The organism is Methylomonas sp. 2F7 (assembly GCF_057126975.1).
The window spans coordinates 229,843-691,215 of record NZ_CP195203.1 but is presented as its reverse complement, the minus strand read 5'-3'; the positions used below and the strand labels follow the sequence as shown (position 1 = coordinate 691,215).

Annotated in this window: 431 protein-coding genes, 3 tRNA genes, 3 rRNA genes, 2 other RNA genes and 1 riboswitch (2 of these 440 cut by a window edge); of the genes, 187 read left to right on the top strand and 252 right to left on the bottom strand. The window is 52.9% G+C overall.

The window, feature by feature from the left end:
- On the top strand, window positions 1-759 hold the end of the coding sequence (glgX, locus tag ACR64Q_RS03305) for a glycogen debranching protein GlgX (RefSeq protein WP_313733575.1). 1,440 nt of this gene lie to the left of the window's left edge; 759 of the gene's 2,199 nt are visible here — the last part of the coding sequence; its start codon lies off the left edge, out of view; its stop codon occupies window positions 757-759.
- Window positions 760-975: 216 nt separating this feature from the next.
- Here the strand turns inward: glgX and ACR64Q_RS03300 are convergent, their stop codons facing one another.
- The 6 genes from ACR64Q_RS03300 to ACR64Q_RS03275 form a co-directional block, all read right to left on the bottom strand.
- Window positions 976-1,392 (bottom strand): type VI secretion system amidase immunity protein Tai4, encoded by a 417-nt coding sequence (locus tag ACR64Q_RS03300; protein WP_020483090.1) that lies wholly within the window; start codon window positions 1,390-1,392, stop codon window positions 976-978.
- Window positions 1,389-1,883: a type VI secretion system amidase effector protein Tae4 gene (locus ACR64Q_RS03295; protein ID WP_313733574.1), complete on the bottom strand. Its 495-nt coding sequence runs from the start codon at window positions 1,881-1,883 to the stop codon at window positions 1,389-1,391. The genes ACR64Q_RS03300 and ACR64Q_RS03295 overlap by 4 nt, the downstream gene beginning before the upstream one ends.
- A 72-nt stretch (window positions 1,884-1,955) precedes the next feature.
- On the bottom strand, window positions 1,956-2,318 hold the full coding sequence (locus tag ACR64Q_RS03290) for a hypothetical protein (protein ID WP_313733573.1): 363 nt from the start codon (window positions 2,316-2,318) through the stop codon (window positions 1,956-1,958).
- Window positions 2,319-2,537: 219 nt separating this feature from the next.
- Window positions 2,538-3,050 (bottom strand): hypothetical protein, encoded by a 513-nt coding sequence (locus ACR64Q_RS03285; protein ID WP_313733572.1) that lies wholly within the window; start codon window positions 3,048-3,050, stop codon window positions 2,538-2,540.
- Window positions 3,047-3,682: a hypothetical protein gene (locus ACR64Q_RS03280; protein WP_313733571.1), complete on the bottom strand. Its 636-nt coding sequence runs from the start codon at window positions 3,680-3,682 to the stop codon at window positions 3,047-3,049. The genes ACR64Q_RS03285 and ACR64Q_RS03280 overlap by 4 nt, the downstream gene beginning before the upstream one ends.
- Window positions 3,679-5,487, bottom strand: a complete 1,809-nt coding sequence (locus tag ACR64Q_RS03275) for a vWA domain-containing protein (protein WP_313733570.1) — start codon at window positions 5,485-5,487, stop codon at window positions 3,679-3,681. The genes ACR64Q_RS03280 and ACR64Q_RS03275 overlap by 4 nt, the downstream gene beginning before the upstream one ends.
- Window positions 5,488-5,623: 136 nt before the next feature.
- Here ACR64Q_RS03275 and ACR64Q_RS03270 point away from each other — a divergent pair, with 136 nt between their 5' ends.
- From ACR64Q_RS03270 to ACR64Q_RS03260, 3 genes are all read left to right on the top strand, one after another.
- Window positions 5,624-6,796: a phosphoglycerate kinase gene (locus ACR64Q_RS03270; protein WP_313733569.1), complete on the top strand. Its 1,173-nt coding sequence runs from the start codon at window positions 5,624-5,626 to the stop codon at window positions 6,794-6,796.
- 86 nt (window positions 6,797-6,882) lie between these two features.
- Window positions 6,883-7,647: a hypothetical protein gene (locus ACR64Q_RS03265; RefSeq protein WP_313733568.1), complete on the top strand. Its 765-nt coding sequence runs from the start codon at window positions 6,883-6,885 to the stop codon at window positions 7,645-7,647.
- A 201-nt stretch (window positions 7,648-7,848) separates the two neighbouring features.
- Window positions 7,849-8,376 (top strand): REP-associated tyrosine transposase, encoded by a 528-nt coding sequence (locus tag ACR64Q_RS03260; RefSeq protein ID WP_313733567.1) that lies wholly within the window; start codon window positions 7,849-7,851, stop codon window positions 8,374-8,376.
- A gap of 414 nt (window positions 8,377-8,790) precedes the next feature.
- On the opposite strand, the gene ACR64Q_RS03255 is transcribed toward ACR64Q_RS03260, so the two are convergent.
- Genes ACR64Q_RS03255 through ACR64Q_RS03240 form a run of 4 tightly spaced genes read right to left on the bottom strand, consistent with a single transcriptional unit; the run spans window position 8,791 to window position 15,227 of the window.
- A complete protein-coding gene (locus ACR64Q_RS03255; RefSeq protein ID WP_313733566.1) occupies window positions 8,791-11,901 on the bottom strand; it encodes an efflux RND transporter permease subunit in 3,111 nt (1,036 codons plus the stop codon).
- Window positions 11,898-13,010: an efflux RND transporter periplasmic adaptor subunit gene (locus tag ACR64Q_RS03250; protein WP_026603541.1), complete on the bottom strand. Its 1,113-nt coding sequence runs from the start codon at window positions 13,008-13,010 to the stop codon at window positions 11,898-11,900. The genes ACR64Q_RS03255 and ACR64Q_RS03250 overlap by 4 nt, the downstream gene beginning before the upstream one ends.
- A complete protein-coding gene (locus ACR64Q_RS03245; protein ID WP_313733565.1) occupies window positions 13,007-14,569 on the bottom strand; it encodes an efflux transporter outer membrane subunit in 1,563 nt (520 codons plus the stop codon). Before ACR64Q_RS03245 ends, ACR64Q_RS03250 begins: the two co-directional genes overlap by 4 nt.
- Window positions 14,559-15,227, bottom strand: coding sequence for a CerR family C-terminal domain-containing protein (locus ACR64Q_RS03240; RefSeq protein ID WP_313733564.1), 669 nt, complete (start codon window positions 15,225-15,227; stop codon window positions 14,559-14,561). The genes ACR64Q_RS03245 and ACR64Q_RS03240 overlap by 11 nt, the downstream gene beginning before the upstream one ends.
- 473 nt (window positions 15,228-15,700) lie before the next feature.
- Here ACR64Q_RS03240 and ACR64Q_RS03235 point away from each other — a divergent pair, with 473 nt between their 5' ends.
- From ACR64Q_RS03235 to ACR64Q_RS03205, 7 genes are all read left to right on the top strand, one after another.
- Window positions 15,701-15,856: a hypothetical protein gene (locus ACR64Q_RS03235; protein ID WP_155931149.1), complete on the top strand. Its 156-nt coding sequence runs from the start codon at window positions 15,701-15,703 to the stop codon at window positions 15,854-15,856.
- A gap of 198 nt (window positions 15,857-16,054) precedes the next feature.
- The gene (locus ACR64Q_RS03230; protein ID WP_026603537.1) at window positions 16,055-16,570 is read left to right on the top strand and encodes an RNA polymerase sigma factor; all 516 of its coding nucleotides are present in this window, start codon (window positions 16,055-16,057) and stop codon (window positions 16,568-16,570) included.
- A gap of 12 nt (window positions 16,571-16,582) precedes the next feature.
- Window positions 16,583-17,539, top strand: coding sequence for a FecR family protein (locus ACR64Q_RS03225; protein WP_313733563.1), 957 nt, complete (start codon window positions 16,583-16,585; stop codon window positions 17,537-17,539).
- Window positions 17,540-17,666: 127 nt separating this feature from the next.
- The gene (locus ACR64Q_RS03220) at window positions 17,667-20,012 is read left to right on the top strand and encodes a TonB-dependent receptor (protein WP_051427077.1); all 2,346 of its coding nucleotides are present in this window, start codon (window positions 17,667-17,669) and stop codon (window positions 20,010-20,012) included.
- A gap of 12 nt (window positions 20,013-20,024) precedes the next feature.
- Window positions 20,025-21,221 carry a PepSY-associated TM helix domain-containing protein gene (locus ACR64Q_RS03215; protein WP_026603534.1) on the top strand — a complete coding sequence of 399 codons (1,197 nt, stop codon included), beginning with the start codon at window positions 20,025-20,027 and terminating at the stop codon, window positions 21,219-21,221.
- Window positions 21,222-21,370: 149 nt separating this feature from the next.
- Window positions 21,371-22,273 carry a cation diffusion facilitator family transporter gene (locus ACR64Q_RS03210; protein ID WP_020483106.1) on the top strand — a complete coding sequence of 301 codons (903 nt, stop codon included), beginning with the start codon at window positions 21,371-21,373 and terminating at the stop codon, window positions 22,271-22,273.
- A 99-nt stretch (window positions 22,274-22,372) separates the two neighbouring features.
- Window positions 22,373-23,650 (top strand): D-alanyl-D-alanine carboxypeptidase family protein, encoded by a 1,278-nt coding sequence (locus ACR64Q_RS03205; protein WP_020483107.1) that lies wholly within the window; start codon window positions 22,373-22,375, stop codon window positions 23,648-23,650.
- An 8-nt stretch (window positions 23,651-23,658) separates the two neighbouring features.
- On the opposite strand, the gene ACR64Q_RS03200 is transcribed toward ACR64Q_RS03205, so the two are convergent.
- Complete coding sequence (locus ACR64Q_RS03200; protein WP_026603533.1) at window positions 23,659-23,865, bottom strand: SlyX family protein; 207 nt, start codon at window positions 23,863-23,865, stop codon at window positions 23,659-23,661.
- Between the two features lie 129 nt (window positions 23,866-23,994).
- On the opposite strand from ACR64Q_RS03200, the gene ACR64Q_RS03195 reads away from it, so the two are divergent.
- Genes ACR64Q_RS03195 through ACR64Q_RS03180 form a run of 4 tightly spaced genes read left to right on the top strand, consistent with a single transcriptional unit; the run spans window position 23,995 to window position 26,696 of the window.
- On the top strand, window positions 23,995-24,297 hold the full coding sequence (locus ACR64Q_RS03195) for a DUF6763 family protein (protein ID WP_020483109.1): 303 nt from the start codon (window positions 23,995-23,997) through the stop codon (window positions 24,295-24,297).
- A gap of 8 nt (window positions 24,298-24,305) precedes the next feature.
- Window positions 24,306-25,154 (top strand): ATPase, encoded by an 849-nt coding sequence (locus ACR64Q_RS03190; RefSeq protein ID WP_036276250.1) that lies wholly within the window; start codon window positions 24,306-24,308, stop codon window positions 25,152-25,154.
- Between the two features lie 13 nt (window positions 25,155-25,167).
- On the top strand, window positions 25,168-26,232 hold the full coding sequence (metA, locus tag ACR64Q_RS03185; RefSeq protein WP_026603531.1) for a homoserine O-succinyltransferase MetA: 1,065 nt from the start codon (window positions 25,168-25,170) through the stop codon (window positions 26,230-26,232).
- Window positions 26,232-26,696: a nucleoside deaminase gene (locus ACR64Q_RS03180; RefSeq protein ID WP_026603530.1), complete on the top strand. Its 465-nt coding sequence runs from the start codon at window positions 26,232-26,234 to the stop codon at window positions 26,694-26,696. Before metA ends, ACR64Q_RS03180 begins: the two co-directional genes overlap by 1 nt.
- Here the strand turns inward: ACR64Q_RS03180 and ACR64Q_RS03175 are convergent.
- The gene (locus ACR64Q_RS03175; protein ID WP_152428846.1) at window positions 26,690-27,136 is read right to left on the bottom strand and encodes a hypothetical protein; all 447 of its coding nucleotides are present in this window, start codon (window positions 27,134-27,136) and stop codon (window positions 26,690-26,692) included. The genes ACR64Q_RS03180 and ACR64Q_RS03175 overlap by 7 nt on opposite strands.
- Window positions 27,137-27,342: 206 nt before the next feature.
- Here ACR64Q_RS03175 and hslV point away from each other — a divergent pair, with 206 nt between their 5' ends.
- The 10 genes from hslV to ACR64Q_RS03125 all read left to right on the top strand — a co-directional run bounded on the left by hslV (window position 27,343) and on the right by ACR64Q_RS03125 (window position 37,290).
- Window positions 27,343-27,903, top strand: a complete 561-nt coding sequence (hslV, locus tag ACR64Q_RS03170; protein ID WP_020483114.1) for an ATP-dependent protease subunit HslV — start codon at window positions 27,343-27,345, stop codon at window positions 27,901-27,903.
- 4 nt (window positions 27,904-27,907) lie between these two features.
- Window positions 27,908-29,227: an ATP-dependent protease ATPase subunit HslU gene (gene hslU, locus ACR64Q_RS03165; RefSeq protein ID WP_313733561.1), complete on the top strand. Its 1,320-nt coding sequence runs from the start codon at window positions 27,908-27,910 to the stop codon at window positions 29,225-29,227.
- 2 nt (window positions 29,228-29,229) lie between these two features.
- A complete protein-coding gene (locus ACR64Q_RS03160; protein WP_313733560.1) occupies window positions 29,230-29,619 on the top strand; it encodes a gamma-butyrobetaine hydroxylase family protein in 390 nt (129 codons plus the stop codon).
- 8 nt (window positions 29,620-29,627) lie between these two features.
- A complete protein-coding gene (gene ubiE, locus ACR64Q_RS03155; protein WP_020483117.1) occupies window positions 29,628-30,377 on the top strand; it encodes a bifunctional demethylmenaquinone methyltransferase/2-methoxy-6-polyprenyl-1,4-benzoquinol methylase UbiE in 750 nt (249 codons plus the stop codon).
- A gap of 9 nt (window positions 30,378-30,386) precedes the next feature.
- Window positions 30,387-31,013, top strand: a complete 627-nt coding sequence (locus ACR64Q_RS03150; RefSeq protein WP_313733559.1) for a ubiquinone biosynthesis accessory factor UbiJ — start codon at window positions 30,387-30,389, stop codon at window positions 31,011-31,013.
- A gap of 13 nt (window positions 31,014-31,026) precedes the next feature.
- Window positions 31,027-32,595 carry a ubiquinone biosynthesis regulatory protein kinase UbiB gene (gene ubiB / locus ACR64Q_RS03145; RefSeq protein ID WP_313733558.1) on the top strand — a complete coding sequence of 523 codons (1,569 nt, stop codon included), beginning with the start codon at window positions 31,027-31,029 and terminating at the stop codon, window positions 32,593-32,595.
- Between the two features lie 164 nt (window positions 32,596-32,759).
- Complete coding sequence (locus ACR64Q_RS03140) at window positions 32,760-33,110, top strand: hypothetical protein (protein ID WP_313733557.1); 351 nt, start codon at window positions 32,760-32,762, stop codon at window positions 33,108-33,110.
- A gap of 92 nt (window positions 33,111-33,202) precedes the next feature.
- Entirely contained in the window at window positions 33,203-33,904 is a 702-nt protein-coding gene (locus ACR64Q_RS03135; protein ID WP_313733555.1) for a hypothetical protein, read from the top strand.
- Window positions 33,905-34,952: 1,048 nt separating this feature from the next.
- Window positions 34,953-36,470: an AAA family ATPase gene (locus tag ACR64Q_RS03130; protein WP_313733554.1), complete on the top strand. Its 1,518-nt coding sequence runs from the start codon at window positions 34,953-34,955 to the stop codon at window positions 36,468-36,470.
- Window positions 36,471-36,480: 10 nt separating this feature from the next.
- Window positions 36,481-37,290: a general secretion pathway protein GspB gene (locus ACR64Q_RS03125; protein ID WP_313733553.1), complete on the top strand. Its 810-nt coding sequence runs from the start codon at window positions 36,481-36,483 to the stop codon at window positions 37,288-37,290.
- Between the two features lie 62 nt (window positions 37,291-37,352).
- Here the strand turns inward: ACR64Q_RS03125 and ACR64Q_RS03120 are convergent, their stop codons facing one another.
- Both ACR64Q_RS03120 and ACR64Q_RS03115 read right to left on the bottom strand, forming a co-directional pair.
- Window positions 37,353-38,786, bottom strand: a complete 1,434-nt coding sequence (locus tag ACR64Q_RS03120) for a DcaP family trimeric outer membrane transporter (RefSeq protein ID WP_231499644.1) — start codon at window positions 38,784-38,786, stop codon at window positions 37,353-37,355.
- Between the two features lie 57 nt (window positions 38,787-38,843).
- Window positions 38,844-39,317 carry a cytochrome c gene (locus ACR64Q_RS03115; protein ID WP_026603521.1) on the bottom strand — a complete coding sequence of 158 codons (474 nt, stop codon included), beginning with the start codon at window positions 39,315-39,317 and terminating at the stop codon, window positions 38,844-38,846.
- A 174-nt stretch (window positions 39,318-39,491) separates the two neighbouring features.
- Between ACR64Q_RS03115 and glnE the strand changes: the two genes are divergently transcribed.
- The 3 genes from glnE to ACR64Q_RS03100 all read left to right on the top strand — a co-directional run bounded on the left by glnE (window position 39,492) and on the right by ACR64Q_RS03100 (window position 44,814).
- Window positions 39,492-42,365, top strand: a complete 2,874-nt coding sequence (gene glnE / locus ACR64Q_RS03110) for a bifunctional [glutamate--ammonia ligase]-adenylyl-L-tyrosine phosphorylase/[glutamate--ammonia-ligase] adenylyltransferase (RefSeq protein WP_036276241.1) — start codon at window positions 39,492-39,494, stop codon at window positions 42,363-42,365.
- Between the two features lie 65 nt (window positions 42,366-42,430).
- Complete coding sequence (locus ACR64Q_RS03105) at window positions 42,431-43,063, top strand: ribonuclease T2 family protein (protein ID WP_026603519.1); 633 nt, start codon at window positions 42,431-42,433, stop codon at window positions 43,061-43,063.
- A 101-nt stretch (window positions 43,064-43,164) separates the two neighbouring features.
- Window positions 43,165-44,814 carry a phospholipase D-like domain-containing protein gene (locus ACR64Q_RS03100; protein WP_026603518.1) on the top strand — a complete coding sequence of 550 codons (1,650 nt, stop codon included), beginning with the start codon at window positions 43,165-43,167 and terminating at the stop codon, window positions 44,812-44,814.
- A gap of 124 nt (window positions 44,815-44,938) precedes the next feature.
- Here the strand turns inward: ACR64Q_RS03100 and ACR64Q_RS03095 are convergent, their stop codons facing one another.
- Window positions 44,939-45,154, bottom strand: coding sequence for a hypothetical protein (locus ACR64Q_RS03095; protein ID WP_036276238.1), 216 nt, complete (start codon window positions 45,152-45,154; stop codon window positions 44,939-44,941).
- Between ACR64Q_RS03095 and ACR64Q_RS03090 the strand changes: the two genes are divergently transcribed.
- Genes ACR64Q_RS03090 through ACR64Q_RS03080 form a run of 3 tightly spaced genes read left to right on the top strand, consistent with a single transcriptional unit; the run spans window position 45,153 to window position 49,686 of the window.
- Window positions 45,153-46,361: an efflux RND transporter periplasmic adaptor subunit gene (locus ACR64Q_RS03090; protein WP_026603516.1), complete on the top strand. Its 1,209-nt coding sequence runs from the start codon at window positions 45,153-45,155 to the stop codon at window positions 46,359-46,361. The two genes, ACR64Q_RS03095 and ACR64Q_RS03090, sit on opposite strands and share 2 nt — an antisense overlap.
- Entirely contained in the window at window positions 46,358-48,295 is a 1,938-nt protein-coding gene (locus ACR64Q_RS03085) for a MacB family efflux pump subunit (RefSeq protein WP_313733552.1), read from the top strand. Before ACR64Q_RS03090 ends, ACR64Q_RS03085 begins: the two co-directional genes overlap by 4 nt.
- Window positions 48,296-48,297: 2 nt before the next feature.
- Window positions 48,298-49,686: an efflux transporter outer membrane subunit gene (locus tag ACR64Q_RS03080; protein WP_197026980.1), complete on the top strand. Its 1,389-nt coding sequence runs from the start codon at window positions 48,298-48,300 to the stop codon at window positions 49,684-49,686.
- A 77-nt stretch (window positions 49,687-49,763) separates the two neighbouring features.
- On the opposite strand, the gene ACR64Q_RS03075 is transcribed toward ACR64Q_RS03080, so the two are convergent.
- The 4 genes from ACR64Q_RS03075 to ACR64Q_RS03060 all read right to left on the bottom strand — a co-directional run bounded on the left by ACR64Q_RS03075 (window position 49,764) and on the right by ACR64Q_RS03060 (window position 52,930).
- A complete protein-coding gene (locus ACR64Q_RS03075; RefSeq protein WP_155931148.1) occupies window positions 49,764-50,576 on the bottom strand; it encodes a hypothetical protein in 813 nt (270 codons plus the stop codon).
- 247 nt (window positions 50,577-50,823) lie between these two features.
- Window positions 50,824-51,354 carry an REP-associated tyrosine transposase gene (locus ACR64Q_RS03070; protein WP_026603512.1) on the bottom strand — a complete coding sequence of 177 codons (531 nt, stop codon included), beginning with the start codon at window positions 51,352-51,354 and terminating at the stop codon, window positions 50,824-50,826.
- 97 nt (window positions 51,355-51,451) lie between these two features.
- On the bottom strand, window positions 51,452-51,997 hold the full coding sequence (locus tag ACR64Q_RS03065) for a uracil-DNA glycosylase family protein (RefSeq protein WP_036277908.1): 546 nt from the start codon (window positions 51,995-51,997) through the stop codon (window positions 51,452-51,454).
- Window positions 51,998-52,165: 168 nt separating this feature from the next.
- On the bottom strand, window positions 52,166-52,930 hold the full coding sequence (locus ACR64Q_RS03060) for an exodeoxyribonuclease III (protein ID WP_026603510.1): 765 nt from the start codon (window positions 52,928-52,930) through the stop codon (window positions 52,166-52,168).
- Window positions 52,931-53,002: 72 nt separating this feature from the next.
- On the opposite strand from ACR64Q_RS03060, the gene ACR64Q_RS03055 reads away from it, so the two are divergent.
- The gene (locus ACR64Q_RS03055; RefSeq protein ID WP_313733551.1) at window positions 53,003-54,406 is read left to right on the top strand and encodes an amino acid permease; all 1,404 of its coding nucleotides are present in this window, start codon (window positions 53,003-53,005) and stop codon (window positions 54,404-54,406) included.
- Window positions 54,407-54,574: 168 nt separating this feature from the next.
- On the opposite strand, the gene ACR64Q_RS03050 is transcribed toward ACR64Q_RS03055, so the two are convergent.
- Window positions 54,575-55,063 carry a TlpA family protein disulfide reductase gene (locus ACR64Q_RS03050; protein WP_020483141.1) on the bottom strand — a complete coding sequence of 163 codons (489 nt, stop codon included), beginning with the start codon at window positions 55,061-55,063 and terminating at the stop codon, window positions 54,575-54,577.
- A gap of 619 nt (window positions 55,064-55,682) precedes the next feature.
- Here ACR64Q_RS03050 and ACR64Q_RS03045 point away from each other — a divergent pair.
- The 4 genes from ACR64Q_RS03045 to ACR64Q_RS03030 all read left to right on the top strand — a co-directional run bounded on the left by ACR64Q_RS03045 (window position 55,683) and on the right by ACR64Q_RS03030 (window position 60,440).
- Window positions 55,683-58,217 carry a TonB-dependent receptor gene (locus ACR64Q_RS03045; RefSeq protein ID WP_231499643.1) on the top strand — a complete coding sequence of 845 codons (2,535 nt, stop codon included), beginning with the start codon at window positions 55,683-55,685 and terminating at the stop codon, window positions 58,215-58,217.
- 289 nt (window positions 58,218-58,506) lie between these two features.
- Window positions 58,507-59,730, top strand: coding sequence for an amidohydrolase family protein (locus tag ACR64Q_RS03040; RefSeq protein WP_313733550.1), 1,224 nt, complete (start codon window positions 58,507-58,509; stop codon window positions 59,728-59,730).
- Between the two features lie 67 nt (window positions 59,731-59,797).
- Window positions 59,798-60,034 (top strand): FitA-like ribbon-helix-helix domain-containing protein, encoded by a 237-nt coding sequence (locus ACR64Q_RS03035; RefSeq protein ID WP_026603505.1) that lies wholly within the window; start codon window positions 59,798-59,800, stop codon window positions 60,032-60,034.
- A 7-nt stretch (window positions 60,035-60,041) separates the two neighbouring features.
- On the top strand, window positions 60,042-60,440 hold the full coding sequence (locus ACR64Q_RS03030) for a type II toxin-antitoxin system VapC family toxin (protein WP_313733549.1): 399 nt from the start codon (window positions 60,042-60,044) through the stop codon (window positions 60,438-60,440).
- On the opposite strand, the gene ACR64Q_RS03025 is transcribed toward ACR64Q_RS03030, so the two are convergent.
- From ACR64Q_RS03025 to ACR64Q_RS03010, 4 genes are all read right to left on the bottom strand, one after another.
- Entirely contained in the window at window positions 60,437-61,300 is an 864-nt protein-coding gene (locus ACR64Q_RS03025; protein ID WP_231499642.1) for a class I SAM-dependent methyltransferase, read from the bottom strand. The genes ACR64Q_RS03030 and ACR64Q_RS03025 overlap by 4 nt on opposite strands.
- A gap of 163 nt (window positions 61,301-61,463) precedes the next feature.
- A complete protein-coding gene (gene ygiD, locus ACR64Q_RS03020) occupies window positions 61,464-62,252 on the bottom strand; it encodes a 4,5-DOPA-extradiol-dioxygenase (protein WP_026603502.1) in 789 nt (262 codons plus the stop codon).
- 34 nt (window positions 62,253-62,286) lie between these two features.
- Window positions 62,287-63,168 carry a pirin family protein gene (locus ACR64Q_RS03015; RefSeq protein ID WP_313733547.1) on the bottom strand — a complete coding sequence of 294 codons (882 nt, stop codon included), beginning with the start codon at window positions 63,166-63,168 and terminating at the stop codon, window positions 62,287-62,289.
- A gap of 28 nt (window positions 63,169-63,196) precedes the next feature.
- Window positions 63,197-63,796 carry an FMN-dependent NADH-azoreductase gene (locus tag ACR64Q_RS03010; protein WP_026603500.1) on the bottom strand — a complete coding sequence of 200 codons (600 nt, stop codon included), beginning with the start codon at window positions 63,794-63,796 and terminating at the stop codon, window positions 63,197-63,199.
- A gap of 102 nt (window positions 63,797-63,898) precedes the next feature.
- Between ACR64Q_RS03010 and ACR64Q_RS03005 the strand changes: the two genes are divergently transcribed.
- Together ACR64Q_RS03005 and ACR64Q_RS03000 are read left to right on the top strand one after the other, a co-directional pair.
- Window positions 63,899-64,798 carry a LysR family transcriptional regulator gene (locus ACR64Q_RS03005; RefSeq protein WP_026603499.1) on the top strand — a complete coding sequence of 300 codons (900 nt, stop codon included), beginning with the start codon at window positions 63,899-63,901 and terminating at the stop codon, window positions 64,796-64,798.
- Between the two features lie 143 nt (window positions 64,799-64,941).
- On the top strand, window positions 64,942-65,616 hold the full coding sequence (locus ACR64Q_RS03000; RefSeq protein ID WP_026603498.1) for a hypothetical protein: 675 nt from the start codon (window positions 64,942-64,944) through the stop codon (window positions 65,614-65,616).
- Window positions 65,617-65,708: 92 nt separating this feature from the next.
- Here the strand turns inward: ACR64Q_RS03000 and ACR64Q_RS02995 are convergent, their stop codons facing one another.
- The 3 genes from ACR64Q_RS02995 to ACR64Q_RS02985 all read right to left on the bottom strand — a co-directional run bounded on the left by ACR64Q_RS02995 (window position 65,709) and on the right by ACR64Q_RS02985 (window position 68,929).
- Window positions 65,709-67,301 carry a SulP family inorganic anion transporter gene (locus ACR64Q_RS02995; protein WP_020483152.1) on the bottom strand — a complete coding sequence of 531 codons (1,593 nt, stop codon included), beginning with the start codon at window positions 67,299-67,301 and terminating at the stop codon, window positions 65,709-65,711.
- A gap of 30 nt (window positions 67,302-67,331) precedes the next feature.
- Window positions 67,332-67,964: a carbonic anhydrase gene (locus ACR64Q_RS02990; RefSeq protein WP_313733546.1), complete on the bottom strand. Its 633-nt coding sequence runs from the start codon at window positions 67,962-67,964 to the stop codon at window positions 67,332-67,334.
- Between the two features lie 269 nt (window positions 67,965-68,233).
- Window positions 68,234-68,929 carry an SDR family oxidoreductase gene (locus ACR64Q_RS02985; RefSeq protein WP_313733545.1) on the bottom strand — a complete coding sequence of 232 codons (696 nt, stop codon included), beginning with the start codon at window positions 68,927-68,929 and terminating at the stop codon, window positions 68,234-68,236.
- 157 nt (window positions 68,930-69,086) lie between these two features.
- Here ACR64Q_RS02985 and ACR64Q_RS02980 point away from each other — a divergent pair, with 157 nt between their 5' ends.
- Entirely contained in the window at window positions 69,087-69,287 is a 201-nt protein-coding gene (locus ACR64Q_RS02980; protein WP_020483155.1) for a KTSC domain-containing protein, read from the top strand.
- 28 nt (window positions 69,288-69,315) lie between these two features.
- On the opposite strand, the gene ACR64Q_RS02975 is transcribed toward ACR64Q_RS02980, so the two are convergent.
- Together ACR64Q_RS02975 and ACR64Q_RS02970 are read right to left on the bottom strand one after the other, a co-directional pair.
- Window positions 69,316-70,200 carry a 3'(2'),5'-bisphosphate nucleotidase CysQ family protein gene (locus ACR64Q_RS02975; RefSeq protein ID WP_026603495.1) on the bottom strand — a complete coding sequence of 295 codons (885 nt, stop codon included), beginning with the start codon at window positions 70,198-70,200 and terminating at the stop codon, window positions 69,316-69,318.
- A 17-nt stretch (window positions 70,201-70,217) separates the two neighbouring features.
- The gene (locus ACR64Q_RS02970) at window positions 70,218-71,189 is read right to left on the bottom strand and encodes a phosphotransferase (protein ID WP_026603494.1); all 972 of its coding nucleotides are present in this window, start codon (window positions 71,187-71,189) and stop codon (window positions 70,218-70,220) included.
- 145 nt (window positions 71,190-71,334) lie between these two features.
- Between ACR64Q_RS02970 and ACR64Q_RS02965 the strand changes: the two genes are divergently transcribed.
- The 4 genes from ACR64Q_RS02965 to ACR64Q_RS02950 all read left to right on the top strand — a co-directional run bounded on the left by ACR64Q_RS02965 (window position 71,335) and on the right by ACR64Q_RS02950 (window position 74,882).
- Window positions 71,335-72,384, top strand: a complete 1,050-nt coding sequence (locus ACR64Q_RS02965; RefSeq protein WP_313733544.1) for a threonine aldolase family protein — start codon at window positions 71,335-71,337, stop codon at window positions 72,382-72,384.
- 79 nt (window positions 72,385-72,463) lie between these two features.
- On the top strand, window positions 72,464-74,335 hold the full coding sequence (locus tag ACR64Q_RS02960; RefSeq protein WP_313733543.1) for an intermembrane phospholipid transport protein YdbH family protein: 1,872 nt from the start codon (window positions 72,464-72,466) through the stop codon (window positions 74,333-74,335).
- On the top strand, window positions 74,332-74,529 hold the full coding sequence (locus ACR64Q_RS02955) for a YnbE family lipoprotein (protein WP_026603491.1): 198 nt from the start codon (window positions 74,332-74,334) through the stop codon (window positions 74,527-74,529). Before ACR64Q_RS02960 ends, ACR64Q_RS02955 begins: the two co-directional genes overlap by 4 nt.
- 8 nt (window positions 74,530-74,537) lie before the next feature.
- Window positions 74,538-74,882 carry a YdbL family probable chaperone protein gene (locus ACR64Q_RS02950; protein ID WP_313733542.1) on the top strand — a complete coding sequence of 115 codons (345 nt, stop codon included), beginning with the start codon at window positions 74,538-74,540 and terminating at the stop codon, window positions 74,880-74,882.
- 565 nt (window positions 74,883-75,447) lie between these two features.
- On the opposite strand, the gene ACR64Q_RS02945 is transcribed toward ACR64Q_RS02950, so the two are convergent.
- Both ACR64Q_RS02945 and hslO read right to left on the bottom strand, forming a co-directional pair.
- Complete coding sequence (locus ACR64Q_RS02945) at window positions 75,448-76,221, bottom strand: hypothetical protein (protein WP_026603489.1); 774 nt, start codon at window positions 76,219-76,221, stop codon at window positions 75,448-75,450.
- Window positions 76,222-76,228: 7 nt separating this feature from the next.
- Entirely contained in the window at window positions 76,229-77,110 is an 882-nt protein-coding gene (gene hslO, locus ACR64Q_RS02940) for an Hsp33 family molecular chaperone HslO (RefSeq protein WP_026603488.1), read from the bottom strand.
- A 75-nt stretch (window positions 77,111-77,185) separates the two neighbouring features.
- Here hslO and msrA point away from each other — a divergent pair, with 75 nt between their 5' ends.
- The 3 genes from msrA to ACR64Q_RS02925 all read left to right on the top strand — a co-directional run bounded on the left by msrA (window position 77,186) and on the right by ACR64Q_RS02925 (window position 80,879).
- Window positions 77,186-77,818, top strand: a complete 633-nt coding sequence (msrA, locus tag ACR64Q_RS02935; RefSeq protein WP_313733541.1) for a peptide-methionine (S)-S-oxide reductase MsrA — start codon at window positions 77,186-77,188, stop codon at window positions 77,816-77,818.
- A gap of 256 nt (window positions 77,819-78,074) precedes the next feature.
- Window positions 78,075-79,928 carry a methanol/ethanol family PQQ-dependent dehydrogenase gene (locus tag ACR64Q_RS02930; protein ID WP_313733540.1) on the top strand — a complete coding sequence of 618 codons (1,854 nt, stop codon included), beginning with the start codon at window positions 78,075-78,077 and terminating at the stop codon, window positions 79,926-79,928.
- Window positions 79,929-80,021: 93 nt separating this feature from the next.
- Window positions 80,022-80,879, top strand: a complete 858-nt coding sequence (locus tag ACR64Q_RS02925) for a quinoprotein dehydrogenase-associated putative ABC transporter substrate-binding protein (RefSeq protein ID WP_313733539.1) — start codon at window positions 80,022-80,024, stop codon at window positions 80,877-80,879.
- Between the two features lie 15 nt (window positions 80,880-80,894).
- Here the strand turns inward: ACR64Q_RS02925 and malQ are convergent, their stop codons facing one another.
- From malQ to glgC, 3 genes are read right to left on the bottom strand one after another with little or no spacing between them, the layout of a single operon-like run.
- Window positions 80,895-82,367: a 4-alpha-glucanotransferase gene (gene malQ, locus ACR64Q_RS02920; RefSeq protein WP_313733538.1), complete on the bottom strand. Its 1,473-nt coding sequence runs from the start codon at window positions 82,365-82,367 to the stop codon at window positions 80,895-80,897.
- Between the two features lie 18 nt (window positions 82,368-82,385).
- Window positions 82,386-84,077, bottom strand: a complete 1,692-nt coding sequence (locus ACR64Q_RS02915) for a glycoside hydrolase family 57 protein (protein ID WP_026603484.1) — start codon at window positions 84,075-84,077, stop codon at window positions 82,386-82,388.
- Window positions 84,067-85,347, bottom strand: a complete 1,281-nt coding sequence (gene glgC / locus ACR64Q_RS02910; RefSeq protein WP_026146964.1) for a glucose-1-phosphate adenylyltransferase — start codon at window positions 85,345-85,347, stop codon at window positions 84,067-84,069. The genes ACR64Q_RS02915 and glgC overlap by 11 nt, the downstream gene beginning before the upstream one ends.
- Before the next feature lie 215 nt (window positions 85,348-85,562).
- On the opposite strand from glgC, the gene glgB reads away from it, so the two are divergent.
- From glgB to ACR64Q_RS02885, 5 genes are all read left to right on the top strand, one after another.
- Window positions 85,563-87,743, top strand: coding sequence for a 1,4-alpha-glucan branching protein GlgB (gene glgB / locus ACR64Q_RS02905; protein WP_026603483.1), 2,181 nt, complete (start codon window positions 85,563-85,565; stop codon window positions 87,741-87,743).
- A gap of 10 nt (window positions 87,744-87,753) precedes the next feature.
- Window positions 87,754-89,187 (top strand): glycogen synthase GlgA, encoded by a 1,434-nt coding sequence (gene glgA, locus ACR64Q_RS02900; RefSeq protein WP_313733537.1) that lies wholly within the window; start codon window positions 87,754-87,756, stop codon window positions 89,185-89,187.
- Window positions 89,177-89,968 carry a type II and III secretion system protein gene (locus tag ACR64Q_RS02895; protein WP_313733536.1) on the top strand — a complete coding sequence of 264 codons (792 nt, stop codon included), beginning with the start codon at window positions 89,177-89,179 and terminating at the stop codon, window positions 89,966-89,968. The genes glgA and ACR64Q_RS02895 overlap by 11 nt, the downstream gene beginning before the upstream one ends.
- 160 nt (window positions 89,969-90,128) lie before the next feature.
- Window positions 90,129-91,175, top strand: coding sequence for an extracellular solute-binding protein (locus tag ACR64Q_RS02890; RefSeq protein ID WP_313733535.1), 1,047 nt, complete (start codon window positions 90,129-90,131; stop codon window positions 91,173-91,175).
- Window positions 91,176-94,931, top strand: a complete 3,756-nt coding sequence (locus tag ACR64Q_RS02885; RefSeq protein ID WP_313733534.1) for a bifunctional diguanylate cyclase/phosphodiesterase — start codon at window positions 91,176-91,178, stop codon at window positions 94,929-94,931.
- On the opposite strand, the gene ACR64Q_RS02880 is transcribed toward ACR64Q_RS02885, so the two are convergent.
- From ACR64Q_RS02880 to serA, 21 genes are all read right to left on the bottom strand, one after another.
- Entirely contained in the window at window positions 94,924-95,760 is an 837-nt protein-coding gene (locus tag ACR64Q_RS02880; RefSeq protein ID WP_020483175.1) for a CorC family transporter, read from the bottom strand. The two genes, ACR64Q_RS02885 and ACR64Q_RS02880, sit on opposite strands and share 8 nt — an antisense overlap.
- Complete coding sequence (gene ybeY, locus ACR64Q_RS02875) at window positions 95,760-96,221, bottom strand: rRNA maturation RNase YbeY (RefSeq protein ID WP_313733533.1); 462 nt, start codon at window positions 96,219-96,221, stop codon at window positions 95,760-95,762. The genes ACR64Q_RS02880 and ybeY overlap by 1 nt, the downstream gene beginning before the upstream one ends.
- A 3-nt stretch (window positions 96,222-96,224) precedes the next feature.
- Complete coding sequence (locus tag ACR64Q_RS02870) at window positions 96,225-97,214, bottom strand: PhoH family protein (RefSeq protein ID WP_026603477.1); 990 nt, start codon at window positions 97,212-97,214, stop codon at window positions 96,225-96,227.
- On the bottom strand, window positions 97,214-98,569 hold the full coding sequence (miaB, locus tag ACR64Q_RS02865) for a tRNA (N6-isopentenyl adenosine(37)-C2)-methylthiotransferase MiaB (protein WP_313733532.1): 1,356 nt from the start codon (window positions 98,567-98,569) through the stop codon (window positions 97,214-97,216). The genes ACR64Q_RS02870 and miaB overlap by 1 nt, the downstream gene beginning before the upstream one ends.
- A 105-nt stretch (window positions 98,570-98,674) precedes the next feature.
- A complete protein-coding gene (locus tag ACR64Q_RS02860) occupies window positions 98,675-99,403 on the bottom strand; it encodes an oxygen-binding di-iron domain-containing protein (RefSeq protein WP_026146965.1) in 729 nt (242 codons plus the stop codon).
- Window positions 99,404-99,444: 41 nt separating this feature from the next.
- Window positions 99,445-100,059, bottom strand: coding sequence for a hypothetical protein (locus ACR64Q_RS02855; RefSeq protein ID WP_026603475.1), 615 nt, complete (start codon window positions 100,057-100,059; stop codon window positions 99,445-99,447).
- 100 nt (window positions 100,060-100,159) lie between these two features.
- Window positions 100,160-100,852 (bottom strand): 7-cyano-7-deazaguanine synthase QueC, encoded by a 693-nt coding sequence (queC, locus tag ACR64Q_RS02850; protein ID WP_026603474.1) that lies wholly within the window; start codon window positions 100,850-100,852, stop codon window positions 100,160-100,162.
- A complete protein-coding gene (queE, locus tag ACR64Q_RS02845) occupies window positions 100,842-101,486 on the bottom strand; it encodes a 7-carboxy-7-deazaguanine synthase QueE (protein WP_026603473.1) in 645 nt (214 codons plus the stop codon). The genes queC and queE overlap by 11 nt, the downstream gene beginning before the upstream one ends.
- A 12-nt stretch (window positions 101,487-101,498) precedes the next feature.
- Window positions 101,499-102,359 (bottom strand): tol-pal system protein YbgF, encoded by an 861-nt coding sequence (ybgF, locus tag ACR64Q_RS02840; RefSeq protein ID WP_026603472.1) that lies wholly within the window; start codon window positions 102,357-102,359, stop codon window positions 101,499-101,501.
- Window positions 102,356-102,922 (bottom strand): peptidoglycan-associated lipoprotein Pal, encoded by a 567-nt coding sequence (gene pal / locus ACR64Q_RS02835; RefSeq protein WP_026603471.1) that lies wholly within the window; start codon window positions 102,920-102,922, stop codon window positions 102,356-102,358. Before pal ends, ybgF begins: the two co-directional genes overlap by 4 nt.
- A 65-nt stretch (window positions 102,923-102,987) precedes the next feature.
- Window positions 102,988-104,226, bottom strand: a complete 1,239-nt coding sequence (gene tolB / locus ACR64Q_RS02830) for a Tol-Pal system beta propeller repeat protein TolB (RefSeq protein WP_231499697.1) — start codon at window positions 104,224-104,226, stop codon at window positions 102,988-102,990.
- Window positions 104,227-104,292: 66 nt separating this feature from the next.
- The gene (tolA, locus tag ACR64Q_RS02825) at window positions 104,293-105,861 is read right to left on the bottom strand and encodes a cell envelope integrity protein TolA (RefSeq protein WP_313733531.1); all 1,569 of its coding nucleotides are present in this window, start codon (window positions 105,859-105,861) and stop codon (window positions 104,293-104,295) included.
- 8 nt (window positions 105,862-105,869) lie between these two features.
- Window positions 105,870-106,280 carry a protein TolR gene (gene tolR / locus ACR64Q_RS02820; protein WP_231499641.1) on the bottom strand — a complete coding sequence of 137 codons (411 nt, stop codon included), beginning with the start codon at window positions 106,278-106,280 and terminating at the stop codon, window positions 105,870-105,872.
- Between the two features lie 44 nt (window positions 106,281-106,324).
- Window positions 106,325-107,002 carry a protein TolQ gene (gene tolQ / locus ACR64Q_RS02815; RefSeq protein ID WP_020483188.1) on the bottom strand — a complete coding sequence of 226 codons (678 nt, stop codon included), beginning with the start codon at window positions 107,000-107,002 and terminating at the stop codon, window positions 106,325-106,327.
- Window positions 107,002-107,397 (bottom strand): tol-pal system-associated acyl-CoA thioesterase, encoded by a 396-nt coding sequence (gene ybgC / locus ACR64Q_RS02810; RefSeq protein WP_026603467.1) that lies wholly within the window; start codon window positions 107,395-107,397, stop codon window positions 107,002-107,004. Before ybgC ends, tolQ begins: the two co-directional genes overlap by 1 nt.
- Window positions 107,398-107,415: 18 nt before the next feature.
- Entirely contained in the window at window positions 107,416-108,450 is a 1,035-nt protein-coding gene (gene ruvB, locus ACR64Q_RS02805; protein ID WP_197027027.1) for a Holliday junction branch migration DNA helicase RuvB, read from the bottom strand.
- On the bottom strand, window positions 108,450-109,052 hold the full coding sequence (gene ruvA, locus ACR64Q_RS02800; protein ID WP_026603465.1) for a Holliday junction branch migration protein RuvA: 603 nt from the start codon (window positions 109,050-109,052) through the stop codon (window positions 108,450-108,452). The genes ruvB and ruvA overlap by 1 nt, the downstream gene beginning before the upstream one ends.
- Complete coding sequence (ruvC, locus tag ACR64Q_RS02795) at window positions 109,049-109,546, bottom strand: crossover junction endodeoxyribonuclease RuvC (RefSeq protein ID WP_026603464.1); 498 nt, start codon at window positions 109,544-109,546, stop codon at window positions 109,049-109,051. Before ruvC ends, ruvA begins: the two co-directional genes overlap by 4 nt.
- A 33-nt stretch (window positions 109,547-109,579) precedes the next feature.
- On the bottom strand, window positions 109,580-110,332 hold the full coding sequence (locus ACR64Q_RS02790; protein ID WP_026603463.1) for a YebC/PmpR family DNA-binding transcriptional regulator: 753 nt from the start codon (window positions 110,330-110,332) through the stop codon (window positions 109,580-109,582).
- A 68-nt stretch (window positions 110,333-110,400) separates the two neighbouring features.
- A complete protein-coding gene (locus ACR64Q_RS02785; RefSeq protein ID WP_026603462.1) occupies window positions 110,401-111,042 on the bottom strand; it encodes an HAD-IB family phosphatase in 642 nt (213 codons plus the stop codon).
- The gene (serA, locus tag ACR64Q_RS02780; RefSeq protein WP_036277893.1) at window positions 111,039-112,622 is read right to left on the bottom strand and encodes a phosphoglycerate dehydrogenase; all 1,584 of its coding nucleotides are present in this window, start codon (window positions 112,620-112,622) and stop codon (window positions 111,039-111,041) included. Before serA ends, ACR64Q_RS02785 begins: the two co-directional genes overlap by 4 nt.
- A gap of 95 nt (window positions 112,623-112,717) precedes the next feature.
- On the opposite strand from serA, the gene ACR64Q_RS02775 reads away from it, so the two are divergent.
- Window positions 112,718-113,194: a TlpA family protein disulfide reductase gene (locus ACR64Q_RS02775; protein ID WP_313733527.1), complete on the top strand. Its 477-nt coding sequence runs from the start codon at window positions 112,718-112,720 to the stop codon at window positions 113,192-113,194.
- A 163-nt stretch (window positions 113,195-113,357) separates the two neighbouring features.
- Here ACR64Q_RS02775 and rrf read toward each other — a convergent pair.
- From rrf to tyrS, 6 genes are all read right to left on the bottom strand, one after another.
- A 5S ribosomal RNA gene (gene rrf, locus ACR64Q_RS02770) occupies window positions 113,358-113,473 on the bottom strand.
- A 153-nt stretch (window positions 113,474-113,626) separates the two neighbouring features.
- Window positions 113,627-116,522 (bottom strand): 23S ribosomal RNA (locus ACR64Q_RS02765).
- A 322-nt stretch (window positions 116,523-116,844) separates the two neighbouring features.
- Window positions 116,845-116,920: transfer RNA gene (locus ACR64Q_RS02760), tRNA-Ala, on the bottom strand.
- Between the two features lie 118 nt (window positions 116,921-117,038).
- Window positions 117,039-117,115, bottom strand: a tRNA-Ile gene (locus ACR64Q_RS02755).
- 60 nt (window positions 117,116-117,175) lie between these two features.
- A 16S ribosomal RNA gene (locus tag ACR64Q_RS02750) occupies window positions 117,176-118,709 on the bottom strand.
- Together the 16S, 23S and 5S rRNA genes with 2 tRNA genes alongside form the textbook arrangement of a ribosomal RNA operon.
- 375 nt (window positions 118,710-119,084) lie before the next feature.
- Window positions 119,085-120,278: a tyrosine--tRNA ligase gene (gene tyrS / locus ACR64Q_RS02745; RefSeq protein WP_409521207.1), complete on the bottom strand. Its 1,194-nt coding sequence runs from the start codon at window positions 120,276-120,278 to the stop codon at window positions 119,085-119,087.
- Between the two features lie 147 nt (window positions 120,279-120,425).
- On the opposite strand from tyrS, the gene ACR64Q_RS02740 reads away from it, so the two are divergent.
- Together ACR64Q_RS02740 and ACR64Q_RS02735 are read left to right on the top strand one after the other, a co-directional pair.
- The gene (locus tag ACR64Q_RS02740; RefSeq protein ID WP_313733525.1) at window positions 120,426-121,718 is read left to right on the top strand and encodes a peptidoglycan DD-metalloendopeptidase family protein; all 1,293 of its coding nucleotides are present in this window, start codon (window positions 120,426-120,428) and stop codon (window positions 121,716-121,718) included.
- A 4-nt stretch (window positions 121,719-121,722) separates the two neighbouring features.
- Complete coding sequence (locus tag ACR64Q_RS02735; protein ID WP_313735063.1) at window positions 121,723-122,838, top strand: anhydro-N-acetylmuramic acid kinase; 1,116 nt, start codon at window positions 121,723-121,725, stop codon at window positions 122,836-122,838.
- On the opposite strand, the gene erpA is transcribed toward ACR64Q_RS02735, so the two are convergent.
- Complete coding sequence (gene erpA / locus ACR64Q_RS02730) at window positions 122,830-123,162, bottom strand: iron-sulfur cluster insertion protein ErpA (protein WP_020483200.1); 333 nt, start codon at window positions 123,160-123,162, stop codon at window positions 122,830-122,832. The two genes, ACR64Q_RS02735 and erpA, sit on opposite strands and share 9 nt — an antisense overlap.
- A 229-nt stretch (window positions 123,163-123,391) precedes the next feature.
- Here erpA and ACR64Q_RS02725 point away from each other — a divergent pair, with 229 nt between their 5' ends.
- The gene (locus tag ACR64Q_RS02725; protein ID WP_313733524.1) at window positions 123,392-123,877 is read left to right on the top strand and encodes a SixA phosphatase family protein; all 486 of its coding nucleotides are present in this window, start codon (window positions 123,392-123,394) and stop codon (window positions 123,875-123,877) included.
- Window positions 123,878-123,896: 19 nt separating this feature from the next.
- Here ACR64Q_RS02725 and ACR64Q_RS02720 read toward each other — a convergent pair whose 3' ends face one another.
- From ACR64Q_RS02720 to ACR64Q_RS02670, 11 genes are all read right to left on the bottom strand, one after another.
- Window positions 123,897-124,163, bottom strand: a complete 267-nt coding sequence (locus ACR64Q_RS02720; protein WP_313733523.1) for a hypothetical protein — start codon at window positions 124,161-124,163, stop codon at window positions 123,897-123,899.
- A gap of 27 nt (window positions 124,164-124,190) precedes the next feature.
- Window positions 124,191-125,330 (bottom strand): heme d1 biosynthesis radical SAM protein NirJ, encoded by a 1,140-nt coding sequence (gene nirJ, locus ACR64Q_RS02715; protein ID WP_313733522.1) that lies wholly within the window; start codon window positions 125,328-125,330, stop codon window positions 124,191-124,193.
- A gap of 3 nt (window positions 125,331-125,333) precedes the next feature.
- Window positions 125,334-125,813 (bottom strand): siroheme decarboxylase subunit beta, encoded by a 480-nt coding sequence (gene ahbB, locus ACR64Q_RS02710; protein WP_313733521.1) that lies wholly within the window; start codon window positions 125,811-125,813, stop codon window positions 125,334-125,336.
- A complete protein-coding gene (locus ACR64Q_RS02705; protein WP_313733520.1) occupies window positions 125,813-126,256 on the bottom strand; it encodes an Lrp/AsnC family transcriptional regulator in 444 nt (147 codons plus the stop codon). The genes ahbB (ACR64Q_RS02710) and ACR64Q_RS02705 overlap by 1 nt, the downstream gene beginning before the upstream one ends.
- 2 nt (window positions 126,257-126,258) lie before the next feature.
- Window positions 126,259-126,831 carry a siroheme decarboxylase subunit beta gene (gene ahbB, locus ACR64Q_RS02700; RefSeq protein ID WP_313733519.1) on the bottom strand — a complete coding sequence of 191 codons (573 nt, stop codon included), beginning with the start codon at window positions 126,829-126,831 and terminating at the stop codon, window positions 126,259-126,261.
- Window positions 126,824-127,279 carry an Lrp/AsnC family transcriptional regulator gene (locus tag ACR64Q_RS02695; RefSeq protein ID WP_313733518.1) on the bottom strand — a complete coding sequence of 152 codons (456 nt, stop codon included), beginning with the start codon at window positions 127,277-127,279 and terminating at the stop codon, window positions 126,824-126,826. Before ACR64Q_RS02695 ends, ahbB (ACR64Q_RS02700) begins: the two co-directional genes overlap by 8 nt.
- A 1-nt stretch (window position 127,280) precedes the next feature.
- The gene (locus ACR64Q_RS02690) at window positions 127,281-128,459 is read right to left on the bottom strand and encodes a cytochrome D1 domain-containing protein (protein WP_313733517.1); all 1,179 of its coding nucleotides are present in this window, start codon (window positions 128,457-128,459) and stop codon (window positions 127,281-127,283) included.
- Window positions 128,460-128,479: 20 nt separating this feature from the next.
- Complete coding sequence (locus tag ACR64Q_RS02685) at window positions 128,480-129,100, bottom strand: cold shock domain-containing protein (RefSeq protein ID WP_313733516.1); 621 nt, start codon at window positions 129,098-129,100, stop codon at window positions 128,480-128,482.
- Between the two features lie 11 nt (window positions 129,101-129,111).
- Window positions 129,112-129,324 (bottom strand): c-type cytochrome, encoded by a 213-nt coding sequence (locus tag ACR64Q_RS02680; protein ID WP_313733515.1) that lies wholly within the window; start codon window positions 129,322-129,324, stop codon window positions 129,112-129,114.
- A 93-nt stretch (window positions 129,325-129,417) separates the two neighbouring features.
- A complete protein-coding gene (locus ACR64Q_RS02675; RefSeq protein WP_313733514.1) occupies window positions 129,418-129,729 on the bottom strand; it encodes a c-type cytochrome in 312 nt (103 codons plus the stop codon).
- Window positions 129,726-131,306: a cytochrome D1 domain-containing protein gene (locus tag ACR64Q_RS02670; protein WP_313733513.1), complete on the bottom strand. Its 1,581-nt coding sequence runs from the start codon at window positions 131,304-131,306 to the stop codon at window positions 129,726-129,728. Before ACR64Q_RS02670 ends, ACR64Q_RS02675 begins: the two co-directional genes overlap by 4 nt.
- Before the next feature lie 214 nt (window positions 131,307-131,520).
- Here ACR64Q_RS02670 and ACR64Q_RS02665 point away from each other — a divergent pair, with 214 nt between their 5' ends.
- From ACR64Q_RS02665 to ACR64Q_RS02620, 10 genes are all read left to right on the top strand, one after another.
- Complete coding sequence (locus tag ACR64Q_RS02665; RefSeq protein WP_483823266.1) at window positions 131,521-132,084, top strand: MarR family winged helix-turn-helix transcriptional regulator; 564 nt, start codon at window positions 131,521-131,523, stop codon at window positions 132,082-132,084.
- 86 nt (window positions 132,085-132,170) lie between these two features.
- Window positions 132,171-133,151: a 4-hydroxythreonine-4-phosphate dehydrogenase PdxA gene (pdxA, locus tag ACR64Q_RS02660; protein WP_313733512.1), complete on the top strand. Its 981-nt coding sequence runs from the start codon at window positions 132,171-132,173 to the stop codon at window positions 133,149-133,151.
- Window positions 133,152-133,159: 8 nt separating this feature from the next.
- A complete protein-coding gene (rsmA, locus tag ACR64Q_RS02655) occupies window positions 133,160-133,951 on the top strand; it encodes a 16S rRNA (adenine(1518)-N(6)/adenine(1519)-N(6))-dimethyltransferase RsmA (protein ID WP_313733511.1) in 792 nt (263 codons plus the stop codon).
- A gap of 167 nt (window positions 133,952-134,118) precedes the next feature.
- Window positions 134,119-134,757 (top strand): adenylate kinase, encoded by a 639-nt coding sequence (gene adk / locus ACR64Q_RS02650; RefSeq protein WP_313733510.1) that lies wholly within the window; start codon window positions 134,119-134,121, stop codon window positions 134,755-134,757.
- A 33-nt stretch (window positions 134,758-134,790) separates the two neighbouring features.
- The gene (leuC, locus tag ACR64Q_RS02645) at window positions 134,791-136,203 is read left to right on the top strand and encodes a 3-isopropylmalate dehydratase large subunit (RefSeq protein ID WP_313733509.1); all 1,413 of its coding nucleotides are present in this window, start codon (window positions 134,791-134,793) and stop codon (window positions 136,201-136,203) included.
- Between the two features lie 2 nt (window positions 136,204-136,205).
- Window positions 136,206-136,844, top strand: a complete 639-nt coding sequence (gene leuD / locus ACR64Q_RS02640) for a 3-isopropylmalate dehydratase small subunit (RefSeq protein ID WP_313733508.1) — start codon at window positions 136,206-136,208, stop codon at window positions 136,842-136,844.
- Window positions 136,845-136,865: 21 nt separating this feature from the next.
- Window positions 136,866-137,945: a 3-isopropylmalate dehydrogenase gene (gene leuB / locus ACR64Q_RS02635; protein WP_313733507.1), complete on the top strand. Its 1,080-nt coding sequence runs from the start codon at window positions 136,866-136,868 to the stop codon at window positions 137,943-137,945.
- 5 nt (window positions 137,946-137,950) lie between these two features.
- On the top strand, window positions 137,951-138,973 hold the full coding sequence (locus ACR64Q_RS02630) for an aspartate-semialdehyde dehydrogenase (RefSeq protein ID WP_313733506.1): 1,023 nt from the start codon (window positions 137,951-137,953) through the stop codon (window positions 138,971-138,973).
- 69 nt (window positions 138,974-139,042) lie between these two features.
- Entirely contained in the window at window positions 139,043-142,039 is a 2,997-nt protein-coding gene (locus ACR64Q_RS02625) for a FimV/HubP family polar landmark protein (protein WP_313733505.1), read from the top strand.
- 316 nt (window positions 142,040-142,355) lie between these two features.
- On the top strand, window positions 142,356-143,858 hold the full coding sequence (locus ACR64Q_RS02620; RefSeq protein ID WP_313733504.1) for a B12-binding domain-containing radical SAM protein: 1,503 nt from the start codon (window positions 142,356-142,358) through the stop codon (window positions 143,856-143,858).
- Between the two features lie 36 nt (window positions 143,859-143,894).
- Here ACR64Q_RS02620 and ACR64Q_RS02615 read toward each other — a convergent pair whose 3' ends face one another.
- Both ACR64Q_RS02615 and ACR64Q_RS02610 read right to left on the bottom strand, forming a co-directional pair.
- Window positions 143,895-144,752 carry an SDR family oxidoreductase gene (locus ACR64Q_RS02615; RefSeq protein ID WP_313733503.1) on the bottom strand — a complete coding sequence of 286 codons (858 nt, stop codon included), beginning with the start codon at window positions 144,750-144,752 and terminating at the stop codon, window positions 143,895-143,897.
- 310 nt (window positions 144,753-145,062) lie between these two features.
- Complete coding sequence (locus ACR64Q_RS02610; RefSeq protein WP_020483224.1) at window positions 145,063-145,569, bottom strand: hypothetical protein; 507 nt, start codon at window positions 145,567-145,569, stop codon at window positions 145,063-145,065.
- A gap of 820 nt (window positions 145,570-146,389) precedes the next feature.
- On the opposite strand from ACR64Q_RS02610, the gene ACR64Q_RS02605 reads away from it, so the two are divergent.
- Complete coding sequence (locus ACR64Q_RS02605) at window positions 146,390-146,797, top strand: DUF5681 domain-containing protein (RefSeq protein WP_036276215.1); 408 nt, start codon at window positions 146,390-146,392, stop codon at window positions 146,795-146,797.
- The gene (locus ACR64Q_RS02600; protein WP_313733502.1) at window positions 146,794-147,279 is read left to right on the top strand and encodes a hypothetical protein; all 486 of its coding nucleotides are present in this window, start codon (window positions 146,794-146,796) and stop codon (window positions 147,277-147,279) included. Before ACR64Q_RS02605 ends, ACR64Q_RS02600 begins: the two co-directional genes overlap by 4 nt.
- 49 nt (window positions 147,280-147,328) lie before the next feature.
- Here the strand turns inward: ACR64Q_RS02600 and ACR64Q_RS02595 are convergent, their stop codons facing one another.
- Complete coding sequence (locus tag ACR64Q_RS02595; RefSeq protein WP_313733501.1) at window positions 147,329-147,799, bottom strand: SHOCT domain-containing protein; 471 nt, start codon at window positions 147,797-147,799, stop codon at window positions 147,329-147,331.
- A gap of 472 nt (window positions 147,800-148,271) precedes the next feature.
- On the opposite strand from ACR64Q_RS02595, the gene ACR64Q_RS02590 reads away from it, so the two are divergent.
- The 6 genes from ACR64Q_RS02590 (at window position 148,272) to ACR64Q_RS02565 (ending at window position 152,813) form a co-directional block, all read left to right on the top strand.
- The gene (locus ACR64Q_RS02590) at window positions 148,272-149,387 is read left to right on the top strand and encodes a tyrosine-type recombinase/integrase (RefSeq protein WP_313733500.1); all 1,116 of its coding nucleotides are present in this window, start codon (window positions 148,272-148,274) and stop codon (window positions 149,385-149,387) included.
- The gene (locus ACR64Q_RS02585; RefSeq protein WP_313733499.1) at window positions 149,387-150,352 is read left to right on the top strand and encodes a hypothetical protein; all 966 of its coding nucleotides are present in this window, start codon (window positions 149,387-149,389) and stop codon (window positions 150,350-150,352) included. Before ACR64Q_RS02590 ends, ACR64Q_RS02585 begins: the two co-directional genes overlap by 1 nt.
- Before the next feature lie 341 nt (window positions 150,353-150,693).
- Complete coding sequence (locus ACR64Q_RS02580; protein WP_313733498.1) at window positions 150,694-151,029, top strand: hypothetical protein; 336 nt, start codon at window positions 150,694-150,696, stop codon at window positions 151,027-151,029.
- Between the two features lie 149 nt (window positions 151,030-151,178).
- Entirely contained in the window at window positions 151,179-151,646 is a 468-nt protein-coding gene (locus ACR64Q_RS02575) for a hypothetical protein (protein ID WP_313733497.1), read from the top strand.
- A gap of 271 nt (window positions 151,647-151,917) precedes the next feature.
- Window positions 151,918-152,325: a DUF5681 domain-containing protein gene (locus tag ACR64Q_RS02570; RefSeq protein WP_313733496.1), complete on the top strand. Its 408-nt coding sequence runs from the start codon at window positions 151,918-151,920 to the stop codon at window positions 152,323-152,325.
- Window positions 152,322-152,813, top strand: a complete 492-nt coding sequence (locus ACR64Q_RS02565; protein ID WP_313733494.1) for a hypothetical protein — start codon at window positions 152,322-152,324, stop codon at window positions 152,811-152,813. Before ACR64Q_RS02570 ends, ACR64Q_RS02565 begins: the two co-directional genes overlap by 4 nt.
- Window positions 152,814-153,000: 187 nt before the next feature.
- Here ACR64Q_RS02565 and ACR64Q_RS02560 read toward each other — a convergent pair whose 3' ends face one another.
- The 6 genes from ACR64Q_RS02560 to flgA all read right to left on the bottom strand — a co-directional run bounded on the left by ACR64Q_RS02560 (window position 153,001) and on the right by flgA (window position 156,401).
- The gene (locus ACR64Q_RS02560; RefSeq protein ID WP_313733493.1) at window positions 153,001-153,756 is read right to left on the bottom strand and encodes an Lcl domain-containing protein; all 756 of its coding nucleotides are present in this window, start codon (window positions 153,754-153,756) and stop codon (window positions 153,001-153,003) included.
- 160 nt (window positions 153,757-153,916) lie between these two features.
- Window positions 153,917-153,993 (bottom strand) — tRNA-Arg (locus tag ACR64Q_RS02555).
- A gap of 31 nt (window positions 153,994-154,024) precedes the next feature.
- A complete protein-coding gene (locus tag ACR64Q_RS02550; RefSeq protein WP_313733492.1) occupies window positions 154,025-154,804 on the bottom strand; it encodes a flagellar brake protein in 780 nt (259 codons plus the stop codon).
- A 33-nt stretch (window positions 154,805-154,837) separates the two neighbouring features.
- Window positions 154,838-155,332, bottom strand: coding sequence for a flagella synthesis protein FlgN (locus tag ACR64Q_RS02545; protein WP_313733491.1), 495 nt, complete (start codon window positions 155,330-155,332; stop codon window positions 154,838-154,840).
- A gap of 4 nt (window positions 155,333-155,336) precedes the next feature.
- Complete coding sequence (gene flgM, locus ACR64Q_RS02540; RefSeq protein WP_026603427.1) at window positions 155,337-155,642, bottom strand: flagellar biosynthesis anti-sigma factor FlgM; 306 nt, start codon at window positions 155,640-155,642, stop codon at window positions 155,337-155,339.
- A gap of 69 nt (window positions 155,643-155,711) precedes the next feature.
- Window positions 155,712-156,401, bottom strand: a complete 690-nt coding sequence (gene flgA, locus ACR64Q_RS02535) for a flagellar basal body P-ring formation chaperone FlgA (RefSeq protein ID WP_313733490.1) — start codon at window positions 156,399-156,401, stop codon at window positions 155,712-155,714.
- A 117-nt stretch (window positions 156,402-156,518) separates the two neighbouring features.
- On the opposite strand from flgA, the gene ACR64Q_RS02530 reads away from it, so the two are divergent.
- The 14 genes from ACR64Q_RS02530 (at window position 156,519) to ACR64Q_RS02465 (ending at window position 168,966) form a co-directional block, all read left to right on the top strand.
- Entirely contained in the window at window positions 156,519-157,451 is a 933-nt protein-coding gene (locus ACR64Q_RS02530; RefSeq protein ID WP_020483236.1) for a chemotaxis protein CheV, read from the top strand.
- A 38-nt stretch (window positions 157,452-157,489) separates the two neighbouring features.
- On the top strand, window positions 157,490-158,356 hold the full coding sequence (locus ACR64Q_RS02525) for a CheR family methyltransferase (protein WP_026603425.1): 867 nt from the start codon (window positions 157,490-157,492) through the stop codon (window positions 158,354-158,356).
- 178 nt (window positions 158,357-158,534) lie between these two features.
- Entirely contained in the window at window positions 158,535-158,930 is a 396-nt protein-coding gene (gene flgB, locus ACR64Q_RS02520) for a flagellar basal body rod protein FlgB (RefSeq protein ID WP_026603424.1), read from the top strand.
- Window positions 158,931-158,932: 2 nt separating this feature from the next.
- Window positions 158,933-159,349 (top strand): flagellar basal body rod protein FlgC, encoded by a 417-nt coding sequence (gene flgC, locus ACR64Q_RS02515; RefSeq protein ID WP_026603423.1) that lies wholly within the window; start codon window positions 158,933-158,935, stop codon window positions 159,347-159,349.
- A 7-nt stretch (window positions 159,350-159,356) separates the two neighbouring features.
- Window positions 159,357-160,037 (top strand): flagellar hook assembly protein FlgD, encoded by a 681-nt coding sequence (locus ACR64Q_RS02510; protein ID WP_026603422.1) that lies wholly within the window; start codon window positions 159,357-159,359, stop codon window positions 160,035-160,037.
- A gap of 13 nt (window positions 160,038-160,050) precedes the next feature.
- Complete coding sequence (gene flgE / locus ACR64Q_RS02505) at window positions 160,051-161,382, top strand: flagellar hook protein FlgE (RefSeq protein ID WP_026603421.1); 1,332 nt, start codon at window positions 160,051-160,053, stop codon at window positions 161,380-161,382.
- A 16-nt stretch (window positions 161,383-161,398) separates the two neighbouring features.
- Window positions 161,399-162,142 carry a flagellar basal-body rod protein FlgF gene (gene flgF / locus ACR64Q_RS02500; RefSeq protein ID WP_026603420.1) on the top strand — a complete coding sequence of 248 codons (744 nt, stop codon included), beginning with the start codon at window positions 161,399-161,401 and terminating at the stop codon, window positions 162,140-162,142.
- A 51-nt stretch (window positions 162,143-162,193) separates the two neighbouring features.
- Window positions 162,194-162,982, top strand: coding sequence for a flagellar basal-body rod protein FlgG (flgG, locus tag ACR64Q_RS02495; protein WP_026603419.1), 789 nt, complete (start codon window positions 162,194-162,196; stop codon window positions 162,980-162,982).
- 15 nt (window positions 162,983-162,997) lie between these two features.
- A complete protein-coding gene (flgH, locus tag ACR64Q_RS02490; protein WP_313733489.1) occupies window positions 162,998-163,702 on the top strand; it encodes a flagellar basal body L-ring protein FlgH in 705 nt (234 codons plus the stop codon).
- A gap of 22 nt (window positions 163,703-163,724) precedes the next feature.
- On the top strand, window positions 163,725-164,813 hold the full coding sequence (locus ACR64Q_RS02485; RefSeq protein ID WP_313733488.1) for a flagellar basal body P-ring protein FlgI: 1,089 nt from the start codon (window positions 163,725-163,727) through the stop codon (window positions 164,811-164,813).
- 45 nt (window positions 164,814-164,858) lie between these two features.
- A complete protein-coding gene (gene flgJ, locus ACR64Q_RS02480) occupies window positions 164,859-165,905 on the top strand; it encodes a flagellar assembly peptidoglycan hydrolase FlgJ (protein WP_313733487.1) in 1,047 nt (348 codons plus the stop codon).
- A gap of 9 nt (window positions 165,906-165,914) precedes the next feature.
- Complete coding sequence (gene flgK / locus ACR64Q_RS02475) at window positions 165,915-167,582, top strand: flagellar hook-associated protein FlgK (RefSeq protein ID WP_313733486.1); 1,668 nt, start codon at window positions 165,915-165,917, stop codon at window positions 167,580-167,582.
- Between the two features lie 9 nt (window positions 167,583-167,591).
- A complete protein-coding gene (gene flgL / locus ACR64Q_RS02470) occupies window positions 167,592-168,500 on the top strand; it encodes a flagellar hook-associated protein FlgL (RefSeq protein WP_313733485.1) in 909 nt (302 codons plus the stop codon).
- Window positions 168,501-168,645: 145 nt separating this feature from the next.
- On the top strand, window positions 168,646-168,966 hold the full coding sequence (locus ACR64Q_RS02465) for a hypothetical protein (RefSeq protein WP_313733484.1): 321 nt from the start codon (window positions 168,646-168,648) through the stop codon (window positions 168,964-168,966).
- A 365-nt stretch (window positions 168,967-169,331) separates the two neighbouring features.
- Here the strand turns inward: ACR64Q_RS02465 and ACR64Q_RS02460 are convergent, their stop codons facing one another.
- From ACR64Q_RS02460 to ACR64Q_RS02325, 28 genes are all read right to left on the bottom strand, one after another.
- Window positions 169,332-170,327 carry an Lnb N-terminal periplasmic domain-containing protein gene (locus ACR64Q_RS02460; protein ID WP_313733483.1) on the bottom strand — a complete coding sequence of 332 codons (996 nt, stop codon included), beginning with the start codon at window positions 170,325-170,327 and terminating at the stop codon, window positions 169,332-169,334.
- A complete protein-coding gene (locus tag ACR64Q_RS02455; protein WP_313733482.1) occupies window positions 170,324-170,803 on the bottom strand; it encodes an META domain-containing protein in 480 nt (159 codons plus the stop codon). The genes ACR64Q_RS02460 and ACR64Q_RS02455 overlap by 4 nt, the downstream gene beginning before the upstream one ends.
- Window positions 170,804-170,911: 108 nt before the next feature.
- Window positions 170,912-171,841: a transporter gene (locus ACR64Q_RS02450; RefSeq protein WP_313733480.1), complete on the bottom strand. Its 930-nt coding sequence runs from the start codon at window positions 171,839-171,841 to the stop codon at window positions 170,912-170,914.
- A gap of 16 nt (window positions 171,842-171,857) precedes the next feature.
- Complete coding sequence (locus ACR64Q_RS02445) at window positions 171,858-172,718, bottom strand: hypothetical protein (RefSeq protein ID WP_313733479.1); 861 nt, start codon at window positions 172,716-172,718, stop codon at window positions 171,858-171,860.
- Window positions 172,718-173,572, bottom strand: a complete 855-nt coding sequence (locus ACR64Q_RS02440; protein WP_313733478.1) for a DUF2092 domain-containing protein — start codon at window positions 173,570-173,572, stop codon at window positions 172,718-172,720. Before ACR64Q_RS02440 ends, ACR64Q_RS02445 begins: the two co-directional genes overlap by 1 nt.
- A gap of 122 nt (window positions 173,573-173,694) precedes the next feature.
- Complete coding sequence (locus ACR64Q_RS02435) at window positions 173,695-176,127, bottom strand: mechanosensitive ion channel domain-containing protein (protein WP_313733477.1); 2,433 nt, start codon at window positions 176,125-176,127, stop codon at window positions 173,695-173,697.
- 25 nt (window positions 176,128-176,152) lie between these two features.
- Window positions 176,153-176,614, bottom strand: coding sequence for a glycine zipper family protein (locus ACR64Q_RS02430; RefSeq protein WP_313733476.1), 462 nt, complete (start codon window positions 176,612-176,614; stop codon window positions 176,153-176,155).
- Between the two features lie 159 nt (window positions 176,615-176,773).
- Window positions 176,774-177,475, bottom strand: coding sequence for a DUF3313 domain-containing protein (locus tag ACR64Q_RS02425; RefSeq protein ID WP_313733475.1), 702 nt, complete (start codon window positions 177,473-177,475; stop codon window positions 176,774-176,776).
- Window positions 177,476-177,505: 30 nt separating this feature from the next.
- Entirely contained in the window at window positions 177,506-178,111 is a 606-nt protein-coding gene (locus ACR64Q_RS02420) for a lipid-binding SYLF domain-containing protein (RefSeq protein ID WP_313733474.1), read from the bottom strand.
- Window positions 178,112-178,114: 3 nt separating this feature from the next.
- Window positions 178,115-180,400, bottom strand: a complete 2,286-nt coding sequence (locus tag ACR64Q_RS02415) for a tetratricopeptide repeat protein (protein WP_313733473.1) — start codon at window positions 180,398-180,400, stop codon at window positions 178,115-178,117.
- Complete coding sequence (locus ACR64Q_RS02410; RefSeq protein WP_026603402.1) at window positions 180,397-181,176, bottom strand: bestrophin-like domain; 780 nt, start codon at window positions 181,174-181,176, stop codon at window positions 180,397-180,399. Before ACR64Q_RS02410 ends, ACR64Q_RS02415 begins: the two co-directional genes overlap by 4 nt.
- A 43-nt stretch (window positions 181,177-181,219) precedes the next feature.
- Window positions 181,220-181,747, bottom strand: a complete 528-nt coding sequence (locus ACR64Q_RS02405) for a hypothetical protein (protein ID WP_313733472.1) — start codon at window positions 181,745-181,747, stop codon at window positions 181,220-181,222.
- 48 nt (window positions 181,748-181,795) lie between these two features.
- A complete protein-coding gene (locus ACR64Q_RS02400; RefSeq protein WP_313733471.1) occupies window positions 181,796-182,611 on the bottom strand; it encodes a hypothetical protein in 816 nt (271 codons plus the stop codon).
- A gap of 131 nt (window positions 182,612-182,742) precedes the next feature.
- On the bottom strand, window positions 182,743-184,188 hold the full coding sequence (locus ACR64Q_RS02395) for a carbohydrate porin (protein ID WP_313733470.1): 1,446 nt from the start codon (window positions 184,186-184,188) through the stop codon (window positions 182,743-182,745).
- A gap of 66 nt (window positions 184,189-184,254) precedes the next feature.
- Window positions 184,255-185,781: a DUF1254 domain-containing protein gene (locus tag ACR64Q_RS02390; protein ID WP_313733469.1), complete on the bottom strand. Its 1,527-nt coding sequence runs from the start codon at window positions 185,779-185,781 to the stop codon at window positions 184,255-184,257.
- 70 nt (window positions 185,782-185,851) lie between these two features.
- Complete coding sequence (locus ACR64Q_RS02385) at window positions 185,852-188,218, bottom strand: arylsulfatase (RefSeq protein ID WP_313733468.1); 2,367 nt, start codon at window positions 188,216-188,218, stop codon at window positions 185,852-185,854.
- Window positions 188,219-188,522: 304 nt separating this feature from the next.
- A complete protein-coding gene (locus ACR64Q_RS02380; protein WP_483823265.1) occupies window positions 188,523-189,065 on the bottom strand; it encodes a DUF4136 domain-containing protein in 543 nt (180 codons plus the stop codon).
- Between the two features lie 9 nt (window positions 189,066-189,074).
- Window positions 189,075-189,437: a SpoIIAA family protein gene (locus ACR64Q_RS02375; protein WP_313733466.1), complete on the bottom strand. Its 363-nt coding sequence runs from the start codon at window positions 189,435-189,437 to the stop codon at window positions 189,075-189,077.
- Between the two features lie 89 nt (window positions 189,438-189,526).
- Entirely contained in the window at window positions 189,527-191,461 is a 1,935-nt protein-coding gene (locus ACR64Q_RS02370) for an esterase/lipase family protein (RefSeq protein WP_313733465.1), read from the bottom strand.
- Window positions 191,462-191,635: 174 nt separating this feature from the next.
- Window positions 191,636-192,409: a DUF3313 family protein gene (locus ACR64Q_RS02365; RefSeq protein WP_313733464.1), complete on the bottom strand. Its 774-nt coding sequence runs from the start codon at window positions 192,407-192,409 to the stop codon at window positions 191,636-191,638.
- A gap of 82 nt (window positions 192,410-192,491) precedes the next feature.
- Entirely contained in the window at window positions 192,492-192,911 is a 420-nt protein-coding gene (locus tag ACR64Q_RS02360) for a hypothetical protein (RefSeq protein ID WP_313733463.1), read from the bottom strand.
- Between the two features lie 104 nt (window positions 192,912-193,015).
- A complete protein-coding gene (locus tag ACR64Q_RS02355; protein ID WP_313733462.1) occupies window positions 193,016-193,984 on the bottom strand; it encodes a DUF2950 domain-containing protein in 969 nt (322 codons plus the stop codon).
- 116 nt (window positions 193,985-194,100) lie between these two features.
- Window positions 194,101-195,798, bottom strand: a complete 1,698-nt coding sequence (locus ACR64Q_RS02350) for a DUF3300 domain-containing protein (protein ID WP_313733461.1) — start codon at window positions 195,796-195,798, stop codon at window positions 194,101-194,103.
- 204 nt (window positions 195,799-196,002) lie between these two features.
- The gene (locus tag ACR64Q_RS02345) at window positions 196,003-196,335 is read right to left on the bottom strand and encodes a putative quinol monooxygenase (protein ID WP_313733460.1); all 333 of its coding nucleotides are present in this window, start codon (window positions 196,333-196,335) and stop codon (window positions 196,003-196,005) included.
- A 157-nt stretch (window positions 196,336-196,492) separates the two neighbouring features.
- Window positions 196,493-198,469, bottom strand: a complete 1,977-nt coding sequence (locus ACR64Q_RS02340) for a sigma-54-dependent Fis family transcriptional regulator (protein ID WP_313733459.1) — start codon at window positions 198,467-198,469, stop codon at window positions 196,493-196,495.
- 206 nt (window positions 198,470-198,675) lie between these two features.
- A complete protein-coding gene (locus tag ACR64Q_RS02335; RefSeq protein ID WP_313733458.1) occupies window positions 198,676-199,866 on the bottom strand; it encodes a hypothetical protein in 1,191 nt (396 codons plus the stop codon).
- Window positions 199,867-199,902: 36 nt separating this feature from the next.
- Window positions 199,903-201,321, bottom strand: coding sequence for a DUF2252 domain-containing protein (locus ACR64Q_RS02330; RefSeq protein WP_313733457.1), 1,419 nt, complete (start codon window positions 201,319-201,321; stop codon window positions 199,903-199,905).
- Window positions 201,322-201,499: 178 nt separating this feature from the next.
- Window positions 201,500-202,804 carry an esterase/lipase family protein gene (locus ACR64Q_RS02325; protein ID WP_313733456.1) on the bottom strand — a complete coding sequence of 435 codons (1,305 nt, stop codon included), beginning with the start codon at window positions 202,802-202,804 and terminating at the stop codon, window positions 201,500-201,502.
- 748 nt (window positions 202,805-203,552) lie between these two features.
- On the opposite strand from ACR64Q_RS02325, the gene ACR64Q_RS02320 reads away from it, so the two are divergent.
- The 17 genes from ACR64Q_RS02320 to ACR64Q_RS02240 all read left to right on the top strand — a co-directional run bounded on the left by ACR64Q_RS02320 (window position 203,553) and on the right by ACR64Q_RS02240 (window position 221,308).
- On the top strand, window positions 203,553-203,870 hold the full coding sequence (locus ACR64Q_RS02320; protein ID WP_313733454.1) for a hypothetical protein: 318 nt from the start codon (window positions 203,553-203,555) through the stop codon (window positions 203,868-203,870).
- Window positions 203,871-203,999: 129 nt separating this feature from the next.
- Window positions 204,000-204,476: a NifB/NifX family molybdenum-iron cluster-binding protein gene (locus tag ACR64Q_RS02315; protein ID WP_313733453.1), complete on the top strand. Its 477-nt coding sequence runs from the start codon at window positions 204,000-204,002 to the stop codon at window positions 204,474-204,476.
- A 401-nt stretch (window positions 204,477-204,877) separates the two neighbouring features.
- Window positions 204,878-206,335 (top strand): sensor histidine kinase, encoded by a 1,458-nt coding sequence (locus ACR64Q_RS02310; protein ID WP_020483257.1) that lies wholly within the window; start codon window positions 204,878-204,880, stop codon window positions 206,333-206,335.
- A 5-nt stretch (window positions 206,336-206,340) separates the two neighbouring features.
- The gene (locus ACR64Q_RS02305; RefSeq protein ID WP_483823264.1) at window positions 206,341-206,916 is read left to right on the top strand and encodes a hypothetical protein; all 576 of its coding nucleotides are present in this window, start codon (window positions 206,341-206,343) and stop codon (window positions 206,914-206,916) included.
- A 5-nt stretch (window positions 206,917-206,921) separates the two neighbouring features.
- Window positions 206,922-208,508 (top strand): sensor histidine kinase, encoded by a 1,587-nt coding sequence (locus ACR64Q_RS02300; RefSeq protein ID WP_483823263.1) that lies wholly within the window; start codon window positions 206,922-206,924, stop codon window positions 208,506-208,508.
- 28 nt (window positions 208,509-208,536) lie between these two features.
- Entirely contained in the window at window positions 208,537-209,250 is a 714-nt protein-coding gene (locus ACR64Q_RS02295; protein WP_026603377.1) for a response regulator transcription factor, read from the top strand.
- Between the two features lie 123 nt (window positions 209,251-209,373).
- Window positions 209,374-210,066 (top strand): leucyl/phenylalanyl-tRNA--protein transferase, encoded by a 693-nt coding sequence (gene aat, locus ACR64Q_RS02290; RefSeq protein WP_313733450.1) that lies wholly within the window; start codon window positions 209,374-209,376, stop codon window positions 210,064-210,066.
- Entirely contained in the window at window positions 210,063-210,785 is a 723-nt protein-coding gene (locus ACR64Q_RS02285; RefSeq protein WP_313733449.1) for an arginyltransferase, read from the top strand. Before aat ends, ACR64Q_RS02285 begins: the two co-directional genes overlap by 4 nt.
- A gap of 3 nt (window positions 210,786-210,788) precedes the next feature.
- Complete coding sequence (efpL, locus tag ACR64Q_RS02280; RefSeq protein WP_020483263.1) at window positions 210,789-211,355, top strand: elongation factor P-like protein EfpL; 567 nt, start codon at window positions 210,789-210,791, stop codon at window positions 211,353-211,355.
- A 352-nt stretch (window positions 211,356-211,707) separates the two neighbouring features.
- Window positions 211,708-212,649 carry a chromate resistance protein ChrB domain-containing protein gene (locus ACR64Q_RS02275; protein ID WP_313733448.1) on the top strand — a complete coding sequence of 314 codons (942 nt, stop codon included), beginning with the start codon at window positions 211,708-211,710 and terminating at the stop codon, window positions 212,647-212,649.
- On the top strand, window positions 212,646-214,037 hold the full coding sequence (chrA, locus tag ACR64Q_RS02270) for a chromate efflux transporter (RefSeq protein ID WP_313733447.1): 1,392 nt from the start codon (window positions 212,646-212,648) through the stop codon (window positions 214,035-214,037). Before ACR64Q_RS02275 ends, chrA begins: the two co-directional genes overlap by 4 nt.
- Window positions 214,034-214,948 (top strand): DUF1259 domain-containing protein, encoded by a 915-nt coding sequence (locus tag ACR64Q_RS02265; protein ID WP_313733446.1) that lies wholly within the window; start codon window positions 214,034-214,036, stop codon window positions 214,946-214,948. The genes chrA and ACR64Q_RS02265 overlap by 4 nt, the downstream gene beginning before the upstream one ends.
- 60 nt (window positions 214,949-215,008) lie before the next feature.
- Complete coding sequence (locus ACR64Q_RS02260; RefSeq protein WP_313733445.1) at window positions 215,009-215,152, top strand: hypothetical protein; 144 nt, start codon at window positions 215,009-215,011, stop codon at window positions 215,150-215,152.
- Between the two features lie 399 nt (window positions 215,153-215,551).
- Window positions 215,552-217,522 (top strand): methyl-accepting chemotaxis protein, encoded by a 1,971-nt coding sequence (locus ACR64Q_RS02255; protein ID WP_313733444.1) that lies wholly within the window; start codon window positions 215,552-215,554, stop codon window positions 217,520-217,522.
- 269 nt (window positions 217,523-217,791) lie between these two features.
- On the top strand, window positions 217,792-218,517 hold the full coding sequence (locus ACR64Q_RS02250; protein ID WP_313733443.1) for an ABC transporter ATP-binding protein: 726 nt from the start codon (window positions 217,792-217,794) through the stop codon (window positions 218,515-218,517).
- A complete protein-coding gene (locus ACR64Q_RS02245; protein ID WP_313733442.1) occupies window positions 218,514-219,926 on the top strand; it encodes a DUF3526 domain-containing protein in 1,413 nt (470 codons plus the stop codon). Before ACR64Q_RS02250 ends, ACR64Q_RS02245 begins: the two co-directional genes overlap by 4 nt.
- Window positions 219,923-221,308: a DUF3526 domain-containing protein gene (locus ACR64Q_RS02240; RefSeq protein WP_313733441.1), complete on the top strand. Its 1,386-nt coding sequence runs from the start codon at window positions 219,923-219,925 to the stop codon at window positions 221,306-221,308. The genes ACR64Q_RS02245 and ACR64Q_RS02240 overlap by 4 nt, the downstream gene beginning before the upstream one ends.
- A gap of 62 nt (window positions 221,309-221,370) precedes the next feature.
- On the opposite strand, the gene ACR64Q_RS02235 is transcribed toward ACR64Q_RS02240, so the two are convergent.
- Entirely contained in the window at window positions 221,371-221,580 is a 210-nt protein-coding gene (locus tag ACR64Q_RS02235; protein WP_020483272.1) for a hypothetical protein, read from the bottom strand.
- 360 nt (window positions 221,581-221,940) lie between these two features.
- Here ACR64Q_RS02235 and ACR64Q_RS02230 point away from each other — a divergent pair, with 360 nt between their 5' ends.
- The 3 genes from ACR64Q_RS02230 to waaC are packed head-to-tail and all read left to right on the top strand — an operon-like array spanning window position 221,941 to window position 224,961.
- Window positions 221,941-222,867 (top strand): branched-chain amino acid transaminase, encoded by a 927-nt coding sequence (locus tag ACR64Q_RS02230; RefSeq protein WP_026603368.1) that lies wholly within the window; start codon window positions 221,941-221,943, stop codon window positions 222,865-222,867.
- A gap of 54 nt (window positions 222,868-222,921) precedes the next feature.
- A complete protein-coding gene (gene waaF, locus ACR64Q_RS02225) occupies window positions 222,922-223,947 on the top strand; it encodes a lipopolysaccharide heptosyltransferase II (protein WP_409521206.1) in 1,026 nt (341 codons plus the stop codon).
- A gap of 3 nt (window positions 223,948-223,950) precedes the next feature.
- Entirely contained in the window at window positions 223,951-224,961 is a 1,011-nt protein-coding gene (gene waaC / locus ACR64Q_RS02220; RefSeq protein ID WP_313733439.1) for a lipopolysaccharide heptosyltransferase I, read from the top strand.
- 12 nt (window positions 224,962-224,973) lie between these two features.
- Here the strand turns inward: waaC and ACR64Q_RS02215 are convergent, their stop codons facing one another.
- The gene (locus ACR64Q_RS02215) at window positions 224,974-225,492 is read right to left on the bottom strand and encodes a DUF3391 domain-containing protein (protein WP_026603365.1); all 519 of its coding nucleotides are present in this window, start codon (window positions 225,490-225,492) and stop codon (window positions 224,974-224,976) included.
- A 46-nt stretch (window positions 225,493-225,538) separates the two neighbouring features.
- Window positions 225,539-226,762, bottom strand: coding sequence for an HD-GYP domain-containing protein (locus ACR64Q_RS02210; RefSeq protein ID WP_313733438.1), 1,224 nt, complete (start codon window positions 226,760-226,762; stop codon window positions 225,539-225,541).
- A 640-nt stretch (window positions 226,763-227,402) separates the two neighbouring features.
- Here ACR64Q_RS02210 and ACR64Q_RS02205 point away from each other — a divergent pair.
- The 5 genes from ACR64Q_RS02205 to ACR64Q_RS02185 all read left to right on the top strand — a co-directional run bounded on the left by ACR64Q_RS02205 (window position 227,403) and on the right by ACR64Q_RS02185 (window position 236,732).
- Window positions 227,403-228,869, top strand: coding sequence for a hypothetical protein (locus ACR64Q_RS02205; RefSeq protein WP_313733437.1), 1,467 nt, complete (start codon window positions 227,403-227,405; stop codon window positions 228,867-228,869).
- Window positions 228,870-228,931: 62 nt separating this feature from the next.
- Window positions 228,932-229,207 carry a cupin domain-containing protein gene (locus ACR64Q_RS02200; RefSeq protein ID WP_020483279.1) on the top strand — a complete coding sequence of 92 codons (276 nt, stop codon included), beginning with the start codon at window positions 228,932-228,934 and terminating at the stop codon, window positions 229,205-229,207.
- A gap of 114 nt (window positions 229,208-229,321) precedes the next feature.
- A complete protein-coding gene (locus ACR64Q_RS02195; protein ID WP_409521152.1) occupies window positions 229,322-230,536 on the top strand; it encodes an MdtA/MuxA family multidrug efflux RND transporter periplasmic adaptor subunit in 1,215 nt (404 codons plus the stop codon).
- Window positions 230,537-230,538: 2 nt separating this feature from the next.
- Entirely contained in the window at window positions 230,539-233,661 is a 3,123-nt protein-coding gene (locus tag ACR64Q_RS02190; RefSeq protein WP_313733436.1) for an MdtB/MuxB family multidrug efflux RND transporter permease subunit, read from the top strand.
- Window positions 233,658-236,732 (top strand): multidrug efflux RND transporter permease subunit, encoded by a 3,075-nt coding sequence (locus tag ACR64Q_RS02185; RefSeq protein WP_313733434.1) that lies wholly within the window; start codon window positions 233,658-233,660, stop codon window positions 236,730-236,732. The genes ACR64Q_RS02190 and ACR64Q_RS02185 overlap by 4 nt, the downstream gene beginning before the upstream one ends.
- Here the strand turns inward: ACR64Q_RS02185 and ACR64Q_RS02180 are convergent.
- From ACR64Q_RS02180 to ACR64Q_RS02170, 3 genes are all read right to left on the bottom strand, one after another.
- The gene (locus ACR64Q_RS02180) at window positions 236,719-239,598 is read right to left on the bottom strand and encodes an EAL domain-containing protein (RefSeq protein WP_313733433.1); all 2,880 of its coding nucleotides are present in this window, start codon (window positions 239,596-239,598) and stop codon (window positions 236,719-236,721) included. The genes ACR64Q_RS02185 and ACR64Q_RS02180 overlap by 14 nt on opposite strands.
- A gap of 15 nt (window positions 239,599-239,613) precedes the next feature.
- Window positions 239,614-240,090, bottom strand: a complete 477-nt coding sequence (locus ACR64Q_RS02175) for a type IV pilin protein (RefSeq protein WP_313733432.1) — start codon at window positions 240,088-240,090, stop codon at window positions 239,614-239,616.
- A 152-nt stretch (window positions 240,091-240,242) separates the two neighbouring features.
- Complete coding sequence (locus tag ACR64Q_RS02170; protein WP_026603357.1) at window positions 240,243-241,568, bottom strand: cyclic di-GMP phosphodiesterase; 1,326 nt, start codon at window positions 241,566-241,568, stop codon at window positions 240,243-240,245.
- A 559-nt stretch (window positions 241,569-242,127) separates the two neighbouring features.
- Here ACR64Q_RS02170 and nifH point away from each other — a divergent pair.
- From nifH to ACR64Q_RS02125, 9 genes are all read left to right on the top strand, one after another.
- Window positions 242,128-243,012 carry a nitrogenase iron protein gene (nifH, locus tag ACR64Q_RS02165; RefSeq protein ID WP_026146987.1) on the top strand — a complete coding sequence of 295 codons (885 nt, stop codon included), beginning with the start codon at window positions 242,128-242,130 and terminating at the stop codon, window positions 243,010-243,012.
- A gap of 103 nt (window positions 243,013-243,115) precedes the next feature.
- Complete coding sequence (nifD, locus tag ACR64Q_RS02160; RefSeq protein WP_020483286.1) at window positions 243,116-244,597, top strand: nitrogenase molybdenum-iron protein alpha chain; 1,482 nt, start codon at window positions 243,116-243,118, stop codon at window positions 244,595-244,597.
- A 148-nt stretch (window positions 244,598-244,745) separates the two neighbouring features.
- Window positions 244,746-246,329: a nitrogenase molybdenum-iron protein subunit beta gene (nifK, locus tag ACR64Q_RS02155; protein WP_020483287.1), complete on the top strand. Its 1,584-nt coding sequence runs from the start codon at window positions 244,746-244,748 to the stop codon at window positions 246,327-246,329.
- Window positions 246,330-246,440: 111 nt separating this feature from the next.
- Window positions 246,441-246,662, top strand: a complete 222-nt coding sequence (gene nifT, locus ACR64Q_RS02150) for a putative nitrogen fixation protein NifT (protein WP_020483288.1) — start codon at window positions 246,441-246,443, stop codon at window positions 246,660-246,662.
- Between the two features lie 4 nt (window positions 246,663-246,666).
- A complete protein-coding gene (locus ACR64Q_RS02145) occupies window positions 246,667-246,867 on the top strand; it encodes a 4Fe-4S binding protein (protein WP_020483289.1) in 201 nt (66 codons plus the stop codon).
- Between the two features lie 4 nt (window positions 246,868-246,871).
- A complete protein-coding gene (gene nifX / locus ACR64Q_RS02140; protein ID WP_313733431.1) occupies window positions 246,872-247,564 on the top strand; it encodes a nitrogen fixation protein NifX in 693 nt (230 codons plus the stop codon).
- Between the two features lie 2 nt (window positions 247,565-247,566).
- Complete coding sequence (locus tag ACR64Q_RS02135; protein WP_026603355.1) at window positions 247,567-247,833, top strand: DUF6129 family protein; 267 nt, start codon at window positions 247,567-247,569, stop codon at window positions 247,831-247,833.
- Window positions 247,834-247,842: 9 nt separating this feature from the next.
- Entirely contained in the window at window positions 247,843-248,607 is a 765-nt protein-coding gene (locus tag ACR64Q_RS02130) for a 4Fe4S-binding leucine-rich repeat protein (protein ID WP_026603354.1), read from the top strand.
- Window positions 248,600-249,562 (top strand): hypothetical protein, encoded by a 963-nt coding sequence (locus ACR64Q_RS02125; protein WP_020483293.1) that lies wholly within the window; start codon window positions 248,600-248,602, stop codon window positions 249,560-249,562. The genes ACR64Q_RS02130 and ACR64Q_RS02125 overlap by 8 nt, the downstream gene beginning before the upstream one ends.
- A gap of 502 nt (window positions 249,563-250,064) precedes the next feature.
- Here the strand turns inward: ACR64Q_RS02125 and ACR64Q_RS02120 are convergent.
- The 7 genes from ACR64Q_RS02120 to ACR64Q_RS02090 all read right to left on the bottom strand — a co-directional run bounded on the left by ACR64Q_RS02120 (window position 250,065) and on the right by ACR64Q_RS02090 (window position 256,432).
- Complete coding sequence (locus tag ACR64Q_RS02120; RefSeq protein WP_313733430.1) at window positions 250,065-250,493, bottom strand: hypothetical protein; 429 nt, start codon at window positions 250,491-250,493, stop codon at window positions 250,065-250,067.
- Between the two features lie 539 nt (window positions 250,494-251,032).
- Window positions 251,033-252,562 (bottom strand): hypothetical protein, encoded by a 1,530-nt coding sequence (locus ACR64Q_RS02115; protein ID WP_313733429.1) that lies wholly within the window; start codon window positions 252,560-252,562, stop codon window positions 251,033-251,035.
- A gap of 166 nt (window positions 252,563-252,728) precedes the next feature.
- A complete protein-coding gene (locus ACR64Q_RS02110) occupies window positions 252,729-253,565 on the bottom strand; it encodes an HDOD domain-containing protein (RefSeq protein ID WP_313733428.1) in 837 nt (278 codons plus the stop codon).
- 16 nt (window positions 253,566-253,581) lie between these two features.
- Complete coding sequence (locus ACR64Q_RS02105; protein ID WP_313733427.1) at window positions 253,582-255,480, bottom strand: GspE/PulE family protein; 1,899 nt, start codon at window positions 255,478-255,480, stop codon at window positions 253,582-253,584.
- Between the two features lie 226 nt (window positions 255,481-255,706).
- A non-coding RNA gene (gene ssrS, locus ACR64Q_RS02100) (6S RNA) lies at window positions 255,707-255,886 on the bottom strand.
- A gap of 22 nt (window positions 255,887-255,908) precedes the next feature.
- A complete protein-coding gene (locus tag ACR64Q_RS02095) occupies window positions 255,909-256,208 on the bottom strand; it encodes a cell division protein ZapA (protein ID WP_020483300.1) in 300 nt (99 codons plus the stop codon).
- Complete coding sequence (locus ACR64Q_RS02090; protein ID WP_026146988.1) at window positions 256,205-256,432, bottom strand: TIGR02449 family protein; 228 nt, start codon at window positions 256,430-256,432, stop codon at window positions 256,205-256,207. Before ACR64Q_RS02090 ends, ACR64Q_RS02095 begins: the two co-directional genes overlap by 4 nt.
- Window positions 256,433-256,534: 102 nt before the next feature.
- On the opposite strand from ACR64Q_RS02090, the gene ACR64Q_RS02085 reads away from it, so the two are divergent.
- Genes ACR64Q_RS02085 through ubiH form a run of 3 tightly spaced genes read left to right on the top strand, consistent with a single transcriptional unit; the run spans window position 256,535 to window position 259,603 of the window.
- Window positions 256,535-257,062: a UPF0149 family protein gene (locus ACR64Q_RS02085; RefSeq protein WP_020483302.1), complete on the top strand. Its 528-nt coding sequence runs from the start codon at window positions 256,535-256,537 to the stop codon at window positions 257,060-257,062.
- A gap of 15 nt (window positions 257,063-257,077) precedes the next feature.
- Window positions 257,078-258,385 (top strand): Xaa-Pro aminopeptidase, encoded by a 1,308-nt coding sequence (gene pepP, locus ACR64Q_RS02080; RefSeq protein WP_313733426.1) that lies wholly within the window; start codon window positions 257,078-257,080, stop codon window positions 258,383-258,385.
- A 3-nt stretch (window positions 258,386-258,388) separates the two neighbouring features.
- Complete coding sequence (ubiH, locus tag ACR64Q_RS02075) at window positions 258,389-259,603, top strand: 2-octaprenyl-6-methoxyphenyl hydroxylase (protein ID WP_313733425.1); 1,215 nt, start codon at window positions 258,389-258,391, stop codon at window positions 259,601-259,603.
- A gap of 21 nt (window positions 259,604-259,624) precedes the next feature.
- Here the strand turns inward: ubiH and ACR64Q_RS02070 are convergent, their stop codons facing one another.
- The 9 genes from ACR64Q_RS02070 to ACR64Q_RS02030 all read right to left on the bottom strand — a co-directional run bounded on the left by ACR64Q_RS02070 (window position 259,625) and on the right by ACR64Q_RS02030 (window position 269,705).
- Window positions 259,625-259,831 (bottom strand): hypothetical protein, encoded by a 207-nt coding sequence (locus ACR64Q_RS02070; RefSeq protein ID WP_313733424.1) that lies wholly within the window; start codon window positions 259,829-259,831, stop codon window positions 259,625-259,627.
- A gap of 335 nt (window positions 259,832-260,166) precedes the next feature.
- The gene (locus ACR64Q_RS02065; protein ID WP_313733423.1) at window positions 260,167-260,676 is read right to left on the bottom strand and encodes a hypothetical protein; all 510 of its coding nucleotides are present in this window, start codon (window positions 260,674-260,676) and stop codon (window positions 260,167-260,169) included.
- 144 nt (window positions 260,677-260,820) lie between these two features.
- A complete protein-coding gene (locus ACR64Q_RS02060) occupies window positions 260,821-261,402 on the bottom strand; it encodes a cohesin domain-containing protein (protein ID WP_313733422.1) in 582 nt (193 codons plus the stop codon).
- Between the two features lie 117 nt (window positions 261,403-261,519).
- On the bottom strand, window positions 261,520-263,310 hold the full coding sequence (locus ACR64Q_RS02055; RefSeq protein ID WP_313733421.1) for a hypothetical protein: 1,791 nt from the start codon (window positions 263,308-263,310) through the stop codon (window positions 261,520-261,522).
- Window positions 263,310-264,170 carry a hypothetical protein gene (locus tag ACR64Q_RS02050; protein ID WP_313733420.1) on the bottom strand — a complete coding sequence of 287 codons (861 nt, stop codon included), beginning with the start codon at window positions 264,168-264,170 and terminating at the stop codon, window positions 263,310-263,312. Before ACR64Q_RS02050 ends, ACR64Q_RS02055 begins: the two co-directional genes overlap by 1 nt.
- 69 nt (window positions 264,171-264,239) lie before the next feature.
- The gene (locus tag ACR64Q_RS02045) at window positions 264,240-265,016 is read right to left on the bottom strand and encodes a hypothetical protein (protein ID WP_313733419.1); all 777 of its coding nucleotides are present in this window, start codon (window positions 265,014-265,016) and stop codon (window positions 264,240-264,242) included.
- Window positions 265,017-265,088: 72 nt separating this feature from the next.
- Window positions 265,089-265,167, bottom strand: a riboswitch (cyclic di-GMP riboswitch).
- A 78-nt stretch (window positions 265,168-265,245) separates the two neighbouring features.
- On the bottom strand, window positions 265,246-267,777 hold the full coding sequence (locus ACR64Q_RS02040; RefSeq protein WP_313733418.1) for a TonB-dependent siderophore receptor: 2,532 nt from the start codon (window positions 267,775-267,777) through the stop codon (window positions 265,246-265,248).
- Window positions 267,778-268,014: 237 nt separating this feature from the next.
- Window positions 268,015-269,040, bottom strand: a complete 1,026-nt coding sequence (locus ACR64Q_RS02035; protein ID WP_313733417.1) for a FecR family protein — start codon at window positions 269,038-269,040, stop codon at window positions 268,015-268,017.
- A gap of 146 nt (window positions 269,041-269,186) precedes the next feature.
- The gene (locus tag ACR64Q_RS02030) at window positions 269,187-269,705 is read right to left on the bottom strand and encodes a sigma-70 family RNA polymerase sigma factor (RefSeq protein ID WP_313733416.1); all 519 of its coding nucleotides are present in this window, start codon (window positions 269,703-269,705) and stop codon (window positions 269,187-269,189) included.
- A 334-nt stretch (window positions 269,706-270,039) separates the two neighbouring features.
- On the opposite strand from ACR64Q_RS02030, the gene ACR64Q_RS02025 reads away from it, so the two are divergent.
- The 4 genes from ACR64Q_RS02025 (at window position 270,040) to ACR64Q_RS02010 (ending at window position 275,194) form a co-directional block, all read left to right on the top strand.
- Window positions 270,040-271,740 carry a glycoside hydrolase family 17 protein gene (locus tag ACR64Q_RS02025; protein ID WP_313733414.1) on the top strand — a complete coding sequence of 567 codons (1,701 nt, stop codon included), beginning with the start codon at window positions 270,040-270,042 and terminating at the stop codon, window positions 271,738-271,740.
- Window positions 271,741-271,841: 101 nt separating this feature from the next.
- A complete protein-coding gene (locus ACR64Q_RS02020) occupies window positions 271,842-272,639 on the top strand; it encodes a transglutaminase domain-containing protein (RefSeq protein WP_020483318.1) in 798 nt (265 codons plus the stop codon).
- Window positions 272,640-272,725: 86 nt separating this feature from the next.
- The gene (locus ACR64Q_RS02015) at window positions 272,726-274,036 is read left to right on the top strand and encodes a hemolysin family protein (protein WP_026603335.1); all 1,311 of its coding nucleotides are present in this window, start codon (window positions 272,726-272,728) and stop codon (window positions 274,034-274,036) included.
- 228 nt (window positions 274,037-274,264) lie between these two features.
- Window positions 274,265-275,194 carry a 2OG-Fe(II) oxygenase gene (locus tag ACR64Q_RS02010; protein WP_313733413.1) on the top strand — a complete coding sequence of 310 codons (930 nt, stop codon included), beginning with the start codon at window positions 274,265-274,267 and terminating at the stop codon, window positions 275,192-275,194.
- Between the two features lie 230 nt (window positions 275,195-275,424).
- Here the strand turns inward: ACR64Q_RS02010 and ACR64Q_RS02005 are convergent, their stop codons facing one another.
- The 7 genes from ACR64Q_RS02005 to ACR64Q_RS01975 all read right to left on the bottom strand — a co-directional run bounded on the left by ACR64Q_RS02005 (window position 275,425) and on the right by ACR64Q_RS01975 (window position 283,701).
- Window positions 275,425-277,302, bottom strand: a complete 1,878-nt coding sequence (locus ACR64Q_RS02005; RefSeq protein ID WP_313733412.1) for a potassium transporter Kup — start codon at window positions 277,300-277,302, stop codon at window positions 275,425-275,427.
- Between the two features lie 226 nt (window positions 277,303-277,528).
- Window positions 277,529-278,176, bottom strand: a complete 648-nt coding sequence (locus ACR64Q_RS02000) for a MarC family protein (RefSeq protein ID WP_313733411.1) — start codon at window positions 278,174-278,176, stop codon at window positions 277,529-277,531.
- 7 nt (window positions 278,177-278,183) lie between these two features.
- Window positions 278,184-279,143: a 4-hydroxy-tetrahydrodipicolinate synthase gene (dapA, locus tag ACR64Q_RS01995; protein ID WP_313733410.1), complete on the bottom strand. Its 960-nt coding sequence runs from the start codon at window positions 279,141-279,143 to the stop codon at window positions 278,184-278,186.
- Between the two features lie 25 nt (window positions 279,144-279,168).
- Entirely contained in the window at window positions 279,169-279,867 is a 699-nt protein-coding gene (locus ACR64Q_RS01990) for a response regulator (protein WP_020483324.1), read from the bottom strand.
- A gap of 24 nt (window positions 279,868-279,891) precedes the next feature.
- Window positions 279,892-282,633 carry a DUF4118 domain-containing protein gene (locus tag ACR64Q_RS01985; protein WP_313733409.1) on the bottom strand — a complete coding sequence of 914 codons (2,742 nt, stop codon included), beginning with the start codon at window positions 282,631-282,633 and terminating at the stop codon, window positions 279,892-279,894.
- 120 nt (window positions 282,634-282,753) lie between these two features.
- Window positions 282,754-283,284, bottom strand: a complete 531-nt coding sequence (locus ACR64Q_RS01980; protein ID WP_313733408.1) for a potassium channel family protein — start codon at window positions 283,282-283,284, stop codon at window positions 282,754-282,756.
- 48 nt (window positions 283,285-283,332) lie between these two features.
- Window positions 283,333-283,701, bottom strand: coding sequence for a hypothetical protein (locus ACR64Q_RS01975; RefSeq protein ID WP_313733407.1), 369 nt, complete (start codon window positions 283,699-283,701; stop codon window positions 283,333-283,335).
- A 569-nt stretch (window positions 283,702-284,270) separates the two neighbouring features.
- Between ACR64Q_RS01975 and nhaD (ACR64Q_RS01970) the strand changes: the two genes are divergently transcribed.
- Genes nhaD (ACR64Q_RS01970) through ACR64Q_RS01955 form a run of 4 tightly spaced genes read left to right on the top strand, consistent with a single transcriptional unit; the run spans window position 284,271 to window position 289,073 of the window.
- Window positions 284,271-285,776: a sodium:proton antiporter NhaD gene (gene nhaD, locus ACR64Q_RS01970; protein ID WP_483823262.1), complete on the top strand. Its 1,506-nt coding sequence runs from the start codon at window positions 284,271-284,273 to the stop codon at window positions 285,774-285,776.
- A gap of 25 nt (window positions 285,777-285,801) precedes the next feature.
- Window positions 285,802-286,827 carry an FAD:protein FMN transferase gene (locus ACR64Q_RS01965; RefSeq protein ID WP_313733405.1) on the top strand — a complete coding sequence of 342 codons (1,026 nt, stop codon included), beginning with the start codon at window positions 285,802-285,804 and terminating at the stop codon, window positions 286,825-286,827.
- Entirely contained in the window at window positions 286,824-288,371 is a 1,548-nt protein-coding gene (locus tag ACR64Q_RS01960; RefSeq protein WP_313733404.1) for a DUF4118 domain-containing protein, read from the top strand. The genes ACR64Q_RS01965 and ACR64Q_RS01960 overlap by 4 nt, the downstream gene beginning before the upstream one ends.
- Window positions 288,372-289,073 (top strand): response regulator, encoded by a 702-nt coding sequence (locus ACR64Q_RS01955; protein WP_313733403.1) that lies wholly within the window; start codon window positions 288,372-288,374, stop codon window positions 289,071-289,073.
- A gap of 116 nt (window positions 289,074-289,189) precedes the next feature.
- On the opposite strand, the gene ACR64Q_RS01950 is transcribed toward ACR64Q_RS01955, so the two are convergent.
- The 18 genes from ACR64Q_RS01950 to nifV form a co-directional block, all read right to left on the bottom strand.
- Window positions 289,190-289,459 carry a hypothetical protein gene (locus ACR64Q_RS01950; RefSeq protein WP_313733402.1) on the bottom strand — a complete coding sequence of 90 codons (270 nt, stop codon included), beginning with the start codon at window positions 289,457-289,459 and terminating at the stop codon, window positions 289,190-289,192.
- Between the two features lie 209 nt (window positions 289,460-289,668).
- Window positions 289,669-290,247, bottom strand: coding sequence for a potassium-transporting ATPase subunit KdpC (gene kdpC, locus ACR64Q_RS01945; RefSeq protein ID WP_313733401.1), 579 nt, complete (start codon window positions 290,245-290,247; stop codon window positions 289,669-289,671).
- Window positions 290,248-290,256: 9 nt separating this feature from the next.
- Entirely contained in the window at window positions 290,257-292,356 is a 2,100-nt protein-coding gene (gene kdpB, locus ACR64Q_RS01940) for a potassium-transporting ATPase subunit KdpB (RefSeq protein ID WP_313733400.1), read from the bottom strand.
- 19 nt (window positions 292,357-292,375) lie between these two features.
- Window positions 292,376-294,184: a potassium-transporting ATPase subunit KdpA gene (gene kdpA, locus ACR64Q_RS01935; RefSeq protein ID WP_313733399.1), complete on the bottom strand. Its 1,809-nt coding sequence runs from the start codon at window positions 294,182-294,184 to the stop codon at window positions 292,376-292,378.
- Window positions 294,184-294,273, bottom strand: a complete 90-nt coding sequence (locus ACR64Q_RS01930; RefSeq protein ID WP_081607927.1) for a potassium-transporting ATPase subunit F — start codon at window positions 294,271-294,273, stop codon at window positions 294,184-294,186. The genes kdpA and ACR64Q_RS01930 overlap by 1 nt, the downstream gene beginning before the upstream one ends.
- Before the next feature lie 661 nt (window positions 294,274-294,934).
- Window positions 294,935-295,096, bottom strand: coding sequence for a hypothetical protein (locus ACR64Q_RS01925; protein WP_020483337.1), 162 nt, complete (start codon window positions 295,094-295,096; stop codon window positions 294,935-294,937).
- A 453-nt stretch (window positions 295,097-295,549) separates the two neighbouring features.
- Complete coding sequence (locus tag ACR64Q_RS01920) at window positions 295,550-295,990, bottom strand: SoxR reducing system RseC family protein (RefSeq protein ID WP_026603323.1); 441 nt, start codon at window positions 295,988-295,990, stop codon at window positions 295,550-295,552.
- A gap of 10 nt (window positions 295,991-296,000) precedes the next feature.
- On the bottom strand, window positions 296,001-296,531 hold the full coding sequence (locus tag ACR64Q_RS01915) for a flavodoxin (protein ID WP_020483339.1): 531 nt from the start codon (window positions 296,529-296,531) through the stop codon (window positions 296,001-296,003).
- A gap of 24 nt (window positions 296,532-296,555) precedes the next feature.
- Window positions 296,556-297,173 (bottom strand): Grx4 family monothiol glutaredoxin, encoded by a 618-nt coding sequence (grxD, locus tag ACR64Q_RS01910; RefSeq protein WP_026603322.1) that lies wholly within the window; start codon window positions 297,171-297,173, stop codon window positions 296,556-296,558.
- A gap of 74 nt (window positions 297,174-297,247) precedes the next feature.
- A complete protein-coding gene (gene clpX / locus ACR64Q_RS01905) occupies window positions 297,248-298,549 on the bottom strand; it encodes an ATP-dependent Clp protease ATP-binding subunit ClpX (RefSeq protein WP_020483341.1) in 1,302 nt (433 codons plus the stop codon).
- A 1-nt stretch (window position 298,550) separates the two neighbouring features.
- Window positions 298,551-299,405, bottom strand: coding sequence for a nitrogen fixation protein NifM (gene nifM, locus ACR64Q_RS01900; RefSeq protein ID WP_313733396.1), 855 nt, complete (start codon window positions 299,403-299,405; stop codon window positions 298,551-298,553).
- The gene (locus tag ACR64Q_RS01895; protein ID WP_020483343.1) at window positions 299,405-299,881 is read right to left on the bottom strand and encodes a nitrogen fixation protein NifZ; all 477 of its coding nucleotides are present in this window, start codon (window positions 299,879-299,881) and stop codon (window positions 299,405-299,407) included. The genes nifM and ACR64Q_RS01895 overlap by 1 nt, the downstream gene beginning before the upstream one ends.
- Window positions 299,878-300,192 (bottom strand): nitrogenase-stabilizing/protective protein NifW, encoded by a 315-nt coding sequence (nifW, locus tag ACR64Q_RS01890; protein WP_026146992.1) that lies wholly within the window; start codon window positions 300,190-300,192, stop codon window positions 299,878-299,880. The genes ACR64Q_RS01895 and nifW overlap by 4 nt, the downstream gene beginning before the upstream one ends.
- A 5-nt stretch (window positions 300,193-300,197) precedes the next feature.
- Window positions 300,198-300,320 (bottom strand): hypothetical protein, encoded by a 123-nt coding sequence (locus ACR64Q_RS01885; protein WP_256438917.1) that lies wholly within the window; start codon window positions 300,318-300,320, stop codon window positions 300,198-300,200.
- A 74-nt stretch (window positions 300,321-300,394) separates the two neighbouring features.
- Window positions 300,395-300,934 carry a hypothetical protein gene (locus tag ACR64Q_RS01880; RefSeq protein WP_313733395.1) on the bottom strand — a complete coding sequence of 180 codons (540 nt, stop codon included), beginning with the start codon at window positions 300,932-300,934 and terminating at the stop codon, window positions 300,395-300,397.
- Complete coding sequence (gene cysE / locus ACR64Q_RS01875; RefSeq protein WP_026603319.1) at window positions 300,934-301,707, bottom strand: serine O-acetyltransferase; 774 nt, start codon at window positions 301,705-301,707, stop codon at window positions 300,934-300,936. The genes ACR64Q_RS01880 and cysE overlap by 1 nt, the downstream gene beginning before the upstream one ends.
- Window positions 301,707-301,874 (bottom strand): hypothetical protein, encoded by a 168-nt coding sequence (locus ACR64Q_RS01870; RefSeq protein WP_192393148.1) that lies wholly within the window; start codon window positions 301,872-301,874, stop codon window positions 301,707-301,709. Before ACR64Q_RS01870 ends, cysE begins: the two co-directional genes overlap by 1 nt.
- An 11-nt stretch (window positions 301,875-301,885) precedes the next feature.
- Window positions 301,886-303,007 (bottom strand): homocitrate synthase, encoded by a 1,122-nt coding sequence (gene nifV / locus ACR64Q_RS01865; protein ID WP_313733394.1) that lies wholly within the window; start codon window positions 303,005-303,007, stop codon window positions 301,886-301,888.
- Between the two features lie 463 nt (window positions 303,008-303,470).
- Between nifV and ACR64Q_RS01860 the strand changes: the two genes are divergently transcribed.
- Window positions 303,471-304,448 carry an SGNH/GDSL hydrolase family protein gene (locus ACR64Q_RS01860; protein WP_313733393.1) on the top strand — a complete coding sequence of 326 codons (978 nt, stop codon included), beginning with the start codon at window positions 303,471-303,473 and terminating at the stop codon, window positions 304,446-304,448.
- A 122-nt stretch (window positions 304,449-304,570) separates the two neighbouring features.
- Here the strand turns inward: ACR64Q_RS01860 and ACR64Q_RS01855 are convergent, their stop codons facing one another.
- From ACR64Q_RS01855 to ACR64Q_RS01835, 5 genes are all read right to left on the bottom strand, one after another.
- The gene (locus tag ACR64Q_RS01855; protein ID WP_483823261.1) at window positions 304,571-304,846 is read right to left on the bottom strand and encodes a hypothetical protein; all 276 of its coding nucleotides are present in this window, start codon (window positions 304,844-304,846) and stop codon (window positions 304,571-304,573) included.
- Between the two features lie 106 nt (window positions 304,847-304,952).
- Window positions 304,953-305,213, bottom strand: a complete 261-nt coding sequence (locus ACR64Q_RS01850; RefSeq protein WP_026603315.1) for a hypothetical protein — start codon at window positions 305,211-305,213, stop codon at window positions 304,953-304,955.
- Window positions 305,214-305,347: 134 nt separating this feature from the next.
- A complete protein-coding gene (gene nifS / locus ACR64Q_RS01845; RefSeq protein WP_313733392.1) occupies window positions 305,348-306,562 on the bottom strand; it encodes a cysteine desulfurase NifS in 1,215 nt (404 codons plus the stop codon).
- On the bottom strand, window positions 306,555-307,466 hold the full coding sequence (nifU, locus tag ACR64Q_RS01840; RefSeq protein WP_313733391.1) for a Fe-S cluster assembly protein NifU: 912 nt from the start codon (window positions 307,464-307,466) through the stop codon (window positions 306,555-306,557). Before nifU ends, nifS begins: the two co-directional genes overlap by 8 nt.
- Before the next feature lie 18 nt (window positions 307,467-307,484).
- Complete coding sequence (locus ACR64Q_RS01835) at window positions 307,485-307,841, bottom strand: HesB/IscA family protein (RefSeq protein ID WP_313733390.1); 357 nt, start codon at window positions 307,839-307,841, stop codon at window positions 307,485-307,487.
- A gap of 196 nt (window positions 307,842-308,037) precedes the next feature.
- On the opposite strand from ACR64Q_RS01835, the gene ACR64Q_RS01830 reads away from it, so the two are divergent.
- The 3 genes from ACR64Q_RS01830 (at window position 308,038) to ACR64Q_RS01820 (ending at window position 310,685) form a co-directional block, all read left to right on the top strand.
- Entirely contained in the window at window positions 308,038-308,307 is a 270-nt protein-coding gene (locus tag ACR64Q_RS01830; RefSeq protein WP_313733389.1) for a nitrogen fixation protein NifZ, read from the top strand.
- Between the two features lie 264 nt (window positions 308,308-308,571).
- Entirely contained in the window at window positions 308,572-310,164 is a 1,593-nt protein-coding gene (locus ACR64Q_RS01825; protein ID WP_313733388.1) for a SagB/ThcOx family dehydrogenase, read from the top strand.
- 125 nt (window positions 310,165-310,289) lie between these two features.
- Window positions 310,290-310,685: a hypothetical protein gene (locus ACR64Q_RS01820; protein ID WP_020483361.1), complete on the top strand. Its 396-nt coding sequence runs from the start codon at window positions 310,290-310,292 to the stop codon at window positions 310,683-310,685.
- 19 nt (window positions 310,686-310,704) lie between these two features.
- On the opposite strand, the gene mnmE is transcribed toward ACR64Q_RS01820, so the two are convergent.
- Genes mnmE through rpmH form a run of 5 tightly spaced genes read right to left on the bottom strand, consistent with a single transcriptional unit; the run spans window position 310,705 to window position 314,469 of the window.
- Window positions 310,705-312,045, bottom strand: coding sequence for a tRNA uridine-5-carboxymethylaminomethyl(34) synthesis GTPase MnmE (gene mnmE, locus ACR64Q_RS01815; protein WP_026603311.1), 1,341 nt, complete (start codon window positions 312,043-312,045; stop codon window positions 310,705-310,707).
- A 5-nt stretch (window positions 312,046-312,050) separates the two neighbouring features.
- Window positions 312,051-313,757, bottom strand: a complete 1,707-nt coding sequence (gene yidC, locus ACR64Q_RS01810) for a membrane protein insertase YidC (protein WP_036276173.1) — start codon at window positions 313,755-313,757, stop codon at window positions 312,051-312,053.
- 2 nt (window positions 313,758-313,759) lie between these two features.
- Entirely contained in the window at window positions 313,760-313,984 is a 225-nt protein-coding gene (yidD, locus tag ACR64Q_RS01805) for a membrane protein insertion efficiency factor YidD (protein ID WP_081733834.1), read from the bottom strand.
- The gene (gene rnpA / locus ACR64Q_RS01800) at window positions 313,966-314,334 is read right to left on the bottom strand and encodes a ribonuclease P protein component (RefSeq protein WP_026603309.1); all 369 of its coding nucleotides are present in this window, start codon (window positions 314,332-314,334) and stop codon (window positions 313,966-313,968) included. The genes yidD and rnpA overlap by 19 nt, the downstream gene beginning before the upstream one ends.
- Window positions 314,335-314,469, bottom strand: a complete 135-nt coding sequence (rpmH, locus tag ACR64Q_RS01795; RefSeq protein ID WP_020483365.1) for a 50S ribosomal protein L34 — start codon at window positions 314,467-314,469, stop codon at window positions 314,335-314,337. It lies immediately after the preceding gene.
- Window positions 314,470-314,630: 161 nt separating this feature from the next.
- Here rpmH and ACR64Q_RS01790 point away from each other — a divergent pair, with 161 nt between their 5' ends.
- The 11 genes from ACR64Q_RS01790 (at window position 314,631) to ACR64Q_RS01740 (ending at window position 324,009) form a co-directional block, all read left to right on the top strand.
- A complete protein-coding gene (locus ACR64Q_RS01790) occupies window positions 314,631-315,023 on the top strand; it encodes a glycine zipper family protein (protein ID WP_020483366.1) in 393 nt (130 codons plus the stop codon).
- A 31-nt stretch (window positions 315,024-315,054) separates the two neighbouring features.
- The gene (locus tag ACR64Q_RS01785; RefSeq protein WP_020483367.1) at window positions 315,055-316,080 is read left to right on the top strand and encodes an inorganic phosphate transporter; all 1,026 of its coding nucleotides are present in this window, start codon (window positions 315,055-315,057) and stop codon (window positions 316,078-316,080) included.
- 14 nt (window positions 316,081-316,094) lie between these two features.
- Window positions 316,095-316,736, top strand: a complete 642-nt coding sequence (locus ACR64Q_RS01780; RefSeq protein ID WP_020483368.1) for a DUF47 domain-containing protein — start codon at window positions 316,095-316,097, stop codon at window positions 316,734-316,736.
- 174 nt (window positions 316,737-316,910) lie between these two features.
- The gene (locus ACR64Q_RS01775; RefSeq protein ID WP_409521151.1) at window positions 316,911-317,519 is read left to right on the top strand and encodes a glutathione S-transferase N-terminal domain-containing protein; all 609 of its coding nucleotides are present in this window, start codon (window positions 316,911-316,913) and stop codon (window positions 317,517-317,519) included.
- A complete protein-coding gene (locus ACR64Q_RS01770) occupies window positions 317,516-317,899 on the top strand; it encodes a ClpXP protease specificity-enhancing factor (RefSeq protein WP_026603306.1) in 384 nt (127 codons plus the stop codon). Before ACR64Q_RS01775 ends, ACR64Q_RS01770 begins: the two co-directional genes overlap by 4 nt.
- A 188-nt stretch (window positions 317,900-318,087) precedes the next feature.
- The gene (locus ACR64Q_RS01765; RefSeq protein WP_020483371.1) at window positions 318,088-318,465 is read left to right on the top strand and encodes a 4a-hydroxytetrahydrobiopterin dehydratase; all 378 of its coding nucleotides are present in this window, start codon (window positions 318,088-318,090) and stop codon (window positions 318,463-318,465) included.
- Window positions 318,466-318,475: 10 nt separating this feature from the next.
- Window positions 318,476-319,735: a formylmethanofuran dehydrogenase subunit B gene (locus ACR64Q_RS01760; RefSeq protein WP_313733387.1), complete on the top strand. Its 1,260-nt coding sequence runs from the start codon at window positions 318,476-318,478 to the stop codon at window positions 319,733-319,735.
- A gap of 10 nt (window positions 319,736-319,745) precedes the next feature.
- Window positions 319,746-321,410 carry a formylmethanofuran dehydrogenase subunit A gene (locus tag ACR64Q_RS01755; RefSeq protein ID WP_313733386.1) on the top strand — a complete coding sequence of 555 codons (1,665 nt, stop codon included), beginning with the start codon at window positions 319,746-319,748 and terminating at the stop codon, window positions 321,408-321,410.
- Window positions 321,407-322,303, top strand: coding sequence for a formylmethanofuran--tetrahydromethanopterin N-formyltransferase (fhcD, locus tag ACR64Q_RS01750; RefSeq protein ID WP_313733385.1), 897 nt, complete (start codon window positions 321,407-321,409; stop codon window positions 322,301-322,303). Before ACR64Q_RS01755 ends, fhcD begins: the two co-directional genes overlap by 4 nt.
- Window positions 322,300-323,112: a formylmethanofuran dehydrogenase subunit C gene (locus ACR64Q_RS01745; protein WP_313733384.1), complete on the top strand. Its 813-nt coding sequence runs from the start codon at window positions 322,300-322,302 to the stop codon at window positions 323,110-323,112. The genes fhcD and ACR64Q_RS01745 overlap by 4 nt, the downstream gene beginning before the upstream one ends.
- A gap of 45 nt (window positions 323,113-323,157) precedes the next feature.
- Window positions 323,158-324,009, top strand: a complete 852-nt coding sequence (locus tag ACR64Q_RS01740) for a radical SAM protein (RefSeq protein WP_313733383.1) — start codon at window positions 323,158-323,160, stop codon at window positions 324,007-324,009.
- Here ACR64Q_RS01740 and ACR64Q_RS01735 read toward each other — a convergent pair.
- From ACR64Q_RS01735 to ACR64Q_RS01725, 3 genes are all read right to left on the bottom strand, one after another.
- Window positions 324,006-324,260 carry a hypothetical protein gene (locus ACR64Q_RS01735; RefSeq protein ID WP_026603301.1) on the bottom strand — a complete coding sequence of 85 codons (255 nt, stop codon included), beginning with the start codon at window positions 324,258-324,260 and terminating at the stop codon, window positions 324,006-324,008. The two genes, ACR64Q_RS01740 and ACR64Q_RS01735, sit on opposite strands and share 4 nt — an antisense overlap.
- 112 nt (window positions 324,261-324,372) lie before the next feature.
- Window positions 324,373-325,296: a hypothetical protein gene (locus ACR64Q_RS01730; RefSeq protein ID WP_313733382.1), complete on the bottom strand. Its 924-nt coding sequence runs from the start codon at window positions 325,294-325,296 to the stop codon at window positions 324,373-324,375.
- Between the two features lie 136 nt (window positions 325,297-325,432).
- Window positions 325,433-325,636, bottom strand: coding sequence for a cold-shock protein (locus ACR64Q_RS01725; protein ID WP_020483379.1), 204 nt, complete (start codon window positions 325,634-325,636; stop codon window positions 325,433-325,435).
- A 292-nt stretch (window positions 325,637-325,928) separates the two neighbouring features.
- On the opposite strand from ACR64Q_RS01725, the gene clpB reads away from it, so the two are divergent.
- The gene (gene clpB, locus ACR64Q_RS01720; RefSeq protein ID WP_313733381.1) at window positions 325,929-328,502 is read left to right on the top strand and encodes an ATP-dependent chaperone ClpB; all 2,574 of its coding nucleotides are present in this window, start codon (window positions 325,929-325,931) and stop codon (window positions 328,500-328,502) included.
- 51 nt (window positions 328,503-328,553) lie between these two features.
- On the opposite strand, the gene ACR64Q_RS01715 is transcribed toward clpB, so the two are convergent.
- The 3 genes from ACR64Q_RS01715 to rpsT all read right to left on the bottom strand — a co-directional run bounded on the left by ACR64Q_RS01715 (window position 328,554) and on the right by rpsT (window position 330,511).
- Window positions 328,554-328,958 (bottom strand): ankyrin repeat domain-containing protein, encoded by a 405-nt coding sequence (locus tag ACR64Q_RS01715; protein ID WP_313733380.1) that lies wholly within the window; start codon window positions 328,956-328,958, stop codon window positions 328,554-328,556.
- Between the two features lie 51 nt (window positions 328,959-329,009).
- The gene (locus ACR64Q_RS01710) at window positions 329,010-330,026 is read right to left on the bottom strand and encodes a Gfo/Idh/MocA family protein (protein ID WP_313733379.1); all 1,017 of its coding nucleotides are present in this window, start codon (window positions 330,024-330,026) and stop codon (window positions 329,010-329,012) included.
- Window positions 330,027-330,247: 221 nt separating this feature from the next.
- On the bottom strand, window positions 330,248-330,511 hold the full coding sequence (gene rpsT, locus ACR64Q_RS01705; RefSeq protein WP_020483383.1) for a 30S ribosomal protein S20: 264 nt from the start codon (window positions 330,509-330,511) through the stop codon (window positions 330,248-330,250).
- Window positions 330,512-330,613: 102 nt separating this feature from the next.
- Between rpsT and murJ the strand changes: the two genes are divergently transcribed.
- From murJ to ACR64Q_RS01685, 4 genes are all read left to right on the top strand, one after another.
- A complete protein-coding gene (gene murJ, locus ACR64Q_RS01700; protein ID WP_026603296.1) occupies window positions 330,614-332,161 on the top strand; it encodes a murein biosynthesis integral membrane protein MurJ in 1,548 nt (515 codons plus the stop codon).
- 85 nt (window positions 332,162-332,246) lie between these two features.
- Window positions 332,247-333,074 carry a pyrroline-5-carboxylate reductase gene (gene proC, locus ACR64Q_RS01695; RefSeq protein WP_026603295.1) on the top strand — a complete coding sequence of 276 codons (828 nt, stop codon included), beginning with the start codon at window positions 332,247-332,249 and terminating at the stop codon, window positions 333,072-333,074.
- The gene (locus ACR64Q_RS01690) at window positions 333,074-333,649 is read left to right on the top strand and encodes a YggT family protein (RefSeq protein WP_026603294.1); all 576 of its coding nucleotides are present in this window, start codon (window positions 333,074-333,076) and stop codon (window positions 333,647-333,649) included. Before proC ends, ACR64Q_RS01690 begins: the two co-directional genes overlap by 1 nt.
- A 19-nt stretch (window positions 333,650-333,668) precedes the next feature.
- The gene (locus tag ACR64Q_RS01685; RefSeq protein WP_313733378.1) at window positions 333,669-334,673 is read left to right on the top strand and encodes a DUF4124 domain-containing protein; all 1,005 of its coding nucleotides are present in this window, start codon (window positions 333,669-333,671) and stop codon (window positions 334,671-334,673) included.
- Here the strand turns inward: ACR64Q_RS01685 and argB are convergent.
- From argB to coaBC, 4 genes are read right to left on the bottom strand one after another with little or no spacing between them, the layout of a single operon-like run.
- Complete coding sequence (gene argB, locus ACR64Q_RS01680; RefSeq protein ID WP_313733377.1) at window positions 334,656-335,549, bottom strand: acetylglutamate kinase; 894 nt, start codon at window positions 335,547-335,549, stop codon at window positions 334,656-334,658. The genes ACR64Q_RS01685 and argB overlap by 18 nt on opposite strands.
- 12 nt (window positions 335,550-335,561) lie before the next feature.
- Window positions 335,562-338,099: a phosphomannomutase/phosphoglucomutase gene (locus tag ACR64Q_RS01675; protein ID WP_313733376.1), complete on the bottom strand. Its 2,538-nt coding sequence runs from the start codon at window positions 338,097-338,099 to the stop codon at window positions 335,562-335,564.
- Window positions 338,100-338,114: 15 nt separating this feature from the next.
- Window positions 338,115-338,570, bottom strand: coding sequence for a dUTP diphosphatase (gene dut, locus ACR64Q_RS01670; RefSeq protein WP_026603290.1), 456 nt, complete (start codon window positions 338,568-338,570; stop codon window positions 338,115-338,117).
- On the bottom strand, window positions 338,542-339,753 hold the full coding sequence (gene coaBC, locus ACR64Q_RS01665; RefSeq protein WP_026603289.1) for a bifunctional phosphopantothenoylcysteine decarboxylase/phosphopantothenate--cysteine ligase CoaBC: 1,212 nt from the start codon (window positions 339,751-339,753) through the stop codon (window positions 338,542-338,544). Before coaBC ends, dut begins: the two co-directional genes overlap by 29 nt.
- Window positions 339,754-340,038: 285 nt before the next feature.
- On the opposite strand from coaBC, the gene ACR64Q_RS01660 reads away from it, so the two are divergent.
- From ACR64Q_RS01660 to ACR64Q_RS01650, 3 genes are all read left to right on the top strand, one after another.
- Window positions 340,039-340,926, top strand: a complete 888-nt coding sequence (locus ACR64Q_RS01660) for an NF038132 family protein (RefSeq protein WP_026603288.1) — start codon at window positions 340,039-340,041, stop codon at window positions 340,924-340,926.
- Between the two features lie 566 nt (window positions 340,927-341,492).
- Window positions 341,493-342,350, top strand: a complete 858-nt coding sequence (locus ACR64Q_RS01655; protein ID WP_026603287.1) for a transglycosylase SLT domain-containing protein — start codon at window positions 341,493-341,495, stop codon at window positions 342,348-342,350.
- A 345-nt stretch (window positions 342,351-342,695) separates the two neighbouring features.
- Window positions 342,696-343,463, top strand: a complete 768-nt coding sequence (locus ACR64Q_RS01650) for a GGDEF domain-containing protein (protein WP_026603286.1) — start codon at window positions 342,696-342,698, stop codon at window positions 343,461-343,463.
- A gap of 15 nt (window positions 343,464-343,478) precedes the next feature.
- Here the strand turns inward: ACR64Q_RS01650 and ppa are convergent, their stop codons facing one another.
- Window positions 343,479-344,024, bottom strand: a complete 546-nt coding sequence (gene ppa / locus ACR64Q_RS01645; RefSeq protein ID WP_026603285.1) for an inorganic diphosphatase — start codon at window positions 344,022-344,024, stop codon at window positions 343,479-343,481.
- Window positions 344,025-344,117: 93 nt separating this feature from the next.
- On the opposite strand from ppa, the gene ACR64Q_RS01640 reads away from it, so the two are divergent.
- Both ACR64Q_RS01640 and ACR64Q_RS01635 read left to right on the top strand, forming a co-directional pair.
- Window positions 344,118-344,912 (top strand): DUF2797 domain-containing protein, encoded by a 795-nt coding sequence (locus ACR64Q_RS01640; protein ID WP_051427071.1) that lies wholly within the window; start codon window positions 344,118-344,120, stop codon window positions 344,910-344,912.
- A gap of 155 nt (window positions 344,913-345,067) precedes the next feature.
- A complete protein-coding gene (locus ACR64Q_RS01635) occupies window positions 345,068-345,748 on the top strand; it encodes a hypothetical protein (protein WP_155931141.1) in 681 nt (226 codons plus the stop codon).
- 147 nt (window positions 345,749-345,895) lie between these two features.
- On the opposite strand, the gene alr is transcribed toward ACR64Q_RS01635, so the two are convergent.
- Both alr and dnaB read right to left on the bottom strand, forming a co-directional pair.
- A complete protein-coding gene (gene alr / locus ACR64Q_RS01630; protein ID WP_026603283.1) occupies window positions 345,896-347,008 on the bottom strand; it encodes an alanine racemase in 1,113 nt (370 codons plus the stop codon).
- The gene (gene dnaB, locus ACR64Q_RS01625) at window positions 347,005-348,399 is read right to left on the bottom strand and encodes a replicative DNA helicase (RefSeq protein WP_033159133.1); all 1,395 of its coding nucleotides are present in this window, start codon (window positions 348,397-348,399) and stop codon (window positions 347,005-347,007) included. The genes alr and dnaB overlap by 4 nt, the downstream gene beginning before the upstream one ends.
- Before the next feature lie 446 nt (window positions 348,400-348,845).
- Here dnaB and ACR64Q_RS01620 point away from each other — a divergent pair, with 446 nt between their 5' ends.
- Complete coding sequence (locus ACR64Q_RS01620; RefSeq protein ID WP_026603281.1) at window positions 348,846-349,526, top strand: VPLPA-CTERM sorting domain-containing protein; 681 nt, start codon at window positions 348,846-348,848, stop codon at window positions 349,524-349,526.
- A gap of 152 nt (window positions 349,527-349,678) precedes the next feature.
- Here the strand turns inward: ACR64Q_RS01620 and ACR64Q_RS01615 are convergent, their stop codons facing one another.
- Window positions 349,679-350,905 carry an HD-GYP domain-containing protein gene (locus ACR64Q_RS01615; RefSeq protein ID WP_026603280.1) on the bottom strand — a complete coding sequence of 409 codons (1,227 nt, stop codon included), beginning with the start codon at window positions 350,903-350,905 and terminating at the stop codon, window positions 349,679-349,681.
- Between the two features lie 352 nt (window positions 350,906-351,257).
- Between ACR64Q_RS01615 and ACR64Q_RS01610 the strand changes: the two genes are divergently transcribed.
- The 3 genes from ACR64Q_RS01610 (at window position 351,258) to ACR64Q_RS01600 (ending at window position 355,928) form a co-directional block, all read left to right on the top strand.
- The gene (locus ACR64Q_RS01610) at window positions 351,258-351,908 is read left to right on the top strand and encodes a PEP-CTERM sorting domain-containing protein (protein ID WP_081733833.1); all 651 of its coding nucleotides are present in this window, start codon (window positions 351,258-351,260) and stop codon (window positions 351,906-351,908) included.
- A 58-nt stretch (window positions 351,909-351,966) separates the two neighbouring features.
- On the top strand, window positions 351,967-352,641 hold the full coding sequence (locus ACR64Q_RS01605) for a hypothetical protein (protein WP_313733375.1): 675 nt from the start codon (window positions 351,967-351,969) through the stop codon (window positions 352,639-352,641).
- Window positions 352,642-352,829: 188 nt separating this feature from the next.
- A complete protein-coding gene (locus ACR64Q_RS01600) occupies window positions 352,830-355,928 on the top strand; it encodes an efflux RND transporter permease subunit (RefSeq protein WP_313733374.1) in 3,099 nt (1,032 codons plus the stop codon).
- Between the two features lie 52 nt (window positions 355,929-355,980).
- Here the strand turns inward: ACR64Q_RS01600 and hypF are convergent, their stop codons facing one another.
- The gene (gene hypF / locus ACR64Q_RS01595) at window positions 355,981-358,293 is read right to left on the bottom strand and encodes a carbamoyltransferase HypF (RefSeq protein ID WP_313733373.1); all 2,313 of its coding nucleotides are present in this window, start codon (window positions 358,291-358,293) and stop codon (window positions 355,981-355,983) included.
- Window positions 358,293-359,336 carry a hydrogenase expression/formation protein HypE gene (hypE, locus tag ACR64Q_RS01590; protein ID WP_313733372.1) on the bottom strand — a complete coding sequence of 348 codons (1,044 nt, stop codon included), beginning with the start codon at window positions 359,334-359,336 and terminating at the stop codon, window positions 358,293-358,295. The genes hypF and hypE overlap by 1 nt, the downstream gene beginning before the upstream one ends.
- A 236-nt stretch (window positions 359,337-359,572) precedes the next feature.
- Here hypE and ACR64Q_RS01585 point away from each other — a divergent pair, with 236 nt between their 5' ends.
- On the top strand, window positions 359,573-359,830 hold the full coding sequence (locus ACR64Q_RS01585; RefSeq protein WP_026603274.1) for a hypothetical protein: 258 nt from the start codon (window positions 359,573-359,575) through the stop codon (window positions 359,828-359,830).
- Window positions 359,831-359,903: 73 nt separating this feature from the next.
- Here the strand turns inward: ACR64Q_RS01585 and hypD are convergent, their stop codons facing one another.
- The 18 genes from hypD to ACR64Q_RS01495 all read right to left on the bottom strand — a co-directional run bounded on the left by hypD (window position 359,904) and on the right by ACR64Q_RS01495 (window position 372,812).
- On the bottom strand, window positions 359,904-361,013 hold the full coding sequence (gene hypD / locus ACR64Q_RS01580) for a hydrogenase formation protein HypD (RefSeq protein WP_313733371.1): 1,110 nt from the start codon (window positions 361,011-361,013) through the stop codon (window positions 359,904-359,906).
- Window positions 361,010-361,237 (bottom strand): HypC/HybG/HupF family hydrogenase formation chaperone, encoded by a 228-nt coding sequence (locus tag ACR64Q_RS01575; protein WP_313733370.1) that lies wholly within the window; start codon window positions 361,235-361,237, stop codon window positions 361,010-361,012. Before ACR64Q_RS01575 ends, hypD begins: the two co-directional genes overlap by 4 nt.
- A gap of 29 nt (window positions 361,238-361,266) precedes the next feature.
- Window positions 361,267-362,094 carry a hydrogenase nickel incorporation protein HypB gene (gene hypB / locus ACR64Q_RS01570; protein ID WP_313733369.1) on the bottom strand — a complete coding sequence of 276 codons (828 nt, stop codon included), beginning with the start codon at window positions 362,092-362,094 and terminating at the stop codon, window positions 361,267-361,269.
- A complete protein-coding gene (hypA, locus tag ACR64Q_RS01565; RefSeq protein WP_313733368.1) occupies window positions 362,094-362,435 on the bottom strand; it encodes a hydrogenase maturation nickel metallochaperone HypA in 342 nt (113 codons plus the stop codon). The genes hypB and hypA overlap by 1 nt, the downstream gene beginning before the upstream one ends.
- Before the next feature lie 19 nt (window positions 362,436-362,454).
- Window positions 362,455-363,612, bottom strand: a complete 1,158-nt coding sequence (locus ACR64Q_RS01560) for a Ni,Fe-hydrogenase I large subunit (protein ID WP_313733367.1) — start codon at window positions 363,610-363,612, stop codon at window positions 362,455-362,457.
- Window positions 363,613-364,074: a [NiFe]-hydrogenase assembly chaperone HybE gene (hybE, locus tag ACR64Q_RS01555; RefSeq protein ID WP_313733366.1), complete on the bottom strand. Its 462-nt coding sequence runs from the start codon at window positions 364,072-364,074 to the stop codon at window positions 363,613-363,615.
- A 2-nt stretch (window positions 364,075-364,076) separates the two neighbouring features.
- Window positions 364,077-364,298 carry a rubredoxin gene (locus ACR64Q_RS01550; protein ID WP_171697517.1) on the bottom strand — a complete coding sequence of 74 codons (222 nt, stop codon included), beginning with the start codon at window positions 364,296-364,298 and terminating at the stop codon, window positions 364,077-364,079.
- A complete protein-coding gene (locus ACR64Q_RS01545) occupies window positions 364,295-365,146 on the bottom strand; it encodes a hydrogenase expression/formation protein (RefSeq protein WP_313733365.1) in 852 nt (283 codons plus the stop codon). The genes ACR64Q_RS01550 and ACR64Q_RS01545 overlap by 4 nt, the downstream gene beginning before the upstream one ends.
- 399 nt (window positions 365,147-365,545) lie before the next feature.
- Window positions 365,546-366,334 (bottom strand): hypothetical protein, encoded by a 789-nt coding sequence (locus ACR64Q_RS01540; RefSeq protein ID WP_313733364.1) that lies wholly within the window; start codon window positions 366,332-366,334, stop codon window positions 365,546-365,548.
- A gap of 394 nt (window positions 366,335-366,728) precedes the next feature.
- Entirely contained in the window at window positions 366,729-367,046 is a 318-nt protein-coding gene (locus tag ACR64Q_RS01535; protein WP_026603263.1) for a CcdB family protein, read from the bottom strand.
- 1 nt (window position 367,047) lies between these two features.
- Entirely contained in the window at window positions 367,048-367,287 is a 240-nt protein-coding gene (locus ACR64Q_RS01530) for a type II toxin-antitoxin system CcdA family antitoxin (protein WP_026603262.1), read from the bottom strand.
- Window positions 367,288-367,513: 226 nt separating this feature from the next.
- Entirely contained in the window at window positions 367,514-367,936 is a 423-nt protein-coding gene (locus ACR64Q_RS01525) for a thioredoxin domain-containing protein (RefSeq protein WP_026603261.1), read from the bottom strand.
- Window positions 367,933-368,229: a HypC/HybG/HupF family hydrogenase formation chaperone gene (locus tag ACR64Q_RS01520; protein WP_026603260.1), complete on the bottom strand. Its 297-nt coding sequence runs from the start codon at window positions 368,227-368,229 to the stop codon at window positions 367,933-367,935. The genes ACR64Q_RS01525 and ACR64Q_RS01520 overlap by 4 nt, the downstream gene beginning before the upstream one ends.
- On the bottom strand, window positions 368,229-368,918 hold the full coding sequence (locus tag ACR64Q_RS01515) for a HyaD/HybD family hydrogenase maturation endopeptidase (RefSeq protein WP_313733363.1): 690 nt from the start codon (window positions 368,916-368,918) through the stop codon (window positions 368,229-368,231). Before ACR64Q_RS01515 ends, ACR64Q_RS01520 begins: the two co-directional genes overlap by 1 nt.
- Window positions 368,919-369,007: 89 nt before the next feature.
- Window positions 369,008-369,703: a Ni/Fe-hydrogenase, b-type cytochrome subunit gene (cybH, locus tag ACR64Q_RS01510; RefSeq protein WP_313733362.1), complete on the bottom strand. Its 696-nt coding sequence runs from the start codon at window positions 369,701-369,703 to the stop codon at window positions 369,008-369,010.
- Window positions 369,700-369,915: a hypothetical protein gene (locus ACR64Q_RS01505; RefSeq protein WP_313733361.1), complete on the bottom strand. Its 216-nt coding sequence runs from the start codon at window positions 369,913-369,915 to the stop codon at window positions 369,700-369,702. The genes cybH and ACR64Q_RS01505 overlap by 4 nt, the downstream gene beginning before the upstream one ends.
- Before the next feature lie 9 nt (window positions 369,916-369,924).
- Window positions 369,925-371,721, bottom strand: coding sequence for a nickel-dependent hydrogenase large subunit (locus tag ACR64Q_RS01500; protein ID WP_313733360.1), 1,797 nt, complete (start codon window positions 371,719-371,721; stop codon window positions 369,925-369,927).
- Window positions 371,721-372,812 carry a hydrogenase small subunit gene (locus ACR64Q_RS01495; RefSeq protein WP_026603255.1) on the bottom strand — a complete coding sequence of 364 codons (1,092 nt, stop codon included), beginning with the start codon at window positions 372,810-372,812 and terminating at the stop codon, window positions 371,721-371,723. Before ACR64Q_RS01495 ends, ACR64Q_RS01500 begins: the two co-directional genes overlap by 1 nt.
- A 531-nt stretch (window positions 372,813-373,343) precedes the next feature.
- Between ACR64Q_RS01495 and ACR64Q_RS01490 the strand changes: the two genes are divergently transcribed.
- A complete protein-coding gene (locus ACR64Q_RS01490; RefSeq protein ID WP_313733359.1) occupies window positions 373,344-373,793 on the top strand; it encodes a hypothetical protein in 450 nt (149 codons plus the stop codon).
- 115 nt (window positions 373,794-373,908) lie between these two features.
- On the opposite strand, the gene ACR64Q_RS01485 is transcribed toward ACR64Q_RS01490, so the two are convergent.
- From ACR64Q_RS01485 to gcvH, 9 genes are all read right to left on the bottom strand, one after another.
- Window positions 373,909-374,238, bottom strand: coding sequence for a hypothetical protein (locus ACR64Q_RS01485; RefSeq protein ID WP_020483434.1), 330 nt, complete (start codon window positions 374,236-374,238; stop codon window positions 373,909-373,911).
- 189 nt (window positions 374,239-374,427) lie between these two features.
- Window positions 374,428-374,943: a 3'-5' exonuclease family protein gene (locus tag ACR64Q_RS01480; RefSeq protein ID WP_020483436.1), complete on the bottom strand. Its 516-nt coding sequence runs from the start codon at window positions 374,941-374,943 to the stop codon at window positions 374,428-374,430.
- A 41-nt stretch (window positions 374,944-374,984) separates the two neighbouring features.
- Entirely contained in the window at window positions 374,985-375,617 is a 633-nt protein-coding gene (locus tag ACR64Q_RS01475; RefSeq protein WP_313733358.1) for a protein-methionine-sulfoxide reductase heme-binding subunit MsrQ, read from the bottom strand.
- Between the two features lie 2 nt (window positions 375,618-375,619).
- A complete protein-coding gene (msrP, locus tag ACR64Q_RS01470; RefSeq protein WP_313733357.1) occupies window positions 375,620-376,549 on the bottom strand; it encodes a protein-methionine-sulfoxide reductase catalytic subunit MsrP in 930 nt (309 codons plus the stop codon).
- Window positions 376,550-376,679: 130 nt separating this feature from the next.
- Window positions 376,680-377,159, bottom strand: a complete 480-nt coding sequence (locus ACR64Q_RS01465; protein ID WP_313733356.1) for a hypothetical protein — start codon at window positions 377,157-377,159, stop codon at window positions 376,680-376,682.
- A complete protein-coding gene (gene mazG / locus ACR64Q_RS01460; RefSeq protein WP_313733355.1) occupies window positions 377,152-377,967 on the bottom strand; it encodes a nucleoside triphosphate pyrophosphohydrolase in 816 nt (271 codons plus the stop codon). Before mazG ends, ACR64Q_RS01465 begins: the two co-directional genes overlap by 8 nt.
- A complete protein-coding gene (locus ACR64Q_RS01455; protein ID WP_020483441.1) occupies window positions 377,964-378,896 on the bottom strand; it encodes a carbohydrate kinase family protein in 933 nt (310 codons plus the stop codon). The genes mazG and ACR64Q_RS01455 overlap by 4 nt, the downstream gene beginning before the upstream one ends.
- Before the next feature lie 104 nt (window positions 378,897-379,000).
- Window positions 379,001-379,360: a diacylglycerol kinase gene (locus tag ACR64Q_RS01450; RefSeq protein ID WP_020483442.1), complete on the bottom strand. Its 360-nt coding sequence runs from the start codon at window positions 379,358-379,360 to the stop codon at window positions 379,001-379,003.
- Window positions 379,361-379,369: 9 nt separating this feature from the next.
- Complete coding sequence (gene gcvH / locus ACR64Q_RS01445) at window positions 379,370-379,753, bottom strand: glycine cleavage system protein GcvH (RefSeq protein WP_313733354.1); 384 nt, start codon at window positions 379,751-379,753, stop codon at window positions 379,370-379,372.
- A gap of 166 nt (window positions 379,754-379,919) precedes the next feature.
- Here gcvH and ACR64Q_RS01440 point away from each other — a divergent pair, with 166 nt between their 5' ends.
- The gene (locus tag ACR64Q_RS01440; protein WP_313733353.1) at window positions 379,920-380,948 is read left to right on the top strand and encodes an efflux RND transporter periplasmic adaptor subunit; all 1,029 of its coding nucleotides are present in this window, start codon (window positions 379,920-379,922) and stop codon (window positions 380,946-380,948) included.
- Window positions 380,949-380,955: 7 nt separating this feature from the next.
- Here ACR64Q_RS01440 and ACR64Q_RS01435 read toward each other — a convergent pair whose 3' ends face one another.
- Together ACR64Q_RS01435 and ACR64Q_RS01430 are read right to left on the bottom strand one after the other, a co-directional pair.
- Entirely contained in the window at window positions 380,956-381,996 is a 1,041-nt protein-coding gene (locus tag ACR64Q_RS01435) for an MJ1255/VC2487 family glycosyltransferase (protein WP_026603245.1), read from the bottom strand.
- Window positions 381,996-382,517, bottom strand: a complete 522-nt coding sequence (locus ACR64Q_RS01430) for a phosphatase PAP2 family protein (protein WP_020483446.1) — start codon at window positions 382,515-382,517, stop codon at window positions 381,996-381,998. The genes ACR64Q_RS01435 and ACR64Q_RS01430 overlap by 1 nt, the downstream gene beginning before the upstream one ends.
- Before the next feature lie 276 nt (window positions 382,518-382,793).
- On the opposite strand from ACR64Q_RS01430, the gene ACR64Q_RS01425 reads away from it, so the two are divergent.
- The 5 genes from ACR64Q_RS01425 to ACR64Q_RS01405 all read left to right on the top strand — a co-directional run bounded on the left by ACR64Q_RS01425 (window position 382,794) and on the right by ACR64Q_RS01405 (window position 391,316).
- Window positions 382,794-384,251: a TrkH family potassium uptake protein gene (locus ACR64Q_RS01425; protein ID WP_020483447.1), complete on the top strand. Its 1,458-nt coding sequence runs from the start codon at window positions 382,794-382,796 to the stop codon at window positions 384,249-384,251.
- Window positions 384,252-384,349: 98 nt separating this feature from the next.
- Window positions 384,350-385,279 carry a protein translocase subunit SecF gene (gene secF, locus ACR64Q_RS01420; RefSeq protein WP_313733352.1) on the top strand — a complete coding sequence of 310 codons (930 nt, stop codon included), beginning with the start codon at window positions 384,350-384,352 and terminating at the stop codon, window positions 385,277-385,279.
- A gap of 48 nt (window positions 385,280-385,327) precedes the next feature.
- Entirely contained in the window at window positions 385,328-388,978 is a 3,651-nt protein-coding gene (locus tag ACR64Q_RS01415; protein WP_313733351.1) for a pyridine nucleotide-disulfide oxidoreductase, read from the top strand.
- A gap of 384 nt (window positions 388,979-389,362) precedes the next feature.
- Complete coding sequence (nhaD, locus tag ACR64Q_RS01410; protein ID WP_409521205.1) at window positions 389,363-390,649, top strand: sodium:proton antiporter NhaD; 1,287 nt, start codon at window positions 389,363-389,365, stop codon at window positions 390,647-390,649.
- Window positions 390,650-391,106: 457 nt separating this feature from the next.
- Window positions 391,107-391,316: a cold-shock protein gene (locus ACR64Q_RS01405; RefSeq protein WP_020483452.1), complete on the top strand. Its 210-nt coding sequence runs from the start codon at window positions 391,107-391,109 to the stop codon at window positions 391,314-391,316.
- Window positions 391,317-391,354: 38 nt separating this feature from the next.
- On the opposite strand, the gene rimO is transcribed toward ACR64Q_RS01405, so the two are convergent.
- From rimO to ACR64Q_RS01385, 4 genes are read right to left on the bottom strand one after another with little or no spacing between them, the layout of a single operon-like run.
- The gene (gene rimO / locus ACR64Q_RS01400) at window positions 391,355-392,665 is read right to left on the bottom strand and encodes a 30S ribosomal protein S12 methylthiotransferase RimO (RefSeq protein WP_313733350.1); all 1,311 of its coding nucleotides are present in this window, start codon (window positions 392,663-392,665) and stop codon (window positions 391,355-391,357) included.
- Between the two features lie 21 nt (window positions 392,666-392,686).
- Entirely contained in the window at window positions 392,687-393,019 is a 333-nt protein-coding gene (locus tag ACR64Q_RS01395; RefSeq protein WP_313733349.1) for a TusE/DsrC/DsvC family sulfur relay protein, read from the bottom strand.
- On the bottom strand, window positions 393,010-393,303 hold the full coding sequence (locus tag ACR64Q_RS01390; protein ID WP_313733348.1) for a DsrH/TusB family sulfur relay protein: 294 nt from the start codon (window positions 393,301-393,303) through the stop codon (window positions 393,010-393,012). The genes ACR64Q_RS01395 and ACR64Q_RS01390 overlap by 10 nt, the downstream gene beginning before the upstream one ends.
- Complete coding sequence (locus tag ACR64Q_RS01385) at window positions 393,303-393,623, bottom strand: DMT family transporter (protein WP_020483456.1); 321 nt, start codon at window positions 393,621-393,623, stop codon at window positions 393,303-393,305. The genes ACR64Q_RS01390 and ACR64Q_RS01385 overlap by 1 nt, the downstream gene beginning before the upstream one ends.
- Before the next feature lie 79 nt (window positions 393,624-393,702).
- On the opposite strand from ACR64Q_RS01385, the gene ACR64Q_RS01380 reads away from it, so the two are divergent.
- Window positions 393,703-394,452 (top strand): flagellar brake protein, encoded by a 750-nt coding sequence (locus tag ACR64Q_RS01380; protein ID WP_020483457.1) that lies wholly within the window; start codon window positions 393,703-393,705, stop codon window positions 394,450-394,452.
- 146 nt (window positions 394,453-394,598) lie between these two features.
- Window positions 394,599-398,042 carry a transcription-repair coupling factor gene (gene mfd, locus ACR64Q_RS01375; RefSeq protein WP_313733347.1) on the top strand — a complete coding sequence of 1,148 codons (3,444 nt, stop codon included), beginning with the start codon at window positions 394,599-394,601 and terminating at the stop codon, window positions 398,040-398,042.
- A 275-nt stretch (window positions 398,043-398,317) separates the two neighbouring features.
- Here the strand turns inward: mfd and ACR64Q_RS01370 are convergent, their stop codons facing one another.
- From ACR64Q_RS01370 to ACR64Q_RS01360, 3 genes are all read right to left on the bottom strand, one after another.
- Window positions 398,318-398,851 (bottom strand): hypothetical protein, encoded by a 534-nt coding sequence (locus tag ACR64Q_RS01370; RefSeq protein ID WP_313733346.1) that lies wholly within the window; start codon window positions 398,849-398,851, stop codon window positions 398,318-398,320.
- 99 nt (window positions 398,852-398,950) lie between these two features.
- Window positions 398,951-399,907, bottom strand: coding sequence for a cupin domain-containing protein (locus ACR64Q_RS01365; protein ID WP_313733345.1), 957 nt, complete (start codon window positions 399,905-399,907; stop codon window positions 398,951-398,953).
- A 283-nt stretch (window positions 399,908-400,190) separates the two neighbouring features.
- Window positions 400,191-400,574, bottom strand: coding sequence for a hypothetical protein (locus ACR64Q_RS01360; protein ID WP_313733344.1), 384 nt, complete (start codon window positions 400,572-400,574; stop codon window positions 400,191-400,193).
- A 539-nt stretch (window positions 400,575-401,113) separates the two neighbouring features.
- Between ACR64Q_RS01360 and ACR64Q_RS01355 the strand changes: the two genes are divergently transcribed.
- The 4 genes from ACR64Q_RS01355 to ACR64Q_RS01340 all read left to right on the top strand — a co-directional run bounded on the left by ACR64Q_RS01355 (window position 401,114) and on the right by ACR64Q_RS01340 (window position 404,862).
- Window positions 401,114-401,692: a Uma2 family endonuclease gene (locus tag ACR64Q_RS01355; RefSeq protein ID WP_313733343.1), complete on the top strand. Its 579-nt coding sequence runs from the start codon at window positions 401,114-401,116 to the stop codon at window positions 401,690-401,692.
- Window positions 401,693-401,784: 92 nt separating this feature from the next.
- Entirely contained in the window at window positions 401,785-403,425 is a 1,641-nt protein-coding gene (gene gpmI, locus ACR64Q_RS01350; protein ID WP_313733342.1) for a 2,3-bisphosphoglycerate-independent phosphoglycerate mutase, read from the top strand.
- A 113-nt stretch (window positions 403,426-403,538) separates the two neighbouring features.
- Window positions 403,539-404,336 (top strand): cobalamin-binding protein, encoded by a 798-nt coding sequence (locus tag ACR64Q_RS01345; protein ID WP_313733341.1) that lies wholly within the window; start codon window positions 403,539-403,541, stop codon window positions 404,334-404,336.
- A 184-nt stretch (window positions 404,337-404,520) separates the two neighbouring features.
- Entirely contained in the window at window positions 404,521-404,862 is a 342-nt protein-coding gene (locus tag ACR64Q_RS01340) for a hypothetical protein (RefSeq protein ID WP_313733340.1), read from the top strand.
- A 138-nt stretch (window positions 404,863-405,000) separates the two neighbouring features.
- On the opposite strand, the gene ACR64Q_RS01335 is transcribed toward ACR64Q_RS01340, so the two are convergent.
- Entirely contained in the window at window positions 405,001-406,209 is a 1,209-nt protein-coding gene (locus ACR64Q_RS01335; RefSeq protein WP_313733339.1) for a cyclic di-GMP phosphodiesterase, read from the bottom strand.
- A gap of 304 nt (window positions 406,210-406,513) precedes the next feature.
- On the opposite strand from ACR64Q_RS01335, the gene ACR64Q_RS01330 reads away from it, so the two are divergent.
- Entirely contained in the window at window positions 406,514-406,921 is a 408-nt protein-coding gene (locus tag ACR64Q_RS01330; RefSeq protein ID WP_026603229.1) for a DUF805 domain-containing protein, read from the top strand.
- A 242-nt stretch (window positions 406,922-407,163) separates the two neighbouring features.
- Here ACR64Q_RS01330 and ACR64Q_RS01325 read toward each other — a convergent pair whose 3' ends face one another.
- Entirely contained in the window at window positions 407,164-407,433 is a 270-nt protein-coding gene (locus ACR64Q_RS01325; RefSeq protein WP_020483470.1) for a hypothetical protein, read from the bottom strand.
- Window positions 407,434-408,010: 577 nt separating this feature from the next.
- Between ACR64Q_RS01325 and ACR64Q_RS01320 the strand changes: the two genes are divergently transcribed.
- Window positions 408,011-408,793: a symmetrical bis(5'-nucleosyl)-tetraphosphatase gene (locus ACR64Q_RS01320; RefSeq protein WP_313733337.1), complete on the top strand. Its 783-nt coding sequence runs from the start codon at window positions 408,011-408,013 to the stop codon at window positions 408,791-408,793.
- 50 nt (window positions 408,794-408,843) lie between these two features.
- Here the strand turns inward: ACR64Q_RS01320 and ACR64Q_RS01315 are convergent, their stop codons facing one another.
- Window positions 408,844-409,569 (bottom strand): pentapeptide repeat-containing protein, encoded by a 726-nt coding sequence (locus ACR64Q_RS01315; RefSeq protein ID WP_313733336.1) that lies wholly within the window; start codon window positions 409,567-409,569, stop codon window positions 408,844-408,846.
- A gap of 193 nt (window positions 409,570-409,762) precedes the next feature.
- Between ACR64Q_RS01315 and ACR64Q_RS01310 the strand changes: the two genes are divergently transcribed.
- The gene (locus ACR64Q_RS01310) at window positions 409,763-410,032 is read left to right on the top strand and encodes a hypothetical protein (RefSeq protein ID WP_036276149.1); all 270 of its coding nucleotides are present in this window, start codon (window positions 409,763-409,765) and stop codon (window positions 410,030-410,032) included.
- Window positions 410,033-410,164: 132 nt separating this feature from the next.
- Window positions 410,165-412,195, top strand: coding sequence for a methyl-accepting chemotaxis protein (locus tag ACR64Q_RS01305; RefSeq protein ID WP_313733335.1), 2,031 nt, complete (start codon window positions 410,165-410,167; stop codon window positions 412,193-412,195).
- 52 nt (window positions 412,196-412,247) lie between these two features.
- On the opposite strand, the gene ACR64Q_RS01300 is transcribed toward ACR64Q_RS01305, so the two are convergent.
- The 4 genes from ACR64Q_RS01300 to orn all read right to left on the bottom strand — a co-directional run bounded on the left by ACR64Q_RS01300 (window position 412,248) and on the right by orn (window position 415,361).
- Window positions 412,248-412,637: a group I truncated hemoglobin gene (locus tag ACR64Q_RS01300; protein WP_026603224.1), complete on the bottom strand. Its 390-nt coding sequence runs from the start codon at window positions 412,635-412,637 to the stop codon at window positions 412,248-412,250.
- Window positions 412,638-412,794: 157 nt separating this feature from the next.
- Entirely contained in the window at window positions 412,795-414,066 is a 1,272-nt protein-coding gene (gene serS, locus ACR64Q_RS01295) for a serine--tRNA ligase (RefSeq protein WP_313733334.1), read from the bottom strand.
- Window positions 414,067-414,108: 42 nt separating this feature from the next.
- Complete coding sequence (crcB, locus tag ACR64Q_RS01290) at window positions 414,109-414,816, bottom strand: fluoride efflux transporter CrcB (RefSeq protein WP_026603222.1); 708 nt, start codon at window positions 414,814-414,816, stop codon at window positions 414,109-414,111.
- Window positions 414,816-415,361 carry an oligoribonuclease gene (gene orn / locus ACR64Q_RS01285; protein ID WP_036277782.1) on the bottom strand — a complete coding sequence of 182 codons (546 nt, stop codon included), beginning with the start codon at window positions 415,359-415,361 and terminating at the stop codon, window positions 414,816-414,818. The genes crcB and orn overlap by 1 nt, the downstream gene beginning before the upstream one ends.
- Before the next feature lie 89 nt (window positions 415,362-415,450).
- On the opposite strand from orn, the gene ACR64Q_RS01280 reads away from it, so the two are divergent.
- The 7 genes from ACR64Q_RS01280 (at window position 415,451) to ACR64Q_RS01250 (ending at window position 423,074) form a co-directional block, all read left to right on the top strand.
- Entirely contained in the window at window positions 415,451-416,701 is a 1,251-nt protein-coding gene (locus ACR64Q_RS01280; RefSeq protein ID WP_026603220.1) for a M48 family metallopeptidase, read from the top strand.
- Window positions 416,701-417,612, top strand: coding sequence for a ribosome small subunit-dependent GTPase A (rsgA, locus tag ACR64Q_RS01275; protein ID WP_026603219.1), 912 nt, complete (start codon window positions 416,701-416,703; stop codon window positions 417,610-417,612). The genes ACR64Q_RS01280 and rsgA overlap by 1 nt, the downstream gene beginning before the upstream one ends.
- A 122-nt stretch (window positions 417,613-417,734) precedes the next feature.
- The gene (locus ACR64Q_RS01270; protein ID WP_026603218.1) at window positions 417,735-419,762 is read left to right on the top strand and encodes a dehydrogenase E1 component subunit alpha/beta; all 2,028 of its coding nucleotides are present in this window, start codon (window positions 417,735-417,737) and stop codon (window positions 419,760-419,762) included.
- A gap of 9 nt (window positions 419,763-419,771) precedes the next feature.
- On the top strand, window positions 419,772-420,875 hold the full coding sequence (locus ACR64Q_RS01265) for a 2-oxo acid dehydrogenase subunit E2 (protein ID WP_313733333.1): 1,104 nt from the start codon (window positions 419,772-419,774) through the stop codon (window positions 420,873-420,875).
- Between the two features lie 31 nt (window positions 420,876-420,906).
- Window positions 420,907-421,173, top strand: coding sequence for an acyl carrier protein (locus ACR64Q_RS01260; RefSeq protein WP_026603216.1), 267 nt, complete (start codon window positions 420,907-420,909; stop codon window positions 421,171-421,173).
- A 54-nt stretch (window positions 421,174-421,227) separates the two neighbouring features.
- Complete coding sequence (locus tag ACR64Q_RS01255) at window positions 421,228-422,085, top strand: hypothetical protein (RefSeq protein WP_026603215.1); 858 nt, start codon at window positions 421,228-421,230, stop codon at window positions 422,083-422,085.
- Complete coding sequence (locus ACR64Q_RS01250; RefSeq protein ID WP_026603214.1) at window positions 422,082-423,074, top strand: polysaccharide deacetylase family protein; 993 nt, start codon at window positions 422,082-422,084, stop codon at window positions 423,072-423,074. The genes ACR64Q_RS01255 and ACR64Q_RS01250 overlap by 4 nt, the downstream gene beginning before the upstream one ends.
- Before the next feature lie 63 nt (window positions 423,075-423,137).
- On the opposite strand, the gene ACR64Q_RS01245 is transcribed toward ACR64Q_RS01250, so the two are convergent.
- The 8 genes from ACR64Q_RS01245 to rluC form a co-directional block, all read right to left on the bottom strand.
- Window positions 423,138-423,476: a histidine triad nucleotide-binding protein gene (locus tag ACR64Q_RS01245; protein ID WP_026603213.1), complete on the bottom strand. Its 339-nt coding sequence runs from the start codon at window positions 423,474-423,476 to the stop codon at window positions 423,138-423,140.
- An 8-nt stretch (window positions 423,477-423,484) separates the two neighbouring features.
- Window positions 423,485-424,081, bottom strand: a complete 597-nt coding sequence (gene recR, locus ACR64Q_RS01240; RefSeq protein WP_026603212.1) for a recombination mediator RecR — start codon at window positions 424,079-424,081, stop codon at window positions 423,485-423,487.
- Window positions 424,082-424,083: 2 nt separating this feature from the next.
- Window positions 424,084-424,407, bottom strand: a complete 324-nt coding sequence (locus ACR64Q_RS01235) for a YbaB/EbfC family nucleoid-associated protein (protein ID WP_026603211.1) — start codon at window positions 424,405-424,407, stop codon at window positions 424,084-424,086.
- A 17-nt stretch (window positions 424,408-424,424) separates the two neighbouring features.
- The gene (gene dnaX, locus ACR64Q_RS01230) at window positions 424,425-426,023 is read right to left on the bottom strand and encodes a DNA polymerase III subunit gamma/tau (protein ID WP_313733330.1); all 1,599 of its coding nucleotides are present in this window, start codon (window positions 426,021-426,023) and stop codon (window positions 424,425-424,427) included.
- Window positions 426,024-426,056: 33 nt separating this feature from the next.
- Window positions 426,057-426,153: signal recognition particle sRNA small type (ffs, locus tag ACR64Q_RS01225), an RNA gene on the bottom strand.
- A 115-nt stretch (window positions 426,154-426,268) separates the two neighbouring features.
- On the bottom strand, window positions 426,269-427,252 hold the full coding sequence (gene sppA / locus ACR64Q_RS01220; RefSeq protein ID WP_026603209.1) for a signal peptide peptidase SppA: 984 nt from the start codon (window positions 427,250-427,252) through the stop codon (window positions 426,269-426,271).
- 7 nt (window positions 427,253-427,259) lie between these two features.
- Entirely contained in the window at window positions 427,260-427,907 is a 648-nt protein-coding gene (locus ACR64Q_RS01215) for an HAD-IA family hydrolase (protein ID WP_313733329.1), read from the bottom strand.
- Window positions 427,891-428,850, bottom strand: coding sequence for a 23S rRNA pseudouridine(955/2504/2580) synthase RluC (gene rluC, locus ACR64Q_RS01210; protein WP_313733328.1), 960 nt, complete (start codon window positions 428,848-428,850; stop codon window positions 427,891-427,893). The genes ACR64Q_RS01215 and rluC overlap by 17 nt, the downstream gene beginning before the upstream one ends.
- 418 nt (window positions 428,851-429,268) lie before the next feature.
- Between rluC and ACR64Q_RS01205 the strand changes: the two genes are divergently transcribed.
- A complete protein-coding gene (locus tag ACR64Q_RS01205) occupies window positions 429,269-431,497 on the top strand; it encodes an Rne/Rng family ribonuclease (RefSeq protein ID WP_313733327.1) in 2,229 nt (742 codons plus the stop codon).
- A gap of 66 nt (window positions 431,498-431,563) precedes the next feature.
- Here the strand turns inward: ACR64Q_RS01205 and ACR64Q_RS01200 are convergent, their stop codons facing one another.
- The 18 genes from ACR64Q_RS01200 to ACR64Q_RS01115 all read right to left on the bottom strand — a co-directional run.
- On the bottom strand, window positions 431,564-432,448 hold the full coding sequence (locus ACR64Q_RS01200; RefSeq protein ID WP_313733326.1) for a carbon-nitrogen hydrolase: 885 nt from the start codon (window positions 432,446-432,448) through the stop codon (window positions 431,564-431,566).
- A 72-nt stretch (window positions 432,449-432,520) separates the two neighbouring features.
- Window positions 432,521-433,552 carry an agmatine deiminase family protein gene (locus tag ACR64Q_RS01195; protein ID WP_313733325.1) on the bottom strand — a complete coding sequence of 344 codons (1,032 nt, stop codon included), beginning with the start codon at window positions 433,550-433,552 and terminating at the stop codon, window positions 432,521-432,523.
- 1,523 nt (window positions 433,553-435,075) lie between these two features.
- Window positions 435,076-435,861, bottom strand: coding sequence for a hypothetical protein (locus tag ACR64Q_RS01190; RefSeq protein ID WP_313733324.1), 786 nt, complete (start codon window positions 435,859-435,861; stop codon window positions 435,076-435,078).
- A gap of 72 nt (window positions 435,862-435,933) precedes the next feature.
- Window positions 435,934-436,899: a tetratricopeptide repeat protein gene (locus tag ACR64Q_RS01185; RefSeq protein WP_313733323.1), complete on the bottom strand. Its 966-nt coding sequence runs from the start codon at window positions 436,897-436,899 to the stop codon at window positions 435,934-435,936.
- Window positions 436,899-440,717 carry an eCIS core domain-containing protein gene (locus ACR64Q_RS01180; RefSeq protein WP_313733322.1) on the bottom strand — a complete coding sequence of 1,273 codons (3,819 nt, stop codon included), beginning with the start codon at window positions 440,715-440,717 and terminating at the stop codon, window positions 436,899-436,901. The genes ACR64Q_RS01185 and ACR64Q_RS01180 overlap by 1 nt, the downstream gene beginning before the upstream one ends.
- A gap of 3 nt (window positions 440,718-440,720) precedes the next feature.
- Window positions 440,721-442,700, bottom strand: a complete 1,980-nt coding sequence (locus ACR64Q_RS01175; RefSeq protein WP_313733321.1) for an ATP-binding protein — start codon at window positions 442,698-442,700, stop codon at window positions 440,721-440,723.
- Entirely contained in the window at window positions 442,693-444,312 is a 1,620-nt protein-coding gene (locus ACR64Q_RS01170) for a hypothetical protein (RefSeq protein ID WP_313733320.1), read from the bottom strand. The genes ACR64Q_RS01175 and ACR64Q_RS01170 overlap by 8 nt, the downstream gene beginning before the upstream one ends.
- A 9-nt stretch (window positions 444,313-444,321) precedes the next feature.
- A complete protein-coding gene (locus ACR64Q_RS01165) occupies window positions 444,322-447,996 on the bottom strand; it encodes a hypothetical protein (protein ID WP_313733319.1) in 3,675 nt (1,224 codons plus the stop codon).
- A 470-nt stretch (window positions 447,997-448,466) separates the two neighbouring features.
- Window positions 448,467-450,158, bottom strand: a complete 1,692-nt coding sequence (locus ACR64Q_RS01160) for a hypothetical protein (protein WP_313733318.1) — start codon at window positions 450,156-450,158, stop codon at window positions 448,467-448,469.
- Window positions 450,159-450,171: 13 nt separating this feature from the next.
- Window positions 450,172-451,074 (bottom strand): hypothetical protein, encoded by a 903-nt coding sequence (locus tag ACR64Q_RS01155; protein ID WP_313733317.1) that lies wholly within the window; start codon window positions 451,072-451,074, stop codon window positions 450,172-450,174.
- 291 nt (window positions 451,075-451,365) lie between these two features.
- The gene (locus ACR64Q_RS01150) at window positions 451,366-453,792 is read right to left on the bottom strand and encodes a phage tail protein (RefSeq protein ID WP_313733316.1); all 2,427 of its coding nucleotides are present in this window, start codon (window positions 453,790-453,792) and stop codon (window positions 451,366-451,368) included.
- 9 nt (window positions 453,793-453,801) lie between these two features.
- Window positions 453,802-455,973, bottom strand: a complete 2,172-nt coding sequence (locus tag ACR64Q_RS01145) for a putative baseplate assembly protein (protein WP_313733315.1) — start codon at window positions 455,971-455,973, stop codon at window positions 453,802-453,804.
- 19 nt (window positions 455,974-455,992) lie between these two features.
- Window positions 455,993-456,388 (bottom strand): GPW/gp25 family protein, encoded by a 396-nt coding sequence (locus ACR64Q_RS01140; protein WP_026603190.1) that lies wholly within the window; start codon window positions 456,386-456,388, stop codon window positions 455,993-455,995.
- 2 nt (window positions 456,389-456,390) lie between these two features.
- A complete protein-coding gene (locus ACR64Q_RS01135; protein ID WP_313733314.1) occupies window positions 456,391-458,055 on the bottom strand; it encodes a hypothetical protein in 1,665 nt (554 codons plus the stop codon).
- A gap of 6 nt (window positions 458,056-458,061) precedes the next feature.
- The gene (locus ACR64Q_RS01130; protein ID WP_313733313.1) at window positions 458,062-458,703 is read right to left on the bottom strand and encodes a phage baseplate assembly protein V; all 642 of its coding nucleotides are present in this window, start codon (window positions 458,701-458,703) and stop codon (window positions 458,062-458,064) included.
- Window positions 458,700-459,746 carry a phage late control D family protein gene (locus ACR64Q_RS01125; RefSeq protein ID WP_313733312.1) on the bottom strand — a complete coding sequence of 349 codons (1,047 nt, stop codon included), beginning with the start codon at window positions 459,744-459,746 and terminating at the stop codon, window positions 458,700-458,702. Before ACR64Q_RS01125 ends, ACR64Q_RS01130 begins: the two co-directional genes overlap by 4 nt.
- Window positions 459,747-460,196: 450 nt before the next feature.
- Entirely contained in the window at window positions 460,197-460,364 is a 168-nt protein-coding gene (locus tag ACR64Q_RS01120; RefSeq protein WP_313733311.1) for a hypothetical protein, read from the bottom strand.
- Between the two features lie 13 nt (window positions 460,365-460,377).
- Window positions 460,378-461,373 carry the 3' portion of a CIS tube protein gene (locus tag ACR64Q_RS01115; protein WP_313733310.1) on the bottom strand. The gene runs 261 nt beyond the window's last position, so only the last 996 of its 1,257 coding nucleotides appear in the window; its start codon lies beyond the right edge, outside the window; its stop codon occupies window positions 460,378-460,380.

Genomic DNA, 461,373 nt, shown 5'->3' with positions numbered 1-461,373 from the left:
AATAATCTCAGCAGCAATTGCGGCGCGGAAGGCCCGACCCCCAACCCTGCCATCTGCAAACTGCGGCGGCAACAGGTGAAAAACGCCTTTGCGGTTTTGCTGCTTAGCCATGGCGTACCGATGTTGCTGGCTGGCGACGAATTTCTGCACACCCAGCAAGGCAATAACAACTGCTATTGTCAGGACAACGAATTAAGCTGGCTGAACTGGGATAAAGCCAAGGAGAATGCCGACGTGCTGCATTTTGTGCAGCAGATGATCCGCTTGCGCAAACGTCATCCAGCCTTGATGCGTCGAAATTTCCTCACCGGCCGAAAAATGGAAGGCAAAGATATGGCCGACATCAGCTGGCATGGCCTGGAAGTAGATCAACCGCCGCGTTGGGACGACCCGAACACGCGGATTCTAGCCTTTACGCTGGCGGCATTAGGCAAAGACGAAGCTGACCTGCACGCGATAATGAACATGTCCGATAGCAAACACAACATGCAGCTGCCGGAGGTTGAAGGCAAAAGCTGGTGTCTGGCTTTGGATACCGCACAAACATCGCCCAAAGATATTATCGAGCCTGCGGAACAAAAAGCGCTGAGCAAACCCTGGTATACCGTGGAGCCGCATTCGATTGTGGTGTTTGAAAACATCCAACAAGCCGGTATCGATGGTGGCGATAGCGTGGCGAAACGGTCCGCCAGTTTTTTCAGCAAATTGACCGGCATCAAGTTGCTCGACCAGCCGGCGACGGAAATACCGACAAGTTAATGAGACAGCCTGTTGTCAGGGAACGCTATCGCGTACCCTGACCTACCGGACTTATCGCGTTATCACTGGCATGGATGACCGGAACCCAATTTCGCAGGCGAGATTGTCGCGATAGCGGCATCGCCGCCCCATGAGCAAGAATTTTCGTGCCTGGGAAAATTTTGACTCCGAGTCTGCGGCCTGGATTGCCCATGAACACGCCAAAGCAGCGAATTACTAGCGCTTGGCCGGCTTGTCCCCTACCCAGTTAGGGTGTGGGACGTACTTATGAACCTGTGCATCAAGTTCTTGGCTGTGATACATGTCCAGGCACTTAAGCAGGTTGAATTTCGCCCCAGCGTAACCTTCCACCGGATTGCTGTAGTCTCGATGCAGATATTTCTCAACAAGTTGATCGATTGCCGGATTCCCTTTATCGTCGTTGTAATACGTCCATTCCAAAAACGCGCTCTTGGTAATGTCAGCATCCTCGCCTGCCGGCGAATCCTTGTAAGCGGTTGATAAGCAGGCGGCCAGCGCCCTGTCTTTATAATTTTCGGCGTTGCTACGTCGTGTGGCAGCGATGGAATCCGCGATAGCCGTCAGTGAATAGCAACATAGCCCCACGGCAACGAATGTGTGGATGGCTTTCATTTGAGCACCCAGAAATTTGCCTGGCTAGTGCGATATGTCACGCCTGGCTCGTTGAAATAGCAGTGGTCATAACAAGTCGTTCCGTCGAATAGCGTTGCATGACCGCTAGCATCACTCCAGCCATGAACTTCGAAGAGGACAATACCCTTTTTGCCTGACAGCGTACCACCGCCAGCGGGCGGATACGCAACGGCTTCTGGCGGCCCCCATTTGAGGTTCAGAAAGGAAATTACGTCTTTTACCCGGTAAAAATAGTTTCGATGGTCCCCACCTTTCTTGGTTTTCCCCGCTGTCGCCGGGATGATCACGCCGGATTGATTCAGGATATAACTCATGCGCACGGCACAAGTATTTACCCATGGGTTCTTTTTGTCCCGGATATGTGCGGCTACATCGCCTCCTATCACTTGGGCTACTTTCTCTCCGGAGTTGGTTGGGTCGTAAATTTTTTGCGATGCGGCCCATGCTGTTGCGAATGCTGGTTTAGCCAAAACTACGCTCCTAAGGTGGATTCAAATTAAACCAATTTTATGGCCCTGAACAACATATCAGAACTGCCTTATTTAACAGGCTTTACTATTCCTAACAAACAAGTAGATAAGGCCAACCGGTGCAATGAAAATTGCACACGCCCAGCAGATAAGCATCGTAAAAATTTTTACAAACAGCAACATCAAGGCGTTCACAAAGAATACGTTTTTGCCGATGATGAAATCGACCACACTTTCATAAACAAACCTTGAGTAGGGATATAAAACCGTATTGATGGCAAAAAATGCAATGGCCTCTGCCTTTAGTGCATTATGGGTTGGCGATTGGCTACTGGCATAGATAATGAGTGCTGGGAATATCAAACCAAATACAAATTGTCTGAAGTAGTATTGACGCGTTAAGCCTCCGAAGGTTTTCGCAATGACTGGATGCATTTATTTTTCCCAATTTTAAGATCTTATGGTGTGATTGTTGAGCAGTTGAATATCAACTATAACGCATTTTCTCAGTTGCTTAAATTTTTACTTAGCCTGCCGATGCATTCGATAAATTGAATCCATTACCTCAGCCTTCAGAATACACACCACGTTTCACACAACCATGAAAGCGCGAATGGGGGCCACTCGTCCCCCTGAGTCAGAATAGTTGTTGCCTCAATCGAACACGTCGCCCCAATCCGGTGGTGGCGGGGCCTCTTCGGCTGGGGTTGCGTCAGTGTCAGCCGGTTTTGACTGCTCCGAATCGGTGTCGGCAAATTGTGCTTCAGTCTCGGTAGCCGGCTCGTCGGCAACCGGTTTTTCACCCGCTTTGGGTAAGCCGTCCAGATAACTATCCAGCAAACTGCACAGATTTTCGTAAAATCCGCCCACCGTCTGCTGCTGCATTTGCTGTTCTATAAACCCATATAAAAACTGCTTTTCCGCCGCAATCAGATTTTCGCTGACGGCCTGCGCGGTTTGTTCGTCTAAGTGATGTTTACCGGTCAAGGCCAAGGCCAACCTGTCGCTGCGCCGTTCCTGCCGGTCCTTAATGTCTTCCAGCAATTCTTCGATGCCGGCCAGCCGCCGACGTTTATTCCGGCGATTAACGACCAGCACGGCGATCAGGCCGGCCAACAACAACAGCGACAATTCTCCTAAGCCGATAAGCAGCAGAGATTGATTCATTTGCCCAACTCCGTAATGCTCTCGCGCACACCACGTTCGGCATCATGGAAAATTTGCAGCATCTTTTTACTGCTGTTTTCCAACTCTAAGGCGGTCTGGTTGCCGCTAAACACACGGGTATATTCGGCAGACATTTCGTCGATGGTTTTCATCGCGTTATCCAGTTGCCGCACCAGTTGTTGGTTAATACGCTCCAAGCCTGCCAATTGATGCGCTTGCGGCGAATCCTGCACCGCAGCAACCGGCGCAGTCGCGCCCCGATTCGCCAGCAAATTCTGATAAGGCTCGGTTAGGCGGCCGATACGTTGCTCGATCTCACTCAACAACACCAACTCGCGTTTCAGAAATAAGCGAATCACCCCTTCAAACACAGCGCGTTCAGACGCGTTGACTTCTTGCAACAATGGCTCGATCTCCGCTGTAGCCAACCCGCAGTTTTCCTCCAGAAATTGCTCCAGCCAGCGATTTTTGACGATGGCCTGCTCTTCAAGCTCGGTAATGAAATGATCAATTTCGGCCATCTCCTTCCCTCGCCGGTTTCTCGAGATAAAAAACAGCACGATAACCAGCAGCGTCAAAAACCCCAACGCCTCCGCCGCTAATATCACTACCACGGAATCGAATGGATTCATGACAATCTCTCCAGTAACTGCTGATGTTTTTCTGCTTGGCTTTTTTTCAGGTAACGATAGGTAAAAAACCCACCAACACCCAGTATCAGATTGATGGTCAACAGGATGCCGCCAACCAATAACCAATTGGTTTCCGGGGCGTCCGGCGGCGGATGTTGCTCATGGTCAGTCTGCTCATGCTGCTCGGCATCGGTTTTCTGATCGGTTTTTTCATGATCGCCTGACTCGTGATGTGCATCAGTCTCTGCCGCCGGTGCGGCAACCTCGACTTTCTCGGCAGCAACGAACCAACTGTCATCGATAGTGAGCGGTTTGATCGCCGGCGTCAGCGGCTTGCCGGCATGATCTTTAGCCATCACGTTGAAATTGACATGCGTGGTGGTCTGCGGCGGCAAACCGGCCAAATCCAGCAACCAGACTCCATCTTTATTGGTCAGCGCTCGGGTTTCCGGCTCATGCCCTGCTTGGTTAATCACCGCATGGACCACAAAGCCGGCAGGATCGATCAACTTGGGATCCGGCAGCAGTTTCAAACTAACCTGACGCTGAGCAGCATCCACGTGCTTCTCCACGGCAATAGGCGTGGCAACTACGTCGATCTCGTGAATAATTTCGCGCTTGAAGGTCTTGCCGTCGGCGACGATTTTCAGCAGATGTTTACCCAAACTTAAATGTTCGACGTTATGCTGGTAAAAGCCGGGCTCCGTAGCCAAGGTATGCATTTTTGCGGGCGCTTGTTGATCTTGGATAATTTCCAGGGTCAACATGCCCAGAAAATCGGCACGGTCGATCAGCTTATTTTTATCGGTGAAGTGCGCTTTGATTGGCAAGGCTTCATTCTCGCCCAGAAAATTGGGAATTTCGCTAAGTTGCAGTTTCAGGTCGGTGACGATCATGACTTGGTTATCGGGATCGACTTCCGCCACCAAGCGCCATTCGCCGATCAAGGGTTGCTTGACGGTGATCAGGTCGTACGTCTGACTTTCCAGCCAGGACACATTGGCGACCATGCTTTGTTTACTGATGCTTTTACCGTCCGGCGCAACCAATTGCGTCGGCGCGGCATGCGGCTTTTTGAACACCAACACCGAAAACTCGTGGATGCCGCTATCGACCTTGAACTTATTGTCGGTCAGCGGCAAGGTTTCTTTCGGCGCGGCTTTTTGGGCCATTTTCAAAAATACCCGCTGCAATTGTTCGGCCGATTGCGCGGTTTCCGCCCAGCCGCCGGTCTCAAACGCCAGTTTTTCCAGCAGCTCTTTGTCGGCCTGCTCGGATAAGGCGATGGTTTGCACGTTGATATTTTGTTGCTGGAGTTTAGGGATCCACTCACTAAGAATTCGTTCGCGGGAATCCGCGCTTTGCATGATGTCCTTGGAAATATCCACAAAACCGTCGGTCAATAAAATCAGGTGTTTCTTGCCGCTACCGGTAAATCCTTGGCTGAGCACGGTCTGAATCGCATCTTCGATATGAGTGTACAAACCCCGAGAATGAATATTGGCCGTGGCTTTGCTGGCCTGCTGTTTCCAGGCAGAACTGACGGCATCGGTCGCGGACAACGGCGCGGTTTTTTCGGCGAACAGCCAGAACGAGGCCTTGGCACCGTCCGGCAGCAAATTGACCAACAACCGGCTGGCGTCTATGCGTAGATTTTCCGGATCGTTCTGTTTCATGCTGCCGGATACGTCTATCAACACCTGAATTTCGTCGGCGCCGGCAGCGGCAGGCGCGGGCTGGCAGTGCGCGGAATCGACACCTAATACCAACACGCAGAAAACCGAAAATACAATCGACTTGAACATAAGTCCGCCAACAAAAGTTTAGGCAATGGATAGCAAATATAGCCCAAGCATCTGACTGTTCTATTATTTTTTAAATCAGGCTGCGGCCGGCATTACACTTTATAATGTTTTCACTATTTCAACCAAAGGAGAACTTATGTCTATCAAACGAATGGTCGACCTGGATTTGGCCGGCAAGCGCGTATTAATCCGCCAAGATTTGAATGTGCCGGTTAAAGACGGCAAAGTCACCAGCGACTTGCGCATCCAAGCCAGCGTACCGACTGTGGAAGCCGCATTGGCCGGCGGCGCGGCAGTGATTTTGATGTCGCACTTGGGCCGCCCCACCGAAGGCGAATACGACGAAGCCTCCAGCTTGAAACCAGTCGCCGAGCGCTTTTCGCAATTGCTGGGTCAACCGGTGCGCTTGGTGAAAGACTGGCTGGACGGCGTGGAAGTAAAACGCGGCGAAGTGGTACTTTGCGAGAACGTGCGTTTTAACAAAGGCGAGAAGAAAAACAATGCCGAACTGGGCCAAAAAATGGCTGCGCTGTGCGACATTTTCGTGATGGACGCCTTTGGTACCGCGCACCGCGCCGAAGCCTCGACCCATGCCGTAGCCGAACACGCAGCCATCGCTTGCGCCGGCCCGCTGTTGGCTGCCGAGCTGGATGCATTGGGCAAAGCCCTGGAAACCCCTGCCCGCCCTTTGGTGGCTATCGTCGGCGGCTCCAAAGTGTCCACCAAATTGACCGTACTGGAATCACTGTCTTCCAAAGTCGATCAGTTGATCGTCGGCGGCGGCATTGCCAATACCTTTATCGCCGCAGCTGGTTACCCAGTCGGTAAATCCTTATATGAAGCGGATTTAATTCCGGAAGCCAAACGTCTGATCGCCTCCGCCAAGGAACGCGGCGCGGATATTCCGGTGCCGGTCGATGTGGTATGTGCGAAAGAGTTTTCCGAAAGCGCTGCGGCTACCGTGAAAAACGTCGCCGACGTGGAAGCTGACGACCTGATCCTGGACATTGGACCGGAAACCTCCAAGCAATACGCGGAAATCCTGAAAACCGCCGGCACTATCGTCTGGAACGGCCCGGTCGGCGTATTCGAAATCGACCAATTCGGCGAAGGCACCAAATCGCTATCAATGGCAATTGCCGAAAGCCCTGCCTTCTCGATCGCCGGCGGCGGCGACACATTGGCGGCGATAGACAAATACGGCATCGCCGATAAAGTGTCTTACACATCAACAGGTGGCGGCGCGTTCCTGGAGTTCCTGGAAGGCAAGGAATTGCCGGCGGTAGCTATTCTGCAAACTCGCGCTTAAGCACGGCGCTCTTGACGGGGCTAAGCGACCCAGTCAAATCTAGTAATTTATGAAATGGTGTACCAGTTGATCCGCATGGAGAATTGTTGATCGACTGGTTACGCCCCCTCAGCGACAACGGCCCTTTTATGTTCGGTTTCACCATGAATATCACGCTGCTACTGGCTCTGTCATTGTTGCCCAAACCTTTAGTTGCGAATTCCGAGAATCCTACCCTCCCAAAGACGGATATCGCCACACCTTCTTTAGGTGAAAATGATTCCTGCGTGTCAGGTCCCTTTGAGACAGATATCGAAAGACTGAAGAATGCAACCCCCTTGCAAGACATTACGATTGCTGAGCGGAAGGCTGCAAACCTTAGAATCCCAATTGAGATTGAAAAAATTCGTGAGGGTGGCTACTCGCTATTTGTTGGCAGTTATATCAACAATGGCCTCATAACGTGGTATGGGTTTGACGTAGAGCGTCGTCTCTTTATCGCTGTTCTTGGGCATATTGGACCGTTGCTAGATAAGGTGCCAAGCGAAGAAAAATTAAGTGACGCGCAATTGCTTCACTACACAGACGCCGCTGGATATCGTCGAAGTGAATTTGTAACTGTGTCGGATGCGACTCCAGAGCAAGTAAGAGAGTTTTCGTGCTTGGCTAACGAATTATCAGTGACTCACAGGGATCCACAACCTACGTTTCGTAGAATGACGGATACTCTAAAGAAGGAGTTCGTGCTTATCCATAATGGGAATCGGCTGCCTAGCGGTGGAGGCGATGCAAGGCGGAAATCTGAAGGCATGCTTGAAAAATTTGTGGCCAAGCCACTCCAAGAACCAATTATGCAAACATACCGAAAATGACGCGAAACCTCGCGTTGAATGGTTGCCTTTGGGCGCTTTCACCTCTCAGTAGCAAGTAGCCTCGATGAAATCGAGGTTTCGAAGACCAATCCCCTTCAATTGCCGAAGTGGGTTTGGTGGTCGGTAAGCCGATGTCCTCGATTCCGCTATCGCTGCATCGAGGCTACAATGGCCTGACTTCAATCGACGTAAGGAATGGCGATGGTGGCGTATCGGCGTAATTTCGTGGCGGGTGGCACCTACTTTTTTACGGTGACGTTGCGCGATCGCCGGGCGCGTTTTCTGGTCGAACATGTCGGCGATTTACGCCGAGCGTTTGCGCAAACCCGAGCCCGAAAACCCTTCGTGATTGAGGCTATGGTGGTATTGCCCGATCATTTGCATACCATCTGGCGTTTACCGGAACTCGATACCGATTATCCCGGCCGTTGGAAATCGATCAAATCACTGTTCACTCAGGCGCTGGACCGCCAGGGTATGGATGTCGGCAAACGGCATGACGGCAGTGCATCTATCTGGCAACGCCGTTATTGGGAACATACCATACGCGACGAACAGGATTGGTTGCATCACATTGATTACATCCACTTCAACCCGGTGAAGCATGGTTGGGCGCAACGCGTGCAAGATTGGCCGTTTTCATCGTTTCACCGTTATGTCCGTCGCGGTTGGTTGCCTTTGAACTGGGCTGGCGAGAATGTTGCGGATCGGAATTTCGGCGAACCGTAGCCTCGATGAAATCGAGGTTTCGAAGACCAACCCCTTTCAATTTCCGGTGTGGGCTTGATGATCGGTAGGCCGACACCCTCGATTCCGCTAACGCTAAATCGAGGCTACAATGGCCACACTTCAATCGAAAGGCCATAAGGTGCGCAGAATATAGGGTGCTGCCGGCAGGCGCACCGCTAGTGTTCGTTGCGCCTCGCATGGCTCGGCACAACCTATAGGCAGTCGCACATTTTTGGGATTACGGCTGGCGGCTGTATATTAATCAACTGACGTTCGTCAGAAAAACCATCCGTACACAAATGGCAGAACCTTACCGGACTGGATTTTTCTGATGGTGAAGTTTCGACTTCAATTTGATTGAAGCTAGAATTTAATCCCCTCTGTAGAGGATTAAATTCCATTAAACTCAGATTTTCATGAACTTTGGGAACGGACAGCGACTACCTTGGGCGAGGTATAGCGTTTCCAAAGTGCCGACCCCAGGTTTTTGAAATCGTCCAGATAGGTATAAGCCACCGGAATCACCAATAGGCTCAGCAAGGTGGACGTCACCAAGCCGCCGATGACCGCGACTGCCATTGGGCTGCGGAAGGATGAATCCGCGTTGCCCATGCCTATCGCAATCGGCAACATGCCGGCACCCATGGCGATAGTGGTCATTACGATAGGTCTAGCGCGCTTATGGCAGGCATCCAATAGCGCATCCATGCGGCTCATGCCATGCTCGCGGCGGGCGACGATAGCGTATTCGACCAGCAAGATGGAGTTTTTGGTGGCTATCCCCATCAGCATCACTAGACCAATCAATGACGGCATCGAAAAGGCCTTGCCGGTCAATAGCAAGGCCACGAAGCCGCCGCCGAAGGACAGCGGCAATGCTGCCAAAATGGTGATGGGCTGCAGGAAGTCTTTAAACAGCAAGACCAGTACGATAAAGATGCATAGAACACCGGTCAGCATGGCCAAGCCAAAACTGGTGAACAGCTCGCCCATCATTTCTGCATCGCCGATATTGATGCGTTTAACACCGGCCGGCAGGTTTTTGATGCTTTCAAGATTCTCAACAGCAGCAGCAACGTCGCCGAGCGGCTGGCCGGACAACTCGATTTCGAAGTTAACATTGCGCGAGCGGTCGTATCGATCAATCACCGCCGGTCCGCTGGACAGCTCCAGTTTAGCCACCTGGCCGACCATTACCGCGCCGATGCCCGGCTTGGCGGACGGCACAGCCAACCGTTCCAACACGCTCAAATCGTGCCGGCCCTCATCGGCCAATTTCACCACCATCGGCACTTGCCGTTGCGCCAGATTGAGCTTGGACAACGACCAGTCGTAATCTCCCAGGGTGGCGATACGCAGGGTTTCCGCCAGCGCAGTGGTAGTCACGCCCAGATCGGCGGCGCGGGCAAAGTCCGGTCGCACAGCTATTTCCGGCCGCACCAGCGCGGCACTGGAGGCGATACTGCCCAGGCCTGGAATGGTTCGCAGGTCGCGTTCCAGGCTGCGGGCGGCGGTACTCAAGGCTTGCGGATCGTCGCCACTCAACACCAGCACGTATTTCTCGCCGGAAGCGCCCAAACCCACTTTGGTACGTACGCCGGGCAGTTTTTGCAAAGCCTGGCGAATATTTTGTTCGATGACCTGTTTACGCACTGGTCTGTCTTGCCGGTTGGCCAAGGTAATCGTCAAGGTGGCTTTACGGACCTCGCCGCTGCCTTGGTTGCCGGCCATCGGGTCGCTACCTGCCGAGCCGCTGCCGATGGTGGTATAGATCGTTTTTACGTAGTCGATACCGGCGACCAATTGCCTGGCAGCTTCGGCGGAAGCGCGCGTTTGCGCCAAGCTGGAGCCGGGCGGCAATTCTACGAAGACCTGGGTCTGCGGGTTGTCGTCCGCTGGGATAAAGCCGGTGGGCAATAACGGAATCAAAAACAGCGAGCCGATAAAAAACGCCGCCGCGCCGCAAATTGTGGTCAGCCGATGATGCAAACACCAGCCCGCTAGCTTCATATAGGTGCGCATCAGTACACCTTCTTTTACCTCTGCGTGCTCTTTGTCTTTTAACATGTACGCCGCCATCATCGGCGTCAGCATCCGGGCGACAACTAACGAGGCTAAAATTGCCAGCGCCGCCGTCCACCCGAATTGCTTGAAAAACCGCCCGGCCACCCCGCTCATGAATGCGGTCGGCAGAAACACCGCCACCAGCGCGAAGGTAGTGGCAACTACGGCCAAGCCGATTTCGTCGGCGGCCTCCATGGCGGCTTGATACGGGGTTTTTCCCATCCGCAAATGACGAACAATGTTTTCCACTTCGACGATAGCATCGTCGACCAAAATGCCGATTACCAAAGATAAGGCTAACAAGGTGATCACATTTAGCGAAAAGCCCAAATAATCCATGCCCAAAAAGGCTGGAATCACCGACAGCGGCAAAGCCACCGCGGAAATAAAGGTGGCCCGCCAATCGCGCAAGAACAGCCAGACCACTAAAACCGCCAATAAGGCGCCTTCGTAAAGCATGGTCATGGAACCTTGGAATTCCTCTTCGACCGGCGTCACGAAATTAAACGCTTCGGTGAACTCGATATCCGGGTTGGCGACGCGCAACTCGTCTAGGGCTTTTTTCACGCCTGCGCCGACTTCCACTTCGCTGGCACCCCTGCTGCGGGTGACTTCAAAACCCACCACCGGTTTACCATTCAGCAGCGCCAGCGCGCGCGGTTCTGCTACCGAGTCGTCCACCTTGGCGACTTGATCGAGCCGAATATGGCGGCCGTCAGCCAATGAAAGCTGCAAGGGCCTTATTTCATCGACCGACGCCACGTTCGCCAAGGTGCGCACCGGTTGTTCGCCGCTACCCAAATCGATGCGACCGCCGGCGCTCTCGCGCTGGATTTGCCGCAATTGCCGGGAAATGTCTGCCGCAGTCGCCCCCAAGGCTTGCAGCTTGACCGGGTCCAAAGCAATCGTCACCTCCCGGCTGACACCGCCCACCCGGTTGACCGCACCGACGCCGCGTACCGCCAACAGGCGTTTGGCAACCGTGTCTTCGACAAACCAGGACAGCGCTTCTTCATCGCGCTGCGCGGAACTGACGGTTAAGGCCAAAATCGGCGAACCGGCCAAATCCAGCTTGGTGACAATCGGATCGCGCAGGTCGCCAGGCAAGTCGGCGCGGACTTTGGAAACGGCGGAACGCACATCGTCCAAGGCCTCCTGTACCGGCTTTTCCAGGCGAAATTCGGCGGTGATGGTGGCACTGCCATCCTGGACCTTGGAGGTGATATGTTTCAAACCCTGCAAGGTGGCGATGGCGTTTTCGATTTTCCGTGCCACCTCGGTTTCCAGTTGCGACGGCGAAGCGCCGGGCAGCGAGGTCGAGACCGTGATGGTAGGCAAATCCAGGTCGGGGAAGTTCTGGATTTTCATTGATTTAAAGCTGATCAAACCGGCAAAACTGAGCAGCACGAACAACATCATGGCCGGAATGGGGTTGCGGATACACCAGGCTGAAACGTTCATTGTGTTACCACCCGTACGCTGTCGCCGTCGGCCAAAAACGAGGCACCGCCGGCCACCAGCCGGTCTTCGGCGGCCACTCCGGATAAAATTTCCAGCTGGTCGCCGTTTCTGCGGCCCAGTTGCACTTTGACCTGCTTGACGCGGGCCCGGTCTTCGGTTTGTTCGGTCAGCAGAAACACATAGCTAAAGCCATCCCGCAGCGACAACGCATCTTGCGGCACGGTTAGAGCCGTGGAACTGCCCAAATCAAATTCACCACGGGCGAACATACCGGCACGTAAACCGCTTTGCGCAGCATGAGGTAAATCAACGTAAACCAAGCCATTGCGATTTTGCACATCAAGGGTTGGCGCCAGGAAACGTACACTTCCCTCTATGCTGCCGACATTCGGCACTTCCACCCTCACCCTGTTGCCCGGTTTCAGTTGCGTCATTTCCGCGGCGGTAAGCTCGCCGCGCCATTCCAGGCGGTTTTGCCGAATCAAGCGAAACAATTCCTGGCCTTTCGTGGCGACCGCGCCCAAGGTGGCGCTACGCGCGGAAATCACGCCGTCGTCGCTGGCCAATACCTTGGTATATTTCAGCCGTAGCAATTGCGCATCCAACTGCGCTTTGGCGGATTGCAGTTTGGCCTCCGCGGTTTTGGCGCCGGTCAGGTACTGGTCCACTTGTTGAGCGCTCAACGCCCCGGATACCGAGACCTTCCGTGCCCGCTCGGCGTTGAGTCGGGCTTCGGCCAGATTGGCTTCGGCTTCGGCCACTACGCCTCGGGCTTGCGCGACATCGGCCAATACGCTTTCGTCCGAAAAGGTTGCCAACACCTGGCCTTTTTTAACGGCTTCGCCGATTTGCACATTAATCGCACTCAGGCGCAGATCGCCGATTTCGGCGCCGATCACGGCTTCCTGCCAAGCCGCAATCGAACCGTTAGCCGTAAGACTGAGCGGAATATCACGCGTTTGCGGACGAATCGCCGAAACGCTGAGCGCCGGATTAGCCGCCGGTGCTTCGGCCGATGGCGCGGGCTGGCTGACGCGGCCGATAGCCACGCCAATACCGATTAATAGTAGTAAGGCGACGAATAGCGCGCCTATTTTTCCCTTGGTCATGATTTTCCTCCGCTGAGCGTGTCGAATTGATTCGGAAATAAATGCGTGTTGCCGATGGCTCTAAGTTTGGTTGGATCCGCTGCTGCCGTGTCCGGATTCGGCGAGTCGCCTCCGTCCGCCCAGCCGCCGCCGGCCGCGCGATAAAGCGCGATCCAGGCGCCGACCTGTTCCTGCTCCAGTTCTTCGAGCGCCAGTTCAGCGGCAAGCACGTTGCGGCGGGCCGTTTCCACGTCGAGCAAATTACCCAATCCGCTTTGGTAGAGCGTTTGCAGCGCCTGAAAGTTTGCCCGGTAGCCGTTGACCGCCTCGCGGCCTTGCGGCAAGCGTTGGCGGGTGCTATCCAAACGCACCAGGGCGTCTTCGACTTCCTTGACCGCCGTGCGCACTTTGGCGCGGAAGCGGCTTTCCGCCGCTTGGTATTGCACCCTGGCTACTTCCACATCGGCCGCGCGCTTACCGGCGTCGAACAGCGGCAAGCTCAGGGTCGGCCCTATCGCCCAAGTCTGCGCCAGCATCAGCGCCGCGCCGTTGATGTTTTGCAGCGTCGGGGTAATGTTGCCCGACAGGCTCAATTTCGGAAATTGTTTTGCCCGTTGCACACCGATAGTAGCGCTGGCCTCGGCGAGGTCGCGTTCGGCGGCGGCCACATCGGGCCGTTGTAATAACACCTTGGCCGGTAAGGAAGCGATTTCGAACGCCGGTGGAGTGGGCAATTTCGCCGCCTGATCGGCCGAGCCGTTCAGTAATGACCGCAAGTCGGCTTCCGCGAGGCCGGTCATCGCCGCCAGGCTTTTGATGGATCGTTCGCATTGAGCTTGTTGCTGTAGCAAGGTTCTGCTGCCTTCAGCGGCACTGGCGGTAGCCAAGGCCACGTCGCCCGGCGAGCGGAAGCCGCTCTGGCCGGCAACCGCCGCCACCCGCGCCGATTCAAGGCGCGAATCGCTGTCGGTACGCAATAGTTGCACTTGCGCTTCGCAATAACGATAAGCCAGGTAGGCATCGGCGACTTCTACCGCGACCGCGACCCTGGCATCGTGCCAGGAGGCGTTGCGTGATGCCAGTTGGCTCTGGGCCGCTTCCTGCTGCCGGGCCAAACCGCCGAACAGGTCTATTTCCCAACTGGATTGCAGTCCGGCCGAGAATTGGTTCCAGATGAACGGTGTGCCGCCAAACGAGGACGAGGAGCGTTTGGAGGCGAGCTCGGAGTCCAATTTAGGGAGTAAGGCGGCATCGGCGCCCACGAGATTGGCTCTAGCTTCTTCGATACGTGCTCTGGCATCGGCAACCGACGTGCTAACTTGCTCGGCGGCGCTCAACAGGCGAGTCAGGGCCGGGTCTTGAAAACGCTCCCACCAGCGCATCAGCTCGGCGGGATCGCCTTGATGAGCCTGTTGCCGATTGGCTGCATCCGCTTGCGGCACTTGCCAGCTTGCCGGTGCGGGCAGCGGTTCGGCTTGATAATCCGGGCCGACGGTAGTCAACAAACCGCCGGACCCGCAAGCCGAAAGCAGCAAGGGGATCAAACTCAAGCCAAGCGGCCGCGAGATATTATTGCTCATGATCGCCATCCCGAGCGCGGCGCGCAGCTTCGCTGTCTATCATGGCCAACGCATAGCCGGCCAGACGTTCGGCCAGCACGTCGATGTGTTGTGGGGAATTTAAAATTTGCGGAGAGATCATCGAGATGACGTCTTGCCCCACATAAAAATACACCGCCATGCCTATCATCGCGAAAGCCAGCCTATGCAAATCCTCGTCGACGCTGCTCAATCCCAAATGTTCCTTGAGCAGCGACACCAAGGCTTCATGCTGAGGTTTGATTTCCGCATCGATTTCCTGTTGCCAGGCGCCGGTCGGCTCTATCATCTCCCGGAAGTGCAGTTTCATCACGAGCCCAAGCTCCTCGCCTTTTTTCAACGGTTCGAGGAATTCGCCGAAAAATCGGGTCAACACTTCGGGTAACGGTAAGTCGGCGTAGGCGGCGACATCGGAGCCGCAAGGCGTGTCGCCCATCGGTTCGAAAAACGCGGCGCGATATAGACCGGCCTTGTCGCCGAAGTAATAGCGGATGGCCGAAATGTTTGCCCCCGCCGCGTCGCAAATTTCCCGCGTGGAAGCGGCCTTGTAACCTTTTTCGGCAAATAGCCGCAATGCCGCCATTACCAGCCGGCTGCGAGCGTCGTGAGTTTCTATTTCGGAGTTTTCGGTTGTGACCATGCTGCCTCGGCGAAAGTGTATGCTGAAAAATAAATCAATCGATTGATTTTAAATTTATCAATCAATCGATTGATTGTCAAACTAAAATATGACGCATACCTTGAGCTTGAATGCCGAGCGATATTATTCGGCTTTACTGGGCAAGATTTTGGAAATGGCTTGACTGAAGCACTGGCTGCCAATTTGAAGGCCGAGGAGTTAACCGACGCCCAAGACGAATACCTTATTGCTGAACGATGAGATGTCGGTAAGGCAATCGGGCCTGCCACCGACTTACCCATCTACTGAAACGACCGCCTACCGCACCATGCGATGGCTGGCTTCGCACGTCAAATAGATATTAAATTGTGATTGACCGCCCGGCCGCAGAGATACCCAAGGTTCTTAACGTAAAACTTGCAAAGCTGAAGACGTCAAACGGGCGGCTTATCCAGGCTTTGGACTCCTGAAAACGCCACGATGCCGATTTGGCGATGTTTGAAAACAAACCTGTCTGGGTTGGAAAAGCTGAAAGTATTCATGTCGATACTTCAGTAACGGCCATGGTATGTAGCATGACCGAGCATCTGGATATGCTCAAGGACAACTTTCCCTCGATTCCTGCCGAAAATAGCTTCCATTGCGGCTGATTTGAGCAGAAACACTAGGTCATATGCCGCACGAAACTGCGTTATATGACATAGTTTTAGATGTAATCCTTCCCCCTACGCCTCGCCATCAACAACCTTACAGCCAAGCATTACCTGGATTGGCCGGCTGCCTGCGTTTATTGGCACACAGCTTGCGGCAATTTCCGTCTTCCCTTCACAAAATCCGGAGCCTGTCGCTTGTCCGTCATCGCCATCCAGCACGATCAGATAGCCGAATTATTTCTGAATCATAAAGAAGCCATCGTCGATTTTTTGCTGCAAAAGGTAAAGTGCCCCGATGCCGCACAAGATCTGAGTCAGGAGACTTATTTACGTTTACTGGGCAAGGACAGTCTGGCGCACACCGACAATCTGCCCGGTTATCTGTTTCGTACCGCCGAACGACTGTCGATAGACTTTATTCGCCACCATCAGCTTAGCGGCGCAAAGACTCAAGGCTTAGACGACGAGCTGACTTGCCCGCTTATGCAACCCGAGGACTTTGCCATTCTTAGCCAGCAATGCGAGCGCCTGTTACTGGCTATCGCCAGCCTGCCACGGCAATGCCGACATATTTTACTGCTGCGCAAGATCGACGAATTAACTTATGCGCAAATCGCCGGACAACTGGGCATCTCCGAAAAGACCGTGCAACGCCAATTGGTCAAAGCCATGCTGCACTGCCATCAGATGTTCAACGACGTGCGTTACTAAACCGGCCAATCAATGAAGGCGCCTAACCTTTCGCAAGAACAACAGATTCTTAAACAAGCCGCGACATGGTTTGTGGAGTTGCAGTCCGAATACTGCAACGACAGGCGGCGGCAAGCATTCGCGCAATGGCTTCTGCAAAACCCCGCGCATCAGCAGGCTTACGATGACATAGCCAGCCTTTGGGGAAACCTGGATAAGCTAAAAACCCGCGAGGTAGCTGGTTTGAGTGCCGCACGCTCAGCGCGGCCCCGCATCTGGCGAAACGGCAAAATGTTAACCGGCAGCCTGCTGCTTGCGACGATATTGACCGGCGCATGGCTGGACTTCAAGGCCCCTAGCAGGGTTTACCAAACAGGCATTGGCGAACGGCAAACCTTGCAGCTGGCCGACGGTTCCCAACTGCAATTGAATACAGACACACAACTGCGTGTGCGACTGTCCTGGTGGCGCCGCGAGATCGAATTGCAGCAAGGCGAAGCCATGTTCAACGTCGCCCATCAGGCTTGGCGCCCTTTTAACGTACATACCGGCAATCTACAAATTAAAGACATCGGCACCGTGTTTAACGTGCGGCACGATGCTTTGGGCACCGCCGTATCGGTACTGGAAGGCGAAGTGGCCCTGTACGCCGGCCGCAGCTGGTTTGGCGAAAATTTACCGGCCGGCTTCAGCCGCAAGATAGACCCAAACGGCCACTGGCAAAAATCCGAAAAACCCAATCCCGAACAAGTGGCGGCATGGCTTAACGGCCAGCTGTTGTTCGACCATACCCCGCTGCCCGAAGTCGTCGCGGAATTGGAGCGTTATCACGCCGTGCGTTTTGCGTTTGCCGATCCTACTTTGGCCAAACAAACCCTGAGCGGCAGTTTCAATAGCGCCGATCTCAAGCCGTTTCTACAAGCCCTGGAAAAAATCCTGCCTATCCGCGTACAACGCCAAAAGCAAACCATCGTGCTTTACAGCCGCTAACAAGCAAGTGTGCGCTTTCGGGTTCAAAAAAATATTCCGCAAAAATGTCCAGTTTGACCAGTCTGCTTCGTTAATGGGGTATGGCGAATCAAAAAATATTGCCACCCACGACTAACAGGAGATGATCATGGATTGCAAACTTAACACCCCACCTGAGAAAAAACCGCGCCGACGGGCGCCGCTGCTGGCTTTGGCCCTAGCTGCTTCAATAGACGCAAGCGCGGCAGACAGCTCCGGCGCGAGCATAGACCTTCCCGCGCAGCCGCTGGCAGCTACGTTGGAGAACCTGGCAAAGTCCACCAATACCAAACTGATATACGCCGACTCAGTGGTGCAAGGCTTGCAAGCCCAGCCGCTGAAGGGCAATTACACTGTACAACAGGCCTTGGAAAAAGTGTTAAGTCAGAACGGCTTACAGTACGAGCAAGTGGGCGAAGGCGTAATTGCGGTTAAAAAAGTCCCAGCACCAAAAGCACAAGCCATCAAGGACGATTCGATTTTCGAGCTGGGTGCGGTCACCGTTAGTGATCAAGCAGAAAATGTAAAATTAACCAGCAAGGACATCGCCACTTCGGTGGACATCATGTACGCCGATAAGATCGCCGACCAAAACGTGTTGACGGCCTACGACTTATTCCACCGTATGCCCGGCGTCCAAGTTACTCAATTCGGCCAAGGCATTACGACCGGAAAAATGTCGTTTCGCGGCTTCAATGGCGAAGGCCGGGTTAACGCGGTCAAATTACTGATCGACGGCGTTCCCAGCAACACCAACAGTGGCGACACCTATTTCATCGACTCGCTGTTTCCGCTGGACATCGAGTCGATTGAAGTGGTGCGCGGTACCAACGACGCCCGCTACGGCCTGCACTCTTTTGCCGGTAACATCAGCATGAACACCACCGCTGGCGGCAACTACGCCAAGGGCCGGCTCAGTTACGGCAGTTTCAATACCCACGACATCCAGTCCGGGCTGGGTTACGAAAAAGACGGTCTCTCGCAAAACTATCAAATATCCTATCGTGCCAGCGACGGCTACCGCGACCACAGCGACACCGATAAAAACAGCTTTTCCGGCAAATGGTTTTACACCCCGGACGACCAAAAATACAAAATAGGTCTGATCGCCCGCTGGAGCGAAGCCGGCGCTCAAGAACCCGGCTATATGACTTACCAGGAACAGTTACTCAATCAAACCCAAACCTTCGCCCGAAATGCCACCGACGGCGGCAAACGTACGGTTGGTCAAGTCAGCACCCATTTGGATGTCAACCTCAGCAAAACCTTATTCTGGTCGTCCAAGGTTTACGGTAACTTATTCGACGACCAACGTTACGTGACCTATGGTCCAGGCGCGGCGCAGCAAGAACGCGACCGCGATGAAATCCAGTACGGCGCGATGACCTCGCTAACCTACCATCCGGTTGTCAGTTGGTTGGACGACTTTTCGCTGGAAACCGGTTTCGATTTCCAGCAGCAGGAGAACAAATACCTGCGTTATTTGACCGATAGCCGGGTTCGCCGTAGCAGCGGTTTGCGTAACGACGAGAAGTGGGATTTCTTGAACTACGGCGGCTACATTCAGGCCGTGATCAAACCCTTCAAATGGTTAAAGCTGACACCGGGCTACCGTGCCGATATCATCGACGGCAGCTTTTTCAACTACCGCCCCGGCACCACCTTCGGCTCTTCACCGTTGAACGATTACGGCACGATTTCGCAGCCGAAAATCGGCGCGGTGATTACGCCAATCGAAGGTTACAGCCTTTACGGTAACTGGGGCCGCACCTTCCAGGTCGGCCTGGGACAGGCAACCTTCATCGGCCGTAACCAAGCCAACATTGGCCCCTCGTTGAACGATGGCTGGGAAGTTGGGGTCAAGCTGAAACCGGTGGATTGGGCCGAGGGCCGGGTCGCCTATTGGGCACAAGACGCCAGCAACGAAATCAGCCGCAATTTGGCTAGCGTCGATTCGACGATGATCGGTGCCACCAAGCGCCAGGGCGTGGACATTGAAGTCAAGGTCTACCCCACCGACAAAGTCGGCGTTTGGGCGGCCTACTCTTTACAGGAAGCTAAAGTCACCAATCCGCCGGTGGTTTCGGCTGGCACTATGGAATACGTCGCCGGCAATCAGGTGGTCAATACCCCGAATTATTTGTTTTCGGCCGGTATCGACTACCAAATTTTGCCGCAATTGCGTTCTTCGCTGTGGACCAGCGGCCAAGGCGATTACTTTGTCGATCAAGCCAATCAACGCGGCCAATACGGGGAATACGCCCTACTTAACCTCGATTTGGGCTATCAGGTGACCAAGGAAGTGGAATTGCAATTTCAAGCCAAAAACCTGACCGATGCGCGCCGGGAATACGTTTGGTACGACGAAACTTTCGGCGCCACCGCCCAACCGTTCTTCTCGCCGGGCGACGGCATTGCCTTCTACGGCGCCGTCAACGTCAAGTTCGACTACTAAGCTCGCATCACCATGAAATTAACGGCCGGCAAAAAACAGGCTAGACGCCAGTTTTGGCTGGCCGTGCATTTGTATCTAGGCTTATCCTTGGGGCTGATCATCGCGCTGGTCGGTCTGACCGGCAGTCTATTGGTGTTTTATATCGATCTGGACGAGTGGCTGAATCCGCAATTGATCATTTCCGAACCCAGCCCCCAACGGCAAAGCTACGAAGATATTTTTCAAGCCTTGCGCCGGGCAGAACCTACCCGGCAACGCGGCTGGCGGCTGGAAATACCAGACGATCCGCAGCGGGCGATCACCGCCCGCTACTATAAGCCGCAAGAAACCGAGCATCACGGCTTTGCCCCGCTGATGTTGTCGGTCGATCCTTATACCGGCTCGGTACTCGCCAATCGCTTCTGGGGCGAATTTGCGATGACCTGGCTTTACGATCTGCATTACAAATTGTTGCTGGACGAAACCGGCAAGATATTGATGGCTATCGTGGGCGGCTTGTTGCTGATGTCCTTGGTCAGCGGCGTCTATCTGTGGTGGCCGCCGCTGCACAAATTAAAGAGCGCTTTGAGCCTAAAGCGACATGCCAGCCGCGAACGCTTAAATTACGATCTACATAAACTGGCGGGCGTCTACAGCTTAATCGTGATGCTGGTATTGGCGGTAACCGGGGTAGCTTTGGAGATTCCGCAATATGTCAATCCTATACTAGGTTATTTCTCGCCTTTGCAGGCATCGCCCGCGCCAAAATCGGCCATAACCCAAAACAACCCAGCCCGCATCAGCCTGGATCAAGCCGTCGCTGTCGGCCAAGCCCGCTTCCCGCAGGCGCGCCTGTGCTGGATAGAAACGCCGCACGACACCAACGGCAGCTATCGCATCAATCTGCGCCAAGCCGGCGAACCCAGTCTGCGCTTTCCCAAAACCAATGTCTGGGTGGATCAATATTCCGGCCAGGTGTTGGCCATCAGCAATCCGGATGAGCTTGGCGGCTCCGATACCGTCATTAACTGGCTGCATCCGCTGCATACCGGCGAAGCGTTTGGTTTGACCGGCCAATTGCTGGTGTTATTCTCCGGCCTCGTCTGCCCAATACTGTTTATCACCGGGCTGATACGCTGGCTGCAAAAACGTCGCGGTCGGCGTACGACCAAACGGCAGTCGCTCAGCGCAAAAAACCAGCCGCTATCGCCCCAAATGCTGAATCGATAACACCTTTGTGGTTTATGGCTGGTAACGGCTAAGTATTTGCGGCAAATTCGCTCGACTCATCTAAAATCTGCATAATTACTCGATCCGTTTCGGTGGCGTTTGCCGTAAATGGTCGCTACTCAATTCTTGATTTTAAAAGCACAACACTCATGTCTCACAGTAATTCGGCCTCAGCCATCATTTATGCGTTCGCCGCCAATCTGGGCATCGCCTTGACCAAAACCGGCGCGGCAGTCTGGACCGGCTCCGGCTCGCTGCTGGCGGAAGCCATTCATTCCTTTGCCGATTGCGGCAATCAGGTCTTGTTGTTTATTGGTATGAAACGCTCGGCGCGGGCAGCAACGCAGCACCATCCCATGGGCTTTGGCCGGGAAGCGTATATCTGGTCGATGATGGTAGCGATTACGCTATTCTCGGTGGGCGGATTATTCTCGATCCACGAGGGTTGGTTGCGTTATCACGAACCGCATACCGTGGAAAACGCCGGTATGGCTTTGGCGATATTGGCTATCGCCGTGGTTTTGGAAGGATTTTCGTTGCGCGCTGCCTTGGCAGCGATGGAAAACGAGCGTGGCGAACGGGGCATTTGGCAATGGTTTAAAGAAACTCAATCCAGCGAATTGATGGTGGTGATCGGCGAGGACTTGGCCGCGCTGCTTGGCTTGGTGATAGCCGCGGCGATGCTGGGTTTGACTATGCTTACCGGCAATTCAGCCTACGACGCGGTTGGCTCGATGTTGATCGGCGCATTGTTGGTGGTAGTGGCGGTGTTAATCGGCCGAGAAGTGCATTCTTTACTGCTCGGCGAAGCCGATGTCACGATTCGCGATGCAGTGCAAAGCTATCTGGAAAAACAAGGCTGTATCAACCGTGTGCTGAATATTTGGGCTGTTAGCCACGGCAGCCAAGTGATGCTGGCGATTAAAGCCGAATTGCTGGCGGATTTGAGCGTGGGGGAAGCTGTTGAATTAATTAACGGAATGGAAAAACAGATCAAAATCGACCATCCTCGCGTGAATTGGGTCTTTTTCGAAATCGATAATTCTGATTAAATAATACAGTCAAATGTTTAGGCCACATATCTGGAGCAAAGTAATAACTTGAGCACCCTACCGAAAACCCGTTTAGCGCTACTTTCTCTAGCTTGCCTAATGTTGCAGAGCGCTCCTGCGGCCGCCAGATACGCGGCAATCGTGATCGACGCCGACACTGGCCGCGTGGTCCACGAAACCGAATCCACCCAACGCTGGTATCCCGCGTCGTTGACCAAGGTCATGACCATCTATTTAACGCTTTCGGCATTAGAAAATGGCCGTCTGCGACTGACCGATACCGTGTTTGCGTCAAAACACGCCGCCTCGCAACCGCCTTCCAAACTGGGTTTGCGCACCGGCCAAAGTTTGACGGTAGAACAAGCCATCATGGCGGTCACCACTCGTTCCGCCAATGACGCAGCCGTAGTACTGGCGGAAAAGTTGGGCGGCACGGAAAGCAATTTTGCGACGATGATGACTCAACAAGCACGTACCCTGGGCATGTACAACAGCTCGTTCGAAAACGCCAGCGGCTTGCCAAACGACGGTCAAATCAGTAGCGCCCGTGACTTGGCCTTGTTGTCCGCCGCCTTGATTCGCGACTTCCCGCAACATTATCATTATTTTTCGGCGACGGAATTTAACTACAAAGGGCGGGTAATGCCCAATACCAACCGCATCCTGAAAAGCTATCCGGATGCCGACGGTCTGAAAACCGGTTTTACCTGCGGCTCCGGCTACAACCTGATCGCCTCGGCCAAACGCAACGGCCACCGCTTGATCGGCGTGTTATTAGGCGCGCACAGCAGCGGCGAACGCTTTGAACAAATGGGCAATCTGTTGGATATGGGCTTTGCCAATAGCGAAAAAGGCCTGTTCGGCGAACATATTTCGCAATTGAAGGATTACAGCGCCCTGCCGCCGCCGTTTCAGTTGTCGTCAAACCGTTGTGCCGGCAGTGCGGAACAAATGGGCGCCGACTCCGGCAGCAGCCGATATGAGCCGATTCGAATAAATGCGCCTTACAACAGCCGCCGCGAAAAACTCACGCAATTGGCGCAAGCCAAGCCGCAAAGCCACGGCAGCGTTTGGACGGTTAGCATGGGCAGTTATCCGAGAAAAATCGATGCCGATGTCAATCTACAGCGTGCGCGTAATGCTCTTGGTCCGTTAGCTAAATCCGGGCGGGCCGGCATCGTCAAAACCAAATCAAAAGGCAGCACTGCTTGGCGAGCCCAATGGACCGGCTTACAACAAGACGACAGTCAGGATTTTTGTCGGCGCTTGCGCGCCAAACGCATGGATTGCAGCGCCTCGCCACAACCCAGAACAAGTTTGGCGACAGCTTCCAACCCAACCAAGCAGCTACGCCGCGTCAGCCAGCGTAAGTCGTAATTTATACCTCAGTAATGGGGCGGACGCTCGTCGACCGCTCCGGCTTGGCGATCATCCAGCGCCAGGCTTTTGATCTTGTCGTGCAGCAATTTACAGGTTTCTTCCAGTTTGCCGATTTGCTTTTGCTGGTCTGCCACCACTTGGTTCAAGGCCTGAATCAAATCTTCCTGGTACGCTTGTTTGATCTCCAATTCGATGAATCTGTCTTCGCTCATGGCTCCCGCCGCTGACTGTGTAAATTTGCCATTCTAATCGAAAATCCCCACAGTTTTGCCCCATACACTCGCACAGCTTCTATAAACTCGCTATCATTGATAAGTCATCAACATAGCGAGGATGCAACTATGGCAACCATTACAGATCCGGTCATTGGCCGTTGGTATAAAGACCTGGAAAGTAATCTCACCTTCAAGGTCGTAGCGATTGAAGGTAACGACGAATCGGTGGAAGTGCAGTTCGCCAACGGCGACTTGGGCGAGTACGACAACGAATCCTGGTACGGTTCTACTATCGATTACATAGAAGACCCGGAAGATTGGAGCGCGCCCTTCGACGACCTGGAAGCCGACGATCTGGGCTACACAGACCCTGATCGCCACGCCCGCCCGGATGCGGAAGATTTGGACATTAGCGATTTGTTGGATTGAGATAATTTATGAGAATGACCCCGCAACAATTTCTGGACTGGGAATCCAAGAGTATCACCCTGCTGGCCATGTCCGGCGCCGGCAAGACCACCCTCTCGGCCAAGTTACCCAGGGATAAATGGTTTCATTACTCCGGCGATTACCGTATCGGCACCAAATACCTGGAAGAGCCGATTCTGGACAACATCAAGCAGCAAGCCATGGGTGTACCGTTTTTACGCGACTTGCTCAAATCCGATTCCATCTACATTTGCAGCAATATCACCGTGGAAAACCTGGCGCCGGTGTCCAGCTTTCTGGGCAAAATTGGCGATCCGGCCAAGGGCGGCTTGTCGCAAGCCGAATTCAAACGCCGCCAAGCGCTGCATCATCAAGCCGAAATCGCGGCAATGAACGACGTGCCGGACTTCATCCACAAAGCCGAAGACATCTACGGCTACAAGCATTTCATTAACGATGCCGGCGGTAGCGTTTGCGAACTGGATTGCCCGGAAGTCCTGGAAAACCTGGCCAAACACACTTTAATCGTCTACATCAAAATTCCACCGGCCTTGGAACAAACCATCATCGACCGCGCCAAACAAGACCCAAAACCCTTGTATTACCGGCCGGAATTCGTCGATGAAAAACTGACACAATTCATGGCTGAGCACGGTTACAGCTCTACAGACCAGATTCCTCCCGACGAATTCGTCAGCTGGGTGTTTCCGGAATTGTTCAAAGCCAGGGTACCGCGCTACGAAGCGATTGCCGCCCAGTACGGCTACACCATCAGCGCCGACGAAACCGCCAAAGTTACTAACGAAGACGACTTTATCCGTCTGATTGCCGAGGCGATCGCCCGGCAACAATCCTGAGACCGTTCTTGTAATGCCGCTAGTTGCCCATACCGCTTTACCCACTTTTCAGCGCCTGCACGAAGAAGGCGAAGAAATTCTCAGCCCGGACCGCGCCAGCCATCAATCGATCAGAGAATTGCATATCGGTTTGCTGAATATCATGCCGGACGCGGCCCTGGAAGCCACCGAGCGCCAATTTTTCCGCTTGGTCGGTGCCTGCAATCAAATCGCGCAGTTTCATGTGCATCCATTTACGATTGAGGGTCTGGAAAGAAGTCCGCAAGCCCAGGAACATATTCATAGGTTCTACGAATCCTTTGAGCAAATTAAACAGGATGGCCTGGATGCCTTGATTATCAGCGGCGCCAACGTCACCCACGATCATTTGCAAGATGAGGATTTTTGGCGGCCGTTAACCGAAGTGTTCGAATGGGCCACGCAAAACGTCACCTCGGTACTCTGCTCTTGCCTGGCCACCCATGCCTTCATTCAGCATTGTTACGGTGTGGAGCGCACCCGTCTGCCTGCCAAACGCTGGGGCGTTTTTTCGCACAAAGTGGTCGATAGACAGCATCCCCTGGTGGCGGAAATCAATACCCGCTTCGACGTGCCGCATTCGCGCTTCAACGAAGTATTTCAGCGCGACATGGAAAAACACGGACTGAAAGTCCTGGTGGCAAGCGAAACTGCCGGCGTGCATCTGGCCGTCAGTCCGGACGGCTTTCGCATCGTGTTCTTCCAGGGCCATCCGGAGTACGACGACATCAGCCTGCTTAAAGAATATAAGCGCGAAGTGCTCAGGTTTTATCATGGCGAGCGCGACGATTATCCGCCCTACCCCGAGCATTATTTCAATAGCGAAGTACAACAGTTACTAGCCGAGTACGCAGAACACGTGAAAGAGGCCAAGCTGGGCAATTGCCTACTGCAAGCGATGCCGGAAAATCAGATCATTGAACACTTGGACATCACTTGGCGGGATTCCGCTAAAGCCGTGTTCAATAACTGGCTGGGGAAGGTTTATCAGATAACCAACGAAGACCGCCGGCTACCGTTCATGGACGGCATCGATCCTGATAATCCCCTGGATTTGTAATGCATCAAGGCTTTCTGAACCAAGCTATCGCGTTGGCCTGCGACAACATCGAAAACGGCGGCGGGCCGTTCGGCGCGATTGTGGTCAAAGACGGCGAAATTATTGCCGCCAGCGGCAATCGAGTCACGCCGGATCTGGACCCGACCGCGCATGCCGAAATTGTGGCGATTCGGCTGGCTTGCCAGCAACTAGGCGATTTTCAATTAAACGATTGCACACTCTACACCAGCTGCGAGCCTTGCCCAATGTGCTTGGGCGCCATTTATTGGGCAAGACTGCAAGCCGTTTATTACGCTTGCGACCGTTTCGACGCCGCTAGAGCCGGATTCGACGACGGATTTATTTACACCGAAATCGACAAACCCGCCGCACAACGCCGGATCGCCATGCAACAGCTAGGGCTAGACGCCGCCAACCGCCCTTTCGAATTGTGGCGGATCAAAACAGATAAAATTCGCTACTGAGCGGCAGCGGGCTGCTCCGCCGGTTTAGCGGCTTCTTCGCCTTTGATTTTAAGTAACCAGCCATCCTGGCCCAGACAACCGCTTTCCAATTTACTTTCCGCTGATTTAGCGGTGATATGCACTCGGGCAAACCCCGGAGTCAATGGCGGCAATTTGGCAGACACAAAATAAAAGGTCTTTTTATCCACCACGTTGACTTTCATTTTTTCGCCACGCGCTTCGGCGGTCACAGTCAAAGGATCAGCGTTGTGGGAGACATGAAACGAGACATCTGAACCCGCATCGACCTCAGTTTTTTGCTCGGGCACAAAATCCCGGAATTTCGGCCTTTTACACTCTTTTAACCTTTCTTCTTCATCCGGCGACAAAGCCAGCGCCGCACTTGAAAACACCATAGCACTCAGTAAGCACGCACCTCTCCAGCGATTTGACAATTTCATGACTACCCTCTTGTTGTTATTGTAATGTTGGAAACGCCGGTCAATGCGGCGCCTCCTTAAAATACCAGCACTTTGAACTTTAATCAGTTTTCTTACTTTGTTCAATATTTGCGCCTTTTACCCACCATACTTGCGGTTTTAAACTTCTACCCCATCGCCGCCGAGAACATGTAAAATCGCCGCCTTTCCCTTTTTCATTCACAGACATGACGAATTTCAGAGGCACCACCATTCTTTCCGTCAGACGCGGCGACAAAGTCGTGATCGGCGGCGATGGCCAAGTCACCCTGGGTAACACCGTGATGAAGGGCAACGCCCGTAAAGTCAGACGCTTGTATCACGATAAAGTGATAGCCGGATTCGCCGGCGCCACCGCCGACGCCTTCACGCTGTTCGAACATTTCGAAGGCAAGCTGGAAAAACATCGCGGCAATCTGACCCGCGCCGCCGTGGAGATGGCCAAAGACTGGCGTACCGACCGGGCTCTGCGTAAATTGGAAGCACTGTTAATCATCGCCGACAGCAAAACCTCGCTGGTGATTTCCGGCACCGGCGATGTGATAGAACCTGAATACGATTTTATCGCTATCGGCTCCGGCGGTGCGTTTGCGCAAAGCGCCGCCCGCGCCTTACTGGAAAACACAGAACTGAGCGCGCGCGAGATCGTCGAAAAGTCCCTAGGAATTGCCGCCGATATTTGTATCTATACCAATCACAATCTGCGCATCGAAGAATTAGACGCCGAACCACAACCGGCACAAGAGTAAAACCATGAGTCAAATGACACCCAGAGAAATCGTCAGCGAACTGGACAAACACATCATCGGCCAAGCCGCCGCCAAACGTTCCGTCGCCATTGCCTTGCGTAACCGTTGGCGTCGCAGCCAGGTGGCCGCCGAACTGCGCGACGAAATCACCCCGAAAAATATACTGATGATAGGCCCAACCGGTGTCGGCAAAACCGAAATCGCCCGCCGCTTGGCCCGCTTGGCCAACGCACCGTTTATCAAAATCGAAGCCACCAAATTTACCGAAGTGGGTTATGTCGGCCGCGATGTGGAATCCATTATTCGCGATTTGATCGATAGCGCTGTGAAGACCACCCGCATCTCGGCGATGGAACGCGTGCAAAACCGCGCAGCCGATGCCGCTGAAGAGAAGGTTCTGGACATTCTATTGCCGCGCGCCGAAGGCGGCATGCTCTCGGAAACCGAGGAATCGACGCGGCAGAAAATGCGCAAAAAATTGCGGGAAGGCGACCTGGACGACAAGGAAATTCAAATCGACGTCGCCGCACCAGCAGTAGGTGTGGAAATCATGGCCCCGCCGGGCATGGAAGAAATGACCAGCCAGTTGCAAGGCATGTTTCAAAATCTGGGCAGCGGCCGCACTAAAACCCGCAAATTAAAAATCAAGGATGCCTTGAAACAGTTGCAGGAAGAAGAAGCCGGCAAACTGGTCAACGAAGAAGAAATTAAGCAGACCGCGCTGGAAGCCGTCGAACAACATGGCATCGTGTTTTTGGATGAGATCGACAAGATTTGCAAGCGCTCGGAAATGGGCGGTGGCGAAGTGTCGCGCGAAGGTGTGCAACGCGATTTATTGCCGCTGGTAGAAGGCAGCACCGTCACCACCAAGTACGGCATGATCAAGACCGACCATATTTTGTTTATCGCTTCCGGCGCCTTTCATTTGACCAAACCGTCCGATCTGATCCCGGAATTGCAAGGCCGCTTCCCGATTAGAGTGGAATTGAATGCCTTGAGCGCGGACGACTTCGTGCGCATTCTGACTGAACCTGACGCTTCACTGACCGAGCAATACCAAGCGCTGCTAAAAACCGAAGGCGTCGATGTGCAATTCAGTGCGGACGGTATCAAACGCATCGCCGAGTTGGGTTGGCAAGTCAACGAAAAAACCGAAAACATCGGCGCCCGCAGATTACACACCATTCTGGAAAAGCTGTTGGAGGATATTTCCTTCGACGCCCCGGACCTGGTCGAAAAATCCATCAATATTGACGCCGCTTACGTGGATGCGCATCTGATGGAACTGGCCGACGACGAAGACCTCAGCCGTTATATCTTGTAATTATGCGTGTAAAAATCACCCCCACTCATCGCTTCCCGACCGAAATCAAGTTGCACAAGGTTTCGGCGATCCTGGAAATTCATTTCGACGACGAAAGCATTTACGAACTGCCCAGCGAATATCTGCGGGTGTTTACTCAATCGGCGGAAGCGGTCGGCCACGGCCCCGGCCAGGAAACCCTGCAAATCGGCAAGCAAGACGTGACGATCACCGACATCCAGCCGGTGGGCAATTACGCGATCAAGCTGGTGTTCAGCGACGGTCACGACACCGGCATTTATAGCTGGGATTTGCTTTACAAACTGGGTTCGGATTTCCCGCTTTTGTGGTCGAATTATCTGGAAGAATTGAAAGCCGCCGGCCTCAGCCGCCGCTCGCCCCTAACCAATTAAAGAACATCATGACAAACGACAATACCACCCATTTTGGTTTCAAACAGGTTCCCAAACAGGAAAAAGTCGCCCTGGTGCGTGGCGTGTTCGACTCAGTTGCCAGCCAGTACGATGTCATGAACGACTTGATGTCCATGGGTATCCACCGCATCTGGAAACGAGTGGCCGTGCAATTGGCTAACGTTCGTGAAGGCGACAGCGTGCTGGATTTGGCCGGCGGTACCGGCGATTTGACCAAGCTGTATGAAAAACGCGTGGGCAAATCCGGCCAAGTCGTTTTGGCGGACATCAACGCGGCGATGCTGCGCACCGGCCGCGACCGACTGATCGACCATGGTTTGAGCGGCAATATCCGCTACGCCCAAGTCAATGCCGAATGCCTGCCGTTTGCCGACAACACCTTCGACTGCGTGACCATCGGCTTTGGTTTACGCAACGTCACCGATAAAGACGCCGCCTTGCGGTCCATGTACCGGGTATTGAAACCGGGCGGCCGCGTCATCGTGCTGGAGTTTTCGCATCCCATCGATCCGATTACCGAAAAAGTTTACGATTTTTACTCCTTCAATCTGCTGCCGAAAATCGGCGCGATTGTGGCCAAAGACGAAGACAGCTACCGCTATCTGGCCGAGTCGATCCGCATGCACCCGAAACAGGACGAACTGAAACAAATGATGGAGAATGCCGGCCTGGAACGTTGCGAATATTTCAACATGACTCAAGGCATTGTTGCCGTTCACCGCGGCTATAAGTTTTAAACAAGCACTATGCTCAAGCCGCTTTTTATTGCCACACTGGAAGGCGCGCTGAATGGCTATTTGGCGCTGGATGACAACTTGGAGCAATACCTGACGCCGATGGCCGGTAAAGTCATTGCTTTGCACATTTCTTCATTTGACAGCAATATCTATCTCTGCCCCACGATAAATAGCATCCAAGTACTCGAAAGCTATCCAGGAGCGGCAGATGCCACGCTGAGTGGCTCTCTGTCGGCACTGGGTTTGATGGGCTTAAGCGCCGCGCCCATGCGTTCCTTGTTTAAAGGCGAAGTGCGCATCGAAGGCGACACCCAGTTGGCGCGCCGTCTGCAACGGCTATTTGAAAAGTTGGACATCAATCTGGAAAGCAAAATCGCCCGCTATACCGGCGATGCCTTTGCCCAGCGCCTGACCAAACTGTTTCGCAGCAGCCGCGATTGGACACAACACAGCCTGACGACTTTCCGCTTAAACCTGGAAGAGTTTCTGCAAGAAGAAACCCGCGAATTACCCGCCAAATCAGAGGCCGAGTTAGTCTTTCGAGAAATCGACACTTGCCGCAGTGATTGCGACCGCCTCAGCGCCCGCCTCGACCGCCTGGAAGCCTTGACCCAACCAACATCTGCGCCTCAATAACAAGGACCTGCCCGTGATTCGCCCGAAAATTCTGATGCGCCTCATCCATATCAACTGGGTGATGATGTTCCATGGCTTGGATGAAATTGTTTTAAAAACCCATTTGTTTCGGCCTATCCGTTATATCGCGTTTTTGTCGCCAAATTATTGGACCAGCAAAGCCCGCGAACCGCGTGGCGCGCGTATTCGCAAAACCCTGGAAGACCTGGGACCGATCTACGTCAAATTCGGCCAAACCCTGTCGACCCGCAAGGACTTGCTACCTGAAGACATCGCGGAAGAACTGGTCAAACTGCAAGATAAAGTCCCGCCGTTTTCCGCCGAGACGGCTCGTAAAATCATCGAACAACAATTAGGGCAATCGATAGAAGAGGCTTTTGCGGAATTCGATCCGCAACCCTTGGCCTCGGCGTCGGTCGCGCAAGTGCATACCGCCACGCTGAACACTGGCGAGAAAGTCATCGTTAAAGTCTTACGGCCGGACATCGAAGACAAAATCCATTCCGATGTGGGCTTGCTTTACGAATTGGCACGCCTCGCAGAACGCTTTTGGAGTGATGCCCGCCGCCTTCGGGCGATGGAAATCGTCGCCGAGTTCGAAAAGACCATTCTCGACGAGTTGGACTTGGTGCGAGAAGCGTCCAACGCCAGCGCGATCCGCGCCAATTTCAAGAACTCCGAGATGCTCTATATTCCGGAGATCCACTGGCCGCTGACCCGCCGCAAAGTGCTGGTGATGGAACGCATCTACGGCGTGCCGGTCGGCGACATCGAAGCCTTGCGCAAAGGCAATGCCGACTTCAAAAAACTGGCCGAGCGCGGCGTGGAGATTTTCTTCACCCAGGTATTCCGCGACAATTTTTTCCATGCCGACATGCATCCGGGCAATATTTTCGTGCAATTGCCGGATAAATACCTGGCAGTGGATTTCGGCATCGTCGGCAGCCTGTCCAGCTCCGACCAGCGTTATCTGGCCGAAAACTTCCTGGCGTTTTTCAACCACGATTACCGCCGCGTGGCGCAAATGCACATCGAATCCGGCTGGGTGCCGGCTTCCACCCGCGTAGAAGAATTTGAAGCGGCAATTCGTAGCGTCTGCGAACCAATTTTCGAGAAGCCCTTAAAAGACATTTCGTTTGGCTTGCTGCTGCTCAGACTGTTCCAGACTGCCCGCCGCTTCGACATGGTCGTACAGCCGCAACTGGTGTTGTTGCAAAAAACTCTTTTGAACATCGAAGGTTTAGGCCGCCAGCTCTATCCTGATCTGGATTTATGGCAAACCGCCAAACCGTTCCTGGAAAACTGGTTCAAAGAGCGCGTCGGTCCGGCGAAAAAAATCAAAGAACTGTTCGCCAAATTCCCGGAAATCGGCGAACAAATTCCGGAAGTGCCCGGCCTGATATTCCAAGCCCTGCAAAGCGCCGCGCACATGGAGCAGCAGTTGCAGCAGCAGCAAAAAGATATGCTGGAGCTACGTAAGCAACTTAAACGTAACAACACCCGCACCTTGCGGGCTATTCTCAGCGCGGCGGTTTTGATTGCGGCGGCGATAGTGTTGCAGTCGCCATTTTTGCGGGGGTGAGTGGTTGATTTTCTTCGTAAGGTGAAATCCAATCGACACTTTACATGGCCTAGGGTGATAGACAGAAGGCAATACACCATATCGAACACAAACTTATCGGAGAAATGTATGATTTGGGGTAGATTTACAGTTAACCATCTAATTACTTGTTATGTGATCAACTAATGAAGCTCCTAGCGGAACTGTCTCGATTCATCCCATTCCTAGGCATTATTGCGCTAATAGCAGTCGGAATACATACTTCATTTGAATGTACTTCCCGAGATCCAGCTGGCTCTTCTGTAAAATGGATGGTTGTCTATGTATCGCCGCTGTTGCTTGTTGCGCTCGCAGTCGCTGTAGGAAAAATAAAATCAGCAGCCTTATTTTCCGCCTACTTTGCGATCACAGTAGGTGGCTATATTGAGCACCGCTATTATTTGCATCCCGGCATAATGCTCTTGGTAATTAGTCTTGTTGCATATTGGATAAGTGGATTTATAGCGCTATTTTCTTTCGATGAATCCAAGCCATGAAGTTTGCTACCTTAAGCGTTCCAAATAACACGGCGCTCAATGGGACGCTCCGCTTCGCTGCGCGCCCCTTAGCTCTGCGTTAGGCCTGACAAATGCAAAAACTCGATCCATCGCAACTCCTCGCGGAAATCGAAGACGCAATCCGCACCACTCCGGCCGACTACTCGAACTCAAACGCAATTCCTTGGCTTGGACGAGCAGCGTCACTGTTGAAGCGATGGGCACCAGGCCGCTCGATCATGATCAACTTACATGCCCGCGGGGCGCTCGGAGTCAGCGACATGCTCGCATCCAGCGACTTTTCTAGCCTGCTTATGTTGCTGCATGAGGCTCGTCACGACCTCCGTCTGAACGAGGTCGGCCCACTCTCAACCGCTATTGATCGTGGATCGGTGCTCGACTACTTTGAAGAAGTGCGCAGGCTGCTCGTCACGGCGAGAAGTGAGCTCTTCTTCGTCGATCCATACCTTGATGCGGAGTTCGTTTCGCGGTACCTACCCCAGGTGCCAACTGGTGTGACCGTCAGAATGCTCGGCAAGAAGGGCATGGCCGCGCTCGCGCCGGCTGTCGACCTAGCTGCACAGCAGTTCAGTCTAAAGATTGAAGTCAGATCCAGCTCAGCACTACACGACCGCTTCATCTTCCTCGACAATACTCGCGGTTTCAGTTCTGGCGCTTCATTCAAGGACGGTGCACGCTTGGCGCCGACCATCTTTACCGAGATAACAGATGCACTTCCAGCAGTACATGGAACTTATGAACAAATGTGGTCTGCCGCTACAGTTCATCGGTAGCCAACGCAGGACTGTAGGCCGCATTAGCGATAGTGTAATGCGCCGGATGAAAGCAGATGACGCAATGCCCGTTGGTTTTTATGCCCGGTTAATAAGCTTTCGTGTTTTGTGTCGCTAAAGCGACGACTGATTTTAATGTCGGGTCTCGGCCCGACAGCCGAGTAACTTTTCTTTGTTTGGCCAAAGAAAAGTCACCAAAAGAAAAGCCACCCGGATGCCGCTTATTCCCTGCGCGCCGAAGCTTTTGAACGGGGTTGCCGAAAGGGGCTTCCTGCCCCTTCGGCAACGCGCCGCATCCCTGCGGCGCCCCTAGCGGGCTGATCCGTTCAAAAGCTCCGGTGCTCGGCGCGGCATACGGGAAGAAGACCATCCCGATTTTCGGTGGCCCTCTGTAGGTCCGATTAGCGATAGCGTAATCGGACGCATGTTGGCAACGCCTCAATCAGTTAGGGCCTGTGCTACCTCGCAAAAGTCCAAACGATGTTTCGCATACCCCTCGTTCCTCCGAATACGCTTCGCTATTCGGAGCTACACAACTATTCCTCTAAATCCAAAAGAACCGTCAAAGCCCTGAGCTCGCGACGGGATTTCCCCGTATGCCGCGCCGAGCACCGGAGCTTTTGGTGGGAATAGCCCGAAGGGGTGCGGCAGGGATGCCGCACGTTGGCGAAGGGGCAGGAAGCCCCTTTAGCCAACCCCCACCAAAAGCTTCGGAGCGCAGGAAACAAGCGGCATCCGGGCGGCTTTTCTTTTGGTGACTTTTCTTTGGCCAAACAAAGAAAAGTTACTCGGCTGTCGGGCCGAGACCCGACATTAAAACCAACCGTTGCGTTAGCGACACCTATAAACCAAGCTTTACAAGTCATTCCCCCGATTACGCTGCACTAATCGGGGCCCTTGGAGTGGCACAGACTTTTAAGTGCAATTTCCCCCAGTTTGAATTAGCATCGTGCGACCATTTTCTTGAAGCGCCAGAACCTTGTATCAGCAATACTTCAATTTCAGCGAATTGCCTTTCTCAATCTCGCCTGACCCGCACTTCATGTTCATGAGCGAGCGGCATCAGGAAGGCTTGGCGCATTTGCTTTATGGCATTAATCAAGGGGGTGGGTTTGTCGCTTTGACTGGCGAGGTAGGCACTGGTAAGACCACGCTGTGTCACTGCCTGCTGCAGCAATTGCCGGACAACGTCGATATTGCCTTAATTTTGAATCCTAAATTAACGGTACAGGAATTACTGGCAACAATCTGCGACGAATTGGGCATTAACCATGCCGGTTTTGCGGCCAAACAGCTGATTGACGCCATCAATCAATACCTGCTGGCCGCTTATTCGCAAGGCAGGCGAACGGTTTTGTTGATCGACGAAGCGCAGAACCTTAGCTTGGACGTTTTGGAGCAAATTCGCTTACTGACCAATCTGGAAACCAGCAAAGCCAAGCTGTTACAGATCATTTTGGTCGGGCAGCCGGAACTGAATGCGCTGCTGCTTCGCCAAGACTTGCGCCAGCTCAATCAGCGCATCACCGCACGCTATCATTTGTTGCCGCTGTCGCTCGACGAGACACGGGCTTATATTCGCCACCGGTTGCGGGTCTGCAAGGGTAGTCATCGTCTATTCAACCCCGCGGCCATCCGCAAGATTTACCACTATTCGCAAGGCGTACCCCGCTTGATCAACATTCTCTGCGACCGGGCCTTGTTGGGCGCTTACGCCACCAACGCGCGGGAAATCAGCCCGGCGATCATTCGGCGGGCGGCGCAGGAAGTGCTGGGGTCGGTAAAAACAAAACGACGCTGGTATGGCGCAGCCGCAGCGATTTTGGCGTTCGGCGCCGCGGCGGGATTGCAATTTTGGCATCCGGCAATGCCCGTTATCGAACCGGCCAAACCGGTTGTTACCCAACAAGCCATGCTGCCGGCACCGCCGATCCCCGCCGCCAAGCCGGTCAGCTTTGCCGATCAGTTGGAGCATGCCGGCCTCAGCTTTTCCGAAGCATTGGCCGAGTCGCTGAAGACTTGGCATCTATCCTCCCCCCCTGGCCGCGCAGCGGATTGTGCGACGGTGGCGGCTCTGGGTTTGAGTTGCTTATTCGGCAAGGGCAACTGGCAAGAACTACTGAGCTTAAACCGGCCGGCGATTCTGGCTTTCTCCGACCCTACCGGCGCCAAACGCTATGTGTTATTGACAGGCATTGACCACGATTCGGCAATCGTCCGCTTAAAGGACACCGTCAACATCCCGCTGGCGGAGCTTTTGACCATCTGGGACGGCAATTATTTGCTACTGTGGCGGCTGCCGCACCCCGGGGTTACGGAAATCGCACCGCCGCAGCAGTCCGCAGCAGTACTCTGGCTGCGCGAACAGCTAGGTAAAATCAACGGCAAACCTGCCGGCGACATGGCCTCCCAAGTGTTCGATGAAACGCTAAAAGCCGAGTTGATTGCTTTCCAACACCGACAACATCTGACGCCCGACGGCATAGCCGGCGCCCGCACCCTGATACAGCTAGACAATCAAAGCGGAGCCTCTGCTTCGCCCCATTTGGCAATCACCACTCGCTAGGCTTGTTGATATGTCTTACATCTTGAATGCATTGCGCAAATCCGAACGAGAACGCCAAGCCATGCAGCCCGACACGGTGACCAGTCGCATCGCTATCGAGCAAACGCCGGAACGGCACAGCCTGACCAAAGTCATCGTTGCACTGGTCCTGTTGAATTTGGCAATTCTGACCTATTTTCTGGGTATCGCGCCCCAAAAACCCGAAGACAAAGCGCCGCCGGTCGCCAACATCGAAAAACCATCGCCGTTGCTGGCGAAAACAAATCCGCCGCTTCCAGCCGATAGCCTTCCGAAACCGGCTAGGATTTCTCCCGCCCCCAAAATTGAGCAAGCTCGGAACCCGACGCCGACCCCCGAGAAACTTGCAACTAACGCGAAACAACCGATCGAGCCGGCCGTGAGGGTTAAACCGACCATTGCGCCGCAGCAGTCGGTAAAGGCTCTCCCGACGGTCATCGCCCAACCAACGCCGACTAGCAAACCAATTACCGAGCCTGAACCGCTTTCAAGCATGGTTCCGCAATCACACCCGGCCCCCGGCGAAGCTGCGGTCAAAAAACCGGAACCAGTCCCAACTGCACGAGTGCAGAACGATTTGCCCACAATACAAGACTTGCCGCCGGAGCTGCGCCAATCGCTCCCCAGTCTGCCGATCAATGTATTTAGCTATTCGTCAACCCCTGCCGAGCGCTTCGTGATGATCGACATGGTCAAATACGTGCCAGGCCAGACCATCAAAAACCAGTTGGAACTGAAGGAAATCGTGGAGGACGGGATTATCGTCCGTTACGAGGGCCGAGTGTTCAAGATCAAACGTTAATAGCTGTAGGCGGAACACCTATCGGCTTCCGCCCAGCCCATTGGAATTTGTTGCAACCAAGCTCAAAAACTATACTTGGCTGAAAACTGCACCCGCTGTAATACACCGTCCCGACCATCGATCAACTCGCGCGTAGCGTAGGTGTATTCCACGCCCAGCATGGCCTGACTGACTGGGCTCCACAGCAGATTGGCATGCACGGACTGCACCTGCTGGGTCAACACCGTATTGGCATACGTCGGGTAATCCGCCTGCGCAAAGCCATAGGTCAGATTGGAGCGCCATTGCTTATCCCACCAATGTTGATAAGACAACATCCCACCATACGCTTCGACCAGCTCGATAGCGCCATGTTGATCGAGCGCCGCGTCGGCAAAGGTGTTATTGGTGGACACGTAGCGCGCGTCGCCTTTACCGTAATGCACCATAAAGCGCATATTATCCAAACCGAAGGTACTTATCCGTCCGGCCAAGTTAATGCCGCCGCCCCACTCGGCTTGCCTATAACCCGTCGTGCCGTTGGTGTAGCGGACCTGTCTGCCGACCGCCGCCAGGGACACGTTACCCCAATCCGGATTCAGATTGAGCCTTGCCATCAAATCCGGATAACGATCCGCATTAGGGGTGGTGTAATAACCCGCATCCAGATTGGGATTGGCGCTTTTGCTCAATGAGGTTTCCAGCGCACTATCCACCCACAAGCGGCTACGCGGAGCCTCCAGCGCCACTTGCCACTCCATCGGCGTATCCAGCCAATTAAACGGCTCGCTCCAGCGTACCAAAGACTGGCGCAGACTGCTGACCGCCCCAGCCGAACCGCCAACATCCAAGGTATCGGGTAAAGCCGACACGTTCAGATAGGTTGTCCAGGTCTGTCCCGCCAGAAAATGCCCAACAGAACCATAGGCATGCCGCAAGCGCGGCGTATACGTATAGGTGGCAGGATCGCCAAAGAAATCCAGTTCGACATAGGTATTGACATCCCCCCAAGTATTGGGCGTAAACGATTTAAACCATAAACGGCTCTCCTTGCTATGGAACGCAATTTGGCCGCGCTCGCCAGCGGCTCCGACTGGAATTTGCGCCATCGCCAACTGTTGGTCGCCTATTCGATCCCGGCCGGCACTGACACTGTTGAACAGCGTATCCATTTTTACAAAGCCGCCTAAGCCCACGGACGTATCAGTACCGGGAATCTTAAACGTGCCTTTGACATCGCCCACGGTCACGGCCGCCTTCTCTTTGGCTTTATCGCTGGCTGCTCCGGAGCCGGTAAACACCGGTGGCGCCGAGGCCTCCACAGCATGAGCCGTATTGCTGACCGATGCCTTGCCGGCGGCAACTTGCTCGGCGCGGACATGCTGTAACTCCTGCTCCAACTGCTCTATCCTCGAGTTGGAACGATCAACTTGGCTTTGTAACTGAGTCACTTGCTGGCTCAAGGCTTTCAGCAAAGTCTTGATGTCTTCGTCGGCGGCGTGCACAGGGCTAACCATCCAACAACACAACAGCATTGAAAATAGTTTAGGCAATAGCGGCGATTGGCTCATTTTCTAACCCCCAAGCTTTCTAAACAAAGCATGACAAGAGGTACAGGTGGTATTGATTTCATGCAGACTATCCGGAATGGCGTCTATATGATTTTGCTCGGCAAGCTGCTGCAATTGGCGCATCTCTTCCCTCAGCTTGCCGGCCAGGGCCAGAAACGTGGTCTGCTCGACCGCGTTTAACTGCAAACGGGGCAACTGAGCAATCATCGTCTCGACATTAGCCGCCAAATCCCGCGCTGCTTCGCCGATTTGCCGTGAATATTTACGGCGCTCCACGTCTAATTGCTGCTCGGTCATAAACCGCTCCTGCATCAGGCTGTCCATCCTGTCCATCAGTTCATGCAAGCGATTGTCCCGCACCGCATGTAAGGCCGGCTGGCCGGTTTGGCTACGTCCGCCCTCCAAATGCGCATACTGATTATTTTGGCTACAAGCGCTCAATATCGATACTAGTGCCGATAGATACAGGGTTTTCATGCGTTGCGCTCCGATTCGATCAATCTGAAATCTGAAAGATGCGGCTCACAGCCGCATCATGGCCTAGTTTAAGTTTACCCGAATCCTGTAGGGATATTTTTTCAGTCGCTATCTAGGGTAGCGTTCGCAGTTTAGGTATCATGCTGCTTCCGTTCTTCCGACAGGATACCGCCTATGTCACTTCTCGATTCTCTGTCCCAGCACACGGTAATGTTGCCGGATGAACTGCGGACCTTGGCCGCCGACTTTTGTTCTCAGCTCGACGAAAAACTGAGTCAGGAGCAACGCCAAATTTTCGACAACGAGGTATTTTCCGCCTCGGTGCTAAAAGTGTGTGTTTGCAGCCAATTTATCAGCGAAAACTGGCTGCGCAATCCCGATCTGATTCCGGACCTGGTGACATCCACCGATCTGTTCGCCCCTTTGCGCAGCGCCGATTATGCCGCCGCATTGCAACAGAGCGGCTACGCCGAAGGTGAACCCGCCTTGGCCAAGCAATTGCGCCTTTTCCGCCGCCGGGAGATGATCAGAATCGCTTGGCGCGATCTGGCCGGCTGGTCCGACCTGGACGAAACGCTGACCGATTTAACCGCCTTGGCAGAGGCCTGCATTCAAACCGCTCTGGATTTTTTATACCGCCAGGCTTGCGCGCGCTGGGGCACGCCGACGCTGGCCGACGGTACGCCGTTTAATATCGTGGTGCTGGGGATGGGCAAGCTCGGTGCCTGGGAACTGAATTACTCCTCCGACATCGACCTGATCTTTGCCTACGCCGAGGACGGCGTACTGACCGAGAAAAAAGAAATCAGCTACGGCGAGTTTTTTACCCGCATCTGCCGGTCGCTGGTCAAAATGCTGGACGAGATAACCGTGGACGGTTTTGTGTTCCGCACCGACGTGCGCTTGCGGCCCTTCGGCGATAGCGGCCCGTTAATCATGAATTTCGACGGCATGGAGCAATACTATCTGACCCAAGCCCGGGAATGGGAACGCTATGCGATGATCAAGGCCCGCCAAGTAGCCGGTGATTTCCATACCGGCAAGCAACTGGCGGCGCTGATTAAACCGTTTGTCTATCGCCGCTATCTGGATTACGGCGCGTTCGAGGAACTGCGCTCGTTAAAATTCCAGATTGCCCAGGAGCTGAAACGCCGTGACCGCGCCGACAATGTCAAACTCGGCCCCGGCGGCATCCGCGAAGTGGAATTCATCGGCCAGGCCTTTCAACTGATCCGCGGCGGCCAAGACGTCGCCTTGCAGCAACGTGAAATTCAGACCGTCCTCACCGTGTTGGAAGAACTGGGGTTGATGATTGTCGAGGATGTGGCGACCTTAAAGTTTGCCTACCGGTTTTTGCGGCGCGTGGAAAACCACATCCAGCAATACCAGGACAAACAAACTCACGACCTGCCGGCAAATCCGCTGGTGCAGCGGATTCTGTCGTATTCGCTGGACTTTGAGGATTGGGGCGCGTTCAAAGCCGAGCTGGATCAGGTGCGTGCATCGGTGCAGGACATCTTCGAGCAGGTGTTTTCGCTCAGCGAACAAGACAACAAACAGCAAAGTGCCCGCTTGATCTGGACCAGCCCCGCCGACAACGAATTGGCGCTGGAAGCCCTGGCCGACTACGGCTTTACCGATCCGCTCAGCATCCAAAAAGCCCTGGTCGATTTTAAAGAATCGCACGCGATTAAACGCATGACCAGCAAGGGTGCCGGGGTGTTGGACCGGCTGATGCCGCAACTGATAGAACAAGTAGCAAACAGCGAAAATAGCGATGCGACCTTGCTGCGCATTTTAGATTTATTCGAAGCCGTGGCCGGCCGCAACGTCTATCTGGCCTTACTCGCCGAAAACCCGGATGCGCTGAATCAATTAATCAACCTAGCGGCAGCCAGCCCGTGGATTTGCGAATATCTGTCGCTGTATCCGATTCTATTCGACGAATTGCTGGATACCCGTTCGCTCTACGACCCGCTACAAAAACAGGCCTTGCGCGAGGACTTGCAACGCGAACTCGCCCGCGTCGATACCCAGGACAGCGAACAACTGATGATTGCGCTACGCCAGTTCAAGCACTTGAACGTGTTGCGGGTGGCCGCCGCCGACATCATGGGCGTGATACCGGTGATGATCGTCAGCGACTATTTAACCTGGACCGCCGAAGCCATTCTGGAGCAGGTCTTGCAATGCGCCTGGCACATGCTGGTCAGCAAGCACGGTCACCCGCCCGGCACCGGCCCTAATCCGCAGAACTTTGCGATCATTGCCTTCGGTAAATTCGGCGGAATCGAGCTGGGCTACGGCTCCGATCTGGATTTGGTGTTTTTATACGCCTGCGCCGACGGCGATGCGCAAACCAACGGCGAAAAACCGATCAATTCCGGCCAGTTTTATTTACGCCTGGGCCAAAAAATCCGGCATATTCTGGATACCAAAATGCTGTCCGGCATCCTCTACGAAGCCGACTTGCGCTTGCGACCCAACGGCGATTCCGGTTTGCTGGTCACGCATATCGACCATTACGAAGCGTATTTAAAAAACGAGGCCTGGACCTGGGAGCACCAAGCCTTGGTGCGCGGCCGGTTCGTGGCCGGCGACGAAAACTTAAAGCACAGCTACGAAGCGATTCGCGGCCGGATTTTAGCCTTACCCAGAGACCGGGAAGAACTGAAAACCCAAGTGCGGGAGATGCGCGAAAAAATGCGCGACAATCTGGCACCAAAAGACCCGGCGGTATTCGATCTGAAACAAAGCCAGGGCGGCATCGCCGACATTGAGTTCATCGTCCAATTCGGCGTGCTAGCAGAAACCGCGCAGCAGCCGAGTCTGGCGACTTACACCGATAACGTCCGCCTGCTGGAAGGTTTGCAGCAGCACGGTTTTATCTCGCCAACCGATGCCGCGCTGTTAAAACGAGCCTATTGCGCCTATCGCGATTATGGCCATCACCAAGTGTTACAAGGCCTCAGCGCCACCGCGCACGGTGACGACTTTCACGAGTTACGCGCTGAAGTAGAACGGATTTGGCAACAGTTTATGCTCTGATGCTGACCGGATGAAAAAGTAGGGGCGGATTCATTCGCCCTACCCTCTAAAACCTGGAGCAATTTATGAAAACTTGGTTACTGCTGTGTTTGGCAGCATTCTCGACCGGCCTGTCCGCCAACGGCAAGCCCGGCAAGTTCGACGCTTATGTGCTGGCTTTATCGTGGTCGCCCACCTATTGCGAGGAACAACCCAAAGACCGCGAACAGTGCGGCAAGAAATTGGGTTTGGTGCTGCATGGCCTATGGCCGCAATACAACGTCGGCTATCCGAGCTTCTGCACCAAAGAAGCCTATGCACCTAGCCAGGCCCAAGCGTTTCCAGAGCTATATCCCTCCGAATTTCTATTCGAACACGAATGGGAAAAACACGGCACCTGCTCCGGATTGACCCAAACCGGCTATTTTCAATTATCGCAAGCGCTGAAGAGCAAGGTCGCCATCCCGCTTAACTATCAGCGGCCGCAAAAACCTTTCCGAACCACAGCGGAAGGGTTGAAAAGCGCCTTTGCCGAGGCCAACCCTTGGCTGAAAGAACAAGCCATCGTCCCGTTTTGCAGCGGCGGTGGACGGTTTTTCAAGGAAATGTTCGTGTGTCTGGATAAGAGCGGTGCGACAGCCAGTTGCGGTGCCGACGTGGTGAAAAGTGCGGCGAAATCTTGCGGGCAAAAGGATTTTTTGGTGCGGAATATTAAATAGCTGCGCTGGCGCTACCGCTATTTTTTAATGTTTGCCAGCCTCGCAACTGCAAGGTTAAAAGACGTAAACTTGCTATCCACTCTATCTAAACGGAGACGGCCATGCGTAGCAAAATCGAAATCAGCCCCAACGGCTTACAAGTTAGGGCAATCGCCGGCACTTACGTGGTGCTGTTGGCATTTACCTGCCCGAAAGCGTATTGCAGCGGTTTGCTCGGTTTCGGCATCCGCCGCAAGGATCATGAAAACGGCGAAGTGACTTGGCTGCGCGGTTTGAAGCGCTTCGACCTGCCCGGTGACGACGGTTACAGCGTCAGCAGCCGCGACCATCCGATCCAGAAATTTCATTGGGGTGACTACACCACCAAACCTGGCCGTACGTATACTTACACCATTCACGCCCTGACCGGAAAACCGGGCGCATTAAAAACTTTCGAGTCGGTGGCAGTGCAAGTGAGTTGCGAACACCCGGTCGCCGTCGGCAACCAGGGACATGCCGTGCATTTCAATCGCAGCGCCGCTGCCAGCCAGGCTTTTGCATCGAGGTTTCCACATTTGCCGACCGGCGAAATTGTCGATGAAAACGCCCGCCGTTGGTTATCGCGCGGCTTGGAGGAAGCCCTAATCGCCTATATCGACGCTGCCAAAGCCAAACAGGGCCTACATTTATTTTTGTACGAATTTGCCAAAGACGCGTTTTTCGAGGCTTTGAAACGCGCCAAGTTGCGCAAAGTCAGACTGGAGATTTTGTACGACGGATTGCTGGACGGCAAGGGTGAAGGCCCCTCGCTTGACGCGCTACCGCAGATCAAAAAATACGGCTTAAAAAGCGCCTGCAAAGCTCGCACCGGTGCCGGCTTGACTATCTCGCATAACAAATTCATGGTGCTCAGCAACGGCAAAGGCCAGCCGATTTCGGTGTGGACCGGCTCCACCAATTTCACCGATGGCGCAATCTACGGGCAATCCAACGTCGGCCACGTGATAAGCGACGCCACAGTCGCCAAACAATATTTCGCTTGGCACCAAGCCGTCTGGAAAAACCCCAGTTTGCCGGGAGCCGATTCGCGGAAACTGGTGATGAGCTTAACCCAACCGCCGGCAACGACCGAAGCGGGATCGCATTTGGTACTTAGCCCGCGCAAATCCACAGAAGCCATCAGCGAATGCGCGGAATGGGTAACGGCGAGCAAACGCCTGATCTGTTTTACCGCGCCGTTTGCGATGCACGACGAACTAGAAGCCGCCCTAGTCAAAGCACCTGCGCATGTATTGGGTTTGTTGAACACCCGCAGCGTGGTGGGCAAAGCCTTACACGACGCCCCCAACACCCAACTCGCGGCCAGCGCCGCCATTAACGAAAAATCCATCCTGGAAGTATGGCAAGGCCGATTGTTAGCTGAGTCCAAACATCATTCCGGCGTACACGTACATACCAAAATCCTGCTGGTAGACCCGCTCTCGGATAACCCATTGGTCGTCACCGGCTCAGCCAACTTCAGCACCAACTCCTGCCGTTACAACGATGAAAACCAGTTATTTATCGTCGGCGATACGGCGGTCGCCGATGTTTATCTGGGCGAATTCATGCGCATGTTCGATCATTACTATTTCCGCGACTATTCCGCCTGGGCCGCCAAGCAGAAAAAGCTCAATCCGCAGGCCGGCTTTCTGGACGGCACAGACCAATGGGCTTTACGCTTTTTCGAAGGCGGCGAACGGGAGGCTGCACGGTTGGCGTTTTTTGCTTGAAAAGTTCCTCTAAGGAGTAAAGGACTCTCCATCTCCCTCTGGGAGGAGGCCGGTATGATGCAATATATTTAGAGATCCCCCTAAATCTTGCCTATCAATCTACGTCTAGGTAGACAGGCGCTAATCAAACTTTACCAAGCTTTACCTTTCCTAGAGGTTTGCCGGCTTGCCAAGCAAAGTGGCAGATAATACACTGCAAGCTAGTTTCAAAAGCCGCTCGCCCGCCGATTTGCAACGGGTTGATGCAGCGCACTCCCCAGATACCGCTGTCGAAGCCATCGCCACTACTGCTGGTCGGGAAACGATCCGTCATCCTAAAGTAGCCACTAATAAGTAACATGCCTCAATCCACCGCTTCATCGTCAAACCGCCGGGGTCTGCGCTGGCTTGTCGTGTTTTTATTGGCCATAGCCGTTGCTGTTGGCAGCTGGTATCTTGCCAAGCAACCCAAAAATACCGACCAGGACCACGCCGAAACCGTAGAAGTGACGCTGGGCGATCTGGAAGAAAACGTCACCGCCCAAGGCAAACTCGAGCCTAAGGAATATGTTGATGTCGGCGCCCAGGTGACCGGTCTATTGCAGAAAATTTACGTCAAAATTGGTGACAACGTGCAGACCGGCCAATTGCTGGCGCAGATCGATCCGCGGATCTACGCCGCTCGCGTCGCCGCTGGCGAGGCCAACATCAAGAATTTGCAGGCCCAGTTGACTGGTCAACAAGCCCAAGTGGTGTTTGCTCAACAGCAATACGACCGCAACCGCGAGTTGCTGCAAAGCAAAGGTATCAGCGTCCAGGACTTTCAGAACAGCGAGTTCACTTTAAAAAACGCCAAAGCCACTGCCGAGTCGCTGCAAGCGCAGATCGAACAAGTGCAATCGACTTTAAACGGCGACAAGACCAACCTGGGATTTACCAAAATCTTTGCCTCGATGGACGGCACCATGGTTGATCAGAAAGCCCGCGAAGGCCAGACCTTAAACGCCAATCAAACCACCCCCACCATCCTGCAACTGGCCAAGCTGGATACGATGACGGTGCGCGCCCAGGTTGCGGAGGCCGACGTGATGCGCTTGCGTTCGGACATGCCGGTCTATTTCACCACGCTGGGCTCCGGCGAACGGCGCTGGCAAGGCACGGTGCGGCAAATATTACCGACACCGGAAGTGATCAATAACGTGGTGCTGTACAACGTACTGGTCGATGTCGATAACCGCGACCGGCAATTGATGACCGGCATGAGCACGCAGATGTTCTTTGTGTTGGGCAAGGCCGAACAAGTGCCGCTGCTGCCGGTCAATGCCCTCGGGCCGCGCCAGCGCAACCAGGATCAAGGCAACGGCCACGCTTACCAAGTGAAAGTGCTTACCGAGCAAGGCCCGCAAGACAAAATCGTGCAAATTGGCTTGAGAACCCGCCGCTTTGCGCAAGTGGTTGAAGGACTGGTGGTTGGCGACCGCGTGCAGATCGCCGCCGGCAAAGAGGATAAATCCAAAAGCCGCAAAAAAGACCAAGGTTATCCCGGCGCCGGAGTTCCGAGACTATGAGCGCCCTCCCCCTGCTGGAACTTAAACATATTCAACGTTTTTACCCCAACGGCGACAGCATTGTCCGCGCGTTGGATGATGTCTCGTTGACCATCTGGCCCGGCGAGTTTGTGGCCATCATCGGTCAGTCCGGCTCGGGCAAATCGACTCTAATGAACCTGATTGGCTGCCTGGATAAGGCCGACGTCGGCAGCTACCGGGTTTTGGATCAAGACGTTGCCGACTTAAACCCGGATCAACTGGCCGAGCTGCGCCGGGAAAGCTTCGGTTTTGTGTTCCAGCGTTACAATCTGTTGAATACTGCCAGCGCCGCCGAAAATATCGAAATTCCGGCTCTGTACGCCGGCCTGGGCAAAGCCGAGCGTCATCAACGCGCCTTGCAATTACTAGCCAAACTGGGCTTGGCCGACCGCAGCGAACATAAACCGATGCAGCTCTCCGGCGGCCAGCAACAACGGGTCGCCATCGCCCGCGCCTTAATGAACGATCCGCCGGTAATTCTGGCCGACGAACCCACGGGTGCGCTGGACAGCCAAAGCGGTACAGAAGTAATGGCCTTGTTAAAGGCTTTGCATGCGGAAGGCCGGACCATTTTACTGATCACCCACGACGACAAAGTCGCCGCGCACGCCCAGCGCATCGTGCATATCGCCGATGGCAAAATCGTCAGCGACGGTCCCGCCAACCGCAGCGGCCAGCGCCTCGCGCCGCCCGTGCATCGTGGCATCGGTGCCGCCGGCTTGCTGGCCGAATTGGGCGAAGCCGCCAAAACCGCCCTGCGCTCACTGCGCGCCAACCTATTCCGCACTGCGCTGACTTTGCTGGGCATCGTCATTGGCGTTGCCGCCGTGGTAACCATGCTGGCAGTCGGCCAAGGCAGTCAGGAAAAAGTGTTGGAGCAAATGCGGGCCATGGGTACCAACGTGTTATCCATCCGCCCCGGCATCCCCGGCTTTCGCGGCGGGGGCGATGTTGCCACGTTGATGCCGGCCGACGCCGACGCCATCGCCGAGCTGGACAATGTGCTGTGGGCCTCGCCGGAACGCAGCAGCCGTTTGACTGTGCGCTACGGCAATGTCGATTACGCCACCAGTGTGCAGGGCGTGGCCTCCAGCATGCCGCAGGTGCGCGACTGGCCCTTGGGTAGCGGCGACTTCTTTGACGAGCGCGACCAACGCCGCTACGCGCCGGTGATGGTGTTGGGTGAGACCGTGCGCAAATTGTTATTTGTAGACGGCGAAGATCCGCTGGGCCGCTACGTAATGATCGGCAACATCCCCTTCGAGGTAATCGGCGTAATGTCCAGCAAAGGTGCCGACGCGATGGGTACCGACCGCGACGATGCGGTGTTCATACCCATCAGCACCGGCTTGATCCGTCTGTTTGGCCAGAAATACCTGGGCGGCATTACTGTGTTGGTCAAGGATGTCTCCATAATCGACACCACCCAGCAAGCGATTAGCGACTTGCTGATTGCCCGCCATCAAACCGAAGATTTTCGGATTCGTAACATGGCCTCCATCATCGAATCGGCCACCGAAACCCAAAATACCTTCACCATGATGTTGGGTATCGTCGCGGCAATTTCCTTGCTGGTCGGCGGTATTGGCGTGATGAATATCATGCTGGTCAGCGTCACCGAACGCACCCGGGAAATTGGCATCCGCATCGCCACCGGCGCCCGCCGCCGCGACATTTTGCTGCAATTTAATACCGAAGCCGCTGTGGTGTGCACCCTGGGCGGCCTAATGGGTGTGCTGCTGGGCTTTGCGGCCGGGTATGTCCTGAAGTATTTTGAGATGGCGGTATTGTTTTCGCCGCTGCCGGCGATCCTGGCTTTTTCCTGCGCCTTCGGCACCGGCTTGCTGTTTGGTTATTTACCGGCGCGCAAAGCCGCCCATCTGGACCCGGTTGTGGCCTTGGCGGCGGAATGACGATGAAGCCTAGTTATCCAGTGTTATTAGCTGGCTTGCTGAGTGTCGCAACCGGCTGCAATTTACTGACCGAATACCAACGGCCAACGGTGGAAACCCCGGCGCAATGGCACGAACCCGCGCAAACCACCTCGGCAAGCGTCGATCCGCAATGGTGGCAAGCCTTTGCCAGCAACCAACTCAACCGCTTAATGCGCGAGGCTTTGGCCTATAACAACGATCTGGCTGCCGCTACGCAACGCGTCGCCCAAGCCCGCGCCCAAGCCAAAATCGCCGGCGCCGGGTTATGGCCGGCGGCTAGCTTGAGCGGCGATTTCCGCGACAATCGGAACACCAAAACCGACAGCCAACAAAGCAGCGGTCAAATCGACATTGCCTACGAAGTGGATTTATGGGGCGCCAACCGCGCCCGACGCGACGCCGGCACCGCGCTGATGCTCAGTCAAATCTTCGCCCGCGATGCTTTGAAATTGGTGGTGATGTCCGACGTCGGCCAGGCATATTTCAATCTGCTGGCAATCCAGGAACGTCGGCAAATCGCCAGCGATTTCCTGGACACCGTCAACGCGATTTTGACCATCATCGAAGCCCGGCAACGCGCCGGCGCGGCTTATGAACTGGAAGTGGCGCAACAGCGCACCGCGCAAGCCAACGCCCGCGCCAGCCTGGATTTATTGATGCAGCAGCAAACGCTGGCGGAAAACAGCCTGGCGATACTGCTCGGTCATCCGCCGCAAAATCTGGCCCTGGAACCCGCGCGTTTCGTGGACCTTGCCGTGCCCGACATTGCCGCCGAGCAACCGGCCACGCTACTGCAACGCCGGCCGGACATCGGTCAGGTGGAAATGCAATTGATCGCTGCCAACGCCGACATCGCCGTGGCGCGCGCCGCGTTTTACCCAAAATTGCAACTCAGCCTGGGCAGCGTGTTAGCCAACCCGCAACCGGCCGGCGTCGCCGCGACGCTGGCGGCCGGCCTGACCCAACCCCTGTTTCAAGGCGGGCGTTTGGAAGGTGCTTTGAGCAACGCGCTGGCCGCGAACGCGGAGTTGGTGGAAACCTATCGGAAAACCGTGCTGACGGCGTTCAAGGAAGTCGAAGACGCCGCAGCTATTTACAACAACTCCAGCCGTCGCCTCAGCGCCCTGGAAACCGCCGCCGCGCAAGCCCGGCTGGCTTACAACATCTCCCAGGAGCGCTACCGATTAGGTGCCATCGATTATCAAGCCTTGTTAAACACCCAGACCAGTTACCTCAGCACCGAAAACAGCCGGGTGCAGGCGAGACTGGATGTGTTGGTCGCCCAGGTGCAATTGTATAAAGCCTTGGGGGGTGGTTGGTCGTTGAGTGAGCAGAATACCGATTTGTCGGCTGTGGGGCCTGGGCCATGACTAAGGAATTGGCGCAATGTCCGTTGCTTATTGCGCCTTACGCCCTTGACTAAGTTACCAGAATTGAATTCGTATTTTTAGAAAGTCATAGAATAACCGATCAGTCTATTTCCAGAATCCATGACATGACCAAGAAAATTTGAAACACCATTTAGGTACCGCTGCATTTCGAAATCTAATTTTTTTAAATTTACACCTTTGTATGACTCAAAATACGAAAATCTTGCAAGCCTATTATCGACTATTTCACTATGTTTAATCGCGTTATTCAACGTCCGACATTCATTGGTATCAGCATAACCATCTAAGTCTTTAAATTTTATTCCTTTCAATTTGAACTTACGTTCAAAATCCTCCCATTTGAATATACTTAAATTATCCTCAATCGAAATTGTTGGGAAATAGTATTCGATACACGTTATAAAGTTAAACAGAAACTTTTCCAAGGCTGCGGACAGCCCAATTACGGTATATTGATCAACAAATCTTTTAATTCTAGTTATTTCTTGTTCACAAGCCAACAAAGAGTCTAGGGATCTTATATTCTGAACCTGAAACCATAACAAATCATCTTCATCAAGATTTGGTGGATACTCACCCCATTTTATTTTATGAATAGCCTCCTGCTCATCCAGTAGTACAGATCTACGATTTATATCTTTATAAATAATTTGATGAAACTGACAAAGGTCTTGCATATGCCAATATAGCTCACCTCCATATTTTGAGAGTGGTCCAATATCAATAGAAAAGGGTTCTGGCCCGCCATCCTCTCCAAGCGGGAACTGATTTATCCAACGAATTGGTTTGAATCTTAAATTGCTGTGAACCATTGAAAATCTCTTAATCAAAAATTTTTGAACATATGGGGCATAAGAAACTCTGGTCATGTTCAAACGCGATAATGTTCGCAAAACCCTGACGAAAATAACTCGATAAGGTGCGCTAAATCCTGGCGAAAATAGGATGCTGCCGTTGTGGGCACATCAATCACGACTGTTGCGCCTCGCATGGCTCGGCACAACCTATTTTGGACTGAGCACCTTTATTGTTTCGGGCATAATGACAAACAGGGCTTTCAATGCGATAGCCTGCGCCAAATAGGATGTGCCGACGCCAGGAGGCGCATCTGTCGAGTTACTCGATACCTTTAATGTCCGGCCTTTCATTCTTCCCCCAACTCTCTGCATACACTCCCTGTTTCACAAAACGGTGGAAACTTGAATATGGCCAATCGACTACGTTTTTCACATGGCCGTGTTTTACCGGATTCCAATGAATATAATCGACGTGGCGATTGTAATCTTCTTGGTCTTCAATTAGGTGCGCCCAAAATCGCCGCTGCCAAACACCACGCTCGCGGCGTTTTTGCCGACTTTTCGAAATTCGTTCTCCATGGTCAATTGACCTGGAAAACCGCCCTTTCAAGATATTCCATCTGACAGAGAAATCGCCGTCATCGGGTGGCAAGGTCCAAACACAATGCAAATGATCAGGCATGATAACGATGGCATCGATATGAAAAGGTTTGCGTTGCTTTACATACCGAAAGGCATTTCGCAATTCGTCAATCCTATCAATCAGCAGGTCATTGTTTTTCCGTTCGGCAAGATTGACGGTGAAAAACCACATGGCGTTGGGTATGTAAAATCGACGGTATTCGGTCATGGGGTCATGGTGACTCGATCGATGCGCCTCCTAACGTCGGCACATCCTATAGGGTGCCCCTTAAGAAGCAATAAACAAAACAAAACAACCCAGCCCATCAACCGCTCAACACCTGTCGCCAAGCGGCATGTTCCTGAATAGTGGCCAAAGCCGCTTCCAGCAAACTGGCGCCCGGCTGGGTACGATGCCAGGTGGAGGCGCCGGAGGGATGCGGCAGCGGGATGACGTCGGTGTCGTGGCCGTGAAAATTCAGGCGATGCAGGCCGCCGATGACGTCGCTGAGTTTGTCGACCGGCAACATTTGCTGTATTGCAAGCTTGCCGACCGGGATGATCAACTTAGGCTGTAACAGTGCTACCTCTGCTTGCAGCCAAGTTCCACATTGCTCGATTTCCTGCGGGTTGGGCACGCGGTCGCCGCCCTTGGGATTTTTGCCCGGAAAGCAGCGGCACACAGCCGCCATATACACCCGCTCCCGAAAACTGGCTTCGTCCAGCCCGATCTGGGCAAACCATTTGAACATCGTCTTGCCCGCCGTCCAGGCAAATGGCCTACCGAGTGCGCCTTCCTTGTCGCCGGGTGCCTGGCCAATCAGCAAAATCGGCGACAACACCGGTTTGCCGCTGACTACAGGGCGGATCATGGCCGGACATCGGGCGCAAGCCAGCAGGGCTTGACGGTGTTGTTGCAGCAAATGCTCTGGTTCGCTCATGATTGATGAAAATCAAAAAATTAAAAACATCCCTCACCCTAGCCCTCTCCTTTATGCCCTGCGGGTACGGAGGGAGAGGGGACTTTTAGATTTTCCGGTTCAAAGCGCCAGCTCGATACCGACCGGGCAATGATCGGAACCAGTCACTTCCGGAAGAATGAAGGCGTCCTTGATCTGGCTGGTCAAAGCCTCACTGGTTAAAACGTAATCGATCCGCCAACCGATGTTGTTGGCGCGAGCATTGGCGCGATAGCTCCACCAGCTGTAGGCCACGGTATCGGGGTGCAGATGGCGGAAACTGTCGATCAGCCCAGCTTCGACGAAGTTACTGAAGCCGTCGATCTCGACTTGGGTATAGCCGGCGGATTTGTTGTAATTGGCTTTGGGTCGAGCAATGTCGATGGCTTGGTGGGCGACGTTAAAATCGCCGCAAGCTATCAGCGGTTTTTGGCTTTGCAGCTTTTGCATGTAGGCCAAAAACTCTTTATCCCAGGTCTGCCGGTAATCCAGCCGCGCCAAGCCGTCGCCGGAATTGGGTACATAGACATTCAATAGATAAAACGTTTCGAATTCCGCGACGATTACCCGGCCTTCCTGGTCGTGTTCGGCAATGCCCATATCGTGCACCACTTGCAGCGGCGGTTGCCGGCTTAATATCGCCACACCGGAATAACCCTTGCGTTCCGCCGAGTTGGTGTACAGGTGATAGCCGTGTATATTTTCCAAAGCCTTGCTGACTTGCTCGTCTTGGGCTTTGGTTTCTTGCAACAACACGCAGTCGGCGTCGAGTTGGCTCAGCGTATCGGCAAAACCTTTATCTTGCACGGCGCGGATGCCGTTGACATTCCAGGAGATAATTTTCATGTGGGATTCCATTGGGATAGAGCGAATTAGCTCGGTATTTTACCGGCTTGCCAGCCGCAAAGGGGATAGATCGTGAACAATTGGCGCATGCGCAAAACCTGGTCGGCCGCTGACAGGGTGCCGGCCGAACACCGATTGCAGGCTAGTTTAAGCTGGCCGCACCTCATGGCGCTGGGCGTAGGGGCGGTTGTCGGCACCGGCATTTTAACTTTGATCGGCGTCGGTGCAGCGAAGGCAGGGCCGGCGGTGATCCTGGCGTTTGTGATTGCCGGGGCGATTTGCGCCTGTGCGGCCTTGGCTTATGCGGAAATGGCGACACTGATGCCGGCCGCCGGCGGAGCCTACACCTATGCCTATATTGTCATCGGCGAATGGGCGGCCTGGTTTGTGGGTTGGAGCCTGATTTTAGAATATTCGCTGGTGGTCAGCGCGGTAGCGGTCGGCTGGTCCGGTTACGCAGCACCGCTGCTGCAGGAAGGCTTGGGCGTGCCGATGCAGTGGATGCAAGGCCCGGAACTGGGTGGATTGATCAATCTGCCGGCGATTATTATCATCCTGGTCGTCACCACGCTACTGCTGGTCGGCACCAAAGAGAGCGCCAGCGTCAATGCCTTGTTGGTGGTGGTAAAGCTCACCGCTTTGCTGGTGTTTATTGCGGTGGTGCTGCCATTGTTGGACGTTACACATTTTCATCCCTTCATGCCGTTTGGCTTTGTTAAAACCCTGGGCGCTGATGGCGTGGAGCGCGGGGTAATGGCCTCGGCGGCCATCATCTTTTTTGCCTTCTACGGCTTCGATGCCATTGCCACTGCCGCAGAGGAAACTCGCAATCCTGATCGCGATTTGGCGCTAGGCATCGTCGGCTCTATGCTGATCTGCGTGCTGATTTATGTCGTCGTGGCGGTGGCGGCGCTGGGTGCTTTGGATTATCGGCGCTTCGCCGACAGCCCGGAGCCCTTAGCGCTGATCCTGCGCGAGTTGGACCGACCTAACGCGGCACGCTGGTTGGCGGCATCGGCGGTGATTGCTTTGCCGACCGTGGTGCTGGCGTTTTTCTACGGACAAAGCCGGATTTTCTTTGCGATGGCCCGCGACGGTTTGCTACCGCGCGCTCTGGCCAAGGTCTCGCGCCGCGGCATGCCGGTGCGCACCGTGTTATTTACCGCCGCCATCGTCAGCATTATCGCCGGTCTATTTCCCTTGGCCGAAATCGCCGCGCTGGCCAATGCCGGGACTTTGCTGGCGTTTATGACCGTGTCGCTGTGCATGCTGCTATTGCGGCGCAGGCAGCCGGGAATGGTTCGGAAATTTTCCGCGCCCATGGCCTGGGTCACCGGGCCGATTGCGATAATCGGCTGCCTGTATCTTTTTATCAGCCTGCCGAGTGCTACGCAGCTGTATTTTCTGATCTGGAATCTGCTGGGGATTGCGGTCTATTACTGGTATGGCTCGCGGCAAACCGCAAAGACGGGCTAATACCTGCCTTTGCTCTAGTTCAGTTATGGAGGGGACTTCTGAAAATTAAAAAACCTCCTTCTCCCTCCGGGAGAAGGTTGGGATGAGGGGAATAAAACCAATTATTTACATCCATCAGCCTAGCCCTCTCCCAGAGGGAGAGGGCTGTTTATAGTTTCCCCAGAGACATCACATCTTCAACTTACTGAATTGCGCTTCGAATTCTTCCAGCGACATCGCCCCGCTCTTACCCACACGCTGATGGCCAGCGTCGAAGAAATAAGTTCTGGGTAATTCGCCGTACCAGGCCGGGTCGATTTCGTAACGCAGCTTTTCCGGATTGTCCGAAGCAAACGCCCAGTTCTCCAGCCCGCCCAACTTGTGGCTATCAATAATCCGCTTAATCTCCGGCAAGGCTTCAGCATCGTCGGTGGCTAACATGACGATTTTTAAAGCCGGATGTTTCTCGTGCAGTTTACCTAGGATGTCCATGTCCTTTAGGCATGACGGACAATCCACCGACCAGATCGCCAGCATTAAAGGCTGATTGGGGCTTGCCGCCAAGATCTGTTGGTAACTGCCGGGGATGAAGGGTTTTATTTCGACCTGATCCGCCCAAACCGCGTTACTGCCAATTAGGTTTAAAGCTAGACCAACCAGAATGGTTCTTATGTTCATAGTATCCTTATTAAATAAGCTGCTATCGCAGGCCGATTGTAGACATCAAAATCAGCAAGCACCTTAACGCCAGTTAGGACGACATTCAAGCCTAAACGGAGGATGTGACGACAAAGTTGCTGTCGTCTAAATCCAATCCACGGAACATCGTTTTTTAACATAGTTTTATTTTTTTGTTTCTGCATGACTGACCCTTTATGACTAGGCACTTAATAATTTCACTACGCAAGCACCTCAATCTTTTATAAGCCGGTGTACGCATCAAATTGTTGAAAATATTGAACTATCCAGCATCTTTTAAAACTCTCGCTGGTTTAAAGGATATGGGTCCCAAGCATAGTGTCTTGGAATAACGAGGCGTATCACCCAAAAAAAACCAAAAAATCAGTCAAATAACACAGTTTATTAAAAATAAGCCGCAACTATTAATTATTTATCAATAAAATCAAAGCCATTTAATCTTGGCCCCAATCTTGCCGGAATTTCGGAATATCTTTTATCCGGAAAACCTGTTGGCTATCAGCATGATCAAGCTCTGAGAATCGCTAAAAGTGATTAGATCAGAAAGCTAAAAAACTTAGCAATAATCCAGAAATAATAATTACAACCGAGATTAAACGTGAAAAATCAATCCGAAACACTTGAGAAATCAGCACAACATAGATTGCCGATGCGTTCTTTACTGTCTACTGCTGTTCTGCTGGCCATTACCAGCAATTTAGCCATCGCTGAAACACAGAAGAAAAGTACTGGCGACGCGACGAAACATGCGGCAAAAAATGCAGAAGCTTCCAAGCCAACGGACCAGTCCATTGTTAGCGATAGCCAAACAGCATCAAAACTAGTGTCGTCGGAAACTCCTGCCGCGGGCAGTAACACCAAAGACGAGGTGATGGAAGAAATGGTTATCACCGGTGAAGTGGCGAAAGACTCGCATTTCACCTCGCCATCCACCCGCTTATCACGCGCCGAAATTGAACGGCAAAACGCCCAAACCACCGAGGAAGCCGTCAAGTACCAACCGAGCTTACAAATTCGTCAACGTTACATCGGCGACCCTAACGGCGTGTTGGGCATCCGTGGTGCCGATATGTTCTCTACGGCCAGAAACATGGTCTACGCCGACGGCTTGCCCCTGCACAATCAATTGCAAGCTTCTTTCAACGGGGCGCCGCGCTGGTCCATGGTGGGCCCAAACGAAATCGACGCGGTTGACGTGGTATACGGTCCTTTTTCCGCAGAATACAGCGGCAATTCCATCGGTGGCGTGGTAAATATCAAAACTCACATGCCGATGAAAGAAGAGTACTACGGAGAAACCAGCTACTTCGTGCAGCCTTGGGAGAACATTGGCGCCGATGGCGGCACCTTTGACGGCAATCGGCAATATTTCTCGTACGGCAACCGTCTGGATAAATGGTCGGCTCTGCTTTCCTATAATCGCTTGGAAGCGGAAAGCCAACCTATGAGTTACTTCATCGACAATACCGGTTTGCGTAATCCTACCGGTGTAACGACCGCAGTAAACGGCGCGGTACCGACACTGGACACCCGCGGCACGCCGAGTTATATCTACGGCGACACCGGCCCTGAATTGGTCAATACAGACCTGGTTAAGCTTAAAGTAGGCTACGACATCACCCCGGATTTGCAGGCGATATTTACCGGTGCATTCGAAGAACGTACCCGCAAATCAGAAAAACCGCGCAATTATTTGACCTCTGCAAACGGCAACGCCTACTACGGCGATAATACTACTGACAGCAACAACAGTACTCGTGATGCTGTATTCGCTGGCAGAGCGTTCAATGTTCAAAACAGCGGCTTTGGCCCTTCAGACGACGAAAGGCAAACCATGCAAATCGGTATGCAGCTTAAAGGGGCTATCACCGATACCTGGGACATCGACACCACGTTCAGTTATCTGGATGTCATAAAAGACGAACGCCGATCAGCGTTTTTCTCACCTGATGATCCCCGCAATCGAAACTCCGGCCAATTGCAGGTATTTGACGACTTCAATTGGAAGAACTACGACCTGAAACTAAGCACCCGGGAATTGTTCGGCTGGAAGCCATTAGAGTTCTTAGGTGGTTACCACTTCGATAACTACAACATGAATTTCAAGCAATTTGGTTATGACAGCTATTCGGCAAATCGAATTGGCGCTGAATCGTTAGATAGACGTAATCAAGGCGAAGTGACTACCAATGCGATGTTCGGTCAGTTCGCCTACCACTTTGCTCCCGACTGGGATTTGACCTTGGGCGCGCGTTACGAGTGGTGGTTGGCTTCCAGTGGTGTGGGTCGCGGCCGGGATTTGCCGGATCGCAGTGACGATGCAATTTCGCCGAAAGCATCTTTAGGCTTTGAACCAGCCAATTGGAAATTCCGCTACTCTTTCGGCCGTGCTTATCGTTTTCCGGTCATCGCGGAGATGTATCAAAACTCCGTGTCTCCAACAAGCGTAACGACCGCGAATGAAAACTTAAAAGCCGAGGACGGCTGGCATCACAACTTCATGATCGAATACGGATTGGACAACGGCTATGTGCGGGTCAATGTGTTCCGGGATGACATACGCAACACGATCCAGCAAGTCCGCCGCGCATCGGGCGTTTTTACAGAGAATGGGTTTCAAAACATTCCTGCTACCAGCACCACCGGCGTAGAATTGGTATACGACCAAGCTCGGGTGCTAGATTCTGACTTCGATTTGAATTTTAACGCCACGTGGATGAATGCCATCGTGGAAGATGGCGGGCCGGACCTCATCTTCACGGAAGCGAGTGGCTCACCCACCCGTTACAATCTGACCGGAAAAGAACGGATTCGACTACCCGAATGGCGCTTCAATGCCCTGGCTACTTATCACATCAGTGAGGCTTGGGACACATCAATGGCCGGCCGCTACACCAGCGACTCATACAACGATATCGACAACGGCGACCACGTTAACAACGTGTTCGGCTCTCAGGACGGCTTTTTCTTCCTGGACTTCAAAACCAGTTACCGCTTCAAATACGATTTGCTCGGTAAACCTGCGAAAAGTCGCATCTCATTCGGTATCAACAACCTGACGGACAAAACGGCTTATGTATTCCATCCTTATCCACAAAGAACGTTCTTTCTCGAGGGCGCAATAAGTTTCTAAGTTCTAAGAAATTTTTTGACCTAGCCCTTAAACATCGTCGCTCCCGCAAAGGCGGGAGTCCAGCGGCTATACTGGATTCCTTGAGCCGTCTAATGGCTCCCTCCTTCCCAGAAATGACGAATCCAAGAAATTTAAGAGCCGGGTTATTAATCGCCAAACCCGCGAGGCCATGGCGGTAGCACCAACCCACTCGAAATGCGCCCCAGCCTCTTTACAACCCATTTGATTTTTCGGATCCTATCCCCACAGCATCCGACCTAAAAAACACCCCATGCCATCAAACCATCGCATGCCCGCTAAAAGTTGCGCCCGCCGCCGTTTTCTAAAACTAGCGGCTGCCGGCTTGGCTTCCGCCAGCACACCGGCGTCTGCGCTATTTCGCTTAACCAACCAATGCCTCGATCCGACCGGGACGCCAGCATCAGCCCTGGAAACCGCCGCCTGGCAAGGTATTAATCCGGCAGACTGGTGGGATTGCCACACGCATATCGTCGGTTCCGGCGACAGCGGAAGCGGCATTACGCAAACGCCGGATATGCACGCGCCGCTAAAGCACCCGGTGCAAACCCTGCAACATTGGGCCTACGCCAACGCCGCCTGCATCCCCGACACCCACCAAGACGTCGCATTCGTCAAGCGTCTGCGCGCACTGATGGATACTACGCCCAAGGGCGCTAAGGCCATGCTGTATGCCTTCGACCGCGCTCACGGCGCCAGCGGCGACCCGGATCATGCCAATACCGCATTTTTTGTGCCCAATGAGTACGCCCAAAGTTTGGCGCAAGCCTATCCGGAGCGCTTCGAATGGGTGGCCAGCATCCATCCTTATCGCCAGGATTGCGTGACGGTATTGGAAAAAGCCGTGGCGAATGGCGCGCGTGCCGTCAAATGGCTGCCGCCGGCGATGGGCATAGACCCGGCTTCGCCGCAATGCGACCGGTTTTATAAAGCGGCTGCGCAATTAAACATCCCGATCATTACCCACGGCGGCGAAGAAAACGCGTTGCATGGTGCCGACCAACCTTTATTCGGCAATCCGCTACGTTTGCGGCGGGCTCTCGATGCTGGCGTCCGGGTTGTGATCGCCCATTGCGCGACGTTGGGCACGGATGTGGATGAAGACGGCCGGGAAGTCAGAAGCTTTGACTTGTTTGCCAAGCTGATGGCCGATAAACAGTGGCAAGATAGGCTATTTGGGGATATTTCCGCGATTACCTTGCGCAATCGTGACATGGAGGTCATTAAGACCTTGCTGACGGAAACGAGCTGGCATGGTCGATTGCTATATGGTTCAGACTACCCCCTGACCGGGATTTTGCCGTTGATTTCACCCGAAGCTTTTGCCAAAGCCGGCTTGCTGGCGGCAGACGCCATCGAACCGCTATTGGCCTTACAGGAATACCACCCCTTCCGCTTCGATTTTGTCTTGAAACGCAGTTTGGCCTGGCAAGGTAAGCGTTTTGCGGATGGCATCTTTGCGACTCGGCCGTTTTTTACGGGCCAACAACGTTAGAGTTAAAAAACTGCCGCTACGCCAAAGCGCGTGCTAGCATTGATAGCACCACCCCTTGGAGTTAGCTATGCCCAGCCTTGTTGTTAGAAATCTTGATGAAACGCTGGTTAAGGCTTTGAAAGCCAGAGCTGCCGCCCACCATCGTTCCACAGAAGCAGAACATCGCGCCATCCTGGCGGAGGTTTTGACCGGGCCGCAACGGAAATCTTTTACGGAAGCGCTAGCCGCCATGCCCAATGTCGGCTCGGATACTGACTTTCTGCGTGTTGATACCGAGAGCGATTTGGCTGATGTATTTGATTGACACGAATGTGATTAGCGAAATCCGCAAAGGCAGCAAGACAAATCCGGGCGTTAACCAGTTCTTTGCTGGCGTCGCCCAAAATGATCACAAGCTGTATATTTCTGTCGTCACCGTCGGTGAATTGCGGCGCGGCGTGGATCTGATTTATCACCGCGGCGATTTTAGCCAAGGCGAGTTACTCGAGAACTGGCTAAACCAGCTTATGAAGGAATATCGCCATCATGTCCTGCCTATCGACACCGAGATTGCGCTGGTTTGGGGGAAAATGCGCGTACCAAATCCTCAACACCCCTTGGATAAATTGATCGCTGCTACGGCGTTAATTTACGATCTTACCGTTGTCACCCGGCATGTTGGTGACTTTGCCGGCACAGGAATTCGGGTCCTCAATCAATTCACGGATTAAGCCGTCGCCCGCAGCAAATTGCCGTAAAACAAGGCTTTGCCGGTTTTGCTTTGCATCCAGAGCTGTTTTATTTCGATTTGGTTTTTAGCAAAGCATGGGGCGGCGTTGTTGGCCAAATCCGCCCATTCCACTTTCGGCGAGTAAGTATTCAGGATTAGAAACCCGCCGGGATTCATCAAGCGGCGCGCCGTTTCGATCAAATCGGCTAGCTGATTTTCCAGCTTCCATTTTTCGCCCTTGGCCCCCAAACCCCAGGCCGGCGGGTCCATGATGATGCCATCGTAATGGTTGCCGCGTTTCAATTCGCGCTTGGCAAATTTCAAGGCATCTTCCAACACCCATTTAATGTCGGTCAGCCCGCTACGCGCCATGTTGTCATTGGCCCAATCCAGCATTTGCTTGACCGAATCCACATGCACCACTTCCGCGCCTTTCGCTCTCGCCACCAGCGAGGCCGCACCGGTATAAGCAAACAGATTCAACATTTTTTGCCCTGGCTGCAAATGTTCAGCGATAAACTTCCAGTTAGCCTGCTGCTCCGGAAATAAGCCGACATGTTTAAATTTGGTGAGTTTCAAGCCAAACTGCAATTGCTCATAGGCAATTTGCCAGTGGTCCGGTGAATTCGGCTTCAGACTTTTCCAGCTACCTTGGGTGGATGATAGCTCTACAAACTCCCAATGCGCCCTGTCCTGCCATTCTAGCCATGACCAACCCGGCTTGGACTGCGCTTGAATCTCCGGACGGATGGTTATCACCTCGCCCCAGCGCTCCAGTTTTTTACCGTCACCGGCATCCAGTAACTCGTAATCGGGCCAGCTAACCGCGTATTCCCGATCTTCATTTCCAGAAATTGCCACGCTACTAGCGGGTTTGCTTGCAGATGATTGGCGGTGAAGTTGGTGCTTGGACATAGTGGTGGGCAGATGCAGAGGCTGGTTAAGCCGGCAATTTTATGCTCGAATGCGGCGGCACACCAACACTGACGGCGAACAGGCTAAGCAGAAACATCGTTTCGCCCGATTAACCTAATTGGACAGATAACATGGCTATGGCGCCCAGCGTAGTTTTGTCGGTTAAAAAACTCAGCTTATCGCCCTCGTCTTGCAAACCCAGGATATACAGCAAGGGCAGAAAATGCTCGTCGGTGGGAATAGCCAAAGCCGCATCTTTTAGCGCCTGGTAGTGAATTAAGGCCCGGTGATCGCCGGCGCGAATCAATTGTTTAACCCGTTCGGCAAACGTTACGGCCCAGTCATGGGCAGTATCCCGCCAAATCGCTGCCTGCAAGTTATGCACGATGTTGCCGCTGCCGACGATCAACACGCCTTCGTCCCTTAGCCAGCGTAACGCTTTGCCCAGTTGATAGTGTTCTTCCGGCGACTTATCGCTATCCAGACTGAGTTGTAAAACAGGAATGTCGGCATTCGGAAACATATGGCACAAAATCGACCAGCTGCCATGATCCAGACCCCACTCCTGATCCAGCTGAATAAATGGCATCTCGGCCTGAATCTTAGCCGCCAATGCGGGGCTGCCCGGCGCCGGATAGACAAAATCGAATAAGGCTTGCGGAAAGCCGTAAAAGTCGTGGATGGTCCTCGGTTGCGGCATCGCGGTAACCCAAGTGCCCTTGGTTTGCCAATGCGCGGAGACAGATAAAATGGCCTTGGGCCTGGGCAGGCTTTGTCCCAGCGCCGCCCAAGCTCGACTGAATTCGCTCTCTTCAATCGCATTCAACGGGCTGCCGTGACCGATGAATAAGGCCGGCATCCTTGGCAAGTTGCGGTTGTCAGGCTTGGCCGAATTCATCGTCTCTACTCCCATGAAAATCTTCTGTAAGCTACTAAGCGGCTGCGTTAAAGCGACCGGCCTGGTAATCGTCTATGGCTTGCTCAATCTGCTCGCGGGTATTCATCACAAACGGCCCGTGTTGCACGATAGGCTCGCGTAGCGGCGCGCCGGCCACCAATATCAAGCGGCTGTCTTGCTTGGCTTGCAAGATTACCCCATCTGCGGACGCATCGTTGTTCAGAACCGCCATGCGTTGCGCGGATACCGACCGCTCGGCCACAGCCGCTTCGCCGTGATATACATAGAAAAAAGCGTTATGGCCAACGGGCAGAGACTGGCTGAAACTAACGCCAGCCGGTACATGCACGTCCAGAAATAGCGGTTCGGTATCAGGCCGTTGAATTGCCCCCGCTGCGCCAAGGCTACTGCCGGCTATCACCCGCACCTTGACGCCGTCAGCCGTGACAAATTCCGGAATCTGCTCGCTTTGCACGTCTTTGTAACCCGCCGACTGCATCTTCTCGGCGGCAGGCAGATTGATCCACAACTGAAAGCCTTCCAGCAAGCCGTCTTTTTGCTCGGGCATTTCCGAATGGATAATCCCGCGCCCGGCGGTCATCCATTGAATGCCGCCGGTTTCCAACAAGCCTTGATGACCGGCATTGTCGCTATGCCGCATCCGCCCGGCAATCAAATAGGTCAAAGTCTCGAAACCCCGATGCGGATGGTTCGGAAAGCCGGCGATGTAATCGTTAGGTTTATCGCTGCCGAAGGCATCCAGCATCAAAAACGGATCGAGACGTTGCTGTAAAGCCTGACCCAACACCCTGGTCAATTTCACGCCGGCGCCGTCCGAAGTCGCGTGCCCGACCACGAGTTGTTCGATAGCGCGCGAATGTTGGACTACATCTGTTTTCACTGCTTCTGTGTTCATGACTAATCTCCCGAAATAAGCTTAACGATCAGGCTGCCAACACGGCGATCTGGGTAGCAGCGGTTTGCAGGGCCAATTGTTCGGCATCGCCGCCCATCGCCAAACCTTCCGCGTAAATAAAGGTGACATCGGTCATACCCAAAAATCCCAGGACGGTACGTAAATAAGCACTTTGGCTGTCGGTCTCGGTGCCGCTATGTTTGCCGCCGGCGGTTTGGATTACATAGACCTGTTTGTTTTTCAGCAAGCCTTCCACGCCGTTTTCGGTGTATTGAAACGTCACTCTGGCGCGGGCGATAGCGTCTATCCAGGCTTTCAATTGTGCCGGAATGCCGAAGTTATACATCGGCGCAGTCAACACCACGATGTCGGCTTGTTGAATTTCAGCAATTAAGGCGTCGTCCAGCGCTACCCGTTGTGCTTGCGCAGGGCTGCGTTGCTCGACGGGCGTACTCAATGCGATCAAAGCCGCTTCATCCAGCAACGGATGCGGGGTTTTCGCCAAGTCGCGCACGACCAATTGTGCAGCCGGCGCTTGCTGCCGTAAGCCGGCAACCAAGCTATCGGCCAAGCGGCTGGAATAGGCATTTTCGGCGCGGATGCTGGAGTTGATTTGTAGAATGTTCATTTAAGTCTCCCAAAGGTGTTGAAGTTGGGTTGACTATACGCCTGGATAATATTGGGCAGAAGACCGGAAAATGGATAACATTGTTCCACTGGAGGAACAATAATGCAGATAGAACCTAACGACCTGTGGCTATTCGCCAAAATTGCCGACGCCGGCAGTTTTTCTAAAGCCGGCGAATTGCTGGGTTTACCAAAATCAACCCTGTCGCGGCGCATCAGCAATCTGGAAAAACAGCTGGGCGAACGTCTGCTGCAACGCACCACCCGGCAACTGAATCTAACCGAATTTGGCTTGCGCTTGCTGCAACATGGCCGGCAAGTGGGCGAAGAAATCGAAGCGGCGATGGCCTTGGCGCAACACCGGCAAATCCAGCCCAGCGGTGTGCTGCGCATCTCGATGCCCAACGACTTTGCCAATCTATTCTTGGCGCCGCTGCTGGCCGAATTCAGCGATACTTACCCGGCGATTGCCTTGGAGATCGATTTATCCGCGCGGCGAGTGGATTTACTCAGCGAGAGTTTTGATTTGGCGATTCGGATGGGCGATCTGCCTGACGACGCCACCTTGACGGCCAAGCGCCTGAACCTGCAAACCTGGGGCTTGTATGCGTCACAAGCCTATTTGCATAAACGCGGCACACCTAAGCAACCTGAAGAATTATTAACACACGATGCCCTCAGCCTGCTGGCCGGTAATCGGGAAGCCCCGGTCTGGCAACTGAGTAAAGGCGACCAACAATGGCTGGGTATGCCGCCGGTACGCGTCAAAGCCAACTCGCCGGAATTATTGGTCAAACTGGCAATCCAGGATCAAGGCATCGTCGCCGCGCCGGACTCATACGCCAGCACTTACCTACCTAATCAAGAGTTAGTGCGCGTGCTGCCGGAATGGTGCTTGCCGCAAACCACGGCTTGGCTGGTGTTCCCCGGCCGACGTTTGATGCCGACCAAAACCCGGGCATTTATCGATTTTTTGGAAACGCATTTAAATGCCTTTGCATGACACGGTATCGGCAACTGGGTAAACGGCAAAGCCGCCTGGCAACATAGCTTATTTGTTTGACTGAAATTACCCGTGTCTATAGAATCCGCGTGGCCTAACGCATGGTTAGGAAGCCTGTCATTTCAACAATTCAAGGAAAATTCATGTTTAGATTTTTGGCTATTTCACGCGGCATCGCTCTGTTAGGCGGAATGATGGCGATTGGCTCCGCGCAGGCGACCGTGGTTGCTGGCTCGGACTTCATCAAGACCGCAACGACTCATTACGTTATTAACTCAGCGGAAAGCTTTGCTACCTACATCCCCTCTTTTATCGTAATCGGCGCAGACGGCTCAGAGCCAAGTGAGAACTTTGGACCGTTCAGCATAGCCGGATCATTTGACGTCGAACGCTATCAAAGTACGGCGAACCCTTCTGCAACGCCGGCAAGCGGTGGAATTGCCGACAAGCTATTGTTTACCAACGCCAACGTCACGCTGAACGGCGCAATCCATAGCTTCGATTTCCCAAGTTTCTTTAGTCTTATGACTAGCGGCACAGCCTTTCATTCGGAGTCGGCATCTTCCGGCTGTCCTGTGCCACTAGGCCTTATCGCGTCCTGTGTGACAATGCCCACCCCCAACCCATCGTCTTGGTACGGAACCCTGAGCGATGAATCCGTGAGCATGGACGGCTTCGCGGCAGTAGATAACATAAAAGCGGGTTACTCGTATCACATACAGGCTTCCGTGGTCCCGTTGCCGGGAGCCGTCTGGCTGTTTGCTTCAGCCCTAGGAATGGCCGGCATCACGCAAAGAAAACAGCGAGTCATTAAATAGTTCGCAAGGCATCGGATCTGCCTATGGCTTTGCATCTTGCTGGATTGATGCAAAGCCATGCGTTTGCCAAATCCTAACAGGCGTGTTTCCAGCTAATGTCCCGCCGCAGCCAAGCGGGGTATGAAGACGGCATCCTGCTCAAGCAATCGAGATTCCAGAGCAAAACCTTGTAACTCCACTTGGATATTCCGATCCGGTGCCGCTTGCAGGAAATCGCTTAGCGTTTCCAGAATGTCGTGATCGATAAACAAGGCTTTGCCACCATCAACGATCAATTCACTATCATCGGCGATACTGCCCAGATAATTACGAAGCAAGGCTTTATTTAAAAAAGACACGTCCTTGTGCAGCCTCAGCAAATAGTTGGGCCCATGCTGGGTTAAGGTGATAGCCGCATGGAAATTGGCCCGTAATACGAAAAAAATACCGCACACCATACCTATCGCGATACCTTCCAACAAGTCGGTAAATAAAATCGCGAACACGGTGATCGCAAACGGCACAAATTGATTCAGACCTTTTTGGTAAAACTCCACAAACATGGCCGGCTTCGCCAGCTTGTAACCGGTTTGCAGCAAAATCGCCGCCAGACAGGCTAATGGGATCATGTTCAGAAAATGCGCGAAAAACAATACGCTGATCAATAACAGCACCCCATGGAAAAAACTGGATACCCGGGTTTGACCGCCGGCATTGATGTTGGCCGAGCTGCGCACAATCACTGCCGTGATCGGCAAGCCGCCCATCAAACCACTGAGCAGGTTGCCCAGGCCCTGGGCTTTCAATTCGCGATTGGTCGGCGAAACGCGTTTATGCGGGTCGAGCTTGTCCACCGCTTCGACGCTTAGCAGGGTCTCCAGGCTGGCGATGATGGCCAGAGTCAGCGCGATGCTATAAATCTTGGGATTGCCGAGATAGCTGAAATCCGGCAAGCGCAACTGGTTAACAAAATTACCGGTGGAACCCAGTTCCGGCAAAGATACCAGATACTTGACGCCGATAGACCATTCCGGCGCAGCCGCCAAGGCCCAGGCATTGAAAGATACCCCCCAAATCACCGCCAATAGCGGCCCCGGAATCATCCGTAAGGCATTAAATTGTTTGATGAAAGCGCTTTCCCAAAAAATTAGAATCAACAAGGCCACGCAAGCCACCAGGGTCGCGCCGGGCGAAATACCGTGCAAGGATTGCGTAAACTCGATGAAACTGGAGCCGGCGGTATCCGGCATATAACTCTCATCCGCCGCGTAGCCTTCATCGTAACCGGTAGCATGCGGGGTTTGCTTGATGATCAGGATCATGCCGATAGCCGCCAACATACCTTTGATCACCGCGGTAGGGAAAAACGCCGCAATCGCCCCAGCCCGAACGAAACCGAACAGGATTTGGAAAATCCCGGCAAACATCAGGCTCAACAAAAAAGCCTTGTAATTGCCCAAGGTTTCGATGGCGTTGAAGACGATGACCGTCAGGCCCGCCGCGGGGCCGGAGACGCTGAGCTGCGACCCGCTACACCACGACACGACGATACCACCGATCATGCCGGCGATAACCCCGGCGAATAAAGGTGCGCCGGACGCCAACGCCACCCCGAGACACAAGGGCAAGGCCACCAGAAACACCACGATGCTGGCCGAAAAATCCTGACGAAAATATTTCAGGTAATCATTAAACTGCATTTTCATAGACGGTCTCCGTGCGGGCAACTGGGAGCCTTAATGGGCGTATTGGTAGATGTTGTGAATCGGCGACGTGGCGTCGATGTGTATCAATTCATTCAGCAAACCATCGTGCAAACCGTATACCCAGCCGCGCAAACTGACTTTTTGGCCGGACATCCAGGCCGATTGCACGATAGAGGTGTGGGCCAGACGTTGCACTTGTTCAATGACATTCCATTCGATCAATTTGTTGAGTTTGCGTTCGGGCTGCAAATTGTCCAGTTCGTCTTGGTGCAAACGATACACTTCCTTAATGTGCGTCAACCACTTGTTGGCGATAACCAGATCACCGCGCTGCTGCCGCAAGGCCGCTTCTACGCCACCGCAGCCATAATGGCCGCAGACAATCACATGCTTAACCTTTAAAGCGTTAATCGCATATTGCAACACGCTTAAACCGTTGAAATCGGTGGTGATGACTTGATTGGCGATATTCCGATGCACGAATATTTCGCCGGGTTGGGCGTGGACTATGGTATCGACCGGCACACGGCTGTCGGAGCAGCCTATCCATAAAAATTCCGGATGTTGCTCCTTGGCCATATTGACGAAGTAATCCGGTTGTTTACCGGTCATGGCTTCTGACCAGGCTTTGTTTTCCAGTAGTAATTTGTTGGGAGTCTGCATAAACCCCTCCTCTTGTGTCGTTGCAATGTAAACGATGCGATTCTTAGGTGTCGCACTTGAGCAACCGATGTATTGGAAGATATTGTCGGCGCCGGACAAATAATATCGAATCGAAATTTTTATGCAAGCAATAAAGTTTCGAATCGCTATTTATCGGCGCCAGTAGGGATTAAAGCAAGAGCTGCCGCGCACTATTTACGACAGTGCAAACAGTGCGCGAAAGACAGTCAGGATGACTTGGGGATGTGATGAATTTAAAACTGTCTGTTTTACCAGGGCAGCGCCGAGCCGTCGTACTTAACAAAGCTGCCGCTATCGGCCAGACTGAAATTGGCTATCACCTTACGCATGCCGGATACGCTTTCCTCAACATCGATCAAGCCGTTCGGTCCGCCCATATCGGTTCTGACCCAGCCCGGATGCAGAATCAATACGCCAATAGACGAAGGCCGCAAATCGATGGACAGGCTTTTCAATGCCGCATTCAATCCGGCCTTGCTGGAGCGGTACAGGATGCTGCCGCCGCTGGTATTGTCGGTCATGCTGCCCATCAAACTGCTCAAGGCCACAATCAAGCGTTTTTCGCTGCGTTGCACCTGCGGCAGGAAAGCTTCGGCCAATTTGACTGGCGCCATCACGTTGACCGCCAGCACGTTCGCCCAGGTTTGGTAGTCAAGTTGCCCAAAACCGCGACCGGCTTGATCGCCGTAAACGCCGGCATTGTTCAGCAACACATCGATTTTGCAGTCGGATAGTTTGCTTGCCAGTGCATCGATTTGATTGAAATCCGCTACATCCAGCGTCTCGATTTGAATGTGCGGATATTGTTGGGCAAGCGCGGCCAATTGCTCGGCCTTGCCCGGGTTGCGGCAGGCCGCAATGACTTTATAACCGGCGGCCGCATATTGCCGGCAAAATTCCAAACCCAAGCCGCGATTGGCACCGGTGATTAAAACAGTTTGCATCGTTACATCTCCAAACGAGTGATTGAAAGAATTAGGGAAGCTTATGCGGTTTGCTGAGGTGTTTACCGCAATCTTGATCAGAAATTGCCGATTGAACTATTCGTATTTAGCCATGCCTCACCGACACAGTTTTAGCATGACATTCCGGGAGGCTACTATGCAAATGCAGTCAGTGAAATCCAACACTATCGAAGTGATCGGCTACGACGAACAAACCCACAAAATGCGGGTGTGTTTCAAAGATAAGCAAGCCCAAGATTTTTGCCACGTTCCTGAACACCTGTTCGCCGCGTTTCTGAACGCGCGCTCCAAAAATCGGTTTTATAAGCGTCACCTACAGAACTTTTTTCCCTGCTAAAAAACTCACCTTGAAGCGGCGGCAGTTATTACCCCAGTCGCAATTGCCGATAAAGCCGAATCATGCTCTCTGCGATAGCTTGATCGGAGCAATACAACACGCCGCAATGATTCATATAAGTCGAGCCATCCGGATTTAACACCAGCGGTTTGCCGTGTATATCGCTGACCGGGACGCCGGCTTCCTGGAACAAACAGGCGGTGGCGGCGTAGTCCCAAACGCTGCCGCCGCCCTTATCCGGCTTGGGAAATTTGAAATAACACGCCGGAGCCTGCGTCAGCGCTTGGCAGGCATTCAAGGCCGCGCCGCCTTGCAGACGCAGCTTGGCGCCGGCATAGCCCAACTCAACGGCGATGCGTTCCAGTTCGGGCTGCGTAGCATGATACAACGGGTCCTGAGCAAAGCTTTTGTCGGTAATAAAAGTCAAGATTTGCGCTGGGGTTGCCAGCTTAAAAGCTTGTTGGTTTTGCCAAGCGCCTTGATCTTTAATCGCCCAATAAAGCGTGTGGGTTAAGGGATCGTAAACCACACCGATCGATGCTTGTCCGGCGCGCGACACCAAGGCAATGGACACCGAGTAACCCGGCACACCTTCGATAAACGGCAAGGTGCCATCCAAAGGATCGATGCACCAGAAATAATCCTTTTGTAGCCGCGCACCGTCGTCGGGACTTTCTTCCGACAACAGGGCTAAATCGTATCGCGCGCAAGTCGGCCGCAAAGTTTGCAAAATGATGTCCTGACTTCGATGATCGACTTCCGTCACGACCTGAGCCGCCAGACTGGTGCCGCCGTCTTTGGTATTGACCGCGACTGCGCGTTGCGCATGCCTGGCAATCAATGCTCCGGCCTGCATCGCCGCAGAAATAGCGGATTGGCCAAGTAAATGCAGATCGTCCGTTGACAAGCGCATCGGTTCTCCTTGTAGTTTTATAATTGCGCGATGACTTGCCGCGCCAGCCGCTCGCTATAGCTGTTGGGGGACCAATAGCCGGGGTTCCAGCCTTTTAAGAAGCGGTGAAAATCGGTCCAAGCCAGCGGATACAAGGCCCGCCAATCTTGCTCCACGGCATCGGCATCTACGGGTTTCTGTTTGCGCCGCAACGCTTGTTGCAAGGCTTGAAAATAAATATCCAGCAATTCACTCTCCCGGCGCTGGCACTCGTCCTGCCCTAAGCAGCTATCTATGAAATACGCGACATCCTTGATCCCGCATCCGCCGCCAACATACTGAAAATCCACCGCAGCGACCCGGCTGCCGTCCGCCGAAAAACAGAAATTAGCCAATTTGGCATCGCCGTGCACGAAGGTTTGATAAGGGGTATCACGCAGCTTTTGATCTATCGCCGACGCGGCATTTTTCAAAGCAATATCCTGCAAGGCTTCCAATTCGTTGGGCCGGGTTTGCAGATGCCAATAGGTGCCGGTGGGCCACAAACCCTTGGGCTTTTCGCCGATAAACGTGGCATGAAAATTTGCCAGCCATGCGAGGCAAGTACGTATTTCCTGTTCGCCGGCCCTAGAACGGCGTTGTGGAAATCCCACCGGGTGCAGGTCTTCCAAGACCATCACGATATCCTCGCCAAAGGTCTCGAATGCCAAATAAGCCGGCACACGGCAATCGGCGTCGCAATGCTTCGCCCAAGTTTGATACCAGGCTGTCTCAATCTGATAAGAGCGTACTTTGCGTCGATGCGACAAATCTTCATTGGAACCGGGCGTTTGCAGACTTTGTGCCGACAGTTTTACGTGTTTGACTATCACGCTAGCGCTGTCGCAACCGGTTAAACCGTAGCGAAAAATATAACCATAGCCGCTCCATAGGCTTTGAATAGTCTCAAGTTGAAATGCATCATTAGCGCCGGAGGCCTTAAGCACGAGGTCGTGTATGGTATTTTGCATAGGGATGGTAAGTGCCTAAAGAATCGCTATTTTCCGGGAATACGCCAAACGAAAGCCAGGCTTACGTGTCGGATTGCGGTATCGTTGGTATAGTTCATACCGTCGCATCGCCAACACATTAAACATCACCGCCATGATACCGACCATGAATTTTGCATCCGATAATTGGGCTGGCGCGCACCCGGCCATTTCCCAACGCCTGTTGGCCGCTTCGGCGGGGTTTTCGGCACCCTATGGCGCCAGCGCTCTAGATCGCCAAATCGAGCGACAGTTTAACGAGCTATTCGAACGGGAAGTCGCGGTCTATTTCGTCAGCACCGGCACGGCCGCCAACTCGCTGGCACTGGCCGCCGTCAACCGACCGGGCGGCGTATCGTTTTGTCACCGCGAAGCGCATATGTTGGAAGACGAATGCGGCGCTCCGGAGTTTTTTACCCATGGCGCGAGGCTGGCGCCGGTGGACGGCAACCATGGCAAAATCGCCCCCGACAATCTAAAAGCGGAAATCGAACGTTTCCCGCCCAATTTTGTGCATGCCGGCCAACCCATGGCCATTTCCATCACCCAAGCGACCGAAATCGGTACGCTTTACCAGCCCGAGGAGATTTCCGCTATTTCGGAGATTGCCCAAACTTACGGCTTACCGCTGCATATGGACGGCGCGCGTTTTGCCAATGCACTGGTCTCGCTAGAGTTAACGCCTGCGGAAATGAGCTGGAAGCTGGGTGTAGACATCGTCTCTTTCGGCGCTACCAAAAACGGCTGTTGGTGTGCGGAAGCGTTGGTGTTTATGAATCCGGCGCAGGCTAAAGATTTGCCGTTTATCCGCAAGCGCGCTGCTCAGCTGATGTCTAAAAGCCGGTTTATCGCCTGTCAGTTCGAGGCTTATTTAGAAGAGGGGCTTTGGCTGGAGCTGGCGCGCCACGCCAACGCGATGGCGGCACGCTTGCAACACGGTATTATTAACTCGAAACACGCCCGACTGGCCTGGCGCGCGGAAGCCAATGAAGTGTTTGCTGTATTAGATCAAGGGCATGCGGAACGTTTGCAACAACAAGGCGCGGTGTTTTATCCCTGGAATCCACCACGGGCGACCCCTGGTCTAGTAGATGACCAGGAAGTGTTGGTACGCTTGGTCACCAGTTTTGCGACGGAAGCGGAGCAAGTCGATGCCTTTGTCGCGCTTTTGAGTTGAAGGGGACCGATTTGCGCGGCTATCGTCCTAGACTCAACACCATGATCCGCCTGTTGACAATGCCGCCGCCTGGTAGGCCATGAGCTCGTCACCCACCGCAAACGTTTTGAAACGCCGCAGTTCATGGCCTACAACAGTCGCTGTTGCGCTCCTGGGAATTGCGCTGCTTTGCCTGGCCGTCTGGTGGCAACGCGCGGTTTTACTAGAGCTAATACTGCAACAGGCCCTGAAACACACCGTACTTAGCTCACCTTCGCTGTCGGGACTGTCGTTTGACTATAAGCAAGCCAAGCTGGCTGAAATCAGCTTCGGCTTGGCAACGCCGGCTGGCGACTTAACAGTCGCGATGCACGAGGTCGCCACTGATTACGATCTGGAAAAGCGCGTACTCTACAGCGTCAGCATCCGCCACGCCGTGCTGAAATTTAACTATCACCCTGCCGACCCACCCGCAACGAACGCTACGGAAAACGCCCCCATCAGTTTACCGCTGGACCGATTGAGCATCGCGAAACTGGAAATTGACGTCGACACACCCTGGGGCCTGAGCAGCTTCGCCGGTCAAGCTGAGATTAAGCGCAGTGCGGCCGATGCCATCGACGCAAAACTTCAGGATGCTCGACAATCGCTTCATCTGAAAATCGATCCGGGTTTTAGCGCAGCCAAACTCAGCGTTGATAGGCTACCAAGTGGCAATATATTAAAACTGGAAGCTCAACAACTGGATCGCCCCGCCAAGCAAATCAGTCTGCATGCCGGCGCACTTGGACTTATCGAGTGGTTTGGCAGCAGCTTACTGATACCGCAAACTTTGCGGGCAAAAACCCAGACCTATGATGTATCGAAGTTAAGCCCTTTGCTAAGTGCTGCGCAGCTAAGCGTAAACGCCAAAACAACGGACAACTTCGCCAGTCTGCAGGCTGAAGCCATGCTGAAACGCAATAAGCAGCCTTTAGTTGCTGTCGATATAGCGATGACAAACAAGCAGACTATCGATGCGATCGGCCGCCTGGACATGCCCGCCAGCGAGGCATTCGATTTAATCAAACCCTGGTTACCGGCCATGGCGGCTAGCGGGACAGTTACCGGCGGCGCAGTGCTGGGAAACCTGCAACTGCAAAAGCCGAGCAATCAAGATGCTTCCGGGACGGCACAATTGACTATTACCGATTTGGCCATGGCAGCCGGTCCGGCAAAAATCGAGAACGCTAAGGTCGAACTGAACATTCCGGAGTTGGCGACTCGGGCCGTGGACTTGTCTGCCGAAGTGCCGACGCTGGGATTGGGTAAAGATTTGATAGCGCGCAACCTTAATGTCAAAGCCCGCTATCTCGATCAGGCGCTGACCCTAAATCAGGCCAGCCTGGCACTATTTGGCGGCACGATGGAATTGATGCCGGACACGATACGCTTGGAGCAAACGCCGATTCTGTTGACCTTACGACTCCACGATGTCGATCTGTCGCAGCTTTTAATGAGCCTGCATTACCCGAATATTTCCGGGACCGGCGCGATAGCCGGCGAACTGCCGTTGCAGCTATCGACGGGGGCCATAGACGTGCAAGACGGCAGCCTCAACGGCACGCAACCGGGTGTGTTACGCTATGTCGGACCGGCCGATAGTCAGAACATCGCCTTTAAGGCTCTTAAAAACTTGGTTTATCGGAGTCTGCAAGCCAAGGTAAATTATCGCCCGAACGGCGACTATCATCTGGGCTTACGCCTGGAAGGCAGTAACCCGGAAGTATTATCCGGCCATCCGCTGGCCTTTAACTTGAATATCAGCGGTCAACTGCCCGAGTTGTTGCAAAAAGGGATTTTAGCCGGCGATTTGGAACGAACCATTTTGGAACAAGCCATCGCCAAACCGGCTAATCTGGAAAAATCGCCGAACACCCCAACAGGGGATCAATTACCCAAACCGCCGCCGGCGGACCGGAGGAGTCAATGAACTGGAAAGCTGCAAGTAGCGCGGCCATGTTGTGCGGCAGCATCTACCTGACGGGGTGTTCGCCCTCGGTCAGGCTGGAAGCGCCGGACAAACCGATTGAAATTAATATGAATGTAAAGATCGAACACGAAATCCGTTTGAAAGTGGAAAAAGACGTCGACGAATTGCTTTCCAGCCAGAAAGGCTTGTTTTAAAGGAGCTAATGATGAACAACAAAAATTTGCTATCAATTTTACCGTCACTATTTTTAGGCTTATGTCTGGTCGCCCTGCCGGTCAACGCAACCGATCTAGCCCAGGCAAAATCGGCAGGGCTGGTGGGCGAACAAATGAACGGTTTCCTGGGCTTGGTCAAGCCCGATGCATCGGCCGAGATAAAAGCACTGGTTGAGAGCATTAATGCCCAACGCTTGGCGGAATATCAACGCATAGCCGCTAAAAACGGCGTCCCAGCGGAGGAAGTGGGCAGACTGACCGCGCAGAAAGTCATAGGGCAAGCGGCACCGGGTCAGTTTGTAGAAACGCCTTCGGGCTGGACGCAGCGCTGAGCGGTGAGAGCTTGGTCGGCACGAGTGGAGCGGTATTTTGAGTGGGCTTAGCAGGGTCTAAATACCTTCATTTGTTCGCAGTGGCACTAATAAGTCAAATTTAGCTATCTCCCGACCTAAACGTGAACATCACCAGCACCACTCGGGAGAAGTTACCTTGCGATCCCACTTAGTCAAGGCGAGCGAAATTCGTTAAAACCGCTGGCTGGAAAAGCAATTAGCTCTCTAAAGCGTCAATAAGCAGACGATTCGGTCATTCGCTCACGCCGAGGAGAAACCAGGCACAATGCCCACAAAATCAATGTGCGACAAATTGTCACACTTTTTTGTGGACAGCCGTATTTTAATCCAATAGAATGCGCCCACTTTCAGCGAAACGCAGATGATTCGAAAGAATCATGACCGTTAAATGAGGGGGGGGATAGGCGACCGTTAATCCGGTATAACAACAACAATAAACGCAAGAAATTAACCTACTGTTCAACGGTAGGCGTCCAATCAATATAAAAAATAACACCGGACGAAGCCCACTTTATGTGGGCTTTTTTATGCCTGCCGTTCTAGCTCACATGCCCGCCACTTTTTTATCGTCTTCTTCTTGGAAATTCCTGTAATTGATCGATATTTTTAAGCCGGCAAAGCGGCCAGACATTTTGATCAATTCGGAGGTGGTTTTATCGAACATCAACCTGACTTCGCTCAAAGCCCTGTCCTCGTAACCTTCTTCTATATCCTTGGCATCCAGCCGAAAATGGTAAAGATACACTTCCTGTTTTTCTTCATCGGTGATTTCCAGCGGTTCGCCCAATTGTTTGATCACCGTGGCTTTTTTCGGTAACAGCGCGGCGATTTTTTCCATTTGATCGGCTTTGGCTCTCAGCTGTTTTTTCTCTTCATTAATTTCCGCACCACCCAGCGAGCGAAACGAAGCCTCCAGAAACTCCGGCGGGGCGATTTGTAAAAACAGGTTGGAGAAGGTCCAGTCGGTGATTTTATCTTCCTTGTTAAAAGCTAGATCCAGGTAAAAGCTAATCTCCGGTGCAATCAACTTGCTGTCTTTGTCGATCTTACGAAACCAATAACGCCAGCGTTTGCCGTCTCCGGTATGTTCCTCAGTGCTGGCATGCAGCTTGGCCAGTGAAACAAAATCTTCGCTGAGCAGTTTGGGTTGTTTGAAATGCACGGTGAAATCATCTTTAGATGTCACCGCAAAATAACGATCAAACTCATCCATTTGTAGGTAAGTCTGGTAGGCGTGCAGCCAGTGCAAGCAGCCAGTCAAGGTACTCAGTAATACAAAAGCCAGGAACAGGCGAAAAAAGCGGTTAATTTTATTCATAGCCCCCTCAGTGCCGGGTAGGCGAGTTAGTATCGGTCTCGGCTGCCGGATTGGTCAGCAGGTTCTCCACATCAACCTTGTCAAAGTGGTATTGCGCTCCGCAAAATTGGCAATCGACTTCTATGTCGTCGCGTTCCCGCAAAATTGCTTCCAACTCTGACCGCCCTAATGCAGCTAAAGTGCCGCCGATTTTTTGCCGGGAACAATTACATTTAAATTCCACCGGCTCCGGCTCGTAAATTCTGACCTTTTCTTGATGAAATAAACGGTGTAACAAATCCTCGCAATCCAGACTTAACAGTTCGTCGGCAGTAACGGTATTAGCCAATATTTCAATCCGTTCCCAGTCGGCTTTATCCTGATTGCTACTCGGTAATTCCTGGATGAACAGCCCAGCCGCATGGGTTTTATTCGCAAACAGCCACAAACGGGTATCGAGCTGCTCGGATTGGGTGAAATAAGTTCTCAACACATCCGCCAGCGTTTCAGCTTCAACACCGACGATGCCTTGGTACGGTTCGGCATTCTCGGATTCCACCGTCAACACCAGCCTGCCGCCCTCACCTATCATGTCCCGCAAATTCGCACCGGTTACATGGGCCTCGCTGCGCACCAAGCCTCTGATTTGCCGCTCATTGCTGGATTGTGCCACCAGGGCTTTTAAATCACCGCCGCCTTGAATCTGCATGATCATCGCGCCTTTAAACTTGATGGTTGCCGACAATAACACCACCGCAGCCAAGGCCTGTCCCATTTGCGCATCGACAGCATCGTTGACTAAATGCTGATATTGTTTAGCTTGCTGCCAACTTTGTTCCAGCCGCACCCATTCGCCGCGCACCCCGTGTTCTTCGAAAATAAAGCGGCGTAAGCAATCTTGTTGTTTCATGATTTAGTGGAATCCTCTTAATTGAGCGGAGATTATAATCCGCACACCCCCATCATTCGACCTCGGGATGCACTTATGTCTTTTATATTCAAAAAAACCGCAATGCCCAGCGCCGTCCAAGCCTTACCGGGACGTCAGCAAGCCATAGACAGCGGCCAATTTCACGCTGTCAACGGACACCCTATCCATCCGCCATTTCCAGAGCATCTACGACAAGCCGTGTTCGGCATGGGTTGTTTCTGGGGCGCCGAGCGTAAATTCTGGCAACAAGACGGCGTATTCACAACCGCAGTGGGCTATGCTGGCGGCTTTACGCCCAACCCGACTTATCAGGAAATTTGCACCGGCATGACCGGCCACGCCGAAGTGGTGTTGGTGGTGTTCGATCCAGCCGTCATTACTTATGAAGATTTACTGACAATATTTTGGGAATCGCACAATCCAACGCAAGGCATGCGCCAAGGCAACGATGTCGGCACCCAATACCGGTCAGTTATTTACTGCCAGGACGACCAATATCAAGCAGCCTTGGCAAGCCAACAACAATACCAAGCAAAATTAACGGCCGCCGGCTTTCCAGCAATAACCACCGAAATCCGCAATGCCCCGACTTTTTATTATGCCGAGGAAGATCATCAACAGTATCTGGCTAAAAACCCGTCCGGTTACTGCGGCTTGGGCGGCCTGGGTGTCTGTTTTTCCGGATAGCCGAATCGCCGAGAAATCCTAAGGCATTATAAGACTTGAGATTATTGTTTCCCCGCCATCCCTGGAGAGTTTTTCCGGTTGACTTTTAGGAAAAAATCCTTCAATTTACGCGTCTGGTGTGGCTCTCCCTCTGCGCTCGGTTATAGCCGAACAAGCCCTAAAGGGCAGTCATCCAAACAGAGCTTTAAAACTAATATTAGTCTTAACAACACAAAACCGTACTCTGTCTCATCAACAGATTACCAGGAGGAAACATATGAAGAAGCCTGTAAAAAACTGGCTGCTTGCTTCGACTGTAGCTACTTTACTTGCTGCACCAACTGTCTCTACCGCTAACAGCGATGTTGAAAAACTGACACAAGACCCAGCTAACTGGGCTACATGGGGCGGCGACTACGCCGGCACACGTTACAGCAAGCTGTCGCAAATCAACGCTCAAAACGTTAAAAACCTGCAACCAGCCTGGTCTTTTTCTACAGGTGTTTTGCGTGGTCATGAAGGCGGCCCTTTGGTTGTTAACGGCGTTATGTTCATCCACACTCCGTTCCCAAACACCGTTTACGCGATAGATCAAAAAACTAAAGCAGTCATCTGGGAATTCACCCCGACCATGGACGCTGACGTAACCATCCCTGTGATGTGCTGCGATACCGTTAACCGTGGTTTGGCTTATGGCGACGGCAAAATCTTCCTGCAACAATCAGACACCGTTCTGACTGCATTGGATGCAAAAACCGGTAAACGCGTATGGAGCGTACAAAACGGCGACCCAAAACTGGGTATGACCAACACCAACGCACCATTGGTTGTTAAAGACAAAGTCATTACCGGTATTTCCGGCGGTGAGTTTGGTGTTCGCGGCTTTTTGGCTGCTTACAACATCCGTACCGGTCAACTGGAATGGAAAGGCTACAGCATGGGTCCTGATAAAGACACCCTGTTGAAACCAGGTAAATCCACCACTTGGGAAAATGGCAAAGTCACACCTGTTGGCGCTGACTCCGGCACTAGCACCTGGAAAGGCGACCAATGGAAAATCGGCGGCGGCACTACCTGGGGTTGGTATTCTTACGATCCTAAACTGAACTTGGTTTACTACGGCTCAGGCAACCCATCGACCTGGAACCCTGTACAACGTCCAGGCGACAACAAATGGTCTATGTCTTTGTGGGCACGTGACGCCGACACCGGTGAAGTTAAATGGGTTTACCAAATGACTCCACACGACGAATGGGACTATGACGGTATCAACGAAACCGTTCTGGTTGACCAAGAAGTGAAAGGCAAAATGCATAAAACCATCGTGCATTTCGACCGTAACGGCTTCGGTTATACCCTGGATCGTGAAACCGGCGAACTGTTGGTTGCTGAAAAATTCGACAAATCCGTCAACTGGGCATCTCATGTTGACCTGAAATCAGGCCGTCCTGAAGTAGTACCTGAGTTTTCTACAGAGCACAACGGTGAAGACGTTAACACTGTAGGCACCTGCCCTGCGGCGTTGGGTTCTAAAAACCAACAACCTGTTTCTTACTCTCCACAAACCGGCCTGTTCTATATTTCAGGCAACCACTTGTGCATGGAGTACGAACCGTTTGAAGTTTCATACACTGCTGGCCAACCTTATGTAGGTGCCACGCTGTCTATGATGCCTGCCGGTGCCGATGTGCTGACAGGTAAAAAAGACGGCACCACCAACCTGGGTCAGTTCACTGCGTATGATGCTAAAACCGGCAAAATCGCTTGGTCTAACAAAGAACAATTCTCTGTATGGTCAGGTTCGGTTGCTACAGCTGGCGGCGTCGTATTCTACGGCACCCTGGAAGGCTACCTGAAAGCAGTTGATGCTAAAACCGGTAAAGAATTGTACAAATTCAAAACCCCATCAGGCATCATCGGTAACGTAAATACCTGGGAATTTGACGGCAAACAGTATGTTGGCGTTCTGTCAGGTATTGGTGGCTGGGCTGGTATCGGTATCGCTGCCGGTATCGACGACGGCACATCAGCATCTAGCTCAGAAGGTTTGGGCGCGGTGGGTGCTTACAGAAGCTTAAGCTCCTACACTAAATTGGGTGGTACACTGACTGTGTTCGCTCTGCCTAACTAAGATCTAATTCATTAGATTTCAGTAAAGCAAGCCTTGGCCGAGCAATCGGCCAAGGCTTTTTTACGTATAGACCCCAGCTAAAAGGAAACTGCGATGAAAATATTCTCAACCGCCGCAAGACTGTTTATGACGGCGACCTTGGCTGTATCCACTATTTCCGTGAATGCCCAAGACAAATTCCGGGTTTGCGCCGACCCGTTAAACCCGCCCTATTCGACCAAGGAACAAACCGGCTACGAAAACAAAATTGCTGCCCTATTTGCCGAACAGTTAGGACAGGAACTGGAATATACCTGGCTGCCGGAAAGAATCGGCTTTATCCGCAACACATTGAAAGCCGAGAACGATAACGGCGAAGGTTTTAAATGCGATGTGGTGATGGGCGTACCGGCCGGTTACGACCTTACCGACACCAGCAAACCCTACTTCCACTCGACTTATGTGCTGCTGATCGCCAAAGGCCGTGGCTGGGACGATATCAAAGACAGCGCACAGCTAGCTAATCTCCCCCTGGACAGACAGGAAAAGCTAAAAATAGCAATGTTCGACCGCGGCCCGGGCACCGAATGGCTGCAAAAAAGCGGCTTGCTGGAGCAAGGGACTCCCTACCAAAGCATGACAGGGGACAGCGAACACAACACCGCTATGCAGATTGAAAAAGACTTGCGCGCCAAAAAGATAGACATGGTGATACTTTGGGGACCAATGGCGGGTTATGTGCAATCACAAGCCCCCAAAGGCAGCTATATTGCGATACCTATGCAATCTTCGCCCGGCCTGAAGTTTGATTTTTCAATAGCCGTGGGCTTGCGTCAAGGCGACAACAAACGCAAGCAACAACTAAATGAATTGATCGACAAAAACCTGGATAAAATCCAAGCCATCATCGCAAGTTACGACATCGCTGTATTGCCGATCCCCGCAGACACCGGCAAAAAAGACAACGATTGAAATTTGCTTTAAGGTCTAGCGCCCAAACAATCTCACCAGATGCGCAAAATGTCCGGCTTTATCATCCGTTAACTGCGACCAATCGAACCGCCAGCGCCAATTTCCTTCGGTTGTGCCTGGCGTGTTCATTCTATCGGGCGATCCCAACTTCAGAATATCCTGCATCGGAATCACCGCCAGATTGGCAACCGACCCGAATGCGGCATGAATTAAGGCGCTAGGCATAGGCAAACTAGACCAGCCGAGATAATCGTAAATGCGCTGCTTCTCGCCGTCGTTAAGCCCTTCAAACCAACCCAGCGTGGTATCGTTATCGTGGGTACCTGTGTAGACCACGCTATTTCTCTGATAATTACACGGCAGATAGGGATTGCGGCTATCATCGCCAAAAGCAAACTGCAAAATCTTCATGCCCGGCAAAGCGAACTCGTCGCGCAAGGATTCCACTTCTTCGGTGATGATGCCCAAGTCCTCGGCCACTAAGGATAGAGAGGCGAATTGCTCCTGAATGGCCGCCAGCAATTCGGCACCCGGCGCTTTCACCCAACACCCATTGATTGCGGTATTCTCGCTGGCCGGAATTTCCCAAGCAGCCTCCAAGCCGCGAAAATGATCGATTCGTAAAATATCGAACATTTCATACTGGGATTTAATCCTGTCCAGCCACCATTTAAAGCCGGTTTTCTGCAAATATTTCCAGTCATAGTGCGGGTTACCCCAGCGCTGACCATTCTCGGAAAAGTAATCGGGGGGCACGCCGGCCACCGTATCCATTTCGCCCAAATCGTTAAGTTTAAATACCTCACGGTTTGCCCATACATCGGCACTGTCGTACGACACAAAGATAGGAATGTCGCCGAACATCAGCACGCCATGCTTGGCCGCGTAATCTTTCAACTCGTGCCATTGCCGAAAAAACACATACTGCTCAAATTTGATCGTTTCGATCACAGCCTTCAGTAACTGCTTCGATTCGTTCAACGCGCCCGGCTCGCGTTGTTTCAGCGCATCCGGCCACTGATTCCAACTTTTATGTCCAAACACATTACGCAAGGCGATAAACAAGGCAAAGTCGTCAAGCCAATTGGCCTTTTCCACGCAAAACTGTTTAAAGTCGTGCTGCTGCTCAGCGTCAGCCAAGCTTTGAAAACCATAGAACGCTTTGGTAACCAGACAGCTTTTGGTGTATTCCGTATTGGTATGACAATCGCCGCAACGGTCGGTGGGTTGCAGCCAACCCTTATCGGCTAGCCATTGAATGTTAATCAAGGCAGGATTGCCGGCATGTGCCGACAAGCACTGGTAAGGTGAGCCGTCGCCGTGCGTCATGCCCAACGGCAAAGTCTGCCAGACTGTGGCACCGATATCATGCAGAAAATTAACAAAATTGAAGGCTTCCTTACCTAAATCGCCACACTCTCCACGGCCCGGGAGCGATGTTATGTGTAGCAAAACACCTGCGCGGCGTTTATCCAAGAGAGCACCCATGTTGTTTGTTCCGTTTTATTATATTTGAATACCGCGCCGCATTGCGCCACCCATCGCCGGGCTGCCGCTGCCTTGCGTAAACGATAAGGCCAGATACGGCGGAGGTTCTTCACCCAGCAAACGATAGAGATTGCTCAAATTAAGCCGGTACTGTTTTTCAAAATCGCTGACCGCTTCGCCCGGATTATAATCACCGAACCACCAAAACCAATCCGATCCCTCGCAGACGCCCAATTGCACCTGTGCGACAGCTAGCTGTTGCTCGGAGAGTTTACCGTTGGCGACCGCTTTGTCGAAAGCGATTTTGACATCGGCCAACATATCCCAGCCGCAGTTCTTATCGGCATCGCCAATCCAGGTCGAAAACGTACCATACACCCAACTACCGGCCACCAATTTCGGCAGGGATCCGCATTGGGGAGCAGCGCTATCCAGATAGTCCGAAAAAGTGGTTAATTCGATACGCGGGTGTTCGCTGAGCCGCTTATACAGTGCACTAAGAAAATGATACCCGTTATCCGGAAAATATTCCCAAGCATTTTCACCATCCATGATTATCGAAACCAAGGGCGTCTGGGGCTCATAATCGGCGATATTTTCCAAGTGATGAATCAGATCTGCCACCGCATCATCGGCATGCCATTTTGAATATTCAAATCCGATTAAATCCGACAATCCGTCGTCACGAAAAAAGCAGGCTATCTCTGCGGAACCCAACTTGAAGGGTCGATGCACAGCAACCGCTTCGCCGACCGCGCTGGCGCGTATGCTGTTATGCAAGACATTACCGCCACTGGCGGCCCATTTGAAACCAAAATCAGCTAACACTTGCAGAGTCCGCTGACTGATACTGCCCTCGGACGGCCAGCAACCTTGCGGTTCGAAACCGAAAAAATGCCGAAAAGTCGCCAAACCTTTTTGCAAATGCCAACGCACCCGCTCTTCACCGCCGGGGTAATGACTAATACCCGGCAAGATTACGCCGGGCATTGCCTCGCGCGCACTGTCTATCTCAAGCATCAACGGCATGATCGGATGCGCATAAGGCGTCACAGACAGTTCGATGCGGCCTTTTCTGGCCAAAGCTTTGTAACGGTAGATAACTTTCGATAGCAGATCGCCGATAATTTCGACAATCTCGATCCTATCATGCAGACTAAAACCACAGCCTTTTTCGATTAAGCGTTTCACCCGCTTATCATTGAGCTTGACAGTCTCGCCCATCCAGACCAGGTGATACCAAACCAAAATATCGGAAATAAATTGGGCGTTTAGATAATTGACAGAATCCTGATGCCCTTCAATCCAGTCGGCCATATCGGTTAATTTACGAAAAGCCGGATAGCGTTCGATCTGCCGTTCGCGATTGGCTTTCCGGCAATCGCGCAACAACTTTAAGCGCTTCTCCGGATCCGCGGACACCGAAGGCTCGACCAATGCTGCCAGCAGGGGGTCCTTGATGGCAATTCTATCGTGTAAATATCCGCTGACTTGGTTGGAATAATCTTCGATCTGCTCCAGCAGGATAGGCGCAAAATTCACTACCGCTTTGGCACCCGGCACGGCTTCCAGGTGTGCGACCATGTCCACATAGTCCTTGATCACATGCAGGTAGGTCCATGGCAGCTTGAATTCGCCGCTCTGCATGTCGCGGTACTCAGGCTGGTGCATGTGCCAGCACAGCACCAGCTTAAGCTTTTTATCGGACATAATTCCGTCTTTGTCCGAGCATATCGGAGGTCACCAACACCACGCCGCCCTCGCTGACATGAAAACGCTTTTCGTCTTCGGCTCGATCCTCGCCAATCACTGTGCCTTCCGGTATCTGACAACCTTTTTCGATGATGGCTTTGGTAATCCGACAGTGTCGGCCGATATTCACCTCGGGCAATACCACCGAATCCTGCACCGAGCTATATGAGTTGACCCGCACCATGGAAAACAGCAGGGAGTGGCGCACAGTGGCGCCGGAAATCACGCAACCGCCGGAGACCATGGAATCGATCGCCTGGCCCCGTCTATCGTCATCGTCAAACACAAATTTGGCCGGTGGCGTTTGCGCTTGATAGGTCCAGATCGGCCAGGTGTTGTCGTACAGATTCATATCAGGCTTAACACCGACCAATTCCATATTGGCCGCCCAGTAGGCATCAATGGTTCCCACATCGCGCCAGTAACTTTGCTGGCCGCTTTGTAAATCCAGGAACGGATAAGCATTGACCCGATATTTTTCGATCACCGACGGAATGATGTCTTTACCGAAATCGCGGCTGGAACCTTTGGTATCGGCATCCTTGATCAGTTGTTCAAACAAGAAACCGGCATTGAAAATATAAATACCCATGGACGCCAGCGCGGTGTTTTCGCGGCCGGGCATGACGGGAGGGTTTTCGGGCTTTTCCACAAAAGCCTTGACCCGGCGATTTTCATCGACGTGCATCACACCAAACGCTTTCGCGTCTTCCAGGGATACCTCAATGCAGCCTATCGTCAGATCGGCCTTGTTGGCGACGTGATCGGCCAGCATCACCGAATAATCCATCTTGTAAATGTGATCGCCCGCCAATACCAATACAAACTCCGGATTACGGGCCCGCAGGATGTCGATATTTTGGTAAATCGCATCGGCGGTACCTTGATACCAGGAATGTTCGTCATGCCGTTGTTGCGCAGGCATCAAGTCCACGTATTCACCAAACTCGCCTCGCAAAAAACCCCAGCCTTGTTGAATGTGGCGAATTAGCGAATCAGCCTTATACTGGGTAAGGATACCGATCTTGCGAATGTCGGAGTTGATACAATTGGATAATGGGAAGTCGATGATACGGAATTTACCACCAAACGGCACCGCCGGCTTGGCCCGCCAGTCGGTCATATCCTTTAGCCGCGATCCGCGTCCACCAGCCAGAATTAACGCAATGGTGTTGCGGGTTAAATCATTGACCCGTCTCTCCGTTTGATGTGTATCGACGACTGACATGTGTATCCTCTTTCAATTAAATAAGCTGTACCGCCCAAAACCGACTGCAACCGACATTTAACAGATTTCTCTACCTGCCACTTGCCGCGTAGAGCCATTATCGTTACTCTTCACGGAAAAGTAAAAACTCAAGCGATTTGATGCTGAAAAGTCGGTCATTACCAAAATTGCTATTCCTGCCAACCGATAACTAACTATAACTGAGGCATTGCAAAATGAACAAGCCAAGCAAAACCAACACGCTTGATTCAGAACTAATAAAACTCACCGAAGCAAAGCATCACGATCCTTTCTCAGTGCTAGGCCGTCATGGCCAAGGCCGCGATAATGTCATCAGAGTGTATTTGCCCTATGCGGAAACCGTGCGAATCAACAGTCCCCAAGGCCCTGAATTCTCTCGTATTCCCGACACCGATTTTTTCGAATACCATCCGGGTAGCGAAGCCATCGCCGAACATTACCCATTATTTTGGACGGATAAGGACGGCTATGACCACCAACACTACGATCCGTACTGCTTCGGCCCGGTGCTGCCGGAATTCGACCAGCATCTGTTTGCCGAAGGCCGGCATTGGCATATCTATCAAAAGCTGGGCTCGCATCTACACAGCGTAGCCGATATTCCCGGCGTACATTTTGCGGTCTGGGCACCGAACGCACAGCGGGTCAGCGTGATCGGCGACTTCAATCGCTGGGACGGCCGGTGCCATCCGATGCGCAGCCTGGGCAGTAGCGGCATCTGGGAAATTTTCATTCCAGGCCTGACCGTCGGCTGCCTGTACAAGTTTGAAATTCTGAATCGCCACACGGGCCAACTACTGGTCAAAACTGACCCTTACGGCCAGCAATTCGAATTCCGTCCGCAAACCGCCGCGATTGTCACAGCAGAAGACAGTTATACCTGGCAAGACGGCAGCTGGATGGATCACCGTCCGCAGCACGATTGGCTGCATCAGCCGATGTCGATTTACGAGGTACACCTGGGCTCCTGGCGGCGCGACCATCGCGGCAATTTCCTTAATTACCGGGAACTGGCCGAGCAATTGGTGGATTACGTCAAGGAACTGGGCTTTACGCATATCGAGCTGTTGCCAGTCACCGAGCATCCGCTGGACATTTCCTGGGGCTATCAAACCACCGGTTATTTTGCGCCCACCAGCCGTCACGGCACCCCTGACGATTTCCGCTATTTCGTCGACCATTGTCATCAAAACGGCATCGGTGTGATTTTGGATTGGGTCCCAGCCCACTTTCCGAAAGACAGCTTCGCGCTGGGTCGCTTCGACGGTACGCCGTTGTACGAACATGAAGACCCGCGCAAGGGTGAGCATCGCGACTGGGGCACCTTGATTTACAACTACAGCCGCAACGAAGTGAAAAACTTCCTGCTGTCCAGCGCTTTCTTCTGGCTGGAGGAATTCCATCTGGATGGCCTGCGGGTCGATGCGGTGGCATCCATGTTGTATTTGGATTATTCCCGCGACGCCAACGACTGGATCCCAAACATGTACGGCGGCAACGAAAACCTGGAAGCGATCGACTTCCTGCGCCAGATGAATACCGTCACCCACGAGCAGCATCCCGGCACGGTGATCATGGCCGAGGAATCAACCTCCTGGCCGCAAGTCACTCGCCCGACCTGGACCGGCGGCCTGGGTTTCTCAATGAAGTGGAACATGGGCTGGATGCATGACATTCTGCATTATATGCAGGAGCAACCGATTCATCGCTCGTATCATCACGATTCGCTGACTTTCGGCTTGCTGTATGCGTTCACCGAAAACTTCGTGCTACCGTTTTCCCACGACGAAGTGGTACACGGCAAAGGTTCGATGTTGAACAAAATGCCCGGCGATGAATGGCAGCGCTTCGCCAATTTGCGCCTGCTGTACACGATGATGTTTACCTACCCAGGCAAAAAACTGTTGTTCATGGGCTGCGAATTCGGTCAAGGCACCGAATGGAGTTGCAACCGCACGTTGGATTGGTACGTACTGGATTACCCACACCACAAAGGTCTGCAAACGCTGGTCAAAGACTTGAATAAACTCTATTCCAGCCATACCGCCCTGCACCGCTACGACTTTGATCATCACGGCTTCGAATGGATCGATTGCCACGACTATCAGCAATCCATTATTAGCTATCGGCGCAAATCAGCGCATGAAGATCTGATCGTGATCCTGAACTTTACGCCCGTGCCGCGTGAAGCCTACCGGATCGGCGTACCTAACCCAGGTACTTACTACGAAATATTCAACTCGGATTCGCAGTATTACGACGGCAGCAACACCGGCAATGGCGCAGTGCTGTCCGAACCGCAACCGTGGATGAACCAAGACCACTCCATTTCCGTCACCTTGCCGCCCCTGGCCGGCATTATTTTGAAAATGTAGTTTTATCGCCATGAAAAAAATTCTGTTCGCGAGCAGCGAAACTCATCCCCTGATCAAAACCGGCGGCCTGGCGGATGTCGCCGGCAGCCTGCCTTTGGCCTTGGCCGAACTGGGCCAAGACGTACGGATTATCATGCCCAATTACCAGGGCATCAAGAACTGCGAGCCCGGCCGTTACCTATGTACGGTGCGAGTCAACAATTGCGACGTCAATCTTTTGGAGACCCGATTGCCGGACAGCGACGTCATCGTCTGGTTGGTCGACTATCCGCCGTTCTTCAATTTTCCCGGTAATCCGTATCTCGATGAAGCCGGGCGACCCTGGCCGAACATCGGTGAGCGCTTTGCGCTGTTCTGCCGCATCATCGTGGAAGTGGCCACCAACCGGGCATATTTAAACTGGCACGCCGACATCGTGCATTGCAACGATTGGCAGACCGGCTTGGTACCGGCGCTACTGTCATTGGAACCCAACCCGCCGGCGACGATTTTTACCATTCACAATATGGCCTACCAAGGGCTGTTCCCCGGCAGCACCTACGCCCAGTTAAATCTGCCTGGGCAATTACTACACCCCGACGGCCTGGAATTCCACGGCATGCTGTCCTTTATCAAAGGGGGCCTGAGCTATTCCGACCGCATAACCACGGTGAGCCCCACCTATGCCCAGGAAATCCAGACCCCTGAGTTCGGTTACGGCTTGGAAGGACTATTGGCGCATAAACAAAGCCACTTGAGCGGCATTCTGAACGGTATTGATGTGTCGGTCTGGAACCCGGCTAACGACGAATATATCGCTAAACCTTTCAGCGTCGATACTTTAAAAGACAAGCTAATCAATAAAACGGCACTACAACAACAACTGGGCTTGCCGGTGGACTCGGAAACCCCATTGTTCGGCTTGATTGGCCGCCTGGTCGAGCAAAAAGGTATCGATCTGGTACTGAGCTGTCTGCAGGAGATGACCACCCTACCCTTGCAATTTGCCTTACTGGGCAGCGGCGATAAAAGCATCGAATACCGCTTGCAGGAGTTTGCCCGCCTGTATCCGGAAAGAGTGTCCATCACCATCGGCTATGACGAACGCTTGGCGCATCAAATCGAAGCAGGTGCCGACATCTTCCTGATGCCATCGCGCTTCGAACCTTGCGGCTTGAACCAAATGTATAGCCAATGCTACGGCACGATACCTATTGTCAGAAAAACCGGCGGCTTGGCAGACACGGTGGTCGATGCACTGCCGGAAAGCATCAGCAATGGCAGCGCCAGCGGCATCTCGTTTAACGATGCGTCAGCGGCAGCGCTGATAGAAGCCATCAAACGCAGCCTGGTGTTATTCCACAACCGACCGGTCTGGAAGAAAATTCAGCGTAACGCGATGGTCAAGGATTTCTCCTGGCAAAACAGTGCGAATCAATATCTCGCGCTTTACAATGAAATCTAAACCCTGCTTGGCCGGCTTGATGTTGATAGCCGGCCTCGCGGTTGCCGACGAATCGGTGCTGGAAGTCATCCCGCTCGTCAACCGCCCCGCCTCAGAAGTACAGGCTTTAGTGGCGCCCTTGCTGGATGCCGATGATCGCGTCATCGATAACGGTTCCAGTCTGATCGTTAAAACCAATCCCGCCAAACTCGGCGAAATCAGGGCCCTCATTCAAAAACTCGATGCCCGGCTCAGCAATTTAGTCATCAGCGTCTTACAAACCAGCAGCAAAACGGCAGCCGAGTTGAACGCCGAAGCGGCCATTGCCGCAGCGCCGAATACGATTCGGATGCGCGGCATGATGGGCAACACCGAGGATTTGCAAAACAAGCAGCAAAATCAACAATTACGCACCCTGGAAGGTCAGGCAGCCCATATCAAAACCGGACAGGTCCGACCGGTGCAAAATTACAGCGTCTACGACTCGGGCTATGGTTACGGTTCCGCGGTAAGCACCAATACCCAGATGATTGAAGCCAGTACCGGCTTCGCTGTTACGCCGCGCTTGACCGGCAACCAAGTCACTCTCGATATCGAACCGTGGTCGGACACCTTTCAGCGCAACGGCCACATCGAAACCCAATCCGCACACACCACTTTACGCGCCAATCTCGGCGAATGGGTGGAACTTGCCGGCAATGCCGACACCGAACAATCCGACAGTCGCGGCTTCAACAGTTTCAACCACAGTACCCGGCAAAACGTTTTACGCATTCTGATCAAAGTCGATCAAGCGGATTGATCGGGACCCGCACTCAACTACCAGCCGAACAATCCTACCCGGCAGCGTCACGGTATTATTTTCGGAATCTGTGCGCGGCAACATAATATCAATATCGTAATTGGCGGAAAGCGCATACTAATTGGTTATGATGGCCCGACAAATTCATGCCGACAGCCTTATGAGCATTACTGCCAAACGTTCCGCCACCGTTTTTACATATTTTCTAACGATCATGTGTCTGGCAATATCCGGTTGGGTGTCCGCCCAGGAAACGTTGCGGTTACTCACTTGGGACGGTTACGCCGATAATGAAGTGATTTCGGCATTCCAGCAGCGGTTCAACGTCGCGATTGAGTTGACCCTGGTCACGTCGGACGACGACCTTTGGCAGAAAATCAATAGCGGCAGCTATGACGTATTTGCTGTCAATACTGCGGAATTGCAGCGTTATATCGATCATGGCCTGAGCAGACCGATCAGCATGGCGAATATCCCCAACCATGCCCGGCAATTGCCGCGTTTCCAAAACTTGCAAGCTATCCCCGGCCTGGTTCGTGGGAACGACACGTATGCCATTCCTTACACCTACTCGGAAATGGGGCTGATCTATAACCGCAAACTAATTAACACAGCCCCACAATCCATGTCGGCTATGTGGGATACTGCTTATCGGGGCCGCGTGCTGGCTTTTAACGCCAGTAATCACAATTTTTCCATGGTCGGCTTACTGAGGGGCGTCTCCAATCCGTTCCGGATGACGGATCCCGAACTACAACAGGCCGCTCGCGAATTGGCCAAGTTACGCCGTAATGTTTTGACTTTTTACGCGACTGCCGAGGAAGCGACCAGGCTTTTTGTCAAATATGATATAGCCTTGATTTTCGGTAATTACGGCACCCAACAACTGAAAGCCCTGCGCGAAGCAGGTGCCGACATCGGCTATGTGATTCCCCGCGAAGGCGCGCTGGCCTGGCTGGATTGCTGGGCAATCACCCAAAATAGCCGAAACCCTGAATTAGCGGAAGCATGGATTAATTACACCTTGGAAAAAGTGGTCAGCGAGCGACTCACCCAGCAACACGGCTTGGCAAACACCCTTACAGCGCCGGAGAACGACAGCCCCCAAAACCTGCCCATCATTTGGCTGGAACCGATACTCAATCCGCTAGCGCGCAAAACTCTATGGGATAGAATCATTTCCGGCGAAGCGCCCGAGGCATTCTGAGTGCGCTCCAGCATAGGCATAAAACTGGGTTTCTGGCTGGCACTGCTAGGCACACTATCCACAGGCCTAACCGGTTATTATGTTTACGACCGCAGCCGGACCATGCTGGTGGGAACGGCCAAGGATAAGCTGTTAAACGACACCCAAGCCTTAGGACACCGATTTGCGGATGCGTTGGCAGCTACCGCCAGCAACGTAAAGTTTCTAACCCATCTGCCGGTCAGCGCCGACATCGTCTCGGCGAAACCTGAGTCAAAGTTGAGCATACGCAAAAATCAATTGGCGGAGATTTTTGTCAGCCTGCTGAATGCCCATCCCGAATACAGTCAAATCCGTTTGATCGACACACAACATTACGGCAAGGAATTGGTCAGAGTCGATAGAGACCGAGACAACCTCAAAATCATTGACGAGGCACAATTACAAGAGAAGAACCATTTCCCATACGTATTCGAAACCATGCCGCTAGCCGCCGAGCAATACTACGTATCCGAAATCAATTTAAATCAAGAATTAGGCACTCACCTGGGATTCGGCAAACCCACTCTGCGGATAGCGATGCCCATCAAGTCGGCGAACGCCTCCACCATCGCGGTGATCGTCATCAATGTCGATTTACAAGGGTTGTTCGAGCAAGTGCGCGGCGATATTCCCGACGATATTGAATTGCTGCTCAGCAACGACAGAGGGGACTACTTGATGCACCCCGACGCGGCAAAAACCTTTGGATTTGAGAGCGGCCGCAATTTCCTGATTCAGGATGACATCCCGAACATAAAAGCGATTCTGGCTGGCAAACAAGCGCATTTGGTATTCGCGACCAGCGATAAGCAAAGTCTGGCCGCTTCTTCACTGGCCGCTTTCGTAAAACTGCCGTTGGGCTCGGAAAGTCGCGGGCGCTTCGCGATGCTGGGCTTGTACACGCCGCTGAAAAACGTTTTGCAGGAAAGTAAAGCCCTGGGAATAGGCGTTATCGAAATAACATTGCTGTTCAGCCTGCTGGCAAGTGCAATTTCGCTACTGTTGGCGCGCGTCCTGGCCAAACCGCTAAATTCGATGACGACCGCCATCGGTCAATACAAGCTGGGCACGCCGCTGACCGGGCTACCGACGCAGCGTAACGACGAAATCGGCTACCTGGCCAATAGCTTCATGTCGATGACCGAGCAACTAAACTCGCAAATAGCTGAGCTACATGCCTCCGAAGCCAAGTTGCATGCCATTCTCGACAACGCACCGGTCGGCATTTGGCTGGCCGACCTTGATACGCGCTTTTTGTTTGTAAACCATACCTTTTGCGACGCCCTTGGCCTGCCGGAAGCCCGCTTCATTGCTAACGAGCAACTTGCCGAGCTGTTTGGCACGGAAATGGCCGCCCGTTTCCTAAGCGCCGATCAAGCCTGTTTAGCGCAAGCGAACCAACCGCATCAATCTCTCGAGCAAATTAAATTTGCCGACGGCAAACGGCATACCATCCAAATAACCCGCACCCAATTACAGGACATTAACCAAGAAACGGTCGGCATTATCGGTATTGCCATGGATATCAGCGATCGCCAACAAGCGGCTAATCGCGAACGCGCCCATAACCACGTACTGGAATTACTGTCAAAAGGTGCGGCATTACCGGATATCCTGCAAGCGGTAGTGCGGGGTGTGGAAACCCAAAATCCGGACTTACTCTGTTCAATCTTGTTATTGAATAGCGAAGGCAATCGCCTATTTATTGGTGCGGCACCACGCCTGCCCGACTTCTACAATGCCGCCGTAGACGGCTTGTTCATAGGTCCCGGCGTCGGCTCATGCGGCACCGCCGCTTACTTTGGCCAACGCGTCATTGTCGAAGATATTCAAAATCATACGTATTGGGGACCTTTTACCGAGCTTGCGGCACGGGCCGACTTAGGGGCGTGCTGGTCGGAACCAATCCGTGGCTCCTCCGGCCAATTGTTGGGCACGTTCGCTATTTACCAGCGCCAGCCAGCGTCACCGGGAGCCGACGATATTCAGATGATTGAACAGGCTTCGCATCTGGCCGGCATCGCGATCGACCGTAGCCGCAGTAATGAAGAGCTGCAATTGGCTTCGTTAGTCTATCAAAACAGCAGCGAAGCCATGGCCGTAACCGACGCACAAGGCATGATCATCAATGTTAATCCGGCTTTCACCGCGTTGACCGGCTACACCTTGGACGAAGTCATCGGTAAAAACCATAACATTCTGAACTCCGAGCGGCAGAGCGAACAGTTTTATCAAGCCATGTGGCACGCCATCAACACTGGCGGTCACTGGAAAGGCGAAATTTGGAATCGCCGGAAGAATGGCGAGATTTTCGCCGAGCAACTGACCATCAATACCATCTTCAGTGCGGATGGCGTGCCGCAGCGGCGAGTTGCGTTGTTTTCCGACATCACGCAAAAAAAACAGTCCGAAGAACTGATCTGGACCCAAGCCAATTTCGATCCGCTCACTGGCCTGCCCAACCGCCGCATGTTTCACGACAGACTGGATCAAGAAATCAAAAAGGCACATCGTAGCGGCTTACAGGTCGCTTTGATATTGCTCGATCTGGACCGGTTCAAGGAAGTTAACGATACACTGGGGCACGATATGGGCGATTTATTGCTAAAAGATGCCTCGCAACGGCTACTGCGTTGCGTACGCGATTCCGATACTGTCGCCAGATTGGGCGGCGACGAATTCACAGTTATCCTCGGCGAACTTGATGATGCCGACGACGCCGAACGCGTCGTCAAAAACATCCTGCAAAGATTGGCCGAACCTTTTCAGCTGAAAAGCAAAGTGGCCTACATCTCCGCCAGTATCGGCATCACGCTCTACCCCAAGGACGCCGAGAGAATCGATTCATTAATCAAAAACGCCGATCAAGCAATGTACGCCGCGAAACATCAGGGCCGTAATCGCTATTGTTATTTCACTCCGTCAATGCAGGAAGCCGCTCTAGCGCGCATGCTGATTGCCGACGATTTGCGTAACGCTCTGGAGGCCAACCAGTTTGAAGTGTATTACCAGCCGGTCGTGGAACTGGGCTCCGGCGCCATCCATAAAGCCGAAGCGCTGATTCGCTGGCAACACCCGACGCGCGGCATGGTCAGTCCCGCAGAATTTGTGCATATTGCCGAAGATATAGGCCTGATTGCCGAAATCGGCGATTGGGTATTTAAACAAGCGGCGGGACAGGTCAAACAATGGCGTTCCCGGTACCATCCGGATTTTCAGATCAGCGTCAACAAATCGCCGGTGCAGTTTTACGACGACCAGTCCCAAGGCACTTGGCTGGATCACTTGCAAACACTTGAGTTGCCCGGACAAAGCATCGTGGCGGAAATTACCGAGGGCTTGCTGCTGGACGCCAGCAATGTGGTAAAAGATCAATTACTGGCTTTTCGAGATGCGGGAATTCAAGTATCGCTGGACGATTTCGGCACAGGCTATTCGTCGCTGGCTTATCTGAAGAAATTCGATATCGACTATCTGAAAATAGATCAGTCTTTCGTCGGTAATTTGTCGCCGAACTCCAGCGACAAGATACTCTGCGAAGCGATTATCGTCATGGCGCACAAGCTGGGCATAAAGGTCATCGCGGAAGGCATAGAAACCGAACAACAACGCCAGCTACTGCTGGAAGCGGACTGCGACTATGGACAGGGCTATTTATTCTCCAGGGCCCTGCCGGCCGATGCATTCGAGGAACTACTAGCCTCAGGCACCAGCGCACAGAACACACTTATTTGAGCTTCAATTTCAGTAAATGCACCCGCCGATTGTCGGCCCGCAATACCTCGAAACAGAAATCTTCCAGCTCCACTTTTTCGCCTTTCTTGGGAAAATGCTCAAGGCGCTGCACGATCAAACCGCCTAGCGTATCGTATTCGTCGTCTTCCAGCGTAGCGGAAAAATAATCGTTGAATTCTTCGATGGGTGTCAGCGCGCTGACGATAAACTCTTTTTCGCTACGCTGAGAAATAAATTCTTGTACTTCATCGTCGTCGTGTTCGTCTTCGATCTTGCCGACGATTTGCTCTAGGACGTCTTCAATCGTCACCAAGCCGGCGGCGTTGCCGTATTCGTCGACGACGATAGCCATGTGATTGCGTTCGGTGCGAAATTCTTTTAACAACACGTTCAAACGCTTGCTTTCCGGAACCACGTTGACCGGACGCATCACATCTTCGACTTTCAGGGTTTTATCCCGCAAAGCATGAGCCAGCAAGTCTTTGGCCAGTAACACGCCGACTACCTTACTGCGGTCTTCTTCGATGACTGGAAATCGGGAATGGGCAAATTCGACAACTAAAGGAAAGATGGTTTCCAGCTCCGCATCCCGGGGCACGACCACCATTTGCGAACGCGGAATCATGATGTCTCTGACCCGCATCTCCGCTACGTGCATTACGCCTTCCATCATGGCCAACGCGTCGGAGTCTAAAAGATGTTTTTCTTGCGATTCTCTCAATATCTCCAGCAAGTCTTCCTGATCTTGCGGCTCCCCACTCAGAAAATGACCGATGCGCTCGATCAAGCTCTTATGGGGTTGACTACTCGGGGGGTTACCATCGCTCATTACTTTCCATCCTCCATATAAGGGTTTGCTATACCTAATTTGCTCAAAATCTCAATTTCTAATGCTTCCATTTGTTCGGCATCCTGATCCTCTATATGGTCATACCCTAGCAAATGCAATACGCCGTGTATAGTGATATGCGCCCAATGATGTTCGGCCAATTTGTTTTGCTGCGCCGCTTCCTGCGCAATCAGCGGCGCGCAAATCACCAAATCGCCCAGCAAGTCCATATCCATACCCGCCGGCGCTTCAAACGGAAAGCTCAGGATATTGGTCGGCCCATTCTTGTGGCGATATTGTTGGTTGAGTTGCGCACTTTCCGCATCATCGACTAACCGAATCACCAGTTCGCTGTCCGCGCCATCTTCAAAAATTGCCAGGGCGATATCCGCCCATTGCTGAAACTGCTCCAATTCGGGGTGAGGCGCCGACGTAGCAATTTGCATGTCGATATAATTCATACACTAAACCGAGGGCGTGTGCTCTTTTTCATAGTGCTCGTAGGCGGCGACTATCCGCTGCACCAAAGGATGCCGGACCACGTCGCGCACGCCGAAAAAGGTAAAACTGATACCCTCTACATCCTTCAGCACTTTCAACACATGCTTCAAGCCGGACATTTTTTCGTTGGGTAAATCGATTTGCGTGACATCGCCGGTAATGACGGCGGTGGAGCCGAAACCGATCCGGGTCAGAAACATCTTGATCTGTTCCACCGTGGTATTTTGCGCTTCATCCAGAATAATGAAGGAATCGTTCAAGGTTCTACCGCGCATAAAGGCTAAGGGCGCTACTTCGATGACATTTTTTTCCAGTAATTTCTCGACGCGTTCGAAGCCCAACATGTCGTAAAGCGCGTCGTACAAGGGCCGTAAATAGGGATCGACCTTCTGCGCCATATCGCCCGGCAGGAAACCCAATTTTTCGCCCGCTTCGACTGCCGGCCGCACCAGGATAATCCGCCGTACCGTCTCGTTTTGCAGCGCGTCAACCGCGCACGCCACCGCCAGATAGGTTTTACCGGTACCGGCGGGACCGACGCCAAAATTAATGTCGTGCGAAATGATCTTGCGCAAATAGTCCTGTTGATTAAAACCGCGTCCCTTGATCACTCCGCGCTTGGTTTTAATCGCCACCGGCTCCAATTTCACATTCGGAGCCGCCTGTAGTAACTGGTCGATACTGGCATCCTGCAAACTCAAATGCACTTGCTCCGGGGTAATTTCTTCCCGCTCGGTGAGTTCGAACAATTTCTGAATCACCGCGCAAGCTGCCGTGACAGCTGCATCAACGCCCGTCACTTTGAAATGATTGCTGCGATTGGCGATCTCTACCTGCAAGCGTTGCTCGATCTGGCGGATATGCGCATCCAATTGTCCGCAAAAATTGGACAACCGCTGCGCATCTGCGGGTAACAGGGTAATTTCTTGCGAAAAATGGTTGGCGTTCAACACTAGGCGGTCTGCTGGATTTTTTCGATGGACGATTCCACCAGACGGCCGCGTAACGAATTGGGCAAGGCTTCGGCAATGTAGACATCAACGAACTGGCCTATCAAGCGCGGGTGCCCGGCAAAATTCACGGCGCGGTTGTTCTCGGTACGACCAGTGAGATGCAGCGGATTTTTCTTGGAAATGCCTTCTACCAGTACGCTTTGCACCGTACCAATCATCGCTTCGGAAATAGCCATAAACATCTCGTTAAGTCGGTCTTTTAGACGCTTCAGACGTTGCTCCTTTACAGCCATACTGACGTCATCGGCAAAATTAGCCGCCGGGGTACCCGGCCGAGCACTGAAAATAAAGCTGTAGGACAGGTCATAGCCGACTTCCTCGATCAGCGCCATGGTATCTTCGAAATCTTGTTCGGTTTCGCCGGGAAAGCCGACGATGAAATCCGACGACAAACTAATGCCCGGCCGCACCGCTTTCATCTTGCGCATGATTTCCAGATAATCTTCGCGCCTATGGCCGCGCTTCATCTCGGCCAAAATCCGGTTGCTGCCGCTTTGCACCGGCAAATGCAAATGATTGACCAACTGCGGAATTTCGGCAAACGCTTCGATAATATCGTCAGTGAATTCCAAAGGATGCGATGTGGTGAAACGTATACGGTCAATACCATCGACGGCGGCAACGCAATGCAACAACAGCGCAAAGCTAGCTAGATCGCCATCTTCCATCGCACCGCGATATGCATTAACGTTTTGGCCGAGCAGGTTGATCTCGCGCACGCCTTGTCTGGCCAGCGTTTCGATTTCGGCAATCACATCGTTCAGCGGCCGGCTGACTTCTTCACCGCGGGTGTATGGCACTACGCAATAGGTACAGTATTTACTGCACCCTTCCATTACCGACACATAGGCCTTAGGACCTTCCGCACGCGGTTCAGGTAAATTATCGAATTTTTCGATTTCCGGAAAAGAAATGTCTACGACATGCTTACCGCCGCTCCGCGCTTGATTTAACAATTCAGGCAAGCGGTGCAGGGTTTGCGGGCCAAACACGATGTCTACATACGGTGCGCGTTTTTGCAGCGCGGCACCTTCCTGGCTGGCCACGCAGCCACCGACGCCGATAATCACACCGGGACGTTTATCTTTGATTTTTTTCCAGCGCCCAACCGCAGAAAACACCTTTTCCTGGGCTTTTTCGCGAATCGAACAGGTGTTTAGCAGTAACACATCGGCGTGTTCCGGAATATCGGTCAACTCCATGCCATGCGATGCCATCAATACGTCCCGCATTTTATCGGAATCGTATTCGTTCATTTGACAGCCGTTAGTCTGTATGTAAAGTTTTTGCGCCATGCTTGATGAGATACCTCAACTACTCTCACTAACAAAAAACCCCCATCTCGCGACGGGGGCTCGTAATGGCCGGATTATAAACCCAATTTTCGGCAAATGCTTGTTTTATACGGCAATCCCCACTTGCAGGGCCTCGAACCAATCCAGAAAACGCTTCACATCATCGCCTTTAAACATCCGACCATGTTGCGGGGCCAGTATGTCGATATCCAACTTCCTGACCCGATCAATCCAGGCGCGCTTAGCTTGATTAGAGGGCATCCAACGCTGATGAAAGAAACGCATCTTCTCGACGTGCATATCGAAGTTGTCCACAAATACCGGCGTACCCGGCGCTTCCAAGGCTGCACCGACATCGCCGGACATCAGGATTTTGGCGTGTGGATCGTAAATATGGAAATTAGCAGAGGCATGCAGGTAGTGCGCAGGGATGATCTGCAACTCGGTAGTACCGAGATTGATGACCCCGCCATGATCGGGAATCGGCACATATTCGATAGTTTCGCAGCCGAAATGCCTTAAAAAACCTTCCCATAACGCTGCCGCATGCAGTTTGGCGTGAGGCAACGCTTGATCCCATAAACCTAAAGACGAAATGATGTCCGGATCTTGATGCGATGCGAACAAATCGGTAATTTCCTCTACCGGCGCATGGTGTAAAACCGCCGCCAGCATGGGTGCAAACAGTTCTATGCCGCCGGGATCAATCAATAAGCAGCGATTGGCCGTCCTCACCATATATTGGTTGGTATCGATAATTTTTTCGGGCTTATGTACGTCGCGGCCAAACATTATCCATTGGTAGGCGCCCTCATAAATTTTGGTCATTCTCATGCTAACTGTACCTCTTGGCCAGACTGGGTTTGGTGGGTGCGCTATTCGGTGACGTTTATAATCGTCAAAGCACTCCGGCATTTATGTACTTTATCGTTGATTATTTGCGCGGCGTTATCGACGCTTTCCGCGACCGCTTGCAGACTTTGCAGATACTCTCCCGCTTGCGAAGCCTCGATGCGGGAGTTGGCAGCAATCACCCGGGCCGCCCTGGCCGGATGCATCACATCAGCCAACTTAATCAATAATTCCGAAACCTGGATAATAAACTCTCGATGACAAATCTGAGTTCTTAGCCTGACTTCTTGCAATGGGGCGTTCAAGGAATCGGCATATCTGGCGCCGACGGCTAACTGTCCAACTTTCTCGAAGCGTCTGCACGCTTCGGTCATACGTTGTTCATTGACTGTCAGGCGATAAAGGTGGAAAGCGTATTCGTTGATGTTATTGACCAATTCGATCGTATCCTTGGCCAATTCGTTAATGAAGTCGGTGATGGGTTGGAAACCCTTGGCCTTTTCCCCGGCTCGAAAGGCAATGGCTTTGGCATTGGCTGCCGCTAGGGAAATTTCCTTGGCCACTTCCATCACCGCGCTCAATTCGGCGGCTATAGAAGCCACGGCGACAAATTGGGACTTGGTTTGTTTGACTTGCATACTGAAAGACCCTCAGATCGACGATAAATTTATTTATAGCTTAGCCGACAAATAAATACCCGTGCTATTTGAGTTTCTAATAAATGCGCGTCAACCCCGGTTATTTAGGTCGATAATGAGTTGGATCAGCCACGCCCAGATTTTGAAAACCGGCCGCCCGCAATCTGCAGGCATCGCAAACGCCACAGGCTCTACCTTTAATATCAGCAGAGTAACAAGATACGGTATCCGCGTAATCGACGCCCAGCTCCAAACCTTTTTGAATAATCTCAGCTTTGCTCAAAGCTATCAGCGGTGTGTGAATTTGAATTTTATGGCCTTCCACTCCCGCTTTGGTGCCCAGGTTGGCCATATCTTGAAAAGCTTTGATAAATTCCGGCCGACAATCGGGGTAACCGGAATAATCGACGGCGTTCACACCGATGAACACATCGTGAGCGTTCACCACTTCCGCCCAACCCAGGGCAAACGCCAGAAATATAGTATTTCTGGCCGGCACATAAGTCACCGGAATGCCGGCTTGCGGCGAAGTCGGTACATCGATCCGCGCATCGGTCAACGCAGAACCGCCTATTGCGCTCAACCCGAGGTTGATGATCTTATGATCAGCGACCTGGTAATGCTTGGCGATTCTCCGCGAAGCTTCCAATTCGGCATTGTGGCGCTGGCCGTAATCGAAACTCAAGGCGTAGCAAGTAAAGCCTTGTTGTTTGGCAAGTGCCAACACCGTAATGGAATCCAGGCCGCCGGACAATAAAATGATTGCCGGCCTGGAACTGCTGTTATTTTCCACGCGCGTCGTTCCAAAGAAATTTATGTAATTGAATTTGAAACCTAACCTGTAATTGGTCGGCCAAAATACGCTCGGCCAGCTCGGTATGTGACATCACATCCATCACCGGCGAGAACAGTACTTGGCAATGTTCGACTAAGCGATAGAGCTCAAGTTGCTGCTTGGCCCATTGGTAATCGGCGGCATCGGCAATCACGAATTTGACTTGGTCGTGCGCCGTTAAATACTGGATATTGTCATATCGATTGCGCTCAAGTTCACCTGAGCTCGGCGTTTTCAAATCCATGACTTTACTGACCCGGCTGTCAACCATCGACACATCCAAGGCACCGCTGGTTTCCAGCGAAACCTGGTAACCGGCATCCAACAAGCGAAGCATCAAAGGATTACAGGCAGGTTGAGCTAAAGGTTCGCCACCGGTTACCGTCACATAGCGGGTGTTGTAGCGGCCAACCTGCTGAAGAATATCGTCGAGGCTAAGTTTATCGCCGCCGCTGAAAGCATAGGCAGTATCGCAATAGGTGCAACGCAAGGGGCAGCCGGTCAAGCGAATAAAGACAGTGGGCAGCCCCACCGTATTCGCCTCACCCTGTAGGGAATAGAATACTTCGGTAATACGTAGCGTTTGCTCCATCCGTACGCCAATTTATTGCGGCATTTGCGCCAGCTTTTTTTCCGCCAAATGCGCAGCAGTAGTGCCTGGATAGCTGGTAGTCACCCGCGTTAGATAATCGCGAGCTTTTGCGGTGTTTTGCAGATCGAATTCGATATAGCCCAGTTTCAACAAGGCGTCCGGCACTTTAGAGCTGTTGGGGTATTGGCTGACCACCTTATTAAATGCAGCACGCGCCGCATCGAATTCACGATTGATCTTATGCGCTTCCGCCAGCCAATACTGAGAATTGTCGGCAAACTCGCCTGCTGGAAAGTCTTTCAGCAAATCCTGAAACATTTTGATGGCTTGGGCATTGTGGCCGTTACGCAAAGTATCGTAAGCCGACTGATAACGTTCCTTTTCGTTGCCTTGTGCCGCCGTCGCAGCCGGCTTATTGTCCACTACAGGCGCAGCCAGAGCTGGCGTCGCAGTTGCAACTGGCGCCGGGGTTGGTGCAACCGGGGCCGCTGGTGCGGGAGGTTGAGCAGCAGTGGCTGCCGCTTGTCCAGTCACAGCCGTATCGGCAGAAGCTGGCGCGGGCGATTGACTCTGCGGCGCTTGCCCACCGGCGGTAAGCGCCTGCATCCGATCATCAAGATCGGAGTACATATTGCTTTGTTTTCTTTGCAAGTCGGCGATGGTCTGGGATTGCTCCTCGACCATGCCGCGCAATTGTTGCACTTCCGACTGTAACTGCTCCAATCTGCCCAATACCTCAAAAATAGCATTGTCAGTAGCGGCCGGCTGCGCATAAGCATTCGCAGCCGGATAACCGGCACCATTAGGCGCAGCGCCAGCTTCGGCACATAAGCCAAAGCCGAGACTCAGGATCAGAAGCGCACGCTTACTCATTGATAGCCAACTTCCACGCGGCGATTTTGCTGCCAAGCTGATTCGTCATGACCCGACACAACAGGTTTTTCTTCGCCATAACTAACCACTTCCAATTGGCTCGCGGTGACACCTTGCGAACGCATCATTCTCTCTACTGATTTAGAACGTTGCTCGCCCAGCGCGATGTTGTATTCGCTGGAACCGCGCTCGTCGGCATGGCCGGACAGGATAACGTGTTGATTAGGATGTGAAGCCAAATAACGCGCATGCGCGGCCACGACAGGCACGTATTCTTGTTTCACTTGGCTGCTATCGATTTCGAAGTAAATGACCTGTTTGGACAACGGATTGTTAGGGTCGCTGAACTCAGGCCCCAGGTTCGCGCCGGAACCGGAGCCGAAGCTGCTGCCATTGCCTGAGCCGAATTGGCTACCAGACATAGATCCATCGGCCAGACCGCTGGTTGAGGCATCGGTACCTTGGGTGGAATCCGCCAAACCTTCTTCTTCGGTTGAGCTACAGCCTGTTGTTACCAAAATCGCAGTCATGGCCAAAGCCAAATAGGTTTTGTTAAATCTCATCAATTTTCTCCAATATATAAATTAAAACTCAGGTAGCGATAGTGTGAGGGCTATCGCGCTTGCAATCAAGGTGCCCAGGCCGGTTCACGGACCTCGCCACTCTCGAATGCCAATTTCTGTTGCATCGCGCCATCGGTAGACACCACCGATAAAGCCGACCGACCGCCGCGGTTCGCGGCAAATAAAACCATGCTGCCATTGGGCGCAAAACTAGGTGACTCGTCAAGATTTCCTTCCGTCAACACATTCACGGTGCGCGAAGCCATATCCATGACTGCAATTTTGTAGCCTCCGCCGCTGCCAGTAACCATTGCCAAGCTCCTACCATCCGCCGAAAAACGGCCTCTAGCGTTGTAGTCGCCCTGGAATGTAACGCGGCTGGCCTTGCCGCCGGAAGCAGGCATCAGGTAAAGCTGGGGTTTACCGCCTTGATCAGACGTAAACAAGATAGAGCTACCGTCCGGCGACCAAGTTGGCTCTGTATCGATGGACAAACCGCTGGTCAAACGGGTCAAAGAGCGACTACCCAAATTCAACACGTAAACATCCGGACTGCCGTCTTTAGAGAGCGTAATAGCCAGACGACTGCCGTCCGGTGAAAAAGCAGGTGCGCCATTGATACCCGGATAGGAAGAAACGCTTTCCCGTTGTCCGGTTGCCAGGGTTTGCACCCAAATTTCCGAACGCTTGGTATGGAAAGATACGTAGGCAATTTTACTGCCATCCGGCGACCAAGCTGGCGCCATAATAGGCTCTGGCGATTCGGCAATCGTCCTAGGGTTATAACCATCCGCATCGGCTACTTGCAGCATAAACTGCTTGCCGTTACCGCGACGAACGCTGGTCACATAAGCAATGCGGGTATTAAACGCGCCTTTGCGGCCGGTCAATTTTTCGTAAATCAGATCGCTAATATGATGCGCCGCCCGACGCAATTCGTTGGCGCCAGCAGTCAAACGGTAGCCCATTAACAACTGGCCGTTATGTACGTTGAACAAATGGAACTGGATGTTGTAGCTGCCGCCATTGCCGACCACTTGACCTATCGCCATATAGTCTTGGCCCAATACCTGCCAGTCCTTGAAGTTGACGCGCTCCGGCTCGCTGGGCTTGGTCAGCATATCGTCTTCCGACAAGGTTTTGAAAAAACCGCTGCCGCCCAAATCAGAACTGATCACATCGGACAACTTGACGTTGCCGATAGAGCCTTGTTGAGCAAACGGCACGATGGCAATAGGCACCGCAGTTTGCGAACCTTTGGTAATCTCTATGGTCAAACCGGCCGCCTGCGCCGCTGTAAACATCCCAGCCAAAATGCCGCCGACTAAAATTCTTGTGATTAACATCATTCTCTCGTTTCCGTTTACTGATTATTCCGGTTTAAACACAAAGGTAAAAACTCTAAATTCCTGATTAAATAAATTTCTATCTTGCGGTACCGGCAAAGGCGAAGCTTTTCTTACTGCATTCTCCGCCGAACGGTCAAAAATCGGATCGCCGCTGCTACCAATCACCACTGCGTCCATCACATCACCGCTAGCCAACAATTTTACCTGAATTGTGCATCTCAAGCCTTGCGTTGCGTTGATCGGCCGCGTCCAAGCCCCCTCGACTTTGCGGGCTATCATTTGCTTCGCGGAATCTACAGCTTGCTTATCCGACGCCGCTTTTGCCGCTGCAGCAGCGGCAGTTTCCGCAGCCTGGCGTTCTTTTTCCGCTTTTTCAGCCGCGGCTATCGCCGCTTGGCGCTCTTGTTCTGCCTTGGCTTTAGCAGCCGCTTCCGCCGCGAGCCGTTCTTTTTCGGCTTTCTCGGCCTTTTCCGCAGCCAGCTTAGCCTGACGTTCTTTCTCCGCCTTGGCTTTAGCTTCGGCTTCGGCCGCCATGCGTTCTTTTTCGGCTTTTTCTGCCGCTATTTTGGCTTGGCGCTCTTTCTCCGCTTTTTCGGCGGCGAGTTGTTTATCTTTTTCCGCCTTGGCTCGTACCTCGGCTTCCGCTGCTTGTTTGGCTTTTTCAGCGTTAAGCGCGGCCTGTTTTTCTTTCTCGGCTTTAGCTTTTTCGTCAGCTAATTGCCTTTCCTTTTCCGCTTTTGCCTTGGCTTCCGCTTGTCTTGCTTGTTCCTGGCGCTTGGCTTCCTCGCTCTTTTGCTCCTGAAGCTTTTTTTGCTGTTCCAGGGCTTTTTGTTCCTGTAACTTCTTTTCCTGTTCCAGCTTTTTGATTTCGGCTTCCTGCTGTTGTTTCTCTCGCGCCGCTTCCGCCAGTTTTTGTTCCTTCAACTTGGCTTCGCGCTCCACTTCCTGTTGTTTTTGCTTTTCCAGTTGCTTTTGTTTCTCGGCTTCCTTTTGCTTTTCCGTCAATTCCTTCTGCTTTTCCAGTTCGGCTTGTTTCTGTTTTTCCGCGACTTCCTTTTGTTTGTCCAGTTCGGCTTGTTTCTGTTTTTCCGCGACTTCCTTTTGTTTGTCCAGTTCGGCTTGCTTCTGCTTTTCCGCGACTTCCTTGGCTTTTTTCTGTTCCAGAGCTTGCCGTTCCTTGGCTTCCTCTGACTTTTTTTCCTCTTCCTTACGCTTGGCGACCAGTTGTTCCTGCAGTTTCTTCTCTTCTAGCGCTTCTTGCTTACGCTTTTCGGCGGCTTCCTGAATTTTCTGTTCTTCAAGCACGCGTTGCTTTTTAGCTTGCTGCAACAACTGCTCTTCGGTTTTTCTGGCGTTTTCCAGTTGCTCTTGATGCTGCTTTTCCGCTTGTTGCTTGTTTGCTTCATTCTGCTTTAAGCGTTCGGCTTCCGCATCGATTTCCGCGCCATCCAATACAGTCGCTTCAATAATATCCGCCGGCGGCGCCATTGGCGCATCGTCAGTCTCCGTTAGAAAACTAAAACTGAACAAAAAGACAATCAGAATATGCAGCGCTATCGCCTGTGCAAGCGAAGGTTTAAAACTTTTCATGGTGGTATTTATTTGCTGTCTGGCGGCGGTGCGGTCATCAAACCCACTTTGGGGGCACCGGTTTTCTTAAGTTCCACCATCACGCTGACGATACTACCGTATTCCACTTCGTGATCGCCACGCACATACAGCTGGGCTTTGGGATTATTTCTGAATACCGCAGCGACTCTGGTTTTAACGGTATCGACATCGACCGGCGTCTCGGCTTCCTCATCACCATTGCCAATATCGACATACAAACTGCCGTCTTTTTTGATCGAAACAATCACCGGTACCTGATCCTGTAAATCAACCGAATCAGCCTCGGCTTGGGGTAATTCGACCTCGACACCGGTTTGCACCAGCGGGGCGGTAATCATGAAAATCATCAACAGCACAAAGGTAACGTCGATATAAGGAACGACGTTAATTTCGGCCATTACCCCGCGCTTTTTGCGCGATCTGCGATTGCTGCCACCTACATTCATTTGCTGTGCGCCTGTCTTTGCAGTAACACCACGAACTCGTCGACGAATAATTCGTAACGACCGGCCAAACGATCCAAGCGCGTGGAGAAGCGGTTATAGGCGATAACCGCCGGAATCGCCGCGAACAAACCGATCGCGGTGGCGATCAAGGCTTCGGAAATACCGGGGGCGACATTTGCCAAGGTCGCATTTTTGATTTCGCCCAAGGCGCGGAACGAGTTCATGATGCCCCAGACGGTGCCAAACAGGCCTATATAAGGACTGGTCGAACCGACTGTCGCCAAAAACGGCAAGGTCTCGTCCAGCCTATCCAACTCGCGAGATAACTCGATTCGCATCGCCCGCTGCGCGCTTTCTACCTGCACCGAAGGTTCGACATCGCCCTTCTGGCGCATCCGCGCAAACTCGCGATAACCGGCCAGAAAGATTTTTTCTATGCCTTCCGGCTCGAAACGGTCACTGGACATTTTTTTATACAGCTCGGCCAAACCGACGCCGGACCAAAACTCCTCCTCAAAGTCGTCGGTGATGGCGATGGCTTGCTTCAATTCTTTACGCTTGGAAAAGATGAAGGTCCAGGAAGCAACCGATGCCGACAACAGGATGAACATAACAAACTGCACGACGATGCTGGCTTCTTTGACCAGCGTCAGGATGGATAAATCGGTATTCATTAGTTTAAATGTTCCAAAATAGCAGAGGGAATCAGTTTGGGCTTCATGCTTTGCGCATCAAGACAGGCAATTCGAACTTCAGCAGCGCACAACAGGTCTTGTTGCCGGGTAATCGATTGCTCAAAGGTAAAATTCGTTTTTTTGTGTTCAATCACTTTTGCATTAACATCCAACAGGTCGTTGAAGCGCGCCGGCTTCAAATAATCGACTTTTACCGAACGCACGACAAAAATCAGGTTTTGCTCAATAATCAGCCTGTCCTGTTCGAAACCGACAATACGCAGCATTTCGGTTCTGGCGCGTTCAAAAAACTTCAAATAGTTAGCGTAGAACACCACACCGCCCGCGTCAGTGTCTTCGTAATAGACCCTTACCGGCCAAGTAAATTCTTTCATTCGTCTCTTAACGAATTATTAATTGGCGAAGATGTCATCGACGCCGGGTTGCTGCTTGGGCACTGGTAAGCCAAAGTGGCTGTAAGCCTTATGCGTCACCACTCGTCCTCTGGGGGTGCGCATGATAAAGCCTTGCTGCAACAAATAAGGTTCCAGCACATCTTCCACGGTACCGCGCTCCTCGCTGATCACAGCAGCCAGCGTATCCAGCCCGACTGGACCGCCTTGAAAATGTTCTATCATGGCTGTCAATAACTTCCGGTCCAGCATATCAAACCCTTGCTGGTCTATTTTCAGCATATCCAAGGCTTGTTGGGCGATCTCACGACTAACCGTGCCGTTGCCTTTTACTTCGGCAAAATCCCGCACTCTACGTAAGAGTCGGTTGGCTATGCGCGGCGTGCCCCGCGAGCGGCAGGCTATCTCGTCGGCACCACCACTGTCCATGCCAATATTTAACAGCTTCGCCGAGCGACTGACGATACTGGCCAGTTCCTCAACGGTGTAAAACTCAAGACGTTGGACGATACCGAAACGATCGCGTAAAGGCGATGTCAACAAACCGGCTCGGGTCGTAGCGCCTATCAGCGTAAAGGGTGGCAAATCCAGCTTAATCGAGCGGGCTGCCGGACCTTCGCCTATTATAATATCAATTTGGTAGTCTTCCATAGCCGGATACAGTACCTCTTCCACCGCCGGACTGAGTCTATGGATTTCGTCGATGAATAGTACATCGTGCGCTTGCAGATTGGTCAGCAAAGCCGCTAAGTCCCCGGCTTTATCCAGCACCGGGCCGGAGGTTTGCCGAATGTTGACATTCATTTCCATGGCCACGATATTAGCCAAGGTAGTTTTCCCCAAGCCGGGCGGGCCGAAGATCAATACATGATCCAGAGCTTCCGAACGCGTTACCGCTGCCTGGATAAAGATTTCCATTTGCTCGCGGAGTTCTTTTTGGCCGACATAGTCTTTCAGACGCTTGGGGCGAATAGCTCGATCCACACGCTCTTCGTCATTATTTCCCTGAGCTGTAACCAATCTGTCACTCTCGATCATTTAACCGCACCGCGCAGCGCCAAACGAATAATGTCCTCACAGCTTTTATCTTCGGTGGCAATCGATTGCACCATTCGCGCCGCATCGGGCGGTTTATACCCCAAGGCGCACAGCGCACTAATCGCTTCTTGCTTCGGGCTGGCTGCCGACCCAGGTAACGAACTTGGCCGTTCATTCGTTGCCGATAGCTTGTTCAATTCCGGCAAACGACCGCGCATTTCAATAATCAAGCGCTCGGCGGTTTTTTGGCCGACACCCGGCAAGCGCACCAAACCTTTTAAATCGTTGTCATGCACGCAACGATAAAATTCTTCGGTGCTTTGCCCGGACAGTATCGTCAATGCCAGTTTCGGTCCGACGCCATTGACTTTGATCAGGGTTCTGAACAGCATGCGCTCGCTTTGAGTGGCAAAGCCGAACAAAATGTGCGCATCCTCTCGCACCACTAGATGCGTATGCAGTTTAACTTCCTCACCCAGTGCCGGCAGGTCGTAAAAGGTGTTCATCGGCGCTTCCACTTCATAGCCAACACCGTGTACATCCAGCAACAATTGCGGCGGGGCTTTGTGAATCAATTTACCGCGCAAAAAACCGATCACGAACTCGCCTTCTGCAAACGCATCGCGGTTTCCTGATAGTGACTATGACACAGACCTATTGCTAACGCATCGCTAGCGTCGATTTGCATATCGCCTTGAATACTCAACAAAATTTTCACCATGTGCTGAACTTGCAGCTTATCGGCATTACCTTTGCCAACCAAGGCCTGCTTCACCTGTCTTGCAGCGTATTCGAACACCGGCAAATCGCGGTTCAAGGTCGCGCAAATAGCCGCGCCCCGAGCCTGACCTAGCTTAAGGGCCGAATCGGCATTCTTATGCATAAACACCTGTTCGATGGCCATTTGCTCGGGACGATACAATTCAATCACCTGGCTGACGCCATCAAAAATCTGCTTTAAACGCTCAGGAAATTCATCGGATTTAATACGAATGCAGCCGCTCGCTACATAGCGAATACCGCGCGGCGTCGACTCCACCACACCGTAGCCGGTGATGCGCGAGCCTGGATCTATACCTAAAATTCTGGTCAATAGTCTATTGGTGCGAGTAATTGTGCGGTGTGATTAGGCATCGAGTGCAGTCATGATGTCGTCGCTGATGTCGGCATTGGAGTAAACATCCTGCACATCGTCCAGATCTTCCAAGCGGTCGATCAGCTTCAGCATTTTTTCGGCCGCATCGGCATCCAACTCGGTTTTGACGTCAGCATGCATCGTCACTTCGGCGTTTTCCGGCTCGAAGCCGGCAGCAACCATGGCATCCTTGACTGCCATATAGTCTTCAGGAGTGGTAAACACGTCGATAGAACCATCATCATTGGTGACCACATCCTCTGCGCCGGAGTCCATCGCCGCTTCCATCACTGCGTCTTCATCGACTCCATTGGAGTAGCTGATAATTCCGACCTTGCGAAACATATAAGCCACCGAACCGTCAGTGCCCAAATTGCCACCAGCCTTGGAAAACGCATGCCTCACATCAGCGACAGTACGATTGCGATTATCGGTCAAGCAATTGACCATCACCGCCGTACCTCCTGGGCCGTAACCTTCGTAACGTACTTCTTCGTAGACCACGCCATCAACCGCGCCTATGGCTTTTTTGATGGTGTTGTCGATGGTGTCGCGCTTCATATTGGCACCGAGCGCCTTATCGATAGCGGTGCGCAAACTTGGATTATTGGCAGGATCACCACCACCCGATCCTTTCGCAGCCACGGTAATCTCGCGAATCAGTTTGGTAAAAATCTTGCCGCGTTTTGCGTCCTGCGCGCCTTTACGATGCTTGATGTTAGCCCACTTACTATGCCCTGCCATTCTATCTCTCTGAATCTTCTAAAAATTTGGGAATTTTACCATCGTCCCGCCGGCTTATCGACCCTTGCTTAAAGTACTAGTGGCAATATCGCCGCTAACGAAGCATCCAAGACGTAACTATCGGCCTGCTCTTCCACCAACGGCCTGCGGACTACGCCGCCGAAACCGATCATATAGGCGCCGGCCAATTTAGCTTCCAAATCGGTCTTGCCATCGCCTATCATTACTAAAGATGAATGATTCATCCTCAGCCGCCGGCAAATCCTGGCTTTGCCGCCACTGACAGCCAAGGGCGAGTGTCGGGCAAAATCCTGATAATTACCGTCTTCGTCAAACAACACATCGACCGCATGCACATGCTCCTCCGGTATCCCCAACTGTTCCGCCAAGGGCAGTATCGCCTGCCGCAAGCCGCCGCTAATGATGTGGATTAACTTGTTTTTTGCTTGCAGGGCTTCGATCGTTTCGCTAACACCCTCGACCATTTCGGTGATATACAACTTGGCCAGCCAGTCTATCGCGGCTTTGTCGGGTTTGATCAAATCCAGCCGACTCGCGTAGACATCCTCGAGAGCCAATTCGCCGTTCATGGCCGCATCGGTTAACGCAGCAACTTGTTCGAATAAACCGTTACGCCTAGCCAATTCATCGATACCTTCGACCCGACTTAGCGTGCTGTCGCAATCGAAACAAATGACGTCATAACTCATAAAGCAATTTGCCTCGCCGTATGGACCGCCGGCACTTCGCAGACGGATTTCAGCACTTGTTCGTTTAGTGGATCCGAAACGCTGATGACCATCATCGCCAATTGGTGCTCGTCGGCGATACTGACCTGCATCCGGGTAATATTGATATTGGCGACGCCCAAGATTGAGCTAATCGCGGCGATCACGCCAGGCCGGTCATCATGACGGGTGATTAATAGAGCACCTTCCGGCACCACTTCGATTTCGAAATGATTGATGCTGACCAAGCGCGGATGTTGATTGCCCAACAAAGTACCCGCCAAGGACACCGATTTATCGGCGCAATGCCCCGTGATTTTGATTAGAGACTGATAGCCTTCTGATTCCTCGGTCTGCGACTCAATTAGCGTTATGCCTTGGCGCTTGGCAATGTTCTCGACATTGACGCGGTTGACCGGCGTGGAAAGTTGTCCACCCAGCAAACCGACCATCGCCTCAGCAGAAATCGGCCGAATTTTTACTTCTGCGGCCTTGCCAAATACTGCCACTTCCAGCTTTTGAATAGGCTGATCGATCAGACCAACCAGCAATTTGCCAAGAATATTGGCCAAGTTCATAAATGGTTGAGCCTTAGTCAACTCTTCTGCGGATAACCTAGGCAGATTCAGCGCATTAACAGCTTCACCGGTTTGCAAATATTTAACCGCCTGACGGGCGATCTCGACACTGACAGCCACTTGCGCTTCCTTGGTCGAAGCGCCCAAATGTGGGGTAAATACCACATTGTCTAGTGTAAGCAGCGGCGAATCCTTGGGTGGCTCTTGTTCGTAAACATCCAATGCCGCCCCGGCTATCCGACCTTCTTTCAAGGCATCGTACAATGCCGATTCGTCAACCAAACCGCCGCGTGCGCAATTGATCAAGCGTGCAGATTTTTTCATCATCGCCAATTGCTCCCGGCCGATGATGTTTTTGGTTTTTTCCAGTAAAGGACAATGCAGGGTCAAATAGTCGGCTTGTTTAACCAGAGTCTCCAAATCAACCATTTCCGCGCCATATGCGGCAAAAACATCCGGCGCTACAAACGGATCATAAGCGATCACGCGCATGCCCAAACCGTTGCCGCGTTGAGCGACTATCCGGCCAATAGTACCAAAACCCAGCACTGCCAGGGTTTTATGAGCAATTTCAGCGCCCATCAACTTGGAGCGTTCCCATTTGCCTTCTCTAACCGATTGATTAGCAAACGGCAGGTTGCGGCTCAAGGAAAACATATGTGCAATTGCGAGTTCTGCCGTCGTGGTGGCATTAGCATCAGGCGTATTCATAACGATGACGCCCTGCTCGGTCGCGGCATTTAAGTCGACGTTATCGACCCCTATGCCGGCGCGCCCGACTACTTTCAGTCGTGTCGCGGCTTTTAACACCCTCGCCGTCACCTGAGTATCGCTGCGAATCAATAAAGCATCGTACTCCGGAATAATCTCGCATAACGCGTCTTCACTCAAGCCGGTTTGAATATGTATCTGTATGCCTTCCTGGGCATTCAAGAAATTAATGCCATCTTCCGCAAGCTTGTCTGAAATTAGTATCTTTTTCATCGCCATGACTGGATTATTGGATAAGGCAGGCATTCTAGCAGCTTTGCTATAATCGCCGTAATGCGCGTTCCCGACAAACTACCGAATCTATGCTTATGAGAATAAAAGCGGCACTTGGCGTCCTATCGGTGATCTGTTTACTTGGCGCAATAGCCTGGTGGCTGACTTACACTAAAAGCTTCGCTCCCAACGCCGTTTTTACAACATTGACAGGTGAACGACTGGCAATTTCGGAGCTAAAAGGCAAGCCCGTATTGATAACATTTTGGGCAACCGACTGCCCTAGCTGTATTGAGGAAATTCCGGATTTGATCGCATTGCATCAGCAAGGCCTGCAAATCATTGCGGTGACAATGCCTTACGACCCGCCTAGCCGCGTGCAAGCATTAGCCAAGGAAAGACAGCTTCCCTATGCAGTGGCTCTTGATATAGACAGGAGTCTTGTACACGCTTTTGGTGATGTGCAGTTGACCCCCACGATGTTTTTAATAGATAGGCAAGGCATTATCATCTTGCACAAAGTTGGAGCATTTGACATGGCATCTTTGCAAAAGCTGCTGCGACATTTATAAACAATTGAGCACTTTGATGTTAGCCGAAGACTCCGACTAATCTTGATATCTCACAAAGTAGATATCAGCGATTCCACCACCGCAAATTTAAATGCCTTTGAGGTAGTCATATTTCCGGCCGAAAAAAAGCCCTGCTAGTGTTAGCAGGGCTTTTGGGATAGGCGCTTGGCGATGACCTACTTTCACATGGCAACCTGCCACACTATCATCGGCGCTAAGCGGTTTCACTTCCGAGTTCGGGATGGGATCGGGTGGTTCACGCTTGCTATGTTCACCAAGCAAACTGGTTAGGCTGTTGTTGCAGCCGTCATGCGCAGGTTTTAAGCGTTTCGCTTTGACCTGCTTTCATGGAAATCTGTATTGAGTTTGTCGTTCTCTTGCGTGTTCAGCTACTGTTGTCTTTTGACTTTACCCAAACGCATTGGGTGTTATATGGTCAAGCCTCACGGGCAATTAGTACACGTTAGCTTCACACATTACTGCGCTTCCACACCGTGCCTATCAACGTCGTAGTCTCCGACGGCCCTTCAGGGGACTTAAAGTCCCAGTGAGATCTCATCTTGGGAGGGGCTTCCCGCTTAGATGCTTTCAGCGGTTATCCTGTCCGAACGTGGCTACCCGGCAATGCCATTGGCATGACAACCGGAACACCAGAGGTTCGTCCACTCCGGTCCTCTCGTACTAGGAGCAGCTTCCCTCAAATCTCAAACGCCCACGGCAGATAGGGACCGAACTGTCTCACGACGTTCTGAACCCAGCTCGCGTACCACTTTAAATGGCGAACAGCCATACCCTTGGGACCTGCTTCAGCCCCAGGATGTGATGAGCCGACATCGAGGTGCCAAACACCGCCGTCGATATGAACTCTTGGGCGGTATCAGCCTGTTATCCCCGGCGTACCTTTTATCCGTTGAGCGATGGCCCTTCCATACAGAACCACCGGATCACTAAGACCTACTTTCGTACCTGCTCGACTTGTCCGTCTCGCAGTCAAGCACCCTTATGCCTTTGCACTCATTGCCTGATTTCCGACCAGGCTGAGGGTACCTTCGTGCTCCTCCGTTACTCTTTAGGAGGAGACCGCCCCAGTCAAACTACCCACCAGACACTGTCCCTAACCCGGATAACGGGTCGAGGTTAGAACTCCAAACATACCAGGGTGGTATTTCAAGGTTGGCTCCACGAGAACTGGCGTTCCCGCTTCAAAGCCTCCCACCTATCCTACACAAGTAGGTTCAAAGTCCAGTGTCAAGCTATAGTAAAGGTGCACGGGGTCTTTCCGTCTAGCCGCGGGTACACTGCATCTTCACAGCGATTTCAATTTCACTGAGTCCCAGGTGGAGACAGTGTGGCCATCGTTACGCCATTCGTGCAGGTCGGAACTTACCCGACAAGGAATTTCGCTACCTTAGGACCGTTATAGTTACGGCCGCCGTTTACTGGGGCTTCGATCAAGAGCTTCTCCGAAGATAACCCCATCAATTAACCTTCCAGCACCGGGCAGGCGTCACACCCTATACGTCCACTTTCGTGTTTGCAGAGTGCTATGTTTTTGCTAAACAGTCGCAGCCACCGATTTTTTGCAACCCCCTTCCGCTCCAGTCGCGAGGACCTTCACGTAATGAGGGCATACCTTCTCCCGAAGTTACGGTATCATTTTGCCTAGTTCCTTCACCTGGGTTCTCTCAAGCGCCTTAGAATTTTCATCCCACCCACCTGTGTCGGTTTAGGGTACGGCCACTAGTAACCTGAAGCTTAGAGGTTTTTCCTGGAAGCAGGGCATCTATCACTTCGCTGTTCTTTCGAACCGCTCGTCATCACGTCTCGGCATAAAGCACCCCGGATTTGCCTAAGATGCATGCCTACCTGCTTAAACTGCCACTTCCAACCGACAGCTGATATAGCCTTCTCCGTCACCCCATCGCAGTTACTACTGGTACAGGAATATTAACCTGTTTTCCATCGACTACGCTTTTCAGCCTCGCCTTAGGTGCCGACTAACCCTGCGTCGATTAACGTTGCGCAGGAAACCTTGGGTTTTCGGCGAGGGGGTTTTTCACCCCCTTTATCGTTACTTATGTCAGCATTCGCACTTCCGATACCTCCAGCCCACTTCTCAATGAACCTTCGCAGGCGTACGGAACGCTCCTCTACCACTCACGCTTAACGCGTAAATCCGTAGCTTCGGTACTATGCTTAGCCCCGGTAAATCTTCCGCGCAGACCGACTCGACCAGTGAGCTATTACGCTTTCTTTAAAGGATGGCTGCTTCTAAGCCAACCTCCTGGCTGTCTGTGCCTTTCCACATCGTTTCCCACTGAGCATAGATTTGGGGACCTTAGCTGACGGTCTGGGCTGTTTCCCTTTTCACGACGGACCTTATCACCCGCCGTGTGTCTCCCGTGCTTGCACTTGCTGGTATTCGGAGTTTGCATCGGGTTGGTAAGTCGGGATGACCCCCTAGCCGAAACAGTGCTCTACCCCCAGCAGTGATACACGAGGCGCTACCTAAATAGCTTTCGAGGAGAACCAGCTATCTCCGAGCTTGATTAGCCTTTCACTCCGATCCACAGCTCATCCCCGTCTTTTTCAACAGACGTGGGTTCGGCCCTCCAGTTAGTATTACCCAACCTTCAGCCTGGCCATGGATAGATCGCCCGGTTTCGGGTCTACACCTTGCGACTAAACGCCCTATTAAGACTCGCTTTCGCTACGCCTCCCCTATTCGGTTAAGCTTGCCACAAAATGTAAGTCGCTGACCCATTATACAAAAGGTACGCAGTCACCCCACGAAGGGGCTCCCACTGCTTGTACGCATACGGTTTCAGGTTCTATTTCACTCCGCTCTCCGCGGTTCTTTTCGCCTTTCCCTCACGGTACTAGTTCACTATCGGTCAGTAAGGAGTATTTAGCCTTGGAGGATGGTCCCCCCATATTCAGTCAAAGTTTCACGTGCTCCGACCTACTCGATTTCACTAAAAAAAGGTTTTCGTGTACGGGGCTATCACCCTGTATCGCCGGACTTTCCAGACCGTTCCACTAACCTTATCCTAGCTTAAGGGCTAGTCCCCGTTCGCTCGCCACTACTTAGGGAATCTCGGTTGATTTCTTTTCCTCCGGGTACTTAGATGTTTCAGTTCTCCGGGTTCGCTTCAGTGAGCTATGTATTCACTCAAAGATGACGTGCTGATGCACGCCGGGTTTCCCCATTCGGACATCTCTGGATCACAGCCGGTTTGCAGGCTCCCCAAAGCTTTTCGCATGCTACAACGTCCTTCATCGCCTCTTACTGCCTAGGCATTCACCGTATGCGCTTATTCACTTGACCATATAACCCGAATACGTCTGTACTTTGGTTATACTGTCAGCTGACATTTTCGCTGATTTTTTCTGCTTGAGAACGACATGCTGTTTGCTTTCCGCCTTTCTCCTTCGAGAATGACTTTATTCAAACCGCAACTCGTTTTAGTTTTGATCATTGCTGATCATTACTATAGTTACAGATTTCCATATTGTTAAAGAGCTATCGGTACGAATACCAATGCTATAAAGTCTTTATCTCTTGATTACGATAAAACCTCATAGCGCTGATGTTCTAACATCGACTATCTACTGGTGACGTACTGGTTTACCCTCAGCGTTCAGCGTGATGGTGGAGCCAGGGAGGATCGAACTCCCGACCTCCTGCGTGCAAGGCAGGCGCTCTCCCAGCTGAGCTATGGCCCCTAAAACAGACTAAAGACCAAGACTCAAGCCGAAACCCAACTATGCACAACCCTACCTATTTCTAACCAGGAGTGTTGTCTGATCGTTTTCCGCCTTATTGCTTTCGCCTTTTATGCGTTGGTGGGTCTGGGAGGAGTTGAACCTCCGACCTCACCCTTATCAGGGGTGCGCTCTAACCAACTGAGCTACAGACCCAGGTGCGTCTTTCAATCGAAATAATTTGTTGTGAGTACGTGTAACGGTGTGCCGTCTTTGTAAGGAGGTGATCCAGCCCCAGGTTCCCCTAGGGCTACCTTGTTACGACTTCACCCCAGTCATGAATCACAAAGTGGTAAGCGCCCTCCCGAAGGTTAAACTACCTACTTCTTTTGCAACCCACTCCCATGGTGTGACGGGCGGTGTGTACAAGGCCCGGGAACGTATTCACCGCGGCATTCTGATCCGCGATTACTAGCGATTCCGACTTCACGCAGTCGAGTTGCAGACTGCGATCCGGACTGGGACCGGCTTTTTGGGATTCGCTTACTCTCGCGAGTTCGCAGCCCTCTGTACCGGCCATTGTAGCACGTGTGTAGCCCTACCCATAAGGGCCATGATGACTTGACGTCGTCCCCACCTTCCTCCGGTTTATCACCGGCAGTCTCCCTAGAGTTCCCGGCATGACCCGCTGGCAACTAAGGATAAGGGTTGCGCTCGTTACGGGACTTAACCCAACATTTCACAACACGAGCTGACGACAGCCATGCAGCACCTGTCTCAGAGTTCCCGAAGGCACTCCGCTATCTCTAACAGATTCTCTGGATGTCAAGGGTAGGTAAGGTTCTTCGCGTTGCATCGAATTAAACCACATGCTCCACCGCTTGTGCGGGCCCCCGTCAATTCATTTGAGTTTTAGCCTTGCGGCCGTACTCCCCAGGCGGTCAACTTAATACGTTAGCTCCACTACTAAGTTCTTTAAGAACCCAACAGTTAGTTGACATCGTTTACGGCGTGGACTACCAGGGTATCTAATCCTGTTTGCTACCCACGCTTTCGTACCTCAGCGTCAGTTTTAGTCCAGGGAGCCGCCTTCGCCACTGGTGTTCCTTCAGATCTCTACGCATTTCACCGCTACACCTGAAATTCCACTCCCCTCTACTAAACTCTAGTTGCCCAGTATCAAATGCAGTTCCCAGGTTAAGCCCAGGGCTTTCACATCTGACTTAAACAACCGCCTACGCACGCTTTACGCCCAGTAATTCCGATTAACGCTTGCACCCTCCGTATTACCGCGGCTGCTGGCACGGAGTTAGCCGGTGCTTCTTGTATAGGTAATGTCAGTCTACCGGGTATTAACCGGCAGGTATTCCTTCCTATTGAAAGTGCTTTACAACCCTCAGGCCTTCTTCACACACGCGGTATTGCTGGATCAGGCTTTCGCCCATTGTCCAATATTCCCCACTGCTGCCTCCCGTAGGAGTCTGGGCCGTGTCTCAGTCCCAGTGTGGCTGATCATCCTCTCAGACCAGCTATGGATCGTCGCCTTGGTAGGCCTTTACCCTACCAACTAGCTAATCCAACATAGGCTCATCTATTAGCGCCAGGTCCGAAGATCCCCAGCTTTCCCCCGTAGGGCGTATGCGGTATTAGCGTGAGTTTCCCCACGTTGTCCCCCACTAATAGGCAGATTCCTATGCATTACTCACCCGTCCGCCACTCGTCAGCGCCCGAAGGCCTGCTACCGTTCGACTTGCATGTGTTAAGCATACCGCCAGCGTTCAATCTGAGCCATGATCAAACTCTTCAGTTTAATTTTAACTTGTCTCTAAATAAGATTAGTGACCAATCTTGGCTCGACTACAGAACATCTTTTCTTGCGAATTGACGTGGTTTCTGTGTCGACTATTTTTAAACAGCACATAGTCGCTACACATACCCACACAAATTATTTCGATTTCGTTTGTTAAAGAGCCAGAGCATTTCGCCCTGTTGAGCCGACATATTCTACAGCGTTTTCAGTTCCTGTCAAATTTATTTTTAGATCATTTCAAAAAACCGAAACACTCAAAACAAACCCGCCACTCACAACCTTAAACCCGCCGAACCCAGCCGACTCCTTCACCGCCAAACCCAAAAAGCTAAAGCAGTGAAGAGCCGCGCATTTTAATCACCCAGCCACCCCGCGTCAAGTGATTATTTCTATCCGCGCAAACTTTCTTTTGCCTACCTGATAAACATGCTTGGCCGGCGCCGAAATTAAGGTTTTCGGGTCTTCCAGTTTTTCACCATCAATCTTTACCGCACCTTGTTTGATCAAACGTAATGCTTCAGACGTGCTTTCCACTAACCCAGCATTTTTCAACACATTAGCAATCGGCATGCCCTGCTCATCGACTTTAATTCGAACTTCCTCGATATCATCCGGCAAAGCCCCGCGCTGAAACCGAGCCTCAAAATTCTCAAGCGCCGTTTTTGCAGCCTGAAACCCATGAAACCTGGCAACAATCTCCTGAGCGAGCGAAACTTTGTAATTTCTTGGGTTTTCGCCATCCTCGCACGCAGTTCGCCAATTCTCTATTTCAGTCATTGGCTTAAAGCTCAATAACTTAAAGTAACGCCACATCAGCTCATCTGAGATCGACATGATCTTGCCAAACATGTCATCAGGAACGTCGGCTATACCTATGTAGTTGTTAAGCGATTTGGACATTTTCTGGACACCATCAAGCCCTTCCAAAATCGGCATAGTCAACACGACCTGAGGTTTTTGCCCATAACCTTCCTGCAATTGCCTACCCATCAACAGGTTAAACTTCTGATCCGTGCCACCCAGCTCGACATCCGCTTTCATGACCACCGAGTCATAGCCCTGTATTAATGGGTATAAGAATTCGTGAATCGCAATGGGCTGCCCCCCCTTGTAACGCTTACTGAAATCATCACGCTCCAGCATTCTCGCCACGGTATTTCTCGCTGCTAACTGGATTAATTCGGCACTCGTCATAGAGCCCATCCACGCCGAATTAAATTTCACCTCGGTTTTATCAGGATCAAGGATCTTAAACACCTGCGCCTGATAGGTTTTCGCGTTTTCCGCCACTTCCTCACGACTCAACGGCTTACGCGTGACGTTTTTGCCGGTCGGATCGCCTATCATTGCAGTAAAATCGCCGATCAAAAATTGCACGTTATGCCCGGCATCCTGAAATTGCTTCAGCTTATTAATGAGCACCGTGTGTCCCAGATGCAAATCGGGCGCAGTCGGGTCAAATCCAGCCTTAATCGTTAACGGCCGATTTTCCTCCAGCTTTTTGATCAAATCAGATTCCAGCAAAATTTCTTCAGCGCCATAACGCAACTGAGCCAAGGTTTCTTGCAACAATTTATTCTCCCGATAGCCTTTAGTTCTGGGCGCGCATTATAAGTGATGCAATTGTACGGTAGGATAAAAAATGGCCTTTTGTTGGCCTTATGCACCAAAATTGCCTACAATGAAACGCTCGACAAACAATGAAGTGTGATTACTGTGAAGAACAGAATACTCAAGTCGGTGCTTTTAGGCACCTGCACCGTTGTTGCCGCAAGCGCAAGTTACGGATTGATACCGCATAAAGGTTTTGAAGACGCAAAGACCTTGGAGCAAGACAGACTGATCTCATCCAAGATCAACCAGTACACCAAATACGTTGCACCAACCGAAGTACAACATCTGGACATCACTGAAGAACTGGAACATACCGTTAAATCAGGTGAAAACCTTTCCAGCATTTTCTCAGCCTTAAATCTTAGCCGAGAAGATTTGCACAAAATTATCCACGCCAACGCCACCGGCAAGCAGTTTGCCGACGTCGAACCCGGCCAGGACGTTGTTGCCACCCTGAATGCGTCGGGCGAATTGGAACAGCTAACTTACAGTAAAAACCCTTTCGAAACATTGATTGCCACCCGGCATGACGACGAATTCGATGTGGCGTTGTTAAGCAAAAAAGTCGATTATCAAATAGCCAATAGTAAAGGCACGATTGACTCTTCGCTATTCGAAGACGGCAAGGAAGCAGGCCTACCGGAAAAACTAATCCTGAAACTAGCCGACATTTTTGCCTGGGACATCGATTTTGCGCTGAATTTAAGAGACGGCGACCAATTTACCGTTGTCTATGAAAAGCTCTTTGTGGATGGCAAAGAGTTCGATACTGGCGAAATCCTGTCGGTTGAATTCGTCAACCAGGGCAAAACTTATACCGCCGTGCGCTTTGAAGATAATCAAGGCAATACAGGCTACTACACGCCGGAAGGCAACGGCTTACGCAAAGCCTTCCTGCAAACCCCGATGGACTTCGCCAAAATCAGCTCGCATTTCGATTTGCACCGCAAGCATCCGATCCTGAACACCATCCGCGCGCATAAAGGCGTCGATTATTCCGCAGCCATCGGCACTCCGGTTAAAACCACCGGCGACGGTAAAATCGTCTTCCGCGGTGTGAAAAACGGCTATGGCAATGTAGTGGAGATCGAGCATGGCCAAAAATATTCAACCTTGTACGCCCACTTGTCCGGCTTCAAATCCGGTCAGAAACTCGGCAACACCATTAAACAAGGCGATGTAATTGGTTACGTCGGCAAAACCGGCTTGGCCACCGGCCCGCATCTACATTATGAATTCCGCATTGGCGGCGAGCACGTCAATCCGGTTACCGCGAAAATACCGCGCTCCATGCCTATGGATAACGCTTTACTGGCAAAATTCAAAGCACAAACCCAGCCATTTTTAGCGCAATTGAAACAAGCCAAAGGCGACGCGTTGGTTGCTCAAAACTAATACAGTGTCCGAGCTTTATATAGGCTTAATGTCAGGGACCAGCGTTGATGGTATCGATGCTGGTCTTGTCGATTTTAGCGACGGCAAAACACAACTTGTCGCATTCCATTACCAACCATTCTCCGTCGAACTCCGACAAAAAGTTCAAAATCTAAGCCAAGCGGGCCAGCCTATTCTGCTAACAGATTACGGCTCTCTCGATAGCCAGATCGGTCGATTATTCGGCGAAGCAGCACAGAAGTTACTTGATAATGCCAACATTCCGGCAAGTTCGATCAAGGGTATCGGCAGTCACGGGCAAACCGTTTATCACGCACCCGAGACTGCCTATGGCTTTTCTCTGCAAATCGGCGATCCGAATCGCATTGCCGAAATCACCGGCATCACCACCGTCGCCGATTTTCGCCGCCGCGACATTGCCGTTGGCGGCCAAGGTGCCCCGTTGGTTCCAGCGTTTCATCAAGCAGTTTTTAGCGATGTAAAGCAAGCCAGGGTAGTCATCAATATTGGCGGCATCGCCAACATAACAGTGTTAAACGATAATCCGGTCATCGGCTTTGATACCGGCCCCGGCAATGGCTTAATGGACTGGTGGTGTCAGAAACATTGCAACCAGCCTTATGACCGCAATGGCGATTGGGCAGCCAAGGGCAAACCCTATCCCGCCCTGCTCGCTGCTTTAAAAGACGACGACTATTTTCGGCTAGCGCCGCCGAAAAGTACTGGCAAGGAATATTTTTCGCCTGCCTGGTTGCAACAAAAGCTCAGCTTATTTCCAGACCATGAGCCTGAAGATATTCAAGCCACACTCTGTCAATTCAGCGCCGATACTATCGCCGACGCCATTCGCCAATATGCGCCAAATACCTTGCAAACTTTGGTTTGTGGTGGCGGCACGCATAACAGCCAATTGATGACCCTGTTACGAAAACTCCTCGATATGCCGGTGATTTCAACAGCTGAAAGGGGAATCGATCCCGATCATGTCGAAGCAATTGCGTTTGCCTGGCTGGCACGCCAAACCCTTAACAATTTGCCGGGAAACTTATGTAGCGTCACGGGCGCAGGCGCGCCCGTGATTTTAGGTGGGATTTATCCGGGTAGAAACGGTTTACGCTGAGAAAGACGAGCCGCAACCACAGGTCGTCGTGGCGTTAGGATTGCGAATCACGAATTGCGCACCAGACAGGTCTTCCTTGTAATCGATTTCGGCACCGCTAAGGTACTGAATACTCATTGAATCAATCAGCACTGTCACGCCATCTTTGACAATTTGGGTATCGTCTTCATTAACATCTTCGTCAAAAGTAAAACCGTACTGAAATCCCGAACAGCCGCCGCCACTGATATAGACTCTGAGCTTAAGATTATCGTTACCCTCTTCCTGAATTAAACCCGCAACTTTATGAGCGGCGCTGTCGGTAAACACAATAGGATCGGACATATAAAACTCTATAAGCAATTGAAAGATTGAATGATTATGACTATACCCAGTAATTCAGTCAAGAATTATCAACTATATTTTCCAGACCTGCGATTAAAGCCCCAGCGAAGCAACCACCGCGCTAATATTTACGCTAAATTTAGCTGGAACTCTATTAACAAACTCCATAGCTTCGCCTAAAACCAGAAAGTGTCGACAGACTTAAAATCGTTCGACAAGGAGGCATACCATGCTTATCACCTTCCTCAGACACGCTACCGCGGAAGATGGCGGCTTATCGATACCCGACGCGGATAGAGCCTTAATCGACAAAGGCGAAAAGCAGGTGAAACGCTTGGCGGCATTTTGTTTAGCCAACGGCTTGATTCCGGGATCGATTTATTGCAGCCCGCTGCTACGCGCCCAACAGACCGCAAGGATACTCAACCAACGTCTGCCTGACAGTCCTGCACCCCAGACCGTTGAGTGGCTGGGCATCGATACTTCTGCACCAACCATACTCAGAGAACTGGCCAAACTGGCCGAGCAAGGTCTGGACGACATTTGGCTGGTCGGTCACGAACCGGACTTCTCGGTTACCATTTCCGGTTTGTTAGGCACCGCCGCCGACAGCATTGTCATCAAAAAAGCCTCCCTAACCCGCCTAGATGCGGATTTATCGGATCAAGCGTCCGCTAAATTGCTGTGGAGCATCCCCTGCTCATTGATGCGCTAAGGACCAGTCCAACCAAATTTCAAGCCAATTGTTCGCCCAGTTCCTTCAGTGCTGCCATGGTATAGGCATCGCTAACCGACTCCGCAATCCGGGCATGCAGTTTCTCCACATAGCGTGTTGATGCCAAGCCAGCCTGAACCAAGCCAAAATCCTGAACAATGCTATCGATTTGCCGCCAGTCGTCGCCAGTTAATATGGCCTTTTCCGAAGCGGAAGCCATCCTGGCCCAGCCATCAATGTCCCCGGCAAATTTTCTGTAAATAGCAACTTTTTCCAGACCAATCATTACTCATCTGAGACGGCGCAAATCTGTCTAAGCGAAGATCTCTTCGTCCAGCAGATAACAGCCAGGATCCTCGGCCCAAAAATCGCCGGTCATTTGCTGCGCACGAACACGCGTATTGCCGTTGCAAATATTTTGATAATGACAATCGCCACAGCGACCTTTCAGCGGCCTGGGCGAAGCTTTCAATCCGGCCATGAGCGGATCGCTGATGTCCGGCCAGATTTCAGAGAAAGGCCGTTTGCGGACATTGCCCAAACCGTAATGCCACCAGAACGTGTCCGGGTGGACGTTACCGAGATTGTCGATATTGGCGACATTCACGCCAGAAGCATTGCCGCCCCATTGCTGCAATTTTGCCTGGATATGCTCCGCTTGCTCGGGGAAACGGCGCTTAACCCAGTGCAGAAAATACACCGCATCCGCGTCGTTGTTGCCGGTCACCACTTCGCGATGCCAGCCTTGCTGCTCCCAGCCCAAAGATTTCTCGAACAAGCTGTCCATTACCTTGCGGGTCAACTGAAACTCGGCGTCGTCCTTACGGTTCTTGTTGCCGCGACCGCCATAGTTCAAATGCGACAGATAGAATTTGTCGATGTCTTCGTCGTCCATCAATTGCAACAGACCTTCAAAGTCGTGGGCGTTGTCTTGGGTCAGCGTAAACCTGACCCCGGCTTTGATGTTGTGTTCGCGGCATAAACGAATACCGGCCAGCGACGCTTCGAACGAACCTTGCTTCTGACGGAATGAGTCATGAGTCTGACCAATGCCATCCAGGCTGACGCCGATGTATTGGTAGTCAATCGCGGCGATTTGCTCAATGTTACTTTCGTTAATCAGCGTGCCGTTGCTAGACAGAGCCACATAAAACCCCTTATCCCGGGCGCGCTGCGAGATGGCAAAAATATCCGGATGCAGCAACGGCTCGCCGCCGGACAAAATCAACACTGGCACTTTGAAGGCTTTCAGGTCATCCATCACCGTGTAGATTTCCGGCGTGCTGAGTTCGCCGGGAAAATTAATGTCGGCAGAGGTGGTGTAGCAATGTTTGCAGGTTAAATTGCAGCGGCGGATCAAATTCCAGATCACCACCGGCCCGGACGGTTTGCGCGGTGCGGCCAGCGGCGTCGGGTGCAGCAATTCGCGCATGTATTGGCTAAGTCTGAACATGCCCTATCCCCCGATTCGCAAACCGGTTTTTTTAAGAATTTTGGTGCTGTACAGCACCTCGTGACTACGCGCCTGTTCGCCTAATAATTCGGCGATGATTGCGGTTTGCCGTTCGGCATCCTGCTCGGTCTTACCATGCACCATGGCGAACAAATTGTACGGCCAGTCCGGCAAATGACGGGGACGCTGATAGCAATGACTAACAAACGACAGCATGGCTACCTTTTGTCCCAGTTCGTCGACATGGCTATCCTCAACATCCCACACCGTCATTCCGTTGTAGCGGTAACCTAATTTGTAATGGTTGGGCACCGCAGCAATACGGCGAATGGTCCCGGTCTGCTGCATTTCAGCCAGATGTAACATGATCACTTGTGCAGACAAACCCAGTTGCTCGGCAACCGCTTGATACGGCTCACTGACTAAGGGCAAACCGGCCTGGGTGGCCTGGATAATTTTTCTGTCTATTTCGTCGATGGGCATCAGGCTTCCAATTGCAGACCAACGTAGTATTCGCTGATCTTCGGCATGTTGTAAACGGCCAATCCGGTCCGCCGCTCAATTTCGGCAATCACACATTGCACCTGTTCCGGCTTTTCGGTGGCCAGTACAAACCACATGTTCAATAAATGATTGCGGGCATAGTTATGCGCCACTTCGGGGAAGGCGTTGACGATTTCGGTGACTTCGTCGAAGCGCTCATCCGGTACTTTCAGCGCCGCCAAAGTCAGAGCCCCACCCATTTGTTCGGCATGATACATAGGCCCAAAACGCGACAATATTCCGTCGGCCAACATGGCTTGCAATCTTGACAGCAATTCGGCTTCCGGCAGGCCCAATTCCGCGGCAACCCGTTGGTAGGGCGATACGCAGATAGGGAAACCTTGCTGCAAGCGGTTGACGATGGCTTTGTCTGTGGCGTCCATGTTTAGGCGAAGTGCACGCCGAAAGACAGTTTGTTTTTAATCTCCTCACCCCTGCCCTCTCCAGCAAAAACGGGGGTTGGCCCATCGCCTTTTGTCATCTGGCGAGCATATAAAGCGCCCCGCTGTTTAAAGCAACGCCGGCTAAACAACACTTCAAAAGAATAATCGCTTAAATTGCAGTCATGCCGCAGTTCTGCCCATTGCTCAAGCACCACCTCCCGGCTCTTACCATGGATCATGCAATACAAGTTATAGGGCCAGACGTCACCCTGGCGCGGGCGTTGGTAACACAGATTGACGCAAGCCTGCTGGCTGATCAACGCGCCGACCCGAGCTACCCGCTCGTCCGGCACATCCATCACGATCATCGCATTGGCCCGGTAACCCAACTGGCGATGCTTGACCACCACGCCCCAACGCTTGATCAAACCTTGAGTCTTTAAGCGCGCCAAACGCTCAATCACTTCCTGTTCGGTAATCGCCAATTGCTCCGCTATCGCCGCATACGGCCTAGCTGCAATCGGCAATCCGGCTTGCACGGCGGCAATCAGTTGATAATCAATGGCGTCAATCATGCAGATTAAGCTCAAATCCCAGGTTGATGAAATAGTCGGCCAACATCGGTAGCAACATCGCGGGATAGCCGGTTTGAGTCTCGATGTCCGCAATAACAGCTTTAAGATGGGTTTCGCTATCGGCAATCAACACAAACCACAAATTGAAGCGATTTTCGCGCTCATAGTTGTGATTGACTTCCGGATAAGCACTCACCAATTCCGCAACTCTCGCCAAATCAAATTCCGGCACCGCCATCGCCACCAGCGCGCTGTTGCCAATGCTATTGGGCGCGATCACCGGGCCGATGCGGCTGATCATCTGCTGCTCCGATAAGGTTTGAAACGCATTCAGCACCTCGTCTTCGCTAACCCCAAGCTGGTCGGCGATGTCGCGATAGGGGGTGGGGCTCAACGGAAAATCCTGCTGATAGTCGTTGAGCAGACGTTTATGCAAGGGCGCCAGCATGTTACCAACCTATTCGGTTCGCTCGATCAGTGAAGAAAATCCCGCTAGGCTTTTGCGCCGACAAACGGGCCGTCTCTTGAAACGTCTCGGTGTCGTAAACCATTACTCGGTCTTCGTCGCGCACCGCCAGCCACACCGACTCGCCGCGCGGGCTGAATTCCATGTGCAGCACGGCCTTACCGGGTTGCAGGGTTTTGACGATGTTAAAGTCTTTCAAGTCGACCACTTGCACAGTCTGATTGTCCGGGAAGGCGAAATTTACCCAGACCTGCCGTCCGTCAGGGCGCGAGGTAACGAACACCGGTTGACCGGCCACTGGGATGCGTTTCACCAACTCCCACTCTCGGGTATCGATCACCAAGACTTCATGCAAGCCCACCGCCGGCACCAACAGCCAATCGCCAGCCACGGTCCAGCCTTCCAGATGCGGCATTTTGTAGACCGGCATTTGCTCGTCGTCCTTGCCGTAATCTTCCAATATGTGTTCGACACCCTTTTCCGGCTGCCACAAATCCAGCAAGGCCAAGCCTTTCTCACCGAATAAACCAGCGGCATAGAAATGACCGTCCGGTGTCAGCAAGGCATCATATGGTTGTTTGCCGATGTCTTTAAATTTTTTCACAATGGGTTGACGCGGATTCTTGGCATCGATCAACCAAATTTCATTGCCTTCGAACAGGCTGCAAACGAAGCGCTGGCCCGGTGCATCAACAAGACCGACTACTTTGGATAACTTGTTGTCTTCGCCGTAAACGGCGGGGATTTCGGCCAGTTGTTCCAGCGTCACGGCGTCGAACAGCTTCACCCCGCCGGGCGTGTAATTGGAAACAGCAATAACTTTGCCATCCTGAGAAATCGCCCCGCCGATGCTGTTGCCAGCCTGGATGATGCGTTTATCGATTTTATCTTGGAGTAAATCGATCTTGGTCAAACCGCCATCGCGACCGAAAACATAGGCGTAGCGCTGATCGCGGGAGAACACCACCGACGCATGAGACAAATCACCCAAGCCTTCGATGCGGCCCATCGACGCGGGCTTCGTGGTGTTGACGATCTGTATGCTGCCGGTTTCGCGTTCGATCACTACGCCGATATCGCCGGTGCCGCGCAGATCGCCACTGGCTTGGCAAACCCAAAATAACGCAACAGCAATGGTAACTTTACGAATTATTTGCTTCATATCGACGCCAAGGAAAATTTTTAGTGCCCACACCATTGGTCTTCGCAGGGCCTCCCGTCATTGTCACCATCCGTCACGCTGCCAGGACAATTATTCAAATAAAACATTGCTTCTTCACATGAAGTCATTTGCGTGCATCGCGTTTTGCCTTCACATGTAAATTTCGTAGAGACTTGTATTTCAGGCTGTTCTAACGCCTGATAGCTGACCTCCGCGACCGGAGGCGACCAAGAAATAGTACTTTCACGACTTTTAAATTTATTCACCGCAAATCCAACGACAAGCACGGCAATAACAACAGAACTAAATACTGATCGATAGTTGCTGTTTTTATACTTATACGCACGAGCCTTATAAGCTTGAGGTTTAATTGCATTTTTTCGCGGCGCTACTGAGGCTGACTTCACGAGCTTCCGCTCCGAGAATACGCTTTTCATCCCTTCGATAGTAACGCCGACGGCTCTTTTTTGGCCTGTCAGGTCGGTGATTACATCGAAATAAACTATGTCGCTTTCAACCGGCCTTCGGATTGCACCTTTCAACGAAGATATATGAAAAAATACATCCTCACTGCCATCGTCGGGGGTAATAAAACCATACCCTTTATCGTCTATCCAACGTTTTAAAATACCTTTTTGCACGCTAATCGAATCTAAGGTTGCCGTAAGCGTTGAATCAACCAGTTTGTTTCATCAACGTTCAGAAAATTCTTCCAAGGCGGCATAGCCGTGCCTGCTCGACCGTTCTGAATCGCATCCGCCAAGAGCACGTCGCTTTTGTCGGCCAATGCTTCCGGCATCAACGATGGCCCCAAGCCGCCTTTCGGCGGCAGGCCATGGCAGGAGCCACAATCATGCTTAAGCATATTCAACAACTCCTGCTGCCTTTGCGGATTAGGTTGGTCCGCAAAGGCGCAGGATGACAGCAAGCCGAGCAACAGCCAGCAATAGCGCATTGCTTAGGGTTTAACACTGCCGTAATACGCGGCGATGTCGTTAATTTCCGCATCGGTCAAGGAACCGGCAATGGCGTTCATGATGTCGGATTTCCGGGTCTTGTCGCGATACTGCTTGATCGCGGTTTTCAAATACTCGGGATCGCGGCCGCCCAAGGGGGGGAACGGTGCATCGGCGCTGGGCATCCGGATACCGTGGCATTGCGCACACACCGCGCCTGCCTTGGCTTGACCGACATACAGACTAGTCGCCTGAACGCTACCGGCGGCGCACAATCCCGCCAACAGCGTCACGATAAAATGAGTCATCTTCATTTTGATTGCTCCATTTCGTCAGGCGACAAGCCGCGCGTCATGTATTTAACCCGGCCGCGGGAAAAAATGCCCGCCGGGCTTTCCATTGGCACGGTAGCGACTTTTTGCAAGGTGTTGGAGTCGTAAACCACCACTTCGTCACCGTTATAGCCGGCGCTGATATACAAGAATTTGCCGTCGGCACTATATTCCGGGAAGTAGGCGTGACCACCAACATCCAGGGTTTTAACCACTTCCAAGGTTTTTTTATCGATCAATTGCACGGTGCGGGCGCGTCTGTCTTTACTGATGATGTCCACTGCGACATAAGGCGCGTTGGCATGTGCAGCCGGTGATTCGGTGCCGCCGGAAACCGGTACTTGTTTGACGACTTCCATTTTGTCCAAATCCCAAACGCTGACCACGGTTTTGTCGCAATCGCCGAAATTGGTACCAAAGCCCAAGGTCCGACCATCGACTTTAACTGCCGAACCGCCGCCCACATGCGGCACACAACCCGCTTCCAGCTTTTTGATAATCTCGCGTTTTTCCAGATCGATGGCCGCCACGATGCTGTCGTCGTAAGAGGCAATCATCAATTTTTTGCCACCGTGCGTTAGGAAAGCATCATGTAAATGCCGGCCGACATTCTCGATCCGGGTAACAGGGAAACCTTCTTTGTTCAAATCTATGACCCAAACCTGGCCGGCATTTTCCAGCGCAATCGCGAAAATATCCGCATACGGGGTGCCGATGATCATGCCGGAGTCGGATGACACGTGTTTGCCGTCCGGGTCGATGCCTTCCAACTCAAAAGTTTTTAAAGGTTCCAGCGTATCGGCATTTAGAATCACGGCGTTATGCGGTACGAAAGAACCGGCCATGATGTATTTACCATCGCGCGATACGCCCATACCTGGGCCGTTCCAGCCGGTTTTGATACTGCGCACCGCTTGCATGGAATACAAATCGACTTTAAAAATCTCGGCAGTATCGGTTTTTACATAGGCCCAGCGCGGATTGGCAGGGTTGAAATCGATAATATGCGCAGCGGTGCCGGTGGGCACTTCGCCGACTTTTTGATGGGTGGAACTGTTAATGAAGATCGCTTTGGAGCCTTCGCCACGGCCGTATTTACCGCGCGCCGCGACGCCGATCAGGTTTTCGAATTTATCGTCGATTTGGAAAGTCGGCTTGGCCGGCAGCGTGCTTTCGTCTTTGACATAGACTTTCAGCGACTTTTTCATATCGTCGATAGTCCAGGCCGGATTGGGTTGTTTTGGCGTTTCTTGGAGATGTTTGATCACGCCGCGAATTTGGTCGTCATCAAGCCTGCCGTAGAACGGAGGCATCAAAGTGTCGAAGCTGCCGGCCATTACGATGGTACGTAATGCGGTGGGGCTGCGGCCTTTCAAGGTAGCCGAGTTCAGCGCCGGCGCCAAATAACCGCCGTGATCGGAACCATGACAGCTGGCGCAATTGTCTTGGTAGAGCTTGTGGAAATCGTCGGATTTTGCCATCGCCACTCCAGACGACAACAGCATGGCGATAGCACTCGCCAGTAGGGATTTATTCAGCATTTTTATAGTATTTTTCATTTAAAATTCCTGCCACCCGCAAGTTAAAAAAAAGAGCCAACTTGGTGCATTAAACCATAAAAGACCAGGACGAACAGCCGCCCGATTTAGCATGGTAAAATAACAGCTTGTTGACTCCAGGCCGATGTTATAAAGTAAAGTTTCGATTCGCTATCAATTTACTCCCTGAACCATCGCCTTGTCAACCTTGTGGATCATGATGAGAATGCAATTTATGCAACAAACTGATATTTACGAACTTATTGAGTGCATGACCACCTTGATCCGTTCCGAGGAACGGAAAAAATGTACGGAACTGGGCTTGCAGCCAGTACACTTTCAAGTGCTCAATTACCTCTCGCGCTGCAACAAATACAGCAATACGCCTGCTGCTGTCGCCAATTATTTAGGTATGACGCGCGGCACGGTATCGCAATCGCTAATTATTCTGGAAAAGAAAGGTTATATCGGCAAAACGCCGGATGCCAACGACAAGCGCGTAGTGCATTTGCAATTGCTGCCGGATGGCGCTGCGATACTTAAGCAAGCCCGGCCTTCGGATTTATTCCACAGCGCCACTTCTATCTTGCAAAGCAGCGATTCGCCGCCGTCAGACGCCAATGTTTTCCAACAAGCCTTGACCGCCCTGCAAAAAGCCAACCACTCGCAGTCGTTTGGCGTGTGCAAAACCTGCCGCAACTTCAGCGAAAAAGACGGCGGTTTTTTCTGCCAGCTTACCCAGGAGAAGCTCAGCACAGGCGATAGCGAACAAATTTGCCAGGAACACAACCCTGTCTAACTATCCGACCAATGCACAGATAGGCATTAAACAAATCCCGGCCGGGCTTATACTGCGGGATTTACCGGGTCGATTGGGGAGCTAATATGTCTATACCTCGCATCGCTTTGACGCCCGGCGAGCCTGCCGGCATCGGCCCGGACTTGTGCATACAGCTGGCGCAGCAGGAACAAGCTTGCCAACTCGTTGCCATTGCCGATCCGGAATTATTACAGCAACGGGCAGAACAAATTGGCTTGCCGCTGGCAATTCAACTTTTCGACATCGATCAAACTGCCAACAAACAGCAAGCCGGCACCATATCCGTGCTGCCCATCAGCTTGAGCGAGCCAGCCGTTTGCGGACGGCTCAATTCCGCCAATAGCCGATACGTTCTGGAAACCATCCGCCAAGCCACCTTGGGCTGCATGAGCGGCGCATTCGCGGCGATAGTTACCGGCCCGGTTCACAAAGGCGTGATTAACGACGCGGGCATTCCCTTTAGCGGCCACACCGAATTTATCGCCGAATTGACTGGCGGTACGCCAGTCATGATGCTGGCCACACCCGGCCTACGCGTCGCTTTGGCGACGACCCATTTACCATTGTCAGCGGTTAGCGCGGCAATCACCTCGGATTCGCTGGCAACAGTAATCCGCCTGTTGGACCGCGACCTACGACAACGCTTTGCGATAGACAAACCCAAAATTCTGGTCTGCGGCCTCAATCCGCACGCCGGCGAGAGCGGCCATCTGGGCCGCGAGGAAATCGACACCATCGAGCCGACTTTGGAACGCTTGCGCGGTGAAGGCATCAACCTTTACGGCCCGTTACCCGCCGACACATTATTTACCCCAAAATACCTGGAAACCGCCGACGCCGTATTGGCGATGTATCACGATCAAGGCCTGCCGGTACTAAAATACAAAGGCTTCGGCCAAGCCGTGAATATCACCCTCGGCTTACCCATCGTCCGCACCTCGGTCGACCACGGCACCGCCCTGGAACTGGCCGGCACCGGCAAAGCCAACCTAGGCAGTTTGCAGTTTGCGTTGCAGACTGCGCTGGATATGATTCCCCACTTATAAAACTAAAAATGACCCACACCGCCCGCAAACGCTTCGGCCAGAACTTTCTGCACGATCACAGCATTATTTACAACATTCTAGCCAGCGCCCATCCGGTAGCAGGCGAACATTGGGTGGAAATCGGCCCCGGTCTTGGCGCCTTGACCCAGCCTTTGCTTGAATCCGGCGCTAAACTCGATGTCGTTGAGTTAGACCGAGATTTGGTCAGCCGTTTGCAAAAGCAGTTTGCCGGCCACAGCAACTTAACCGTGCACAGCGCCGATGCATTGAAGTTCGATTTTGCCGCGCTGGCACAAGCCGGCGAGAAACTGCGCATTATCGGTAATCTACCTTACAACATTTCCACGCCGCTGATGTTTCATCTATTGGAAACCACAGATTGCGTGGAAGACATGCTGTTCATGCTACAAAAAGAAGTGGTGGAGCGGATTTGCGCCGAGCCGGGCAGTAAGAAATACGGTCGGTTGAGCGTGATGATGCAATATTACTGCGAAACCGAATTGCTGTTCGACGTGCCGCCGGAAAGCTTCGATCCGATTCCGCAAGTCATGTCGGCCATTGTCCGGCTAACCCCGCATGCGCAGCCACCGGTCGATATTCCTGATCTAAAAAGCTTTAGCCAATTGGTGACTCACGCTTTTTCGCAGCGCCGTAAGACGATCCGCAATTCACTGAAAAACTTCATCTCAGAGCAGCAGATCATCGAGCTTGGAATCGACGCCAATCTGCGCGCGGAATCAATCAGCCTGGCAGAGTTCGCACTGCTCAGCACTCACAGCCAAGCAAACATCGCCAGCTAGATTCGCAACTTCCTACGCCCTCGACTAGACAAGATTTGACGGCATTCACAGGGCAAGTGCGATAAAATGCCGGATTTTTCCGCCAGGCTCACGAACTGATGCGCTTGAGCCGGCTCTCTTTATATATAAAAGGCACCAAGCCTGATTCATACACTGGAGTGATTGATATGCGCATTATCCTGTTAGGCAGCCCCGGTTCGGGCAAAGGCACCCAAGCCCAGTTCATCACGGAAAAATTTGCGATTCCGCAAATTTCCACCGGCGACATGCTGCGCGCGGCTGTCCGCGCAGGCACCCCACTGGGAATCGAAGCCAAAAAAGTCATGGATGCCGGCGGACTGGTATCCGACGAGATTATTCTGGGGCTGATTAAAGAGCGTATCGCCCAGGATGATTGCACCAACGGCTTTTTGCTGGATGGTTTTCCGCGCACCATCGCTCAGGCTGAAGGCTTGGCAAAAATGGGCGTGGAATTGGATCATGTGATCGAAATTGCCGTGGACGACGAGGAAATCATCAAGCGCATGAGCGGCAGGCGCGTTCACATGGCGTCCGGTCGGACTTATCACGTGGTTTTCAATCCACCCAAACAGGAAGGCTTGGACGATGCTACCGGCGAAGCGTTGATTCAGCGCGACGATGACAAGGAAGAAACCGTACGCAAGCGCTTGAGCGTGTATCACGAACAAACCAAACCGTTGGTCGGCTTTTATTCCGCGCCTGGCCAAAACGCTAAATTCGCTTCGATTGCCGGCGTCGGCTCGGTCAGCGACATCACCTCCAAATTGCTCGCCATCTTGGGCTGAGCAGTATTGTTAACTTCTTTATCGGAAACTGAGATGGCTGGTAAAACCTTATACGACAAACTCTGGGACGACCACGTCGTTCATACTGAAGACGACGGCTCCTGCCTGATCTATATCGACAGACAATTGCTGCACGAAGTGACTTCGCCGCAGGCTTTCGACGGCTTGCGCCTGTCCGGCCGCCAACCCTGGCGCATCGCCAGAAACCTGGCGGTCGCCGACCACAATGTGCCGACCACTGACCGCGCCAAAGGCATCGCCGATCCAGTCTCAAGATTGCAAGTCGAGACTTTGGAAAACAATTGCAAAGAGTACGGCATTACCGAATTTGATATGAGCGATATTCGCCAAGGTATCGTGCATGTGATCGGCCCGGAACAAGGTGCCACTCTGCCTGGCATGACCATCGTCTGTGGCGATTCGCATACTTCCACCCACGGCGCTTCGGCGGCTTTGGCGTTTGGTATCGGTACCTCGGAAGTCGAGCATGCGTTGGCCACCCAGTGCCTGGTACAGAAAAAAGCTAAAAACATGTTGATCAAGGTCAACGGCAAAACGGGCCTAGGCGTCACCGCCAAAGACATCGTGTTGGCGATCATCGGCCAAATCGGCACCGCCGGCGGCAATGGCTACACCATCGAATTCGGCGGCGACGCGATTTGGTCTTTGTCGATGGAAGGCCGGATGACGGTCTGCAATATGGCCATCGAAGCGGGCGCCCGCGCCGGTTTGATTGCGGTCGATGACATTACCATCGATTACTATCAAGGCCGCCCCTATGCCCCCAAAGGCGATGATTGGAATATGGCTGTGCGTTACTGGCAAAACCTGCGCTCCGACAGCTATAGCGGCGATTTGTTCGACAAAGTCATCGACATCAATGCCGCAGCGATTAAACCGCAAGTCAGCTGGGGTACTTCGCCGGAAATGGTCGTAGCCGTCGATGCCAATGTGCCTGATCCGGCACAAGAAACCGATCCGGTTAAACGCCAAAGCATCGAACGCGCTTTGCAATACATGGGTTTGCAAGCCGGTCAGAAAATTACCGACATCAAGCTGGACAAAGTTTTTATCGGTTCCTGCACCAATTCGCGCATCGAAGACTTGCGTGCCGCTGCGGCAGTCATCAAAGGCCGGAAAAAAGCGGCTTCCGTGAAACAGGTACTAATTGTGCCAGGCTCAGGCTTGATCAAGCAACAAGCCGAAGCTGAAGGACTGGACAAAATCTTCACCGCAGCCGATTTCGAATGGCGCGATCCCGGTTGCTCGATGTGCCTGGCGATGAACGCCGACCGTCTGGAAGCCGGTGAGCATTGCGCGTCGACCTCGAATCGTAACTTTGAAGGTCGGCAAGGCTACGGTGGCCGCACCCATTTGGTCAGCCCAGCCATGGCTGCGGCGGCGGCGATTGCCGGCCACTTTGTCAACATTGCCGAGGAAGCATAAAAATGAAGGCTTTTACTACTTTGACAGCACTCGTTGCCCCCTTGGACAGAGCCAATATCGATACCGATGCGATCATCCCCAAGCAGTTTTTAAAGTCCATCCGTCGCGCCGGTTTCGGCCCGTATCTGTTTGACGAATGGCGTTATCTGGATAGAGGCGAGCCGGAAATGGATTGCACCAACCGGCCGTTGAACAAAGACTTCGTGCTGAACCAGGCAAAATATCAAGGCGCGCAAATCCTACTGACCCGGGAAAACTTCGGTTGCGGCTCTTCGCGCGAGCATGCGCCTTGGGCTCTGGAAGATTACGGTTTCCGGGCCATTATCGCGCCGAGTTTTGCCGATATTTTCTTTAACAACTGCTTCAAGAACGGCATCTTGCCTATCGTCTTGCCAGCAGAAACGGTTGACCTGCTGTTCAAAGAAATTGCCGATGGTTATCAATTGACCATTGATTTACAAGCCCAAACCATCACCACGCCTAGCGGTCAAAACATTGGCTTCACCGTCGATGAAAACCGCCGCTTCCGCCTGATGAATGGTCTGGACGATATTGCGCTGTCGTTACAACACGCCGACAAAATTAAAAGCTATGAAACCGAGCGCGCCAAACGCGCACCGTGGTTGTTCAAAGACGCATAAGCTCCATTGAAAGGTAAAAAAATGCCCAAAAAAATTGCAGTCCTGGCCGGCGACGGCATCGGACCGGAAATTGTTGCCGAAGCAATCAAAGTCTTGAGTTTTCTGAATACCGACATGAACTTGGGTTTGGTATTCGAAAACGCTTTGATCGGCGGCGCCGCTTACGACGCTTTCGGTACGCCGCTACCGCAAACCACGCTGAATCTCTGCAAAAACGCCGATGCGGTGTTGCTGGGAGCGGTTGGCGGCCCCAAGTGGGAACCGCTGGCACATGCGGTACGTCCGGAACGCGGCTTATTGGGCATTCGCTCCGAACTGAACCTGTTCTCCAACCTGCGCCCGGCGATTTTGTATCCGCAACTGGTCGACGCATCGACCTTGAAGCCGGAAGTAGTCTCTGGCCTGGACCTGATGATCGTGCGCGAACTGACCGGGGGCATTTATTTCGGCCAGCCGCGCGGCGTGCATGTTGCGGAAAACGGCGAGAAAGTGGGCATCAATACCAAGATTTACAGCGAATCGGAAATCCGCCGCATCGCTCATTCCGCGTTCAAGATTGCGCAAAAACGCCACAAAAAATTGTGCTCGGTAGATAAAGCCAATGTGCTGGAAGTGACCGAATTGTGGCGTAGCGTGATGACCGAAGTCGGCAAGGAATACCCAGACGTGCAATTGAGCCATATGTATGTCGATAACGCCGCGATGCAACTGGTGCGGGCACCGAAACAATTCGACGTGATCGTGACCAGCAATATGTTCGGCGATATTTTGTCCGACATTGCGGCGATGCTGACCGGCTCTATCGGCATGTTGCCTTCGGCTTCATTGGATGCTAATGCCAAGGGCATGTATGAACCGATTCACGGTTCGGCACCGGACATCGCCGGCCAGGGTATCGCCAATCCATTGGCAACCATTCTGTCGGTGGCGATGATGCTGCGTTATACATTTAATCAGCCGGAAGCCGCCGAACGTATAGAACGCGCGGTGAATACCGCATTAGACAGTAAAGTCAGAACCGCGGACATTTACTCGGAAGGCATGATCAAGGTCAGTACTTCCGGCATGGGCGATGCCGTACTCAACGCCTTAAAAGGATAATTAATATGTCTAAAACTTATGATGTAGCAGTCGTCGGCGCCACGGGTGCAGTCGGCGAAACCATGATTGCCATCCTGGAAGAACGTAATTTTCCGGTCGGCAAAGTCTATGCCTTGGCTAGCGAGCGCTCGGCTGGCAAACGTATACCGTTTAAAGGCGGCTCGTTGGTCGTTGAAGATTTGGCAAGCTTCGATTTTTCTAAAGTGCAGATTGGCCTGTTTTCGCCCGGCGCTTCCGTTTCCGCCGAGTATGCGCCGAAAGCGGCTGCGGCAGGCTGCGTGGTCATCGATAACACCTCGCAATTTCGCTACGACGACGACATTCCATTGGTAGTGCCCGAAGTTAATCCGGAAAAAGTCGCCGACTACAAAAATCGCGGCATTATTGCCAACCCGAATTGCTCGACTATCCAAATGTTGGTGGCCTTGAAACCAATCTACGATGCCGTCGGTATCAGCCGCATTAATGTTGCCACCTATCAAGCCGTTTCCGGCACCGGTAAGGAAGCAATCGAGGAACTGGCGACGCAAACCGCCAATCTGCTGAACGCTAAACCGGTAACGCCGAGCGTGTATCCCAAGCAGATTGCTTTCAATGTGTTGCCGCAAATCGACGTGTTTATGGACAACGGCTACACCAAGGAAGAAATGAAAATGGTCTGGGAAACTCGAAAAATCCTGGGTGATGCCGATATCCAAGTTAATCCGACCGCAGTTCGAGTACCGGTGTTTTTCGGGCACTCGGAAGCCGTGCATATCGAAACTAAACAGAAAATCTCTGCAGAGCAAGTTCGCGAACTGTTGGCCGCAGCCCCAGGCGTCACTTTGTTGGACGAGCGCGAAAACGGCGGCTATCCAACCGCAGTTACCGAATCGTCTGGTAACGACGACGTGTTTGTCGGCAGAATCCGCGAGGATATTTCGCATCCGACCGGCATAGATCTATGGGTAGTTAGTGATAACGTCAGAAAAGGTGCTGCGCTTAACAGTGTGCAAATAGCCGAAGTGCTGGTAAAAAGCTATATCTAGTCTACGCTTAGCTCTGTGTTTTATAGTGGGTCAGTAAGTACCGAGGTATTACAAGTGAAGGAAAGCAATGTGAGCAATTTAACTAAAGCCTTAGCGGTTGTATCGTTACTGGCACCAGTCAGTGCCCAACCCTTAGGTATCGGCGAAATTGAATTACATTCTGCCCTTAACCAAAAACTCAATGCCGAAATCAGACTGAGCGTCGCGCCGGGGGAAAACCCGGCCGATGTCACAGTGAAATTGGCCCCACCGGAAAAGTTCGACCAAGCCGGCGTGGTATGGAATTATTTCCTATCCAAAATCAAGCTAGAACCGGTAGTCCAAGCAAACGGCTCCATCATCGTAAAAGTATCCTCTCGGGAAGCATTGACGGAGCCGTTTCTGGATTTCCTGTTGGAAGTGACGTGGCCGCAAGGCAGCATGATGCGCGAGTTCACATTGCTCATCGACCCGCCGACGGCTTATAACCAGCCGGTAATGCCTGTCGCGGAAACTAGCGGTTACAGCGCCGAACCCATTGAGCCATTAGAGCGCCCGGTAAGAAAACCTCGAACCGCACCAAAAAGAGCGGTACGTGCAGCCCCTACCGACGACATTACCCCACAAACGCCCACCAGCGGCGAATTCGGCCCGATCCAAAAATCGGACACCTTGTGGAGTATCGCCACCCAAGTGGGTCAGGAAAAAAACATTCCTACCCAGAAAATGCTGACCGCTTTGTACAGAGCCAATCCGGACGCATTTAACAACGGCAATATCAATTCCTTGAAAGAAGGCGCCACGTTAAAGATTCCTGAGCCGGATGCGATTATGAATCCGGCGCAAAGACAAGCGCAAAATGAGCGAAAAGCCACCAGTAAACAGGTCAAGCCGGAAACCGCTCAAGCCGAAACGACCAAGAAAGCGCTTGAATTGGTAGCACCCACCGAAGCCAAGGCCGCCGGAACCGGTTCGACAAAAACCGAACAAGCCGCGGCTGCCGCAGCTAACCCAGCTTTAAATAGCACTGCTGATCAAGCCAGCGATGGGAAAGATTTGGAGCTACAAGCTCGCATCGAAAAACTGGAACAACAACTGGGAATGATGCAGCAATTGCTGGCCTTAAAAGATCAGCAACTGGCCACTTTACAAAATAACAAACCAGCACAGGCCGAGCCTAGCCCGCAGCCTGCGCAACCAACGCCTCAGCCGCCCGTCGTCAGCCCCGAGCCTCCAACGCCGGCCGTAACGCCCACGCCGCAACCACCGGTTTCCGAACCTGCCGTGGTGGCACCACCGACGCCCAAGCCTATTGTTCCACCCGCGCCTAAGGTTACCCCACCGCCACCTCCACCGGTTGTTGCGGAAGACGAAGGCTTATTTGGCTCGGACGCTTATTACTGGGTTGCCGGCACCTTAGGCACTGGCATTTTTGGCTTACTGGGCTGGTTACTATGGCGCAAACGTAAAATTGACGAGCGCACCAACACCGAAAGCATGTTCGCTTCGGCCAGCCAAATTCGGCTGCCCGACTCGGAAAGTAGCCTTTCCGTACCGATTATGGACATCAGCAGTACCGACGAATACGACGTCGGCACTGTAGGCGAAAGTTCGTTTATCAGCGACTTTACCCCTAGCGATTTCGATGCCTTCGACACCGATCAAAATGAAGTTGATCCGATCTCGGAAGCCGACGTTTACTTGGCATATGGCCGCTACCAACAAGCCGAAGAACTGATCCGTCATGCGATAAGTGAACAACCTAACCGCGACGAATGCAAACTGAAATTACTGGAAATCTATTACGCCAGTGAAAACAAAGATAGTTTTGCCAGTTATGCGCAAGAACTAGCCGATGCCGGCAAACAGGCAGATAAGCCATTCTGGAAAAAAGTCACGGACATGGCTAAAGAAATTGTCCCTGATTTAGCCTTGTTTGGCGGCAGTTTTGCCGCTACCACCGCCCCTACGAGCAAAAGCGATACTAGCGTCGGCGTGGCGACCTCCACGGCGGCCGATACGGAAATTATCGATTTAGATAAAAGCTTTGCGTTGCTCGAAGACGACTTGTCGGATCTGGATATCGATAAGGATTTAGCGCTGGAGGATAACGGACTGGATTTTGATCTGGGAAGTTTCGGCGGTAGCGCCAAATCGTCGGACCAAAGCAAACAAGCCGATGTAAATATCGAAAGTATCGATTTCGATCAGCCATCTGCTTCCAAATCTGCTGCTGATACTACCGAAACCACTGAAAGTATCGCAGTTTCTGGCAACGACGACATAGAATCGTTCGACTTCGACTTTGCGTTAGATACTGACTCGGAAAAAGTTGAAGCGGATTCAGCAGCCTTGGAACTGGAATCTCTGGATTTCGCCAATTTTGCAGAAACAGGTGCAGATACTGCCTCCAGACCGGCTGACAGCACCGAGGAATCTCCTAATGCTCCGGACGCTTTGGAAAGTTTCGATTTTAACTTCGACATTGACAATGCCGACTCCGCAGCGACAGCCGATAAAACCAACACGGATGCAGCAAAGTCCGAGATACCAACCGATTTAGAGTCATTCGACTTTAGCGATTTCGATGACATAAAAAAGACCACTTCAGACCTGGCTGATACCAGCAAAGAAGCGTTAGCGGACGCAGACAGTTTCGATTTCGACTTCGACAGCATCACCTCCAAAGCACAAGCTGACGATAGCCTAAGCATCGAACCGGAGCTGAATTTAGAATCGCAGTTGAAGCTGGAAACATTCGATTTTTCCGATTTTGACAATATCACGCCTAAACCAGCGCAATCCTCCGACAAAGCTTTGGAAACGCCAGCGCAATCAGGCGGCGAGTTTGATTTTAACTTCGACTTCGACACGCCAATAATCAGTACCACTGACAACAACGAGTTTGAGTTGGGAGTTTCTGATTTGACCGATATGGACGAATTCGAAACCAAAATCGATTTGGCGAAAGCTTATATCGACATGGGCGATACAGAAGCTGCAAAATTGATAGCCGAAGATGTATTGTCCAAAGGCTCAAAACAACAACAGCAAGCCGCACAGGCTTTACTTGACGAACTTAAATAAGCATCGATTGCAGCCGATTTCTCTGAATTGCTAGATCCCGCTTTTTGGAAAAAATCGGTCGCCGTTCAGTTAATTCATAGGCCGATTAGCACAAGCGTTTTATCCCCCACCCAGCACTGGCCTAATCAGAATCGGCAACATAATTCACTCAGCCAAGCTGATACGGCCCAGCATTTTCAGCGCAAAGCCACTTTCTAAATAGTTTGCAGTGTCGCGTAACCTGCACTTACCAACCTGCCTAGAGCTGTTTCCGACACCAAAATTGGTGCTATGCTGGCGCATTAAACCAATCAAGACGCAATCCGCCTCATCAGATATGCCCAGCATCGTTATCACCACTCTCAACGCCCGATATATTCACACTGCTTTTGGCTTACGCTATCTCTACGCCAACATGGGCACGTTACAAACCGACACGGCCTTATTAGAATTCGGCATCCAGCAGCGGCCAATCGAAATTGTCGAAAAACTACTGCAACAACAAGCGCGGATCATCGGCCTTGGCGTTTATATCTGGAACGTGGCGGAAATTAGCGCAGTGGTGGCCATCCTGAAACAAGTCGCACCGGACATTATCATCGTACTTGGCGGACCGGAAGTCAGTCATCCACCGGATTTACCGAGCGTTGCCGAATTGGCGGACTATATCGTCACCGGCAACGGCGAAATAAGTTTTCCGAAATTATGCCGGCAGCTGTTGTCAGGGCTCAAACCAAAAGAAAAAATCATAGCCGGCGAAATGGCCGCATTGGACAACTTGGCATCGCCATATCCACACTATTCCGACACCGACATTCGTCAAAGAATTATCTACGTGGAAGCCTCGCGAGGCTGTCCATTCAAATGCGAATTTTGCCTGTCATCCCTGGATATTACTGCCAAACCGTTTAATTTAAACGGCTTTTTGCGCGAGATGGCGATTCTGTACCAGCGCGGCGCACGACATTTTAAATTCATAGACCGCACGTTTAATCTAAAAGTAGACAGCAGCGTCGCTATCCTCGAATTTTTTTTGGCACGCCTGAGCGAAGATTTATATTTGCACTTTGAAGTGATTCCGGACAATTTGCCTGAGCGTCTGCAGCAGGCCATCAGCCAGTTCCCACCCGGTGTACTGCAATTTGAAGTGGGCGTACAAACCTTCGATCCTGCCATTCAACAGCTGATCAGCCGCAAACAGAATAACCAAAAGACCGAAGCCAATTTAAGCTGGCTCCGCCGGCATTCCAACGCCCATATCCATGCCGATCTGATCGCCGGTCTGCCTGGCGACACCCTGGCCGGCTTCGGCGCCAGTTTCGACAAATTGTTTGCGCTGCATCCACAAGAAATTCAGGTCGGGATTTTAAAACGCCTGCGCGGCGCGCCAATCAATCGACACACTGACGACTACCAGCTACGTTATGACCCACAGCCGCCCTATGCCATTCTCAGCACCCGCGACATAGGCTTTACCGACTTGCAACGTGTTACACGATTCGCTCGCTTTTGGGATTTGATCGGCAACTCCGGCCGGTTTACCGCGACCTTGCCGCTCATTGTCGCCGAACAACCGTTTACCCGATTTTTACAATTTAGCGATGCGCTATACGCCTTAACAGACAGCACCTGGCAAATTGCTTTGAAGCGCTTATTCGAATTAACCTATTCGGTCATGACCGACACACTGCTTGTACCGCCCGCCGAAGCTATGGCTACATTAGACGAGGACTATCGAAGGAGCGGCGAAAAAAGTCCGCCAGCGTTCTTACAACAAGTCAGGACAGTGAGCGCAACAAAGCGTGGCTTGGCGAATAAGCGGCAAAAGCAATACCTATAAGCTTAAATAGCATGAAGAGCGTTCAAGGTGTTGATCTCAGCCATCCACACCTGGCAGCAGACGTACGGTTGCATAACCGTCCCGATAACTAGGGTACAAAAAGCGGTAACCCAAAGCCTTGAGTCGGGTGTTGCGGCAGCGCTTGTTTTGCGGGGCATCCGGAGCTACTGACAACGGTGAAGGGTGAGAACAAGCAAATTGTGCGGATAACCAACTCATTACATCCCAAAGCGGGGCCGGCTCGTCGTCGGTCGCCAGATAACAAGGCTCTAAGGCTAAACCGGCGAGTTGTTTTTCCAGTAAAAATAGCAAAACCGCCACGCAATCCTCGGAATGAATGCGGTTGGTATAACTGGGCGGTTGTTGCTGGACGCTCTCCCCCCGCTCAGCTCGGCGTATCAACCAATCACGACCCGGCCCGTAAATACCGGAAAAACGCACTACACAATTGCGATCACTCGCAGCCCACAACCGTTTCTCGGCCGATGCCAGCCACCGGCTAGTGGCGCCAACTGGCTCTGCCATACTGGTTTCATCGACCCATTCACCGCGATTCTGTTCGTAAACACTGGTTGAAGATACCATCAACCAACTTGGTGATTTTTCAGCTGCCGTAAAATGCGCCAACAAATTGCTCAGACCGACATCATAGAGGGCCTGATACTCTTCGGCCTGTCGGCTACCGGGAGCCACTATAAATATCACCGCATCAAAATTGCTTGGCAAGGAAACCAATGACGAGGCTGATCTTATATCGGCAATAAAGATAGGAAACGGCGTTGGGATATTAGGGGCGCTGCGCTTCAGCCCGGTTACCTGATGTCCCTGCTGATGCAAACGCAAGGCCACCGGATAGCCAATATCACCACAACCGATCACTAGTATTTTTGCCATAGATTTTACCCTGGAGAATGTGCACACTGCCTATTATGGCCTGCCGCAGCAAGATAAATACTACAAAAATCCGTGTCTCGAACACATGCGTGCTGATTTCACTGTGTTCCCGATTTTTGCGAGAACGAGGAATAGGTATTTTTGGAAGTCCGCCAAAACGACTTTCCTATAGTGGGATGTATTGCCGGATTCGCTCACAGCTTTGTTTAAGCACTTCTGAACAGACCAGCCTGGAATATTCAATAGGCATAAAAAAACCGGGTGGAGTACTAGACTCCAACCGGCCTAAAAGCCCACTGATAGCTTGGGATTAAACGACCTGTTTACGACGACCTATATACAGAAAGCCCATCAATGCACTTGTCATAAACCATACAGAAGCAGGGAGAGGCACGCTAGTGACAGGGTTTTGATTAGCAGCTGCTTTCAGATCAAATCCAAACAGAAAGCTTAAGTTGTTGGTGATCACACCGGGTTTTACAAAGGTCAACAAGAACGTATTAGAAGCGCTCAGCTCGTAATTACCGGCTTCGCTAACCCAGCCGCTTGCTGTCAACAGGCCCAATTTAAAAGGACTAGCAGAAGCAAAGCTGCCTACACCATTAAAAGTGTACACAGGTGCATCAGCAGCCAGATCAGCGGTAGCAGCGAAGATACCGAAGGTGTCACTTGAAGTAAATGGGAATGAACTGGAACCGAAGGAGATAAAATTACTATCGCCGTCAGTAGCTTCCCAAATGATACCTGCTGAGCTTGCAGTCGAAACTGCAAACAGGCAAACAGCAAGCCAAAGTTTTAAAGATAAAAGCATTTTCATGGATTGTTCCCCATTTTCACTTACGTTAACAAACGGCTATCCTTTAGCCACCTTATACTCCGAAGCCGATATCGCATAACAACATCAGCTTTAGCAGAGTTCTGTCTGCCTACAAAGAGTCTTTAACTCTCGTAAGCAGCTATTGCCGAACATTCGTTGATCGCAAGGCAATACTCAAAATGGTTAATCCCTGAAACAGAGATCAAGTTCAATAGATGAATTGATATATTCAAACGACTTTACTGAAACGAAGCTTTTTACAAAGCCATGGCAACTACTTGAATAACCTGGCTACGTAGGGCACATAGGCCCTCCGGCTTTCTCCAGAGACTTACCCATATTTAACGTCATAAACCACTTGACGGGAGCCCCGCTACCCACCACAACTCGTTCCTGACTCTACCGCGCAACGTAATGCGCCACAATCCATTGCTAAGACAGAAACCGCCCTTAAAATCTATGAAGAGTCGTGCATCTGTCGGACAAATCGGTTGTTCAAGACTAAAAACTGCAATAGGAAATTGGATATGCGGAGATTCTACAGCCGGCAACTTAATCCTTTATTAACAAAAGATTAAGTTTAGATTAAAGCCTTCCCGACATTAAATTCATATACCATTGATTAACACAAACTCAACGCCGCAGACGCCGGCTCCGTTTGCGGAGACCAGGGCTCGAGGGTAAGAAATATTCCAAAAATACATCACCTTGTTTATACAAGGTTCGCACATACATTCACAGGTAGGCGAAGCTAGCGTACCCCATTTTGGGACACACCTACATTAACCATAGATAGTGAAAAAAACAGAGGTCAAACAATATGCCGACTCCGAAATTTAAACCCGGTCAATCTGGGAATCCAAACGGTAGGCCCAAGAACAAAACCCCGGCGACATTGCTTAGAAAGTCGATAACCGAGGATATGCCGGAAATTGTTAAAACCTTGGTCGGGTTAGCCAAGGGCGGCGATGTGCAAGCGGCGAAGGTGTTGATTGATCGAGTCTGCCCACCACTTAGGCCGCAAGCCTTGCCGGTCAATATCGAAACCGGCGCAACTTTACCGGAAACCGGCGGCAATGTCGTTAATGCCACGTTAAACGGCAGCATTGCCCCTGACATTGGCTCGATGTTAATTAGGGCTTTAGCCGAGCAAGGCAAACTGATTGAATTGCAGGAAATGGCCGACCGCTTACAACGTCTTGAAAAACTGTTGGAGGCCAGAACATGAAGCCAGCACAAGTGAACAAGCTATATGCCAAGCTGACCCCACACGAACAAGCAGCACTCGCCGTTGAAGCTGCTTCAAGGCATGACGAAAGCGCTATAGATGCTATTTTGGCGCATGTTGAGCGTAAGCATTACTTAGCACCTCATACAGAGTACACAAGGCGCATTCACGCATTAACAACGCTGGTCGGGCAATATGGCATTGAGTATTGGAAAATTCGAACTCTGATGTTATTGGCTTGCGACTATGCCGAGCAAGGCAATCAGGAATCCGAAGCCCCGGCCCTGAGGTTCTTGGCTAAGGCGGTAGCGCTTGAGGCGGCAATAGTCGAAGTCTGCAACCTTCTTAAAGTCGATGCGACCGCAATCAAGACAATGGCGGGGTGTCCCGATGATAGCGTTAAACTGGGGGAATTACAGAAAGCAGATGCGGAGCTAGTCAAGCAATATGCCGACATGTTTACAGGACTAATACAGGGATAAGCTGCCGATGTAATAATTTATCAAATGAGCCTAGTAAGACCGGCTATTTTTATTGGTCAGCCAACAGCTTCTTTTTCAGAGTATTAAATTCTGTTTCAGTTATAGCGCCCGAGTCTTTTAAGTCCTTTAGCTTGTTAAGCTCGGTGTAGAGGTCTTTGGATTTCGGGCTTGTCGTTGGCTGCTGATGAATTGTCTGGTCAATTTCTATTCTTTGAGCCGGATTTTTGGCACTATCAAAATCCCCCTTTCGTCCAAAGTTTGATACTTTGCCATCCCGAATAGCTACGTAGTAATCTTGCGGGAAGTTGCCATCGGCAGCAATCACAGTTTTAACCCAACTGTATTGCAAGTACTCAAGACCTTCATTCGCTGCAATTGATTTGGGTGGGCCGAGTATTGATAGAACTTCCTGCTTAGGCATGCCAATTGAAATTTTATTCAGCTGGTCAGCAGTCCCAAAAACCATAGCCATACAGCCGGTTAGTAAGGCAGCTAGAAAGGGAATAATTAGTCTGGACATTACAGGCTCTCAGCCAATAGGTATGAACTAAGTTTAGAACAACCAGCATGAGGCTGAAACTGGCTTTTTATTCCTGGGTGCAACAAAATTGCAACAATGACCGATACAATCAAAACATAAAAATCGTAAGCATTTGATTTATATGGCGTCCCGGAGACGATTCGAACGTCCGACCTGTCCCTTAGGAGTGCGATATATTCCAAAAACCACAAAACGCCGCAACAACAGATAATAATTCAATCAATGACTTATAATAATTTTCAGCTTGCCATTTGTTGTGATTTTTTGCCTATTTTTTTGCTGAATTGGGACAAATATGGGACAAAGTAATATAATCAAAGCCCAGAAACAACGCGGGCCTGAAGGTGTTACCAGCACCAACAAGCCCTAACCGATTCACTTAACGAGCAGGGTTAAGCAATGGCTAGGCACATCATATCAAATGGCCGTTTGCTGCCCCATAGGCGGCAACATGGCACGAATCAAAGAACGCTTAGGCAAAGACGGCAAGCCAAATTACACGGCTGAAATCCGGCTGAAAGGCTTTAAACCTAAGGCAAAGACATTTAAACGCCTGACCGACGCCAAGAAGTGGATTCAAGATAAAGAATCCGACATGCGGAATGGTCGCGACTTCAATACATCAGAAGCAAAAAAGCACACTGTAGCGGAAGTGATAGACCGCTATTTGGCCGATGTTGCACCCAATAAATTCAAGCCCAACGAGTTACGCATACGCGGACCGATTCTCGAATGGTGGAAAACTGAAATAGGCTACCTTCGCCTATCCGACTTAAGCATCACAGATTTTGTGACTTGTCGGGATAAGTTAGTAAACCACGGCGGCAACAAAGGCAGACCGCTAGCAGCGGCAACCGTCAAACGGCACTTTGTCGCAATTGGTCACGTGTTAAAAATATGCCACCTAGAATGGCGCTGGATGGCGAAAAACCCACTCAAGGACGGGATTATAGAAATGCCAGAGCTGCCGCGCGGAATTGTTCGCTTTCTGGATGACGGCGAACTGTCCAGGCTGACAACAGCATGCAAGGAATCACCAAACCCTTTGCTTTATCCAGCGTTCGTGCTGGCAATCTCAACCGGGATGAGGCAAAGCGAAACCATGAACCTATATTGGCGGGAACCGGAAACGACACCGACTGAAACCGCGTGGGGCGTGGTCAATCTGGCGGAATCCTGCATTATCCTTCATGCAACCAAAAACGGCGAACGGCGGCGCGTACCATTGGCTAATCAAGCCTTGGCCGAACTGAACAAACTCGCCAAGGTGAGGCGCTTGGACACACAATTAGTGTTTCCCTCCCCTACGCACCCGCATAAGCCCATCGAGCTTAAAAAAGCCTGGACTAACGCCTTAAAAACCGCAGAGGTTAATAATTTCCGATGGCATGACCTCAGACACTGCACAGCGTCTTATCTGGCAATGGGTGGCGCGTCCTTGGTGGAAATCGCAGCGGTACTAGGCCACAAAACCTTGGACATGGTGAAACGCTACAGCCACCTATCAGACGGCCACATTGCCAACGTGGTTGAGCGCATGAACGCTAAGATTTTCGGGGGCGCGTGATGAATGACATTAACTGGAATGACTGGTTAAGCCGTGAGCAAATTGCCCTTGATGATTGTTTGCTGTTGGCAATAGGCGAGAATCCAAACGCTCCCGATATTAATACTGATTGGTGGGACGGTCTAAGCGGGGATGATTACCGGGAACGGCAAGCGGAAGCCGAGCAATGGATTAAACACAATCAGCTAAAAGCCAGAAAGATAAATAACAACGGCTCGGTTGAATATAAAAACATCAACCCTCTAGCCTTTTTCAATTTGGCAAGGTCGAACGATTGGGATTTGCCGGAATATCTGCATGATTGGCTAGACAATCTCGAAAAGCAGGAATGCGTTACATGGTGCGGTGAAATTCATCCGCTTGAACCGTTAACAGACGAGGATAAGCAACATTACAACAATCGGGCGGCGTGGTCATGGGTTGATGCAATTTATATTTTGCAGGGTTATAAGCCAGCCTACCAATTAAGCACGGAACAGGTGCGCTCACATTTCCCGGATTGGGTTAAATACTTCACTGATTCTTTGCTTTTGGGAACAGTCGGAAGGGAAACAATACAAGCAGGGCAAAGGATTTTTATTGATTCCCCAACCAACTGGCAAGCTTTTTGGCAAAACATCCATAAAAGACCTGAGCCAGAAACCGAAGGGATTGGCGATGTTATCCAGTCCAATCCGAGGAACTGTATCGAAATATCAGGGCTTTTATCTTCACCAAGTCGGCAAGATGATTGGTTTTCTGTGATTGACGACACGACTAAGGTATTACATGACGAGCTGTCGAAAATGCCAAACGAGGCTCAAGTATGGGGGCGAATGGCTACCGAACCACCACAAGGTTACGCAGTAACAAGCGGCAAGGACAAAGGCGAGGATTGTTTGTATATGCCAGGAGCCAAGCTGTTATCTAGGAGTGCGTTTACAAAAAGATGGAAGAGTTACTCATTAGCGCCTAATAAGCCCTGATAACGGATATTAAGCCCCGCCACAGTTTCAACACTTGCTCAAGGAGAACAATTGCCTCAGACCGCAAACGACAACAGTTTGCGGCGATTCACTCAACCTGAATTTATGAGGCAATTTATGACCGCAGTAACACACACCGCCCACCCCGCAAGCCGGTTAATCCCCGTACCCGATTGGAATAAACACCACTCATGGCCGCCAATCGGGGGACTACGTCACTTAATTTTCAACGAAAAAACCAACGGTTTTGCCAGTGCGTTTAAGCGTGTTGGTCGGCGAGTTCTTGTTGACGAGGGTGAATTTTTCCGCATTGTTAACGCACAAAACCAAGGGGGTGTCTAATGGCCGCCCCCAAACTACCCAGAACCGACACCCTGACAGGCCGCGCCCTGATGCGGTTAATGACTGGTCGTAAATTCACCCATCGCGATTACCAAAACGAAACCGCTAGCTATCGGCTTTCAGGCTATATCGAACAGTTACGCAACCGCCACGGTTGGCCAATTGAATCCTCCGAAGAAACCGCACCGACGAAAGACCCCACCGGCAGAAATGCCACCTATGCCCGCTACAGCCTCGACCCTGAGTTTTTAAGGAGTGTAAGGGCTGAAATGGGGGAACGGTTCGATAACTTTATCGAGGCAGTTAAACGGTTCGAAGCGAAGGGGGAAAAATGACCCATGAAAGAATAGCCGACTTGCACGGCAATGCAAAGGCGGCCAATATCAAACAACAGCAAAGCCATTTTAACCCTATAGGTCAGCTTAAACAAAGGTTTGTTAGGCTTTCTAATTGGCTTATTTCGGTTTTGATTTAAGGGTAGGCAATGGCGAAAAATCCGAAACGCTCAACAGATAATCGGAGCTATTCGGCAAAGCCACACCATATTTTTAGACCTAACTTTGCAGCGGGCACACCTTCGCCCGCTGCGGTTTTGAGTCACAAGGCAGCGCATTTGCTCGATAACCTTGCGGCTCAATACAACGGCAAAAATAATGGTGACTTGTCGGCAGCCCCGAAAATCATGGCGCTGTTTGGCTGGAAATCTCGGGGAAGCATCGACGAGGCGCTTACCGAGCTTATAGCTTACGGCTTTGCTGAACAAACACGGCAAGGAGGCCGGAATCAATGCTCGTTATATGCGATTACATGGCAATCAATAGATGATTGTAAGGGCAAGTTAGATGTAAAGCCCACCATCGTTGCGTCGAATCTTTGGAAGCCAGAGAACGCAGAAAAACGAGATAAACGGTTCGTGAAGAAGTGGGAAGCCATGCGGAAAAAATCAAAATGAGTTCCCGGTATGAGGACAAGCGTTCCCGGTATTCGGACAAGGTTTTTTATGACTTGTCCTTATAGCGGGAACAGCCCCCAAAACTTCCCGGTATTAGGACAAGTCAGGGGTATTTTTACCCTACCTCTTCCCGGTATTAGGACACCTTTATAATTTACCAAGGGGGTTAGATGTTTTCTTTGATTGGATTACAGGCAGCAAACCCGCAATAGCAGCTCGGCGGCCAAAATCGGAAAACATAAACCCTTGAAACATGCAGAGATAGAACACTATGCCAACGCCAAAATTTAAACCCGGTCAATCTGGCAATCCAGCAGGGAGACCGAAAGACAAAACCCCTGCGACATTGCTAAGGAAAGCAATTGCAGATGATATGCCGGAAATAGTTAAAACCTTGGTCGGGTTAGCCAAGGGCGGCGATGTACAGGCGGCCAAAGTCTTACTGGATAGAATCTGCCCGCCACTTAGGCCGCAAGCCTTGCCGGTCAATATCGAAACCGGGGCAACTTTGCCAGAAACCGGCGGCAATGTGGTTAATGCAACGCTTAACGGCAGCATTGCCCCTGACATTGGCTCGATGTTAATTAGGGCTTTAGCCGAGCAAGGCAAATTAATTGAATTGCAAGAAATGGCCGACCGCTTGCAGCGTCTTGAAAAACTATTGGAGTCCAGAACATGAAACCCGCCCAAGTGAATAAACTTTATGCCAAGCTGAAACCATACGAACAAGCGGCGCTAGTGGTTGAAGCGGCGGCAAGGCATGACGAAAGCGCTATAGATGATATTTTGGCGCATGTTGAGCTTAGGCATTACTTAGCGCCTCATGCAGATTATACGAGGCAAATTCACGCCCTAACAACGCTGGTGGGGCAATATGCTTGTGAATACTGGCGTATCAGAACCCTAATGCTTTTGGCCTGCGAATACGTCGACCAAGGCAATCAGCAAGCAGATAATACGGCCTTACGGTTCTTGGCTAAATGCGTGGCGCTGGAGTCGGCGATTGTTGAAGTCTGCAAACTGGCTAAAGTCGATATAAAAGCAATCAAGACGATGGCGGGATGTCCCTGCGACGATGTTAAGCCTGAAGCATTGCAAAAAGCGGATGCTGAACTAGTCAGGCAATATACTGACATGTTTGCGGGCTTGCTAGGTTTAAATAATTGATTTTTATCAAGATTTATCAAAGCCGGTAGCCTTCACGGGTTATCGGCATTTTTGTGGCCTAAAAAAACCGGACGTCCTTATCCTAGGGCATCCGGTTTTGATTGCATCCTTACTATTTATTTTTGTTAACGAGCGAACATACTCTAAAACTATTCGACAAAAGGCACAAGGTTACTGAATAAATGGGCTATTGGTCTTTCTGCTTTGCTCGTCCGGTGAATGTCAGCAAGCCTAAGCCGCAGGCAAATAGCCAGATTGCAGCGGGTAATGGCACAGCGGCAACATCGCCGGGACGAACGGCCCATGCATAGAAATTGTAGCCCTTATATGTGCTACCTTGACCACCATCCCCAAAAGCAAATACCCAAGCATAGCTAGAGCCAGTCGAGTAATCAGCGCCTGACCAGTAAGTGAAGGATTGCAGATTTTTCACAAGACCAACGTTGTTTTGTCCGTCATAACTATTGTTATTTACACCATTTGTGGTCCCATTGCCGAAGATACCAAAATTAGATTGGATTACGCCAGTGGTACTGTAATAACCAGTTAACCCAAGATTGACGCTGTACATGTAGGCTAGCTCGGAACGTGGACTAGTGATGTTATAGCCCACGTCTGCAGTACCGCTATTTGACGAAGTGTAGATGAATCGACTGCCATTAATCGGTGTATTAGTCGCTAAGCGCCAGTCATCATATCCATCGTAAACTAGATTAGCAGCCCAAGTCATTGCAGTGGCCCAATCCATTTTCCCTGTACCGTCCGCTCCACCATACCCTGATGTGCGAGCATAGTTGGCGTCTTGCAACCATGTAACGTTCAAAACGTCGTCATAAATCAAACCGCCGCCACGGTCATATAACGAAGCCTGAGCACCTGAGCCAACCATTAGCCCCAACATTAAGAACATGGCCGGGAAGATGCCGTTGTTTTGTTTATTCATGCTGAGATTCCTTGTATTTGATAGAGCTTTTTTGACTTCTACCTATAGGAGCTAACGACGCTTTACAGCAATAACACGGATATTTTTTTCCCGAATGGGACAGAATTGGGACATTTTAAAAAAATACCGAACTGATAAAGAGGTAATTGATTGATTTTTATGGCGTCCCGGAGACGATTCGAACGTCCGACCTGTCCCTTAGGAGGGGACCGCTCTATCCTGCTGAGCTACCGGGACCTGGGTTGCAATTTTATCACAGGGCAAAAGGCTAAGCTTTCTGTTTTCTAATCTCTACGCGTTCAAGCGAAGTGATGAAATAGGACAGCTTGGATTGGCTTTTTGAAGACAGGTTTTCGAATAGTCCGCCGATTTGCACTTTGGCTGATGCCGCCGACACCGGCTTTACAAAACGCACGGACAAATCAAAATCCATTACGTAATCTTCAAAGGTAATTTGACAGTTTTTGACGGTATCGCCGCGCTGAACCCTTGCTCTGTTGACGGGAACGGTAATACCTGCGCCGCCTCTGGATAAATCGAACAGACTACCTCCGACCGAAATACCCGTACGCTGCACAACCCCGGAAAACGGAATATCGATACTGCTTATTTCCAGACGCGGGGTGCGCCGCCGCTGGGGATAAAACACGCGATCAGGCAACGGCGCTTTATAGTAATTGATTCCTCGTGAATGACCGACTTCGATTCCAGTCAGATTAAACGATAAATGGATGCCTTTGTGAAAGGTAGACAGTTTCAACGAACGACTAAGCAACAAAAAATCGTTACCGTGCTTGGGCATCAGTTCGTCGAGAATAATGACTTTCTTATCCAATTTGACCGCGAGTATCGAGGAGCTAAAGTCCTCCCCCTCCACCTGAACAGTACATAGCGGCGAACTATTTTCAATTTCACCCAGCAACTTGGCAACCTTGTCGGGATCGGTAATAAAGTTGGGGTTCTCAAAACTCAATAGCTCGTCATCGTCATCGTGAGCGGGCTCCGTCGGCAACGGTTTTGAAAATAAATGCTTGAGTTTTCGCAGCATAAGAGCGACCTGTCTGGTTATTCGTCGCTCAGTCTACACCGAAATTAATGTATGCGAAAACAGCTCGTTGCGGGTAACGCCATCGGGCCCGTAGGTAGCGGCTAACGGCGACTTACCTCTTAAGATTTGCAGCGATCTTTGCGTATGTCGACTCAATAACGCGATGCTGGCACCGTTTTGTTCGTTGATTGTGCGACAGGTTTGGGAGAGTCTAACGATGTGATTCCAATAGTTCCAAGATTCAGAAATATTGATACCGGCGGCTTTGGCTTTGACCAGATAGGCTTTGATGCCATCGTTACTCACCACCAATTGCTCGGTGGCGAGCACTTGCCCCAATTGCTTAGTAAATTGCTCGAGTTGGGCAACCAGATCTTTTTTGTGGGTAGCGAGTGCGGAAATCGCATCCGCATCGGTTTTTTGTTTCAGGCTAGCGGCTTCGGCGTTTAGCAGCTCGAGCAAACTTTGCGTCGCTTTTAAACCGTTATTTAGTAGTTTCTCGGTGATTTGGTAAGTTTTCTCTATCATGACGTCATGTGCTATTGGTTAGTTGACCTTCAAATTGCAACATTTTCTCGGCAACGCGCTCGGCGTTAACTTGATAGCTGCCATCCTGCACAGCGGCTTTTATGGCCGCCACACGGTCTTCGTTCACCACGGGGGCGGCAGCGCTTGAAGCGGTTGCCGATTTAATGTCCAAAGCGGTCGTGGTGATGTTGACTGTGTCCGTGGAGGCGCCGCTGACGGGCTTCTCTTTAAATTCGGCCGAGTCCTTAACCGCTGATTTTGCCGGTAGCGGTGTGCTAACAGATTTGCTGGTGATAGGGTCGATAGCCATGACGGAATTCCTAAATTAGTTTTATCTGTAGCATTTAGCGGCATCATCATAAATTCCTTTAATGCTTTATCAAAAATAAACCGACACCTGACCGGAATCGACCACGGTAGCCTGGATTACGCGTTGCGAAGACAGGTTTTTCACATTGATTTTCTGACCTTTGGCTCCATCCGCCATCGCCGTGCCAACCGCGCTAATCAGCACTCCGGCCTTGCCTGATTGAATATTTACCCGCTCGCCGCGCTTCACCAATGTCAACTCGGTAACGTGCTGCTTGCTTAACACACTGCCGGCGGGAATGTTGCGTACCGCCTGCTTATCGACGACGTCATCCAGCTCGGTCAGATAGCCCTGCTGCAACAAGCCGATATCGCGGGTTTCCGCAGTCAAATATTCGGCACGAATCACATCGCTGCGCTGTAATGATCGATTCAGGACCAATACGTCTTTAAACGACCTTACCGACACCATGCTGTAAATCGTCCAACCTCTTTCGCCCTGGCAACGCACTCCCACCGTATTCCTGCCCGGTTTTATCTCGCCGGATTGGACAAATACTTGCAATGGTTGTTCGCACTGCGGCAATTGCAAACGCGGGTCGATTTGCGCGCCGCCTATTTCGTACTTGCCACCAGGAGCAAGGCTGTTACTGATGTATTGGTTAACCGCATCCTGGATTAACGGCACCGATTGCATCGGCCCCGCTAACGCTGTTTCGCAGACCAACAGCCAAATCACTCTCAAGTTTTTGCTCTTCATTGCAGTCGCCATTTTTTTGACTTTTGCAAGGATAAAGCACGAAACATACCAGTAATTTTATAAAGTAAAAAAAAGCAAAGTGTCTATAATTGCAAGCAGTATATTTCAGGGGGTTTTATGGCCGGAGTCTTAGACGGAGTCGATCAGCGCACCAAACTGGCGGGGCACAACAGATTCGAACTTTTGTTGTTTAAACTTGTTAGTAAACAACGATTTGGGATTAATGTTTTCAAAGTTCAGGAAGTGATTCAATGCCCGCCCTTAACGCAAATTCCCAATTCACATTCTGTGATTTGCGGCGTTGCTCACCTGCGCGGCAAAACCATTCCCGTACTCGATTTGTCGATGGCTATCGGCATGAGACCCTTGGTGCGCGACGCCGGCTGCTACGTCATCGTGACCGAATACAACCGTTCCATTCAAGGCTTTCTGGTCGGTTCGGTAGACCGGATCATCAATATCGGCTGGGAACAAGTAAAAGCCCCACCTACCGGCACCGGTAAAGAAAGCTACCTAACCGCAGTAACTGAAATAGACGGTGAGCTGATAGAAGTGATTGACGTCGAAAAAGTCATGAAAGAAGTCATCGGCGGCCGCGAAGAAGCTTCTGCAGAAATCATCGACATGGAAGTAACCAGCAAAAACGATCACATACTGGTGGTGGACGATTCATCGGTGGCCAGAAACCAAGTTAAACGGGTCTGCCAGCAAATTGGCATCGAATGTACACTGCTAAAAGACGGCCAAGAAGCCTGGGATCATTTAAACGCACTGGTGGCCGACGGCATCGATATTCAGGACAAATACTCGATGATCATTTCCGATGTGGAAATGCCGCGCATGGACGGCTATACCCTAGCCACCAAAATCAAGGCCGACCCCAACATGAAAAAAATCTATTTGATTTTGCATACTTCATTAAGCGGCGTGTTTAACACATCGATGGTCCAAAAAGTCGGTGCCAACGAATTTCTGGCCAAATTTGATCCCGACTCGTTGATGAATTCCATCCAGCACCAGCTCAAACTTTATCATGCAGCCCATTCCTGACCGATACTCAAGGCGCCGTCCACCCGCAAAATTCAGACATGTTGAACCAGGCTGAACCGGGTAGTCCGGTGGGTAAAAATATCGACATTTCCGCCGCGGAGTATCAATCTATACAGCAGTTCCTCAGCCAAAATTGCGGCATTGAGTTGGGTGACAGCAAACAATACCTGGTAAAAAGCAGGTTATTGCCCTTGATGGGCAAATTTGAATTCGCAAGCTTTGCTGAACTGGTCAACAGCCTGCAATCTGCGTCATTTTCCGCGCAAAAAATCAAAAGCGCCGTCATCGACGCAATGACCACCAACGAGACCTTCTGGTTTCGCGACGAACGGCAATTCGTCGAACTCAAAGACCAGGTCCTACCCAGCTTGCTAAATCGCAAAAATGGCAACGTCAGAGTTTGGTCCGCCGCTTGCTCATCCGGCCAGGAACCCTACTCGATAGCCATCTGCGCACTGGAAGCAATCAAAGCCTCTACCAAATCACGCTCCTTGCAAATTATCGGCACGGACATCTCCGAAGCCATTCTCGAGGAAGCCAAGAGAGCGGTTTATTCGGAAGCCGCGCTGTCGCGTGGCATGGATAGCGCGGCAAAAGCGCGATATTTTCACAAAAATTACGACGGTTACTTACTGACCCCTGAAGTCAGCCAACTCGTGCGTTTTCAACAATTCAATCTGCTCAAATCGTTCACTGCCTTGGGCCGTTTTGACCTGATCTTCTGTCGCAACGTACTGATCTATTTCTCCGATCAAGTCAAACGCGACATTCTCACCCGCATGGCCGACAGTCTGGAACCGGGCGGCTATCTGTTCCTCAGCAGTACCGAAGCGATGCCAACGGGCTTAAACAGCTTTGAATTGGTTCGCTCCGGCTTAACCAGCTACTTCAAAAAAGTCGGTTAAGCCGCTCGCCAGTTTATTGACGACTTAAATCAGCGGCAGCATTTTGCCGCCCCGTCTGAAACACTGTTTTTTGACACTCACGTCAACCATTCAAATTGCTATACAAATGAAATAAAAGCATATTTATTTTATGGCACATTTACTGCTTTTAGGTATAAAAAACCCAAAGGTGGCAATTATGGCTATTAATTTCGACAGTGCCTTAGGCATACATCCGCAAGCGTTAGCGTTGCGCGAAAAGCGCAGCGAGATTTTGGCTTCAAACCTGGCCAACGCCGACACGCCCGATTACAAAGCCCGCGACCTGGACTTCAAGTCGGTGTTTCAACAAGCCCTGGCCGGCGACGGCTCGGAGCTGAAACGCAGTCAGCAAGGCCATCTACCTAGTCACAATAATGTACTCGGCGCCGATCTGCTCTATCGCAATCCGCAACAAGCCTCGCTGGACGGCAACACCGTCGAATCGCACATCGAGCAAGCCAAATACGCAGAAAACGCCGTGCAGTACGAAGCCAGCTTGCGCTTTATCAACAACAAATTTTCCGGCCTGATGTCGGCCATTAAAGGAGAATAGCCATGTCTTCATTTCGCATCTTCGACGTCGCCGGCAGCGGCATGAACGCGCAAAACCTGAGACTGAATCTGGTAGCCAGCAATATTTCCAATGCCAGCAGCGTCAGCAGCAGCATCGACCAGGTCTACAAATCCCGTCAACCGGTATTCGCCGCCGAGCTGAAAAATGCGATGGATAAGAACAGCACCAGCAGCGGCGTCAATGTGCTGGGCGTCGTCGAAAACCAGGCCCCGCCGGTGATGGAATACGCCCCCAATCATCCGCTGGCGGACGCCACCGGCTACATCTATAAATCCAACGTCAATACCGTGGAAGAAATGGCCAATATGATGTCCGCTTCCCGCTCCTACGAAAACAATGTAGAGGTGTTGAACACCGCAAAAAACCTGATTTTGCAAACCCTGAAAATGGGACAGTGAGGCATTTATGACCAGCGCAATCGATACATTTAACAGCCTCGGCTTAGCCACTACCGGTTCGGGCACGGCAAAGGGCGTGCAAAAACAAACCTTGGGGCAAGACCAATTTCTGAAACTGCTGACCACGCAAATGACGCATCAAGACCCGATGAAGCCCATGGACAACGGCGAATTTCTCGGTCAGATGGCCCAGTTCAGTACCGTTTCCGGCATTCAGGATCTCCAGGCTTCGTTCAAGGATTTCGCCAGCTCGCTCAGTTCAGACCAAGCCCTGCAAGCCGCCGGTTTGGTAGGTCGCCACGTGTCCGCTCCGGCTAAGGAAGCATTGCTGGGCGCCGGCGGCAGTGTCTCGGGGGATTTCGAAATGCCCAGCAGCTCGCCGAATGTCAGCGTAAAGATCATAGACCCGCAGACCGGAGCCATCATTAGAGAACTCGATATGGGCGCGCAAGCCGCGGGCACTACTACTTTTGAATGGGACGGCAAGGATAGCAACAAGCAATTGGCCGACCCGGGCGTCTACAAAATCCAAGCTGAAGCCAAAATTGACGGCGTCAATACGGTATTGGCCACCAACATTAAATCGCTGGTGAAAAGCGTGACGATGGGTGGCGGCAGCGGCGGTTTGCAAGTCAATCTCGACGGCGTCGGCACCGTGAAATTCAGTCAAATTAAACAAATCTTGTGAAGGAGAAGGCATCATGGCTTTTACAACAGCACTAAGCGGCTTAAACGCCGCATCCAACAACCTGGCGGTGACCGGCAACAATATTGCCAACGCCAATACCGTGGGCTTTAAAAAGTCGCGCTCGGAATTTGCCGACGTCTACGCCTCCAGCCTAGGCGGCGTGAGTAGCACTACGGCCGGCGCCGGCGTTAGAGTTGCCAATGTGGCCCAACAATTCAATCAAGGCAGCTTGTCGTTCACCGACAACAATCTGGATTTAGCGATCAGCGGTGAAGGCTTCTTCACCATGGCCAAAAGCCCGACAGAAACCAACGACATCACTTATACCCGCTCCGGCGAATTCAAACTGGACAAGGACGGCTACCTGGTCAATAACCAGGGCAAATCGCTGATGGTTTATAAACCCAACGGCACCGCAGTCTCCGACGGCTTCAGCACAGGGGTTACACAACCGGTTCAGATCAATACCCTCACCGGTCTGCCCAGCGCCACGGACACTGTATCGCTGGCGGTGAATCTCAATGCTAACGAAACAGTTCCGACGGTGACGCCGTTCGACCCAACCAACAATAACTCCTACAACTCGCAAACCTCGGTGACTGTTTACGATTCGCTGGGCTCGCCGCATATTCTCTCTACATATTATGTGAAAGGCGCCTCGACAGCTTCTACTACGGATTGGAGCGTGTATCATTATATGGCCGAGCCGGCCACCCCAACCGCCCGAACCTCAATCAATGCCGGCACCTATGGCACGGCAGTCGCCGCACCGGCCACCCCCACCACATTGCCGACCCCGGCCGTGATGACTTTCGATTCCTCCGGCAAATTACAAACCCCGGTGTCGGGCCGATTCGCCTTGAGTAATTACACCATACTACCGGCGACCGGCGCGGCACCTGTGAAGATCGGCACGATGGACTTCTTCGGCTCCACCCAGGTTCAGGAAAAATTCAGCGTGAATACGATGACCCAAAACGGCTTACCGGCCGGACGCTTGACGGGCATTGATATTGACGATGAAGGGGTAATATTTGCCCGTTTCAGTAACGGCGGTTCGCAAACCATGGGTAAAGTCGCCTTGACACGCTTCGCCAATACCAACGGCTTGGCCAAAATCGGCGATACGGCCTGGGGACAAAGCGCGAACTCAGGGGAGCCGATTCCCGGCGAGGCCGGCGCTAATAACTTCGGTCTGATTCAGGCCGGCGCGTTGGAAAGCTCGAATGTCGAGTTATCCGCGCAATTGGTCAATCTCATCGTCGCCCAACAGCATTACCAAGCCAATGCGCAAACCATCACTACTGAAAACAGCATCATGCAAACGATACTGCAAATTCGGTAATTCATAGGAAACCGCCATGGACCGTAGCCTTTATATCGCGATGAACGGCGCCAAGCAGACCTTGCTGGCGCAAGGCGCCAACGCCAATAATCTGGCCAACGCCCAAACCACCGGCTTCAAAGCCGATTTCGAGCAATTTCGCGCGATGCCGGCTTTCGGTCCCGGCTACCCCTCGCGGGTGTATTCGATGACCGAACGTCCCGGCACCAATATGTCGAGCGGCAGTATCCACACCACTGGCCGCGACCTGGATGTCGCGATCAACGGCCAGGGCTGGATCGCGGTGCGTAATGCAGAGGGCCAGGAAGCTTATACCCGCGCCGGCGATCTTCGACTAACTCCCGAAGGCTTATTGCAAAACGGCGCCGGACTCTCGGTACTCGGCGAAGGCGGCGAAGCGATTACCATACCGCCTGCCCAAAAAATGGAAATCGGCACCGACGGCACCATCTCTATCGTCCCGCAAGGCGTCAATGCCACCAACAGCGTGATTGTTGAACGGATCAAGCTCGTGAATCCCGATCCGGCCAATCTGGAAAAACGCGAAGACGGCTTGATGCACGCCAAGCAAGCCGGCGCCATACCGGCCGACGCTAATGTCACGCTGATTCAAGGCTCGCTGGAATCCAGCAACGTCAATGCTTTGGCGGCTATGGTGGAAATGATAGAACTATCTCGAAACTTCGAATTGCAATCCAAGGTCATGAAAAACATCGACGACACATCCGGCGCCAGTGCCAAGTTGATGCAAGTGGCATAGTTTCTGCTTTACTCCTGATAAGACAAAAAATTGTCAGATTAGGAGATTGTCATGACAGAAAGAGCATTATGGGTCGCAAAATCCGGTTTGGATGCCCAACAAACCCGCATGGCGGTTATTTCCAATAACCTGGCCAACGTCAACACCACCGGCTTCAAGAAAGCCAGACCGATTTTCGCCGACTTGATGTATCAAAACGTCCGTCAGGCCGGCGCGCAGTCCACCCAAAACACCCAATTGCCGACCGGCTTACAGCTTGGTACCGGGGTACGCACCGTGGCTACCGAAAAACTGCACACCCAAGGCAATATTCTGCAAACCGGCAACTCGCTGGATATAGCGGTAAGCGGACGCGGTTTTATGCAAATTTTAATGCCCAACGGCGATATCAACTACACCCGCGACGGCTCGTTCAAAATGGACTCCACCGGCCAAGTGGTCACCTCCAACGGCATGCCGCTGGAACCGGCCATCACCATTCCGCAGGACGCGCTAAGTATCACAATCGGCCAGGACGGCACGGTCTCGGTAACCCAACCCGGTGCTGCGGCGGCCAATCAAGTAGGCCAAATTCAAATTGCCGACTTCATCAATACTGCCGGCCTGGAGCCGATTGGCGACAATCTGTTCCGGGAAACCGTCGCTAGCGGTGCGCCGATTATCGGTGCGCCTGGCGAGAACGAACTTGGCACCATGATTCAAGGTTCTTTGGAAACATCAAACGTCAACGTCGTGGAAGAACTGGTGAACATGATAGAAACCCAGCGCGCTTACGAGATGAACTCCAAAGCCATTTCCACCACCGACCAAATGCTGTCCTTCGTCACGCAACAACTTTAATTTAGGACAAAGCTCATGAACAAATTCATTACACGGCAAGCAGGCGGCAAATTTTTGCTGGTAGCGGCAATCGCGATCTTAGTGGGCTGCGATACCTTGCCGAAACGCGACCCCGACTTCGCCCCGGTACAACCCGCCGATTTGCGCCCGCCCCAACAAAGCAACGGGGCCATTTACCAGGCCGGCTACGACATGCGCTTATTCGAAGATCATGCCGCGCGCCGGGTCGGCGATATTTTGACGGTAACCTTCGACGAAAATACCAACGCCACCAAGCAAGCCAATTCCAAAACCAGCAAGAACAGCGATATCAAGACCACTGGCTCCGCGCCGAGCATTTATGGCATGGCTACCTCTGCCTTGTTCGGACATGATTTGGAGACTTCCATCGACTTCAGCGCGGACCGTAGCACCGAAGGCAAAGGCGACTCCCGGCAAAGCAACCGGTTGACCGGCAGTATGAGCGTGACCGTAGTCGATGTGCTGCCCAACGGCAATCTGCGCGTGCGCGGCGAAAAACGCGTCACGCTGAACGACGGCAGCGAATATATCCGCCTGTCCGGCATCGTGCGGCCTATCGACATCAACGTCGCCAACACCCTGGCCTCCAGCAAAGTGGCCGACGCTACCATCATGTACACCGGCGACGGCGCCTTGGCCGACAGCAGCAAGCCCGGCTGGATTTCCCGAATTCTTTCGAGCCCATTGTTTCCTTTCTAGCCGAGGCTGATGGAGAAATCAGATGAACAAAATACTCTTTTCAATCGCCCTGCTGCTGCTAACCAATACCGCGCAAGCGGAACGTATCAAAGACATCGCCTCAATCGCCGGCGTGCGCAGCAACCAATTGGTGGGCTATGGCTTGGTCACCGGCCTGGATAAAACCGGCGACAAAACCAAATTTACCGGCCAAAGCCTGCGCAGCATGATGGGCAAACTGGGCCTGACCTTGCCGCCCGATACCGACCCCAAATCAAAAAACGTCGCGCTGGTCAGCATTCACGCCGATCTGCCTGCTTTCGCCAAACCCGGTCAAAAAATTGACGTCACGGTTTCGTCGATAGGCGATGCGAAAAGCCTGCGCGGCGGTTCGCTGTTGATGAGCCCCTTACGCGGTGCCGACGGCAATGTTTATGCGGTGGCGCAAGGTAATCTGGTGGTGGGCGGCCTTAGTGCCAGCGGCCAGGACGGTTCGAAAATTACTGTCAATAACCCGCTGGTGGGCCGGGTGCCTAACGGCGCCACGGTGGAACGCATCGTCCCTAGCTCGTTCGATCAGAGTGCTGAGCTGGTTTTTAATTTGAACTCTTCGGATTTCACCACCGCGCAACGCATGGCGGACTCCATCAACAAGGCACTGGGCGCCGAAACCGCGCAAGCCGTCGATGCCACATCGGTCAGCGTCAGAGCGCCGGTTAATCCCAACCAACGGGTCGGCTTTGCCTCGGTGATCGAAAACCTGGAATTGGCGCCCGACGATGCCCCCGCCAAAGTGATAGTCAATTCCCGCACCGGCACGGTGATTATCAACAGCAAAGTCAGAGTACAGCCGGCCGCCGTGTCTCATGGCAGCTTGACTGTGACGATCAGTGAGAATCCGCAAGTCAGTCAACCCAACCCATTATCGGGCGGCAGTACCGTAGTGACACCGCAATCCAATGTCTCGGTAAATGAAGACAAGAATCACATGTTTGTCTTCAACCCCGGCGTCTCGCTAGACGAGATTGTCCAAGCGGTAAACGGCGTCGGCGCCGGCCCCAGCGACTTGGTGGCCATTTTGGAAGCATTGAAGTCCGCCGGCGCGCTCAGAGCCGAGTTGATAGTGATTTAAAGAACGTGACACAGCAGTTGATTAAATGAATTATTGGAGATTCCCATGTTAAACGTAGACAGCGCTTCGGTGTATACCGACTTCAACGGCCTGGCGAAACTTAAACAAGGCGCCCGCGAGCAATCGCCCGAGGCGATCAAGGAAGTCGCCAAACAATTCGAGTCGGTGTTTTTAGGCATGGTCATGAAAAACATGCGTCAGGCTAAATTGTCCGACGGCATCTTGGACAGCCAACAAACCCAGTTTTATCAAGACATGTACGACCAACAAATGTCCGTGCATCTGGCCGGCAAACCCGGCATCGGTTTTGCGGATTTGATTGCCCAACAATTGTCGCCCAAACAAAACAAGGACGAAGAAAAAGACAACCAACTATCCGCTAACGATTTCTTGAATCGTGCCGCCGGCACCGGCGCCAGCAATAACCCCGACAATCACCAATCGCTGCGGGCCGGCGAGGAAACCGAAGAACAAATGCCGCTGGATGCCTCCGGCTTAAGCAGCCTGGAGCGCAGCCTGGCCCGTTTGGAACGTAGTCAAAAAGCCTTGGCCGACCAATGGCAAACCCTGGACGATAAAGTGCGCAACGATAGCGATCGGCCGCTAACCTCCAGGGACGAGTTCGTTAACCAACTCCGGCCGCATGCCGAACAAGCCGCACGCAGCCTGGGAGTAGACCCCGACGTGTTGCTGGCACAAGCGGCATTGGAAACCGGCTGGGGCCAAGGCATGGTGAAAAATGGCCAGGGCGATAACAGCTTTAATCTGTTCAATATCAAGGCGGATAAGTCCTGGCAAGGCAAACAAGCCAAAACCATGACACTGGAATATGCCGGCGGTGTCGCCAAAAAAGAAATGGCCGGCTTCCGCGCTTACGATTCCTACAAAGACAGCTTCGACGATTACGTGAACTTTATCAAAACCAATCCGCGTTATAGCGAAGCCTTGAAGAAAGCCGGCAACGCCGGACACTATTTACACGAACTGCAACAAGCCGGTTATGCCACCGATCCGCGGTATGCCGAAAAAGTCATGACGATCTACCACAGCCAGACCGCGGCCCAGGTAGCAGCTCTAAAAAGCGCGGGTTAGGAGGCGAACATGGCTATTGGCATTCTCGGCAATGCATTATCGGGGCTGACGGCATTCCAGCGCTCACTGGAAACCACCAGCAACAACATCAGCAACGCCAATACTGAAGGCTACAGCCGGCAACGCGTCGAACTGGCCACCCGCCCCGAGCAATTTACCGGTAACGGCTATATGGGCAACGGCGTCGAAGTTGCCAACATCACCCGCAGCTACGACCAGTTCATCAGCAATCAAGTCCGTTCCAGCACCGCCACGTTTCACGATATAGACAGTTTTTACACCTTGTCGTCGCAAATCGACAACATCACCGCCGACGAAACCACCGGTCTGGCGCCGGCCATGAAAAGCTTTTTCGATGCGATAGACAGCGTCGCCAACGACCCCAGCTCGGTGGCAGCCCGCCAAGTGATGTTGACCGAAGCCGAGTCCCTAACGCAGCAATTCAACACCATGAGCGCCCGCTTCAGCGACTTGCGTAAACGTGTTAACGATAATGTCACCAGCTCGGTGCAAGAGCTGAATGGCTTTGCCAAAACCCTGGCCGAACTGAACGTGAAAATCGTCTCGGACATAGGCCGCTCGTCCGGCAAGCAAATGCCCAATGAGTTAATGGATCAACGCGATCTATTGCTGACCAAAATCGCCGAAAAAGCCGACGTAACCTATGTCAGCCAAGCCGACGGTTCATACAACGTATTTATCGGCAAGGGCCAACCCTTGGTGCTGGGCAGCGCGGCCTCCACGTTGTCTGTAGTCGGCGACAGTAACGACGTCAATCAAAAGCTGATCATGCTGAATGGTCAGGATATTTCAAAACAGTTGTCCGGCGGCGAACTCTCAGGCAACCTGCGTTTTAGAGATCAAGTTCTGGACCCCGCGCAACAACAGCTGGGTCTGCTGGCAACCGGTTTGGCTACCGAATTTAACAACATCCATAAAGCCGGCTACGACATCAACGGCAATACCAATGTGGCGTTTTTTGATTTAAATTCGCCAACGCCGCAAGTGAAAGCCACCGTCAGCGATAGCAATCTGGTGGTGTCCAGCGCGTTTGTCGCGCCGACCACCGTCGCGGGTTTAGGCGCCGCCTATCGGCTGGACGTTACCGCAACCGCGCCGGCAGCCACGTTCAGCCTGACCAACCTCAGCGACAACACCACGACTGCCGGCTTAAGCGCCGCCACCCTGGCGACTACCGCTGCGACTAACGGTTTTAGTATCAGCTTTAGCGGCGGTTCGCTGACCATTGGCGACTCCTTCCAAATCAGCCCTAATTTTAACGCCGCCGCCAAAATCAAACTTAACTCGGCCATCACCAATCCTAGACAAATCGCCGCCGCCAGCGCCACCGGCCTGCCCGGCGACAACAGTAATGCGCTGAAATTGGCTAACCTGGAAACCCAGGCAAAAATGTTCGGCGGTAAAGCCAGTTTTACCCAAGTGTATGGGCAAATGATCTCGGATGTTGGTTCGCAAACGCATGCCGCCTCGGTTGGCCGCACCGCGCAGGAAACCCTGTTAAAACAAGCCACCAGCGCTAAAGAAAGCGTATCCGGCGTCAACCTGGATGAAGAAGCGGCCAATCTCATCAATTTTCAAAATTCGTATCAGGCGGCCGCCAAGGCCGTTTCGGTGGCTAATTCATTGTTCGACACCCTGATCGGGGCATTCCGCTAGGAGATTATTATGCGCATTTCAACCTCATGGAATAATCAGCTAGGCCTTAACGCGATGTTGGATCAACAATCCAAACTCAGCGAGACTCAGCTAAAACTATCCTCCGGCAAGAAATACCTCAGCCCGTCCGAAAACGCGGTGGCCGCCACCAGCATGATCGACCTGAATCACAACATTAAGGAAAATCAGCAATATCAGGTCAATATCGGTGCGGCGCGGCAAAGGCTGGACTTGGAAGAATCGGCACTGGATAACGCCGGCAGCGTGTTGCATAGAATCAGAGAATTGACCGTACAAGGCTTGAACGACAGCAACACCGCCACCAACCGTAAACAAATCGCCATGGAAATCGACGAACTGAACAAGCAATTGCTAAGCATCGCCAATACCAAAAATGCCAACGGCGAATATATATTTTCCGGGTACAAAACCGACCAAGCCGCATTTACCGACACCCCGGCTTACGCCTATCAAGGCGACACCAACCAACGCAGTATCGCTATCGGCCCCAGCCGGCAAGTAACCGACGGCGATCCCGGCGAAGCGGTATTCGGCACCGTATCAGCCGCGCCGTTGACAGCCGGCAGCATCAGCAACGTCTTTCAAGCAGTCGCGCAAATATCCGCCGATTTAAAAGCCAACACCCCCAATAAGAACTCGCTGAACGACATGGATACCGCGCTGGTGCGCTTCGATACCATTCGCGCATCGGCCGGCGCCCGCTTGAACGCATTGGACGACCAGGAAAACTTGAACGCCGACTATATCCTGGACAACAAATCCACCGCCTCGGACATCGGCGATCTGGACTATGCGGAAGCCTTGAGCAAATTTAATCTGCAACAAATATCCCTGCAAGCCGCACAACAGGCGTTTACCAAAGTGCAAAATCTGTCGTTGTTTAATTACATTTCTTAAGTTTTTCGCGCGGGGCTTTAGACAGCCCGGTGAGCACTTGTATGGCCTGTACGGCTTTCCGATGCTAAGATTCTTAAGGCCGACCGAGATCCGGCAACAACGCGATTTAGGTCCATTGAGCTGATTTAGTGACGGAAGGAATGAAATGGCAAAAACCATGAGTTGGCACCGCATCACACTCTCGCGCCAGGAATACGAATCCGGCGAAATCTACGTGCTGTTAGGAGCGTTCCGAGCCGCCTATGTGGCGCGAAACGGCCCCGAGGGTATGGCAATGTTCGGGGGCTGGTCCGACGACGACACCGCCTTCCTGGTTTACACCACGCCCAGATCGGTACGCCACATCACGCCAATCTTGGACGCCTATTCGGCCAAACAAAGCAAAATTCCTGATCCGTCCGGTCTATCGTTGATATATGGCGACGAGTCCGGCTTCTCTTCCTTCGAGATGGGCTTTGAAGCCTGATGTATTTCCGGGACTTTTTGAGTTGTCTTTAAACCTATCGCAAACCTGATTCTTCGGTAGGAGTTTTGAACGGATTGATGGGCAAATTTCGGCCGATTGTGTTGAAAAAGGGCTATTTTGTGAAAGGAGCTGTTTTTATAAAAAATATTACCTATTGAAAACAATAGGTTGAAAATACGAGAGTAGGAAAAATTGGCCTAAATTCACCGAAAACCGACTTTTTCAACACAATCGGCCATAAGCCGCCGGTCGCGGCAACTAACCAATTTCAATAGTTAAGGCGTCCAGTGACTCATTCGACTGTCCGGTATTCGGCGAGCAAATTGACATTATCACTGAATCACCTCGGTCATCTTCTGCCAGAACTAGTGATTGCTCTTAGACCGAATACGCATTGAAAAATCCACCGCCTGATCGGCCGTTTGCGCTAAAGGGTTGATCAGGGCTTGCCGTTGCAGTTCGGAAAAAGGCAAACCGGTGTCGAGCCGTTGAGCTTCGTATAGATATTCCGGCACATAACCGCTCAGCAAAATTTTCCAGGAAAACGACAGGTGATCCCGATTTGCCAAGGTTCGCATCCAGATCGCGGTCGTGCAATTATCCAGCAGCGTATTGTAGAACGCCGGCTTTTCGTTGAGTTCGTTGATTTTGCGCAGGTACTCCAGAAACAGGCGTTTGGCGTTTTCTATCGGACCTTGCAATTTATACAGATAAACTTGCTCCGGCGGATCCTTGCGGTAGTTGGTGCGAAGACGTATCACGTCGCGTTCGTCGGCGACGAAATAAATCAGTTCATACTGGCGAAAAAAACCTTTGATCGTCGAATAGCCTTCGCCTTGTTCTTTGCGCGCCTCGATGGAGATGGCCAAATGATCGTTGCCGCCGAAATCGAAACTCAGGATGGTATGGGCAATTGCCGGCCCCATCCAATAGACCGAAAACAGATCGACACCCTGCAATTTGTTCAGGTCGAAGTTTTTGGTGTAATACGCCAGCCGATAATCGAATTCGCTACGATAATCGAAGTTGCGGATGTCATGCACCGTTACGCTATCGCCCTCGAAGGTGGCATAGGCCAATTTTTCGGCGTCGGCTTGCCAATGCCGTTGGTTAGACGGGGCAATACTCAACCAATACAGCAAAACCAAACCAAACGCCGTCCCATAGGCGATTAGTCCATACTTGCGCCAGCGGGCGAACGCAAGGCTAATCAACGTCGCCACGCCAAGTAGAGCGAACAGCGCCGCCAACACACGCTGCGGCCATCCCGTTGCGGAATCACCGAAATAGAGCGCGCAAACGCCCCAAAGGATTGTTATCAGCAGAATGAGAATCGAAGCGCCGGCTTTGATCCATCTCACGGCGCTTCATGCTCCGCATGATCGAAAATCAATCGGCCTTTATCGGTGACCAGTTTGAGTTGCTCGGTGTTCTTCATCACTTCGAATTGGCGAACTTCGCTCAACTGGCGAATATATTGCGCATAGTGCGAATCCGGCCCACATTCGGCCAAGGTCGCAGCTCCTGGGGATAACGCGATGCGTCGCTCGCTTTCCAGACGGTAAGCACCCTGCATGCGATTGCAATCCGCTTTGACACGATAAGAACCATCCGCCAGCAAGGTCAGCGTATAACGGTCGGAGGCGCCAACCGTGAACGATTCATCGCCTGCATCGGCATCCAAGCGCGACAGTTGCCATACCCTGTCTTTGATTGCCGCATCGGCCTGAGCTTCGCGTCCCACGCTTGCATCGCCGTCGACAACGGCGCAGGCGGAAATCCACAGCAACGGCAAGACCGGCAAACACCGTTGCGGCAACCGAAATTTTTTAAACATTGCTAACCTCATCGAAAGTCCATAAAACCGAAATCGCGCCAACGCGACAGCCAGACACGACAGTCGGGATAAACAAGGGCCTGTTGAAACGATTGCTCATCAGTGACATCACAGCCCGCCACCGAAGCGATATTGCCAGGCGATACCGGTGGTGTCGAAATCGCTGCCTCTGCGTCCGGAAATTGCCGTGCTGTAATAAAGCTTGATCGAGTTGGCTTTATTGACGGGCAGCGCCAGCGTGGCGCCGGCACGGGTGTTTTCCAAGCTATCGTCATTTTTATCGCCGTCCACCCGGCTTTGTCCGCCAGTGTAAAAAGTGGCATCCGCCGCCACCCAGATGCCATGGGTAATGTGATAAATCAGATGACCCTGCACGGAATAAACCGGGTCTTGCGAGCGCAGTTTGCCGCCGAAAAATTCGTCGTTGTCGGTGTAGATTCGGACACCGCTCGCCAATTCCAGCGTCACCGGCCCCATGCGTTTGGAAACGCCCAACTCCGGCTTGATTGACCAGCGGTTGGTGCCGAGGTTGACCAATTTGCCGGCATCGTACTGCCCACCCGGCGCCGTCACCTCGATATTGGCGCCGACTATCGTATCCTGTTCGTATTTTGCAAATTCCTCGAGCGACAGCGCAGGCGCGCCGAAAAAATTGATCGAAAAATGAAACCGGGGATCGATCAAACCCGAGACTTCCCGGTCCCGCTCCTGACCCACCACCGTGGCCGTGCCCTGCAGCGAAGCATAGGGCAACGCCATATCGAATTTGGCCGATTTACCAAACACATTGATCGCACGCACATAAGCCAGCACGCCGGAATGCAGTTCGATCTGGGTATTTTCTATCGGCAAGGCAGGATCTGTGGCTACACCGCCCCCAGTGTAGCCATAACCCGCAATCAAAAAATTCAACCCTACCGGGGTATTGGCGTACGTGCGCGGCTCTAAATCCTGCCCCATGGCCGAAAAGCTAACAGCCAACGAAGCCGTCATGAAAACCGCGATTGTCGCGCTATCCCGACGAAAATAGTTCGTCATGAAAACCAGCCTCCCGTTAGTAAGGCGCCGGCACCGGGGTATAGATCGGGCCGTTTGGGCCATAAGCCTGGGTATACCATGAGGTGCCGCATTGATAATACGTCACCCCTTGAAGAACGGCAGTGTTTGGGGTACATGGCAATCCGCCATTACCGGAAGGCGGGGTGGTATAGACCACGGTGGTCGACGGAGCCGTGGTTTGGGTCGTGTTTGATTGACCGGCCGCATAACCCGCCATCGCCCCTACTGCCGCCGCACCGACCGCTACAGCCGCCACTTCGCCATCGTCCCAGTGATCATCATCGTGGTAGTACCCGCCATGATACGACTCTGCCGTTTGCTGCCGGCTTTGGGATCTGCTGGTAGCGCCTTGCTGACGGGTATTGACATTCTCATTCGATGCCGATTGGCGTTGAGCTTGGTTTTGCGACGCGGCGTCCTGCCGCTGGGCTTGATTTTCTGTTGATGAGGATGCCCGAGTTTGTTGGGTCGCGGCCCGGTTGGTCGACATTGTCGAAGCCGATTCAGTCCTATTTGCAGAAACCGATTGTGCGGTTTGGCTTTGTGTACGATTCGTGGAAGCCGTTTGAGCCGTCGCTGACCTGCTGGACGCCATCGACGCCGACGAAGCGCCACCCGCCGCGCCGCCTCCCGCTGAAAAACTGCGGCTTGCCGAAAAACTACCGCTGGCCGCCGCGCCGCCTCGGGAAAAACCACCCGCGCCACCTTGCGAAAAACCACCCACACCACTAGCTCCACCACGGGCGCCTCCACCGCCTCCAGCCATGCCGCGGGCCGCCGCATCTCCGATGCCGACGCTGAAAATGACAAAGGTGGCGGTCATCGCCGTCACGATAGCATTAAGTTTTGTGTTCATTATTTTTCTCCCGAATGTGCTGGATTTTCAGAAGCGCCAGGTACGATGCTAGGCACTTGCGCCAGGAAGGCAATTTTTTTGGCACCTTCGGCTGGGGTAAAGGCAAACTGCGTATTGTCGATTTGCGGAGCCAAATTCCAATCGGAAAATTGCGCCCTGAACTGCGGTTGGCCTTCCTCCAGTTTGTAGGTCAATACCACCCGCAGAGGCAGCGGTTTTGGCCCTTCCGCTATCCATACCTGATAATCGACGGTCTCGGTGCGCGCAGCCAGATGATGCGCGGCTTGCCCGTGTATCGTGGTCTTCTCGACGTACTCGAGCGATTGGGTCCTACGTTCCAGCTCGGCGGGTAATTCGCTTACCAGCAACACGGCCAGCGGCAGCCGCATATTCAGATCTTTCAGGAAGTATTTGACCGCTTCATCGATACCGCCCGGTTTTGCCGTCTGGGCATAAACGTTATCCGACGGACTGAATATCGTGATGTCCTTGCCGTCATACAACACCATCTGCTTCACGCCATCGCTTCCCTCGCGCTCAACCCGCAGGCCATTGGGCCGACTGACGACAACCTGGCGCGTGGCCGAAAATTCGATCTTTTCTCCGGACGCCTGTACCGTGTCGTAGGAATCGTTGAGGTTCACCGCGAATGCCGGCGTCTTAGCCAAGTAATTGGCCATACGCTGCAAAATACCCTTGGCATCGGTCGCTTCCGGCCCCGCTTGCGGCAAGCTTTGGTGGGAAATCGCAGCCTGTGGATGGCTAACCGTCTGCTGCTCCGCGCAGCCCGCGAGTATCGACAGGATAGCCACGCATAGCGCGTTGCGTATTCCCGGTTGTAGTGTTTTATACATGTTTCACCTCCTTAAGGTGATGGGATTGAACTGATAAAGGCACCCGTCGAGGATAACCCTACGGCCACCAGCGAACACCAAACGATTTGAGTCGGAATAACCTTCCAACCGCCAATGTCTTTTCATGCCGCGGCGCCCCCTGATGTCATGGCGGTGTTTAATTCCACCCTGACCGGCTGGGTTATATCCAAATGTACGTCGCGTTGCGGAAAGGCCAGCAAAATGCCATGTTGGCTGAACAACTCTTCGATTCGCAGGCGCACGTCGCTCATCAAACGCATACGGTTAGGCTGTACCAACAGATCGACCCAAAAATCCAAACGCAAACTCAATGCACTGTCTGCAAACTCCTGCAGATAAATATCCGGCGCGGGCTGTTTGAGTACCTGGGGATTTTCGATAGCCGCAGTCTCGACCAAGGCCAACGCCTTGCGCACCTGCGAGCCATAAGCAATGCCCAGCGTAATGGTGCAACGTAGTCGCTGGTCGGAGAGGGTCAAATTCGTGACGTTGTTCTCCAGGAAACGGCTGTTCGGTATCAACATATCGATGCCGTCCAGCCGATGCACTTGACAGCAACGGCTACCGATTTGGGTAACCCGACTCAGTACGCCTTCGATTTCAACCATATCGCCCAGCCTGATCGAACGCTCCGCCAATAAAATCAAGCCGCTGATAAAATTATTGATAATGTTCTGGGCGCCGAAACCAACACCAATCGCCAAGGCGCCACCAAAAAAGGTAAATACCGTGAGCGGAATATGGACGCTAACCAGGGCAAAGACGATGATGGCCACCACCGCAACCAGACTGAACAACCTCAAGGACAATAAGCCGGAACTCGCCTTGATCGGCTGCCAGTTTTTCACCCGGCGCAAGCCTTGGTCCGCGACGCGAATGACCAGCCATAAGCCCACCGCCAGTATCGCTATCAATTTGAAGATCTTGCTCACCGTTACGCTACGTTTACCGGTAATCTGCCGCCCTTCGACGACGATGGTGTCATCGATAGCCAGTAGTTCGAAGTCGCTGAATGCTGTTACCAAAGCCATGGAATCTGCGTAGAAAGTTTTCAGCTTTTCAGTTAATGACGCATTGACATTTTTTAGCGCCAGCAAATCGAACATATTGAGCAGACTGCTATCCAGATCATTTAATTCGCTCAGTGCGCGCCTAAGCAGCTTTTCCTCACTGTCAAAGGCGGCCTTTTTACGCTGCTCTTGTTTTTGCTCGCCGTACCCGCTTTGCCAGTCGGCTAGCATTTTTGTCTGGTTGTCCAAATGGATTTGTATCGAATCCAATTCCGACTTCAGATATTTGCGCCACAAGGAAAGCCGTTCCATACCTTGCTTTAAATCCACCACAGCTTTATTCAAGGCGACAGGATCTTCGGTATGGCCGACTAGATAACGCAATTCCCAAGCCTGTCGCTCACTCACCACTGACAGGGCAAGCAAACGCAAGGTTCTCAAGTTGGAAGACGCCACCTGACTTTCCACTGAATCGGCATCCAGTATTTGCTGGATGCGTTCAAGTTCGGGCTTAGCGTCTTCAACCTTGGCACCACTCTCCAGGTTGATTTGCTCGCTCAGCTTTTTCAAACGCTCACGTGTACTTTGTAACTGGCTTTCCGCAGTTTGGGCCGCCCGGACGGCCAAGGCAATTTCGCCATCGAGTTCCAGTTGACGCTTGGTAAGCTGATCCAGTTTCTTGTTCAGATCGGCTTGCGATAACGGTGAACTGCTACTGGCCTCCATGGCCTGCTGGAGCAGTAATGCTTTTTCGTCAGCTAGATGCGCCAATCGTTCGTTACGTAAATCGCGGCTGGTACTCAGCAGGCCGATGCGGGCCTCGTCCCTTTGAGTGCGCAGTGCGTTCAGTTCCTGCAACCAGCGCGCCCGCTCGGCCTGTTCCGGTCGAGCGGCCTCAAGCGCTTCGTTCGCCTGACGCAGATTCTGAGCGGATTCCAGATATTCCTGTCGCCGCGTTTCCAGCAAACCATCAAACAAGGTCTGTTCGAGTCTTGTAGCCTCAAGTTCATGGTCTTTCAGACGCACCTGTTGCCATTGGTAGTCAATAAAATCCACCGAATAAGGCGGCGGTTCGGAAAAATTCGTCCAAACCATGGCTTTTTTTTGAAAATCCTCACGTGTTTGACCCATCCCACGAAACTTACGCAAGGTATCCAGATGCTGTTCGTAGTCGTTTACTATTAAATTTAACAATCGGGTGTATTCGGCCCATTCGGTCTCGGTAGCGGCCACAGGCGCGACCGCTCCGTCTTTCGATAAAGCGATCAGACGAGTGCGGACTTGATCGAGTCTGGACTTTAGTGCCGTTTCTCTTGCCTGCAACGAGGGCGTATCCTGATTAGCGGATCGTGCCGTAGCCGACGGCTTGGATACAGGCGATCCTTGAGCACACGCCGACAAGGCAGGCAATGACAGCATCGCCGCAACTACCGCGAACCGGGCACACCGGAGCGTACCCGACAACCGCGGCGAGCATGGCATAGTGCCGCGCGGGAACGGTAACTGTTCATGCGGGTGAGTCATGGCCGCCTCAGTCGAATCGGCGCGATCAATTGACCGAATAACCCAGTGCGCCTAGACAGGATTTCATGGCGCGGTTGTAGTTATCCAGACCGGGAGGTGGCGCGGACGCGGCCTGCTGTTGCCGATCTCGCTCTTGAAAACCGCGTCTCATGCCGCCGCCAACAGCGCCAATGGCGGCGCCCTTGCCGGCATCGCCGGCAATCGCACCGATTGCCGCTCCGGCCGCCGCGCCCCGTAAGCCACCTTTGAGCACTTCCTTGGACGCGCTGCCAAAACTGGGCCCCGAACTCGGTGCGGGAGGATTGCTCGGATCGTAACCGGATTGCTGAACCGACCAGCCGTGGCAGTTATACTGGTCTTGCTGCTGTTGCTGCGGACTTTGCCCGGCGGCTGGATAGATCATCAGACTCTGAGCCCAGGCGTTCATGGTTCCGGCGCCCAATAAAAGGACACAGACCAGGGTGTTACGAATTTTTCGATGGTTCATATTCATCTCCTGCGTAATTGAATCGGTTATAGCCGAGCATCGAATTTCGGTTTTTATACCTCCCCGGCAACCGCTCGGTGCGTTCGGCGGGAGAGAGGCGAAGATGCCGAAATTTGATGGGCGATCGCTATATTCAGGTTTTGTCGGACCGGGCCAATATTATTCAGGCCGAGTGGCGCCACAGTTCTCCAGCCGGTAAGCCATCCGATCCGCCCAATCATCGAAAGTCCGGGTTACGTCGTCCCATTTGCCGGTGACGCCTATCGTCGACTTATTACCGACCATGCGATCGACAGCCGCGCCCATGCGTTCGCCGGTACTGGCATCGGTGATTTCAACCTCACCGCTGGCCTTACCGACGAAGGCACCAGTGCCGGTGGCAATTTCCTTCAATTTGGACATCACCAGCATCTGCGGCACGAACGACGACACGGTATCCAATGCCACCCAGGAGCCTTCAGCTTCGGTAATCGCGGTTTTGATTCGTAGCGTGCCTGGCTGCGGCGTTTTGACGATTTGATAGTGTTTGCCCAATTCGCTGACTAACGAACCATGCAAATGATTAACCAGCATTTGCCTATCTTCCGCCGGGATAGAAGCTGTATCGGAATTTTTGCCAACCCAGATACCGACCGGTTCGATCAGCACCTTGTCATAGGTTTTGCAGGTTTGTTGATATTTTGGATTAAGGTAGATTTTTAGGGCCTCGCCGTCTTTTCCGGCGCGCAAGGCTGAATAATCGCCTAAAAAGCCCGATTCTTCGACATCACGCGCCTGCTTGATCGGCGTGCACGCGGACAACCCTAGCATCAGGGACAGCCCCAACATTCCGACGAAATTCTGTTTGCCATTGCTTGCCATGTTTTTATTCTCCTAAATTGCTGGTGGGTGTTATGGATTGATACGGGTAATTTTGGAGCCTTGTATGCCCAGACCGGCCATCAAGCCTTGCTGGCCAAACACAAAGGCATAGACATCGTCCCGCAAGGTCGTGGTGGTGGCTTTCTTGGCCAGGCCTTCATCGAGCACCACGACGCTAGGGCCGACGCCCACTTCCAGGCCTTTGGCGCTATTCAGGCTGGCTATCGCCTCGTCGTTCATGAAGAACATCGCGTAACCGAAGGATTGCACCCCGGCTTGCAAGCCATAAGAACCGGCCACGATGTTGTAGTAACCGGCTGTCTTGCCGCCTTTACGCATCGCGCCCTTGCCGTACTCGGCACCGCCGATGAAGCCGGCCTTGATCACATTCGGAAACACCAGAATACCCCTGGCTTGTGCCGCCAGCGTTCTGGCCGACGGCGTGGTTTGGTAAAGCTTGTTCAAAGCGGCATCCACTTCGCGGTCAATTTGCGCCGCGTTAGCGTGCGAATCGCCCTGTGACCCGCCCGTGGACTGACAACCGCTCAGCGTCGACGATAGGACCAACACTAGACACGCGATTAGCCTGAATCCAAGCAGCGGGGCAATTTGAAGGGATGGTGTCGATAATTTCATGAGTTATTCCTCTTGGGTGAATTGCGCGTTTAATGCGTTTAAAGCAGGGTCGTGCGGTGTCGCCGTCAACGCGGAGCGAACGACATCGCGCGCATCCCGCCCCTTTCCGACACTGGACAAAGCCATGGCGTAGACATAGCTGAACCGAGGTTGGTTTGGCGCCAATTTGACCGCGCGTTCCAGAGACTTCAACGCCTCTTCGGTGTTTTTCAGTCTGACCTGTAACAAGCCCAGGCTGTGATGTAAATCGGCGGCGTCCGGCAATCGGGACAAGCCTTGTTGCAGCAGGCTTAGTCCTTCGTTGTCGCGATGAATCAGTCGAAAAAGATCGGCCAGATTGATGTACGCCATCACAAAGTCTGGATCGATCTGCAAGGCCTCCCGGTAAGCCTGTTCGGCGGATTCGAATTCCTTGCGGGCGGTATGAAAATTGCCGCGATTGACTTGCGCGGCCGGATCGTCGGCGTTCCAATCCAACGAAGTCAAATAATCGCGGCTGGCCGCTGCGTAATTGGCCTGTTCGCTTGCAGAAATGGTGGCAGGGGCAAGGCCAGCCAATGCCGCGGCGGCCAGTACACGCAGCGAACGCACGGGATCGCGCAGCGCGTCGTGAGCCAGCGGCCAACGCTGTTCCGGCGGTAGTTGTTCCATAGCTTGCAGCGCCGCTCTACGCAGCAAGGGATCGGCATCCCGCAAGGCTTGAGTCAGAATCGGCAACTGTTCCGGCGTCAGACCGGCGGCCATTTCCGAGATGGCTGTGGCGCGGGCGATAGCCGGTTGGCTTTTGTCTTGCGCTAATGCCGATAACTGCGCCGTGGCATCCGCGCTTGCGGTGCGCGCGGCATGCAAGGCTTCGGCATAATTTTGATAAGCCTTGGGCTGATGCCCGTACCAGCGTTTGACCGTATCCGCCGCCCACTGCGCCGGTTTATCGGCATGACAGGCGTTACAGGTATTGGGGGTGCCGAGTTTTTCGGATAGATCGGGGCGCGGAATACGAAAGCCATGGTCGCGGCGGGCATCGACGCCCATATAGGTCTTGGTCGGCATGTGGCAAGCGATGCATTTAGCGCCGGCGGAACCCTCGGTATGGAAATGGTGCTTGGCATCCTCGTACTTGGCGGCGGCATGGCACTGCAAACACGTGCCGTTATCGGCGACGCGCAATTTGAGGCTGTGCTGTTCGTGGCAATCGCCGCAGGTCACGCCGGCCTGATACATCTTGCTTTGCAGAAACGAGCCGTATTCATAGACTTCGCCGTCGATCTGGCCATCGGCGTGGTACAAGGTTTGGGTCAATAAGGAAGGTAAATGGCTGTCCATCAAGCGCCCATCATGGTAATCGCCCAATAGCTGCGCGCGCCGGGAATGGCAACGGGCGCAGACCTGGATTTCCGTATCTCCACTACGCGGGATATTGCGCCGGGCGTTGCCGGTTTGCGAATCGATGCTCCAAGCCGCGCCGCGCCGCTCATTCAGCAATACCGCCAAACCCTTGGTTTGATCGTCCGCCGCTTTAGAGCCCGATTCCGGTTTGGCCCAGGTCACATGATTGGAACCGGGACCGTGGCAAGCTTCGCAAGACACATCGATTTCCGACCAGGTGCTGCGATAAGTGCGGTTGGAGGCATCGTAATTTTTTTGCAGATGGGTGGAATGGCATTCGGCACACATGAAATTCCAGTTCTGCGAGCGCCGGGTCCAATGCAATTCGTCGGTGTGGTCGATTTTTTCGTTGGGATACAAATGAAACCAGCGTTGCCCGCCCTGATCTTTGGAGCGGCTGTCCCAGGCAATTGACAAGGCTTGCAACTTGCCGCCGGGTAATTCGATCAGGTATTGCTGCAGCGGCGTAACCCCAAACACGTATTTGATTTCAAAATCCGCCAGTTTGCCATCCGGGCTGTCGGTGTTGACCAGGAACCGGCCGTTTTGCCGAAAAAAACGCGATGTCAGGCCGTCCTTGCTGAATTTAGCGTCCTTAAAATCGCCGATCACGGTTTGTTCGGTGACTTCCTGCATCGCCAAATCATGATGCGAACCTTGCCAGAGCTTATCCTGTTCGGCATGGCAAGCGGCGCAAGCGGCTCTGCCGACGAAAGCCGGCTCGATTTTCACTTGCTTTGCCGGCATGGCAGTGGAATCAGCGGCAAGCGGGAACAGGTAAAACCAAGTACCCAATCCCGCCAGCACCACTACGCATAGGGCGAATAACCACCCATAGGTACGTTTAACCCCTTTGTTCGCGACCGATTCCGGCGCTGGATTTCGTTCACCGGCCGACTTCATTGCATGCTGCCGCGCAGTTCGATCAAAACCCGATCCACTGCATCCACCCGAATCAAGCCGGCGCGAGGATATTCGATATCGAGTATCACATATACCGTGATTGCGATGATGGCGGCAAAACCGAAGACATGAAACCGGGTGGTTTCCGGGTTATTGCCCATCGAGTAACCGGCCAGAAAAGAGCTCAGCAACGCCAAGGCGAACAGCATCACGAAGATGACCGTGGGCGGATGCATCACGCGCGCGGTCGTTGTGCGCAACGTCGCCATATCGAACATTTCGTTCAAAGCCGCCAACAACAGCGTGGTCGCAGGCACCGATCCCGAAGCTTGACAGGCCTGGACCGCCATCGGCCAGATTTGATTTTGTAATTGATTGGCCTTGAGCAAACTGGCTTCCGCCGCCGCCATGTCGGGCAGTTTCTGAAATGCATCCAGGCGCGCATCCAGGTATTGCCGGAACAAATCCCGCAATGGCGGTTGGCTTGCAGACGGTAGCAGATTCAAGCGTAGATAAGCCGTGCCAATGGCGTTGGCCTCGTTGATAACCAAATCCCGACGATGATCCAGGCGCGAGGCCGCTCCGGAAAACGTAAAAGCGATCAACAGGCCCATCAATCCGAAAATGGCGCCGTCGATCAAACCAGCGGCGGTGTTATCGGTTTTTTGATCATCGCCCCTGGTTTTAAGGCCTAGCCTCCTGCCGAACTCTATGGCCAGCAACATGCCAAGAAATAAAACCAGCGCCACCAACACCGCGAGACTAGCAATGTCCATAATTCAATACCCCCATTGCCCCATCAGTTTTAGCCATCACGCGTTAACCCTCGCAGCCCGGGCCGTGTGTTGGCTGCGGGCGTTCGAAAATTCCGCGTCGCAGCGTACCTTCGCCCAAACGCTGATCCAATCCCGCATACACGTGATAAGCCAAAAAGGTCAAACCCACGCAAAGCAGCTTCATCAGCATCAGGTTCCAGTCTTTATGCGCCCATACTTCCGAAACGGCCTGATTCAACAAGCCCGTCTCCCGATAGGCATGAAAGACTTTTTCCAGAAAAAACACCATGAACGCGATGCCCAAATAGACCAAGGTCTTATAAAGAGCTGCCACCCAGAGCGGTTGGCGGGTATCGAAACGATTGCCGGCGGCGGTATGATCAAGAATGACGACGACTTTGGCGATGATCAAGGCACTCACGGCCGCAAGGGAAACGACCTGAACGTCAACCTGATAATCGGCGAGCAACAGTTTCTTCAAGGTCAGCATGACGCTAAAGCAAAAGAAGAAATACAAGGTCACCAGTCCTACTTCCTGGGCCTCGTGCTTTAGCTTGATGAGTAGGCTCATGGCTTGTTTTCCTCAAAAAACATCAATTAAAACCAGTGTTTTCAGCGCTCACTTCGGAAACAACAAGGTGACGGCGAAGCGCAGCCCCCAGTCCGGGCCACCTTCCGCTTTCTCGGCGTAGTAACGACCACCCACGGTGAAAGCCACCGGCTGCGAACCGAATTTCACCAGCTGTTGAACCGTTAAATTCAGCGGGACCGTCCAGCGCGTGTTTTCCCAGTCGTAGGTCGATTCGGTGTTAAGTTGCAAAGTTGTGAATGTTTTTGTCGTGTAAGCCAGAAAAGGTTGCATAAAAGTCGCGTTTACGTCCTGGCGACTGCCGCTGCCAGCAAAATTCCACAGATGATTGGCCAGCATGCCGTAAGTCCAGCCGTTTTCCTGTCTTAAGGCAACCGCCGTTGGCCCAGCACCCCATTTTTGCCCGCCCAGATTATCTTCGGAAGCGGAAGGGTACAAAAACACCGGCCCGCCACCCACTATCCAACCGCCGACCGCTTCCTTGGGCGACAAAAAGAAGCTTTGCACGATGTCGCCGAAGCCACTGGTGTCCGAACCGCCGGCCAAGGGCGATTCGGCATGGATAATAGGCATGATGGTACGGGTGATCAGATTCCAGTTGTCGCCGATCGAAAACGGAATCACCGGCTGTACATTGGCGGTAAAGCGCATGGCATCGGCCTGGCCGATGCCGAAATCCCAATTGTTTTGCACGGGAACGCTGATCAGATTGGCGATCGGGTTTTGTAATTTCTTGGCCAACTCGGCGGCATTTGCCTGATTACTATCCGCAGCCCCGTCATCGGCCAGCGCCGTCCGCATGATCATGACAGCGCCAAGCACCAGCAAACTCCTGTTGATTCGCATGGCATGTTTCACCGTTTTCCTTTTAAACTCACTGCGGTTACCAAAAATTTCGGAATACCCGGCAATAGCGCTTTAATGCCTTGTCGCCTCGACGACTGCTTTGCGCATCACCCGAACAAGCTCAGGCTGACTCAAAATTTAATATTCACGCGCAAATTCGCTTCGACGACCGTATCCATATCCCGCAACTGGTGATTTTCATCAAGGGTTTTACTCAGAGCGGAATTGACGACCTGAAGATGCGGGCTTACATCCAGCCAAGGCGTGATCGCGGCTGCGTAATACAGTTCGACGGCATCTTCATGATCCAGGCCAAGCCCCAATCTTTCCCGCAGTAAGGGCACGAACTGATCGCTAAACTGGGTACGCGCCCAGCCTATGCCGAAGCTATCGTGCGGACGCGAGGCGAATACGCCCTTGCCGCCTATCCCCATCATATAGGTGTACTGAATAGGATTAGGGTTGCCATCGGTGGCGCCAAAATTAAAGAAAACACCGAGGCCGCGTTTCGAATCGCCGTCGGGTTGCCAGAAATATTGATCGAAGCTATAGACCACCGACCAGGTATTTTCCTTGCGGTTGAAGGGTTGGACAGGAATCAGCAGATCCGGAAAACGCTCGCGAAGAATCCGCTCCAGGATCGGGCCGGGATTACCCAGGAAGGGAAAGCGCTGAGTTAGCAATGCGCGCGCCAGGTTGTCGGGGTCTTGGGTCAGCGAGAAACGAGTCTTGTTGCTCCACACACCGCTGATAGCCTGGTGCCCGGCCAGGCCAAACGGTTTGATTTTGATGCTCGCCCCACTCATCAAGGTCACGCCGTCATCGAAGGCCTTGCTGATGTCGTTCTCGTCGGGCGTACCGCTGGCATCCAGCGCCAAGGCCATCAGCGTGATGTCCTTGGTGGGCAGCCCAATCACGCCGCCGCCATAGGCGGAGATGGGCACCATCGCGAAGGCCAAGGGCAAGTTCAGCGCGGTATTGAGAAATTGGGTATTGTAGTCGCCATAAAACTCATTGGGTGTGAAATCCAAAAGATTCAATTTCCCCATCATCACCCCAGCGTGTTCACTCAAGAACTGGGTGTAGGAGGCCTCCATCAAACCACTGCTGGGCTGGTTGAAACCGGGATGCAGCGAAGACATGTTGGTCGGTATCATCGCGCCGGCTTCGTTATACAAGGTATTGCCGAAACTGGAAATGCCTTCGAATTTGAAGAAGCCGCCCGGCCACAGTCCCATTTTGCCGGTATCCAGATTCAAGGAGTAATCGACGCTGCCCCAAAAGTCGGCGCCGGTCTCCCGGCCGCCGGTGGCGACACCGCCCGGCAGCAAAAGCATGTTGGCATCCAATACCACGCCTTTTTTGGCCATGTCGTCCCTGATGCCGCCCCAAGCGCCGGTCAGCCGTTCGCGTGAAGCCAAATCCCCGCCCCAGGTTTCCGGGACTGCCACGGGACCTAAGGCATTGGCGCTTGAGCTTAAACCCATCAGCAACACCGAGCCGACTAGGCTCAAGGACGTTCTATTGAGCCTTTTGTTATTTTTGACATTCATTGCAAGGCTATCTGTTTTAATCATGACATTTCCCCAATTTTTATGACATGACGCACGGGTTTTAAAAGCCGCCAGTGCGCCATTGGTACACTACTTAACCGGCTCGATCTCGCCCGGCCGCCAGGTTTTGTCGAACCAGGGCTGGAGCGGGCCATAAAGGCGCAGCAACGTATTCCAGCCCTTGCCGGGGATGGTCTGCACCCAGTTGTTTTCCTTGCCTGCTGGCCGCTTGGGGCCGAAATAGATGTCAACCGAGCTGTCCGGGTTGACCTGGAGCCCTTGAGTCTGACTGCTGACCGCCGGCCAATGCTGGTCGGTCTGTAGCATGGAGCGGGTCTGGTTGTCGTACAAAATCACCGACCAGAAGTTTGCGACCGGGATATTGGGCGGCAGGTGCAATTGGTAGTTTTTGCCGCCATCCAGCGGCTTGCCCTTGGCGTCGACGAAAGCCCCCATATACTGCGACCCCTGGCCAACCACCTTCGAATCCATGGCTGGAGTAATGCCGGTCGCATAGAAGAAGAAAAAGGTGTACATGTCCAGCAACCGCACCCCTTTATCCTCGAAGGTATAGCCGCTGGCATTCATCGGATTGACCCAGGCGCTCTGGCTATCCGGGTAGAAATAAGCACTCTTATCGCGAGGACGATAAGAGACCGCGCGCGCCGTCGCGTCGCCGACGAGGGCAGCCTCGGCGAGAATCTTCTTCATCCTGGCATCGGGATTAAAAGGTTTGCCTTTTTGAATCCCGACCGACGCCCAAAGTCCGAGGGTAATCGGATCGACCGAATCGGTCGGCTCTTCTTGTACCACCTGATCCAGGTACTCCCAGAAAGGATAATCCGCCGGGGCGACGGTGTTGAAGTCCCGCCCCGACACATTGACGAAGTTCAATTGCGGCGGGTTGCCGGCCTGTCCCAGCGGATAGATTTTCGTCAACTGCTTGACGCTGTCCACGCCCGGCTTGGGATCGCCGTCTTTCAGGAAAGTCCGCCAACCGGCCCAAATCTTAAACGTTGCGGGACGGACAACATGGTAGCCTTCCGGGACCTCGCCTTGGTAACCGGGAGGCAGCAGCAAAAATTTGCCGCCTTCACCCTTGTCGGGACCCATGAAGCCCAAATCGGTAACGAAGTGATACCACATGTCGTCGATCAGGCCGAGAACCTTGGGCGGTATTTCGAGGACCAAGGGCCCCTTACTCAGGTCTAGCCAGAACCAGGTGTAGGGGGTGTTGTTGTTCGGCGTCAGAAACGTCGAACGGGGATTCATCATCTGCTCAAAGATCGGCACGGTGGTATTGGCCGGCCCCACTTCGAGTATGCCTTTGCGATTCGCCACTTGGCTGACAGGTGCCAGTCCGAGCAAGTAAGCCTGTACCGCGCGCTGAAAATCCAGATTGTCGTAGAGTTTTTCGACGCTGGCATCATCCGGGAAGCCGTCGAAAAATTTCAGCGTGCCCAAGCGGGTTTTGACCTGATCCGGCATCGCGATGCCGGCAGGTACTTCCGTGCTCATTTTGTATTGTGCTGGCTTGGTCGGTTTGGCGATCACGGTTCCCGCCAACAGGCCGCAGGTCAGGGCAATCGCCGTGGCTAGCTTGGTGTTTTTCGTCATTAGTTTAAGCTCCATGAATCATTCAATAACTTCGGAGTAGGCGCGCAAACACACACCTACTCCGAGCCGTTTATTTCACGTCGATGGTGACTTTCTCGATCTTGCCGGTAAAGCGGGTCTTAGCGCCCTCGCCGATTCCGGCCACGACCGGCGTAGCGTCGTCTATGCCGACATCCGCGGTTTCGTCGGCGGAGAAGGCCATCGGCTGGGTTTTATCGATACGGCCTTCGGCCAGTTTGCGGCCATCGACCGACAAGGTACCGTTACCGCCCTTACCAAAACCGCCACCGTCATAGGCGAACTCGAACACCAGCTTTTTTTTGCCTTTCGGCAGAGCTTCCGCTGAACTGATGGTGTATTGGTTCTGGTTCAGGAAGTTATAGGTGTAAGCCGGTTTCCCGTCCTTCAGATACAAGCACCAACCGCCGAAACGGCCGCCTTGCGCCAGTACCACGCCGTTGGCCCCGCCTTCCGGAATATCGAGCTCGGCAGTGATGGTTTTGGACTTGTTTTTGACGTTGATGAACACGTTTTCGCTCATGCCGCTCATGCCTTCGGCCAGGGTCAGCGAGGTGCGGCCCGCCATCAGGTCGGGACGCTGCACAAGATCCGCATTGAGGCGCTCAAGAGTCCGATCGTCGATCGGCAGCACGTTGTTTTTTTTGGCCTCTTTCAGGAACAAGGCTTGCAGTTCCTTGAGTTTCTTCGGATTCTGCGTCGCTAGATCGTGTGTCAGGCTAAAGTCGCTTTTGGTGTCGTACAACTCCCAAATATCGTCCGCCAACGGACGGCGTACTTGTTGCTCCCAGGGAGCTCGGTGAATGGTGCGGGCAAACCAACCTTCATGATAGATGGCCCGGTTTCCCATGATCTCGAAGTACTGGGTGGTATGGCGCTCTTTGGCTTTGGCATCGTCGAAGCTGTAAAGCATGCTGACACCGTCCATCGGCCGCTGTTTGACGCCGTTGACGATTTTAGGTTCGGGCAGGCCGGCCGCTTCGAGGATGGTCGGTGCAATGTCGATCACGTGATGGAACTGGGTACGTTGTTCGCCCTTGGTCTTGATGCCTTTCGGCCAGCGTACCGCCATGCCGACCTTGGTGCCACCGTGATCCGACGCCACCTGTTTGGTCCATTGATACGGGGTATCCAGCGCCACCGCCCAGCCAGCGGACATGTGCGGATAGGTTTCCGGTCCGCCCCACTGATCCAGATGCTTGAGCATGTCGGCGACCTGTTCCGGAACCCCGTTGAAGTAGGTGTATTCGTTGAACATGCCGTTGCGGCCACCTTCGGCGCTGGTGCCGTTGTCGCCGTAGACGAACAGCACCAAGGTGTTATCGAGTTGGCCTATGTCTTCGATGGCCTTGATCAGCCGGCCGATTTCATGATCGGTCATATCGATAAAGCCGGCAAATACCTCCATCTGCCGCGCATACAAGCGTTTTTCGTCGGCCGACAGCGTATCCCAGGCCGGAATTGCCTCCGGTCTAGGCGCCAGCTGGGTACCCGCCGGCACTACGCCACGTTCGATTTGTCTAGCCAAAACTTCTTCGCGCAGTTTGTCCCAACCCTGATCGAATTTACCTTGCCAACGCGCTATCCAATCCTTGGGCACGTGATGCGGCGCGTGCACGGCCCCAGGGGCGAAATAGGTAAAAAAAGGTCTGTCCGGCGTCAGGGCCTTTTGATACTTGATCCAGGACACGGCCTGATCGGTCATGTCGGTCATGAAATGGTAGTTGGGGTCGTTCGGCAACTCGACCTGTTTGGTGCCGTCATAAATGAACGGCGCCCATTGATTGGTTTCGCCGCCCAGAAAGCCGTAAAACTTGTCGAAACCCTGCCGGGTCGGCCAGCGATCAAAAGGCCCTGCCATGCTGGCTTCCCAGGCGGCCGTTTCGTGCCATTTGCCAAATGCCGCAGTCGCATAACCGTTGAGGCGCAACATTTCTGCGACCGGTGCGACGCTATTGGGAATCTGGCCGGTATTGCCGGGAAACTGAGTACCCATCTCGATGATCCCGCCCATGTTGTTGACATGGTGGTTACGCCCACTCTTGATGGAGGCACGGGTCGGCGAACAAAGTGCGTTGGTGTGAAAGTTGTTATAACGCAAACCCTCGTTGGCGATTTGCTCGAAGGTGGGAGTGGTCACCGGTCCGCCGAAGCTGCTGCTACCAGCAAAACCCAGGTCGTCCAGCAATACCAGCAACACATTCGGCGCGCCGGCCGGCGCTTTCACCTGGAAACGTGGCGGCGCCTTGGCGTTGCGCACGTCGAGTTCGCTGTTCGGACTGGGCTGAGGTTCCGAGATGGGCAATACAGTACGATCAAAACCTTCGGTTGGTTTGGTTTGGTTTTTGGCAACGGCGATTTCGCAGTTGGTCAGCATCACAGCCGACAAACCGACCATCGCAAAGACATGCTGTCTCATAATTTCGCTCTCTGGTGAATAATAAAATTTAGGCAACCGATTTACAGTCGAATCCGGCCTGGATTGTTCAATAAATCTTGCACCGAGCTCCAACGCGAGCCGTGACTCCACATCACTTACAAACGCAGAATTCGTGCCGCTTTCCGTAATAATTGCACCCGTCGGGCTAATCCTTGCTATTCAAGTGGTTACTGTGAAATTAGAAAAATAAGCCGCGGACACCTCCGAGACATGCCCACGAAATATCGGAGTTTCTCCGAAATAACGAAAAACCTGTAAGAATCGCTCAGCGAGGCTAGCTTCGTTACTCGGCGCCTTGCGATCGCGGATAACCGGCCACGATTTTTTCCACCGCTTCCTTGATCTTGGCGGCATTAGACTTGGGATCGCCTACGGTTCCCGTGGCAATGCCACGGAACACCAATTTCCGGGTTTTGGAATCGACAAAATCGAGTATTAAGGTTCCCTCGGTGTATTGAGACACCTCGGTATATTGCGGTCCACCGGCCCACGCACCATAGCGCCCGTATCGATAAGGCCCTCCGGCACTCGATTGACTGATGCTCAATTTGTCCTTGGTGGCGATATGCCGCACGATATGCAAATCGCCATTTTCACGGGCTTCCACAACGCCCCTGGCCGCAAGCCGATTGCGCAGGGTTTCTGTTAAGGCCGTTTCGCTGGATGGCGACAAGCCTATCGATTCGTCATTTAGCACCAGGGTATAGCTACGGTATTGCGCAAAAGCTATCGATTGATCGTAGTCCGTTTTCACTGACACACTAGAACAAGCGGCCAGAAAAAAAACGCCGAGGACGGGTAAATATCGATTGAATGACGTTGGCATGCTGATAACCTAATATTCTTTCAACCAAGCCTGCGCTTTATCGAGCTCATCTGGCTCGAAGTATTCGATCGCAAACTCCCTAAAGCCTTGCCCGGTAAACATCAGTGCCAGTTCTTCCCATTGCTTGTCGCCGACCAAGGCCATTTTGTTGATATACGGGTCGCTTTTAGTTTGAAAGGATACATCGTCCCAATCTCCTTCCTTTGCCCAGCCCTGAAAATCCTCGTAGATAATCAAAACGCGGATACCGCCTTCGCGGCCTATGATGCCAAATGCCTCTTGCTGCAAGGCGGTTAATTCGGCGTGGGTCAATTTTCCCGTGATTTTGACGGTCACAATACCGTCAAATTGACTGATGATTTCCGCGCTCATACGTTTGCCTTTGGTTGATTGTATTGGATGAATTCTGTAATCGATTTTTATCCCGAATCGACAACGCCGATTGCCCAACGGCGCGCGCGTCAGGTTGTCGGCATTGAAAGCGTCGCCAAATGCTCCACCAAAATCCTGCGCACCTCTTCGACGACCTCCGGTTGCCCCTGGCAGGAGTGATTCCAGCGTACCACTTTTTCCGAGATCGCCTCGTCGATATGCGCACTCTGGTAAGCCACCACGCCGTCATCTCCCACTTCCTTCGGACCATCGCCATCTACGGCGATGATCGAATGCGCCGGAACGGCGGTGACCGGAATCGAGGCCAATGCCTGCAAGCCGGGATTGTTGGGATTCATGTTATCAGCCGCTGTCGGCGGTCTGCGCAATTTGGCCAGTAACTTTTCGTCGCCGCTGGCTGCGGCCGCCTGGGCAAAACCACGCAACATGGTCTGTGGCAGCGTGACCAGTTTGGCGACCAGGCCAGTTACCCACTCGGACGCGGCGGCCATGGCGCCGTGTTGCGGCGTGGCGATGAACACGACCCTTTTTACAAATGGCAAAGGTTTAAAGAATAGAGAACGTTTCAGCAGCGACTCTACATCGGGGCCGACTTTGATATTCTCGAAGGGAGTATCGCTAACCAGGTTCCAAAACCGGTCGCCGCTGTCGATCGCCGTCAGCTTGGTCAACAAACCACCCTGGCTATGACCTATGACTACCATCTGTTGCAGTGCCGCATCCTTGCCTTCGGGATCGAATTCATTTACGGTTTTTTCTAAAGCACCGCGTAGGACACTGGCTGAAAAGTTGATCGGATTGGCGGAATCGTAGATAAACACCCACACCTGATACTTTTCGCGGATTAATGGATCGCCTTCTAGTTCATTGATCATTTCGGCCCAGCGCAATGGACTGGAAGCCGTGCCATGCACCAACACCAAAGGAATCTTGCCTGGGCGATAAGGATAGATGGTGAACAAGCCATCCTTGGCTCGATCTTGGGGAATGGCTCCAGCAAAGAGTCCTCCCTTGATAAAATTGAGAATCTCCATGCTGTATAAGGGATTATCGTTGAGCCGATAAGCGTAAGCAGCGGTAGGATCGATCTCCAGAGGTTGTGAGCGGCCATCTACGCTAATCGTTTTGGAGTGATCATTGGCATACAACTCGAGTTGGCCTTTGATTTGCCCGTTCGCCAGGGCGGACCTGGCGTGATTCAAGCGCGCGAGCAAGGTCACGGGTACTTTCGTTTGCGGTCCCAAGCGGTCGGCCCCCGCTACGTTGGCTGAGGAATGCTCTTTGGAAATGCTGGCCGCAAGCGTGGAACCCAGCCCAGGGCTACGGTATCGATTCCTGAATCCTTGAATTTCCAGGAAAGCCGTCGAGATAAAATGTTCGAGATTGTAGCCGCCCCAAGACAGGCCGCTTTCATCCATAGCCAATTCCAATGTGCCGAAAGGCAAGGGATAGATTCCCGGCTTTATTTGGACTTCGACTTCATCCGACTGATTGGCGTCCGGGCTAGCCAAGCCTTGCGCAAGCGCATGATTGTAAAGATCATAGCTTAAGCGGTAGCGCGGGTCGGAAGGCTCAAACTGAATCGTTTGACTATCCCCCGGAGACAACAGCGACCAAGCATACACTGCGGCGGCCAGAAAATAGGCACGATCATCCGTTTTTTGACCATGCAGCAAGGACAACTCCGCCAAGGCGAACAATTTGTCCTCGTCGCCGCTGGGTTTAAGCTCGGCGTGAAGGTCCGCCAACACTTTTTCCGGTTCGTCTTCGAACCTATTCATCAGTCCATTGCGTCTGAGCACCATTTTTGACGCTTCGGAAGGACTTCCCGATGATAAGGCGTTCTCGGTATTCAAGCGATAACCGGTCTGAATATCAACCGGTGCTATACCCACCGGCGTGGCGCAGCCCTGAATCAACAAAGCGGCAAAAACCAATGCGGTAACTTTTAAAAACCCAGTCGGTAAATGCGCGATAGCGGGTTGGATACTTGTTTTAATCATGAAAATGTACGGCTAATAATTATCGGAAAAAGAAATTTTTATATTTAACGTGAACATTCTTCATCGATTTTTTTCAACTTCCATTCCTTAAATACCTCAACCAAATACCATACCAACCGCCATGCTTAGCCGAGGCAAAGCACCCCTAGCACGAGTGGGAGGGTGGCATCGCTATCAAAACGGCCTTATCGTAAAAGGTGTCGGATCGGTCACCATTTCACCCGGTTTACGGTTGGCGATCTGCACGAATTGCTCGGCCCAACGATCCATGATGCCTTTGGCTGGCCCATACCAAGTCAGACGCGTCAAGTCTATCGGGCCGGCATCCTGCATATCGCGGTCGGCAAATGTCGCCACCACTTCGCCGGTTTGCACGTCGCGCAAGCGCGCTTCGAACGCGGCCCGACGCTGGTTGATGACGCCTGCCGCAGTTCCGGTACCCGGAGGCCCGGCCCAGCTCAGCGCGTGCAGCATGGATTGGGAAGGCATGACTTCGATCAGTGCGATCTCCAACTGCAAGGCCGGGAAGCGATGTTGGTTGGCATAGTCGATCAAAATAAAGCGATGATTAGGGTCTTCCCTGAATTTTTTGATGACTTGCTGGCGAAAATACACCGCCAGTTCTTCGGTATCTTTTTTGACGTCACCAAGGATATTGGCGGAGCTAAGGCTATGCAGCCAATCCATTTTTTCCATGTATTGGGTATTGACCGGGGTCACGATCAGTTCGCGATAGTTCGATTTGTCGAAGCCGGGTTTGATCCAGACTTTCTGAAACGGTAAATCGGCGCGTTTGCTTTGTCGCTCGGGGTGTTCGATAAAGCCGGCATCGGGCGCGGGTTCCACGACATTAGCCTTGATGTCGTTGGTGCCGCTACGAACCGTGCTGCAACCGGTCAAAACTATTGATATTGCTATAGCAAGACAATTTAATTTATTCAAATTCATATGTTTTCCCGTAATTATTTGACCGTGGCAATAACAATTCGCCCTCTAATCATTTTGCTGGCTAAACGTTGAACATCAAGGATTACTGAACAAACCCTTTGCCTGCCATGCACGCATTGAATGCTTGGTTATAGGCATCGGTTGCAGTACCTTGTTGTTGCTGATATTGGCGGCGTTGTTTGGCGGCTCCGGCGGCGGCGCCCATCTTGGCCGCATCCTGCATCTGGTTGCGGGTATATTCCTCCGCTACCTCATCGGACACATTGCCGTATTGGTTGGCCTTGCTCTTACCTTTGGCGGCACCCGCCAAAGCCCCGGCCGCCGCGCCCTTGGCACGCCCGCCTTGCGGTTGTTGGGTAGGGGCCGATGCGCCGGCTTGCTGTTGGGCGATACTCTGACACTCGGCTTGAGCTTGCCCATAGGGAACCTGGGCCTGCGCCAGACCCGCCAACGCGATACCACGCACACCGACGCCCAGCCGAATAAAGTTTGGATTTAACATGGTTTATCTCGTCCTCTATTAAAATTTAAAATCGCCATAGAGCCTGGATGCCGAAAGCTTCCTGACCTTGCCGGGAAAGCTGCGACAACCAGAACCAAAGTGACTTATTCCTGCGCCTGAAATGGCTGCCAGGTCGAATCGGGGTTGTATTCCTTCAAACTCTCCACAAGCTCGGCGGTTTTAGGACCCCAATCTTTTTGATAAACCTTACCCTGATGATTGACGACGAAAGTCATGATGCCGGATGAGCCATATTGAGCCGGAAAGGCGACCAAGCCGAAGCCGGCGATCATGTTGCCGTTGATGAGGTAGTCGTACTTGCCGCCAGGCGCAGCCGCACCTTGTCGGGTCAGTATGCGGTAGTAATAGCCGTGAAACGGGGCAGGTTGTTCGGTTGCTTCCGGGGCCTGGTAACCTTCGGCTTTGGCTTGCGCAAACAGCGGCCCGAGCGGGCTTTGCGGCTGGCCTTCCCCGGCCTCCCAGAACAGGCCATCGAATTTACCCGGATCGCTGCTAAATTTTTGCGCGTATTCCGATACACCGTCATCGTCCCTATCCAGATTGGCATACTCGAATTGGGCTTCGACATAGCCGCGCATCGCCGCGACCGTGCTGAGCTCGTTGCGGCCGATACGCCGATTCAAAATTTCCTGGCGGCCTTGAGCGGCATCGAATTGCCAGCTTTCGCCTGTTTTGACGAGCGGAATCGGAAAGGGCCAATCGTTGTTGCCGACATGCAGGACGGCTTTGTCTTCGCCCAAGGTTTCCATGCGCGTTTTTTCCCGAGCCAAGCCGACAAATTCCGCACGGTTATTGTTATCTTGAACTTCATCGCCTGACGATAGCAACTGCTCTTCCTGGTTGCCGAACAACGCTGTCAGCTGAGCGGTATCCTGGTTGGTAAGGGCTTCCAGCAACGCCTTGACGGCTTCGTCGGGCGTGGAAAAACTCTTGATCGCGGCAGCATTCGCCACGACAGGCGCGGCCGCTACCGGAGTCTGTGTTTCTGCTTGAGCGAATAATGGCGCTGAAATTAGGGTCGCCAGCAAAATGTGTGTGGTTTTGCGATTCATGGAGAAAACCTCGGTCTGGAAAGCTTGAGTGAAATCGGCGGATATTGGCTTGCGGACGCTTAACGAATCAGACTCCAAACTACCCAGCCCATTAAAAATGCTTGTGAACGGATTCATCATCGACGTCTGCCGCCTCCGCCTTGAAAGCCAGCGGCGGTTCGCTGACTTCCGGCACTCACCGAGCGTTGCATGCTGGAAGCGCCACGCTGGCTAAAGCTCTGAGTGGCGCTGGTGTTACGCGGCATGTCAAACGCATTCGGCCTGGCCGCTTGCGTAGCTTGCTGGGCACGCGGCAACTGGTTTTGCGCCGGCTTGGTAAATCCGCCGCTAGCGGCTAAGCCACGACTGTTGGCTCCGCGTTGACTTTGCAGTTGCGATGCTTGGCCTGGGGTTCTTAGCCCATGCAAGGCATTTTCACCAGCTGTTTGCCCTCTGTTGATTGTTGGCCTGTTAGGCGCTGCCTTGGGCAGAGGTTGGGGCTGGGGCTTAGCGACCGGTTTTTGCGCCAGCTGCTGTTGAATGTCCGTGCTGGAAGGCCGCCGCTCGGCGGGCAAGGTTCCTACCGAGGTTCGCTGCCCGGCCTCGCCAAAGCCGCGGGTCGACGCCGGCAAGGTTTGCGCCGTGCCAAGCCTTTGCCCTGCTAAAGCCGGTTGCTGGATTTGCCCCAAGCGTTGCTGCGCCGCCTTGGGATAGGGCTGTCCCCGTCTGTGTCGTGGGTCGGCTTGCCAACCGGCTGGCAGTTGGGAGGGCTGCAAATTATTCTGACTGAAATAACCGTTGCGATCGACATTGATCTCGTTGCCGGAGATATTGATATTTTTGTTGTAATTGACGTTACCGCGATCGCCGTAATACGCCCTGCTACCGTAATATCCGCCACCGCCATGCCAACAATTACCACTGTGGCAAACAGTATTGCCGTAGTAATGACCGACGTAATCATGATTGTCATCGGCCCATTCCATGATCCCCCAGGTCAACAACCCGCCTACCACCGCACCGGTCGCAAAGTTCATCCACCCGTCATTGCTGGAGCTGGTGGTAGTGGTTGGCGGATAGTAGCTGGGGTAATAGCTCGGCGCGGCAGCATTAACATTAACAACTGTTGCGGGTGGCTGAGCCAGCGGCGCTTGGTAAACCACTTCCGGTTTATATTGCGGCACATAAACCGTATCGGCTTTCGCGGGCTTGATGCTGATCTTTTCCGTGGACAGGTTGTTGTTGGCAACTTTCTCGGTGCTGACTTTCTGCTCCGGGGTATCTTTCAAAAATCCGGCATCCTTGGCACGCTTGCGCAAGGCTTGTATCGATGCCATGACCTCGCCGGGTTTGGCCAGAAAGGCATCGCCGAGTTGCGTGGTCCAGTCCAGATGATCGTTCATCATCTTGATCACTATTGGCACGCTGGCCAGCCGCATGATGCTGGCATCCCAATCCTTGCTATTGAGTGTGGCCAGATCGGGTTTGGTCTCCAGCCACCTGGCTGCCTGCACTACCTCGAACGGATAGGTTGAAGCCACCAATAGCTCTGCCAGCAATGGGTCCGGATACAACGCAATCGGCGCCACCAGCGATTCCAGATCCGTCAGCGGTTTGGCTGGTGGCGCGACGACTGTCGCCGGCGGCGGTGGCGTCGGCTCGCTCTGCACAACCGGCGTTTCGGGAGGGGGCTGAACTTTGTTGGCTGGCGGCTCTTCCTTGTTGCAAGCCGCAGGCAACATCGCCAAGGCTATCAACATGGCTCGCAACAGAATGCCATTGCGCCTATGGAAACCAGTATTTGCTTGCTCGGATTCGACGGTAATCGCTTTCATCTTGTCACTCTTGGGTTTTTGTCGGCGGCATTGCCGACGGCAACGAATGGGGTTCTTGCATCTAGGGTTTTAGCCGCATGAAAACGGCCGAAAAAGTGGAGAATTCCTCGCCACCGCCCCCATCCATCCTCTGTGGCGGCCGCCCGTAGTTCAATATCGCCATCGGAGGAAATACGATATGCCATCATTCGAGGCTGTGGCCTGTCAGACATTGTCATGACCTCGAACCTGCTCGGCAAAACCGAGTCCATAGGTTTGACTGATGAAGCGAAACTCACAGGATGGCGGTTCGCTGGATAATTCCATCAAGGCAGCCAACTGACTGAAATGATGAGAAGCAATCATGTGGCGCAATTCTGTTTCAGACTCCCAAACTTCGTCATAACAAAGGTAACGAGGCTGAGCCACGTTTTTGTAGACTTCGACATTCACACATCCCTGCAACATACGCGCGCTTTTTGCCAGCGCCTGCAATGCCGCAGTCATGCTGCGAGTTTGATTGGGCCGCGCCCTGAGTATGACGTGTAATTCGATCATGGCGTATTCGATGCAGAATATGAGCCATTTTGAAATCAAACCAAATGAGATAGAAAAACTAATGAAGAAACGGCCACTTACAAGAAATACAGAGGAAGATTTCCAGCTTTTTTTTCGCCCATGCCCTCCGAAATATCGTGGTTAACCCGAAATATTACTAACCGGAACTTGGCCGCCGTATGTCCAACTTGGTCATACGACTCTCCAGCGTGTTGGGATTGAGTCCCAGAATTGCGGCAGCGCCACCTTGACCACGCACTCGCCAACCACAAGCCTCCAGTACGTGGGTTATATGCTGGCGTTCGACTTCTTCCAGCGAAGCCAGACTGGATGACGAGGGCATTGAGACAGTGCCCAAGCCATCGATTGGCAAAGCAATTTTGAGAATAGGGCTTTTAGCCAGAATAACGGCACGTTCGATAACATTCCGTAATTCTCGAATATTGCCGGGCCAGTCATAAAGGCACAAACCCTGCAAACTATTTTTATCCACCGCAACGATATTTTTATCCATACCGGCGGCAAATTCCTGGACGAAAGTCTCGACCAGTTTGGGTATGTCTTCCCGTCTCTCACGCAACGGAGGCAACTGAATAGGGAAAACATTCAAGCGATAGTAAAGATCTTCGCGGAAACGGCCTTCGGCGACTTCTTGAGACAAATTGCGGTTGGTGGCCGCGATGATCCTAACATCGACTGTGATGGGTTTTGGATTACCAAGACGCTCGAATTTTTTTTCCTGTAACACGCGCAATAGCTTGGCCTGAGCATCCAGGGGCAATTCGCCGACTTCATCAAGAAACAAGGTCGAGCCGTTGGCCAGTTCGAAACGGCCCACTTGCTTGGATAGCGCACCGGTAAATGCGCCTTTTTCGCGACCGAACAGTTCGCTTTCGATCAATGCGGCAGGAATGGCTGCACAGTTGACTTGAATCATAGACCGGTTTTTGCGTGGACTGGCTTCGTGGATGGCCAGCGCCAACAACTCTTTCCCGGTGCCGGTTTCCCCGCTGATCAGCACCGAAGCCGGCGTTGCCGCTACCTGCTGCACCTGCTCCAGGATACGCCGTATTGCCTGGCAACCATTGACGATTTTTGAGCCCTTGCGATCGGCAATTTCATGACGCAAATAAACATTCTCGTGCTGAATCCTTTCTTGCAAGTTATGAATTTCTTCCAGCGCGGCCTTGAGTTCGTCGTTGGCGCGCCGTTTCTCGGTTATATTCAAACTGGCGCCCATGATGCGTTCGGGCTGACCGGAATCACTGAATTGACATTTGCCGGTAACGCAGATCCAATATTCGCTACCATCGGCATGAACCACCCGATACTCTTCCTTAAATGAGCCGCCTTTTCGAAACACCTGTTCAACCGCGTTTTTGATACGTTCACGATCATCGGGATGCAGGCAGACCAAAAAGCGTTGCATGTTCAGCGCATCATCTGGCGATACGCCATAGAGATTCCGGGCCTTATCCGTCGCCCAGATGGTATCCGATGCAATATTCCAAACCCAAAGCCCAACATCGGCTGCCTCGGATGCCAGCAGCATTTGTTCTTCCCGACTTTGCAGCTCATGCAAATGGTATTTGCGCTCCAAAGCATTGGCAAACACATCCGCGATCAGACCCAAACCTTGCATGACGTTAGGCTGCCATGGCCGTGGACGTGAGGATGCAAAGCCGATGCCGCCACGCAAATTTCCGCCAATTAGAATGGGAAACACTAGGTCGGCCCTGACGCCATGGCGAAGATAGGCCTCGCGATCCATCGCGGCTTCGGGCGGCAACTTCTCGACATCATGCATGACGAAGGGATTTCCGGCCAACAAAGTCTTGGCGAGATAGGGAGCTTCCGACATCAAGGAAGCGCCGACCCAAGGTTTAACGTCCGATTCTCTGACGTAGTGGTAGCGTGAGAAAAAATCTTGACCGTCCGCTGCTGACAAGCCCAAGCCAACAAGGCCCAAATCCAGGTTTTCAGCGATGCGGCGCAGACTTTCCTGAATGACCCCATCAACTTCATCGCAGGAAATTCGCACGAAATTGGCCGAAATTTCGGCCAGCAAGGACTGAAACAGCAAGTGCTGTTCCAGTTCGTTAACCACTATCGGGTGTTTATTTTGATTACTCACGGAAACCTACTTAGCTGATATTTGTAATTTTTATATTCAGCATGATCCTTAGATCAAAGTTAAGACTTATCAGCCATCTTAACTTTTTTCGCGCTTTGCTCCTCACCCTGCACGCGCTACCGCTTCGGCAATTGATGGGAAAAGCACCATGCGACAGGATACCCATCCCTCCCAGTATGAACGCATTGCAATGCAACGCCGTGCAATCACAACAAAATACCGATCAACCGCTTCACCAAGTCTTCCAGGGAAATGATCGTCAACAACAGCGGCAACAACGGCAACAGCGCCACCACCGCCAGTTGCATCACGGTTTGTTTGCCAAATGGGAACAATTGCATGGACTTTACCACGTCAAAACTGTTGTTCAAGTCCGCCAGAGACTGGATGTCGCCGCTGCCGATAAAGCTTTCCTCGCTATCGGCGCCGCCCCTAAGCCATTTGTTATCGAATTCGCGGACATAGCGACTGGCCAGCGCACCATAGCTTAGCAAGCCTTCGCGCCTGGCATTGGCCAGCGTAGAGGCAAACACGCACAAGGGCCCCAGCGCCAAAATCAACACAAAAACTACGGAGACGACGATTTCCAGTTTGAACGCCATGAGGTCAACCCCCTGGTACAAAATCCGTTCCGCTATCATCGCCGACAGCAAAGCTCCCTGAGCCAACAGAAAAGGCACGAAAGCCAGAGCGCTTTGGTCAAGAAAGCCCAAGCCGCCGGCCTTGTCCGGGTGTGTCGAGACCAAATACAGTTCCAAACGAGACACCGACCAGAGAAACCAGGCCCAAACGCCAATCCGAAACAGCCAACGCAGAAAAATAAATTGATAAACCGGCAAACTGACGTAAGCCAGCCAATACCCCGCGCTGGACAACTGTAATTTGGGTGTCATCCCAATCGCGTACCAAGTGCTGGTATTCAAGATGATCTGCTCGAAAAAAAGCCTATGCCCCAGCGTCAGCACCAAGATAACCAGGCCGATCTCGATCGACAACGAATTACGTAAGCGCAACGCCGATTGAATACAGGCGTCGAAACCCGCGCGATTCTCCGGCGTGATGATACCTCGGTCGATAAATTGCAGCACCACTGGCCGCAGCCGGCTGTGAACCACCCATTCGGTTAGCAGCAACAAGGGTAGAGCCACTAAAAAACGCACATGCATTTCCAGATCGTACAGAAAGGAAATCCGCACGGTTCCGCCGAGCGCTTGTCCGGACAACAGCGAAAGCATCAACGGCGGCAGCCAAGTCAGCAATACCAAGAACCATATCCTGCGTTTCAGCCAGCCCAAGCCATCGGTGGCTAAACGGCAGCGGACGAATAACTGGAATAACGGCCCGCCCTGTACCAGCGAAAAATCGCTCGCCCAATTTGTTTCCGCTTTCTCGGTCATCTTATCGCTCAATCCAAAACCCAAGTCTCGCGCCTATCATTCGTCTTCCTCGATTAGCGCTTTAATCCGCCCTGAGTTGAAGGCTTCCACCAGTGCGGCGTAATCGCGCTGGTTCTGATCCGCGTATGCAAGGGCAAACTCGCCAATCGCCTGGTCGAAGCGATCCGATTTACCCAGATAGCCGCTGATGGCCGCAGCATCGCCCGAGCGGGCATGCGCCCGCGCCAGGGTCCAACCGCACAGTTCGGCATAGATATTAAATTGTTGCAGCGTGGTGCCTTCTATCGGCAATGACATTTTCATGTCGCGCAGTTGGCGCACGAAGAAATCGCGACCGCGAGCCGACCTGGCCCAGCCCAGGAATATGTCGCTGGAGGACTGCATCAAGCGCTGCCCCACCACTACGCGTTGAGCGTGATTGTCGTAGCCGCTTTTGCCGGCATAGGGTTCCAGCACCGACGGGCAGGCCTCCTTGATTTGCAGTAACAGAGGATGGTTTTCGGCGGAGAAAAACAAGCCCAGCATGCAGCGGGTGCCGACACTGCCGATACCCACCACTTTCCCGGCAAAATCTTCCAGGCGATAACGTTCGAACAGCACCCGGCGCTCGTCGGCAAGCGACGCTTTATAGGCTTCCAAGCCTTCCTGAATCAGTTGCTCCGCCTCCTCATCCTGGATGTGAAACAGTACCGGCGGCTGATCGAGCAAACGGTGGCGACCGCCGACCGTCGCTGCAATCTTGGGCGCGAGTTGATCCCCGACCCTTTGTCTGGCTTTCTCGGCGATTTGTTCGCGCTTTTTCCGCAGCTTTTCATCGGGTGCCATCTCGATCAACGTCTTGGCATCCAAGCGGTCGTACCAGACTTCCAAGGGAGTCATCTTCGAATAGTCGCGCAGATGCTCGCGATAGGCTCGAACGCATTCGACAGCAACGGCCTGCGCGTCCTCGTCACTAAAACGTTGGTCGCGGACAGCGACCGCGAAACTGGTTGTCAGACGCTTGAGATCCCATTCCCAGGGGGCGGGTAAGGTTTCGTCGAAGTCGTTGATATCGAACACCAAGTTGCGCTCGGGGGTGGCGAACAAGCCGAAATTGAGCAAATGGCAATCGCCACAGGCTTGCACGCGCAAACCGGTAGTCGGCGTAGTGGCAAGATCGTAAGCCATCAGGCCGGCCGAGCCGCGCAGAAACGTGAAAGGACTGCGCAACATGCGTCCATAACGAATCGGCACCAATTCCGGCAAGCGGTCCCGGTTGGATTCTTCCAGGATGTCAATCGGATCGCGGCGTTTAGCTGGAGCCAGCCAAGCGGCGTGGCTGGTGCGCGGTGCTTTGTCGCGCAGCAATTTGCCGGCGGCAAGTCGCTCCTCGCGTGATTTAAATTCAATGTTGCCGGCAAGCGTTGCCTTCGAACTGGAACCTTCTTGCTTGGATTTCTTCTTGCTGCTGGCCATAAATAATTCCTTTTTTAATCGAGGAAAGGACTGTCTCTATATATAGCTCATTCTTAGTTAAATTTTCGATGCTACGGATAATAATGGGATGGGGCTGGGGCCCGGTTATAACGCCAGGGATGTCGTCATTCAGCGGTCATACGCTGTTCGCTCGGACAATGGCTGGCTGAACCCGCTTTCAACGCACACTATCCAGTAACCGATTAAGCTGGTTCGCCGTTTCCGGCGCATTGAGTATGCCCATGTGCGAGTGCGGATAACCGTAGATGCGATCGGCCTCTTCCTGAGCTTCCGCGCGTAACTCGCTGGCCAAACTCACGGTGCCGTCGCCGGCCTCGGTTTCGATGAATGAAAACAGCAAATGTTTCGACATCGTTTCCGGTAATTTGCGACGCTGACTATCCGCGCCTTCGCCGGTATAAAACAAGTCGTGCAGAAAACGGCTGCCAGGCGCCAAATCCTCCCAGGAATAAACCGGCGTGGGCGCATGATCCACGCCCAATTTTGCCGCCGCGTGGCCATTCCAGGGGGTGGAAATCGATACGAACAGCGGAATGGCCAAATGATTGACAGTTTCCAAATGTTTCAAGATGAAGCTGCGCGACACCAGGCCGCCCATGCTGTGCGCAATCACCGCCATTTTGTCGAATTGATACCGAGCCTGCAGTTGTTGCAGCATTTGATCGAGATAGCGGGCGACATTATCGATATAGGCACCCGAGGGATAATAAACCACCCATGGCTGATAACGGCTCCTGTCGAGATGACGAATCAGATAATCGAAATTGAGTGGCGTGCCGTTGATGCCGTGCACGAACAGCACCGGCATTTTTTGCGCGGAATAAGGTTCCAGAAAATAGATGCCGGCATTGCCTTCAATCAAAAAATCCAGGGGCTTCCAAAGGCTTTGTTCGGCGACTGCGTCGGCAAAACGCGGCTCGTCCAGTGCCGCGATGGCACCGACCTGGGCCACCTGGCCCAGCGAAATATCCAGCTGTTGCTTGGCGCTACGTACCTGCAACTTGGAAATATCCACTGGCGCTGCCGCGTTGGAACGGCCTTGCTCGGGTATGACTAAGTCGTTGCCGGTTTTGACTTCCCCCGCCCGACATTGAATCAACTCACCGCGAACCGGCGCAAAGACCGGTTCATCCAGCTGGTAGATCAAGTCGCCATTGACGTCCTTGAACGCTCCCAGCCGGTAATCGCCGGGCGCGGTCGAAAAATACCACTTGCCGGGACCATCGACGACAAAGTGATCGAATACGCTCCAGTTCTTGGGATTCCGGATGTCGGGCCCCGCGACCTTAAACAGCGCCACGATCATTTTTTTGCCATTATCAATTTCCGGTTTTACCGAGCCGTAGATTTGGCAATAACTGGCGATTTTTTCGTGCTGCTCTTGGACGGCGAACAATCCACAGCCGGACAGGAAACCGGCGATCAATAATAACATCGCCAGAAAACGATATTTTGGTTGCATGTTTTCCTCTCCTATGGGCTATGAAGTCAGTTCTCTGGCTTACGAGTTAGATCGAAAGTGTCGCTACAGCGCATTCAAACAATTACAGAAAACGCTTATATTACTCAAAAAACTTGTTGCCGCTTTTTTTGATTTTCCAAAAGGCGGCATTAGCTCGCACGAATGTGCGGTAGCCGTGGTTTTAATCCACCTGCTTAAGCTGGTAGTTGTTGAGTACTTGCGCGACATTTGATCTTCCACGACATGGCACGCACAATACCGTGGTGGACTGGGTATGTCTTGAAATTGCCCGTTCGTTGGATGCTGAAGGTGCTCGTTTAGTTATCAACGGTCGTATTCAGGCAAGTGTGCTGATGTGCTTGCAAGTTATCCGGATGAGGTCGCCAATCAATGGCTGCTTTGAGCGCTCCAGTCGGAGAATCTGGATTTGGCTGACTGGCCGGCTTTTGGAGTAACGCGGCCGACCGGTTAGGGGTCGTACGCCGTCAATCCTGACTGAGCAAGTTCGGCCAATTTGCACCTGCTGGAGTACTAACATTTCCAAGCGGATTGCGGCAGTTGATTGAGTGCAACCGCTGTCATTCAAACATCTACGGTTCAACAGGGTCTTATTTGTTACAAACGCAACATATACCCACAACTTTTTTCACTGATTAATCAATTACTTAAAAATTGGTGCGAAATATGAATTAAGCAAGCCATACAAAAATCGATGCTATGTTCGGTTACTCATTCTTTTACGGTGCTTATGTCTGAAATCATCCCGTTTCCCGTTCCCAACAACCAACAAAAATCAGATCTTGATGCGCTTATCGATGAAGCGTTAAAGGCCATCCCCAGGCAAGACCGAGAAAAGCTCAGGTTTGAGTTGCTCAAAACGATAGACGGCTACGATGCCTTTTTTTCTGAATGGTCCTTGAGTCTACCCGCGGATAGTAACGAAACTCTCAGGAAACAAATTTACGATATTGCGCATCAGGAACATGACCGAAAAATACAAATGCTGAAAGACATTATGCGACTAAAGATTAAAGTGCTGGTTGCGGAATACCAGCAACGCAAGTAACGCGGTTTGTGATTACCGCCCCGGCCCAATGGCTTCGGCAGAGCGCGGATTAAAACACCAAAGACCATCGATTTTAAGACCTAGCCTTAGTCGTCCTTTGGCCCAAATATTTTTATTGAGGAGTGTCATATGAATCAACTTGCCGATGTAAACAGTGTCGCGGAGCTTGAAGTCGACGCAGATAAGCTGATCGTGGCTTTTGCAAGTTCCGATGGGGAAATGGTCAATCAGCATTTCGGGTCATCCTTGGGATTTCATGTTTATGCTATTGATGGCACTACCGCTACGCCTTTGGCGGCCAAGTCGTTTGGTAAGGAACAACGTGACGGGAATGACGACAAACTAAAACCCAAGCTGGCCTGGTTAACCGGCTGCGATATGGTTTATTGCGGTTCTGTCGGCGGCACGGCGACCAATGAGTTGATCAAATTGGGCGCGCATCCTGTCATCGTTAAAGGCGGCCCCGACATTGAAGAAATCATCGCCGAGTTACAACAAGAGATTACCGGCCCCCTATCGCCGCTGCTGGAACGCATTTTTAAACAAAAAACCGCTAAAGATAACAGCCGTTTCGCGGAGATGGCTGACGAAGAATGGGCTGAATAAGGATGCCCCGCAATTTTGCCTAAATGCAATCCAAGCATTCACCTTACAACTCGGCCTTCTCTTTGATCGGTTTCGCTAGCCGATACTGAGGAGGCTCACTTCACATACTGCGGAATCCGGTTCGTCAGCCTACCGCCTGCTCTAACTCGCGTGTTGACCGCTCCGCCTCTCGGCGACATGGGTAACCATCGCATTTTTTGTGCTCGCCAGCGGCATTAACGCCTGTGCAGCCGCCGCACAACCACCTTTTTCTAAACTCAGGGTGTTCGGTTTTTACCCCGCGATTTTCAATCGCCAGCCTTTTGGCCCCTAGGCGATGCCGTTTGTGACGGATTTATGACCAATTTTTAGCATGCCGTTTCATCTATACTATGGCGTGATTTATTGCTTCTCGCACACGGATGAAATTTAAAAACTTTTTATCGTTAAAGTCCCTGATCGTCCTGGGCTTTGTCATTGCGGTGATTCCGCTGTTTCTGGCCGTGATGTACGCCGCTTTCGGCATGCGCGAAACCTCGGCGCTGGGCCGCACCGTCAACACCCATGTCTTCGAACAAACCAAAACCATCCGCCTGGTTTTACAAAAAGCCTCCGATATAGAGCGTAAGGCCAAGCTGTTTGTGTTGCTGTCCGACCCGACGCTGCGCCAACCCTACGAACGGCAATCCTACGAAACAGTGCGGGCCTCGTTTAAACAGGCGTTAGGCGATTTGCTTAAATTGCATGTCGACAACAAAATCGCACTGCTGGTCAACGAATTATCCGAGAAGGAAAACCTGATTTATCAACAAATCATCGGCTCGGATGACGAAAACAATCTGGAATTGCCGATAGACGAGGCTTTCCAGGGTTTGCGCGAATCTGCCGCCACCTTATCACGCGAGTTTGAAAACCACGTCGATCACGAATTCAACGAACTGCACCAATTATCGGAATCGCTGGAGCATGGTCTATTGGTCAAGGGCGCGGTATTGCTGGCAATTTCGTTCAGCGTGATCGCCATCCTGTTGATCGTTTTATCGCGTTCGATGCGGCAACTTGACGTATCGATACGCCGTTTGGGCGCGGGCGAATTGGCCGAACCGATTCTGGTCAACGGTCCGTCGGATTTACGTTATCTGGGCAATCGTTTGGAGTGGCTGCGCACCCATTTGCTGGAACTGGAAGTGTCCAAGCAACAATTTATGCAAAACGTCGCCCGCGAGATAGAGCTGCCGTTGGCAAGCCTACGCCAGGATGCCGAACTGCTGGCCGGGGAAACCGACTACGACCCCAACAGCAAGCGGGAAAACACGGTATTGCATTTATGCGCCAATATCGAAAAGTTAAACACCGTATCCGAGGAACTGCTGCGCTACAGCCGGATCAACTCCCTGCCCGACAGCAAACGCAAAGAAAGTGTCAACATCAAAGATTTGCTGGAAACCGTCATTGACGATTTTCAACCCGTTTTAAGCAGTAAAGCTATTGCTATCCGCATGCTGGCACGGCCGGTGGAAATTTCCGGCATTCCCGAACAATTGCGTGCGATCATCGAACAATTGCTGACCAACGCCGTGAAATTTTCGCCGGAAGGCGGCGAAATTCGCGTCATATTGCGCGACGCAGGCACGCTAATGGAACTGGAAGTGGAAGACGAAGGCCCCGGAATCGCCGCCGACGAACGCGATCATATCTTCGAACCGTTTTATCGCGGCAAGGCTGGTGATACAGGCGATAGCGATGGCCCCGGCCTGGGCTTGGCTATCGTCAAGGAATACGTCGCCAATCATCAAGGCAAAGTCGAAGTCATCGATGCCCGTCAAGACCAACAAGGAGCCCGCATCCGGGTTCAAATTCCGTTAAACGGGGAGAATTGAGGAACATGCAGTCACTATTTATGCGCGTATTGACGCTGATCGCATCATTGTTGGCCATCAGCGGCTGCGCCGAGGTGGATTCCAGCGTCAGGGAACATTTTCCAACCATTCACAGCGCCCCGGTGGTGCATTCCGATATAGACGAGTTGCTGGAATTCGGCAACAACCTGGCCAACATGACCACGGCGGGTCGCACCGAGACTTGCCGGTCTTTAGTGAAACGCCAAAAAGACGAACCCGAGATTGGAGTGTTACTGCATTTGATGGTGGGCCGCCTGTTATCCGATGCCTGCGGCGACATTCCCAAAATTCTGGATGAAATTGCCGGCATCCCGCCCTCGGGCTTGAGCGACGAACGGATGCGCCACCTGGTTGCCATTCACACCGAAGCCTTAAAGCGCATCAACAGCGCATCAAGGAAACTCGGCTCATTGGAACGCAAACAAAAAACCGTGCAAAACGTCCTGGAAACCAAAGACGCCGCCGGTTCCAAGAAAGAAGAATCAAGACTGCTGCGCGAAAAACTGGAAGCCATCCGTTCGATGGAAAAGCAATTGGACGAGACTAGCGAAGGCAAATAAAGCCAATGTTTCGGTTTCGCTTGGCGATAGTCATTGTTGTTTCTTTCTGCTTTGTGTTGAGTTTGGGCATTGCCTTGTATTGGGGAGCCAACGAAGTAGCTCGCTATTTTCAGCACAGCCAAACCGCTTACGAAACCTTCGACGATTACGAACAGCTGTCGCAAGAAGCCTATCGCCATTTCAAACAACGCATGGACCGGCTGATCACGGCCAACCCTAATTCGGAAACCGGCGTGGAGTCTTCCAAGCGCCGTCTTTACGAGGCGATGCAAACGCTACGCGACACCGCCGTCAAAACGCCGGGCACAGACAGCGCGAGCGAAGACTGGACCAATAAACCCGCGGAATTGGAGAAAGTCGCCCATCTCACCGCTTTCCTGGAAGCCAGCGAATATCGCTTCGAAGAAGTCGAGCGGCTGCGCTTGCAAGGTAAGCTGACTACCGCCGTGCAGGCTTTGGCTAAATTCACCGAGGAAGAGATAGACGGTAAATTCCAACCCTTGATCGACGCCGCTATTAACGCCGAGCGGCAAAAAGCCCAGAAAGCCAAGCGGGAGTTGGAGATTTTGGTCGAAAAGTCGCGCTGGACGGCGATTTTAGCTTCGTTAACCGCGGCGTTATTCAGCTTGGTAGCCGGCATCATGTTGCTGCGCGCGTTTAAAAAACCTATCGAAGCGCTAATGAAAGGCACGGACGAAATCGCCTCCGGCAACCTGGATTACCGGATTGCCTTGGACAGTCGGGACGAATTTGCGTATCTGGCCAGCCACTTCAATCAAATGGCCAAGGAACTGGAAGTCCAACAAGATAAACTACGCGAAGGCCGCGCCGTGTTGGAAGAGCGAGTGACCGAGCGGACCTTTGAACTTAATCTGTTGAACGAAGAATTAAAGCGCATGGATAATGCCCGCCGTGAGTTTTTGGCGGACATCAGCCATGAACTGCGCACGCCGATCACGGTGATTCGCGGCGAGGCGGAAGTGACGCTACGCGGCCAGGACCGCGACGCCGAAGAATATAAAGACGCATTGCAGCGCATCGTGGAGCTATCGATGCAGTTGGGCAAATACGTGAACGATTTACTGTTTCTGGCCCGCGCCGACACGGCCAATCTGCAATTCGAATGGAATAAAGTCGACTTGGCGGATTTGGTGGCCAGCAGTGTCGAGGATTTTCAGGTGATGGCGCAAGAGTATTCTATTTCTGTCAGCCTAGACGCGCCGTCCGGGCCGCTATGGGTGCGCGGCGACAAGCAACGGTTACGGCAAGTGCTGTTCATTCTGGGCGAAAATGCCTGCCGCTATTCCAAACCGCTCGGCCATATCGCCGTGGCTTTATGGCGCGACGGCAAACAGGCCTGTTTCAGCCTGACCGATCAGGGCATAGGCATACCGACCGAGGATCTGGAGCGCATTTTCGAACGCCACTTCCGCAGCAGCAACGCCCAGCATTCGCGGGACGACGGCTCCGGCCTAGGTTTGCCGATGGCCAAATCCATCCTGCAAGCCCACGGCGGGCAGATCGCGGTGCAGAGTGTCGAAAACGCCGGATCGACATTTACGGTTACACTACCCCTGCTTACGGTAGCATAAGAGGGATTTTCATATGAATGAGAAATACATGACAACCAATACTCTGACGGGGATAGGCTATATGCGGGTGCTGATGGTTGAAGACGACGAGCGCATCATCGATTTCGTACAACGCGGATTAAAAGCCGAGGGCTATGCCGTAGAGGTGGCCCGCAGTGGGCAAGAGGCTATTGCCTTGGGTACCGAGGGCAGCTTTCAGGTGATCATTCTGGACTTGGGTCTACCGGACATGAACGGCCGGCAGATTTGCGAACGCTTGCGCAGCAACAGCATCGACACCCCGATTTTGATGCTGACCGCGCGCGATACCGTGCAAGACAAAGTGGCCGGCCTACGCTCCGGCGCCGACGACTATATGACCAAGCCGTTCGCGTTTGAAGAATTACTGGCCCGTATCGAAGTTTTACTCAGGCGGCGCGGCGGCGAAGTGAAGCAGGACGATAAAGAATTGCGTATCGAAGACCTGGTACTCAACGGCGAAACCCACGAGGTACGCCGCGGCGATAACGTCATCGAGTTAACACCCAAGGAGTTTGCTTTGCTGGAATGCTTTATGCGCATGCCGGGTAAAGTCTTGAGCCGCACGCGAATTCTGGAACAAGTCTGGGGCTATAGCGCCGATCCGCTGACCAATGTGGTGGATGTTTATATTCGCCAGCTACGGCGTAAAATCGACGACGATTACGAGCTGAAATTGCTGAAAACCGTACGCGGCTTTGGTTACAAAATGGATGCGTCTTGAGTTAGACCCGCGAGATTTTGTCTCTAGGTGCCGCTAACAGCAGCCTAGCCGGCCGCTGCCCACAAACCTTGGTAAGCTAAGTCATTACACAAACCAGCGCCAACCCGGACACACGCGCCTCCTATGCAACTCACCCTGCTCGACCCGGATCATCCGCACCAAGCCTTTCCGCCACTGCATAAGGCCTTGAAACAACCCAACGGCTTATTGGCCTTTGGCGGCTGTCTGTCGCCGCAGCGCATCGTCAACGCCTACCGGCACGGGGTATTCCCCTGGTTCAATCCCGGCGAACCCATTCTGTGGTGGTCGCCCGATCCGCGTTTGGTATTGTTTCCTGAACATCTGAATATTTCTCGCAGCCTGGCGAAAACCCTGCGCAAACAACTGTTTGAGATTCGTTACGACAGCGCTTTTCGCCAAGTGATCGATGCGTGCGCGGCCCCGCGTAGCGAAGACGGCGGCACCTGGATTACCGACGACATCCGCCAAGCCTATATCACCCTGCACCACCTGGGGATCGCGCACAGCTGCGAAGCCTGGCAGGACGGCCAATTGGTGGGCGGCCTGTACGGCATTGCCATTGGCCAAGTGTTTTTCGGCGAATCGATGTTTCATCGTAAAACCGACGCCTCCAAAGTGGTGTTTGTGCATCTGGTTCAGCAACTCAGCGCTTGGGGTTATCAAGTCATCGACTGTCAGGTCAGCAGCGAACACTTACTCAGCCTTGGCGCGGCGGAAATCCCTCGTAGCCGCTTTGTAGAATTGCTGGATAGGCTTTGCGATCAAACACCGACGCCCGACGCTTGGCAAGCATGAGTTCCATCCCGATTTGGCTGGACAGCGGCCATGCCTGCGGCTATCTGGACGACCGTCTGGCACGTTCCGGCTTCGTGCATCCGTCGGTGGAGATGGACACCGCGCTGTATTCGCAGCTGATCGTCCAAGGCTTCCGGCGCAGCGGCGATCATGTTTACAAACCCTATTGCGAAACTTGTCAGGCTTGCGTGCCGACCCGTTTGCCAGTGCAGGCATTTCAGCCGGATCGTAAGCAAAAGCGCTGCATCAAGCGCAATGAACAAACCCGGATAGTGGTCAAAGACGCCGAGTTCGACCCGCGTCATTTCCAGCTGTATCAACGCTATCTAAACGCCCGTCACGACAAACCCGGTGAAGATACCGAAACCACGCCGGATGACTACATCAAATTCCTCGGTAGCAGTTGGTGCGACACGATGTTTGTGGAGTTTTTGATTGGCGGCCAATTGGCGGGGGTGGCGGTTGTCGATGTGGTGACTGACGGGCTATCGGCAGTGTATACCTTTTTTGACCCGGATTTTGCCGACTACAGCCCGGGCGTTTACGCCGTGTGTTGGCAAATCGAAACCGCCAAACAATTGGGCCTGGAATATGTTTATCTGGGCTACTGGATCAAAGACTGTCGTAAAATGCGCTACAAAATCGATTATCAACCGCTGTCCGGCCTGATAGACGGCCAGTGGCAAGCTATTTCAAAACAAACATTCAACGAGGACTAAGCCGTGCCAAAAGCCAACGAACTGAAAAAGGGAACCGCCATCGAAATCAACGGCGAACCGTATGTGGTCAAAAACATCGATGTGCGCAACCCCACTTCGCGCGGCGCCACCACGCTTTACAAAGTCCGTTTCACCCATATGAAAACCCGGCAGAAGCTGGACGAAACCTACAAAAGCGACGAGATGTTGAAAGCCGCCGATTGCTCGCGTTGCAACGTGCAATATTCCTATCAGGACGGCGACACCTATTACTTCATGAACGCCGAAACCTACGAGCAATACAGCTTGTCTGCGGAAGATTTGGAAGGCCAGACCGAGTATTTATCGGACGGCTTGGAAGGCATCATCATGCTCCTGATGGACGACGCGGCGCTGGGCATCCAGTTACCCACCACCATCACGCTGCAAATCGTCGAAACCCCGCCATCCATGAAAGGCTCCAGCGCCACCAAACGCACCAAAACCGCCAAACTCAGTACCGGGCTGGAAGTGCAAGTCCCCGAATATATAGAATCCGGCGAGATGATCAAGGTCAATACCGACACCGGCGAGTTTTCATCTCGGGCGTAACACCGCCCACCCCGCCCCAACCGCCGACCGAATCAGCTGTCGGCGGCAACGACTTCACTAAAACACCTTGCGCTTTACTCAGCAGACCTCAGATCACGATTGGCGGCATGTCCGAATTCGTGTCGGAGCCGCAATGATTAACCCGGCTCTATTGGGATATTTCACAGGCATATCGTTCTGACTGAGCGAGTTCAGCCAATGCAAACTTTTATTCCTTAAAAACCAAAGCAACCAGTGCCAGCATAAGGGCCTAGCTGACCCACGCCGTCCCTGCATTGCCTAATCTTAAGCTTGGAAAGGTGATACCCTGATTTTTTTGTAAAATAATTTACATAAATGTATAGTTAATTACATGAATAAATGGTATCTATTAATAATCAGCCTGCCTACCGAGAACGCCACCGCGAGAATGCGCATTTGGCGATCCTTGAAAGCGTCGGGTGCTGCCGTGCTGCGTGATGGCGTCTATTTGATGCCGGATCGTGCTGAATGCCTGGAAACATTCAAAGGTCTAGCTGTAGCGGTCAAAGCATCGGGCGGCACGGCCTTGGTGTTGAAAACCGATGAGCCGGAATCTGAAGGTTTCGTTGTTCTCTTTGATCGTAGCGAAGAGTACGCTTCGTTATTGGCCGACATTTCCAAGCTGAGCAGTGATTTAGCTACTGATTCAGCTCCAGACCGGCTCAAGCAAGCCCGAAAACTACGCAAAGCGTTTACCGGTCTTGCGGTTATCGACTTTTTTCCAGGCGAAGCGCAGCAACAAACTGAATCCGCATTAGGCCAGCTTGAGTGGGCAATCGCCCGCTTGTTATCGCCCGATGAACCGCAACCCGTCGCGGGGGTGATCAGCAAACTATCGATCAATGATTTTCAAGGCAAAACCTGGGCAACCCGGCAACGCCCCTGGGTAGATCGGTTAGCCAGTGCCTGGCTGATTCGGCGGTTCGTTGACCCGCAAGCCCATTTGCTTTGGTTGCCTTCGCCTAATGCTTGCCCGCAGGACGCCATTGGCTTTGATTTCGACGGCGCTCGATTTAGCCATAGCGATGGTCAGGTGACGTTTGAAGTCTTAGTCGCCAGCTTTGATTTGGCAACGCCAGCGCTGAAACGCTTAGGCGGCTTGGTTCACTTTTTGGATGTCGGTGGTGTGCAGCCACCCGAAGCCGTGGGTATCGAGAGCGTACTATCGGGCTTACGCGATGCCATCCAAGACGATGACCAGTTATTGGTAGCGGCCAGTGCGGTATTTGACAGCTTGCTGATCAGTTTCGAAAAAGGAGCATCCCATTCATGAGCGGATTCAATACGCCTTCTGCCGATAATCCCCAAAACCGGCCTGATCCCGTGGGCTTTTGGCAAGCCTTTCGGTTCTGGTTGAAATTGGGCTTCGTCAGCTTTGGCGGCCCGGCCGGACAAATCGCCATCATGCATCAGGAGTTGGTGGAGCGGCGGCGCTGGATTTCCGAGCAACGTTTTCTGCATGCTTTGAATTACTGCATGCTGTTGCCAGGGCCGGAAGCGCAACAATTAGCCACGTATATCGGCTGGTTGATGCATCGCAGTGTCGGCGGCATCGTGGCCGGTGGCTTATTTGTACTGCCATCGCTACTGATTCTGATCGGCTTGAGCTGGGTCTATATGGCCTACGGCGATGTCCCGGCAGTAGCCGGGGTACTGTACGGCATTAAACCGGCGGTGACGGCGATTGTACTGTTTGCCGCTTATCGGATTGGTTCTCGTGCTTTGAAAAACGGACTGCTTTGGACCATGGCAGCCTTGGCGTTTTTGGCCATCTTCATATTGGATGCACCGTTTCCGTTGATTGTCCTGCTGGCCGCGATTCTAGGAGCGATGGGCGGTAAATGGCTACCCAAGAAATTTGCATTAGGCGGCGGGCACGGTGCAGCCAAACAAAGTTACGGTCCGGCGTTGATTGACGACGATACGCCGACACCACTCCATGCGCTGTTTTCCTGGTCTGGCCTAATCAAAATCACCGTCATCGGCTTAATTTTATGGGGCGCTGTTATCGGTTGGTTATGTGCCGAGTACGGTTGGGACGGTACACTGACGCAAATGGGTTGGTTTTTTACCAAGGCCGCCTTGCTGACTTTCGGCGGCGCTTACGCCGTGCTGCCCTATGTCTATCAAGGCGCGGTCGAGCATTTTCACTGGCTGACACCGCAGCAAATGATGGATGGTTTGGCACTGGGTGAAACCACGCCAGGTCCCTTGATCATGGTGGTGACCTTCGTCGGCTTCGTGGCCGGTTGGGGCCAACAAGTCCTCGGCGCGGAGCAAATGCTGCTGGCAGGCACGGTGGCGGCGACCGTAGTCACTTACTTCACCTTTCTACCCAGCTTCCTATTCATTCTGGCTGGCGGCCCGATCGTGGAATCGACCCACGGCAATCTGAAATTCACCGCACCGTTGACCGGCATCACCGCTGCCGTGGTCGGTGTGATTCTCAATCTGGCGGTGTTTTTTGCCTGGCATGTGTTCTGGCCACAAGGTTTTAGCGGCCATTTCGATGCCTTTTCCGCGTTGACCAGCCTGTGCGCATTCTGGGCACTGTTCCGTTACAAGGTGAATGTCATTCCGGTGATCATGTTCTGCGGCATTGCGGGACTATTGGTTCATTTCGCCAAAATCTGGCTGACTCAGCAAGGGGTGGTTTTATGAACAGCATGCGTCTATTTCCTATCTTATCGCTGGCAATAGCATCACTATTGACGGCTAATGCCATGGCTCAAGAGCCTACGCAACATGCAGCAGCCGCATCGTTGGATACCGCCAAAATCGAACAACTCACCGGAGCCAAAGGCAAACTGGATAGCGCCGAAAATGTATTTCGAGTGGCTGTGCCGCGCAACGATCTCGCTGTCAGCGTGGCTGGAGTCAAAATGACAGCCGCCACCGGTTTTACCTCGTGGGCCAGCTTTACCCAGGCAGGGGACAAAACCATGGTCATGGGCGACATGGTGCTGGCGGAAGATCAGATCAATCCGGTGATGAGTACCGCACTGGACAATGGCATCGAAGTGACGGCATTGCATAATCATTTTTTGTGGGATACGCCCAAGGTGATGTTCATGCACATCGGCGGCACCGGCGATGTTGATACCTTGGCCACCGGCATTGGCAAAGTGTTTGCCAAAATTCGGGAAACCGCTGGCACCAAACCGAAACGCAAAGCCAAATCGTTCGACGCCGCCAAAACCTCGCTTGATCCCAAACCGCTCGAACAAATCTTGGGCGTTCCGCCCGAAAAGACAGGAGAAGTCTATAAGGTGACGATAGGCCGCACCACGCAAATGATGGATGGGCATAGCATCGGTAAAACCATGGGCGTCAACACATGGGCGGTGTTCGCGGGCAGTGACGACAAAGCTGTTGTTGAAGGTGATTTCGCTGTTTTGGAAGCCGAACTGCAAGGTGTTTTGAAGTCATTACGGGCTTCCGGCATCGCCATTACCTCGATTCACAATCACATGGTGGGGGAATCGCCCAGAATCGTCTTTCTGCACTATTGGGGCGAAGGGCACGCCGTTGATTTGGCTAAGGCCTTTAAAGCCGCATTACCCAAAAGCTGAGCCATTGGTCATGAAGTGGATTACCCGTGAACAGCCCAAAATTGACCGTATTGCTTGTCCGTGGCTGATTCGTGCGGCGCCACCAACCGCACTAAACCGGCCAAACTGACCACCGGACTGGAAGTTCAGGTGCCGGAATATATCGAAAGCGGCGAGATGGTGAAGATTAATACCGAGACTGGCAAGTATTCTTCCAGAGCTTAGACGCAGCTACCTTTGCCGGATGGCGGCGGGCATCGCCCCCATTCGCTGCGGAGTCCGGCAAATCATTCTTGTTGTCCACACATGGTTCCGCACTCTCACCAACACCGTCGGCAAACTGCTCGTGCTCTTGCCTGCCTTGGATACCACGATCCGCTAAAAAGCGGATCTTCAATCGCAAGGCTTGTGTGCTATCCATCGCCCGCCCAATCTTTTCCAACGCACTAACTCAGACTACCCATTCCTTGGCTAAATCTGCCAATTTTCGCGCCTGCGGTGCTTAATTCACCACATCTGTTAGATAAATCACGAAATTTGTCGAACAGCCCCAAAACTGTCATCTAACCGTAATGAAACTGGATTAACTTCTAACCTTAGTCAACATTCCGCCGAAAACAACGCATGAAAATCAGCCAAATTTCCAAGCTCGTGACGCTGGCGCTGCTCATTGTGATCATTAGCTTCGGGATTACGGTCAGCTGGTCGTTAAATCATCTGAACAAAGCATTTGCCACAGTCGCGTTCTTTGGCCAACAAAAGGATAAGATTTACCTCGAAATCAGTCAGCCGATTTCCACCTATTTGCAGAATGGCGACGCCACGTTACTCACTGAGTTGGCAAACAATCTCAATCGGCTGAGTAATGACATCAACGCCAATACCGCGCTTTCAGAGACCATAAAGACCGCCCTGACTCAACTCATCGTCGACGTCCAACAAACCGCATTACCTGAACTGAGCGCAGCTGGAAAGCTTGCCGACCCGCAGATTTTACTGGTCAACAACGAACAACAACTTTCAGCGCACCTGCGAACCTTGCAGAACTATGTAGAGAAAGCCAATAGCGCCGGGCTCAGCGAGCAACGAAGCTACCTCATGGCGATTAGCCAGACCCAACTCGCCTTGCAAAATCTATCCCGCGTCCGACAAAGCTTCTTTTCAGAGCGGAAACAAGCATCGACTGACAATGTTCTGAATTATTTAAAGCAACTTTCTGACGCAGCTGCAACCATCGAGCATTTGCCACTGCTCGGGGTAATGAAAACTCAGGCTAGCGAAGACCAAGAGTTTACGCTTGGCAATCAAACGACTCTGGCCAAAGCGGAAGATATGGCGCTCGAACCCATTGCCGAAATACGCTACTTGTTGAGTCGTTACGAAAAAGATCTGGCTAATGCCCGGAATATCGTCAAACAAAAGCAGCTCAGCCAGAGCAACATCAATCAACAAATGCAGGCATTTCAAGAAAAACTCCTGGGCTTGGAAGACAACATCAACCGGGAGTATCAAGACTATGAACACATGCTGTATGCCGTCATGATCGCCTGCACGGTGTTGATACTGGTAACGAGCGGCATCACCCTGTTGGTCAAGCACCATCTGGCTACCATCATCAGCCGGTTCTCGATCTATGTCGACAAATTGGCGAATGGCGACTTAAGTTCGAAATTTACCTTGGAGAGTCGAATCGCGGAAATTGTGCAATTGCGCACTTCGCTGGAGAAACTGCATGCGTATTTCACTTCGTTGATTGACAACATCAACCGAGAATCGCAGGCCTTGAAAAAATACGGTAGAAACATTGAGGCGGTAGCCCAGAATTTGAATACTATCATCGCTGATCAACAGCAGGCCACCGAAGTCACCGCCCGGCAGATGGCCGATCTATCCAAATCCTTCAACGGCGTAGCCTATCATGCCGCAGAATCGCAGAACTGCACCACGGAGGCAAAAAACCTGATCGAGCTTGGCGTTCGACATATCGTGCATACCAACCAGCAAGTCACCGAACTTGAACAAGTCATCAATAAAACCGCTGACGCCTTATTGTTGTTGCAACGTGACGCCTCGGCAATTGAGGGCGTCCTGGGCATGATCCAAAGCTTTGCCGAACAAACCAATCTGTTGGCGCTAAATGCCGCTATCGAGGCGGCGCGTGCCGGCGAGCACGGTCGCGGCTTTGCGGTGGTGGCAGATGAGGTCAGAAGCCTGGCTGGAAATACCGCCAATTCTGCCAGTCAGATTCAAGCCCTGGTCGAGAAGCTAAGCTCGGCCACTAAAACGACAGTCGCTATGATGAACAATCAGCAAGCCGCGGCTAACCGCACTACCCAAGCGGTAAAACAAGTCAACGACGCAATAAAGGGTATCAATTTATCCATCGACCACATTTACGATAAAAGTTCGCAGATTTCCGAGGCAACCATCCAGCAATCGAAAGCTACTGAGCGAATCGCCGGTAATTTCGAACAAACCGCCGAACTGGCAAAGAAAACCACGGAGGCGGCAAAAACCAATATGTTGAGTGCATCTTCCCTGACAGGTGTCAGCAACAACCTGGAACAATTGGTCGTACAATTCAAGCTGAAATAAGCTCAACACAGCCCGCGCGGCAAGGTGTTCGACCATTCGTTTCGAACCAGACAAGGCGGGACAATTTTGATAATCTGACCGGGAAGGTGCCACCAAATCAGACGGATTGAAGTTTTAATCAGCAGATGATGCATGCTAACCACGGGCGAAGTATTGGCACAGCGGACGTTATATGTCAGGCTGTCGCCACGATGCCAACCCCGCTGGACGCAAAATGCGACGCTCTGAATCGGACGCCAGCGCTCATTTACCGTAACCCAGATCCTGTCATGACTACAATTTCCCCCGTTTTAGCCGCAAACAACCTGGTTGTCGAATACCGACAGCACCGCGCGGTCGATAACTTAAACCTACAAATTCCCAAGGGCTGTGTGTATGCACTGCTAGGCGGCAATGGCGCCGGCAAGTCTACGACCATCAGCACTTTTTTGACTTTCAATCGCCCCAGCAGCGGCCAGGTGCTGATAGAAGGCGAATCGCCACACGCCAATCCCGATCTAGTGCGGGCAAAACTGGCCTATCTGCCGGAAAACGTCGCGCTATATGACGTGATGAGCGGCCTAGAGAATTTGACCTATTTTTGCACCTTGGCCCATATTCGTTTGAGCAGCGAGCAAGCCCACAGCTTATTGCTGGACAGCGGTTTGCAAGCCGATGCCCATCAGAAACGGGTGGCGGCCTATTCAAAAGGTATGCGGCAAAAAGTCGGTTTGGCTATCGCCTCCGCCAAGCAAGCCAAAGCCATGTTGCTGGACGAACCGACCTCCGGCCTCGACCCGAGCGCTGCCAACGATTTTGCCCAACGCATCCGCGCTGCCGCCGATCGCGGCATGGCAGTGCTGATGGCGACGCACGACTTGTTCAATGCCAAACAAGTTGCCGATCGTATCGGCATCATGAAAAACGGCCGCTTGGTAGAAGAATTCGACGCCCACACCGTGCAACATGACGAACTGGAGCAAAAATATCTGGCTCATGCCCGGGGGTTGGCATGATCAAGACCATCATCCGCAAAGAATTTCTCGCCACACTACGCGACGGCCGCTTGCTGACTTTGGGCGTAGCCCTATTGCTATTATTTGTTGGCTTTTTCCTGGCGTCAGCCTACGAATTGCAGCAATTGCGCGCGGAAAAACTCAGCGTCGGCAGCACCGCCAAAGAACAGTGGAATACTCAGAGTGTGAAAAACCCGCACTCTGCCGCGCATTACGGCATCTACGTGTTTAAGCAAGACACGCCGGTGGCGGCCCTGGATCCGGGGTTGCGGCCTTATATCGGCCAGTCTTTATGGCTGGAGCCGCATAAGCGCAATCTGACCCGGTTCAGCCCGGCAGCGGACCAAGTGTTGGCCGGCCGCTTCGGCCAAGCCACCACCAGCTTTGTGTTGACCACGCTATTGCCGCTATTGATTGTGGCATTGACTTTTAACTCGATCAGCCAGGAACGCGAATCCGGCACCTTGCGAATGTTGCATAGCTTGGGCGTACATGCCGGCCAGTTGTTGTTCGGCAAATTGCTGGGCTTGCTGAGCGCGTTTGCCCTGGTCTTGGCACCGGCGCTGTTGGTAGCCGCCGTGATACTGCTGGGCCACTTCGCATTTACGCTGGACGACGTACTGCGCCTGCTGGTTTTGATGCTGCTGTTGAATCTGTACTACGGCGTCTTCGCCGCAGTCGCCATCGCCGCTTCCGCGTCTTTCAACACCAGCCGCACGACTTTGTTTTGCCTGCTGGGCTTTTGGTTGGCCAGCGTGTTTATCGCCCCGCGCCTGGGTGCCGTAACTGCGGAAATGCTGGCGCCCAATCCCAGCGCCAGCGAATTCTGGCGTGAGATCAAGGATGACATCGACCACGGTCTGGACCACGACGGCGACCATGAGCAACGCGCCAAAGCCTTCGAAGCACAAGTGTTGGCGCAGTACGGGGTTTCCCGCAAGGAAGATTTGCCGGTCGGCTTCGTATCCTTAAGTCGTCAGCATAACGACGCCTATTCCGTTAAGGTTCACACCCTGCATTTCGACGCCTTACGCGACAATTTTATTAAACAACAACACTTGAGCCATCTGGCTTCCTGGCTGGGCCCCAGCCTGGCGCTACGGTCTTTATCCATGACCTTGGCCGGTACGGATTTAACCCATCAACGGCATTTCGAGGACGCCGCCGAGCAATATCGTCACTATTTTATCAATCTGACCGAAGACTGGGACCGCGAACGCAGCCGTGGCACGGAGCGCAAGGCCACCGGTGCCGAGACCGATTGGCGTAGCGTCGCGGATTTTAGTTATCAAGCACCGGACATCGGTTTCGCCTTACGGGCCGCCCAGCTGGATCTATGGGTGTTATTGCTGTGGCTGGGCTTATCGGTGGGCTTATTAAGCCTTTCCGCACGGAGGCTGGTGCCATGATGCCATTAATCGCCATCGAATGGCTGCGTTTTAAACGCAACACCTTAAACCTGTGGGTGGCAGGTTTATTTCTGCTCGTGATGCTGGGTAGCGCAGTCTGGTCGGGTTTGGCTGCGCGTGAATTCCGTCAACACGGCACGGCAGCGCCGCAGACCGTCAACGCTATGTCTAATCAAGCGGAGATGCATGACGCCCCGAAAGCGGCGGATCACACGCCCAAAGCCAATGCCTTCTCCGCCAGCGCCGCCGCGCCGCCTTTGCGGATGCCGGCCCTGAGCGGTTTGGCCTTGAGCGTGCGGCAACTGGATTTTTTAAGTACCGGCATCAAAATCTCCACTCGCAGCCGCCACACCGACGGTCGTAACAGCGATCAGTTGTTCAACCCAATGCTGCATGAGTTGGGTATGCTGGATTTTGCCACCGTGTTCGCGCTACTGACGCCGTTAATGGTGATTGCCTTGAGCTACGGCTTGGTGCAGGAGGACCGAGAGAGTGGAGTCTGGCGGCTGGTCTGCACACAAATGTCGGCACCCTGGCGCTTGGTGTGTGCAGCGCTGAGCGTGCGGTACAGCGTGGTGGTACTGGTGGTTTTCAGCAGTTCGCTGTTGGCGCTATGGCTCGATCCCGAATTTAGCGCGGATACCCTGGCTTATTGGCTGGTGTTCGCAGGCATATACACACTGGTGTGGTTTGGCATCGCCGGCTTGTTTCTGCTGCTGCCCTTCTCCTCAGGGGCGGCGGCCATCGGCATGCTTGGCGTCTGGTTGATACTGACCTTTGCCGGCCCGGCCTTGCTGACCTGGGCAGCCGACCAACATGCACCGATGCCTTCCCGGCTGGATAGCATCATCACCATCCGCCAGTTCCAGGAGCAAAACAATCAACAACGCCAAGCGCTGCTGGCGCAGTGGTATAGCAATCATCCCGACCTGACGATGCCGCAAACAGGCAAAGAGTTACCGCGCGAAATCACCGGTTTGCCTGCCGGCTTGGTTCTGGATCAACAGATCAGACCGGTGATGTACCGCTTCGACAGCGCCCGCCAAGCGCAATTCGAGTTTTTGGCAGCGTGGTCTTGGCTGTCGCCGGCGCTGGCAGCTGTGCAAATGGCGGATAGGCTGGCCGGCATCGATGCGCCGCGCTATGCTGAGTATATTCAGGCGGTCAATCACTTTGAAGATCAATGGCGCGACTATTTCGTACCGAAGATCATGAGCGATAGCGCTTGGAGCGATGAGCACAGTCACGATCAACCACGCTTTGCATTTGCGCATCCGGCAAATCCGGCGGCTTGTCAAAGCTTGATTGCCGGACAAGCGGCGTTGGCGTTTGTGTTGTTGGCGGTACTCTTTGGCTCACGCCGGCGCTTTGCCAAAGCCTGACGACGCTATTTGCTCAAGAGACGTCCTGGACGACTCTAGTCGTCCGGGTCGGCTGCGCAACTTTAAGCCACTATATTTCTGACGCATTGCCTGGCAAACACATTGATAGGCACGCTGCTGCTTAAATAGCGGTTGAACAATTCGTTAATAGTAAGCGGATTGAGGTACACATAAATACCGCAACCGGTAATGGCAATAAACTGCCGGCTTAACGTTTCGATAAACACGATACGCAGCGTGCTGATTTCGTTGACTTCATTGCTTGTTTTCATGACGCTCTCCCGAATCTGCCGATTTGACTAATAAATCTTAAGCATAATTGACGCCAACTAACAAAAGCCTTTAAAAATCATACCCGTAAGATTTTTCCAAGCTTAGGCAACTTCTAAAAATTGACGCTGAGTTTAATTTATCGCAAACAGCACTTGCCGTCGGTAGCCTATGCCACGAGGAACCAGTGAATTATTTCACCCGTGCACACAACGCATCTTGAGGCTGCCAAACTCATTCCCTCGCCAAATTTAGGACTTCTGCGCAGCCGGTATTGCCGGGGAGCGCTTTATAGTACAATTTCCGTCACTTTTAAGCCGACGCGGCGCAGCAATAATCACTAAACAAAACAGGTTCAGATAATGGCAACGATGGATGATAGAGACGGGTTGATTTGGCTAGACGGAAAATGGGTTGATTGGCGCGATGCAAAAGTCCACGTATTAACTCATACCCTGCATTACGGCTGCGGCGTCTTTGAGGGCTTACGCGCGTATAAAACTGATGCCGGCACCGCGATTTTCAAGCTGGCCGAGCACACTGATCGCTTGTTTCGTTCCGCGCATATCATGAATATGAAAATGCCATTTTCGAAAGAAGAAATCAATCAAGCCCATCGCGACGCGGTTGCTAAAAACAATCTGGACAGCGCCTACATCCGCAGCATGGTGTTTTTCGGCTCCGAAGGCATGGGCCTGCGCGCCGACAATCTGAAAGTACACGTGATGGTCGCCGCGTGGACCTGGGGCGCGTATCTGGGCGCGGAAAACATGGAAAAAGGCATCCGCATCCGTACCTCGTCCTATACCCGTAACCACGTCAACAGCACGATGTGCAAAGCCAAGGCCAACGGCAATTACATCAATTCGATCCTCGCCTTACAGGAAGCCTTGTCCACCGGCTATGACGAAGCTTTGTTGCTGGACCACGAAGGTTTTTGCGCGGAAGGCAGCGGCGAGAACTTGTTCATCGTCCGTAACGGCAAAATCTACACCCCGGAAACGACATCGGCTTTGGAAGGTATCACCCGCGATACCTTGATCACCATCGCTCGCGAACAAGGCTACGAAGTGATCGAAAAACGTATCACCCGTGACGAAGTCTATGTCGCCGACGAAGCCTTCTTCACCGGTTCCGCCGCCGAAGTCACGCCAATTCGCCAATACGACAACCGCGACATCGGCGCCGGCAGCCGCGGCCCGATCACCGAAAAGCTGCAAGCCTTGTATTTCGACTACGTCCAAGGCCGTCGTGCCGACCATAAGGAATGGCTGACGCTCGTTTCTTAAGTGGCGGAGCAACCCTATAAAATCCTGGTCGTCGGCCCGTCCTGGGTCGGCGACATGGTGATGGCGCAAAGCCTGTTCATCACCCTTAAGCAACAACATCCCGCTTGTCTCATTGATGTGCTGGCCCCGGCTTGGTCCTTGCCTCTATTGGAGTGCATGCAGGAAGTGCATAAAGGTCTGACGATGCCGCTGGGCCACGGGCAATTTGATTTGCGCGGGCGTATCCGCATAGGCCGGGAATTGCAAAGTCAGCATTACGATCAGGCGATTGTACTGCCCAACTCCTGGAAGTCAGCGCTGATTCCGTTTTTTGCGCACATTCCTAAACGGACCGGTTATATCGGCGAACTGCGCAGGGGTCTGTTGAACGATGTTCGCACGCTAGATAAATCAGCGCTGACCATGACCGTGCAGCGCTTCGTCGCACTGGGCTTGCCGAACGAAGCGCCTCAGCCGCCAACTTACGAATTTCCGAGGTTGACTATCACGACCGAGCAACAATTAAACGTCTGCAAAAAATTCGAGATTACCGGTGCGGATTTAATCGAAATCCCCCACCCCAGCGCCCAGCTTGAGGGTTCGGAGGAATTACGCCCTATCGTCAGCAAAATCCTGGCGCTATGTCCAGGAGCGGAGTTCGGCCCCGCAAAGCGCTGGCCAGCCGAACATTACGCCACCGTCGCCCGGCAAAAGGAAGAACAAGGCTGGCAAGTCTGGTTGTTCGGATCGGAAAAAGACAAAGCCGTTGCCGAGCAAATTAATGATTTATCGGGCGGTATTTGCCGCAATTTCGCCGGTATTACCTCGCTGGCCGATGCGGTGGATTTGCTGTCCTTGGCCGATGCGGTGGTCAGCAACGATTCGGGTCTGATGCACGTCGCAGCCGCACTGGATAAAAAACTGATAGCTGTATATGGCTCTTCCGACCCCGGCTTTACCCCGCCGTTGCATGCCAAGGCGGAGATTCTGGATTTACGCCTAGAGTGTTCGCCGTGCTTTAAGCGTGAGTGTCCGTTAGGCCACACTCGCTGCTTGACGGAAATCCGGCCGGAACAGGTACTGGCGGCATTGGACGCCTAAGCGATGAAAATTGCCATCGTCAAGCTGTCAGCCTTGGGCGACATCGTGCATGCGATGGCAGCCTTGCAATTCATCAAGGCCGCATTGCCGTTGGCACAAATCGACTGGATCGTCGAGGAACGCTTCGCCGGCATACTCGCCGATAACCCACACATCGATAATGTTTTGGGGGTAAATTTAAAAGCCCTGAAAACCGACAAATGGCGCGTCTTTGCCGAAATAAGCAAAATACGCGCTTATGCCGAGCAGGGCTACGACTTAGTTCTGGATGCGCAAGGTTTGATTAAGTCCGCAGTGGTCGCGCGTTTGCTGTCGGCCAATTGCGCCGGTTTCGATCAGGATTCGATCCGGGAAAAATGGGCGGCTTTTTTTTACAACCGGCATGTCGCGTACCCTTACGACGCCAATACCATCGATCGAAATGTCGCCGTGCTGACCCAGCCGCTGGGTCTGAATGTGACAACTGAGCAAATCCAGGCAAAGCAGCCGTTTTTGTTTTTTCAGCCGCCGCAAACCGCGTTGGATGAGTATTTTCCAGCCGGTCAGCCCAACATCATTCTGGTCATTGGCTCTACTTGGCCCAGCCGTAACTACCCTTTAGAAAAATTTCTACAGGTCATCTTCGGCCTGGAAGCTAATTTTCTGATCAGTTGGGGCAACGAGAAGGAACACTGGATGGCGCAGTGGCTGGCCGAACGCAGCCTGGCACGGGTATTACCGCAATTGAGCCTCAATGATTTGAAAGCGGCGCTGGCCAAAGCCGACTTAGTGATCGGTAACGATACCGGGCCCACCCACATGGCTTGGGGTTTGAATCGGCCGTCGATTACCTTGTTCGGACCAACGCCGGTCAGCCGGATTTACCAAACCGACATCAATAAAGCGTTGAAGTCGCCTTCACAGGTCAATCCATTCAAACTCGATAAAAACGATTTCTCCATTGCCGAAATCGATCCTCGCGCCGTCATTGCCCTCAGTAATGAACTATTCGGCAAGACCCAACAACTCCCCTGAGTGATTGGCTGCCTAAGTTTTTTCCAGTTCGACAAACATTTTCAGTAGCTCGATAATCGGTTCATCACTAGCCAACACTCTGACTATGTTGATCTGGTTTTGCTGCTCATCGGCCAGATCAAGCAGGCGTTCTTGGAATAGCAATTGTTTCTGCGGATTGGTGATCACCTTTAATAATGGACGCTGGGGAAATTGTGAATTTTCCTTGACCACTATAGCTAGTTCATCAGTCTGCAATTCGACGATGCAATTAACAGGGTAAGCAGAATCATTTTCCTTGGCGCGGCTGCGCATCTCCGTAGCCGCAGAACCGCCGGAATCGATTATGTCGGTTTCAGCGGGCTTTTCCACATCGATACCTTTGCCGGTATCGATAGAAACGGTTTGGCAATACTCTTTTAAAGTATTAATTTGTTTATCGGATGAAATCAGAAATTTGGTTCGAAAGAAAGGTGTATCTATCCATTTCCGATCAGTGCCGCAAACAAACATGCCTTTTCTGAGCTGGTTAATATTAATTTTTTTAACCATGTTGAAAAAATAATATCCAAGGCATGTTATTTACAGAACTAAAACCTTAGCCAACTACCGCATATTCTTTCGTAAATTTGCCGTCTTGATAATATTTGGCTAAATCGACACCGCAATCCTGCGGCCTTATCACCTGTTTGACTCCATAGCGCTTACCGCTTGCATCGGCAATATTCAAGGACAGATCGAGGATTTTCTCTTCAATAGGATTTTTATTACCATCTTGAATCAGTAATATTTTTGGCTTTAGCCTATCGGCTTTATTTTGCTCGACGATTAAGCCAATTTCGCCGCTGCTTAATTCGACTAAATTACCTTGCGGATAAAATCCGATGCAGTTAATAAATTGCGTCACATAATTAGCTTCAAATTGCTGCCCCATCCCTTTTACCAAAATCCCCAAAGCCATAAGATGCGGCTTACCACGCTGATACACCCGGTCGCTGGTGATGGCATCGTAGGTATCGACCACCGCTACCAGCTTGGTAAATATCGATAAGGTCGTTTTGTTCAAACCTCTCGGATAACCGGTGCCGGCCAAATGTTCATGATGATCGTAGGCAACGTCGACAGCACCGGGATACACATTACGGGCCGACATTAACACGTTGCGTCCGTATAGCGTGTGTTTACGCATAATGTCCATCTCATAGTCTTCTAACGAGCCTGGCTTATTGAGTATCTCTAAAGGTATTTTCATTTTGCCGACATCGTGCATCAAGCCGCAAAAACCTAATTTATTCAGTTCTTCCAGTGATAAATTTAACTCACGCCCTAGCAGAATCGACAATATGCACACATTCATACTATGTTGCGCGGTATATTGATCCTGATCTTTAATTTGGGTCAGCAGCAGCATAGTATCGGGATTTGCCAATACTTTATCGACACACTCGGAAACAGCTTGTTTAACCGCACTGACACTAAATTGATTACCGAAACGAATATCGTCCATCACCGTTTTAATTAAATTACCGGTGCGTTGAAAGGTATTGGCAGTTTGGTTAAAAGATCGCGCAAAACTCAGATGTTTACGCGCTTCAGTGTTTCTGGTTGGAATCGCGCCGGAAAAGGATTTCTGGTATTTAACGTCGATATAGACATAATCACAAATCGCCTGAATGGCTTGGATATCCGCATGGCTTTCAATAACGATTCTATCCAATAAAAAAGGTGAATCTGCCGTCGGCGCTTCCAAACGGCTTACGCACATACCAACTCTCAGTTCATACACATGAATTCTGAGTATTCCATCCTCTTTATCTGCCATACGAATCCAATCGGGGATTTGTGGAAATCCAAAAATTTGAAAAACAGCCGCAAAAACGGCATCAAGGAAAATTGTGTCCGCCTAACCTCAGACGCCAGTTAGCCAGCATACCTAGTTCAGTCGTTCTTGTCCGAACCAAAAGCCCGCAAACCGGCGGCGGATCACAAATCCAATTGGCTTTTTAGTATAGGCGAAGCATATTTTATCGTGGCTTAATATCTCGGATTTGAAAGCTGCTCCCACACCGCCCCGCTAATCGTTTTTCGGCTCACAACTTAACTGGGACTGATGACAACCCGTTAAAGCCGTTAGCAAATTTAGAATTGCTAGATTTTTGGATTGGTTTAAACTGGCGGCTCGGCGATATTGACTGTTCCGGTATCAAAGTTGGCCTACCAGCGTGGATCTTGGGTCTACGGCCCTGAAAATGGCTTTACAGGCGTAAAGCACAATCAAGATTGCCCTATTGCTTCAGAGGTCAGCAGTCAATATCGACAACACTAAACACGATATTCATTTAAGTGCCGTTATCGAAACTGACTTTCACCGACATGGATAGCTTAGTAGGATTTTCTAAAATTCCGTCAGGTGGGCCAGAATAAAAACTATAACCTTCGGACTTAGCGCCAGGGAGAAAATCGTGATGCTTCCATATCGCCATGATTTCCACATCGTCGGAGACGATTTTTACCGTTCCAATCCCACGCCTTGGCCACGCCGCTTAAGGCGTAGAACCTTATTCTTGCTGGTACTTCTGCCATTGCTGCTGATTACCGAAACCTATGTCTTTCTGCAGCCGGCCATTTTTGAAAGCCGAGCCTTAGTATTGACGACCGCGGCAACCGACATTGATCAAACTCATGCAGAGGCGGACCTGGAGCATGTCAACATTCAAAAGCAGGTCTTGCTGGGACAACCGGTATTGGAAAAAACCGCCGACACGCTGAAGCAGCAGAATGATATTGAGCATCCCAGTGTCAACCAGCTAAAAGAGCTGTTCCAAGTAAAACCGGTAGCGGAAACCAATCTGGTGCAATTGGCAGCGGAAGGCTCGCATCCGCAATTTCTACAAATGGCCTTAAATACTTGGATCAAAACCTACCAACAAATTCGCGCGGAGTACATCGCCGAAATCACCGATAAAGCGAGTACCTCGATCAAATCGGAATTGACTCGCCTCGAACAACAAGTGCGCGACAAACGCCAGGACATTGAATCGTTCCGCTTGCAGCATGACATTCTCTCCCTGGAGAGCACCGATAACGAGGCCCACGCCCGCTTGCAAGGTTTAAATAATTCCTTGAATGCCGCGTTGGAAGAAGAAGCGAAAGCCAAGGCCAAACTGGACGCCATTCGTGCAGCCATCGCAGAAGGCAAAGCTGTGGTACCGGAAGCCGATTCGCAAAGTCTGGCAGTGTTAACCCAGCAAGCCGAACGCCTGCGCGAACGCCTGGAAGCGCAAAGAAGCCAATACACCGACGAATACATCGAATTCCACCCCAGCTTGCGCAATTTAAAAGCCCAATTGGCCGAGCTGGATGAAAAAATCGCCAGCAAGGAACAAGCCGGCTCGAGCTATGCGACGCAAGAAGCCGAAAACGCCTACGGCGCAGCACATCGCACCGTTCTGACCATTCAAAAACAAATGGCCGAGCATAAACAAAAAGCCACCGAATACACCAATCAATTCGCCAAACACCAAGCCATGCAGGAAGAATTGGTTAAATTGGAGGAATTATTACAGCAAACCAAACAACGCCTGGTGGAAATCGATGTCAAACACCGCCAAAGCAATCCGCAATTGGACGTCGTGGATTGGGCGTCACTACCCGATAAGCCGGTGAAACCCGATTACGGACAGGACGCCGGCATCGCCGGCGCTGCCAGCCTGGCAATCGCGTTACTGGTGGTCTGGCTTAACGATTATCTGAATAAGGAGCCGACGCAGACCACGATAAATTCGGTCACCGAATTTCAAATCTACCAGCAAAGCGAGCCCAAGCTGGAGAACCAAGCCGGTCACCGCACTGTGGAGACAGAACGGCGTCATAGGCTGCGCCGCGCGGACGATCCCAAGCGATTATCGGACGAAACCACCGATTCATAGCTGCAATGCGGCAACAATGCTAAAATTCGCCGCTCGATCAACTTCATTCAAACAGGAAACCCATGAGCCAAATTACCGTCGAACATAACCCTAGCGAAGAACGTTTACAGGAGCTGGGCGTATCAAGCTGGCCGATCTGGGAAAAAGAAATTTCCACATTCACCATCGATTTCGACGAAACCGAGACCGCTTATGTACTGGAAGGCGAAATCATCGTCACCCCTGTCGGCGGCGAGCCGGTGCGGATTTTACCGGGCGACTTGGTCATGTTCCACGAAGGCCTGGATAGTCATTGGGAAGTGGTCAAGCCCTTGCGCAAACACTACCACTACGATTGATCGTCGCCACATCGGTCGACAATCCGAAAAAGGCATCTTCAGGATGCCTTTTTTAGTTGTGCCGGTAGACTTGGCTAACTGGCACGATGCCAGACTCCACTTACTGATATTCGCATGGCTATGAACAAGGATCAGGATTTTTCCGCATTACCGCGGAGGTCGCGCTGGCGCTGGGCGTTAGTATTCGCATTGCTTGCTGCGGTAGGCGGCTATTATTTGCATCGCGCCAGCCAGCAAAATCAGGAAAACAAGGATGCACGCAGTAACCCCTATGAAAACACCCCGGTCAGCGTGGCCATAGCACTGACCCGACAAGGCGACCTACCGATTTACCTGAACGGCCTGGGCTCGGTCACCCCGCTGCACACTGTTACGGTGCGCTCACGGGTCGATGGCGAACTGATCCGGGTAGCCTTTACCGAGGGTCAAGCGGTTAAGCAAGGCGAGCTGCTCGCCGAAATCGATCCCCGCCCTTATCAAGTGGCCGTGCAACAAGCCGAAGGCCAGTTGCTGCGCGACGAAGCGCTGCTGAAAAACGCCGAAATTGACCAGGACCGCTACCAAACCTTGCTGGAGCAAGACTCCATCGCCGCCCAACAAACCGCCACCCAGGCTGCGCTGGTCAAACAATATCGCGGCACCGTCGAAATCGACCGCGCCCAACTCGACAACGCCAAACTGCAACTCAGTTACGCCCACATCACCGCGCCGGTCAGCGGCCGCATCGGACTGCGCCTGGTCGATCAGGGCAACATGGTCCGCGCCGGCGACGTGAACGGTCTGGCGGTGATTACCCAAGTCCAGCCTATCTCGGTGGTATTCACCCTACCGGAAGACGACATACCGGCGGTGATGCGGCGCTGGCGCTCCGGCGACACGCTAGTCATCGACGCTTACGACCGGACCGGCCAGCAAAAATTGGCCAGCGGCAAACTAATGGCGGTGGACAATCAGATCGACGCCAGCACCGGCACCTTGAAATTAAAAGCCCAGTTCGATAACGAAGATCGCACCTTATTCGCTAACCAGTTCGTCAACGTCAAAATGCGCCTGGACACCTTGCGCACCGCCACCTTGGCGCCTAGCGCAGCGATCCAGCACGGCGCCAACGGTGCGTTTGTGTATCTGGTGAAGGACGACAACAGCATCACGGTACGGCGGGTAAAAATCGGACTGGCGGACGGCGAAACCGTCGCTATCCTGGAAGGTCTGGCACCGAACGACAAGCTAGTAATCGACGGCGCCGACAAGCTGCGCGAAGGCAGCCAAGTTAAGGTCATCGATAAAACCAAGCCGGCCGCTCCCAGCCCCGGCAAACCCGCCAACTGAACATGGCCGCCGAGCAAAACCCGCTTACCGGCTTCAACCCTTCACGACACTTTATTCTGCGCCCGGTCGCCACCTCCTTGCTGATGGTGGCGCTGCTGCTGGCCGGGATTTTGACTTACCGTTTATTACCGATTTCCGCATTGCCGCAAGTCGATTACCCGACCATCCAGGTTACTACGCTCTACCCCGGCGCCAGCCCGGAAGTGATGACTTCGGCAATCACCGCTCCACTGGAACGCCAATTCGGGCAGATGCCTGGTCTGCGGCAGATGTCCTCGACCAGCTCCGGCGGCGCCTCGGTGGTGACGCTGCAATTCGATCTGGAACTGGATTTGGACATCGCCGAACAAACCGTACAAGCGGCGATCAATGCGGCCAACAATTTCCTACCCAACGACCTGCCGCTGCCGCCGATCTACAACAAGGTTAACCCAGCGGACGCGCCGATTTTGACGCTGGCAATCACCTCGTCCAGCCTGCCTTTACCTAAAGTCCAGGATTTGGTCGATACCCGCCTGGCGCAGAAAATTGCCCAACTGCCGGGCGTCGGCTTGGTCAGCATCAGCGGCGGCCAGCGGCCGGCGGTCAGGATCCAAGCCAACCACCAAGCCCTAGCCGCCTATGGCCTGAGCCTAGAAGACCTGCGCAGCGCAATCGCCGCCGCCAACGTTAACCAACCCAAGGGCATGTTCGACGGCCCGCAGCGCTCGGCCATCATCGACAACAACGATCAACTCCGCTCCGCAGCCGAATACCGAGACTTGGTGGTAGCTTACCGCAACGGCGCGCCGGTGCGCCTTGCCGAAGTGGCCGACGCGGTGGACGCGGCCGAAAACGTCAAGCTGGCGGCCTGGGCCAACGATAGCGCCGCCGTCATCGTCAATATCCAGCGCCAACCCGGCGCCAATGTCATCGAGGTGGTGGATCGCATCAACAAACTACTGCCGCAATTACGCGCGACATTGCCAAGTTCGGTCGAAGTGCTGCCATTAACCGACCGCACCGTGACCATCCGCGCCTCGGTGCATGATGTGCAGTTCGAACTAATGCTGGCCGTGGCGCTGGTGGTGATGGTGATTTTTCTATTCCTGCGCAACCTGCCGGCCACCGTCATCCCGGCCGTCGCGGTACCGCTGTCGCTAGTCGGCACTTTTGCGGTGATGCATTTGGCTGGATTCAGCATCAACAATCTGACCTTGATGGCGCTGACTATCGCCAGCGGGTTCGTGGTGGACGACGCCATCGTGGTTATTGAAAACATCTCCCGCTATCTGGAGCGCGGCGAATCGGCCTTGCAGGCTGCCTTGAAAGGCTCGGAGCAGATCGGCTTCACCATCATTTCCCTGACTGTTTCGCTGGTGGCGGTGCTGATTCCGCTGCTGTTCATGGGGGACGTGGTCGGCCGTTTGTTCCGCGAGTTTGCTATCACCTTAGCGGTGGCGATTCTAATCTCGGCGGTGGTGTCGCTGACTTTGACGCCGATGATGTGCGCGAAGATGTTGCGGCCGCTTCAGGCCGACCATGAAAAACGAGACGACTTCATCGCCAAAGTCATCGCCGGCTATGGCCGCAGCCTGGAATGGGTACTAAAGCGGCAAGGCCTGACGCTGCTGATCGCCATTGCCACATTGGCACTGACCGTGTTGTTATACATCGCCATGCCTAAAGGCCTGTTCCCCATCCAGGACACCGGCCTGATTCAAGGCATCTCCGAGGCACCGCCCAGCATTTCCTTCGCGGCGATGGCCGAACGCCAGCAAGCCATGGCCAAACAGATATTAGCCGACCCGGCAGTCGCCAGCCTATCGTCTTTCATAGGTGTGGATGGCAGCAACTCGACATTGAACAGCGGCCGCTTCCTGATCAACCTCAAGCCCCAAGCCCAACGCGACAGCGCCACGGCGGTGATCGAACGTTTAAGGCCACGTCTGGCCGAAGTGCCGGGTATCTCGGTTTATCTGCAACCGGTGCAAGACATGACCTTGGAAAATAAAGTCAGCCGCACCCAATTTCAATTTACCTTGCAGACCGTCGATCTGGCAGAACTGAACCGCTGGACCCAGCGTCTGGTCGAGCGCATGCGCCAAGTTCCCGGCATCGTCGATGCCGCCAGCGACGTGCAGGATCAAGGCCTGCAAGCGTATATCGAAATCGACCGCGCCAGCGCCAGCCGCTTGGGCGTCAGCACCGCCGACATCGACAACGCCTTATACAACGCCTTTGGCCAACGCCTGGTCTCGACCATCTTCACCCAGTCCAATCAATACCGGGTGGTGCTGGAAGTGGACCCAAAGCAGCAGAGCGGCCCGGAAGCCTTGCAGCAATTGCGCATTCCTTCCAGCAACGGCACTCAGGTACCTCTATCGGCCTTGGCGACCGTATCCGAACGGCAAACCGCGCTGGCCATCAACCACCTAGATCAGTTCCCCGCCGCGACGATTTCCTTCAATCTGGCGCTGGGCACTGCGTTGGGCGATGCGATTAAAGCCATCGAGCAAGCCAAGCAAGACATTGGTTTACCACTGGCGGTGCAAGCCGATTACCAAGGCGCGGCATTGGCATTTAACGCCTCGCTGAGCGGCACACTATGGCTGATTCTGGCGGCTATTGTCACGGTGTATATCGTGCTGGGCGTGCTGTACGAGAGTTATATTCATCCGATCACGATACTTTCCACGCTGCCTTCGGCCGGGGTCGGCGCGTTGCTGGCCTTGCAACTGTCCGGCAATGATCTGGGCATCATCGCCGTAATCGGCATTGTGCTGCTGATCGGCATCGTGAAGAAAAACGCGATCATGATGATAGACTTTGCCTTGGAAGCCGAGCGCAAGCAAGGCCTGCCGCCACGTGAAGCCATTTTCCAGGCCTGCCTGCTACGTTTCCGGCCGATATTGATGACCACGCTAGCGGCCTTACTAGGCGCCCTGCCCTTGATGCTGGGCAGCGGCGTTGGCTCCGAATTGCGCCATCCCTTGGGCATCAGCATGGTCGGCGGCTTGTTGGTTAGCCAATTGTTGACGCTGTACACCACCCCGGTGATCTACTTGAGCCTGGACCGGCTGGCCCGCCGGTTGCGCGGCGCGGCCGAATCGACTTTAGCCGATAACGGCGATAGCCAGCCGTGAACATCTCGGCGCTGTTCATCTATCGGCCGGTCGCCACCACGCTGCTGACCGTTGGCCTGGCGCTGGCCGGCATCATCGCCTTTCTGCAACTGCCGGTCGCGCCCTTGCCGCAAGTGGACTTCCCGACTATTTCGGTATCCGCCAATCTGCCCGGCGCCAGCCCGGAAACCATGGCCGCCACCGTCGCCACCCCGCTGGAACGGGCGTTGGGCCGCATCGCCGGCATCAGCGAAATGACCTCGGCCAGTTCGCTGGGTTCGACCCGGATAACCTTGCAGTTCGATTTAAATCGCGACATAGACGGTGCGGCCCGCGACGTACAAGCCGCAATCAATACCGCCAGCAGTTTGCTGCCCAGCAACCTGCCCAACCGGCCCAATTACCGCAAAGTCAATCCGGCCGATTCGCCGATTCTGATTCTGGCGCTCACCTCCACCACCCTCAGCCGTGGCCAGATGTACGACGCCGCCTCGACGATATTGGCGCAGAAAATCAGCCAGCTACCCGGCATCGGCCAAGTCAATGTCGGCGGCAGTTCCTTACCGGCGGTACGGGTGGAACTCAACCCCGACGCGTTGGCGCAATACGGCATAGGCCTGGATCAGGTCGCCAAGACCATCAACGCCAGCAACGCCAACCGGCCCAAAGGCGCGCTGGAACGCGGCGAGCGACATTGGCAAATCCACGCCAACGATCAGGCCGAACATGCCGCCGACTACCTGCCGCTGATCGTTGCTTACCGCAATGGCGCGCCGGTGCGCATCGCCGACTTGGGTACGGCAGTGGATTCGGTGGAAGATCTGCGCAGCACCGGTCTAAAAAACGGCGAACCGGCGGTACTGCTGATCGTCAATAAACAGCCGGGCGCCAATATCATCGACACCGTCGAACACGTCAAAGCCATGCTGCCGCAATTGCGGGCGCTGTTGCCGGCGGCGATGGAATTATCGATTGTCTCGGATCGCTCGCAAACCATCCGCGCTTCGGTCGATGAAGTCGAGCGCAGCCTATTGATCGCGGTGGTGCTGGTGATTCTGGTGGTATTGCTGTTTCTGCGCCGGCTGCGCTCGACTCTGATCCCGATTATCGCCGTGCCGGTATCGCTGATCGGCGCCTGCGCGGTGATGTATTTATGCGATTACAGCCTGGACAATTTGTCGTTGATGGCTTTGACCATCGCCACCGGTTTTGTCGTGGATGACGCAATCGTGGTACTGGAAAACAGCAGCCGGCATATCGAAAACGGCGTGCCGCCATTCCAGGCGGCGTTGCGCGGCGCCGGCGAGGTTGGTTTTACCGTGCTGGCGATGAGTTTGTCGCTAATCGCAGTATTCACGCCGATATTGTTGATGGGCGGCATCGTCGGCCGGCTGTTTCGGGAGTTTGCCGTGACCTTGTCGGCAGCAGTGCTGGTGTCGCTGGTGGTGTCCTTGACCGTCACGCCGATGCTTTGCGCCCGCTGGCTGGAGCCGGAAGCACAACGCCGGCCCAATCGGTTGTCGGCTTGGATTGAATTGCAGTTCCAGCGCCTTCACAACGGCTATCGCCGCAGTTTAAGCTGGGCCCTGCACCATCCTAAGCTGATGCTGATAGTGCTGCTGGCTTGCATCGGCTTGAATGTTTATCTGTACATCATCGTGCCGAAAGGCTTTTTCCCGGTGCAGGACAATGGCCGGCTCAGCGGCACCATCCAGGCCGACCAGAGCATTTCTTTCCAGGCCATGCAGACCAAGTTACATGATTTTGTCGATATTTTACGGCAAGACTCCGCCGTCACTGCGGTGGTCGGCTTTGCCGGCGGCATGCAAAACACCAATTCCGGCTTGATGTTTGCGGTACTCAAGCCACCCGAGCAGCGTGACGCACCAATAGCGGAAATCACCCAGCGGCTGCGGGAAAAACTGGCCGACGAACCCGGCGCCAGCCTGTTTTTGCAGCCGGTACAAGATTTACGTATCGGCGGTCGCGGCTCGGCGGCCATGTACGAATTTGCCTTGCAATCCGAAGACTTGAGCCTGCTGCGCGAATGGACGCCCAAAATTGTCGCGGCGCTGCGCAAGCGGCCGGAACTGACCGACGTCAACACCAATCAGCAAGATAAGGGCCGGCAAATAGCGCTGGTAGTGGACCGGGATAAAGCCTCCAGCTTGGGCGTCAGTCAGTTGGCCATCGATACGGCACTGAACAACGCTTTCGGTCAACGCCAAGTCTCGGTGATTTACAAGCCGCTGAACCAATACCGGGTGGTGATGGAATTGGCACCCGAATACTGGCAAGACCCGCGCACCCTGCAACAGTTGTATGTCAGTGCCAACACCGGCAAGCAGATTCCGCTGGCCACGCTGGCCAGCTTCCGGACCAGCAACGCGCCGCTGACCATCAATCATCAAGGCCAGTTTGCCGCCGCCACCGTGTCGTTTAACTTAATGCCCGGCACTTCGCTGTCCACCGCCACGCAACTGATCGAGCAAACCCTGCGCGACCTCGGTACGCCGGCCGCGGTGCGCGGCAGTTTCCAGGGCTCGGCCAAGGCTTTTCAGGAATCGTTACGTAACCAACCCTGGCTGATTGCCGCAGCGCTGTTGAGCATTTACATCGTACTGGGCATACTCTACGAAAGCTACATTCATCCGCTGACCATATTATCCACCCTGCCCTCGGCCGGGGTCGGCGCCCTGCTGGCCCTGCTGGCCTGCGATACCGAATTCAGCATCATCGCCTTGATCGGCGTAATTTTGCTGATCGGCATCGTCAAGAAGAACGCGATCATGATGATCGATTTTGCGCTGGACGCCGAGCGCCACCATGGCCTGAGCGCTGAGGAAGCGATATTCCAAGCCTGTCTATTGCGTTTCCGGCCGATCATGATGACCACGCTGGCGGCGATGCTGGGCGCGCTGCCTTTGGCCTTGGGTTCGGGTTACGGCGCGGAATTGCGCCAGCCTTTGGGGATTTCCATCGTCGGCGGTTTGATTTTCAGCCAATTGCTGACGCTGTATACCACGCCGGTGGTTTATCTGTATCTGGATGGATTGAGCGCCTGGGGCCGCCGCTTGTTTAGCTGGAACTAATAGCCGGCTGTTTTGCGCCACGTTTAAGCGCGTCGGCCTGCAACAAGCTTAAAAATTCGTCGTTAGGTACGGGCCGGCTGAATAAATAGCCCTGAAATAAGCCGCAGTGATGTTGTTTCAATAACTCAAGTTGCGCTGCGGTTTCGACGCCCTCGGCGATAGTCTCCATACCCAAGCCGTCGGCAAGCGCCAGAATAGCGCGGACAATAGCCGTACTACTGTCATCGTTTTCCAGCTGCCTGACAAACGATTGATCGATCTTCAGCACATCTAGCGGCAATTCTTTTAGGTAAGACAGCGAAGAGAAACCGGTACCGAAATCGTCCATGGACAGGGTCAGTCCCAGCGCTTTCAAATGATGCATGCGTTCGATACAGGCTTTGATATCGCCGATAGCCACCGATTCAGTGAGTTCCAGTTCGATGAACTTAGGATCCACAGCGGTTCTGTTCAAAACGGCCGCGATTTTCTCGACTAATTCGGGGTGCTTAAAATCGACAGCGGAAAGATTCACGGAAATCCGCAACGGCCCGAGGCCTTGGGCGTGGCAAGCGTTCACCCACAAACAGGTTTGCTCCAACACCCAGTCGCTGATATCCACAATCAAACTGGTTTGCTCGGCCAACGGAATGAATTTGGCCGGCGAAATCATGCCCAGCTCGGTGTGCCGCCAGCGGATCAACGCTTCGGCGCCGACGATACGGCCATCCCAATCGACCTTGGGTTGGTAAAACACCAGTAATTCATTTCTGCCGATTGCGCCGCGCAGCTCTTGTTCCAGCTTGATATTTTCCAGAGCCGCCGCATTCAGTTCCGGCGAATAAAACCGGAAATTGGCGCGCCCCTCGCTCTTGGCGTGGTACATGGCGGCATCGGCATTCTTCAGTAAATCCGGCACGTTGTCGGCATCATCGGGAAACAAGGCAATACCGATACTCGTGGTCACGGTCATGGGCAGACCTGCCACCGTGACGGGTTGCTTCAGCGCGCTAAGGATTTTCTCGGCAACAGCGCTGACGAACGCGGCCGGATTATGCTGAGTATGCAATTCGCCAATCACGATCACGAATTCGTCGCCGCCCAATCTGACCACCAGATCGGTGGCTCTGACGCAATTGAGGAAAATGCCCGCCACCTGGCGCAGCAATTCGTCGCCAGCGGAGTGCCCCAAAGAATCGTTGACGTTTTTGAAGCGGTCCAAGTCCATAAAAAACACCGCCAGTTGTGCGTCATCGCGTCTGGCCCGCGCGATTTCTTGCCCCAACCTGTCATGCAGCACCAAGCGATTGGGCAGCCCGGTCAAGGAATCGTAATGGGCATGCTGGTACAGCTTCTCTTCCCAGGCGGCATTGGACAGCGCGACAGCGATGCGGTCGCCAAAGCTGATGGCCGCGTTACGCGATTCCGGTGGAATCCGTTTCGGCGCCTGATAACCCAAGCAAATAATCGACGCCAGTGCGCCATTGACATGAACGGGAACGACCAAATAGCGCCATGCGCCGGACACGCCGAATACCTGCAAATACTCGGACATTTGCTCGTCGTCATTAGCAATCTCCAGAGCCCCGTTTTGCATGGCGCGCAAATCCGCCACATCCTGTTGGTTCAAAATCACCGGCTCGGCTAATATTTCGCTATTTTGTCCACGGCGTCGCACCCGAATATCGTTGGCGATACCGATATCGGGATTGACGGCGGCGATGGAAATCAAATCGCAAAACAATATGCTGGGCAAGCGATTCAGCGCAGTGTCGATAATATCTTCGGCATTTAATGCAGAGAGAATATGACGGTCGATTTCGGCCATGGTGGCGAGAATATCGAACTGGCTGCGCAAGCGGCGCGTCATTTCGTTAAACGAATCCGCCAACTCTTCAAATTCATCGTGGCTATCGATAGTGACACGGCATTCCAGATCGCCCTCGGCAACCCTATGGGTGCCTAGTTTCAGGCGTTCGAGTGGGGTCAGATATTTAACAATTAAGCGGCTGCTCAAATACACGACAATCAGCACCGCGAGCAGGATGACCGGCGGGTAAATCATACTAAACTGCCTGATTGCCGCGAACGCCAGCGATTCCGGCTGACTTTGCACGATGATCAGGTCCGGACCGAAAAACAAAGTTGCGACCGGCAGCTTCCAATACGCCCCAAGATAAGCTTCGTCGGCCTTTTGCCACGAGAAGCGGCCGCTATTGGCTTGTGCCACTTGCGCCCTAAGTTCGGGGGATGGATCGAAATTCTGCTCCAGCGCGAACAGCATCCGCACCGAATCTGCGGCCATCACCCACAGCAGATTGTTGGGATCGATAGTTTCGGAATTCCATAACAAGTCCGGTTTCAATTCGGCCATCAGGATGCCGGCTTTCGGTGAGTTTTCGACCAGATTGATGGCCATCCACAAACGATTATCCTCAAGCCGCTGACCACTCACCGGTTTAATCAGCGTTTTCCCGACCAGAATCTGCGCAAGCTCTTCTGCCGTCAGGGTCGGTATCGCCGCATTGTCTCGGGACAATGCGGATGGTTGACCATCGGCACGGAGCACTGCCAACCCGGTGAACTGGCCTTGCAGCCATTGTTCGCCGGCCAACGCCACAGGTTTATCATCCTTGTTGGATTTATGAATTTTCAAGGCCGCCAGTCGCAGAGAGTTTTCGGCAAACAGCAAACGGCTGACCAATCCGTAGGCGTAATCCTTACACCCTCTCTGCAATGCCTTGGCAGTCTGCTCTTGCAACTGCTGCTTCACTTGTTGAAAGGAAAGGACACCCAAAATAGCGATGGGGATCAGCGCGGCCAGTACGAAAGAAAATAGAATGCGGCGGGCAACCTTACTACCGCTAAAAGACAGCTTGCGATCCATTACTAGTGGCTTCTCTCAGAAATCCGCCGCCAAGCCGACGAAACCCCCATCTCGGGCCAGGATAATATCGTCCAGGCTTTCCCTCTGACTGATCTGCTTTTTGGTGTCGCCGTCCTTACCAAGGCTGTACAAATCGTATTTGGTATTGATTGGGTTAAGCGCGTGGTCTTTGCGCACATCGCCGTGGGTACCCGGACCACCCTCAATGATATTGAGATAAACATAATCTCTACCCCAAGGGTCCTTACCGTTGTTGGGAAGAACGGAGGTAATGTCGCTAAGCGCATTCGGGTAGTGAAATTCGCGGGTGTAGTAGCGTTCGATTTCAGTTTGTATGGCTAACAGATAGCTAATCGCAAGGTCGTTCTTACTTTTATCTATGTAACCGTTGTAGGCAGGTATGGCAATGGCGGTCAATACCGCCATGATGGCAACCGCCAACAGCATTTCCATCAGCGTAAATCCGTTGCCCATCAGGTTTTTTCTGTACATTGAATCCAAGACGCCAGAAGAAGATTTGTAGCCATAGATTGGCAAGCCGCGACAATCCAGACGATTTAGCCCATAAACAAACTGTGCCGATCCCGTCATCAGATGCCTCATTCTAGCAGAATCGCTCTAAACGTCCGGTTCGCTAAGGTGCCCTAGCGTTTGTCGTTAGCAAATCCCTTTTGCAATACGCCCTGTTGATAATATTTTTTGATGTCGATGTTGTAATCCTGAGCTTTGACTATCCCTTTGATAGTTAGCACCTTGCCGTGTTCGTCCAGCAGCATATCCGCAAGATTGACGATTCTTTCCGGAATCCGCTGTTTCTGCGCATCAAGCAGCATAATGACTTTGGGCCGCAGCTTCTGCAATTCGTTGACTTCCACCACAATCGCGATGTACCCATTGGTCATCATGACGATACTGCCGGGCGGATAAACCCCCAGACATTCTATAAATTTGATCACCAAACGCTCGTCCAGCTGAGAGCCGGCCATATTGGCCAGGATATTGGTCGCTTCCAGATGAGTCCGGCCTTTCTGATACACCCTGTCGCTGGTGATGGCATCGTACATATCAACGATGGTCACCATTCTAGTAAATAGCGAAATACCTCTTTCGCCGATTTGCCGTGGATAGCCTTTGCCGTCCAGGGTTTCATGGTGAGAATAGGCAGTGTCTATCGCCCCTGGATACATCTGATCGCTGGATTTGAGCAGTTCGTAGCCCAAGGCGGCATGCGAGCGCATAATCGCCAACTCGTCTGGTTCCAACTTGCCGGGCTTATTCAGAATATCCAAAGGCACCAGCATTTTACCCATGTCGTGCATCATCCCGCACAAGCCGACATTGTTGAGGTTGGCTACGGAAAAATTCAGGTACCGGCCCAATACAATCGCCAACGCGCAAACATTCAAACTATGTTGTGCGGTGTATTTGTCTTTGTTCTTCAGCTGATTCAGCCACAAAAAAGCATCCGGCGAATGCAAAATACTGTTAACGCATTGCGCCACCGCTTCTTTGGCAGCCTTAGTGTCTATGCCTTCGCCATTGGCGATGCGCTCCATAAAGTTGGATACCAACTGCCCCACTTCTTTATGAACGTGTTCGGCGCGCGCGAATTCTTTCTCAAAAACGCTTAATTTTGGCGGTGGCGGCGCACCAAAATCGATATTGCTTTCGCTTAGCAAACTATCCTGCGTGGTTTTAGCCTGGACCGGGCGCTTTCTTTTCCGGGTGGCGTCGATGTAGACGTACTGGCAGACATCTTTTACCGCGCGGATATCCGCTTCGGTTTCAAGTTCAAATCCTTGAAATAAGAACGGGCTCTCCAGCCAAGGCCGATCCAATTCGATGACATACATGCCGACGGTCAACTGGCTAACCGGCGTGTAGATGCGCTGATTGACATCGAAGGAATCATCCTTCTTGGTCTGATTTTTCAGCTTGCGGCGGAAAGGCCACCAATTCTTAAAAAACATACAAAGACAATATCATTATTAAATATTAGAAATACCGCATGGGTAACCGTTCCCAGGTAAAAAATGTGGCTGCAAACCGCCAGTTACAAGTCCTATGACAAAACCGGGTACACGCCTGCTTATGCCCGGCGCCCGAGATTGCCATCAATTATAGAGTGTGTAGCCGATTATTCTCCGACGTCGCCCGTGCAACGCGACAAACTCCCGTTATCGGCCCATAAATACCGTTCGCCTTAATGCGCTTGAGGGTACTGAATCTATCGAAGGGCTAACCAACTCGCTTCTACGAGCTCAGCGCGCGAGTGACAACCATTGAGAGACCGGGGCCATAATCCGAGGCTGATATGCGCCTATCCCCCGCCTCAATACAAAAACCCCGCGATTTATGTTGGTTAGATAACAGGCCTTACAAAGAATGTTGCTAATCCGACTATCGAAAAAGCCGGAAATATAATTTTTTATCTATATTTTTCAATGACTTAAAATGCATCAAAACTTTGGCACGGCCATTGCTCTTATCAGGTTGTTATTAACAACACCTACTCAAGAGGAGAAGATCATGGCGAAATTACGTCAATGTGCTATTTACGGTAAAGGTGGTATTGGTAAATCTACCACCACGCAAAACCTGGTTGCTGGCTTGGCAGAGCTTGGCAAAAAAGTAATGATCGTCGGTTGCGACCCTAAAGCCGATTCTACTCGTTTGATCCTGCATGCGAAAGCGCAAAACTCTATCATGCAAATGGCAGCCGACGCCGGCAGCGTAGAAGATTTGGAACTGGAAGACGTATTGAAAGTGGGTTACCGCGACATCAAATGCGTTGAGTCCGGCGGTCCAGAGCCTGGTGTAGGTTGCGCCGGCCGTGGTGTTATCACCGCGATCAACTTCTTGGAAGAAGAAGGCGCTTATACCGACGACCTAGACTTCGTATTCTACGATGTATTGGGTGACGTTGTATGCGGCGGTTTCGCGATGCCAATTCGTGAAAACAAAGCTCAAGAAATTTACATCGTGTGCTCAGGCGAGATGATGGCTATGTATGCTGCCAACAACATCGCTAAAGGTATCGTGAAATACGCTAACTCAGGCGGCGTACGTTTAGCCGGCTTGATCTGCAACTCACGTCAAACCGCTCGTGAAGACGAACTGATCATGGAATTGGCCAGAAAAATGGGCACTCACATGATCCACTTCGTACCACGTGACAACGTTGTACAACGCGCTGAAATTCGTCGTATGACAGTTATCGAGTACGAACCAGAAGCTAAACAAGCGCAAGAGTACCGCGACCTGGCGAACAAAATCATCGTCAACACAAACCTGGTTATTCCAACTCCAATCACTATGGATGAACTGGAAGACCTGTTGATGGAATTTGGCGTCATGGAAGAAGTGGATGAAAGCGTTGTTGGTGTAACCGCAGCAGCAGAAGCCACAGCTTAATCACTATGTAGGTTGGGTTGGCTATTAGCCGACCCAACTTGCTTTCGCATTGTTCCTAACAGGTCTGTGGGGGATTACCCACGACTACCAGGAGGATTTCATCATGGCAGCCATGACAAGAGAAGAGACCGAAGCGCTTATTCAAGAAGTGCTGGAAGTCTATCCCGAAAAAGCCAAAGCTGATCGCGCCAAACATTTGGCCATCAACGATCAAAGCTTGGAAAAATCAAATAAATGTATTACGTCCAACCGTAAATCCCTGCCGGGCGTCATGACCATCCGTGGTTGTGCTTATGCCGGTTCCAAAGGGGTGGTTTGGGGTCCTATTAAGGACATGATCCATATTTCACACGGCCCAGTTGGCTGTGGTCAATATTCCCGTGCCGGTCGCCGTAACTATTATGTAGGTACTACAGGCGTCAACACCTTTGGTACGATGAACTTTACCTCGGATTTTACCGAGAAAGACATCGTATTCGGCGGTGACAAAAAACTGGCCAAATGTATCGACGAAATCGAAACTTTGTTCCCGCTCAACAAAGGTATCTCCATTCAATCTGAGTGCCCAATCGGTTTGATCGGCGACGACATCGAAGCGGTTTCTAAAGTTAAAAACAAAGAGTACAACAAAACCATCGTGCCAGTGCGCTGCGAAGGCTTCCGTGGTGTATCTCAATCCTTGGGTCACCATATCGCTAACGACGCAATCCGTGACTGGGTTTTGGAAAACCGTGATGGCGACGAAAGCTTCCCAACCACTCCATACGACGTAGCCGTGATCGGCGACTACAACATCGGCGGCGATGCTTGGGCATCACGTACTTTGCTGGAAGAAATGGGTCTGCGCGTGGTTGCTCAATGGTCCGGCGACGGTACCATTGCCGAGATCGAAAAAACTCCAAAAGTGAAACTGAACCTGATTCACTGCTACCGTTCGATGAACTACATCGCGCGCCATATGGAAGAAAAGTACAACATCCCTTGGATCGAGTACAACTTCTTTGGCCCGACTAAAATCGCCGAGTCTTTGCGCAGAATCGCTGCTCACTTCGATGACACCATCAAAGAAGGTGCTGAGCGCGTAATCGAACGCTACAAAGCCGAATACGATGCAGTCATCGCTAAATACAAACCTCGCCTGGAAGGCAAACGCGTGATGTTATACATCGGCGGCTTGCGTCCTCGCCACGTGATCGGTGCCTACGAAGATTTGGGCATGGAAGTGGTCGGTACCGGTTACGAGTTCGGTCACAATGACGACTACGACCGTACCATTAAAGAAATGGGCAATGCGACATTGCTGTATGACGACGTCACCGGCTACGAATTCGAAGAGTTCGTGAAAAGAGTCCAACCTGACTTGGTCGGCTCCGGCATCAAGGAAAAATACATTTTCCAAAAAATGGGTGTGCCTTTCCGCCAAATGCACTCCTGGGATTACTCAGGCCCTTATCACGGCTACGACGGTTTTGCCATCTTCGCCCGCGATATGGACATGACCATCAACAACCCTTGCTGGAAAAGCTTCAAAGCGCCTTGGAAAACCGAGGCCACCGAAAGCGAACCCGTCAAAGCGGTTGCGTAATCCGTAAGGTGGGCAAAAGCCCAGCTTAATCCCGGCAAGGTGGGCTTGTGTCCACCTTACCAGGTGCCAAAATGTCGGTCGGGATTTCATTCCCGGCAAAATCCAATCAACGCCGGACCACAGATTAGTGGCGCGTTAGGAGATTATCATGAGCCAAAATGTCGATAAAATAGAACCCAGTTATCCTTTATTCAGAAACGACGAATATAAGGAGAGTCTGGCCAATAAACGCGAACAGTACGAAGAACGTCATCCACAAGACACGATAGACGAAGTATTCCAATGGACGACCACCAAGGAATACCAAGAACTGAACTTCCAACGCGAAGCGATTACTGTTAACCCTGCAAAAGCTTGCCAACCTTTGGGCGCGGTACTGTGCGCACTGGGTTTCGAAAAAACCATGCCTTATGTGCACGGTTCGCAAGGTTGCGTGGCTTACTTCCGTACTTACTTCAACCGTCATTTCAAAGAGCCTATCTCTTGCGTATCTGACTCGATGACTGAAGACGCGGCGGTATTCGGCGGTCAGAAAAACATGTTCGCCGGTTTGGAAAACGCGAAAGCCTTGTACAAACCTACCATGATCGCGGTATCGACCACCTGTATGGCGGAAGTTATCGGTGACGACTTGAACGCGTTCATCAACAACGCCAAAAAAGAAGGTCACGTCGATCAAGACTACCCTGTACCATTTGCACATACCCCTAGCTTCGTTGGTAGCCATACCACTGGTTGGGACAATATGTTCGAAGGCATTGCCCGCTACTTCACCCTTGAGAAAGGTGTGATGCCTGAAGGTAAATACGAAGTTGGCAGTAACAACAAAATCAACTTAGTCCCTGGCTTTGAAACCTATTTGGGCAACTTCCGCGTCATTCACCGGATGCTGAACGAAATGGGCGTCGACCATACCTTGTTGAGCGATCCTACCGAAGTATTGGATACGCCTGCTGACGGTCACTTCAACATGTATGCCGGCGGCACCACCATTGATGAAGTCAAAGACGCGCCGAATGCGATTACGACCATTCTGTTGCAACCTTGGCAATTGGAAAAAACCAAAAAATTCTTGGAAACCAGTTGGAAACATGACGCGCCTAAGCTGAACATCCCAATGGGCTTGGAGTGGACCGACCAGTTCCTGATGAAAATCTCCGAACTGACCGGCAAACCGATTCCAAAATCTCTGGAAGTTGAACGCGGCCGTTATGTTGATATGATGACCGACTCCCACGCTTGGTTACACGGCAAAAAGTTTGCTTTGTACGGCGACGCGGACTTTGCTTTGGGTATGACCAAATTCCTGCTGGAAATGGGCGCCGAGGTAACAGACGTGTTAGTCAACCACGCGAACAAACGTTACAAAAAAGCGGTTGAAGAAGTGTTGAAAGCCTCTCCATATGGTCAAACCGCGACTGTTCATATCGGCAAAGACTTGTGGCACTTCCGTTCATTGATGTTCACCAACAAACCGGACTTCATGATCGGCAACTCCTACGGTAAATTTATCCAACGCGACACCTTCTACAAAGGCGAAGAGTTCGAAGTACCGTTGATCCGCATCGGTTTCCCCATCTTTGATCGTCACCATCTGCACCGGATGACGACTTTGGGTTACGAAGGCGGTATGTATCTGCTGACCACCATCGTCAACGCCTTGTTGGAACAGCTGGATAAAGAAACCAAAGGTATGGGAACCACCGACTACAACTACGATTTGATTCGTTAATGTAGCCTGGGATACGCTGAGCCTAATCACAGCGTATCCCAACATTTCAAAGCCCTCGTGTCGGGTTACGCCTAGCGCCTAACCCGACCTACTCTTGTCTGGAGAATCCCAATGCCTAGCGTCATGCTCAGGAAACGCGAAGACGGCAAATTGCTGTTCTATATTGCCAAAAAAGACCTGGAAGAAACCATCGAATCCTTAGAATTCGACAGCGCCGATAAATGGGGCGGCGAAGTGGTTTTGGGTGACGGATCCAAATATTACTTTGATCCATTGTCACCTCCGCCTAAAATCCCTACGACGTTACAAGCTAAACGGTTATCGGAGGAATAAAGCTATGTCTCTGTATATTGTTGCCGAAGAATGCATCTCCTGCGGCGATTGCCTGCCGGTATGCCCTACCGACTCCATCAAGGAAGGGGCGATTGTTTTTGAAATCAACAAAAAAACCTGCACCGAGTGCAATGGCGATTACGACGAACCGCAATGCGTCAAGGTTTGCCCGATCGACAACTGCATTCTGCCTTTAGTGGCGTGACGCCATGAGCCAGTCTACCTTAACCCGGGAACTGGCACTGCGCATCGGGCTTGCGGCTCGCGCCCTGCCCGATACCCCACCCAAGCTGTTTATCTCCGTGCTACGTGCCTGTACCGGCACGGTTTTAAACGACAAAAGCCTGGCCGAACTCGGCAAAGCACAGTTCCAACAAGCCTTGAACAATTTCGGCATCGTGGCCGACACCGACAGCATCCGCGAATCGTTGCACATCCTGCAAAACGTCGAGGCGCAAGCGCCAAAAGCCGAGACCTCTCAGGCAATTGAATCGGCCAGCTCGATCCGAATTGCCATCGGCAGCGACGATCCGCAGTTAATCAGCGGTCATTTTGGCTCGTGCCGGCAGTTTTTGGTTTATCAGATTGCCGCGGACGACGCCCGTCTCATCGATGTGCGCAGCATCGATAGCGACGCGCAAAGACAGCATGACGACAAAAATGTGTATCGCGCGGAACTGATCGCCGATTGCAGAGTGTTGTATATTGCTTCTATCGGCGGCCCGGCGGCAGCAAAACTTATCAAATACGGCATTCATCCGGTCAAAGCCGATCAGGGCGAAGCCATCAATCAAATTATCAAGCAGCTGCAAATCGTTTTAGCACATGCTCCGCCACCGTGGCTGGCTAAATCGATGGGCATCCAGCCCGTGCAACGCGTTTGTTTCGAACAGGAATCCTAGCAATGATTAGTCCAGAGCAACTGCAAACCATAGCCGAGAAAATTAACGGCCAAGCCTTGAACGAAACCGTGGTGAGCGGACTACGTGGCGAATACCCCGGCGTGCATTTCACCTATTGCATGGACGACGACCTGCCCAACAATGAACCGTTATTAGAAGGCGCAGGCTTCAATCTATACTTGGTCGATGGCCGCGAACATTGCTTACGCATTACCGATAATTACGAAAATGCCTCGGGCATTGTGATCGCCGAAGTTATCCCCGAATAAGGCGATAATATGGCGGAACAAGACAGCCCTGTTACCCTGCCCGTTGCCGATTGCAGCCTCTGCCCGTTCCGGGGAAAAACCCTGCTGATGGGGCGCTGTATGCCCGGCGATACCTGCGTCTTCATTAATAGCGGCCGGCAAATCGACCGCTTCTTTCGGGTTAATCCGGCCTATGCCGCGCATTATCTGCAAGATCCTTTCTGGGAACGCCGCGCCATCGCCGTGCGTTACGCCCCGCTAAAAGCCTTGTCGGCGCTGATCACCGACGAAGACGAAGTGGTACGCCGCGCCGTGGCTTTTCGGCTGCCGGCCCAGCAATTAAGCGCCTTGATCGACGACCCGGACCGCGAAGTACGCATGACGGTAGCGGACCGCATCGACCTCGAACAATTGGAATTGCTGGCTGACGATCCCGACTATATCGTGCGCTTAATGGTAGCCAAACGCTTGGCGCCAGGCCGCTTGTTCCGTTTCATCAAAGACGAAGACTTACAAGTACGCAAACGCGTAGCCGAAAGGCTGCCGGAAGTCAGCTTGGGGCTGATGGCCAATGACCGCTCGCCGGACGTGCGCCGCATCGTCGCGGAACGCATGGCCCCGGAAGACGCCACCATGCTGTTAAACGACAGCGATTGGGTCGTGCGCTACACCGCGGCCTTAAAGGTCGATCCCGCGCATTTAGCCGGACTAGCCGACGATCCGGAACCGGATGTCCGCGAACTCGTGCAGCAACGCTTAAATTCAAACTCCACACCTGAAGCCGATCATGACTGAATCACGACTCAATCTTGCCGGACAAGACATTACCGATTGCTGTAAAAAAATCATCCCCGGTCAAACCGACGATTTACTACTCAGCAAACTACAGGCGCTGATACCCGACCACCCCATCCGCCTAGCTTTAACTGGCGACGAATGGTACCGGCTGGGCGGCGTGGTAGACATGGATGGCAAGCGCATCGCCAACGATTTAATCGAATGGGTGGAACGTACCTATCTGGAATGCGGGCAAAACCTGCAAACCCTGATCGATTACACGCTGGAACAAAAACTGATCGCCACCAAACAGACCGGTAAGACCCTGTACTTTGTAGTGCAGACCGGCACTAAAGCCGAAGATTTCACGCTGATCGAAATTGATAAAACCCACGAGGTTTCGGACCGGATGCTGGTAGACGAAAACAATCCGCCCGACGACCTGGAAGAATTCATCGACCCGCTGCAACCCTTTTGTATCGAGAGCTTCGGCTTCGGTCATTCGCGGTATACCTACCGGCGCAAAACCGATGTCAAACTGTTCATGGAAGTCATTAACGAGCGCCATCCCGGCGAACACCCGGTACAACGCTTCATGGAAGACTGGAACCGCAGTAGCGCCGGCCAGAAACACAGCATGTCCGAAGACTGGATTATCCGCCCCTACCGGCACACCGGCCGCTTTGGCGAACAAATCGTCAACGTCGAGATCGTCAACACCCATAAAAACAACCTGCCGCATTTGGAAGATTTTGCCGGCAAAAAAGGCAGTGCGTTAAGCAATGTGTTAAGTCGGTTTGACCGTCAGGCCGGCTATCCGTTTGCCTGGTTTTTTTACATGGTCAAGGGTAAGTTGGTTTCTACCTATAGCGCTGAGTCGGTTTATAAGGATATTTCCGGGGATTTTGCGTATTTGCCGGAGCGGGATGAGGCGGTGTTGAGGGATTGGATTTCTACGCCGTATAACGTTTGATTTTTTTGTGTCGCTAATGTGACGGTTATTTTGTATGTCGGGTCTCGACCCGACAGCGGCGTAGGGTGGGCACGGCTTTTTGTGCCCACGCGCTGATATTTTTTGTGTCGCTAACGCGACGACTAGTTTAGAAGTCGGGTCTCGGCCCGACAGCCGAGATACTTTCTTTTGCTTGGCCAAAAGAAAGTATCCAAAGAAAAAGCCACCCGAATGCCGCTTGTTTCCTGCGCTCCTCGCTTTTGAACGGGGTCGCCGAAAGGGGCGTCCTGCCCCTTCGGCAACGTGCGGCATCCATGCCGCACCCCTGCGGGCTGATCCGTACAAAAGCTCCGGTGCTCGGCGCGGCATACGGGAGAAAAACCATTCCTATTTCAAAGTCAACAATCTTTTTAATCTAACTGTCGCCAAATCAAAAATGTAAGCGAGGGGATATGACAAGCTAGGTCGCACCGACCAAAATACGCCTAAAAACTCATCGCAACATTCGTCCAATTTGGTAATGCTAATGGGACGACTCTTTGTAATCTTTCATGTTTTCAATCCATCTAATAAAGCGAGGCCCCTCACTTGGAAGTGACTGATTATATTTCAGCAAATTGCTGAGGCCGCGAGCAATAACTTGAATTGCTTCATTTAGTAAATCAAACGTCTCATACTCTGGCTCTTTCGAAGGCGTCCAGTGCTTGAGCCAATTTCGTGCCTTATTTAGGTGTTGTTGCGAAACAACTTCTCGTCCGAGATCATGTGACTCAGTAATGGTTTGAACAAGTCTTTCATGCGCAGATATATCCCCTAATGCTTTGCCAAGAATTTCCTCCGCAGCACCTGCTAGAGTGATAGCAGGAATCGGTACTCCGTAATCAATTAGAAGGCGAATAGCCCAATCAAGTTGGTGTGAGGCAGCTTCAATTTTACTAACAATGTGTGTCATAAGCTTTAGCGTAAAGCTAAATAATCATTTAGGTCGGTAGGTCCGATTAGCTTAGCGTAATCGGACGCATGTTGACCAAACTTTAGCGCCCGAGCTATCTCGATAATGGCCCAAACGATGCCTAGAATATTCCTCGTTCCTCCGAATACGCTTTGCTATACGGAGCTACTCCACTAAATCCAAAAGAATCACCAAAAGCCTTTCAAGCCCGCGATGGGGTTTCTCCCGTATGCCGCTCCGAGCACCGGAGCTTTTATCGAGAATAGCCCGAAGGGGTGCGGCAGGGATGCCGCACGTCGGCGGAGGGGCTGGGAAGCCCCTTCTGCCGACCCTCGATAAAAGCTCCGGCGCGCAGGAAACAAGCGGCATCCGGGCCGCCTTTTCTTTGGATACTTTCTTTTGGCGGAGCAAAAGAAAGTATCGCGGTTGTCGGTCCGCGAACCGACATATAAAACACCCGTCGCGTTAGCGACACATAATCTCCACCACCGTGTGGACACAAAACCCCGTCCCTACCCTACAAACCAACAAAACCAACATCAATCACTTGCCGTCTTAAACCGAGCCGCCGCCCCCAGCAATCCGGACACAAAAAACGCCGTCCCCACCAAAGTAAACCGCAAATTCAATTTCTCAATCGCCAAATCGTCCGTCGCATACAGCATGAAAATCACCGCAATCCCGCCCCAGGCCAGAAAACCCAACACGGCGGACAGAATGGTTTTGCTCAAGGCTTCGGATTCGCTGGCCGGCGCGTCCATCCGGTAGGCGACGAAACCGCAAATCAGCGCCGGCATAATCCCCCAGCGGGCATGGTCGAGGAAACTGTCCAGGAAATTAAAATCATCCCGGCGATAAAAGGTTAACTCCAGGATGAACGTCGAGATGGTGGTACTGACCAGGAAGCAGACGAACATTATCGCCATGTAGAAGCCGTAATTCTGTTCGGCGGGTTCCTGTTGGTGCCGGAATGCGACACTGCGCAAAGCGAAAACCAGCGTGATCGGCACCACGTAAATCGCGATCGAATACGCTATCCAGCGCAAGGTGGTATAGCTAAAGTGCGGCAACGGTTTATCCGGAAACAAAAATACATTGTGCAGAGCCACCGACACTTCGCGCCCCAAAATCACGCCAAATGCTGTCGCTGCGGCGAATATCAGTAAGTATTTATAGGTGTGCTTCAAGCGAGCTTCGTGCACATTGCCGCCGAGCTTTCTGACCGTCTCCCACATGTCGTTTTCGCTGGGGCTGCCGAATACCACCGCCGCCGCCAGCAATCGGCACAGCAGACTGGTCAGTCGGTCCAAGTCCTTCAGCAAGTTGACGGTCTTGGTGTAATGCGGTTCGGCTTCTTTCCAAATATTCACTTTTTCCGACATTGCATTATAGGAAATGCAGATTTCGCCCCATTTCAGCGAAGGCTCGCTGAATAAGCGTCGGTACGAAGATTGGTCGGCGTAATGCTGAATCTGGTCGAACAGCAGGCTGTTATGGGCCCATTTGTATTCGACCGTCGCGCCGGATTTATCGAAATCGCCGGCGTCGATGCTTTGCACCAACAGGCGATCGGCGATTTGGGCTTTGATTTTATCGTCAACCGCCGACAGCCTGGATTTGATCAGCGCGTTATACACTTCGACCGCTTTAGTCGGAATGGCAAAAGCGTCGTGAATACTGTCCCGTAAAATCAGCAAGGGGTTAAACGGGCTTTCCCAGGCGACAAAAAACAGCATGATGCCGGCAGCAATCAACGGCAACAGTTTATTGCCATCCAAACCGAAGAGCAGATTCACCAGCTCGCCAGCGCGTAGATGGCTAACAATCAAGGTTACCAGCGGCTCCAAAGGCAGCCACTGCCAGGTCAGCAAATAGAACAAAGCGGCCATTAACGCGCAGTAAAGGGCAACTCCGCTCCAGTAAGTGCCGCGCCGGATAAAGTACTGCGGCAAAGTGGGTTCCGCTCCGAGCTGGATCCGGCGCTTTTGAAACGAGCGGTAAGCCAAAAACCCGGCGGCCAGAGTGCCGAGCAACAGAATCAGAAAATTGATCAGAAATTCGATGGTCATTGTTCCAACGTGATTGTGCAAAGTTTGGGAAAGCGGCCATGCCGGCTGACGGCCATTCTAAAGCAAAGCCTCGAGTTTTAGCGACGGCAATTGGTCGACCCGGTAATTGGTAAGCGGTACCAGCAGGGTTGCCCCGCATCACAGGTGTATGACCGGGGTTGGCGCGTCAGACAGACAAGGCCAGCGAATCTTCCAGCGCAATTTCCAATTCGGCCAGCATAATCTCCGATAGGCCGAGCCGACTGGCTTCCTCGCTGCTGGAGATCACCAGATCGGGCTGCGGCCGCGGCGCAATACCCAGCTTGTAGGCCACCATGTCGGCTACTCGCACCAACAATTCCACCGTGCCGGTATGTTCGGTGGCCGGCTGATGATGGTTGGCGGCAACCGTACGATAGGTTTCCGGTAAATTCCATTCTTGCAGCAACCATGCACCTTTGCTCTCGTGCTGGCGGATTATCAGTTCTCGTTGCAAATTGGCGGGTAAATTTAGATTGGGGTCCTTGGCCGCCAGATCTTCGAGGCAGCGCAGCAACAACAGTTCGCCAATATCGTGAAACAGGCCGGCCATAAAGGCTTCTTCCGCTATCGTGTGGAACGACAAACGCTTGGCCAGCCATTCGGCGCCCAAGGCTACCGCGACGCTATGCTGCCAAAGTTTGACCATGTATTGCTGAGTTGCGGCATCTTTTGCCGCAAACAAGCCTTTCTGCATGACTAAGGTGGCAATCTGGACGATGCGCGGCAAACCCAAGCGGACGAGAGCGTCCTTGACCGTGTTGATCGATCCCAAGCCTGCATAGAATGACGAGTTGGCAACGCGCAAAATCTGGCTGGCCAAACTGGCGTCCATCGCCAATTGTTTAGCAATCGCGTCCAGTGATCTATTTTCGTCTTGCAAGGCCAAACGCAGCTCGGTTACTGCCCGCGGAAACACCGGCAAGGCGCTGGCTCCCGAGGTAATGGCCTCGTCTATCAATTCGGAAAGCGTTTTTTCACTCATAGGATTGTTTTATTCGTCATCGACTGCCCAACAAGCGGCGCAGCTCGTAAAGAGGGCGGGGTTTTCCAAAACGGGGCAGATTGCGGATCACTTCCTGTAGCGAAGTAGCGCCGGCGGCTGCCTTTACCAAACCATCCTCGACCAGGGTAACCAAGCCCGCCGTCTCCAGGCTAACCCGACGGATTTCGTAGGAGGTTTTACGCTGCAATATCGCATCTTTGACCAATTCGTTCATCGACAATAGTTCGAACACGCATACCCGGCCGGAGTATCCGGTAAAACGGCACTTTTCGCAGCCCTTGCCCAACACAAATTGGGCGCCGGCAATGTCATCCGGCGTCACATTCAGCCGACGCAGCAAAGCCGGATCGGGCTTGAACGGTTCGGAACAATGCCGGCACACCCGGCGCAACAGGCGCTGGGCAACTACCGAAACCACGGTCGAAGAAATCAGAAAGGCCTCGATTTCCATGTTCAGCAGCCGCAGCAGGCCGCCGATGCTGTCCTCGGTGTGAAATGTGGTCAACACTTTGTGGCCGGTCAGGGCCGCCTGGATCGCGGTGTCCGCAGAAAACTTATCGCGAATTTCGCCGAGCACGATGATGTCCGGGTCCTGACGCACGATGTGGCGCAGGGTTTCTTCGTAAGTCAGATTGATCTTCGGATTGATCGAACATTGCGCGACGCCGTCGATCACGTATTCGACTGGGTCTTCGGCGGTAACGATGCTGACTTCCGGGGCATTCAGATAATCCACTGCGCTATACAGCGTCGTGGTTTTACCCGAACCTGTCGGTCCGGTGATAATAATAACGCCGGTCGGCACGTCCAGCGAATCTTGAATAAAGCGTTCCAGCATCAAAGGCGCCATGCCCACTTCGTGAATGTCCAGCAATTCTGTTTTGCGGTTTAATAGCCGCAACACGATTTTTTCGCCGTTGATGGTACTGAAAAACGAAGCGCGCATGTCGATCACGCGGTTGCTGCTGGCCTGTTCATACATGACCCGACCGTCTTGATGCCGGCGCTTTTCGGCAATATCGGCGCCGGCCATTACTTTGATCCGGCTAATCAAAGCCTGGGCGATTTCGAGCGGAAAATCCCGGTAGTGCACCATTACGCCATCGATCCGATGCCGAACCCGGACCTTATGCTCCAGCGGTTCGATATGGATGTCGCTGGCTCCCTGGCGTATCGCGTCTTCAAAGATCCGGTTGGCAACCGCGACGGCCGACTGCTCGCCCACTGCTGCTTTTTCGGTGCCGGTGTTGCGCTCGTAATTGAGGAGAAAACGCATGATCTGCGAATAACGCCCCACCGCAGGAATGATCTCGGCACCCAAGACGTGCCGGGCCATTTCGATGGCGTTTTGATCCAGCGGATCACCAAAAGCCACCAATACGCCGTCCACTTGTTTTTCGATAGGCAAAAAACAATGCTTGTTGGCGGACCTCAACATCGGCTTGGTCATCAGCGTCTGATCGATGACGGCAGTACTTAAATCGATAACCGAAAATCCCATCAGGTCCGCCAAAACCTCGAGCATTTTCATTTCTGATATCAGATTGCGTTCCACCAGAATTTCGCCCAGGCGTTTGCGCCCTGCTTTCTGCCGTTGCTCGGCCAGCGCCAGTTCCAAGTCGGTGTTGGTGATGTACCCGAACTCCACCAAGAACAGGCCTAATTTGACTTTGACCGGATTGTTACGAAACAACTCGACCAGCTGGTTGTGAGTGACATAACCCAGATCGCAAAGCACCAACAAAATCGGCTTTGGCGACTCCAGTTTGCTTTGCACCCGCAAGGCGTATTTCAGTTTTTCCGCATCAATCAGGCCCTGACCAACCAATAGGCCCAAGAAGTTTTCTGTGAAGCTTTTACCGGAATCGCCAGTGTTCGTGTCGCTTATGTTCATTACCGCGTAATCGTTGTTGTCCAGCGGAGCGAAAAGGTAAGGGGCATGTTATCAAGAGATACTGGGGACGGATCATAGTCAATACAGCGCTAGCTATCCGAATTTTAAGCCGCGATTATAGTCGCCGTGCCTTATACCACCCTGCGAGCGAGCTACCAGCAGACTAACAACAAACACGTGGGGGGATATCGAAAGAGCACGGGAAATCGAGACAAGAAAAATCAAGAGATCTCCCGCCTGCGCCGTCTGATACTTTCGTCCTTGAACCGAAGGTTCAAGTGGAAACCAAATCCAGTCAATCAGGCTTCCTGAATAAACAGGCATGCGCACCATGAATGGCAAAAAGTTTCCGGGGTAAAAACAGGTTCAGGAAACACCCAGTACTGCTCGAACGCCGCAGGAGATTGGACTTATAGTCTACCGGGGATTTACGGGTTTTCCAAAACGTTTTCTATTTTGTTGCGCAAATCCGCCAAACGCGCACATATGTCGATGCCGCCACCGCTTTCGGTTTTATTGGATGCCACCAAGTCGTGGGCCAAGTTCAAGGCGGCCAGTACCGCGATGCGGTCCGTACTGCTGACCTTGCCGGTGTCGCGAATTTTACGCATTTGCCTATCCAGCTCACGCGCCGAGCTAATCAACGTCTCTTTTTCGTCGGCGGCACAGGCGATTTTATATTCCTTATCCAGGATATTCAGCGAAACAGGCTGGACGGCTTTACTCACGAATCGTGCTCCATGGCTTTCAAACGGGCAATCATCGCTTCCACTCGGGTTTTAGCCAATGTAGTTTTTTCCAGCAATTTGGCTTTTTCTTTAACCAAGGCATCCTGCTTAACTTTCAAGGACTTGTTCTCGCTTTTGACTTGATTGAACTGGGCAATGAGCGTATCCAGTTTCGCTTCCAATGCTTCGAGTTCGGTTGACGGATCTTTTTCTGTTTCAGACATAGCAAGAGTATGGGCCGATATGACGTTATAATCATCGTAGATGGCTAAGAATGTTAGCATAAGCCATGTTATTAAACAGCTTTAATAGGAAACACAGCCCAGATGACCTACCGTTCGGTTGAAGCAATTTTAGAGCAACAAGACGCCGATATCGGCGCTGCCGAGGCGCATGGCATCGCCACGGGCATGCTCTGCGTCGAAATCCGCGCCGACGCGGAAAACTGGCTACGCGAACTGATTGACGACGAGCAACAATTGATTGACGAAGACAAAGCGCTACTGCATGGCGTATTCGAAAAAACCCGCGTATTGCTGGAAAATCAGAATGAGGATTTTGCCTTCGACTTGCTGATGCCAGAAGACGACGATCCGCTGGACGAACAAGTGGAAGCGCTGCGCTGTTGGTGCCAGGGCTTTTTGTTTGGCGTGGGTTACGCACAAACCGGCGCCGACTGGCCGGGCGATACCGCCGAAGTGATGCGTGACATGATAGAGCTCACCAAAATCGACACCGATGTCGGCGACGAGGACGACGAAAATGCCTTGGTAGAACTGCGCGAATATGTGCGCGCCGCCGTGTTTACCGTCCGCGATCAATTTGCCGAACTCGGCCATTCGCAAACGCATTAATCAGGTAGATCGACCATGAAACAAAGCGAATTCAAAAAACGCCGCGCGAGCCTGATGAAGCAAATCGGCAAAGGCAATATCGCCATCATTGCCAGCGCGCCGCAGCGCACCCGCAATCGCGACGTGCACTACCCGTTCCGCCAAGACAGCGACTTTTATTACTTAACCGGCTTTAACGAAGCCGAATCCATGGCCGTATTCATCCCTGGTCGCGAACAAGGCGAATACATTCTGTTCTGCCGCGAGTTCGACGAGAAAAAAGCGCAGTGGGAAGGCGCCCACGCCGGCCTGGAAGGTGCTACCAAACACTACGAAGCCGACGATTCCTTCCCGATCGACGATCTGGACGACATCCTGCCCGGCATGCTGGAAAACAAAAGCAAGGTGTTCTACCCGATGGGCAAGGACAGTGATTTGGACCACAAACTGCTGGAGTGGATCAACCACATCCGCAAGCAGTCGCGTACCGGCGTCACCGCGCCGGGCGAATTGGTGTCGTTGGAGCACATCGTCCACGAAATGCGCTTGTTCAAAAGCACGGAAGAACTGAAATTGATGCGCAGAGCCGGCGAAGTATCGGCCAAGGCGCATATTCGCGCCATGCAAGCCTGCAAACCCGGCTTGTACGAGTATCAAATCGAAGCCGAGCTGATCCACGAATTTATTCAGGACGGCCTGCGCGCGGTGGCTTATCCGTCCATCGTCGCCGGCGGCAAAAACGCCTGCACGCTGCATTACGTGGAAAACAAGGACAAACTCAACAAAGGCGATTTGCTGCTGATCGACGCCGGCGTGGAATGCGACCATTACGCCGCCGACATCACCCGCACCTTCCCCGTGTCCGGCAAATTTAGTGAGCCGCAAAGGTTGTTGTACCAATTGGTGCTGGACGCTCAGGCCGCCGCATTGGCCGAGATCAAACCCGGCAATCCCTGGAACAAAGCCCACGACGCCTCAGTAGAAACCCTCACCAAAGGCCTGATCGAACTGGGCTTGTTAAAAGGCAAACCCAAAAAACTGATCAAGGACGAAAAATACAAACAGTTTTACATGCACCGCATCGGCCACTGGCTGGGCATGGACGTACATGACGTCGGCGATTACAAGATTAAGGACGAATGGCGCTTGCTGGAACCCGGCATGGTGTTAACCGTGGAACCCGGCCTGTACGTGCCGGCCGACTGCGAAACAGTGGACAAACAATGGCGCGGTATCGGCATTCGCATCGAAGACGATGTCTTGGTGACTAAAGACGGCCACGAAATTCTCACTCATGGCGTGCCCAAAACCGTTGCCGACATCGAAGCCATTATGGCGGGCTAAGCAATGCAAACCGATTTCGACCTGATCATCGTTGGTGCCGGCCTAGCCGGTAACTGTCTGGCCCTGGCGCTGAAAAACAGCGGCTTAAAGATAGCCCTGGTCGAAGCCAATAGCCGCGAGCAACTACGCCATTCGCCAGCCGGCGACCGCGCGCTGGCGTTGGCGGCCGGTACCGTGGAACTACTCAACGACTTGGGCGCTTGGCGCGGCGTGGCCGATAAAGCCACTGCCATCAAACATATTCACGTCTCGGATCGCGGCCATTTTGGGAAAACCCGGCTAGCCGCTGAAGATCAGGGCGTGGAAGCCTTGGGTTATGTGATCGTCGCCCGCGACATCGAACAGCACATGGCCGACCTGGTCGAGAAAACCGACACGGTTTGCTTGTATCAAACCCGAGTCGCCGGCTTGATGTCTGGCCGCGACGCGGTCAATGTCAGCTTGAAACAGCACGACGGCAGTTCCTTAAACGTCAGCGCGCAGTTGCTGATCGGTGCGGACGGCGGCAATTCCACGGTCCGCAAGCTGCTGGAAATTCCGCAGCAAGTCACCGAATACGGCCAGACCGCGCTGGTCACCACCGTGCAATCGGCGCTGCCGCATCGCAACATCGCCTTCGAACGTTTCACCGAATTCGGTCCGTTGGCTTTGCTGCCGGTGGCCGGCAAACAATCGGCCGTGGTATGGACGCGCACGCACGAGCAAGCCGAAACCCTGATTAACGTCAGCGACCGGGAATTTCTTGCCGAGTTGCAAAACTGCTTCGGCTACCGCTTGGGCGAACTAAAACTGGCCGCACCGCGCCGGGCGTTTCCGTTAAGCCTGATCCGCGCCGAGAGCATGGTCTCCGGCCGCACCGTCATTATCGGCAACGCCGTACATCAATTGCATCCAGTCGCCGGCCAAGGTTTTAACCTGGGGATACGCGATGTGGCCTTACTCGCGGAAATGTTGATCGATCAACAAGAGCAGCATGGCGATTTGGGCGATGCCCGCCTGCTGAAAAACTACAGCCGGCAACGCCAACAAGACCACGGTAAAACCATCGGTTTTACCAACAGCGTGGTGAAGCTGTTCTCCAACGACAACCTACCGCTGGCCGCCGTCCGCAACGCCGGACTGACTTTGCTGGACCACTTGCCGTTTGCCAAACAATTGCTGACGCGGCACGCGATGGGTTTGGCGGGGCGGCAGCCTAAGATCGGCGAACGCAAATAAATCCAACTCGCGCAGCCTCACTCAAAGAAACTTAGCCAAATCGCCGCCATCAGACTGGCTAAAGTCAAAGCAGCGCAGATCACTCGGGCAACGGGCCATGGACGTGCCGCCGTCCATACCAACAGCGTCCAATATGCCGCGGCCGGCAGCAAAAAGCTCAGCAAAATCATCATTAACGACCGCTCCGGCGCACAAGCTTCGTTGCAGATTAATGTCCACTGCTTCCACAAGCCGACGCCCAAAGCGACTGCGAGAATGACGCCTGCCAGGTGCAATAGCCATCTGAAACTGATTTAAACCTCCCGGAACAAAATGTCGCGCTTGATGCCAACGTGGAGCGCGGCTCTCGAATTTCGTGCGAATCGTAGCCTTAGGTCACGTTGCCGCGGAAGCGGTTATGTGACATTTCAATACTCGCTTTTGGATATGACAGGAAATGCTAACGCGCACCCTGATCTACCGGACTATTTTCTTATATCAAGCATACCCATCAGCGCTGTGATCACCGGACTTGCCCAACAACCGGTTCAGATTGTGATTCGCGTTGCTTACACAATCTAACCTTATTCGTTGGCGCCTCTCCAAAATCGCCACCATGGCCGCCTGTGAACAGGCACGGCGACTGTGTTGAACCATGACTCAATAGGGAGAAGGAGTTCAAGATGCTTCTTAAGCGCGGAATTCAGATGCCTGATCCAGATCTCGCTTTCCTTAGCGTCTAAGAATACTAGTAGCTTCTCGGTAAGCGGATCTTTCTGGTAGTGAAAGACCGCGTTTCGAAACAGTCGCAAGGCGTGCACCATTTCCTCATTAGAGAGAAGTTTCTCGACTTCTACTGATTTGTGATCAAGAGCGCGATAGCCTTCGATCACAACGTACAGAAGCGCGTACCAAATCTGTAGTCGCATAAACGCTGAATGAGCCTCGGCAAAAGCAGCGAGGTCATCTGGAAGTCTTTTCGTCGTTGTTTGGCGTGAACTTTCTGGTAGCGGTGCTGAGACAACTTGCTTAATGCTGTCAGCTATGCACCAGTGCTTGTGCAGTGCGACGAGTTCTTTACTCGGATTGGGCATGAGGCGCCTAACAAGTGGTTATAAAGTTTCCGTATATCACCCAAGCCCACGCTTAGCAACAAGCCCGCATGAAGTGCGTCTAAATCTAGGCTATTCACCGAATTGTCTCCCGGATTACGCTTCGCTTCATCCCGGCTACATTAGCTAAACCCTACGCCGCCTCAAAACCACCCACAACCCACCAACCATCGGCCAAAACATACTCGGCAACGGCACGGCGGCGACAGCGTTGATAGTAAGCGGCGCTAAGTTTGCCGACAAGCCATCACCCCCGGCATCCGCCAAACCGTTAATCAGTAAATCGAGCTGACTGCTACCACCGCTCAGTACATTGAAACGAATAATCGCCAATGTAAAGCTATCGGCTTGCAGGGTTTGTAAATCCGCCGCGTCGTCCAAGGACGACTCGAACAGGTTCAGCACGCCGGGCGCAAGCAAATCGGCGGCGACACTGTTTCCACCCAAATCAAACACATCCAACTCGTCACCCAGAAGCGGGTCGCCGAAAGCCACGCCGGCAAACACCAAATGCGTCGGATCGAACTGAATATTGAAATCATACGTTCCTAACGCAGCGTCGCCCAAGCCGGAAATGCTCAGGCCGATTTCAATGGCGTCGGCGGTTTGGCTAAGCGGCGTGAAATGTAAATCAATGGCAGCATCGGCGACACCGCTGGCCGCGTATAAAACTATGCCGGCGAGGCTGGCTTTGAGTTGTTTCATCATTGTTGTTAATCCTATTTTCGGCATCCTGGTTTCCCGCGTGCGCGGGAATGACAATATATGTTCGGTTCGTATAATCGGCTGGGGGTATCGATTGCTGACCGATTGGCACCGGTCTGGTTACACAGCACAGCGCGACCGCGTACAAAGTAAGGTAAGCTTGCGCAAATCCAAAACATTGATCACGCCGTTTTTGTCCAAATCGCGCGGATCGTTTACGCCGAAAGCCGGTTTGTTGCGGGCAGCAATGACCACGTTCAAATCCAGTTGATCGACATCGCGGTCGCCGTCCAGATCGCCTTTTACCGTGATGTTCTCGCAGCTATCCGGTAGATGATTCAAATTAGTATCGCCGCTGAGCCGGTTTTGAATATCCAGCACATCCGATTTGGCGTTGTTATTACAGTCTGGGAACACGTTCAGGTAATACACATCCTGCTCGCCGTGGTAGGTGGCGGTGTAGGCGATGTGTGCGCCGTTGGCGTCGGAGACTAACTGGGTGTAATCACCCATTTTGTCGCTTTGTCGCTCTTCGCCGTTCACGATGTTATACGGCAGATGCGTATTGAACACGGGCGTGACCGCCTGGTTTTTGCTCCAGGTTGCGCCGCCATCCCAGGAGTAGGCGTAGTAAAGCTGGGAATAGCGATACGGCGCGCTGCCGCTGCCGTTACGGGTGTCGTACCACACCGCGTCGATGCGGGAATTGGCCGCGACACTCAGCATCGGAAACCATTGATAAGCCGTGGCGCCGGGTCGGTCGTCATTCACGCGTACCGGTGCCGACCAAGTGGCGCCGCCGTCTCTGCTGCGCACGAAATGTATATCCTGCGGATCGTCGCCCGCTTGCCAAGTGTAGGGCGTGACATGCGCCAGCAAGTAAATATTGCCGCGCAATGGCCCGGCAGAACGGTCGGCAGCGATTTGCACATCACCGTCGCCGCCCAACGGATTGGGTAACTGCAAACTCGGCGACAGGAACATCATGCTGTGGCCGCCCATATCGACTTTTTGCGCGGTAAAGGTGGGTGAAGCTGCGGGGTCTTTGGCATCAACCGATTTCAGGAAATAGTGCCCGCTACGCACTATGCCTAAGGCATTGACGGACAAAATCGTTTCATCGACGCCAAATAAATAAACCTCGCCGTCCGGGCCGATGGCCAGCCGGCCAAAACCGAAGTTTGCCACCGGCAACGCCGCATCCGGCTCCTGGTAACTCAAACCACCATCCGTGGAACGGCTGAAATATTTTGGTACATAGTTAGGGTCGGGGTTACTGTCGGCCGGCCGCCGCCAGGTGCTGTAAATATGCCCGTCGCTGGGACCCCCGGTTTTATCGATGGCCAGCCAGTTCTTGTCGCCTTTAAACTGATACACCGGCTCCGACCAGGTCACGCCGCCGTCGCTGGATTTAAACACCGACGTGCTATCCGATATCGCCAGGGACTGGTAATAAAAATTCCCCTGGCCATCAACCTCCAACACCGGATCGGTGCGGGTTTGCAGCGGCAAGGCCGGCAGCATGCCGGTACCCCAACTGACGCCGCCGTCGAAGCTATTGGCATAGCCGCCGTGTTTGACGGCAGTGGGCGGCGAGTCGAACTTACGCCAGCCCACAACGATATTGGCGGGATTCAGCGGATTCAAGGCCAGCGTCGGTTCGTTGCCTTTGTCACCGACAATGTTTTGGCCGCCGGCATCGACATTGACCTGATGACTACGATACTGTCCAAAGCTTATTACCGGGGAAGGCCCTGCCTGCGCGGCTGTCGTCAATGTCAAACCGATGCCTAGGCCTGCCGCGATTTTTATCAGCCTGACGTTACGAAAAGACGGTGTGCGCCGTTCGCCAGGCTCGGAGCACACAGCAGTTCGCGGCCGAGTCAATCCTGCAACTTCATCCTGTTTCATTACACCATCTCTCTTTTAGAACGACCATTCAGAACCAGTCCAGCCAAGCCACTGGCAAATAGCCATACCGTCATCGGCACCGGTACGGCCGCCGGCGTTTCTCCCGACACCACCGTGGTTTGAAAGCTGAAGGTGCCGATACGGGTATCGCGCAAACGGGCGTCGCGAGCGCCCAGATGATCGAAGCCCCACCCTAAACCCAGATTGCCGTTGAGACTTAAAGTATCCCCGACTATTGCGGTGGTGACATCAAACAGCTCAAAACCGCCCGCATCGAAACCTATATGATTAGTAATCACCCAACCGGAACGCCCGGGCGTAGCCGCTTCAAGAGCAGGATCGTATTCCAAGGTCATGTCGCCCAACAACACTCTATTGGTTGGTGGCTCGACGTCCACTCTAAACCGCATGACGCCGCCCAGACCGATACTACCGCTGGCAGTGCCGAATAAATTGCCGGGCTCGAACGCGAAATTAGTATTTCTGTTCTGCCGCCCGCCCGGATTAACTATCGGACTCAACCCGTTGACACTAAATTGCAGCCCGGTCGCCGGAATTTCATCGGATACCAGATCGTATAAATCCGGAGCATTGCCGTCCCGCAACTGTACAAAGGTTTTTGATGCGGCCGAAGCATCGTAAAACTCTTCCAGATAAATAGAAGGCCGGCAGCAAATCGGAAAGTCGGCGGTGGGTGTGTCCGGATAGTCATTCACATCGACGCTGGCGATTAGCACATCGCGGTTTAGGTTAAGGACCAGCGCACCGCCGTTTACTGTCGCGGCGTGGGCTTGGCTGATCGACAATACACTGAAAACGGCTAATAGCCAGGCAGATGATCTAAGGTTATTGATTTTCATAATGTAGCTCGTATTGCGGAAGTTCTTGGCCCTGGGCAAAACAAACATTCGCCCAGGGAACTTTAGGGTCTAAGCCGCGACAGAGGCTTTTTTGCGACTTGCACCCAGCAAGCCCAGCAGACCGCTGCCGAACATCCACACGGCCGCAGGCACCGGCACAGCGGACGGCGCCAGGCTAAAGGTACCGACCACGGCATTGGTATTGGCACCAACCAAACCGGCCCACAAACCGGTCCATTGCAAATCGCCGCTCAGCAGTAATTCGCCATTGCTGTTCAGCGACTCGGCGACGTTGGTCAGCTTCAAGAAATTTTGGTAGCCGAAACCGGTATCAAAGGTTTTTATATTCCAGGTGCTCCCGGTTTTTACCAGGCTAAAGTCGTAGGGCGTCAAAATGCCGCTGCCGCCTTGGCTGGTCAACAACCAGGCGCCGTTCAGACCGATTTGACCGATCGAGGTGTTGCCGGCGTCCATCGTTGTGGCTTGTTCGGTACGGCCATAGGGACCGGCAGCCGGATAGCTGTTGGTCGTGGTGTTGCTGTTAACCGCAAACGACATCGCTGTGCTAGCGGTTGCCGATAGCGCCGTTCCGCCGTTGGTTGCGCCGGTAATGCCGAGTAAGTTATCGCTGGCGCCCCAATGTTTCGCGACAATCCAGCCATTCGGATACCCGCTGCCGACATTGACAGATGCCGCCGCAAAAGCGGCATTGTTGATGGTGATGGTGGCATCGCCGCTAACTTGTGCAGCGCTCGCTGTTGCAGGCGCTAAAACGGCGGTCAATGCGCTGAAGGCTAACAGGCCGGCGCTTGCCAGTTGAGTGCGGTTGTAGTGCAAGATTGTCATTTTTTATTCCTTAATAAATTACGGTTAAAGTTAATCTGCAAATCGCCAGCCCGAATTTAGGGCATTTAACTTGCAGGTAACCCGGCTGTCTTAATCTCCAAGACCCGTGGCTTTCCGGCTCCGTCTCGCGGCGGATGTGGCATGTTTGTCGCGGTCCTTACGACATCACTCTAAGTCCCTGAGTGAGGTGCTCCTGAAAAACTCCTGTGGCAAATAGATAACGACGGCATCAATACTTGATCGAAAGACTCAGGAATCCCGCGCGGCCGGGCGCGGGCGCCACCCGGCCCTCGAAATAGCCGTAGGGCTGAAAATAATCCTCATCGCTGAGATTCTTGACGGTGGCCGCCCATTTGAAACGCCCGGTTTCGTAAGCTAACGCCGCGTCGAAGCTGTGGTAGCCGGCGGTTTTGAAGCGGTTGTCGTCGGACAAATACGCCCCGGCACGGGCATAAACGCCGAAACCCAAGCTAAAGCCTTGCAGCGCATCCTGCTGAAAACGGTAATGCGCCCAGAGCCGCCCGGCATCCTCCGGGACTTGGGCTAAGCGAGTGCCGGCAGCCACCCCGGCTTCGTCGTCCATGAACTGGGCGTCGGTATGCGCATAGTTCGCCAGCACGCTGAAGCCCTCGACCGGTTGCCAGAGCAAATCCATTTCAACACCGCGCGAGCGTTGCTGCCCTGCGGCGACCGAACGCCGCTGAAAATCGCTGCTGTCGGTAACCGCGACCTGGCTGCGCTCGATTTGATACAGCGCCAATTGGCCGCTGAATTGGTTCGCAACATTGAATTTCAGGCCGGTTTCCAGATGGTTGGATAATTCCGGTGCCGGCCTATCGACAAAATTCACAAAGGGTTGACCGCGCATGCCTTCGCTGTAGGAAACAAACCAGGAAACCTCGTCGTTCAGATCAATCACGCCACCGAGTCGCGGCAGCCATTTCAGCGTATCGGTTTTAGCGTGTACCCCGGTTTGCGCATTATTAAAATCGATGCCAACCTTGCCCAGCCTGACACCGGACAGCCAATGCAAACGCCGGTAGAGCGTGCTTTGCCACTGGAGGTAAGCGCCGTAAGTGATGTTTTCGATGAACTGATTTTCCAGGCCCGGCCCCGGCACAGCATAAGGGGTGTCAAATATCGGCGCCCGCAGATCGACCGTACCGACACCCAAACCCAAGGGGCCAAAATCGCCCTCGATAAAGCCTGCATCGCGCAAGCGACTGTAATCCGCGCCCAGCAACAGATTGTTTTCGCTCGGACCCAGCTTGAAATTACCCTGCAAATTGCCCAGCACGCTGCGCTCTTGCTGTTGTTGAAACAATTCGGCATTGACCAATGCCCAGCTCGATGCCGGTAGCAAGGGCCGGTCCGCGATGAGGCCATCGCTGCCGAACAGAGTCTGAATTTTCTCGTCGAATTCCGAGTGCGCATAGCGCGCCTTCAGATTTAAGCGCCAGCTCCGATTGATGCTCCTTTCCAACGAGGCCCACACCGCATCGGCATTCGAATGACTATCGGGCAGATTGGCCGGCCCCAAGAACAGGTCGGGCCGGGTAGCAAAATCGCCGGCAATGCTGCCGGTGGCGGGCAAACCCTGATACTCCGGTTGCTGCCAGCGCGACAGTTTGGCTTGGAACGTCAAACGGGTTTTATCGTTATCGGTCAGCGTCAAAGCCGGATTGATGTTGAAACGCTTAGTTTCAATCGTGTCGATGCTGTGTCTGGCGTTGGTATATTCACCCGTCATGCGCAACAAAATATTGGCGTTTAGCGGTTGATTGACATCGAAAAACGGCTGATAAAAGCTGTGACTGCCGATTCTAAAACCCGCTTCGCCGAAGGCTTTGGCCTGCGGCAATTTGGAAAGCAGATTCACCACCCCGCCCACCGGTGAGCCCGAGCCGCCGCTGTAGAGCAAGGCGTTAGAACCCTTCAGCACTTCGATTCTTTCAATATTAATGGTGCTTTCCCGGTCGCCGGGGTTGTAGTACTGGGTAAAGCCGTCCATCAGTTGTTCGGAACGAAAACCGCGAATCAATGTACCCTCGATAACCGGACTGTAGAGTTCATTGCGCGCCACTATGCCGCTGACATTGACTAAGGATTCGCTGACGTTGATCGTTTGCTGGTCGTCTAACAAAGGGCGGTTAAGCGCATGCACCGACTGCGGGATTTGCTTGATTGGCGTGTCCGTTCCGGTAGCGCTGGCAATATGCCTGACGGCATAGGTCCGCGCCTCGTCAAGCATCGGCTCGGTGAGGATTTCCGCACCGGCCTCCCCCATTTTCGAACCCACGACAGTCATGGCATCCAGGGTAACGGGCGGCAGGTTAGATGACTCCGTTGCCGTCAGGCTGCGTTCCAAAGTCACCGTATCGGCATCGATAAAACGGTAGGTAAAGCCGCTGCCATGCAACAAGTGTGTTAATGCCTGCTCCGCCGACATTTCACCGCGCAGCTCGGGACTTGCTAGCTCACGCAACATGTCCGCTGAAAAAATCAATTCCAACTCTGCTTGCGCGGCAAATTGAATCAACGCGTTATTTAAGGACTGACCGCTGATGTTGAAGTGACGGATAACTTCCGCGGCAACCGCCTGGCTGCTGCTCAATTGTCCGCCGGCCACCACCAGCCCAATCAACACCCAGGTATCGACGCCGACACGGTTGCCGTTCAGCGCATAGCAAAGATATACGGCTGGCCGATGCCATACGCCGACTGCAAGCTGGTAGCGAAAATCGTTAATCCGTGCTTTCAAGATCCGTCCTGTCCGAAAAAAAATGTTTCTCAACATAGAAGTCGTTTCAGCACAAAAATCGATCACAAAAATTTAACTATTTTCGAAATTAGGGAGTCGAAGCGGACGGTTTGAGCTTATGCGCTCGAGCTTTCGACTCCAAATTAGAGTGGCATCGTCGTTCCCGTCTGTGCGGGAGCGACGATGTTCAAGGGCTGGGTTGACGAAATATGCACGAAGGGTTTCCGCGCCAAAAACTCAGCGACGCAATAACACCCACCAGGGACCGATACGGGTTTCTTGCAAACCCAGCGCTATGCGCACCGAGGAAAGCGCCTCATCGGGCGTATCCAGAGAAAACACTCCCGTCACCCGCAGATTTTTAAGTGCGGCATCGGCGAGAAATATCCGCCCGAAGCGATAGCGCTCCAACTCGCTTATCAATTCGGCTAAAGGTCTATCATTGATCACCAGCCGATGTTGCTGCCAAGCGGACTGTTCCGCACCCACGGCCCGCGGATGCGGTAACGGCAGTTCGGGGTTGTAGCGCAAACCTTGGCCTTGTGCGACGGTAACGTCTTTCTCTCGACCGGCGACGCTGACCGCTACGGCATGCTCCTGGACAGTCACCTCGGTATGATCCTCTGCGGTTTTATACACTTCAAACACGGTACCCAACGCGCGTACCGTCAAGTCGTCGACCACCACTTCGAAAGGCCGCCGACTATCCTTTGCCACCGTAAACTGCACCTGGCCGTGGTGCAAAACGATACGCCTGGCCGCGGCGGTGAACGCTACCGAAACAGCGCTATTGGTGTTCATCAGCAAACGGCTGCCGTCGCTGAGCTGAATCTGGCGAATTTCGCCGGTTTGCGTACGGTAGTCGCATAAATAATCGCTAAATAAGCGCGCTTGCTGCGGCATGATCAGACCAATCGCCAGCAGCCACATCGCAGCAAAGGCAAGCCCGGCAGTAAACCAGGGCCGGCGCGATTGGGGTTTGGCTGGCTTGATTTTAGCGGCGCGGAGTGTCACCGGGGCGATTTGCCGAGACGCTGGTTGTTGGGCCTCGGCCTGTCTGGACTGGTTGCCGGCCAGCACCATATCTCTGAACAAATTCTCCGCCTCGGTAAACGCTTCGGCATGCAAGGGGTCGCGGCTCAGCCAATCGGCGAACGCTTCGAGTTCCGCATCGCTCAAACTGTCGTCGCGCAGACAAACCAGCCAGGCGATGGCCTGATCTTGCATACTTGTATGAGCGGATTTGTCGGACGGCGCGGGCATGCGAGCTCCAATTAAGCAGGGGTATTATTGATAAAGACGTGCGAGGCACGAAAGCGATCATAGCAAGACGGGCTTTGCAAACAAGCGGCAGGCGTTAACGGCATCGGTGTGAAGCAGGTTGCGGAAAAATAATGCGGGCGTTTTGTTCAATCGGCCAGTTGCCGGGCGCAATGCGCCATGGCTTTGGCCAGCAACTTGTTGACCTGGGACTTGGAAATCCCCAAGCGTTCGGCAATTTGCGTATAGGTCAGGCCATCGACCCCATGCAGCAAAAACACGCTACGACAGGCTTGCGGCAACTCGTCCAGCGCATCTTGCAATGCGGCCAAACGTTGTCGACCGATCAACACCTGTTCCGGCGGCGCGGCGTTACCGGGAATAGTTTCAGCCAGCGCATCGAAATCTTCGTCAGCGCCGTAACGGTCCCTGACTATGGTTTTGCGCTGATGGTCAATGGCAAGATTGATCGCGATCCGAAACGCCATAGCTCGGGCATTATCCGGCGGACTTTTTTCGGCAATCTGCCGTAAACCCAGATAGGTGTCATGGGTTAATTCGGCGGCAATGTCCGGGCATTTCAAGCGTCCGGTCAAAAAACGCAATAACTCATCGGCCAAGGACTCGGTCCAGAACGCGGAAATATCGGTCAATGGCTGTGCACTCATGCGTATCGGAAATATCCAAAGCTTTATTCAAAAACAGCGACTGGCTGATACCCCACCAAAATGTCGCAGCGCAGCCTTGCGTCAGAGCGTTTGCAATAATTGAACCAAAGACGCATGCTGCTTGGCAGGCCCCACCATACATGCTGCCTGGCTTTGAACCTTGCTTGCTTGCAATCCGGGAATGCGGCAAATAACTCGCGAAATGGCCGGCAGATAACATAGTTTTATCCAGAATCGCCGTCTGCCTTACCGACTTTGATTTTTAGCGCGCGCCAAGCCTGTATAATCCCCGCAAACCCACGTATTTATTCACTCAGCTTAACCATCCCCTGTCATGCGCCCCACCAATCTGCTGTTCTGCCTGGTTTTCATCGTTGTCGTTCACGGCGCTATCGCCTGGAGCCTGAATCGCCCGCAGGACGCCGGGGTCGATGTGCCTTCGGGTAAATTGCGCAGCTTGTCGTTTGCGCCTTATCGGGAAGGTTTTAGTCCGATAGAAGAAAAATTTCCGTTGCCGGAGCATATCGACGCCGACCTCGGATTGATTGCAGATAAAACTCATACCATCCGCACCTACTCGATACTGGGCGGCATGCAACCTACTCCCGAATTTGCGCGCAAACACGGCGTGGAGATGATTCAAGGCGGCTGGCTGGGCGATGGTCATGACAGCAATAAAAAGGAAATCGCCGCGCTAATCGAATCGGTGAATGCCAATCCGGACGTGGTGAAACGGGTATTGGTCGGCAACGAAGTTCTGCTGCGCAAAGACATGGATGTGGACAAACTGATCGGCTATATCCGCCAGGTCAAACAGGCGGTGAAACAGCCAGTGTCGTATGCGGATGTCTGGTCTATTTACTTGAAATACCCGCAACTGATGCAGGAAGTGGATTTCATCACCGTACACATTCTGCCCTACTGGGAAGACGAGCCGGTGGCTATTGAAGATGCCGCCGGACATGTCGAGAAAATCGTCAAGCAGATCGAAGAAAAAGCCCGCAGCATGGGCCTTAACAAACCGATTCTGATCGGCGAATCCGGCTGGCCGGCCGCCGGCCGGCAACGCGGCCAAGCTGTGCCCAGCGTGGTTAACGAAACCCGCTTCATCCGCAGCCTGATCGAAGTCGTGAACCGGCACGGCTTGGACTACAACATCGTCGAAGCCTTTAACCAGCCCTGGAAAAGTCATAACGAAGGCGTAGTCGGCGCGAATTGGGGCTTATTGACTATCGACCGCGAACCGGTGTTTCCGCTGACCGGCCCGGTTTACGAAAACCCGGACTGGTTGCTGCATTTTGCCTGGGCGACCGGCTTGTGGCTGTTACTGGTTTCAGTCTACTTCAAAAAATTATCCGAATTGTCGCTGCCGCGCCTATTAGTGTTTTTAGCCTTGGCCCAAGTGTTTGGCGTTTGCCTGGTGACGCTGGCGGATTTTCTGTGGTTTACCAGCTATAGCATCTGGCAACAGGCTTACACCATCCTGTTGGTGGTAGCCAACAGCCTGTTGAGCGGCTTGTTGCTGCAACGCTGTTATGCAATTTTAGCCAACCAAACCGCGCTGCCGGCCCTGGCAAACCGCTTGAGAAGTGCGTATCTGTTCTTCGTGTTGCTGGCGCTTTTTAAAACCTACAGTCTGGCGTTCAACGGCCGGTATCTAAGTTTCCCTGTCGAGCAATTCGCGATTCCGGCCTTTGGCATCTGCGGATTGATGGTCTGCCTGTACCTCGCCCAGCACCGGCTACACTGGCAGATGCTGCGCTTCGACAGCCTGTCCGGCGGTGATTCACAAACGCCCCGCGACCGCTTATTGGCGTATTTTTTAAGTTTCGGCACTGTCGCCGTGGTGATAGGCGAGACGCACGAGTTTATGGCTGCCTACGACTTTATCCAAGCGCATCCGGGCTTTAGCGAAGGTTTACCGGTAGCCCTGGGTTACACGTTTTACAATCAGCAACTCATGGCTTGGTTGCTGTGTATACTGGTGCTGTCGATCCCGTTCTGGCCCCTCCGCTCAGGCAAAGCCAAGATTTAGCACGTACGATCAATGTTGCTCAAGCGGCTGGCTCCGGCAACGCGCCTATCGGCGCGTGCCCCAAGGCTAATTTTTCGGTAATCAACACAAGGACACCCCATATGTGGCTGCGCACTAGTTGCGAAATAACCTTCGATGTCAGCATCGAGACTCCGTTCATTTTGATGCTGCGACCGCGCAACGGCGCTAATCAATGGGTAGCCCGCGAGTCGTACACGTTGAATCCGACTGTGCCGGTATTCGAATATACCGACTACTACGGCAATCTCTGCCAGCGCCTGATTGCGCCACCCGGCGAGTTTGCCGTGCGCACCAGCGCCGATATCCATACTAACGAGCATATCGACGTCTGCCCCGGCGCACCCTTTACGGAAGTGCAGAGTCTGCCCGATTCGGTACTGACCTATCTAATCCCGACCCGCTATTGCGAATCCGACCGGTTTATCGATCTGGCCCAGGAAATCGTCGCCGATGCCTTACCGGGTTACGACCAAGTCGCGACGCTGCATCGCTGGCTGCGTGACAATATCCGGTTCAATCCGGACTCGCCGCATTTCCAGCTGTCGGCAGTCGAAACCAATATGGCCGGCGAAGGCGTCTGCCGCGAACTGGCGCATTTGGGCATCGCGCTTTGCCGCGCCTTATGCATTCCGGCACGGATGGTGGTGGGTTATCTATACGGCTTGCAGCCGATGGATTTTCACGCCTGGTTCGAGGCTTATGTGGGCGGTCGTTGGTATACCTTCGACCCGACCCAAGCCGAACCGTGCGGCGGCAGGGTCATCGTCGCTTACGGCCACGACGCGGCGGACGTGGCGATTTTCACCCAATTCGGCCCGGCGCTTTATCCCATGCATATGGCCGCCAATGTCGAACGCCTGCCTGGCCCGCCGGATTAGCGCGCGCCCGGCGGTGCCATCACACATCGAGCAAAGGTGCGGATTCCCGGTATAATGGCGATTCCGCTGTAATCAACGCTTTATTTATGAGTAATCTTGTTCTGGTCGCCTGCGCCTTGTTGCTGGTATTTCTAAACGGCTTCTTTGTTGCGGTCGAGTTCAGCCTGGTCAAACTAAGGCAGACCAGAATCAAGACAATCGAACAAACCGAAGGCTGGCGCGGCCGGATTCTCGCCAAAGTACACAAAAAACTCGATGCCTATCTATCAGCCTGCCAACTCGGCATTACCCTAGCCTCGCTGGGGCTGGGCTGGATCGGCGAACCGGCTTTCGCTGATCTGTTAATACCGCTATTTGCCAAGGCCGAAATCACCTCCCCGGAAATCATCCATAATGTCTCGTTTGCGTTTGCGTTTTGCACGATCTCCTTTCTGCATATCGTCGTTGGTGAGCAAGCGCCTAAATCGCTGGCTATCCGCAATCCGGAAGGCATAGGCCTGTGGAGCGCCGGACCGCTTTACGCGCTGTACTGGTTGATGTATCCGGCCATCTGGTTGTTGAACGGCAGCGCCAACCTGGTGTTACGCATCGCCGGACTTAGCGATGGTCACAACCTCGACAGTCATTATTCCAACGAGGAATTGAAACTGATTCTGCGCTCCAGCCGGGCCGGCGAGAACCTGACCAGCGACGAATGCAACGTGCTGGCCAAGGCCCTGGATTTCGGCAAGTTGGAAGTCTCTGATCTGATGCGGCCGATTCACGAAATTACCGCGCTGTACCAGGGCCAATCTCAACAACAAATGCTGGAAACGGTTTATAGCAGCTGCTTCAGCCGCTACCCGTATTTCGACAGTAACGGTATCGATGTGCTGGGCATTATCCATTTAAAAGATTTGTTCCTGGCGCAACAACACGGCCAGCAAATCGACGATTTGGAACCTTATTTACGACCGATTCAACATATCTCCGCGCATATGCCGGCCCTGGAATTATTCCGACGCTTTACTCAAGGCTCGCCGCATTTTGCCGTCATCGGCCAGAAAGGCCACAAGCCGCACGGCTTTATCACGCTGGACAATTTGTTGTCGGCCATGGTCGGCGAAATCCGCGACGAATTTCGAAAAACCGAAAGCGACTGGACCCGTCAAGATGACGGCAGTTTGCTCGGCAAAGGCAGCTTGCCGATTTTTTCGCTGGAGCGGATTCTAGGGATCGATGTGGAGAACGAAGAACTGGATCTGGACGACGTCGATTCCGTGGGCGGCATGATCCTGGCGCAATTGCGCGACATCCCCGAAGCCGGCGAGCGCATCGCCTTTAACGACTTTGAAATCGTCGTGAAGGAAATGAACGGCCCACGTATCGAGTGGGTGCAGGTTTATCCTAAGCAATAATGTGAAAAGCTCACAGTGTAGCTAGCGACTCAGCCACCCCTTGTAGCCGCGATTAGCGAAGCGTAATCGCGGGAATGGTCAGTTGTAGTTGGATTGCTGCGCCCTTGAATTCTCCCCTCTAAATTAATCAAAACTGAAAACTTGGCGAAACAATCCTAGACGCCGTTTTCCGTAATACTCAAACCTGTATTGCTACCTCTCAATTTGATTCTAATAGGAGCTTAACCGTTGCTCTCGCAGCCCATCCACCACGATACCCCGTTCCCGTTTTTTTATGACAATTCCGCATTTTCTGCGGAGCAGTGCGCTGCGCTTGAAGATTTATTTTTGCAAGACGGTGATTGGCAGCATCGGGATGGGGCGTTTTATCGCTGCTCTCTCAAGGACGTCACTGAGAACATTCCCGCCGCTTTTCAAGCAGGAGTACTCGCTAGAATGCGCGAGATTACCGGATTACCTCTCACGAATCGCGTGTTAGTGACGGCGCAACGTATGCTGCCTGGACAAGTGATTGGCATACACAGCGACCGGCCGCTAGTCGGTTATGAGATTGCCCGACTGGTTGTGCAACTGAATAGGCAATGGCAACCCGAGCATGGCGGGGTGCTGGAATTATTCTCCTCGCCGGAGAGTGAAGCGGTTTTTAGCGTTAATCCTGAGTACAACAAAGCCTTCGGTTTTCTGCTGCACGGCGATTCATACCATGCCGTCACGGCGGCTATTCAGCCGCGACAAACCGTGATCTTCAATTTCTGGCACGCGGCCAATACACCCGAGCTTGCCGAACACGTGCAAAGTTTGTTTGCCGACATGCATTTTTCGGAGCTGCCGGCAGCACTTAACCCTTTGGCCTCGGCTGCGGAATCGAGTCTGCCCGAGGAGACGACATTTCATGCCGGTTTGGCTGCGCTTGCGCTCCATCGCTGGGGCTATGATGAGACTACTGTTATCGCGGGCTACCGGCACAGCGCCGGTCTTTCTGTCTGTGACACCAACGCTGCCGAGACCTTTTCAGCCGTGCGGCTGGCGGATTGGGTTGCGTGTTTGTATCGGGATTCGTTTGACCTGGCCCGTTGGCAAATCTTGCAAGACGAGCTTGAAGGAATGGAAATGTTTACACGCCTGAAGCCTACATGGCAGCATTGTCTGCCGGAATAGAGATGGCCTGACAATGGAAAGTCTGCCACCCATTCCGGTAACGGATTGTCGCAATCGACCATTAGCCGACAGGCAAATATTATCCCTTAAAACGGCGCGGCGGCTGCGCAAAGCCAATAGGGCATCGGTGGTTTTCCTATTTTTTGAAACCGCGATAGATTTTAGTTCGGAAAGAATTGACTTCGTCACCACGATACGAAATTACACATTCCATATGATTATTTGTAATGTTACAACTCAAGGCGAATACCTACCTCAATTACGCGTTCGACCGGAATTTTGAAATATTCGATAGCGCTGGATGCGTTGTGGAGCAAGAATCTAAATAGCGCCCTGCGCCATTTCGGCATGGGGCTTCTCCTGCGAAACGATATTCTCTCGTTACCGATGAAAAACGATGCAGCTTTTTGATCAATTACCAGTCCCTCATGGCTGCATAGCTGGAGTGCGCGACGCACGTCCTGTTCTTCCTGAAAGCCGAAATACATCTTCACCCTATAAAAATTGCCCTCGTCACCGAAAGCGCGAATTTTGATACGGTGAGACTCATCGACGTACGGCTCGTCTTTGGTGACTATCGTCAGCACAATCATTTGCTCATGCAGCGCATGATTGTGTGCCAAATTGTGTAGCAGCACTTGCGGTACGCCATGTAGATTTTTGGCTAAATAAATTGCGGTACCGGGCACTTTGGCTAGCTTCTGGCCCTGAACTTTGTCTTCCAGTTCTTCAAACATCACCCGTTTTTCATCCATGTTTCTGGCCAGTAACTCGCGACCTTTAATCCAGGTGGTCATGATCAGGAACAATACGACACCCACGGTCAAAGGCAACCAACCGCCCTCGGGTATTTTCAGCGTGTTGGCCAAGAAATATAAAATATCCAGGGTCAAAAAAATTGACAGAAAGTTGATACTGGTGACTTTATTCCACCGCCACAATTCCGAAATGACGATAAACGCCAGTATCGTGGTAGTAATCATCGTGCCCGTTACCGCCAAGCCATAGGCAGAAGCCAATGCGGTGGATGATTTAAAACCGGCTACCAGAATAAATACCGATGCCATCAACAACCAGTTCACGGCGGGAATATAGATTTGGCCCATTTCGTCACCCGAGGTATGCAGAATATTCATGCGTGGCGAATAGCCCAACTGGATAGCCTGTCTGGTCAATGAGAATGCCCCGGAAATAACCGCTTGCGAGGCAATCACCGTGGCCAATGTCGACAGAATTAACAAAGGGTAAAGGGCCCAGTTTGGCGCGAGTAGATAGAATGGATTTTCTATCGCATCGGGATGCGCCATTAACAAAGCCCCTTGTCCGAAGTAATTGAGCAGCAGGGCAGGAAACACAAAACTAAACCAGGCATACCGAATCGGCTTTAAACCAAAATGGCCCATGTCGGCATACAGCGCTTCGGCACCGGTAATAGCCAACACCACCGAGCCCATGATTAAAAATCCTTTCCAACCCAATTCACCTAATAGACTAATCGCGTAATAAGGATTGATAGCCTGTAATACTTCAGGTTGCTGGACAATATTGACTAGGCCCATGATCGCTAAGACCGCAAACCAAACACACATGATAGGCGCAAACAATTTGCCGACCGCCTCGGTGCCCCTGGCTTGAATCAAAAACAAGCCCCCCAATACCGCAAAGGTTATCGGCAACACGTAATGCTCCAGCTTTGGCGCGATGATTTGCAGGCCTTCAACCGCGCTCAACACTGAAATAGCCGGTGTGATAATGCTGTCGCCATAAAACAGCACCGCGCCGATTAGGCCGGTAGTGACGATGAAACGGGTTTTTTGCGGATTGTCCTTGGCAGTTTGTAGGGCCAAAGCCAGCAAAGCCATGATGCCGCCTTCGCCCTTATTGTCGGCGCGCATGATGAAAATCGCGTATTTGGTGGTGACGACTAGCGTCAGTGACCAAAAGATCAGCGAAAGCGCGCCAAGAATATGGGTGGTATCCGTCGTTAATCCAGCATGAAAGACTTCCTTAACGGCGTATAGGGGGCTGGTGCCTATATCGCCAAAGACGACACCTATCGCGCTCAGCGTTAATCCGGTTAATGGTTGAGATTTATTGTCAGCAGACATTACAAAAAACCTGTGTAGATCAGGAGAAAATCAAGCAGACCGTTTTTGGATCTGAATCAAATGAAAGGCTCGAAACAATTGGTTTAGCAAACCCGAGTCTTATCAGGAAAAGCGCGCGACTATACGCAATTTCATCTAAAAAAATTGTAAAAATTTGCCCTGTAAACTCGGAAATTTTCGATTCTGACGCTCAAATTGCTGGTTTGGAATCAGTATTTGGCTGCAGTTACGCCAACGGTTTCACCAATATCGGGAAAACAGCGCCCAATCCTTTAGTAATAAACTCCACGGCTATCGACAAAATGATCAATCCAAAAACCCGTGTAATTACATTCATCCCGGTTCTGCCCAGCAAATGGGCTATTTTCTCGGCCATTAACAAGCAGGTCAGAACGATCAAGGCTATGGTGGCGATGACGCAAACGGCCAAGACGTCATAATTCCAGGACGGATTTAGGTTATGGTTGACGATCACGGTACTCATTGCGCCGGGCCCACTGAGCAAGGGAATGGCCATTGGCACGACCGCGATAGACTCTTTATCGACAGACTCGGCCCGTTCCTCCGGCGTGTTTCTGGATCGATCATGCGACGCTTTGACCATGGAAACGCCCATTAACATGATGACTATGCCACCGGCAATTTGAAACGACGGAATGCTGATCCCAAAAAATGCCAGCCAAGTATTGCCGGCAGTGTGTGCAAATAGCAGTGCAGCGCCAACCGACAAAGCACAAACGCAGGCGATACGTCGCCGTTCCTCGGAGCTGCGGTGATCGGTCAAGCTGATGAAAAGCGGGATAGCGCCGATAGGGTCCACTACCGACAAGAGTCCCGCAAGCAATTTGATGTATTCATCTACTTCCACAATCATGGTTCTTTCACGGTAGCTTTTGGCCTTTTATCAGGATGTCATCGATGGGAATATGTGGGGCAGTGAGTTTTGCAGTCATGATCTGAAGTTCGTGCAACAGTGCCGCCATCTTCTCATTGCTAATGCCGGACAAAGGTAAGCGGCATCCACCCACATTAAGACCCAAATGATTCATGATGGCTTTAATGGGTGCGGGATTCGACCCTGACTTTAACAATGCCCGGCAAAAACCATGAATGGCTTGCGCAATAAATTTCGATTGATTTAGTTCCCGGCGCTCGAAACTGGCGACCAGTTCGTTCATCACGCTAGGCATCACGTTGGCCGCCACGGAAATGACGCCCACGCCACCCACCGCAAGAATCGGCAAAGTCAGCGAGTCGTCGCCGGAAAACACCGAGAAAGGCCGGTCAAGTTGATAAGACCGGTAGACAATTTCGGTGATTTGATCGAGATTACCATTAGAAGCTTTTAATCCGATAATAGACGGGCATTTTTCGCAAAGCGCCATGATCAGCTCGACGCCCAACTCGACACCGGTTCGGCTGGGAATATCGTAAAGAATGATGGGAAGACCCACTTTATCCAGTTCTTGATAATGCGCCAGTATCCCCTCCGGGCTAGGCCGGTTGTAATACGGCGTGACAACCAGGCAAGCATCTGCACCTAACTTGGCGGCTTGCTCGGTCCGTCGAACGGCTTCTCGGGTACTGTTCGAACCGGTACCCGGAATGATTTTGAGAGAGGTAGACCGGGCTGCTTCGATTGTTGTCGACACCACAGCTTCCCACTCGTCGTCCGACAAAGTCGGCGACTCGCCGGTCGTGCCGCAAGGAACGATGGCCACCGTACCACTGTTGGCGTGGAACTCGATTAATTCGACAAGTTTTTCCCGGTTGACGGATTGGTCGTTATCGCCATGAAAAGGAGTAACCAGGGCTACAACGGAGCCGTTCAATAGTTGCATAGTGTTTTTATCCTCGATTGAGGTGTTACGAGACTTTCAGTCGATAACCGACACCGGACTCAGTCAGTAACAATTTTGGCTGGGTGGGGTCTGCTTCCAGTTTCTGGCGGAGTTGACTCATGTAGATGCGCAGATAATGGGCGTTCTCCTCGAAAGAAGGCCCCCAGACGTCCTTGAGGATTTGCTGATGGGTCAGGACTTTGCCGGCATTTTTAACCAAGACCGTTAGCAAGCGGTATTGAATCGGGGTGAGGTGAATTTCTTGGTCATCGACACTGACCACGCGATTGAGTAGGTCCACTTTCAGATTGCCGGTGCTGAACACATCAGACTGACTTTGTTCCTGCGGCCTGCTCGCATGCCGCAGCGCCACGCGTATCCTGGCTAACAATTCGCCAAAACCGAACGGTTTGGTCAAATAATCGTCGGCCCCGACATCCAAGGCGTCGATCTTCTGCTGCTCGCTGCTCCGCGCCGATAGAATAATGATGGGCACGGCTGACCAGGCGCGAATAGCTTTGATCACCTCGACACCATCCATATCCGGCAACCCCAGATCGAGTATCAGTAAGTCGGGCTTGCGCACACCAACCTCGACGATACCTCGTTTGCCGGTATCGGCATCAAATACGTTAAAGCCGTGAGTACTGAGACTGGTGCGCAGAAAACGCCGAATGGAGGGATCGTCTTCTATGACAATAATGACAGGATCGGTTTTAGCCATAACAAAACATCCTTAGCGTGGGCATTATTCTTCCGGCTCCACTGTAGGTGGTGTTTGATCCAGCGGCAAGGTAAAAATAAATACCGCCCCGCCGTCAGCGCGGTTACGCGCCACAATCCGGCCACCATGCACCTCTATGATAGCTCGACAGATTGCCAAGCCCAGGCCTACGCCACTTTGCGCGGTCTCATGCCGGGTTTGGTAAAACTTCTCGAACAGCCGCTCTTCCTGGCCCTTGGGGATACCGGGACCGTGATCGGCAACCGCTATTTCCACCGAAGAATCGTTTATCTCGGCCACAATCTCCAGGCCGCTGCCCGGCGGTGTATAACGCACAGCGTTTTCCAACAGATTAATCAGCACCTGTTCGATCATCACCGCATCGGCCAGAATCATCGGTATGCCTTCCGGCAATTTGACTTTCACGGGCCTGCCTAGCAGTTGCGTGTGCAACAGCGTCAACACCGTGCCGATGATTTCCTCGAGCGGATACCACTGCTTGTTCAATTCCAGCACACCGGCTTCCAACCTGGCCATGTCCAGAATATTGTTGACCAGATTCGACATGCGTTCCGCTTCGTCAACAATGCCCCGGCTCAGATCCAATTTATCTTGCGGTTGCAATTGGCCCTTGTCTTCCACCAGCGCACTGGCGGAGCCGATAATCGTTGCCAACGGGGTGCGCAAATCATGGGAAATCGCGCTAAGCAGGGAGTTACGCAAGCGTTCGGCTTCCATTTGCAATTGGGTGGAACGGGCCTGCTCCGAAAAACGGATCCGGGCCACCGCCTGGCCGATCTGGCGCAAAAAAGTTTCCAGTAGTTTCTGTTGCTCAGGTAGAAAAACCCGACGCAAATTGACCGGCAACAGCGCCAACACCCCTAACACTTTGTCTTCGTTATGAATCGGAAAATAAACCGCATCGGCGCCAGGCAAGGTGTTGGTACCATGCCCGGCAATTTCTTTGTGGTCGAATACCCATTGGGCAACACTCAGATCGGCGCCTCTTAATGACACGGCAATACCCGGCTTCCGGGGAAAAACCACCCGGCCATGACTATTGGGAAACAAGATCACATTGGGACTGCTGAATTCCGAGTACAGATGTTTGACGGCGATACGCACGGCCTCGTCTTCCGACTGGATGCTGCTCAACTCTTTACTCATCGAGTACAGCGCCGCCGCCCGTCTTTCCCGATGCGCCGCTACTTTGGCCTGCGAACGAACGTTAATCATCAGGTTGCTGATGACGATACCGACCACTAGCATGGCCAGCAAGGTTATCAGGTACTGACTGTCGGACACGGAAAAACTGTAATAAGGCTGTACGAACAGAAAATCGAAACTACCGACGCCCAATAACGATGCCAGAATAGACGGTCCGCGCCCGAAACGCGTGGCCACAAACACCACGCCCAATAAATACACCATCACCAGATTGGCCAACTCAACATGGCCGAGCAGCAAGCGGCCGACGGCCGTACTCAATAGGGTGACCGCGACAGCCCAGAAGTAACCGCCGTAGCGTTTTTTAGTTTTGGTCGGTATGCGTTGCTTTAACCCCGGCAAAGGGGTCTTTCTTAATAAGGATAACTCGGACTGTAATTCCGTGGTGCGCCCCCGGATTTGAGGGCTACCCAATAGATAAATATTGATGTTGTGAGCATGTGCAATTAACACATCGACGACCGAACCCATTAGCCAGCGCCGCCAGCCCCGCCGACTCGGCTTGCCGATCACAATTTTATTGATGTTGCGCTCGCGGGAGAAACGGATCAGCGCCTCGCTCATCTCCGGTGCGCTGAGGGTAACGGTTTCGGCGCCGAGTTGTTCGGCCAAGCGTAAAATCCGCAAGATGCCGTCGCGCTTCACCGCCGGCATGCGTTGTAATTGCGGTGTTTCAACATACGCCACAATCCATTCGGCACGCAGACTAGTCGCCAAACGCTTACCGGCCCTCACTAATCGCTCGGCCAAATCATTGGGGCCGATGCAAACCAAAATGCGTTCGCTGACCTGCCATACTTCGCGTATTGCATTGTCTTCGCGATAATCCAGCATCTGCGCGTCAACGCGATTGGCCGTTTGCCGCAAAGACAATTCTCGCAAGGCAATCAGATTACCTTTACGAAAGAAGTGATTGACCGCTTCCTGCGCTTGTTGCGGCAGATACACCTTGCCTTCTTTCAGTCGCAGCAACAATTCGTCCGGCGGCAAGTCCACCAGTTCCACTTCGTCGGCTTCTTCAAATACGGTATCGGGCACGGTTTCCCAAACCCGTATGCCGGAAATTTGACCGATGTCGTCATTCAGGCTTTCCAGATGCTGCACATTGAGCGCTGTGTAGACATCAATACCGGCCTCTAGTAGTTCGTGTATATCCTGCCAACGTTTCGGGTGCCGGCAACCCGGCGCATTGGAGTGCGCCAACTCGTCAACCAAAATGATGGCTGGCCGGCGCTTTAGCGCGGCATCGATGTCGAATTCCTGCAGAACGGTGCCTTTGTAATCGATCTTCCGGGGTGGCAGAATTTCCAGTCCATCCAGTAAGGCTTTGGTTTCCTTCCGACCATGGGTTTCCACGACACCAATAACCACGTCTAGGTTCTCGGAACGTCGCTCTCGAGCCGCCAATAACATCGCGAAGGTTTTGCCAACGCCGGCAGCAGCGCCGAAGAAAATCTTCAACCGGCCGCGTTTAGCTTTGGCCTGATCCCGCTCGACGCGGGCCAGGAGTTGGTCGGGATCGGGTCGTTCTGCATTCATCGTCGCCTTCCGGTGTTAGCTGCAAGTTGGATGTCGGTATAAAAAAGAGCTATCGCAGATGGACATTTAGCTCACATATTTCTAATGGCGTAGCAGGAATTCCTTTCTATTCGAACCGCGTCATACCGACTCTTCAATCGCTTCGCCGATGGTCCGGCTAGCCGTTTTGGTATGGCCGGCATTGTTCAGCAATAACTTTTGCAAGACTTCCATGCGCAGTTGCAATTGGGCCAATTCGTCGAGAATCAGCTCATGGCTACCTTGTAAACGGTTGCTCTCCGCTTCGCGTCCCAACGGAAGGCTACCCAAGATATCCTTATTTCTGCCGATTAAAGTCACCGAGACCAGTGCGGTGAACAACGAAAATAACACCATACCCAATAAAATCAATCCCGCCGCCAATACACGACCGAGAAACGATACCGGCACCACATCACCATAGCCGACATGAGTCATTGTTACCCAAGCCGACCAAATGCCATCCAGCGGCGAATGTATATTGACGTCGATCAAAAATAGCAGCATGCCGACCGTCAAGGTCGCAGCCAACGCCAGCAGCATCAGGTAACTCAGATGTTTGGATTTGAACAGATCGGCGCGTAGGTGATTAGCCCAATGTAGCGCTTGATAAAAGTCGCTTATTCCACTCATGATTTTTCTCTCGATATACGGACAGTGATTCTTTAAGTAACGCCATGATCAAATCATGCGTTCGGCGCAGCAGGCCAGCAGATAAGCGCGACGCGAATTCGCCTGAAATGCGGGCACTGTCGATTCTGTTGGCAACCAATCCAGGTGCAGTCTTAAACCGGCATTGGACATCAACACCACTTCGACGCCAGCGATACCGCTGATATATTTCACTACTTCGAAAGCATGCGGATTCGTCGGATTCAAACAGATTTTCGGCCTGTCGCAACGTTCGTTAATGAAGCGCACCAAGGCTTCGAGTTCGGCGGGAGTATGCCCGTAAGGTCTGGAAAAAATGCTTTTCCCCTCGCACCACAAAACCACTATCCACTCGTTTTTATCCGTGTTGTCGATACCAACGTAACTTCGCTCGTTCATGGGTTACCCCTGGAGTTGAAAACGTCTACAGTTTATGAAAAAGCTCGTAAAAAGGTCGTTAATATTCAAAGCATAAACATAAAGAAAATATAAAAATTCGCGGGATGAATGCTGAATTCAATGGTTTCTGGAATCCCAATTCGAAAAATCGACCAGCATGACGCCGTTGCCAATTCTTGAGGCGGCTTCCGGCCCGCGTGACATAGCCGAAACTTGTTAAGGGGGGAAGTCGGTACGGCATCGATAGGGGGGGGCTTGGAGGTTATCCGCCTTGTTACGGTCTCCCCGAGCTAGAACTATTGAGGATTTAGACCTTCTTGACCTCTTTTCCAAAAGCCTAGGCGCGGATCACGCTCCTACGACTGTTTGCAAATCGGAAACAATGCGTTACGCCATGGTAGACATATCTTAACGAAATCTTTATTTCGAAAAATTTACTATTTCCTCGCGCCGAAATTAGTCCAAGCGATTTTATAGATCAAAAAAACCGTCAGTCTCGGCAGTTTCAAAACTTATCGCATTAACGATTTCAACCGCAAAAAAAATCTATTCATGCCTAATCAGCATAAGTGGAAAGTGCAATCCTTTTTATTAATCGGCAAAAGCAAGTGAAAAAATCACGGGTTATCAGTTTCTACCAATTAATTCTCTTAACGTTAGCACTCCTTATTCCAGAGATAAGCTTTGCCCAAGAAACAGCCACGGCAAATCAATTGGATTTGAAGGATCATTTCGTGGGTTACTTTGCGGTTGCAGTCACCGTTATCGCTTATATATTGGCGATGACGGAAGATTTACATCAATTGAGCAAGGCAAAACCGATGGTTTTAGGCTCGGCTTTAATTTGGTTTGCAATTTTTATTTATTATTCATCCGAATATGGAACGGCAAAAAATGTCGCCGCTGTTTTTCAAAGTAATTTAACGGCTTATGCGGAATTATTTCTGTTTATCACGGTGTCGATGACTTTTTTAAACTCCATGACAGAGCGGGGTATTTTCGATGCGTTGCGTATTGTATTAGCCAATAAACAGTACAGTTATCGGCAATTATTTTGGATTACAGGTGTGTTAGCCTTTTTACTGTCTTTGGTGATCAGCAGCTTAACGGTGGGCTTGTTGATGGGCTATATCATCTTACAGATAGGAAAAGGCCAGCCCAAATTTGTGGGCTTAGCCGGCTTGAGCGCCGTGATCGCTGCCAATGCCGGTGGCACGATGAGCCCTTTGGGAGGTATTTCTACATTTTTCGTTTGGCAACAGAATATGTTGCATTTTACTGATTTTTTTATTCTGACTATTCCGTGCATTGTGAACTTTTTTGTGCCGGCAGCGATTATGCACTTGGCTGTCAGCAAAGAAACGCCTAGTTTTTCTAAAGAAATCCCAGTTTTAAAACGCGGTAGCAAACGGATCATTTTTATATTTATACTCACCTTCAGCATTACCATTTTATCGAACGTCTTTCTTGATATGCCGGCAATAGCAGGGATGATATTTGGTTTAGCGTTATTGCAATTCTTTGCGTATTATTTAACTAAGTCTGAACATAAATCCGAAAGAATTCATCATTTTTTAACAGATCATGAAAAACAGGATTATATTGAATCGCAAAAAGGTTTCGATGTTTTTAAATGTATTGCCGGCGTCGATTGGGATACTTTGTTATTTTTCTACGGCGCGATGATGATCGTTGGCGCACTCAGTTTCCTGGGTTATTTGGATGCAATGGCCCATTATTTGTTTACCCAAATCAGCCCGACCCTTGCCAACGTACTAATCGGTTTATCATCAGCCTGTATTGATAATGGCACGTTGATGTTTGCGGTGTTAAATATGCATCCTCCCTTTCCAATGGGACAATGGCTGTTATTGACACTGACATTGGGCGTCGGCGGTAGTTTACTGGCGATCGGTTCGGCGCCTGCTCTGCATGTCCTGGGATTGATGAAAGGCAACACGGAAGAAGGCGAAGGTTACACATTTACCCTTCATTTACGCTGGATGCCTGCCATCTTATTGGGTTTTATTGCCAGTATTTTCACCCTTTATATCATCAACGGCGGTCAATTCTAGACCTAAGCCATTGCCGAACCCGGAAATGAAGAAGCTGTTTTCATCGTTACTATTGAGTCTGATTCTGCTGGGTTGCGGGGATACGCCGCGCGAGGCCGAAGTATCCGGCGATGCTCAGGGAACGACATATCATATTAAACTGGTTCTGAACCGGCGTTCGGCGGCTTTGGAGGACGTGCGCCAGCAGATCACGACGGTATTGGCCGAAATAGACGCAAAAATGTCCAACTATCGGGACGATTCGGAAATCTCGCGCTTGAACGCGCAAGAGACCGTAGACTGGTTGCCGGCCTCGCCGGAGATCGTTGCTTTGCTAGCCATTGTCAACAGCGTTTATCATCGTTCCGAAGGTTGCTACGATCTGACGATAAAACCCTTGTTCGATCTTTGGGGATTTTCCGGGCATGAAAATCGGGTGCCTGGCAATCATGAAATCGCCGCCCTGATGCCACATATAGGTATGTCGTTACTGGAAATCGATGCGGCTGGGCATCGGATCAGAAAAAAAGACCCCAAACTCAAAATCGATCTATCTTCTATCGCCCAAGGATACAGCGTCGGCATGGTTGCTCAGCGTCTGGATACACTGGGGATTGAAGATTATCTGGTCGAAATAGGCGGCGAAATGCTGGTGAAAGGCCGCAAAGCGAGTGGCGACGATTGGCGTATCGGCGTCGAAACGCCCACATCCGGTACTCGGGGCCTACAGAAAATCATAGACATCAAGGAAACGAAAGGCACGGCTATCATGACCGCTGGCACTTACCGGAATTTCTTTGAAGACCAAGGACAAAACTATTCCCATATCTTGAGTCCAAAAACCGGCCGGCCCGTGAATCATCATTTGCGTTCGGTGACAGTGGTTCACGACGATCCCACTTGGGCCGATGCCTGGGATACCGCTTTGCTCTGTGTCGGGGAAAGCAAAGCCATGCAAATCGCCGAAGCGGAAAATCTGAAAGTACTGTTGGTTTATGAGAACGACAAAAAATTACTGGAATACACCAGCAAAGCGTTCGAAGTTTCGCAATTGGCAGCGGTCAGCAAATGATGAAAACCAGGCACCAGAAAATCGCAAAGGTTTTCGGCAATTTGCTGGTTAGCTTGGCAACGCCGCTGTTGCTGACCTTGATCGACTGGCCGTTCCGAGACGTGCTCAAGCCCAGTAATATTCTGCTGATCTATTTGCTGGGCGTGTTTTTTGTCGCTCTGAGATTTGGCCTGTGGCCTTCAATGCTGGCGTCATTAACGAGCGCTGCGGCATTTGCCTATTTTTTTGCCCCACCCATTTTCTCGTTTGCGATTGCCGATCAAGAAAATCTGCTCGGCTTGGCGGTAATGCTACTTATCGGCACAGTGACCAGCAAACTTGCAGAAACCGTGCGCTTGCAAGCACGAATAGCGACATTTAGGGAGCAACGCGCCTCCGCGCTGTATCGCTTGAGCAAGGAACTGGCGGAAGCCCGTTTGGAACGGGACATCGTCGACATTGGCGTGCGCCACATCCATGCCGAATTCGGCGGCAAAAATACGATACTGTTGACCAATCGCGCTGGCGAACTATCTTATCCAACGCAAGCGATCTGGCCGATTTCCTTGCGCGGCGCCAATTTGCAAGTAGCGCGTTGGGTTTTTAGCCACGGCAAGAGCGCCGGCCATGGCAGCGACTATTTTGCCGAGGAGACAGTTGTTTACTTACCACTCAAAGGCGCTATCCGCACCATCGGCGTATTGGTTTTAGAGCTATCCGCAGCCGAGAAACTCGCACAAGAGGAGCAACGCTTATTTTTGGATACCTTCATCGGCCAGATCGCAAATACCTTGGAAAGGGCTTATCTGGTCGAACAAACCAAGGAAGCCAGCTTAAAAATTCAATCCGAAACCTTGCGTAATTCCTTGTTGAGCAGTATTTCCCACGACCTCAGGACACCATTGGCGACCATCGTCGCCGCTGCCAGCACCTTGGAAACCGACGAAGAACGCCTGCCGGATAGCAGCCGAACAAACCTGATACGGACGATTAGCAGCGAAGCGCATCGCATGTCCGATCTGACCACCAAAATCCTGGAAATGGCGCGTTTGGAAGCCGGCGAGGTCGTTCTTAACCGGCAATGGTATGAGCCGGAGGAGATCATCGGCAGTGCCTTACGCAGGCTGGACAAAACCCTAAAGGAGCGTCCGGTCAACATTCAAATCGCCAATAGCCATGCCCTGATCAATGTCGATGCGGTATTGCTGCAACAAGTCATCGTCAACTTGCTCGATAACGCTGACAAATATTCACCAAGCGGCACCCCCATCGACATCTCGGTCGAAACCAGCGAGCAAGGCGTCGGCATTCAAATAGCGGACCGCGGGACTGGCATCGGCAGCGGATACGAGGAAAAAATTTTCGATAAGTTTTTCCAAATTCATCCCGAAGGCGCACAAAGCGGCGTTGGTTTGGGGCTATCCATTTGCAGGGCCATCATCGACGCCCACGGAGGGCAGATTACCGCCAACCACCGCCAAGGTGGCGGCTCTATTTTTCGACTCTGGCTGCCGTATTCCGAATGTCCTCCGACTATCGCCTTGGAAGAGAATGAAGGTGAATAAATGAAAACCGATAAGCCCAGAATCTTGCTCATCGAAGACGATCCGCCTCTGCGTCAATTGTTGACGACGACACTGGAGAATCAAAATTACGCCGTGTCGGCGTTCGCAACCGGGCGAGAAGGGCTCAACGGCGCGCGCAACCAGCATCCCAGCCTGCTGATACTGGATTTGGGCTTGCCCGATCTCGACGGCCAGGAAGTCATACGCAGGCTACGCCTATGGTCGAAGTTGCCCGTCATTGTGCTGTCGGCACGCGATCAGGAAAATGACATCACGCAGGCCTTGGATAACGGCGCCGATGATTATCTGACCAAGCCATTCGGCAACGCCGAACTGCTGTCGCGAATCAAAGCCTTGCTCAGGCGCGTGACTGCGCCCGCTGCTAATGAGCAGATGTCTTTCCAAGCCGGCGACCTAATAATAGAACTGAGCAAACGCCGCTTGTTTGTCGGCGAACGCGAAGTCCATTTAACACCGATTGAATTTCGCTTGTTGGCCGAACTGGTCCGCAACGCCGGTTTTGTCGTCACCCATCGGCAATTGTTGGAAAAAGTGTGGGGACCGAGCTATGTCGAACACAGCCACTATTTGCGTATTTACATGGGGCAATTGCGCCATAAGCTGGAAGCCGACCCCACCCGCCCCCGCTATTTGTTAACCGAAGCGGGGGTTGGTTACCGCCTGAACGACGGGGAAAATTGATGTTGCGCTTGGGCCGGTGCGTTTGTCCGAACTGCGGCAGAGAACACCATGGTGAAGGGCGTTTAGGGACCTCCGCTTTGTCCACTTAAGCACCGGCCGTCTAACTGGAAAGCCTATCAATTCACTTCGAGCGATTGATCGCGAACGATTTGTCCGCTAGACAAGTCGCATATCACAGACCATTCCGCCCCGCCACGCATCTGTATTTTGTAGCGAATCCAGAAGCTTTTCGGTTGCGGTAACACCCGTAATTCATCGATCAACCCCGGATGCAATCGCAGCGCTTCGTGTTGGCAAGTTTTTAGATGAACCTTACTTGGCGGTAAGGCATAGCTATCAGTTTTACCGACGTCGGCGTTAGCGACTTGCACTGATGCCAGTAGCATTAGCCCACTCCAACTTAATTTCATAACCCAGCCCGGTAGGATGCGGTAAACAGCGTGCACCGCATCGATCACGATTGGTGCGGTTCGTAACCTCACCCTACGCCTGCTTTTGGCAAGGACATTTGCCATTGACACTTTTGCCGGCTGTTGCCGCTCAACTTTGCCCATATAGGCCATCTTGTTCATGGATAACTTCCAGGCTGCATCAACTAGCGGCCAGCTTGATCCAAGGCCAGATTCAATTTCAAGACGTTGACTCTAGGCTCGCCAAACACCAGCCATTGCCGCCCTTCGGTGTGAGCATCAACAAGTTCATGTAACTTCGCTGTATCGATTTTGCGGACCTTGGCGATACGTTTAATCTGGTATTCCGCGGCGGCGATGCTGATGTGTGGATCGAGGCCGCTGCCGGAAGCGGTAATCAAATCCACCGGCACCGGCGCTTTATTGTCAGGATCGGCCTCTTTCAAGGCTTGAATACGGGCTGAGACGGCATCGGTCAATGCCGGATTAGTCGGCCCTAGGTTGGAGCCGCTGGAGGCAGCGGCGTTGTAACTGTAGGGCCCGGTCGCCGACGGCCGGCTCCAGAAGTATTTCGGCTCGCTGAAGGTTTGGCCGATCAGTTCCGAACCAATCAGTTGGCCTTTGTCATCCTGGATCAAACTGCCGTTAGCTTGATCGTTAAACAGCATTTGGGCTAAGACAGTGACCAGGGCCGGATAAGCGGCACCGGTTACCAGGGTCAACAGGAATAACATCATCGCTGCGGGTTTTAAATAGGTAGACATATTCGTTCCTTACACCAAACTCATAGCAACCAAGGCTAAATCAATCGCCTTGATACCGATAAACGGCACAATCAAGCCGCCGACACCATAGACCAGCAAGTTGTTTTGCAGCAGCTTTTCCGCGCCGACGGGTTGATATTTGATACCTTTCAAAGCCAATGGAATCAGGGCGATGATGATCAATGCATTGAAAATCACCGCCGACAGGATAGCGCTGGCTGGTGTCGCCAAGCCCATCACGTTCAGCACGTTCAAAGCCGGATAGGTGGTAGCGAAGGCCGCCGGGATGATCGCAAAATACTTGGCGACATCGTTGGCAATACTGAAGGTGGTCAACGCGCCGCGGGTCATCAGCATTTGCTTGCCGGTTTCGACGATTTCGATCAGCTTGGTCGGGTTGGAATCCAGGTCGACCATGTTGCCGGCTTCCTTGGCGGCCTGGGTGCCGCTGTTCATCGCCACCGCGACGTCGGCCTGCGCCAATGCCGGGGCGTCGTTGGTGCCGTCGCCGGTCATCGCTACCAGCCGACCATCGGCTTGGTGCTGGCGAATCAGGCTGAGCTTGGCTTCCGGTGTGGCTTCGGCCAGGAAGTCGTCGACCCCGGCTTCGGCTGCAATCGCGGCGGCGGTCAAACGGTTGTCGCCGGTGATCATGATGGTCTTGATACCCATCTGCCGCAGTTCGATGAAGCGCTCCTTGATGCCGCCCTTGACGATGTCTTTCAGTTCGATCACACCTAAGGCTTTTATGCCGTCCGCCACCACTAGCGGGGTACTGCCGCGCCGGGCTACGTCGTCGACCAGCGTTTTCAATTCCGGCGGAAATTTGCCGCCTTGATCTTCGATATGTTGTCTTATCGAGTCAGCCGCACCCTTACGGATTTGCCGGCAAGGCTCACCGATTTTGCATTCATCTCCGGGTAAATTGACGCCGCTCATCCGAGTTTGGGCGCTGAAATGCACGAAAGTGGCGCCCAAGGAATGAATATCGCGTTCGCGAATGCCGTATTTTTGCTTGGCCAGGATCACCACGCTACGGCCTTCCGGGGTTTCGTCGGCCATCGAAGCCAATTGCGCGGCGTCGGCCAATTCGGCTTCCTTGATACCTTTGACCGGAAAGAATCCCGATGCCTGGCGGTTACCCAAGGTGATGGTGCCGGTCTTGTCCAGCAGCAGTACATCGACGTCGCCGGCTGCTTCTACGGCACGGCCAGAGGTGGCGATGACGTTTTTCTGCATCATCCGGCCGATACCGGCCACACCAATGGCAGACAATAAACCGCCGATGGTGGTTGGAATCAAACACACCAATAAAGCCACCAACACCGTGACGCTGATCGGGTTGCCTGTACCCGCGGTTTGCACGCTATACAACGAAAACGGCAGCAAGGTGACGGTCGCCATTAGGAACACTAGCGTTAACGCCACCAACAAAATGGTCAAAGCAATCTCATTGGGAGTTTTTTGCCTTTTGGCGCTTTCCACCATGCCTATCATGCGGTCGAGAAAGGTCTCGCCGGGATTGGTGGTGATGCTCACCACCAGCCAGTCGGACAGCACCCTGGTTCCGCCGGTCACCGAACTGAAGTCGCCGCCGGATTCGCGGATCACCGGCGCGCTTTCGCCGGTAATGGCACTCTCGTCCACCGAGGCCACGCCTTCGATGACTTCACCGTCGCCGGGCACAAAGTCTCCGGCTTCGATCAGCACTACATCGCCTTTGCGAAGACTGGAGCCTTCGACTTTACTGTAATTGCTACCGTATTTGGGTTCATCGAGTTTTTTGGCAGCGATGTCGCGCTTGGCGCTACGCAGGAACGCGGCTTGAGCCTTGCTGCGGCCTTCCGCCACCGCTTCGGCGAAGTTGGCGAACAATACTGTGAACCACAGCCACAGCGTGATGCTCAGAATAAATCCAGCCGATTCTTCGCTGTTGCCACTCAAGGCTTGCAGCCACAATACAGTGGTGAGCAAACTGCCCAAGTAGACCACGAACATCACCGGGTTTTTCCATTGCTGCTTGGGCGTGAGCTTGGCAAAAGCGTCTATGAACGCCTGTTGCAAAATTTGCGGATCCATTAAGGATGTTGAAACGGGTTTGCTAGTCATAGGATTACCTGTCCTGAAGTTATTGATGACCGATCATTTGCAAATGCTCGACGATAGGCCCCAAAGCCAGTGCCGGGACGAAGGTCAGTGCGCCGACCATCAACACAGTGATGATTAATAAAACGGCAAACAATGGGGTATGAGTCGGCAGCGTACCGGGACCAACCGGTACGGTCTTTTTGGCAGCGAGAGAGCCGGCAATCGCCAATACCGGAATCATCAACCAATAGCGAGAGAACAGCATCGCCAGACCCAGCATGAAGTTGTAGAACGGTACGTTGGCTGACAGACCGCCAAAGGCGCTGCCGTTGTTGTTGCCCGCCGAAGAATACGCATACAACACTTCGCTAAAACCATGGGCGCCAGGGTTGAAGATGGACGCTTTGCCGGCGTCCAGCATCAGCGTGATCGCGGTACCGCCCAATACCATCAAAGGGGGTATCAGAATAATGATGGCGGCCATTTTCATCTCATAGGCTTCGATCTTTTTACCCAGGTACTCCGGGGTGCGGCCTATCATAAGACCGGCGATAAACACCGCGACGATGGCAAATACGATCATGCCGTACAGACCTGAACCGACGCCGCCAAAGATCACTTCACCCAATTGCATCAGCCACATGGGTACCATGCCGCCGATAGGAGTATAGGAATCGTGCATCGAGTTAACCGATCCATTGGAAGCGGCCGTGGTTGCCACCGCCCACAAGCCGGAGTTGACGATGCCGAAGCGCGCTTCTTTGCCCTCCATATTGCCGCCGGGCTGCTGTGCCGATACAGTTTGATCAACACCCAAGGCAGTTAACGCCGGGTTGCCGCTTTGCTCGGCCGGTACAGTGACAAAGATCAAGGCGACAAACACCAACGTCATGGCACCCAATATCGTCCAGCCCTGGCGAGTGTCTCCCACCATCAGCCCGAAGGTGTAGCACAGCGCGGCCGGAATCAGCAGGATCGCCAGCATTTCCAGAAAATTGGAAAGCGGTGTGGGATTTTCATACGGATGGGCGGAGTTGACGTTGAAGAAACCGCCACCATTGGTACCCAATTGTTTAATCGCGATTTGCGATGCAGCAGGTCCCAATGCCAAGGTTTGTTGTTGCGTTTGCAGCGTTTCAGTCACCGGCTTGCCCTCGGCATCCAGCAAGGCCTTACCGTCAGCATCCAATTTCGGCGCCGAGTAGCTGACTGTTTCTTGCAAATTAACCGTTTGGTAGGGATTAAACGTTTGCACCACGCCTTGTCCGACCAATACCAGCGCCAACACCAACGACAACGGTAGCAGGATGTATAACGTACTGCGTGTCATATCCACCCAGAAGTTACCGATGCTGTTGCTGTTACGGCGCACGAAGCCACGAATCAGAGCCACCAGTACAGCCATGCCGCTGGCAGCGGAGACAAAGTTTTGTACCGACAAACCCAGCATCTGGGTCAGATAGCTCATCGTCGCTTCGCCGCTGTAGCCTTGCCAGTTGGTGTTGGTGGCGAAGCTGACGGCGGTGTTGAACGAAGAGTCCGGCGTCACAGCCGGCAGCGCTTGGGGGTTTAGCGGCAACACGTCTTGGAAACGTTGTAAGTAATAAACCGCCAACAAACCAAACAGATTGAACGCCAGCATCGCCAGCGCATATTGGGTCCAACGCATCTCCTGATCCGGCTTGACGCCACTGAGGCGATAAAACAGTCGCTCAATACCGGCGAACCAACGGTTCAATCCCACCGACTCGTCTTGATAAACCCGCGCCATATAAGTGCCCAAAGGCTTGGCCAGCGCCACCAGAGCGATGACGTAAATAGCAATCTGTAAAAAACCTTGACCAGTCATCAGAATTTCTCCGGATAAAACAACGCGACCAGTAAATAGACGAACACAGCAAGAGTCAGTCCTCCGCTCAAAAGATAAATCCAGCTCATGATTGCCCCCTTAATGCTTCGCAACCAGCGATCAATAACGCCGTCGCTACAAAGAACGCCGCTGTTAACAGCAAATACACCATGTCCATCTACATGACCTCTTGAAAAAAGTGAAAAAACTCAACCTTGCAATCGCCCCTGATCGCCAGTTAAACAATGTACAGATTGATCGATAAAAAAGTCGTAAAAATATCCATGCCCGATATAAAGGAAATATAAAAATAAAAGTAGCCGAAACCGTGGACAGATTTTCAGGACAAAAAAAGCCCCTTCACCTAGGAAAAGGGGCAGAGGTCAACCCGCAGTGTTGCTGCTGACCGACAAGCAGGAGCCAACATGAAATCAGGAACCTGAAACGTGTGTTCCAGGTGAAAAGCAGTTTGTGATCAAGCCAGACCACCATCAATAACCTGTGAATTGTTGTGATGTTTACGTGATCATCCCCAACGCTGTCACGCCCCTAACTGCTGCCATGAATAGCAAAAAAACGATATTCACTCGCATTACCTATTTTTGAAAGTTAATAAGGCGCTCTGCTAAGTGATCTGGTCCCGCCTATTAAAATAGCCTTCAATGAATTGATTACGAGAAAGCTTGCCGCGGCAATGCTGTTACAAAATGGCATTACCTAAGGGTTAACGATGTTGAGCATGACTAGAAGTCAAGCGCGGAGCGATGAACCGAAATCGAGATTACTGGAGATGCTAGCCAGACAAAACAGCATGGTAGAAATAATGAATTCGCCGGACATAAACACAAACATACCCGCTGTAAAGGTAATGCCGGTAAAAATGTCTCTGTATAAATTGTTCGATTTGTTCATTTTGCCCCCTAAAGGACCACCGCCGTCGATAATAGAACACAATGTTCATCGATAGCAGTTAGTAAAATATAAAACGTATCCCTTCACCGATTTAAGCAATTGTCCTTAATTGCATGTTGCTTAATTTACAGAAAGACGAATAAAAAGATCGTAAAAATCAGTAGCTTGCTTATAAAGAGAATGTAAAATTTGATTGGCTGCTGTGTTCTTTGCCTACCAATGCCAATAAAACCGTTCGCCTAGTTCGCGTGTACCCGATTGAAATTTAGGGCATGAATTTTTGGACTTCGACTCTTGGGTTGTTGGCAGAGTCGCAGAGCATATGGTCCTGGCGAGAGTGAAATAGAGTCTTGAGTATGCCGAAATGGCCGATCCGAGGCATTCAAAATCTAGCTGCCTTTGTATCGGAGTGGGTGACGGGTTTTATCGCAACCGGTATCAACAAGCGAAAAATCACTCGTTACCGAGTTTCTTGACAATTTGTGGCTTAAAACAAAGATGGAGGAGAAGTAGACTTTGGCAGCGGTTAATCAACCAAAAGCCCGCCAGCAATGTTGTTAACGCCACTTCGGGTAGGTAATCGGTATTATATGGCTCGGGTAGCCAGGCTTCGGCCAGGCCCACACCAACCAGCATAAAAATCAACGGCACCAGGTAGAGTAGCAACGATGTGAGCAGCAGTTGACCATCGTCTATCGCCACCATCACATGATCGCCGGCTTGCAATGTTAAATCGCAATCGACTGGAAACTCGCGTTTGGGGAGGACTTTTGCCAGCGTGGCCGTGCCGCAGGACTGATGTTGCGCACAGCCGCTGCAAGCACTGGTTTGCAGACTTTTAATCCAAGTGCGACCATCGCTAACGCGGGTAACGACGGCCGCTTCTTCGATCATGGCTCGCCTATCAAGCCCAGGCGGAGGAAATCGAATCCAGCCAAGCGCTGAGCCTGCCTTCGCTCAGTTCTTTCTGGTTATCTTCGTCCAAGGCCAAACCGACGAATTGGTCGCCCAACAGCGCTTTGGACTTTTTAAAGGTGTAACCTTCGCTGCTGGTCATGCCGACGATGGTCGCGCCGGCGTCGGCAAAGGCGTCATATAAAAAGCCCAAGGCATCGACGAAATTGCCGGGATAACCTTCCTGGTCGCCCAAACCGTAAATAGCCACGGTTTTGCCGGAGAAATCGGCGCCAGCCAGCGTTGGTAAAAACTCTTCCCAGCTCTCGTTATCGTGTCCGGCGCTCATGCCCGGTAATTCGCCTTCACCGTACGTGGGCGAACCGACGATCAATACATCATAGGCCAATAAATCGTCCACGGAGGCTTTGTTGATATTGACCGGTTTGTCGGCTGCATCGCCCAACTTCGTAGCAATGGTTTTGGCCACTTTACGCGTGTTGCCGGTATCGGTTCCGAAAAAAATGCCTACTTTTGCCATAGTGTTGTCTCCTTGTTAACTAGATCAGATTTGAATTTGCAGTAAGCCCGGATTGGCCGCCGGCTGGAGCGCGGCCCAAGCTTCAGGCGTATGAGTCTTCAGAGTGACGGCATGCAAACGGCCGGAAGCCAGCGGCACGCTCAGAGTCGCCATAACGCCTTGATGTTGTTTGATCATAGGTTGATCGGCGAACAATTCGCTGACCACGGTGATGTTTAAGTCGCAACCCGCACCTTCGATGCCGATGGTCGCTCCCGGATAAGAAGCCAGAATCAAGGCTTCCACTTCGGAATGGGTAATGGTTTGACTGGCGTCCGCATTCTCGGCGGGCTGAACCGTCGCTTGCAGCAACGGCAACAGGGTTCCGTCCTTGTACATGGACTCGACGATGTCGGCGCCGCCGACCAATTCGCCTTTGATGAACACTTGCGGAAAGGTCGGCCATTTGGAAATGGACGGCAGTTTTTCGCGGATGAACGGCGATTGCAAGACGTTGACATAAGCGTAAGGAATCTTGGTTTCATTCAAGATGCCGACAGTCTTCGCGGAAAAACCGCATTCCGGAGCGCTAGGCACGCCTTTCATATAAATAATCACCGGATTTTCGGCAAGTTGTTGCAAGATTTTTTCTTTAACGCTCATAGTAGGTTTCTCGATTAACTAAAACTTTTCAATGCAACGGCTGGGCTTCAGCTTGCGCAGCCCGGCCGCCAAAATTATTCCCCGCCCGATAAGCGTTTCAAATCATCACCGTCAGTAGGTTTGTCGCGCGGCACCACTTCAATTTCCGCTTCACCGCGTATCACCTCGGCATTCACGATGCAGCGCTCGACGTCGGGCCTGGAGGGTAAATCGAACATGGTGCGGCGCAAAACGTGCTCCATGATGCCGCGTAGGCCCCGCGCGCCGGTGTTTCTAGCGATGGCTTTTTCAGCGATTTCCGCCAGCGCATCCTGGGTGAACTCCAGCTCGACATCGTCGAAGGCAAACAGATGTTGGTATTGTTTGACCAAGGCGTTTTTCGGTTCGGTCAAGACTTGAATCAAGGCGTCCACGTCCAACGGCTCCAACGGTGCCAGTACCGGGAAGCGGCCGATAAATTCCGGGATCAAGCCAAAGCGTTTCAAATCGTCGGGCTGCGTGGCGTTTAACATCGCTTCCAGCGTCGGTTTGTCGTCGGGATTGCTGACTTCGGCATGGAAACCGATAGCGGTTTTCGGCGGCAACAAACGTTTTTCGACATGCTTTTCCAAGCCCGGAAATGCCCCGCCGGCAATAAACAATATATTGCTGGTGTCGATCATCACCGAGTCGTTACCGCTGTGATCCTTACGCCGGCCCTTGGCGGAGACTTTGACTTGCGAGCCTTCCACCAGCCTTAGCAAGGCTTGCTGCACGCCCTCGCCGGAGACGTCGCGAGTACCGAAGGCTTGCTCAGGGCTGCGGGCAATCTTGTCTACTTCATCGATGTAAACCATGCCCCACTCAGCTCGGCTGATCTGGCCGTCGGCCACGTCCAGCAAGCGCACCAGGATATTTTCGACGTCGTCGCCGACGTAACCGGCCTGAGTCAAGGTCGTCGCATCAGCGACGGCAAACGGTACGCCGACGATTTTTGCCAGTGTACTGGCCAGCAAGGTTTTACCTGTGCCTGAGGGACCGATCATCAAGATATTGGATTTACCGATTTCCACACTGTCATCGGACTCGCCCAGACCGCCGGCTTTACGGCTGACGTTTTTCAAACGTTTGTAGTGGTTATACACCGCTACCGACAAAATTTCCTTAGCCAAATCCTGACCGATCACATACTGATCGAGCATGGCTTTCATTTCCGCCGGCTTGGGCAACGGCCCCTGCATATCGGCTAATTCTTTTTTCTTGCCCCAGCTGGATACCACCTGGCTGGCCAACATCACGCAAGCTTCGCAGATGTAGCCTTCCGTGCCGGCGATCATCGGCACGGCCGCCGACGCTTCGATACCGCAAAACGAACAATGTTTGGGTTCTTTTACCATGTTAAGCACTCCTGTTAACTGCGGGCAGACTGGCCAGCCACGTGCGCTGGCAATTTCTGCGGTAACGATCCTGCATGATCTGCTGAATCTTCGGTGTCGCTTTTTTTAAGGACATGGTTTCAGCGTGGATGATTTTCATGCAATGAATGACATGAAAGCCCATCTCAGTTTCCACCACATCGCTGATGGCGTCTTCTTTCAAACTAAACAATACCGCATCCAGTTCCGGAAACAAGGTGCCTTTGGCTACCGTACCCACTTCACCGCCCTGTACCGCCGTCGGACATTCCGAATATTTCAGCGCCAAATCGGCAAATTTATGCGGCTTGCGTTTCAAGGTGCCGACAATCTCGTTAATTCGCCGCCAGGCCGCCTCGCGGGTATTGTCCGGATAATCCGGATTGATACTGATCAAAATATGTCTGGCCTGACGTGTTTCAGGTTTGTGAAATTTTTCCGGGTGCGAGTGGTAGAAAATGCCGATTTCCACCTCGTTGACCTTGGGCGCGCGGGCGGCCACTCTATCCATCACCGCATCCACTTTGCACTGCCGATACAAGGCGGCTTTGAGTTTATCAATATCTAAATCGTTGGCGCTCAGCGCCGCAAGAAATGCATCTTCGTCTTCGAAGCGGCCGCGCACTTCCTTATAGGCTCTATCCAGTTCGGTGTCGGAAATCACCACGCCAGTCGCTTCCGCCGAATTCAATACCCGGCCTTCGATTTCGTATTCGTTTTTGGCTTGCACTTCCACCTGGCGCAATTGCAGTTGCTCCAACTCGGCCGGCGCCTTCTGGAACAGGCTCAAGGCGGCGCGCAACAGGGTGTAAGGCTCTATCGACGTCTGGCTCATCATTATGCCTCCGGTTCTTTAAACGTAGCCGGGTCCGCCGGCTCCAGCACGCTCTCGGGTACCTGCATGGTTTTACCCGGAAAACGCACGTGGTAGAGCATGGGATCGCTGTCCCGCAATACTTTCAGGATTTCACCTTGGGTGCCGGCGGGGTAACTGCCCTCTTGGGTGGGGATGTCTATCGTGCACACCACCTGGTCGCGGAACTCGAAACGGCTTGGGTTCCAGGGCGCATCGGCCGGGATCAATTCTTCGGCCCGGCAGCCTACCATGCGTCCCGCATCCAAAAAATGCACCGTGTAGATCACTTGATCTTGCAAGAAAGTGCCCACTTCAATCACGTTGCCGACACTACCCCGGCGCAGCAAAAAGTCGCCGACATCCATGCCCGGATACGTGCCATCGTTGCGGACGTTACGTGTCAGCCTAACACGCTCGCCGAATTCGAAGCGCTCTTCATCGTAACGTTCGTCTATCATGTTTTAATATCCCCTAGGGAAACAAACACGGTTTGCGGCTCCATCATCTTAAAGACCTTAAATACTTTTTCGGTCTGTGCGTCGGAGTCCACGAAGTCGCTGTAAGCCCGATGCAACAGCTTTTTGTAGACTTCCCGTTGCGCATCTTCGTCTTCCGGCATGTTCTCGCCGGCTTGACTCAGATAATTGTGGAAGCGCTGCAGGATATGTAGCCGGTTGACGTGGACGACGGTAGTATCGTATTCCAGCTCGAAATACCGCAGAAAATCTTCCGCGGCTTCCAGCTCTTCCATATCTTCTTCTAAACTCATCGTCATTACCTCATCATCAGGTGATCAAGATTGGCAGGTTGTTCTCCCAATGCGTACACCACTAATAAAACCACCAGCATCACAGCTGTTTGGGCCAAAAATGGATCGGATTTTTGTTTCTTCATCATGGCGATCACCTTTAGGTTAATTGCGCGGAACAACAAACATCACTTATCGTTTGCATCTGAATAGTGGGCGATGCCTACCCGAAAACTTCCGGCATCCGGAAAATGCCTTCTGCCGCTTCTTGACGACGCACGACTAACTCCAGCAAGCCGCGTGCACCGATCCGGTCTTTGTCATCCAATGACACCAATTTTTCAAAAATCGCCTTGCTCAGTTCCAGGTTTTCCAAGCGCATATTCAAAAAGCCGATGGATTTCAAGGTGAACAAATACAGCCTGATCCGGGTCAGCAAGTCTTTCGGCGCTTCGCTGATATGCGCTCTTTCCAATTGCCGCCAATCTTCCGGGAAATCGATGCCGGGCCGTATCAGCTCCAACGCTCTCTCGGAAATCAACAAGGCTTCGGCTAAGCGATGCTGGTAGTAATAAAATCGATTTAGCGACACCAGCACATTCAAGGATTCCGGCGCCCGCAAATACGCTTGTAATAGCGGCAGTTCCGCTTCGCCGCTGGCATAGAGTTCGGAAGCGTATTGGATCAAATCCTCCACTTCCTGGCTGTCCGCCTTCTCGTAGTACAGATCCTTGGCGTCGAATTGCAACAGATCCATTTCCATCACTTGCCACCCGCCGCCTGCTTCAGGACCACCACTTCTTCGCCGTGGCAGACACCTTCCGCTTCGCAGCTGCCGCAGGTCTCTTCCGCCACCACAAAGCGTTTTTGATTGTTTTCCAATTCGTCCAAACGATCCACCAAGCAACTCAGTGCTTTGCCGACCGGGTCCGGCACCAAATGGTGGTCCAGATCGATACCGCGTGGATCCTGAATTTTTATCCCTTTCTGCTGGATAATTCGGCCGGGAATGCCAATGACGGTACAGCATGGCGGCACGTCTTTAATCACCACCGAGTTGGCGCCGACCCGGACGTTATCGCCCAGATTGATCGCGCCGAGGATCTTGGCGCCGGCACCGATCAACACATTGTTACCTAGCGTCGGATGGCGTTTTTCCTTGTTCCAGGTGGTGCCGCCCAGCGTTACGCCGTGGTACATCGTCACGTCGTTACCGATCTCGGCGGTTTCGCCGATCACCACGCCGGCGCCGTGATCGATAAAAAAGCGTTTACCTATCGTCGCACCCGGATGAATATCGACGTTGGTCAGCCAGCGGGCAAAAGCCGCCAGTAAGCGTGCAGTCAATTTCCAATCCGCATGCCACAAGCGATTAGTGACCCGATGCAGCAACACGGCATGCACGCCGGGGTAAGCCAGTAACACTTCCGGTAAGCCGCGTGCTGCCGGATCCCGGGCAAACACGCAAGCCACATCGTCACGCCAGTCTTGCCAGAGTCCGGATGCAACGCTGGGACGCGACGGCGAGAAGAACATCATTTTGCCAAGCTCCAGGTGGTTTTACCTGGCATAGGCACGCCGGGCACCCGGAAGAACGAACCGGGGTAACGGTCATCCGGCAGTTCGTGCTGCGCCACAGTTTGCTGCGGTACGTCCACTTTGGCGGTGCTGGGCACGGCTGGTTTTTGACGATTGCTACTCATCTGACACCTCACTATAGGCTGTGTAAAAATTGATTCAAATCGGTCGATTGCGGTGCGCGTTTGTGCAAACTGACAAACTCGCGAATCAGCGGCAGCAGACGGCCGGCCTGCCAGCGGTTAATTTGGATACCCAATTGCTTGTAGGCGTGCATTACGCCTTGACTGCCGGAATGCTTGCCCAGCACCAACTGGTGACTGCGGCCGACCAAGGCGGGATCGACACCTTGATAATTGTTGGGGTCTTTCAGCAAGCCGTCGACATGGATACCGGCTTCGTGACTGAACACATCGCGGCCGATCAAACTTTTTCGGCTGCCTATCGTATCGCCGGAAGCGGTCGCCACCTGACGCGACAGAGCGGGAAAATTGCGCAAATCCACACCGGTTTCAAAGCCATAAAGCTGTTTCAAGCCCACCACCACCTCTTCCAAAGCGGCATTGCCGGCCCGTTCTCCTAAGCCGTTGACGGTGGTATTGACGTGGGTAGCGCCGGCGAATGCCGCGGCCAGGGTGTTGGCGGTTGCCAGCCCCAGATCATCATGGGCGTGCATTTCAATGTCCATATCGGTGACGGCGCGCAGTTTGCGTATCGCTTCGAAGACGCCGAACGGCTCCATGATGCCGACCGTGTCGGCAAAGCGGATCCGGCAAGCACCGGCCGCTTGCGCAGCTTCGGCCATCAATGCCAAAAAATCGCTGTCGGCGCGGGAAGCATCCTCGGCGCCCACACATACCTGCATACCGGCATCAACCGCAGTTTTCACACAGCGTTCGATGGTGGCCAGCACCCAGGCCCGGCTTTGTTTGAGTTTGTGTTGAATGTGTTGGTCGGAAGCGGAAATGGACAGATCGATACTGGTCACGCCCAAACCCAAACAATGCTGCAAATCGTCATCGCGCATTCTGGACCACACCAATAAATTGCTGGGCAGTTTTAACGCGGCGATGGCTTTGATTTCGTCCCGTTCCTGTGCGCCCATGGCCGGAATTCCAATCTCCAATTCAGGCACACCCAACGCGGACAACTGTGCGGCAATCGCCAACTTTTCCGCCAGTGAGAACACCACGCCAGCCGACTGCTCGCCATCGCGGAGCGTGGTGTCGTCGATGATGATGTTGGAGTTGCTTTTCATGGTTAAACCTTGAGTCGCAAAGTTAAAGATTAGAAAACCGGAGCGTGAATAACGCCTTCGATAGGATTAATGCAAAAGACTTGCCAACTGAAAAAGCTTGAAGAATTATGGCTTGAGCGAAGGTATTGGCAGGATGTCGACAAGACAAGCTCGGAGGAGCAAGACGAATTGTCGGAAACACGACAATTTATCATCGTGACTGCAAACGAGGCTGTGAACGTATAAAAATTCGGCACCACCGGCAAACTGTTGGCAGTTGCCGAGAACGTCCCGCCTGAGTTAGGCTGATAGAGTCTCAATTCGGTTGCGTTGATTGAGACCGCTCCCGATGCCTCGATCCGCACTATTCCGCCGGCATCCGGCTCTTGCCGCCGCATGGCGACGATATGCGCTTCGGCAATACTGTTGTTTATTTATGAACGCTTTCATTTCAACGATTGACAGATCACTACTGGAGACAAACATGACAAAAAAGCCCTATTCAATTGCACTATTTTTCGCGTCGCTCCTGGCAAGCAGCCAAGTTGGTGCGACACCTTTTTCAAATTTATTCGTATTCGGAGACAGCCTCTCCGATAGCGGAGCCAGCGCCTCCTCGGTACTGAGCGCCTATAACCTGGGCGGAAAATGCGATTCTGACCACCCCTGCCCGCCTTATTACCAGGGCCGCATCAGCAACGGTCCGACAGCCGCGGAATATATAGCCAACTCAGCGCTTTCGGGTGGAGGTAATGCTGGCAATTTTTTTAATTTCGCGGTAGCCGGTTCAACGACGGGGATAGGCAATGAGGGCGATGGCGGCAGCCAAACCAGCCAAGGCTCATTACTTGCCCCAGGCATGGCACAACAATTCGGTTTGTTTTCAGCGCAATTCACTGCGGCGGTAACTCCGGATTCGCTATTTTTTGTCTGGGGTGGGGCCAACGACTTTTTGACGGGTAACTCCGCGACAGCAGCAGCGGCAAATATTGCCAACTATGTCGGCGCGCTAATCGGCTATGGCGCACAACATATCGTGGTGCCGAATTTGCCGGACTTGAGCATCACCCCGTTCGCGCAATCTCTGCCGTCAAACGTGTTAATGGCAGCACAGAATTATTCATTGACATTCAACCAGGAACTAACCAACCGACTCGACGCACTGTCCTTGTTGTCGCCCAATACTCAAATTGTGGAATTCGATGCGTATAATTTTTTTACCGCTGTGATCCAAAATCCAACCGCTTACGGCTTTACCAACAGCACGGAAGCTTGTGTCAGCTTGCCTGACGTTTGTTCCGATCCGGCCAGCCGGGTATTTTGGGACGATTTCCATCCAACTACGCAAGTGCATGCACTTTTTGCCGGCGCAGTAGTCAGCCAAGTGCCGCTGCCTGGATCCATCGTATTCTTGGTTAGTGGACTGATGGGATTACTTTTCGCCAAACGCCGTCCGGCTTAAGTCATTGCTCGGTGAAAGCGGCGAGTGCCTCGGCTGTTTTCACCTGCTTTGCCGCTGTTGGATTCGGGCCGGTGTCACCCAGCTGCCTGAACGGTGTTCGACTTGGTTGACAGCGAAGCGCGCTACGTGCGCTTAAAATCAACTCTTATTACGAAGCCTATCTGGTTTCGGAAATTGGCGAGATTGCCTTTGATGTTGCCGCACCCGCGGCCGTACCGATTCCAACTGGCATTTGGTTGTTTGTTTCCGGGTTTGCCGGCTGGGTCGTTAGCCTTAAAAAGGCTGGCCAGGGCCTTACCCGAAAAACCAGAAGGGTTTGAGCGAACTTCTCCTGCAAAATGCAGAAAAGGCGGTTGCTCAACCGCCTTTTTTGGGTCCTGAGATAAGCCGACAATCATTGAGCATCAATGCAATTAGCAACTCCGAAACATCGCAATCTGCTAAAGCCTCGGGGCGAACTAGGACTGGGCTAACGATTTAAGCCAAGGTGTTGGCTTAAATCGTTCAACTTTCGGCTTCACAAACCGATTTGAATTCTGCTATCCCGGCTGCCAACCTTGAACGCAGAAAATTCAGTTGTCTTTGCAATTCATCCTCGGCGTCACCAACATTCTTGAAAACCTGGACGACTTTTTGATCATTCAACAACGTCGAATAGTGGACATCAACAAACTCAAGCACTTCCGCGTTGAATTCGGTGATGGAACTCAATGCGGCTTCCATCTTGGACAATACCGCGTGTAAATCAGCAAGCGTCTCAGCCATAACAATCCTCAGTCAAAATTATTGGTTACAACACCGGCTTCAGCCGCGTTGATTCAAAACTCAAAACCAAACTGGCCGGATCGCGCCTGGCATGACTTATCACCAAAGCAAACCCGACCAATTGATGCGCTCAATCAAGCATAAGTCGGCTGGAAGGCCTGTTCCGGATCAGCAACCGGTTCGTTGTTGATGCTGTCCCAATAAGGCGACAGTTTCCGTAAAGTAGCGACAATGCTTGGCATCACTTTCAGCACTTCGTCGACTTCGCTCATAGTGTTATAGCGCGAGAATGAAAAGCGGATAGTACCGTGCGCGGCGGTGTAAGGAATGTCCATCGCCCGCATCACGTGCGAAGGCTCCAGAGAACCCGAGGTACACGCCGAACCGCTGGAAGCCGCGATTCCCGCTTTGTTCAACAGCATCAAAATCGCTTCGCCCTCGATATACTCGAACGCAATGTCGGTGGTATTGGGCAAGCGGTTGTTCAAATCGCCGGTGATAAAGCAGTGCGGCACGGCCGCAATGATGCCTTGCTCCAGGCGGTCGCGCATGGCTTTGACCTGCACGTTTTCATATTCCATGTGCTCCAGCGCCAGTTCGCAGGCTTTACCCAAGCCGACAATCGACGCGGTATTTTCAGTACCGGCCCGACGACCGCGCTCTTGATGACCGCCGCGTAATAACGGACGAAAACGGGTACCGCGGCGCAGATACAACACACCTATACCTTTGGGTGCATGCAATTTGTGGCCGGAAATCGACAACATATCGATCTTGGTGTCTTGCAGCATCATCGGAATCTTGCCAACCGCCTGCACCGCATCGGTATGGAACATCACGCCGGCCGCATTGGCCATTTCGGCCATTTCCACCACCGGAAAGATGGTGCCGGTTTCGTTGTTCGCCCACATCACCGACACGATAGCCACTTCATCGGATAACAGGTTTTTATAGGCTTCCAGATTCAAGCGGCCGCATTTGTCCACCGGCATGCGGTGTATCGTGTAGCCTTCTTTCTCCAGGTTTTCGCACAAGGCCAAAATTGCCGGATGTTCCACCGAGGTAGTGATGATTTCCTTACGATTGGGCTGGGCCTTGATCGCCGACAAGATTGCCGTCGAATCGGATTCCGTGCCGCAGGATGTGAAAATAATCTCCGAATCGTGCTCGGCACCAATCAACTCTTGTACTTGCGAGCGCGCTTTCTTGATGGCTTTGGCCACGCCGTCGGCGAAGCGATGGATAGACGATGGATTACCAAAGTACTCGGTAAAATACGGGATCATCACATCGACTACCGCGCTGTCCACCTTGGTGGTCGCGTTGTTATCCAGATAAATATCAGGCATGACTGGCCTCCTCAATCGTGACCAGTTTCGGCATTTGCGAGGCCGGCACTACTTTAATGAATTCGCCCATCACTTCCATCAAGCGTTGCTGAATGCCGGCAATGGTCATGGCAGACATTTGGCAACCGTTGCAAGCGCCGGTCATGTTGACGTAAGCGGTTTTATCCACCACTTCCACCAACTCGACATCGCCGCCGTCAGCCATCAGTTGCGGACGGAAGGACATGATCACTTCTTCAATTTTCTTGATCCGTTGCAAGTTAGTCATCGGTCCTTTGGCTGCCACAGGTTCTGGCTTGGCGACTGGTTTAGCATTTGGATCGAAAGCCTCACCGCGTTCTTTCAAGACTTTTTCCAGAATCGCTTCGATGTCTTCATGGCAGGCCGCGCAACCGCCGCCAGCTTTGGTGTAGTTGGTGACGTCTTCAACAGTACGCAGTTTGTTAGCCCAGACCATTTCTTCGATCATCACGGCATCGATGGCAAAGCATTTGCAGACCAGGGCGCCTTCTTCATGGTCGTCTTTCCATTCTTCGCCGCGATAGTTGGCAACAGCGGCTTGCAGCGCTTCGCGCCCCATCACCGAACAGTGCATTTTTTCAGGTGGCAAACCGTCCAGCTCGGCGGCAATGTCCTGGTTGGTGACTTTCAACGCTTCGTCTAAAGTCAGGCCTTTAATGATTTCGGTCAATACCGAAGAAGAAGCGATGGCAGAACCACAACCGAAGGTTTGGAAACCGGCATCTTCGATCACTTCGGTGTCATCGTTGACTTTTAAAGTCAAACGCAAGGCATCGCCACAGCTGATGGAACCCACTTCGCCAATGGCGTTAGCGCCTGCAACTGCGCCGGCATTTTTTGGGTTGAAGAAGTGATCTTTTACTTTATCTGAATAATCCCACATAGCTATTTCCTCGAATTCTTAAGAACAGGTTTTTGGTGTACCGCCGGCGTCTCCGGTGGTAAACGATGATCCGCAGGCACAGCTTTTAACCGCGTTGGGATTGGTAAATTTGAAGCCAGAACCTTCCAGGCTATCGACAAAATCGATGGACATGCCGTCCAGGCTGGGCAGGCTCATCGGGTCCACAAACACTTTGACGGCGCCACAATCGATGACAGTGTCATCTTGATTTTCTTTTGCTTCCAACTTCATGCCGTAAGACAAACCAGAACAACCGCCATCGGTCACTTCGATGCGCAGCCCACCGGTCGGCTTGTCGGAACTGCTGATAAAACGGCCCACGGCTTGAATGGCGCTTTCGGTTAATGTAATCATCTTTAAGTCTCCTGAACGGGTTTGGCATTGATTTTGTAAACAGATAAAGCAACCAGCATGCCATACGCGAAAATTTCGGCTAAGCCGCTGAAATTGCTCACTCGCCGGCAGATGGCCAACCTTAATCGGCACGCCGTTTCACAACAAACCGAGAGTGTTTGTCGGCTTTACTACAAAACTCTCACAGGAGCACAGCATGAACGTAGAAGATTTAGATTTGGGCGATGTGGTGTACGCCGCGCATACGATTGTTGACGATGGCAGCATGCCTGATAGCGAAGAAGGCGAAGTGCTGGCGTTGGAAGGCGCCCGGGGCGTTATCGTGATGAAAGGACATGTCGAGGAAGATCCTGGACTCACGGTTTTTTTAGTTCGCTTCGAAGACCAAGATCTAAATCTGGGCCGACCGATTGGCTGCTGGACCGAGGACTTGGTCGTTCCGGAAAAAGAGTTAGTTACCCATTAACCCGATTCCGCCCAGCATTAGACAGGTGGTTTAGCCGCCGAGCGTCTCGTCCCGTCGAAGTATTGGCGATTGCCCTGGGCCAAGTGGCGACTGGCTTTGTAACATTCCTACGCTCTCGCGTGGGAATGCCGTGCCCGGCCCACCAATGTCCCGCCGCGCAGCCTTCCAACAAGCGTCAGGAATCGCCGCAATCAAAGGTTTGCATGCGCCGAGGCATGGCGTGTGCTTGAATGAATATACACCCAGCTTAATTAAGGCCAACCCATGCCAACTCCTTCCGAGTCCGTCATCCAATACCACAACCGCACCAAACATCAATTAAATGCCTACGCCAAAGGCCCGGAATCGTTGGATTGGGACGACCAACCCAATCCGTTTCGGCGTTTTAGCGGCTGCGAAGCGGTGAAACTGCCGCCGCCTGGCGCCGAACTGAGTTGTTTGTTCGCTGATTTGGACAAACCGGAACGGATAGAGCGGCTGCCTTTAAACCTGACCAATTTGGGTCTGTTATTGGAATTGTCTTTCGGTTTGTCGGCCTGGAAGCAATTCGGTCCGGACCGCTGGGCCTTGCGCTGTAATCCGTCCAGCGGCAACTTGCATCCGACCGAGGCTTATTTGCTTTGCACTGACCGGGACTTATTACAACCAGGCGCGTATCACTACGTTAGTCACGATCATCATCTGGAACGCCGCAGCCGGTTTACTGCAGATACAGCGACTAAGGAAGTTTATATAGGTCTGTCATCCGTCCACTGGCGAGAAGCCTGGAAATACGGCGAACGGGCCTTTCGCTATTGCCAACATGATATAGGCCACGCTTTGGCAGCGTTAAGTTACGCCGCCGCTTGCTTGGGTTGGTCGATAGAGTTGCTCGGCGAGACTGCCGATGCTGACATCGCCGCTTGGTTGGGGCTGGATCGCAGCGACGATTTTGTCGCTACGGAACATGAGGCGCCGGATTTATTCTGCCGGCTGCACACTAGCAAAATTGCCGTCGGCGCGTTCTCCACCGCATATTTGCCGGAGCTTGCCAAAAGCGCAGAATGGTTCGGAAAAGCCGAGCGCTTAAGCGGCCGGCATTTTTATCGCTGGCCGATTATCGATGAAGTCGCCGCCCAGGCCATAAAGCCCGCCACCACTGCGGAACGGGTAACGCTGCCGAGCCTGGGTCTGCCGCCGCCCAGTCACAATCTCCCTGCCAGCCGTCTGATTCGCCAACGCCGCAGTGCGCAGCATTTCAACGGCAAATCGCCGGATCTACCGCTGGCCGACTTTCATCGCATGCTGGCTGCGCTACTGCCAAATTCAAAACCACCCTTTACGGCCTGGAACTGGCCGGCGCAAATCAATATCGTCTTATTCGTGCATCGGGTAGCGGGTCTGGAGCCGGGCCTGTATTTACTACCGCGTACCACGGATGCGGCGACGGAATTAAAACAGGCTTGTTCCGCCGACTTTGAATGGCAATCAGTCGAAGCGCCGTTCGAATTTTATCGACTGACGGCCGGCAACATCAGGCAAGCTGCGAAAACCCTGTCCTGCCACCAACCCATCGCCAGCGACAGCGCATTTAACTTAGGCATGTTGGCGCGCTTTTCAGAGAATGTGGAAGCCGAAGCTTGGCGCTATCGCCGGCTATTTTGGGAAAGCGGCTTGCTGGGACAGATTTTGTACCTGGAAGCGGAAGCCGCGGGCGTGCGCGGCACCGGCATCGGCTGCTTCTTTGATGATGCAGTGCATGGCGTGTTGGGTTTAAAGGATAACGACTGGCAAAGTCTGTATCACTTTACTATCGGCGAACCGCTGGATGACAGTCGTTTGCAAACGTTTCCGGCCTACGCGCATTTGAGCCAATAGGTCGCGAACGCCCGATTAGCTTGGGTTTGGCGAGCGGGCGAGCCGCGTTGAAATATTTACGAAACAATCCCGCCAACAATGTTTAAAATCATGACTTTATCCCTGCCAACATATGAAGGCCCGCCATGAGTTTTAAATCCAACGTGATCCGCTTTATCATCAAATTAACGCCCAACGCCCTGATCATTTGGGGCGCGAACATCATCATGAAAGGTATCGCGGAGTTAACCCAATTTAATTTCGATCTCGATGCCCGTAAGGTTTATGTGCAGACCCGGCTTTACGGCGAGGAGCACACCATAGAAGTCACGCTGGAAGACTTTGCGGTATTCAACGACGGCGAGTCCTATCGTTTTATTATTCACCGCGCCAATTCCGACCGGCTTTGGCTGAACAACATCCTGGCCAAATTCACCGGCAAAGCCTGGAAAATTCCAACCCTGCCGCTATTTGCCGCGCAACTAGAACTGGTTGCCGAAGTATTTAGCGCCAAGCCGGTGGTATTGGAACAAATTGATTGATCCGGGCCGCGCCAAGCGCTTATTTGCCGATACAAAAGCTGGAAAAAATTTCGCCTAAGAGATCATCCGAGGTAAATTCGCCGGTGATGGCGGATAAGCTGGTTTGCGCCTGGCGCAGTTCTTCGGCAACCAGTTCGTGGGCTTGATGCTGCAATTGCTCGGCGGCGCGGTCGACGGCCTGCGCCGCCAGTTGCAGGGCTTGGATGTGGCGCGTTCTAGCGACAAACACGTTATCCGCGCTTTCGGTAAAGCCCATGCTTTGCTTCAGGTGTTGGCGCAGTAAATCCAGTCCCAATCGGTGTTTGATGGACAGATGAATTTCCGCGCCGTGCGGTGTTTCCAAGGCCTGGGGCTGGCCGCCGACCAAATCGATTTTATTGAACACTTTGGTGACCGCTATATTGGCCGGCAGACTGGCGTCCAGGCTGGCGCCATCCGGGTCGGTGCTGTCTATCAAGAGTAAAATTCGGTCGGCCTTGGCAATTTCCTGGCGGGCGCGGCGGATGCCTTCCTGCTCGACCGGGTTGTCGCTGTCGTGCAAGCCTGCGGTATCGATGATATGCAAAGGCATGCCATCCAGTTGAATACGTTCGCGCAGCACGTCACGCGTGGTGCCGGCAATATCGGTCACGATGGCCGCATCATGACCGGCCAGGGCGTTCAATAAACTGGATTTGCCGGCATTGGGTTTGCCGGCCAGCACCACGGTCATGCCGTCATGTAACAGCCTGCCCTGCTGAGCGGTTTTACAGATTTCGGCAAGTTTACTTTGCAAGCGCGCTATGCGCCCGGCTACCACGCCATCACCAAGAAAGTCGATTTCTTCATCGACAAAATCAATGGCCGCTTCGATAAACACCCGCAGTTCGATCAGTTCATCTATCAATTCGTTAATCTGTTCGGAAAACACGCCTTGCATAGATTGCTGCGCAGAGCGCACGGCTTGCTCGGTGCCGCTGCTGATCAGGTCGGCTATGGCTTCGGCTTGAGCCAAATCGATTTTGTTATTCAGAAAAGCCCGCTGACTGAATTCGCCGGGATTCGCCAGTCGCGCGCCCAGGGCCAATACTCGCCGCAGCAGCATATCCAACACCACGCTGCCGCCGTGGCCTTGCAGTTCTACAACCTGTTCACCGGTAAACGAAGCCGGCGCGGCAAAATACAACAGCAATCCGCTGTCGATCACCCGGCCATCGGCATCGAGGAAATTGGCATATTGTGCGTAGCGAGGTTTGGGAAGATTTTTGCCGGTGAGGCTTTGCACGATTCCGGGCGCGGACGGCCCGGAGATGCGAATGACGCCGACGCCGCCGTTACCGGGCGGCGTGGCAATGGCGGCTATGGTGTCGCCGTCACGCATGCGTTTTAGTGGGCGTGATTGTCTTCGGCCAGCACGTGTTTGGTGATGTACCACTGTTGAATGATCGACAAGCTGTTGTTGCAGATCCAGTACAGTACCAAACCGGATGGGAAGAACAGGAAGAACACGGTGAAAACGATAGGGAACATTTTCATCACCTGGGCTTGCAGCGGATCGATAGGTGCCGGATTCAAGCTTTGCTGAATCTTCATGGTGATGCCGTACAGGATCGGCAACAGATAGAATGGGTCTTGCGCGGACAAGTCATGTATCCACAAGGCAAACTCGGCCTGACGCAATTCCACCGTTTCGATCAATACCCAATACAGGGAAATGAACACCGGAATCTGCACCATGATCGGCAAACAGCCGCCGAGCGGATTCACTTTTTCCTTTTTGTACATCGCCATCATTTCGGTGTTGAACTTCTGGCGGTCGTCGGGATAACGCTCTTGCAGCTCTTTCAAGCGCGGCTGGATTTTGCGCATTTTTGCCATGGACTGGAAGCTGGCTTTCGACAGCTTAAAGAACAGCAATTTGATACACAGAGTCACACCCAAAATTGCCACACCCCAGTTTTCCACGTAACCGTAGATTTGGTTCAGCAGCCAGTAGATAGGCTTGGCTACCACGGTCAACCAACTGTAATCGACTGTCAATTCCAGACCTGGGGCAATGGCTTCCATGACCGGCTGAATTTTGGGACCAACAAACAATTGCGATTTAAGCACCGCTTCGCCATTGGCGGGCACGCTGACATCCGGCGAATAGGAACCGATGACATAACGGGCATCGTTCAGGGCTTTGGTGTAAAAATGGTTTTCCTGATCCGCAGGCGGAATCCAGGCAGCGGCGAAGTAATGCTGGATAAACGCACTCCAACCGCCTTGGCTAACGACGTTTAAGGTGTCGTCTGCCATGTCTTCGTATTTAACTTTTTTGTACTTGTCTTTCTCGGTGTAAACCACGCCACCGGAGTAAGTTCTGATGAAGTTGTTATTGCTTTTATCGCTGTGCTCGACCCGCAACAGTTGGTCGTACTGTTTGCCGACCCAAGGGTTGGCGGTTTGGTTGGCGACTTTTTGCTCGACTTGCACCAAATAGCTGCCGCGTTTGAACGTAAAGGTTTTGGTGACTTTCAAACCTTGTTGATTAGTCCACGTTAGCGGGATGCTGATTTGCTCTTGACCGTCTGCCAACTCATAGGACGTTTGCTCGGCAGTGAACACCGCGTGATGATCGGGAGCAGCAGCGGAATTCTGACTGGCGACTAGACCGGTTTGCGCCAAAAACATTTTTTCCGGACTGCTATCGAACAGCCGAATCGGCGATAAATCTTTCGCCGGCGCTTGCATACCTATCAAGGCATAAGCCGCGCTGACTGCGGAATTTTCTTTCTCGTGCGGATATTGCAACAAATCCAGGTTGCGTAAGGTACCGCCTTCGGTATCGATTTCCAGTGCAAACACATCGGTTTTGACTTTGACGACTTTGTCGGCGGCAACTTGCGCAGCAGCAGCCTGACCGGCAGTTTGTTGTGTACCTGGCTGGGCGGGATCCGCATTAGCCACAGTCCCGGCATCGCCGGCTACAATGGGCTTGTCGGAGATGATGGCCTGCGGCTTGGGACCGTAATCAATCTGCCATGACTCCCACAACATGTAGGAGATCATCAACATCGCCATGACAAGTACAAATCTTATGTTATCCATTGTTATTTACTCAATTTTTCCGGAACAGGATCGATGCCACCCTCGTGGAACGGATGGCATTTCAATAATCGTCGAAGCGTGAGGTAAGAGCCTTTGAAAGCACCATGAATCTGGATTGCCTCTAAGCCATAACTTGAACAGCTGGGATAAAAACGACATCTGGGTCCCAGCAAAGGACTTATGAAGTATTTGTAAACCTTGATCAGGGTTATGAGCAGGAATCGCATCGATCTACCAGTTTATGCCAATGCCTTTCCAATGACTTCCTCAATATGGGCGAGGCTGCATTTGCTGCATCGCCTCGTGCCAAAACAACAATATCAATGCTGACGATATGTTGACGCTGTAATCTAAAACTTTCCCTGACAGCCCTTTTTATGCGGTTCCGTGCGACTGCTTTTTTTATAGTTTTTTTTGCGATGGCCAAACCCAGCCGCGGATGCTGCAGGATATTGCTCGTCGCCAATACCGTAAAATATTTATCTGTGGACTTTACGGGATTGGTAAATACTTTTTTATACTCAGCGGGCGTCCCTAGCCGATACTGATCGGGAAAGCCGAAATCTTCCGCCGACAATTAAACCGTCAGCGAAGCGCGGCCTTTGGCTCTGCGCGCATTGATCACTTTGCGACCACCTACGGTAGCCATTCTGGCACGAAAGCCGTGAGTTCTTGCGCGTTTAATTTTGCTGGGTTGATAAGTTCTTTTCATGTGCTACTGCCTATGGTGATAAAAACGGATAAAAAAGGCTGCGAATCATACGTGACAGGCTTGCCAGTGTCAATTTGACTTGTAAATTTCCAAAACAGTGCAAAATGAACTACTCTCTGGAACACTACCGATGCATTCAGCATTATTGAAGGAGACTTGTTATGCATAAATTACCGTTTAAATCGATTTTAGCAACCAGCTTGTTAGTCGCAGGTTGCGCCACCACCACCGGCTGGACTCCCACCGTGGACACCTATAACGATCCCAATGCGTTCCGTTTGAATCAAGACATGCAGGAATGCGAACAGTTGGCTTCGCAGTCGGCCAGCACGGTTAAGGACACTGCGACCGGTGCAGCCGTCGGCGGCTTGATAGGCGCGGCGGGCGGCGCGGCAATTGGCGCGGTAGTCGGCAACCCTGGCACCGGCGCTGCCATTGGCGCCGCGGCCGGCGGTATTGGCGGCGGCGCTCAACAAGGCATACATTCCAACGACAGCTATAAAAATGCCTACCGCAACTGCCTCAGACAGCGCGGTCACAACGTCGTCAATTAATCCGCATTAACCCGTCGCTATTTTGGAGGCATTGGTTCCGTTTATCGGTGTTGCGATCATCATTGTACTGGTATTTGATTACACCAATGGTTTTCATGATGCCTCCAATATCATTGCCAGCGTCATCGCCTCCCGCGCGATGACGCCGGCTCAGGCGGTTATGCTGGTTGCAATCTTCGAATTCCTGGGGCCGCTACTCGGCGGAACTGCCGTCGCCAATACAGTAGGCACCTTGCTCGACCTTTCCTTTATCCCCAAAGCCGATGCGCTGTTAATCGTGGTGTCAGGCCTTTTTGCCGCGGTGTTCTGGAATTTGTTTACCTGGTGGCGCGGCCTCCCATCCTCCTCCTCGCACGCACTGGTAGGCGGCTTGATCGGCGCCACGCTAATCGGCATAGGCAGCGAACCCATCGCCTGGGGATTCAACGAATTAAGCGACGGCCGAATACATGGCTTCAGCAAAATTCTACTGGCTTTACTGCTCTCGCCCGTCTTGGGCTTTCTGGTGGGCTTTGTAATTCAGCGGATGACGATGTTCTTATTGCGGTCCGCATCGCCAAGCATTAATCGGCAGCTTCGTAACGTCCAGTGGCTAACCGCCGCCGCACTAGCTTTTGCTCACGGCGCCAACGACGCGCAAAAAAGCATGGGCGTGTTGACCTTGATTTTGTTACTTAGCGGGGAAATCGACAGCTTTAAAGTGCCAGGCTGGGTGATGTTGTTTTGCGCTTGCGCCATGACCGCCGGCGTGCTGACCGGCGGCTGGCGCATCGTGCGGACCTTAGGTTTTGCCATCTATAAAATCCGCCCGATCCACGCCCTAAATGCCCAACTGAGCGCATGCCTGACCATTTTCGGCAGCTCGCTGATGGGCGCACCGGTTTCGACGACACACGTGGTGGCGTCTTCGATTATGGGCATAGGCGCTTCTGATCGACCAAGAGCGGTGCGCTGGGGAAAAGCCTTGGAAATTTTGCGAACCTGGCTGATCACCATCCCCGGCTCGGCAATGATCGCCTGCATCAGTTTTCTGATATTCGATTACCTTCTTAAATAGCCACTGCAATCTTCATGTCATCTCCCAAGCTTTCACTGGCCTCACGGCTGTTCCAGAGAATATTCCCCAAAACCGCAGACTTTTATCTGTTACTGCACCAACAGTGCCAGCAGGTCTGCGTCACCGTCGACAATCTGGTCCGCTTCATGGCCAGTGAATCGGTGGAAGCCGGCAAGATGCTGAAAGAAGACGAACACGAAGCCGACCGGATCCGCATTCACAACCTGCACGAACTAAACAGCTCGTTTGCCACGCCGATAGACCGCGAAGACATTTATCGCGCCATCGCCTCCATGGACAGCATCGTTACCTATTGCAAAAGCACTTATAACGAGATGGAAGCACTGGAACTGAACCCCGACAGCCATTCACAGGCGATGGTCATCGAGCTGCAAGTGGGCATCAAAGCGCTGGAGCGCGGCTTCGCAGTCTTGGGCAAACATCCTTCCGAGGCCGAACAACACGCCTTTGCCGCCCGCCATTCGGAACGCCGTATCGAGAAGATGTACCGCAAGGCCATCGCCGACTTATTCCAAGGCGAAGACTACTTAAACATGTTTAAACAACGCGAGCTTTACCGGCATCTGTCCAATGCCGCCGACAAGGTTCATGCCACCGCGAATGTACTGGAAGACATCATCGTCAAACTGGGCTGAATAGTGCGACAAGCCGTTTAAAATAGCCCCGTGCAGCCCGTTATTTTCAACGGGCGAATGCGTCCGGCATCGCCCCCAAAAGCCCTATCATCCATGCTACAATCTGCCCCGGTTTAAATCCTGTTACTCAAAGAGGTTCACTTCGTGGCAAACATCACCAGCCGAAAATCCGCAATGACTCTTTTTTCATCGCCAGCCTGCATAATGAGCCACTGCGCCAGGCTAGTTGTATACGAAAAAGGCGTGCCAGCGGAAGTTGAGTTTTTCGACCCGAATGACCCGCCCGAAGACCTGCTGGAACTGAACCCCAACGGTAATGCCCCGACTTTCGTGGAACGCGACTTGGTGCTGTACGACGCCCGCATCATCATGGAATATTTGGATGAACGCTTCCCTCACCCCGCCTTGCATCAAATGGACCCGGTCTCCCGCGCCAACGCCCGGATGCTGATCAAACGCATCGATCAGGAGTGGTATCCGCTGCTGGATGACGTTCTCGTCAACGGTGACAAAAAGGCCGCCAAAGCTAAAAAACAGCTCCGGGAAAGTTTGATGGCTGCGGCGCCGGTATTTGAAGCCACACCGTATTTCATGAGCGAGGAGTACTCTCTGATCGATTGTGCGATGGCGCCGTTCTTGTGGCGACTACCGAGCATCGGCATTGATATTGCCGGCCTAGGCAAAGGCATCACTGCCTACGCCAACCGACTTTTCTCCAGACGGGCTTTTCAAGAAAGCCTGAGCCGCGAAGAAAAAGACATGATGCAAGCCCCAAGCAAATGACCCCACTAAAACCCTATCTGATTCGCGCCATCTATGAATGGATCGTCGACAACAGCCTGACCCCCCATCTGTTAGTCAATGCCGACTACCCCGGCGTAACGCTGCCGGGCGACTTCGTGGAAGACGGCCGAATCGTGCTGAACATGCGCCCGGAAGCCATTCAAGGCTTGGTGCTGGGCAATGAAGAAATCCAATTCAACGCCCGTTTTTCCGGCAAACCCATGCGTATTATCGCGCCGTGCAAAGCGGTTTTGGCCATCTATGCCAAGGAAAACGGCAAGGGTATGATTTTCGACCCGGAAGAAAATGAGGACGAAACCCCACCGACACCGACAGAACCCAAACCTCCGCAAAAACCGCAATTGAGAGTGGTTAAATAGCAAACGTATGCCGAAAGGAATGCCTCGGTACCGAGGCATTCTTCAGCCAGCCTAAGTAAACCTGTAAAAAAGCCTCCTCCAGTTACCGACAATTGGCACCGAAACCCAGCCAAACACCTGTACACCTTAAAGACACCGACTAAACTGTGCGATAGAATGCCGAGTCATTTCAATCCGGGGGATAAACGATGTCGCACGATACTGCCAAGGTCTATAGCGAGACCGAAATCGCCGAGCGTTTAACACAGGAACTGCCGCACTGGTATTACGAAAACGGCTGGATCCGCCGCAAAATAAAGACCAGCGGCTGGAAAGCGACTTTAATGGTTGTCAATACAGTCGGCCACTTGGCCGAAAAAGCCTGGCACCACCCGGATTTAACTGTTTCCTATGCGTTTGTGATCGTCAAACTGGTCACGCATTCGGCAAAAGGCATCACGGATAAAGATTTTCTGCTGGCCAAAAAAATTGAAGAAGTGTTGTTGTGGGATGCAGCGGAAACCTCCGCCGGCATCTTTGAAGGCACACCCGACGATCCACGATTCAAATATATTAAAAAAGATTGAGGACTTTTCTATGACTGAAATTACCGAGGTACCCAGCCCTTTTTGCGGCATTGGTACCGACGACCTGAGCATACGGGTGGACGGCACAACCTTGAAAGTGACCGCAAACGGTTGCTCAGTCAATACACCGGCATTCGAGCAGGCCATAGCGGACACCTCGCCGCGCATTGCCGGGCAGGCAGCGAGCTTGGAAGCGGCGGCCAGCAAAGCTGCGGAATTACTACGAGACACTAATCAACCTGTGATTGGCGGCTGCGCGACCGACGTTAACGGCATGCGCGCCCTGCTGGCTTTAGCCGACAAGAGCGGCGCGGTGGTCGATAACCTCAATTTTAGTAACGCCCGCCGCAATTTGCTGGCTTTGCAGGACTCCGGCTGGATGAATACCACGTTAGCCGAACTGAAAAACCGTTGCGATTTATTGCTGGTGGTCGGCACCGATCTGGAGGCCTTTGCCCCGCGTTTTTTCGAGAAATATCTGTGGAACGAAGAATCGATGTTCCTCGACAGCACTGCCAACCGCGAAATTATTTATCTGGGTAAAGCACCGTCTGGAAACGCCTCAACGTCTCCTACCGGCCAAAAAGCCAGCGTACTAACTTGTGCTGACGCCGACTTGCCGGATGTGACCGCCGCATTGTCAGCCCTGGTTAAAGGCCGCATATTACACGCACAAAGCGTCGCCGGCATTGCCATTAGCGATTTGCAATCCATCGCGGACAAACTGAAAGCCGCCCATTACGGCGTAGTGCTGTGGGGCGCAGCGGCATTGGCATTTGATCAAGCAGAGCTGACCGTACAAACCCTATGTAATATCGTCAAAGACCTTAACCAGTTAGGCACACGCTGCTCCGGTTTCCCATTGGGCGGCAAGGAAGGCGACCAAACCGCTAACCAAGTCTGCGGCTGGACTACCGGTTACCCGGCGCGCGTCAATTTTGCCCGTGGCTATCCCGAGTACGACCCTTATCTGTACGACACCCAAGCGCTGCTAAATAACGGCGAGGCCGATGCCATGGTGTGGGTTCAAACCTTTAACAGCAGCGCACTGCCGCCGAAAACCGACTTACCGACCATCGTCATCGGCCGCTCAGGCATGAAGTTCGAGAATGAGCCGGATGTGTTCATTCCGGTCGGCACGCCCGGCATCGACCATGCCGGACACGCTTATCGCCTGGACAACGTGGTGGCGATCCGCCTGAAAAAATTGCGCGACTCCGGCCTACCCAGCACCGCCGAAGTCCTGACCGCTATCGAACAAGCACTTTAGGATCAAACACATGCTGATAAAACTTACAGGTGGAACCGTTTACGATCCGGCCAGCGGCATCGACGGGCAACAGCAAGACATTTACGTACAGGATGGCCGCATTATCGATGCGCCAAAAGACGACAGACCGGTCGATCAAGAATACGATCTGCGCGGCAAGGTAGTCATGTCCGGCGCCATCGACATGCACACGCATATCGGCGGCGGCAAAGGCAATATCGCCCGCACCCTGCTGCCTGAAGACCATCGCCAGGACCCGGTGCACCGCACACCCATCACCCGCTCCGGCAACGGCCACGCGATGCCCAGCACCTATGTCGCCGGCTATCGTTACGCGGAAATGGGCTATACCGCCTGCTTCGAACCGGCGGTATTGCCGATCAACGCCCGCCAAGCACACATGGAAATGGGCGACACGCCGATAGTCGACAAGGGCGGTTACGTGATGCTGGGCAGCGATGACTTTTTGCTGCGCATGATGACCGCCAACAAAGATCAAAAAGCCATCAATGATTACGTAGCTTGGACACTGAACGCCGCCAAGGGTATCGGCATTAAAGTGGTGAATGCCGGCGGCATCAGCGCGTTTAAATTTAACCAGCGCAAACTGGATTTGGACGAGCAAAACAGCCATTACGCTGTGACGCCAAGACAGATCCTGCAAACCCTAGCCAGAGCCGTGCAAGAGTTGGGCATCACGCATCCGCTACATGTGCATGGTTGCAACCTGGGCGTCCCCGGCAATCTGGAAACAACCCTAAACACTATCGAAGGCATCGACGGCTTGCCGATGCACTTGACGCATATTCAGTTCCATAGCTACGGTAAAGAAGGCGATTTCAAATTCTCCTCCGGCGCCGCGCAAATTGCCGAGGCGATCAACAACAACAAGAACATTACAGCCGATGTCGGCCAGATTTTGTTTGGGCAAACCGTCACAGCCTCCGGCGACAACATGCGCCAACACGCCAACCATCGCTTCGCCAGCCCCAATAAATGGGTATGCATGGACATCGAATGCGATGCCGGCTGCGGCGTGGTGCCGTTTAAATACAAGGACCAAAACTTCGTCAATGCCTTGCAGTGGGCGATTGGTTTGGAAATCTTCCTGTTGGTCGAAGACCCCTGGCGAATCTTCCTGACCACCGACCACCCCAACGGCGCGCCGTTCACCAGCTATCCGCATTTGATCCGCTTGCTGATGGACCGCAGCTTCCGTAACGACATGCTGGCCACCATTCATCCGGAAGCGCAAAAAATGACGACGTTGGCATCCATCGAGCGCGAATACACGCTGAACGAAATCGCCATCATGACCCGTGCCGGCGCGGCCCGCATCATCGGTTTGAAAGACCGCGGCGCCTTGAGTACCGGTAACTTCGCCGACATCACCGTTTACACCGAAAACGCGGACCGTCAGACCATGTTTACCAAACCGGATTACGTGTTCAAAGACGGTGAACTTGTAGTCAAAGACGGCGAAGTCGTGAAAGTCACCTGGGGCACCACCCACATCGTCAAACCGGACTACGATCTATCCATCGAAAAAGACCTCAAACCTTATTTCGACAAATACCTGACCATGAAACTCGGCAACTTTAAAATCAGCGACGATGAAATTAGCGAGGACGGGCGCGGCAGTTTGACGGCACATCCATTAAGAGGTGCAGCATGATCATTAACGGCGTAACCATCGATAAAACCTTCGCCGAAGCCTTCCCGATGAAGGCGACACGCGCCATCATCACCGCGCAAAACGAAAAATGGGCGATGATTTCCGCGCAAGCGATGACTGGCTTTGCCACTTCCGTGATTGCCTGCGGCTGCGAGGCCGGCATTGAGAGAGTATTAAGCCCGGACGAAACACCGGACGGACGGCCCGGCGTCGGCATCATGATTTATGCGATGGGCGGCAAAGGTTTAGCCAAGCAATTGGAAACCCGTGCCGGCCAATGCGTATTGACCTCGCCGACTTCGGCCTTATTTGCCGGCATTGAAGGCGGCAAGCCAATTCCCTTGGGTAAGAACCTGCGCTACTTCGGCGATGGCTTTCAAATTGCCAAGAAAATCGGCGGCAAGCGTTATTGGCGAGTGCCTGTGATGGATGGTGAATTCTTGACTGAAGCCACGACCGGCATGGTCGATGCGGTCGGCGGCGGTAATTTTCTGGTGTTGGCGGAATCGCAACCGCAAGCCCTAGCGGCCTGCGAGGCGGCGATTGAAGAAATGCGCAAAATTCCCAATGTGATTATGCCCTTCCCTGGCGGCGTGGTACGTTCCGGATCGAAAGTCGGATCGAAATACGCCTCGTTAGGCGCATCTACCAACGACGCCTTTTGCCCCACGTTAAAAGGCGTGACCAAAACCGATTTGTCGCCGGAAATCGAATCGGTGATGGAAATCGTCATTGACGGCTTGAGCAAGGAAGACATCGATAAAGCCATGCGCGTCGGTATTCAAGCGGTTTGCGATCTGGGCGCCGCCAATGGCATCAAACGTATCAGTGCCGGCAACTATGGCGGCAAACTGGGCCCGTTCCACTTTCATTTGCAGGAGATCATGGCATGAGCGCGTTAACCTTCACCCTGAAACAGCCCACCGACCAGCGCATCGACATGTCGCCGCTGGTATGTCAAAAGCTGCAAGGTTTGGATGTGGATGCAATTGCCGCTATCGAACTTCAAAACGGCAAGCGGCGGATGCGAGTTGATGAATTGTTTTATATTACCGGCATGAACACCCAGGAAATCATCATCGCCTACAGTAACGGAAAGTTGGACTTTATCGGTAAAGAACTGGACGGCGGCAGCATCAGTGTGCAAGGCGATGCCGGCGCTTATCTGGGCATGCAAATGAAATCGGGCACTATCAACGTTAGCGGCGACGCGGGCTTGTACGCTGCTTGTGAAATGAAAAACGGCTTTCTGCAAATCGAAGGCGATGCCGGAGATTTTCTGGGTGGCGCTTTACCCGGCAACAAACAAGGCATGAAAGGCGGCACGGTGCTGGTGAAAGGCAATGTCGGCCAGCGCGCTGGCGACCACATGCGGCGCGGCCAGATTCTGATCGAAGGCAATGTCGGCGATTATTGCGGCTCGCGCATGCTGGCAGGCACTATCGCAGTAATGGGTGAGACCGGCCGCTATCTGGGCTACGCGATGCGGCGCGGTACCTTGTTGCTGTGGAATAAGCCGCAGTTGTCCGCCACCTTTAACGATTGCGGCTCGCATACCCTGGCCTTCCTGCCTATATTGTTCGCCTCGTTCAAATCCTTCAACTCGCGGTTTGCCGACGGCGGCGCGGCGTTTAACCGCGTGCAGCGTTACGGCGGCGACATGGCGGAAACCGGACGCGGCGAAGTGCTGGTCCGAATCTAACCCATTGCCGCGTAAACCGATTACGGTTTGCGCGGCGCATCTCAAGTGAACCCGATACTCACCACCACAAATCATAACCGCAACGTTGCCGGTCTGAAATATGTGTACCCGGTCATCTCTCGTCGTGCGGGCGGTTTGTCGATTGGGGTAAACTTCAACCCAAATAGTGCCTGCAACTGGCGCTGCATTTATTGCCAAGTACCGGAGTTACAGCGCGGCAACGCACCGGAAATGGATTTTGCATTGCTGGAGCAGGAACTGCGTTTCTTTCTGGAATACGTGCAGCACGGTGATTTTTTCGAGCAATTTAACGTAGAAATCAACCAGCGTGTTATCAAGGATATCGCCATTTCCGGCAACGGCGAGCCGACCAGCCTGATGGATTTCGATAAAGCCGTACATCTGATCGGCGAGATTGCCACCGAATCAGGCGTATTTCCTGCCAGCAAATTCGTCTTGATCAGTAATGGCAGCTTAATACACCAATCAACAGTGCAAGCAGGCTTGGCGGAATTCGGCCGGTATCACGGCGAACTCTGGTTCAAGCTGGACAGTGCGACCGAACAGGGCCGTAAACTGATCAACAACACCGGCCAGAGTCAGCACAAATTATTAGAGCACCTAAAGATTGCCACCAGCCTTTGCCCAACCAAACTACAAACCTGCATGCTGCGTTATCGGCAAGCGTGGTCTGACAGTGAAAAACAAGCCTATTTAGCGCTTTTGCAGGAATTACGAGCTAGCAAGATTAAACTGCAAGAAATTATGCTTTACAGCGTGGCCAGACAATCGTTCCAAGCGGAAGCAAACGAGCTAGAAAGAATGGATATTGAAGAGATGAATGCGTTTGCCGCTGACATCAAAGCGCTGGGCTATGATGTCAGCGTTAGCCATTAGGCCATAACATCGAGAAGAGATCCGAGCATTTTTTCATGAGTCTTGATCATTTTGGCACCAGCTGAGGTTTCCAACTCTGCTTCTTTCAAGCTCAACACCGGCTTAAATAAGTCAGCTGAACCGACATCTTTTGAACCACCGACTTCCTGAGCTTGCACCGGCAAATTCGCAATCGTTTGCGCGGCGGTACTGGCTTTTTGCTGAGCATTACTGATCAGAGTGGTTGCGCTATTCAGTACATTGCTAATCATGGTACACCTCCTGCAAATCGAGTTTGCATCATACCGCTCCGGTTATCGGCTTGCCAAGCGCAGAGCTTTAACTTCTCAACGCCGTTTTGCCTACCCAGTCACACTTACTTAACTATTTGTCTTTCTTAACTATTTTTACGTAGAGATCTTTCAAAAACGGCAGACCTTGGCTCTGGAATTTCGACCAGACATAAACACCGGCTTGCTTCAGTAACTCAGCTAATTTTTTTGCCGCAGCTTCTCCGCCAATCTGCTTAAATTTAGCTTCAACTATCGTACTCCACTGCGGTCTAGGCTGACCATCGGCATCCAGAAACACCCTATCAAACAACCACATTTCCGCGACTGACACCGTCCACATAAACGCAAACGACACCGCCATGCCACCACCTGCCACGATCACCAGCCAAGCGAATATCGGATCCAGCTTCGTCAACCACCACGACAAAATATCCACCAGCAAAAACACATACGGCATGCCGATAGCGATACATTTGTACTTGATGGTACTGGTTTCTGAAAAGCTGAAAATCAAGCCAACAAACATGAAGATAAAGCTGATACCGAACAAGTGAATATGCGAAACCCGTGTCAGAGAGCTAAAGGTGGCACCTTCATCTTCCTTGGTGTACTCCTTCAACACTTTGAAATCACTCAAATTGGGGATGGACGCATCCTTGTTGTGGCACATCACGCATCGATTCTCGATGATTTTATCGACTCCGCGATCAACAAAATCATCCTGATCAGCACCATCGCGCACCCATTGGATGATGGCAAAACGTTCCTGCTCCGAAGCGTTTTCTTTCATTGCCCCGTTTAATTGAGTCTCCAACATAGTGCCGGAGCGGTTGCCGTAATAACTGTAGACAATATCGTCTATCGACAAGCCAAACTTGCCGTCAGCCATACCGTGAGTAAATAGAATTTGGATCAAGGCCATCAGATAGCCGACCGCCACGGTAGTCAAATAGCCGGTAAACAGCACTTTGACAGGGGTATCCATTTGTTTTAAAGAAGAAAATTCGCGTGCCATGGTCAGTTACGCCGAAAAGAGAGGGATGGCTGCATTATAGCTTGGTTATATTACCGTTAACCGAAAATTCCGTATTGTTGCGGGCATAAAAAAGGCCCTTGCAAGCAAGAGCCTTTTTACCCGTAACCGTTAACGCTTATCTGGGCAGGACGTTCGCGGCAGTCAAACCTTTAGGACCGGACTCGATATCGAATTGAACCGATTGGCCTGGCGACAAGGTCTTAAAACCTTCGCCCTTGATAACGGAATGATGTACAAAAACATCTTCCTTGCCTTCGGAAGGCTCAATAAATCCAAACCCTTTGGTATTGTTAAACCACTTTACAGTGCCTGTTGCCATTTCTAAAACTCCTACAAAATAAAACTAATGGTTACGCAGACCGACAATATTGACAACCGGACCTGCTGACTAGCAATGGCCATAATCCCTCAACATCTGTTATCTGAGCGGCGACATTGTACTTTGAAACATTTATCAAGGCTACCAACGATGTCCATCTCAACCCGCCAATCAATAGCAATAATTTCATCCAAAAAATAGTGGAATTATCCGCTAGTCCTCGCTTGAAAAGCGCTACGTAGCGCCCCATCTCTGCGGCAACACAATTTATATCCCAAATGAGGTACGCAGCATGCGAATGGATAAATTAACCAGTAAATTTCAACAAGCGCTCAGCGACGCGCAAAGCATGGCCTTGGGCAAAGATCACCAATTTATAGAGCCCGTGCATGTCATGTTAGCGCTGATCGATCAGGAAGGCGGCAGCATCAAGCCATTGCTGATGCAGGTCGGCATTCAGGTCAACGCGTTGCGTAACGAACTAAGCAAGGAAATCGACCGCCTGGCCAGCGTCTCGGGGTCCGGCGGCGACGTGCAAATTTCCAATGAGCTGTCGCGGATGCTAAATCTGACTGACAAACTGGCGCAGAAACGTAAAGATGCGTTCATTTCCAGCGAACTGTTTTTGCTGGCAGCCCTGGAAGCCAGCAGTTCCCTGCAAAAAATCCTGAAACAGGCCGGCGTCACCGCATCGGCCGTGGAAAAAGCCATAGAAAACATGCGCGGCGGCCAAAACGTCAACGACGCCAATGCCGAAGATCAACGTCAAGCCCTGAAAAAATACACCATCAACCTGACCGAACGCGCTGAGCAAGGCAAACTCGACCCAGTGATCGGTCGTGACGACGAAATCCGCCGCACGATCCAGGTCTTGCAGCGCCGCACCAAGAATAACCCGGTCTTGATTGGCGAACCCGGTGTCGGCAAAACCGCGATTGTGGAAGGCTTGGCACAACGCATCGTCAACGGCGAAGTACCCGAGGGTATCAAGGGCAAGCAATTGCTATCTTTGGATATGGCGGCGCTGATTGCTGGCGCCAAGTTTCGCGGCGAGTTCGAAGAACGCTTGAAAGCCGTATTGAACGACGTTGCCAAACAGGAAGGCCAGATCATCCTGTTCATCGACGAGTTGCATACCATGGTCGGCGCGGGTAAGGCCGAAGGCGCGATGGACGCCGGCAACATGCTGAAGCCAGCTCTGGCCCGCGGCGAACTGCATTGCGTCGGCGCCACCACGCTGGACGAATACCGGCAATACATCGAAAAAGACGCCGCTTTGGAACGGCGCTTTCAAAAAGTACTGGTCGACGAGCCCAGCGTCGAAGACACCATCGCTATCTTGCGCGGCTTAAAAGAACGGTACGAAATTCATCACCGTGTCGAAATCACCGATCCGGCCATTGTCTCAGCAGCTATGCTGTCGCACCGCTACATCTCCGACCGCCAGCTGCCGGACAAAGCCATCGACTTGATTGACGAAGCCGCCAGCCGGATCCGCATGGAAATGGACTCCAAGCCCGAGGCTATGGATAAACTCAGCCGCCGTTTGATACAGCTGAAAATTGAGCGTGAGGCGATGAAAAACGAAACCGACGCGGCCTCGAAAAAACGTCTGGAAATACTGCAAGTGGAAATCGCCGATCTGGAGAAAGAATACTCGGACCTGGACGAAATCTGGAAGGCCGAAAAAGCCGCGCTGCAAGGCACCGCCAGCATAAAAGAAAATCTGGAGCGCGCCCGCCTGGAATTGGAAGCGGCCCGCCGCAGCCAAGATTATGCACGCATGTCGGAACTGCAATACGGCGAAATTCCTAAGCTGGAAAAAGAGCTGGATCTGGCATCGCAGGCGGAAATGCAAGAAACCACCTTGTTGCGCAGCAGGGTGACCGAAGAAGAAATCGCTGAAGTGGTCTCGAAATGGACCGGCATTCCAGTTTCGAAAATGATGGAAGGCGAGCGCGAAAAACTCCTGCGCATGGAAGAAGAACTGGGTAAACGGGTGATCGGCCAAACCGAAGCCTTAAAAGCCGTCAGCAACGCCATCCGCCGTTCGCGGGCCGGCCTGTCCGATCCGAACCGGCCCAACGGCTCGTTCCTGTTTTTAGGTCCGACCGGTGTCGGTAAAACCGAGTTATGCAAGGCTCTAGCTGAGTTCATGTTTGACACCGAAGAAGCCATGGTCCGCATCGATATGTCGGAGTTCATGGAGAAACATTCGGTGGCCCGCTTGATCGGCGCACCGCCCGGTTATGTTGGCTATGAAGAAGGTGGCTATCTAACAGAAGCGGTGCGTAGGAAACCCTACTCGGTGATCCTGCTCGACGAAATCGAGAAAGCCCACAACGATGTGTTTAACGTATTGCTGCAAGTATTGGACGATGGCCGCTTGACTGATGGCCAGGGCCGGACTGTGGACTTTAAAAACACGGTGGTAGTCATGACGTCGAACTTGGGCTCCAGCGTGATCCAGGAACTGGCTGGCGAGAGTAATTACATCGAAATGAAGGATGCGGTAATGGACATCGTCGGCCAGCATTTCCGGCCGGAATTCATCAACCGGGTAGATGAAGCCGTGGTCTTCCATCCGCTAGGCCAAGGCCAAATCCGTGCGATCTGCAAAATTCAGATCGAGCTGCTACACCAACGTTTACAAGAAAAAGACATGGGTATGGAAGTCAGCGAAGCGGCTTTGGATTTACTTGGCGAAGCTGGCTTCGACCCTGTTTATGGGGCGCGGCCGCTGAAACGAGCGATACAACGGCAGCTGGAAAATCCTCTTGCAAATGAAATTCTCTCGGGGCATTTCATTCCTGGGAATGTAATTAAAATCGATGTCGCTAACGACGGACTGACATTTAGCAAATAAATGTAGTTGGTGGAGCCGGACTAGACCAATGTCTAGCCCGGCTCCCGGCGACTATTCCTTCGCCCCGGCCTGAACCAAAATACTCTCAATTTCCTTATGCCCTCGTGTTCGGGCAAACTGCAACGCATTGGCTGTCGGCTTAGCGCCGTTGGCCAATAAAAGCTTGACCATTTCCAACTGCCCTCTACCGGCGGCCAATCCCAGCGCCGCTCCGCCTCCGGCATTCACATCCATGCCGACGTCGAGAAACAGCTTTACGACCAACATGTCCCCAACACCGGCCGATGATGCGAATTGCGGCTCGGTATATTCGATGCCCATTTGTTGCAATTCTTTTCTGGCGGCTACGGCATCCGCGGCAAACCCTACTTCAGTTAGAAACAGGCAGGACACCGCCAGAGTCAAAACGACCAGGGCGCTAGCTCGGCGATTGCTGGGTAAGAGTCTATTGACCATTTTTGCCTCCGTGGAAAATGAACGGGAACACTCAGCGCACGTAGGGCTAAATCAAATTTTAATCACCCGCCCCTCGGCGGCCGATTGCAGCGCGGCAACAATGGCCCGGCAATTGTCGCGAGCGTCGTTGAACGACAATTGCGGATCCTTGCCGTTTAATACGCAATCGCTGAAATGCTCGACTTCCAAACGGAAATGATTGGCGACAGGCAAACGCTCTTCCGACTGCCGCCCGTCTTCCGTCCACCAGGAGATTACCGGCACATCCCCAGGCAACTGCCAAACCACGTGGCATTTGATTCCGCCTTGGGTGCCGATAATTTCATATTCGCAGCGCCGGGCACGTTCGAAGCTGAAATCGAAATGTGCGAATTTTCCGTCGCCAAAATCCAGAATGCCGCTGGTCGTAATATCGGCACCACTTTCAACATATTTGGATAAGGCAGTGACGGTACGTGGTGCTTGTTGAAAGAACATGCGTAACGAATGGATCGCATAGCAGCCAATATCCCACATCGCCCCGCCGCCGCGCGAGACGTCTTCGGCCAATCGATACATCCGCGCCGGACGCATCATGAACGAGTAGCTGGCGCGCACCGAGCGGATTTCGCCGATCAAACCGGACCTGATCAACTCCAACACACGGGCGTGCTGCGGATGGAAGCGATACATAAAACCTTCCATCACGGTCACCCGATAACGGCGCGCGGCGGTTTCGATTGCGTCAATGTCTTCTACCGTCAAAGCCATCGGCTTTTCGCACAGCACATGCTTACGGTGTTCAATGGCTCGCAAGGTCCATTCTGCGTGCTCATGATTGGCCATCGGCAAATAGATAGCCTGCACGTCTTCGTCGTTTAGCAACGCATCCAGATTGTCGTAACTCGGTATTTCCGGATGGCAAGGGGAGTATTGAGCGAGTGTTTGTCCTGCGGCTCCGGGGCGGCGGCTGGCTATGCCTACCAGCTTTGCATTGGACGCTTCGACTATCGCCGGCAACAGGCGCTCGTTGATACGGGCAGCGCCGAGAATGCCCCAACGAAGTTTGGCTTGGTCTTGGTTATTCATGACAGTACCTTAGACTGATGAGCTGAGAGCTATCAGATTAGCAGCTTGTCTGCGCGCCGCAAGCTCTTCATCCCAAAAAGTTATGCGAGAATAGACAGTTTTCGACTAACGGCAAGACTAGAAATCACAGTACTTGGGCAGTGTAGAACTACCGCGCATAAAAAAGGCCCAAGCAACATCTGTTGCATAGGCCTTGTTGATCTATCGACCTGCTGTCGAGATCAAGCCATCGCGCGCAATCTGTCGTTAAGTCTGCTTTTGCTGCGAGCCGCTTTATTTTTGTGGATAAGGCCTTTGTTAACAGCCGAATCGATTACAGGAACAGCGGTTTTAAACGCGGCTTGAGCTTGCTCTTTATCGCCTGCTCTAACAGCGGCGATCACTTTTTTAACGAAAGTGCGTAAGTTGCTGCGCTGTCCGGCATTGCGAATACGGCTTTTCTCAGCCTGACGCGCTCTTTTTCTAGCTTGTGGTGAATTAGCCATAGTCTATCAGTTCTTTTGAGTTAATCTGGAACCGCGTATTATCATTTTGGATGCTATGATTGTCAAATTTTTAGTGTTTCCAAACCCAATCTGAGGCCTGCAGTGAGCAAGCAGCTGTTTAAATCTACCGCAATCGTTAGCAGTATGACCATGATTTCGCGGATCATGGGTTTTGTAAGAGACATGCTATTTGCCAACATTTTCGGCGTTAACGCGGCAACCGATGCGTTTTTCGTGGCCTTCAGAATTCCGAACTTTCTCCGCCGCTTATTCATGGAAGGCGCGTTCGCGCAGGCATTTGTGCCGGCACTGACCGATTATAACGAAAAAGGTAGCCGCGAGGCATTGCAACTGTTTATCGACCGCACTGCCGGCACGTTGGCAGTCTTGTTGATGCTATTCACAGTGGCGGGCGTCATTGCCGCCCCATTGCTAATCCTGCTTTTTGCGCCGGGCTTTCTGTGGGAAGGCGGCCAGTACGAACTGGCGGTGCAAATGCTCCGCATTACCTTCCCGTATTTATTCTTCGTTACTCTAGTTGCATTCGCAGGCGCAATTTTGAATGCACGCGGTAAATTCGCAATTCCGGCTCTAACCCCGGTATTTCTGAATATTTGCATGATAGGCGCTGCGGTATGGATTTCGCCGCTTATGGAGCAACCGATCATGGCGCTGGCGTGGGGCGTATTCGCAGCCGGCGTGGTGCAACTGCTGTTTCAAATCCCCGCTCTAATTCGACTAGGCTTAATGCCGCGACCACGCTGGGGTTACCAAGATCCGGCAGTGAAACGCATGCTAAAACAGATGCTCCCCGCCATTTTTGGTGTATCCGTGGTGCAAGTTAATTTACTATTTGGCACTTTGGTCGCCTCGTTTTTGACCTCCGGCAGCGTTTCCTGGCTGTATTACTCGGATCGGTTGGTGGAGTTTCCGCTCGGTATTTTGGGTGTGGCGCTTGCAACAGTCATTTTACCCAGATTGTCCGAAAATCATGCTACTGAGGATGCCATGGCCTTTTCCAAGGCGTTGGACTGGGGCCTGAAATTGGTATTATTGATAGGCTTGCCGGCCACTTTGGGTTTAACACTGTTGGCCGAACCCTTGCTATCGACGCTGTTTCAATATAACGAATTTGGCAGCGAAGATGTGCGGATGGCGGGTAAAAGCCTGATGGCTTATGCGCTAGGCTTATTGGCATTTATGCTGATCAAGATCCTGGTTCCAGGCTTCACTTCTCGCCAGGACACACAAACGCCGATGCGTTTTGGCATGTATTCCATCGTCGCGAATATCGTGTTGAGCCTATTGCTGGCATTTCCCTTCGCGCATGCCGGCATCGCCCTGGCAACGACTTTGTCGGCATACCTAAACGCGCTACTCCTGTTGCTTAGACTGCTAAAAACCCGAACATACCGTCCCAGCGAACAATGGCTGTCATACATTCTGCGGATTGTGGCAGCCAACGCAGTTATGTCAGGGTTCTTGTATTATTTTGTCGATGCCACGCTTTGGCTGGATTGGAACGCCTCGCAACGAGGATTGCATCTGGGAATGACAATCGGATTGGCAATATTGATTTATAGTTTGACGCTAGTATTGTTGGGCATCCGGCCCCGACATATCGGCTTGCAAAAATCCGTAACGACTTGAGATTCTCTGCGACGCCACCATTGTCATGTAAAATGCTCCGCAAACAGCGGTTTCCGTAACGATTCAACATAATAATCAGTAAGCTATGAAAACAAAAACAATCGGTTTTATTGGTGGCGGCAACATGGCGACCAGTCTAATCAGCGGCTTGATTGCCAGCGGTCATTCACCGCAGCAGATCTGGGTATCGGATACCGCGCCCGCCACGTTGCAGGCTCACGCCGATCAACTTCACGTGAATACTACCGCCAGTAATGAGACAGTCGTTAACGAAGTCGAAGTGGTGGTGCTGGCAGTTAAACCGCAAATACTGCGTGACGTTGCTTTGCAAATCGCCCCCTGTCTGAAGCAAAAAAATGTGCTGGTAGTATCGATTGCCGCCGGCATTTCCCAGCAAAGTCTATCCAAATGGCTAGGCAGCGAAGTCGCTATTGTGCGCTGCATGCCTAATACTCCGGCATTGGTGCAAACCGGCGCAACAGCATTGCACGCCAACGCGAATGTAGACGAGGAACAAAAAGATCTAGCTGAAAACATTCTACGCGCAGTCGGGTTGGCGTTGTGGGTAAACGACGAAAGCCAACTCGACGCCGTAACTGCGGTATCGGGCAGCGGGCCGGCTTATTTTTTTCTGCTGATGGAAGCGATGGAAAAAGCCGCCCTGGAATTGGGCCTGGACGAACGCTCAGCGAGACTGCTGATTCAGCAAACAGCACTGGGCGCCGCCAAAATTGCGCTGGAATCGTCCGAATCGCCCACCCAATTGCGCGTCAGAGTTACCTCACCGGGCGGCACCACTCAACAAGCTATAGAAACGTTTGTGCAAAACGGTTTTGTCGAACTGGTTGCCAAAGCCTTACATGCCGCCAAAGACCGTTCGATTGAAATGTCAAAACAACTGGGAGCCGACTAATGGGCAGTAATTATATGACCGACCCGATAGTGTTCCTGATAGACACATTGTTTTCCTTGTATATTTTGGCGGTGGCATTACGCTTCTTGCTGCAATGGACCCAGGCCGATTTTTACAACCCGGTATCGCAATTTCTGGTGAAAATCACCCACCCGCCATTGCGGATTTTGCGCCGTTTTATTCCTGCCATCGGCCGCATAGATAGCTCTTCCCTAGTGCTGGCGTTGTTGCTGCAAATAGTCGCCAACTTTTCGATACTGGCTATTAAAGGCTTATCGGTCAGTTTTGTGGCATTGACGCTATTGTCGTTTACCGACTTATTGAAAATGCTGATCGATATTTTCGTTTACGCCATTTTTGCCGGCGCCATCCTGAGCTGGTTCGCCCCCGGCAGTTATGGCTCCGCCTCGTCGATTTTGTACAGTTTGACCGATCCGCTGTTGAATGTGTGCCGCAAGGTTTTACCCGACCTGGGCGGCATAGACTTATCGCCGCTGGTGGCGCTGGTATTGTTGCAACTGGCAAAAATGATGATTTTACCGCCCTTGCATCAATTGGTCAGCCTACTGGGCTAAGTCTCAGCTAGCATTACCCATGCGACAAGTCACCAACAAACGCACACCGATAGTCGTTCTAGCCTTGCTGCTTGCAATGGCTGAACCGGCTTATGCCAAAAAAATGTATCGCTGGGTGGATGAAAACGGCAACGTCTATTTCTCCGATCAAGTGCCGCCCGACCAGGTAAAGCACAAACGGGAAACATTAAGCGAGAAAGCCCGCGTGCTCGATGTGCTGGAAAAAGCCAAAACCGCCGAGCAAATTGCCCAGCAAAAGCGGCTGGATGCGCTACGTAAGGAACAGGAAAAGATCATTGCCAGGCAAAATGCCAATGACAAGGTGCTGTTAAGCACGTTTCGTAGCATCGACGATATGAATAAAGCCTTGAGCAATAAAATGGCGTCCTTCGATGCCGGGCAAAAAGTGATTGAAGGCAATATCGAACGCATTCAACAGCAATTGCAGCAGCAACAGCAGCAAGCCGCCAATCTTGAGCGCGGCGGCAGCAAGATCCCACCGAAATTACTGGCGGATATTGCCGCCAGCAAACAACAGATAGAAGCGGGCAAACAAGAACTTTTGCGCCACCAACAGGACAGACAAAACAGCGAAAAAGAATTCAAAGCCGACATAGCCCGCTTTCAATTCCTCACCCAAACCAACAGCAACGACGGAAAACCGGTCAACGGCGACAGCTTAGCAGCCAGTAACGCCAGTAACGAGCTAGGCCTGTTTGTCTGTCAGGACGCCGGGCAATGCGAAAAAGCCTGGAAAATCGCCGGCGAATTTGTCGCGATGCATTCGACCACCGGTCAAGACGTGGAAAGCGAAAAACTGATCATGCGCGCGGCGCCACAGAAAGACGATGATTTAAGCTTGTCGGTATCGCTGCTGGAGCGTAACAACACTTTGCAGATATTTCTGGACATCCGCTGCCGCCAATCCAGCATAGGCAACGAATTATGTTCGGGAGCAAAGGCGCAGAGCATTCGCCAAGCCTTTGCCCCTTTTATTCAATCCAGCTTAGCGGCGCAACAGTAACGTACCGACGCCCTGGTCGGTGAACAACTCCAGCAACACCGCGTGCTCGACTCGCCCGTCTATGATATGCACGCTGGTCACGCCGCCCTTCAACGCATCAGTACCGCAGCGAGTTTTCGGAATCATGCCCCCGGAAATAGTACCGTCGGCAATCAGATTATCTATATCGGTCAGCGTCAGGCCAGTCAACAAATTACCTTGTTTGTCCATAATGCCGGGGATGTTGGTCAACAACATCAGCTTTTCGGCTTTTAACACTTCCGCCACCTTACCGGCCACCAGATCGGCGTTGATGTTGTAGGAGTGCCCGTCCTTACCCACGCCAATCGGCGCGATCACCGGAATGAAGTCGCTGTTACCCAACATTTCCACCACCGCCGGATCGATACTGCTGACTTCGCCGACATGGCCCAGATCGATAATTTCCGGCGCATCCTCCATGGTCGCACCGGCCTTGGTCATATTGATCTTGCGGGCGTGGATGAAATTACCGTCCTTACCGGTGAGACCTACCGCCTTGCCGCCCTGCATATTGATCATATTCACGATCTCTTTATTCACCAGGCCACCCAACACCATTTCCACCACATCCATGGTTTCGCTATCGGTAACGCGCATACCGTCGATAAACTCAGAGGTTTTACCCAAACGTTTTAACAAGTCACCAATTTGCGGACCGCCACCGTGCACCACGATGGGATTAATTCCCACCAGCTTCATCAAGACGATGTCGCGAGCGAAACTGTGTTTCAACGCATCGTCGACCATCGCATTGCCGCCGAATTTAATCACAACGGTTTTGCCCTTGAATTTTTGAATATAAGGCAAGGCTTCGATAAGAACGTGGGCAATCTGGTGCGCGTTTTTTTCTTTCATGATCACTAACAATTAAAAAGGGAGTTTGATGTCGGGTTTGATTTGCAGCAGCAGCTGCCTGAATTGAGTTTGAATACGCTGCATCGCGTCCTGGCTATCCGCCTCGAAACGTACGGTCAATACTGGCGTAGTATTGGAGGCTCTGACCAGCCCCCAGCCGTCGGCAAATTCGACACGCATCCCGTCGATATTGATAATCTTGCCATCTTTGAATTTGGCCTGGCTGAATAGCTGTTCCACAAAGCGAACACCCTCGCCTTCGGCCATCGGCACATGCAGCTCCGGCGTGTTGATACTATCCGGCAGTTCGGCAAATACATCGCTGCTACTACGCATATCGCCAGACAGAATTTCGATTAACCGCGCCGCCGCATACAACGCATCATCAAAACCAAACCAACGGTCGTTGAAGAAAATATGTCCACTCATCTCGCCTGCCAGCGCCGCCGCGGTTTCCTTGAGCTTGGCTTTCATCAGGGAGTGACCGCTTTTCCACATCAACGGCCGCCCGCCGCGCTTAACAATTTGATCGTGCAAATGCCGGGAGCATTTCACATCGTAAATAATTTCCGCTCCGGGCTTATTCGCCAACACATCACGGGCATAGAGCATCATTTGCCGATCCGGCCAAATGATTTTACCACCGGAATCGACCACGCCGATCCGGTCGCCATCGCCATCAAACGCTACGCCGATATCCGCCTCGTAATGCTGCACGGCCTTAATCAAATCAGCCAGATTTTCCGGCTTGCTGGGGTCGGGATGATGATTAGGGAAGTTGCCGTCAATCTCGCAATACAACTCGATAACTTCACAACCCATGGTTCGTAACAGGATGGGGGCCAATTGTCCGGCCGCACCGTTGCCGCAATCGACAGCCACTTTCATCGGTCTGACCAAATGCACATCGTCGGAGATCATGCCGATATATTCGTTACTGAATAGGCTATTCAACTCAATGGAACCAGGAGCTCCGTCGCTAAAGTCGTTGGCTTCGATGCGTTTTTTCAGTTGTTGAATCTTGTCGCCGGATAAGGTTTCGCCGTTCAAAACCAGTTTAAGGCCGTTATAGTCAGCAGGGTTGTGACTACCGGTAATCATTACACCACTGCGGCCTTCGCTGTGTTGGGTGACAAAATACAGCAGTGGCGTCGGCACCAAGCCTATGTTCAACACATCGCAACCTGCCTCGGTAATGCCTTTTGCCAAGGCATCCGCTAACCCCGGACTGGAGAGCCGGCCGTCCCTGCCCATGACGATAGTCTTGATATTCAACTGCCTGGCCTCGCTACCCAAAGCCCGGCCGATATTTCGCACAGTTTCCGAGGTCAATCCCTTGCCGACGATACCGCGAATATCATAAGTGCGGAAAATATCGGCAAATGACTCCCCCGCCGTAGGCACGGCAGCGGGTATCGCTACCGGTGCCGATTTCTCGGCGGGAGCCGCCGCACTAAGCGGGGCCTGATCGGCCATGCTGATCGGCGCCGTGCCCAAGCTCACCGGCACACTCGCATATTGTTCGGCTGTTTTGGGCGAGTCTTCGATAAAATCGATGTCGAAGGACTCGTCGAAAAAGTCATATTCGCCCAATTCGTCCGGTGCTTTACTCGGGCTTTTTTCTTGTTCCAGAATGCGTTTGAACTGGGCCAAGGTAGAAATGATCGGCCGCATTTCATCGAGCTGCACTGGATAGTGACCAACCTGCTTGCCGGTCATCATGTCCTTGGCGGCCTTTAAAATACTGCTTTGATCGTGGTGCAGATAGTCGGCCAATTTACGATAACCGATAAAAAACGCCAGACAACCCAACAAGGCGGGGATCAGGATAATGCAGGAAAATAAAATGATGTCGCCTGCACTGGTGCCGCCACCAATCGAGAGCTCCAACGACCACCGGCTGTTAGTCAACGGCATCACTTGCGGCTCGTCGTCCCTCAACTCCGCCATACCGACACTGGCCAATACGGCCTGTTCTTGCTTGATCTCCACATAGCCATTACTGACGGTAGTCTTGGTAATCAACTGTTGCAACAAATCAGGTTTTAAACTGACCAAAATCACGCCGATTGCCTGCTGATTTTGGCTGACAGCCGCTGTCATCGCCAAATGCCGATGCTCGCCCTCACCTTGCACGAAGGGCTTTTGCTTGGCGGTCAGCGTGGCGCGCACCATTTCCAAGTCGGCAAAGCCCATATTCGGCACTTGGGTAAGATCCGGTTCGCTGACCGTGGCCGGCAGCAAACGCACTCGCATCGCTTGCGGAATCGTGTTCTGCAGCCTGATAGCGACGTTATCCAGCGCCGCTTGATTGTGACTATTGCTGGCAAGTAGCGCCACCACATCCGGCGCCTGCGCCAGACCATCGATAACCCGCTGTAGCGTCTCGATCTGGCTGACGATGCTGACTGTCATACCGCTGGCAATGGCTGTGGTACTGGTTTGTTGGGTTTCTCTAACCTGGGCCGCCGAAAACCAATAGGCGCCGCCGCCGGCCAATAACACCATCAGCGCCGCAATGCCGGCAACTATGCTAAATATGCGTCCCATCTGTCGCGGCTCCGCTTAGTGCCGGCCGCTGTGCCCAAAACCGCCGCTGCCGCGATGGCTTTCGTCGAACTCGGCCACACACTCGAACTCGGCCTGCACCACCGGCACAAACACCATTTGCGCGACACGCTCGCCTATCTCGACGGTAAACGGGCTGTTGCCGCGATTCCAGCAGGAGATAAAAATCTGTCCCTGATAATCCGAGTCGATCAAGCCCACCAAATTACCCAGCACAATGCCATGCTTATGCCCCAGTCCAGAGCGCGGCAGCAATACCGCCGCCAAATGCGGATCGTCGATATGAATGGCCAGGCCGGTGGGTATCAAAGCCGTTTCGCCGGGTTGCAAGGTCAAAGCCTGATCCAGGCAAGCGCGCAAATCCAGTCCCGCAGAGCCATGGGTAGCGTAGGCGGGCAAAGCAATCTCCTGGCCCAGGCGCGGATCAAGAATTTTTAACTGGATTTTTTTCATGCAATTTCTCGGCTATCAGTTTAAGCAGCTGTGCGGCTAAGGTATGTTTATCGGTCATCGGCAGGATTTGTTGACCACCCGGCCAAAATACTTGCAAGGCATTGCGATCACTCTCGAAACCGCCTTCAGCCTGCCCTACCCAATTCGCGGCGATCAGGTCCAGATTTTTGCTTTGCAGCTTGTGTTTGGCGTAATTTTCCAGATCGTCAGTTTCCGCGGCAAATCCCACTACCAAGGGCTTTGGTTGCAAATCAGCCACTGCGGCGATGATATCCGGATTTTTTACCAAGGCTATATTGCTGGTGTCGCCAGCCTTTTTTATCTTGCCGTCAGCCAGCTGTTGCGGACGGTAATCCGCTACCGCCGCAGCGCCAATGTAAATATCCGTCAGCCGGCAATGCTCGATCACCGCATCATACATTTGCAGAGCTGTTTCCACCGGAATAAGTTTGGCTCCGGCCGGCGCTGCTAAGTTCACCGGACCACTGACCAATGTCACGTTGGCGCCGGCTGACAGGGCTGCGCCCGCCAAGGCATACCCCATTTTGCCGGAGCTTCGGTTAGTGATGTAACGCACCGGATCAAGCGGCTCAAGCGTCGGTCCGGCACTAATGACTATATTAAAGCCTGACAGAAAGCCGGGCGGCTCAGGCCCCAGCACTTGCCGACAAATATCGGCCGGCTCCAGCATCCGCCCCAAGCCTTGCTCGCCACAAGCCTGCTCACCAGCCGCAGGGCCAATAAAATGCACGCCGTGGCTTTGCAATCTGGCAATATTTTCTTGCGTTACCAACTTAGCCCACATCGCCTGATTCATCGCCGGCGCAACGAATACCGGGCATTCGGCCGCAAGGTATAAGGTAGATAACAAATCGTCCGCCAAACCATGCGTCATTTTCGCCAACATATCGGCGGTCGCCGGCGCAATCAGCAACAGGTCCGCCCAGCGCGCCAAATGGATGTGACTCATGGCCTGTTCCTGCTCGACATCCAGCAAATCGCTATGCACGGCATGGCCGCTCAAGGCCTGAAACGTCAGCGGCGTGACAAACTGGCGGCCGGCGGCGGTCATCACCACGCGAACTTCATGGCCTTGCTTACGCAACAAGCGCACCAGTTCCGCCGCTTTATATGCCGCGATACCACCGCAAACCCCCAACAAAATTCGCTTGTTAATGTTCATGCCCCAAAAAGATCAGTTCTTGGAATTATGGCAAACTCGACCTTTGATGTATAGGAACAGCTTATTTTGCAATCAGTCCATGCCGCCGAGGCTTAAACCGTGGATTTTACAGTTGCCTCACTTAAAACCGGCCTCCCGTTTTGAACCTTTTAGCCGCCACACGGAATACACCGCGAAATAAGTTGCGCCGTTGAAAGAGGCAAATAGCACGACCTAATAGGATTCGCGCGGCTTATTCAACAAAACCCTGATGACTTATAGAGACAGATTTTAAAAGGCAAAACCATGAAAATTACGCGTATTCCCCTGATCGCCCTTAGTTTGAGCGGAGCGCTTGTGATACCTGCCGCACAAGCTTCCAATATATCCTTAAACAGTAACACCTGGACGGCAAGCGGCGCAGCAGGGCTGATTTACGGGGACAACACGGTCAATAATTCACCGACGGGAAACGCTCAGTTCGGTTACGTGTCGACATCTGGCGGTGTCTATGATGTTTCGCCTTTGGTTCTGAGAGATGAAGGACGCGGCACCAAGAACCAAACCAATGGCTCGAAAATTCAATCGAATGCTTTCAATGCCAATGCAAATGACACTGTGACTTTACAATTCAATTACATTTCAACCGATGGTCGCGGTTACGACGACTATGCCTGGGCACGCTTGGTCAATGCGGATACTAACAATACAGCCGCCTGGTTGTTTACAGCGCGCAGCACCAATTCCGCTAACGGGAATGTCGTACCGGGTAATGTGTTGAACCGTCAGGTAGATAACAACTTACCGGATGAACTCGATGCCGTATTGAATGACGGTAACACCATTGGCTTTGCTGTAGCTGGCACAAATTGGACCCCATTGGGTGGCTCAAGCGGCGTTTGCTGGGATAACGCCAACACCTGTGGCCCGACCGGCTGGATTAAGTCTGCTTACTCGTTCACCGCAACGGGATCGTATTTTCTTGAGTTTGGGGTAATCAATTGGGGCGACGAAGCGTTTGACACTGCACTCGCTTTTGATTTTGGCGGACTACAGCAAGTGAATTTCAGCGGTGTCACAATAGTACCGCCACCAGCGGCTGTACCTCTGCCTGGCGGCTTCCTGCTGATGTCTTTGGGCATGGGCTTAGTAAGCGCAATCTCTCGCATAAATAAATTTGCCGGCGAATCCTAAAAAATCGGCGGCCAGTCATCTTGAATTCGAATTTTATTTGGATTTGGGTTGACCCTCTGTTTGAATTCCGTGACAGACAAATTGGATACTGACTGAGGCGGATTTGAACAACAGATAGAGTCCTATAGCAAGAAATCAGGGGATGAGTTTGTCTGCTCTCTGCCAATCGAAAACAAGGGACCCAACCAGGCCCCGCGCCGGCAGACCAGCCACAATCACATCAAAAACAACAGTTTAAATCGCCGTAAACTCAACCCTGTGATATATTCGCGCCACGCTCACCTGCCCATATGGGCAATATAGCCTCAGCAAAACAGAGGGTATAGTGCGGACAACCTTGAAGCAGTTCCGGTAAAGCTAACACCCTCAGCGGCTCCGGGACTATTTCAAGGTTTGCCAACATCCTGCGGGATGCAATTAAGCGCAATTGCACGGAAACTCGACCATATGGGCGATCAAGCACTTGCAATGTATACGGTAGCTGGAAGCTTGGAGGATTGACGCTTCAATCCTTTTCCGGCCGGGTTTAGAAGAGCCTAGTCTCAGCAATACAGAACGAGAATTTTATGAACTTGAAACGCCAATCGCTACTTGCCCTGTGCTTAGGTTTCGCCGCCCAAATCGGCAACGCCCAGGATGCTGCACCAGTTAATCTGGAACAAATCCGCAAGACCGCTGCCGATTTCGAACACGGCCGCACAGTCAAACAAGATTACCATCAAGCATTTGATATGTACTGCAAGGCCGCACTGCAAGGCGATGCCGAATCAGCTTACAGCATCGGATTTATGTACTTCAACGGCCGCGGCCTAACCCGTAGCATTCCGCTAGCCAGTCATTGGTTTAAATTGGCCGCAGAGCATGGCGACACGCATGCGCAACAAATGCTGATCCGTTTTGGCGATGTCACCCCCAGTGAAGACCCAGCATGCCAACCGCAGGCACCGGAACCCGAAGTTAAACTGGTTGCCGAACCCAATCCTAAGCGCGAACTGGTCGAAGCCTGGGTTAAAGAGATTGCGCCGATTTACAGTATCGATCCACAACTGATCATGGCGGTAATTCAAGCCGAATCGGCTTTCAACCCCAGCGCACTGTCCGGCAAAAATGCCCAAGGCCTGATGCAGCTGATACCGGCAACCGCCGAACGCTTCGGGGTAAAAGACAGTTGGAATCCGATTCAAAATATAAAAGGCGGCACCGCCTATCTGCATTGGCTGCTAAGGCATTTCGAAGGCAAAGTCGATTTAGTACTGGCGGCCTATAATGCCGGCGAAGGTGCGGTAGAGCGCTATCAAGGCATCCCCCCGTATCAAGAGACCCGCAATTATGTGAAGCAAATTCTGGCGGCGTATCAAAAACCGACCCATCCGGTACCGCCGCAGGAACTGCAAAAAAACCTTGTTATTGAACAGAAAACCTAAGTTATAACCAATACTCCTGATCTACCCAAGCTTAGAAACACGGTATTTCGTAATATTGACGAAATACCGTCCGCACTTAGCCCCAACACCTCGCATTATCCAGCTCCTCTTCCATCTTTTCATTCCTCCTAAACTCCTTAAACAACAGGCAGTTACTTAGCAATACTTTCAAGATCACAAGTCCTGGCATAAGAATTGATCTTATTAAGCCAACAAACCTCGGTTAACGAGCTTTCCGGCCACTCAATTCATACAGGTTATTGTCATGAAAGTTGATAATTCGATTTTATTCATCGCGGCGTTGACTGCCATCAATTCAGCAACTGCCCTAATGGAGGTGCTGTGATGAATAGCCGAATCAGACACCAGCCCCAGAAGCAAAGCCTTATTTCATCGGTTGTCGCCCAACGCTGGCTCAGCCAAACTCCAGAATGCGAAAGCAACAGCGAATGCTGTCAGTTAGAGCAATCCCGTGCGGAGATTGCCGGATTGGAGCGCGCCTTGGCGATTAGTCAACAGCAGTTGGCCGATGCCCGCCGACAAATCGAATCGCTTGCCGCGACACGCAAAACCTTGGAAAAGCAACTGCTGGAAAGTGACGAGAACTACAGACAAGCCTTGCATTGCGCACATCACGACGAGTTAACCGGCCTCCCCAATCGAGTTTTACTGCTTGATAGACTGCAACAGGCCATGGCCCAAGCGGATCGTCAGCAACGGCCGGTCGCGCTATTGTTTATCGATCTGGACGAATTCAAAAACATCAACGACGAACTCGGCCACGCGGCCGGCGACCAATTACTCAAAGAAGTGGCGGGACGCTTGTCAGCTTGTCTTCGCTGTGGCGACACCGCTTGCCGTTATGGCGGAGACGAATTTTTGGTGTTGTTGGGCGAAGTCGATGCTGATCGTAGCGTAGCGGCAGTGATAGAAAAAATTCAGTCGCAATTGGCAGAAGCTTGCAGCATTAATGGCAAACCGGTTGCTATCAGCGCCAGCATAGGCGCGGCCATCTATCATCACGACGGCCAAAGTAGCATCGATTTACTAAACCGAGCCGATAGCGCGATGTACCGCGCGAAAAAACTGAAACTCTCGCAAGAAATTGAATAACCTTGGAAAATAGGATTAGCGACGGCTGCTATGCGACGTTTTGTAGCGGCCGACGCTAGCCAGAATTTCCTGCCGCGCATCTTCAATACCGCCCCACCCCTCCACGCAGACCCATTTGCCTTCCTCCAGGTCTTTGTAGTGTTGGAAAAAGTGGGTGATCTTGGCCAACTTGTCCGGTTGCAAATCTTTGTAATCGGTGACGTGATTGTAAAACGGCGTCAAGCGCGGCACGGGTACCGCCAACAGCTTAGGATCAGGGCCGGCTTCGTCTATCATTTTCAACACCCCTACCGGCCGACAATTGATCACGCAACCACTTAGTAAAGGTGCCGGCGTGATGATCATCACGTCCACCGGATCGCCGTCTTCGGACAAAGTTTGCGGGATGTACCCATAATTGCAGGGATATTGCATGGCGGTGCCCATGAAGCGGTCCACTGTTAGAGCGCCGGTATGTTTATCCACCTCGTATTTGACCGGATCGCTGAAGGCGGGAATCTCGACCACCACATTTATTTCAAACGGAATATTGCCACCAGCAGCAACTTGCATGAATGACATCGAATCCTCTTTGAGTACGCTGGAAACGCTGTCATTATAGCCGCCGTTATTAAGCTATCGGGATTAAATCAAGTGTTAGGCAGTCTGCAAAAAATGACCAGCGCGTTGGCCGAGCCAGTGCAATACCGCTTGCCGGTCGGCGCACAAGCAATCGAATTGAACCCGCTGCTGGGCAAACAACTGTCGCTACGCTACACCGGCCAGATTTTTTGCGTCCATTGCGCGAAAAAAACCAATAAAAGCTTCAATCAAGGCTACTGCTACCCCTGTTTCATCAAGCTGGCGCAATGCGATATGTGCATCATGAAACCGGAAACCTGCCACTACGCTGCCGGTACTTGCCGCGAACCCAGTTGGGGCGAGGAGTTTTGCTTTCAACCGCATATTGTTTATCTGGCGAACTCTTCCGGAATTAAGGTCGGCATCACCCGCCAATCGCAAACCCCAACCCGCTGGATCGATCAAGGCGCGGTGCAAGCCTTACCCATTTTTAAGGTCGTTTCCCGCCATCTGTCGGGATTGATCGAAGTCACCTTGGCGCAACATGTCAGCGATAAAACCAGCTGGCAACAAATGTTGAAAAACAACACCGTGCCCTTGGATCTGGCTGTAATCCGCGATCAATTGCTGAAAGAATGCGCGGATCAGTTGCAAGGCATCGCCGCGCAATTTCCCGACAGCCCGCCGCAATTGCTCAGCGATGCCGAATCCCTGACGCTGGACTATCCGGTGCTGCAATACCCCAGCAAGGTAAAATCGTTTAATTTCGACAAAGAACCACTGGTGTCCGGCATCTTGGAAGGCATCAAAGGCCAGTATTTGATCTTCGACAACGGCGTGATCAATATCCGCAAATACTCGGGGTACGAAGTGGAAGTGGGGGTATAACTTTGATAAAGTGGGCTCGTTTTGGGCTTGCAATAATTTGTGGTAATCGGCACCTGAAATGTGTTCCGCCAACATAAGGCCGGATAACCCGATTTGAAGTTTTCGGCTATAGCGTTTTAATCAATACACAACTTTACCTACAGGGAAAAAACATCATGAGGAAGTTATCAATTTTTGTATTTCTTATTTCTTTATTTAGTTTTAGTAGTATTTGTTCAGGAAGCACTTTTTCTTATTCTTTTTTCAAAAACGCCCCATCGATCTACGCGACAGACCATGATATAGAAAACTTAAATACACCATTTGCTGCAGTAACAATAACTGACGTATCTAGTAACTCTATTAACATAGATATCTCTCTGTCGAACCCAAATGGAATGTTTGAACAGTTGTATTTTGAGTTTTTGCCTGAAATTGCTTATATAAAAAGACAAGATTTTTCAGACCCAACAGAAGCTAATTTTTTCTTATCTAGAGTAAGTTATTTCGCTTCTGAAAATCCCTCATCATCTTGGTATTCTAGCATTACGCCATATTCTGGTGTTGCGTATAACATCAATCCTTGGAGTGCAAGCAACATTATTTTTGGAATGCAATATTCCTACGCACAATCCGTGCTTCCGTCGTTTATGCAAATAGCTTTGCGGAACTTGCCCGATACTGTATCGGCTGTTGATTTAATTCCAACTTACTTAACAGCAAAGGATGTGACCTGGGGAAGACTGGGAAATGGCCAGGGTCTTTTATTAGCATCGCCTGTTCCAATTCCATCAGCACTGTTTTTGTTTGTTTCCGGCATAGCCGGTTTTCTGGCACTAAGAAAAAATTACCGGTAAGTCAATTAAGCCATTTTTATCCGCTCTTTGCAGAACATGGAAGAAACGAACTCGCACCGATTAGTGATCGCCCATATCCGGATACTCGAGTTAAAAGCTGAATAGCCCAAAAAAGCTCGATGATTAAGGATTAAGGAACCTTCGCACTTATTCCGTGCCCTGCTCGATGACCTGCACCCGCTGCGTAATCCCGCACAGCAAGGTGTAGGGGATGGTTTCCGCATAGCGGGCGATTTCTTCGACCGGCAAGCCGTCGCCCCACAAGGTCACGGGGTCGCCGGGTTGCGCAGCCGGTTGTTCGTTAAGATCGACGGTGATCATGTCCATGGATACCCGGCCGATTAACGGCACTCGTTGGCCGTTTACCAACACCGGCGCGCCGCTCTTGGTGTGGCGGTGGTAACCGTCGCCGTAGCCGATGGAAATCACACCCAGCCGAGTCGCAGTTTTGCATTGCCAGGTGCCGCTGTAACCGACCGTTTCGCCGGCGGCGACATCCTTGACCGCGATCAACCGTGAATGCAAACTCATCACCGGCTTCAAACCAAAATCCGCCCCGGTCTTGCCGGCAAACGGCGAACAGCCATAGAGCATCAACCCCGGCCTAACCCAATCGCTACTGCGATCCTGAGCGGCGCCGAAGCGGACATTCGGCCAGCCGATAATGCCCGCGGAATTGGCGATGCTGCACACGCCGGGGTAGTCTTTGACCGCGTCGTTGAACAAATCGATTTGCCGGCGGGTTTTGTCGTCCAGCAAGTCGTCTGCGTTGGCAAAATGGGTGATCAGATTGATCGGTTGCTCGACTAGCGCGCAGCCCAATAACTGCTGATAAGCAGCGCTGAAGTCCGCGCCCTTAAAACCCAGGCGGTTCATGCCAGTATCCATTTTCAGCCAGACGGCAAGCTTGCCTTCGGAGTCGGCTTGCTGTTGCAAAATAGCGATTTGCTGGGGAGTGTGGATCACCGCCGCCAATTGATATTTCAACAACTGCCACAACTCATCGACGCAGACAAAGCCTTGCAACACGGTGATGGATTGTTTAAATCCGGCTTGCCGCAGCCTGACGCCCTCGTCCACCCTGGCGACGGCAAAGCCGTCCGCCAAGTCCAAAGCGGTGGCTACCAGCGTCATGCCGTGGCCGTAGCCGTTGGCCTTGATCACCGCCATGATTTTTTTGTCCGGCGCGTAACGCTTCACTTGCGCCAAATTGTGGCGCACGGCGTCCAAATCCAGATGCACAAAAGCCGCAGGCGTCATTCGTAATCCTCGGGGCCGTTATAGACGCCGGCAAAGTTTTCGAAGCGGGTGTATTGGCCCAGGAAAGTCAGCCGCACCGTCCCCAAAGGGCCGTTCCGCTGCTTGCCGATAATCACCTCGGCGATGCCTTTGTCCGGGCTGTCTTCGTGATAGACCTCGTCCCTATAAACAAAGATGATCAAATCGGCGTCCTGCTCGATCGCGCCGGACTCACGCAGATCGGACATCACCGGCCGCTTGTTGGGGCGTTGCTCCAGATTACGATTGAGCTGAGACAGTGCAATCACCGGTACATTGAGCTCTTTTGCCAGCGCCTTCAAGCCGCGGGAAATATCGGAAATCTGTTGCACCCGGTTATCGCCGCTGGCCGGCGATTGCATCAACTGCAAATAGTCCAGCACGATCAAGCCCAGCTGACCGTGTTCGCGGGTCAAACGGCGGGCGCGCGAACGCACTTCGGTCGGCGTCAAGGCTGGCGTGTCGTCGATAAACATCTTGGTTTCCGCCAGCAAGTTGATCGCCGAAGTCAAACGCGGCCAATCGTCGTCGTCCAGCTTACCTGTGCGTACCTTGTGTTGATCAATGCGGCCCAGCGACGACATCATCCGCATCGCCAATGATTCGCCCGGCATCTCCATACTGAACACCGCCACCGGCATGCCGCTTTTCAGCGCCACGTTTTCGGCCATATTCATCGCAATCGTGGTTTTACCCATCGATGGCCGGCCGGCGACGATAATCAAATCGGCGGGTTGCAAACCGGAGGTTTTTTCGTCCAGATCGGTGAAGCCGGTGCTGGCGCCGGTGATGTCGCCATCGAGTTCGTAGAGAGTTTCGATTTTATCCACGGCTTTGGCCAGCAAGGATTTGATAGAGCTGAATCCCCCCTGCCCACGTTGGCGCTGTTCGGCGATTTCGAATACCTTGCGTTCGGCATTTTCGAGCAAATCGGCAGTTTCCCGGCCCTCGGTGGTAAATGCCGAATCGGAAATTTCGGTGCCGACGTGGATAAGTTGCCGCAAAACCGAGCGATCACGGACGATGTTGGCATAGGCCACGATATTCGCTGCGCTGGGTGTATCTCGCGCCAGCGTACTTAAATATGCCAAACCGCCCACATCCTGCAATTCGCCGGTCGTTTCCAGCACCTCTGACAAGGTCACCACGTCGAACGGATCTTGTTTCTCCGCCAACTGGGCTATAGCACGGAAAATCAATCGATGATCGCGGCGATAAAAGTCTGTCTCGACCACTTTGTCGGCGACCGAATCCCAGGTTTGGTTATCCAGCATCAAGCCGCCCAGCACCGACTGCTCGGCCTGAATGGAATGCGGCGGTACTTTTAGGGATTCGACGGCTTGGTCGGGGGTGAAATAGTAGTCTTCGGACATGGCGAACAGCGGTTGCAAACAATAGCGGCGGATTATACCCGGCTATGCGGTAATCGCGGCAGCGTCGATTTCTTTACCGAATTGCAGACGTCAAGACTGACGGACTTCCAGCCGCTGAATTAACTCTCTAGTCATAACTGCTTACACTACAAGCAACTGAGCTAAGAATTCGCTCTTTTGATGCCACTATTCAGCTCTGTTAGGTTTTCATCCCGCTCAACAGCGGACTCGGTAGGGTGGTAATCCATACCGCCCTTAAGCTATCTCGGCAATCCAATCTCTCCGTCCAAACCGTCCGCCATGACAAAATTGTCATGGCACGAACGGACAATTAAACACAGTTACATACCTGGATACACTGATCACCAGCTGATTTGCCGCACACATCCTGTTCTGCGTCCAATCGCCTCCGATAAATTTCCATTCATTACTTCTGGGTACTTGCCATGAAAACGCTATTGACTGCTTCCATTCTATTATCTTCGGCCCTGCTCACTCCCTCCGCCTTTGCGTCAAATGGTTTTGAACATGAACACGACAACGATTCCAGACACGGTGGCTGCGGCAACCAAGCGTCTTGCGATTTAGAAACATTGAGTCTGACTTTATCCGGCGGCAGCAGCGGCATGCTAATTTCGAAAGCAGATAGCGATACCAGCAATAATAGCTACACCCTTAACTTCGACTATCAGCTGGACACCACCTTTATCAATAACGCTCTACTGAAAATATGGTTGCGCGATGACTCAACATCGGCGGACGATTCCAACTCAAATGGCCTGATAAAAGATAGAAAGGAATACGCCCGTATTACATCGATTAACGGCTCCAACGTTTCCACAAGCTGGACCGAAGTCGATGGCTACAAACAATATATTAGTTTGGATGTTAGCGATTTTCTTTCCAAAACCGGCTTCGCCTCATTGACGGCCGTATTGGGCGTGAAGGATTCTGGTAGCAAAGATTATTTTTTCAAAGCGGCAGAGCTCTATGTTGAATATTGCCTAGACAACAATGGCGGAAGCGGCCCAATTACCTCAGTACCGGTTCCCGCCGCAGCCTGGCTGATGGGTTCCGGCTTACTCGGTTTGATGGGCTTTAATACCAGAAAACAACGCCAAGCGTAATCAGCGGTTTAGTTCGCTGTCGCTAAAAGCCGGAGGCGTGTATTGATGCCTTCGGCTTTTGTGTTTTCGGCTGCGAGCGAATATTTTTACAAGGCCCAGACCTATATGTCGCGGACAAGCACAGTGCTTTGGCGGCCGGTTTAAGCCATTGATCAATTGCCTTGCGCCAGTTCGTAATAAACGTCCGCATTCTCGATCAACTTAGCAACCACCTCGCCATCCAATACGCCTTCAGCCACGCGTTGCCGCAGATGCTCGATAATGCCAGCCAATAACATACCCTCGCGATAGGGGCGGGACTGCGCCAAGGCCTGAAAAATATCAGCGACGCTGATAATCCGACACTCCAACTCCAAAGACTTGCCGATAGTCTTGAACGGATAGCCTTCGCCACGCAGATTTTCGTGGTGCAAGCCAGCCCATTGCGGAATCTTAGAGTCGGTAAATACCCGCTGCAAAATTCGGTAAGTATCGTAACTGTGCCGCTGCATGCAGGCCCGTTCTTCAGGGGTCAGGCTACCCGGTTTGTCGATGATGTCTTCGGAAACCCGCAATTTGCCAAGATCGTGCAATAAACCAGCAATTTCCACCTGCTCCAGATCGCAACCAGTCACCCCCAAATCCAATGCCAATTGCCTGGAGATTTGCGCAACCCGTTCAGAATGCTGCTCGGTGTACGGGCTTTTCGCATCCACCACTCGCGAAAATAGCCGCGCCATTTCCCGCAGCGAAGGATAAGCCAAGTCTACCGTCGGCAAGTCGCGCCCCAATTCGCGTAAATCCTCATCCAAATAATCCGGATCCATCGCCAGCCAAAACGCCTGGCTTTTCGCCAGTTCCGCAAACGCAGCCAACAGCTCAGGCGCAAACAGCGATCCCGAATAGCTCAGTAATCGCTCCACTATTTTGGGCGCGGCCACCAGAATTTGTTCGCTGGCCAAATACGGGACTTGCAACACATCAATCCGATCAGCCAGAAACAACAGATTGGCACGCAACCGCACACGAGGCGCCAGCGGCAACTCAACTAATTGCTCCCAGCGCGTGTGATGGTAGCGAATCTCCTCTGCCAGATAGGCCAGCGGTGGGCAGGCTTGTAAGTATTCCGCGCCGCGTAAGCAATGTGCCTCGGCGCCGTCCCACTCCAACGATTCGGTCAAATGCCTATGCTCGCGAACCTTCGCCACCCCGCAATCGTGCAGCATGCCGGCATATAGAATGCTCAATCTATCGACAGCTGACCAATCGAGCTTACCGGCAATATGCCAAGCCATCATCGCGACCCGCTTGCCGTGTTTCACTTCGTCGATACCGACTAAATCCAGCGCACAACTCAGGGAGATGATGGAGCGGTGCAAATCGATATGTTGACTATCCATTAGGCTGGACTCCAGATTGAAGGTGTTAGTACGATGCTATCGTACTTTGAAAAGATCGGCAAAGTATCACAAACATTCCAACTCACTCACCACGACGACAAACAGCAACTTCGCTTACTACTAAAAGCCGGACATGACAGCTCCATGCCATCCTGCCAAAACTGTCGCAACATCTGCCCCGGCTGTCAGCTGCTTAACTGAAAAATTACTACCAAATCACATTTAAATAATTGATTGGATTAATTTAAATTAAATTGGCACCACTAATGCTTAGTTAGATTGACGCACTATGCAACCCAATCGATTGCAAGCGAATCACTTATCTTTCAGCCACTGACAAAAAGGAATCGACATGAATTCTGTAATGCCGAAAATGCCCTTATCCGGATTAATCCTGATTTTAGCCTTATTCACTCAAGCCGCCGAGTCGGCAACAGTGATCGATAATTTTGCCAACCGTCAATCCACCACTAACAACGTCAACGGCCCAGTTAATGTATCCGGATCAAATCTAAGCAATTTGCAACGAACATTAAATTCCAGCCCTACCCCAGGCGGTACCACCAGAATTTTTGTGGAAGATGGCTTGTTGACGGTCGGGAACAGTAGCAATTCAACAGGTACCGCCAGCATCTTTTACAATTTCGCTGCCGTCGACTTTACTGCTTTCGCTAACGCGATACTGCTAACGACCGAATCTAGCGATGCCAGTTACCAAATTCAAATGATCGCCAACGGCACTTCGATGCTAAGTTTTCAGAATTTGGCCAGCGTTGCAATCGGTTCGCCCAGCACTATTAGATTCGACTTCTCACAATTCTCGAATCCCGCGGCTTTCAAGAATCTAAACAGTCTGGAGCTGAAATTGCGGGGTACCAATGCCGCTTGGGACGCTGACTTCAGCCAGTTATCAACGGTCCCCGAACCTTCCGTCACCGCTTTATTGATCATAGGCGCTTTGGGCATTACCGTAGGCAAACGCCAAAAATTAGTAGCCGTTTAACGCCTGCCGTCAAAATCTTCTGATTTCCAAATTTCAATTCTGATCACGGATAATTCACATGAATGCTAAACATTTTCACAAAAACCTCGCGCCTTTGCTTCTAAGCCTGGGCTTAGCGCTATCCAGCCCAAGCCAAGCAGGTATACTGACGATTGATAATTTCAGCCATTCTCAAACCGTATTCGACGACGGTGGTAGCGTAGGCTCTACTAGCGATACGGTATTGGCGCTTACCGGCACCGACCTAAGCAATGCCTCAAGGACCTTTATCGCCGAAGCCTCGGGAACCCGGTTAGCCAACACCACGGAAATCGTTTCCGGCGGTAACCAGCTAATCATATCGAATGACGGTCGCTCAGCCGGCGGCGCCTCCATTCTGTGGAATTTCGACCCACTTGATTTAACCGCTCACGGCAACGCCATCCTACTGGAGGTGTTGGCAATCGACCTGGGTGTCAATGTGGAAATGGTAGCCAACGGCAGCTCAAGCTCAGGTATCAAAACGTTTACCGGCAACAATAATTACTTGGTAAGTTTCAGCGACTTCACCAATCTTGCGGTGTTTACCAACCTGCATAGTTTTCGCTTGAACTTCACCGGCCCGGCAAAGTGGGACGGACAGTTCAGGCTGTTAACTACCACGACCCCAGTTCCTGTGCCTGCGGCCTTTGGCTTTATGGGTTCGGCATTATTGGGCTTCATCGCCGTATCCCGCAAAAAATCACTTTCCTGATTCTCAAAAATCTACAACGCTCACCTCCGCCTCTAGTGCGGAGGTGATTTTTTAAGCACTATTCCGCTCGGAAAACACCGCAGAGCTAGCGCCTTTTCCTCCCCGCATAGCCGGAGGCGGCGTATCAACATGGACCAATCCTGACCGACAAGGCACAATAGCCCGCTATTTAATCCCTTTCGTCGCTCATGCTCGCACTTCTGGTCCGTTTTTCCATCCGTTATTCCGGCATCGTCGTAGCCCTGGCGCTACTGCTATTCGCTTACGGCATTTACCGTCTGGCGAACGCCGGCCTGGATATTTTCCCGGAGTTCTCGCCGAAGCAAGTCATCATCCAGACCGAGGCGCCCGGCCTGGCCGCCGAGCAAGTGGAAGTGCTGGTCACCCAGCAAATTGAGAACAGTATCAGCGGCCTGATTGCTCTGCAAAACTTGCGTTCGCAGTCTATTCAGGGCTTATCCATCGTTACAGCGACGTTTAACGAACACAGCGATGTGTATCGCAATCGGCAATTGGTCAGCGAACGCCTGAACAGTCTAAGCCAACGCTTGCCGGCGGGCGTCGGTATGCCCGTAGCGGTACCGCTGTCGTCCTCGTCGGCTACAGTATTGACGATAGGCATGCATTCGGATAGCAAGACGCTGATGGAACTGCGCAGCTTGGTAGACTGGAGCTTAGTGCCACGCCTGCTGGCTGTTCCGGGCGTGGCCGATGTGAATGTGTTCGGCGGCGACATCCAGCAATTACAGGTGCAGTTACAACCGGCGGCCTTACAGCGCTTCGATCTATCGATAGACGACATTGTCAACGCGGCGGCCGGTGCGGCGGAAATGAACGGGGCCGGCTTCATTGAAAACGCCAACCAGCGTTTTACATTGCAAATCAGCGGCCAGCCAGCCAATCCCGAGCAGTTCAAACAACTGGTCGTCAAACGCCAGGACGGCATGAACGTGACCTTGGGCGATGTCGCGCAGATCGGTTATGGCGCCGAGCCTCCCATCGGTGCGGCGCAAATCATGGGCAAGCCTGGGATCGTGATGATGGTGATCGGCCAGTACGGCGCCAATACCTTATCGGTATCGCGGCAAGTGGAAACGGTGCTGGAGGAGTTTCAACCGATTTTCAAACAACAGTCCGTGGATTTCTATTCTCACTTGTTCCGGCCAGCCGATTACATCGAAACGTCAGTGCATAATTTGTCCGGACATTTACTGATCGGCGGTCTGTTCGTACTGGTGGTGTTGTATGTGTTCTTATTCAATCTGCGCAGTGCCTTTATCGCCGCCACTGCCATTCCGTTGTCGCTGCTGACCGCCGCGATAGTACTCTTAGAATGCGGCGTCAACTTAAATATTATGGTACTGGGTGGGCTGGCCATTGCGTTGGGCGAGGTGGTGGACGACGCCATCATCGACACCGAAAACATCTTTAGGCGCCTACGCGAAAATCGTATAAAAATCTTCCCCGATAGCGCTGAAACGGTGATTTATCAAGCCTCGCTGGAAGTACGTAGCTCGGTGGTTTACGCCAGTTTCATCGTCGCCTTGGTATTTGTACCCTTGCTGACCTTGGATGGCGTCAGCGGCCGTTTGTTCGCGCCGCTGGGCGTGTCTTATATTCTGGCGATTTTGATGTCGTTGCTGGTGGCGTTAACCCTGACACCGGCTCTATGCCATTTACTGTTTCGTAACAAACTGCCGGACGACAGCGATCCTCCCTTGTTGCGCCATCTTAAACCACTGTATGCCAAGCAATTACTCTGGGCTATCAGACACTTCAAAGCCGTGATGGCGATAGGTGCGGTAGCCTGCCTGATCGGCGTAGCGGCGTTTCTAGGTTTGGATCATAAATTTCTGCCGGAACTACGCGAAGGCCATTTCATCGTCCACACTGCCAGCGTGCCGGGTACGTCCTTGCAGGAATCGATTCGCGTCGGCAGTTTACTCACCGAGCAAATCACGGCTATCGACGGCGTGGAATCGGTGTCACAATGGGCCGGTCGCGCCGAACGCGGCGCCGATACCTACGGCAGCCATTACAGCGAATACGAAGTGCGGCTAAAGCCCTTGTCCGGGCAGGATCAGCAACAGGTGCTCGACAATTTGCGCGAGATTTTAGAGCAATTCCCCGGCATCAATTTTGAAGCCAATACCTTTTTAACTGAACGGGTCGACGAGACCATTTCCGGTTACACCGCTCCGGTGGTAGTCAATATCTACGGCAACGATCTGACCGAACTGGATCGTAAGGCCCAACAACTGGCTGCGCTGATCAATACGCTGCCGGGCGCCGAAGACGTGCAACTGCGCTCGCCGCCGGCCACGGCCATGCTACAAGTCGAACTCAATTTGGAGCAGTTGAAGTTTCGCGGCATCAGTCCGGCCCAAGTGATGAGCGCCCTGCAAACCGCTTACGAAGGTCGCATCGTCGGCAAACATCTGCAAGGCAACCGAATTTTCAATGTCGCAGTAGCATTGGCTCCAGAATGGCGCAGCCAACCGGATTACCTGGTTCAGCTACCGTTAAAAAATACTGAAGGCCAGCGGGTACTGCTGGGCGAAGTGGCCGAAATCCGCTACGGCGAAGGCCGCTATAACATCCTGCATCAAGGTGCACAGCGCATTCAGACCGTTACTTGCAAGGTGGAAGACAGGGATATGGACGCCTTCATGATCGAATTGAAACAACGGGTCCAAAACGAAATGAGTTGGCGCGACGGCAGCTACCCCGAGTTCATCGGTGCGGCGCTGGAACAAGCCAAGGCCCGCGAAACGCTGATCATCCACGCCCTGCTGGCCGGCGCCGGCGTGCTGATTTTCGTGTTCATCGCCTTGGGTAGCCTGCGGCACATGCTGCTGACCTTGTTAAACCTGCCCTTTGCCCTATTGGGCGGCGTGGCGGCGGTCGTGATCACCGACGCCACGCTGTCGGTCGGCTCTTTCGTCGGCTTCGTGACCTTGTTCGGCATCACCGTGCGCAACTGCATCATGCTGATCTCGCATTACCGCCATCTGGTTGAGCTGGAAGGTCAAATCTGGTCGACGGAGACCTTGATTCGCGGCGCCCAGGAACGCCTGCCGGCCATCCTGATGACGGCGTTAGTCACGGCACTGGCGATGCTGCCGATTGCGATAGGTAGCGATAATCCAGGCCGGGAAATCATGGGGCCGATGGCTGCCATCATCATCGGCGGCTTGACGTCTTCGACCGTATTGAATTTATTGTTGTTGCCGGCTATTTTGCAGCGTTATGGCCGGTTTGAGGTGGCGTTTGAGAAGCAGGTTTGATAGCCTGAATGCTTGATATTCGCCTATAAAATAGGCAGTAGAGGTACGTTAGTTATAGCTTAACAGCCACGACAATCGCCGCCTGCCCTAAAGCCAAGCCACCGTCGTTCATCGGATAGCGTTGCGGTGATAGCACCGTTTTACCGTGTTGGCGCAATTGTTCGCTCACCGCTTCCAGCAGCAAGCGGTTTTGAAATACACCGCCGCTTAAAACGATACTGTTCGCGCCGGTTTGGCCGCTCAAACCATTCAACACATCGACCGTCGCGGCGGCGAGACTATGATGGATGCGGGCAGCGATGCGAGCCTTCTCCGTGCCGCTTTGCAGGTCATTCAGCACCGATTGCCATAAGCCTGGCCAACTTAGCACAACCAAGTCGGCGCAGTTGGCAATAGCGCAAGCTCGAGGGTAAGGCTGTTCTTCGCCAAAGAAAGGAGTCGCCAATACTTCCAACGCAATCGCTGCCTGTCCTTCATAATCGACCCGTTCGGCATGCAAACCCAAAGCGGCCGCAAATGCATCGAACCAGCGCCCGCAGGAGCTGCTGAGCGGCGAGTTGAGGTTTTTTGCCAACATCGTATCCAGCGTCAGCAAGGGTTTGCCGGCTAGTAACTGAATGATGTCCAAATCCGCATAATCGCGTGCCAAAGTTTGCCAGTCAAAATAATGCCGCAATTGCGCATAAGTATTCCGCCAAGGCTCGCGCATCGCTTGTGTACCGCCCAGCATAGCGATGGGTTGAATATGCCCCAGCCGCGCGCATCTGCGGTAATCGCCGAACAAAAACTCGCCACCCCACCACTCGCCGTTTACGCCCATACCCAGGCCATCGAAAATTGCCGCCAATACCGGCGGTGCATCCAAACCCGCACTGTGTTCCGCCAGGCAAGCCGCAAAATGGGCGTGATGATGCTGAACACTGACAAGTTCGATCCCCTCGGTCGCCGCCAAAGCCTGTCCGTATTGGGTCGACAGATAGCCGGGATGCTCATCGACAACGATCTGGTTCGAACGAAAATCGTTAAGTTTTAGGTACAAATCGATGGCTTGCCGGTAATCCTGCTGCACGACGGCATTTTCCAAATCGCCGATATGCTGGCTGACGATGGCTTGGCCGTTTTTCAGTAAGCAAAAGCTATTTTTTAATTCGGCACCCATCGCCAGGATATTGCTTGCATCCTTAAAACCAGCCGGCAAACTCAGTGCCTCCGGACTAAAACCTCGGCCCCTGCGCAACATCCGCATCTGTCCATCCATCAAACGCACCACCGAATCATCCAGACGATTGACAATGTCGCGGTCGTGCAGGAGCCAATAATCGGCGATGCCCGCGAGTTTTTCCCGTGCTTGGCTATTATCGATACATTGCGGTTCGTCGCTGATATTGCCGGAGGTTAAGACGATAGGACTGTCCAGTTCTTGCATCAACAAGGTATGCAAGGGTGTATAAGGCAACATGAAACCGAGCTTGTCGTCACCCGGCGCGATACCGGGAGGAAGTTGGTCGCCTCGGGCTGGCAACAGCACAATCGGCGCAGCGCGATGCTGCAAGGCAGACAGTTCCAGTGGACTTAGGGACGCATGACGGCTAACCATCGCCGGATCCTTTGCCATCAAAGCAAACGGTTTAGCATAGCGGCGCTTACGCTGCCGGAGTCTATCGACAGCCTCAGCATTGCTGGCATCGCAAGCAAGATGAAAACCTCCCAGTCCTTTGATGGCGACGATGTAACCTTGGCGGATCAATTCGGCGGTACGGCCAATCGGATCATCCGCTGCCAAAGTCTGCCCCTGATGATCCGCCAGCCACAAGCTCGGACCACACGCTGGACAACAATTAGCCTGAGCGTGAAAGCGCCGGTCGGCTGGATCATTGTATTCCTGTTGACAGTGCGGACACATGGGAAATGCCGCCATGCTGGTGTTGGGCCGGTCATAGGGGACGCTGCGCACAATAGACAAGCGCGGGCCGCAATGAGTGCAATTGGTGAAGGGATAGCGATAGCGGCGATTGTGCGGATCGGCAATATCCGCCAAACACTCCGGACAGGTCGCGACATCAGCGGCAATCGGGGTATCGATGCCATTGTGACGGCTAGCCATAATCGTAAATTCATCAGGCGCGATGCCCGGCAATTCATCAACTTCCAAACTATCCAGGCGTGCTAAGGGTGGCAACTGCTGCGGGATTTGTGCAATAAAGTTGATCAAATCTTGCGAGTCTCCGAAGACATGAATCATCACCCCTTCGCCGTCGTTCCACACCGATCCGGTCAAGCCGTGCTGGCGCGCCAAATGCCAGATCGTCGGTCGAAACCCGACGCCCTGCACCACGCCGCGCGCTCGAATGGCTTTGCCAGGCATCAGCAGATGCGCGGTAACTGCTCACCGACCGGCCAATCGACGATACGCCGACCACCAAAAGCCGTGGTCATCTGCACGAAGCCGTGCTGGTCGGCAATGACTTCGCCGATGATAGCGGCGTCGCGACCCAGCGGGTGCTGCCGCATCGCCGCCAACAAGTCGTCGGCGGCAGCGGCGTCGCAAATGCATACCAATTTACCTTCGTTGGCGACATATAAGGGATCTAGGCCGAGGATTTCACAGGCAGCTTTGACTTCGGCTTTGACCGGAATCTTGGCTTCGTCGATCACCATCCCCACCCCGGACTGTTTGGCCAACTCATTCAGAGCTGTTGCCAACCCGCCGCGCGTCGGATCGCGCAAGCAACGTAAAGCCGTCGGCGCTGTTGCGACTAGATCGGCGACCAAGCCATGCAAGGCCGCTGAATCGGAAACGATAGTGGTCTGAAATTGCAGATTTTCGCGACTGGCCATGATTGCCACGCCGTGGTCGCCGATGCTGCCGCTGAGCAAAATCGCGCAACCCGGCTCAGCACGGTCGCCGGAGATAGTCACTCCATCCGGCACCAGGCCCACGCCGGTCGTGGTGATAAACACGCCGTCGCCCTTGCCACGTTCCACTACCTTAGTATCGCCAGTAACAATCGGCGTGCCGGCAGCCTTGGCAGCGGCAGACATGCTGATAACGATTTTTTCCAGATCGGCCAGCGGCAAACCTTCTTCCAGGATAAAACCTGCCGAGAGATATAAGGGTTTTGCACCGGACATCGCCACGTCGTTCAGCGTACCATGCACCGACAATGAGCCGATGTCGCCACCCGGAAAAAACAAAGGTGAAATCACATGACCGTCGGTGCTGATCGCCAAGCGCCCAGCCGGTACATTGAATAACGCTTGATCGTTATGCTGACGCAGTAGCTCGTTGTCAAAATGCTTGATGAACAGCTCGTCGATCAATTGCGCCATGGCGCGACCGCCGCCACCATGACTAAGATCGACGTGGCCGGATTTCAGATTTAAAGGGACAGCATAGCGCTCTGGCACAGTTCAGGTCTCGTTTTTGAAAGAATTCATGGCGGACAAGCTCGTAAGGCATGCACAGCAAACCACTTAAAAACTCCCACAGCATCGCGAGATGTTTGCTTCGCATTTCAGGCTGTGATAGAAAACTTCCGCCGGTGAAAAATTCATCAGCACCGTCGGTTGGCTCCGGATACTGATGTCAAACAGTGTTAGCGCTCACCGCTCGGTAAAATAACTACAATCACGAGGAAACCACAATGAAAACTAAAATTTTTGCACTGCTGGCGATTGCTTCTGTTGCTTTAATTCCTTCCCTATCATCTGCTGGCGAGGCGGACACCTGTAAAGGTTGCCACAACGGCTCCGTGGCGCCGGCTGTTGACGCTTTGAAAGCCAAATTCAAAACCGCTGACGAATTGGTCGCCGGCGCTAAAGCGTCTAAAAACGAAATGATGAAACCAATGCAAGGCAATGACGCGAAATTGAAAGCCGCTGCCGCAGAAATCTATAAATAAGCCCAGTTTACTCACCCCGCTTTAAGTCGGGGTGATCCAGGTGGACACTTTATCTGTGTCCACCTTTTTACGCCTACACTTGCCGCAGCCGTCCATAACTCCAATACGCAGCACACGCGCCTTCAGACGACACCATGCACGAGCCCATAGGGTTTTCCGGGGTGCAAACGGTGCCCAATAATTTGCAATCTTGCGGTTTTTTCGCGCCGCGCAGGATGGCGGGACATTCGCAGCCTTTGACATCGCTGGCTTTGATAGCCGGCATTTCGAAGCGCTGTTCGGCGTCAAATTCGGCATAAGCAGCTTGTAATTTCAATGCGCTATTCGGAATCAGTCCCAAGCCTCTCCATTCAAATTGCGGACGCAACTCAAACACCTCGGCCATCAAGGCTTGGGCTTTAACGTTGCCGTCGCGCGTCACCGCCCGGCTGTATTCGTTTTCCACTTCATGCCGGCCATCGTTCAATTGCCGAATCAGCATCAAGGACGACTGCATCACATCCAGCGGTTCGAAACCGGCGATGACGATGGGTTTGGCGTAATGCGCTGAGAAGGTTTCGTAAGGCTTACTACCGATCACGCTGCTCACATGAGAGGGGCCTAAAAAAGCGTCGATAGATACCGGCTCCGGCGCATCCAGAATAGCCTGCATCGCTGCCGGCGTTAACACGTGATTGCAGAATACCGAGAAATTAATCAATCCTTCCGTTTGCGCCTGTTTGATGGCAACGGCAGTGGGCGGGGTGGTGGTCTCAAAACCAATCGCAAAAAACACCACTTGCCGGTCCGGGTTATCCCGGGCGATTTTCAAGGCGTCTTGGGTGGAATAAACCATGCGAATATCGCCGCCGGCCGCCTTGGCTTTGAGCAGACTTTGCCTGCCGCCACCCGGCACTCGCATCAAGTCTGCGTAGGTGCAGAGAATGACATGATGCTGCTCGACCAGCTGAATCGCGTTATCGATGCGTCCCGTCGGCAGCACGCACACCGGGCAGCCGGGGCCGTGAATGAACTCGACATTGCTCGGCATTAAATCCTGCACGCCGTAACGAAAAATCGCATGAGTATGACCGCCGCAGAATTCCATCAAGCGATAATGCTTCTCAGGCTTAACGGTTTGGGCAATGACTTGCGCCAGGTGCTTGGCCACATCATGCTGACGAAATTCGTCGATGTATTTCATGATGCCATCAAACCGGCTTCCGCGAACAAGGCCAGGGTTTTCAAGGCTTCGTCCTCGTCGATCTTGTTCAGCGCGTAACCCACATGCACCAGCACGTAATCACCGACTTTCACATCATCCACCAAAGCCAACGATACTTCGACCTTGACGCCGTCCACCGACGCCGTCGCCATCTGCGTCGCAAAATCAATATCGGCAATTTGGGCAGGCAGGGCTAGGCACATAGCAGTATTAAAAGTGGCGGCAAAGTTGCTTAAGCATACGCTATTCGCTGCAAAGCCATCTCGGCGCGGAGCCAGGTCAGCCAGTTGTCCATGCCTTCGCCAGTTTTGGCCGATAGCGACAAGACCTTGATGCGCGGGTTAACTTGCTTCGCATACTGAATGCATTGGGCGCTGTCGAAATCCAGATACGGCAGCAAATCGGTTTTGTTCAAGATCATCAAATCGGCGGCATGGAACATATCCGGGTATTTGATGGGTTTATCTTCGCCCTCGGTGACCGACAGGATTACCACTTTATGCGCTTCGCCCAAGTCAAAAGCCGATGGACACACCAAGTTGCCGACGTTTTCGATAAACAGCAGGCTATGCTCGGGTAAATTCAAACTTTCCAAACCGTGACCCACCCGATGCGCGTCCAAATGACAGCCCTTGCCGGTGTTGATTTGCAGCGCCGGCACGCCAGTAGCGCGGATGCGATCTGCATCGCGCGCGGTTTGTTGGTCGCCTTCGATCACCGCGATGCTCAACTCGTCTTTCAAACGCAGAATGGTTTCGGTCAGCAGCGTGGTTTTGCCCGAGCCGGGACTGGACACCAAGTTCAAAGCCAGCATGCCGCGTTCGCTGAAATAGCGGCGGTTTTCCTCGGCATAGCGGTTATTTTTCGCCAGAATATCCTGCTCGATCTGCACCATCCGCGCCTGGGTCAAGCCCGGTGCATGCGCATGATTTGCGGTATGTTCGTGATGATGGTGATGTCCATGCTCGTGACTGTGGTGGTGATCATGAGCATGCTCGTGATCGTGTGATTCCTCGTGCGAGTGGATATGGCCCTCGCCGCAGCCGCATACGCCGCACATTACTCTACCTCCAGTTCTTTAATTCGCATTTGATCGCCATCGACGATCTGTAATTGATGACTGCCGCAGTGTGGGCACTCGTCATATAACTGTCTCACCAGCACCTCACAGCCGCAGGGCATGCACCAAGCCACCCCTGGCACTTCGATAATTTCCAAGCGGGCCTGGTCTGCGAGCGAACCTTGCATCACCACGTCAAAACTAAACTGCATCGCCTCCGGCTCCACGCCCGACAAGGCGCCTATCTCCAGCCACACGGTTTTGACTTTGGCAAATTGCTGGGCCTTGGCCTGTTGTTCGATAATCCGTAACACGCTCTCGCAGAGCGACATTTCGTGCATGATGATTACTCTGTAAATTTCAATTTTCCGGCGATAGCACCAGCCGGTATTGCACGCAGGGGTCCACCGCGTTAATCAGCCATTCCGCCTGCTGCCGCAAACCATCGACAGCGTCCGCTTGCAAAGACTTTAAACCTTGGGCCAGCACACCATCGGGGTGAAAATTCCATTCGGTCGGAGCCACTATGCGGCAATCGTACACCCTGCCTTGGCGTAACTCCAGGCGATGAATCAATAAGCCGCGCGCGGCTTGGACTTGTGCCAGACCGACGCCATCTGCGGCGTACGCCAGCATCGTTCCACCCATTGATTTTACCCTCTGCGGGATTGCAGCCACTTCCAATAACACCGCAACAAATCGCAACAATACGCCATTGCCGTAACGGCTGTGCAAATCCGCGAGCAAGGGCAACGCTTGCTGACGACTCAAAGGTGTCGTCTCAAAACAGCGGCCCTGCCACTGCGGCGTCCGACAGAAGGCCAAAGGATCTGTGTTTTGCATCTGCCTGTTCAGTTCGGCCGAATCCAATTCCGGCAAACCCACCACAAGACTGCTCCCCAGCGCCGGCCAATCACGTTGGTATACAGCGTTCAATAGTTGCGCTGCCAATCCTGTATTTACATCCAACCAGTCGTGCAAATGCGCTTCGTCCGAAATCGCCAGAAACCCGCTGAGGCCGCCAGCAAAAATCGCTTTATCGATTAAGCTGGTCAATTCAACAAGCAAAGTCTGCAAAAACGGTCCGTCGACCTGCAACTGACTATCCAGCTTAAACGCCTCGCCATCTTTAAATAAACACGATTTGAACTGTCTATCCAATTTTAACAGCGCCGCAAGCGCGGTCTTATCGGCTAGCCGACCCAACAAAACCGGCCAATCCAGCAATATCCGCCAAGCGTGTTCGCGCACGGTTTCCAGTTGCACCAAGCATTCCCGAGCGGCATCGGCTTCCGGCTCAGCGGTCATCTGCAAGGCAGCGCGGCAGGCCATTAAAGCCGCGTAAGCCTGGGCATTGCCGCATAAAGAAAACAGTAGTGGCACCATGCTCAACACTTGCTCCGGCGTTTTTCCGACCAGCACCTGCGCCGCCTCCGGCCGGGTCGAGCCTATCTTCACCGCAGCGACTTGGCCGGCGCGATGCGTCAGTTCGATAGTAATCTCGCCCGCCGGCGTCACTTAAGGTCTTACCAAATTGCCGCGCAACAAATCGCGGCGGCTGATCGCTCGTGGCGCGGGAACGGCTAGCAAAGCTTGCAATGCACTTTCCGCAGCCGCCACGGCCGCCGCTTGGTCGGCAAATTGAAACATCGGCGAAAATAGCGAACATTGCGCGTAGCGCCCCAATTGCCGTTCATCAGCGACGACGAACTCGAAACTGCCGTACGGAAAAGCCTGGTCAAACTTGGTTCCTGGCGCTTGCGCCGACCATCGACTTTCCGCGCTTGGCAGCAGCAACAGGTTCATAAACCAGGGCGTAATCAACACCCCCACCCAATCGGCGTTGTAGCGGTTAAACCCTAGGGCGCGCACCGCTAATGCCGGATTCACCACCGGCATGTCGCGCATCCGTTGGGCCAGGATGTCGTTAAACACGGCTTCCAGCGTTTGCCGAATCTTCTCACCGTCCTGCCAGTACATGCTTAGTCGTCCAGCACCAAAAAGCCTTGTTTGGGCGCGCCGCATTGCGGGCAACTCCAATGCTCAGGCAAGTCAGCAAAGGCCGTGCCGGGCGGTACTTGCCAGACGGCATCGCCCTCAGCCGGGTCATAAACATGCCAGCAAATCTTGCATTCCAGCTTGGCTTCGGGCGGCAATCGAGAAGCATCGCCACCGTATGCGCCGGCGAAGAAGCCTTCGCTCACAAATACACCTGCAAAATTTCCTGCAAACGCTGGTGGCTGTCGGCGATATCTTCCGCCGACGCGCAAGCTACATTCGGCACCTCGCTGACTTCCAACGTATTCAGGATTAACGTATCCTGCGAATTAAAATACCGCACCCACCAGACATTGCGGGTGGCGGTAGCGTCGATCCGGCAGTTACCGTAACCGCGCGACAAAATCGTCACCGCGCCCTTGCCCAAACGTTTTTCCAGAAATTCCAAATCCTGCTCGGTTTGCGGCAGTAAACTCAAGTTGATGACGTGCGCCTCGGTGCCGGGTTGATACTCAGCGATTTTGGCATTCAATTCCGCCAGCAACGGTGGTGCGTTCATCACGCCGTCCGGGAGAGTGCTCATGTCAGTATCGATATGTTTGGCGGCATCAGCGAATGCGGTTTGCAGGATGGCTTGGGGAATGATGCTGACTTCCAAGGTATCGGTGACGACCCCCTTTTTTTGCGCATCCAGACCTTGCGAACGCCAGACGCCGGCCAGCACCGATTCCTGAATCCGCAGGGTTTGCGCGCCGCTGCACAGCATGCTGACCTCGCCTTCGCCGAGCAGCTCGTCGACGAATTGGCGATTGGTTTGGTCCAGGGCTATCAAGTCTATGGTTTGGCTGGTTGCCGGATACGCGGCTAAATCTTGCTCAAGTTGCTGCAATACGGTTTTGGCCTGCGCCAGATCGGCCGCATTCAAGTCCACCGAAATCGTCGGCATCCGGTAGGTCGTCATTTCTTCCGGCATCGCCAGATAGTCGAGTTCGACGCCGTCTTCCTCGGCGGGTTGGCTGCCTTGGCCGAAAATAGGGAGAGTTATTGAGGTCATATTTTGGCCATCGTTTCGAGTTGTCTATTGAATTTACGGGTGTGTGTTTATTTGGTGTCGCTATCGCGGGGATGTTTTTAGATGTCGGTTCTCGGCCCGACAGCCGAGTAACTTTTCTTTGTTTGGCCAAAGAAAAGTCACCAAAAGAAAGGCCACCCGGAATTCCGCCAATTTCCTGCGCTTCTCGCTTTTGGCGAGGGTTTTCGGAAGGGCCATCCCTGGCCCTCCGAAAACGAGCGGCATCCCTGCCGCTCCCCTATCGGGCTAATCTCACCAAAAGCTGCGATGCTCGGGGCGGAATAACGGGAGAAAACCTCTCCCTACCATCCGAAAAAATACGAAAATTTGGGTAACATAAGTTTCTAGTTCTTGTGCTACCGAGAATAACCAAGTGACGATTTACTCTGCTTGAAACGGGCGAATAATAGTAGCTCCAAGGGGTAATTCAAATCTATCGGCCTGTTGATGAACATAACCTAGAATAGCGAATGATCGTCTAAAAAACGCCAGAAAAACCGCAACTTCCTTAGTATCTGCGATTGCCCAGCGATAAAAAAATTGGTCATCCAGGTTAGTTCGAGATCGTTCAAGTTTGGGGAAACCCGATAAAACATTTCCTAGCTCTCTTGGGATTTTGTCTTCATCGATTTGAAGATTTGAAAACCAAAGTACAGCTATACCTCCCGAGCTTTTTAAAACTTGGCCGGCATGCTTGTAATAAAGTGCACAAAAAAGTTTTCGGGAGAAGCTATGTATTGCTGAATTAACCAATGGCCCCCTGACCGATAGAAGGGGGAGATCGGCGTGCGTTTGACCAGGTTGGAGTTCGAGTTTGTATTTTTTAGCTGCGTTTCTTTTCTGCCTTAATGTCGGCAACATTTCTTCCATGACTTCTGGATAGTTCCTTGAAACTGCAACCATTAGTTTCTCTATTGCTGCAGAGTCAGCAGAATTAGAGCTTTCTGGGTAAAGGCGAGATAACATCGCCACAACTTGTTCGTCATGGCGACTAGCTCGATTACAAGTAACACACGCAGGAAACTCATATCCCTCTGGCCACTGTCTGTTCGTAAAAAAAGCTCTTGATGGGACGTGATCTGGTTCTTCGGATGGCGAAACACCTCCACAAAAACAGCATACAGGATTTGAAGTTAAAAACTGTTGTTTGCGATTTTTGCTTTGGCTCATAGCATTATGATTAGGCGATAGCTGGTTACAACAAGCGAAACCCAGCAATATAGACCAACACTGGGTTTACACTGTCGTTTCAACCCAACCTACCAAAAAACCTTTGCTACACACAATAACCGCTGTAGTGGACTATTCCCGTTATTCCGCCCCGAGCATCGCAGCCTTTGGCGAGATTAGCCCGCAGGGGAGCGGGAGGGATGCCGCTCGTTTTCGGAGGGCCAAGGATGGCCCTTCCGAAAACCCTCGCCAAAAGCGAGAAGCGCAGGATTAAGGCGGAATTCCGGGTGGCCTTTTCTTTGAATACTTTCTTTTGGCCACGCAAAAGAAAGTATTTCGGCTGTCGGGCCGAGACCCGACTTCAAAACCCCGTCGCGTTAGCGACACCTAAGACTCAAAACCCCTGAAACAAAAAATCCAACGCGGCCCCAATCTCAAACCGCTGCGCTTCCAACGACATAATCGGTGATTTCAAAATCCGAGCCGGAACAGCTGCCAATTTCGGCGTTTCCAACACACACTCAAGACCATCGACCACCACAATCGGGCTCAAATTAGTGGGTAATTTGACTGCCGGAAAGCGATCAAGCCGGCGCAGCGGTACGACGACTCGACTCTCCAAAGAATTCAAGACATCGCTTTGCACATCCAGCAGATACGGTACGTCGTCAGACGTTGTACTGCTATTGCGGTAAACATCGAAACGCGCCATGTCAGAAAGACCGCCATTCGTCTAGCGGCAAACCGTCTTGCTCAATCGTTTGGTTGTAGGCTGCGATAAACTCGGCATGCTCTTGCTGCCAACGCCTCTCTCTTTCGCCGCGCACCAACTCGCGCAGGTGTCGGTCGCAGGCCTGCGAAATATTGATATTCAATGCCTTGGCCTCTGCGAGCACATCGGCAGACAAGGTGATGTTGGTGGCTTTCTTTGAGGCGCTGTTCGTGGCTGCCATGATGTTGTCTCCATGAGTACGGCTTTATTATGCGCATTGTACTCCAACATAAAGACTGTTGGAGTACTGCGCAATAGTGACACCAAATTGTTAAAGAGCCGGTGAGAACTTAATCCTCGACCAAAAAGCGCGCTAGCCAGAAAACTGGCTTTTGGCTTCGAATGTTGGGTTACGCTCTATCGAGCTTTTATGCCCTCGGGTAAACCCAACCTACATTTTTTGAAAACTAAGCATGCCCAACCCCACAAACCTTCCCAAGATCAAACCCCGGCGGCTGCCCCGGCTCGGCGGCCAAAATCCGCGCAAACTCCTGCCCGTATTCCGCCCAATCCTTAATCCCGGTAATCACGCCCAGATACTCACCGCCGCGCAAAAACACCAAAGACGGCCAACTGGTAAATCTAAACCTGGCCTGCAATTCGCGTTCGATGGATTTATCGATCACCGCACCGTGTAAACGCCCAGCAAAGGCTTTTAACAACTCCGGCAAAATCACGGCCACATCGTGGCTTTCCGGAAACATCATGGGATCGTTGGCAAAGAACAGTACAACGGTGTCACGACCGTGTACGAATAAATCATAACCATCGGCATCCAGCAGCGGCAGGCCATGGCGGGTTTGCAGTTGCTCCAGCAAGGGTGTGCTCATGTTCTTAAAAACTCCGGCAGTTCGGGTTCGCGGTCGACCAGATCGGCGAATAAATGATCGAAGTTGGTTTCACCTTGCATGGCTAAACGCATGGCTTCCAAGGCATCGGCGATTTGTGCGGCGCGTTCTGCTGAGATAACTTCCCGAGCCGCATCCAGAAATACCAGCAACCAAGTGCCGGCGACTTGTTCGCCCACCAACATCATGTCGATCAGCGTGGTTTGGCCGCGATACTCGCACAGCGCGGAATCGCCGAGGGGTTCAATGACTTGCATGGGGATGCCGATGCACATCAGTATTTGCCCCGATAATCGACATCGACTTGCAAGCTGGGCAGGTCGGAAGCGGGCGGCGGCTTCACCTCAAAAGCAGCGGATAACACGATGCGCTCGTCGCCCAACCGGCAGGCTTGTTCGGGAGAAGGGCGTTCTTGCTCGTAGCGTTGGATATTCAAGATCGGATCGGCCAACACTTGCGGCCTGTCCACGCACTCAGCAGCGACGCCGAACCTTTGCAGATAAGTCAGAGCCATCTCAATAGCCGGTTGAATTTGCGCTTTGACGGCGGGTCGCAAGCTGCCGCCGTAGTCTTCCAACTCCTCCGGCTGCACGCCAATCAGCAGTAAATGCTGAGGATATTCACCCAGCATTTGCGCCAGGGCCAATACTTCCTGAAAGCCGGTTTGGTGCAGGCTCATTTTCTTCGCGCCCAGGAAATTCGGCACCTCGTCATTTTCAACGCGCTTCATGGTGGCCGGCGGCAAGCCGTAATCCACCGCGTCGAACACCACCAGCACGTCCGCCGCTTGCACATGTTCAATCAGGTATACGCCTTGCGTACCACCATCCACCACTTGCACGTTATCCGGGAAACGGTAGTGCTTTTGCAGATGCTCGATAACGCGCACGCCAAAGCCTTCGTCAGCCCAAAGCAGGTTGCCGATGCCGAGCAGCAGGATGTTGTTGGATGGAGTACTTGCCATGGCTCGCTCAGACAAGCGTAGGGTGGGCACAATCAAGTGCCCACCGTTCGATTCCGCGTGGGCACAAAAACCGTGCCCACCCTACGAATTTAATGGGCATCGTCCACCGGTTTGTCGTCTTTAAAAGTGCGCCAGCCGCTCACAATCGTCGAAAGCATGCTCTGCCCGGACAATTTATCCTCGCGGACCGCGACATAAACATGAATCAACACGAAGCAGACGATGAACCACATCACCAGATGATGCCAGGTGTGCACGGTTTGGCTGTCGCCAAACAGCGGCAACAACCAACTGCTGAACAGCGTGTATTGCCAACTGCCTTGGCCCTCACCTTCGCCGTACAAGGCAAAGCCAGTGAAGATCATGAACAGAGAGCCCCACACCAACACGAAATGCATCGCCAAGATCGCAAGCGGGTTATGCCCGATGTAGTGGCGCGGCGACTTGGTCAGAAAGGCATACCACAAGACTTCTTGCAGGACACCGTCCCAGAAATGCGCTTGCCAGAGCGGTGGCAGAAAGATTTGCCGAGCATGTTCGTTGCCGGCAAACGCCCAGTAAATGCGGCCCAGAAAGCCGATCACCAGTACATATCCCGCGGCAAAATGCGCGAAACGGATATAGCCCATCAGAAAATGCTCGCTAGCTTCGCCAACCGGAGACGGCAACGGCGATGCGATCAGATAACCGCTGACCGCCAACACCGTGATCGCCAGCGCGTTAACAACGTGCCAGAGTCTGACCGGCAGTTCGTAAACATAAACCGGAACCAAGGGCGCGCTCATAAAGGTCTCCGCCACCGACTAGCCCAGCAGACTGCGATGACAGCCAGCACCAGTAATATTAACGTGCCGCCCAGGGCATAAGGCATAGACAAGCCTTGGATAAAAAACAGATGTTCCATAGCATGGGTCAGACTATCTATACCGGGATGACTGTGGGCTTGGGCATTGCCGGCCAGCGCCAGCAGAAACAGAATCGAAAATAAATTTTTCATGGCTATTCCTTATCTGACTTGGACGCGGGTTAATTCGGTGCCGTCGGGACTAATCACATGCGTCGAGCAGGCCAGACACGGATCGAAACTATGCAGCGTGCGCAAAATTTCCACCGGTTCGTCCGGCACCTCGACTTTGGTGTTCATCAACGAGGCCTCGAACGCGCCGATATTGCCTTGCTCGTCGCGGGGCGAACCATTCCAGGTAGTAGGCACCACGCATTGATAGTTGGCGATTTTAGTATCTTCGATTTTCAGCCAATGGCCCAAAGCACCACGCGGCGCTTCGGTAAAGCCCACGCCTTTGACGCTACTCGGCCAGGTTTCCGGGTCCCAGCGCTCGACATTGGCCGTGGCTAAATCGCCGGCTTTTAGATTGGTGATCAATTTGTCCATGAAATAACGCATCTTGCCGGCGGCCCATTGCGCTTCCAAGCCACGTGCGGCGGTTCTGCCCAAAGTCGAGAACAAGGCGCTGACCGGCACATCCAGGGTTTTCAAAACAAAATTGATTTGCTCGGTAATTTCCTTGTTGCCTTGCGCATAGCCGATCACGTAACGGGCCAGCGGGCCGACTTCCATGGCGTGTCCGCGCCAGCGCGGCGCTTTGATCCAGGAGTATTTGGCGCTTTCGTCCAGTTCCTGAATGTTGGTGCGGTCGCCCTTGGTTTTGGAGCCGATTTTATAGTTCGGCTCGGTAATACCGTCATAAGGATGCAAACCTAGCGCTTCGTCCGGATATTTGTACCAAGAGTGCGGCACGTATTCCTTGATCTGCTCGGGGTCGGTCAAATCCACTTCGTGGACTTTGGTCAGATCGCCGTTGATGATCGCGCCGCGCGGCATCAGCAAGTTAGCAGCGGAATAATCGTTGGCTTTATCCGGGATGTCTCCATAAGAGAGCATGCTGGCACCGGCCAAACCACCGCCGTACATCCAGCCTTTGTAGAACTGGGCGATAGCCAGTAAATCCGGAATATAAACCTGATCGATAAAGGTAATGGTGCGGTCAATAATCGACGAAATCAGGTTCAAGCGCTCCATGTTCACCGCACCGACCGCGCCGACGCCGTCCAGATTGATCGCACAAGGCACGCCGCCGACCAGCCAGTTCGGATGCGGATCTTTGCCGCCGAAGATCGTGCGGATTTTCATGATGTCTTTTTGAAAGTCCAGCGCTTCCAGATAATGGGTCACTGCCAGCAAATCAGCTTCGGGCGGCAATAAATAGGCCGGATTGGTCCAATAGCCGTTCTTGAACGGGCCGAGCTGGCCAGATTCGACGAATTTTTTCAGGCGATTTTGGGTGTCGCGAAAATAGCCCGGCGAAGATTTGGGATTGCTGGGCGAAATCTGTTGCTGCAAGGCCGAGGTCGCTACTGGATCGGCCTTCAAGGCGTTGACCGGATTCACCCAGTCCAAGGCATGCAAATGATAGAAATGCACCAAGTGATCGTGCGCTTGCAGACTGAGCTGCATGATATTGCGGATCGAATTGGCATTTTCCGGGATCTTGATTTTCAAGGCGTCCTCGACCGCCCGCACCGAGGTCAGTGCGTGAGTACCGGTGCATACCCCGCAAATGCGTTGCACGAAAGCCCAGGCGTCGCGCGGGTCGCGGCCCTTCAAAATCACTTCCAGTCCGCGCCACATGGTGCCGCTGGAGATAGCGTTACGGATGATGTTGTCGTCGTCGATGTTGACTTCGCAGCGCATGTGGCCTTCGATGCGGGTAACCGGATCGACCACGACGCGGCGACCGGCGTCGTTTAAATTAAAACCATTGGGGGTGTTTCGGACTGTCATTATTGTTCTGCTCCTGGTTGTTTATCCCCGGATTGTTTGGCGCGACTCAAGGCCGTCAAACCCGCATGCGCGGCGACGCCGGCACCTACAATCGCTGCGGCGGTGCCGCCGACCACATCGGCGTTGGCTTCGATACCAAATTGATTGATACCGGTGAGGCGGTCGTAAAAACTGCCTTTATCCCAGAAACCGTCTTCGGAACAGCCGATACAGCCGTGGCCGGATTGAATCGGAAACGAGGTGCCTTCGTTCCATTTCACCGTGGAGCAGGCGTTATACGTGGTTGGCCCTTTGCAGCCCATTTTGTACAGGCAGTGGCCTTGACGGGCGGCTTCGTCGTCCCATTGTTCGACAAACTGGCCGGCATCGAAATGCGGCCGTCTATAGCATTTGTCGTGGATGCGCTGGCTGTAGAACATTTGCGGCCGGCCTTGTTTATCCAGGGTCGGCAGTTTGTCGAAGGTCAATAGATAAGCCACCACGGCGGTCATCACTTCCGCAATCGGTGGGCAACCAGGCACCTTAATAATCGGCTTGTCGGCTAAACCGGGGACTTTATGTACCGGCGTCGCCCGAGTGGGATTAGGCTTGGCGGCTTGTACGCAACCCCAAGAAGCGCAAGAACCCCAGGAAATGATAGCTTTGCAACTCTCTGCGGCATATTTCAGTTGCTCAACAAACGGCTTGCCGCCGATGATGCAATACATGCCGTCTTCGGCCAACGGCGGATTGCCTTCTACGGCCAGAATGTAATTGCCTTTGTATTTTTCGACGATCTCGGTGACGATAGCTTCGGCATTATGGCCGGCGGCGGCCATGATGGTGTCGTCGTAATCCAGCGACAACATCGACAAAATCACGTCTTTGGCTAGCGGATGGCCGGAGCGAATAAACGACTCCGAGCAACAGGTGCATTCCAAGCCGTGCAGCCACAATACCGGGATACGCGGCTTGGTTTCCATCGCGTGGGCAATTTTCGGCGCGAATGCCGGCGATAGGCCCAGCGAGGCGGCGGTTAAACTGCAAAATTTCAGAAAACTGCGGCGGGTGATGCCTTGCCTGCGCATCACATCGTAAAAGGTTTCGATCATGGATACTCCAGTCGTCGTTATGGCTAATCAAAGTGACTGGCTTGACGACACCGCGCGAGGTTAGGCGCTGATGGTTGTTATCCAGTAGCTTTAATAGCAGGTTTTCAAAGCCGCCCCCGCAGCTATGCCGACCGGAATTCGCCGGAAGGTTGAAAACCTTTGCTTGTTATTATTTAGGTGACAACACTAAGAACCAGCGTTGCCCCGCCTTGCCAGAGCAACATCTATGCCGGCCATAGGGCAACGCTAAAACCTTTGCATTAGTGGGACTATTAGCGTTTAACGCGGCTTAGCCTCTGTCTGCTAACTAACAAACCCAACAAAACCACACAATGATTGCCAGAAATACGACATATGCATAGCTTTTAGAATGGGGCTTCGAAAACCTGTCCAGCACTTGGTTGACAGCCCCAAGCGGAGGCGACTAAAGTGAATAACCGTCCTCGAAGTATTTGAAGACTGGATTAACTCAAAATAATTAAGCGGAGACGGCACTAAAGTCCGTTCCACCGCATCGCCGGGAGAGCTCTTATGAACCGCGTTATCGTGCTGATGTTACTGACGATTTTTAATACCAATGCCCTGGCGGATTGGGACCCGGAACTGGAAGCTCAAGAACAAGCACAGCGCGAAGCTACCCAGCGCGCCGAACAAGCCAGGGCACGTGAGGCGCAAAAATTGATTAACGAAGCCAATGCCAAGGCAAACCGGGAGATGATGGGCAGTAAGCGTAAAAACCTGGGCGCGGCGGCCAAGGGCAAATCGGATGCAGAAGTGAATCGTCTGTACGACGCCAAGATCAAACAAACCACGGAAGACGCCAATCGCTTGGCTCAGGAGGCTCGCAGTGCGCTTAGTCAAGGCCAAGGCGCAGCGGCGGTAAAACAAGTGACCGGCAAAAGCCTGCATGAATTGGAAAATATGTCCGATGAGGAAGCCGAAGCCCTATCGCGGGAATTGGAAAAGAAATACGGGCAATGACGAATGCAGCCCGGCACGCGTGCAGTGCGGAAAAATCAAATGGGCTAAGCTAATCAACGCTGGATATTCACGTTAATCCAGCGCATGTTCTCGACCAAGGAATGCCCGCGTTTACTCACTCGCTGTCTATCTCTTGTTCCAGCAAAGTCCGCAGGCCGGCCGGCATTTCCAGCGTTTCCGGATCCCAGCCTTCCAGCTCCAGCACATCTTTCAGGCATTCTTCCATGATCAAATGGGCTTTCTGGGTAGCATCGGCGATGCGCTGATGTACTCTGGTTTGCACCTCGCTACCGCTGCGCTCGGAGCAATTGGCCTGATAGTCGAACAGCTTGCGCAAGCTATCGATTTGTCCGCCAACCTGCGACGGGCAGGAACACATATACAAAATGCCCTGAACGTTGATGCGTTTGAGTTGCTGATTGCTAAATTGGGTTTCCAGTTTCATGATGCGAGCTCTCGATTTTCTCGTTTATTATAATTATCGGGTTGGCGCCAACCCTGGCTCAAATTGTTTTTCGCCAAATACGCCGCTAAGCTTCGGCCGGCGGCATAGGCTATCAAGGCCACGGCCAGTTATCAACTTTAGGCAAATTAGTTGCGCTGCAAGAGGCGAATTTCGGCAATCAATTCAACCTCAAGCCGGCGTGAAGCCACTGTTAATCAATTGTCGGGTACGGGCATAGGTTTCCTGAATGATTAAGGCATCGGTACTGGCCCGATGCCGCAACAAGGCCATATCCTGAATCACTTGCCGTTTGGTTTGGGTCCAGATGTCCATTTGCGCTTCTTTCAATATCATTTCCAACGCGCTGAGATAAAAGCCCGGCTGTACGCCGCAGCGAAAAAACAAGCGAGATAACCAAGGCTTATCGACCACCCAGCCGTCGCTATACACCGTTTTACCGGCTAAAAAATCATTCAATTCGCTGGCTACCAGAGCGATGGGCTTTCCATAACTGATTAAAGTCTCTCGACTCAGTCCATGCACTCGTTCGGCTTGCGCGTCCCAATAAGTCCAGTCACTCGCAGGCTTGATCAACGCGCAATATTTTTGCCCGTTTCCCAATACCACGCCTACTTCGATGGGATAACTATCGAAGCCAAACCCGGAAGCTTCGAAATCGATTACATTCGGTCTGATGATTTGCAACTGAGCATCCCTTTGCACATCGTAAAACGTGTAAGCCTAGCCTATATCGACGAATACGAACGACGTAAACGGGCAGATTTAATTTTATAAAACCAGCGCAAGGCCAGTAACAAAGCCAGTATCCCGCCGAACAGCAGCGGCCGGCTCAGATCTTTTTTGACTAGCCAGGCAAAATGCACCACCCCTGCAGCGGCAATCGGGTAAACCATACGGTGCAAGCGTTTCCAATTTTTGCCGCCGAGCCGGCGCTGCATAGCATTCGTGGAGGTTACGGCCAAAGGAATCAGGAACAAGAACGCCGTAAAACCGATAGTAATGTAGGGACGTTTCAGGATGTCTTTGGCTATTGCCGACCAATCGAAAAACTGGTCCAAAACCAGATAAGTCAGAAAGTGCAGACAGGCGTAGAAAAAGGCAAACAATCCCAGCATACGTCTAAGCCGGATAAGCCAGCTTGCGCCGCTCAGTTGCCGCAGCGGCGTGACGCCGAGGCTTATCAGCAAAAACGTCAATGTCCAGTAACCGGTGTTATGGGTGATTTTTTCGATGGGGTTGGCACCCAATTCGTCTTGCCAAGCGGCCGTCAACAATAGCGCCAGGGGCAACAAAGCCGCCAAAAACACTAACTGTTTTAGACGCCGCAGGTGAGTATCGTCAAGCGTTTTCCAATTCACAGTCAAAAGTTTTTAGTCAAATCCATGCCGGCATACAAGCCGGCGACTTGTTCGGCGTAACCGTTGAACGACAGGGTTGGCCGCTTTAGAAAATCGCCGAGGCGGCGTTCTTTGGCTTGACTCCAGCGCGGGTGATCGACTTCCGGATTAACGTTGGCATAAAATCCGTATTCGCTGGGGCCGGCCTGCATCCAACTGGTCGTCGGTTGCTGCTTGACCAAGCGAATCTTAACGATGGACTTGGCGCTTTTGAAGCCGTATTTCCACGGCACGACGATGCGCACCGGTGCCCCGTTTTGATTGGGTAACACTTCGCCGTATAAGCCAAACGTCAGTAAAGCCAAGGGATGCATGGCTTCGTCGATACGCAGGCCTTCGCGATACGGCCATTCCAGGACAGCGCGCCGCTGCCCGGGCAGTTGTTCGGGGTCGTGCAGGCTGACGAACTCCACATAACGAGCCTCACTAGTCGGCTCGACTTGTTTCAGCAACTCCGCCAAGGGATAACCTAGCCAGGGAATCACCATCGACCAAGCCTCCACGCACCGCAAGCGGTAGATGCGCTCCTGCATCGGCGCCAGTTTCAGTAAATCCTCGATGGCAAATTGTTTAGGCTTACGGACTTCGCCTTCCACACTGACCGTCCATGGCCGAGTTTTTAGGCGGCCAGCCATTTTGGCGGGACCTTCCTTGCTGGTATCGAACTCGTAGAAATTATTGTATTGGCTGATGTCTTCCAGCGGCGTCAATTTATCGGTCAGGCCGTAAGCCTCGGAGAGACTACTTGCCAGTTTTTCCCCGCCAACCGCAGCTCCCGCCAACAACGCGGCAGAGCCGCCGAGTGCCAACTGCATAAAATGCCGGCGCTGGTAAAACAGCTCGCGTGGCGTGATTTCGGAAGCGGGAATTGCGGGGATGCCGGGGAGTTTCATGGGGACGCCTCTTGAAAAGTTTAGATCTACTCGACCATAAACCGGGCCGGCAGTTCCGCTTACGCCCAAGTCAGACCAGGGGCTTTGTCCATTTGGCCGCCTGTGTCTGCTTAAAGAGGACCTCTAAACTCTATTTGCGCGGCTTTTTCTTGCTATCCGGTTTTTTGGCCGTCGTCTTTTTTGCGGCGGTTTTTTTTGCAGACTTACTGGGCTTGGCTGCTTTTTTATGCGCCGATTTCTCCGGCTTTTCCTCCGCGGTCACTTTCTCAGCGTCAGTTTGCGCAGACTGCTCTGCCAGATCCGCGCTATCCGGCGGCAAATCCGGCATCGGCAATACGGCGGTTTCGTTGCCGTCATCAACGGCGGACCGGTCACAATCCGGTAAGTCTTGATCTTCAGGCGAGCAAATTACGCGATAGATGATTTTCCGGTCGTCGTTTTTGCCGGTTTTGGGTTCGAGCGGTTTAACAACCGGCGCGGTGTCATCGGAGATTGTCCCCAATAATTCGGCCGTTGCGCGGCCGCTATATACCCAGACGCTGAAAAGCACACTCAAATAGCACGCTTTGTAACTTGAGGGTTTGAAGCCACCCTTGCGCAAATTAGCCATTGTTCTGCAATTGCTTTAAGTGACGCTTGGCTTCGTTCCATAAGCCGTCCAGCTCCGCCAATTCGCAATCGCGCAACTCACGGCCGGAGGCTTCCACCTGCTTCTCGATGTAATTAAACCGACGGGTGAATTTTTTAGTGGCTTCGCGCAAGGCAATTTCCGGATTGACTTTCAGATGCCGGGCCAGATTGACCACCACCAGCAGCAAATCGCCGATTTCTTCCTGAATATGCGGTTGATCGCCTGACTGCCAGGCTTCGTGGACTTCTTGCAATTCTTCGCGCACCTTGTCGAATACCGGTTCCGCTGCCGGCCAATCGAAACCGTGGCTGGCGGCGCGATTTTGGATTTTTTCGCACTGCACCAGGGCCGGCAGACTTTGCGCGACGCCGGCTAACACACTTTCGGTCGTTTGTGCGGGCTGTTTAAGGCGGCGTTCCTGCGCTTTGGCTGCGTCCCAGGCTTGTTGGCGCTGTTCGTCGTTGTCGAATTTAACATCGGCAAACACATGCGGATGCCGGCTCACCAGTTTCTCGCTGATTGCCGCCGCCACCTGTTCAAAGTCGAACAAGCCGCGTTCTTCGGCAATCCGCGAGTGAAACACTACCTGTAACAACAGATCGCCCAATTCGCCGCGCAAATCATCGAAGTCATTGCGTTCGATGGCGTCGGCCACCTCGTAGGCTTCTTCGATGGTGTAGGGAATCAGGCTATGGAAATCTTGCTTGACGTCCCAGGCACACCCCTGTTCCGGGTCGCGCAAGCGGGCCATCAAAGCCAGCAGTTCCTGGGTTTTAGTCAAACTCAAAATGTCGAACCAAACGTATCCTGATAGCGTTTTTTGAATTCCGCCATCGTAAAGGTGTGGTTCTGGGTGCCGTTGTGCTCGATTTTGATCGCGCCTAACAGGGAAGCAATCCGACCGGTCACATCCCAATCGTAATCGTTGATCAAACCGTACAGCAGACCGGCACGATAAGCGTCGCCGCAGCCGGTGGGGTCCAGCAGTTGTTTGGGCTTGGCTGGCGGAATATCGATGCATTCGCCGCGGGTATACACTTTGGAACCGTTGCCGCCCAAGGTGATGATCAGGGCATCGACTTTTTCGGCGATTTGCTCCAGCGTCAAGCCGGTTCGTTGTTGCATCAATTCCGACTCGTAGTCGTTAAAGGTGGCGTAATTGGCCAGCTCCAGAAACGCCAGCAACTCGTCGCCATCGAACATGGGCATGCCTTGACCGGGATCGAAAATAAACGGAATGCCTTGCTCAACAAACTGCTGGGCGTGCTCCTGCATGCCTTGTTTACCGTCCGGCGAGACGATGCCGATGGTAATGCCAGAGTCGGCCGGCACGGTGTTTAAATGCGAAAAGCTCATCGCCCCGGGATGGAAAGCGGTGATTTGATTGTCGTCTACGTCGGTAGTGATGTAGGCCTGGCCGGTGTAATGGTCATCCAGCACCTTGATATACCGGCTGGAAATGCCGCATTGGCTCAGCCATTGCGCGTAGGGTTCGAAATCGTGGCCGACGGTCGCCATGATAGACGGCTCTTCCTGCAACAATTTCAGGTTATAAGCAATGTTGCCGGCACAGCCGCCGTATTCGCGGCGCAAGGCCGGCACCAGGAAAGACACGTTAAGCATGTGTACTTTCTCTGGCAGGATGTGATGTTTAAATTTGTCGTGAAACACCATGATGGTGTCGTAGGCCATGGAGCCACAGATCAATGCACTCATTATTATCCTTGTTTGACGATTTCAGCCGCCCTAAGGTAACGGATGTTTGAAATAGGCACAAGACGAAAGCGACAAAATCAGCCGCGCTTCGTCGTCTTTACCGCTTATAACAAAATCAACGCCCAAGTCACGCCGGCCCAAATCAAGGACAACATAACCGCCGCCGAGCCTATGTCCTTGGCGCGTCCGGATAATTCGTGATGTTCGAAACCGACTCTATCCACTACGGCTTCCACCGCGGAATTCAACAGCTCCACCAGCAACACCAGTACCACGCTGCCGATCAACAAGACTTTTTCGATGGCGGTTTGCCCCAGCCAAATCGCCAACGGCGTCGTTACCACGAACAAGGCCACTTCCTGACGAAACGCCTCTTCATGCTGCCAGGTGGCCTTAAAGCCGGCGACCGAAAAAAAGCAGGCATTAATCAGCCGCTTAAATCCCTTTGCATTTTGATTTGCCATTGATTATTCCTACTCCTCGATCAGGGTCCGATAGGCATCGGCATCCATTAATTGTTCCAGTTCCGCCGGATTATCGGCTTTGATGCAAAACAGCCAGGTCTGATACGCGCCGTCATTCACCAACTCAGGCTCGTCCGACACCGCTTCGTTGACCTCGACCACACTGCCGCTGACCGGGCTGAACAAATCGGATGCGGTTTTTACCGATTCCACTACCGCCAGCTGTTCGCCCGCCTTCACGACTCTGCCGACATCCGGCAAGCCGATAAAAACGATGTCGCCCAACTCGGACTGGGCGAAGTCGGTAATACCGACGCGCACGACATTGCCGTCTTCCAGCTTGGCCCATTCATGGGTTTGCGCATATTTCAAATTTTCAGGTGTTTCACTCATTTGCATTTCCCTCAAGCCGTGACAGTAATCCAAAAGGATAACCGGCTATTTTTTTAACACAACAAAAAATTACAGACGTCAGCCCAAACTTTATAATCCCAACTCTATGGGGAGCACTTACAACAAGTTCGGCCATTAAGACGTCAAACTACATTTAACAAAATTCATGCGAATAGCACTTTTCCTAGCAGGCTGGCTTAGCTTTGTTAGCCTGACTCCGACCTCCGCCAGGGCGGACGATGACGACGCCCCCGCACGCACCGCCCAACCGAAACCGGCCGGCAGCAATGCCGCCCCCGAGGTGTTACAGCTAGACAGCGCCGCGCAAAAGCTGGCCGGCATTCAAACCCAAACACTCGTAGCGGTTAAACAAACGCCCGAATTTGCCGCTTACGGCACGGTGGTCAACCCGGAACCGCTGCTGAGCATCCGCCAGCAATTCCTGGCCGCCAGCGCCCAGCAAGACAGCGCCCAAGCCCGTTACAGCGAAGCGGCGCAAAACCTGAATCGCACCCGAGACCTGCATCAACAAGACATCGTTTCCACCCGCCGCCTGCAGGAACAGCAAGCGATCTGGCAGACTGACAAAGCCAATCTGGCCGCCAACAGCTACCAGCAACAACTGATCGCCGCCAACAGCCGGCTGGTCTGGGGCGACACCTTGAGTAGCTGGTTTACCAAAGCCCAAGATAAAAACGCCACGCAACTGTTGGAACATCAAGCACAATTGCTGCAAATCACCCTGCCCGCCAATAGCCGGCTCGATCCGGGCGTCAAGCTTATCCATATTCAGGAACGCGGCCAGCGTCAAGCAGCCTTGCCCGCCGCGCTGATTTCCGCGGCGCCTCAGGTCGATCCGGTATCGCAAGGTCCGCGTTATTTTTTCAAATGTGCGGACTGCCGCCTACCATTCGGCACCCATATCACTGCCTGGATTCCGGAAGGCGGCCAAATCAGCGAAGGGGTTAATATCCCGGAATCAGCCCTGATCTGGCATCTGGGCCAAGCGTTTGTATTTATCAAAACCGATGCAGAACATTTCAGCCGGCGCGCGCTAAAGCAATACAGCAATAGCGGCCAAGGTTATTTCGTAGCCGACGGCTTGCGGCCCGGCGAAGAAATCGTCACCACCGGCGCGCAAACGCTGTTATCGCAACAATTGAAAGGTCTGATACCCGACGAGGATAAGGATTAGAGCCCGCTTAGTATTTGATCGGCAACACTTGAACCGACTCCCAAACCCGCTCGGTGAACTCCGCATCCATCGCCGGCATGCCATCCTGAAGCCACTGCACAATAACTTTAGCGATATTGGGGTAGGTAACATGCACAGCATGTGGATTGTGCAGCCAGTCCTCGATCACTGCGTCGTCCAGATCGAACATCGTGTGACCGTAGCCCAGTTGCTTTAAAGCCTCGGCATTGGAAATCTGCTCCATTTGCGCGTGTAAGGGCTTGACGAGAATCTTCTTGCCCAATTGCAAGGACTCGCTGGCCAATTCGAACCCGGCATTGCTGATAATGCCGGCGCAATCGTACAAGTCGCGCTGAAAGCCTTCTCTGGATAGTTGTTTGCAAACGATGTGCGGATATTTCGATACCGCCGGTTCCGGCGCATAGACGTGAAACTCGAAATTTTCGAACGGACACAACAGCTTAACCACCGCTTGCGGGTCTTCGAAGGGCAAATATACCACTATCTTATTGGCTTGGGTATTTTGCGGAAACTCCGGCGTTTCGATAATCGGCGGCAAGATCGGCTGACCGAAATGATGCCAGTGCAAGCCGATGCCGATGTCGGCCGGCGCGAAATACTTCATCACCTGCTCGGCAATCGGATCGCCGCCGGCACGGGGAATTTTGTGTCTAAACGCATATTGATGGCCGATCCCCAGCACTTTTTTCTTTTGCCGTTTCGCGGCCCAAGCGGTAACCGGCTCGAAATCGCTGATCACCAGATCGTAAGCGCTTAAATCCAGACTGTTGATGTCTTTGACAAAACGAATCGGGCTGGCTTCCAACGCGGTTTTCACATAACTGACCTGGCCGTTGTGGGTGTTAAAGGTCAAGCCGGTTTTGACTTGATAACCGTTAAACACTTCCATGTCGAAGTATTTCTCCGCCGGCCGGCCGGTAAATTGGAAGGTGACATCAAAACCCGCCGCGTATAGTTCTTTCGCCATCACTCTGGCGCGGGTGATATGTCCATTGCCCGTGCCTTGCACACCGTAAAAAATTTTCATCATAAAATGTAATCGAGACTAAAAATTGCCGTACTAACCCCCAAGACCACGCCCATCAGCGTATCGGTGGGGAAATGCACGCCCAAAACCACTCTGGAAAAACCGACCAGCGCGGCCCAAACATAAAGAACCGGCAGCAACGACGGCGCAAAATACCCTACCAAGGTTGCCACCATGAAAGCGGCAGAGGTATGTCCGGAGGGGAAACTGAACTGATCCGATGGCGTAATCACGCTTTTGAAATCCGGTAACGCTTGCTGCGGGCGGTTGCGCTTAAAGCCTTTTTTCAGCAGCGTATAGACCGGCCTTTCGATCAAAAACGCCAGTATCATGGCCCGCAACAACGCATCGTTGATGCCTTGATCCCAGTAAAGCCAAGCCGCGAGAATGACGTACAGAAAACCGTCGGCGGTGCGGGAAATCATGCGGCAAAAGCGCACTAAATAGGCATGAATGGCAACACTGTTTAGCCAAGTAAACATCGTCACGTCGTACTTATGGATCGAGTAAATCAGCTTCATGGTCTGGCCCTCGTTGTTTGCCGCACGCGTCGACCGCGAGCTTCGTGCAGCAGTTGAAAATCGTCGATTTTCCGTTTCACGTTTATCCCTGATAACGAGGCCAGCTTAGAGATGCTTTGTGACAACAATATGAAGCTTTGTTTAAGCTTATGTGACAGGCCCATTTCGGCGATTGTTTGTTACAATTGCCGGCTGCGGGGCGCTCGGCTGTTTGGTGCGCTCGACCGGCGATCCATAACAACACGGCAAAACCTTTTCGGTTTTAATCAGGGCACTATGCAACGTTTTTGCACTTTAGGGTTTGTACTCGGCCTGATCTTGATGGTCTTCGGCATCACTTACACGCTACCGATAGCCACTTCGCTGTACTTCGAGGATGGCATGGTCGATCATTTCTTGAACGGCATGTCGCTGAATATCGGGGTCGGCAGCCTACTATCCGGCATAACCATGCGCTTTCGCGGCGAAGTAAAAACACGCGACGGCTATTTGTTGGTAGCCTCTTTCTGGATATTGATGTCTGCAACAGCAACATTTCCGTTGCTTTGGGGGATGCCGGGGCTATCGTTTACCGATGCGTTTTTTGAAACCACATCGGGGTTAACCACCACGGGAGCTACCGTTTTCGTCGGCCTGGATAATTTGGCACCGTCGCTAAACCTCTGGCGCCACGAATTGAACTGGATCGGCGGCCTAGGCATTATCGTTTTGGCGGTAGCTATCTTGCCACTACTGGGAATCGGGGGCATGCAGCTTTACAAAGCCGAAATCTCCGGCCCGATCAAAGACAGCAAACTGACGCCACGAATCACCGAAACCGCCAGACTGCTTTGGATAGTCTATGCCGGCATTACCGTTGCCTGCATCGTATCCCTGAAATTGGCAGGCATGAGTTGGTTCGACGCCATTTGCCACGGCTTCGCGACGATGGGCCTGGGAGGCTTATCGACCCATGACGCCAGTGTCGGCTATTTCGATTCTCCGGCCATCGAACTCGTTCTAACCGTGTTCATGCTTATTTCGGCGATGAATTTTGCCGTGCATTTTCAAGCCTTGCATCAGCGCAGCGCTAAACCCTACTTAGAAGATCCGGAGGCCATTCCCATGCTGGGCGTAATTGCCGGCAGTATTTTGTTATGCACCGGGCTCATCTGGTATCACCATGTTTATCCCGATTTTCTCACCGCTCTGCGCCATGTCACTTTCAACCTGGTTTCGGTTGGCACTTCCAGCGGCTTCGTTAGCGTCGATTACGATAAATGGCCGCCGTTTGTGCCTTGGTGGATGCTTTATTTGAGCTGTATCGTTGCCAATACCGGTTCCACCGGCGGCGGCATCAAAATGTTCCGCACCATATTGTTATGGAAACAGGCCGGACGGGAAATGTTCAGCATTCTGCATCCGCGCGCTATCAATCCCATACGCATCGGCGGCACTCCCGTCGCCAATAAGATTATTTTCTCGGTTTTAGCCTTTATTTTTCTTTACTTCATTTCGATTGTAGTTCTAACTTTTTCGCTACTATTTTCCGGCTTGGAGCCGATTTCAGCACTCAGCGCGGTACTGGCATGCATCAACAACGCCGGCCCAGGCCTTGGACAGGTAGGGCCTGCCAGCAATTACCAGGGTTTAAGCGATTTCCAGACCTGGATTTGTTCGATTGCAATGCTGTTGGGGCGCTTCGAAGTCTTTACTCTGATAATGCTTTTTACGCCTGCTTTCTGGAGAAAATAGTACAATTCTCATCCCTTTAAGCAGACAAACTTAGTTTTATTGCCGAACCATTAAATCCGGTCGGACCACAACCATAATTATTTATCAGGAACATTGGCATGACTTCCGCTTCACACATTGATTTTCTTAGTAAAAGAAAACTGGCCTTTTACTTTTCCGGCACTCTGCTATTGATTTCCATTGTTTCGTTTTTCGTCAAGGGTCTGGATCTGGGCATAGACTTTACCGGCGGCAGCGTCTACGAATTGCATTACAACCAAGCGGCGGATCTGGACAAGATGCGCAGCACACTGGAACAACAAGGCTTCGCCGATGCCAATCTGCAACATTTCGGCAGCGCGGCCGATGTGTTAATCCGCCTGAAACCGGTAGAAAACGTTAGTCAAAAAGAACTTAGCGAAAAAGTGCTAAGCGTCGCCAATAGCAGCCAAAGCCAACCTGGCGAACTGCGTCGCGTAGAATTCGTCGGCCCGCAAGTGGGGGATGATTTGGTCAACGATGGCGGTCTGGCGCTATTCTTCGCTTTTGTCGGCATCATGGTCTATGTCAGCATTCGCTTCGAGTGGAAATTATCCTTGAGCGCGATCGCGGCTTTATTCCACGACAGTATCATTACGATGGGTTTTTTCTCGGTATTTGGCTGGGAATTCGACATGACCGTGTTATCGGCGATTTTGGCCTTGATCGGTTATTCCATCAACGACACCATCGTCGTCTACGACAGGATTCGCGAAACCGTCCGCTCTAGCCGAATCAAGGAATCCATTAACGCAATCGTTAACACCGCGCTGAACGACACTCTGAGCCGAACTATCCTGACCTCGTTGACCGTATTTTTAACGCTGTTGGCTCTGGCATTCCTCGGCGGCAAAACCATCCACGGCTTTGCCATTGCGATGCTGATCGGCGTCGTTAAAGGCACCTACTCATCGATTTACATTGCCAGCTCACTCGCTCTGAGCCTGGGCTTGAGCCGCGACGACCTGATGCCGCCCGCCAAAGACAGCGTCGTCGACGACATGCCTTAACCCGAATTTTCATTTATCACTTCAAGCGAACGCTCACGGAATAACTTGATGACACAAAAGCTTAATACTCGCGACCTTACCCAACTCACCCTCGGCATCCCCGGCTTCGAATATAAAGATTTATACGATGCCAAACGTCTGTCTGATTTGTTGACAGTATTCGATCAGTCGGTACAGCAACACGATGCAGCCTTGTTTGCGGAAATTACCGCTTACCGCGCCTGCGGCGGCGAGGGCATGAAGCCGGAGGACATTTCCGAGTTATTGGTGAAGATGGCGCCGCTGGTCGGCACCTTTGTCGCGCGTTTGTTCAATGTCAACGATGTGCGCGAGCAACAAATCGGCAATATTCGTGGCGAATTCGACGCCGTGTTTGTTTATCGGACCGAAATCGTCGGCACCTTGAACAAACTGTTCAAAGGCCAAACTATCGAAGGATGGGATATTGCCGCATTGCGGGCCCAACTGGATGGCTTGTTGACCGCCGCCGACAAACAGGATTTATTCCGGGCCGACCCGGAATTGGCGATCAGCCAACTCGGTGCCGATTTATGGCGCTTGTCGCAACAGGCAGAGATTGCCGATGCCGACGTTGCCCCGTTCAAAGACCAATTGACCGGTTACGACAGCACTGCCGCCTTGGTAGCCGGCTTGCTGGACATCGTCCGCCGCTGGAGTTTTGCCGCCCAACACGACCCAGAATTGCAAGCCTATGTAGCCAAATGGGTGAGCTTCAAAATCCCGGAAAAAACCAATCTGGACAATCTGGTTGACCACGAAACCGTGTCGCCAAACGGTTTTGATGTTTGGGCTTGCGACGATCACCATCACCGTCGCCGGGACGGCTTTGCCTTGACCGACAAACGCTTCAAACAGCGCCAGGTGCTATATGAAGTAGATCATTGCATTTACTGCCACGACCGCGACAACGATTCCTGCTCCAAAGGCATCAAGAACAAAAAAGACGGCACGTTCAAAACGAATCATTTGAGCGCACTGATGACCGGCTGCCCGCTGGAAGAAAAAATCTCCGAGATGCATGTAGTCAAACGCCAGGGTGACAATATCGGCGCGCTGGCGATGATCATCATCGACAATCCGATGTGCCCCGGCACCGGCCACCGGATATGCAACGATTGCATGCGCGGTTGTATTTACCAAAAAACCGAGTCGGTGAATATTCCGCAAATCGAAACCAATGTGCTGACCGACGTGCTGTTCATGCCGTGGGGTTTTGAAATATACAGTCTGTTGACCCGTTGGAACCCGCTGAATATCAAGCGTTCCACTGCCCTGCCTTACAACGGCAAGAATGTACTGGTAGCGGGCATGGGCCCTGCCGGCTATACCTTGGCACACTATTTGTTGAACGAAGGCTTTGGCGTGGTCGGTATCGATGCCTTGAAAATCGAGCCGCTACCCCTGCATTTGACCGGCGACCGCGACAATGTGCCAATGCCGATCATGGACTTTCAAGACCTTTACGAAGATCTGGATAAGCGTGTATTGCTGGGCTTTGGCGGCGTGGCCGAATACGGCATTACCGTGCGTTGGGATAAAAACTTTTTGAAAGTCATTTATCTGACCCTGCTACGTCGCAACGCCTTTAAGTGCTACGGCGGCGTGCGCTTTGGGGGCACCATCACTATCGATGAAGCCTGGGAGATGGGTTTCGATCATATTGCCATCGCCAGCGGCGCCGGCAAGCCGACGGTGATCGATCTGAAAAACAACATGACCCGCGGCATCCGCAAGGCCTCAGACTTTTTGATGGGCCTGCAATTGACCGGCGCGGCCAAAGAATCCTCGCTGGCTAATTTGCAGGTGCGTCTGCCGGCCGGCGTCATCGGCGGCGGCTTGACCGCCATCGATACCACCACCGAATTACTCGCCTACTACCCCGGCCAAGTCAGCAAGATTTTGCATCGCTACGAAAAACTGGTGGCCAAATACGGCGAAGCGACGGTACGCAGCCGTTACGATGGCGAAGAATTGGAGATTCTGGAAGAGTTTTTAGCGCATGGCCGGGTGATCGAACAAGAACGCGAACGTGCCGCGACCGCTGGTGAAATGCCTAATTTCCTGCCTTTCCTGAAACAATGGGGCGGCGTGACACTGTTCTACCGCAAAGGCATCAAGGATTCGCCGGCATATCGGCAAAACCACGAAGAAATCCACGAAGCGCTCTCGGAAGGTATTTACCTGGCCGAAGGCATGAGCCCATTGGAAGCTATCGAAGACCAATACGGCCATTTGCAAGCCGTACGTTTTGAGAGGCTAACCGAACAAGACGGTAAATGGCGCAAAACGGATGAAGTGGAAGTGAAGCTACGCGGCCTGTTCATCGCCGCCGGCACAGCTCCCAACACGATCTACCAGTCCGAGCATCCCCGCACTTTCGCGATGGAAGGCAAATTTTACAAGCGCCACGAACCCGACTGGTTGGACGGCAAGGCGCAACTGGCGCCGATGGCCGACGAAGCGCAAGTCAAAGTGGGCAAACCGGCACCGTTTACTTCCTATCACAGCAACGGCCGGTACATCACTTTTTATGGCGACAACCATCCGGTTTATGCCGGCAACGTGGTAAAAGCCATGGCCAGCGCGAAAGACGGTTATCCGTATATCGTTAAACTGTTTGCCAACGAGATTGCTGGATTGGATGCATCACAGCAACCGCAACGCGATGCCCGGTTACGCGACTTACAGGACAGACTTGATGCGACTTTCCTGGCGCATGTCGTCGAAGTGAATCGCCTGACACCAACCATCATCGAAGTGGTCATCAAAGCGCCCGCAGCTGCGAAACATTTCGAGCCTGGCCAGTTCTATCGGGTACAAAACTACGAATCACTGGCCCCTGTAGTCGAAGGCACGACGCTGGCCGCCGAAGGCTTGGCACTGACCGGTGCCTGGGTAGACAAAGAAAAAGGCTTGGTTTCCTTGATTGCCCTGGAAATGGGCAGCTCCAGCCGCTTATGCGCAACCTGGAAAGTCGGCGATCCGCTGGTGTTGATGGGCGTAACAGGCGCCCCGACCGAAATTCCAACCGGCAAAACCGTTTTGCTGCTGGGCGGAGGTTTGGGTAACGCGGTATTGTTCTCAATCGGTAAAGCTATGCGCAATGCCGGTAACAAGGTGTTGTATTTCGCCGGCTACCGTAACAGCGAAGACTTGTTCAAAGTCCCGGAAATCGAAGAGGCGTCCGACGTGATCGTTTGGGCTGTCGATGACCGGCCAGGCAACGACGCGATACCCGTCACCCGACCTCAGGATAAAACCTTCGTCGGTAATATCGTCGAAGCGATGGCGTCCTATGCCACCGGAAAATTGGGGGAAACCAGCATACGTCTGCAAGACGTCGATCACCTGATCGTCATCGGCTCGGATCGGATGATGGCAGCGGTAAAAGCGGCACGCTTTGCCGCATTAAAACCGTACTTGAAGGAAGGCCACGAGGCGGTCGGCTCAATCAACTCGCCTATGCAATGCATGATGAAAGGCGTCTGCGCCCAATGCTTATGCAAACACGTGGATCCGGAAAGCGGCGAAGAGAGCTTTATGTACTCTTGTTACAACCAGGATCAGGCGCTGGACTATGTCGATTTCCCGAATCTGGCTGCCCGTCTGCGGCAAAACACGGTACAGGAAAAATTGTCCTCGCTCTGGCTGACGTATTTGCTGGAAGCCCAATCGTAACAAGATAGGCTGACTTTCAGCCTAACCCCGGTAGACTATAAAATACGGGCATTCGAAGCCGAATGCCCGTGTTTAGAAATACTAAACTAGACTCGCTGTAATGTTACAAACTTTGTAGCATCGTGAAGGCCAGGCCCGTAGCTATGCGGGCAGGGCAAAAAGCAATCACGGTCGAGGAACTCACCCCCTACCGTGACTGTCCAGCACCCAGTTATTGAAAGGAGTTCACCCGTGTTTTCGCGCATCCTTCTACTCATTTTACTCGCCTGCTCACCACTACTAGCATGGGCAGACGCAGAACAAGCAGCACAAGCGCTTAATCTGACTAAGCATTGGGTGGGTTATTTGGCTATCGGTATATTTGCCGTTGCCTATCTACTGGCAATGACCGAAGAGGTCACCGAATTAAACAAATCCAAACCCATGGTGTTAGCCGCGAGCTTGATCTGGGCCTTTATCGCCGGCATTTACGTGAATAATGGCATGAGCGAACAGGCCGGCCACGCATTCCGTGCTTGTCTGGAAGGCTACGCGGAATTGTTTTTGTTCATCATGGTGTCGATGGCTTATCTCAATGCGATGGAAGATCGCGGCGTTTTCGATAATCTGCGAGTTTGGTTGCTCAGTAAAGGCTTCAGCTACCGTAAGCTATTCTGGATTACCGGCATCATGTCGTTTTTTATGTCCTCGGTTTGCAACAACCTGACCACTGCACTACTGATGGGCGCAGTGATCGCGGCAATGGGCAAGGACAATCGCAAATTCGTTACGTTGGCTTGCATCAACGTAGTGGTAGCCACGAATGCCGGCGGTTCGTTCAGCCCCTTCGGCGATATCACCACGCTGCTGGTATGGCAAAGCGGGGTAGTACCATTTAAAGATTTCTACTCACTGTTCATTCCCGCCGTGGTCAATTTCGCACTGCCGGCGATAATTATGCATTTCTGGATACCCAAGCAACAACCGGCGGCAGTGGGTAAAGCCCCAAAAATGAAACGCGGCGCAATAACGATGATCGTGCTGTTTTTACTGACGATTATTACCGCGGTCTGCTTCGAAAACATGTTGAAACTACCGCCTGCGGCCGGCATGCTGGCGGGCCTGACTTATCTAAAATTCTTAGGTTTTTATTTGCAAAAAACCGCCGATAAAGACAACGGCAAAATTAGCGATTTCGCCCACGTGTATAAGTTATTTAACGTTGCGGTTCCCGACGCGAGGCCAAGCCAAAAATTCGACGTATTTAAAAGCGTTGCCACGCTGGAATGGGACACCCTGCTGTTTTTTTACGGCGTGATGATCAGCGTCGGCGGCCTGAGTTTCATCGGTTATTTGACCATGGCCTCGGATGTGTTGTACGTCGGCATGGACCCGACCATCGCCAACATTGTGGTCGGCATCCTGTCGGCGTTTATTGATAACGGCACCATCATGTTCGCGGTACTCACCATGCATCCCGACATCTCGCAAGGCCAATGGCTGTTAGTGACATTAACCGCTGGCGTCGGCGGCAGTTTACTGGCAATCGGCTCGGCGGCAGGCGTAGGCTTGATGGGCCAAATGAAAGGCGTTTACTCCTTTAGCGCGCACTTGAAATGGATGCCGGTTATTTTGATCGGTTTTTTCGGCAGCATTGCTACCCATTTTCTGATTAACGGCAGCTATTTTTGAAACGATAAGCTTTATTGGGCAGTCTTTTTCATGGCCTGCCCAATAGGTCAATTGCAAATTCCACTATTTTTTTGCTTTTTTGCGACGATCAATTTCGCATTTGCAATCGCCCAAAGTCGGACTTAAGCAAAACGGCCACCCCCAAAAGCCTGATAAAAAATCACTTCATTTCAATATCTTAGCCAGCCAATAGCCACCCGCAACCTGCGTTAGCCTGACATACGCACCCAACAAAGGCGGCTGAGAACCTATTGTCACAATCATTTAACACGCAAAATCTAGCTAGTTTTTGTGGATACCCGCCGATTGCGATGTATAATGGAGTCGATTTAGCTCGGTATCGTTGTCGCTTTTCAAGTCTGCAATCGGATCAACAAACATTGTTTTCCACTACCTGCTTTATTCACCAACCCTAGTTACAAACCAGCGAATAGCACTTTATTAGCAAGAGAGATTTATGTCAGTTCAAGTAGAAGGCAAAGTAAAATGGTTCAATGATGAAAAAGGCTTCGGCTTCATTGAGCAAGAAGGCGGCAAAGATGTATTCGTACATTTCAGCGCCATCAACGGCAACGGCCGCAAAACCTTGAAAGAAGGCCAAAAAGTCACGATGGAAGTGACCAATGGTCAAAAAGGTCCACAAGCGGAAAACGTAACACCGCTGTAAATTGAACTGAAAAAGCCGCCTAACCAGCGGCTTTTTCGTTAGATCAGTTTAGCCCACAAGTCGTACTCGTCGGCTTCCTCGATTTCCACATCGACGAAATCGCCGACTTGTAAATGGCTTGCGCCGTCGATAAAGACCTGACCGTCGATCTCGGGTGCGTCGCTGCGGCTGCGCGCGACTGCGCCCTCTTCGACCACTTCATCGACCAATACTGTCTCGACTCTGCCGACCCGACGTTGCAAGCGCTCGGCACTGATTGCCGACTGATGCTCCATGAAGCGCGCCAAGCGCTCTTGCTTGACCTCTTCCGGTACAGCATCCGGCAAATCGTTGGCTACCGCACCCTTCACCGGCGAATAAGCAAAACAACCTACCCTATCCAATTGCGCTTCGCTTAAGAATTGCAACAACTCTGCAAAGTCTTGTTCGGTTTCACCGGGAAAACCGACGATAAAAGTACTGCGTATCGTCAAGTCCGGGCAAATCTTCCGCCAGGCGCGGATGCGCTCCAGATTATTTTCCGCAGCAGCTGGACGTTTCATCAATTTTAAGATTCGACTGTTGGCGTGCTGAAACGGAATATCCAGATACGGCAGAATTTTGCCTTCCGCCATTAACGGCACCACGTCATCGACATGCGGATAGGGATAGACATAATGCATCCGCGCCCAGATACCCAGCTCACCCAATGCTTCGGCCAAATCGTAAAACCGGGTTTGCATTTCCCGACCCCGCCAGCGCCGGCTCTCATACTTCAAATCCAAACCGTAAGCACTGGTATCTTGCGAGACGATCAGCAATTCCTTAACACCGGCATCGGCCAGCCGCTCGGCTTCCTGCATCACGTCGTCGATAGGCCGGCTCACCAAATCCCCGCGCATCGACGGGATAATGCAAAACGTGCATCTGTGATTGCAGCCTTCCGAAATTTTCAGATAAGCATAATGCTTGGGCGTTAGTTTGATACCTTGCGGCGGCACTATGTCGGTAAACGGATTATGCGCCGGCGGCAAGTATTCATGCACCGCAGACACCACCTCGTCAGTCGCGTGGGCGCCGGTGATTTTTAAAACCTGCGGATGCCGCGCCAAAATCTCATCCTGGCGCGCACCGAGACAACCGGTGACGATCACCTTACCATTTTCCGCCAAGGCCTCGCCGATGCTATCCAGCGACTCTTCAACCGCCGCATCGATAAAGCCGCAGGTATTCACAATCACCAAATCCGAATCCTTGTAGTTCGGCGAGACTTGATAGCCTTCGCTGCGCAGCCGGGTCAGAATCTGCTCGCTATCGACCAAGGCTTTCGGGCAACCTAAACTGATAAATCCAACACGGGGGTTACTCATGAAACTCTCTTGAAAACATTTTTATAAACAGGTGGGCGGCTTAGGCAAGCCGGCGATTTTACAGGCGTATTTCAACGGCCCTTGCGGAAACAGTTTTTGCAGATAGCGGCTGTTACCCTTGTCTTCACCAAATTGTTTGCGAATAGCCGCCACAAACATCCGAGCATTGGGCAAGTGCTGGAATTGTCGATAGTAGTCGCGAATGTACAGCAGGATTTCCCAGTGTGCGTCGCTAATTTCGATGGACTCAAGGCGGGCCAACTCATCCGCGACTTGTCGATTCCATTGCCCGGCATCGCGCAAAAAACCATCGTCACTGGTTGGCAACGCAACGCCGCCGACAATCAATTCCACGAATGAATTACCGGATTCCGCACGGTCAGCTCGACCAAGCCCGCATAATCGACTGATTCCACGCCTGACAACAACAGTAGCGGCTCGACGCCGTGAACCAATAACATCTCTTGCAATGCATAAATCCGACACGACCGATTCAGCAATTGCCGCAACAAATCATTAGCAATATGCCCGGCCCGCGCGGCACATACCGCGCCATCCATCAAGACAACATCATCACCACTGCCAATGCGCTCGATGACCGCCGCTTGCAACGGCAATTGCGACAGCAAGTGCAGCATTATTCCACATGCGTCAGCTTCAAACCGACGATGCCGACGATGATTAACAGGATAGACGCCAAGCGGAACCAGTCCGCCGACTCCTTAAACAGAAAAATCCCGATTATCGCGACACCCACTGCCCCCATGCCGGTCCACACCGCATAGGCCGTACCCAGGGGCAAGGTTCTGATCGCCAGCATTAACAGGTAAAAACTGCCCGCCCCCGACACGCCGGTTACTACGCTCGGCCATAGCTTGGTAAACCCGTCATTGTATTTAAGACTAATCGCAAACACGATTTCCGAGCAACCCGCGGCGAACAATAGCAACCAACCCATCAAAACTCCTTTCCTATGCACTATAATCTGCGGTATTTTACAGCAGTGCTGTCACCTATCCGCAAAATTTAGTAATTTAATGGAAAAAGAATCCGACTATCTTGTTAGAAGCGCCAGACTGATTTTTGGCCACTTGAGCGATCTAATCAAAAAGAAATGCATTATCTCCGCGCATTTTGGCGAACATAACCAATCATTTTTGACCACCATCATCGATCTCGATCAAAAAGCCAATCTGATTACACTAGATGTTGCGCCGACCGAATTACTGAATAAGCAGCTGCTGGGCTCAGCGAAAGTGCTGTTCCGCACCGAATACGAAGGTATTAAAGTTTCATTCCGCGGCAAAGCGATCAAAAAGTCGCAAAGCGACGGCCACCCGGTTTTTGCGATGCCTATCCCGGACGCTATATTCTGGATGCAACGCCGCCAGTATTATCGGGTTAAAGTGCCGCTGTCACATAAAAACAGTACCTGCGAACTCAACCTTGCCACAGAAAATGAAGCGGGCGAAGTCGATACGCAAACCAAAGTGTTCAGCGTGGCCGACATCAGTATTTCCGGATTTTCGTTTTTGAATCCCGACACAAAAATTGCTGACTTTTTAGTGCCCGATACCGTCATAGACGAATGCGCCTTGTATTTGCACGATGGCAGCAGGGCCCACGTAGGCTTTGTGATTAAAAGCGTGACCAATGTTCGAGCCAACGCCACAACCTATCAACATCGCATAGGCTGCAAATTCACCCATATCCCGCAGGTGTTCGAAAACAACCTCCAGCGGTATATGCAGGAAATCGAATTGCAGCAGAAAAATTTAAGCATTTAAATCCCAAACAGCTGAGCATAGGTTTTAGGCCGCGAAATTGCGGCAAAAGCATTCCCAACGCCGGCCAGTGACAAAGCGCGGATGCTTAGTCCAAGCCTGACCTTACTGATTATAATTGAGCGCTTCAAAAATCTGATTTCAAACTAATGTCCTTACCGCCAATACCCGCCGCGGCATTGCCGCAGCAACCCACCACGGTATTCTGGAGCGGCCTGAACGGTTGCGGCGACTCCCTGACGCTGGCCCAAACAATTACCCAGGAAAAACGCCTGCTGGTCATCGTCACGCCGGACACGCAAACCGCGTTGCGCCTGGAACACGAGCTGGCGTTCTTTTTAGACAACAGCCTGCCGATTCTGCATTTTCCGGATTGGGAAACCTTGCCCTACGATGTATTCTCGCCGTTGCCGGAGATTATCTCCGAGCGCTTGCGCACTTTAGCGCTGCTGCCCGACACCAAACGCGGCGCGTTGATCCTGTCAGTGGCGACGCTCATGCACCGGCTGGCGCCGCGCGAGCATATTCTGGCACACAGCTTTGCCATCGAAGTCGGCGGCACTTTAAGCCTGGAAGTCACCCGCGCCAAGTTGGAAGCGGTGGGCTATCAATGCGTGTCGCAAGTCTATCAACACGGCGAATTCGCCGTGCGCGGCTCGATTCTGGACTTGTTTCCGATGGGTTCCAAACAGCCCTACCGCATCGAGTTGTTCGATGATGACGTGGAATCGATCCGCAGCTTCGACCCCGACACGCAGATGTCACAAGACAAAATGCAAAAAGTCGAGTTGTTTCCGGCCCGCGAGTTTCCGTTTACCGACGAAGCCATCAAACGCTTCCGCCAAGCCTTCCGCGAGCAATTCCCGGAGGCCTCACCGAAGAACAATCTGTACCTCGACGTTTCCAAGCAAATCGCCCCGGCCGGCATCGAATATTACTTGCCGCTGTTCGTCGAACGCACCGAATCGTTGTTTGCCTATTTACCGAAATCCGCTTTGTTTGTGCTACCTGCCCAGTTTGCGGAAAACGCCCAGCGCTTTTACAGCGAAGCCGACGAACGCTATCAGCAACGCAAATACGATACCGACCGGCCCTTGTTGCCGCCGACGCGCCTATTTTTGTCAGCCGAGGAAATCCAGCAACACACCGATAGTTTCAGCCGCGTGGTGCTGGACAATCAGGCGGAAGCCGCCCACTCATTCGACTGCAAGCTGCTACCGGATGTGGCTATCGATAGCCGTTTAAAAGAACCCGCGCAACGCCTGCGCCAGTTCATCGAAGGCTTTGACGGCAAGATCCTGTTCGTCGCCGAAACCGCCGGCCACCGCGAAGGCCTGATCGACAAACTAAAAAGCGTCAAACTCGCCGCCAAACAAGTGCAAAGCTGGCCTGAGTTTCTGCAAACCGATCATTCACCGTGCATCGTCGTCGCACCGATGGATCATGGGCTTTGGCTAGAGAATCAGAAGCTAGCCATCATCACTGAAAGCCAGCTCAGCGGCGAAAAAGTCCAACAACGCCGACGCCGGCAAAAATCGGCGGCGCGGGCGCTGGAAAACATTTTCAACAACCTCGACGAGCTGAGCATCGGTTCGCCGGTGGTGCATCAGGAACATGGCGTCGGTCGTTACCTGGGTTTGCAGATCCTTAACGTCGGCGGCATCGATGCCGAGTTTTTGATGTTGGAATACGCCAATAACGACAAGATTTATGTGCCGGTATCGTCCTTGCACATGATCGGTCGTTACAGCGGCGTCAGCGCCGAAAACGCCCCGCTGCATCGTTTAGGCACCGATCAATGGAGCAAGGCCAAGAAAAAAGCCATGGAGCGCGCCCGCGACGTCGCCGCCGAATTGCTGGACATCCACGCCAAACGCGCCGCCCGCGAAGGCTTTGCGTTTATCATCGACAACAGCGATTACAACGCTTTCGCCGCCGCCTTCCCGTTCGAGGAAACCCCGGATCAGCTCAGCGCCATCGAAGCCATCCTGCAAGACATGGCCGCCACTCAGCCGATGGATCGCGTGGTGTGCGGCGACGTCGGTTTCGGCAAAACCGAGGTCGCGATGCGCGCGGCCTTTGTGGCAGTGCAAAGCGGCAAGCAGGTCGCGGTGCTGGTGCCGACCACCCTGCTCGCCCAGCAGCATTATCAAAATTTCCGCGACCGCTTCGCCGACTGGCCGGTGCGTATCGAAGTCACCTCGCGCTTCGTCACGCCCAAACAGCAAAAAGCCATCGCCGACGACTTGGCCGACGGCAAAGTCGACATCGTCATCGGCACCCACAAGCTGTTATCCAAAGAGATGCGCTACAAAGCCCTGGGCTTGGTGATAATTGACGAAGAACACCGCTTTGGCGTCACCCAAAAAGAACATTTCAAAAAACTGCGTCACGAACTGGATTTGCTGACCCTGACCGCGACGCCAATTCCGCGCACCTTGAACATGGCCATGGCCGGCCTGCGCGATATTTCCATCATCGCCACGCCACCGCCGAACCGTCACGCCATCAAAACCTTCGTCACCGAATGGATAGACTCGCAAGTGCAGGAAGCCTGCCAACGGGAAATAAAACGCGGCGGGCAGGTGTTTTTCTTGCACAACGACGTGAAGAGCATGGAGAAAATGATGCGCGAGCTGAGCGAACTGGTGCCGGAAGCGCGGATTCAGATCGCCCACGGCCAGATGGCCGAACGCGAGCTGGAGCAGATCATGCTGGATTTTTACCACCAGCGTTTCAATATTCTGATTGCCAGCACCATCATCGAGAGCGGCATCGACATCCCCAGCGCCAACACCATCGTCATCAACCGCGCCGACAAGCTGGGTCTGGCGCAATTGCATCAGTTGCGCGGCCGGGTGGGCCGATCGCATCACCGCGCCTATGCCTATTGCATCGTGCCGCCTAAATCCTTAATGACCAAGGACGCCATCAAACGCCTGGAAGCCTTCGAGACCTCCGGCGAACTGGGCGCCGGCTTCATGCTGTCTTCGCATGACATGGAAATCCGCGGTGCCGGCGAATTGCTGGGCGACGAGCAAAGCGGCCAGATTCAGGAAATCGGCTTTACTATGTATACCGAGTTGCTGGAACGCGCGGTGAAAGCCTTGAAATCCGGCAAACAACCGGAACTGGAGGCGCCGCTGGATACCGGCCCGGAAGTGGATTTGCAAATCGCCGCTCTGATCCCGGAAGACTACTTGCCAGACATCCACGCCCGTCTGGTGTTGTACAAACGCATCGCCAGCGCCGAAACCGAAGACGATTTGCGCAAATTAAAAATCGAAATGATAGACCGCTTCGGTCTATTGCCGGATCAAGTCAAAGCCTTGTTCGCGATCACCGAACTGAAACAACAGGCCGCGCATCTGGGCATCCGCAAAATCGAAGCCCACGCCACCGGCGGCCGCATCGTCTTTACCGCCACCCCGCAGATCGATACCGGCGAGTTGATCCTGATGATTCAAAGCCAATCGCAGGTGTATAAATTCGATGGCGCGGACAAATTACGCTTTACCCAAACCTTCAAGGATATGGAGGATAAGGTGGTGTTTTTGGAGAAGTTGTTGGCGAGGCTAGGGGCGAAAGTTTAGGAAGGTGGCTCCGATTGGCGTAGCGTAATTGGAGGAACGAAGGTTATCATGCGTCCGATTACACTGCATTAATCTGACCCACGGCCCTTTGAATTTTTAGTAAACCAAAATTTTGTAGGTCACGTTGACGCGATAGCGGTTACGTGACAAATCGGAGCAAAATTGTCAGGGAACGCTAGCGCGCACCCTGACCTACCTGGCTTGACAGCATTCAGCCTTAAAATGTAAAGCGACTTTCGTACGATTACGCCATCGTTAATCGGCACGATATAGGCTCATTCAGTAGAGTAATCACTCACGGCTCCATTTTCATAACGAAAGCGACCAAATAATTTGAAAAATTCTTTCCCTTTTTCGTCATATAGCCTTACCTCTCCATCTATCCGGTAGTTGCCGTTCTCAACTGACCTAGGCCGCTGCCTATCTGTTAATACTCCCTCGTGCCCGTAGCGCAACGGCCATGGCAGATCCAGCTCCTCCGTCGCCAGTTTGCCTTGATCCGTGTAATCTGGCTTCGACATACCCCAGTAAGGAATTGCAAACTCCCCTACATCTACCCTAAGGATATTGATATCTGTGAGCTCGGCACGCTTATAGTTTTTGCGGGCTGGAATATCGAAATATATCGCCCCATCCCCACCTATAAACGCAACAATTTCTGTAGCGCTTGGCGCTTCGCACGCGCCAGGAATTGAACAAGGGTGGCACCCGGAGAGAACTCCTCCAGACGTAACAACAGCTATGGTTAAGATAATAAGTCGTGATATCCAACCGGCATTGCGGCACATTTTCAAACTACTCAACTTCATAATAAATTTCCATCAATTCCAGCCCAATACGAAGGATAGCCCGTAGGGTAGGGTAAACAACGTGCACTGCATCGTTCGCGAACCTTGCGGTTCATAAACTCACCGCGAAACACTCCCATCCGGCAACACGAATTTAATATCCAAACTGCGCAAATAGGTCTGCAATCCGGCGTCCTGTAGCGGAATCAAATGCGCCTCTTTATCCGACTCGTTGTAATGCGCGTGCCAGTAGCCGGGCGGGGTAATGAAGGCTGAATAGGGTTGCCAATCGACGCGGGTGGGATTGACGATCTGGCCGTTAGCCGAAATCTGCGGCCCGACCAGGGTGTAACAACCCGGCGCGCAATCCAGAATCAAATCCAAGGCCACCGATTGGTGCCGATGCGGCAATTGCACCGCGCCCTTGGGCAACACGCCCAGCATCGCCCACAGCGTGTGGGTGACAGTCAGGGTTTGGTCCATGGCTTTGTTGGCCAGCAAGATGCTGATGCGGTTGCGATTCACCGCCTCCGCTGCTTTTTGCACCGCCGCCAACTCGCGAAGAGAATCGGCTGCGGTATACAGCGTCGGTTTAAAGCATTGTGTTTCGGCTTTGACGCCCAGGTAAGTCAACAAGGGCTGGTCGTGCACCAGATAAAAAGCCGCATCGCTGTCGGCAAAATGTCGGGTGTCCTTGCCTATCGGCAGCACCACAAAATCGCCGGTTTGCCAGGGGATAGTCAGGTCATCGAATGCGGTATGGCCGCTACCGTACATCACGAAAAACAACAGTGAGGTGGCATTGAAATTAGTCGCCAGCGACTCGCCAGCCAGAATTCTGACAAAGTTTGCGCACAACGCCGGACTGGTAGCCGGGCCGGGACAATTTAATTGCGCGCTGACATCCAGCGGGATAATCCGGGTGCCGCCGGTTTGATGCAATTCGCTGCCGAAATTGGCGAACGGCAGTTTGGAAATCGTTCCTGAACCGATTGGATCGGCGGCTTGCGTATATTCGAAATAGCGGCAATTTTCCTGCAACTGCTCAAGCGGGTTTTGCGGTTGGGGTATGGTCATGGCGGCACCTCTTGAAGATTTAAGCAATCCAGACAAACAATGTGATGGCTTAAATTGTACGCGCAGTGTTTTGGAAAAGTTGGTTTCTTAAGTTAGATAGTCGGCCCGCAAACACATGGCCGATTTGTTTGGTGCAGCCCATTCGACGGAACCGGTTTACCGTATTCCGCCGAATAAGATCCTCCCAACAGCCTTGCCTGTTTAGTTTGGCTTGATGGATTCTATGGATATTGATTTCTTGTCTGTATTTCGGCGTCTCGCCTGTCGGCAGCCGCCAGACAGACTAAACCTTTGAATTGATCAAAAAGTCGCACGTTTCGCCAGTGTTCAAGTTTTCCGAGTGATACGTTAGCAAATGCGTTCCTTTTGGTAGGGTTACACTAGCCAAAAAAATCGATGGCGCCGGCCGCTCATTGGTATCTGTGAAATCCAGAAGGAGAGTAGTTTGGTTATCGGTGATCGTGGTATGCCATATTCCGGGAACACCAACACTTCCGCCATTAAAGCCCAAATTACTGAACAGAGCCCCTTGCTTTTGAAAGACTGCCGCTGTCGGGGTACCTTGGCTGCAAACGACAGGCAACAACGTGACACTTTTTGCTGCGGCCGGCTCTATAAAAGCGGCAAGACTTGTAAACACTGTCGTGAGCAAAGCAGTTTTGTTCATTGTTCTCTCCAAAAATTGTTATTGTTATCGACCAGACCATAAAGTTATCTAATCAACTTAGCGGGAAGTACAACTTGATAGCGTTGCCTTTCCCGCTGGTTGATTCCAAAAAAGGGACGTATGGTTCATTTGGGCAGATAAAATTACACTTGCCGGCAAAATAAAGCGTTGAAAGATTTTTCATAAAGCGATTACCTATTTCGGGATGGTTACCTGATTGGGTAATCGAAGACACTGCTCCCTCATCAGCGGGTTTCGTTCGAAAGGATGAGCTATGTTCAATCGCAATCAGTTATTTGCTAGCTTTTTGGCGTATCGCCTATAGAAATCCATGCTGGGCTTGGAGGTTTAGCTGCGCAAATATCGGGTGTTTAAGACTGAGACACGTTGAGGTCTTATTTTTTGAAAAATCTTATATACAGCCCAAGCAAGCGAAGACGTTTTGCTTAGCAAAATTCCTAGCGAAATACTTGGCGCGAGGGTTCCACATTTACCCGGCAACCGTTAGAATCGTTTTATATATCCAAGACAAATCAGCGATGGCTCTGGCAGAAAAATTAAAACTAAGCGCGGAAGACTACCTGCAAGGCGAGGCCTCGGCGCAAATCAAACATGAATATCTCGACGGCGAGGTTTGGGCGATGGTCGGTGCCAGCGATGCGCATGTTTCAATCGCCGGGAATCTGTTCTTTCTACTTAAACAACATCTGAAAGACACTCCCTGCCGCACCTATATCTCCGACATGAAAGTCAATGTCGCCCAGGCCAACGCGTTCTTTTACCCCGATGTACTGGTAACCTGCGAAGCCAAAGACCGCGACAACCGCCTGTTCAAACAGCATCCGCTATTCATCGCCGAAGTATTGTCACCTTCCACCGAAGCGTTTGATCGCGGCGCCAAATTCGCCGCCTACCGCCAACTGGACAGCCTAGAACATTATTGGCTGATCGACAGCCAAAGCCAAGCTGTCGACTGTTTCGAGCGCACCGCGCAAGGCTGGTTGTTGCATAGTTTTTCCAACATCGGCGACCGTCTGCCGCTAGCCGGCTTGAACATTACGCTGGATTTAAACGAGATTTATGAGGACGTGCTGTTGGACCTTGCCGATCAGGTATGATGTTCAGCTTTGTCATCGCGCAAGCGCCATTTCCGCTGTTGATCTGACCCCATTTCCTTTAACTTCCAAAGTACCACCCATTGAATAACACCATGAAATTAGCAAAATCTTCCCGTTTTCCCGCCTCCCCCGGTCCTGTCGTTACCATCGTGCTGGACGGCGTGGGCATTTCGCCGCGCGAAGACGGCGATGCAGTGAAAGCCGCGCGCACACCTAATCTGGACCGTTACATGGCCAGCTATCCAATGATAAAACTGCTGGCGCACGGTACCGCCGTCGGTATGCCCAGCGACGAAGACATGGGCAATAGCGAAGTCGGCCACAATGCCTTCGGTGCGGGCCGGGTGTTTGCCCAAGGCGCCAAATTGGTCGCCGAATCCATCAGCAGCGGCCACCTCTGGCAAGGCCAAGCCTGGCACGACGTGGTCGCCACCGCCAAACGAGGCGGCACTTTGCATTTCTTAGGTCTGTTCTCAGACGGCAATGTGCATTCGCATATCGACCATCTGAAAGCGATGATCGAACAGGCAAAGCAAGAAGGCGTAGCCAAAGTGCGCCTGCATATTCTGCTTGATGGTCGCGATGTCGGCGAGACTTCTGCATTGGATTACGTCGATCCGTTCGAGGTTTATCTGGAAGGCTTACGCAGCGCGGAATTTGACGTGGCGATTGCTTCCGGCGGCGGTCGCATGCAAATCACCATGGACCGCTACGAAGCGGACTGGAGCATGGTCAAGCGCGGCTGGGATATTCACGTGCTGGGTTTGGGCAGACAATTTGCCAGCGCCCACGAAGCAATTGAAACCTTCCGCACCGAAGCCAACGTCATCGACCAGGATTTGCCCGGTTTCGTTATTGCCAAAGACGGCAAACCGCTAGGCACTATCATTGACGGCGATGCGGTGGTGTTTTTCAACTTCCGCGGCGACCGGTCTATCGAAATCTCCCGCGCCTTCATCGAAGAGCAATTCAGCCCATTCGAGCGCGGCCCGTTACCGAAAGTAACTTACGCCGGCATGATGCAGTACGACGGCGATACCAAATTACCCCCGCGCTTTCTGGTGGAGCCACCGACCATCGACCGCACTCTAGGCGAATATTTAGCCAAAAACGGTATCAGCCAATATGCGATCAGCGAAACTCAAAAATTTGGTCATGTGACTTATTTCTGGAACGGTAACCGCTCCGGTAAATTCGACGAGGCTTCCGAAACTTATGTCGAAATCCCCAGCGACGTGGTGCCGTTTGAACAGCGACCATGGATGAAGTGCGCCGAAATAACCGACGCGCTGATAGACGCGGTGCGTAGCGGCAAATACAAATACCTGCGGGTTAATTACGCCAACGGCGACATGGTCGGCCATACCGGCAATTTCGAAGCGGCGGTAACCGCGATGCAAGGTCTGGATTTGCAACTGGCGCGTTTGATTCCGGTGATTCTGGAAATGAACGGCACGGCAATTATCACCGCCGACCACGGCAACGCCGACGAAATGTACGAGCTCGACAAGAAAGGCAATGTCACGCGCAATGCCGAAGGCCGCGCTAAAGCCAAAACCTCCCACACCTTAAACCCGGTGCCGTTTGTGTTGATCTCCGGAGAAAACCCAGGTTACACATTGCGCCAGGATTTACCGAAAGCCGGTCTATCCAATGTAGCGGCAACCGTTTTAAATCTGTTGGGTTTTGATGCGCCGGAAGATTACGATCCTAGTCTGATCGAAGCCAACTAAGACCAAACCGCTCTGGACCTAAAAGCCGCCTACCGGCTACACGCTGTTGGGCGGTTTTTATTGTCCGCAGCAAACTGAGTTAACGCCTCTGATTACCTAATTTGGATTGCCAAATGGATTACCCTGAACGCATCGTCTGTTTAACCGACGAAACCACCGAAACCTTGTATTTGTTAGGCGAGCAAGCGCGCATCGTTGGTATCTCCGGCTATACCGTCAGGCCGGCACAGGCTCGCAAGGAAAAACCCAAAGTCTCGGCATTTACCAGCGCCAAAATCGATAAAATTCTGGCGCTGCAACCGGATTTGGTGCTCGGATTTTCCAATTTGCAGGCCGACATCGCCGCGGATTTAATCCGGGCCGGCGTAGAAGTACACGTTTTTAACCAACGCTCGGTGGACGGCATTTTGCGAATGATTGGCTTGCTGGGAGCTATGGTCGGCGCTCCGGAAAAGGCCGCTGTGCTAGTGGCGCAATACCGGCAGCAACTGGAAACAACCCGCCAACACAGCCTAAGGTTTGCCAAACGGCCGAAGGTGTATTTTGAAGAATGGGACGAGCCGATGATTTCCGGCATTCGCTGGGTATCGGAGTTGATTGGCATCGCCGGTGGCGAGGACTGTTTTGCCGAATTGTCCACCGAACATTCCGCCAAACAACGCATCATTGCTGATCCCCAGGAAGTCGTGCGCCGCGCGCCGGATATTATCATCGGCTCTTGGTGCGGCAAAAAATTCCGCCCGGATCATCTAGCTGCTCGCCCTGGTTGGGATAGCATCCCCGCTATACAACAACAGCGGGTATACGAGATTAAGTCTTGTGATATTTTACAACCCGGCCCGGCGGCACTCAGCGATGGATTGGCCCAGATATGCCGGAACATAAACGATTGGCAGCGAGATTTTACTTAGCCTAACAAGCACTCAAGCACGCTCAATAGCGCAGAAAATAGCTGTTAATTAATCACGCCGGATCAGATGGAATAGTTAATATAAAAGTCCGAGCGTAAATCTTAATCTCCTCTTCGAAAGGGATTATTCATGCCACCCCGAACCCCAGGGAGCTTGATCCATTAAATCATCGAAGAGGTATCACATGAAAACGTCACAATTATCCATCGTAACCGCAATTTTGTTCGTCGCCAGCGCCATTTCCCATGCCCAGCCGACCGGCGGCGGCACGACACCAAAACCGGTATGCAAAACGTTTGATATTCCCACGATTATTTGTCCGGACGGTTGGACCATAGCCGACGACCTGAGCAACGGCACCAATAAATGTACAACCGGTTTTATCAAAAGAACGTTCTGCAAAAATGTTGCTGCGCGCAGTGGTTTTCAAGGTAATGTAGAAGTCATCACCACCGGCTCCAAACTGTTTGAATTTGTGCAGCCAGTCGATGAATCAGGTGACCCCATAGCCAAAGAAGCCGAATAAACTGATTTTGCTTTTTAAATCGACTATCTAACCTGTATTGAGCTGACGAAAGTAGCTCAATACAGCGTCATAAAATCAGACGGCAACTTCAGCTTGGCTCAAGCCCTCCATCAAATTTTTGGCTTATCTGAACCGTAACTATAAATAGCGCTGAGGATCGACCCCGCACTTCGCGGGTACCTCAAACGAAGTGATGCGGTCATGGCAATCGGGTTTGGACAGATCGAAATCTGCGGGAGGTGTGTAGCAGCGAGTCCGGGCATTGAATACCACCCTTACCCTGGGATGCAGCAGGTTTTCATGATGTTGTTCCACTACGACGGCCAGATAGCCGCTCTCCAGTCGCACCAAGGTGCCGACCGGGTAAATGCCGATGCTGCGGATAAATTGATGTACCAGTGTCAGATTGAAATGGTGGTCACTCCATTCCAGCAATTTTCTTAACACTTCCGTGGGTTCGATGCCGGTGTGATAGATACGCGTGGAGGTCAGCGCATCGTACACATCCACCACCGATGCCATCTGCCCATACAGGCTGATTTCATCGCCCTTCAAACCCAATGGATAACCGCTGCCGTCAAAACACTCGTGATGCTCAGCCGCGACACTTAAGGTAATGGGTGAAAGACCCGGCGTTTTCTCCAACACCTGGCAGCCGTAGCTTACATGCTTCTTCATGATCTCAAATTCGCTTTCCGTCAGCTTTCCAGGTTTATTGAGGATGTTATTCGGCACCTGCATTTTGCCGATGTCGTGCAACAAACCGCCAAGGCCGACCTGTTCGATGAGTTTGCGGTCTATATCCAAGGCTCTGCAAAAGCTAATCAGCAGCGTGCCCACCGCAACGGAATGCTGAAAAGTATATTTATCGGCCTGCTTGATTCTGAGCAGACTGACAATGGCATCCGGGTTCCGAAAAATCGACTCGATGATGCCGGAAACCACCGGTTCAACCTGCTCCAATTGAACCTGCTTACCCAAGCGACAATCCTGTAGGACGTTGTGTACGATGCGATTGGCTTCGCGGCAGACTTGCTTGGCTTTAACCCGTTCCTTTTCGACGCTTACCAGCGGCGGCGGCACGCGCTTAAGCGTGCGCCCCAAATGCTGCATATGCTCGTCTAGCTGCCGGTTTACTTCATGCATGGTCGGAGCTTCCGGAATATCTGGGCCGAGTGCGGTGTCGATGTAGACCTGGCGAATGCCGTAGGCGGCGATTTTTTCGATGTCTTGAGCGGATTCGATCAAAAAGCTGTTGCGCAAAAACGGGTGGTTTATCCACGGACAGTTGATGTCGTGGATGAACATCTTGGGCTTCAGGTCGGCTACATCAATTTTTTTGATCATTGCGTATTTGCCTGCCGAATTGCGACTGAATTGCGGTACGTTTATTAACCCGGGGCTTAAATTCCCTGGAATCGTGATTCCCGCGAAGACGCAGGCGACGATATTGAAGGGCCGGATTCATAGCGGGTTAGCTGTAAGTGTATCAGCAGTGGTCGTGGCCATAGCAGTAACCAATAAAGCCACTAAAACAATCCCTAATCCTCGTGCCGGGATCATCAAAAAACACGCAAAAATTGGCAATCGCCAGCCGCTGAGCTAACCTAGACGATCCCGTTAACTGCTAATTTAGGGAATACACAGAACCATGCTGCGTTACGACCGCTCTCGATATATAGCTTTAGGGCTGCCAGCTTTACTGAATGCTTTGGCGCTGCCCTTGTATGCGCATCAGATAACGACCAGCGGGTCGTCCGACGAATATGCCGTGCCGTTTTACCTGATTATCGCCTTGGCATGCGGCTTATTCGGTGTATCCGCCATGATAAAACGCTGCCGCGACATCGGCTCTTCGGCCTGGGGAATATTGCTCGGATTTTTGTTCGCGCCGCCGCTGATGCTGTTGGTCGCTTTGGTATTAATATTCGCCCCCAGCAATCCGTCGGCAGACCAACTCGAAGCTCCGGCCTTGCGCCCTACTTTCGATATCTGGTTTACCGGCTTTCTATTATTGGTAAGCCCGTGGATGCCGGTGCTATTAGTAAGGGCTTTGTAAGCGCGTATTCCAATCAGCTGGTTTGAACCTTTTCAAGATTATCAACCATGCCCTTAGACGCCCCTAAAGCCTTGGTTCCCGGATAGGCAAGAATCTGTTAATCCGACCCTTAATTATCGTCGCTCCCGCGCAGATGGGAACCCAACGGTAATCTTGGATCCCCACTTTCACGAGAATGGCGGCGACGGGCTTATTCGGTCGATACAAGCGGAACGCCCGAAGGCGTCCGCCAAGAGTTGAGCTCATTTTGTATTTCTGGGATAGCTGTAAATAGCTTGTCCATAGGCCTTATCGACATAAATCATATCTTTTTCCGCTACCACAACAGGCGCAAGCGGATTGGGATAACTATGTATGCCGCGATTGTGCGCGGGATTGTCGTAAACCACTTCAGCAACCCAACTATTTAAAAAGCCGCCGGAGGCGATGCGATCACCCTGTGCTTGAACACTTGTCGAAACAAGAGCGGCAGTAAGGACGATAGCAACTTGGATGGTGTTTAAGGTTTTCATGATAAGTCTCCTGGTAATAATTGTTATGAACCCGGCCGTATCTGCTATTGACACTCCGTTCGGTAAGAACAGTATTTTCCGACTGGGTTAATAAATCACTGGAAATCTGATTGGAAATTCAACCGATCCAGCTTGGGGACCATTGTGAACAAACCCCTGCAACAAATAAAATTGATTGTTTTTATAGCTTCAATAGATTTTACATATAGTAAATTCCTTCCCGACTTGTCGAATATAACGGCGTTCTCAGTATCGCCAGCGGGGATAATTGGCTTTGTTCATCAGCGCTGAAAAACGTGTCGATTACTTTACATTTCACACGCAAAACTGCGGATTTGGCGGGGAACGAACCAGATTTCCCCAGTTAAGTCCCAACACCCTATTGCCGACTTTTCATCTGTTTCCAACGAATAATCAGTGAGTTGGCAGGATCATCATCTCCAGAAATCCGGCGCCAAGACTGATGGCATCAAAATTGATAGCGTTTAACGATAAGATGGAAATCTCCCGGCGTTGCGCTGACCTTCCGGTCATGGCCGGGCATTTGTTCAGACATGGCTTTGGAATTTAAATACCTATGACCACCTATGCCATCGGCAGCGTAAACGGCGATTACCAAAGACTGATGCAACTTCTGACGACTATCGGCTTCGATCCGTTGGAAGACCGGGTATGGTTTGCCGGCAATCTTGTCAATCAAGGGCCGGAATCTTTGCAGGTACTGCGTTACGTTAAAAGTCTGGGCAAGGCGGCAGTCGCGGTATTGGGCAAACAAGAACTCCATCTCTTGAGCGTTGCACTCGGCTATGTGCCATTGGGTGCAGACGACACCTTGGATGAGATTCTTAACGCTCCAGACCGGGACGAATTATTGACATGGCTAAGACGGCGCAGCCTGATTCATCACGATTCCAAGCTTAATTTTACGTTGGTGAATGCCGGTCTTCCTGGCGAATGGACTTTCAGCCAGGCGCTGACTTTTGCGTATGAAGTGGAATCGGTTTTATCGGGAAGCAATTACGCGGCGTTTCTGGAAAACCGCAAGCAAGACCAGTCGCGCTGGCATGCCAAACTGCGCGGCTGGAAACGACTGAATTTTATTGCCAATGCTTACACGCAAATGGCGTATTGTAACGAGCAAGGCAAGCTGGATTTTAAAGCAACGGGCTCAGTCTATTCTCAACCAGCCGGTTTAATGCCTTGGTATCGTGTACCCAACAGACTGACATCGCAATTGAACATAGTTTTTGCCGATGACGCGCATTTTGCCGATAGTGATTGCGTGGGCTTCTATCCGCTGCCCGCTTTGTCGGCGTTGTCATTATCGACACCCGGCGAAATGATCGCAGCAATGTCTTAATGGGCGTTTGTTTGAACTTAGCCTGTCCTGCCGGACCGGCGAATTTAAACTCATTTTTTAAAGCCCAGGGCTGTATCGGCCCCTTTCACATTACTCAAATTTGCGTCATCAAAGTTGGCACTTCTAAAATCCGCGCCGGAAATGGTCGCACCGTCTAAATTAGCACCGGACAAGTCCGCCCAGATAAACTGACCGCCGCTTAAATTGGCATGGCGGAGCGATGTATTGCTCATCAGCGCATAATTAAAATTAGCGCCGCTCAAATCCGCATCGTTCAGTATCGCATTGTTGATTTCCAGCTTATCGCGCAGTTGCCGCGGACTCGCGGAATTGGGACCTAAATTGGCCTGTGCTAATTTGGCGCCCGCGAAATTAACATTGTTCAGCGATCCGGTCACACGACTGCGGCTCAGGTCCGCGCCCGATAAGTCGGCATAATCCATCAGCACGCCATATAAGCTGGCATAGGATAAATTGGCATTCTGCAAATTCGCATTACGCATCTGCGCAAGATTCAGATTGACACCTACCAACCTAGCCGCCGTTAGCTTTGCACCGTCAAGATTGCTGGAAAACAAGTCGGCTTTATTGAAATCGATCCCGGATAAATCCAAACCCGACAGGTCTTTCTTGATCAAGTTCGGCCGCTGACTGCCGGCTTCAGCTATAATCGCGATAACACCTTCTCGAGTGAGTTCCGCCGCAGCGCACGGCAATAGCCAAAAACCCAAACTGAAAGCTACCAATGTTTGGCAAACACCGGAATCGTATTGCATAACTACTCCTCAAAGCGGGTTAGACGCTCACAAGGACCGCCATCTTGCGAGTTTCAGTGCATCATAATCCAATAAATCAGGCTTTAGGCAAATTTTCCCACCCTATAGAAGCACTACTTCAGGCCAGTCATGATTAAGGGCTTACCGGCAAGTTATACACTTTTCGCAACACAACCAAGGTAGGCTTTATACCGTGAACGCGTTCTGTCATAAATTATTGAGTTTGGCACTGATCCTAGCGCTACCCGGTTTAGGCTGTTTCAGCTATTACACGCTTGAAGAAGCCGGTCCAAACACCGCGCTACCGGCGTTAGCGTTCATGATAGCGTATCCGGCCTTACTGATTTCCCTGACAATCCTCATCATGCTGCGAGTTTCGAAAAAACCGTCCCGTCCAGGCACTTGGCTGGCGGGAAGCTGTTTAATCATTTCGGCGGCGATCCTGCTGATTGCCCGCCTGTAGAACATAAAACTGCTTAACAAGCTCACCGCCGCGCTAAGCCGCCGATTAAATTTACTAGATACTTTCCAAAAAACATAAAACAACTATAGTTGCCTGCAAACGCGCCTCAACAACATCGCCAGGATCTTAACTATGGATTTTGTTATTTCGCCCGCAATCGCTTTGATGGATAGGCTCCGCTATCCCGCAAAATTTGCGCTGCTATTCAGCATCGTGCTGATCCCCATGCTGTTCATGGCAGGCACCTTGGTCAGGCAATTTCAGACGGAAATCGACTCCTTGGAGCGAGAACGCCATGGCCTAAGTTACATCGCCGCCCTCAGAAAACCAATCGAGCACATTCAACAGCATCGGGGCATGACCAGCGCGTTTCGCAACGGCGCGACCCAATTTAAGGAACGCATCACTAGTAAACGCGAAGAAATCGATGGCTATTTTGCGGAACTTGAAAAAACCGACCGCGAACTGCATGACGCCTTGCAAACCGACAGCATGCTCGCTAAGCTCAGCCAACAATGGAACGACATCAAAACACATTCCCAGGATCAAGAGTTAAGTGCAGCGATAACCGCTCATAACGTGTTGATTGCCGATGGTTTGAAGCTACTAAACCATATTTCGAATACATCCGGCATCATCCTCGACCCCAAGCTCGATAGTTTTCATATGGGATTCGTACTAACGTCCGATTTGCCCGAATTAATCGAAGTGATGGGGCAAGCGCGGGCTCTGGCCTCCGGCATCGCAGCCAAGGGCAGCTACACGCCGCAAACATTGACCAAGTTGTTAATCTTAATCGCCAATATAGAAACCCATGCCCGCAAGGTGGATGAAGGCTTGGCCGTGGCGTTTGCGGAAAATCCCGAGGTGTCGCGAAATTTGCGCGGCACCAATGAAAACTACCAAACAGCCTTACAAACCATGCTCGGTTTATTACGCCAGCAATTGGTCGAAAGCGAAACCATTTCTGTTGGTAGCGATACAGTATTCGAAACCTCCACCCAAGCCATCACCCAGTCTTACCAACTTTACACCGGACTGATAGCGGAACTCGACCTGCTTTTTCGCACCCGCAGCGCGGCGGCTGACCGATTTTTACAATTTACGCTGGCCGGACTACTCGGGGTGTTGTTGGTGGTCATTGTGTTATTGCTGGGCTTGACCAAGTCGGTCAGTCGCAACATAACCGCAATTAACATCGCGACTAAACGCGTTGCCCAAAACGACCTGAGCGCGAGAGTACATATCGATGCCAACGATGAAATGCGGGAGATTGCCGAAAACTTCAACGCCATGATAGACACCAGTTCGGCTTTGCTGAGGGAAATCATTCATACCAGTGCCGAATTGCATACGTCGGCGCAAAAAGTCTACACAGTTGCCAGCCAAAGTGCGATTCATCTCGACCGGCAACGCGAAGAAACCACCTCGGTCGCGACCGCGGTCAACGAGATGAGCGCTACGATCCAGGACGTTGCCTCCACCACCAATACGGCGGCCCAGGCGGCCAGCACCGCTAACGAGCAGACAAAAAACGGTCAAAGCATAGTGGCAAGCGCCACAATATCGATCAGCCAATTGGCTAAAGACATCGAAGGCGCCGCCAATGTGATTCAAAGTCTGGAAAAAAGCAGCGAATCCATAGGCTCCTTGGTGGACGTGATTAAAAGTATCGCTGAACAAACCAACTTATTGGCCTTGAACGCCGCCATTGAAGCCGCCCGCGCCGGCGAACACGGACGCGGTTTTGCGGTAGTGGCCGATGAAGTTCGCAGCCTGGCAAGCCGTACCCAAGAATCAACTGCAGTAATCGAAAACATGATAGGTGAATTACAGGCCGGATCGCGCGAGGCGGTCGCTGTGATGCAGCAAAGCCGTACGCAAGCTCATATAGGTGTGGAGAAATCTCGGGAGGCGATGCAATCCCTGGAAGCGATCAGCCAATCGGTGGAAACCATCGACGCGATGAACCTGCAAATTGCCAGCGCGGCCGAAGAACAAACGGCCGTGACCGAGGAAATCAATCGGAATATCGTCCACATTACCAATTTATCGGAACACACCAGTAACGGGGCGAATCAGACTACCTCTGAAGCCCACCAGTTGAATCAGCTGGCGGAAAACTTACAAAAACTAACCACGCAATTCAAACTGAATATCTAGCAGGAGAAGCCGCTACCCGATTTGCGCAGGCGACCAGGTAGCGGAACCAATTTTATTTACCCAGCACTTCGCCTCTAACGCTTTCTACCAGTGCCGCAGCTTCCGCGATGAGTTCGGCAGGCACATTCAGCTCTTGCATGGTTGCGCCCAGATGTTCCATGACGGCATCGTAATGGGAGTCGTTCAAACCCATTTTTACCAAGCGTGCGTGGCCGTCGCGCAAGGAACGTCCGGTGTAGTTGTTGGGGCCGCCGAAAGCCACCGTCATAAAGGTTTTTAAATGCTCGGCTTGTTTAGCCATGTCGGTTCTTTCAAAAAAGCGGTTGATTCGATAATCCCCTAGCACTTTGCCGTAGAACACATCGACCGCCGCGTTGACTGCCGCTTCGCCGCCGATACGTTCATATAAAGATGGTCCTTGTACTTCGTTTGCTTCACTCATGTTACCCCCTCATTATAATTTTCTAATTTTCGAGGCGGCGTCTAAACCGGCAAACTATTGATTTTGGCTGATTTAGCGGCCTCGGCGGCGATGATACCCGATGATAGTTTCGCATCCAAACTATTTCACCGCCGCCAAAGCCCCGACTGGCTGTAAGTTATTGAATCTTCTCAAGACCACCCAGATAAGGCCGCAAAGCTTCCGGCACGGTGATCGAACCGTCTTCGTTTTGATAATTTTCCATCACCGCGATTAAGGTCCGTCCGGCAGCCAATCCCGAGCCGTTTAAGGTATGCACCAACTCAGGTTTGCCGGTTTCCGGATTGCGCCAGCGCGCTTGTAAACGACGCGCCTGGAAATCCTTGAAGTTACTGCATGAAGAAATTTCGCGGTATTTTTGCTGGCCGGGCAACCAGACTTCCAAATCGTAGGTTTTGGACGATGAAAAGCCGGTGTCGCCCGCGCACAGCAGCACCTTACGGTACGGCAGGTTCAGCTTTTTCAGAATGGTTTCGGCATGGGCGGTCAATTCTTCATGCGCTTGCGCCGATTGCTCCGGCGTGACGATTTGCACCAACTCAACTTTCTCGAATTGATGCTGACGAATCATGCCTCGTACATCGCTGCCGTATGCGCCGGCTTCGCTGCGAAAACACGGTGAATGACAAACGAATTTCAACGGCATTTGCTTGGCTTCGACAATCACATCGCGGACGATGTTGGTGACCGGCACTTCGGCGGTCGGGATCAAATAAAACGTCGGATCGTTTTGGACCGTGAACAGATCTGCTTCGAACTTGGGTAATTGGCCAGTACCGCGCAAACTGTCGGCATTAGCCAAAAACGGTACATAGGTTTCCTGATAACCATGTTCGTTGATATGCGTATTCAGCATCAGTTGAATAATTGCGCGCTGCAAAGTGGCCAGTTTGCCGGCCAATACCACGAAACGGGCGCTGGCAATCTTGGCGCCCAGTTCGAAATTCATGCCCAATGGCTCGCCCAAATCGACGTGGTCTTTTGGGGTAAACGCAAACTGCCGAGGCTCACCCCAACGGCTGACTTCCTGATTGTCCGCATCGCTTTTACCGGCCGGCACCGCTTCGTCGAGAATATTGGGAATGCCTTCCATTAGGACACTCAATTGGTTTTGAATGTCGTTCAACTCAGATTCTGCGGCTTTCAGTTGATCGCCCAAATCCGCGACTTGATCCAGCAGGGGTTGCACGTCTTCGCCCTTGGCCTTAGCTTGGCCGATGGCTTTAGAACGGGTGTTGCGTTCGTTTTGCAGCTCCTGGGTTTTGACCTGAACCTCTTTACGCCGGTCTTCCAGGGCTTGATAGGCAGCGGCATCGAATTGAAAACCGCGTCTTTGCAATTGTTGTAAAACCAGTTCCAGGTCGCTTCGAAATAAACGGGGGTCTAGCATGGTGATGAATATCCTGAATTGAAGAAAGAGAGAAAACGGCGGCTATACCTGCTTGCCCAGCCACAAGCCAAGCCAAAGCGCAGCAGTGCAAAAAACGACATTACTCAAAAAAACGGTCAGCATTGCCCCCATATGCGATTCAAAGGAATGGCCGCTTTCCAGCAGGTAGAGAATTAAATATAAGCCGGACAGGGTGATGAATAAACCAATCAGCACGGTCACTAAAATAGCCCGGTATTCTATTGAAACGGACAGTTTGTGCATCAACACCGTGGCGACGATGCCGATCAAAAACGCGCCGATGCCATTAACCAGCGTCAAGGCATAAGGAAACGGCCAATCGAACAGGCGGAATGTACCTTGCGAATAGAAAAATAACCCTTTGCCTAGCGCCAGACCGGCCCATACGGCCAACAGACACCCAAACACGCTGGCGACAATATTTAGCCCGGCCTTGCTGATTTGACCTTGTTCCAGCAAATAGAAAGTTTCCAGGGAAAAGCTGGAAAAGGTGGTAAAGCCGCCCATCACTCCGACGATAATCGCGGTCCGGTATTCCAACGCTATCGCAAGCCTTTGCAGGATCAGTGCTTCAGTCATCAGCCCGATCAGAAACGAGCCGAGCAAATTTACAGTCAACGTACCGTAAGGAAAGCCCCTACCCAGCCACAAATACACCCCGCTGGAGGCCAGATAGCGCAACATGGAGCCGATGGCGCCGCCCAGTGCGACCGCGAACAATTGCAACATCAGAATTTAAAGAACGTTTCCCGGTAGTACCGCAGTTCTTCGATGGACTCGATAATGTCGTCCAAGGCTTTGTGCGAGGCCTGCTTGTTGAAGCCGTCCTTCAACTGCGGCGCCCAGCGCGCGGCCAATTCTTTCACGGTAGACACATCCAGGTTACGGTAGTGGAAAAACGCTTCTAATTTGGGCATGTAGCGATACAAAAACCGCCTATCCTGACAAATGCTGTTACCGCATATCGGCGAGGTTTTGGCGGGCACCCATTGCTGCAAAAACGCGATGGTGCGAGCCTCCGCTTCGGCAGCATCGATTTTGGAGTCTTTGACCCGCTGAATCAGGCCGGATTGACCATGATGCTGCTGGTTCCAGTCGTCCATTGCCGCCAACGCCGCGTCGGATTGATGCACCGCCATCACCGGCCCTTCGGCCAGGATTTGCAGATTTTTGTCGGTCACTACCGTGGCGATTTCGATGATCAGATCGTTATCAGGATCTAAGCCTGTCATTTCCAGATCGATCCAGATAAGATTGTCGGCATCTTGAGCCATTTTCATTCCATGGTATTAATAATGTTGCGGCAAATTGTAGCATTAGCTAATCTGTACCGCTAATTGTTAACCCCACCTACATAGGCTTGATGAACACGTTTACCGGCATTTTTTTAGTAGCTTTAGTCCTTTCCTACGGCACCCAATTCTGGCTGGCAATGCGCCAGAAATCCTACGTTTTGCAGCATCGTGAGCAGGTGCCGACCGCCTTTCAAGACCGGGTGTCGCTCAGCGCCCACCAAAAGGCTGCCGATTACACCATAGAGAAAAGCAAGCTGGGCGACATCGACAGCGTGATCGGCATGATATTTCTGCTGGCGCTGACCTTGGGTGGCGGCATCAGCCTGGTATTCGATTTCTGGTCGACCTTCGACTTGTCGCCGCTGATAGCGAGTTTGTTCTCAATGGCCAGCATTTTTCTGCTGATGACCGTGATTGAAATCCCGTTCAGCTTGTACCAAACCTTTGTCATCGAAGAAAAATACGGCTTCAATAAAAGCAAACTGCCGCAGTTCGTGAAAGACCAACTGATGTCCATGGGCTTGACGCTGGCGATAGGTTTGCCGATTCTGGCCCTGATTCTGTGGGTAATGGACAGCATCGGCGGCCTCTGGTGGCTTTATGCCTGGGCCATCATCATGAGTTTTTCGCTGTTGATGAGTTGGCTGTTTCCTACTCTAATCGCCCCACTGTTTAACAAATTCGAGCCTATGCAGGAAGGGTCGTTGAAACAACGCATTCAGGGCTTGCTGGAACGTTGCGGCTTTAACAGCCAAGGTATTTTCATCATGGACGGTTCACGCCGTTCCGGTCATGGCAATGCTTATTTCACCGGCTTGGGCAACAACAAGCGCATCGTATTTTTCGATACGCTGGTCAATTCGCTGGACGAGGAAGAATTGGAAGCGGTTTTGGCCCATGAACTGGGCCATTTCAAATGCAAACACACCATCAAAATGCTGGTCGCATCGTCGGTAATGACACTAATCAGCTTTGCAGTCTTGGGCTGGTTGATTACTCAGGATTGGTTCTTTGACGGCCTAGGCGTCAGCACCCACTCCAACGCCGCGGCGCTGTTGCTGTTTATGCTGGTATCGCCTGTCTTCACCACCTTCATGCAACCGATCAGCGCCTATTTTCAACGTAAATTCGAATTCGAAGCCGATGATTTTGCCACCCGCAACGCCCAAGGCAGCAAAATGATTAGCGGCTTGGTGAAACTTTATGAAGAAAACGCCAGCACCCTGACGCCCGACCCACTTTACTCGGCGTTCCATTACAGCCATCCGCCCGCCGCGATCCGCATAGCGCATATCGAAGAAAAGATGCAGTCCGCCTGATGGCAGGCCTGCACGAGGGATTGGTGGTCGCCCATCTCGGCAAGGGTATCGCCGTCGAGGTGAGCGACGACGCTGACAAAGCTGCCGAGCAACTCGTGCTCTGCCAGACTTTACGTAAACTGGACACAGTGGTCGTCGGCGACCGAGTGTTGCTCTCCATGTCCTCCCCCGAGCAAGGCCGCATCGAGCAGATACTGCCCAGGCGCTCGGTGTTGCAGCGTCCCAGCCGCGGCAACGACACGCGGCCGGTAGCGGCTAATCTGGATACCATTTTCATCGTCTTCGCCGCCGAACCGGAATGCGATTTTTTGCTGCTGGATCAATACCTGGCAATCTGCGAAAACTGCAATATCGATGCTGCTTTGGTGTTAAATAAAGTCGATCTGCCGCTGTCACCTTTGGTTGAAGAAGGGTTAGCCTATTATCAAAACTTGGGCTACAGCCTGCATAGAGTCAGTGCCAACCAAAAAATCGGCATAGCCGGCTTGCAACAGGTTTTGGCGCAGCGAACCAGCATGTTCGCCGGCCAATCCGGGGTTGGCAAGTCCTCATTAACTAATGCGCTATTGCCGGATCGGAATTTAAAGATCAACAGCGTCTCTGAAATCACCCGCCACGGTCGCCACACCACTACTGCCGCGACGCTTTACCATTTACCGGGCGGCGGCGATCTGATCGACAGCCCCGGCGTCGCGATATTTGGCTTGGCGGGGTTGTCGGAAGGGCAACTGGCTTGGGGTTATAGAGAGTTTCAGCCGTACATTTCCAAATGCCGCTTCAACGACTGTCGGCACGTCACCGACAAGGATTGCGCGGTGCGGCTGGCCGTAGAAGCGGGGCAAATTGCTTCCGAGCGCTATCAGCGCTTCTTAAAACTCAGAGAAAAGATGCCGCCAGGCAATCGCAACTAATCTCTCCAAACAGATGATTTCGCACCCCGGATCAATTCAATCGGTTCTTGCACGGTATTCTCGGTTCGCGTAAATTATATTCTTATGACTAAAGCACTATCCAAGACCGCCGGAACCAGTAAATGGACACACATAAAGTAGCACGCCTTCCGGAGGATAAAACTTGGGAAGTGCCGGGTTTCATTCGCGACCAGCACGGTAAACCGCAAATCGGGCTTGAGCCGGAAAGTCTTTATGCTTACGGTCACCTGATTCGCCTGACCGAAGAGCTGGTGCTTGATCAATTTTCCCGCGGCCTGGTCTCGGGCACCACCCACACCTGCATCGGCCAAGAACTTACCGCATTATCGGTGGTGCGTGCCTTGGATCATCCTGATGACGCCGTCCTCTCCAATCATCGCAATCACGGGCATTTCCTGTCGTACTCCGGCGACTTTGTCGGGCTGGTTGGCGAAATTATGGGTCGCGAGGCTGGCGCCTGCCGCGGTTGGGGCGGCAGTCAACATCTGGTCCACCGCAATTTTCACAGCAACGGAGTCCAAGGCGGCATGCTGGGCATCGGCGCCGGCCTGGCTTTGGCGCGCAAGCTGCACGGCAGTGCCGGAATCGTAGCAGCCATCATTGGCGACGGCACCCTAGGTCAGGGCTTGCTATACGAAGCTATGAATCTGGCGTCGGTCTGGAAAGCACCGCTGCTGGTCGTAGTCGAGAACAACGGCATTTCTCAAACTACAGTCAGTCGCGACAACCTGGGCGGCGACATCGAAGCCCGCGGCACGGCATTCGGGCTACCCACCTGGCGCATTGCGGACAATGATCCGGAGTTTTGCGACAAAGTAGCGGAAGTAGTCAGCGCGGTACGCGCAAGTCGCGGTCCCGGTTTCCTGGTGATTGACACCCGACGGATGGGTCCGCACAGCAAAGGCGACGATCTGCGCGATCCAAACGAACTTGCAGAAATTCGCGCCCGCGATCCCTTGGCCGCGTTAGCCAGACAGTTGCCTGCCGATACGCTGGCAACCATCGAGGCCCGTAATCGCGAGTTTGTGGAAACGGTACGCCAGGCAGCCAACGCCTCGCCGGAAGCCACGCTTGCCGAACCCCCAACCCATATCTTCACCGCCCAACTTGAGCACCCAGTGCCCAGTTATCCGCTAGTCGCGGCGGGCAGCAACGTGCGTCAGGCGCTTAACACCGCCTTGCAATTTCTGCTCAAGTCCGATCAGCGCACGCTATTAATCGGCGAAGACCTGCACGACCCCTACGGCGGCGCCTTCAAAGTCACACAAGGCCTGTCCAGCGAATTTCCCGGTCGCGTCATCTCCACACCGATCAGCGAGGCAGGCATCACCGGCTCGTCTATCGGCTTGTCGCTTGATGGCTACTTGCCCATCGTGGAAATCATGTTCGCCGACTTCCTGTCGCTATGCCTGGATCAACTGCTCAACCATGCCGTAAAGTTTCCCGGCATGTTCGCAGACACCTCGGTGCCTATCGTCATCCGCACGCCTTGCGGCGGCCGGCGCGGTTACGGCCCCACACACAGCCAAAGCCCGGAACACCTGTTTACCTCGGTGCCGGGTCTGACCGTGGTTTACGGCAGCCACAGACACAATGTCGCCGAACTCCTGATCGACGCGGTACTGCGCTGGCACTATCCGGTGCTGTTTCTTGAACACAAACTGCTGTACGGCGAAAAGATGGATCAGGCGGATTATGTCGCGCTGGCGGCAACGGATGATGTCGCTACCCACCTGTTCCCTACATTACGTCGCGGTGCGAACGAACCTGATGTAACCTTAGTAAGCTACGGTGGCATGCTGACGATGACGGAAGCCGTGGCAAACAGGCTGGAAAACGAAGAAGAGCTGGAAGTTGAAATCGTCTCGCCGTCGCTGCTTTCGCCACTGCCGCGCGAATCGTTGATCAAGCATCTGGCAACGCGGGAGTGCGTGGTCGTGATCGAGGAATCTCACCACGACTTCGGCGTCAGCGCCGAAATAGCCGCCGCTTTGCTCGAGTCCGGATTCAAGGGCGAGTTTCTGCGCATCGGTACACCGCCCGTGCCCATCGCCTCCGCCCGCAGTCTGGAGCGCAGCATTATTCCCGACGAACAATCGATCATCGACCAAATTCTCGACCTTTTTTAAAGGACAGCCATGCCCAGTTTCCAAACCGTCCCCTGCGTGAACATCAACGACGAGTTCGTGGACGTCGTCAGCATCGACGTCAAGCAAGGCAAGTTCATCAATAGCGGTGACGTAGTCGCCACCGTCGAAACCGACAAATCCATGATAGACGTGGTCGCGGAACAGGACGGCTACGTGCTGAGGGTCGACTGCGAACCGGGACAAAAAATCCGCGTCGGTGCAGTGATGTTCTGGCTGGGCGCCACGCGCGACGAAGCGATCCCGGAAGAAACCAAGGACAGTTCGTCAACAGTAAGCTCCGTGCGCCAACCCACTGCAAAAGCCAGAGCCATGCTCAAGGAACTGGACATCGACCCGGCCCGCGTTCCTGCCAGTGGCGAGCGCCTGTCGGTAGCCGATATCGAAGCTTGGCTGAGCAAGGGCGGCAAGCCGGGCAAATCCGCACTATCGACCCAAACGGCTATCCGCCGGGAAGATACGCCAGCAGTTGCCGGCGACTTGCAGGAATTGTCGCCGGAAGCGGCGGGCATGCTGCACACAGTTGCCTGGCATCGGGATTTTGCGGCCTCGGCCTATCTGGAGGTCGAATACGACCCCAAACCCTGGGAGGAGCGGGCCGCCACCTATGCGGCGGAACATAAACTAATGCTCTCGCCCTTGCTGCCGCTGATGGCTTTTCGTCTGGCCGAACTGGGCCGCGAACGGCCTTTGATCAATTCCACGATAGTCAACGGTCAGCGTTTCCAATATACGCCCGTGAATATCGGCTTTACCGTGCAGGCCGGATCTATGCTTTATCTAACTGTGGTCCGCGACACTCAAGACATGGATGCGGCACAATTCATCAGCGCCCTAGGCGAGGTACAGCGCCACGCGATGGCTCACAAGCTGCCGCCGCAGGAAGCCTCCGGCGCCACCTTATCGTTTTCGAGTATGGCCCGCTGGAATGTCAGCCGCCACACCCCTATTCTACCGCCGCAAACATCGCTGATTATCGCCCACGCAGCCCCGAAAAATTCGGACAAGGCCGTATTGGGCGCCACTTACGATCATCGTGTTCTCACGGGTTTTGACGTCGCACAGGTGCTGCTGGCGTTGTCTCGTCCGGCATAACCAGCACACATAAACCAGAGGCTACCGATAAATGAACCTAAATCCCGACCAGATCAAAGCCGCGATTCGCAACAAAGTAATAGAACTTGCCAAAGCGTTGGATATGGACGCGTCCGGCGTCACTGACGAAGACATCCTGCCCGCCACCGGCTTGCTCGACTCCGGCGCCATTCTGGAATTGGTGGTCTGGTTCGAGGCCAGCTACGACTTTCGGATCAAACAGGAAGACATGAACATCGACAATCTCGGCTCGATTAACGCGATGACCAACTTTCTGCTTTCCAGCAAACCAGCGTAACCATAATAATCACCCCATACGCCTATTTGACCCCATTGCGCTGAAGGAATAATCATGGCCATGCCGACGCTGGAACCGATTCAAGACGGCGACCTGCTCGCTTTCTGCCAATTTCTTACGGAGCACCTCAGTTCCGAGCGCAGCGCCGAACAATGGGTGCAAGCTTTCCAGCAGAACTGGGGGGTCGCCAAACCCAACAACGGCTTTCTGATTCGCGACGAGGGCAAAATTGTCGGCGGCATAGGCGCGATCTATGCCGAGTGCATCATCCGCGGCCAAGCGGAACAATTTTGCAATATCACCAGTTGGTGCGTGCTGGAAGCCTTCCGCTCCCAAAGCATGCGGCTGGCGATGGCTGTCGTCTCGCAGCCCGGCTTCCATTTCACCGACCTGACGCCGACGGAAGTGGTATCGAAGACGCTACAGTTCCTGAAGTTCAAGCCCATGAACGAACGCCACGCACTGTGGCCCAATCTTCCCTGGCCATTTGCCCGCCTCACCGGCATTCGCGTGCTTACCGATTACGATGCAATCGAGCAAGCGCTGGCGCCGGCGGATGCCAAAGTATTTCATGATCACCGCCACCTACCCTGGCTAAGACATCTTGCCGTTGGGAAACCCGGCGCGTATTGTCTTGTGACGTGGAAACCGAACCGATTGAAAGGCATACCCGGCGCGCTAATAATAGGATTCAGCGATCCCGAGCTGTTTCTGAATTACCGACAAACCATCGGCTGGCACCTGTTACAAAACGGCTGTTTTTATACGCGAGTGGAATCACGTCTGCTACCTAGGTTACCGCTGATTTCGCACGAACTAGCCGGCTATCGCAACAAAGTATTTCGCAGCGACACGCTGGTCGAGTCAGACATCAGCAACTTTTATTCCGAGATCGTGGGGCTAAACCAGTGAGTGAGCGAAAACTGATTCGCGTAGACAGCGAAACTCGCCCCATCCTCACGGTAGTCATCCATACCGAAGAGGAGTTCGACTGGAACAAGCCGCACGACAGACACGCCACAGGCGTCAAGCATATGCGTCACATCGACCGTGCGCAGAATGTTTTCGATAGTTTTGGTATTGTGCCGAACTATGTGGTCGACTATCCGATTGCCTCGCAAGAAGCAGCCTTCGGTCCGCTTAAAGCCTACGCCGATTCGGGCCGAGCACTGATCGGTGCGCATTTGCATCCCTGGGTGTCGCCACCGTACGATGAAGAACTGAATGCGCGCAATTCCTATCCCGGCAATTTACCGCGCGCGTTGGAGCATGAAAAACTCCGGCTACTCACTGAGCAAATCAAGACCTCGTTCGGCACCTCGCCCTTAACTTATCTTGCCGGCCGTTACGGCTTCGGCCCCAATACCGGTGAGATTCTCGAGGATCTGGGCTATGAAGTCGATATCAGCGTTGCCGCTTCAATCGATTACAGCGCTGACGGCGGTCCGGACTACTCTAGCTACACCAGTGACCCGTTTTGGTTTGGCAGCCAGCGCCGCCTGCTCAGCTTACCGGGCTCCGGCGGTTATGTAGGAAGCTTACGAGCAGGCGGCACGCCCCTTTACCGCCGATTGATGCATCCTTGGCTGCGCAAGTCCAAAATATCGGGCGCTGTCGCAAGGCTCCGGCTATTGGAACGGATTAGGCTATCGCCGGAGGATTACAGTGAACCGGAAATGCGCCGCTTAACCAATTCCTTGCTGGACGATGGCGTGCGAATCTTTGTGTTCAGCTTTCACTCACCCTCGGTGATGCCTGGCGGTACGCCTTACGTGAACAGCGACGCGGATCTTGAACGGTTTTTGGAAAAATGCCGTCGCTACTTCGACTTTTTTATGCGCGAACTGGGCGGAACCTCCATGACCCCGCTAGAGATAAAGGACTGGCTGGAACAGCATTGATCCGCCCGGCGGTTACCAAAATGCATAAAAAAGCCGCGAATTTCGCGGCTTTTTTTATTTGATTTAACCCGGAGGCCAATGCATCTGTCTGCCCGCCAGCAGATGCAGATGTAAGTGATGCACGGTCTGTCCGCCATCGCCGTTGCAGTTGAATATTGTCCGGTAACCGCTTTCCGCATAGCCAAACTGCCCCGCAATTTTAGCGGCGGTTTGCAGCATTCGCCCGCCTAGCAAGGCATCATCGAGATCGTTTAAATTGGCGACATGTCGCTTCGGAATGACCAGCACATGCAAGGGCGCCTGCGGATGAATATCTCGGAACGCCAATAGTTGCTCATCTTCGTAAACCACATCCGGCTTGATTTCGCCGCTGGCCATCTTGCAAAACAAACAATCGCTCATGTTTCCTCCTAAAATTCCCGGCGGCCGTTGAAGGCATGTGCCAAGGTACCGCTGTCGATAAATTCCAGCTCACCGCCCATCGGTACACCGTGCGCGATGCGCGTAGCGCGGATATTGAATTTGGCCGCGACTTCGCCGATGAAATGCGCGGTGGCCTGGCCTTCCACGGTGGAATTAGTGGCCAGAATGATTTCCTTGATTTGCCCGGATGCCATGCGCTGCTCGAGTAACTCAACACCAAGCTGATCGGGACCGATGCCATCCAACGGCGACAAGCGGCCATGCAGCACAAAGTATTTGCCTTTGAAGGTGGTAGCTTGATCGATCACCCATACATCGGCCGGACTTTCGACTACACACAAGGTTTCCGAATCGCGTAACGGGTTGGCGCAGACCTCGCACAATTCCGCTTCGGTCAAGGTCCGACACTCGCGGCAGTGGCCGACTTCGGCGATGGCTTTCGCAAGCATTTTGCTTAGCTGCATGCCGCCGTCGCGGTTGCGCTGCAACAGATGAAAAGCCATGCGTTGCGCCGATTTCGGCCCGACGCCGGGCAGGCAGCACAGGCTTTGGATCAACTCTTTCAGCAAACCCTGGTTTTGCATGTTTAGAACGGCATTTGGAAACCGGGCGGAATCGGGATGCCGGCTGTGACGTCGGCCATTTTTTCTTTTTTCATTTTGCCGACTTTATGCACGGCGTCGTTGATCGCCGCCGCCACCAAGTCTTCCAGCATATCCTTGTCGTCGCCGACCAGGGATGGATCGATACTGACCTTACGCACCTCGCGTTTGCCGGTCATCACAATCGTCACCAAGCCGCCGCCGGATTCGCCGTGTACTTCCATCGCCCCCAGTTCTTCCTGGGCTTTTTTTAAGTTGTCCTGCATTTTTTGGGCTTGTTGCATGATGCCCGCTAGCGCATTTTTCATCATCGTCTCTCCAATATTTAATTCAGCGGTTCGATACTACCAGGCATGATTCTGGCGCCAAAGGTGTCTTTCAAAGCCTGTACATTTTCATCGGTGTTAATGCTATCCACCGCCGCTTGCTGCCGATCTTCGCGGGCTTTTTGAATTTCCAGCGCAGGCGTCATTTGCTGCTCTGCTTGCTTGCTTATGACCAGTTTTAAGGGTTTACCGTAATAATTTTGCAACGCTACCCTTAGATTGTCCTCGGCTTTAGTACCGATCTGCTGGAAGCTCGGATCGAGCAGCAAGCGACAACTGCTGTCGTCGATACCGTCCAACACGCAATTATTCGCAAGTTCGCGGGTACGGCCGCTGATATTCAACGCAGCGATAATCTCGGTCCAATTGCCCGGATTGGTAGTTTGCGAGACCGATGTAGGACGCGGCTCTTCGATAGTTTTAGCGCTGCTCTCCACAGCCACGGCCGGCACCGATGTACTGGCAACCGGCTTAACGGCAGGCGATTTGACTGGCTCAAGCGCTTGCGCTTCTGCAGTTTGCGGCCGAAAAGTCAGCATCCGCAACATCACCATTTCAAACCCGCTGCGCGGATCGGGTGCCAGCGGCAGATCGCGTTGGCCGATCAAGCCAATCTGATAATACAGTTGCACGTCTTCCGGCAATAAAGTCTTAGCGAGCATATCCAACAATTGCTTATCAAATTCCTGATCGACGAAATCCGGCATTTGCTGTAACAGCGCTACCCGATGCAACACTCGCAGCATCTGTTGCAGAATATCGGCAAAATCGGGCGTCAATTCCGCCACATCGGCAATTTTTGCCAGTAACCTCCGCGCATCACCAGCAGCCAGCGCTTGCAAAATATCGTCGATGGGTTGCTGGGCGACGGTGCCGAGCATGCCTATCACCGCTTCGGTCGTGACGCTGCCGCTACCGTAAACGATAGCCTGATCCAGCAGACTCAAGCCATCTCGCAAGCTGCCGTCGGCGGCTCGGCCCAACATTTTTAGCGCAGCAGGCTCGAAAGTGATTTGCTCCTGGCCCAAAATAAACTGCATCTGCGCATCGATTTGCTCCGGCAACAGCCGCTTCAAATTGAATTGCAAGCAGCGCGACAATACCGTGACCGGAATTTTATGCGGATCGGTAGTAGCCAGCAGAAACTTGACGTGCGGCGGCGGCTCTTCCAGGGTCTTTAACAGGGCGTTAAAGCTATGCCCGGACAGCATGTGCACTTCGTCGATCAAATAGACTTTGTAGCGACCTTGATTGGGCGCGTACTGAGCGTTGTCGAGCAGATCGCGGGTATCTTCGACTTTGGTGCGGGAGGCGGCATCGACTTCGATCAAGTCCATAAACCGGCCCTGTTCGAAATCCCGGCACACCTGGCATTCGCCGCAGGGATTAAAATCTTTCAGATTTTCGCAGTTGATGGCTTTGGCGAGAATCCGCGCCACCGTGGTTTTGCCAACACCGCGCGTGCCGGTGAACAGATAGGCATGATGCAATCTATCATGTTGCAAGGCGTGCATTAGCGATTGGCTGACATGCTCCTGACCGACAAGCTGGGTGAAGTTGCTGGGACGCCATTTTCTGGCAAGAACCTGATAAGCCATTAGCAACGCGGAAAGGCAAGAGTTGGGCGGCTACTGCGCCAGCCACATCCCGGCACACGAGTCCGCTGCTACCGTTGCTTCCTTCCGGACCTGGCGGGGTTTACAGCGTATCGTTGCGAGAGGACCGACACAGTAACCATAAAACATCAGCAAGACGCTGAAGAGTTGCGCATTATCCATAAAAGCCAACAGATAAGCAACTGTCTTGCCAAAATTAAGTAAATAACTCCGACAACGCCCCTCGGCTACTGTATTGCCGGAATAGGCAAACTGCTGGCAATGGCATGACCGAACGAGGCGCCGAACTTGCCGGCCAAGCGGTCGATCAAGCGCTCCTGCGGGGTAAAGTTTACTTTTTCCTCGGTGCCGAACTGGTCGCGCGCGACACTATCAACGCTACCGAAATCGTCCGCCAACCCCAGCCTGACGCCTTCCGTACCGGTCCAAATCAGCCCGGAGAACATCTCCGGCGCTTCGACTTCCTTCAAACGTTTGCCGCGTCCTTCCCGCACCGCACCGATGAATTGTTGGTGTACTTGATCCAGCAATGACTGCATATGCTTGCTTTCTTGCTGATTGACCGGCGAGAACGGATCGAGCATGGCTTTGTGCGCGCCGGCGGTCAACAAGCGCCGCTCCACGCCCAGTTTGTCCAACACATCGGTAAAACCGAAGCCATTCATGATTACGCCGATAGAGCCGATGATACTGGCCTGATTCACGAATATCTTGTCGGTAGCCGAAGCAACATAATAACCGCCGGATGCGCACATATCGCCCACTACCGAATAAATCGGCAATTGCGGATGTTCGACTTTCAAGCGCCTGATTTCATCGTAAATGTATGCCGATTGTACCGGACTGCCGCCGGGCGAATTGATATTGAGGATGATACCCTTGGTATTTTTATCCTTGGCTGCATCGCGCAAGCCCTCAATCACCGTATCGGCGCCGGCGGCCTCACCTTCTACAATCTGCCCCAACACATCGACGATAGCCACATGCTCGCCCGTACCGGAATCGATGCCCTCCTTAAATTTTGGATACACCGCTATACCCAACGCGACAGTCAAATAAGCAAAGGTCAGCAGCTTAAAGAATATTCCCCAGCGCCGCGCGGCTTTTTGCTCATCGATCGCCGCGAACGCCAATTTTTCCAGCACCGACTTTTCCCAACCGGGGCTGTTTTCAGCATTATCTTCGGGAAGATCGTAATTATTCTCCACCATTTGTCTCCTATATGATTCCGATTAAGTCGGTGGGGTAGTTCACACACAACAAGGGATTGTACTTTTGCAAGGTTGCCGCGGAATGCGCGCCGCAAGTAACGCCGACTGACGCGATTTGCGCATTTAGGGCCATTTGCAAATCGTGCACCGAATCGCCGACCATCAAGGTCCGCTGTTTATCTACGCCCAGTTCGGCCATGATTTCATCCAGCATTAGCGGATTGGGCTTGGAAGCCGTTTGGTCCGCGCAACGCGTGGTACAAAACAAACCTGCCGCTCCGGTCGCATTCATTGCCGCATGCAAACCCGTGCTTTTTTTGCCGGTCGCCACGGCCAGACGATAACCTTGACTGCGAAACTGCGTCAGCATGTCATGCACGCCGGGAAACAAGTCGTCAGGGCCAATTTTCTTGGTAAAAAAGGTTTTCGCGTAATCGGCAGCGATCTTTTGACGGATATCGGACTCTTCATCCGGAAACAATTGCTTCATCGCATTTTCGATGCTCAAGCCGACAATGTCCCTGACCGCTTGCACGTCTGGCACCGCACATTCGCAATTCATCGCCGCTTGCTGGATGCAATGCACGATCCAGTCCACCGAATCCATCAAAGTACCGTCCCAATCGAAAATAATTAAATCAAAGCGGTTTTTCATGATTCAGCAAGTCTTTTAAATCCTCGGGCAAAGGCGCCGTGAAGTGCAGCAAGGCGCCGTTTACAGGGTGGGCGAACTGCAATTGCTCGGCATGCAAAAACAAACGTTTGTAGCCGCGCTTTTTAAAGGCTCTATTCGTACTGTCATCGCCATAGCGGTCGTCGGCCACAATCGGATGCCCCAACCAAGCAGCATGCACCCTAATCTGATGGGTGCGGCCAGTCTTGGGTGCAGCATGCACCAAGGTCACATCCTGAAACTGCTTCAAGCGGGTGAACAAGGTTTCCGCGGATTTGCCGGCTTGGCTGACCACCACCATCCGTTCGCCACCTTGGGCGACGTTTTTCAACAAGGGCACCTCGACTAACTGCTTCTTGCGTTGGAACTGCCCAACCAGCAAGGCAAGATACGTCTTCTGAATACCATCGCCGCGAAAAAGTTCATGCAATAGCTTCAATACCGAGCGCTTCTTGGCAATCAACAGACAACCGGAGGTTTCCTTGTCCAGCCTATGCACCAGCTCCAAAAATTTCTGTTGCGGCCGAACCTGTCTTAGCCCCTCGATCACGCCGGAACTGACGCCGCTACCGCCATGCACCGCAAAACCCGCTGGCTTGTTCAACACGATAAAGCCGTCGTCTTCGTAGAGAATGTGGTTTTCCAGGCTGAACTTCAAGGTGGGCTGAACGATGATTTCGTCTTTTTTTTCCGCGACTCTGACCGGGGGAATTCGCACAATATCGCCCAACTGCAACTTGTAACTGACGTCGATACGGCCTTTATTGACCCGAACTTCGCCCTTTCTAACCATGCGATAGATACGGGTTTTGGGGACGCCTTTGAGATAAGTGATCAGAAAATTATCGAGCCTTTGTTCGCTGTTTGCCTCGGTAATCTCCAGCCATTGTACTTGCGGATTGGTCTGATTTTCTGCGGTATTCATGCAGCAAATAATAACAACATATCCGCCAGCCATGTTTAAAATTGCTGCTGTCAATAAACATTGCTATATTAGGCTAGTTTATCTTTGGATAGACTTTAGCTATAAAAATTTAAAGACCGGGGTTTCAGCGTTGTGTCTTCGCGCTGACCTAAAAGAATTTTTTCGGGTTTTATCGCTCAACCCATGATGAGCGAGCTGCATCCTTAGAATAGAGTTCGGTATAACAGACCTCCCACTTTTCAAGCGCCACCCTCGGCAATGCCGATAACCCGCTGCGACAATTACTACAACTAATTGCAGTTTTCCGTCAGTCTGGCCGCTCACTTAAGTACATATTGGGAAACACGCCGCCTTTATCCGCGACAACCAAACCTGTTTAAGCTCTAAGTAGGATACAAATTACAATAAGGATAATTTAATGAAAAGAATGCTTATCAACGCCACGCAGCCCGAAGAGCTGCGGGTGGCATTGGTAGATGGTCAGAAACTCTATGATTTCGACATCGAAGTTCCTTCAAAAGAACAAAAAAAATCTAACATTTATAAAGGTATCATCACTCGGGTAGAACCCAGCCTAGAAGCCGCCTTCGTTAATTACGGCGCCGAAAAACACGGTTTCCTGCCGTTCAAGGAAATCGCTCCTGAATATAGAACAGGCGATAACGAAGAAGGTAAATCCTCCAAGTCCAATATTCGCGAAGGCCAGGAAATCGTCGTTCAGATTGAAAAAGAAGAACGCGGCAACAAAGGCGCGGCGCTAACGACGTACATCAGTCTGGCCGGCACCTATTTGGTGTTGATGCCCAACAATCCGAAAGCCGGTGGTATTTCCCGCCGTATCGAAGGCGACAACCGTAGCGAATTGCGCGAAACCATGGCCGCGCTGGAAATTCCGGACAGCATGGGTTTGATCATCCGCACCGCCGGCTCCGACAAAAACGTCGAAGAACTGCAATGGGATTTGAACTACCTGTTGCAACTGTGGGAAGCCATCGACCGTTCCAGCAGCGAACAAACTGCGCCTTTCCTGATTTTCCAGGAAAGCAACGTGATCATCCGCGCCTTGCGCGATCATTTGCGCGGCGACATCGACGAAATCCTGATCGACCAGGAAGGCGCCTTCAAACTGGTGCATAACTTCCTGAAGCAGGTAATGCCGCATAATCTGCACAAGGCCAAACTGTATCAGGACAGCGTACCGCTATTCAGCCGCTACCAGATCGAAACCCAGATCGAAATGGCTTATCGCCGCGAAGTGTCTCTGCCTTCCGGCGGCTCGATAGTCATCGATCATACCGAAGCATTGACTTCGGTCGACATCAACTCGGCGCGCGCCACCAAAGGCAGCGACATCGAAGAAACCGCGTTGAACACCAATTTGGAAGCGGCCGACGAAATTGCTCGCCAATTGCGTTTGCGCGACTTGGGCGGTTTATTCGTGATCGATTTCATCGACATGATGTCCAACAAAAACCAACGTGAAGTGGAAAACCGTCTGCGCGATGCCCTAAAAATCGACCGCGCCCGCATCCAGACCGGTCGTATTTCTCGGTTCGGCTTGATGGAAATGTCCAGACAGCGTCTGCGTCCCTCGCTGGGCGATTCCACGCAGCTGACCTGCCCGCGCTGCAAGGGCCAAGGCACGATCCGCAACGTCGAATCGGTCACGCTGGCCGTCTTGCGCTTGATCGAAGAAGAAGCGATGAAAAAAGGCACCGAGCGCGTCATCGCCCACCTGCCTATCGATTGCGCGACGTTCTTGCTGAACGAGAAACGCGCGGCGATTCAAGAAATCGAAACCAGACTGCAAGTCGGCATTATCGTACTGCCTAGTAAGCACCTGGAAACGCCGGCTTACGACATCGAACGCATCAAATCGGCCGGCGAAGTTAGCGAAGAAAAAGCCAGCCATTTGCATATCAAGGAAGAAGATATTTCAGTACCGGAATTTGCCAAACAGGCCGGTCCCAAAGCCGAAAAAGCCGCTATCAAGGAGTTTTTACCAGACTCCCCTGCCCCCGTACAAAGCAAAAAAACCTCTGCCGGTTTGATTCAACGCTTCTGGCAGCGTCTGATCGGGAGTAGCAAAGCCGCAGAAGGCGCTGAAGCCGCTGAAAAAAGCAGCGAAGATAAACCCAGATCCGGTAGAAACAATCGCCGGGACCGTGGAGATCGCGGCGACAGAGGGGAGAGAGGCGAGCGCTCAACATCAGGTCGTAACAACAACCGCCGTAACAACAACCGTCGCCCACCCAACGGCGCGGCAAATAGTGAAGCTACCGGCAACTTACCGGCCGAGCCGAAACAAACCGTGGCTATTGACCAGGAAAACGGTGGAGACGCCGCTGCAACCGCCAAAAAAGAGAACGGCGGCCAAGAACGTAGCCGCCGCAGCCGTAGCCGCAGACGCGGCCCGCGCAACGGCGGCGAGAGACGTCCCGAGCAAAGCGCCGGTGGCGAAGCTGGCGAGAATAGCCAAGCGGGAAATCAAGACGGCGAACGTCCAGCCCCCGCGTCCAGCTATTCCGAAGGCGGCGAAGCAGCCAGCCAGCCGCGCTCTTATGACAGAGAGTTCGCCGAGCGCAGCAACAATCGCCACAGCGAAACACCTCAAGAACCTATCAGCCGTAGCGCTAGCGAAGACTGATTAAAAAAGCCGGGCAACAGTTCTTGCTGTTGCCCGGCTTTCTCAAGTCGCTGAACTCATCAGCGTTTAATCGATAAACCGTCTCTTCAAATCGGCATACTCATCTATCCGGCGATCACGCAGAAACGGCCAGATGCGTCTGACGTCCTCGCTGCGCTGCGCATCAAGCTCGGCAAATAACAACACATCCTGATTATCGTCGGCGCTGCTTAGAATCTCGCCTTGCGGGCCGGCGATAAAGCTATTCCCCCAAAACTGAATGCCCGGAGCTTGATCCGGCGCGGCTTCGAAACCGATGCGGTTGCAGGAAATCACCGGAATGCCGTTCGCCACCGCATGCGCGCGTTGTACCGCAATCCAGGCATCGCACTGGCGCTGCTTTTCAGCGGCGTCATCTTCGGGATTCCAGCCGATGGCGGTCGGATAAATCAACAAATCCGCGCCGGCTAGAGCCATCAAGCGCGCCGCTTCCGGATACCATTGGTCCCAGCAGATCAACACCCCCAGCTTGCCTATCGAGGTTTTGATTGGGGTAAAACCCAGGTCGCCAGGCGTGAAATAAAACTTCTCGTAAAAACCCGGATCGTCGGGGATATGCATTTTCCGGAACGTGCCGGCGATGCTGCCGTCTTTATCAAACACTACCGCAGTGTTGTGATACAAACCCGGCGCGCGTTTTTCAAAAATGGTCGAGACGATCACCACCTTATTGGCCTTGGCCACTTCAGCCAGGGTTTCACAAGCCGGGCCGGGAATTGGCTGCGCCAAATCAAAACAGGCTGTGTCTTCACTTTGGCAGAAATAATGATCGAGATGTAGTTCGGGCAAGACCACCAGATCGGCGTTCTGCCGGGCGGCTGTTTCGATTTGACTGATTGAGTAAGCCAGATTGGTTTCCCTGCCGCGATTGCAAGGCTGCTGCACGGCACAGGCGATAATCGATTTTTTCATGGGCTGATCGGTTTGAAGTCTATACAGGGTGCAATACGCCAGCGCATTGCACCGGAAAAATCAGGCGAATACTTAGAAATTCAACTTAACAAACGCCGGCACCTGCATGCTGGCGCAATGCAAACTGCCATACTGATGTACTAATGGCCGACAAGGCGTGGCGATAATTTCATGATTAGGGAAGCAGGTTTTCAGCCGTTCTAGCGCCACCGCATCCATCGCGTCTTCATAAACCGGCACCAATACTGCACCATTGATAATCAAGAAATTCGAATAATTGGCCGGCAATTGCTGGCCTTGTTCGTCAAAAATAGGCTTCGGCAAAGGCAGAGCCACCAAGCGGTAGGCTTCGCCGCTTTCCGTTTTGAAGGTTTTTAACTGCGCTTCCATATTTTTCAGACTTTGGAAATGCGGATCTGCGCTGTCTTCGCAAGCCGTGTAAGCAATCGTGTTGGCGTCGCAAAACCGCGCCAGTGTGTCGATGTGCGCATCGGTGTCGTCGCCGGCCAGATTGCTTTGCTCGACCCACAAAATCCGCTTCGCGCCCAAATAGTTTTGCAACTGGCCGGCAATCGCCGCTTCCGACAAGTCCGGATTGCGGTTGGGGTTGAGCAGACAATTTTTGGTGGTCATCACGGTGCCTTGACCGTCCGACTCCACGCTGCCACCTTCCAGCACCAGATCCAGCGTGGCAGTGGGATGACCTTTAAAAATCGGATGCGCAAACAAGGCCAGATTTAAGGCATCGTCAGCCGCATGCGGATATTTCTTGCCCCAGCCATTGAATCGAAAGTTAAGCAACTGCACGCTGGCTTTAGGATGCTCCCACTCCATCGTCAAAAACACCGTATCCCGCAGCCATATGTCGTTGTAATCGGCCTGCACCATATGAATTTTGTCGTTGTGGCCCAGTTGCGTTTGAATATGCTGCTGATGCTCGCCATCCTTGCAAATAATCACCAAGGGCTGAAAGCGGCTGATGGTAGTGGCGACAAAATGATAGGTGTCTTCGACGGCGGACAGATTGGTAAAGTCGCCGCTGTGGTGCGGCCAAGCGATGATAACGGCTGATTGTGTTTCCCATTCTGCTGGAAAGCGAATCATGAAGTACTCCCTGGATAATGTGGCTTTGAGAAATAATGCCTTATTGTATCAATGCTGACCGGTTAGGCCTATTCCACGGAATTTTAATGTCATTGCGGCGTATGCTTGGATACAGAAGCAAGGTTGCAACGGGATTGGTGCTAACACCGAGAAACAGCCGAAGTGCTGTTCGCAAAGCAGGAATGGAGAAATAACTGGACTTGGATGATGAGCCCGCCGGCGGGGGATACCACAGCCTAAACTGTAGCCTCCAACCCGCCAGCCTACCGCCGATGCCGTTGACGAGGTCAGACTCGAGGTCTGTAGTCAGTCAGAAATCCCGAAATTTACCGTGAGGCCGCACTAACCAAGACATCTGCCATCATTTCAGCCAATTATGAACAAAATACGAAACCACGATTGCTCGAGGGATTCGACGCCACTATGCACTAATTTGAATCTTTCCGTACCCGCTCTTTACGTGGTAATTGCCCCTAACGTTCAATCCTCAGACAGGACACGCGTTGCCGCTCATTTGTTCCACTCGTCATCGACCGCTTACGCGGTGTTAACACCGCAGTAGCGCTCTGCGTTTCATTCTGGCCTTCCGGCCGGTTTTTTCAAGCGGGAATATCGGTTTTGCGGGATTTATTGGCGCAATTTCAACAATTAAGGCGTCAATCGAAACGTTCAGAGTCGTACCGTATTCCTTGGATTTGATAGCAGCGGGAAATAATTTTAGGCCTGGTTCTAATACAGTTGGGGACGGTATAAAGCGTTTAGCGCGGATCGAAAATCACGCATGGAAAACGCCACGACCTTGCTGCGGCCCGTTGCGGTCTGCCGCTCGATCTGATTCAATTACAAAAGCTTGGTGGCTAACTATCTCAGATGACAAAAGGACAGGAAAATCATATGCCAATCAAGACATTGTCTTATGGAACTGGATAGCGATGAGTAACGAAGGTAAAGGCGAATGTTGGCGCTGTGCTTACAAACTACAGCAAACCGATTATGCGTACGAGTCCAAATGCGCCGGCTGCCGCACAGCCACGCGCGTCTGTCGCAATTGCAGCTTCTTCAGTATTAGTGCCCCGAACAAATGCAGTGAACCAAAGGCCAAATTGATTACCAACAAACAACGGGCTAACAGATGCGAATATTTCGAGGCTTTATGATTGCTATTCCAGCCTAAACCAAGTCATTCATCGCAATAGAAATCCACCGCCTGCCCTGACCTAAACTTGGCCAAATATTCCGATACGATTGCATTAACAATGGATGATGGCGATTGAATTGGCGAATTGTCACAACCGACCCTCAAACGACATTCACTCCAGTTTTGCAAATGTCCAGTACTGATAATAAGCCGATGCTGGGTTTGCAGTTGTAGGCTGGGTTGAATGATAATGAAACCCAGCTTACAAGCTGATAGGTTTTGCAACCCAAAGAGGTGTTTGGATGCAAGGACACTCGTTTATTTCAAAGGCATTTGCTGGGTTTCGCGATGCTTTACCCAGCCTTCGTTTCGGTCTACCGGGCTATCACTCCGTTTCCGAGGTTTTCATCGATTGTAAGTTCTTCAGATTTTTTACAAGCCTATCACTACTTTGATCTAGGTTAAGCTGTTGATTAGCGTTATGGAAACTCAAGGCGAATAAACGTATAACGAACATCCCCGTTTCAATAGTAAATTTTGTCGTGGACATCGAAAAGTCATTCCAAATATGAAGATGCGTTATTTTTAACATGCACGCCCCGTCTTCACGACCTTCGTATTCCATGTTCGCATAGAGAGCATTCTGATTAGGATGCGCACCTAAATCAATGGCAGTTTGGTGAAGATATTTTGCCCATTCTTCCAAGTCCCCACTTATTCTTTCACCAAGCAATCTCGCTAACGAAGAAAACTTAAATTCCGCGTTCCAGTCCCTCAACGCTTTCTTCTGATCTGGTTCGGGTTTGTTATGCCAGTTCTGGCTCGCTGTAGGATTATTTGCCAGATACCATCCGTAAAGTGCTGATTCGACAGCGGAACGCCCAGTAGGATATGCCGCTATGCAGTGCCCTGCCGCCGTAGATCGGACAGAAGCAAGGTATTGACTCTGCGCGCACACGAATAATAGGAGAGCTGGATCATTGGCTTTGAGCAAACGCTCCATAGCATAGCTAGAACAGCTATCGAGAATGGTTGCAACCTCACACAGCATACCCTGCCACTCTGGCGCATGAACAAACGTGGCAAATTCATTTTCCATGGCTGTGGACTGGAACTGAGATAAAAGATCACTCCCCCATCCCTTGGGAGGGTTAAAAGATTTATGGCTCATAGATTTAGTATCTCTACCTAAAAATGCAGATCAAATAATAAGCCTAAGCCCTAGTATTTGCGCAAATCAAGTTCAACTCACCAACAACATCTGCCGCGCCTTTACCCCGTAGGCATCATCCGGCAAATCGGCCAGCTGCCGCAGCAATTGCGCGCCGGATTCCTGCTCGCCGTTTTGCTGTAAGGCTAAACCCAAATAAAACTGATATTTGCTGGACGTGCGTACAGACTCGCTTATCGACTCCAGTTGTTCCAAAGCCGCCGCCGTATGCTGGCCGGATAACAAAACCACGGCCAAATCCAGGCGCGATTCGTCATCGTCTGGATTAAGTTCCAGCAAATGCTCGAATTGGGTGATGGCGACATCGCGGTTACCTAGACTCAGGTTCACTAAGGCCAGATGCCGCAAGGCGTTGCTGTCGTCCGGATTCAGCGCCAGTGCGGTTTCCAACGCATCGCGGGCGCTGCCCAGGTCGTTACGTAGGAAACAGGTAATACCCAGTTGCGCCCAGGCTTCTTGATGTTTGCTGTCTAATGCCAAAGCTTGTTGATAGTGCTGCAAGGCTTCGGGCAACCGTTGCTGCGCGGCCACGGCGATACCCAAGCGGGTATGCAGCTGCGGCGCGTTGGGTTGCAGTTTCAAGGCTCGGATCGCCGCATACTCGCCGCCCTGAAAGTCGCCGACCAAGACTCTGATTCGGGCCAGATTATCCCAAGCGGTGACATTATCCGGATCGCACGCCGTGGCCTGTTGCAGATGCGCTAGGCCCTCGTTGGCATGTCCGGTATTCACCAGCACCTGACCGAGATTGCAATGCGCCATCGCCATATTCGGCTTCAGGCGCAAGGCGGTACGCAAATGCACCAAGGCTTCCGACCATTCCTGCTGCTGAGCCAGCACAAAACCCAGATTGTTATGCGCACTGGCATTGTCAGCGTCCAACTCCAGCGCTGCCCGATACAAACGCGCCGCCTCGGGCAGATTGCCGGACTGATGGGCGATTACCCCTTCTCTGAGCAGATCGTTAAGCGCATTCATCAGGCTATCCTGGCAATCAAACCATTCAATATGTCACCCGGCGAAATATCCGGCACCTCGAACTGCACATCGTCCAGCGACACATCGAAGGGTTGGCCTTCGTGATAATGCACCGGCAGGCTGATACCGAACTTATAATCAGAGCCGAACTGGTACGAAGCCAGTTGCCAACGCTGGTCATAAACGCTAAAGCCCAATGCCGTCACCGCCACGTAACCGGAAATATCGAAGGTAAAGCTGGGTTGAGCGGATACCGATAACTTGGCGGTCAAATCCAGACTGGTGGCCGGCGTCCAATCGACGTGCACGCCCGCCTCCGCCGCACCTTCAATTCCCAATTTGCCGCCTATCTCCAGGCCGCCGGTGGCACTGGCACCTGTGATACCCAAGCCGATACCGGCCCGCACCGCCAAGCGCAAGCCGGCATCGGCCGGCACTTTAAGATGCGCGTCACCGGTAATTTTGGTGTTTTCTTCATGGTCCGGATTGTAGGTCAAACCGATTTTCAACTGATCCAGGCTGCCGGGGCCAATCCCTGCCGTCGCACTGAGATTACCGCCCACTTCCGCGACGATGCCAGGCACAATCGGCACCTGGGTAGCGACGGCAAACAGCGATTTGTTGATCTCCTTGCGCGGAAAGATCTCCAACGAACTGGGCAAACCCAATTCGCCGGACACGGTAATCTCGCCTTTCTCGTCCAATGTCAAGCCAACCGTCGCTTTCAGCCAAGGCGCGGCAGTGACATCGACCGTGCCACTGCCCCACACTTTGATCGGCTCGGCCTCGCCGCCACCTTCACCGACCACGGCTTTGGCATTCAAATCGATATTCCCGGCCAGCATGCTGCGTTTGTAATTGGCCGTGAGTTTGCCATTCAATAAGCCATCTTTATAATCCAGTTTGATTTTGGCGCTGGCGTCCAATCCGCTCAAATCGGGTTCCAGCTCGCCGCCGCCGCCCAATGACCAGACATCGCCCTTTCGATCAGCTGCAATAGTCAGCTTGCCGCCCTTGATGCGCGGAATGGTGTCGGACAGCGTTGCCTCGCCGCCCAAGCTGATATTGCCGGTATCATCGGCATGCGCAGACAATTTGGCGCCTTTAAAGCCGGGCACGGCAACCTCGGCATCGCCGGCAAAATCGATGGCTTTCTTGGCATCGTCGTAAGCTAGGGTAAAACTGGCTTTTTTGATGCCTTTCAACGCCCCCGGCTTCAGGCCGAGCGTACCCGAAGCTTTGATGCCTTTAGCGCTGTCATAATCGATGCGCCCCGCACCGGTGAACAGCTGTTTATCAAATTCCAATTGGCCGGCCATCGCAAAGCCGCCGGCGGTGGCACTGCCCTCCAAAGAACCTTTAGCCAGTTCGCCGATATGAAACTCCACCAAGCCGGCGGCGGCAATCGGCGTGGCCGCGCCGGCACTCAGCGTCAGCGAACTGCTATCCAATTGGATAGGCCCTTTTATATCGAATTCATCGGTAGAAAAGGTTTTCGAGAACACCAGATCGCCGCCTACCAGCGCCACATCGACAGTCGTGCCGGCCAACAGCGGAATGCCGTCTATCGTCAGCACCCCACCGCCAACGATATTGGCACTGGCATCCATATCGGCGTTGTTCAGCGCAATCGGGCTCAAAGTCTTGGCTTTAAAGGCGTTGCGATAAGCATCGGCTACTTGGCCGGGCGGAATATGACATAGCGTCGGCGCACCGCTGCTGACAAAATTTAGTGTAGTGTTCTGCGCATCGACTTTTTTGGTTTTGGGCATGGTCAGTGTCACCGTACCGCTACCGGCGCTGCGGTTGAAGGTTCCGCCAACCACCGACATGCCGCCCCAACTACCGGCGTCGAAGGTTTCGCTGCCGGGGTCGCCCTTCAAGGCGCTAACAAACATCACCCCGGCGCCGGGACGCGGCAGCAGCCGCAATTTATCGTTGGCAAACAGATCCGGCGCATTGGTTTTGGTAGCCTTTTCCAACGGCTTCAGATGTTCCATCTTCGTGACGCGGTCGGCCTGCCAACAGATGCCCGGATTGCCGCCGACAGCCCCCTCGAACTTCACTTCGTCGAAAAACAGTTTGTCCTGATAGCTGGTTTTGATCGCGTCCAGTGCAGCCGACGCCGGATCTTTGGCTGCGGTAGCCGGTGCTGCGCCGCCTCCCGCAGCTGGGGCCGGAGTAGGCGCCGCGGCATTCGCAGCCGGTGCCGGTGCAGCGCCAGGGGCGGCTTTGCCCCGCCCGGGCAACGGTTTGGAGAGATTTTCCGGCAAGTCGCCACCACCTTCCACTTCGGGCGGGATGGCCGCGCGTATCGCCTTATCGATGGCGTTTTTAATCTTGCTACCCGAACTGCGATTGGCGCTGGCATCCAATAACTGGAAGTTTTCCAGCTTGTCGGCATCACCGCCCAATTGAAGCTCCAGAATATGATCGACATCGAACAGGTGCGGCGCGCCCTGACTATTCCACCACGGCAGAATGGCCTGCTCGCGGATGTCGCTTTCGGAGCCGATCAGATAGCCTTGGCCGCCACCCCCGGCTTTCAGCTTCAAGGCATATTGCGTGCTGGCACCGTTGGTATCCGGCAAAGTGTTGTCGCTGCCGAGGTAGGGTTTTAAATCCCAGCCACCGGACGACGGTTTGATCTGCTTTTTCCAGTCGTCGATCTGGTTGGTACGCTCGTCGGCTTGCGGCAATTTCCAATTGGTCAGCCCACCGTATTTAGCGCTGAATTTTTCCTGCATACCCGGTTTTTGCGGCAAAGTCAGCAGGGGCACATGCAATTCCCCACCCTTCAGCGTACCTTTACCGGCACTTTTGGCACCGCCCGCGGCGGGAGCGGCAGCAGGTGCCGCCTGCGGCGCGCGCATCACGCGCTGCACCCCGCCGCTTTGTTGCACCACATGGCTCAACTCATGCGCCAACAGTTCGCGTCCGGCGTCGGCTTCCGGCGCAAACTCGCCGGGCGCGAAGTAAACATCGTTACCAACGGTAAAGGCGCGGGCATTGAGTTGCTTGCACAAATCCGCCGCTTCGGCATCGTTATGAATGGTCACCCCGGCAAAATCCGCACCAAGCTGTTGCTCCATCTCGCGCCGGATACTTTCCGGCAACGGCGCCCCCTTACCCCGGCTTTCCTCGATCCGCGCCTCCACCGACTGCTCGACTGTGTTTGCCGACGCGGCTAATTCAGTATCTTCAGGCTGCTCTGCTTGTTCGGCGGCAGCCCTGTGCAGGCGGGTTTGGGCGACCGTTTGCTCCTCATCCGCCGGTTTGGGTTTGCGTAACAAACGCGCGGCAGTCGTTTGTTGTTCGTCTGTTTTTTCCGGTCCTGCGGCCTTACGAAATAGCCGGGCAGCCTTGGGGTTATCTTCTTCGGCCTTACGACTCAGCCGTTTGGCCTGATCTTGTTTTTTATCCTCGGTTTCCACAGAACGCTGCGCGGCTGGGTTTTTCTGGTCCTCGTCCGGCTTTTTCGCCCGGCGCACCGGTTTTTGCTCCTCTTCCGGCTTGGCGGCATCCGCCGCGGCCCGGTTTAACCGCCGCAGCAAACACTGAGCACTCGGCATCGGCTTGCTGGAAATCATCTCCTTGTCTTCCTTCACCCCCGGCTGTTCGCCGGTTTTTTTGGCTCGGCTGACTTCCTGAGCTACTTGGTCGGCTTCCTTTTCTTCGGGGTCATGCGGCTGGCTGACGGCCATCTTGCGTTGCAGATACGCCGGTTTGCGCTGTTTTTTCTCTTCGTTGGGTTTGGGCGGCGCACTGGTTTTGCGCTGCGGCTGCTTTTTGCGGAGTTTGGACGCCAGGGTTGTCATAAGCTAACTCCTTAACTGCTTTAACTGCGCCGGCGGATTGCGGCCCAGTTTTTGATATTCGCGCTGCAAAGCCGACAACAAGGGCTCAATGCCGATAGGCTGATCCGCCGGACTGCAACCGGCAGCGGTCAACACCACATTCCTGATCTGCCCGCCGCTGATGTCGCAATAGCTGGCCAAGGTCTTGCACAAATCATCGCTGGGGCTGCGTTGACCGAAATGGCTGCGCCATAAATCCAGGCGCTCCTGAAACCCCGGCATTGGAAAATCCACAATCGCATCCAAACGCCGGGTAAAGGCATTATCGATGCGCTCGCGGCTGTTGGTGGTCAGGATCGTAATGCCGGGGTGGTTTTCGATGCGGGTTAATAAAAAGTTAGTCAGCATATTGGCGTAACGTTCGCCACTCTGCTGGGCGTCGGTGCGGCGGCCGAATAACGAATCAGCTTCGTCGAACAACAATATCGCGTCGGCGGCGGCGGCCAAATCCAGCAAACTACCCAAGTTTTTTTCCGACTCACCGACGTATTTGTTCATGATCGCCGCCAAATCGACCCGGTACAATGGTGCGCCCAGCGCAGTCGCCACATAACTGGCGGCCAGGGTTTTACCTGTGCCGCTGTCGCCGACAAACAAGGCCCGCAGGCCGGCATTGCGCGAGGCCTGCAAGGTCACGCCCAAGGCTTCCCACAACGATTCGCGGCTGTGGGCACGGGCGATGAAGTCGTGCAGATATTGTTCGACCAGCGGCGGAAATACCACCGCCTCGCGTTCGACCCGCCGCCGTACCGGCTCTGCCAATAATCGTAGGCGTTCCGCGCCCAAGTCACGACGGGCTTGGGCAATATGCTCGGCGTTTAGCGCTGCACGGCTTTGTTCGGCGCGTAATACCGCATTGCGCGCTACTTTCTGGATCACCGGCCCGCTCAGCAACGCACTGGCGGCACGGCCGGCCAATTCGGGATCGGCGAGATAACGGGTCCAAAGCTGGCGGCGTTCGGCTTCGTCAGGTACGCCCATTTCCAGTTCCAGCAAATCCTGACCGGACACCGCATCGGTCATCCCCAACACAATCACATGGGCAATATTGGGTTGTATCGCCGGCAACTGCCAGCTTTCACCGGCAGCGACATTGGCCGTGATTACCGGTAGCCAGCCCGCCAATTGACAAGCCAAGGGCAAAGCCGGCTGCTGTTGCCAAAGCTCGCTAGGCACCTGGATTGCGCTCAATCCCAACAATTCGGCCAGTTCGGCGGCCAAGGCCCGCCGACCGCAACCGCTGTTACCGCGTATCGCCAAGCCGCGCACCTCGCCTTTCGCCAATAAGGTCGCCAAATGCGGTAATTGCTTACGGATACGCTGCGGCAACAATTCACGATCAGTCAGCGAAATCACTCGGCATCCCGGCCAAATCGCCGACCGGCCACACAATACCGACCACAAGGCCGGTTCGATGCGCAATGGCCTAAGCGACAGCGGCCCCGATCCTTCCAGTAATAACACCTGCTGTTGCACCAACGGCGTGGCATGCAAATCCAGCGCATCCAGCGTGCCGGCACCGAATAATTCGTCCAATATCGTCAAAGCCAAATGCACCGCCAAGCGATTGCCGGGATTGGGCGCCTGCAACTCGCTGAGCGTCAGGGTCACCAGATAGTCGGTCTCGGCGCTGCCGACCAAGGCCAACAAAAAGGCTTGCGGCAAGTCGATATGTTGTTCGTGCAACCACTGACCAAAGGGACCGGGCAAGGCCCGTATCTGGGATGCTGCGTGTTCGCGCATTTGTATCCAACTCGGCAGAACTTCCACGTTTAACTGCCGGGCGGCTTGCTGACGCAATTGCTCGGACAGCTCGGTGTCGCCCGGCATCATCCGTTCCCAGAACTCGGCCAAACCGACCCGCACCAAGGCCGCCAACGGTTGCTGCCGGTTAGGTGCTTGCAGATTTAGCGATTCGGCCAAGGGCTGCGGCGGCTTAGTCATAATGAAAACTCACGACTCGGCCCAGCCACGGCAGCCAGCCCGGATTGATGTCCAGCCCGGCCAGACGCACCGGCAATCGGATCGCCGACATCGGCGCGTACAAATCGATATGGCTGGGGCTGTAGTGAATTTGTCCGGCAAGCGCCAACAACTCAGGCTGCCAAACGCCGGTCTTGCCGTACCAACTCTGGGCCCGACTCAACACCTGTTCACGGGCCGGCAACTGCGGCAATTGAGCCAGTTCGGCGCTTTCATCCAGACCCAATTGCAGTGCGATGAAATCGACCAGCGCATCGTCCTCGTCCAACTTTAATTCCTGCCCAAGCCGATACAGCCAGGCCCAACCGCTGGGTAATGTTTCGGCATGTTCCAGCATCAAGCTGCGCATCTCAGACCGGTTGAGCATATTCAGTAAATACAGCAAGCCGCCTTGCTGGGTATTGAATTCGGCAAATTCCGGGCGTTCGATGGCCTGCTCGTGCAGCAAGCCCTGTTCAAGTTCCGTGGTGCGAAAAGAGGAATCGACAAATGACCGATCTGCTGGAATACGATTTTGCATGGATTGCCGGATATTTTTGCCGTCTTGCGCTGCATCGTACCTAACCTTAAACGACAAAGGCGTTTGGTTTTCGACACCGGTATCGGGCTTTAACCTTGCCTCTGCGTCTGCCTGCGCTCGTGTCCGGTCGGTTTGGCTAGCCGGCGGCGCTTGTGGAAGGGCTTTAGATTGTAAGGGATGAACCGTTGACTGGATCTCATCATCCGACAGCCGCGACCTAAATTCCCCGCCAACATCCTTTGTTTTGGCGGGCTGTAGAGACGCAAAACAGGTGGATAGAAACGCCAGCACCTTAGCCGGCTGTTGTTGCAACAGCAACGGCGCCGCTTCCCGACCGATCAACAATAAGGCCAATTGATAACGGCCATCGCTGACTTTCAGCTCTTGCAACAGCGTTCGCCATTGCGCCAAGAATCCGGGCCGCCGATACAGTTGTTCAACCCAAGCCTGAGCTCCGGCAGCCAAGGGATGTGGCCTTTCTGCGCCATAGATTTCAGAGCCAAGCAGCTCGGCTATTTCCGGAGCAGACGGCAACCGAAAACCGCTCAGCCCCGCTAGTTCAACCGCCAATTGTCGAGCATCGCTGTCGTTCAGACTCAACCAGACGGCGGCTAAGCCATCCCGTTGCATCAACCGCGCAGCAACCGACGGTAGCAAATCCAGTTGTTCGGACAATATGCCTGATAAAGCCCGAGACACCGGCAAATCAAACCAATGCGCCCAACGCCGCCAATACCAATTAAAGCCGGCGCGGCCGCGCACCAGATCTGTCAGCAAGGCCGCCAACAGCTCGGCCAAGCTGCCGAAGCGCATCACTTGCTCCGGATTGTTGCTTTGCGTTAAATATTGCCGGGTTTGGTCTAGCAATTGCCGAGGCAGCTGCCGCGCCGCGCCGCTGACTTGCAGGCGCCGAATAAACACCCAGCTGTCGCCCCCGGCATGCGGCCAATCCGCACTTTGCAAACTGTCGCGCACGCTTTCCGCAGACCGCTGTTGTCCGGCCCTGACGGTCAGACGGTGTATCGCAACGCTATCGGCGGCCAGCTTAGTCATGACGGTGCTTTACAAGCGCTGCTGCGTCAGCTTGTTCGCCACTACGCTGAAACGGGTGTTGATCTTCACACCGCTTTGCAGCATGTCGACAATGGTTACCTGGGTACTTTGCGGACTGTGATCTTCCACCGCCAGCACCGCGACCACCCGCTGCTCGGTATCCAGCAGTTGCAGCCGGGTGCCCGGCAACGGCGGCCTGTTCAATTTGACCTGCAAGCGCTCGCCGATTGCCGCCAAGCGCGGCGGCACATGCACATTCCCGCGAATGATTTCTTGCGGATCTCCCAGCGAAGCATGAATCAGCACTGCCCGAATCATATTGCGCATGGCGCTGCGACTGGCAGCGGAGGCATCGCGGTCCAACTGCCGAAACCACCAGGCGATCAATTCCGACACGGTGCGGGCGGCATTGAAATCATCGGCTTCCGCCCTATCCATGCCTGGCCACCAGGACACGTCTTCGACCCGAATTTGATCGTCTTCCGCCAATTGCCCCCATTGCAAACGTAGCGACGGCGGCAATAGATTGAGTTTTTCCAGCAGACAAGACTGGCAATGCTCCAGCTGCTCGCGTAGTTCGTGGGCTGGTTTGCGTAACGGTCCGGCCGTACCGGCCAGATCTTCCAAAGCCAACACCTTGGCGGCTGCGGCCTGGGTTTGCAAGCTGCTAGCGGTAAAGGCCGGCAAACTGAAACTGGCCCATTGCTGCATGACGATTTGGGTTTGCAGGTGCACGGTTTGCAGGCGGGCCTGCAATGTATCGGTATTGGCCGGCGTCAGCAAGCTGGCGGGCCTGGCCTTGAAGCGGGCCTGGCGCAATTGCCCCAGGTAATCGAATTGCTGAAACGGCGGCAGCCTGGGCCGCAAGGGTTTTAAGCCGGCCCAGTCGTCCATCGGAATTTCACAGATCGCCGCAAAAAATGGATCCAGCGCCGCCGGCAAATCCACCTCTTCTTCCCAATCGCAGCCGGGGACGATGTCCTTGCTGCTGCCGTAACGCAAGGCCAACGGATCGGCCAAGGTCGCGCTGACCGGCGTGCCGCGCACTCTGACGTAATACAAACCGCGCAAAGCCTTGGTCAAAATACGGGTGCGTTCGTTATTCAGTGTCCAAACCTGCCGCCAGTCTTCGTCCAGCAAACGCTGTGCGACGCCATAGTCGCCGAGTTGTTCGACGCGGAATCTGTCCATACCTTCCAGAGTTTCCCGTGCTACCCGAATCAGGCCGGCCAATTTGTCGATCTGCGCCAGTTTGTTGGCTTGTTCGCGTAATTTACCTTGCAGTTTGCGTTCGATATTGTTGTAACGGGCCTCGAAAACCGCGATCCATTGTGTCAGGATTCGTCCGGCTTTGAACAAGGCATGGTAACGATATTGGGTCTTTAACAGACTGGAGCGTTGCGGGTTATTCGGAGCGTTTTTGTCGGCCAGATTATCCAGTACGGTCGGCGATTCCAGCTTGCCGCTGCGCTCGAACGGGTTGGTGGCATTGGCGCCGGCCTGATCGTCTTCCACCACGCCGATTTTTTCCATCTGCCTGCGCAAGGTCGCGGCATCGGTAGGGTCGAACAAATCGGTCAGCGTGGCGAGCAATTCCTTCATTCCATAATAGGCCTTTGCATATTCGTTGATTTCCGGGCTGATATGATCGATCACCCCAAACCGGTATTCCTTGGCCTCGAAAGCCGGCTTGCTGACTGCTTCCTTGGTAATGCGCGACAACATATCCAGGCGGTTTTTGTTGATGCCCAATTCAAACGCCGAATAAGTTTGCGGCTTACTGGTCAATAAAAATGCCGACTTGGATACCGATGAAGTGGAGGCCAGCGCGTTGCTCAACAGATTGTTGCTCAAGGCACTACTGGCGCTGATTTTCGGCGCAGCCATCTGACTGATCGCGCTGTTGAATAGGCCTGCAGAGGCGGTGGCAAAAACGGCTTTAGGCGCATTGCTGACCACGCTTTCCATGCTGACCGCCTTTTCGACGTTGTTGGGAATCTCGGTGGCGTTGAGATTGGCGTACGGCAACCAGCGCGCGACCTGCAAGCCGGTGCCGTCGCCGGCCACGCCGCCGGCCAGCGCGGCCAAGGCCACGGTTTGCGAATCCAGCTGCTGGCGCTGTAACAATAAAAAGTCGCGGGTTTTTTCGACTCGGCTGCGGATGGCTCGAATCTGGTTTTCGATGGCTTCCAGTTCCACCAACGCGACCGCGTATTGCACCACCAGACCGTCGTCGCTGGGCGTAGCAATTAGCGGCGGATTGCCGTCTGCGCCCAACCAATTGCTATAAAAGTTGGGTAACGCCGGCACTCCTTTGCTGTAGGGATAAGGTGTGCCTGGATTTTGCGGGTCTTGTTGTTCGCTGTTGGCGCGGGCGATGACTTTCTCGAAAATCGTCAAAGGCAAGGCCGGCGGAATTTCCGGTTTAGGTAAATCCAGGTTTTTGAATTGCGCGGGATCGAGCACCGCGTGTTCGATCACGCCTATGCCGCCAGCCAGAGGCGGCGTATTGGACGGTTCGACGAAATACAGCGCATCGAATTGCTGGCGCCATTTGCGCCAGGCTTCGTAGGCGCGCATGTAAAACCGGAAAATATCGCTTTCCAGCACGCTGTCGGTTTGCGGAATGTCCAATAAATTAGGCCGATAATCCGGCTCGTTCACCGCCAACAGCAAGCGGATCTTGTCACCGGCCGGTTGGCGTAAATCAATTACCCGGCGGGCGATGTGGCCGTTTAACAACTCGATTACCGCTTCTTCCGGCACCGGCACCATGTCTATACCCATGTGGGTGGGTAGCCAAAGCAGATTCGGCGCGGGCTCTGCGGGGTTTTGTAACCAGTCCAGCGGCAACTGGCCGGCAGCAGGTAGAAAATCCAGATGTAGATTGTCTTGCAGGAACTGCGGCAAGGGAATTCCGACATTAGCAGGCAACCCAGCCGCCTGCATGACTCGGCGCATCGCCGCTCCGGTCTGATTCAGCAAAACCCGATAACCGCTGTTCGGCAAGGCTTCGTAGCGCCCCGCTTCTTGGGACAGCCAGGCGATGCGGTAGCTGGCATCCTCGTTGCTCACCACCGCCAGCAAGGCCAGCGGCACGGCATGGCCCAACTTGGCCATGAAGCCGGCATCGACCCGGTCGGCGGCTACCCAGTTTTCTATACGTTCGCGCGGCCAGGTATTGACAGCGGCGTCGCTGATGTTGATGCGCTGCAGAGCCAGACTGCCGGCCAATACTCGCTGAGTGTCACGGGTCGGATCCAACTCGGTACGTTGGCAGGGATCGACGCCCGGCCCGTCGATTTTCCGGTCGCCGCGGGTCAGCATCAGATAATAAACACCGACCGCGCTGGTGACCTGGTTGCGGATTAGGTAGGCGTCGATCAAATCCTGCCACTCGGCACGTAGCGGATAGTAAAGACCCAGCGCCTGGCCATTGGCGGCCAAAGCCAAGCCGGCACTGACGCTAAAACCGGGTTCGGATACACCGTTGGGCCCCAATTGTAAATCCAGGCCATGGACGATGCCGGCGGTTTTGCTCTGTAAAACAGTAGCCAGGCGCGCATCGGCATACGCCTGCTCGCGGTCGAACTCTTCCTCGCCCAGATGCCGGCCGGGAAACATGTGCACCCGCTGCAAGCTGCGGGAGCTGGCGATCGGGTTATGCAGCAGGATCATGGACATGATGGCTACTCCTTACTCTTCTTTCCATATCTGTTGGGGAAATTTTGTTTGCATAAACCTTCCCCGACCTGGAACAGCTTTTATTGTGTCGCTAGCGCGACGGATGTTTTTAATGTCGGTTCTCGCACCGACAGGCGAGATACTTTTCTTTGCTTGTCCAAAGAAAAGTATCCAAAAGAAAAGACACCCGGATGCCGCTTGCTCCCTGCGCGCCGAAGCTTTTGAACGGGGTTGCCGAAAGGGGCTCCTGCCCCTTCGGCAACGCGCCGCATCCATGCGCCGCCCCTTACGGGCTAATCCGTTCAAAAGCTCCGGTGCTCGGCGCGGCATACGGGATAAAAACCCGTCTCTAACTCGAAGCTAATGAGTATCCATCAAAAGTCGAAACAGTCCCCTCTCCCTCCGGGAGAGGGCTAGGGGATTTAAAATCGCCAATTTCCAGGTGCTCTGCACATTGTCTAAAAAACCCATCACGGCACCAACGCCACCCATTGCCCGATTAAACCATTCTCCAAACCCAACGCCGCACCACCTGCAACAACCAATTCGCGGGTTGTCTGGTTGACTGGCTTGGCTCGCAATGCAGCCAAAAATGCATCCAGATTGTTAGCAGCAGCCAGCTGTTGCAGGGTTTGCCAAATTACCGGGTCGTATTGTCGCTCAACCAATAGCAAGATGCGTTGGCTGGCTGCGACCAATGCTGATTCAGTGAAAGACTCCACCAATGCCGCCAGCGCGGCGCGGCCGGCGTCGTCGGCGGGCGCCCGCAGTTCGGCCAACATCGGATAATTCACCCGTTTCAAGAAGACACTGTCCTCGTCGTCGATCAAGCCGCCGTCGTCGGCTGGGCCGCCCACCACTTCGGGCGGTGCAGGTAAGGACGTGCCCAGCGCCAACACGATACCGCTGATCGAGGTTTCCGCCGCGCGGCTGGGTCGGCGCACGTACAACGGCGCGTTACTGCCAAAGCGGTCCCAGATGGCTTGCCAGGCGGCCTGGTCGGTATCCAGCGCATGCACCGGCCTGACCGGATACAGTTTCAAGCGCAGCAAATCCAGTTGCGGCAGCAGGCGTTTATTCGGATCGAAATTACGTTCCAGTTGCGCGGCGTAATGGCCGTAATCCAGATTGGACAAAGGCACCAGCACCACGATGTCCACCGGCTCGCCGTTGCTTAAATCGATGGGCGGCAAAGCCAGCGATTCGGCGCGGATCTGTTCCACGTCGGATTGCCGTAACGGCGCAATCGCCACTTGGTAGTTTTCCGGGAAATAACCCTGCCGACCGTTGACCGGATCGACCGCTTCCTTGGGCAAACTGCCGACCGGCGGCAGCAAGGAAAAATAATCGCTGGCATGAAAGTCGCCAGTCAGGCCGCCGCTACGGCGATTAACCAGAATGTCGGCCAGCAATGCTTCATATTGCCGCGACAAATCGCTTTGCAAGGAATCGATGCCGGCTTCGGCGCGCAAGGGATGACGCAGCAATTGTGCGTCCAGCCATTGCGGCGCGCCTTCTTGAATGGCTACCAAACCCAAAGCCACAGCATCTTCCGGTAATAAACCGTGCAATTGATCGTCGCCAAGCAACTCCCGCATCAATCGGGCGCGGATCTGCAAAGGACTTTGCTGCGGCAGCGGAATCGGCAAGGGCACCAGACCCATTTGCACCGACTCGGTGATCATCGCGTATTGAAAGCCGCGCTTGGCGCTCAAATCCTTCGGAAACACTTCGGCGATGTCGGTACCGACATCGACATAACGCAGCACAACGGCGTACAAACCCCGGTTCAGATTGGAAAAATTGCCCTCATTCAAGCCGCTGATCAAGGCCCGGTCGCGCAGATTAACGATCAGCCGGCTACCCAGCTCCAGTACCCGGCCTGCCGGCGTCATTGCCAAACCCGGTTCCAAAGTCAGCAAACCGGTGAAGCGGTCGAAGTTCAAGGCCAAACCGGCGACGATACCGCTGCCCAGCACCCGGCCCAGCTCACGCAAGCGCTGATCCAGATAGATTTGATCGCGAGTCAGGTCTTCGGCAGTCAGCAAGCGGCCGTCGAAATAATGGCTGCGAGTCAAGCGCGGATCGATGTCGGCGACCTGATCCAGAGCCAGCCCGGCGGCAATCGGATTACCGAGAGGTTGAAATAAAATTTCGCTCATAGTCCCTCCATGATCAGGGCTGGCGCGCCAGCCAGGCCAATTGGCTGGCGGTGGCCAGGAACGGCCGCACCAAGTTGTTGATCGAGATTAATTGCGGGTTGACCAGAATGGCGTTGATGTCGGCGACGCTAATACTAATCCTGGCCAGCAGCAAGCGGGCGCCCTCCTCCAACTCGTCTTGCAGTTGTTGCGGATTCACGCCACTACTATCCAGTGCGTGCAGCAAACGGGCATGCAGCGCCAATTGCGCACCGGCTTCGACATTATCGTTTTGCACTTGCTGCAACAAGGCTTGTTCGGCGACCGACAACGCCGGCATCGCCGCCGGCAGCGCCTGATGGCAAGCCCAGGGCTGATAATCATCGTCTGCCGCCGGCGGCGGCAATTCCGGAATCAATTCCAGGCGCACGCTGTCGGCAGTACGACTGGGTTGCACCGCGTCGGTACTGAGATTCAGCTTGCGCGCCAGCACCGGCTGCATCGCCACCGGACAATCTTTTTGCCGCACACAGATTTTCAGCCAGAGCAGATTATCGGCGTCGCTGTAACCTTCGCGCAGATGACTTTCGGATTGCGCGGCCAGCCAGTCGCCGAGGTTGATGCAATAAGGCTCGTGGATCAGCACCTCTCGGCCCAGGCCGTCAATGCCGATGCCGGGACTGACCAGCAATCGCACCGTCAGATTGTCGGTGTTATTGGGATGCGTGGCCGGTGTCATGCTGACCACCATCCCAGCCAGCGTGCCGTAACCTTGCAGCCAGTATTGATGGCGAGTCAGTCGGCGGCGATGGTAGGCCTGCTCATCGCGAGTGGCTTCCAGACCCAGCATCATCCCGGCCTCGTAAGCCACTCGGCGCAAGGGTTCCGACAAACTGGCGTCCTGTTCCAGCGTGGTGAAATCGTCTAGGGTATCCATGCGGCCTCCGTGTGTGGTGCCCAATAGGAAATGCCAAAATCTCGGTATCCGGCAGCATAAATCCCCTCGCCCATCGGGAGAGGGCAGGGTGAGGGACTAAAAACAGTTGGATCACATTGATCGATCCCCCTCACCCCAACCCTCTCCCGCGAGGAGAGGGAGCTTCTCCCCCTGCCGCTGACAGAAACCGGAATCAGACAAGCCGGTTGCGCCGTGCCAGTCGAAGGACTCAGCCCAAACGGAAGCACTGTGATAAACAGGGCCTGGTTGTTAACCAACCCAGGAAAACCGCTAAGCCTGCGCATTAATGTCCTCCGGTGAAAATGCCGCCGGATTTTTCAAGATCCCCTCGCGGCCCAGATAAGTGTCGTCCAGCGTCACGCGGCGGAACGGCGGCGCGGTTTCTATAAAGGTATCCATGCCCAGCAGCGGCGCAATACCTAGCACGAAGGGGTGTTCGGTTTCGATGATCCGGTATTGCAAATGCGCCGGTAGCTGTTCCGTCAAAATGTCTTCCACAGCAGTTCGCAAACTCACCGCCCGCCCGTGTAACAGGATACTGACTTGATGCGCGTATTCCTCGAAAAACGCTTTGACCTGCGCCGCTTCGTCGGCGGTCGCCAGCTCCGGGGCGAACAAAGCCAGAAATTGCCGGGCATCGCTTTCCGACAGAATCAAGCTGTCACCGACGATGCTGTTACCGCTCATACCGGTCCCCAAGGTCAAGGGGTGATCGCCGTCGTCCATGTCTATGCCTAAAATCGTCGCCATGGTGCGCCGCAAGCGGAAATTCTCTAACACCACGATTTCGCCGCGCTGCACACCGCCGTCGCTGACGATGTCCAAAGCTAAATTTAACCCCGCCAACGTGCCTTTGTATTGTTGAATCAAGGTCAAGTCCCGCAGCCAGCGCCGCTGCCGGGCTTCCGGCCAATGGCTTGGCAGGCGGCCACCGACGGCCTCGGCCAACCAAGGCAGGTTAGCGACAGGCGTCGCCTCCGGAGCAAGCAATTGTTCACTCGCGGCAATCCGGCCTTCCAAGGGGGTCAACACGCCTTCAAAGGCTGCCAGCAAACGCTCTCGCACATCGGCACCATTGGCCGGACCGACGGCTTGCGCGGTGTCGTAACTGAGTTCCTGCCGGTAAAATTCCGGCAAATAGGCTTCCTGGTAGGAAAAACGCGGGTAATAGACTCTGATGGCATGCAATGCCGGACTTTGCCGGCCGTCGCCGCGCAAGGTCACTTGAATTTGTAGATAACGTCCGCGCAACTGCCGTACCGGCCCCGTCGGCTGTTGCAACAAAATTTCGAACAGACCGCTAGTACCTGCTTGCTGCCCGGCCAGGCTGGGCGCGAACGGCAATTCGGACGGCAACGGGTTCCATAACGGCGCGGGTTGCTCGATAGGCTTGGGCCGAACCGCCTGCCGGCTGGCAAATACCCGCACCGCAATCTGAATGTCGCAGCCGGGCGGAATGCAGGCGTCCAGATACAGTCGGTGCCATTGCGTATCGACTTGGCCGGAATCCAGCTCATGCAGTAAAGCCGTGCCTTCCAGAAAAAACTGCGGCCGGCGCAAGGCATGCAGTTCTCTTGGGCGCGGCACAATCTGAGGAAAATCCGCATCGACCTCGGCTTGATAACGCAACTGGCCATCGGCACTGCTGACAAAACGCGGCACGGCTTGCGACAACATTGGATAACGCTCGTACAGCAAGTGGGCCAGGCCGGTGTTGGTTTCGTTGTCCCAATGGAGGATCAACACCGGGCAATCGCGTTGCGTGAAATTCACATCATCCGCAGCGCGCGGCAGCAAAGCCGCCAGCCGGCCGCTGTCCGGCAAAGCCGAATCGGCAGCCAGAGCCAGATCGATAACGAAAGGCAATTCCGCAGGACAGGCGTAGGCTTTGAATGGCGCATCAGCCAATACCGACAAAGGCCGACTCAATATCGTCTGCGCCCCTGCACCGTCGTGGCACAAGATATAAAGCTGCTGCAAATCGCAACACAGGGCCAGGGCCTGCAAGCCCTCGGGTAAGGCTTGCTGCCAGATGCGGGTTAACGGATGCGGATTGGCCTGCTCGGGTTCGAAGCGCACCGGTTGCGGAGTGTACGGCAAGGGCAGTGGTTCACCGCTGCACAACATCAAACCGGAATTGCTGACTAGCCAGATTCGCTGCTCGGCGTCGACACATGCCCTTACCGGCATTTGCGACGCCGCGTCCTCACCTTCCGCATTGCCCCATGCACAGAAAGTTTGCCAACGCCGGGCCAGATGAAACAACAGCAAACCATGCTGATTATTGCCATCGCTGAACGGCAAGGCCAATCTGCCGTCGCCGGCTGGTTGCCCGAAGTCCGGCTTGCCGCTGCTCGCGACCGCCGCGAAAGCCATATCGGTAAAGAGGCCCTGAGGCGCGACGACATCCCGCAATTCATTGTCTTGCAAAGTCAGATAGCCGCGACCGCTATTGAATTCGACGCGAGCGCCGTCGGCACTCAAGCGACCAATCTGATTAAAACTGTCCAAGGCCAGCGGCACGCTGTTCTGCCAAGCCAACACGGCCGCCGCCGGATCGGAAGCGGGCAAACGCAAAACCTGGTTTTGTGCCAGCGTCAGAGCTTGCACACCGGTATTCCAGCTCAAATGGCTGGAGCCCTGCTCGAAGTCGGCCTGGCCTCTCAGTAAAAAATACGGGGTGTTGTTGACGTCCATTGCTCGCCCTCAACAAATATCCGGAATTACCGGTACAGCCACGCCCAGACTGTCGTCCGGGGTTTGGCCTTCCAACAAGCCGATGCCGTCAGGCAAGGCCGGTGCGCCGGAACCGCTGTCGGCGCGCACGCCCAGCAGCTCAGGCAACTGGTATTGAGTCAGGCTGACCGTCTCGTCGGCAGCTAGCCTCCGCCAGCCATTGCCGCCACGTTGAAACAAGCTCAAGGCATTCACGGCTTGCACTCCGGCCACCCGCGCAGCCTGGGTCAGCAATTCGTTGGCGCGCACCGCGCCGCCTAAAGGCCAACCTGCGCCGCGCGCGCCACCGGGCGCCAAGGGCCAAAGATATTCAAGCAAAGTCTGCTGCACATCGCGCAGGGTTTGTTGCTCGGTTTCGATGTCGCGTACCTGCACTTTTATGCTGACCGCAATCGGCACAAATTCCGGACTGAGAACATACAATTCGGTGCCGACCATGGTCCGCTGCAATAAGTAGGCAAACACGTCTTTCAACAAGCCCTGGTTGGGCTTGGGCGTGTGGCCCAACGCCGGTTCGGCCGGCGGCAGCACGAACACGCTGACCACGCCCGGCACGCTGTCGCGCGCCGCGCGGATGCTGGCGCCGGGCAGAAAACCGACTAATACTTCGGCGCGGGCTACCGGATTCAGCGGATTGGCCTCGGTGATGATTTTAAAATCCTGCTGGGTCACCGCCCGATTGCGATGGGTCAGAAATTGCGGGATGCGTTTTTCGGCTTGTTCGACCGTCTCCGCATCCAAACCACCTTGCAAGGACCATTCATGGCGAATTTTGTAGCGCGAGCTGCCGTTAACCACCTCTTTGATGGTGCCGGCGGGCAAATTGCCGGCGCTGCCGCCACCAAACAGATAAGCCGCGATACGAATCCGGCTACCCGACGGCGGCCGGCGTCCGGTCGTACCGTCACCAAAGTAGACATAGCCGGACTGCGGATTGAGCCGATACACTCTGGCATCTGCGGCTTGACCGGCCAGAAAGGCCACCTGTTGCCAACGCACCCAGGCGCCGTTTTCCTCGACATCCAATTGCAAGGTAGCCGCCTCGATATTCTGATCCGGCAATACCACCACCTGATCGGGCTGACCAGTGCCCATGCCGACCAGCAAATCCTGCTGCAAACCTTGAGCAAGCACATCGACGGCGTTCAGCGCCAGATAACCCAGTTGCAAATTGGGATGTTCCGGACAACGCAAGCGCAACCAAAACGCCACCCGACCGGCTTCGACCTGATCGGCCAATTCCGGTGGCCGGTCGCCGACACCGCTAAACATCGGATCGGCGGGCACGAAAGCCTGGAACAGCGCCGGATTTTTCGGTAAGCGTAAGCGCACCACGCCGGTCTGCCGACCGCCTTTGGAGCTGTCGGCCAGCATGTCCAAGGGTAAATAAATCGTTTCGCCGGCCTCGCCGGTGGATACCAGCTCCCAGATCAATTGGCGCGGATTCAACTCTTTGACCGCTTCACCGTCCAAATTGTCGGCGGGCGCGATACCGATATTAAAAGCCATGCCGGCCAGATGGCTGCGCAGCAAGCCAATCTGGCCTTCCAGTTGGCGGGGGGCAATGCAGGCCAGGTAAAAGCTGCGATCCAGACTGCCGGTCAGATCCAGTACTTCCTTAACCGGCTCGAAGCGGCGCGGTTGAAACGGCTCGGGCCGTTGGCCGTTGCGCAAACCGTACTGCTCCTGCAAGTCCTGCAAAGTCAAACCCAGCGCGGCCAGATCGGCAGCCTCCAGCTTTTGTTTAATCAACACCTGCAAGCTCAGGCAAGTGGGTTGCAATTCGCCGACCGCCGTCAAAATCTGTTTGCCGGCCCGCAGCTGGCTGCCATCCGCCAACAATGCCGCCGGCAACACGCTGGTCGGCCCGGCGTCAACGCTGACGATACCTTTGGCCGGCCGAGCGGCGCGCACCGGAATTTGCAGCAGATTCAAGAATACCCGGCGCTGGCGCTCGGGGATTAAATTGGCACGATACAAAATGGTTTCGGTTAGCCAGGCGAACAAATCGACGAAGCTATTCAGCGGGTCGCCGGGGGCGATCTGCGTCAGTTCCGGCAAATGGTTAGCCAGCCGCGCCTTGGCCTCGGCAACCAGGTCGTCGAAGCGTCTGTCGTCTAAATTCGGTACCGGTAATGGCATAGCGGCCTCTCTTGCAGCCTCAAGCCGGCAGGCTCAGGTTTAGCGTGAATCCCAGTTCCGCCGGACGCTGACTGTTACGCAGCCGGTAGCGGATATTGATATGTACATCGGCGACGCTGGCCGGACTGGCCTGCACTTGCACTTCGTCGATTTCCACTCTAGGTTCCCAGGTCTCCAGCGATTTGCGCACCACACCCGCAATCAAATGCCGGGTGGTTTCGTTATTGGGTTGATGCACGAAGTTTAATAAACCGGCACCGAAGTTTGGCCGTTGCAAACGCTCGCCGGGCCGGGTCAGTAAAATATTCAGCATCACTTCGCGGATGCTCTGATCGTCGCGGGTCCAGCTCAGCCGCCCGTCGGAATCGATATTCCCCAGGGGCCAACTCAAAATTTCCGGTACCGGCGTACGCATCTTCAATCTCCTTTGATTTTTGGAAACGGCAGGCAAATGCGCACCCACGGCAGCCAGAAAAACACGATGTTCAGCAGCGAGATCATGATCATCAACAAGATCATCGCCACCAGCGTAATCACCGGCAAGCTGAACGAACAAATCCATTGAATGCCAAAATCCGGGCCGGCAGTGTCCTTTACGGTGTCTTCGCTGGCGCCTTTGTTCAATTTCAGCTTGTTCATCAAATCGAAGGTATCGGCCGGCGTAATCATCGCCGCGCCCTTGGCCAGACCGCGGCGCAGATCGGCTAGCGACGGCATCTGGATCAAGGCCGGTCGGCTGGCATCCGGATCGAAGGGCGCGGCGACGCGGAACTGAATACTGCGGGTGTCGGCATTGGCCCATTGAATCTGTTCTTGCCCCTGATCGTTTTTGGCGCGGACGAAGGCCACCACCTGATAGACATCGCCGGAATTTTGCGCGAACTTGGGCAGAGGGATTTCCTTGACCTTGCTCAGAGCCTGATCGCTGAGGCGTTGGCCCAACAGCACGCGGATTTCCTGAGCATCGGCGGCCATCAGCAACAATGTCAGATTCAAGTTGCCGACACCATTGGCATTCGGCAAGGCCGGTAATGCCCCTAATTTGTCCAAGCCGCCGACCACATCGATCACTTGTTCTTGCAGAATTAGCCAACGCACCAGCGGGTTATCGCCGCCCAAAGCAAAGCAGGCTTGCAGATAGCTGTAAAAGCTTTGTTGCCGATACGGCGCGAACAAGCCCTGGCTGGTTTCGGTGTAGGCTTGGCCTTGCAAACCCACCGGCAGTTTGGCTTCGTCGTAGAGCCACAGTTGCTGCGCTTTATTTTCCAGCACGGCATTCTCGGCAATGCCGGCTTCGCCGAGGTGATAGCGGTTGACCAGCATTCTAAGCAGTTCAAAAAAGCCTTTGCTGGGCAGGCCTTGCGCCAACGGCTTGCTGTGTTCGTTTAGCCAGGTTTGATTCAGCGGTTGCCGATAACCGAACGGCCAGGGCAACATCGCCGCCGCGATGCTGGCGGTTTGCGCTTGATCGGCGCTATCAAACGCCTGGCTGACATCGCGCAGATAATAAAAACCGCCGAGCGGCAAATAACCGAACAACAGCGTATGAGTTTTACGGTTGGCATCGCTGGTTTTTAACACATGCAAGGGATGCACTTCCTCGCCGCTATAGGCCGCCTGATCATCGCGTTTGTGCAGCACGCCGTTGGCGCACAACCGGCGGTGCAAATCAGGGTCACGCAGCTCGCTGGGTGCGTCCTGCCAACCCAAAGCTTCGCCGTCTTCCAGCATCCAGGCCTGCTCGCGGCCGCCGCTCAGTCGGCGAATCACGAAGCCGGCCGAGCTGATTTTTTGCGGATCCAGCGCCGGTTCGCCAAACCGGTCGCAAACCACTTCGCAGCTGACGATGTGAAAGGCCCGATGCAACGGTAACCGCAGCACCGGCTGCTGGCCGTGGCGGCTGTGACGTTCTTCCTGCTGCCAGGCGTTGAACTGCGGCAGATCGAACTGGCGGCGCTGCATGTCCTGCTTGAAACGATTAATAAACTCCGCATCCAGATAACGATGCAAGCCGCATTGCCCGCCCTCCTGATAAAACGGCGGTTTTAATTTAATCGGATGCAGGGCTTGTTCGATTTTCATAATCCCTTACCAAATATTGCCGGCGCCCGGCGTGTAGGAACTGCCCACCACCGAGGTAGCGATCACGGTGTCGGCTTGCACCACGCCGCTGAACTTGGACATGCTGGCATTCACCGTCACCATGCTGGCGTTAATGGTGACTGTGCTGGCATCGACCGTGACGCTGCCGCTGCTGCGCACCGCAATACCGCTGCTGTTGAGCGTAACGCTCTGGTCGGCGCGCTCGATAACGATTTCCCCGCCGCCGGCTTCGTCTATCGAAATCTTGTAACCGGAGCGGGTACGCAATTCCACTTTTGGGCCGTTGCCGTCGTCGAAATCCAACACCGTTTCCTGCGGGGTGCGGATCACATAATGATCTTCCTGCGGATCGGCCTCGGCCGGCACGCTGCTGCTACCGGCCCAAACACTGCCCAGCACCAGCGGCATTTCCGGGGTGATAAAAGCCAGTACCACGATTTCTTCCAGGCGCGGCACGAAACTGGCACCGTAACCCTGGCCGGCTGACGGTGCGACGACGCCGGCCCAAACTTCCATCTGCGTCGCCAGCAAGCGTACCTTGATGCGGCCACGGCTATCCGGGTCGGCGTTGTCGGTGACTTGGCCGAGTTGCAAACTGTGCAGATTACCCAAGGCGTGACTGTTCATGACTGCCACCCGCCTTTATTGACTTTAAGGTGAGTTTCGAAGCCGCTGTTGTTGTCGAAGCGATGCACGCAATGCACAATCTGGTAACGGCCTTTCAGGCGCGGCGACACGCCGTCCAATTCCACTTCCCGGCCTGGTTTTAGGGTCGCCTCGCCTTGGCAGACGATCTCGCCTTGAATAAAGCGTTTGGCTTGGCGTTTGAACGCGGCCTTGGCATAAGCCTCGGCTTCGCTGCTGGTACCGGGAAACGGCTGCGGGACAATTTCCGGGCCGGGCCAGCTCAGGTTACCTAAAGCCGCCGCCGCACTTGTACCGCTGGCTGCCGGAGTCATTGCGTCGGCGGTAAAATCCACTGATTCAGCACTAGCCAGGTTATAGCCGTTGACCTGACTGCTGAGCGGTTGATGATTCAAATCGGCGATCAAGCGTACTTTCAGGGCACTGTCCTGGGCGCTGAGCTCGATCGGATTAGGATCGGATTCTTCGGCCTTGGCGCGCAGACGATTGCCGTCCAGGCGCACCGCAATATCGAAGCGATTGCCGATCCGCATTAAAAACGCCAAATCGCTTTCGTTGAGTTGGTGCCAAGTGGCGGTGATGGCGGACAGCGCGGCATCGGCTTGCAGGCCAGCCTCGCCGGCGACGGCTTGCACTAAATCGTCAGGACTTTGATCTTCAAAGCTGCGGTTATGCCGACTGCGCGCCAATCTGTGCAGTCTATCTTGCAGCAGCAGCGCGATGTTGGGCGCGCCTTCGCCGTAGCTTTCCTCTATCGCGGTAATCTCACCGCTGAACAGCTGTTGCGGGGTGTCGCTGCCCATTTCGATCTCGACGCCGGCACCCAAGGCTATGTCGTTCAAGGCAAAGTCAGGATCTTGCCCACCCTCCGGCCTACCCCAATTGGACAGCTGCAATTCGGCATGCGCGCAGCCGTGCAAGGGCAGATTGACTTGCATCGCCAGCAAGGCCTGCTGCAGGTCATCGCGTTGTTCGCCGTCGATCTTGATCGTTGGGCGGGAGCTGGTGAAGGCGGTTTCGGGCATAGTGTTGTTTATTGTTATTGAGTCGCTATCGCGACGGTTTTTCTAATGTCGGTTCTCGGACCGACAACCGAGTAACTTTTCTTTGCTTGGCCAAAGAAAAGTCACCAAAAGAAAGGCCACCCGGATGCCGCTTATTCCCTGCGCTCCTCGCTTTTGAACGGGGTTGCCGAAAGGGGCTTCCTGCCCCTTCGACAACGCGCCGCATCCATGCGGCGCCCCTGCGGGCTGCTCACTCGGTACGTCCCTGTACCTCGCCCTCACGGGTGCTGCGCATGCAAATCGACTATCCTGCCGATTTGTCCGTTCAAAAGTTCCGGTGCTCGGCACGGCATACGGGAAGAAACCGCTTCCGCAACTTAAAGTCTCCTAAAACCCTTTTACAAATCCCCTCTCCCTCCGGGAGAGGGCTAGGGTGAGGGGATTAAAATCTATGTTCTCAACTTTCTCCTCTCAATCAATCCTCAACCGCTCCTGCCGCTGCCTGATCAATTCCAACATTTGCGTCAATTCGAGTTCCGCGGGCGACAACGGCGTCTGCTGGGCAGCCGGTTGTTGCTCGGTGGGCTCGGTGACGCCGTCTTGCACCTCCAATATCACTTCGTCTATCAATATCGGCATTTGTAATTCCCACTCAATCGAAACCAACGCCACTATCGGCGACGGCTTTTAATAAATTGCTTACTGATACGCCACTGCTTTTGCGAGCCGCCGTAGCTGAACCAGCTTGGTTAGCTGCGGCTGTTGATAAGGGTCTCCCACCGGTCGCCGCAGTTACCGCCTGTCCATTTTGCATGCCGCCAATCCCGGTTTGCGCAGTGTCGACTCTTAGCGGCACACTGCCTGTCTGAATGTTGGCTGCATTCAAGCTGCCCTTTTTTCCAGCCGGGTTGAACGCACCTTCAATGCCGGTACCTAGGCTGGCGGAATTGCCGAATTTAAACGCCGGACTTGCCGGCGGTACCACTTGTGGCGCAGCTTTTGCCCCGCCGGCACTATTGGTCGAACCGGCGACAGCGCCGCCACCGACACTGACTGAGGCAGTCAGGCTTGCCGAAACATTGGCGCTGATACCACCACTGATATTGACGCCAGCACTTAAGCCAAAACCCATCCCACCGCTAATGCCCACCGAAGCACTCAAGCTCAGGCTAGGCACCGCCACCACCGATAGAGACGGCATTCTCGGTGACTCTATGCCGTTAAACAGCGAAGTATCCCGCCAGTTACCGGCACCTTCGCCGCTACCGCCGGGCACCGGTGCGGCATTCTGTCCGGAACCGCCTTGCGGGCCGGCGCCGGTCGAACTCAGGCTGGGCGTGTTGCGGGCGGCTTGTTCGACTGCGCGGTTGCGGAACTGGTAGCGGTCTTCACTGAGCTTTAAGGACACGGTGGCGCGTAGCGGCCGGCCTTCCGGCGAGAAGAAATCCAGGGTTTCGTCAAAGCTCTGTACCAGGCCCAAAAACTCAAACGCCCCCCATTGAAATAAACAGCGCTTAGGCGCCTTCATTTTTTTGCCGTCTTCTACCGGCTTAATAAAGGTATCGGCAATTTTTTTGGTCTCCAGCCGCACGTCCGAGCCCTGCTCGATGGCTTTCTTGGAGCTGCTGTTGCTGCCGGCACTGCTGGC

Bases quoted from the DNA above. Each gene is read 5' to 3' on its own strand.
- ACR64Q_RS03300 (WP_020483090.1), bottom strand. From the start codon at position 1,392: ATGAAAGCCATCCACACATTCGTTGCCGTGGGGCTATGTTGCTATTCA.
- ACR64Q_RS03290 (WP_313733573.1), bottom strand. From the start codon at position 2,318: ATGCATCCAGTCATTGCGAAAACCTTCGGAGGCTTAACGCGTCAATAC.
- ACR64Q_RS03285 (WP_313733572.1), bottom strand. From the start codon at position 3,050: ATGAATCAATCTCTGCTGCTTATCGGCTTAGGAGAATTGTCGCTGTTG.
- ACR64Q_RS03280 (WP_313733571.1), bottom strand. From the start codon at position 3,682: ATGAATCCATTCGATTCCGTGGTAGTGATATTAGCGGCGGAGGCGTTG.
- ACR64Q_RS03275 (WP_313733570.1), bottom strand. From the start codon at position 5,487: ATGTTCAAGTCGATTGTATTTTCGGTTTTCTGCGTGTTGGTATTAGGT.
- ACR64Q_RS03270 (WP_313733569.1), top strand. From the start codon at position 5,624: ATGTCTATCAAACGAATGGTCGACCTGGATTTGGCCGGCAAGCGCGTA.
- ACR64Q_RS03260 (WP_313733567.1), top strand. From the start codon at position 7,849: ATGGTGGCGTATCGGCGTAATTTCGTGGCGGGTGGCACCTACTTTTTT.
- ACR64Q_RS03255 (WP_313733566.1), bottom strand. From the start codon at position 11,901: ATGAACGTTTCAGCCTGGTGTATCCGCAACCCCATTCCGGCCATGATG.
- ACR64Q_RS03250 (WP_026603541.1), bottom strand. From the start codon at position 13,010: ATGACCAAGGGAAAAATAGGCGCGCTATTCGTCGCCTTACTACTATTA.
- ACR64Q_RS03245 (WP_313733565.1), bottom strand. From the start codon at position 14,569: ATGAGCAATAATATCTCGCGGCCGCTTGGCTTGAGTTTGATCCCCTTG.
- ACR64Q_RS03240 (WP_313733564.1), bottom strand. From the start codon at position 15,227: ATGGTCACAACCGAAAACTCCGAAATAGAAACTCACGACGCTCGCAGC.
- ACR64Q_RS03235 (WP_155931149.1), top strand. From the start codon at position 15,701: ATGTTTGAAAACAAACCTGTCTGGGTTGGAAAAGCTGAAAGTATTCAT.
- ACR64Q_RS03225 (WP_313733563.1), top strand. From the start codon at position 16,583: ATGAAGGCGCCTAACCTTTCGCAAGAACAACAGATTCTTAAACAAGCC.
- ACR64Q_RS03220 (WP_051427077.1), top strand. From the start codon at position 17,667: ATGGATTGCAAACTTAACACCCCACCTGAGAAAAAACCGCGCCGACGG.
- ACR64Q_RS03215 (WP_026603534.1), top strand. From the start codon at position 20,025: ATGAAATTAACGGCCGGCAAAAAACAGGCTAGACGCCAGTTTTGGCTG.
- ACR64Q_RS03210 (WP_020483106.1), top strand. From the start codon at position 21,371: ATGTCTCACAGTAATTCGGCCTCAGCCATCATTTATGCGTTCGCCGCC.
- ACR64Q_RS03205 (WP_020483107.1), top strand. From the start codon at position 22,373: ATGTTGCAGAGCGCTCCTGCGGCCGCCAGATACGCGGCAATCGTGATC.
- ACR64Q_RS03200 (WP_026603533.1), bottom strand. From the start codon at position 23,865: ATGAGCGAAGACAGATTCATCGAATTGGAGATCAAACAAGCGTACCAG.
- ACR64Q_RS03195 (WP_020483109.1), top strand. From the start codon at position 23,995: ATGGCAACCATTACAGATCCGGTCATTGGCCGTTGGTATAAAGACCTG.
- ACR64Q_RS03190 (WP_036276250.1), top strand. From the start codon at position 24,306: ATGAGAATGACCCCGCAACAATTTCTGGACTGGGAATCCAAGAGTATC.
- metA (WP_026603531.1), top strand. From the start codon at position 25,168: ATGCCGCTAGTTGCCCATACCGCTTTACCCACTTTTCAGCGCCTGCAC.
- ACR64Q_RS03180 (WP_026603530.1), top strand. From the start codon at position 26,232: ATGCATCAAGGCTTTCTGAACCAAGCTATCGCGTTGGCCTGCGACAAC.
- ACR64Q_RS03175 (WP_152428846.1), bottom strand. From the start codon at position 27,136: ATGAAATTGTCAAATCGCTGGAGAGGTGCGTGCTTACTGAGTGCTATG.
- hslV (WP_020483114.1), top strand. From the start codon at position 27,343: ATGACGAATTTCAGAGGCACCACCATTCTTTCCGTCAGACGCGGCGAC.
- hslU (WP_313733561.1), top strand. From the start codon at position 27,908: ATGAGTCAAATGACACCCAGAGAAATCGTCAGCGAACTGGACAAACAC.
- ACR64Q_RS03160 (WP_313733560.1), top strand. From the start codon at position 29,230: ATGCGTGTAAAAATCACCCCCACTCATCGCTTCCCGACCGAAATCAAG.
- ubiE (WP_020483117.1), top strand. From the start codon at position 29,628: ATGACAAACGACAATACCACCCATTTTGGTTTCAAACAGGTTCCCAAA.
- ACR64Q_RS03150 (WP_313733559.1), top strand. From the start codon at position 30,387: ATGCTCAAGCCGCTTTTTATTGCCACACTGGAAGGCGCGCTGAATGGC.
- ACR64Q_RS03140 (WP_313733557.1), top strand. From the start codon at position 32,760: ATGAAGCTCCTAGCGGAACTGTCTCGATTCATCCCATTCCTAGGCATT.
- ACR64Q_RS03135 (WP_313733555.1), top strand. From the start codon at position 33,203: ATGCAAAAACTCGATCCATCGCAACTCCTCGCGGAAATCGAAGACGCA.
- ACR64Q_RS03130 (WP_313733554.1), top strand. From the start codon at position 34,953: ATGAGCGAGCGGCATCAGGAAGGCTTGGCGCATTTGCTTTATGGCATT.
- ACR64Q_RS03125 (WP_313733553.1), top strand. From the start codon at position 36,481: ATGTCTTACATCTTGAATGCATTGCGCAAATCCGAACGAGAACGCCAA.
- ACR64Q_RS03120 (WP_231499644.1), bottom strand. From the start codon at position 38,786: ATGGTTAGCCCTGTGCACGCCGCCGACGAAGACATCAAGACTTTGCTG.
- ACR64Q_RS03115 (WP_026603521.1), bottom strand. From the start codon at position 39,317: ATGAAAACCCTGTATCTATCGGCACTAGTATCGATATTGAGCGCTTGT.
- glnE (WP_036276241.1), top strand. From the start codon at position 39,492: ATGTCACTTCTCGATTCTCTGTCCCAGCACACGGTAATGTTGCCGGAT.
- ACR64Q_RS03105 (WP_026603519.1), top strand. From the start codon at position 42,431: ATGAAAACTTGGTTACTGCTGTGTTTGGCAGCATTCTCGACCGGCCTG.
- ACR64Q_RS03100 (WP_026603518.1), top strand. From the start codon at position 43,165: ATGCGTAGCAAAATCGAAATCAGCCCCAACGGCTTACAAGTTAGGGCA.
- ACR64Q_RS03090 (WP_026603516.1), top strand. From the start codon at position 45,153: ATGCCTCAATCCACCGCTTCATCGTCAAACCGCCGGGGTCTGCGCTGG.
- ACR64Q_RS03095 (WP_036276238.1), bottom strand. From the start codon at position 45,154: ATGTTACTTATTAGTGGCTACTTTAGGATGACGGATCGTTTCCCGACC.
- ACR64Q_RS03085 (WP_313733552.1), top strand. From the start codon at position 46,358: ATGAGCGCCCTCCCCCTGCTGGAACTTAAACATATTCAACGTTTTTAC.
- ACR64Q_RS03080 (WP_197026980.1), top strand. From the start codon at position 48,298: ATGAAGCCTAGTTATCCAGTGTTATTAGCTGGCTTGCTGAGTGTCGCA.
- ACR64Q_RS03075 (WP_155931148.1), bottom strand. From the start codon at position 50,576: ATGACCAGAGTTTCTTATGCCCCATATGTTCAAAAATTTTTGATTAAG.
- ACR64Q_RS03070 (WP_026603512.1), bottom strand. From the start codon at position 51,354: ATGACCGAATACCGTCGATTTTACATACCCAACGCCATGTGGTTTTTC.
- ACR64Q_RS03065 (WP_036277908.1), bottom strand. From the start codon at position 51,997: ATGATCCGCCCTGTAGTCAGCGGCAAACCGGTGTTGTCGCCGATTTTG.
- ACR64Q_RS03060 (WP_026603510.1), bottom strand. From the start codon at position 52,930: ATGAAAATTATCTCCTGGAATGTCAACGGCATCCGCGCCGTGCAAGAT.
- ACR64Q_RS03050 (WP_020483141.1), bottom strand. From the start codon at position 55,063: ATGAACATAAGAACCATTCTGGTTGGTCTAGCTTTAAACCTAATTGGC.
- ACR64Q_RS03040 (WP_313733550.1), top strand. From the start codon at position 58,507: ATGCCCGCTAAAAGTTGCGCCCGCCGCCGTTTTCTAAAACTAGCGGCT.
- ACR64Q_RS03035 (WP_026603505.1), top strand. From the start codon at position 59,798: ATGCCCAGCCTTGTTGTTAGAAATCTTGATGAAACGCTGGTTAAGGCT.
- ygiD (WP_026603502.1), bottom strand. From the start codon at position 62,252: ATGAATTCGGCCAAGCCTGACAACCGCAACTTGCCAAGGATGCCGGCC.
- ACR64Q_RS03015 (WP_313733547.1), bottom strand. From the start codon at position 63,168: ATGAACACAGAAGCAGTGAAAACAGATGTAGTCCAACATTCGCGCGCT.
- ACR64Q_RS03010 (WP_026603500.1), bottom strand. From the start codon at position 63,796: ATGAACATTCTACAAATCAACTCCAGCATCCGCGCCGAAAATGCCTAT.
- ACR64Q_RS03005 (WP_026603499.1), top strand. From the start codon at position 63,899: ATGCAGATAGAACCTAACGACCTGTGGCTATTCGCCAAAATTGCCGAC.
- ACR64Q_RS03000 (WP_026603498.1), top strand. From the start codon at position 64,942: ATGTTTAGATTTTTGGCTATTTCACGCGGCATCGCTCTGTTAGGCGGA.
- ACR64Q_RS02995 (WP_020483152.1), bottom strand. From the start codon at position 67,301: ATGAAAATGCAGTTTAATGATTACCTGAAATATTTTCGTCAGGATTTT.
- ACR64Q_RS02990 (WP_313733546.1), bottom strand. From the start codon at position 67,964: ATGCAGACTCCCAACAAATTACTACTGGAAAACAAAGCCTGGTCAGAA.
- ACR64Q_RS02985 (WP_313733545.1), bottom strand. From the start codon at position 68,929: ATGCAAACTGTTTTAATCACCGGTGCCAATCGCGGCTTGGGTTTGGAA.
- ACR64Q_RS02980 (WP_020483155.1), top strand. From the start codon at position 69,087: ATGCAAATGCAGTCAGTGAAATCCAACACTATCGAAGTGATCGGCTAC.
- ACR64Q_RS02975 (WP_026603495.1), bottom strand. From the start codon at position 70,200: ATGCGCTTGTCAACGGACGATCTGCATTTACTTGGCCAATCCGCTATT.
- ACR64Q_RS02970 (WP_026603494.1), bottom strand. From the start codon at position 71,189: ATGCAAAATACCATACACGACCTCGTGCTTAAGGCCTCCGGCGCTAAT.
- ACR64Q_RS02965 (WP_313733544.1), top strand. From the start codon at position 71,335: ATGAATTTTGCATCCGATAATTGGGCTGGCGCGCACCCGGCCATTTCC.
- ACR64Q_RS02960 (WP_313733543.1), top strand. From the start codon at position 72,464: ATGAGCTCGTCACCCACCGCAAACGTTTTGAAACGCCGCAGTTCATGG.
- ACR64Q_RS02955 (WP_026603491.1), top strand. From the start codon at position 74,332: ATGAACTGGAAAGCTGCAAGTAGCGCGGCCATGTTGTGCGGCAGCATC.
- ACR64Q_RS02950 (WP_313733542.1), top strand. From the start codon at position 74,538: ATGATGAACAACAAAAATTTGCTATCAATTTTACCGTCACTATTTTTA.
- ACR64Q_RS02945 (WP_026603489.1), bottom strand. From the start codon at position 76,221: ATGAATAAAATTAACCGCTTTTTTCGCCTGTTCCTGGCTTTTGTATTA.
- hslO (WP_026603488.1), bottom strand. From the start codon at position 77,110: ATGAAACAACAAGATTGCTTACGCCGCTTTATTTTCGAAGAACACGGG.
- msrA (WP_313733541.1), top strand. From the start codon at position 77,186: ATGTCTTTTATATTCAAAAAAACCGCAATGCCCAGCGCCGTCCAAGCC.
- ACR64Q_RS02930 (WP_313733540.1), top strand. From the start codon at position 78,075: ATGAAGAAGCCTGTAAAAAACTGGCTGCTTGCTTCGACTGTAGCTACT.
- ACR64Q_RS02925 (WP_313733539.1), top strand. From the start codon at position 80,022: ATGAAAATATTCTCAACCGCCGCAAGACTGTTTATGACGGCGACCTTG.
- malQ (WP_313733538.1), bottom strand. From the start codon at position 82,367: ATGGGTGCTCTCTTGGATAAACGCCGCGCAGGTGTTTTGCTACACATA.
- ACR64Q_RS02915 (WP_026603484.1), bottom strand. From the start codon at position 84,077: ATGTCCGATAAAAAGCTTAAGCTGGTGCTGTGCTGGCACATGCACCAG.
- glgC (WP_026146964.1), bottom strand. From the start codon at position 85,347: ATGTCAGTCGTCGATACACATCAAACGGAGAGACGGGTCAATGATTTA.
- glgB (WP_026603483.1), top strand. From the start codon at position 85,563: ATGAACAAGCCAAGCAAAACCAACACGCTTGATTCAGAACTAATAAAA.
- glgA (WP_313733537.1), top strand. From the start codon at position 87,754: ATGAAAAAAATTCTGTTCGCGAGCAGCGAAACTCATCCCCTGATCAAA.
- ACR64Q_RS02895 (WP_313733536.1), top strand. From the start codon at position 89,177: ATGAAATCTAAACCCTGCTTGGCCGGCTTGATGTTGATAGCCGGCCTC.
- ACR64Q_RS02890 (WP_313733535.1), top strand. From the start codon at position 90,129: ATGAGCATTACTGCCAAACGTTCCGCCACCGTTTTTACATATTTTCTA.
- ACR64Q_RS02880 (WP_020483175.1), bottom strand. From the start codon at position 95,760: ATGAGCGATGGTAACCCCCCGAGTAGTCAACCCCATAAGAGCTTGATC.
- ybeY (WP_313733533.1), bottom strand. From the start codon at position 96,221: ATGAATTATATCGACATGCAAATTGCTACGTCGGCGCCTCACCCCGAA.
- miaB (WP_313733532.1), bottom strand. From the start codon at position 98,569: ATGGCGCAAAAACTTTACATACAGACTAACGGCTGTCAAATGAACGAA.
- ACR64Q_RS02860 (WP_026146965.1), bottom strand. From the start codon at position 99,403: ATGAGAATGACCAAAATTTATGAGGGCGCCTACCAATGGATAATGTTT.
- ACR64Q_RS02855 (WP_026603475.1), bottom strand. From the start codon at position 100,059: ATGCAAGTCAAACAAACCAAGTCCCAATTTGTCGCCGTGGCTTCTATA.
- queE (WP_026603473.1), bottom strand. From the start codon at position 101,486: ATGGAGCAAACGCTACGTATTACCGAAGTATTCTATTCCCTACAGGGT.
- ybgF (WP_026603472.1), bottom strand. From the start codon at position 102,359: ATGAGTAAGCGTGCGCTTCTGATCCTGAGTCTCGGCTTTGGCTTATGT.
- pal (WP_026603471.1), bottom strand. From the start codon at position 102,922: ATGAGATTTAACAAAACCTATTTGGCTTTGGCCATGACTGCGATTTTG.
- tolB (WP_231499697.1), bottom strand. From the start codon at position 104,226: ATGTTTACAGCGGCGCAGGCGGCCGGTTTGACCATAGAGATTACCAAA.
- tolA (WP_313733531.1), bottom strand. From the start codon at position 105,861: ATGAAAAGTTTTAAACCTTCGCTTGCACAGGCGATAGCGCTGCATATT.
- tolR (WP_231499641.1), bottom strand. From the start codon at position 106,280: ATGGCCGAAATTAACGTCGTTCCTTATATCGACGTTACCTTTGTGCTG.
- tolQ (WP_020483188.1), bottom strand. From the start codon at position 107,002: ATGAATACCGATTTATCCATCCTGACGCTGGTCAAAGAAGCCAGCATC.
- ybgC (WP_026603467.1), bottom strand. From the start codon at position 107,397: ATGAAAGAATTTACTTGGCCGGTAAGGGTCTATTACGAAGACACTGAC.
- ACR64Q_RS02790 (WP_026603463.1), bottom strand. From the start codon at position 110,332: ATGGCAGGGCATAGTAAGTGGGCTAACATCAAGCATCGTAAAGGCGCG.
- ACR64Q_RS02785 (WP_026603462.1), bottom strand. From the start codon at position 111,042: ATGAGTTATGACGTCATTTGTTTCGATTGCGACAGCACGCTAAGTCGG.
- serA (WP_036277893.1), bottom strand. From the start codon at position 112,622: ATGAAAAAGATACTAATTTCAGACAAGCTTGCGGAAGATGGCATTAAT.
- ACR64Q_RS02775 (WP_313733527.1), top strand. From the start codon at position 112,718: ATGAGAATAAAAGCGGCACTTGGCGTCCTATCGGTGATCTGTTTACTT.
- erpA (WP_020483200.1), bottom strand. From the start codon at position 123,162: ATGTCCGATCCTATTGTGTTTACCGACAGCGCCGCTCATAAAGTTGCG.
- ACR64Q_RS02725 (WP_313733524.1), top strand. From the start codon at position 123,392: ATGCTTATCACCTTCCTCAGACACGCTACCGCGGAAGATGGCGGCTTA.
- ACR64Q_RS02720 (WP_313733523.1), bottom strand. From the start codon at position 124,163: ATGATTGGTCTGGAAAAAGTTGCTATTTACAGAAAATTTGCCGGGGAC.
- nirJ (WP_313733522.1), bottom strand. From the start codon at position 125,330: ATGTTCAGACTTAGCCAATACATGCGCGAATTGCTGCACCCGACGCCG.
- ahbB (WP_313733521.1), bottom strand. From the start codon at position 125,813: ATGCCCATCGACGAAATAGACAGAAAAATTATCCAGGCCACCCAGGCC.
- ACR64Q_RS02705 (WP_313733520.1), bottom strand. From the start codon at position 126,256: ATGGACGCCACAGACAAAGCCATCGTCAACCGCTTGCAGCAAGGTTTC.
- ahbB (WP_313733519.1), bottom strand. From the start codon at position 126,831: ATGATTGACGCCATTGATTATCAACTGATTGCCGCCGTGCAAGCCGGA.
- ACR64Q_RS02695 (WP_313733518.1), bottom strand. From the start codon at position 127,279: ATGCTGGCGCCCTTGCATAAACGTCTGCTCAACGACTATCAGCAGGAT.
- ACR64Q_RS02690 (WP_313733517.1), bottom strand. From the start codon at position 128,459: ATGAAGCAAATAATTCGTAAAGTTACCATTGCTGTTGCGTTATTTTGG.
- ACR64Q_RS02680 (WP_313733515.1), bottom strand. From the start codon at position 129,324: ATGCTTAAGCATGATTGTGGCTCCTGCCATGGCCTGCCGCCGAAAGGC.
- ACR64Q_RS02675 (WP_313733514.1), bottom strand. From the start codon at position 129,729: ATGAAGATGACTCATTTTATCGTGACGCTGTTGGCGGGATTGTGCGCC.
- ACR64Q_RS02670 (WP_313733513.1), bottom strand. From the start codon at position 131,306: ATGAAAAATACTATAAAAATGCTGAATAAATCCCTACTGGCGAGTGCT.
- ACR64Q_RS02665 (WP_483823266.1), top strand. From the start codon at position 131,521: ATGCAACAAACTGATATTTACGAACTTATTGAGTGCATGACCACCTTG.
- pdxA (WP_313733512.1), top strand. From the start codon at position 132,171: ATGTCTATACCTCGCATCGCTTTGACGCCCGGCGAGCCTGCCGGCATC.
- rsmA (WP_313733511.1), top strand. From the start codon at position 133,160: ATGACCCACACCGCCCGCAAACGCTTCGGCCAGAACTTTCTGCACGAT.
- adk (WP_313733510.1), top strand. From the start codon at position 134,119: ATGCGCATTATCCTGTTAGGCAGCCCCGGTTCGGGCAAAGGCACCCAA.
- leuC (WP_313733509.1), top strand. From the start codon at position 134,791: ATGGCTGGTAAAACCTTATACGACAAACTCTGGGACGACCACGTCGTT.
- leuD (WP_313733508.1), top strand. From the start codon at position 136,206: ATGAAGGCTTTTACTACTTTGACAGCACTCGTTGCCCCCTTGGACAGA.
- leuB (WP_313733507.1), top strand. From the start codon at position 136,866: ATGCCCAAAAAAATTGCAGTCCTGGCCGGCGACGGCATCGGACCGGAA.
- ACR64Q_RS02630 (WP_313733506.1), top strand. From the start codon at position 137,951: ATGTCTAAAACTTATGATGTAGCAGTCGTCGGCGCCACGGGTGCAGTC.
- ACR64Q_RS02620 (WP_313733504.1), top strand. From the start codon at position 142,356: ATGCCCAGCATCGTTATCACCACTCTCAACGCCCGATATATTCACACT.
- ACR64Q_RS02615 (WP_313733503.1), bottom strand. From the start codon at position 144,752: ATGGCAAAAATACTAGTGATCGGTTGTGGTGATATTGGCTATCCGGTG.
- ACR64Q_RS02610 (WP_020483224.1), bottom strand. From the start codon at position 145,569: ATGAAAATGCTTTTATCTTTAAAACTTTGGCTTGCTGTTTGCCTGTTT.
- ACR64Q_RS02605 (WP_036276215.1), top strand. From the start codon at position 146,390: ATGCCGACTCCGAAATTTAAACCCGGTCAATCTGGGAATCCAAACGGT.
- ACR64Q_RS02600 (WP_313733502.1), top strand. From the start codon at position 146,794: ATGAAGCCAGCACAAGTGAACAAGCTATATGCCAAGCTGACCCCACAC.
- ACR64Q_RS02595 (WP_313733501.1), bottom strand. From the start codon at position 147,799: ATGTCCAGACTAATTATTCCCTTTCTAGCTGCCTTACTAACCGGCTGT.
- ACR64Q_RS02590 (WP_313733500.1), top strand. From the start codon at position 148,272: ATGGCACGAATCAAAGAACGCTTAGGCAAAGACGGCAAGCCAAATTAC.
- ACR64Q_RS02585 (WP_313733499.1), top strand. From the start codon at position 149,387: ATGAATGACATTAACTGGAATGACTGGTTAAGCCGTGAGCAAATTGCC.
- ACR64Q_RS02580 (WP_313733498.1), top strand. From the start codon at position 150,694: ATGGCCGCCCCCAAACTACCCAGAACCGACACCCTGACAGGCCGCGCC.
- ACR64Q_RS02575 (WP_313733497.1), top strand. From the start codon at position 151,179: ATGGCGAAAAATCCGAAACGCTCAACAGATAATCGGAGCTATTCGGCA.
- ACR64Q_RS02570 (WP_313733496.1), top strand. From the start codon at position 151,918: ATGCCAACGCCAAAATTTAAACCCGGTCAATCTGGCAATCCAGCAGGG.
- ACR64Q_RS02565 (WP_313733494.1), top strand. From the start codon at position 152,322: ATGAAACCCGCCCAAGTGAATAAACTTTATGCCAAGCTGAAACCATAC.
- ACR64Q_RS02560 (WP_313733493.1), bottom strand. From the start codon at position 153,756: ATGAATAAACAAAACAACGGCATCTTCCCGGCCATGTTCTTAATGTTG.
- ACR64Q_RS02550 (WP_313733492.1), bottom strand. From the start codon at position 154,804: ATGCTGCGAAAACTCAAGCATTTATTTTCAAAACCGTTGCCGACGGAG.
- ACR64Q_RS02545 (WP_313733491.1), bottom strand. From the start codon at position 155,332: ATGATAGAGAAAACTTACCAAATCACCGAGAAACTACTAAATAACGGT.
- flgM (WP_026603427.1), bottom strand. From the start codon at position 155,642: ATGGCTATCGACCCTATCACCAGCAAATCTGTTAGCACACCGCTACCG.
- flgA (WP_313733490.1), bottom strand. From the start codon at position 156,401: ATGAAGAGCAAAAACTTGAGAGTGATTTGGCTGTTGGTCTGCGAAACA.
- ACR64Q_RS02530 (WP_020483236.1), top strand. From the start codon at position 156,519: ATGGCCGGAGTCTTAGACGGAGTCGATCAGCGCACCAAACTGGCGGGG.
- ACR64Q_RS02525 (WP_026603425.1), top strand. From the start codon at position 157,490: ATGTTGAACCAGGCTGAACCGGGTAGTCCGGTGGGTAAAAATATCGAC.
- flgB (WP_026603424.1), top strand. From the start codon at position 158,535: ATGGCTATTAATTTCGACAGTGCCTTAGGCATACATCCGCAAGCGTTA.
- flgC (WP_026603423.1), top strand. From the start codon at position 158,933: ATGTCTTCATTTCGCATCTTCGACGTCGCCGGCAGCGGCATGAACGCG.
- ACR64Q_RS02510 (WP_026603422.1), top strand. From the start codon at position 159,357: ATGACCAGCGCAATCGATACATTTAACAGCCTCGGCTTAGCCACTACC.
- flgE (WP_026603421.1), top strand. From the start codon at position 160,051: ATGGCTTTTACAACAGCACTAAGCGGCTTAAACGCCGCATCCAACAAC.
- flgF (WP_026603420.1), top strand. From the start codon at position 161,399: ATGGACCGTAGCCTTTATATCGCGATGAACGGCGCCAAGCAGACCTTG.
- flgG (WP_026603419.1), top strand. From the start codon at position 162,194: ATGACAGAAAGAGCATTATGGGTCGCAAAATCCGGTTTGGATGCCCAA.
- flgH (WP_313733489.1), top strand. From the start codon at position 162,998: ATGAACAAATTCATTACACGGCAAGCAGGCGGCAAATTTTTGCTGGTA.
- ACR64Q_RS02485 (WP_313733488.1), top strand. From the start codon at position 163,725: ATGAACAAAATACTCTTTTCAATCGCCCTGCTGCTGCTAACCAATACC.
- flgJ (WP_313733487.1), top strand. From the start codon at position 164,859: ATGTTAAACGTAGACAGCGCTTCGGTGTATACCGACTTCAACGGCCTG.
- flgK (WP_313733486.1), top strand. From the start codon at position 165,915: ATGGCTATTGGCATTCTCGGCAATGCATTATCGGGGCTGACGGCATTC.
- flgL (WP_313733485.1), top strand. From the start codon at position 167,592: ATGCGCATTTCAACCTCATGGAATAATCAGCTAGGCCTTAACGCGATG.
- ACR64Q_RS02465 (WP_313733484.1), top strand. From the start codon at position 168,646: ATGGCAAAAACCATGAGTTGGCACCGCATCACACTCTCGCGCCAGGAA.
- ACR64Q_RS02455 (WP_313733482.1), bottom strand. From the start codon at position 170,803: ATGTTTAAAAAATTTCGGTTGCCGCAACGGTGTTTGCCGGTCTTGCCG.
- ACR64Q_RS02450 (WP_313733480.1), bottom strand. From the start codon at position 171,841: ATGACGAACTATTTTCGTCGGGATAGCGCGACAATCGCGGTTTTCATG.
- ACR64Q_RS02445 (WP_313733479.1), bottom strand. From the start codon at position 172,718: ATGAACACAAAACTTAATGCTATCGTGACGGCGATGACCGCCACCTTT.
- ACR64Q_RS02440 (WP_313733478.1), bottom strand. From the start codon at position 173,572: ATGTATAAAACACTACAACCGGGAATACGCAACGCGCTATGCGTGGCT.
- ACR64Q_RS02435 (WP_313733477.1), bottom strand. From the start codon at position 176,127: ATGACTCACCCGCATGAACAGTTACCGTTCCCGCGCGGCACTATGCCA.
- ACR64Q_RS02430 (WP_313733476.1), bottom strand. From the start codon at position 176,614: ATGAACCATCGAAAAATTCGTAACACCCTGGTCTGTGTCCTTTTATTG.
- ACR64Q_RS02425 (WP_313733475.1), bottom strand. From the start codon at position 177,475: ATGGCAAGCAATGGCAAACAGAATTTCGTCGGAATGTTGGGGCTGTCC.
- ACR64Q_RS02420 (WP_313733474.1), bottom strand. From the start codon at position 178,111: ATGAAATTATCGACACCATCCCTTCAAATTGCCCCGCTGCTTGGATTC.
- ACR64Q_RS02415 (WP_313733473.1), bottom strand. From the start codon at position 180,400: ATGAAGTCGGCCGGTGAACGAAATCCAGCGCCGGAATCGGTCGCGAAC.
- ACR64Q_RS02410 (WP_026603402.1), bottom strand. From the start codon at position 181,176: ATGGACATTGCTAGTCTCGCGGTGTTGGTGGCGCTGGTTTTATTTCTT.
- ACR64Q_RS02405 (WP_313733472.1), bottom strand. From the start codon at position 181,747: ATGAGCCTACTCATCAAGCTAAAGCACGAGGCCCAGGAAGTAGGACTG.
- ACR64Q_RS02400 (WP_313733471.1), bottom strand. From the start codon at position 182,611: ATGCGAATCAACAGGAGTTTGCTGGTGCTTGGCGCTGTCATGATCATG.
- ACR64Q_RS02395 (WP_313733470.1), bottom strand. From the start codon at position 184,188: ATGATTAAAACAGATAGCCTTGCAATGAATGTCAAAAATAACAAAAGG.
- ACR64Q_RS02390 (WP_313733469.1), bottom strand. From the start codon at position 185,781: ATGACGAAAAACACCAAGCTAGCCACGGCGATTGCCCTGACCTGCGGC.
- ACR64Q_RS02385 (WP_313733468.1), bottom strand. From the start codon at position 188,218: ATGAGACAGCATGTCTTTGCGATGGTCGGTTTGTCGGCTGTGATGCTG.
- ACR64Q_RS02380 (WP_483823265.1), bottom strand. From the start codon at position 189,065: ATGCCAACGTCATTCAATCGATATTTACCCGTCCTCGGCGTTTTTTTT.
- ACR64Q_RS02375 (WP_313733466.1), bottom strand. From the start codon at position 189,437: ATGAGCGCGGAAATCATCAGTCAATTTGACGGTATTGTGACCGTCAAA.
- ACR64Q_RS02370 (WP_313733465.1), bottom strand. From the start codon at position 191,461: ATGATTAAAACAAGTATCCAACCCGCTATCGCGCATTTACCGACTGGG.
- ACR64Q_RS02365 (WP_313733464.1), bottom strand. From the start codon at position 192,409: ATGAATTTGAATAAATTAAATTGTCTTGCTATAGCAATATCAATAGTT.
- ACR64Q_RS02360 (WP_313733463.1), bottom strand. From the start codon at position 192,911: ATGTTAAATCCAAACTTTATTCGGCTGGGCGTCGGTGTGCGTGGTATC.
- ACR64Q_RS02355 (WP_313733462.1), bottom strand. From the start codon at position 193,984: ATGAATCGCAAAACCACACACATTTTGCTGGCGACCCTAATTTCAGCG.
- ACR64Q_RS02350 (WP_313733461.1), bottom strand. From the start codon at position 195,798: ATGAAAGCGATTACCGTCGAATCCGAGCAAGCAAATACTGGTTTCCAT.
- ACR64Q_RS02345 (WP_313733460.1), bottom strand. From the start codon at position 196,335: ATGATCGAATTACACGTCATACTCAGGGCGCGGCCCAATCAAACTCGC.
- ACR64Q_RS02335 (WP_313733458.1), bottom strand. From the start codon at position 199,866: ATGACCGAGAAAGCGGAAACAAATTGGGCGAGCGATTTTTCGCTGGTA.
- ACR64Q_RS02330 (WP_313733457.1), bottom strand. From the start codon at position 201,321: ATGGCCAGCAGCAAGAAGAAATCCAAGCAAGAAGGTTCCAGTTCGAAG.
- ACR64Q_RS02325 (WP_313733456.1), bottom strand. From the start codon at position 202,804: ATGCAACCAAAATATCGTTTTCTGGCGATGTTATTATTGATCGCCGGT.
- ACR64Q_RS02320 (WP_313733454.1), top strand. From the start codon at position 203,553: ATGTCTGAAATCATCCCGTTTCCCGTTCCCAACAACCAACAAAAATCA.
- ACR64Q_RS02315 (WP_313733453.1), top strand. From the start codon at position 204,000: ATGAATCAACTTGCCGATGTAAACAGTGTCGCGGAGCTTGAAGTCGAC.
- ACR64Q_RS02310 (WP_020483257.1), top strand. From the start codon at position 204,878: ATGAAATTTAAAAACTTTTTATCGTTAAAGTCCCTGATCGTCCTGGGC.
- ACR64Q_RS02305 (WP_483823264.1), top strand. From the start codon at position 206,341: ATGCAGTCACTATTTATGCGCGTATTGACGCTGATCGCATCATTGTTG.
- ACR64Q_RS02300 (WP_483823263.1), top strand. From the start codon at position 206,922: ATGTTTCGGTTTCGCTTGGCGATAGTCATTGTTGTTTCTTTCTGCTTT.
- ACR64Q_RS02295 (WP_026603377.1), top strand. From the start codon at position 208,537: ATGACAACCAATACTCTGACGGGGATAGGCTATATGCGGGTGCTGATG.
- aat (WP_313733450.1), top strand. From the start codon at position 209,374: ATGCAACTCACCCTGCTCGACCCGGATCATCCGCACCAAGCCTTTCCG.
- ACR64Q_RS02285 (WP_313733449.1), top strand. From the start codon at position 210,063: ATGAGTTCCATCCCGATTTGGCTGGACAGCGGCCATGCCTGCGGCTAT.
- ACR64Q_RS02275 (WP_313733448.1), top strand. From the start codon at position 211,708: ATGAATAAATGGTATCTATTAATAATCAGCCTGCCTACCGAGAACGCC.
- chrA (WP_313733447.1), top strand. From the start codon at position 212,646: ATGAGCGGATTCAATACGCCTTCTGCCGATAATCCCCAAAACCGGCCT.
- ACR64Q_RS02265 (WP_313733446.1), top strand. From the start codon at position 214,034: ATGAACAGCATGCGTCTATTTCCTATCTTATCGCTGGCAATAGCATCA.
- ACR64Q_RS02255 (WP_313733444.1), top strand. From the start codon at position 215,552: ATGAAAATCAGCCAAATTTCCAAGCTCGTGACGCTGGCGCTGCTCATT.
- ACR64Q_RS02250 (WP_313733443.1), top strand. From the start codon at position 217,792: ATGACTACAATTTCCCCCGTTTTAGCCGCAAACAACCTGGTTGTCGAA.
- ACR64Q_RS02245 (WP_313733442.1), top strand. From the start codon at position 218,514: ATGATCAAGACCATCATCCGCAAAGAATTTCTCGCCACACTACGCGAC.
- ACR64Q_RS02240 (WP_313733441.1), top strand. From the start codon at position 219,923: ATGATGCCATTAATCGCCATCGAATGGCTGCGTTTTAAACGCAACACC.
- ACR64Q_RS02235 (WP_020483272.1), bottom strand. From the start codon at position 221,580: ATGAAAACAAGCAATGAAGTCAACGAAATCAGCACGCTGCGTATCGTG.
- ACR64Q_RS02230 (WP_026603368.1), top strand. From the start codon at position 221,941: ATGGCAACGATGGATGATAGAGACGGGTTGATTTGGCTAGACGGAAAA.
- waaF (WP_409521206.1), top strand. From the start codon at position 222,922: ATGGTGATGGCGCAAAGCCTGTTCATCACCCTTAAGCAACAACATCCC.
- waaC (WP_313733439.1), top strand. From the start codon at position 223,951: ATGAAAATTGCCATCGTCAAGCTGTCAGCCTTGGGCGACATCGTGCAT.
- ACR64Q_RS02215 (WP_026603365.1), bottom strand. From the start codon at position 225,492: ATGGTTAAAAAAATTAATATTAACCAGCTCAGAAAAGGCATGTTTGTT.
- ACR64Q_RS02210 (WP_313733438.1), bottom strand. From the start codon at position 226,762: ATGGCAGATAAAGAGGATGGAATACTCAGAATTCATGTGTATGAACTG.
- ACR64Q_RS02200 (WP_020483279.1), top strand. From the start codon at position 228,932: ATGAGCCAAATTACCGTCGAACATAACCCTAGCGAAGAACGTTTACAG.
- ACR64Q_RS02195 (WP_409521152.1), top strand. From the start codon at position 229,322: ATGGCTATGAACAAGGATCAGGATTTTTCCGCATTACCGCGGAGGTCG.
- ACR64Q_RS02190 (WP_313733436.1), top strand. From the start codon at position 230,539: ATGGCCGCCGAGCAAAACCCGCTTACCGGCTTCAACCCTTCACGACAC.
- ACR64Q_RS02180 (WP_313733433.1), bottom strand. From the start codon at position 239,598: ATGGATCGCAAGCTGTCTTTTAGCGGTAGTAAGGTTGCCCGCCGCATT.
- ACR64Q_RS02175 (WP_313733432.1), bottom strand. From the start codon at position 240,090: ATGTACAGAAAAAACCTGATGGGCAACGGATTTACGCTGATGGAAATG.
- ACR64Q_RS02170 (WP_026603357.1), bottom strand. From the start codon at position 241,568: ATGTTTTTTAAGAATTGGTGGCCTTTCCGCCGCAAGCTGAAAAATCAG.
- nifH (WP_026146987.1), top strand. From the start codon at position 242,128: ATGGCGAAATTACGTCAATGTGCTATTTACGGTAAAGGTGGTATTGGT.
- nifD (WP_020483286.1), top strand. From the start codon at position 243,116: ATGGCAGCCATGACAAGAGAAGAGACCGAAGCGCTTATTCAAGAAGTG.
- nifK (WP_020483287.1), top strand. From the start codon at position 244,746: ATGAGCCAAAATGTCGATAAAATAGAACCCAGTTATCCTTTATTCAGA.
- nifT (WP_020483288.1), top strand. From the start codon at position 246,441: ATGCCTAGCGTCATGCTCAGGAAACGCGAAGACGGCAAATTGCTGTTC.
- ACR64Q_RS02145 (WP_020483289.1), top strand. From the start codon at position 246,667: ATGTCTCTGTATATTGTTGCCGAAGAATGCATCTCCTGCGGCGATTGC.
- nifX (WP_313733431.1), top strand. From the start codon at position 246,872: ATGAGCCAGTCTACCTTAACCCGGGAACTGGCACTGCGCATCGGGCTT.
- ACR64Q_RS02135 (WP_026603355.1), top strand. From the start codon at position 247,567: ATGATTAGTCCAGAGCAACTGCAAACCATAGCCGAGAAAATTAACGGC.
- ACR64Q_RS02130 (WP_026603354.1), top strand. From the start codon at position 247,843: ATGGCGGAACAAGACAGCCCTGTTACCCTGCCCGTTGCCGATTGCAGC.
- ACR64Q_RS02125 (WP_020483293.1), top strand. From the start codon at position 248,600: ATGACTGAATCACGACTCAATCTTGCCGGACAAGACATTACCGATTGC.
- ACR64Q_RS02120 (WP_313733430.1), bottom strand. From the start codon at position 250,493: ATGACACACATTGTTAGTAAAATTGAAGCTGCCTCACACCAACTTGAT.
- ACR64Q_RS02115 (WP_313733429.1), bottom strand. From the start codon at position 252,562: ATGACCATCGAATTTCTGATCAATTTTCTGATTCTGTTGCTCGGCACT.
- ACR64Q_RS02110 (WP_313733428.1), bottom strand. From the start codon at position 253,565: ATGAGTGAAAAAACGCTTTCCGAATTGATAGACGAGGCCATTACCTCG.
- ACR64Q_RS02105 (WP_313733427.1), bottom strand. From the start codon at position 255,480: ATGAACATAAGCGACACGAACACTGGCGATTCCGGTAAAAGCTTCACA.
- ACR64Q_RS02090 (WP_026146988.1), bottom strand. From the start codon at position 256,432: ATGTCTGAAACAGAAAAAGATCCGTCAACCGAACTCGAAGCATTGGAA.
- ACR64Q_RS02085 (WP_020483302.1), top strand. From the start codon at position 256,535: ATGACCTACCGTTCGGTTGAAGCAATTTTAGAGCAACAAGACGCCGAT.
- pepP (WP_313733426.1), top strand. From the start codon at position 257,078: ATGAAACAAAGCGAATTCAAAAAACGCCGCGCGAGCCTGATGAAGCAA.
- ubiH (WP_313733425.1), top strand. From the start codon at position 258,389: ATGCAAACCGATTTCGACCTGATCATCGTTGGTGCCGGCCTAGCCGGT.
- ACR64Q_RS02065 (WP_313733423.1), bottom strand. From the start codon at position 260,676: ATGCCCAATCCGAGTAAAGAACTCGTCGCACTGCACAAGCACTGGTGC.
- ACR64Q_RS02060 (WP_313733422.1), bottom strand. From the start codon at position 261,402: ATGATGAAACAACTCAAAGCCAGCCTCGCCGGCATAGTTTTATACGCG.
- ACR64Q_RS02055 (WP_313733421.1), bottom strand. From the start codon at position 263,310: ATGAAACAGGATGAAGTTGCAGGATTGACTCGGCCGCGAACTGCTGTG.
- ACR64Q_RS02050 (WP_313733420.1), bottom strand. From the start codon at position 264,170: ATGAAAATCAATAACCTTAGATCATCTGCCTGGCTATTAGCCGTTTTC.
- ACR64Q_RS02045 (WP_313733419.1), bottom strand. From the start codon at position 265,016: ATGACAATCTTGCACTACAACCGCACTCAACTGGCAAGCGCCGGCCTG.
- ACR64Q_RS02035 (WP_313733417.1), bottom strand. From the start codon at position 269,040: ATGCCCGCGCCGTCCGACAAATCCGCTCATACAAGTATGCAAGATCAG.
- ACR64Q_RS02030 (WP_313733416.1), bottom strand. From the start codon at position 269,705: ATGAGTGCACAGCCATTGACCGATATTTCCGCGTTCTGGACCGAGTCC.
- ACR64Q_RS02025 (WP_313733414.1), top strand. From the start codon at position 270,040: ATGCGCCCCACCAATCTGCTGTTCTGCCTGGTTTTCATCGTTGTCGTT.
- ACR64Q_RS02020 (WP_020483318.1), top strand. From the start codon at position 271,842: ATGTGGCTGCGCACTAGTTGCGAAATAACCTTCGATGTCAGCATCGAG.
- ACR64Q_RS02015 (WP_026603335.1), top strand. From the start codon at position 272,726: ATGAGTAATCTTGTTCTGGTCGCCTGCGCCTTGTTGCTGGTATTTCTA.
- ACR64Q_RS02005 (WP_313733412.1), bottom strand. From the start codon at position 277,302: ATGTCTGCTGACAATAAATCTCAACCATTAACCGGATTAACGCTGAGC.
- ACR64Q_RS02000 (WP_313733411.1), bottom strand. From the start codon at position 278,176: ATGATTGTGGAAGTAGATGAATACATCAAATTGCTTGCGGGACTCTTG.
- dapA (WP_313733410.1), bottom strand. From the start codon at position 279,143: ATGCAACTATTGAACGGCTCCGTTGTAGCCCTGGTTACTCCTTTTCAT.
- ACR64Q_RS01990 (WP_020483324.1), bottom strand. From the start codon at position 279,867: ATGGCTAAAACCGATCCTGTCATTATTGTCATAGAAGACGATCCCTCC.
- ACR64Q_RS01985 (WP_313733409.1), bottom strand. From the start codon at position 282,633: ATGAATGCAGAACGACCCGATCCCGACCAACTCCTGGCCCGCGTCGAG.
- ACR64Q_RS01980 (WP_313733408.1), bottom strand. From the start codon at position 283,284: ATGAGTGGAATAAGCGACTTTTATCAAGCGCTACATTGGGCTAATCAC.
- ACR64Q_RS01975 (WP_313733407.1), bottom strand. From the start codon at position 283,701: ATGAACGAGCGAAGTTACGTTGGTATCGACAACACGGATAAAAACGAG.
- ACR64Q_RS01965 (WP_313733405.1), top strand. From the start codon at position 285,802: ATGAAGAAGCTGTTTTCATCGTTACTATTGAGTCTGATTCTGCTGGGT.
- ACR64Q_RS01960 (WP_313733404.1), top strand. From the start codon at position 286,824: ATGATGAAAACCAGGCACCAGAAAATCGCAAAGGTTTTCGGCAATTTG.
- ACR64Q_RS01955 (WP_313733403.1), top strand. From the start codon at position 288,372: ATGAAAACCGATAAGCCCAGAATCTTGCTCATCGAAGACGATCCGCCT.
- ACR64Q_RS01950 (WP_313733402.1), bottom strand. From the start codon at position 289,459: ATGCTACTGGCATCAGTGCAAGTCGCTAACGCCGACGTCGGTAAAACT.
- kdpC (WP_313733401.1), bottom strand. From the start codon at position 290,247: ATGTCTACCTATTTAAAACCCGCAGCGATGATGTTATTCCTGTTGACC.
- kdpB (WP_313733400.1), bottom strand. From the start codon at position 292,356: ATGACTAGCAAACCCGTTTCAACATCCTTAATGGATCCGCAAATTTTG.
- kdpA (WP_313733399.1), bottom strand. From the start codon at position 294,184: ATGACTGGTCAAGGTTTTTTACAGATTGCTATTTACGTCATCGCTCTG.
- ACR64Q_RS01930 (WP_081607927.1), bottom strand. From the start codon at position 294,273: ATGAGCTGGATTTATCTTTTGAGCGGAGGACTGACTCTTGCTGTGTTC.
- ACR64Q_RS01925 (WP_020483337.1), bottom strand. From the start codon at position 295,096: ATGAACAAATCGAACAATTTATACAGAGACATTTTTACCGGCATTACC.
- ACR64Q_RS01920 (WP_026603323.1), bottom strand. From the start codon at position 295,990: ATGATCGAAGAAGCGGCCGTCGTTACCCGCGTTAGCGATGGTCGCACT.
- ACR64Q_RS01915 (WP_020483339.1), bottom strand. From the start codon at position 296,531: ATGGCAAAAGTAGGCATTTTTTTCGGAACCGATACCGGCAACACGCGT.
- grxD (WP_026603322.1), bottom strand. From the start codon at position 297,173: ATGAGCGTTAAAGAAAAAATCTTGCAACAACTTGCCGAAAATCCGGTG.
- clpX (WP_020483341.1), bottom strand. From the start codon at position 298,549: ATGGTAAAAGAACCCAAACATTGTTCGTTTTGCGGTATCGAAGCGTCG.
- nifM (WP_313733396.1), bottom strand. From the start codon at position 299,405: ATGATGAGCCAGACGTCGATAGAGCCTTACACCCTGTTGCGCGCCGCC.
- ACR64Q_RS01895 (WP_020483343.1), bottom strand. From the start codon at position 299,881: ATGATAGACGAACGTTACGATGAAGAGCGCTTCGAATTCGGCGAGCGT.
- nifW (WP_026146992.1), bottom strand. From the start codon at position 300,192: ATGAGTTTAGAAGAAGATATGGAAGAGCTGGAAGCCGCGGAAGATTTT.
- ACR64Q_RS01885 (WP_256438917.1), bottom strand. From the start codon at position 300,320: ATGATGAAGAAACAAAAATCCGATCCATTTTTGGCCCAAACAGCTGTG.
- ACR64Q_RS01880 (WP_313733395.1), bottom strand. From the start codon at position 300,934: ATGGAAATGGATCTGTTGCAATTCGACGCCAAGGATCTGTACTACGAG.
- cysE (WP_026603319.1), bottom strand. From the start codon at position 301,707: ATGTTCTTCTCGCCGTCGCGTCCCAGCGTTGCATCCGGACTCTGGCAA.
- ACR64Q_RS01870 (WP_192393148.1), bottom strand. From the start codon at position 301,874: ATGAGTAGCAATCGTCAAAAACCAGCCGTGCCCAGCACCGCCAAAGTG.
- nifV (WP_313733394.1), bottom strand. From the start codon at position 303,007: ATGAAAAGCAACTCCAACATCATCATCGACGACACCACGCTCCGCGAT.
- ACR64Q_RS01860 (WP_313733393.1), top strand. From the start codon at position 303,471: ATGACAAAAAAGCCCTATTCAATTGCACTATTTTTCGCGTCGCTCCTG.
- ACR64Q_RS01855 (WP_483823261.1), bottom strand. From the start codon at position 304,846: ATGATTGTCGGCTTATCTCAGGACCCAAAAAAGGCGGTTGAGCAACCG.
- ACR64Q_RS01850 (WP_026603315.1), bottom strand. From the start codon at position 305,213: ATGGCTGAGACGCTTGCTGATTTACACGCGGTATTGTCCAAGATGGAA.
- nifS (WP_313733392.1), bottom strand. From the start codon at position 306,562: ATGCCTGATATTTATCTGGATAACAACGCGACCACCAAGGTGGACAGC.
- nifU (WP_313733391.1), bottom strand. From the start codon at position 307,466: ATGTGGGATTATTCAGATAAAGTAAAAGATCACTTCTTCAACCCAAAA.
- ACR64Q_RS01835 (WP_313733390.1), bottom strand. From the start codon at position 307,841: ATGATTACATTAACCGAAAGCGCCATTCAAGCCGTGGGCCGTTTTATC.
- ACR64Q_RS01830 (WP_313733389.1), top strand. From the start codon at position 308,038: ATGAACGTAGAAGATTTAGATTTGGGCGATGTGGTGTACGCCGCGCAT.
- ACR64Q_RS01825 (WP_313733388.1), top strand. From the start codon at position 308,572: ATGCCAACTCCTTCCGAGTCCGTCATCCAATACCACAACCGCACCAAA.
- ACR64Q_RS01820 (WP_020483361.1), top strand. From the start codon at position 310,290: ATGAGTTTTAAATCCAACGTGATCCGCTTTATCATCAAATTAACGCCC.
- mnmE (WP_026603311.1), bottom strand. From the start codon at position 312,045: ATGCGTGACGGCGACACCATAGCCGCCATTGCCACGCCGCCCGGTAAC.
- yidC (WP_036276173.1), bottom strand. From the start codon at position 313,757: ATGGATAACATAAGATTTGTACTTGTCATGGCGATGTTGATGATCTCC.
- yidD (WP_081733834.1), bottom strand. From the start codon at position 313,984: ATGCGATTCCTGCTCATAACCCTGATCAAGGTTTACAAATACTTCATA.
- rpmH (WP_020483365.1), bottom strand. From the start codon at position 314,469: ATGAAAAGAACTTATCAACCCAGCAAAATTAAACGCGCAAGAACTCAC.
- ACR64Q_RS01790 (WP_020483366.1), top strand. From the start codon at position 314,631: ATGCATAAATTACCGTTTAAATCGATTTTAGCAACCAGCTTGTTAGTC.
- ACR64Q_RS01780 (WP_020483368.1), top strand. From the start codon at position 316,095: ATGTCATCTCCCAAGCTTTCACTGGCCTCACGGCTGTTCCAGAGAATA.
- ACR64Q_RS01775 (WP_409521151.1), top strand. From the start codon at position 316,911: ATGACTCTTTTTTCATCGCCAGCCTGCATAATGAGCCACTGCGCCAGG.
- ACR64Q_RS01770 (WP_026603306.1), top strand. From the start codon at position 317,516: ATGACCCCACTAAAACCCTATCTGATTCGCGCCATCTATGAATGGATC.
- ACR64Q_RS01765 (WP_020483371.1), top strand. From the start codon at position 318,088: ATGTCGCACGATACTGCCAAGGTCTATAGCGAGACCGAAATCGCCGAG.
- ACR64Q_RS01760 (WP_313733387.1), top strand. From the start codon at position 318,476: ATGACTGAAATTACCGAGGTACCCAGCCCTTTTTGCGGCATTGGTACC.
- ACR64Q_RS01755 (WP_313733386.1), top strand. From the start codon at position 319,746: ATGCTGATAAAACTTACAGGTGGAACCGTTTACGATCCGGCCAGCGGC.
- fhcD (WP_313733385.1), top strand. From the start codon at position 321,407: ATGATCATTAACGGCGTAACCATCGATAAAACCTTCGCCGAAGCCTTC.
- ACR64Q_RS01745 (WP_313733384.1), top strand. From the start codon at position 322,300: ATGAGCGCGTTAACCTTCACCCTGAAACAGCCCACCGACCAGCGCATC.
- ACR64Q_RS01735 (WP_026603301.1), bottom strand. From the start codon at position 324,260: ATGATTAGCAATGTACTGAATAGCGCAACCACTCTGATCAGTAATGCT.
- ACR64Q_RS01730 (WP_313733382.1), bottom strand. From the start codon at position 325,296: ATGGCACGCGAATTTTCTTCTTTAAAACAAATGGATACCCCTGTCAAA.
- ACR64Q_RS01725 (WP_020483379.1), bottom strand. From the start codon at position 325,636: ATGGCAACAGGCACTGTAAAGTGGTTTAACAATACCAAAGGGTTTGGA.
- clpB (WP_313733381.1), top strand. From the start codon at position 325,929: ATGCGAATGGATAAATTAACCAGTAAATTTCAACAAGCGCTCAGCGAC.
- ACR64Q_RS01715 (WP_313733380.1), bottom strand. From the start codon at position 328,958: ATGGTCAATAGACTCTTACCCAGCAATCGCCGAGCTAGCGCCCTGGTC.
- ACR64Q_RS01710 (WP_313733379.1), bottom strand. From the start codon at position 330,026: ATGAATAACCAAGACCAAGCCAAACTTCGTTGGGGCATTCTCGGCGCT.
- rpsT (WP_020483383.1), bottom strand. From the start codon at position 330,511: ATGGCTAATTCACCACAAGCTAGAAAAAGAGCGCGTCAGGCTGAGAAA.
- proC (WP_026603295.1), top strand. From the start codon at position 332,247: ATGAAAACAAAAACAATCGGTTTTATTGGTGGCGGCAACATGGCGACC.
- ACR64Q_RS01690 (WP_026603294.1), top strand. From the start codon at position 333,074: ATGGGCAGTAATTATATGACCGACCCGATAGTGTTCCTGATAGACACA.
- ACR64Q_RS01685 (WP_313733378.1), top strand. From the start codon at position 333,669: ATGCGACAAGTCACCAACAAACGCACACCGATAGTCGTTCTAGCCTTG.
- argB (WP_313733377.1), bottom strand. From the start codon at position 335,549: ATGAAAGAAAAAAACGCGCACCAGATTGCCCACGTTCTTATCGAAGCC.
- ACR64Q_RS01675 (WP_313733376.1), bottom strand. From the start codon at position 338,099: ATGGGACGCATATTTAGCATAGTTGCCGGCATTGCGGCGCTGATGGTG.
- dut (WP_026603290.1), bottom strand. From the start codon at position 338,570: ATGAAAAAAATCCAGTTAAAAATTCTTGATCCGCGCCTGGGCCAGGAG.
- coaBC (WP_026603289.1), bottom strand. From the start codon at position 339,753: ATGAACATTAACAAGCGAATTTTGTTGGGGGTTTGCGGTGGTATCGCG.
- ACR64Q_RS01660 (WP_026603288.1), top strand. From the start codon at position 340,039: ATGAAAATTACGCGTATTCCCCTGATCGCCCTTAGTTTGAGCGGAGCG.
- ACR64Q_RS01655 (WP_026603287.1), top strand. From the start codon at position 341,493: ATGAACTTGAAACGCCAATCGCTACTTGCCCTGTGCTTAGGTTTCGCC.
- ACR64Q_RS01650 (WP_026603286.1), top strand. From the start codon at position 342,696: ATGAATAGCCGAATCAGACACCAGCCCCAGAAGCAAAGCCTTATTTCA.
- ppa (WP_026603285.1), bottom strand. From the start codon at position 344,024: ATGTCATTCATGCAAGTTGCTGCTGGTGGCAATATTCCGTTTGAAATA.
- ACR64Q_RS01640 (WP_051427071.1), top strand. From the start codon at position 344,118: ATGACCAGCGCGTTGGCCGAGCCAGTGCAATACCGCTTGCCGGTCGGC.
- ACR64Q_RS01635 (WP_155931141.1), top strand. From the start codon at position 345,068: ATGAGGAAGTTATCAATTTTTGTATTTCTTATTTCTTTATTTAGTTTT.
- alr (WP_026603283.1), bottom strand. From the start codon at position 347,008: ATGACGCCTGCGGCTTTTGTGCATCTGGATTTGGACGCCGTGCGCCAC.
- dnaB (WP_033159133.1), bottom strand. From the start codon at position 348,399: ATGTCCGAAGACTACTATTTCACCCCCGACCAAGCCGTCGAATCCCTA.
- ACR64Q_RS01620 (WP_026603281.1), top strand. From the start codon at position 348,846: ATGAAAACGCTATTGACTGCTTCCATTCTATTATCTTCGGCCCTGCTC.
- ACR64Q_RS01615 (WP_026603280.1), bottom strand. From the start codon at position 350,905: ATGGATAGTCAACATATCGATTTGCACCGCTCCATCATCTCCCTGAGT.
- ACR64Q_RS01610 (WP_081733833.1), top strand. From the start codon at position 351,258: ATGAATTCTGTAATGCCGAAAATGCCCTTATCCGGATTAATCCTGATT.
- ACR64Q_RS01605 (WP_313733375.1), top strand. From the start codon at position 351,967: ATGAATGCTAAACATTTTCACAAAAACCTCGCGCCTTTGCTTCTAAGC.
- ACR64Q_RS01600 (WP_313733374.1), top strand. From the start codon at position 352,830: ATGCTCGCACTTCTGGTCCGTTTTTCCATCCGTTATTCCGGCATCGTC.
- hypF (WP_313733373.1), bottom strand. From the start codon at position 358,293: ATGCCTGGCAAAGCCATTCGAGCGCGCGGCGTGGTGCAGGGCGTCGGG.
- ACR64Q_RS01585 (WP_026603274.1), top strand. From the start codon at position 359,573: ATGAAAACTAAAATTTTTGCACTGCTGGCGATTGCTTCTGTTGCTTTA.
- hypD (WP_313733371.1), bottom strand. From the start codon at position 361,013: ATGAAATACATCGACGAATTTCGTCAGCATGATGTGGCCAAGCACCTG.
- ACR64Q_RS01575 (WP_313733370.1), bottom strand. From the start codon at position 361,237: ATGTGCCTAGCCCTGCCTGCCCAAATTGCCGATATTGATTTTGCGACG.
- hypB (WP_313733369.1), bottom strand. From the start codon at position 362,094: ATGTGCGGCGTATGCGGCTGCGGCGAGGGCCATATCCACTCGCACGAG.
- hypA (WP_313733368.1), bottom strand. From the start codon at position 362,435: ATGCACGAAATGTCGCTCTGCGAGAGCGTGTTACGGATTATCGAACAA.
- hybE (WP_313733366.1), bottom strand. From the start codon at position 364,074: ATGTACTGGCAGGACGGTGAGAAGATTCGGCAAACGCTGGAAGCCGTG.
- ACR64Q_RS01545 (WP_313733365.1), bottom strand. From the start codon at position 365,146: ATGACCTCAATAACTCTCCCTATTTTCGGCCAAGGCAGCCAACCCGCC.
- ACR64Q_RS01540 (WP_313733364.1), bottom strand. From the start codon at position 366,334: ATGAGCCAAAGCAAAAATCGCAAACAACAGTTTTTAACTTCAAATCCT.
- ACR64Q_RS01535 (WP_026603263.1), bottom strand. From the start codon at position 367,046: ATGGCGCGTTTCGATGTTTACCGCAATAGCAGTACAACGTCTGACGAC.
- ACR64Q_RS01530 (WP_026603262.1), bottom strand. From the start codon at position 367,287: ATGGCAGCCACGAACAGCGCCTCAAAGAAAGCCACCAACATCACCTTG.
- ACR64Q_RS01525 (WP_026603261.1), bottom strand. From the start codon at position 367,936: ATGAGCACACCCTTGCTGGAGCAACTGCAAACCCGCCATGGCCTGCCG.
- ACR64Q_RS01520 (WP_026603260.1), bottom strand. From the start codon at position 368,229: ATGTGCATCGGCATCCCCATGCAAGTCATTGAACCCCTCGGCGATTCC.
- ACR64Q_RS01515 (WP_313733363.1), bottom strand. From the start codon at position 368,918: ATGGCAAGTACTCCATCCAACAACATCCTGCTGCTCGGCATCGGCAAC.
- cybH (WP_313733362.1), bottom strand. From the start codon at position 369,703: ATGAGCGCGCCCTTGGTTCCGGTTTATGTTTACGAACTGCCGGTCAGA.
- ACR64Q_RS01505 (WP_313733361.1), bottom strand. From the start codon at position 369,915: ATGAAAAATTTATTTTCGATTCTGTTTCTGCTGGCGCTGGCCGGCAAT.
- ACR64Q_RS01500 (WP_313733360.1), bottom strand. From the start codon at position 371,721: ATGACAGTCCGAAACACCCCCAATGGTTTTAATTTAAACGACGCCGGT.
- ACR64Q_RS01495 (WP_026603255.1), bottom strand. From the start codon at position 372,812: ATGATCGAAACCTTTTACGATGTGATGCGCAGGCAAGGCATCACCCGC.
- ACR64Q_RS01490 (WP_313733359.1), top strand. From the start codon at position 373,344: ATGAACCGCGTTATCGTGCTGATGTTACTGACGATTTTTAATACCAAT.
- ACR64Q_RS01485 (WP_020483434.1), bottom strand. From the start codon at position 374,238: ATGAAACTGGAAACCCAATTTAGCAATCAGCAACTCAAACGCATCAAC.
- msrP (WP_313733357.1), bottom strand. From the start codon at position 376,549: ATGAAACTCCCCGGCATCCCCGCAATTCCCGCTTCCGAAATCACGCCA.
- ACR64Q_RS01465 (WP_313733356.1), bottom strand. From the start codon at position 377,159: ATGGCTAATTTGCGCAAGGGTGGCTTCAAACCCTCAAGTTACAAAGCG.
- ACR64Q_RS01455 (WP_020483441.1), bottom strand. From the start codon at position 378,896: ATGAGTGCATTGATCTGTGGCTCCATGGCCTACGACACCATCATGGTG.
- ACR64Q_RS01450 (WP_020483442.1), bottom strand. From the start codon at position 379,360: ATGGCAAATCAAAATGCAAAGGGATTTAAGCGGCTGATTAATGCCTGC.
- gcvH (WP_313733354.1), bottom strand. From the start codon at position 379,753: ATGAGTGAAACACCTGAAAATTTGAAATATGCGCAAACCCATGAATGG.
- ACR64Q_RS01440 (WP_313733353.1), top strand. From the start codon at position 379,920: ATGCGAATAGCACTTTTCCTAGCAGGCTGGCTTAGCTTTGTTAGCCTG.
- ACR64Q_RS01435 (WP_026603245.1), bottom strand. From the start codon at position 381,996: ATGAAAATTTTTTACGGTGTGCAAGGCACGGGCAATGGACATATCACC.
- ACR64Q_RS01430 (WP_020483446.1), bottom strand. From the start codon at position 382,517: ATGAAGCTGATTTACTCGATCCATAAGTACGACGTGACGATGTTTACT.
- ACR64Q_RS01425 (WP_020483447.1), top strand. From the start codon at position 382,794: ATGCAACGTTTTTGCACTTTAGGGTTTGTACTCGGCCTGATCTTGATG.
- secF (WP_313733352.1), top strand. From the start codon at position 384,350: ATGACTTCCGCTTCACACATTGATTTTCTTAGTAAAAGAAAACTGGCC.
- ACR64Q_RS01415 (WP_313733351.1), top strand. From the start codon at position 385,328: ATGACACAAAAGCTTAATACTCGCGACCTTACCCAACTCACCCTCGGC.
- nhaD (WP_409521205.1), top strand. From the start codon at position 389,363: ATGACCGAAGAGGTCACCGAATTAAACAAATCCAAACCCATGGTGTTA.
- ACR64Q_RS01405 (WP_020483452.1), top strand. From the start codon at position 391,107: ATGTCAGTTCAAGTAGAAGGCAAAGTAAAATGGTTCAATGATGAAAAA.
- rimO (WP_313733350.1), bottom strand. From the start codon at position 392,665: ATGAGTAACCCCCGTGTTGGATTTATCAGTTTAGGTTGCCCGAAAGCC.
- ACR64Q_RS01390 (WP_313733348.1), bottom strand. From the start codon at position 393,303: ATGCTGCACTTGCTGTCGCAATTGCCGTTGCAAGCGGCGGTCATCGAG.
- ACR64Q_RS01385 (WP_020483456.1), bottom strand. From the start codon at position 393,623: ATGGGTTGGTTGCTATTGTTCGCCGCGGGTTGCTCGGAAATCGTGTTT.
- ACR64Q_RS01380 (WP_020483457.1), top strand. From the start codon at position 393,703: ATGGAAAAAGAATCCGACTATCTTGTTAGAAGCGCCAGACTGATTTTT.
- mfd (WP_313733347.1), top strand. From the start codon at position 394,599: ATGTCCTTACCGCCAATACCCGCCGCGGCATTGCCGCAGCAACCCACC.
- ACR64Q_RS01370 (WP_313733346.1), bottom strand. From the start codon at position 398,851: ATGAAGTTGAGTAGTTTGAAAATGTGCCGCAATGCCGGTTGGATATCA.
- ACR64Q_RS01365 (WP_313733345.1), bottom strand. From the start codon at position 399,907: ATGACCATACCCCAACCGCAAAACCCGCTTGAGCAGTTGCAGGAAAAT.
- ACR64Q_RS01360 (WP_313733344.1), bottom strand. From the start codon at position 400,574: ATGAACAAAACTGCTTTGCTCACGACAGTGTTTACAAGTCTTGCCGCT.
- ACR64Q_RS01355 (WP_313733343.1), top strand. From the start codon at position 401,114: ATGGCTCTGGCAGAAAAATTAAAACTAAGCGCGGAAGACTACCTGCAA.
- gpmI (WP_313733342.1), top strand. From the start codon at position 401,785: ATGAAATTAGCAAAATCTTCCCGTTTTCCCGCCTCCCCCGGTCCTGTC.
- ACR64Q_RS01345 (WP_313733341.1), top strand. From the start codon at position 403,539: ATGGATTACCCTGAACGCATCGTCTGTTTAACCGACGAAACCACCGAA.
- ACR64Q_RS01340 (WP_313733340.1), top strand. From the start codon at position 404,521: ATGAAAACGTCACAATTATCCATCGTAACCGCAATTTTGTTCGTCGCC.
- ACR64Q_RS01335 (WP_313733339.1), bottom strand. From the start codon at position 406,209: ATGATCAAAAAAATTGATGTAGCCGACCTGAAGCCCAAGATGTTCATC.
- ACR64Q_RS01330 (WP_026603229.1), top strand. From the start codon at position 406,514: ATGCTGCGTTACGACCGCTCTCGATATATAGCTTTAGGGCTGCCAGCT.
- ACR64Q_RS01325 (WP_020483470.1), bottom strand. From the start codon at position 407,433: ATGAAAACCTTAAACACCATCCAAGTTGCTATCGTCCTTACTGCCGCT.
- ACR64Q_RS01320 (WP_313733337.1), top strand. From the start codon at position 408,011: ATGACCACCTATGCCATCGGCAGCGTAAACGGCGATTACCAAAGACTG.
- ACR64Q_RS01315 (WP_313733336.1), bottom strand. From the start codon at position 409,569: ATGCAATACGATTCCGGTGTTTGCCAAACATTGGTAGCTTTCAGTTTG.
- ACR64Q_RS01305 (WP_313733335.1), top strand. From the start codon at position 410,165: ATGGATTTTGTTATTTCGCCCGCAATCGCTTTGATGGATAGGCTCCGC.
- ACR64Q_RS01300 (WP_026603224.1), bottom strand. From the start codon at position 412,637: ATGAGTGAAGCAAACGAAGTACAAGGACCATCTTTATATGAACGTATC.
- serS (WP_313733334.1), bottom strand. From the start codon at position 414,066: ATGCTAGACCCCCGTTTATTTCGAAGCGACCTGGAACTGGTTTTACAA.
- crcB (WP_026603222.1), bottom strand. From the start codon at position 414,816: ATGTTGCAATTGTTCGCGGTCGCACTGGGCGGCGCCATCGGCTCCATG.
- orn (WP_036277782.1), bottom strand. From the start codon at position 415,361: ATGGCTCAAGATGCCGACAATCTTATCTGGATCGATCTGGAAATGACA.
- ACR64Q_RS01280 (WP_026603220.1), top strand. From the start codon at position 415,451: ATGAACACGTTTACCGGCATTTTTTTAGTAGCTTTAGTCCTTTCCTAC.
- rsgA (WP_026603219.1), top strand. From the start codon at position 416,701: ATGGCAGGCCTGCACGAGGGATTGGTGGTCGCCCATCTCGGCAAGGGT.
- ACR64Q_RS01270 (WP_026603218.1), top strand. From the start codon at position 417,735: ATGGACACACATAAAGTAGCACGCCTTCCGGAGGATAAAACTTGGGAA.
- ACR64Q_RS01265 (WP_313733333.1), top strand. From the start codon at position 419,772: ATGCCCAGTTTCCAAACCGTCCCCTGCGTGAACATCAACGACGAGTTC.
- ACR64Q_RS01260 (WP_026603216.1), top strand. From the start codon at position 420,907: ATGAACCTAAATCCCGACCAGATCAAAGCCGCGATTCGCAACAAAGTA.
- ACR64Q_RS01255 (WP_026603215.1), top strand. From the start codon at position 421,228: ATGGCCATGCCGACGCTGGAACCGATTCAAGACGGCGACCTGCTCGCT.
- ACR64Q_RS01245 (WP_026603213.1), bottom strand. From the start codon at position 423,476: ATGAGCGATTGTTTGTTTTGCAAGATGGCCAGCGGCGAAATCAAGCCG.
- recR (WP_026603212.1), bottom strand. From the start codon at position 424,081: ATGCAAAACCAGGGTTTGCTGAAAGAGTTGATCCAAAGCCTGTGCTGC.
- ACR64Q_RS01235 (WP_026603211.1), bottom strand. From the start codon at position 424,407: ATGAAAAATGCGCTAGCGGGCATCATGCAACAAGCCCAAAAAATGCAG.
- dnaX (WP_313733330.1), bottom strand. From the start codon at position 426,023: ATGGCTTATCAGGTTCTTGCCAGAAAATGGCGTCCCAGCAACTTCACC.
- sppA (WP_026603209.1), bottom strand. From the start codon at position 427,252: ATGGTGGAGAATAATTACGATCTTCCCGAAGATAATGCTGAAAACAGC.
- ACR64Q_RS01215 (WP_313733329.1), bottom strand. From the start codon at position 427,907: ATGAAAAACCGCTTTGATTTAATTATTTTCGATTGGGACGGTACTTTG.
- rluC (WP_313733328.1), bottom strand. From the start codon at position 428,850: ATGAATACCGCAGAAAATCAGACCAATCCGCAAGTACAATGGCTGGAG.
- ACR64Q_RS01205 (WP_313733327.1), top strand. From the start codon at position 429,269: ATGAAAAGAATGCTTATCAACGCCACGCAGCCCGAAGAGCTGCGGGTG.
- ACR64Q_RS01200 (WP_313733326.1), bottom strand. From the start codon at position 432,448: ATGAAAAAATCGATTATCGCCTGTGCCGTGCAGCAGCCTTGCAATCGC.
- ACR64Q_RS01195 (WP_313733325.1), bottom strand. From the start codon at position 433,552: ATGATTCGCTTTCCAGCAGAATGGGAAACACAATCAGCCGTTATCATC.
- ACR64Q_RS01190 (WP_313733324.1), bottom strand. From the start codon at position 435,861: ATGAGCCATAAATCTTTTAACCCTCCCAAGGGATGGGGGAGTGATCTT.
- ACR64Q_RS01185 (WP_313733323.1), bottom strand. From the start codon at position 436,899: ATGAATGCGCTTAACGATCTGCTCAGAGAAGGGGTAATCGCCCATCAG.
- ACR64Q_RS01180 (WP_313733322.1), bottom strand. From the start codon at position 440,717: ATGACAACCCTGGCGTCCAAACTCCGCAAAAAGCAGCCGCAGCGCAAA.
- ACR64Q_RS01175 (WP_313733321.1), bottom strand. From the start codon at position 442,700: ATGACTAAGCCGCCGCAGCCCTTGGCCGAATCGCTAAATCTGCAAGCA.
- ACR64Q_RS01170 (WP_313733320.1), bottom strand. From the start codon at position 444,312: ATGACTAAGCTGGCCGCCGATAGCGTTGCGATACACCGTCTGACCGTC.
- ACR64Q_RS01165 (WP_313733319.1), bottom strand. From the start codon at position 447,996: ATGTCCATGATCCTGCTGCATAACCCGATCGCCAGCTCCCGCAGCTTG.
- ACR64Q_RS01160 (WP_313733318.1), bottom strand. From the start codon at position 450,158: ATGAGCGAAATTTTATTTCAACCTCTCGGTAATCCGATTGCCGCCGGG.
- ACR64Q_RS01155 (WP_313733317.1), bottom strand. From the start codon at position 451,074: ATGGATACCCTAGACGATTTCACCACGCTGGAACAGGACGCCAGTTTG.
- ACR64Q_RS01150 (WP_313733316.1), bottom strand. From the start codon at position 453,792: ATGGACGTCAACAACACCCCGTATTTTTTACTGAGAGGCCAGGCCGAC.
- ACR64Q_RS01145 (WP_313733315.1), bottom strand. From the start codon at position 455,973: ATGCCATTACCGGTACCGAATTTAGACGACAGACGCTTCGACGACCTG.
- ACR64Q_RS01140 (WP_026603190.1), bottom strand. From the start codon at position 456,388: ATGCGTACGCCGGTACCGGAAATTTTGAGTTGGCCCCTGGGGAATATC.
- ACR64Q_RS01135 (WP_313733314.1), bottom strand. From the start codon at position 458,055: ATGAAAATCGAACAAGCCCTGCATCCGATTAAATTAAAACCGCCGTTT.
- ACR64Q_RS01130 (WP_313733313.1), bottom strand. From the start codon at position 458,703: ATGAACAGTCACGCCTTGGGTAATCTGCACAGTTTGCAACTCGGCCAA.
- ACR64Q_RS01125 (WP_313733312.1), bottom strand. From the start codon at position 459,746: ATGCCCGAAACCGCCTTCACCAGCTCCCGCCCAACGATCAAGATCGAC.
- ACR64Q_RS01120 (WP_313733311.1), bottom strand. From the start codon at position 460,364: ATGCCGATATTGATAGACGAAGTGATATTGGAGGTGCAAGACGGCGTC.